Origin of the sequence: [Mycobacterium] stephanolepidis (assembly GCF_002356335.1) — a bacterium.
GTDB lineage: Bacteria > Actinomycetota > Actinomycetes > Mycobacteriales > Mycobacteriaceae > Mycobacterium > Mycobacterium stephanolepidis.
Genome location: NZ_AP018165.1, coordinates 3,255,126 through 3,716,498, shown reverse-complemented (window position 1 = coordinate 3,716,498; position 461,373 = coordinate 3,255,126). Strand labels below are relative to the sequence as shown.

Here is a 461,373-nt window from a genome sequence, read left to right as displayed (position 1 = left end):
CAACGCCGATCTGGTGGCACGTGCCGCGGCAGGGGAGGACATCGACGGTGTCGTGTTGCTGGCCGAACACCAAACCGCCGGCCGGGGGCGTCACGGCCGCAACTGGGGCGCGCCCGCCCGCACGCAGCTGTCGATGTCGATGGGTATAGGAGTCGGTGAGGTGCCACCGGACCGGTGGGGATTGGTGCCGCTGCTGGCCGGAGTGGCGATCGTCGATGCGGTCGCCGAGGTGTCGGGCATTCAGGCCGGTCTCAAGTGGCCAAACGATGTGCTGGTGGAGGGGCGCAAGCTGTGCGGGATCCTGGCAGAGGTCGCGACACCGCAGTCGGCCATCGTGCTCGGCCTCGGACTCAACGCCACCTTCACCGAACACGAGCTGCCGGACCCCAATGCGACGTCCCTGGCGATCCTGGGCTGGGCCAATCCAGATCGCAACGAGCTGGCGCGAGCGGTGCTGCGTGAACTCGGGGGCCGCATCGCGCATTGGCGCACCGCCCGGGGAGTCGATGAGCAACTGCTGGAGGACTACCGCGCGCGCAGCGTCACCCTGGGAGCGCGGGTGCGGGCCGAGCTGCCGGGCGAGCGTGAACTGATCGGCGTAGCCGTCGGGCTCGGTAACGATGGACAGCTCCGTATCGAGGCGGCCGACGGCACCGTCACTGCGGTAACGGCGGGCGACATTACGCATCTGCGCCCGCTCAGCGACCAGTAAAGTCGCTGTACGTGGGGTATCCGGAGAACGTACTCGCCGACGACGAGCAGGTGGTGTTGCACCGCCATCCACATTGGAAGCGACTGATCGGCCCGGCCCTGGTGCTGATTCTGTCCACCGGAGCGGCGGCCTTCATCGCCGCAATGGTCGATAACACCGACTGGCAGCCCACCGCGAAGAACGTGGTGATGATCGCGATCGGTGTTGTCTGGCTGGTGCTGGTCGGCTGGCTGAGTGTGTGGCCATTCTTGAACTGGCTGACTACGCATTTCGTGATCACCGACCGGCGCGTGATGTTCCGTCACGGACTATTGAGCCGTTCGGGAATCGATATCCCGTTGGCGCGTGTCAACAGCGTCGAGTTCCGGCACGGTCTGGTGGACAGGATTCTGCGCACCGGCACTCTGATCATCGAGTCGGCGTCACAAGATCCGTTGGAGTTTCACGAGATACCGCGAGTGGAATACGTCCACTCGCGGCTGTATCACGAGGTTTTTGACACCCTCGGTTCGGAAGAGGGCGACAGCCGTTCCACCGGGCGAGGCCGGGAACGGCCACCCGCGACGTGATGCGCTGAGCCGTACAGGCCGCGGCCGACTTCGGTGCCGTGATGCACGGTGGTGCTGTTGGGCAGTCCCGGGTGCGGGTGCAACGGGGTGACGTTTTCCGAGTCGGTGCCTGATCCGTCGTCGTCCACCTCGGCCGCGACGAAGGCCACCGGAGTCTCGCCTTGGCGCCCGAACTCGTCGGGAAACACCCAGCGGCGGAAGGCCCAGAACCGGAACGCCATCTGCAGCAGGTTGCCGATGAGGTACGCGCTGATGAAGTCGGCGATGTTCTCGACCGTCAGGCTCACGTTCGGCACGCGCAGCTCAAGGATGTAACTCGATACCCACAGCGGAAGCATGGCGATAAGCACGCCGATGCCGCTGACCGCGAAGAACAGCAGCGCCTCGTGGTGCCGTTCCCGTCCGCCGCGGTCCCGGAAACTCCACTCCCTGTTGAGGATGTAGGAGGCGATGACGGCGATGATGCCGGAGATGATCTTCGCGGTGAGGGGCTTGGGCTCCAGGATCGTCAGCTTCAGCGCGTAGAAGATGCCGGAGTCGATGATGAACGTGGTGGCTCCGACGATGCCGAACTTGATCAGCTCGTGGTGCCGCTCGGCGACAGGCCGGATGAACCGGGGCAGCCGGGCGATGGTGGCATCGGCGAAAGACACAAATGGCGAGTGTACGGAAGATGGCAGGGCAGTGCGAAGCGGTCCGCAGACCTCATGTGGGTACGGGCGTGTATGTGATCACCTGATTCCGGCTGCTGACGACGGCTAAGACGGACCGTTCCGGCGGGGCCGTGTGGCCAGCATGACAACATATGTCTGTGCCCGAAACTCCCGTCGTCACCATGATCGGTGGTGGTCAGCTGGCCCGGATGACCCATCAGGCGTCGATCGCGCTGGGTCAGACACTGCGGGTGCTGGCACACGCCGCCGATGAGCCGGCGGCTCAAGTCACCCCCGATGTCGTATTCGGTTCGCATACCGATCTTGATGATCTGCGCCGCGCGGCGAAGGGAGCCACCGTGCTCACCTTCGACCACGAACACGTCCCGACGGCGTTCCTGGAGACCCTGCAGGGCGAGGGCGTCAATGTGCAGCCGCCGCCGTCGGCGCTCATCTACGCGCAGGACAAGACGTTCATGCGACGCAAATTGAAGAGCATCGGGGCTCCGGTGCCGGGATTCGCGGATATCAAGACCGTCGCCGACGTCGAGCGGTTTGCCGCTGAGACGGGCAGCCGGGTCGTGCTGAAGGCGGTGCGGGGCGGATACGACGGCCGCGGCGTGTGGATCACCGACGATCTGGATGAGGCGCGCGCGGTGGCCGCCGAGCAACTGGCCGCCGGTGTGGAGCTGCTCGCCGAGGAACGCGTCGACATGCGCCGTGAGCTGTCGGCGATGGTGGCCCGCTCGCCGTTCGGGCAGGGTGCCGCCTGGCCCGTAGTGGAAACCGTTCAGCGGGATGGGATTTGCGCCGTGGTTATCGCGCCGGCACCGGAGCTACCCGAGGAACGGGCGATGGAGGCCGAGCAGCTGGCGCTGCGGATCGCCACCGAGCTCGGTGTGACCGGATGCCTGGCGGTGGAACTGTTCGAAACCAATGACGGCCGATTGCTGGTCAATGAGCTGGCGATGCGACCACACAACTCCGGGCATTGGAGCATGGACGGCGCGCGGACCGGGCAATTCGAGCAGCATCTGCGCGCCGTGCTGGACTACCCGCTCGGCTCCACCGAACCGCTTGCTCCTGTGACCGTCATGGCCAATGTGTTGGGCGCACCTGAGACTCCCGCGATGTCACTCGATGAACGGATGCACCATTTGATGGGCCGCATCCCGGAGGCGAAGGTGCACTTGTACGGCAAGGGTGAGCGTGCGGGCCGCAAGCTGGGGCACGTGAACATCCAGGGCCGCGCGGATGGTTCGCCGTCCGATCCGCGGTATGTGGCCGAGGTGCGCGAGCGCGCCGAGCGTGCCGCGCACTGGCTGTCGCACGCGGTATGGACCGACGGATGGCAAGCGACGCACTGATGGGCGCTTGTGCGAAGAGGCGGAGGCGCTGATGAGCGCCTGCGCGACGATGAGAGGACGCTGAATAGTGAGTGCGCGAGTCGGCCTGATCATGGGCAGCGATAGTGACTGGTCGGTGATGTCGGATGCCGCGAATGCCTTGGCGGAGTTCGCAATTCCTTTTGAGGTGGGTGTTGTTTCGGCACACCGCACGCCGGCGCGCATGCTGGAGTACGCACAGACCGCCGCCGACAGGGGCATTCAGGTGATCATCGCCGGGGCCGGCGGGGCAGCGCATCTGCCCGGCATGGTGGCCTCGGCCACCCCGTTGCCGGTCATTGGTGTTCCGGTGCCGCTGGCGCGGCTGGATGGTCTGGATTCCCTGCTGTCCATCGTGCAGATGCCTACGGGTGTGCCGGTCGCGACGGTGTCCATCGGCGGCGCCCGCAACGCCGGGCTGCTGGCCGCACGCATCCTGGGGGTCTCCGACACCACGCTGCGGGACAAGGTGGTCGCCTTCCAAGCGAGCATGGAAGCAACCGTTTTGGAGAAGGATGAGGCGCTGCGGCGCAGACTATTAGGCGACTAAATTGACCGTGACGTACAGTTAACGGCGACTAACTGTTCGATCCTGGAGGCTGTGATGGCTGGAAACCCGTCGTTTGACCTGTTCAAGCTGGCAGAAGAGCATGACGAGTTGCGTGCGGCGATCCGTGGCCTGGCTGAAAAAGAGATTGCTCCCTACGCCAAGGATGTCGACGAGAAGGCCCGGTTCCCCCAGGAGGCCCTCGATGCGCTGGTCGCCTCGGGCTTCAATGCCGTGCATGTTCCCGAGGAGTACGACGGTCAGGGCGCCGATAGCGTGGCCGCCTGCATCGTCATCGAAGAGGTGGCCCGGGTCTGCGCGTCGTCCTCGTTGATCCCCGCCGTCAACAAGCTCGGCACCATGGGCCTGATCCTCAGCGGCTCCGAAGAACTCAAGAAGCAGGTTCTGCCGTCCATCGCCAGCGGCGAGGCGATGGCCTCCTACGCGCTGTCCGAGCGTGAGGCCGGCAGCGATGCGGCCAGCATGCGCACCCGCGCCAAGGCCGACGGCGATGACTGGATCATCAACGGCAGCAAGTGTTGGATCACCAACGGTGGCAAGTCTTCCTGGTACACCGTGATGGCGGTGACCGATCCCGAGAAGAAGGCCCACGGCATCTCGGCGTTCATGGTGCACAAGGACGACGAGGGTTTCACCGTCGGCCCGCTGGAGCACAAGCTGGGCATCAAGGGCTCGCCCACCGCGGAGCTGTACTTCGAGAACTGCCGGATTCCGGGCGACCGGATCATCGGGCAGCCGGGCACCGGTTTCAAGACCGCGCTGGAGACGCTCGATCACACTCGGCCCACCATCGGTGCGCAGGCCCTCGGGATCGCGCAGGGTGCGCTCGACGCCGCGATCGCATACACCAAGGACCGCAAGCAGTTTGGCCGGTCCATCAGTGATTTCCAGGGTGTGCAGTTCATGCTCGCCGATATGGCGATGAAGGTCGAGGCCGCCCGCCTGCTGGTGTACACCGCGGCGGCGCGCGCCGAGCGCGGCGAGAAGAGCCTGGGCTTCATCTCCTCGGCGTCCAAGTGCTTCGCCTCCGATGTGGCCATGGAGGTCACCACCGATGCCGTGCAGCTGTTCGGCGGCGCCGGATACACCACCGACTTCCCGGTGGAGCGGATGATGCGCGATGCCAAGATCACCCAGATCTACGAGGGCACCAACCAGATTCAGCGCGTGGTGATGACCCGCGCCCTGCTTGGTTCCTAACTCGCGCTAGGAGAGCGTGCGGGTGACCTTTTCGGAGGTCACCCGACGCTCCTGCGCGCTCGGGTCCGGATTGGCCACCTGCACCAGGGAGGCTCCGGCGATGAGCACTGCCAGCAGATTGTCGACCAGCACGTCCGGGCTGTCCCAGGAGCCGGTGCCCAGTACCCGATCTTCGGCCGTGATGCCTTGCGTCGCGGCACTTTCGCGTGCGGCAGCGGCAACATCGTGAACGTTGCGGCCGTTCAGGGCGGGCCCGGCACCGGCGGGTGAGAATCGGTCGCCGTGTACGCGGACCGCCGTCGAATAGTCGGTCAGTCCCAGCGGCAGGTTCGGTACGGGGCGACCGAACGCGTCAAGCGACAGCACGCACACCTCGTCGGCGTCCGGTTCGTCGCCGGGCGTGCAGAACGCTACGTCGGCACTGTCCTCGCCGCCGAGCACCACTTCGGCTCCGGCCCACCAGATTCCGAGCAGCACGCCCGCTGTTTGCCAATGTGCGGGCAGCCGCACCGCGACCGTTGACCCGGGTCCGGCACCGAATTCGTCACGCAGCATGTTGGCGGTCTTGGCCGCCCAGTTGGCCAGCGTCACCGTCGAGAGTTCGATGCGTTCGCCGGAGGCGTCGTCGTAGTAGGTGACCCGGGGCGCCGGATTGTTCGCATCGCCCAGCAGCAGGGAGGTGAGGTCCATCAGTTGACGCAGCGTGGGCCGTTGGCCGCCGTGAAAATCGGCGACGGGGGCGGGGGCGGTGCCTCGTCTTCGGTGGAACCGGTTTCCGAGGCGGCAGGTGTGGTCTCACGGCCAGAGCCGGGACCGTGGTAGTCATTGGACAGCACCACGCGGACGGTGTGCTCGGCCAAGCCCTGCTTCTGCACTACCTGCAGCCCCAGTGCCTCGGCCACCGCCCTGGCGCCCACATCGTCCAACTCCGCGGCCTGAACCTGGCTGTTGCCGGCATGCTCGGCATCGTTGTTGCCGACCTTGCCTGCGGTGAATCCCTTGCCCACCAACAGTTCCGATACGGCAGCGGCGAGGCCGTTGATCTGGGTCTCGTTCACGACGTCGGCGATTGTTTGGTCCTTGGAGTAGGTGGCCTCTTCGGTCTTGCCCTGGGCCTGCTGGTCCAGCAGGCCGGATACCCAGTTGCGCACCTGATCGGGATCGACCTTCACGACACTTTGGGTGCCGTCCTCGGTCCAACCGTCCTCGCGCAGGATGGGAATGGTCGCGAATGCCACGTTGCCCCCGGACAGCTTCTGCAGCTGCTTGATGAAGTCCATGACGTCCCAGCCCTCACTGAGCACCACGGTGCGCGTGATCGCATCGCGGAGCTTGCCCAGCGTGGAGGGGTTGGTGAGTGTTCCCCCGGACAGCGCCGAATGCGCCAGTGACGACATCACCACCTGCTGGCGGACCACACGATCGAGGTCACCGCGCGGCAGATCGTGGCGTTGTCGCACGAAGCTCAATGCGTTGGGGCCATCGAGTGTCTGCGGACCGGCGGGAAAGTCGGCTCCCGACATCGGTTCGTAGACAGCCTCGTTCAGGCACACGTTGACGCCACCGAGTGCGTTGGTCATCAGTACGAACCCGAGCATGCTCACCTCGGCGTAGCGATCGACGGTGACGCCGGTCAGCTTGGCCACGGTCTGGGTGAGCGCCGAACGCCCGGCGTCGACGGATTCGCGTTCGGCGGCTTCCAGCGTCTCGCCGGATTCGACGCGTTTCTGACGGTCGTTCTCTTTGGCTTCGCCGTAGACGCCGTTGATCTTTCCCTTGCTGCCGTCCGGGACTGTGACATAGGAGTCGCGGGGGATGGAGATCGCCGTTGCGGATTTTCCGTTGCTGGGGATGCGGATGAGGATGATGGTGTCGGTATTGGTGGCCGTCTCGTCTCCGGCTCGCAGCATGGACAGCTCGTCCTGTGAGAGCGGATTGCCGTGTGCGTCGCTGCGACTGTCGACGCCCACCATCAGAATGTCGATCGCGCCGTCATCGGGCCTTCCGGCATTGCCGAACAGGCCGGGAAGATCGAACCGGGCGATGTTCGGATCGATGTTGCCGATCTTTCCCCAGGCGGCGCCGGTGACCACCATGACGGCGACGGCGGCCAGCGTCGCAATACCCCGCCACAGAGGGCGTGGCGTCTCCGTCTGCGACGAGCCGCCCGCGCGAGGAGCGTGAGGGTCGGTCACGGTGATCCGTTTCTTTCCGGGCCGGGCGTTCGCCGGGCAACGAGTCTCAAGCCTCGTCAAGGCTACGTCGGGGTGGCTCTCATCCCTCGGAAGCGAAGTCGGCGTGCCAGACTCTCGGTGTGCTTGTTATCACCGGAGCGGGCGGTCAGCTCGGCACCCATCTGATTGCCCGTGCCGCGCTTCGCGCCCTCCCTGTCCGTGCCCTGAAATCGACTGATTGGGATATTACCCGCGACGGCGTGCCCGACGGGGTGATTGCTGCCGGGGACACCGTGATCAACTGCGCCGCCTACACCGCCGTGGATGCCGCGGAAAGCGACGAGGCCAGGGCGTACGCGGTCAACGCCGAAGGTGCTGCCCGGGTGGCTCAGGCGTGTCGCGAGGTTGGGGCCAGATTGATCCATATCTCCACCGATTACGTGTTCAGCGGTGAGTTCGGTGATGCCGGCCCACGCCCGTACCGCCCGGGTGACGCCACGGCTCCGGCCGGTGTGTACGCGCACACCAAGCTCGCCGGAGAACGGGCCGTGCACGATGCCTTACCGACAGCGCAGGTGGTGCGCACGGCGTGGGTCTACACCGGCGTCAACGGTGATTTCGTCGGAGTCATGCGGAGATTGGCAGCCGGGGACGGCCCGGTGCGGGTGGTCACCGATCAGACCGGATCTCCGACGTATGCCGCAGACCTCGCCGAGGCTTTGTTGGACCTCGCGGCCTCCGACGTTCGCGAACCGTTGCTGCACGCGGCGGGGGGCGGAGCGGTGAACCGGTTCGACTGGGCGAAGGCCGTGTTCGAGCTGGTCGGGGCGGATACCTCGCGGCTGCAGCCCTGTCTGTCCGTCGATTTTCCGAGCGCAGCGCCCCGTCCGGTGTACACGGCGCTCGACGGCGATCTATGGGCCGAGGTGGGTCTGGCACCGCTGCGTCCGTGGCGGGATGCGTTGGCTGAGGCGCTGGCCACACATCAGGGGTAGGTACCCTCAAGCACCGTGCCTGATCCTCATCGCCCGAGTGGCCCGTCGGCGCCGCTCGAGCAGATCGCCGTGGTGACGGTGACGTACTCGCCTGGCGAGCATCTCCATCGCTTCCTCAGAACGCTGCGCCACGCCACCGATCGCCCGCTGCGGTTGATCCTGGCCGATAACGGCTCCACCGATGGGGCGCCCGAAGTGGCCGCCGAGGAGCCCGATGTCGAGCTGCTGCGCACCGGGGGCAATGTCGGCTACGGGAAGGCCGCGAACCTTGGGGTGGCGCAGGTTGATCCCGAAGCCGAATGGATTGTGATCGCCAACCCCGACGTGCAGTGGGGTCCGGGAAGCATCGATGCGCTGCTTGAGGTTGCGCAGCGTTGGCCCGCTGCGGGTGCGCTGGGTCCGCTTATTCGTGAACCCGATGGTTCGGTGTATCCCTCGGCGCGAGTGGTGCCCTCGCTCGCGGGTGGCGCGCTTCACGCGCTGCTGGGATCGGTGTGGCCCACCAATCCGTGGACCGCGGCGTATCGCCAGGATCGGATGGAGCCGTCCGAGCGCATCGTCGGTTGGCTCTCGGGATCTTGCCTGCTGCTGCGGCGCAAGGCCTTCGATGCCATCGGCGGATTCGACACGCGCTACTTCATGTACATGGAGGACGTCGATCTCGGGGACCGGCTGACACGTGCGGGTTGGCAGAACGTGTATGCGCCGAGCTCGGAGGTTGTGCATGCGAAGGGTCATGCGGCCGGTCGCGACCCGGCGCGCAGCCTCTCCGCGCACCACGACAGCGTCTACATCTATCAATCAGACCGGCACCCACATTGGTGGCAGGCACCGTTGCGTTGGAGCATTCGGGGCGCACTGGCGGCTCGATCTGCGATCGTGGTGCGCGCGGCCATCCGCGCCAACCGGCGCCGGGATAAGCAAGGAGACGGGAATGCCTGACAGTGTTGTACCTGGCAGTGTTGAATCGGGCACCGTGAAAGCCGATGCCGTCATCTTGGTGGGCGGGCAGGGCACCCGGCTGCGTCCACTGACGCTCTCAGCGCCCAAGCCGATGCTGCCGATCGCCGGCTTCCCCTTCCTGACGCATGTGTTGTCTCGGGTCGCCGCGGCCGGGATCGATCACGTGGTGCTCGGGACGTCCTACAAGGCCGAGGTCTTCGAGTCGGAGTTCGGCGACGGATCCAAGCTGGGCCTGTCGATCACGTATGTCACCGAAACGGAACCGCTGGGTACCGGCGGAGCCATCCGGAATGTGCTGGACCATCTGCGGCACGACACCGCCCTGGTGTTCAACGGCGATGTGTTGTCCGGCTTGGACTTGAAAGACCTTCTCGCGCAGCATGAGCAGACCCAGGCTGATCTGACGTTGCACCTGGTACGGGTCGGCGACCCGCGCGCGTTCGGTTGTGTGCCTACCGATTCCACGGGGCGCGTGACCGCATTCCTGGAGAAGACCGAAGATCCGCCCACCGATCAGATCAACGCCGGGTGTTACGTGTTCCGGCGTGAGCTGATCGAACAGATCCCCTCCGGGCGGCCGGTGTCGGTTGAGCGAGAAGTCTTTCCAGGGCTGCTGAGCAGTGGTGCCAAGGTATGCGGATACGTCGACACGAGTTACTGGCGCGATATGGGAACTCCCGAGGACTTCGTGCGCGGCTCGGCAGACCTGGTGCGCGGCATCGCGCCCTCACCCGCGATCCCCGAGCATCCGGGTGAGGCACTGGTGCACGATGGCGCCTCGGTGGCACCTGGCGCGCTGGTGATCGGTGGCACCGTGGTGGGTCGGGGAGCCGAAATCGGCCCCGGGGCACGGCTTGACGGTGCGGTCGTCTTCGACGGTGCGCGCATCGAGGCGGGTGCCGTGGTGGAACGCTCGATCATCGGGTTCGGTGCCCGTATCGGTCCGCGTGCGCTGGTGCGTGACGGTGTGATCGGTGATGGGGCAGATATCGGTGCGCGGTGCGAGCTGTTGCGCGGCGCCCGGGTGTGGCCCGGAATCACCATTCCCGACGGTGGTATCCGGTACTCCTCGGACGTCTAGGGACTCGGCCGCACGTCGGCGTCGGACGGCGCGTACTCGGCAGACGAGCCGAACATGCCTGAGGGGTTGGCGTTCTCGATGATCGTCGACGCCTTTGTGCTCGATAGCGGATTGTCCAGCGATTCCTGGGTGCCGAAGAACGGCAGCAATATCGGAGTGGTTGCCCCAGAGGCGTGCACCATGGTGTAGATCCGCAACACGGGGTGATCGGAAACCAGTTCCTCGATGACGCCGCGGGACGCGAACTGGGTTTCGGTACACAACGCCTTACCGCCCAGGAAATCGTGGACCACGGTTGATTCCCGGAGGAAGCCGATCACGTTCTCGCCGAGTGCGATCTGCGGGGGATAGCAGGTCCGTGTTTCCTTCACCGATCGGTGGGTGACGGCGATCAGGGTGACCTTGATGACCGCCAACCGGACTGTCCGGGAATCGATATCGATGATGGTGCTGCCCTGATTCGTCGATCCGGGAGCCAGGAACGCCCCGCCGGACCCGCCGGACGAGCCGGCATAGATCAGTCGTGCCTGGGCAGGCATCGCCGGAGTTTCGCGATAGTCGCCGAACTGACTCCCGAGTGCGTTCAGGTGCCCGGCCACGACCTCGGGTGGCTGGCCGGGACGTCGACGCGGAACGATCCACGGTTGTGGTACGTGGTCTTGGCCAGCACGTGGATGATGGGGCCGGTCGAGCCCACCGGGGTCAACTCGGTCTGCACGTCTATCAGCGGAAGCGAACTGTGCGCCATGTACTCGTTCTGAATCCAGAACTGCACCAACCCGATGAGGGGAAACAGTGCGACGACGGCGATGCCGGTTCTCGTCAGTGCGCCCGCCGCATACCGGCTCAGATACAGCACCCAGCACAGGGCGACGGCACCCAACGCCAGCGCGACTCCTGTGATGCCCCCTATCTGGCTTGCGGGACTGCGCAGGTCGAGCAGCCAGACATAAGCGGTGAGGCAGATGACGAATACCTGGCTGGCCAGGGGGGTGAGCACGGAACTGTGCCGGTACTTCACAATTACCCCGATCGCCAGTGCGCAGCTGATGCCGATGGCAAGGAGCAGCGCGGTGCCCAGCAGATCCCACGCGTTCTGGGTCAGCGTGGCGTTCTTGGCCGCCAGCCACAACACGATCGTGCCGTCAATGGCGATGCACAACACCAAGAGCGCTCGGACTCGTGGTCGTAAATCGCCGAGGGTGAACGTGTGCTGGGGCTCGTCAGCACCGGGGGATGGCTCGCGGTCGGGCTTGGTGATTCTCGCGCTGCCACCAAAGGGGGTCTCAATCTTGATGTCCATGCGCGCCCCTTACCGAATGACCGCTGATGAGGGCACGATACGACGGTTGGTGACGTGCGATACGCGTAATGCACTACCTGACTTCCCGCGCCTGGAGAGTCGGTGTGGGTGGCGCTCAGCGCAGCCGGGCGCGGGCCCGCTGGGCCAACACGACGACCGAGGGATCTTCGGCCGGAATCTGGTCGATGGGCCACCAGCGCAGGTCCAGTGATTCGTCGCTGACGGTGATCTGGGCGCCCTCGGGTGCGCGCGCCAGGAACTGCAGATCGAGATGACGGGTCGGCACACCCAGCGAGCACGTGATCGGGTGTACGTGTATGCCAAGCAGATTCGGCTCGAGAGTGAGGTCCGGTATCCCGGACTCCTCGGTGGCTTCACGCAGCGCGGCCGCCCGGATGGTGGCGTCCTCCTCCTCGCAGTGGCCGCCCAGCTGAAGCCACTTACCCACGCGGGGGTGCAGGGTCAGCAGCGCCTGTGACCCGTCGTGGTTGACCACCAGCGCCGAGGCGGTGATATGACCTGCGGCGCTGCGGCGACGGCACGCGTCCGGGTTGGCGTCGAGGAAGGCCAGAACGGAGTGCCGCAGGCTGTCCTGCTCGGCGTCGGGCGCCTCCCATGTGGAGAGCAGCTCGACGGCGGAAGCCTGCAGACACGACATACGGCTCATCACAGCTCAACCAGCATCTGGCCGGCAGGCAGGGGAGTGCGGGGTTCCAGCGTCGCCTCGGGATATCCGTCCGGGTACCCGATGGCGATGGCTCCCATCGGTTCCCATGAGGCATCCAACTCGAGCTGCCTGCGGACGATGTCGGCGGCGAAGATGGTGGACCCAATCCAGCAGCTCCCCACGCCCCGCGCTGCCAGCGCCACCAGCAGAGCCTGTACCGCGGCGCCTACCGCGACGGTGAACATGGTGTGCTCCGCCGCAGTCCGGCGCTCGTCGGGGTAGTCGTGGGCTCCGTCGGGTACCAGGAACGGGATCACGACTTCGGGTGCGTCGTAGAGGATCTGTCCGCGGGCGACCCGCTTCTCGACGGATTCCTGGGTGCGTCCGTCGCCGCTGAGATCCACGGCCCATGCCTGCTTCATGGCGTCCAACAGTGCGCGCCGTGTCGTCAGATCCCGTACCCATACGAATCTCACCGGATGGGTGTGGTGCGGAGCGGGTGCCGTCAACGCCTCACCGATGGCTTCCCGTAACAGATCGGAATCGACTGCGATATCAGCGAATTGCCGGATCGAGCGGCGCACCAGTACCGCATCGCGACGCCCCTGCTCGAGCGCTTCTGCGGTGCCGAGCCAGAACAGGTCGTCGGGTCCCGAGCGCTGCAGATCGCGGGCCACGCTGCCGTCGTCGGGCACCGACAGACCCCGCACCACCGCAACCGGCACATCGGTGAGCTTGCCCTTGACAAGGTCGGCGGCCGCGGCGATCTCGTCGACGATGGCCACCTCTGTCACCTGAAGCTCGTTGCCGTGCTTGTCCTTTGCGCCGGCGTAGCCGTACAGGACGGGGATGCCGGAAGAACCGATGGCGGCATCGGTCTGGCCGTTTCGCCAGGCCCTTCCCATGGTGTCGGTGATCACCACGGCTACGTTCACGCCCAGCTGTCGCGACAGCGCCGCTCGCACCGCCGCCGCGCTGCCATCGGGGTCGGTGGGGAGCAGCACGAGTTCGGCGGTATCGACATTGGACGCGTCGATTCCGGCGGCGGCCTGCACGATGCCGATGGTGTTCTCGGTGATCAGTGTCTTTCCCTTGCGGGCCAGTACGCGGACCGACTCAGAGTCGATCAGTTTGCGGCGCAAGGTGTCCCGTGCCTCGGGGTCGGTCGGCGCGGCGACGATCCGACCCTCGGCCTTGGAGATGATCTTGCTGGTGATCACGATCACATCGCCGTCTCGAACCCATGGCGCGGCCTGGGCTATGACTCCGGCGACATCGTCGCCGGGGCGGAATTCCGGCAGGCCCGCAATGGGTAAGATCTCCACCGGAGCCGCCGAACCATGTTCCGGTGCAGGGGAATCCGCAGATGGGGTCATAGAGTAACTCCGGCCAGGTCGAGTCCCGCACGCACCATCGCCGCCGTCGCGTCCGGGTCGGTCATGAGCAGCGGAATTGACCGTACCTGAACTCCCGCAATGTGAGCCGCGTCACCCTCGTCGACCAGCCAGCCATCCAGGATGCCGGTCTGTGAGCGGGCGCCGAAGTGTTCCCCGACACCTTGCGAGCTCACCTCGACACCGATCACGCGCAAACATTCGTCAGCCATTCCGCGGAGTGGCTTACCGGACACGATTGGCGAGTATCCGATGACCGGAGCAGCGGTTGTGCGGAGCGCCCCGCGAACTCCGCCGACCTCCAGGACGGCCCCGATGCTCACCACCGGATTGGACGGCGCCAGCAAGACGGCATCCGCCTCTGCGATGGCCTCGGCAACGCCCGGGCCCGCCTTTGCTTCGTCCGCGCCGACGAACGCGAAACTGTGGGTGGGTACCTGTGCTCGGTGCTGTACCCACCACTGTTGGAAGTGGATGGCGCGCTGCTCTCCATCGGCGGGGTCGGTGATCACCACGTGGGTCTCGCAGCGGTCGTCGCTGGCGGGTAACAGGCGGACTCGGGGCTGCCATCGATTGCATAACGCTTCGGTGACCGCTGATAGCGGATAACCGGCTCGCAGCATTTGACTGCGTATCAGGTGAGTGGCCAGGTCCCTGTCGCCGAGCGAGAACCAGTCGGGCTGGGCGCCGTAGGCAGCCAGTTCCTCCATGGCGTTCCAGGTCTCGCCGCGGTGCCCCCAGCCGCGTTCCGGATCGATCCCGCCGCCCAGGGTGTACATGCAGGTGTCCAGGTCAGGGCAGATCCTGACGCCATGCATCCAGGCGTCGTCGCCAATGTTCACGATGGCGTTTATCTGATGCTTGCTGGAGTCTGATCCGAGCAAGCGTTGGACGCCGAGCAGGAAGCGCGCTCCGCCGACGCCGCCGACGAGGACGGTGAGTTTCACGCTGACCGAGACTAGTGCGCCGGCAATGATGCGACACGCCACGAGGGCGCCACGCCGATTTTGTCGGTCGTAGATGGTATGAATTTTCGTCCTTCGCTTGACCCCGGCAGCGAACACGTGTGTAATCACACCAGTGTCATTCCTCGGGCTGGGTTTGGAAGTTGCAGGCGCAGACCGAGATTCGATCAGATGTTCGAATGGAATGGCCGGGAAAGCGACAATGTGGCACGAAACCGGGCACGACGACTGCAAGTGGGAATGGTGAGGAGGCGGGACGATGCTGTTCGGGCACAATGAATTTGGCGCACACGACGAGCTGAGTTCCGGCGTCGGCACGGGTGCGACGGGCTTGCCGCCCGCACGTCCGCATCTGACGTTGGTGCAGAACGATTTTGATGCGCTGATTGGTGTCGCTGATGATCAGTGGCAAGAGAAGGCGCTGTGCGCACAGACCGATCCCGAGGCGTTCTTCCCTGAGAAGGGCGGGTCGACTCGCGAGGCCAAGCGCATCTGCCAGGGCTGCGAAGTCAAGGACGAGTGCCTTGAGTACGCACTGGCCAACGACGAGCGATTCGGTATCTGGGGCGGGTTGTCCGAGCGTGAGCGCCGCCGCCTGAAGCGGGGCATCATCTAACTCCGCGTTCGACCGGGCGGTTAGTCGCCCTCATCGGTGATGGTCGGGTCGATCACCGATGGTTCCACCCCCAGGTGGGTGGCAACCTGCGCCACCAGCAGATCGTGCAGGAGATCCGACAAATCCCCAGATTTCTTCGCGCGTAATTCGATCGGCTTGCGGAACAGGACAATTCGCGCCCGGGTGGTGTTGCCCCGGGTGTCGACGCCGGCAGGAATGAGCCTTGCCAGCGGGATCGGTCCGTCAGCGATCACCTCCGGCGGCCATTGCACAGACTCGGGATCCTTGGGTTGGATGCGCGGAATCTCGTCCACCGCGACATCGAGACCCTCCAACCGCGACTGCCACGCCCGCTCGATGGGTTCGTAGGCCTCCAACACCGCCATATCGAAGCGCTCGGCGCGTGAGCGCCAGCCGGGAACGGTCGGCGGCAGGAGCGGGCCACGAAAATCGCGCCCCCGTCGAGAGCCCTGCGAGCTCGACCCGCCAGCCGAGCCGCCGCGCCGTCCGTCACGTGCCATACGGGAAATGGTAACGGTGTGACTGCTGTGGCTGACGAATCACAACGAGCCGATCACCCCGGGGTCTCTACCTGGTCACTGGAGGGTCTCGGTGGGTTCACAGCGCGTGTCTGCGGGTCGGAACGTGTTTGCGCACGCTAGCCTCAACGTTTGTGAGAGCCCCCCGTCGCTGCTGTCGACCCGGGTGCCCGAGTTCCGCCGTGGCGACGTTGACGTTCGTCTATGCGGACTCGACGGCCGTGGTTGGGCCGCTGGCCACGTCCAGCGAGCCGCATTCGTGGGATCTGTGCGTGCAACACGCGAGCCGGATCACCGCGCCCCGTGGCTGGGAGCTGGTCCGGTACAACGGCCCCTTGCCGTCGAACCCCGAGGATGACGACCTGGTTGCCCTGGCCGATGCGGTTCGGGAACCCACCGGAGTGCGGATGGCTGCGGCGGGATTCAGCGAGCCCGTACTCGATATGGGAGCGCCGGCCACCTCGGCTGCTCCCCGGCCCGTGCATCCGGCCCCGGTCGGGCGGCGCCGCGGACATCTGCGGGTTCTACCGGATCCTGCCGAGTAGTTCTGATCAGGTGATTTCGGCTTGGCCCGGTGACATTCTGTACCCTCTCGCCGGACGTTCACGTTGGGCACTCGCCGACCACTAGGCTGGCCAGCGACACCTAACGTCCCTCGCTCGACAGATCAATAGGAGTGCACTCGTCATGGCCCGGTCCGCCGACGCTGTCCACGCAGTCATCAAGGCGTACGACGTCCGGGGCCTCCTGGGTGAGCAGATCGACGAGTCGTTCGTGTTCGAGGTGGGTTCTTCGTTCGCACGACTGGTCAAGGCCGAGCGGGCAGACGCCGGTGCGCCATTGCGGATCGTGGTGGGCCGCGACATGCGGGACTCGTCGCCTCCGCTGGCCCAGGCGTTCACCGAGGGCGTCACCGCGCAGGGTGTCGATGTCGTGCAGATCGGACTGGCGTCCACTGATCAGCTGTACTTCGCTTCGGGGCTGCTGGATTGCCCGGGAGCCATGTTCACCGCCAGCCACAACCCGGCCGCGTACAACGGAATCAAGCTGTGTCGCGCCGGTGCCAAGCCGGTAGGCAGGGACACCGGCCTGGCCATCATCAGCGAGGAGCTGATCAACGGAGTGCCCGCGCACGACGGTCCGGCGGGCACGGTCACCGAACGTGATGTTCTCGCCGAGTACGGCGAGTTCCTGCGGTCACTGGTTCAGTTGAGCGGGGCACGCCCCCTCCGAGTGGCTGTGGACGCGGGTAACGGTATGGCCGGGCACACGACACCGGCGGTGTTGGGCGCGATTCCGTCGATTGCGCTCGCGCCGTTGTACTTCGAGTTGGACGGCAATTTCCCCAACCACGAAGCCAACCCGCTCGATCCGGAGAACCTGCGCGATCTGCAGGCCTTCGTGGTGGCCGAGGGTGCCGACATCGGGCTCGCCTTTGACGGCGACGCCGACCGATGCTTCGTGGTCGATGAGCGCGGACGGGCCGTCTCTCCTTCCGCGGTAACCGCTTTGGTGGCGCGTCGAGAGCTGGACCGGGAAATCGGCGGCACCATCATCCACAATCTGATCACCTCGCGTGCCGTCCCCGAGCTTGTCGTTGAGCATGGCGGAACGCCGGTGCGCTCTCGCGTCGGGCACTCGTTCATCAAGGCGCTGATGGCCGAGACGGGCGCGATCTTCGGCGGTGAGCATTCCGCGCACTACTACTTCCGGGACTTCTGGGGCGCCGACTCCGGAATGCTGGCGGCACTTCACGTGCTGGCAGCCCTGGGCGAGCAGGACCGGCCACTCTCAGATCTCATGTCTGATTACGAGCGGTACGCGTCTTCCGGCGAGATCAACTTCCGCGTCTCGAATGCCAAGGCATGCATCGATGAGGTGTTGAAGTCATTTGGCACACAGATAGTTTCGATCGATCATCTCGACGGTGTCACCGTCGACATCGGTACCGGAACGTGGTTCAACCTGCGCACGTCCAACACCGAGCCATTGCTGCGCCTCAACGTCGAGGCCCGCACCGACGAAGATGTGGCGGGTGTGGTCGCGCGCGTCACCGAGTTGGTCGACCGCACCGAGGCCGCGACCTGATGAAGGCCACCATCGATCTGGACGACGCCGAGGCGCTGTTGGCGGCCGACCGCGATGGTTCGCTGCAGGCCGCTTCGATGGCCGGCTCACAGGTGCGGGCGGTCGGTACGGCCATCGCCGAGGGCGCCCTGGAGCCGCTTCACGTGGAGGACCGGTCGCGCGCGCTCGTGTGGGTCGCGGGCCGCGGCACGGCCGCGACGGCGGGAGCGGTTCTGGCTGGGGCGCTGTCGGATACGGCGAGTCTTCCGTTCGTAACCGCCAGCCGGGCCCCGGTGTGGGTGGGCCCGCTCGATGTCATGGTGGTCGCCGGTGACGATGCCGGTGATCCTGCCCTCACCGCTGCGGTGTCGGTGGGGACGCGTCGGGGCGCGCGGGTGGTCATCGCCGCACCCGATGAGGGACCTTTGGCGGATTCCGGTGCCGGCCGGGCGATTTCACTGGCGCCCCGGTTGCGCGTGCCCGACACATTCAGTCTTGCTCACAACCTTGCCGTCGGGGCGGCGGTGCTGGGGGTGCTCGACAGGGCCATCGCACCCGATGTCATGGCCATCGCCGATGAAGTGGACGGCGAAGTGTCGCGGAACACCGTGGGCCGGGAGATCTTCACCAACGCCGCCAAGGTGATCGCGACGCGATTGACCGGCGGTCCCGCAGTGTTCTGCGGGGATCGGTCGGCCACCGTTGCGCTCGCTCAGCACGCGGCGGCGACGCTGCTGCGGTTGACGCAGCGCACCGCTACCGCGTGCGGCCTTCCGCAGGCGTTGGCCGCGATGCGGGATGCCTTGTCGAGCAGGAGTTCTGGTGAGAGCTCACTGTTCCATGACGAGTTCATCGATGGTCCTCGCGGCGATGGTCCACCGCGGATACTTGCCCTTGCGACCGATAGCGACTTCCAATCGGTTGCGGCGAGGATCGATGGCATCGACGAAGCCCAGCTGGTGAGCACCACCGACCTCGGCGACGTGTCGGCCCGACCGTCGGAGCTCGCGCAGCTGATGATGCTCGCGACACGGCTCGAGATGGCCTCGGTCTACGCCCGGCTTGGCGGGGGGAGATCCGGGCTGTGAATCTGCTCAGGGGGGCGATCAGGACGTACGCCTGGGGTTCGCGGACGGCGATCGCCGAGTTCACCGGGCGCCCCACACCGACACCGCATCCGGAAGCCGAACTGTGGCTGGGTGCGCACCCCGCCGACCCGGCTTACCTGGAAACCGGTGGTGGCGCACAGTCATTACTCGATGTGGTGGCCGCAGATCCGGCGGGGCAGTTGGGTCCGGCATCGGTGGCGGAGTTCGGTGATCAATTGCCATTCCTGCTCAAGGTGCTGGCGGCCGACGAGCCGCTCTCGCTGCAGGCCCACCCCAGTGCGCGGCAGGCGGCAGACGGGTACGCGCGTGAAGAGGCGGCGGGTGTCCCGCTCAACTCTCCGGTGCGCAATTATCGAGATCGCAACCACAAGCCGGAACTGGTTGTGGCGCTAGATCGTTTCGAGGCGCTGGCAGGCTTCCGCGACCCCGGTGACACCGTCGAACTCTTTCGCGCGCTCGATGTCGGCGAGCTGACACCGTATGTGAATCTGTTGGCCGGACAATCCGACGCCGACGGGCTACGCGCCCTGTTCACCACCTGGATAACCCTTCCGCAGCCCAGTCTGGATCTGTTGGTGCCCGCGGTGCTCGAGGGTGCCGTGCGCTATCTGTCCTCCGGCCATGAGCGTTTCGTCGGCGAGGCGCGCACACTTCTGGAGTTGGGCGAGCGCTATCCGGCGGACGCCGGAGTGCTTGCCTCGCTGTTGCTGAATCGGCTCACGCTGGAACCGGGGGAGGGGATTTACCTGCCCGCCGGAAATCTGCACGCGTACCTGCGCGGTTTGGCGGTCGAGATCATGGCCAATTCCGACAACGTGCTGCGCGGCGGACTTACCCCCAAGCACGTCGATGTGCCCGAATTGCTTCGGGTGCTGGATTTTTCACCTGCCGCCGAAAAGCACCTGCATGTTGAGACCGTCACCGACGGTGCGCAGACTCGGTACCTCACACCCGCCAAGGAGTTCGCGTTGTCGCGATTCGATCTGGTGGACGGTGAACGCATCCCGGTGGACGTGAAGGGACCGCGGATAGTGCTGTGCACCCGGGGCAGTGTGCGGTTGGGCGGTAAAGGGCCGGATCTTGACGTGCATGCGGGACAGTCGGTGTGGATACCGGCTGACGGCGGAGATGTGACGCTGACCGGGCACTCCGATGCCCGTGTATTCATGGCAACAGTCGACGCGGACACATGACCGTCCGGCAGGACAATACGAGCGCGGGGAACAGAAGGAGAGTCGATGTCGGCAGGCGGCAGTAAGAGGGCGATCATCGCGGCGCTGGCGGCGAACGCGGGTATTGCGGCGGCCAAGTTCGTCGGCTTCCTGATCACCGGGAGTTCGTCGATGCTTGCCGAGTCCGTGCACTCGGTGGCGGACACCTCTAACCAGGGGCTGCTGCTCTACGGGCAGCGCGCCGCGAGTAAGGAAGCAGATCGACTGCACCCGTTCGGATATGGGCGTAGCCGCTTCTTCTACTCGTTTGTGGTCGCGCTGGTGCTGTTCACGCTCGGCTCGGTCTTCGCCCTCTATGAGGGCTATCACAAGATCCATGCTCCCGAGCATCTGCAGTCGCCCATTGTCGCGGTTGTGATCCTGGTGTTGGCGATAGGTTTGGAGGGCTACAGCTTCCGTACCGCCTTCGTGGAATCCAAACCGCTGAAGGGTAAGGCCAGCTGGTGGCAGTTCATCCGAAACTCCCGCAACCCCGAGCTTCCCGTCGTGCTGCTCGAAGACACCGGTGCCCTACTGGGGCTGGCCTTCGCGCTGTTCGGCGTCGGCATGACGATTCTGACGGGCGACCCCGTGTGGGATGGGATCGGCACCATAGCGATCGGCGTGCTGTTGGGTGTCATCGCGATTGTCTTGATGGTTGAGATGAAGAGCCTGCTGATCGGTGAGGGTGCGACCGCGACGCAGGAGCACGCGATCCTGGACGCGCTGACCGGCGCCGATCACGTCGAGCGGGTAATCCATTGCCGTACGCAGTATCTGGGTCCGGAGGAGCTTCTGGTCGCGGCCAAGATCGCGATCGCACCCGATGCGGATCTGCCGTTGGTCGCTGCCACGATCGATGCCGCGGAGCGGCGCGTGCGTGAGGCGGTGCCGATCGCGCAGGTGATCTACCTCGAGCCCGATCTGGATCGTTCTACCGTCAATTCGTAGCCGCCCGGTGTGATCAACAGTGGTGAGCGCGGGGGTTGTGCAAGACTGCCGTAATGCCAGGTAGCGGATTGTGGCGAACCAAGTCTGTCGAACAGTCGATCGCGGATACCGACGAGCCGGAAACGAAGCTCCGTAGGGACCTAACGTGGTGGGACCTCACCGTTTTCGGGGTCTCTGTGGTCATCGGAGCCGGTATCTTCACCGTCACGGCATCGACGGCCGCCAATGTCACCGGCCCGGCGATATCGCTTTCCTTCATCATGGCCGCGATCGGGTGCGGCCTGGCTGCGATGTGCTACGCCGAGTTTGCGTCGACCATTCCGGTTGCCGGCAGCGCCTATACGTTCTCCTATGCGACATTCGGTGAGTTCGCCGCCTGGATCCTGGGGTGGGACCTCATTTTGGAGTTCTCGGTTGGCGCGGCCACCGTTGCGAAGGGCTGGTCGAGTTATCTGAGCACAGTGTTTGGGTTATCCAGTGGCGCAGTGTATCTCGGTTCGCTCAAGGTCGACTGGGGTGCGCTGCTCATTGTCTCGGTGTTGACGGTGCTGCTGGCCGTCGGCACCAAGCTGTCTTCACGGGTGTCCCTTGTCATCACGACCGTCAAGGTTTTGGTGGTGCTACTGGTGATCATCGTCGGCGCGTTCTTCATCAAGGCGGCCAACTACACACCGTTCATCCCACCGGCGGAGGCGGGGAGCTCCAGCAGGACCGGTGTGGATCAGTCCCTGTTTTCGTTCATCGCCGGCGGTTCCGGAAGCCAGTACGGCTGGTTCGGGGTGCTGGCCGGCGCCTCGATCGTGTTCTTCGCATTCATCGGATTCGATGTCGTGGCCACCACCGCGGAGGAAACGCGCAACCCGCAAAAGGATGTGCCGCGCGGCATCATCGCCTCGCTCGTCATCGTCACCGTTCTGTACGTCGCGGTCACGGTGGTGCTCTCCGGCATGGTCAAGTACAGCGACCTACGGGCGGCCGATTCACATCCGAATCTGTCCACGGCATTTCACCTCAACGGTGTCGACTGGGCGGCCAAGGTCATCGCCATCGGCGCGTTGGCGGGGCTGACCACGGTGGTGATGGTGCTGATGCTCGGGCAGATCCGGGTCATCTTCGCGATGTGCCGGGATGGACTGCTGCCGCGCGAACTCGCCCGGACGGGATCGCACGGCACACCGATACGTATCACCCTGATCGTGGGCTTTCTTGTCGCGATAGCGGCGTCCCTCACCCCGATAGAGGGGCTGGAGGAGATCGTCAACGTCGGAACATTGTTCGCCTTTGTTCTGGTGTCGGCCGGCGTCATCGTGCTGCGGCGCTCCCGCCCCGACTTACCTCGGAGCTTCCGCACGCCGGGTGTGCCGTGGCTGCCCGTGGTCGCGATCCTGGCGTGCGGGTGGTTGATGCTCAACCTCGCTGTCCGCACGTGGATGTTCGCATTGGTCTGGATGGCCATCGGCGTGATCGTCTACTTCGCCTACAGCCGCAGGCACTCGGTGCTGGGGTTGCGGGTAGCTGTCGAGAAGTAGCGCGCTCCCTTCTCTGCTTAGGTCCCCTCTGCATGACGCGCACCACCACTTATTTTACAAAACATAGTTATTTGTCTGGACAGGCGACGAATCATGTCCTATTGTAAAATCTGTTCGGTGACGTACCTCACGCAGATATAGACCGAGGAGATGGTGACGATGACGTCAAACCTTGATGCAGCCCATGACCTGCCCGTCCAGTGGCGCGACCGCAAGCGCCACATGTGGCTGTACGGGATGATCCCCCCCACCGCGATCTTCATTGCGACGGCGCTGGTGTATGCGATGAACCAGCTCGGATGGCAGCAGTTCTCGCCGTTCTTCTTCTGGATCGGCCCACTGCTGGTGTACGTGATCCTGCCGCTGCTGGATCTGCGGTTCGGTACCGACGGTGAGAACGCGCCCGATGAGGTGATGGAGGCGCTGGAGAACGACAAGTATTACCGCTACTGCACGTACATCTTCATCCCCTTCCAGTACGCGAGCTTCTTTCTGGGGGCCTACTACTTCACCGCCACCGACCTGAGTTGGATCGGGTTCGACAACGGCATCAGCTGGATCTCCAAGCTGGGTATTGCCTTCTCGATCGGTGTGCTCGGCGGCGTCGGGATCAACACTGCGCACGAGATGGGACACAAGAAGGATGAGCTGGAGCGCTGGCTCTCGAAGATCACACTCGCGCAGACCTTCTACGGGCACTTCTACATCGAGCACAACCGCGGACACCATGTGCGCGTCGCGACACCCGAGGATCCGGCCAGCTCGCGATTCGGCGAGACGTTCTGGGGCTTCTGGCCACGCAGCGTCTGGGGCAGCCTGAAGTCCTCGTGGAATCTGGAGGCCACGCGCATGAAGCGGCTGAACCGCTTCGTGCTGCACCCGAGCAACGACGTGGTGAACGCCTGGCTGATGACGGTGGTGCTGTTCGGGGTCACCATCGCCATCTTCGGCACCGCGGTCATCCCATACCTGATCATTCAGGCCATCTACGGCTTCACCTTCCTGGAGACGGTGAACTACCTGGAGCACTACGGGCTGCTGCGGCAGAAGGTCGCCGACGGGCGGTACGAGCGCTGCACCCCCAAACACAGTTGGAACTCCGATCACCTGGTGACCAACATCTTCCTGTACCACCTGCAGCGGCACAGCGATCACCACGCCAACCCCACCCGGCGCTACCAGATGCTGCGCAGCATGGACGGTGCTCCGAACCTGCCCAGCGGGTACGCCACGATGCTGACGCTGGCGTACTTCCCGCCGCTGTGGCGCAAAGTCATGGATCAGCGGGTGCTGGATCACTACGACGGCGATATCACCAAGGTCAACGTCCAACCGAGCAAGCGCGCCAAGATTCTGGCCAAGTACGGCGTAACAGAACAGGCCGCCTGACATGTCCCAGTACCGTTGCCCCATATGTCAGTACGTGTACGACGAGAACACGGGCGCCCCGCGCGAGGGGTTCCCGGCCGGGACGGCATGGTCAGAGGTTCCCGACGATTGGTGCTGCCCCGACTGCGGAGTGCGCGAGAAGGTGGATTTTGAAGCCCTGCAAGGAGCGGAATCATGAGCGAGAACGACTACAAGTTGTTCGAATGCATGCAGTGTGGATTTCAGTACGACGAGGCGCTGGGGTGGCCAGAGGACGGAATCGAGCCGGGTACTCGCTGGGATGACATCCCCGAGGACTGGAGCTGCCCGGACTGTGGGGCAGCCAAGACCGACTTCGTGATGGTGGAGATCGCGCGGCCATGACATTGACCGAATACACCGCGCCTGCCGGGCTCCACGGTGTGACGCCACGAGTGCCGTATGCCGAGGCCGCGAGGGCGCTGCTTCGCGAGTCGGTTCTTGATGCGCTCGGAGATCTTCTACGTCATCAGGATTGGTCGGCGGTGACGATGTCGGCGGTGGCCCGCCGGGCGGGAGTCAGTCGTCAGACGCTGTACAACGAGTTCGGTTCCCGGCAGGGGTTGGCTCAGGGGTACGCACTGCGGCTGGCCTTGCGGTTGGCCGAAGCTGTCAACGATGCGATCTACGCCAACGTCGGCGACATCCACGGCGCCTTGCATCGGGGGTTCGCGGCCTTCTTCGCCGAAAGCGCCGCAGACCCCATGGTCATCTCGCTGTTGACGGGTGAGGCCAAGCCTGAGCTCATGCGCCTCGTGACGGTCGACAGCGCGCTGATCGTGCTGCCGGCATCGGCGCGGCTCACCGAGTCGTTCGCGAACAGCTGGGTGGCCGCCGGCGAGGAAGGCGCGGCCATCCTCGCGAGGTCGATTGTGCGGCTGGCGATTAGTTACATATCGATGCCGCCGGAATCGGATCATGATGTGGCGCTCGACATGGCGCGCCTGCTGTCCCCATTCGTAGAGGCCAACGCGCTCGCCGACAAGACCCCCGCGAGCGGGAGAGGCCCCCAGTGACCTGCGCATCCACAAATCTCGCTACCTGATCTAACTATCCGTTGCTTACACGCGCTAACCTGGTGACGGACCCGTGTGTGTCAATTGAATTGACATCCGGGAAATATTCAAGAGACGCGATTGAGGTGGCGATGACCGAGCTGGTGGCCGACGTACGCAACGGCATTGATTACAAGGTGGCCGATCTCTCCGAGGCCGAGTTCGGCCGCAAGGAGATCCGTCTCGCCGAGCACGAGATGCCCGGTCTCATGGCACTGCGTCGTGAGTACGCTGATGTGTTGCCGCTCAAGGGCGCTCGCATCTCGGGCTCGTTGCACATGACGATCCAGACTGCGGTGCTGATCGAGACGTTGACGGCCCTCGGTGCCGAGGTGCGCTGGGCCTCTTGCAACATCTTCTCTACCCAGGACCATGCGGCGGCGGCCATCGTCGTCGGCCCGCACGGCACCCCGGAGGAGCCCCAGGGCACCCCGGTCTTCGCCTGGAAGGGCGAGACGCTGGAGGAGTACTGGTGGGCCGCCGAGCAGATGCTCACCTGGCCGAACGAGCCGGCCAACATGATCCTCGACGACGGCGGCGATGCCACCATGCTGGTGCTGCGCGGTGCGCAGTTCGAGCAGGCCGGCGTGGTGCCCCCGGCCGACGACAACGACTCGGCCGAGTACAAGGTCTTCCTGAACCTGCTGCGTGAGCGGTTCGAGACCGACAAGGACAAGTGGACCAAGATCGCCGAATCTGTCCAGGGCGTCACCGAGGAGACCACCACCGGTGTGCTGCGTCTGTACCAGTTCGCCGCTGCCGGCGAGCTGGCGTTCCCGGCCATCAACGTCAACGACTCGGTGACCAAGAGCAAGTTCGACAACAAGTACGGCACCCGGCACTCGCTGGTCGACGGCATCAACCGCGGCACCGACGTGCTCATCGGCGGCAAGAAGGTGCTGATCTGTGGCTACGGCGACGTCGGCAAGGGCTGCGCCGAGTCCCTCGCGGGGCAGGGCGCTCGTGTGCAGGTCACCGAGATCGACCCGATCAACGCGCTGCAGGCGCTCATGGACGGGTTCGACGTCGTGACCGTCGAGCAGGCCATCGGCAATGCCGACATCGTGGTGACCGCCACCGGCAACTACGACATCATCCTGCTGGACCACATGAAGGCCATGAAGGACCAGGCGATTCTGGGCAACATCGGCCACTTCGACAACGAGATCGACATGGCGGCCCTGGAGAAGTCCGGTGCCACGCGGCTCAACATCAAGCCTCAGGTCGACCTGTGGACGTTCGGTGACTCGGGCAAGTCGATCATCGTGCTGTCCGAGGGCCGTCTGCTCAACCTGGGTAACGCCACCGGCCACCCGTCGTTCGTGATGAGCAACAGCTTCTCCAACCAGGTGATCGCGCAGATCGAGCTGTGGACCAAGAACGACGAGTACGACAACGAGGTCTACCGACTGGCCAAGCACCTGGACGAAAAGGTCGCGCGCATTCACGTCGAGGCTCTCGGCGGCACGCTGACCAAGCTCAGCAAGGATCAGGCCGAGTACATCGGCGTCGACGTGGAAGGCCCGTACAAGCCGGAGCACTACCGCTACTGATCGCCGCTCATCCGCGTAGAGGCCCCTTGCACTCCGGTGCCGGGGGCCTTTGCGTAGGCTGACCAGCCGTGGGTCAGCTGATTGCGATCGAGGGTGTCGACGGTGCGGGCAAGCGCACGCTTACCGCGGCGCTGACGAAGCGCTGCGGTAAGCAGGGGTTATCCGTTGCGACGCTGGACTTTCCGCGCTACGGGCGCTCGGTGTACGCCGACCTCGCGGCCGAGTCGCTCACGGGCGGGCACGGCGATGTGGTGTCCTCCGCGTACGCGATGGGATTGCTGTTCGCCCTCGACCGCCGCAGTGCGCTCGGCGAGATAGCCGAGCTGATCGCCGCGAACGATCTGGTGATACTGGATCGCTGGGTCGCCTCCAACGCCGCTTATGGCGCGGCGCGGCTGCATCAGGACGGCGACGGCGACATGGCGCGCTGGGTAGATGAGCTTGAGTACCAACGCTTCGGCCTGCCACATCCCGACTGGCAGGTGTTCTTGAACGTCTCCCCGGAGCTTGCCCAGCAGCGGGCGCGGCACCGCGAGGAGCGGGAGAGCGCGCGCACCCGCGATACCTATGAGCGTGATGCGGATCTGCAGTCGCGGGTCTCCGCGGCGTATGCCGATTTGGCGCAACGGAATTGGGGCGGCCCGTGGGTGATCACCGATGGCGGCGACCCGGATGCATTGGCGGAGAGGCTCCTGCGTCGAGTGTGAAGATTCGGCGGGTACTTCGCCGAATTACCGCCGTGGCTTCACACTCGACCGGTGAGACCGCGTGGTGGGTCACCATTCACTGGATTCGGCCTTTTCTTCACGGTCGACATGCCAGCGCACCGATGAGACGGCGGGTTCCATCGACAGGCGGCTCACCGCCGACTCGAGTAGCGAGTCGTTGCGTTCTTCGGCGCTCAGTTTCGCCACCACGCGCACATGCTTGCCGTCTTCGACGTCATAGGACCGCACCGATTGCAGCGCGAATTCAGGCCTGCTCACGGCCTGTACGGTGAGTGCGCGGATATGCGCCTCGGTCTCGTCGGTGGTGGTGACCTCGAACAGGTATTCGGCAGGCCGGGCCTCGCGGCCGATGGCCGGTTGGCGATCCAGCAGATGTCCGAGCGGCCGCAACAGCACGTTGGCCAGCACGATGGCCGCGGTGCCGACGATCGCGACGTCGTACATCCCGCCGCCGGCCAGCGCGCCCACGGCAGCGGTGGCCCACATGGTGGCGGCGGTGTTGAGCCCGGTGATGGTGGCGCCCTGCTTCATGATCACTCCGGCGCCGAGGAAACCGATACCCGAAACAATCTGTGCTGCAACGCGAGTCGGGTCGGCGCCGGGGCCATGGAAGCTGTAGCCGCCCATGATGACGAAGAGTGTCGCACCCAGGCACACCAGCGCGTTGGTGCGCAGGCCGGCATTCTTGGCGCGCCACTGCCGCTCGATCCCGATGACGCAACCCAGGCCAAACCCCAGGGCTACACGGATGATGACATCCCAATGACTCATGATGGGTCCTGTTCTCTTGCAGTGGCTTCGAGGTGCACGCAACGGTGTTGGTGCAACAAGAGCGCCTTCGAGCGCGACCCTGATCCGCGTTAGAAGGCGCTGTGGATACTCGGAGGTTGACTATCGGACATAGTCGCGTCACCTCCTAAGCGTGTGCGCAAAGCGCACATGAACCACTGCTGAACAAAGCGCCATCATTAAACACCCGTCTGTCGGTGGTCGGCAAGACATACCTGTGCTTCGTGGATATCCGCGCCACATTGGGGGTGGGACGGCAGGATTGGTGCGTGTTCTTCGATCTGAGTGTGCGAGATTTCCTGGACCGCGCGGAGCTGGTGTATCCCGATCGCATCGGCGTTGTCGACGAGCCGGTGCAACCGGCGCCCTCCTGGGGGGCGGTGACCTACCGGCAGCTTGCCGAGCGGGCGCGCGGGCAGGCCGCGGCGCTTGACGGTCTGGGCGTCGGGCCGGGGGAGCGGGTGGCGATCGTCTCGCAGAACAGTGCACGACTGCTCACCTCGTTCTTCGGCGTTTCCGGGTGGGGACGCATCCTGGTGCCCATCAATTTTCGGTTGGCTCCCGCTGAGATCGAATACATCGTCGAGCATGCACGGGCGTCGGTACTGATAGTGGACCCGGAGGTGCGCGGGCTGCTCGACGCCGTGCGCGCCACCCATAACTTCGTGCTGGGGGAGGATGACGCCGCCGTATTCGGTGAGATCGGCTCACCGCACCGGGCTGATCCGAGACCCTGGTCGTGTACCGAATCAGACACCGCCACTTTGAATTACACCTCAGGAACCACGAGTAGGCCCAAGGGTGTGCAACTCACTCATCGCAATATCTGGATCAACGCAGTCGTTTTCGGGTTGCACGCCACCCTGCGTGACGACGACGTACTGCTGCACACGTTGCCGATGTTCCACTGCAACGGGTGGGGGTGGCCGTATGCGGCGACCGGCATGGGTGGTCGGCACATCGTGCTGCGCAAGGTCGACGGCGACGAGATCCTGCGGCGTATCGCAGAGCACGGGGTCACTGTGATGTGCGCGGCGCCAACGGTCGTCGACTCTGTGCTGGATGCCGCAGCCCGCTGGCAGGGGCCGATCCCCGGCCGGGACCGGGTTCGGATCATCGTCGCGGGTGCGCCGCCCCCGACGCGCACCATCGAGCGGGTGCGTGCCGAACTCGGCTGGGAGTTCATCCAGATATACGGGCTCACCGAGACCGCACCGCTCATCACGATGAATCGATTTCGGTCCGAATGGGCCGATCTGGACGAGCATCAGCAGGCCCGCATGCTGGGCCGCGCGGGAGCCCCTGCGATAGGCGTCCGGGTATCGATCGCGGAGGACGGTGAGGTGCTCACCCGGTCGAACACGAACCTTGACGGCTACTGGGACCAGCCGGAGGCGACCACGGAGGCATTGGCGGGCAATTGGTTTCATACCGGTGACCGCGGATCGATGTCCGACGGATACCTGAGCATCTCGGATCGCAAGAAGGACATCATCATTACCGGCGGCGAGAACGTTTCCTCCATCGAAGTGGAAGACGCGCTCATATCTCATCCCGGAGTCCGTGAGGCCGCGGTCGTCGGAGTGCCCGACGAGAAGTGGGGCGAGCTGGTTACCGCCGTCGTGGTGGTCGCGGTGACAGACCCGGGGACAGATCCACCGACGGGGCCGGATCTCATCGCGCACTGCCGGGAGAATCTGGCCGGGTACAAATGCCCCAAACGCGTCGAGTTCGTCGATTCCCTGCCCAGAACAGCGACCGGGAAGATTCAGAAGTTCAGGATCCGCCAGCAGCTCGCGCGAGACTAGTTCGCAACTCGCCCCTTTGGTACCCCGGTTTTGTCACGATCTAGTGACACGATGGGCTCTATGAGGCAAAGGATCCTTGTTGTCGACGATGACGCGTCATTGGCAGAGATGCTCACCATCGTGTTGCGCGGGGAGGGCTTCGAGACGGCAGTGGTGAGCGACGGCACTCAGGCGCTCACCGCCGTCCGTGAGCTGCGCCCCGATCTGGTTCTGTTGGATCTCATGCTGCCCGGGATGAACGGCATCGACGTATGCCGGGTGCTGCGTTCCGATTCCGGTGTGCCGATCGTCATGCTGACCGCCAAGACCGACACCGTCGATGTGGTGCTCGGTCTGGAATCGGGCGCCGACGACTACATCATGAAGCCGTTCAAGCCCAAGGAGCTCGTCGCACGTATTCGTGCCCGGTTGCGGCGCAACGACGACGAGCCCGCCGAGCTGCTGAACATCGCGGGCATCGACATCGATGTGCCCGCGCACAAGGTGACGCGCGAGGGCGAGCAGATCTCCCTGACCCCGCTGGAGTTCGACCTGCTGGTGGCGCTGGCACGCAAACCGCGCCAGGTGTTTACTCGTGATGTGCTGCTCGAACAGGTGTGGGGCTACCGTCACCCGGCCGATACCCGGCTGGTGAACGTCCACGTGCAGCGGCTGCGGGCGAAGGTCGAGAAGGACCCCGAGAATCCGACCGTGGTGTTGACCGTTCGAGGAGTGGGATATAAGGCCGGACCCCCGTGATCTTCAGCTCGAAGCGGCGCATTCAGCGGCGATCGGCACCACTGGTACGCGGACTGAAGGCACTGAGTCGAGCGGTCGGGTTCACCTGGCGCCGTTCCCTGCAGGTGCGGGTGGTGGTGTCCAATTTGGCGCTGTCCTCCCTGGTCATCCTGATTCTGGGATTCGTGCTCACCAGCCAGGTGACCGACCGAATTCTGGAATCGAAGACTCGGGTCGCGACCGAAGAAATGGAGCGCGCTCGCGTCATCGTCAGCGATGACGTGGGTGGCGAGGAAACCCGGTCGCTGCAAAGCAGTCTGGAGCTGGCCCGTAACCAGCTGTTGAACGGCAGTAAGGGTTCCGAGGGCGGTGGCGCCGGAGCGTTCGACGCCGTCCTTCTGGTCCCCGGTGACGGTCCCCGTGAGGCGACATCGGCGGGCCCCGCCAACCAGATCCCCGGCCCCCTGCGCGAATTCGTGAAGGCCGGTCAGGTCAGTTATCAGTATTCGACAGTCCACACCGAGAGTTTCTCGGGGAAGGCCCTCGTCATCGGCTCGCCGACCACGTCGAAGGTCACCGCGCTTGAGCTGTACCTGGTCTTCCCGTTGTCGAACGAGGAAAGCACGATTTCGCTGGTGCGCGGCACCATCGTCACCGGCGGTGTGGTGCTGCTGGTGCTGTTGGCGGCCGCCGCACTGTTGGTCGCGCGTCAGGTGGTGTTGCCGGTGCGGTCGGCCTCGCGCATTGCCGAGCGATTCGCCGAAGGGCATCTGTCCGAACGCATGCCGGTGCGCGGTGTCGACGACATGGCACGGCTCGCGGTGTCGTTCAACGATATGGCCGAAAGCCTCTCGCGGGAGATCACTCAGCTCGAAGAGTTCGGAAACCTGCAGCGCCGCTTCACCTCCGATGTCAGCCACGAACTGCGTACACCGTTGACCACGGTGCGTATGGCGGCCGATCTCATCTACGACAACCGTGAGGAACTCGACCCGGCGCTGCAGCGTTCCGCCGAACTGATGGTCAACGAGCTCGACCGGTTCGAGACGCTGCTGAGCGACCTGCTGGAAATCTCACGGCACGACGCCGGTGTGGCCGAGCTCGCCGTGGAGCAGGTGGATCTGCGTGACACCGTCAAGACCGTGGTGGCTTCGGTCAAGCACCTGGCGGACGAGTTGGACACCCAGGTAGAGCTCGACATGCCCGACAGCGAGATCATCGCCGAGGTGGATCCCCGTCGGGTGGAGCGGATTCTGCGCAACCTGGTCGCCAACGCGATCGACCACAGCGAGCACAAACCCGTCACCATCCGGATGGCCGCCGATATCGATAGCGTCGCCGTCACCGTGCGAGATCGCGGGGTTGGCCTGCGCCCCGGTGAGGAAAAGTTGGTGTTCAACAGGTTCTGGCGTGCGGACCCGTCGCGCAAGCGTCATTCCGGCGGCACTGGGCTGGGGTTGGCGATCAGCGTCGAGGACGCTCGGTTGCATCAGGGTCGGCTGGAGGCGTGGGGTGAACCGGGCAATGGGGCGCTTTTCCGGTTGACGGTGCCGTTGGTTCGTGGGCACAAAGTGACTACGAGCCCGCTTCCGTTGAACCCGACCAGCCGTCCGAGTGCTGGTGCGCGCCGACCGGTTTCGCGGGGAACTCAACCGGGGGAACGTGGCACCCAACCGGGGGAGCAGGAGACCACGCCGATGCGTACCTCGGGTACCAAGGCCGACCGCGTGCGGGAGTCGTCCTGATGCGCCGCAAGGTGGCCGCGGTACTGATCGCGGTGGCACTCGGGGTCACCGGCTGCGCCGGAGTGCCGTCCTCGTCCTCTCCGCAGGCCATCGGGACGGTGCAACGGCCATTGCCGCCGGGGGTGCCCGCACCCACCCCGGGGATGGAACCCGAGACGGTGTTGCGCGAGTTTTTGAAGGCCACTTCCGAGCCGTTGAACAGGCACCGGGCTGCCCGGCAGTTCCTCACCGAATCCGGCTCACGGACGTGGGACGACGCGGGTGACGCGGTGCTCATCGAGTCTCCGGCGTTCGCAGACCGGCGCGGCATCGACCGGTGGACGATCAATGTGCGCGCCAACAAGTTGGGCACCCTGTCCGATATCGGAGTGTTCGAGACCGCACAGGGCGATATCCAGGACCCGCAGTTCACCTTGGTAAAGGTCAACGGCGAGTGGCGAATCGACTCGCTGCCCAACGGGGTCTTTCTGGACTGGGCGCAGTTCCAGACCACCTATAGGCGCTACACCGTGTATTTCGCGGACCCGGCCGGTCGCACGGTCGTACCCGACCCACGCTATGTGGCGGTCAACGACCCCGATCAGCTGGCCACCGAGCTCGTGTACAAGCTTCTGTCCGGTCCGCGCCCGGAACTGGCTGGGGCGGTACGCAATCACCTGAGCGGGCTGCGGTTGCGTGGCCCCGTGACGCGCGCCGACGGCAGCAGAGTGGACGTGGGGCGCGGGTACGGCGGTGTGCGGGTCGAGCTGGAAGGCGATCTGACACCAGATCAGCGGACCCGGCAGTTCCTGGCCGCGCAAGTGATCTGGACGCTATCGCGCGCCGGTATCGCCGGGCCGTACGTCCTGCAGGTCAACGGCGCTCCGCTGGACGAACAGCTGTCACAGGGCTGGAGTACCCAGAACGTCGCGTCGACCGACCCCGGTGCGTCGGAGGGTGCTGGTGTGGGCCTCTACGGTCTGCTGAATGGGTCTCTGGTCACGGTCGACCGTGACGCGGCGGCGCCGGTACGTGGATCGTTTGGCCAAGTGGGAAACCAGGTTTCGGCTGCGCTGTCGCGTAGCGGGCGTCAGGTGGCCTCGGTCATTCGAGTGCAGGGCGGAGATGATCCGCAGATGTCGATGTGGGTGGGTGCCAACGGCGCCAACGGCAGCGAGGCGGTCGGCGGTAAGACGTTGACCCGCCCGACCTGGGCCCTGGACGACGCGGTGTGGGTGGTTATCGACGGTGGTCGAGTGGTCAGGGTCATCCAGGAAGCCACCACATCGATGGTGGCGGTGCTGCCCGTCGAATCATCTGCCGTGGCCCAGGCGTACAAGGGACTGATCACAGAGCTGGCGCTGTCTCGCGATGGCACGCGTGCCGCGATGATCATCGATGGCCAGGTGATCCTGGCGACGGTGATACAGACCGACAGCGGCGATTACGCGCTGGTGCACCCGCGCCGCCTCGGCTTCGGGCTCGGCAACTCCGCGGTGTCGCTGGCCTGGCGCACCGGTGACGACATCGTGGTGGCCCGCAACGACGGGTCGCACCTGGTGGCCAACGTGAATCTCGACGGAGTGAACTCCGATCTGGACGACCGTAATCTGTTGACTCCGGTGTCCACGATCGTCGCTTCACCGGCCATCATCTACATCGCCGATGCGCGGGGCGTACTGCAGCTGACGGGATTGGGGACCCCCGAGGAGCGGTGGATCGAGGTACGTCCACTGATGCTGCCGCAAGCTATTCCGGTGCTGACGGGCTAGTTGTCGGGGATCATCTCCGTGGCGAGCAGCGCCTCGGGAATTCCGAAAGCATCCACCAGAGTGCTCAGATGCGGGCGCAGCTCCTCACACAGTTGATTGACACCGCGCCTGATGGCCTTCGCTCGTTCGGTCGAGACATGCCGATGCATGAGGAACCACGACAGGTCCGCCTCGAGCGTGCTGTAGACGAACAGATCGCACAGCTTCTCCAGCAGTTCCTGTGCGGACTTGCTGTCACAGCTGTCGATCGCCTCGATGAAGGCTTCCAACACCACCCGTTCGGTGTGGGCCGAACCCACCTTGAGGATGTGGTCCTGTGCGGAGTTGAACACCTCGAAGGGGTCCTCTTCATCGGATTGGGCGCGCTGCATTCGGGTGGCCGCGGTGCGCAGCAGGTGATCTTCGCGGTTACGCAGCAGCCGCAGTTGGGTGCCGCGGTTGCTGAGATCGGATTCTTCGACGTCCTCGTCGGAGGAGTCCAGGATGGTCTGGATAACCTGTCGCGCCGCCGAGCGTTCGAGGATCACGTCGCGGGCCATGCCGGCGATGAACCGGGTCCAGCCCACTGCGTTGAGACCGCGCACATCCTCGGCATACGCCGAGAGGAGTTCCTTGGCCACCAGCTGGGTGAGCACGGTGTTATCGCCTTCGAAGGTGGTGAACACGTCGATATCGCGACGCAGAATGGTGAGTTGGTTGGCGTCGAGGTATCCGGCCCCACCGCACGCCTCGCGGCACACGGTGATGGTGTTCTGTGCGTGCCAGCTGGTTGCCGCCTTCAAACCTGCTGCGGCGCTTTCCAGCTGACGTTGCCGGTCCCCATCCACCTCATCGGCGGTCTGCACCTCGTGCAGTTCTTCGGTGAGCTCGTTCTGTGCGAACGCGAGTGCGTATGACCGGGCGATCAGGGGCAGTAGCTTGCGCTGATGCACCAGGTAGTCGGCGATGATGACCTCGTCGTCGCTGTCCGGCGTATCGAACTGCTTGCGCACCAAGGCATATCGCGATGCGATGGTCAGCGCCTTGCGGGCCGCTGCACCGGAGGTGGCGGCGACGCTGACCCGTCCGCGGATGAGTGTGCCCAGCATGGTGAAGAATCGCTTGTTCTCATTCTCGATGGGCGAGGTGTACGAGCCGTCAGCACTGACGTCCGCATACTTGTTGAGCAGGTTGGCGCGAGGCACCCGCACGTTGTCGAACACAATGCGCCCGTTGTCGACGCCGGCGAGGCCGCCCTTGTATCCGCAGTCGCTGGTGGTGACGCCGGGCAGGTCATTGCCCGTGGCGTCCCGGATGGGTACCACGAAGCAATGCACTCCCCGGCCTGATGCCTCCTCGCCGGGACCGCCGGTGACGAGTTGCGCGAAAACCGCTGCCACGGTGGCGTGCTCCGCGGCGCCGCCGATGTAGTCCTTACGTGCCAGCGAGCCCTCCGAGTTCAGAATGAAGTCGCCGGTCTGGCTGTCGTAGGTGGCGACGGTCTGCAGGGCCTGAACATTGGAACCATGGCCGGTCTCGGTCATGCCGAAACAGCCGAGGGTGTCGAGATTGATCAGTGGGACCACATACTGCTTGTGATGGGTTGCGGTGCCGAGGTTTTCGATAGCGCCGCCGAACAGGCCCCATTGCACGCCTGCCTTGACCATGAGTGACAGGTCCGCGTAACCGAGCATCTCGATGCCGACGATCGCGGCTCCGACATCGCCGGTGCCGCCGTGTTCCTTGCGGAATCCGGCGTGTGGCAAGCCATGTGGAACCAGTTCGCGCATGATTCGCAGTGATCGCGCCCGTGCCTCTTCGAGTGTCAGTGAGGGGTCGGGTAGCAGGTCGGCGCGGTTCAGGTACTCGCGGGCGGCATCACGTATCGCGCCGAACCGGCCGTCGAGCGCAACGCGCAGATTCGAGGTGAGGACTTCGGGATCGGCAGGTGCTGTCCGGGTCTCCATGTGTCCGAGCCTAGTCAGATCGGTCCGTCGGCTTGGCGTTCTATGGCAAACCATTTGCTTATACCGACCAGTGGTCTAACATACCGACCGGTGGTCTATTCAGGCCGTGTGAAAGGAGACCGGGACATGACTACCGCGTCCCCCACGGTCGATCCGGCCCTACGTACACGCGCATTTGCACGGGTCATTGGCCCCTTTGTCGCGACGGTCACCGCCATCATCGCCGTGCGGGCGGCAGACCTGAGTTTCCTGGGCGACAGCTTCTTCACGCACCCGATGTGGTCATGGCTGTTCGGTGCCCTGCTGCTGTTTTGCGGGCTGATGATCATCGCCTTCCACCAGGTTTGGCGAGGGCTCGCGCCGGTGATCATCTCGTTGTTCGGATGGTTTCTGGCCCTGCGTGGATTCGTTCTGTTGGCGTTTCCCCAGCTGATACAGAAGGGGGTCGACGCCTCGGTGCCCGCCGTCGGCCCGGTCCGTTTCTTCTTCCTCTTTGCGACGGTCATCGGTGTGTACCTGACCTACGTCGGCTGGATCAGGAAGCGCTGACGCATGCCGCGTGTGGTCAAGCATCCGGAGGTGCGCCGGACCGAATTGCTCGATCTGGCGATGTCCCTCTTCCTGGATCGCGGCTACGAGAAGGTGAGCCTCAACGATCTCATCGCCACCTCCGGGATATCGAAAGGTGCTTTCTACCACTATTTTTCCTCAAAGGAAGCCTTGGTGGCCGCGCTCGCGGAGCGCAGCGCCGACCAGGCTTTCGAGGTGCTGAGTCCGGTGTTCACCGAGCCGGGCATGGGCGCGTTGGAGCGGCTGAACGCCGGACTGCGCGCTAGCTACGAGGTCAAAATGGCGCTGGGTGCACCGGAAAGCATCGCGGCGATGATGTCGATGTTGCGGCCAGAGAATCAGTCGCTGCTGCGCCGGATCTCGGCGATCTGGGAGGACAAGTTTCGTCCGGTGCTCACCGAGCTGATCACCCGCGGAGTCGCCGAGGGGGTGTTCCAGACATTCGATCCCGAGGGCGTCGGTGACATGATTCAGGGCTTCGCGGCCAACATGGGCGCCACCGTGCAGAGGATTGTGGCCGCGCCGGATGCGCAGGCGCGCGCAGAGGCTATCGATGCGGCGGTCCAGCGTCAGCGGCTCCATGGCATCGCCACCGACCGCATTCTCGGGCTACGCGACGGGACGGTCGAGGTGCTGGACCGCCATCAGATCGAGAGGCTGGTTGCGGCGCTCTAGGCCGTGCGGCACCCGGTCAGCCTGTCGGACCCCACGGGCACAGTGGCCACATGCTTGATCTGGTGCTGCCACTGACCTGCGGCGGATGTGGGGAACCCGCCACCCGGTGGTGTTCGGCCTGCGCGTGTGCGTTCACCGCCGAGCCGGTGGTGGTGACGCCGCGGGTCGATCCGGGTGTGCCGGTTCTTTCCCTCGGGCGGTACGCGGGTGCTCGGCGGCAGGCGATCGTGACCATGAAGGAGCGCGGTCGCCGCGATCTCACCGCTCCGCTCGGTGCGGCATTGGCACGCGGCGTGGCGCAGCTGCTGTGTTGGCATCTTGTGGAGCAGCCGGTGACATTGGTTCCCGCTCCCACTCGATGGGTTTCGGCACGCGGGCGAGGCGGTGACCCGGTGACCGCCCTGGCCGCGGTCGCCACCCGGATTCCGGGCGTGCACCTCGCGTCCCTGCTGCGCATGAGGATGGGGGCGCGAGATTCGGTCGGGCTGTCCGTGTCGGCCCGGCAGCACAATGTGTCCGGACGCGTCGCGCTGCGCCGGGCGCGACGGCCGGACACCGAATTGGTGCTGGTCGACGATGTCGTGACCACCGGCGCCACCGTTACCGAATCGGTCAGAGTGTTGAAATCGGCGGGATTTCGAGTCGCTGCCGTGCTCACGCTGACGTACTCCTAAAGATCGTATGACGATCTCGAAACGACTCTGACGAATCGGTGGCAAGGCGAGTGAACACGGACTACCGTCGGGGCCAACAAGCTATGAACGTTCCGCGCTTGGGCGGTCGAACCGCCCACCGACACGGGCGCCTGCGTCCGGTTTGGCGGAGGAGGTGGTCACCAACCCCAGCGCCGGCGGGCTGCCGTCTCAGCGTTTCAGGCGACTCCGGCGTACTTCAAACATCAAACATGCGCGTCGCCAACATCTTTAGTCCCTAGCGGATGGGTTGAGCGCAAGCGCACTCTCAGTACCGGAGGTATGAGTTGTCAAGCACATCAAAGGCATCCGTTGCACTCGAGGACGGGGAGCGGACAGCCCAAGCCGATATCGTGGTCAAGGGCCGAAACGTGGAAATCCCCGATCACTTTCGAATCTTTGTGAACGACAAACTGTCCCGTCTGGAACGTTACGACAAAACCGTTTACCTCTTTGATGTAGAACTCGAACACGAACGCAACCGGCGCCAGAAGAAGAGCTGTCAGCGCGTGGAGATCACCGCGCGGGGCCGGGGGCCGGTCGTCCGTGGCGAGGCATGTGCCGACACGTTCCACAGTGCCCTTGAGGCCGCCGCCGCCAAGCTGGAAAGCCGGCTGCGACGTGGTCGTGACCGCCGCAAGGTTCACTACGGTGACAAGACGCCGGTATCGCTTGCCGAGGCCACCAAGGTTCTGCCCGCCGATGCCTTCACGCCACCCGCTGCGGTGAATGGCGCACACAGTCACAACGGAGCCGAGGTCGATGACAGCCACGGCCCGGGGCAGATTGTGCGAACCAAAGATCATCCGGCCAAACCGATGACAGTCGACGACGCGCTCTACGAGATGGAATTGGTCGGTCATGACTTCTTCCTCTTCCACGATGAGTCCTCGGGCCGCCCATCGGTGGTGTACCGCAGGCACGCATACGACTACGGGCTGATACGCCTCGGGGAGTAGGGCGCGCGGTCACCCGCGCAGAGAGGCCCCGCACCTGGTCCGCGACCGGTGCGGGGTTTCTCATGTCGGGGGCGCTTGTCGTGTCACCGTGCAGATCTGGCGTAACGCCGCGGCGAGATCGGGCAGTTCGGGAGTGGCCAATGCCAGGCGTAGTGCGTTGGGCGCGTGCGGCGCCGTGGAGAACGCGTCGGCGGTCGACACCATGATCCCCAGGTCGGCGAGGTCGCTCGCGATCACATCGTTGCGCGCGTGCTCGGGGAGCACGAGCCAGCCCGAATACGAACCCGGATGCGCGTGGTAGGTCAGGCCTGCGAGTTCCCTGCGGGCGATCGACTGCCGTCGACGGGCGTCAGCGCGCCGCAGTTCTTCTAACTGCGCCGCGGTGCCGTCGGTCAGCCAGCGCGTGGTCAGTGCGCTTGCGATGGTCGATGCGCCCCAGCTCGTCGCGCGCAGCGCTCGGATCAGGTCGGGGCGCTCGGCGGACGGAGCGACGACGTATCCGATCCGCAGCCCGGCGGCGAGGTTCTTCGACATACTCCCCACGTAGAAGGTCCGCTCGGGTGCGAAGGTCTGCACGGGTGGCGGCGCACCCGGATCCAGAAACGCATAGGTCGCGTCCTCGATGATGTGGAAATCGTGCCGGTCGGCCAACATCGTGACGCGCTCACGCTCGCCGGCGCTCAGTGTGTATCCCAACGGATTGTGCAGTGTGGGAATGAGATACAGCGCGGAAATCGGTCGCCGTCCACACAGCCATTCGAGGTGGTCAAGGTCTATTCCGGTGGTGCCGGTCTGAACCGGTGCCAGCTCGAGGCGTCGTGCGGTGGCCAGCAGTTTGATGCCCGGATAAGTCAGTGCGTCGACGGCGACAACCGTGCGGGGCGTGGCTATCGCGGCCAGGACGGTGTCCAAACCCTGTTGAGCGCCACCAGATATCAGGACGCGGTCCGGCACGACGTCGATGCCGCGGTCAAGTAGATAGGTGGCGATCGCGGCGCAGTCACGGCGTCGTCCGCCCGGCGGCTGCTGATACAGCAGGCTTGCCAGATCGCCCTCGGCTGCCAATGCGCGCAGAGCCTGCCGCAATTGGTCGTCCTGGCCGTGAGACAGCGGCTGGTTGAAGGAAAGGTCTGCGGCGCGCTGTCCCACCGCCAGCCGGGTGGGCTCCACTCCCGCGAAACCGCTGAGGTCGCGCACAAAGGTGCCGCGTCCGGGTTCCCCAACGACGAGGCCGGCGGCGGTCAGGTCGCGGTAGACCCTGCTGGCCGTAGCCACCGCGATGCCGTATCGACCCGCCAGTGCGCGATGGGTGGGCAACCGCGCGCCCGCGGGCAGCGTGCCGGTCCGAATCTGTCCGGCGATCTCGTCGGCGACCGTGGCGTGACGGTGAATGCGCACGCGCTCTCCCGATTGTGACTAGGACAATTTATTGATTGCACTAATTTACGTGCTTACCGTCGAGCCGTGACGATCACTGACCTTTCGGTGCTGGAGTTTCTTCAGCGGCACGTCGCCGGTACCTCCCGACCCGGTGACACCACCCACATGCGGTACCCGACGGCCATCTCGCGGTATCTCGAGTTCGAGATCGTTGCCGTCGAGTCAGGCTCGGCATCCGTGCGGGTGGTGGTCGATCCGTCCAGACACGGGAATCAGCAGGGCACCGTGCACGGCGGATTCGTGGTCGAGCTGGCCGATGCCGCCATGGGGACCGCGCATTCCACCCTGATGGAGCAGGGGGAGACGTTCACCAGCATCGATATCCGCGCCACATTCCTGCGGCCGGTCTGGGCCGACACCTTGATCGCCACCGCACGTCCCGCGCACTCGGGGCGGACCATCACGCACTACACGTGCGATGTGACCCGCGGTGACGGCAAGGCGGTGGCCACGGTGACCAGCACCGTCATGACACTGCGTGGCGATCGGGCGGCCGGGCGATAGACGAGGTCGTACCCAAAACGGTTCGGCGGCGCGTGCGCCTACGATGGGACTCGCTGAAGACGGATGAGCCGCTTGCGCGAAGACCGAACGTTTGCGTGAGTCCTAACGAGTACAGGGGTTATTGACGTGCTGTCGAAGTTGCTGCGCCTTGGTGAAGGTCGCATGGTCAAGCGTCTCAAGGGCGTGGCCGATTACGTCAACACCCTGTCCGACGACGTTGAGAAGCTCTCCGATGCCGAACTGCAGGCCAAGACCGGTGAGTTCAAGGCCCGCCTGGAAAAGGGCGAGACCCTTGATGACCTGATGCCCGAGGCATTCGCGGTCGCACGCGAGGCGTCCTGGCGCGTGCTGAGCCAACGGCACTTTGATGTGCAGGTCATGGGCGGTGCCGCGCTGCACGCCGGAAACATCGCCGAGATGAAGACCGGTGAAGGCAAGACCCTGACCTGTGTGCTGCCCGCCTACCTGAACGCGCTGGCCGGCAAGGGCACGCACGTCGTCACCGTCAACGACTACCTGGCCAAACGTGACTCGGAGTGGATGGGCCGCGTGCACCGCTTCCTGGGGCTGGAGGTGGGCGTGATCCTGTCTCAGATGACCCCGCCGGAACGCCGCGAGGCCTACAACGCCGACATCACCTACGGCACCAACAATGAGTTCGGCTTCGACTACCTGCGCGACAACATGACCCACTCGCTCGACGAGCTGGTACAGCGCGGTCATGCCTTCGCCATCGTCGACGAGGTCGACTCGATTCTGATCGACGAGGCCCGTACCCCGCTGATCATCTCGGGTCCGGCAGACGGTGCCTCCAATTGGTACACCGAGTTCGCGCGGATCGTGCCGCTGATGGACAAGGACACCCACTACGAGGTGGACATCCGCAAGCGAACCATCGGTGTGCACGAGCTCGGTGTCGAGTTTGTCGAGGACCAGCTGGGCATCGACAACCTGTACGAGGCGGCCAACTCACCGTTGGTGAGCTACCTCAACAACGCCATCAAGGCCAAGGAACTGTTCAACCGGGACAAGGACTACATCGTCCGCGACGGCGAGGTGCTGATCGTCGACGAGTTCACCGGTCGCGTGCTGCTGGGTCGGCGCTACAACGAGGGCATGCACCAGGCCATCGAGGCCAAGGAGCGGGTGGAGATCAAGGCCGAGAACCAGACGCTGGCCACGATCACCCTGCAGAACTACTTCCGCCTCTACGACAAGCTCGCCGGTATGACCGGTACCGCGCAGACCGAGGCGGCCGAGCTGCACGAGATCTACAAGCTCGGCGTGGTGTCGATCCCCACCAACCGGCCGATGGTCCGCAAGGACCAGTCCGACCTCATCTACAAGACCGAGGAAGCCAAGTACATCGCCGTCGTCGACGACGTGGTGGAGCGGTACGAGGCCGGCCAGCCCGTCCTGATCGGTACCACGAGTGTTGAGCGCTCCGAATACCTTTCACGGCAGTTCACCAAGCGTCGCATTCCGCACAACGTCCTCAACGCCAAGTACCACGAGCAGGAAGCCCGCATCATCGCCGAGGCTGGGCGTCGTGGAGCCATCACGGTGGCCACCAACATGGCAGGTCGTGGTACCGACATCGTGCTGGGCGGTAACCCGGACTTCTTGGCGGACACACATCTTCGCGAACAGGGCCTGGACCCTGTGGAGACCCCTGACGAGTACCAGGACGCCTGGGACGCGACGCTGCAGAAGTTCAAGGACGCCGCCGAGACCGAGGCGAAAGAGGTGCAGGAGGCCGGCGGTCTGTACGTGCTGGGTACCGAGCGCCATGAGTCACGGCGTATCGACAACCAGCTGCGTGGACGTTCCGGACGTCAGGGTGACCCGGGCGAGTCCCGCTTCTATCTGTCGCTGGGTGACGAATTGATGCGGCGCTTCAATGGTGCTGCGCTGGAAACCATTCTGACGCGCATGAACGTCCCCGATGATGTGCCGATCGAAGCCAAGATGGTGACCAGCGCCATCAAGAGCGCGCAGACCCAGGTTGAGCAGCAGAACTTCGAGGTCCGCAAGAACGTCCTCAAGTACGACGAGGTGATGAACCAACAGCGCAAGGTCATCTACGCCGAGCGTCGCCGCATCCTCGACGGCGAGGATCTGCAGCCGCAGATCGAGGAGATGATCACCGACACCATCGCCGCCTACGTCGACGGTGCCACTGCCGACGGTTACCACGAGGACTGGGACTTCGAAGCGTTGTGGACCGCACTCAAGACGCTGTACCCCGTGAGCCTGAATGCCGAAGAACTCATCGCATCCGACACATACGGTGAGGCCGATGAGCTGAGCCCCGCCGACCTCAAGGCAGCATTGCTCGATGATGCCAAAAAGGCTTACAAGGCAAGGGAAGCCGAGATCGACGGGCTGGCCGGTGAGGGATCGATGCGTCAGCTGGAGCGCAACATCTTGCTCAGCGTGATCGACCGCAAGTGGCGTGAGCACCTCTACGAGATGGATTACCTCAAGGAGGGCATCGGCCTGCGGGCGATGGCGCAGCGTGATCCGCTGGTGGAATACCAGCGCGAGGGCTACGACATGTTCACCGCCATGCTCGACGGCCTCAAGGAGGAGTCGGTCGGCTTCCTGTTCAACATCAACGTCGAGGTAACGTCGCCCGCGGAAGACGCAGCCGGCGCAGTCGCTCCGCAGGCAGCACCGGAAGGGCTGGCCGAGTTCGCTTCCGCCGCAGCGCAAGCAGCGCAAGGCGAGTTGCGGGCCAAGGGCCTTGATGAGTCGACGCCGGAGCTGATCTACTCTGGTCCGGCAGAAGACGGCTCGGCGCAGTCTCGGCATGAAGGCAGCGGCGCCTCGGCCTCAGGCGGCGGCACGCGGCGCGAGCGTCGGGAAGCTGCGCGTAACGCGGGACGCACCTTCAAGCCGACGAAGTCCCGCCGCAAGCGGTAGCGGCCGTCGGCCTCAGGCGAGCTGCAACGCGACCACCAGCCAGCTGCCCCGTACGGATTGGATGCGTCCGGCGAACGCCCTGACGCGTCCGCCGCGCTCGAATGTCCCGAAGATCTCTGCGGCGTCGTCCGAGCAGCGGCGCACCCGAATCTTGGACAACCGGGCAGCGGCGGTGACCGGGGTGCGCGATGAACGTGCCATCACCGCGCTGAGCGGCCCGTCCGCCAGCAGCGGGCGCAGCTGGGCTACCGGACGGCGCCGGTCCATGACTTCCAGGACACGGCGCATTGCAGCATCGGCGAACGCAACCGCCTGGGGCGGCGGAGATTGTTCGCGCAGATGTGTTTGACGCTCGATACCCGCTGGCCGAGTCCGTGATTGGTGCAACCTTGTCGGGCGTGGTGCCTGACAGGCCGGCGGCAGGCTGGCCAGTACCGGGGCCGGTTCGTAGTCGGCCACCCGAGTGACATAGCGATGAGACATTTTCCCCCTCCAGTGAAATGAGCCCCCTCATTTGCTCTGCTGGAGAGATGCAGATTGTTGCGATCATGATCGCACAGCCGGTGGTCAGGGCGCCAGGGTACGGTGAGCAAGACGTTCGGCACAGCGGCGCCGTTGGGTACAAGTGGTGAGTTCGAGGGGAAGGCGGCGCGGATTGTGGTGACCCGGTTGTCCGCGCTCGACGCATCGTTCTACTCCCGTGAGGACAGCTCTACCCCGATGCATGTCGGCTCGTTGGCGATCATCCGCAAGCCCCGCGGCGGCTTCACGTATGAGGAGCTCCTTGCGCTGGTGGAGAGCCGACTGCCGCAAGTTCCGCGCTATCGACAGAAGGTCAAGGAGATCGGTTTCGGGCTGGCCCGGCCGGTCTGGCTCGACGATGTCGATTTCGATGTCACCTACCACATCCGGCGCTCGGCACTGCCGTCGCCGGGCAGCGACGGTCAGTTGCAAGATCTGGTGGCGCGCTTGACATCTCGCCCGCTGGATCGATCGCGACCGTTGTGGGAGATGTACCTGGTGGAGGGCTTGTCCAAGAACCGCCTGGCCATCTACACCAAGACTCATCAGGCTCTGGTGGACGGCCAATCCGCGCTGGAACTCGGGCAGGTCATGTTCGACCGGACTGCTCGCACGCCGGACTTCGGTGAGGATATCTGGGTTCCCGGGCATGAACCGAGTGCGAACGAGCTGATCGCCGGCGCGGTTTCGGAATGGTTGGCGCGTCCCGGCGCCCGCCTGGAAGCGGTGCGCACCGCGGTCGCCGATGCCGCATCGCTGACGGGTGAGATCGGTGAGCTGGGGGAGCGGATGGTCAAGGTGGTGCGCACCGCGGCACGCGGTGCCGCCCCGCGTGGGCCGCTGAACCAGCGGGTGTCGCGCAGCAGGCGGTTCAGCGTGGTGACCACCAAGCTGGCCGACTATCGGCGGGTGCGTGCCAAATACGATTGCGATGTCAACGATGTGGTCTTGGCGGTAATCGCTGGGGCGCTGCGTAATTGGCTGATGAGCAGGGGAGAGCCGGTCACCACCGCCTCCACGATTCGCGCGATGGTGCCGATGTCGGTGTACCGGGACGGGGATCTGGATGTCCTCGCCGAGGGGGCCGCCACCACCGAGGTGTCGCCATTTCTGGTAGATCTTCCGGTCGGGGAGGGCAACACCGTGGTGCGGTTGTCTCAGATCGCGCATGCCACCGAATCACACTCTGCCGCATTCAGTTTGGTGGATGTTCCGAACATGGCCGCGCTCTCGGGATTCGTGCCGCCGACCCTGCATGCATTGGCGGCCCGCGTCGCGACCACGCTGCCCAATCGGTTGTTCAATCTGTTGGTCACGAATGTTCCTGGGCCGCAAGCCCCGATGTACCTTGGCGGTGCACGCTTGGCGGAGATCTACCCGGTACCTCCGCTGCTGCGTAATCAGGTGTTGTCGATCGGGCTGACTTCCTACAACGGCGTGGTGTACTACGGGATCAATGCTGATCGCGACGCGATGCCCGATGCCGACATGCTCCCGGTGTTGATCACCGAGGCTCTCGACGAACTGCTGGAGGCGGCGCAGTAATGCAGGTTTATATCCCGGTGACGCTCGCGATGCTGCGTGAACTGGTGACCGACGGCGAGTTGTGGCCGGTGAACGGCACCGCCTTCGCGGTGACACCGGCGCTGCGCGAGGCCTACTCCGCAGGCGATGAGGAGGAGCTGTCCGAGGTGGCGATGCGCGAGGCGGCGATGGCCTCGCTGCGGCTGCTGGCCAACCATGACGGCGAGGACCAATTGCCGGCCCGGCGAGCGGTGCTGGTGGCCGATGCCGACGATGCGAAACTGCGCCCCGATTTGGACGATGCGGTGGTGCGGCTGGCGGGTGCGGTACCGATGTCCGCGGTGGTGGCTGCGCACGTCGACCTGGCGCAGGCCGAGTCTGATGTGGTGCGCGCGGCCGAGGTGATCGATGCCGCAGATCTGGGCGATGAGGATGCCGAGCTGGTGGTCGGGGACGCTCAGGACCATGATCTGGCCTGGTACGCGACGCAGGAACTGCCGTTCCTGCTCGACTTGCTGTAGGCGGCATGACGTGGTCGATTGGCCTGTTTCCGACCAGTAACCTACGGTAGCGTAGGTTACGCCTGGCTGGGCATCTCCTTCATCACCGGAAGGTCATTGGCTGTGAAATTGTCTTCCTGGCTCGACGGGTCCGCCTCGGGTACCCCCAAGTCGCGCCATGCCGCGGTAAACGTCTTGCGTGGCTTGGCTTCTCGCATTACCACCCCGCTGCTGCCTGACGACTATCTGAGTCTGGCCAATCCGCTGTGGTCGGCCCGGGAACTGCGCGGCCGCGTGGTCAGCGTGCACAAGGAGACGAGCGATTCGGCGACCTTGGAGATCAAGCCGGGCTGGGGCTTCCACTTCGACTATCACCCGGGTCAATACGTCGGGATCGGCGTGCTGATCGACGGACGTTGGCGTTGGCGGTCGTACTCGCTGACCTCGGCCCCCGTGCACGCCGGCGGCTCCGGCCGCACCATCACCATCACGGTCAAGGCGATGCCTGAGGGATTTCTCTCGACACACCTGGTCAACGGCCTCGAGCCCGGCACGATCGTGCGCCTGGCCGCCCCCCAGGGGAATTTCGTGCTGGACGATCCCGCGCCACCCGCGATCTTGTTCCTCACCGCGGGCAGTGGCATCACCCCGATCATGTCGATGCTGCGTACGTTGGTGCGCCGGTCGGCGGCGGCCGACTTGCCCCTGCCCGATGTGTTGCACCTGCACTCGGCGCCCACCGAGGCCGATGTGATGTTCGCCGGTGAGCTCGCCGCGTTCTCCGAGGCGCACCCGTCGTACCACTACCGACTGCGGACGACGAGAACACAGGGACGTCTGGACCTGTCAACGCTGGCCTCGGAGGTGCCGGACTGGGCGCAGCGTCAAACCTGGGCATGCGGGCCAGAAAGCATGCTTGATGATGCGCAACGGGTGTGGGCCGACGCGGGCCTCGGCGAGCTGCTGCATCTGGAGAGGTTTGCGGTCTCGCGGGCGGCACCGCACGGACAGGGTGGCCTGGTCACGTTCGCGCGCAGCGATAAGCAGCGTGAGGCCGATGCGGCCACCTCGCTGATGGAGGCCGGGGAGGATGCCGGAGTGCAGATGCCCTTCGGCTGCCGCATGGGCATCTGCCAGACCTGTGTGGTGTCGCTGGTGGAGGGCCACGCTCGTGACCTGCGTACGGGGGCCGAATACGAGCCGGGAACGCGCATTCAGACCTGCGTTTCCGCGGCTTCGGGGGATTGCGTACTCGACGTATGAGGTTAACGGTCTAGTAACCTACGGTGCCGTAGGTTACGGTAACGTAGGCACGAACCGTCGAAGGGAGCTCACGGATGGCGATTTCGGATATCCAGGAATTCGCGCACCTCACCGAGGCTGATGTTGAGGCCCTCGGAAATGAGCTGGATGCGATCCGTCGTGATGTCGAGGAATCGCTCGGAGCCGCCGACGCACGGTATATCCGTCGCACCATCGCCGCCCAGCGGGCCCTGGAACTGAGTGGGCGTGTGCTGCTGGCCGCGAGCAAGAAGCGGTCTGCCTGGTGGGCTGGAGCGGTGACGCTCGGGGTGGCCAAGATCGTCGAGAACATGGAGATCGGCCACAACGTCATGCACGGCCAGTGGGATTGGATGAACGATCCCGAGATCCACTCCTCCAGCTGGGAGTGGGACATGGTGGACCCGGCCTCGCACTGGAAGCAGACCCACAACTACATCCACCACAAGTACACCAATGTGCTGGGCATGGATGACGATGTGGGCTACGGTCTGCTGCGCATCACCCGCGATAAGAAGTGGACACCGTTCAACCTGGGCAACCTCGTCTACAACACGCTGTTGATGCTCCTCTTCGAATGGGGTGTTGGCACACAGCATTTGGAGCTCGGCAAGGTAGCCCAGGGACGCGCCGACAAGGCGGAGTTCCGCGCCAAGCGTGATGAGGCGCTGGCCAAGATGGGCAAGCAGGTTGCCAAGGATTACGTGGCCTTCCCGGCGCTGAGCGCGCTCTCGCCCACGGGAAGCTATCGCAAGACGGTGACCGCCAACCTGTTGGCCAACGTGATCCGCAACATCTGGTCTAACGCGGTCATCTTCTGCGGCCACTTCCCGGACGGTGCCGAGAAGTTCACCAAACAAGACCTGGAGAACGAGACGCAGGGCCAGTGGTACCTGCGACAGATGTTGGGCAGCGCCAACTTTGACGCGGGTCCGGCGATGGCCTTTATGAGCGGCAACCTGTGCCACCAGATCGAGCACCATCTGTTCCCGGATCTGCCGAGCAACCGGCTCTCCGCGGTGGCGGTACGAGTGCGCGAGCTGTGCGACAAGTACGACCTGCCGTACACCTCCGGGCCATTCCTGCTGCAGTACGGCAAGGCGTGGCGGACCATCGCCAAGCTGTCGCTGCCGGACAAGTACCTGAAGTACACCGCGGACAACGCGCCGGAAACGCGCAGCGTCAAGATGTTCGACGAGCTGGAGCCGCGCGAGCGGCGAGGGCTCAAGTCGGCATTCGAGGCGGTACGTGCACGCAGAAGGGCGCGTCGCAGCGTCAACGCCTGACGAGACAACCTAAAAGCCCCCGAACGCGCAATGCGTCGGGGGCTTTTAGGTTTGGTAGCAGCCGGGAACTATCCCAGGCCGGACACGGAGAGCCACATGGTGGCCCAGGCGGCGACACCGCAGGCGAAAATGGCTGCCACATTGGCGATTCTACGGACGTAGCTCGTCATCTCTTAACCCCTGACCCTAGTCGGCTGTTTCCGTCGCAGCCACTGATGGAAACGCTAATCGCCATGTGCTGTTCGCGCGATCCGAGAAGGCCTCCGCAACCAAGAGTTAGGCCGTTGTTAACACAGAAAGCAGTTGTCGCACCGCGATCACGCGTTTCGCGGATGCGCCGGTGAGCTCGTCGAGGGCGCACTCGGGGTCTGCGGGTGGGCCGAGATGCTGGCAGCCGCGCGGGCAGTCCTCGATGGCCTCGGACAGGTCGCTGAATGCGGCGAACACGTCTGCGGGCTTGATGTGGGCCAGGCCGAACGACCTGATGCCCGGAGTGTCGATGACCCAGCCCGACGGATGCAACGGCAACGCCACCGATTGGGTGGATGTGTGCCGGCCCTTGCCGACACCCGTCACCTCACCCGTCGCGCGATCAGCTTCGGGCACAAGCCGATTGACCAAAGTTGACTTGCCCACCCCGGAGTGGCCGAGCAGCGCGGTGAGTCGGCCGGTCAGCACATCCATGATGGGTTCCAGCGGCGCGCCGCGCCCCGCGACGATGACCTGAATATCGAGATCGGCGAACTGTGCCGCGAACGAATCCGGATCTGTGAGATCGGTTTTGGTGAGAGCAAGGATGGGGATGAGGCCCCCCGCGTACGCGGCGATGAGCGCACGTTCCACCAGTCCGGTGCGTGGCGGGGGATCGGCAACCGCCACCACGATAAGCAACTGATCGGCGTTGGCCACGAAGACCCGTTCAAACGGATCGGTGTCATCGGCTGTGCGGCGCAACACTGTTCGCCGTTCCTCCAGCCGTACGATGCGTGCCAGCGAGTCGGGGCGGCCGGACAGATCGCCCACCAGGCTGACGGTATCGCCCACCACGATCGGAGTGCGGCCGAGCTCACGGGCACGCATCGCGGTTACCTGTTCGGTGGGGTCGTCGTTGAGCACACACCCCCAGCGGCCGCGGTCCACGGTGACCACCATCGCGGGCACCGCGTCGGCATGGTCGGGACGATTCTTGGTGCGAGGCCGCGAGCGTCGGCCCGGCCGGATGCGGGCGTCGGACTCGTCGTACTCGCGTGGGCTCAAGAGGCGCGACCGCCCGATTGAGCGAGCATGTCGGCCCACATTCCGGGGAAGTCGGGCAGCGTCTTGCCGGTCGTGGCGATGTCGTCGACGGAAACTCCGGGCACCTTCAGACCGACGAGGGCCCCGGCTGTGGCCATCCGGTGATCGGCGTACGAACCCCAGACGCCGCCGTGCAAATCGGTGGCGACGATCCGCAGCCCGCCTGCGGTCTCCTCGCATTGCCCACCAAGAGCGTTGATCTCATGGGCAAGTGCCTTGAGCCGGTCGGTTTCGTGACCACGCAGATGCGCGATCCCACGCAGCGTGGAGACGCTCCCGGGTGCGGCGAGAGCAGCCAGTGCCGCCACCGTCGGGGTCAGCTCGCCAACCTCACCAAGGTCCAGATCGACACCGCGATAACCGGTCTGACCGATGACCTCCAGATGGGAATCCGTCAGTGACACGGTCTGGGCGAACTGGCGCACCACATCCTCGATCTGGCGGGCGGGCTGAGTGGATTCTCGCGGCCAGCCACTGATGCGCACACTTCCGCCGGTGGCCAACGCCGGCGCGACGAACGCCAGCGCGTTCGACAGGTCGGGCTCGATCGCCCAGTGGTGCGCGGGAATTGGCTGAGGATCGATATGCCAGCGCCCGGGGATAGAATCGTCGACCGCGATACCCGCCTCGCGGAGCATCGTCACCGTCATGACCACATGGGGACCCGACGGCAGCACGTCCGCGGTATTCACCGCCGTCAGACCTTCGGCGAACGCGGCGCCGGAAAGCAGGAGGCCGGAAACGAATTGGGACGATCCGGACGCATCGACACCGACCTGGCCGCCGCGGACTTGCCCGGCACCTGCCACCGTGAACGGCAGGTGCTGCCCGTCAATGCCGACTCCGATGGCACGCAGCGCGTCCAGCAGCGGAGCAATGGGCCGGGCGCGTGCCTGATCGTCACCGTCAAAAATGGTGGGGGCGTGACGAAATGCTGCCACCGGTGGCAGGAAACGAAGGACTGTCCCGGCAAGCCCGCAGTCGACCCTCGACGTGTCCCCGTCGCCGGTCCCGGGGGAGATGGTCAGGTCGGTACCGTCGCCGGTGACGACAAACCCGAGCGCTCGTAACGCTCCGATCATGAGATCGGTGTCGCGGCTGCGCAATGCGCCGGACACGGTGGAGGTACCGCCCTCGCGCGCCGCCAACGCCGCGAGCACGAACGCTCGATTGGTCTGAGATTTCGAGCCGGGCATGGTGATGGTCGCGTTGACGGAACCGTCGATCGTCGGTGCCTGCCAGAGTCCGCTTGTCACCGCTCTATTGTCCCGGACGCGTACCTGCGGTGTCGGCCCCGGGTGGCACGATGGCGATATGTGCGGACGGTATGCGGTGACGATCGACCCGGCGCTGCTCGCCGCGGAGATCGACGCAATCGACGAGATAAGCACAGCGAGTCAGTTGTCGGGGTCTGCGCAGCAGCTTCCCGTCATCCCGAACTACAACGTCGCCCCCACTGATCCGGTGCTCACGGTGGTGGCGCGGCATCGCGAGCCCGGCGACGTTCCCACTCGTCGTATTCGCGCCATGCGCTGGGGTTTGGTGCCGACATGGGCGAAGGCGCGCGAAGACGGTCGACCGCAGGCCAAGGGTGCGCCTCTGATCAATGCCCGGGCGGAGAGCCTCACCACGGCCGCGACCTTCCGCGTGGCCGCGCAATCCAAGCGGTGTCTGGTTCCGATGGACGGCTGGTACGAGTGGCGTAAGCAGGAGGGCGCCAAGACGGCGTTCTATATGAATGCCGGCGACGGAAAGCGATTGTTCGCCGCGGGCCTGTGGTCGGTGTGGAAGCCCGCCAAGGACGCGGCGCCGCTGCTGAGCTGCACGATCGTCACCACCGATGCGGTCGGTCCGCTCCAGGAAATTCATGACCGGATGCCGTTGATGCTGGGTGCTCAATCGTGGGATCGCTGGCTGGACCCCGACCGCGATCTGGACCAGAGCCTTCTGCAGGGGACAGGGGACGCAACCGGAATCGACACTCGGCAGGTCTCCTCGTTGGTCAACAGTGTCGCGAACAACGGTCCGGAACTACTCGCGCCAGATGACGGATCCCAGCGGGTGGGGGAGCAGATCACCCTGCTGTGATGGGTGCCGTCACGGCGTCGGCGAGCCGGACCAAGTCGGTGGGTGCCAGTGCCATCTGCAACCCGCGCTTTCCCGCGCTGCACAGTATGCGATCCCAGGTCAGGGCGGACGAATCGATGACGGTGGGTAATGATTTTCGCTGCCCGAGCGGAGAGATTCCGCCCACCACGTAACCGGAACTGCGTTCGGCCGCCGCCGGATCAGCCATGGTGGCCTTGGCCCGGCCGAGTGCGGCGGCGGCAGCCTTGAGTGAGAGCGTCGCGGGTACCGGGATGACCGCGACTGCCAGATCCGCCCCGCGATCCAGCGAGATCAGCAGTGTCTTGAAGATCTGTTCGGGAACCAACCCGGAACCGGCCAATGCGCGTACCGCCTCATCGCCGTACGCGCTCTCTCCGGGACGGTGTTCATAGGGCAGCAGTTCATAGTCGACTCCGGCCGCGATCAACACGGCGACTGCCGGAGTGGCAGCTTTGACGGCCTTGGAACCCACGATCTGGACAGTAGTGCTACGGGTCCGGTGAATGTGGAGTTGACAGTCGAGATACTTTGGGAAATACCCCGGCATGCGTCGGTGTTGAGCAGTGTGTCCGCAAAGAGCGGACTATGGTCCTCAACACGGAAGGGGTATTGCAGGTGACAATGGCGTGCCTCGAACGTCCGATGTCGGTGCCGATCCGTATGGTCGGTGTCGCTACCGAAAGGACCGCCGTGACAGACACTGCAGATCCCGTTGATCAGCCGATTCAGGTGGAAACGAAGGCGGAAACTGAGGCCGAGCGGGCCTCACGGTTTCAGCGTGACGCGCTCCCGCTGCTGGATCAGCTTTACGGTGCTGCGCTGCGGATGACACGGAACCCCGCCGACGCGGAGGACCTGGTGCAGGAGACGATGGTCAAGGCGTACGCCGGGTTCGGAACCTTCAAAGAGGGCACCAATCTCAAGGCCTGGCTGTACCGGATTCTCACGAATACGTACATCAATATCTATCGCAAGAAGCAGCGTCAGCCGGCGGAGTATCCGACCGAGGAGATCACCGACTGGCAGCTGGCCGCGAACGCTGAACACACCTCCACAGGGCTGCGGTCGGCGGAGATCGAGGCACTTGACGGGCTGCCTGATGACGAAATCAAAGAAGCGTTGAATAAGCTGCCGGAAGAATTCCGGATGGCCGTGTACTACGCGGACGTCGAAGGCTTCCCGTACAAGGAGATCGCCGAGATCATGGACACGCCGATCGGCACGGTGATGTCGCGGTTGCACCGTGGCCGTCGCCAGCTTCGCGAATTGCTGGCCGAAGTGGCCAAGGACCGTGGGTTCCTGCGCAACAATGAGTTGGCGGAGGGCCGGGCATGACCGACGGTGAACTGAAGAACAGTGTTGATAAGGGCGGCAACTGCGAGGTATCGGGTTGCGCCGAGGTGATCGCGGAGGTGTGGACCCTCCTCGATGGTGAATGCAGCGCAGAGAACAGTGAGCGGCTGCGGCATCATCTCGAAGAGTGCCCGGGCTGCCTGCAGCACTACGGCATTGAAGAGCAGATCAAAACACTCGTAGCCCGCAAGTGCGGTGGAGAAAAGGCACCTGACGGGCTACGTGAGCGTCTTAAGTTGAAGATCACTCAGACCACGCTCATCGAGCAGCGGGCTGAGAACTCCTAGCGCTAGCTGTTGGGACGCTTGCCGTGGTTGGCGGCGTTGTGCTTGCGGCTGCGCTTCTTGCGACCACGCTTGGCCATGGGAATCTCCTTACCGATCAAATGGGTTCCGGGTGTGAGCCCGGCTGACATGCCAGCTGCGCGTAATGCGCGCCGGTGTGTGTATCCAGTCTCTCATGCCGGGGCGGGTGGTTGAAAGCGTGGATCCCGTAGGTGTGGTTCGATACTGAGGACCGGTAACCGGATGTCGACGAGAGCGAGGTGGCGCGCAGGTGGCCGAGGAAGTACACGCCGAGATCGTGGCCAGCGTGCTGGAAGTGCTCGTCACGAAGGGTGATGCGATCGCCGAAGGCGACACGATCGTCCTCCTGGAATCCATGAAGATGGAGATCCCGGTGCTGGCTGAGGTGGCGGGAACCATCGGCGACGTGAGCGTTTCGGTGGGCGACGTCATCCAGGCCGGCGACTTGATCGCCGTCATCGACGACTAGATCGCCACCGCATGTCAACTCTCGGTGATCTGCTTGCCGAGCACACCATGCTGCCCGGCGAAGCGGTCGATCATCTGCACGCCGTGGTTGCCGAATGGCAGCTGCTGGCCGACCTCTCGTTCGCCGACTATCTGATGTGGGTGCATCGTGACGACGACGCCTTCGTGTGCGTCGCCCAGTGTCGACCCAACACCGCGCCGACCATCATCGACAGCGACGCCGTCGGCACCGTCGCGAAGATCGCGGACGTTCCGTTGGTGGAGGCGGCGTTCACGTCGGGTTCCATCGAGCGGGAAAGCGATTCGGATCTGACCGAGCACGCCTCCGAGCTGAACGTGGAAGCAGTCCCGGTGCGCTGTGGGGACCGGACCGTGGCCGTACTGACCCACCAGACCGCGCTGGCCTCCCGACTGAAGAAGGGCGTGCTGGAACGCGCGTATCTGGAGTGTGCGGGCGATCTGCTGCTGATGCTCACCGAGGGCACCTTCCCGAACGTGGCCGATCAGGCGATGTCGCGCTCCAGCCCCCGGGTGGGTGACGGATTCATCAGGCTCGACGTGTCCGGTGAGGTCCGATACGCCAGCCCGAATGCGTTGTCGGCGTATCACCGCATGGGTTTGGCCAGCGATCTGCAGGGGCATGACCTCATGGAGGTCACCAAGCCGCTGATCTCGGACCCCTTTGAAGGTCAAGAGCTCGCGGCGCATGTCCGCGACGTGCTGGCCGGCGGGCCGAGTATGCGCATGGAGGTCGACGCACGCGGTGCCGCGGTGCTCATCCGCACCTTGCCGCTCATCGTGCGCGGTGCGTCGGTGGGGGCGCTGCTGCTGACCCGTGACGTGACCGAGGTCAAGCGCCGCGACCGGGCACTGCTGTCCAAAGACGCCACCATCCGCGAGATCCACCATCGGGTGAAGAACAATCTGCAGACCGTGGCCGCGCTGCTGCGACTGCAGGCGCGGCGTACACAGAACGAGGAAGCGCGCGAGGCGCTTTTCGAATCGGTACGCCGGGTGTCGTCCATCGCGCTGGTTCACGACGCCCTGTCGATGTCCGTGGACGAGGAAGTCAACCTCGACGAGGTGATCGACCGGATCATGCCGATCATGACCGACGTGGCCACCGTCGACACCAAGGTGCGGGTCTCCCGTGAAGGTGCGCTCGGGGTGCTCGACTCCGACCGTGCGACACCGCTGATCATGGTGATCACCGAACTGGTGCAGAACGCCATTGAGCACGCCTTCGAGGAGGGTGCGCAGGGTCAGGTGATCATCAGGGCGGAGCGCTCGGCACGCTGGCTCGACGTCGTCGTGCACGACGACGGGCGAGGACTGCCCGAGGGATTCAGTGTGGAGACGTCCGACCGGCTGGGATTGCAGATCGTCAGGACGTTGGTGTCGGCCGAGATCGACGGCTCACTGGACATGCGCAGCGACCCAGAAGGCGGAACAAATGCGGTGCTCCGGGTGCCGCTGGGCCGGCGTGCCCGCCTAATGGCCTGAAAGTTTTGGCGCGGCAAGCGATCCGACCCAGAGCAGCAAAGAACCCGGCACCAAATTTTGTGCCGGGTTCTGCAATGCTGCGGCGTTAGACGGCGCTGCGGGCGCGAGCGCGGGCGTTGCGACGCTTGAGGGCGCGGCGCTCATCCTCGCTGAGGCCACCCCACACACCGGCGTCCTGGCCCGACTCCAGCGCCCAGGTAAGGCACTCGGTCGTCACCGGACAGCGGTTACAGACGAGCTTTGCGTCAGCGATCTGGGCAAGGGCCGGTCCGCTGTTCCCTACGGGGAAGAACAGTTCGGGATCCTCGTCGCGACAGACCGCCTTATGGCGCCAATCCATAGTTGTGCACTCCTTTTTCATCGCGCGCGCCACAAGCGCACGAGATCAATGTTTTTCGGCTGTTAACGCGTGCGTACCAAATGTTTCTGCACTGTTGCTTCCGATCGTTTCACAAGCTCAGCAGAAGTCAATAGCGTGAGTTAACACGTGGTCAATCTCACTCGGGGGTGGTGTCTGCGGACTCCACATTCGTTTGTACTACACTCACCCCATCTGCGCCTTGAATCTGGCGAGATTCCCCCATTTTCCCAGGTGGCTTAGTGCTACTGGTGAGTAACATCACGGCCGGCTACTACTCGACTACGTCAAGTAGTACATCCGATATGCGCCGGGTGTGATGCAGACCGCGTCGCTGCTGTGAGTCGACTGTGCCCGGAACGGGCTGTCGCCCAACACCATTGCGCTCTCGGTCGGTCTCAGGAGAGTGCTTCTGCGGGTTTTGCCGGGGCCACCACGTCGAGAACATCGGGTTCGGCGGTGAAGGTCAGCTCGCTGCGGAACCCTAGGAAATCGCCGTCGACCTGCGTGGCGATCGGTGCCGACGCGCGTACCCGCACCCACCCCACGTCATCTTTGCGCAGCAGGTGACCGGCCGCGGGGCGGTCCGGGCGGGGCGCGCCCACCATCTGGCGGACCAGGCGAAGATTGGCCATCACGTTCATGCTCTTCGACGCGAACACGCCCAAACCGCTCTCGAAGCCGGTGCCCGGATTTGTCCAGATGGCGCGCTCATTGGCGTACGTCCACGGGTTGGAATTGCTGATGAACGCGAAGTGGATGCCCTCCTGCGGCGCCAGGCCGGGTAGCTCGACAGTGAGGGTCGGCTGGTGGCGCGCGGCGCGGAAGAAGCTCAGGACCGCGCGCGTCACATACCGTCCGGCCGTGACCTGCTTGCCCTTGTTGCGATGAGCCTCCATCGCGGCGACCACCTCGCCGTCCAGGCCCATCCCTGCGTTGAAGATGAACCAGCGCTCTCCGCAGTGCCCGAGACCGATCCGGCGCCACCGTGGCTGGTCGCGGCGGTGTGCATCGAGCAGATCGACCACTTGGTTGGTGGCCTGAACGGGGTCGGCCGATATGCCGAGCGTCCGTGCGAACACGTTGGCCGAGCCGCCGGGTACCACCGCGATGGCGGGTAACGGACCCGGCGCAGGATGTCCCGGCTGACCGAGCAGGCCGTTCACCACCTCGCTGACCGTGCCGTCGCCGCCGTGTACGACGATGACCGCCGCCCCCTCGTCGGCTGCGCGCCGGGCCAGCTCACTGGCGTGGCCCCGATGGTCTGTGTGCAGAACCTGAAGATGCACCCGACTCTCGAGTGCGTGAGCCAGCAGGTCACGCCCGGCCGCCGTTGTCGAGGTGGCATTGGGATTCACGATGAGGACCGCACGCACGGGGCATGAGCCTAGCGGGATCTTTCTTCACACAAGCTGCCCATCGCCGCCGTGACGTGTCCACCTAGGCTTGTCGGGTGACCACAGCCGTTCCGAATACCGTTCGCCGCGCCGGGACGATCGTTGCCGGCGAAGGTGCCGTGGGACTAGTCATCGCGGTGGTCCTGGTGGTTCGGGCGGCCGGTGGTGCCGATCAGCATCTGGTGAACGGGTACGGCACCGCCGCCTGGTTCGCGGTGTTCGGCACCGCCGTCCTTGCGGCTGGTCTCGCCCTCGCTACGGGGAAGCGTTGGGGCAGAGGGATCGCCGTGATGATGCAGCTGCTGCTACTTCCCGTCGCGTGGTACGCGGCCGTGGGGTCGCATCAATTCGCGCTGGGCGTACCGATTGCCATCGTCGCCGTGGTGGCGCTGGCGCTGCTGTTCAGCCCCACCGCGCAGATATGGGCCACCGGCGACGAGGCCGGCGCCGACGAATCCGACTAGCGGTCCGAGGCCAGCTGCGCCAAAGCCGGGCCCTGCAGCCGGTAAGTGATCCAATCCGACTGCGGATTGGCCCCGATCGAGTCGTAGAACTTGATGGACGGTGTATTCCAGTCCAGCACAGCCCAATCCAGCCGGGTGTAGCCGTTGGCCACGCATTCGGCGGCCAGCGCCGACAACAGGGCCTTTCCCAGTCCGGTGCCGCGCTGCTCGGGCTTGACGTACAGGTCCTCCAGATAGATGCCGTGTTGACCGGTCCAGGTGGAGAAGTTCAGGAACCACACGGCCGTGCCGCAGACCACTCCGTCTGACTCCGCGACATGCGCGAAAAGTGCCGGAGCCGAACCGAATAGCGCCTTACGAAGTTGGTCCTGGCTGATGTGGCATTCGTCGCGCGCCTTTTCGTACTCCGCCAGATCCTCGATGAGGCCGACGATGGCCGGGACGTCCGCTTCGGTGGCGCGCCGAATCTGGGTGTTACTCACTGTGGGCTCCTAACCCTGCCAATATGGTCCGGAATTTGACGGTGGTCTCCGATAACTCGTCCTGGGGATCCGATTCGGCGACTAGGCCGCCGCCCGCATAGGCGCGGATGGCCGTGCCGCCCGCTGACAGCTCGGCGCAGCGGATCGAGACGGCCCAGCGACCGTCCCCGCTGCTGTCGCACCAGCCGACCGCGCCCGCGTAGAACCCGCGATCACCCTCGATGCGTGCGATCAGGTCGGCCGCAGCCACGGTGGGGGTCCCGCATACCGCCGGGGTGGGGTGCAGGGCCATTGCCAAATCGATTGCGGTGGTGGAACTTTGGCGTAGCCGGGCGCTGATGGAGGTGCTCAGATGCCAGAGCGCCGCGGTACGACTCAGCGTCGGCTCCGGTGGAACCTGAACATCGACGCACAACGAGGACAGATCCTCGCGCAGCTGATCGATCACCACGGAGTGTTCGTGGCGGTTCTTATGTGAGCCCGCGAGGTCTTCGCCCGTGCGCCGATCTTGCGATGGATCGCTGGACCGAGGGGCCGAACCGGCGAACGGGTGGCAGATCACCATGTCTCCGCGGCGCTCCACCAACAGCTCCGGGCTGCAACCCACCATGGTGTGTCCGCGGAACCGCTCGCCCGCGGGGGAGAGGTCCACACAGAAACTGTTGGCGTCGGGGTCGTTACGGATAAGCCGATGGGTCAACACCAAGGCGTCCACAGGGGCGTCGGCCTGTAACTCCAGTACCCGCGCGAGGACGACCTTCGACAGGCCCCCGGTGGTGTCACGCAGCACTTCGACGGCCTCGGTGACACGTCGCAGATGCTCAGAGGGCTCCGGAACTTGTTGTGTCACATGGATATTCGGCATGGTGCCGTAGAACTCGCGGGGTTGCCCGCGCTCAACTATCGCCGGAACCGTCAGTGCTGCCGGCTTGGAGGTGTCGAAAGGTAGCGCACCCACCAGCATGCGGTGTCGGCCGGCGCGCAGGGCTTCCGCGGCGCTCGCGACGTCGTCGTAGGCCCGTTCGCGGCCATATGCGTACAACGCGTCGGCCGCTCGCGACATCACGAAATGCGGGAGCACGGGCGAGTCGGTGGCCGTCATGGTCAGCTAGACGGTACCGGGTGCCTGTACCCGGTCAGCCCAAGTGCGGCCACCTGGCGCTGGCCGTGCTCATGCCCGCCCACCGCGATCGAGGCCGTGGCCATGCCCAGCCGAGTGCCCTCCTCCAGCGGCAGGTCGATCCACCGGGTCATGAGCGCGCGCGAGAAGTGGCCATGACCCACCAACAGCACATCGCGTTGGGTGAGCTCGGCGGCGATCTTGGCGATCACCCGGTCGGCTCGGGCCTGTACCTGCGCCACCGACTCGCCGCCGGGGCAGTCGTGCGTCCACACCAACCAACCTGGGTCGTTCTCGCGAATCTGCGGTGTGGTCAGGCCCTCGTAATCGCCGTAGTCCCATTCGGCGAGCTCCTCGTCGGTTGCGTCGATCGTCAGACCCGCCAGTTCGGCGGTCTGGATCGCCCGTCGGCGCGGACTGCTCACCACAACCGGATCATTCAGATCGAGATTGGCCAGCACCTCGCGCGCCGCCACAGCCTGGGCGCGACCGATTTCCGTGAGATCCAGATCGGTGCGACCGGTATGCCTGCCGATCTTTGACCACTCCGTTTCGCCATGACGTAGCAACAACATTCGGTTCTGAGGGGCAGACACGCACTTGATTGTGCCGTACCGACTTCCGTCGTGATCGTGTTCGGCATGCCAGTATGTGGACGTGACTCGGGTGCTGGCGGTAGCCAATCAAAAGGGCGGGGTGGCCAAAACCACGACGGTCGCGTCCCTCGGCGCGGCATTGGCTCAGGCCGGCAAGAAGGTGCTGCTGGTTGACCTCGACCCACAGGGCTGTCTGACGTTCTCGTTGGGGCAGGATCCGGACCGCCTGGGGGTCTCGGTGCACGAGGTGCTGCTGGGGCAGGCCGATATCAAGGAGGCGCTGCTCACCACCGCCGAGGATCTGACGCTGCTACCTGCGAACATTGACCTGGCCGGCGCCGAGGCGATGCTGCTGATGCGGGCGGGACGCGAGTACGCGCTGAAGCGGGCGCTCGAATCGCTGGGGGACGACTTCGATGTGGTGATCATCGACTGCCCGCCCTCCCTGGGGGTGCTGACACTGAATGGTTTGACGGCGGCCGATTCGGTGATGGTGCCGCTGCAGTGCGAGACCCTGGCGCATCGAGGTGTCGGACAGTTCCTGCGGACGGTGACCGACGTACAGCAGATCACCAACCCCGGGCTGACGCTGTTGGGTGCGCTGCCCACCTTGTACGACTCGCGGACCACGCACAGTCGCGATGTGCTGTTGGACGTGGCCGACCGTTACGAGCTGCCGGTGCTCGCGCCGCCGATTCCCCGAACGGTGCGCTTCGCCGAGGCGAGTGCTTCGGGTGCGTCGGTGCTCGCGGGCCGCAAGAACAAGGGCGCGCTGGCCTATCGCGAGCTGGCGCAGAGCCTGGTGAAGCACTGGAAGAGCGGTAAAGCCATGCCGACCTTCACTCCGCCGGTGGACTGAGTCGAGTACTGCGCGCGGGTGAGTCAGCCCAGGGTGAAGATTCGGGACCCGCGTTGCTCCACCAACGTATTGCCGACTACGGCGCTGATGACGGGGCCCTTCTCGTCAGCCGGGTCACGTTGTACGGCAATGGATTTCCGGAATTCTCCGGTGGTCATGTTGAAGACGTCGATCCCGCCCTCGACGGGGATCAGTAACTCACCGGCCATGGCCGTACCCGGCCCCAGTGGCTTCTTGGTGGTGGGCAGGACGAATCGGTAGGCGAGATCGAAGCCGCCCAGCACCAGCACCTGATTGCCCGTCCACCAGGTGACGACGTCGCCTGCCTGGGCGGCGGTGTTGGACTGGACCACCTCGCCCGGTAGGGCTGTCGCGCCGACGCGCATTCCGTGGTCGTCGAACACCACCAATTCATTGTGCGTGCCGGGCAGATACACGGCCGTCCGGGTTTCCGCGACCGCGAGCACCTTGGCCGCGGAGCCGCGTTCAACTCCGGGCAGCGCCGCCGAGTAGAGCTCCTCGGGCTTGTCGTTGTCTTTCGGCGTGGGCTTTTGCAACGTCAGCCGCAGGGTGGAGTCCTGCGGGCAGGTTTCCAGTACCGCGAGCACACTGGACCCGACGGCACCCGATTTCAGCGTGCAATCCACACGGGGCTGGCTGTTGGGGTTCAGGGGAGCGACGACTCGTCCGTACTCCAGGGTGCGCACCATGTCCGAACGCCACAGTTCAAGCCGGGTACTGCCGAGCGCCAGCACATAGGTGCCATCGGTGGACAACGACACCTTCGGGTCGTTGGGGCTGCTGCGCAGCGGGCCCCGGCGGCCGGTCTGTCCGTCGATCATGGTGACTTGGCCACATCCACGTGCGTCTCGATAGACCGCCACCGCGTCGTCGATGAAGCCGATCGCGCCGCACAGATCGAGATTGCGGCGCGCGTAAGACCACAGCTGGGCGCCGGTTACCGGGTCATGGGCCACCACTTCGTGTCCGTCGGCGCTGACGACCGCGCCGCTCGCGATGGCCGGCCCCTTGGTGGCTCCACTGGCGGCGGACCAGAGTTCGCGCACCGAGTCGGGAACCCGGGTAGCGCTCATCGGGCGTTTGATGTCGCCGGCTGCGGGATGGCTGACGGTGGCGCGGGCGTCGCTGGTCCACCAGATCGTGGCACCGGTAACGGCGACCACGGCGGCGATCACCGCCGCAGCAATGATGTCGGCCCGGCTGCGCCGCTCCGGTGCGATCACGCCGTGGCGGTGGTGGCAGCGGCCGCGTTGGGACGACGACGGCGCCGACGACGGCGCGCGGCAGCAGGCTGGTCACCCTCGGCGGTAGCCACTACCGCCGGTGCTTCGGCGGCCGAAGCGTCGGCGGACTCACCCGCGCGGGTGCGCCGACGGGTGCGGGTGCGCTTGGGCTTGTCGCCTTCGGTGCGCTCGGCCCGCGGCTCGCGGCGCTTGGGTCCGCCGGCGAACTTGGGGCCGACCGAACCGGTCACATCGGCGGGGATGTTCAGCTCGGTGAACAAATGCGGTGAGGTGGAATAGGTTTCGTCGGGATCGGGTACGCCGAGGCCGAGTGCCTTGTCGATCAGCTGCCAGCGCGCGATGTCATCCCAGTCGACGAGGGTGACCGCGATGCCGGTGCGTCCGGCACGGCCGGTGCGTCCGATGCGGTGCACGTAGGTCTTGTCGTCCTCGGGGCACTGGTAGTTAATGACGTGGGTGACATCGTCGATGTCGATGCCGCGGGCGGCAACGTCGGTTGCGACCAGCACGCTGATCTCACCGGAACGGAAGGCGGACAGCGCCTTTTCGCGCGCGATCTGACCGAGGTCACCGTGCACCGCGCCGACGACGAAACCGCGCTCGGCCAGCTCGTCGGACACCTTCTGGGCGGTGCGTTTGGTGCGGGTGAAGATCATGGTGGCGCCACGGCCCTCGGCCTGCAGGATGCGGCTGACCAGCTCGATCTTGTCCAGCGCATGTGCGCGGTACACGAACTGCTCGGTCGAGTCGTGCACAGACGATGAATGGGGGGCTTCGGCCCGGATATGGGTCGGACGATTCATGAACGTGCGGGCCAGGGTGATGATGGCATCGGGCATGGTGGCCGAGAACAGCATCGACTGCCGGCCCGATTCGGCGGACGGCGCCAGTGCCAGAATGCGCTCGATATCGGGCAGGAAGCCCAGGTCCAGCATCTCGTCGGCCTCGTCGAGCACCAGCATGGCCAGACCACCCAGCTGCAGGTGCCCCTGTTGTGCCAGATCAAGCAGACGTCCGGGTGTTCCGACAACGACATCCGCGCCGGCGCGCAGCGACTCGATCTGCGCCTCGTACGGGCGTCCGCCATAGATGGAGACGACGCTGAAGTCGCGGTCACCGGCCGACAGGTACTTGGATGCCTTGATGAGGTCTTCGTAGACCTGGATGCACAGCTCGCGGGTCGGCACCACGACCAGCGCGCGGGGGGTGCCGTTGAGCGGTCGATCCTCGACGCCGGTGGCGATGCGATGCAGCAGCGGGACGCCGAACGCGTAGGTCTTGCCCATACCGGTGCGGGCCTGGCCGATGAGGTCCGAGCCGCCGAGGGCGAGGGGAAGGGTGAGCTCCTGGATGGCGAACGGATGCTCGATTCCGACCTCACGCAGGGCGCGAACGATCTCGTCGCGGACCCCGAGCTGGGCAAAGGTGTGTTCGATGTGACTCATGGGTGGGTGTACGTACCTTTCGTGTTTTCGCTCAGCGCGCACGATCGGTAGGTCGGATTCCTAAGATTCCAAGGGGCCGGGCTCGCGTCTATTGGCGAGGGCAGCACGTGCACGCACATTTCCTGTGGGAGAAATCCCTGGGTGCTTCGTGGTCAGGGCGTTCGTCCTGCGACCATGGTAGCGGGTGAGCTGCGTTTTTCCGATTCGCCGTGCTTTGCCGCGCAGATCGGTGTTCTGCCGTGGGCCCCCGACTAGAGTTCCAGGCATGAGTACGGACCTCGATCCTCCCGGCGTCAATCAGCTGTTCGCGGTGATCGCGTACGGCGAGATCGCGGCGTTCTACCGGCTGACCGATGAGTCCAAGATGGCACCCGATCTGGCGAGCAAGATCGCCATCGCCAGCATGGCCGCTTCGCAGATGCGCCACTACGAGGTGCTGCGGGATGCGATGGAGGCCAACGGAGTTGATGTCCTGGCGGCCATGGAGCCGTACGTCAAGACACTGGAGAACTACCACTCGCTGACGCTGCCGCGGACCTGGCTGGAGGCCATGGTGAAGGCGTATATCGGCGACTCGTTGGCGGCCGATTTTTATGGCGAGGTCGTGGCCTCGTTACCGGGTGAATCGGCGGCGGTTCTCAAGTCGGTGTTGGGTACCACGGGGCATTCGGAGTTCGTTATCGCTCAGGTGCGTGAGGCAGTCAAGGACAACCCGCAGCAGCGCAACCGGCTCACCCTGTGGGGGCGGCGGCTGCTGGGTGAGGCCGTGACGCAGGCGCAGCACGTGCTGGCTGGGCACGATGAGCTCGCCGAGCTGGTGATGTCCGGCGATGCCGGTTTGGGGAACCTCAACGAGTTCTTCGAGCGGCTGCAGAAGGCGCACACCGAGCGGATGGCCGTCCTCGGGCTCGCGTAGCGACGAGATCTACTTGGCGCAGCGCGCGATGATGCTGTTGCTGCTCTGCACCGCCAGTATCTGACTCTCGCTGTTGGTGATCGAGCAGTTGATCTGGCTCGCGAAGCTTGTCGCGGTGATCGACCCGCCGGTGATGCCGGGGCTCGGGGTCACGATCATCGTCCAGGGCAGGGAGGCGCCGAGCACGGTCCGCGTTGTGCCGTTGCCGTCGGTGTAGGTGATCGTGAGCAGATCGCCCGGTGTCTGGTTTCCCGTCACGTAGTACGCGAATGCCGCGGGCGTGATCGGCCGCTGACCTTCCGGCGGAAGCATCGGGTTGGACGGGGGAGGCTCGGGTGCCGGCGCCTCGGTGGACGGCGCGGTGCTCGGCGTCTCCTGCACAGGGGTGCTCGTCACGGTTGTCGTCGACGGTTGCGTCGATGTCGCCGAGGGTGGCGGCGGGGGCGCGGTGGTGGTCACCGGAGTCAGCGAGGGCACGGGTGTGGTGATGGCGGCGGCCGGCGGCTTGTCTTCGCCGCCACTGAGCACGACCGCGGTCGCGATGACGGCGATCGCCAGCACGGCTCCGGCGATGGACGCGACCCATTTCCAGTTCTCGTTGGAGCCCGGGGGCCGGTACTCGAAGTCCTCGTCGAGACCCGAGTAATGGCTGTACTGCGGTGTCGTCTCGGAGTCGTACGGGTCGTCGTAGGGCTCGTAGTCACTCGAGTACCGAGAATCTCCGCGATAACCGACCATGATCAGCGCTTCCTCTCAGCCCCATATCAAATGTGAAATCTGATGCTGATGTTACTGCTGTGACTAAAGAACTGGCACGATCATGCGAGGTGTGTCGGCGTGAAGCGCGTCGGCTAACCTCGTCGATACGAGCTCAATGGTGGCTCGATAACTTGGAAAGGTGTCCCCGTGGAGATCAAGATCGGTGTCACAGATAGCCCGCGCGAGCTGGTCATTTCGAGCGATCAGACCCCGGCTGACGTCGAAAAGGTCGTATCCGCGGCGCTCGCCAAGGAATCGGATGTGCTGAACCTCACCGACCAGAAGGGTCGCAAGTACCTGATCTCGGCGGCCCGGATCGCCTACGTGGAGATCGGCGTTGCCGACGCGCGTCGCGTCGGTTTCAGCGGCTAGTCCAGCGGCTGCAGCGGAACGTGTGAGAGCCCGCCCCAGGCAAACCCGACGGTGGCGTTGACCGCGTCGTCCTTGGAGATGGGCTTCTCGTTGTCCAGCCAGTAGCGGGCGCTCACCTGACTGATCCCGACCAGGCCCACGGCCACCATGCGGGCATGGTGGGGGTCCAGTCCGGAATCGTGGCTGACCAGGTCGAAGACCGCGTCGGTGCATGCGCTGATCGCGCCTTCGACGCGTTCGCTGACCTGTGGGACGCCCACCAGGTCGTTTTCGAAGATCAGCCGGTAGCCCTGGCTGTCGTGCTCGACGAAATCGAAGAACGCCATCACGGCTGCGCGTAAGCGCTGACGGTTGTCGGTGGTGGTGCGCAACGCCTGTCGCACACTGGAAACCAGATTGTCGGCGTGCTTGTGCAGCACCTCGAGGTACAGCTCCAGCTTGCTCGGAAAGTGTTGGTAGAGAACTGGTTTGCTTACGCCCGCCCGTTCGGCGATTTCATCCATGCCCGCCGCGTGGTAACCGCGGTCGACGAATATCTCACTGGCAGAGCCCACCAGCTGGCCGCGGCGCTCGTCGCGCGGCAGTCGTCCACCACGTCGTGCATTTCCCTGAGTCGAATCCTGCGTCGCCACCGCCGAGTTCACCGTGCCTCGACGCCCGGCCAGATTCGCAAGATCACGCATGTCCTTATCCTCTGCGCGCACACGACGTAATGGTCGCCCACGCCATCTCACTCAAACGGCTATTCAATCCGCCTGAACCCGAACTACAGACAGTACTCCTGGCATCCGGCGGCGTGCCCGAGGCGTGATGGCCTGTCGCTATGCCATTCTTGCCCGGTGACCTACGACCGGCACCAATGGGCGCATAATCGTAGGTCCATGCCAGAAACCATGAGTCGACTCCCCGTGCAGGAGTCCTCCGAACGCTACGAGCCACTGCGCGCCCAGCGCGATCCGCTCGCCGAGGGAAGCGGACGTATCCGTTCAGACCGGCGCGATCGCGAACGCTGGCGCAAGCAGACTTGGCTCGGCCGTTTCATCTCCACCTATGGATGGCGCGCATACGCCATTCCGTTGCTGGTCGGGTTGACCGTCTTTGTCGGCTACCAGACGGTCACGCAGCGCGAACCCTCACACGCGGGTACCGGTCCTAACGAACCCGTCGCCGATCCGCCATCCATCGGCGCACTGGGTGACGCGATCATCGGCGCTCCACCCAAGGGCCTCACCCAGTTCGATGCGACCCTGCCCACCGGCGTGCTGCCGGAGGGGGAGTCGTTCACCGAGGCGGGCGCCAAGTCCTGGCACGTCGTACCGGGTACGACACCCCAGATCGGGACGGGCGCGGCGAAGGTGTTCGCGTACACCATCGAGGTCGAAGACGGCATCGACACCATGGGTTTCGGCGGCGACGATCTCTTCGCGCGCATGGTGACCGAGACATTGGCCAGCCAGAAGAGCTGGACGCATAATCCGCAGTTCGGGTTTGTTCGGATCGACTCCGGCACACCAGATTTCCGGATCTCGCTGACGTCGCCGGCGACGGTGCGCGAGGGCTGTGGCTACGAGATTCAGCTCGAAGCCTCGTGCTACAACCCGCGGTACGGCGAAAACGGTGACCGGCGCGTGTTCATCAACGAGGCGCGGTGGGTACGCGGTGCCGTGCCGTTCCAGGGGGACATCACCTCGTACCGCCAGTACGTCATCAACCACGAAGTCGGACATGCCATCGGTTATCGGGTCCACGAACCGTGCGAGCAGGACCAACAGCTGGCGCCGGTGATGATGCAGCAGACATTCAGCACCAACAACAACGACGCGGCGAAGTTCGACGCGGATTCGATCAAGCCCGACGGTAAGAGCTGCCGCACGAATCCCTGGCCGTATCCGATTCCGTAGCGGCACTCCCGGCTCGGGAAGGGTTGGCATCCCGATACTGTTGATGCAGTTGTAGCCCTTACAGACAGCCCTGAGGAACTCGAGTTACAGGAGTCACGGTGCCCACATTGCCGCCGTTGGTAAGTCCCGCCGCCGATCTGACCCGCGAGGAAGTGGCGCGGTACAGCCGGCATCTGATCATCCCCGACCTGGGCGGCGACGGGCAGAAACGTCTCAAGAACGCCAAGGTGCTCGTCATCGGTGCGGGCGGTCTCGGATCTCCGACACTCTTGTACCTGGCCGCCGCGGGTGTCGGCACCATCGGCATTGTCGAGTTCGACGTTGTCGACGAGTCCAACCTGCAGCGCCAGATCATCCACGGCCAGTCCGATATCGGCAGGTCCAAGGCGCAGAGCGCGCGTGACTCGGTGCTGGAGATCAATCCGCTGGTCGAGGTGCGGTTGCATGAGCTGCGCCTGGACCCCGACAACGCGCTGAACCTGTTCACGCAGTACGACCTGATCCTGGACGGCACCGACAACTTCGCGACGCGCTACCTGGTCAACGACGCCGCGGTGCTCGCACACAAGCCCTACGTGTGGGGCTCGATCTACCGTTTCGAGGGCCAGGTATCGGTCTTCTGGGAGGACGCGCCCGACGGGCTCGGATTGAATTACCGCGATCTGTACCCCGAGCCGCCGCCTCCGGGCATGGTGCCGTCCTGTGCGGAGGGCGGCGTGCTGGGCATCCTGTGCGCCTCCATCGCCTCGGTGATGGGTACCGAGGCCATCAAGCTGATCACCGGAATCGGCGACTCCTTGCTCGGCAGACTCATGGTGTACGACGCGCTCGACATGACCTACCGCACGATCAAGATCCGTAAGGATCCGGCCACGCCCAAGATCACCGAGCTCATCGACTATGACGCGTTCTGCGGCGTGATCAGCGACGAGGCGTCCGCTGCGGTCGCCGATTCCACCATTACCCCTCGTGAGCTGCGCGAATTGCTCGACGCCGACAAGAAGGTGGCGCTGATCGACGTGCGCGAGCCCGTCGAATGGGACATCGTCCACATCGACGGTGCCGAGTTGGTGCCCAAGTCGACGCTGGAGTCCGGAGCCGGCCTTGCCAAGCTGCCGCAGGACCGTCAGGCGGTGCTGTACTGCAAGACGGGGATTCGTTCGGCAGAGGCGCTTGTGGCCGTCAAGAAGGCGGGTTTCGCGGACGCGGTACACCTCCAGGGCGGCATCGCCGCCTGGGCCAAACAGGTGGACCCCGACATGGTCATGTACTGATCGATGGGAACCAGCAACAGCCCCATATTGCGGGACGTCCCATCTGTGACTGCCGACACGAACTCCGAGCGAACACAATCCAGTTCGTTGCAGGCGGTAACGTATCCCGCGTGACTGTGGACCGCCCACCCGAGCACGTGCTCGCGACTTACGGGCTCAGCGGCGTCAAACCAGTCCAGCTCGGCCCGACATGGGAGGGTGGCTGGCGCTGCGGTGAAGTGGTGTTGTCACTGGTAGCGGATCATGCGCGTGCCGCGTGGTCTGCCAAGGTGCGCGACACCCTGTTCATCGACGGGGTGCGGTTGGCCCGGCCGGTTCGCTCCACCGACGGGCGCTATGTCGTATCGGGTTGGCGTGCGGACACATTCGTTGCGGGTGCGCCCGAGCCCCGGCACGACGAGGTCGTGTCGCTGTCGGTGCGCCTCCATGAGGCCACCTCCAAGCTGGAACGTCCCCGATTTTTGACCCAGCCTCCGGTGGCGCCCTGGGCCGATGTCGATGTGTTCATCGCGGCCGATCGTGCGGCCTGGGAAGACCGACCTCTGCAATCCTGGCCCTCCGCGGCCCGGGTGTCGCCCGGTTCCCCCGATGGCCAGCGATCCATAGATCTGATCAATCAATTGGCGAGCCTGCGTCGGCCCACCAAGAGTCCACCGCAGCTGGTCCATGGAGACCTGTACGGTACGGTGCTTTTCGCGGGGGCCGCCGCGCCCGGCATCACCGACATCACGCCCTACTGGCGTCCTGCGTCCTGGGCGGCAGGTGTTGCGGTGGTGGATGCGCTGTCTTGGGGTGACGCGGACGACGGTCTTATCGAACGCTGGGCGACCTTGCCGGAGTGGCCGCAGATGCTGTTGCGGGCCTTGATCTTCCGGTTGGCCGTGCACGCACTGCACCCCCGTTCGTCTGCGCAGTCCTTCCCGGGGCTGGCGCGGACCGCGGCCCTGGTGCGCCTCACGCTGTAACGTGCATCACTTTTGGGCCTCGATGTGACACGTTCAGGGACCCTCACCGCGACATGACAGACTCATGTGAGCGAGATGTGATGGCTCGGTCATCGCCAGCAGCGCCGCTGCAACAAGATTTTTCTACCTTGCTTGCATGGCGAACAACACGGCAGCAGCCCCAATTGCACGGCGCGGACGCTGGATTGAGAACTGGGATCCGGAGGATGTCGCCGCCTGGGAAAACGGCGGTGCGAAAGTGGCGCGGCGCAACCTGATCTGGTCGGTGGTCGCCGAACACGTCGGGTTCTCGGTGTGGTCCATCTGGTCGGTGATGGTTCTGTTCATGCCGCAGAACGTCTATCACATCGATGCCGCCGGAAAGTTCTTCCTGGTGGCCATGCCGACCCTGGTCGGTGCCGTGCTGCGACTGCCATACACCTTCGCCACCGCATGGTTCGGTGGACGCAACTGGACCATCTTCAGCGCCTTGGTCCTGGCGGTGCCGACCTCGCTCGCCTTGTATTTCATGGCGCACCCCGAGACGTCGTACACCACCTTCATGATCGTGGCGGCGGTCGCGGGATTCGGTGGTGGAAACTTCGCCTCCTCGATGACCAACATCAATGCCTTTTATCCGCAACGCTTCAAGGGCTGGGCGCTGGGGCTCAACGCGGGTGGCGGGAACATCGGAGTCCCGGTGATTCAGGTGCTCGGCCTGCTCGTCATCGCCACCGCCGGGAACCGTTCACCGCACTGGGTGGCGGGTATCTACCTCGTGCTGATCGCCTTCGCCGCCGTGGGGGCGGCGCTGTTCATGGACAACCTCGCGAACCAGAAGACCGACGGCCGCTCGCTCATCAACGTGATGAAGTACCGGGATTCGTGGATCATCGCCTTCCTGTACATCGGCACCTTCGGTTCCTTCATCGGGTTCAGCTTCGCGTTCGGACAGATACTGCAGCTGAACTTCCTTGCCGGGCTCGCACACAGCGGCCTGACCCCGGCGCAGGCCGCGGCGCAGGCATCGCTGCACGCCGCGCAGATCGCATTCATCGGACCGCTGCTCGGCTCGCTGGCCCGCCCGTTCGGCGGCTGGCTTTCGGACCGCACGGGCGGCGGCAAGATCTCGCTGTACGCCTTTGTCGCGATGATCTTCGGCGCGGGCATCCTGGTATCCGCCGGAACCATCGACGACAGTACGGCCGGCGCACCCTCCGGAGCCATCATGACCGCCTACGTCGTGGGCTTCATCGTCCTGTTCGTTGTCTCCGGCATCGGCAATGGCTCGGTGTACAAGATGATTCCGTCGATCTTCGCCGCCAAGGCGCATAGCGCCGGACTCGATGAAACCTGGTCGCGCACCATGTCGGGTGCCTTGATCGGTGTGGCCGGAGCCATCGGCGCGCTCGGTGGTGTGGCCATCAACTTGGTGCTGCGCGCGTCCTACCTCAGTGCCGCCAAGTCGGCCACCATGGCGTTCTGGGTGTTCCTCGCCTTCTACGTGGTCTGCGCGGTGGTCACCTGGTACGCCTACGTGAGGCGCCCGGTGGGAGTCACCGTGCCGGTGCTCTCCAATTCCAAAGACGAAGTGGCGGTGTGAAAGTCATGAACAAGAAAGTCGTCGTCATCGGCCATGGAATGGTCGGCCACCGATTTGTCCAGGTGCTTCGCGAGCGTGACGCCACCGATCAGTGGCAGGTCACCGTCCTCGGCGAGGAAGCCGACGCCGCCTACGACCGCGTGGCCCTGTCCTCGTACATCGAGAGCTGGGACCGGGACTCGTTGGCGCTCATCGGAAACAGCTATGCCGATGACCCCATGGTGACTCTTCATCTCGGGGACCGGGTGGTCGGAATCGACCGGGCGGGGCAGACGGTCACCACCGAGGCGGGCACCGTCCTGGATTACGACGCGCTCGTGATGGCCACCGGCTCATACCCGTTTGTGCCCCCGGTGCCCGGTGGTGACGCCGACGGCTGCTTCGTCTACCGCACCATGGATGATCTGGACGCCATCAAGGCCGTCGCCGACAAGTCGCCCGGTGCTGCGGGTGTCGTCATCGGCGGTGGGCTGCTCGGTTTGGAAGCCGCGAATGCGTTGCGCCTCATGGGCTTGGCCCCGCACGTCGTGGAGCTCAATCCTCGCCTCATGCACCTGCAGGTCGACGAGGGTGGCGGTGCCCTGCTGACCCGGCTGGTGACCGATCTCGGGCTGACGGTGCACACCAGCGTGTCCACGGCGGCCATCGAGAAGGCAGAAGACGGAACGCTGTCCATACAGCTGTCGGACGGATCCGCGATCGATGCCTCGGTGTTGGTGTTCTCGGCGGGCATCCGGCCGCGTGATGAGCTGGCCCGGGAATGCGGCCTTGAGTTGGCCGAACGCGGAGGCATATTCACCGATTCCGGTTGCCAAACAAGCGATCTGCACATCTATGCGATCGGTGAAGTAGCCGCCATCGAGGGCCGCTGCTATGGGCTCGTCGCGCCCGGGTACACGACCGCCGAGATTGTCGCGGACCGGCTACTCGGCGGCACCTCCGAGTTTCCGGGCGCCGATCTGTCCACCAAGCTCAAGTTGCTCGGGGTGGATGTCGCCAGCTTCGGCGATGCCCACGGTACCTCCGACGGTGCCCTGGAGGTCGTCTTCAATGACGCCACCAAGGGCACCTACGCCAAGCTTGTGGTCTCCGACGATGCGCGAACCTTGTTGGGCGGCATCCTCGTCGGTGACGCGAGCGCCTACGGCACCCTGCGGCCCATGCTCGGCCGGGAACTGCCGGCAGACCCGGCTGCACTGATCGCGCCCTCGGGTGCGGAGATCGGCGTCGGCGCACTGCCCGATGACGCGCAGATCTGCTCGTGCAACGCGGTGACCAAAGGCGCGATCTGCAGTGCCATCTGTGAGGGTGCCACCGATGTGCCCGCTCTCAAGGCGGCAACCTGCGCCGGAACATCCTGCGGTAGCTGCATTCCCATGCTCAAGCAGATCCTGGCCGCTCAGGGTGTCGAGCAGTCCAAGGCGCTGTGCGAGCATTTCGCACAGTCGCGCGCCGAGCTGTTCCAGGTGGTGCAGGTGACCGGCATCCGGACATTCTCGGAGCTGATCGCCAAGCACGGCACCGGAACCGGCTGCGATATCTGCAAGCCCACGGTCGCGTCCATCTTGGCCTCGACGTCCAGCGATCACATCCTGGAGGGGGAGCAGGCCGCGCTGCAGGACACCAACGACCACTTCCTGGCCAACATGCAGAAGAACGGCACTTATTCAGTGGTGCCGCGCCTGCCGGGCGGCGAAGTGACCCCGGAGAAGCTCATCGTCATCGGCGAAGTAGCCAAGGAATTCGGGCTGTACACCAAGATCACCGGTGGTCAGCGCATCGATCTGTTCGGAGCCCGGGTCGAGCAGCTCCCGCTGATCTGGAAGCGACTCATCGACGCCGGCATGGAATCCGGGCAGGCTTACGGCAAGTCCCTGCGCACCGTGAAGAGTTGCGTGGGTTCGACGTGGTGCCGGTACGGGGTTCAGGATTCGGTGGGCATGGCCGTCGAACTCGAATTGCGTTATCGCGGTCTGCGTTCCCCGCACAAGCTCAAGATGGGCGTGTCGGGATGTGCCCGCGAATGCGCCGAAGCCCGGGGCAAGGACGTCGGTGTCATCGCCACCGAGAACGGCTGGAATCTTTATGTCGGAGGTAACGGTGGCGCCACCCCGGTGCACGCCAAACTGCTCGCCGGAGATCTGGATTCAGAGACGCTGATCAAGTACATCGACCGTTACCTGATGTTCTACATCCGCACCGCGGACCGGCTGCAGCGCACGGCGCCGTGGCAGGAAGCGATCGAGGGTGGTCTCGATCACATCCGTGCGGTGGTATGCGAGGACTCGCTCGGTATCGCCGATGACCTGGAAGCCGCCATGGCACGTCACGTTGAGGGCTACTCCGACGAATGGGCGGCCGTCCTGGCCGACGAGGACAAGCTGCGCCGGTTCGTGTCGTTCGTGAACGCGCCCGAAGAGCTCGACTCCACCATCGCATTCGACGACAGCGGCCCGCGGAAGATTCCGGTGCTCTTGGGTACCCCGGGATTCAGGTCCGCCACCGAGTCCGCAACGTAGCGAACCGGCGGCGGTAATACCCGGGTAACACAACAGGGGTAGACATGACACAACACAACGAGAAGGAGGGCCGGAGATGACAATTCTGGACGCTCGCCCCCGTCTGAGGCGATACCAGTACGTGTGGTCGACGGTCTGTGCGGTGGACTCGCTCACTCCTGGCCGGGGTGCTGCGGTACTCCTTCCGGATGATGTGCAGGCTGCACTGTTTCTGCTGTCCAATGGAGAGCTGTACGCGGTCGGTAACATCGATCCATACGGTCATGCCGCCGTCATGTCGCGCGGTTTGACCGGTGACCGTGGCGGCGAGCCGACAGTGGCTTCGCCGCTGCTCAAGCAGGTCTTCTCGCTAATAGACGGGCGTTGCCTCGATGATGCGTCGCGCCGGTTGCCAGTCTTCGAGGTGCGGGTGGTCAATGGAAACGTCGAAATCGGAATGCTCAGGAGCCGACACCGGAACGCGGTTGCCGCGTAACGAACAAGAGCGTCGGCTCGACGGGTTCACCATCGGTGTCACTGCTGCGCGCCGGTCGGAGGAATTGATCGCACTCCTGGAACGCCGGGGCGCTGCAGTTGTGTACGCCGCGGCCATCCGGATCATCCCGCTCGCGGATGACGCCGAGTTGCGCGAGGCCACCGAGCTCGTCATCGCCGACCCGCCCGACGTCACGGTGGCCACCACCGGAATCGGGTTCCGTGGCTGGATCGAAGCCGCTGACGAATGGGGTGTGGCTGAAGGTCTCAAGTCGGCGTTGGAGTCCGGGCGTTTGGTCGCCCGCGGGCCGAAAGCTACTGGGGCGATTCGCCAAGCAGGTCTGCGTGAAGAGTGGTCACCCGCGTCCGAGTCGTCAGCGGAGGTGCTGGATAGGCTCCTGGAAGAGGGTGTCGAGGGCCGGCGTATCGCCGTGCAGCTTCACGGTGCCGCCACCGAGTGGGAGCCCATCGCCGATCTCTGTGAAGCGCTGACAATCGCTGGTGCGCAGGTGATTCGGGTGCCGGTATACCGTTGGGAACCGCCGGAGGACCAGCGGCCGATGGACCGCATGATCTCCATGGCCATCAATGCCGAGCTGGACGGGATCAGTTTCACAAGCGCTCCCGCGGTGGCATCAATGCTTGGTCGCGCCAAGGCAACCGGGCGATTGGATGAGCTACTGTCCGCGCTGCGGGGCAGAGTGGCGCCGCTGTGTGTTGGCCCGGTGACCGCGGCGCCGCTGGAAGTGTTGGGTGTGCAGACAACGCAACCCGAACGAGCGCGGCTGGGGGCGTTGGCCCGGCACGTTGCTGATGAATTGCCCAGGCGTGCACCGCGTTTCCATGCCGGCGGGCATGTTGTGAGTGTGCGCAGCTGCGGGATTGCGGTTGACGGCGAGACGCGTCAGATCTCTCCGGCGGGAATGGCGTTGATGAAACGGCTGATGGTGCGTCCAGGTCAGGTGGTATCTCGCGAAGATCTGTTGGGTGTCCTGCCCGGCGGCGGAGACGACACCCATGCGGTTGAGACGGCGATGACGCGCCTGCGGTCTGCGCTCGGTGCGCCGAAAGTGATTCAGACAGTGGTCAAGCGGGGTTATCGGCTGGCGATTGATCCGACCATGATTGGAGAATGCCATGGATGACGGTCTTCGCACACGGGGTTCGTCCGCAGTTGAATACGTCTTGGTCGCACATGGAACGCGTTCGGCCGCCGGCGTGGAGAACATCGCGGCGCTTGCTGAGGCGGTGTCGTCGCGCATAGGTGCGGTGCGCACCGCATTCGTCGATGTGCTGGGTCCTACCCCGTCAGAGGTGCTGTCGACGATCGAAGGTCCCGCGGTCTTGGTTCCGGCCTTTCTGGCATCGGGATATCATGTGCACCACGATATTCCGCAGCATGTCGAGCTCAGTGGACATCCCAACGTCGCGGTGACCCAAACATTGGGGCCCGATCCGGTGCTGGCCGGGGTGATGGCCGAGCGGTTGCGCGAGGCCGGGTGGCGTCATGGCGATGCGGTGGTGCTCGCGGCGGCAGGGTCTTCTGATCCCCGGGCTCGTCATGAGGTGCACACCGCGGCGAACATGCTGGCGCATCACACCGGCCCCGTCAGGGTGGGCTATGTCGCCACAGGTGAACCGCGGGTGCCCGACGTGGTCGCAGCAGCGCGTGCGAGCGGCCGGCGTGTGTTCATCGCGTCATATCTTTTGGCGCAAGGACTGTTTCAGGAGCGCCTGGCCGAGTGCGGGGCCGATGGCGTCGCGCAGCCGTTGGGTGTGCATCCCGAGATTGTGAATCTCCTGGTACGCCGGTTCGCTTCGGCGGCGGCGGTGCCGGGTGCGCTAGAAGCCGTGGCGGACGTCGCGTAACGCGATTCGTCCGTCCACCGCCAGCACGCCCTCGGCCCTCAACAGTTCGAGCTGTCGGGTCCGGATATGAGGTGCGGGGCGACCGCTTGCCCCGATGACACGATGCCAGGGGAGGTCGGCCGAATCGGTGCGCATGATCCATCCGACGATTCGTGCGCTGGAAAGGCCTGCCGCGTCGGCGATATCGCCGTATGTGGCCACCCGACCGGCCGGTATCGACGCGACCAGCGAGCGCACCAGCTCGACTTGTTCTTCGGTGACGGTCGCCATGTTTACTCCAGGTGTGACCGTATCGCGGCGGCGGTTTCGGCGGGTCGTGATTGGGACACCATGTGGTCGCAGTCGATGTCTATCAGTTCGAACCGGTCGCCGAGCCTGGCGGCAAGAGCGTCCAGCAGTCCGGTGGTCACATAGGGCGGTGAGGTCCGGGTAGCACGCAGTAGGGTAACGCGAATAATGTTGTCCGGCAGAGCGATATCGCGGGCCAGCTCGCTCCATGCGGTGACTACGGCGGGTAGATTCATGCGCCAGCCCCACCGACCGTTCGGCAGTTCGATCAGGTGTTCATCCAGTTCTGCCTCAATGACGTGGTCCGGGACGTCCGACCACGCTCCCGCGACCTTGTCCGACTTTGCCTCGGCACGGTCGGTGTAATCCGGATAGGTCACCATCTGTTCGGCGATCTGACGCATCCAGTCGCCGTCCAGTCCGATCGCCGGGTCCAGCAGCACGAGCGACTTCACGAGGTCGGGTCTGCGCGCGGCCAGATGCAACGCGGTGGCGCCACCGAACGAGTGCGCCACCACCACGATGGGCCCCGAGTGCGTTTCGTCGAGCACCGCGGCAACCGCATCGGCATGCGCTTCCAGTGACCACGGCGCGGGCGCGGGGGAGCGCCCGTGGCCCAGCAGGTCCAGTGTCAGGGTGGGCACATCCGGCAGGTGCTCGTCGAGAAGCGGCGCCCAGCGCTTGCCGTGTCCGGTGAGTCCGTGCAACGCCACGAGACGCGCGGGTTCATCGGGGCCGTACCGGTGGGTCTTCAGCGTCGGTGTCACCCGCGGAATCCTGCCACGATCCGCGTGCGATCTCAGCTCGGGACACCCAGGTCAGATCCGGTTGTCAGACCCTCATGCTGTGATCTGCACATGCCGACGCCGACCGCCTCCCCCCGATCGTGGGACGGCGCGGCGGCAGATCTGCTGGACCCGGCCCGGCAGGGCCGGTTCGTCGTGGTCGGCGGTAGCGGAACCGGCAAGACGAGCCTGCTGGTAGACATCGTGGCGGCGCGAACCGCCGCGGGCGCGAGCCCGGAATCCATTCTTGTGCTCACGGGTTCCACCCGGGCGAGCGTCGAACTGCGCAGCCGGATCTCTGCGGCGGTGTTCGAGCGCCGCGGAACCATGGCCATCCGTGAACCCATGGTCCGCACCGTGCACTCGTATGCCTTCGCCATGCTGGCCGCCCACGCCGCCCGCCAGGGCAATCCGCCGCCGCGTTTGATCACTGCTGCCGAACAGGACAGCATTGTGCGGGACTTGTTGTGCGGCAACGCTGAAGACAATGGTGGCTCCTGGCCCGCCTCGCTGCGGCCCGCGTTGACGACGGCCGGTTTCGCGACCGGTGTTCGAGATCTCATGGCGCGGTGCACCGAGCGCGGTATCGACGCGAGGGATCTTCGTGCCATAGGTCGGCGGCACAACCGCCCGGAGTGGGTCGCGGTTGCCGACCTCGCGCGGCAATATGAGGAGGTCATGCTGCTGCGCTCCTCGGTGGGGATGGCGGCTCCACAGGCCACGGTGCCTGCACTCGGAGCCGCCGAGTTGGTCGGATCGGTGCTGGAAAACTTCGCCATCGAGCCGGGAATCCTTGCCGCCGAGCGCGATCGGATCGGCCTTCTTCTCGTCGACGATTCCCAGCACCTTGATCCGCAGGCCGCGCTGTTGGTGCGACTCCTGGCGGGGGGTGCCTCGCTGTCGGTGTTCACGGGTGACCCCAACCAAACCGTGTTCGGATTCCGCGGGGCCGACGCCCAGCTCTTGCAGACCACCGCCGACGACGGGGCCACGACCATCGAGCTGCACAGTTCACATCGCTGCGCTGCCCCGGTCGCCGAGCTTGCGAACACCGTGGCAGGACGGCTACCCGGAAGCTCACCTGCCCGCATGATCGGCGGGGCGGAGAACGTCTCGGGCGCCGTTCGTCTGGCCGCCGTGTCCACCGAAACCGCGGAGGCGTCGCTCGTTGTCGACCTTCTGCGGCGCTCCCACCTGATCGATGGGGTGCCGTGGTCTCAGATGGCGGTCATTGTCAGGTCGGTGCCGCGCAGTGGCGCGGCACTGCGACGCGCTCTGCAGTCGGCCGGTGTCCCAGTGCATGCGGAGTCGTATGACGGTCCGGTGGCCGCTGTTCCGGCCGTACATGCGCTGCTGCTGGCGGTGTCCTGCGCGCAGGGCAGTCTGAACGACGAGGATGCGGTGACATTGGTGACCGGTCCGATCGGGCGTGTGGATCCGGTAGCGCTCAGGCGGTTACGCCGCCAATTGCTGCGGGCCGAGGAAGCCCGGGGCGGGGACGGAAACAGCGCCGTGCTGTTGCGTTCGGTTCTGGTCGATACCGACGACGCGCGGCTCAGGGCGCTCACCGACATCCAGGCCGCGCCACTGCGACGCGTGCGTGCGGTTATCGCCTCCGTGCGCGGGGCCATCATCTCCGGCGCCGGCGTCCTCGACGTGCTGTGGGCGGCGTGGATTCGGTCGGGTCTGCAACGCCGTTGGGACGGGCTGTCGCAACGGGGAGGTCCGCTGGGTGCGCAAGCAGACCGCGACCTCGACGCGGTGTCCGCACTGTTCGACCTGGCATCCGAACATGTGGCGCGCACACCAGGTATCGGAGTGACGGGACTGATCGACCACATCCGTTCACTGGCGCTCGCCGGTCAGCACACGACGGGTGAGCCCGATGCGGTGTCCATCGTCAGCGCGCACGCAGCCGTGGGACGGCAGTGGGATGTGGTCGCGATCCCCGGTGTGCAAGAGGGGCTGTGGCCGAACACCGCGCCGCGGGGTGGGGTGCTGCGCACCCAGGAGCTGATGGATGTGCTGGCAGGCATTGACCACCCCGCATGTGTCGATGGGGCGGCGGTAGCGCTCGCTGAGGAACGCCGACTGCTGCTGCTGGCCGTGGGTAGGGCGGCTCGCCGGGTGCTCGTCACGGCTGTCGACAACGAGAATGCCGATGTGGGCGGCGGTTCCGCGATGGCCTCCCGCTTTCTCACCGAGCTCATGGTCGCGCATCCGCAATGGGTGATGCCGGAACGTCGCGCGGGAGTGCCGGAGTCCCGGACCCTGACCACCGCCAACCTCGTCGGAGAACTGCGGGCCGTCGTCACCGCATCCACGGGCACCGTGAGCGATGCTCGTCGTCGCGCGGCAGCGCGTCAGCTGGCTCGCCTTGCGGAGGCCGGTGTCTCCGGCGCAGACCCCGGGTCTTGGTACGGGCTCGCCGATGTCAGTAGCGAGGATCCGCTGTGGCATGCCGAGGACGGCCCGGTTCGCTTGTCACCATCCAACGTCGAGACGCTGATGGCCTGCCCGCTGCGTTGGCTGCTGGAACGGCATGGCGGCACCGATCTGACCGATCCCCGCCGGGCGCTCGGGACACTGGTGCATGCGCTCGTCGGTGAGCATCCCGCGGATACCGAGGCCATGTATCGCGAGCTCGACAAGGCTTGGGAATCAATGCCATTCGAGTCGCAGTGGTATGCGAGTAACGAGCTGCGCAGGCATCATGAACTACTGGAGGCGTTCTCCGCGTGGCGTACGGCAACGCGCAGTGAACTCACCGAAGTCGCTCGAGAGATCGGCGTCGACGGGGTGCTCACGCACGCCGAGCACCCGCAGGTGCGGCTGGTCGGCCGCATCGATCGGTTGGAACGGGACGCCGAGGGACGCGCCGTCGTCATCGATATCAAGACCGGAAAGAGCCCTGCCACTAAGGACGATGCGCAACAGCACGCCCAGCTCGCCACCTATCAGGTCGCCGCTGCCGAAGGCCTCATCGCGGGACAGCCGGCGGGTGAGCCCGGTGGCGGCCGATTGGTGTACGTCGCCAAACCGAACCTCGATGACGGGGCTACTCAACGTCATCAGGACCCGTTGACGCCTGCCGCTCAGGAGGCCTGGCGTGACACCATCCACACCGCCGCGGCCAACACGAAGGGGCCGCTGTTCATCGCGCGGGTCAATGACGGATGCGGGCACTGCCCGCTGCGCGCATGCTGCCCCGTGCAGGCAGATGGGCAGGCGGTGTGCCAGTCGTGAGCACCTACTCTCCGTCCGAACTATCCAGGGCTTTAGGGCTTTTCGAGCCCACTGACGAGCAGGCCGCCGTCATCGGCGCGCCACCGGGCCCCATGGTGGTCATCGCGGGTGCCGGGGCGGGCAAGACCGAGACAATGGCCGCGCGGGTGGTGTGGTTGGTGGCCAACGGCTATGCCACCCCCGGTCAGGTGCTCGGGTTGACGTTCACGCGCAAGGCCGCGGGGCAGTTGTTGCGCAGGGTCAGATCGCGGCTGGCCAGGCTGGCGGGAAGCGGGATCATGGATCCGGTCAGGGCCGACGAACCCGATCCGGTGATCGCCACGTACCACGCCTATGCGGGAACCTTGCTGCGCGAGCATGGATTGCTATTGCCCATGGAGCCCAACGCGCGGCTGCTGACGGAAACGCAGTTGTGGCAGTTGGCGTTCCGGCTGGTCTGTGACTTCGACGGGGATCTGGATACGGAGAAGACGCCCGGTGCGGTCACCGCTCAGGTGCTCGCGTTGGCCGGTCAGCTGTCCGAACATCTGGTGGACACCACCGATCTGCTCTCCTCGCACGACGAGCTGGAACAGCTGATTCACACTCTGCCGCCGGGCCCGTACCAGCGGGAGGGTCGACCAAGCGCCTGGCTGCTGCGGCTGATCGAGACACAGCATGAACGAACGCAACTCGTCGCGATCGTCGCCCAGCTGATAGAGCAGATGCGTGCCCGCGGTGTTCTCGATTTCGGAGCACAGATGTCGCTGTCGGCCCGTCTGGCCGCCGAACATCCCATCGTCGGACAGACCCAGCGGGATCGTTATCGGGTGGTGCTTCTCGACGAGTACCAGGACACCGGTCATGCTCAGCGCATCCTGCTGTCGTCGTTGTTCGGGCGCGGCGTCGATCCCGAGCTGGCGTTGACGGCGGTGGGTGATCCCATCCAGTCCATCTATGGCTGGCGTGGCGCGTCGGCGACCAATCTGCCCCGATTCACCACCGATTTCCCGCTGCCGGACGGCTCACCGGCGCCCACAAGGGAACTGCGCACCAGTTGGCGTAACCCCCCCGAGGCTCTGCACCTGGCCAATGCCGTGTCCGAGGAAGCGCGACGGCGCTCGGTGGCGGTGCGGCCGCTGCGCCCTCGCCCGGACGCTACCTCGGGCAACATCGCCTGCGCACTGTTCGGCGATATCGTCGCCGAACGAGAATGGGTCGCAACGAAACTGGCCTTTGTGTACGAGGAGGCGCGTCGTGATGGGACCCGTCCGCCGTCGTCGGCGGTGCTGGTCCGCCGCAACAGTGATGCCGCCCCCATGGCTGAGGTCCTTGCTGCGCACGGTGTTCCGGTCGAAGTGGTCGGATTGACAGGTCTGCTCGGTCTTCCTGAGGTCGCCGACACCGTGGCGATGCTTCGTCTTGTCGCGGATCCGACCGCGGGTCCGGCTGCGCTGCGGGTGTTGACCGGTCCGCGATGGCGCCTTGGCGCTCATGACCTGGCGGTGTTGTGGCGGCGGGCGATGGCATTTGGTCGCGGCGGCTCCGACATGGCGGGGGAGAATGCCGACATACCGTGTCTGGCCGACGCCATCAGCGATCCCGGTGCTCCCGAACAGTATTCATCGGAGGGCTGGACGCGACTGACGGCGTTGCGGCGGGAACTGACCGCATTACGCACCCGGCTCGGCATGCCGCTCACCGACCTGATCTGCGAGGTGCAGCGGGTGTTGGCGCTGGATGTCGAGCTCATAGCGGGACAACGCAGCGGTGGCCTGGACCAACTGCGTGCGTTCACCGATGTGGCTGCCGGATTCGCGGAGGCAGCCGACCAGAGCGACCCGGTTGGCGTGATCGCCGCGTTCTTGCAATACCTGGATGCGGCATGGGAGGTCGAAAAGGGTTTCGCGCCGGTGGAAGTCGCGAGTAGCCCGGGCCGGGTACAGATTCTGACCGTGCATTCGGCCAAGGGTTTGGAATGGGATGTGGTCGCGGTCCCGCATCTGAGTGCCGGGGTGTTTCCCTCGGGTGTGGCCGCGCCGACCTGGCTGACAAGCGCCACCGAGCTGCCGCCCTTGGTACGCGGCGATCGTGCCACCCTGGGGGATCGTTTCGGGGTCCCGCAGCTGGACACAGAGGGCATCACGAACCGTAAACAGCTCTCCGACGCCATCGCGCGACACAAGGACAGCCTGGCCACTCGCCGAATCGACGAGGAACGGCGACTGCTGTACGTGGCGGTCACCAGGTCGGCCGAGCAGCTCTTCGTCTCGGGACATCATTGGGGCCAGACCGGACTCAAACCCAAGGGCCCGTCCGACTTTCTGATCGAGTTGCGCGATGTGATCGAAGACGCGGTCACTCAAGGCATCCCGTGCGGAATCGTCGAGGAGTGGGCCCCCGCGCCTGCGGCGGGCGAGCGCAACCCCATGCTCGATCAGACCGTTGAGGCACAATGGCCCGCCGACCCGCTGGCGGGCAGGCGCGGCGACATCGAAGCAGGGGCGCAGCTGGTGCGCGAGGCGCTGGCCGATACCGCCGAGCCGGTCGACGACGAGGATCCCGACGGCTGGGCCGCCGATGTCGACGCTCTGTTGCGTGAACGAGAGCAGGCCCATCGTCGTCCGGAACGGACTCTTCCACAGCATCTTTCGGTGACAAGCCTGGTCGAGCTACGGCACGATCCGCAGGCGCTCGCGCGCAGGCTTGCCCGCCCGCGCCCCACGCGTCCTGACCTCGAAGCCCGTCGCGGTACCGCCTTCCATTCCTGGGTACAGCGTCACTACGGGGCGGTACGTCTCATCGATTTCGAAGATCTGCCGGGCGACGGCTACGGGGAGTTCGAAGATGCCGAGGATCTCGCGGCGCTGCAGTCGGCGTTCCTCTCCTCGGAATGGGCGGATCGAACTCCCGTCGATATCGAGGTGCCGTTCGAGATCTCTGTCGCCGGGACCGCCGTCCGCGGGCGGATCGACGCGGTGTTCGGACCCGACACCAGCACCGACGGAAACTGGACAGTGGTGGACTGGAAGACCGGGCATGAGCCGTCGGGTGCCGAGATGGAGGCTGCCGCCCTGCAGCTGGCCGCCTACCGGCATGCCTGGGCGGCGCTGCAGGGCATCGATCCCGCGCGGGTGAGTGCGGTGTTCCACTACGTGCGTACGGGGCGCACGGTCGCCCCCACCGAACTGCCCGAGCTGCCGCAGGCAACGGAGCTCGCGAGGCTGACTTCGGAGGCAACTTCGGCGCGAAGTCGCTAGCCAACGCGAATGACGGGCGCCATGTGAGTAGATTGACACCCGTGCAACCGGTGACTCGGACGCGATCGGCATATGGCCGGTAAGTTTCGCCAGCGGTTCCGTGGCATCGACCAGGCGCTGACCGCACAGCCAGACCATGCTCTCGTCGGTGTGCTGCGTATCCCGCAGAACGCCGCCAGCCCATGGCGGGCCATCGGAAAACGGATCCTCATCGCGGTGGGCACGCTCTTCGCCGCGGTGCTCGTGGTCTACGCCGATCGCAGCGGCTACCGCGATGTCGCATCCACCCCGGAGGAAAGCGATCCGCTCAGCTTCCTCGATTGCTTCTACTACGCGACCGTCTCGCTCTCTACCACCGGCTATGGCGACATCACCCCGTACACCGAGGGTGCGCGTCTGGTGAACATTCTGGTGATCACGCCGCTGCGGCTGCTGTTCCTGATCGTTCTGGTCGGCACCACGGTGGAAGCACTCACCGAACGTTCGCGTCAAGCACTCAAGATCCAGCGATGGAGGTCCCGCGTGCGCAACCACACCGTTGTCGTCGGATACGGCACCAAGGGAAAGACCGCCGTCCAGGCGATGCTTTCCGATGGCGCTACCCCGGCCGAGATCGTGGTCGTTGACGAAGACCAGATGGCCCTGGATTCGGCGGCCGCCGCAGACCTGGTGACGGTGCGTGGCAGCGCTACCAAGTCGGACGTGCTGCGTCTGGCGGGTGTGCAAAACGCCAAGTCGATCATCGTGGCCGCCAATCGGGACGACACCTCGGTGCTGGTCACGCTCACCGCACGGGAGTTGGCGCCCAACGCCAAGATCGTCGCCGCGATCCGCGAGGCAGAGAACGTGCACCTGCTGCGCCAGTCGGGCGCCGACTCGGTGGTGGTCTCCTCGGAAACGGCGGGACGACTGCTCGGCATCGCCACCTCGACACCGCGCGTCGTCGAGATGATCGAGGACCTGTTGACCCCGGAGGCGGGGTTCGCGATCGCCGAACGCGAGGTGGAGCGCAGCGAGGTCGGCGGTTCGCCGCGTCATCTCTCGGACATCGTCTTAGGTGTGGTGCGCGATGGCACCCTGCACCGGGTCGATGCACCCGAGGTCGATTCCATCGAGGCATCCGATCGCCTGCTCTACGTCCGCAACGCCGGAGCATGACATGACTTTCCGCCTTCGCAACATCCCCCTGCTGTCGCGCGTTGGGCTCGATCGGGCCGACGAACTGCGTTCCAACCCTGAGGAATTGGTGAAGGGTTGGCCAGAGGCGGGGCTGATCACGCTGGACATGCGAGGCCGGGTGAACATTGTCGACGGGCGGGTGGTTCTCGAAGACGCCGCACGCGTCGGCGATGTGCCCCCGGAGCATGCGGTGTTCCTGGGGCGCATCTCGGGTGGTCGCCATGTGTGGGCGGTGCGCGCCGAATTGGACGACGACAGCGCGGCGCTATTGGACCTGCGTCGCTCGGGCGAATTATTCGATGACACCAGCGCGGCTCTGCTGGCCACCGCGATGGCGATGCTGGCCTGGCACGACAGTGCTCGCTACAGCCCCGTCGACGGATCGCCCACCACTCCGGCCAAGGGCGGTTGGGTTCGAGTGAACTCGGCCACCGGCCAGGAAGAATTCCCGCGCACCGACCCTGCTGTCATCTGCCTGGTGCATGACGGCGGTGACCGCGCGGTACTCGGCCGTCAGAAGTTCTGGCCGGAGCGGATGTTCTCGCTGCTGGCCGGATTCGTCGAGGCCGGCGAATCGTTGGAGGCGTGTGTGGCCCGCGAAATCGCCGAGGAAGTGGGCCTGACCGTCACTGATGTGCAGTACCTGGGCAGCCAGCCGTGGCCCTTCCCGCGCTCGATCATGTTGGGTTTCCATGCCCTGGGTGACCCATCGCAGCCGTTCTCGTTCAACGACGGCGAAATCGCCGAAGCAGAGTGGTTCACGCGCGACGAGGTGCGGGCTGCGCTGGAAGCGGGGGATTGGACCACCGCGTCCGACTCACGCCTGATGTTGCCCGGGTCGATTTCCATCGCCCGGGAGATCGTCGAATCCTGGGCGTACGCCTAAATCTTCCGCACCCGGTGTCGACTTTCGGCACCGGCTACTCGCATTTTTCCGCGAAGAGTCGACAGTCGGCCGACCTGGGGATCAGACGCCGAGCTTGGCCTTCACCTGGGACAGCGACGGATTGGTCAATGCGCTGCCGTCGGGGAACTTCACGGTCGGCACGGTCTGGTTCCCGCCGTTGACGTTGGCGACATAGTCGGCTGCGGCCGGGTCCTGCTCGATATCGATCTTGGTGTAGTCGATGCCCGCGGCCTTCAGCTGCGTCTCGAGCCGACGGCAATATCCGCACCAGGTGGTGCTGTACAAGATGAGGCTGGAGTCGCTCGCTGTAGTCACACCGGCATTCAACGTCATACCCCTGGTGGGTGTTCCTCCGGGGTATGTGAGATGTCTCAATGCCGATAACGGGGTCAGCGACCGGTGTTGTCGGCGGTTGCTGCGAAGATGGCCGGGTGGCGCGTTCTCTCCTCGATGGTCTCGACGATGAGCAGCGTGCCGCCGTCACCGCGCCGCGCGGTCCCGTCTGCGTGCTCGCCGGTGCGGGCACCGGTAAGACCCGCACCATCACCCATCGCATCGCTCACCTGGTCGAATCCGGTCATGTGGCACCCGGTCAGATCCTCGCGGTCACCTTCACCCAACGGGCGGCGGGGGAGATGCGGGGGCGTTTACGTGACTTGGGTGTGGGATCGGCTCAGGCCGTCACGTTCCACGCCGCCGGTCTGCGGCAGCTGCGCTACTTCTGGCCGCAGCTGGTCGGCGATACGCGCTGGGAGCTCATCGACAGCAAGTTCACCATCGTCGCCCAGGCCGCGAACCGCGCCAAACTGAGCACCAGCACCGACACCGTGCGTGACCTTGCCGGTGAAATCGAGTGGGCCAAGGCCTCTTTGATCAGTCCCGAGGCCTATCCGGCGGCCGCCGCCAAGTTCGCGCGGGATACGCCGGTGCCCGCCGAGCAGGTCGCGAAGGTCTACGCGGGCTACGAGAAGCTCAAGGCCCGGCCCGACGGATCCACCCTGCTCGATTTCGATGACCTGCTGCTGCACACCGCGGCCGCCATCGAGAACTCTGCGTCGGTGGCCGATGAGTTCCGGGATCGCTATCGCTGTTTCGTGGTCGACGAATACCAGGACGTCACCCCACTGCAGCAGCGGGTGCTCGACGCGTGGCTGGGCCCCCGCGATGACCTGACCGTTGTGGGTGATGCCAACCAGACCATCTATTCGTTCACCGGGGCCACCCCGCAGTATCTGCTGGGCTTCTCCCGCAGATTTCCCGAAGCGACGGTGGTCCGTCTCGAGCGTGACTATCGCTCGACCCCACAAGTGGTTTCGCTGGCCAACCGGTTGATCGCCGCGGCACAAGGACGAGTAGCGGGCAGCAAGCTGCAACTTATCGGTCAACGGGCCGAAGGGCCGACTCCCAGATTCTCCGAACACGACGACGAGGCCGCCGAGGCGAAGTCCGTGGCGAAATCGATTGCGACACTGTTGGAATCCGGAACCCCGGCATCTGAGATCGCGGTGCTGTATCGGATCAACGCGCAGTCGGAGGTGTACGAGGAGGCGCTCACCGAGGCGGGCATACCGTTCCAGGTGCGAGGTGGCGAAGGGTTCTTCACGCGTCAGGAGGTGCGGCAGGCGCTGGTGGCCCTGCAGCGCGCCGCGGAGCGAGAGCATACAGATACTCCTGTACCGCAACAGGTTCGGGAGATTCTGGAGCCGCTGGGTTTGTCGGCCGAGGAGCCGCACGGCGCCCAGGCGCGTGAGCGGTGGGAATCACTGCGCGCGCTCGTGGAACTCGCCGAAGAGGAATGTGTCCGTCTGCCGGAGCTGGATCTGCCGGGGCTCGTGCGCGAACTGCGGGTGCGGGCCGAGGCGCGTCACCCACCGACCGTGCAAGGCGTAACGCTTGCCTCGTTGCATGCGGCCAAGGGCCTGGAATGGGATGCGGTGTTCCTGGTGGGGCTGGCCGACGGCACCCTGCCCATCTCGCATGCCCTGTCGCGTGCCGGCGATATCGAACCGGTCGAAGAGGAGCGGCGGCTGCTCTACGTCGGGATCACCCGTGCGCGTGTGCATCTGAATCTGAGTTGGGCGCTCGCGCGCGCGGCCGGTGGCCGCAAGTCCCGCAAGCATTCGCGGTTTCTCAACGGAATCGCCCCCACCGCGCAACTCCCGGCCGCTGCTACGCCGAGACGTCGGGGCAGCGGTGCGCGCTGCCGAATCTGCAATGCCGCGCTCAGCACTCCGGCGGCGGTAATGCTCCGGCGTTGCGAGAGTTGCCCATCCGATATCGATGAGGAACTCCTTGTCGCGCTCAAGGATTGGCGGCTCAAGACGGCCAAGGAGATGAAGGTGCCCGCGTTCGTGGTGTTCACCGACAACACCTTGATCGCCATCGCCGAGCTTCTGCCGGGGGATGATGCCGCCCTGGTGGCCATTCCCGGAATAGGCGCGCGCAAGCTGGAGCAGTACGGTCCCGATGTACTGCGTTTGGTCCGTGCCAGAGCCTCGTAGTTCCTTGTTCAACATGTGTCTAGCGCGGAGCGCGATCTCGTCCTAGGCTCGCCCCATGGCCGACGATGACCTCCGCGATTTCGAAGCAGGCACCTTCACACACGAGGGTGAAACCAAGATCGTGTTGAGAAAGGGCAGTGGACCGGCGGTGATCGTCATCGCCGAGATGCCGGGAATCACCCCGAAGGTCGCCAACTTCGCACGCAAGGTGGCCGATATCGGCTGCACCGCCGTCATGCCGCACCTGTTTGGGAATCCCGGACAGAACACGGACCCCCGGGAAGAGGGGTGGTTGCGCACCGCGACCTACATGGCGTCGTCGATGTTCCGCGGCTGCGTCAGCCGTGAATTCACGGTCCTGGCCACTGGAAAGAGCTCACCGGTGGTGGCGTGGTTGCGGGCACTCGCGCAGAACGAGCACGAGCGCAACGGCGGTCCCGGGGTGGGCGCCATCGGTATGTGTTTCACCGGGGGATACGCGCTGGCCATGGCGGCCGATGACAGGCTGCTGGCACCCGTGTTGTCGCAACCGTCGCTGCCGTTCGGTCTCACCAAGTCGCATCGCTACAACATCGACATTTCTCCGGGCGACCTGCAGAAGGTCAAGCATCGCTGTCAGCACGACGGGCTCAAGGTGCTCGGCATGCGCTTCACCTCCGACAAGCTGGTGCCGGCCGAGCGATTCCAGTTCCTCAGGGATGAGCTCGGGGACGCGTTTGTTGCCATCGAATTGCCCGGCGACGTGGCCAACCCCCATTCGCCGATGCCGGCGCATTCGGTGGTCACCGAACATCTCATCGACGAGCCGGGACAGCCCACGCGTGCGGCACTGGATCAGGTATTGGATCTGTTCCGTTCCCGACTGCTGACATCTGTGTAAACGGAGATCCGGAAAAGATGCCAGTTCGGAAAAACTGGTTTTGAAGTATCGCCGCAGGTCAAAAATAACTTGTCAACCAATAGATGACCTTTTACTCTGGGCTTCAGGAATTCGCGAGGATTCCGAACCAGACCTGTTCACGAGTGAGTAGACGGAAGGAGGAGCGATGAACACACCCACCAATTACGGCGACACCTTGTGGCGTGATGCCCATGGTGCCTTTGTCGTATCGCCGCTCGCTCCGCCGTCGCTCCTGACGCATGTCGCCGCTGCCAAGCCGGCGGCTCAGAGCATGTCGGCCGTCGGCATTAAGCACCGCGCCGCCGTCGCCGCAGCCGCGAATGTCGCGTCCGTGAATAGGGGATACATCTAGGTAGCCCCTCAACCGCCTCCCAGGCCACGGACCCGACACCACCGGGATCCGTGGCCACTTTTGTTTGAGCCTCAAAACCTCAGACGTGGTTCCGGATCTCGATCGATAAGACACCGATACGAGACCAGCAGTTTTACAAGGAACCGAAGAGGAAGCAGGTGAACGGACACATGATGACCGTCGAAGTGGAGGCCCGAAGACTCGCGCTACCGTGCCACGTCGTGGATGCGGACCTGTGGTTCGCGGAAAGCCCCGCTGATCTGGAGCGGGCTAAGACGCTGTGCGCGGACTGCCCGATCCGGTCGCAGTGCCTGGCTGCCGCGCTGGATCGCGCGGAGCCCTGGGGTGTGTGGGGTGGCGAGATCCTGGAGCAGGGTGCCATCGTGGCGCGCAAGCGCCCGCGTGGACGCCCGCGCAAGGACTCGCTGCCGACCGCTGATCCCGCCGCGGCATGACCCGGCACGTAGCGGATGTCGCCGGACTCGACAACCAATGCTCCCCATCGCCATGTGGCGGTGGGGAGCATTGTTATCAGGCCGATTTCGCGTTCGGTTCGAAGAACCCCGGCATCCACTCTTCGGCGATCGCCGCGTAGTTCACGTGCGCGCCGAGCTGTACCAGAACCCCGATCATCCCGCCGAGAGTGCGCAGCAGCATGACGTAACCCGGCGGCACCGTCATCTGACGTGCCAGCTTGAATCGCTCGGTGAATCCCTCGTCCAGGAGGTCGGTCGACGCCACCGCGGCCTGCTGGAACCATTCCCGCGTGAAATGGAATTCACCGGAGCGCAGCGGGTCGACATAGGGCCACAGCGGCCTGATGTAATCCATCACCTGATCCCCGGACAGCTGGACCTCCGGTGGCATGAATCCGAGCTGCTTGATGAGCCGGATCACTTGCTCCCACTGCTCATCTCGGGCCCAACACAACACCTCACCGAATTCCGGCGGAATGCCGCCGGGGTGCTCGGAGACCGCGCCGAAATCGATGATGCCGAAACGCCCATCGGGCAGCAGCATGAAGTTGCCCGGATGCGGATCGGCGTGCACCAAACCCACCTTTTCCGGTGACTTGACCGTGAATTCGAGCATCAGCGCGCCGGCAGAGTCCCGCTCTTCGCGGGTGCCCTCGGAGATGATCTTCGAGAGCCGCCGTCCCTCCATCCACTCGGTGATGATCACCTTGGGCGCGCTCGCGACCACCGCCGGTACGAAGAACTTCGGATCTTCGGCGAACGCCTTGGCGAATGCGCGCTGGTTGGATGCTTCCTGGCGGTAGTCCAGTTCGGCCTCGATGCGGTCGCTGATCTCGGCCACCAGCCTGTCGATATCTGCTTTGGGCGCAATCTGTTTGGCCAGCGGTGTCATCCGCTGGATCAGCTTGAGATCGGCGCGCAGCGCATCGTCGGCGCCCGGGTACTGGATTTTGACGGCCACCTCGCGGCCGTCCTTCCAAATCCCCTTGTGCACTTGGCCGATGCTGGCCGAGGCGACGGGCGTGTCGTCGAAGGACTGGAATCGGTCGCGCCACTTGGTGCCGAGCTGTGCGTCGAGCACGCGATGCACCTTGGCCGCGGGCAGCGGCGGTGCCTCGCTCTGCAGTTTGACCAGAGCCTCACGGAACGGATCGGCGAACTGGGGCGGTATCGCCGCCTCCATCACCGACAGGGCCTGGCCGACCTTCATGGCGCCGCCCTTGAGTTCACCGAGCACGTTGAACAACTCGTCGGCGGCCTTCTCCAGGAGTTCGGCATTGACCTCATCGGCCGAGGTTCCGGTCAGCCGTTTGCCCACCCCGATGACCGCGCGACCTGCCATACCTGCGGGCAGGCTTGCCAGTTTGGTCATTCGGCTGAGCCCGCCGCGGCGAATATCTGCCATGTCACCTCATATCGTTCAGTGTGGCGTCGTTGCCTCACGTCTTCACGGAATGTTAGCTGTTGCTAGCTGGCAGCAACGGGCTCATCCTCGCGGAAGCCGGGAACCCAGTCGCCGATGATCTGCGCGTACGGGACCGTCGCGTCAAGCTGGGCCAGAATGCCCGACAGACTGCCGAGAACGCGGAACATCATCAGGTAGACGGGCGGTAGATCCAGATGTCGGCCGGTCTGGAACTGCGCCCCACGTAGGTCACTGGATTTGGCGGCGACCCGCTGCATCCACTTGCGGCTGAAGTGGAACTCATCGGACTTGAGCGGATCGATGAATGGCTTGAGGTACTCGTCGATCTCCTCCGGCGAGACCTCGGTGCGCGGCGGAATGAATCCCTCCTCGCGCATGAGCGGGATGAGCTCATCCCAGATCCCGTCGCGCTCCAGGCGCCAGATGGGACCCAGGTTCGGAGGGAATCCACCCTCATGGGTGGCGACGGCGCCGAAGTCCATGACACCGAGGCGCCCGTCGGGTAGCAGCATGAAGTTTCCGGGGTGGGTGTCGGCGTGCAGCAGTCCACATCGGTATGGGGAGCTGACCGTGAACTTCAGCAGCAGGCGGCCGCACTCGTTGCGTTCGTCTTCGGTTCCGCTGCTGATGATTTCGGAGAGCTTGCGGCCCTGCATCCATTCGCTGATAACGACCTTGGGCGCCGAGGCCACCACCGGTGACACATAGAACTCGGGGTCGCCTTTGAAGGCCTTCGCGAAGGTGCGTTGGTTCGTTGCCTCGATGCGGTAGTCGAGTTCTTCCTCGGTGCGTTCGATGAGCTCGTCGATGATGCTTTTGACGTCTGCTCCGGGCACGATCTGTTTGAACAGCGATGCCAACCGTTGCATGGTTTTCAGATCGGAACGCACCGCCTCGTCGGCGCCCGGGTACTGCACCTTGACCGCGACGACGCGCCCGTCGCTCCAGACGGCCTTGTGTACCTGGCCGATGCTGGCCGAGGCGACGGGCTTGTCGTCGAAGGACTGGAAACGTTCGCGCCACTTGGTGCCCAGTTGTGCGTCCAGCACGCGGTGGACCTTGTCGGCGGGCAGCGGTGGGGCATCGCTTTGCAGCTTGGTCAGCGCCTCGCGGAAGGGCTCGGCGAAGGCCGGCGGGATGGCGGCCTCGAAAACCGAAAGGGCCTGCCCGAGTTTCATGGCCGCGCCCTTGAGCTCGCCGAGAACCTGGAACAGCTGCTCGGCAGCCTTCTCCATCATCTCGGCATTGACTTCGTCCTTGGACTTGCCGGTCAAACGTTTTCCGACGCCCAGCGCGGCTCGACCGGCGATCCCTGCCGGTAGGGATGCGAGTTTTGCGGCGCGTGCGGCGCGGCCACGACGGATCTCAGCCATGCGTTACATCATGCCGGGGGCGGCGAGAGTCTGACAACGCAGGTTTTCCATTTCGCTTAGGTGGCGGCGGGAGCCTTGCTGTCCTCGTGGAACCCCGGAACCCACTTGTCGATGATGGCGGCGTAGTCCACCGGGGCATCGAGCTGCGCGGCGATACCGATCAGGCCACCGAGGACCCGGAAGAACATCAGGTAGTTCGGCGGCAAGTTCATCTGCCGGCTGGTCTTGAACGACTCGAGGAACTCCTGGCTGCGGAAATCGGTGGCCTTGGCGGTGAGCCGCTGTAGCCACTTGCGGCTGAAGTGGAAGGTCTCGTGGTTGAGCGGCTCGATGTACGGCTCCAGGTAGGAGTTGACCTCTTCGTGCGACACGGAGGTCGCGCTCGGCGGGATGAAACCCTCCGAACGGAGTACCTCGGTGAGCTCTTCCCACTTCTCGTCCCGGGCCAGACGCAGGATCGGGCCGAAGCCCGCGGGCAGGCCACCCTCGTGCGCGGCGCAGGCCCCGAAGTCCATGATTCCGAACCGGCCGTCTTCGAGCAGCATGAAGTTTCCGGGGTGGGTGTCCGCGTGCAGCAGTCCACACCGGTACGGCGAGCTGATGCTGAACTCGAGGAGAAAATGCGCGCACTTGCTGCGTTCCTCTTCGGTGCCCTTGGCGATGATTTCCGAGAGCTTCCGGCCCTGCATCCACTCGGTGATGATCACCTTGGGGGAGGAGGCCACGACCGAGGGGACGTAGAACTCGGGGTCGTCCTTGAAGGCCTTGACGAAGGTGCGTTGGTTCGTTGCCTCGATGCGGTAGTCGAGTTCTTCTTCGGTGCGCTCGATCAGTTCGTCGACGATGGCCTTGATATCGGCGCCCGGAGCCACCTGCTTGAACAACGAGGACAGACGCTGAATGGTCTTGAGGTCGGACCGGACGGCCTCGTCGGCGCCCGGGTACTGCACCTTGACCGCGACGACGCGCCCGTCCTTCCAGACGGCCTTGTGTACCTGGCCGATGCTGGCGGAGGCGACGGGCTTGTCGTCGAAGGACTGGAAACGTTCGCGCCACTTGGTGCCCAGTTGTGCGTCCAGCACGCGGTGGACCTTGTCGGCGGGCAGCGGTGGGGCATCGCTTTGCAGCTTGGTCAGCGCCTCGCGGTACGGCTCCCCGAACTCGGGGGGAATCGCGGCCTCCATCACCGAGAGCATCTGGCCGATCTTCATGGCCGCGCCCTTGAGCTCGCCGAGAACCTGGAACAGCTGCTCGGCAGCCTTCTCCACGAGTTCGGCGTTCACTTCGTCTTTGGATTTCCCGGCGATCCGTTTACCCACACCGAGCGCGGCACGGCCTGCGATCCCGGCCGGAAGCGATGCGAGTTTTGCGGCGCGTGCGGCGCGGCCACGACGGATCTCTGCCATGTGCACATCATGCCCGTCGTGATGAAGTTAACAAAAAGTGGGTCTTCGTCAATTTCCGGTGAAATAGGCGCCGCACTGACACAAGGGATGTGCGGTCCAATGCCGGGCCGTCAGCGCATGAGTGGACAGGTCGAGCTCGAGCGTCGCGTTGAGCGTCACCAGCGGTCCCGGCGCCTGTCCGCGAATCGCCGACAGCACTCGATCGATCTGTGCCAGTGCCACCGCCGCGGTGCCCAGCACCGTGGCGGGCGCGGCGACGCCCACGGTTCCGGTGAGTTGAGCGGCCACCGCGGGCCACTGTTCGTCGCGGTCACGCCGGTGGCGGTCGGCGCATTCCAGGCAACTGGTGATACCAGGCAGAACCATGGGCCCGATGAGACCGGTGCCGTCGCGCGCTCGCACGGACAGGTGCGGCACCTCGGCATCGGCAAGTGTCCGAAGTAACCGGGTGTCGGCAATCAGGTCATCGGCGAGTATCGCCAAATCTACGTGTTTCCAGGACTTTCCGTGTGCCGACTGGGTTGAGCGCTGGACACGTGCCGAGGTGTGCCGGAGCGCCTCGGCGAGAGCGTCGGATAGTGGACCGCGACCGACGAGTCGGATCACCGGCGAAGCGGCCATAACGGATCGGGTGCGCCGGATGACGGCGCCGGTGGCGACCAATTCCTCCAGCAGCGACCGAATGTCCTCGGTGCCGTGAAAGTCCTTGACGCACTGAAGGCCAAGGATCTGGCTCCAGGTGAGTTCATCGGTCAGGGAGTGCAGCAGCTGGCGTACCGCAGCGGCCGGCGCGGTGGATGAGGGGCGCACGATCACGGCATGACGCGGCATCCACCCGATCTGAACCCCGTCATCCGGCCTCGGCAGCACCGGACGTGCCGGATCGAGGGTGAAGGTCGGCTCACTGGACATGACCCACTGTGGCATATCCGGCATGCGCGCCGGGCGGCTGAAAGCCGTTTATCCACAGCCTCACTCGGCCTTTGACCAGCGCCGAATGTGTGAGCCGCAGATTTCTCCGGTTTATTCGGATGTGCCCGGATCGAGCTTCTCGATCTGCGCGATCGGGTCGTCGATGGCGTCGGTGTCTCCGCCGATGATCCGATCGATAAAGGCGGCCGGGTTGTCCAGATCGCCGGCATCGGGAATCAGATCGGGATGTGCCCAGATCGCGTCACGCTTGTCCACACCCACGGCGTCGGTGAGCTTGCGCCACAGGTCTGCCGCCTCACGCAGCTTGCGCGGCCGCAGCTCCAGGCCCACCAGGGTGCCGAAGGTCTGCTCGGCCGGGCCGCCGGTCGCGCGGCGGCGCCGCAAAGTCTCGCTGAGGGCCGCGGTCGCGGGGATGCGCTCGCCGAGCGCGTCGGTCACCACGGTCTGCACCCATCCCTCGATCAGTGCCAGCAGGGTTTCCAGGCGTTCCAGTGCCTGCTCCTGTTGCGGTGTCGTCTTCGGCTCGAAAATGCCTTGGGACAGAATCTGTTCCATATCGGAGGGGTCGCCCAGCGAAGCGGGGTTGAAGCCGCGTGCGGCTTCTTCGATGGCGCTCATGTCGATCGAGATGCCCTTGGCGTACTGCTCAAGGGTGTCCATCAGCCGGATCGTCAGCCAGCCCACGCCGCTGAACAAGCGGTGGTGCGCGGCTTCCCGGGCGGCCAGGAAGGTCATGATCTCGCTCTTGGACTGCTCAAGGCCTTCGGAGAACGCCTCGATGGCGACCGGAAGCAGGGCCGCGGTGCCCTTGGGGCCCAACGGCAATCCGATGTCGGTGGAGGTCAGTACCTCGCGGGACAGCTGTCCGAGAGCCTGGCCCAGCTGCGATCCGAAGGCCATGCCGCCCATCTGGGTCATCATGCCCAGCAGCGGACCTGCCATGCCCTGGGCCTCTTCGGGTAGATTCGCCGCCCACATGCCCGAAATCTGTTCGGCGACAGGGTCTACGAGCCGCTTCCAGTTTTCCAGGGTGTTGTCCACCCAGTCGGTCGCGGTCCAGGCAGCGGTTCGGATGGCCCCGGCGGGCAGCGCGGTGGCTCCGTCGAGCCAGGTGTCGGCCAGGTGCACCGCATCGGTGATCGCCGATTGGGTGCCCTCGGTGATGGGCGCGACGAAACCGATTGAGCTTGAGGCGAGTTGCCGGGCGATGTCGTAGTTGACCGCGCCCGTGGACTGACCACTGGCCGCACCGGCTGCGGCCCCGCTGAACATCTGGCCCAGCTGAGTGAAGATCTGTCCGAGGTCGGCGGGATTGAATCCACCAGATCCGAAGCCGAACGGGTCCGCACCCGATGGTCCCGAGCCGGGTCCGGGCCGCGCGCCGTCGCCCGGCTCACGGTCGGGGTCGTCGCCAGCAGCGAATCCAAAGGGGAGGTCGGCCATATCTCCACGGTACCGCTGGTAGACATGGCCGGATCACGCTGTCAGTGAACGCACCCGTTTTGGCGTGGGATCAGGCCAGGAAGCGCGCCCGAACCTCCGGAGGCGGCAACGGGCAGGTGTCGTACCGGCCGAACACCCGGTATCGGATTCGGGCGACCAGCCGGTAGAGCGCATCGCGGATGGGGCGCGGGACCAGTGCGATGAGGGAGGCTCGTCGGGTGCCGCCCAGATAGTCGATGATGCGCAGTACTCCGTCGGACCGGATATGAATTCGTTCGGCAGGATCGCCCGGGTTGTCGACGATCACGAAGGAATCGACACCGACGAGTTCGGGGTGCCGCGCGATCACCTGCTTGCCGTATTCACTGTCGAGCGCCGCGAATCGCATCGTTCCGACCTTGTCGTCACGCAGGATCTTCTTCACCGCTCCGTTGCACAGTGCGCACACGCCGTCGTACAGCAGGACGGGGGTATGATCGTTCATCGGACCTCCACCATGAGACTACCGACGGGGTCCCGAGCAGGGCTTGCCATAGGGTGCAGGCATGAATCGCCGCGTAGCGACGCTGCTGGTCGCGCTGGTCCCGATCATCGCCTTCGCGTTGTTGATGTCGGTGATCACCGTGCCATTCGTGTCCCTGGGACCGGGTCCGACCTTCAACACCCTCGGCCAGGTCGAGGGCAAGGAGGTCGTCGACATCAAGGGCACCACGGTCGATCCGGTGTCGGGCCACCTCAACATGACGACGGTCTCCCAGCGCGACGGACTGACATTGGCCGATGCGCTGCGGTTGTGGGCGAGCGGGCGTGAGCAGTTGGTCCCGCGGGACGCGGTGTACCCGCCCAATCGGTCCAAGGACCAGGTAGACAAGGAAAACGACCTCGAGTTCAAGAAGTCCGAGGAGAGTGCCGAGTTCGCCGCGCTCGGATACCTCAAGTACCCGACGGCAGTGACCGTTCTGACCATCAGCGATGAAGGACCGTCCAAGGGCAAGCTGCAGGAGAACGATGCGATCACCGCGGTGAATGGGCGACCGGTCGCCAACCTTGAGGAATTCACCGGAGTACTCAAGGCGACCAAGCCGGGTGAGGCGGTGACGCTGGATTACAAGCGCAAGAACCCCGAGGGCAGCAGTAAGACGGAATCGGTGAAGATCACGCTCGGCAAGAACGGGGATCGTGACTACGGGTTCCTGGGGGTCGGCGTTGTGCAGGCGCCGTGGGCGCCGTTCACCATTGATTTCAACCTGGCCAATATCGGTGGGCCGTCGGCCGGACTGATGTTCAGCCTCGCGGTGATCGACAAGCTGACGCCCGGTGAACTCGACGGTGGAAAGTTTGTTGCTGGAACGGGAACCATCGATGCCGAGGGCAAGGTAGGGCCCATCGGTGGAATCACGCACAAGATGCAGGCAGCCAAAGACGCTGGAGCAACGGTGTTCTTGGTGCCGGCGGCCAACTGTGCCGAGGCCAAGACGGACGGCGGGCAGGGGCTCACCATGGTCAAGGTCGGCACGTTGGCCGAAGCGGTTGATGGACTGAACGCCCTTGATCGTGGTGGTCAAGCGCCCAGTTGTTAGCGAGCCTCACCACCTTCGATGCTGGCCGATGCCCGCTGTACTGCGGCTACAGTGGGGCTGAGAATCGAAGCGCGAAAATTGAGCCGTGCTTGAACACTCGACGAGGAGCGTAGCGACGTGGGAATGCGGCCGAATGGGGCTCTGCCACGACTGACCCGACGGAGCCGGCGACTGGTCGCCGCGGCGTTGGTGATCGTGGTGTTGTTATTGATCGGCCCGCGCCTGGTCGACACCTACATCAAGTGGCTGTGGTTCGGCGAGCTCGGATTCCGTGGCGTGTTCACGACCGTGCTGCTGACCCGCGTGGCCTTGTTCCTGATCGTCGGAATCTTGGTTGGTGCCGTGGTTTTCGCGGGCTTCGGATTGGCATACCGGGCGCGGCCCGTGTTCGTGCCCACCAAGGGGCCGGGCGACGCGCTGGCGCAGTACCGGGCCCTGATCCTGTCGCGGGTGCGGCTCTTCGTCATCGGTGTTCCGGTGCTCATCGGGGTGCTGGCCGGCATTGTGGCCCAAAGCTATTGGATGCCCGTGCAGCTGTTTTTGGAGGGCGGGGATTTCGGCATCAAGGATCCGCAGTTCGGTCTGGACCTCGGGTTTTTCGCCTTCGAGCTGCCGTTCTACCGGTTCGTGCTGACGTACCTGTTCATCGCGGTCTTCGTCGCGCTCATCGTCAACGCATTGGTGCACTACATCTTTGGTGGCATTCGGCTGTCTGGTCGTTCCGGCACGCTGTCGCGCCCGGCACGTATTCAGCTGGTGACTCTTGCCGGAATTCTGGTGCTGCTCAAGGTCGCCGCGTACTGGCTCGATCGGTACGAACTGCTTTCGCACACGCGGGCGGGGAAGCCGTTCACCGGCGCTGGTTACACCGATATCAATGCGGTGCTGCCGGCCAAGCTCATCCTGCTGGCCATCGCGGTGATCTGTGCGGTCGCGGTGTTCTCGGCACTGGTGCTCAAGGATCTGCGGATTCCCGCGATCGGCCTGGCACTGCTGCTGCTGTCCTCGTTGGTGGTCGGTGCCGGATGGCCACTCATCGTGGAACAGTTCAGCGTCAAACCCAATGCTGCGCAGAAGGAAAGCGAGTACATCGCGCGCAGCATCAAGGCGACGCGCGACGCCTACGGACTGACCGACGATGTCGTGACCTACCGGGACTACAGCGGTACCGCATCGGCGCCCGCCGGTAGTGAGCAACTGGCCAAGCAGGTTGCGGCCGACCGGTCCACGATCGCCAACATCCGGGTCTTGGATCCCAACATCGTGAGCCCGGCCTTCACTCAGTTGCAGCAGGGCAAGAACTTCTACGCCTTCCCCGATTCGTTGTCGATCGATCGGTACCAGGACAGGAGCGGTTCGCTGCGCGACTATGTCGTGGCCGCACGCGAGCTCGATCCGGCCAAGCTTCGCGATAACCAGCGCGACTGGATCAACCGGCACACCGTCTACACCCACGGCAACGGATTCATCGCCGCCCCGGCCAACACCGTGCGGGGAGTGGCCGACAAGCCGGACGAGAACGGCGGGTACCCGGAGTTCCTGGTGAATGCCGTCGATGACAACGGCAAGATCTTGTCCGACGGCCCGGCGGCGCTGGCGCAGCCACGCGTCTATTACGGCCCGATCATCGCCAGCGATACCAACGACTACGCGATCGTCGGCAAGAACGGTGACGATCGTGAATACGACTATGAGAACAATTCCGGAACCAAGAACAGCACCTATACCGGAACCGGCGGCGTGCCGGTTGGCGGTGCGTTGGCGCGTACGGTCTTCGGTCTGAAATACGCCGAACGGAACTTCCTGTTCTCCAACGTTATTGGGGACAACAGCAAGATCCTGTTCAACCGGGACCCGAGCCAGCGTGTGGAAGCGGTGGCGCCGTGGCTGACAGTCGACAGCGGGACCTACCCGGCGATCGTCGATAAGCGCATGGTCTGGATCGTCGACGGCTACACCACGCTGGACAACTACCCCTACTCGCAGCAGACGTCATTGTCGGAGGCCACCTTTGACAGCCAGGTCGGCAAGACCGGGGGAGCGCTGCCCAACCAGCAGGTGTCGTATATCCGGAACTCGGTCAAGGCGACGGTGGACGCGTACGACGGCACCGTCACTCTGTATCAGCAGGACGAGAAGGATCCCGTGCTCAAGGCATGGATGAAGATCTTCCCTGGAACGGTAAAGCCGAAGAGTGACATCTCGTCGGATCTGGCGCGGCATCTGCGCTACCCGGAGGATCTCTTCAAGGTGCAGCGGACGCTGTTGGCGCGCTACCACGTCAACGACCCGGTGACCTTCTTCTCCACCAGTGATTTCTGGCAGGTGCCCGATGACCCAAACGCGTCCACCGGTTCGCAGCCGCCGTATTACATCGTGGCGAAAGACATTACGAGGAATGACAGCGCGGCGTCATTCCAATTGACGAGTGCGCTCAACAGATTCCAGCGTGACTTTCTGGCTGCCTACGTCAGTGCCAGCTCCGATCCCGAAACCTACGGGAAGATCACCGTTTTGACGGTTCCCGGAACGGTGCAGGGGCCCAAGCTGGTGAACAATGCGATCACCACCGACAACCAGGTGTCCTCGCATGTCGGCATCATCAAGAACCAGAACATCCTGCGGTGGGGCAATCTGCTGACACTGCCGGTGGCCAACGGTGGATTGTTGTTCGTCGAGCCGCTGTACGCCTCGCCGGGCCAGGGTGATCAGTCCTCGTATCCGCGTCTGATCCGTGTGGGCATGTTCTACAACGGCAAGGTCGGCTACGCGACCACGGTCAGGGATGCCCTGGACATGGTGTTCGGGCCCGGTGCCGGTGCGACGGCCACCGCTCCGGCGGCAGAACCCGGAAGTGTGAACCCGCCGCCTCCCAGCGGCCAGAGCGTTCCGATCGTCCCTCCGGTGGCACCGCCGCCCGCGGGGTCCTCGGAGCTGTCCTCCACGAAGGCCGCGGCGCTGCAGGAGGTTCAGCGGGCCATCGGTGAGGTGAAGGATGCCCAGAAGAGTGGGGACTTCGCCCGGTATGGGCAAGCGCTGAAGAGCCTTGACGACGCGATGACGAAGTTCACACAGGCCAAGTAACTTCCGCCGAGTGTCGACTTTTCGGGCCAAAGTCCGAGATAGATATCCGAAAAGTGACACTCAGCCGAGGCGTTCGTGGGTGTGTAACCGCAGGCCAGGTAAACGATTTGGTGGCACGCACTGCGCCCGGTAACCTTGTGTTCACCACCGCGGGGTGGAGCAGCTCGGTAGCTCGCTGGGCTCATAACCCAGAGGTCGCAGGTTCAAATCCTGTCCCCGCTACTAGGTCCCCAGGCCAGAGGATTAATTTCCTCTGGCCTGGGGTTTTTCTTTCCCTGTGTCACCTCAGGTCTCCAAAAAGTCTCCCTTAATTCGCAGGGTGTTCCAGCATGCGATCCAGCACGGTCGGGGCCTCCGGATGCGCCTTGCCGCGAGCCAGATAGTGCCGCTATGTGGTCAGGATGTCAGCCTGGCCGAGTGAGTCGGCGATGACGCGCATGGGCAGACCTGCATCGTCTTTGAAGGTCCCGCCAGCCTTGCGTTAGCTGCGCACCGCGCAAGCGGCGATGGCGATCGGAGCTCAAACAGACGTCGACATCGAGCGTGCACATGAAACACTTCTGCGGTGAAGCTTTGGGATCTTGCGTGGTGGATGGCAGCACTCGCCATCGCGGTCCCGGCGTTGCTGAGCATTGGGAGCGCTGTTAGCAAGCGGCAGCGAGAACTGAGGGGGCAGCTACGGGCGGTGCTGCGGGATGTCTCGAAGGCGTGCAAAAACTATGAGATCAAGGACTGGAGGCCGGCCGCATCCCGCGTAATGCTTGAAGCGGTGGAGAAGCTGAAAATCGTTGAAGATGAAGGCATTCGGTCGCCGAGCCCGCGTCAGATCAAAGAGCTGCATTTGGCCCTCTACGACCTCGGGACTACCCAGGAGAGTCGAGCCCGCTTTGAGGCAATGAGGCCCGCTGTTCTGGGGCCCGAGCAGATGGCCGACTCGATGAAGGCCGTTGCCCATAGGACTGAGGTCAACAGGCGTTATGTCGAACGTCTCGCTGAGTGTTATCGGAAAGCTACGGCGAGGATGGACAACGGGAATGTCCTCACGTATTGGAGGTATCGACTATTGCCGCCGTTCATAGTGAGGGGCTGAGGAACCCCCCAGCGACCAGCGAATTTCTCCGCTCTCCCGCGGCTGCCAAATGCCTTGAAAATTGTTGGAACCGATTTGTCCCTAGTGTCGTCCTATCTAGATGAATGCCGGTTGTGACGATGAAAGGCGAGGTGGTCTGTGGGTGAGTACAAGTTCGACATCAACGGGATGTCCCAAGATGCCCGACAGGAAGCCGCTGAGGCCGCCCGCACCACTCTGAAGTTCAAAGACGGCTACGGCATGGAACTCGCTGGGGACATGTTGCGGGCCCGGGACTTGGTCGAGACGCAAATTTCAGCGGTGAGCCGTGAACAACAACTCGCGCTCGGGGACCTGCCCTCTGGACAGGCGGCGGCCCAGCACTACGCAGAGCAGCGTGCAGCGGCCGTTGATGCCCTGAAGAAAATCTCCGCCCATTACAAGAGTCACGCCGACCACTTCATCGCTACGGAGATGTTGTTTCGCAACACCGAGGAACGCAACGCTGGGCGCATAAACCCGTACAAGGACGGAACGGCGACGGTGAAGTACTGATGATGCGGATGGGCTTAGCGTGCGCGGCGGCGCTGTTGATGGCCGGATGCTCGACATCGACGGGCATCACGAAGCCAGCGGATAGCACCGGTTCAGCGCCGTCTTCGGCGTCGGCCACTGCGAGTTCGCAACCTCAGGTGTCGAGCACATTGACGGCTCCGCACCCGCCGCCGAGCCATTGGAATGACGGCACGAGTTACGACCCGTGCTTTGGCTATTCAGCTGAGCAGATTCGCTCTTGGGGTTTGGATTCGGCGAAGGTGACCGATGTAGGCACTCAGGATCCGCAGTTGCGTGGCTGCCAATGGAAGGGGCTCAGTGGCGGTTGGACGGCGGAATTGACGGTCGCTAACACCAAGGTGTCGGCTTACCTGGATCCTGAGCTATACACCAATCCTCAGCCCATCACGGTGGCCGGCCTTGACGGAGTGATTTACCAGGGCCGTGTCGCTTCGGTACCTACCTGCACCGTGATCCTGCCGTCGCAACAGGCAACAGTCGCTGTTGTCGTGGTGGTTGTGGATGTCCAGGAAGCCAAAGATGTGCCCGATCCGTGCGCGAAAGCGACCGAGGTGGCTGCTGCGGTGGCTCCGACTCTTCCGAAGTGAAATGGGGTGTGAGTGATGGCTGATGATGGCTGGCAGGGGATGTCGCATCAGGAGATCGTTTCCAAGCTGACTGGGTTGGGTGTGGAGTCGGCCCGTGCCGAGTCGGACCGATGGACCAATGTTTATGGGGCCGTTTCTGATTCGGTGGATACCGCGATGAAAGTGCGTAGCAAGCTGCTCGATTCCGAGTCGTGGTCGGGTGAGGCTGCGAATTCGGCGTACGACGCGGTGGATCGCACCTACAAGAAGATTGCTGCCCCGGATACCGGTTTGGCGGCCGAGGCGGGGAAGCTGAGCCAGGCTGCGGAGCAGGATGGCGAGACGCTGATCGCGGCCAGCAGGGTTCCGAACAGCTATCCGGTGCCGGATAAGAATGCTTCGAAGGACGAAAAGCAGCAGGCTCTCAATGCGATTCGTGCTGCGGCGCAAAGCACCTACACCAATCCGATGTCGACGGACCGTCCCAAAGTGACGGACCCCGATGTGCAGCAGCTGGGGGCGATGCCCGGCGATCAGGGTGGTGGAAACGGCGGCGGGGGAGGCAACGGCGGGGGCGGTTCTGGCGGCGGTACCCAGACCCCGCCATCGTCCGACGGATTGGCCAACAAGGACACCAAGCCGCAGCTGGCCGGCGGTGATGCAAAGCAGGCTGGAGCTGGACAGGGGCAAGGTCAGGGTGGTGGCCAGGGCAGCGGTTCTGGTGGTGGTCAGGGATCGGGATCGGGCGCTGGTTCGGGTTCCGGTGGTGCAGGTTCTGGATTAGGTTCTGGCTCGGGAGGTTCCGGTCTCCCGTTGGGTAGTACGACGGCGGCAGGATTCTCTCCATCGTCAACGGGCACTGGCACAGGCGTCGGTGGGTCGGGTGCAGGTGCTGGCGGCCCCGGAGGGTTGAGTGCGCTTCGTGGTGGCGCTGGACTGCCGGGCGGTGCCGCTGGCGGCAATGGGTCGGGCATCAACCCTGCGGCGGTGGGTGCTGCCGGTGTGCGTGGTGGTGGCCCGATGGGGATGATGGGCGGCGCTGGCGCGCACGGTCGCGGTGGCAAGGGCGAGGACGATGGTGAGAAGGCGACACCGCAGATCCTGATCAACTACGACAACACCGACGAGTTCTTGGGCGACATGCCGGTAGCTTCACCGGGGGTTATCGGTGATTGGTCTGAGCAGGAGAAAGCCGAGAAGGCGGCACGGGAGCGGGAAGTGCGCCGTTACAAGGCCCTTGGCTGGGACGTGAAGTTCGAGTGAAACCGGCAGTGGTGCAATCAGATTCCGGTACTCGGCAGGAGGGGCGGGCGTGGCGCTTCAGGTCAATCCCGAAGATGTGAACCGGCATGCATGGGCGCTGATCGACGCTGTCACCGACTCCCGCGCGGATCATGCGCATGACACGGACAGGGTTGCCGAGGCCGCTGGCGGATGGATCGGCGAATCCGCTCGAGCGCTGAACGAGGCGCAGGGCTTCTGGTCGGAACAGGGCGACGTGCTCCACAGAAACTTGGGCGGGTTGGGTACCTGGATGCAGGAAGCCGCCGGTAAGTTCGCCGCGCAGGATCAGCGCAGCCGCGACAGTATCGCGAAGATCGATGGGGGACATTGATGGTCAGCGTTGCCGAACTGGAGAAGTGGGATCCCAACTCGCTCGTCCAGTTGTTGGGGGTCATGTTCGGCAAGCACAAGAGACTTGCCAACCTTGGGGACACGCTCGACGGCATCAAACGCTCGCTGGAAGGGTGGGGAGGGGACGCCGCGGACACCTGGCGCCATGAACTCGGGAAGCGCCGCACCGACATTGACGAGCAGCAGAAACAAACTCGTGCGGTAACAGATGCGCTAGAGCCCCTCGTGGACCAAGTTGGTCGCGTTGTGACGGACTTCAAACTGCTCAAAGGTGAGGTCGCGAAATTCGGCTGGCAGATCATGCCCGATGGCAAGGTCGTTGGAGATGTGCACGGCGATCTCATGCTGGAAACAGTCAGGGGCAATAAGGAGACCGAGCTCAAGGCAATCCTGGAGCGCGCCAATGCACTTGACCACGACATCGCTGCGGCTATCCGCCGTGCCGTGGCGCCCACCGGCATGCCAGAGGATCCTCAGCAGCCGCCCACGGATGGCTATACGCCGGTGACTGTTGCGATGCTTATGGAAATCGACTCCAACATCAGCGAGGCGAAGGCCAACGAAGTTGTTGGCCCGCTTAATGACATGATGCGTCAGGGCGGTATGAACACGCCTGTCAGGCAGGCTGCTTTCCTATCGCAGGTGGCCATCGAGTCCGACCACTTCGCGACCTACAAGGAGTATGCGTCGGGGGCTGAGTACGAGGGGCGCGAAGACCTAGGGAACACGTCGCCAGGTGATGGTGTGCGATACAAAGGCCGTGGCGCCATTCAGGTCACTGGTAAGTACAACTACCAGAAGATCAGCGATGCTTTCGGCGTGGATTTCGTCAGCAACCCTGAGTTACTGGAAACTCCGCAGTACGCATTTACATCAGCCCTATGGTATTGGAACACCCACAATGGCAATGCCGTTGCAGACACTGGAAATATCACCAAAATTACCGAGATGGTTAACGGCGGCCATCACGCGCTCGACAGACGGACCGTGGTATTCGACAACGCGATGAGAGTTCTTGGGAAATGAGACAACTGGTACTTCTGGTAGCGCTGGCAGTGGTGGGTTGCTCCAATGCCCCCGAGGCGTCCTCGTCTGCGCCCGCGCAACCACCGGCAGCGGCCTGCGATTCCAAGTACACCCGTGACCAGTTCATCGGCACCTGGCTTGATGATACGAGCACGATCACTCTCGCCGCGGACGGCTCACTCTTGGCACAAGGGGCACCGGGACATTGGGAATTCACCAGCTGGGACAAAACTCCGCAGGAAGCGCCGTCCGGTCAGGGCAATAAGTGCGTGCTGTGGCTCAAGGAGCCTCCGCTCGACCTCGTGTACTTCCCCCTGAATGTCACTCCCGCGTCCCTTTCGATGAGTTACGTCGGCAGGGGAAACACCATCACCTGGACTAAGCAGGGATCGGACTAGCCTGTGAGCAGGCCGCAGCCGCGATTGGATCCGCCGAGATTGGACTTGGCCGCGGGCCTGTACGACATGGCGGCGTGGCAGCTCGATGTGTTCCTCGATGATGCTGCAGGCTATGGGATTTCGTCCCCCGATGCTGCGAGCCTTCAGGCGCTCACGGATCTGATGCGGTGGCAGGCTGACGCGTACCGGCGCTATGCGGTGCAGATGCGCGCCGACGATGAGATGGTCGATGCGTACTTCGCCGGTGAAGTGGTTGCCCCGAACACGGCAGCAGCATTTGAAGCGTCGATAACCCGCGACGAGCATCCACTGCTGCCGAAGCGGTCCAACGGCATCGACTACCAGCTGCTGAGGCCCGTGCGGGATTTACTCGAAGAGGCGCACGCAGTTCTTTCTCGCGGCTCCAGGCCTGCGATGGCATATGCGGCCAAACAGGCTGCAGCCCTTTATTCCTGGTGCCATCCGCCGCTGTCGGTCTAGTGACCCGCAAGTTCTCCACATAGTTGAAAATCGTTGGAAACGAATCGGTCTCGGGTGACGTCGTGCTAGGTGTCAGCCGACCCCCGACTGTGGGAGCGTTCAACGATGAGCGAGAGAAGATTGACGGCTGGGTTGTTCCCGGCCGATCCGGCGGCGCCCGAGCGCGGACCGGTAAGGGCCCGGGTGGCGCCGCATCCCCGTCGGATACACCGCGTCGGCGGCCGACATGGCGCGCTGGCTGGCTCACCACCTTCTGGCCATCATGTCCGAGGAGAACGCGGCCGAGCTTTACGACGAGCTGTCTACGCTCACCAAGAAGGTACACAAGGCTATCGATCGACGAACCTACAGCTGTTCGGTGAGTGCTCAAAGCCTATGGGGGAGAGCGAGGGGGGTGTTCCCCTTACCTGTGGGGTCAAGCTCTACGGGGAGAAGGGCGAGAGTGTGTTGACCTGCCCGCGGTGTCGCACGCCGTACGGCGTCGATGAGCTTCAGGAGGACATGCGCTCCCGGGCGCGTGATCAGCCCATGACGGGTGCGGACGTGCTGCGCATGATGAAGCTGGCTGGCGAGGCGCCGGCCTGGGCGACCGCTTGGTCGCGCCGCGGTCCTACCTACACACCGACGGGCAGCGCAACCAGACCTAGACACCAGGCTGCAAGAAGCTCTACGCCTACGACGACGTGCTGGCCAAACTTAACGAGAGACCCACCTACCGGCGGCGGCAGCACAGCAGGTCTGCTTAGCTTCCGGTTTGCCCTTGGGTTAACGAGAGGTTTCGCTGGGGCCTCGACTGCAAGAGGGTCATGCCGCCTGACCTTGGATTGTTAGGCGAACTTACCGTTAGTGGCTGAACAACGCCTATGTCGACTCAATTGCGTTATCTGATGTCTACTTCATTCTATGGTCATTATCCTATTTAACATGGGTATTTAGTTTGATTTCTCTGGTGTATTCTACTTTGCTATGAGTTGGGCTGATCGGGTGGGTCGCTCTCCCAGGCGGGACAGGGACAACCTTGTGTCGGTGCGGTCGTGTAGTCGTATACCGTCCGCTGGTCGTCAAGAATGGGTGGAAATGAGTTTTCTGGAGAGAAGTCAGAGAATGTTGCCTACTGTGGTGAGAGCTGCTGCGGTGTTGGCTGCGGTCTTGCTGCCGCTCTCCTTGCTGAACGCGTCGCAGAGCGCGCCGACGGTCTCCGCGGCTGAGAAGTTCGGCCAGGCCGCCACCGCGGCCTTCAGCGATTCGACGGCCGGACTCGATGAATCCCTGACCAGTGCCGAGCGAGCCGCAGGCCTGCCGGTCAACCCGGCTGCCGGCCTCGTGTCGCAGAGCCCGGCCGGTGCTGTGGAGATGACACTTCCCACGCAGCTAGGCGCCGGTCAACTCACCAGGGCCGGGCAGATGGTGTACCCGGACCAGGGCGCCGGATTCGATCTGCTTGCCGAGAACACCCGTGACGGTTACCGCACCGTGGCGCGTATCAACGGCCCCGACGGTGTTCGGTCTGTGACCACCTACGTGAGCACTCCCGCAGACACCGTGATGCTCATGCACTCCAGCGGACACCTCACCCTGAACCGGGCCACCGAACAAGCCGAAACCCTCGGGGTGATGTCCCCGGCGGAGGCCCGCGATGCGACCGGCCGGATTGTGTACTCGGCCTATGTCGCCAAACAGGTTGCCCCGCAGCTGTACCAAGTCTCCGAAGTCATCTCACCCACCGAATCCACCACCTGGCCCGTCTACGTTGACCCACCCATCTCCGTGGGCGGTGACTACTCCCAGTTCGGCTGGTCCGACGTCGACCACACCCTCGATGCAATCGGACACGGATTCGTCAAGGCTGGCGAAGCCATCGGTAAGGCCTTCGAGCCCCTGGCTGACGGCCAGCAGCTGCAAGCCCAAGCGGTCGGCGATCAGGTTCGCCAGCACCCGCTGGAGTCGGCAGTGATTGTGGGCAGCTCCGCGTTGATGGCGACCGGTGTCGGCTCGGCCGCTGGTGCCGGCGTGCTCGCCAGGGTCTCCCTGACCCTGAATATCGCTGCAACCGGCACTGAAGCTGTCGCCGCCACGGACCCCAATAACAAGGGCCTGCAGAACTTCTCGGCTGGGATGCAGATCCTCGCCGCCGTCACCCCACAAGGTCTAGCCAAGAAGACTGTCGAAAACGTCGCCGAGAACGCCCTCGAGCAAGGGGTCAAGAAGGCCGACGACATCGCTTCGGAGGCCTCCACCCTTACCCGCGTAACCCCCGAAACCGCCACCAACCCAGCACAACTCGCCAGAGATGTCGGTGAAGCAGGCAAGGCGCCGGAGATTCCCAAAGCCCCCAACGCGCCACCGGGGGAATTGGCGTTGCCGGGCAAGGACTTTACGGCGAAGCAAAAAGACGACATGACCGCCGATGCCCTCGGCATTGCACGTGGCCCCCGAGGCGCTGAGCTAGACCAGGCTGCCGCCCAGCAGGGCCGGAACATGAACTGCACCAACTGCAAGGGCCGGGTTTATCGGCAGGAGGGGCCAACCCGGAGAGGCGACATCGTTCCGCCAAACCGTGCCCAGTTTGATCACGATCCCATCCCCAGAGCGCAGGGTGGCAGTTTCGAAACCGGTGGCAACGTTAAATGCCAGCACTGCAACATTCAGAAGAGCGACAAAACACAAGCCGAATGGGCCGCTGAGAGCCAACGTGTTGGCGAACAGTCACGCCAGAAGATTGGGGACTACGAGCACCTCAATGGCACTCACCCCGACGGAGTGATCCGCACACCCAATGTCCGTCCTGGTCAGCCTTCCCAAGTGCCGCAACGCCCCTCGTCACCCGCCGATCAACGCCAGGTCCAAGCAGCTCGGGCCGAGCAAGCGTCCCAGGCTCAGCGCTCCAAGGCGCTGCAAGGTGCCAGGATGGTCAACGCCGTGGGTCAGCAGCAGTCGCAACACAACAACGAGCCCCAGGTTGTGCATGCGCGGCCCGAATCACAAGCCCAGCAGCGCGACAACCAGGCTGTGCGCAACCAGTCCATCACCAGCCAGACTCGTGAGCATGCTCACGAGGGTGCCCGACCCAATGCGCAGAACACCTCCACCGGCCACAACGGCAGCGGCAGCTCGCACGACAGCGGCTCGCACTCGAAGAACAGCGGTAGCAAGAAGAACAACAAGGGCAATGGCAAGGGCAACCGCGCCAAGCGTTCCCGGACCGGACGGCACTAATGACTCGGTCTTCCCAAGCCCCCACGATCATCGGGATGATGCTTGAATACGCCAATGACCGCTCGTGACGTTGCTGCACAACTACCGGACCTGTCCGCACTCCAAGAGCGGTGTCGTGCGGTGGCAATGCTGGACGCCGTGCTGTGCCCGGAGTGGGATAGCCGCCGCTATTCGTACACCCAGGATTGGGGAGGTGGGTTGTCGGCGGCGGAGATCCGCAACGGGTCAGGCGATGACTGCTTCATCGTGTTCGCCCCGGCTGGCGGGTTCATCCGCGGCTTCGACCACGAATCGCCGATGTCCCCATGGCGCATCGACCCGCCCGCGCTATGGCCAGCGTTAACCGATGGCCTTCCTGAGGTATTCGCCGAATTTCTCACTGAATCGGCCTTCGCTCTTGATGGCGTCTTCGCAGCGACCTACTGCCTATGGCGGCAGCGGCACGACACCAGCTGGCAGACCGGCCCGGTGACCTACCCGGATCACCGCAGCGGTGTCAGCCCCGACGGTTCCGATCAGTTCCTCAATGAAATCCTGACGAACCCCAATTCCCTTCCTTACCAACAATTCGCCCACGACTACTTCGAGACGCAACCCGACCCGGCCGCAATCGAACACGTCTTCGCCCTGCGTCCCCTAACTGAATCGGTGGTGCGAGCGCTGAACCCGCATATCACCCTCGACGATCTTGCCGACGACATCGACAACATCGGATATCCCATCTGAGCCACTTACTGGCGCCTCGGCCTTCGGCGAGACCTAGTCGAAGGGTTAAGCGGCACAGTCCCACGGCACTGGTCCACCGTGGTCGACGGCACCCCGATTCCCCGCAGCAGAGGATTCGGAGGCGTACCTGTCTCCACTAAGTCTCTAGTAATTCGCACGGAGTCCCACCTATTCGCCATTGTGTTCGACTGTCCATTCCCGTCGTTCCGGCATGGTTGGCGCTGCTTATCGCCCATTTTTGGCTTGTTATTGACTGTCCGATACGGCCTGTGCTAGCTCAACCCTCGGATAACCCAGAGGTCGCAGGTTCAAATCCTGTCCCCGCTACTAGGTACGCAGGCCAGAGACTCATAGCAGTCTCTGGCCTGCGTCATTTTTACTCTGAGATGTTCGACAACTCTCGCTGCCCGGCTCGGTAGCATCCCTGCGATGGCCATCAAGCTCGAAAACGTCGGTATCGCCGTAGGCGATCTCGAAGCGGCTATCGCGTTTTTCACCGACCTTGGTCTCACCGTCGTCGGTCGCGCCACGGTCAGTGGTGAGTGGACCGACACCGCCGTCGGCCTGGACGGCAACCACGCGAACATCGCGATGCTTCAGACGCCAGACGGCCATGGTCGGATCGAGCTTTTCGAGTACATCCATCCCGAAGCAATCGCGTCGAATCCCACTCGCCCCAACGAGATTGGCATGCACCGCGTCGCGTTCTCGGTCGATGACATCGACGAGGCCATTGAAATAGCCGCCAGGCACGGCTGCCATCCGCTTCGTGGTGTCGCCACCTACGAGGACGTCTACAAGCTCACGTACCTGCGCGGTCCCAGCGGCATCCTCGTGATGTTCGCCGAGGAGCTGAAAAAGGGTTGAGGAGGGTTGACGGGCCGGCCGCCGGGGCATGGAATGACAGGTATGCAGAAACGCTCGATCGAAGCCCTGATACGGCAGCTGTTCGAGCGCGCCGAGGACGGCCACAATGCCGCGGACACGGTTGTCGGGGGCCACGAGCGTGTGCTGCGTCAAACCGTGATCGCACTGCGCGAGGGGTCCGCGCTCGGTGAGCATGAGAGTCCGGGTGAGGCCACGATCTATGTCATTCAGGGCTCGGTCCGATTAGTGGTCGGCGCCGAACATTGGGACGGTCGCGCCGGTGACCTCATCGAAATCCCCGACGCCCGGCACTCGCTACAGGCGCTGGCGGATTCGGCAGTCCTGTTGACGGTCGCCAAGCATCGCTGAGCGGTGCGGCGAGCGTTATCCGTGGCAGGTGGCGGTTGAGTCCTGCGCCGCGGCGGTGTTTTCGACCTTGACCTTGCCGTTGACGATCAAGCGGCACGTCGCTTCGGCCCCCGCGGACTGGGCACTGACGAAGTACGGGGGATCGGCGACGTCGCTGGTAAAGGTCCAGGCCCAAGTGCGCTGAGACCCATCGACGGGCTGCTCACGCATGTGCCCCAGACTGTCTCTCCAGGTAATCGCCGTTAACGGGCGATCTGAACTGATGACGTAAAGAACAGTGTCCGGGGGCTGCGGGGTAATGGCGAGTGAAGCGCCGAATGCCGTCGCGCCGACCGCAGAGGTGCAGACGGTGATCAGAGTTGCTGCGAGTGCCACGGATCAGCCCTCGTCGCTCTCTGGGGTCGAGACCATGAGCTTCATTGCCCGTCCTTATCTTGTTGTGCTGAGGGCACAGTACGCCCGATCACGTTCACGCCGTGGCGATTTGACGGTCTGAATTCAGAGGAATCGATCCCCGGTGCGCGCCTGGACCGCGGCCGCGAGATGATGGGCACATGGGTCTCATCGCGTTACCTAATGCCGTGCTCTCCGATGCCGATATCGCCGACGCATTGAGCCGTGCGGTCCGGGTGATCAACCCCGTCCTGACCGTGCTGGCGCAGTCCGATCCCTTTGGGCTCAAGGAGCGCACCTACGAGTTGGGCGAAGGTGACGGAGTCGTCGACAAGGCACTTGATGCCCTGGCCTGCGCTCTGAACACGGCCACCACCCCGGGTACGCGGGCCTGGGAGCAGTTGGACACGCGCGGGAAGGTGCACTGGTGGGTGCAGCGCGTGGGCGCCGTCAACACCGTATTTGTCGCGTTCCCAGGGATTTTCGGTGCGCTCGCGGCACGGCTGCCCGTACAGGATCTGCTGGGATTCTCCAACCAGGCCATTGTCCTGGTGGCCATTGCCCGCGAGCTCGGTATCGGTGATCACCAGGAGCAGGTCCGGCTGCTGGCGAAGGTGCTGTGCAATCGCACCCTCAGCGATGCGGCGTTGGCCGGTGCCGACGATCAGGATCCGGAGACGCCGCGGAGTTGGTCGCCGTTCGCGCTGGCTCGCACCCTGTGGCACCTCGCGGGCATCCTGCGGGCCATCGGTGACGAGCTGGAAAAGCGGCCGCAGCCCAAGCCGATTTTCCGTTATCTGGGAATGCTGCCGGCGGTGGGCAGTGTGGCCGGATATTTCGGCGAGTACGGGGCTCTGCGGCGGGCCGCGAGCGCGGGGGAGAGGAGCATCGCCGCGCAGTCACAATCTGCGTACGCCTGACCGCCCCTTAGTCGCCGAGGTTCTCGTCGAGATGGGCCCGGACGTTATCCCAGAGGTCCAGAACGTCCACGTTGAGCTTCTCCCAGATTTGGATGATGAGGGGGTCGGCCGCGTCCACGAGTCCCAAAAGTAGGTGCCCCGTGCAGATTTCCGTGTGCCGCCTGCTTGTGGATGCCGTCATTGCCAGCTCGAGTGTCTGCTGTGCGCCCGGAGTGAACGCCGTCTTCTCGGTCGGCGGCTCCTGTCCCAACGGGACGATCTGCTGAATCACCCGTGACCCGTTCTCAAAACGGACTCCGGCGGTAGCGAGCAGCCGAGCGCCCAGCCCAGTCCCTTCGCCGAGCAGACCCAGCAGGAGGTGTTCTGCTCCGAGATAGTTGTGCTGGCGTTCGCGTGCTTCCTCTTGCGCGATCACGATGACCTGTCGCGAGCGCTCGTTGAACAGATGGAACATGACCCTCCCTATCTCCGGCTCAAGGTACATCTTGCCGGAGCTGGGCTCGGCGATGAGTTACTGTCACGGCATGAGCGCTGTGAAGGTCTTGGCTGGAACCGGTTTCGTGGCAGTCGCACTGCTTTCGGGATGCGCGGGTGTCATCAATCAGGGTGGGGATACCCCATGCAAGGACTTCATCGCCGCCGAGGAGCAGAAGCAGAACGACGCGGTGAGCAAGATGCTCAAGGATCAGCGCGGGCGTGATGCCTCGAATCTGGAGATCTCCGCGACACGTACCTCGGTCACGATGTACTGCAAGACGCTGGGGAACGACAGCAGCAAGATCCGCGAGGCACCCCACATCTAAGGGGCGGTGCCGACGGTCCTGCCGTGCGGTCACGCTATTGAGCGAATCCGCCGGTGCTACCAGTCACCCGGTGATGGTTTGCCGGTCGGGATTTCACCTGAGCGAGGTTGCCGATAGTCGCCTCGCGCTGCGCTGGGCAATCTGGTCACGGCAGTGACAGGAACCACATCCGTTCCTGGGCAGTGATCCGCGTCATCGGGTACGCTCGCGCGGTGCATGACCGAAAACCCCAGGTAGGACTACTATTATGGTCGCTGATGTAATTAGTTGCGACAAGTTGCTCAGTCACCCGCGCGGGCTGGTGTGGGAACTGATCAGCTCACCCGACATGTACCCGATGTTCTTTACCGGCGTCGGTTCCTGCGAGACCTTGATCGAGAACACCGAGACGGGACCCGATCCCGAATACCTGGTGCTGTCGGCCAAGACCACGGCCCGCGTTCGGCTGATTCTCAGCAACACCAAGGAGAGCCTCGCCATCGAGGGGGTCGACAACGACGGGCTGATCTCCGTCCGGTTGTTCGAGGAACGTTCGGCGCAGACCCGGGTGCGCATCACGGTGTTGCGGGCGGCCTCCGTCTTGCCGCCCGGCATCAAGAAGCCGAGTGTGGCGGTAAACCAGTGGTTGATGGATGGGCTGGACAGAATCGACGACTATCTATCCGGCGCGTCGACTTCTACCGTGTCCAACACGGGTGATAGCGGAAATATTCAAGTCAGCATCGCGCGGCTGATGGTCGGGGTCGGCGTGGTGCGTATCCCGCGCCCCGACCGCGGACTTCGCCAGTTGGGTTCACTGGCGCGATGGGGATTCACCCTTCAGGGCGGATACGCGGCCGCGGCGGCGCGTGCCCCGAAGCAGCTTGCGATCGCCGATGACGCCGGGCAGCTGACCTTTGAGCAACTCGACCGGCGCGCCGAGGCAATGGCCACCGGTTTGATGCGCGACGGCATCAACGAGACATCCAAGATTGGCCTGCTGGCTCGCAACAACATTGCCATGGTCGAGTGCCTCATTGCCTTCGGCATGCTCGGTGTAGACGTGATGCTGCTCAACAATGCGCTGGCAGCAACCCAGATCCAGATTGCTGTGGCGCGAAACAATCTCACCAAGGTGTTTGTCGACGACGATCTGGACGAGCTCGTCAGGTACGTGCCCTGGGAGGTCGAGCTCGTCAGCACCGGCCGGCGCAGTGCCATCAATGGCCGTCGTGGGCTCGACGATTTCGTTGTCACCGACAAACCGGGAGTGTTGCCGCCCACCCGTCCCGGCCACCAGGTGGTGCAAACCTCTGGAACCTCGGGAACGCCCAAGGGGGCGTTGCGGCCGACGCCGCGTGGGTTCGCCGTCATTGCCGCGATGCTTTCGCGGATGCCGATGAAGATGAACGAGACCATGCTCATCTCGGCGCCTGTCTTCCATGCCTGGGGACTGGGTTGCCTGCAGATCAGCACACCACTGCGGGCGACGGTGATCCTGCAGGAGAAGTTCGATCCGGAGGAATGCCTGCGGGCCATCGCCACCCGGAAAGTGACCACGCTGATCGCCGTCCCCGTGATGTTGCAGCGCATCGTCGATCTGCCCGCAAAGGTGCGTCAGAAGTACGACACATCGAGCCTGCGGCTGGTTGCCTGCAGCGGTTCGCCGTTGAATGCCTCACTGGTACAACGATTTACCGACGCATTCGGTGAAGTGCTCTATAACTTCTACGGATCCACCGAGGTGTCCTGGGCCACCATTGCCGATCCGGAGGACCTCGCGATCGCTCCCACCACCGTGGGGCGGCCGCCGTTGGGCACCACCATCGCGATTCTCGATGCCGACCGGCGACCTGTGCCTCGCGGCGTGACGGGCCGAATCTTCGTCGGCAATGAGATGTTGTTCGACGGGTACGTCGCCGATCCGTCTCCGGCCTCGGTCAACGGTCTGCTGGACACCGGCGATCTGGGTCACCTGGATGCCGATGGTCGTCTATACATCGACGGGCGCGACGACGAGATGATCATCTCCGGCGGCGAAAACGTGTTTCCCAGGCCGGTGGAAGACGCATTGGCCTTCTTGCCGCAGGTTGCCGATGTTGCCGTCGTCGGGACCTCCGATGACAGCTTCGGTCAGCGGCTATCGGCATTCGTCGTGCTGCATAAGGACGCCGGTCTCGACGGGGACATGGTGCGCGCCTTCATCAAGAATCGGCTCAGCAAGTTCCATGTGCCCCGCGATGTGTACTTCGTCACCGCACTGCCGCGTACGTCAACAGGCAAGGTCATCAAGCGACTATTGCTCGCGGACTGCGCACGCGACGGGATCAGGCCGGAGTAGTCACGCCTGAACGGGGGAAGCGGTCCATCCGCTCCACCGGGAAACATCGGTCAGCACCATGGGGCCGGTTGGTGGTGTTTCTCGATACTGCCGATACTTGTTGGCCAGCAGGCTGATCCAGGTCGGATCGGGCGTATCGAGTGTCCTGGCGATGCCATCGGCGCGCGTCCACCACAACGTCGACCAATCTTCGTCGTAGTGGTCCACCAGGAAGCTAACGGCAGGATTCGCGGCGATGTTGCGCAGTCGCTGTAAATCGTTGCGCGACTTCGGCTTGTGATCAACAGCCCAGCAGATGACGTCATCGGCCACCACGAAGGTCACCGGAACCAGATGCGGCACAGCCGATGCGTTCACCGTCGCCAGCCTTGCCACCGTCGCCGTCCGAAAACGGCTCCGTGCGTCGGCTGGGTCGAGTCGCACGCCTAGCGCGCGCCCCCGTTGCAGATGTTGGCCAGCACGTGGAAGTTGTTGACGCCGTCGAACAGTAGGCCGCCGACCGCTGCGCCACGATCGATGATCTCGGGGGAGGAGCGCACCTCGGGAGCGGCCGCCAACCACGTTCCGGAGAGGTCGTAGGCGCCGCTCAGGCCGTCGGCGTAGGCGGTGAGCTGCTGGCGGGGGCCGGGTTCGGTGATGCCGTCCAGGTTGGCGCGCACGCCGTCGTTGACCCGTCCCCACATGTCGCGGGCCTGCCCAATGGCATCGACCTGGCGGTCCAGGCCGGAGTAGGCGGGGTTGTCGCCGCGCAGGTACATCAGGGCCTCGGTGACGATCGGGCCGTTGTTGGCCGGATCATCGACAGCCTTGGACATCTGGTTGATCGCGGCGCAGGTCGATTCATCCGCGCTGGCCACCGGAAGGCCGGCGCCGAACGGAATGATGGAACAGCTCACCAGGGCAAGCAGACCTGACCGAACCCACATATGTCCTCCACAAGATGATGTATCGCGTCGATAGAAACGGGAGCTTAGCTGTCTTTGCCAGAGTTCGCTCAGCTGGCTCACAGAACGCTCGTCGGAACCACTGCGGCCCCTCCGGGTGAATCCCGAAAGGGCCGCAATGGATCTTGATCAGTGCATCACTTGAGTTCTGCGGAGCTCAGTCCAAGCAGGCGGCGGGCCACCACCAGCTGCTGGATCTGCTGGGTGCCCTCGAAGATGTCCAGGATCTTCGAATCGCGGCCCCACTTCTCCAACAGGGTGCGCTCGGAATAGCCGGTGGTGCCGGCCATTTCGACAGCCTTGAGGGTCACATCGCTACCGACGCGACCGGCCTTGGCCTTGGCCATCGACGCTTCCATCGAGTTGGGGATGTTGTTGTCGGCCTGCCATGCGCTACGCAGGGTCAGCAGGTACGACGACTCCCAGTCGGCTTCCATGCGCAGGAACTCGGCCGCGGCCGCGTGCTGAGCGTGGGCGGGCCGGTCGTAGGAGATGTCGATTCCGGCGTCTTCAAGGATCTTGCGCAGCTCCTCGAGCGAGGCCCGCGACACACCCACGGCCATGGCCGCGACGATCGGACGGGTGTTGTCGAAGGTGCTCATCACACCGCCGAAACCCTTTTCGGTGTTGATCTCCGGATCGGACAGGATGTAGTCCTTGGGGATCCGGGCATTGTCGAAGCGGATGACCGCGGTGTCGGATGCCTTGATGCCGAGCTTCTCTTCGAGACGCTCGATCGTCACGCCCGGGTGCTCGCGCGGAACCAGGAAAGACTTGATGGCCGGACGGCCCTTGGTCTTGTCCAGGGTCGCCCACACCACGATGTGGGTGGCACGCGAACCGGCGGTGACGAAGATCTTCTCGCCGTTGATGACGTACTCGTCACCATCGAGCTTGGCGGTGGTGGTGACCGCGGCGGAGTCCGAACCGAAGCCGGGCTCGGTGATGGCCATGGCGGCCCACACCTTGCCGAACTTGTCGGCGTCTTCCTTGGTCGTCACGCTCGACACCGCGGCGTTGCCCAGCCCCTGGAAGGGGATGGTCAGCAGCAGACCGCAGTCGCCCCAGCTCATCTCGAGGGCGTTCAGCAGCGCGGACATGTTGGCGCCGTTCACGTTCTGCTTCTCGGTGTTCTCCTCGGCGCGGAAGGCCTCGGCACCGGCGAAGGCGAACGTGCCCGCAGCGGTGACACCGGCGAACAACGTCTCCAGGGTGTCCAGCTCGACGGGGTAGGTGTGCTCGGCCAGGTCGTACTTGCGGGAGATCGGCCGTACCAGCTCGGCAGCGCCCTGGTGCCCCTTCTCCTGAACCGCCTGCAACTTCTTGGGGAGTTCCAAATTGATTGCCATGGAAAGACTTTCGTTTAGTAGAGGTTCGGGGCTTAGAGGACTACGACGCCTTCGGCGACACCGATGGCACGCAGGTTCCGGTACCAGCGCTCCACCGGGTGCTCCTTGGTGAAACCGTGGCCGCCGAGCAGCTGCACGCCGTCGAGACCGATCTGCATGCCCTTGTCGGTGGCCAGCTTGCGGGCCAGGGCGGCCTCGCGGATGAACGGCAGGCCCTGCTCGGCGCGGGAAGCGCCGCGCAGCGTCACCAGGCGAAGGCCGTCGAGCTCAATGGCGATGTTGGCGCACATGAAGGCAACGGCCTGGCGACGGGCGATGGGCTCGCCGAACGCCTCGCGCTGCTTGACGTAGGGGATCACGTAGTCGAGCACGGCCTGGCCGGTGCCGACCGCGAGGGATGCCCAACCGAGACGTGCCAGCGCGACGGCCTCGGAGTAGTCGGACTCTCCGGCTCCGTCCTCGCCCAGCAGACCGGCGGCGGGAACCGCGACGTTGTTCAGGTTCAGGCGGCCCAGCGCCGCGCCGCGGATGCCCATGCTCGGGTCTTCCTCGACGGTGACGCCCTCGGTACCGGACTCGACGATGAACAGCGACGGGCGGCCGTTGTAGTTGGCGGCCACGATGAAGAGCTCGGCCTGTGCGGCAGCGGGAACCAGCGACTTGACGCCGTTGAGACGGAAACCGCTGGGGGTGCGGGTGGCCGTGGTCTTCAGGCTGAACGGATCGAACAGTGCCTGCGGCTCGGCGATGACGACGGAGGCCTGCGGCACGTTCTCGCCCGCGAACTCCTTGAGGTAGGTGGCCTGCTGGTCGGCGCTGCCCCAGTTGGTCAGTGCGGAGGCCACACCCGACGGCGCCAGGATCGGCAGTGCCAGGCCCAGGTCACCGTATGAGAGAGCTTCGGCGACAAGGGAGTTGGTGACGGTCGAGCGCTGCGAGGCGATGCCGTCGAAATCCTCGGGGATGTTGATGGCGGTGACGCCCAGCTCGGCGACCTTGCTCAGCAGATCGGCGGGGTAGGTCTTGTTCTTGTCCGACTCGTAGGCGGCCGGGCGGATGACCTCGACGGCGAATTCCTTCACCGTGTCGGCGATCATCTTCTGCTCGTCCTCGGGAGTGAGGTCGAAGTAGTCGGCGTTCGCCTTGTCGAGGCGCTTGGGGGCGCCCTTGCTGCCGGTCACCTTCTTGAAGGTGCGGTTGGCAACGCCGAGGGTGGTGAACAAGCCCTTCGTGGTCTCGAAGATGCCCTTGTTGAAGGCTCCGCGCAGGTTGTACTTGTCCAGCAGCTCCGAACCCGCGATCGGGGTCAGCACCGCGATGAGGATGTCGATCGCGCCACGCTTGTGCTTCTGGAGGCCTACGCCGGTCTCGTGTTTCGCCAGGCTCTTGCTCTTGGCGGCCTTCTTCTCGTCGCGCGGGGTCAACGTGTTGGTCATGTCACCAGCCGTTTCTGGGGTCAAAGTGGGGTTCTGCCGGAGTAACTGATCGTTACCTTACTCCGAAGTAAGAACCGTATCTTACTAAGCGGTAAGGTCCGCACAAAACGAGGTGCATGTCACACCGATAGACCCCGCAGTACGCGGGCACTGCCGCTCTCGAGCGGCGTGGGAGTACGCCAGGGCGCGCGCTCAGGACAGGGCGCGCAGCACTTCGTCGTGTAGCAATGCGTTGCTCGCGACGGCGCTACCGCCATGTGGGCCGGGCTCACCGGCCAGATTCGTGAAGGTGCCGCCGGCCTCGCGGACCAGGATGTCCAGCGCCGCCAGGTCCCACAACGAGACCTCGGGCTCGGCGGCGATGTCGACCGCTCCCTCGGCCACCAGGCAGTACGAGAAGAAGTCGCCGTATCCCCGGACCCGCCACACCGCGTCGGTGAAGTCGATGAATCGATCGCGCGTACCGCGATCGGCCCACCCCGACAGGCTGGAGAACGACAGGCTGGCCGAAGCCAGCTGGTCGACCCCGGAGACACGGATCAGTTCGTCTCCGCCGGACCCGACCCGGCGGTGGGCGCCAAGCCCCGCGGCCGCCCACCACCGGCGGGACAACGCCGGGGCACTGATCACTCCGACTACGGGGACGCCGTCTTCAAGCAACGCGATGAGCGTGGCCCAGATGGGGACGCCACGTGCGAAGTTCTTGGTGCCGTCGATGGGATCTATCACCCACTGTCGACCGCTGAACGCGGCCTCTCCGCCGTATTCCTCGCCCAACACCGAGTCCGCTGGGCGGGATCGATGCAGCAGGGAGCGCAGAACGGACTCCACCGAGGTGTCTGCGTCGGTCACCGGCGTCAGGTCGGGCTTGGTGTCCACCCGAAGATCGAGCGCACCGAACCGCGACGTGGTGATCTCATCGGCAGCATCGGCCAATTCGAGTGCCAGCCGACGATCTTCGCGCAAGGAGACGGTGGGCGTCATGCCTGCAGTCCTACCATGGACGTGTGTGGGAATTCGTGGTGCTACTGCTCATCGGCGGCTCGCTGGCTTTCGTCATCATGCAGATGCGACGCGGCAGGCAGGCGCAATCCGGTACGAACGCGGCGGAAGGGACCCTGTTGGTAACGGGTGTCAGCCCTCGTCCCGAGGGGGTGACGGGTGGGCAGCTGGTTACGATCACCGGTGCGCTCAATGGTCCGACGGTCGCCGAATACATCACCTATCGGCAGATCGTGCGTGACGTCAATGACTGGCCGCGCATCGGCGATCTGATTCCGGTGCTGTACTCGCCGAAGAATCCCGAGCGTTGGGATGTGTTGTTAGCGCCGTCGCCGGGCGTCACTGCGCAGCAATATCCGAGCGGGCCGCCATCGATCGAAAACATCGATCCGGTGCCCCCTCCGCCGCCACCTGCTACGCCGCCGCCACCTCCGGCACCTTTCGAGGGCCCGTCGTCGACGGAGGATCCGGCCAAGAGGCATGAACCGCCTCCGCGCTACTACGAACCTCCGCCGCTGTAGCTACGCGGTCTCCTGCAAGAAGTTCGCCAAGGCGACGAGGCGATTCTCGGTCTCACGCTTGAACATTCGCTCCGCGATCGGCTCGATGAACGCCGGTCTGCAGGTGAAGGTCATGGTGTATGTCGCCAGCGACATGTCCTCGCGGTGCTCGGCGGCGAGGTCGGTGTCGTCACTGTCGATCGGTTCATGACGTAGCGAGGCCGCCCACGTGCTGAAGAAGGGCGGCGTGGACTCGAGCTTGATGGCCGCGAGATGCGGTGGTTTGAACGTGACGTATCGGGTGCGAAACGAGTATCCGCCCAGGATCCAGCGCGCGGTACAGACGGCGACGGTGCCCACCCCGACGCCCCCGTCGGCCTCGCCGCCCTCCACCGACGCGCGACGCAGCAGGGTGTCCCATTCCAGCCGCCGGCCGTAATCGTGGAGCAGGTCGAACGTCCGCTCGCAGCTGGCGGGCATGACCTGAGACACCACGATGTGGACGGTCACGGCTCGCCGTGTCGTCCGGTGGCGGCCAGCAGATCGGGCACCGTCTCCAGCTTCACTCGGGGGCGGCCCTGTGGTTCGCCGGTGGCGCGCTCATGCGAATCGATGGTGAGCCAATCGGACTGGGACACGATGTGTGGTTCGTGACCCAAAAGCCATTCCTCAAGGGCGGCGGTATCGGGTGCGGCGCCCAGGTCGGCGGTCGTCAGATCCGCGAGCAGAGTGTCGACCGTTTCCTGCGAGTCACTCTTGTTGGTTCCGATGACGCCGACCGGACCACGTTTGATCCAGCCGACCACATACTCGTTCTCGCGGCCCTCGATGCGTCCCGCGTTGTTGAGGATGACCCCGCGCCGGGAATCAAAGGGCAACCCCGGCACTGGAACTCCGCGATAGCCGATGGCGCGTACCACAAGGTGGGTGGGCAGCGTCTCGCGCTCACCCGTATCGTGAGCCGCGACGTATCCGTCTTCATTTACTAATTCGTTGTGGCCCACAGTGATTGATTCCACCTCGGCATCGCCGTGTAGCTCGATGGGGGAGGTGCGAAACCGGAACACCACTCTGCGATGGCCGTCGGTGTGCGGTCGTTCCGAGAACTTGCGCAAGGTGTCGATGTTGGTGCGGGTGGGCTTGGGTGCGGCCGCTAACTGTTCGTCGGTGATGCCGGCCAGATCATCAGGGTCTACCACGACGTCGACACCGGGCAGATCGCCCATCTCGCGCAGCTCCAGCGGGGTGAAGGTCGCCTGCAGCGGCCCGCGCCGTCCGATGATCACAACTTCACGGATCGCGTTGTGGTCCAACGAATCCAGGGCACGATCGGCGATATCCGTGGTGTGTAGCGACTCGGGATCCATGCCCAGGATGCGTGCGACGTCCAGTGCCACGTTGCCATTCCCGACGACCACCGCGCGTGCGCCCGAAAGGTCGACCGACACCTTCTGGTACGTGGGGTTGGCGTTGTACCAACCCACCACGTCGACGGCGGCGATGCAGCCCGGCAGTTGATCACCCGGGATGCCCAGGGGCTTGTCGGACTGGGCTCCCACCGCGTAGATCACCGCGTCATAGCGCGATGCCAACTCCTCGGCGGTGATCTGTTCTCCCACTTCGATATTGCCGAAGAACCGGAAACGCGGGTGCGTTGCCGTCTTCTCGAATACCGCGCTGACCGACTTGATCTTGGGGTGATCCGGTGCAACCCCAGACCGGACCAAACCCCAAGGGGTGGGCAGCATTTCGAGCATGTCGACATGCACGTCGAAATCGGAGTGTTTGAGCAGCGATCCGGCGGCAAAGAAGCCCGAGGGCCCCGCACCGACGATGGCGACGTGAACGGCGCGCACCCTCGTCCATCCTTATCTGCCCGCCAGGGGGCAGCGGCTGTCGTCGGCTATGGGCTGGCCGACAGGGGGCTGGCCGCGGTCCTGTGCGGACGGGTTACCCCACCGATGCTAGCGACGGTTTCGAGGGTGCGCGGGTAGACCTGCGGACTAGGCCCGCATTTCGTACACGCCGGACAGCGCTTCGACCCGGTTCCAAATCGCGTCGAAGCGTTCGGAATTGAATACCGGTTCTGAAATCACGTTCTTGGCCCACTGCCGTTGGGTTGCGGTGGCCTCGCGCTTGCCGATCAGATCGACCGCGTACTGCGAGAAATCCCGGTTGAGGATCTCGAAGATCTGGTCGATGAGCTGCTCGTCGGCACCCCGCAGCTTGGCCTGCTCCAGGATCAGACCGCCGTAGACCACCAGGGTGAACAGCTCGCCGATGCTCAGCTGCAGATCAAGTCCGGCGCCCTTGATGGCGTCCTTCTCCGCGGCCACCAGGGTGGCCAGCGCCTCGGCGCGTTCGGTGAAGGCCGCGACATTCGGAATACCGGCGTTCTCCGCGAACGGCTTGCGCCAATCGTGGAACTGGACCTTGCCCAGGCCGCTGGCCGGGCCCTGGTTGAACAGGAATTCGTCGTCGCGGGCTTCCAGCTGCACTCCGGGGACCGCGAGGTCCTGGGAATGGTGCAGGTAGGCGGGCATGAACTTGAGGATCAGTGCCAGGTTGACGGCCACCGTGCCCTCGAGCTTGGGCAGGCCGGCCACGTCGATACGTGCCGCGGTGGTGTAGGTCTCGGCTTCGAATGCCTTGGCCGACATGACATCCCCCAGCAACGCCAGCACCTTCTCGGCCTCGGTGGTGGCCTTCATCTTGGTGACCGGGTTGAACAGCAGGTAGCGCCGATCCTCGGGGCTGGCGGTGCGGAAGTAATCCACGGCGCGCTCGCTGAACAGCTTCATGCCCATCAACCGGGCGTAGGCGTCGACGAACTCGCGGCGCACATGGTCGAACTTGGTGACCGGGCTGCCGTACAGAATGCGGTTGTGTGCGTGGGTGACCGACTCGTACAGGGCGTGAGTCGACAGGCCGATGCCGCCGAAGCACAGGTTGAACTTGCCGATGTTGACGGTGTTGAGCGCGGCACTGAAGGCGTCGGCGCCGACGTGCAGGATGTCGTCCTCGCTGACCGGGTACTCATCGAGTTCGAACTCCGCGACGTACATCTGCGAGGGCACGACATTCTTGATCACCGTGTAGTTGGGGTGCTCGCTGTCGGCGAGGAAGAAGACGTACTGGTCCAGCCCGTCGCGGCCCTCGACCCGGCCGAACACCGACACGATGCGGGCGCAGTTGCCATTGCCGATGTAGTACTTGCGGCCCGATGCCTTGTATCCGCCGCCTTCGACCGGAGTGAGCACCAGGTCGGTGGAGTAGATATCTGCGCCGTGGGCCTGCTCAGACAGGCCGAAGGCCGCGACGGCCCCGCCGTCAAGCAGGTCGGCGGCGCGCTTGCGCGGGTCGGTGTTGGTGCTCTGCCACACCGGCCCGAGACCGAGTACGGTCACCTGCCACGGGTACCAGTAGTTCAGGCCGTAGAAGCCGAGGATCTCCGACAGCTTGGCCACGCGGGCGGTGTCCCAGCGCTTGTCGGTGTTCCCGGCGCCATCGGCGGCCGGGGTGAGGAAGGTTGCGAACAGCTTCTCGCTCGCCGCGAAGTCCAAGAAGTCCTGGTAGAAGACCTTGTCGACATAGTCCTTGAGCAGGCGCGTCTTGCCGCGATTCTCGAACCAGTCGACGGTGGCCTTCAGGAGCCGACGTGTTTCGCCGTCGAATTCGGCGAAGTCGTCCTGGGTGGGGTGAAGCAGCTCGGTCTTGGGGGCGATGTTCGTATCCTGACTCACGGTCAGGAACTTACCAGTGCGTCAGTTTGGATAGGGAGGGACGGGGATTTGAACATCGCGTGCACAACCGTCGGTGGGTCAGTTGGCGTCACGTGCCGTGCGTCGGTCGGTCTGGTCGAGTTGGTGGGTGCAGTGCCGGTGGCGCCGCCGTCCTAGGCGGGCCAGCGCCATCAGCGCGAGGTCGTCGGCATCCATCGCGGGCCGGTGCGGCACGTAATCATCAAGCAGGGCTACCTCGACGCCCTGCTTGTCCAGGTCGTCGCGAATGCCTGCCGTGAACACCGAATCGGCGCTGCGGGGTTGAGTGTGGTGTGAAATCTTTTGTGTTGCCAGCGATCTGACCATGATGACGCCGCCCTGGCCGCGATCGGCGATGCGGTGCCCAAACCGATGGGTGAGGTAGAGCGTCCGCATTCGGTTCAGCACGGGTTCGTCGAAGCGGCTGCTGCCGCTGTCTTCGTCGGTGATGCATACCAGCAGGCCCACGTCGATGTCGTCGGTCGCCGCGGCGAGCTCGCCGGTGAAGACGTCGGGCGATGCGGTTCGCACGCTCACGCCCGAGGTCATGGCCAGTGTGTAGGCGTCGGCCCGTCCGCCGTGTGCGGCCAACACCACGTTGATGCCATTCGCGGCGATGTGGCGCGCGAACGCGGTCGCCGTTTCCGTCTCTCCGGCCGCGATAACGGCCCACGGCCCGTACCGTGATCTTGGTAGCGCGGCCAGCTGCCGCCCGAAGGAGTACATGTCGTTCGAGTCCCCCGGGTAGCTAAGTAGTTGAGTATTGTATTTCTTGTTGAAATTCGATATATCAAATTCGACGGAATGATAACAGCCGGATAGCCGGATCGGGGTGGAAATGACGAAGTCCGCACCCGCGGTCGTGCGCGCAACGCAGGTTCTCGATTACCTGGCGGCGAGGCCCGTTCAGCCGCTGTCGATGACCGAGATCGCGGAGGCTGTGGGCGTCAATCCCGCATCGACGCTCGCGATACTTCAGGCGCTCACCGAGGCTGGATATATCGTTCGCCATCCCCGCCACAAGACGTATTCGATCGGTCCCTCCCTATTGATCACCGGTCACGCGGCCCGGATGCGATTCGAGATCGCCGACGTGGTGGATGCCGAGGTGAAACAACTCGCCACCGCTTTCGGCACCGCGTGTACGGGGTCGATGATCGCGGGGGAGGACGTTGCGGTGATCGCGTCGTACGGTCGTTCACCCAGCGGTGGCAGCTACCAGGTGGGGCAACGCATCCGGCTCAGCGCACCGGCCGGTTTGGTCTTCATGGCGTGGGCGCCGGATGCGGACGTGCGGCAATGGCTGCTTCGCGCTACTCCGGCGATCACCGATGAGCTGTGGGACGGGATGCAGGCCATGTTGGCCGGTATTCGCAGGCAGGGGTATTTCGCATCCGTGCACAGTGATCGTGTCGACAAGTTCTACATGCAGTTCGGCGAGGCGGCCCGCCACGGCACCGTCGGCGAGAAGCGTGACGTCATTCAGTCGATGCTCGCCGCGCTGTTGGCCCGTATGGGCGAGCCGATCGACTTCAGCGAGCCACGCCGGATCGGGTTCCTGGGGGCGCCTGTCTTCAGCGCCGAGGGAGAGGTCGCCGTGATGCTCAGCGTGCTGGGAACACCCGACAGTCTCACTGAAACCGAGGTCACCGACGCCGGCAATCGTCTGCGATACAGCGCCGATCACATCACGTCGATCACGCATGGCAGGCAGGGCGCCAGCACCTAGAGATCGGGTCGGAATGTTGCGCTCCGTCAGCCCGGTAGCCTGAACAGTTGTGGATCTGGACTGCCAAGCCGACATCGCTGACCTCGACACGACCCTCACCACGGTGGAGCGGGTGCTCGACGTCGACGGACTGCGTGCCCGGATCAAGACACTGGAAGAAGCCGCCGCCGACCCCAACCTGTGGGATGACCAGGCGCGCGCCCAGCAGGTGACGAGCCAGCTCTCGCACGCACAAGGTGAGCTGCGGCGTGTGGAAGCGCTCCGGCAGCGTCTCGACGATCTGCCGGTGCTGTACGAGCTCGCCGAGGAAGGCGATGACGCCTCGGTGGTGGCGGAGGCCGACGCCGACCGCGCCAAACTGCGCGAGGACATCGAGGCCATGGAGGTCCGGACGCTGCTGTCGGGCGAGTACGACGAACGCGAAGCCGTGGTCACCATCAGATCCGGTGCCGGCGGTGTGGACGCCGCGGACTGGGCCGAAATGCTCATGCGCATGTACATCCGCTGGGCCGAGGCGCACAAGTATCCCGTCGAGGTGTTCGACACCTCCTACGCCGAAGAGGCGGGCATCAAGAGCGCGACCTTCGCCGTGCACGCACCCTTCGCCTACGGCACGCTGTCGGTCGAGCAGGGCACGCACCGGTTGGTGCGGATCAGTCCGTTCGACAACCAGAGTCGGCGGCAGACCTCGTTCGCCGATGTCGAGGTGCTGCCGGTGGTGGAGACGACCGATCACATCGACATTCCCGAAGGCGATCTGCGGGTCGACGTCTACCGATCGAGCGGACCGGGTGGGCAGTCGGTGAACACCACCGACTCGGCGGTGCGCCTCACGCACATCCCGACGGGGATCGTCGTCACCTGTCAGAACGAGAAATCGCAGCTGCAGAACAAGGTCGCGGCGATGCGCGTGCTGCAGGCCAGGCTGCTGGAGCGCAAGCGGCAGGAGGAGCGCGCCGAGATGGATGCGCTCAAGGGCGACGGCGGCAGTTCATGGGGTACCCAGATGCGCTCCTATGTGCTCCAGCCGTATCAGATGGTCAAGGACCTCCGCACCGAGTACGAGGTAGGTAATCCCGCGGCGGTGCTGGATGGGGACATCGACGGATTCATCGAGGCGGGAATTCGGTGGCGCAATAGGCGCGATGACTAGCGCCGCCGAGTTCAACGCGGCGAGCCTTCGCCTCCACGAGCGCTGGAACACCCTGTGGTCCAGCGAGGCTGGTCGCTGGCTGCTCGACAGCGGTCTGCAGATCGTCATCGCTGTCCTGGGCGCGATGATCCTCGTGCGCTTCATCAACTGGGGTGCGCACAAGATCACCCGTCGGCTGGACCGTTCGTTCACGCAGAGCGATGCGCTGGTGCGTTCCGAGGCCAGTAAGCATCGCCAGGCACTCGCCTCCGTCGTCTCCTGGATCGTCGTGGTGCTGGTCGTTGTCATCACCACCGTGCACGTCGTTGGGGTGCTTGGCATTTCGATAGGCGGGCTCGCAGGGCCTGCCGCGGTACTCGGTGGCGCACTCGGTTTCGGCGCTCAGCGCGTCGTCCAGGACCTGTTGAGCGGGTTCTTTCTCATCACCGAAAAGCAGTACGGCTTCGGTGATCTGGTGGAGCTGTACGTGCAGGGACAGACCACCGAATCCCGCGGGACTGTCGAGGAGGTAACCCTGCGGGTTACCAAGTTGCGTTCCAGTGAGGGCGAGGTAATCACCATTCCGAACGGGTTGATCGTCAAGGCGGTCAACTTGTCCAAGGACTGGGCCCGCGCGGTCGTCGATATCCCGGTGCCCACGAGCGTGGACCTGGCCCGGGTCAATGATGTGCTGTACGACGTGTGCCAGCAGGCGCTGGTGGACCGCGATCTGTCGCAGCTGCTGCTCGACGCCCCGTCCCTGATGGGTGTGGAGAGCATCGAGGTGGACCGGGTCAACGTGCGCATGGTGGCGCGATCGCTGCCCGGTAAGCAGTTCGAGGTGGGACGACGGCTGCGCGCCAAGGTCATCGCGGCGTTGGCCAAGGCGGGCGTGGCGTTGGTGGGGGACAGTCGGCCGGTGGTGCGCACCATGTCGTCGTCGAGCTCCGGAGAGCTCAAACGCGACAACAAACGCGAGGAGGGTCGCGACGAGGGTGTCGACACCAAGCCGCAACCGATCGTGAAGGACGAGGATCTCAAATGAGTGAACCTCGCCAGGAACCGTTCTGGGAAAAGCTCCTGTCCTCGGCAGCCAAGATCCGGGCGAAGGTCAGGATCCGCACCTCGACCGCCGTGCTCATTATTGCGTTCGTCGCGGCGAGCTGGCTCTACGAGATCAACAAGCCGGAGCCGGCGCCTCCGCAGCCGCCGCCGGGATACACCTGGGTGCCTAAGCCCAGTGTCACCACGACGACCCCGCGACCGGTGCCCAGCACCACGAGGCGCCCCACGACCACTACAGAGCCCACCACGACCACGACGACGGAGCCCACGAACACCATCGTCACGACATTTCCGACGTTGACACCCAGCGGAGCGCCGCCGACACCCCCGACGACAACCCCACCTGCGCCACCCGGCTGGTTGCCCCCTTGGCTGGTTCCGCCGCAGCTTCCGCCGCCGCCGGGTGCACCTCCCGCGACGCCTCCGAGCCCCGCGCCGTAGTGCGCCCTCACGGTCATCACGGGTTTCCCGGCTAGACTGGCGTGCCGTGATCAGCCTCGACAAGGTAACCAAGCTCTACAAATCGTCGGCTCGGCCCGCGTTGGACAACGTGAGCCTCGAGATCGACAAGGGTGAGTTTGTGTTCCTCATCGGACCTTCGGGTTCGGGCAAGTCGACATTCATGCGCCTGCTGCTGGGCGAGGAGCTGCCCACCAAGGGCGAAATCCAGGTTTCCAAGTTCCACGTCAACAAGCTGCGCGGCCGCGAAATCCCGCACCTTCGGCAGACGATTGGCTGTGTTTTCCAGGACTTCCGGCTGCTGCAGCAGAAGACGGTGTACGAGAACGTGGCCTTCGCGCTTGAGGTGATCGGCAAGCAGACCGACATCATCAACCGCATCGTGCCCGAGGTGCTGGAGATGGTGAACCTGACCGGTAAGGCCAGCCGGCTGCCCTCGGAGTTGTCCGGTGGCGAGCAGCAGCGTGTCGGTATCGCGCGCGCGTTCGTCAACCGTCCGCTGGTGCTGCTGGCCGATGAGCCGACCGGAAACCTGGACCCCGAGACCAGTGAGGACATCATGGCGCTGTTGGAGCGGATTAACCGCACCGGCACCACCGTGTTGATGGCGACACATGACCATCACATCGTCGACTCGATGCGCCAGCGCGTCATCGAGTTGGAGCTCGGCAAGCTGATCCGCGACGAGCAGCGCGGTGTCTACGGGGTAGATAGGTAAGTGGAATAGAACATGCGTTTTGGATTCCTGTTCAACGAGGTCCTCACCGGCCTGCGTCGCAATGTGACCATGACGGTGGCGATGATCATCACCACCGCGATCGCGATCGGATTGTTCGGTGGTGGTCTGTTGGTGATATCGCTGGCCAAGAACTCTAAGGCCATCTACCTGGACCGCGTGGAGACGCAGATCTTCCTCACCGAGGACCTGTCGGCCAGCGACACGGACTGCAGCAGCGATATCTGCAAGGGCCTGCGCGACGAGATCGAGAAGCGTTCCGATATCAAGTCGGTGCGTTTCGTGAACCGTGAGGACGCGTACGCGGACGCCGAGAAGCGGCTGCCACAGTTCCGGGACCTGATGAAGGACGTGAGCAAGGATGCGTTCCCGGCTTCGTTCATCGTCAAGCTCAAGAACCCGGAGACGCACGCAGATTTCGACGAGTCATTCGTCGGCAAGCCCGGTGTGAAGGGCGTGCTCAACCAGAAAGATCTGATCGACCGCTTGTTCGCGGTCCTGAACAGCCTGCGTGACGCGGCGTTCATGATCGCGCTGATCCAGGCCGTCGGTGCGGTTCTGTTGATCGCCAACATGGTTCAGGTCGCCGCATACACCCGGCGCACCGAGGTGGGCATCATGCGGTTGGTGGGTGCCACCCGTTGGTACACACAACTGCCGTTCCTGTTGGAGGCGGTGATCGCGGCGCTTGCCGGTGTGGCGCTGGCGGTGATCGGTCTGATCATTGCGCGGGTGACCATCCTCAACGGGGCGTTGGAACAGTTCATTCAGGCCAACCTGATTGCCCCGATCACCTATGGAGATGTGTTCCTCGCGTCGATTCAGATGGCGGCGCTGGGCATTCTGCTGGCCGGAGTGACCGCCTATGTGACCTTGCGTCTGTACGTGCGTCGATAGGTCCTGGCGATGAGTAAGAAACCGACCGACGGGCGCCAGATCATCGCGTCCAATCGCAAGGCGCGACACAACTATTCGATCCTCGATGTCTATGAGGCCGGGGTGCAGCTGGTGGGCACCGAGGTCAAGACTCTTCGTGAGGGCAAGGCCTCTCTGGTAGATGCCTTCGCCACCATCGATGACGGCGAGGTCTGGCTGCGCGCGTTGCATATCCCGCAGTACGACCACGGAACCTGGACCAACCACGCACCGCTGCGGAACCGGAAGCTGTTGCTGCACAGAGCTCAGATTGATCAGCTGGTCGGCAAGGTTCGCGATGGCAACCTCACGCTGGTGCCGTTGTCGCTGTACTTCCTGGACGGCAAGGTCAAGGTCGAGTTGGCGTTGGCGCGCGGTAAGCAGGCGCACGACAAGCGTCAGGATCTGGCCAAGCGGGACGCCACCCGAGAGATCACCCGCGAATTGGGACGGCGCGCCAAAGGCATGTAACCCGAACGGGTTACGCGGCCACCGCCAGGGCCTTCTCGTGTCTGCGCTGGCGCTCGACGGTTACCAGGTAAAAAGCCCATGCGAACGCGAAACTCGTGAAGAGGCTGGATACGAAGTAGAGCCATGGGCGCCGGATGCCGCGGCGGTACCCGTCGATGATCGTCATCAGCGGCAGCAGAATGACATTGCCGATCGTGTAGTCCTGGCTGGCCGAGCCCGCCGCGGGATTGACGAACATCAGCTTGATGTAGTCGATCCAGCCGGTGATGGGGTTGGACACGTGGTACTCGGCGACGTATCGGATGTTGAAGTACCAGCCCAGCGCGATCGAGGCGACGCCGACGGCGTAATACACGATTTCGAGCAGCGATAACGCGGGACCCGTTGCGGTCCGGGCGAATATCTGTCGATTCGAGGCGACGATGAGCGCGATGACTGCGATTCCGAGGATCGCGTGCACGATGAGCGACACCATGTCCGGAGCCTGACAGCGCCCTGAAGTTTTGTCAATAGTGACATAACTTGCCTGGACTGGCCCGTGCGGTACCTTTCGAGCATGGTCAGACCGGCCCAGACTGTGCGCAGTGAGCGGACGCGTGCTGCCCTTAGGGAAGCGGCGATCGTGCGCTTTCTCGGTCAGGGTGTGGAGGACACCTCGGTCGAGCAGATCGCCGCGGATGCCGGAGTTTCGCTGCGCACCTTCTACCGTCATTTCGAGTCCAAGCACGACCTGCTCTTCCTGGACTACGACCTCGGTTTGGAATGGTTTCGCAGTGCGCTGGACGCCCGGGTTCCCGGTGAGCCGATCCTGGAATCGGTGGAGTCGGCGATCTTCAGCGCGCCCTATGACGTCGACGCGGTGGTCAAGATTGCGAAGCTGCGCAACCAGGAGCTCGACCGCGCGCGCATCGTGCGGCACATCCGGCAGGTTGAGGCCGAGTTCGCCGAGGTGGTCGAGGAGCATCTCGTTCGCGATGGTGATGGCAACGCTGATTCCGATGTGCGGCTGCGCAATACCGTGACAGCACGCAGCATTGCAGCGGCGGTCTTCGGCGCTATGGATGCGTGGATGCTGGGCGAGAATCGCTCGCCCGAGGAGCTTGCACGGCTCAGTCGTACCGCGCTGGACTTCCTGAAGGCGGGAATCGGCGACGCATCCTGAACCAAGTTTTGTCACTATTGACAAAACTTGGGTGCCATGTCAGCGTGAGGCATGGCGGACTTCGAGGCGATCGTGATCGGCGCGGGGCACAACGGACTTACCGCAGCGGCAAAGCTGCAACAGTCGGGACTGCACACCCTGTGTCTCGACGCGAAGTTGTACGCCGGCGGAATGGCCTCGACGGTGGAGCTGTTCGACGGCTACCGATTCGAAATCGCCGGATCCGTCCAATTTCCCACATCCGCCGTATTGAGCCGCGATCTCGGGCTCGATAGCTTGCCGACCGTCGACCTCGATGTTGTTTCCTTGGCGCTCAGGGGAATTGGCGACGAGCCGCTTGTCTACTACAGCGATCCGATGAAGTTGTTGACTCATCTCAACGAGGTGCACGGGGCCGAGGCGGTCAACGGCATGGCGGGCATCATGGCGTGGAGCCAGGCACCGACGAGGGCCTTGGGGCGATTTGAGGTGGGGCAGCCGCCGAAAACATTCGATGAGATGTATGCGTGTGCAACAAGCGAATTCGAGCGGGCGAGCATCAACGACATGCTTTTCGGATCGGTCACCGACGTGCTGGACCGCTACTTTCCCGACAAGGAAAAACATGGCGTGCTGCGCGGAATGCTGGCGTTCCTGGCGCTCAACATGACCTACCGTGGTCCGGAGACCCCCGGTAGCGCCGCTGCGCTGGCCTTCGGGCTGGCGATGCCGGATGCGACTGCTTTGCAGATGAAGAAGCTCCGCGGCGGTATCGGTGCGCTGACGTCGCATCTGCATGACCTCTTCGTCCGGCATGGCGGTGAAGTGCGACTGCGCAGCACGGTGGCCCAAATCCTGACATCTGACGGCCGGGTGAGCGGCGTCCGTTTGGAAGATGGCTCGACAATCACCGCGCCGGTCGTTGTTTCTTGCGTCGCACCGGATATCACCGTGGTCGAGATGTTGGACTCGTCGGTTGTTCCACCCGATCAGCGGGACCGATTCGCGCGGGTTGATCACCGCGGCAGCTACCTGCAGATGCACTTCGCTCTGGACGCGCTACCGGAGTTCGCGGCGCCGTATCAGGGCCTGAACGATCCCGAGATGCAATCGACGGTCGGTATGTACTGCACGCCCGAGGAGTTGCAGGCGCAGTGGGAAGACTGTCGACGGGGTGTCGTGCCCGCCGATCCCGCGGTGGTGTTCCAGATTCCGTCCCTGCATGACCCGCAGCTGGCGCCCGAGGGTAAGCATGCGGCCTCGGCGTTCGCACTGTGGTTCCCGGTGGAGACGGGGCATGCCCGGTATGGCGAGATGAAGGTGGAAATGGGGGAGCGGGTGATGGACAAGATCTCCCGGCTAGCACCCAATTTCAAGGACACGGTGCTGCGGCACACCACCTTCACACCCCGCCACATGGGCCCCATGTTCGGGGCACCGGGCGGCGACTACTGCTTCGGGCTGGTTCACGCGGACCAGATCGGCGTCAACAGACCGGGGCCACGTGGATATCGGGGTGATCCCTTACCCGTCGAAGGCCTGTATCTCGGGAGCGCGGGATGTCATGGTGGACCGGCGACTTCCTTCATACCCGGATACAACGCCGCGCTGGAAGTGTTGGCAGACGCGCGCTAGAGCGCTGTTGCGCGCCGACCCCTTCGCGCCGAGACCCCCTTCGCGCCGAGACCGAGGTTGTGGCGGATTCGTCTCGCATCTTTTCGCCACAACCTCGGTCTCGGCGACCACGGCTAGAACGCTCGGCTGCCCGCCGGGGACAGCACGAATCCGTGCGGGCCGTCACCGGTGAAATTGTTGGGCAGTAGGCAGATCGTCTCGCGCAGATCGCTCACGCCGCAGGTGATCACCTTGTCGGTGCCCTTGAGTCCGTAGGTGATCTTCTGGCCAGCGGTCAGCGGCCGATAGGCGCTGGGGTCCACGGGTGCCGGTCCGGCCGGTGACGCGTCGGGTCGCGCGACAATCTCCTGCTGGCCCAGATCCGGCATGTGGGTCAGGCTCGCGGTCGGGGTATTGAGCGACACCGCGGCGACGTTCTCGTCACCCGCGACGCCGGGGAGCTTGCCCCAGCAGGTGCCGTCGACTCCGGTGGCGCGGGAGTTCGAGGTGATGCGGCAGCGCAGGCCATCGGGGGTGAGGAACTGCACACCCGTGGTGGCGTACGCCGAGTACGTCTCAAAGGCGGTGGGCTCGACCGCCGTGTAGCTGTCAAGGCTGGGTACTGACGGCTCGGCAGACGCCTGAGCAGCGAATACGGTCGCACCGGCCGCAACGGCGGCATAGGTCCTCAGCAGCATGCGCATGGCGGTGACTCCCCAAGTTTGGCGATTTGCAGCACGTTACCGTGGCGTGGACGGGTAATTCGGTGGCTTCGTGGATCTGCGGCGGTACGATGGAGTGTCCCACCGAAGGTCGGTGGGGTGACGGGGCTGAAAGGTTTCGACAGCGAGTCTCGACTTAAGGGAAGCGTGCCGGTGCAGGCAAGAGACCACCGTAAGCGTCATTGCAACCAATTAAGCGCCGATTCTCATCAGCGCGACTACGCACTCGCTGCCTAAGCGACTGCGTGTCTGTCAGACCGGGAGCGCCCTCGGCCCGGACCCTGGCATCAGCTAGAGGGACAAACCTACGGGTTCGGTCGCGGGACCCGTGGGGACATAAAACAGCGACTGGGATCGTCATCTCGGCTTGTTCGCGAGACCGAGAGATCCAAGTAGAGGCATAGCGAACTGCGCACGGAGAAGCCTTAATGAACGGCCGTTGGACCCGGGTTCAATTCCCGGCAGCTCCACGGAAAACGGCAGGTCAGCCGGTAGATTTTTACCGGATGACCTGCCGTCAACACTTTGGTCAACATATCATTGACCGCGTGGCATCAATCCGCACGCGATACCGGGGCAACGGCAGCCCCTATTTCTCGGTCCTGTACCGCCTCGACGGCAAGCAGACATCGCTGTCAGTTAACGACCAGCAAGAGGCCGAGTACGCCTGCGAGCTAATAAACCGGGTAGGGCCCGCACGGGCACTGGAGATCCTGAAAGTCAGCGCCGCGCCCCGAACGAAACTGACCGTCGAGTCCTGGATCCGACACCACATCGACCACCTCACCGGCGTCGACAAACGCACCATCGAGGACTACGACCGGTACCTCCGAAACGACATCGGCCCCCACCTCGGCCCGATCCCGCTCGATGACCTCACCCGCGACGACATCGCACTATGGGTATCGGGGATGGAGGACGATCTCAGCCCGAAGACGATCGCGAACAAACACGGCTTCCTATCCGGCGCGCTGGCCAGCGCGGTCACCGCAGGGAGGCTGAAAGCCAATCCGGCTGCCGGCGTCCGATTGCCGCAGAGCCATGCCCAGGAAATGGTGTTTCTTACCCGCGAGCAGTTCGCCGAACTCAACGACAAGGTCAGCGAGTCATGGCAGCCATTTACTGAGTTCCTCGTCGCATCGGGGTGCCGCCTGTCGGAAGCCACGGCGCTGCGGCCCGACGACGTCGATCAGAACGCGGGCACCGTCCGAATCTGGCAGTCGTGGCGGCGCGGTGGGGGTGGGTATCGCCTCGCACCACCGAAGACGGCGCGGTCGAAACGAACAATCAACGTGGGGAAGGGCACCCTCGAGAAGCTGAACTACTCAGGTGAGTGGCTGTTCACAAACTCCGGGCGCGGCCGGCGAGCCGAGGGAGGCCCAGTCCGGCCCCCGAACTTCCGGGCCAACGTCTGGTGGCCCGCAGTCGAAAAGGCCGAACTCCCACGCAATCCCCGCATCCACGATCTGCGGCACACCTGCGCGTCGTGGATGATCCTCGCCGGCGTCCCGCTTCCGGTCGTCCAACGGCACCTGGGGCATGAGTCGATCACGACAACGGTCGACCTATACGGGCATATCGACCGGACGAGTGCCCAGGCAGCTGCAGACGCAATCGCCAACATGCTTACGGCGGAGTGAATTTGGGCCCTTCTGGACGTAGGAAGGGAATCACGGGCCGTGGTAGCCCGAGTCTCGACGCAAGATCGACCATCCCGTTTCGCAAGTATGGATAGATCGCGACGACTCCGGCCTTCCCTATGAACTCCGTCAAGACGTCCCCGGAAACCTCGCATGGTTCATTCACAGTAAACCGGCCAATGGCGTCAACAGCGTACGACGCGCCTTCCCCGGAAAGGGTTGCCTTGCATAGGATCTCAATTGAGTTCTCGCCTTGACGGACCAGAACCTGGACAGCGAACGGCGCATCGTCTTCGTCTGAGACCTGTGCCGACAGCCGGGTGTACGTGATATCTGAGAGTTCAGTGATCCCCAGCAGATCCCGAGCGTCGGTGACAACGTGGGGAGCGGTTTCGCTCATACGGAAGCGACCACACGAAATGCGGCTGATGTACCAGTCAGCCGTGGAGCGCGCTGCTGGATGGATCTAGATGGCCATGAGACGTTCTTCAAAAGGAGGGTCACATCCGCAAATTCGTTGCGTCCTCTTTGTGACGGCGTCAGAGCGGCCTGTCGATCGAGAATCCAATGATCGACTCGGGTGTGATCAGGCGCGGTCGGATACTGCACAGACTCGGTTAAGTGGCCATTGTTTGAAAGCCAAGCCGCGACGTCGCCCCACAGCCACAGCTCACCGCTGACCATCGCGTACGGGGTAGGGAAGGGGGTGTTGGCCATGCGGTCACCGCGAGCCCAGTTGCCAACGGTCTGCCGGCGGACGTCGGCGCGCTCGGAGATCTCGCGTCGATCGACGAGGTCGGGAACGGTCCGCGTGGGGCTGAGATCTGAGTCGATTAGAAGCTGAGCGGCTTGGATACCTGCACGTGAGGCGTTGGCGCCTTCCATCGTGATTACCACGACGGTCAGGTCTCCATGGCTGTACGCAGTTGTGTCGCGGCAGCCCTTCGCCACCGACGCTAGGCGCTCGTCATCGGGGCCTTTTAGTTCATTCGTCGCGAAAGAGAACTCGTAGACGGCCATGGCGCCAGTGTCCAATCCGGCTCAGCTGTTGTCAACTGGAAACAGATACCTCAATGTGGCTTTTTAGGGCATTTTCGGCAGAATCGCTCGATCTGCTGCGCGTGGTGGTCGGCATCGTTCGGCGTTCCATTGACTGAGAACCAGCCCTTCCCGCCAACGCCGCCGCACGGACACCAGATCGTGTATAGGTGCCCACCCTTGGTCAGTTTGAAGCCCTTGCGCATGTATTTGGAGACGACTTTGTAAACGGGGCCTTCCAGGCTTTTGCGTGCCTGGGCTCGGCTGATTTGCTCGCCGCTCATCTACACCCCCAGACCCAGGCATTCGTGTTCATAATCGAATCGAATCACAGGAACTGGACATCTTGTGATTTGCTTGGGGACACGCCGACTACCGGCGCGCCGCGTGATGCTGGACTGGGAGTGGAGTCCACGCCCTATGTTCTTGGTTCGACCGTGATGTAGCCATTGGTTTCCCATGCTTCGATCTCGGAATCGAGAAGCCCGACGCGCTCGAAAATCGCATGTTCGGTCGCGCGCACGGTTTCGTCGAGGTCGGCCAGGACTTTTAGCACGTCTTCCGTGTGGAGTTCGACGGGATCGCCGACTCTTGGCCGGCTAAAGCGATCGCCTGCATTAGTGCGGGTGAATTTCTCGATTGCCGCCTCGGAACGCAGTTCGCCCCGCTGGTGGGTCAGCAGGTGCCGAAGGTCGCGTATCTCCCGGACGCTTGGTGTGCTGATGTTGGCGCCCAAGTCGGCGTGGAAGCGCGTCAGGACGAGCCAATTGGGTGACTCGCGACCTTTAGTGACGCGGACAACCGGACGTACCGAGCCGTCTCCAATGCGGATATGCGAAAGCCATTCGCGAAGAACGTCTTCCATGTATACCTCGAACGCTGTCACCGCGTCTTTGATCGCGGCGGCGTGAATCATCCAGCCGAACCGGTCCGGCCACATTCCCTCGACCTGCTCGTCGAAGCGCCATACGTGTTCGTCGCCGTGGTGGTCATCAGGATCGAAGTTCTCGTCTACGCGCTGGATGGCTGCTGCCCACACCTTGTCGTAACCGCTCTCCGCCCAGAGCAGACCGAACTTGTGGAATGCCCGTATCTCGGATTGAGTCCGTTCCCACGTCGATCCAGCGACGCTACGGATACCGTGGCCAGCGTTGTCGCTCATGCCGGAACTATCCGACCTTCTGCCAGGGCAGGCAGCCGTGTGTTGCGAACGCGTAATCGCCAGGCTTGATTTCGACGGTAGCCGACTGGCCTTCGGTCAGACGTCCTGTGGCGAGCGTGTTGTTGATCGTCTCGTCAGGCCCGGATAGGCGGCTCCAGTAGCAGCTTGACCGGCCCGGTAGCGGTCCTTCGGTCCGGATCCAACCGGTCAACAGCCCTGTGCTGAGGGCCCCGCCATCGGTCACGCGGAAAACGCCGTCGCACTTCGGGACGGCTTGCACCTTGCACTCGGATGGGCTAATCGTTTTCGGCCCAGCATTCACCGGCACCGCCTCGGTTATGCGTGTTGGCGCTGGCGGGCGCCGATCGGGTCCCGCGACGGACACCATGGCGACGGCAACCGCGACGATGCCTCCTGAGGCGACGAATATCTGCCACGGTGGGATCTTGCGTTCCTCAGGCGGTGTAACCCATTTCGCGTCGTCAGAGTAGTTGTCTGTCCAATTCGAGCCGTCGAAGTAGCGTTGCCTCGGGCTGCCCGAGGGGTCCGGGTACCAGCCTGCGGACGGTTTCGGCGCGTCGGTCATTGGGCCCCCTGCTGTGCGTGCGGCCCCGACCCGTGCCCGCAGCGTATAACGCGACCGCAAACTCCGAAAGCCTTCATGGCGCATTGGTCGAAGTAATACTCTGCTGGTATGCCGCACATCGACGTGAACGGGCAATCGATCCATTACACCGACAGCGGGGGAGACGGCCCGCCTATGGTGCTGTCACACCCGATGTTCCTCGACACAATCCACCTCGAGCCGCTCGCGGACGCGCTGGCGGGTGAGGGCTATCGCGTGGTCACTTTCGACCAACGCGGGCATGGCGCCACGCGATTCGACGGCAAGCCGTTTGAATTCGTCGAGGTCGCCCGCGATGCTCTTGAGCTGGCCGCTGCGTTGGGGATCGAACGCGCGGTTTTCGGCGGCGAGTTGTACAGCGCCGCTATGGCATTGCATGCCGCGCTCTTGGAGCCCGAACGTGTTGCGGGCCTGGTGTTGGTCGGGGCGACCGCTCGTGCAACCGATCTTGGCGAGTCGATATCACTGGGGTCTGGCGTTGACGTGTGGACCAGCGGGGGCCCGCAGTCGGACGAGTTCGGGCGAGTGGCTGAGGCTGCTGCTGGACCGGATAGCGAAGCGTTGATGGATCGTTGGCGCAAGGCCGACTGGAGCCAGATCCGTCTCGTAGCCGATGCGTGGCTCGGCCGGCCCAGCATCGAGGACCGCCTCTCCGGTATCACATGCCCCGCTGTCGTGATCCACGGCCGAAACGAGTTCTACATCCCACTTGAACACGGCGAGTATGTTACTGAAAACCTTGGTGGCCCAGTGTTGTTCGAGATTATCGAAGGGCAGCATCAGGCGCTGAGTATCACCCGGTTCCCGGAGACTCTGGCCGCGGTCCGTTCGTTGAGTCGCCAACAGTTTCCTGTATGACCCCGAGCAGCATCAGGTCGGAGGATTGACCTGCCCGCCAGACCCGCATGTTTACGCGTAGAACTGATTCGTTGTCGAGGTCGCGGACCAACCATGGGCGCGAGGCGGGGTCTGCTGGGATTGTGTTTCGTTCCCAGTGTCGCGCAAAGTCATTGATCGGTGCCATCTTATGCAACACATAGGTGAGGTCGGGGTCTTCGGGCGTGAGCGCAAGGTTGAACTTGAGCCATGAGATGAGCCAGTCCGACGACGATTGATAGTCGAGCAGGATGTCGGGAGTGCGGCGGCCTACGTAGTGCCAGTTGACGAAGTTCGGGGATATCCACAACCCCTTGAAAAGCCGCTCGAACTCTGAGTTCGCATGCTGCACAGTCCAACCCGCGCTTAGATATGCGGCGGGGTGAGGGTTCAGTGCTTCCAGGTAGTCGCTGACGTCTGGTATTTCCAGTCCTGCTGTGCCTGCCATCTTGCCCCCGAGTGCAAAGAGATAGTGCGTCTCCCATGACGATAGACCCAGTGCCTGCGCGATGGGTGTCAGAGCTGTTTCTGGTGGGTGGTGGGTGTTGGTTTCGACTTGCCGGATCCACGATTCGGAGTAGCCAGCACGGGCTCCAAGTTGGCGGCGGGTTATACCACTGCGGGCGCGCGCGGCGCGGAGAAATGACCCAAGATCATTGCCCGCAACCATACAAGAAACCTAGACACTGGAGGATCTTGACGCTTGTCATTTGCCGGTGATTGAGTTGGCTTTCAGCCAGTTCACAGGGTCGGGGGACTTGCAGGGAGGGTGACGAAGATGTCTAGCCCATGAGGCGCCAGTAGCCAGCTCACGTGCGGAACCAGCCCGGGATTTTGGGGTGTGAGGGGGGTGCGCAGCCGGGCATAGGTTTTCTACATGAAATCGATACGTGTGGTCGAAGGCCCTGTGAAACGGACTCTACGGTTCACGGCGTTTCGGCTGTGGATCAGGCAGGTCCGGGACCGTGCACATGTGCTTGCGGGCGTACTAGCTGGGTTGTCCAATGGCAGAGAAAAGTCTCGCCGCAAAAATCTTGCCGTTAGTGGTGGGCAGATGTCGAGGCGCGGTTTTACGGTGCAGATACATGAGCAGAGATGAACACATACGGGAGGCAGCACATGGCCGTGACCACAGCCCACGGACTCTTCGGCGTGTCCACCGACTCTCCTTGGCTTCTCGTCCGGACAGACATAGCTTGTCATCACAAGGCGAAGTACTCGAAGCTGAACTCGATGCGGCAGAACCTCACAGGGAAGGGAGGCGATCGCCCGGAAAAGTCGTCCGCACAGGGCGATTTCATCAGCAACAATTAGATCAGCGGAACACCCCCGCGGGGCCAGACAGCGGATGGCCCCCCTGGTGCTGGAACACCAGTAGGGGCCATCCATGACCAGTTTTCTCAGCGCACGGCGAAGTACTACCGAAAGGACCGGACATTGAGCGATGCTACGCCAGAAGGCGGCGACGCAGAAGACACAATCGGCAAACAGGGCATCGTCGAGGTCGACGTCGGCAGTGACTATCTGGGAACGATAACGGTGCTGCTCAAGCTCATTTTGGATGGATTGCCACAGGATGTGTGGCCCCCAACTGGGGTGTGGCGTGCCGAGTTGGAGTCAGCCCTAGATGCAAGACCAACGCATGAATGGTCGGACGGCGAGGGGTCAGTGATGGCCGCTATCGCGACGTTCATCGCGTCCCGATAGTTTCTGGCCGAGCGGGTCCTGCTGTGGGTCAAGCTCGTCAGCCTTCGCCTGCTGGCTAGATTCTGGGGTCGGACGCGTGAATTGCGCGAGAAGGTTCTGCGCACGGTTGACCAGATCTCGCTCCTGGCCTAACACGGCCATCATGCCGGCCGCGGTCGAACTCAGACCCGGCGCCATCCGCTGGAGCAGCGCAGCTTCGGCCGCCAGGTCCACGAACTCGGCTTCGGTCCTGTCCACAGTTTCTTGATCGGTTGAGATGAACTCCTTGAACAGCTTGTGCATTGTGTCGATGAGGCCAACTGCGATGCTGGAGTCCGGTGGAGAGCTGATAACTGGCGCTGTGGTCCCGCTCGATCCTTGTCCATAACCGTCGTACCCTGCGATCGTCAGCGCTTCGTAGGTATCCCAACCGAGAGCGAGCGCGAGATTCACTACCTCAGTCGGTTGGAGTGACAAAGCCGTGCCAAGCTCGATTGCGCGCACCCTTTCTGGGCGCATGTCGGCCGCTTGAGCCAAACCCTCTGGCTGGACGCCGGCACGTTCGCGTGTGCGGCTGAGTGCCTTGCCGAATGCTATGTCGTAGCGCTCCGCTGTACCGGGGGTATCGCGCGGCCACTTTGGTCGGCTCGCCTGCGCAGCCTTGGATGCCCACGCGTACTCAGACACGATCGGTCCGCTGCCAGCCAAGATCTGATCGACGCTGCCGGGTTCCCACCGGAGGGCCTGCTCGATTCGCGAGTATGAGCCTTGACTGAGAGTGCGCTTGCCGGTCTCCAGGTCTGAGATCGTTCTAGGCGTGATGCCCGTGGCGTCCGCGAGGTCCTTGGCCAGCGGCATCCCGATTAGTTGGCGGCGGTTCCTTACGTACTGCGCCAGGCGTTGCAAGCTCACACCCTTCATCCTGACGGAAACCAGAGGAAACATCTACTAGGCCATTTCGCGCCCTTCTTCATCTAGCCGGAAACACATGGATGAGATTTGGATGTCTGACGCATGCTCTGAGCTGCAAAAACAACTCGACTAGAAACCGTTTCCGTTTCATGATTGACACCGTTTCTATTTGTTTCTAGTCTGATGAACGTGGCTCTAGTTGATGACCCGGTGAGGGTAGGCGCGACGGTTCGTGCGTTGCGTGAATCAAATGGTTGGGCGTTGGGGAAATTCTCGAGCGTCATCGGCATGTCGCATGGTCACCTCGCGAACATCGAGGCTGGCAGGAAGCGATGCACCCCCGAGATGGCCCGCAAGATCGCAGACGTGCTCGGCGTTCCGTTGGCTGCCATCACCACCGGAATTGCACCCGAGGTGATCGCGGGATGACCGATGGGAACGCCAGTGCTCTGGTCTCGACCGTCACTACCTACGCCCTTGAAGAGGCAGCCGAGCATTTCGGTAACTCGCCCGAGTGGCTGGCCCAACAGCTGAGGTCTAGGCGGTTCTCCGGTTACAAGGTCGGCCGGAAGTGGCGGATGTCCGACGCGGACATCGCCGATGCCCTGGAGAAGTGCCGCCGTGACGCGAGGCCACCCGCAGAGCACTGCGCGGCTGAATCCGGCCCACGGCTAGCCAGTGCTACAGCCACAACGCAGCGCAGGTTCGCATCATGACGACTGCAGCTGAACAACATTGAACGACAACTGAATACATGAAAACGCTGGCGGTGCCTAACCGCCAAGAAAGCCACCGCCAGCGTCCCTACCACCAACTCTACGAGGAGTCGGCATGCAACACCGTACAGAAAACAAGCCCCGTCGGCCTTGGTTCTTGATCGCGATGGGTGCGGGCGCGGCCATCGTCGCGATGTGTCTGGCGAGCCCGGACACCAACGCCCAACCCAGTGACTCGCTCGATGCGGTCTTCGCCCGTCTGACCGATGAGGGCTACCGCGTCACGGTCGAGACATTCGGTGACTGCGACCCGCACGACGGCTCGATCGTCGCGACCCGGATCGGGCCGACTGTGTGGGCAGACACCACCGCCGACTCCAAGGCGGGCGGCGGGGGTGCCACCCCTGCGAGCACGGGCCAAGCGGGGTCGCGCGGGGGCGTCCCATGGGCGCGGTCAGTGTCGTATCGCATTGCGTACGTCACCGTGAACTGCCAGCCAGGCAGCGCAGTCCGATGACCACTATCGCCCACACCTTGCATCGCGCTCTGACAGAGTCGCCGTCGCCGCAGAAGTTCTTCGATGCCCTGGCCGACGCCGACGGTCAACTCGACAAGGTGAGCGAGCTGGGCTACCTAGCGTCGTTCGCGCCGCCGCCAATCTACTTCGGGCAGTGCGTATGTGGATCAGTGTTCGAGATCCGCCCTAGCGATGGCCGAGTCGATCTTACCGGCGACGACTACGAGTCCATCCGTGATTGGGATGACCTCCACAGCTATTGCCAGGACGGTGACCTATGACTACTTCGAAGACCGCACCGACAGTGTGCCCGCGCGAAACATTGCCCGAAACTCTGGACTGCCCGCGCGGATGCGGATACCAGGTGCTCGCGAGACCCGTCACTGCACAGGGTGTTTGGAATGCAGGCCCGTGGCGGATGCAGGTGCACGAGATGGTGGCCGAGGTCTTCGGCCGCTGCCCTATGCCGCCGATGGTGCGGAAGGGGGCCCGCTGATGGGATTCGGACCGAACCCCGCAGAGGTGCGTGCCGCCGAGGAGGCTGCGCGGGAAGCGCGCGAGCGTGCGACGTCGAAACCGTTGACACCCTTCGAGAAACAGCTGTTGGCAGTGCTGGGGGAGATCGGGGATGCGCTCAAGGCGTCCGGTGGCAGCGACGTGACTGTGACCGGATCAGGCGACGGCGGTGAAGTGTCCCGCCGTCGCCAAACTAACCAGCTCGGCCGATCCCGACAATGCCCCTGCGGCCGACAGGTCTATCTCGGCAGCGCCTCGGGTAAGTGGGTTCATGTCGACGACGCCACCCCCGCGTGCCCTGTGAAAGGGGAGGTGGTCTGAATGGCCCGCCGCCCCGAACCCGGGTTGGAAGCCGCCGCGAAAATGTGGGACGCCGCAGCGCTTCTCGCTGAAATCAACCACGCCTACGGCGACGGTGTGCGCCACTCGTGGAACCCATTCGAGCTGCGGGTAACCGCGCAACTACTTGAAGCCCGTCACGCCGCGAAACGGGCAGCATCATGACCGCCCCAGCGATCGACGTCGACGTGACCGAGCTAGTGGGCGTGATGCCGCAGCGGGCGTGCGAATGCCGTTCGTTCCTGTGCGAGCGCCATCGCATCATCGTCTGCGGCAACAAAGCGAAATGGATGGTACGTATCCACGCCTACAACGAGGCCACCGACGCCTGCTCGGACCCTGTGCTGCTCATGTGCGATGACTGCCTCGATGTGTGCACCAAAGCCTCTGAATCGCTAGAGCTTCCGGGTGAGTGCGAGTGCGGCCGGGTGTTCGGCTGCATCGAGGACATGCTGAAAGCGGTCGCGCTGTGAACCGCCCTGCCACACCGCCGCCGTGCCCGGTCTGCCGGAAGCCGGCGCGATCGACTGTCGATGCGGCTGTGCGTTGGCATCGTGACACCGCGGGTGGTGACTGCCCGATGTCGGGTAAGCCGTTCGCGTGGGTGCTTGCCGCCGCTGATCAGGCGGTGACAGCAGCATGACCGCGAACCCCACCACCGGAATCCTCGGCGTGTACACGCGACGGGATCCGCAGTTCCTGCAGCCCGGGTCACCGGAGTGGTCGAAGACCATCACACCGTCGAAAGTCGCCGCGATCCTCGGATTCTCCCGCTATGAGTCGGCATACCGCCTGTGGCACCGCATGACTGGCCGCGTCGACCCGGAACCCCACAAGGACGCGTTCGATGTCGGCCACGACCTGGAAGCGTTCGCCGCGAACCGGTGGCGCAGCCGTAATCCCGGCTGGCTGCTGTCCGACGGTGAAGTGCAGGTCCACATCGATCCCGGCAAGTTCGGGTTCCCGTGCGTGGCCACGGTCGACCGGCGCGCGGTGCGGGGCCGGTCGCGGCGCGTCATCGAGTTCAAGGCCGCCCGGAACATGACCGACTTGGAGCTGTTCGGCGACGACCTGACCGGTGACTGCCCGGAAGACTATGCGGCGCAGGTCATGACGCAAATGTTGTTCACCGGCTGGACCGACCAACCAGGTCATCTGTTGGCCGTTGGCCCGTACTTCGACGAGCGGATCTACGAGATTCCGTTCGATGCGAGCACCGCGGCGTGGATCATCGCCGAGGCCCAGAAATTCTGGGGTCTGCTGCAGGCCGACGAGGTACCCGACCTCGATAACACGGTCCACACCTACAGCTGCATTCGCGCGGTGAACCCCGATATCAACGCCGACGCCACCACAGTCCTCGACGGCGCCGAAGCGCTGGAATACGTCACCGCAGGGCAGGAATACGAGCGCGCCAAAGAGGTCTATCAGGGCGCGAAAAACCGGCTGATGAAACGGATGGAACGCGACAAGTACGCCGAGTTCGGTGGCGTCCGGATCGCGCACCGACAGAAATCCGGAAAGAACTCGGTCGCACTCTATGCGGCCAAAGGCGTGACCCCCGAACAAATCCGATTCCTGAACGGAGACAACCCCTCATGACCGAAACCACCACGAAAACCGCAGCCGCCGACACCGCCGAGATCTGGCCCGACCCGGCTGCACAGCCCGCCGGCGAACTAGCCGTCCCGTCGTCACTAGGCACAGAACTGGCAATCCACACCGGGCAGGCCCGATTCAGTGAGGCGCAGCGAGCAGCTCTGCGACAGCTCGGTATCGAGGACGCCACAGACGGTGACCTCGACGTGTATTTCCACGTGTGCCAAACCACCGGGTTAGACCCGTTCCGCAAAGAGATCTACATGATCGGACGCAACTCCAAGGTCACCGAATGGATCGACACCGGTGAAGGCGGGCGGCGCAAGGTTGAGCGATTTGTCACGAAGTACACCATTCAGACCGGGATCGACGGATTCCGCCGCAAGGTCCGCGAGTACGCGCACCGCAACGGCGACACGCTGGCCGTCGAGGGCCCGTTCTACTGCGGCGACGACGGCCAGTGGCGCGAGGTTTGGCCCGGTAGTACCCCTCCGGTGGCCGCGAAGTACATCGTCTTCCGGAACGGCGAACCATTCACCGCAGTAGCGCATTTCGACGAGTTTGTGCAGACCAACAACGTCTACGAGGGCAGCGGGCAGGGCCGCCGGGTTGTGGGACAGGAACCCAACAGTATGTGGGCGAAGATGCCCCGCAACCAGATCGGCAAGTGCGCCGAGGCTGCCGCGTGCCGCCGCGCCTACCCGAATGAATTCGCCGGACTGATCCTCACCGACGCGGCGCAGCCAACCGTGATCGACGGGGAAGTCGTCGAGGAACGCCAAGCCCCGCCTCAGCGTGCAAAGGGCGCTCAGCGTCTACGCGAACGCGCAGCCGAAGCCGCCGCGGAACAGAGTGCGCAAGCGACAGAGACCGCGGGGGAGCTCAGCGCCGACGCCCGCGAGAAGTGGCTCAAGGCGATGTTCGCCGCACTGAACAAAGCCGAATGCACCGACCGCGACGAACAGCTCATCGTCATCGGCGGAATCCTTGGACGAACCGAGCTGTTCGAGCACCGCGATGCCATGACTGACCAGGAACTACGCACCATCGTCAACGCGCTCAACCAATGGGCAAAGGCTGGAACCCTCGAGCATCAGATAACCGAGTACGTCAACGCATGGTCGCTGCGGGAAACCGCTGCCGACGAAGCCGCCAACTCGGACGCTGAACCGGATGGTGAGCAAGGCGAACTCGGTCTCGAAAGTGATCAGAGCTGATGTCGCGCACAGGCAAGTTCACCGCCGTGGGCGGACTGACCCTTGGCGCCGTAAACCTCCTCTGCGCCAACGCGAACCAGGCCGGATATGCCCCTGATTCGTCCATATGGGTATCCAATCCCGACGCCGCAGGCGACGTCATCGTGACCGTCACCGATCCCACCGCAGACCCGGCCGACAAGTCGTCGGACGCAACCGACCCAACCGGGCCGGAAACCACCACCACCGCAAGGAGATAAACACCGCCATGGGAACCACCACCAAACCCAAGGATCTGAAATCCACCAACGCGCTCGACGACATCGACGATGCAGACCCGCAGGCGTACATCGGGTTCCGCGCCACCAACATCAAGATCACGAACCCGCCTGACCTCAAAGAGGGAGGCACCCTGGTCATCAAGTACCGGTGCATCGAGTCGAAGGTCGTCGAAGCCGCTGACGGCGAAATGCGCGACAAACGCACGCTGAAAGTCGAGTGGGTCGGGCAGCCAGGGCAGAAGCCGCCCGCCGGTGCCGACGAAAACCAGGGCTCGATGCTCGACGTCGTCGACGGCACCCCGGTGCCGTCCGCCGAAGCCACCGGCGACGACGCCGACGGTGAGGGGGCTGACGGTGAGGGGTAACCCAAGCCGTGCACGGCGCCGGGCCGCACGCGCGGTCCGGCAGCCGTCACGGATGACCGACTACCAGCGCAACCGGCAAGCCGAACAACTCCACGGCGTCGACAAGATCCGCGACTACCTACACGACATCGACCTCGAAGTCCTCAACGAACTCATCGAGGACGAAGACGGCGCAGCACCCGAGGACGACCAGCCGTCCACGCACCACCACGCCGACACTGCACCCGAACGTGAGCCCAACGCCTACGAGCTAGCGATCCTCGGCGCACTACAGAACAAAAGCGTCTACCTCGGCAGCGTGCCAGCCGATGAGGTCCGGCGCCGACGTCTCCGGAACCGCGATTCCAAGCGCGCCCGCCGACTCCAGCGCCGCAGCAAGGTCCGCCGAATGAAACGGCGCCACCAAACAAGGGACGCGGCGGCATGACCAACACCGAACCGCGCGAGTTCCCGCTCGGCGTCGTCGTCACCCTCACCGTCGGCAACCCAGACCGAACCTTCTGCCTGCTATCCCAGGTCTACGACGTACTGGGCTACATGCTCGGCTACGTGCCGCTCGTATCCGAGATGGCTCCAGCCTTCGAAGCATGCAAAACCGCGGTCCGGGAACAGCATCCGCAGCTGGCTGACGCCATCGATCCCGGCAAGACGCCAGCGTTCGGGACGCTGGCTGTGGACACCGAAATCCTGCAGTGGTTGAGCAATCTGGCGCGTGAACACGGCGAAATGTTCACACTGACACCGCTGCCGGCGCCCGCGTTGCCTGATGAGTTGCCGCCGCAGCCCGTGGCTGAACCGTTGGTCGCCGAGTCATGAGGTGCGCCAAGTTCGTCGGCGACCGCACCGACGCATTCACCGTCGGCCAGACGTTCGGCGAAACCCTCGAAGGCCGCGCCGTGCGCATCGTGTCCGTCACCTACGACCGCGACACCGACCGCACGATCGTCGAAGGTGAACCGCTCGCACCCGACGCGCCAGAAGGGTTGCGGCTGCGCTACTTCGGCGGCACCGACCCGCACGCCGAACCCCCAACCAGTGTCCAACCCCTCACCGACGAGGTAACACCCCAATGACCGAAACATCCCCAGACCTGACCTTGCGTGAATGGTTCGGCAAGCTGATCCGCGGCCAACACCACATCGCGATCGGCGGCGAAGACAACCCATACATGCTGCGCTGGTACCTGATCCCACGCAACCGGTACCTGAACATCTACCTGCACCAATTCGTCCGATCCGACGACGACCGCGCTTTGCATGACCATCCGTGGTGGTTCTGGTCCATGGTGCTACTCGGCCACTACTACGAGCACCGCGCCGACGGCCGCCGCATCAAACGACACGCCGGATCGATCGCATACCGGGCAGCGAAAACCCGGCACCGCGTCGAGCTGCCCGTCTCCAATGACCCGTTCTCGCTGCTCACTCGAGAAGACTCGTGCGTCACCATCGTCGTCACCGGCCCCCGCACACGGGATTGGGGATTCTGGTGCCCCGGAGGCCGATTCATCATGAACAGCGGCGCGGACACCAGCACCCTCGACGTTGACCGGTTCATCCCACACGACGACTGGGGCGCCGCAGGATGCGGCGAACCATTCACCGGCACCTTTCACGCCCGATCAACGATCTGGAACCAGGGTGCGCGCCGATGACTGACGACACTGCGACAGCGTTAACCCCCACTCTGAGCGATCATGGCGACGAGCGTCGGAGTCATCTCTACACCTGCCTTAGCTACACTCTTCCAACTGAAAAGCCCCTTGAGCTTCTCCCACACGCCTTTGTGTTCGTCAGAACTTGCTTGATAGGCAGTGTCAATCGTGGATTTGAGAAGCGTTGCAGCCCTAGACAAATCGTAGTCGCCACGGATGTTGAGGCGGTATTCCTCGATGACCAGCTTCATGTGGATGATCAGGCCGACCATGTATTTCTTAACGCCCTCGCTGATGCTGGGGTCGTCCTTCAACGCGGTAAGAACCTTTTCGAGCGCTTTTTCGAAATCATCCGCTGCGCCATCGGGGAGCTTCGGAACCAGCGAATCAAGCTGGTGCCCGAGCGTACTGAGCATTTGCATGGCCGCGTAGTCGAAGCTGTAAACAGTCTTCCAGCCGTCGGGAAACGACAAGACCATGCTTCCCCACGTCGGCAGATGTTGTCGGTAAGTGTTGACGACGTCCACTGGAATCTGTCCCAGCTTCTCGGCTTCGTCCAAAAGCTCACTCGTCGCACGCCAGTTGGACAGCGCTGCCTCATGCCGGCGAATCGCCATGGTCACGTCGACTCGGAGCTGACGCCGGCCTTCCGCGCTGTCCCTAGATCCGCTCAGGTTCCATGCCTTGAGTTGCAGGTACAGCAGTTCCGCAGGGTTTGCCATTGGCGCATCGTAAATCAGCAACACCGCAGCTCGGAGTGGAATCGAGCAGCCGCATGAGGCAGCCGTCGATCGGTTCATTGTGCTCGGGTGCCGGTGGTCTGGACCTCGCTGTCGAGCACGTTACGGGTGGCCGCACGATCTGGCATGCCGAGTACGACGACGACGCGGCCAAGGTGCTCGGAACCCGCTGGCCGGGCGTGCCGAATCACCGCGATATCACCGCGATCGACTGGACGCGTGTCGAGCCCGCCGACATCGTGTGCGCCGGGTACCCGTGCCAGCCATTCAGCGCGGCGGGCGAACGTAAAGGAACTGACGATGAGCGACACCTCTGGCCCTATGTCGCGCAGGCAATTCGCATACTACGACCCGGACTTGTCGTCCTGGAGAATGTGGCCGGACACCGGTCTCTGGGGTTCGATTCCGTACTCGCAGACCTGGCCGAAATGCGGTACGTGGGATCTTGGTGCAGCCTACGAGCTTCCGATGTCGGCGCCACCCACCGCCGTGAACGCCTCTTCATTACTGCCCACCCCTACGACGCAGCCCGAGACGGGCAATGGTCACGCCAGGGACCTCGGGTCGGAACTCAAGGATCTACCGAATCGCCTGACCGACTAGAGCTGCTACCGACTCCGCAGAGTCGAGATTCCAGGGGCGCGGCGAATCCACCCGGGCGCGTCCGCGACGGGCGCCTGCGGACGGTAACCGATGATGCGCTACCAGACGCTGTCATTCGCAACCTACTTCCCACGCCCAGAAGGTCCGACGGCGACGGAGGCCCCAACCCGCTCACACGCGCCGAACGCATGGACGACGTCGAAACACGCGTTATCCGCCTCGGCGGCCGATGGGGAAAGTACGCGCCCGCAATCGAACGATGGGAATCGCTCACCCGACCAGCCCCGGATCCAACACAGCTGAGTCGCAACGGGAAACATCGCCTAGCACCAGCGTTCTCCGAGTGGATGATGGGCTGGCCGCTCGGATGGGTTACCGCCGTGCCTATCTCACGCAGTGCCATGCTGCGCATCATCGGCAACGGCGTCGTGCCACAGCAGGCAGTTGCGGCACTGTACTGGCTGCTCAGCGTTTCCGAGGTAGCCGCATGACCGCGCTACCTGTTCCGCGCTATGACCGGACCCGAGCACCAGAGCCCGGTAATCAGCCGCGCCCTTGGTTCACGTTCTGGTGCCAGCGGTGCGGCCAAGAGTTCCGTGCCCGGTTCATCGCACGCGAATGCCGAGACTGCTGGGCCGCAACCGCCGCCATCTACCCAACAGTCTGGCCCGGCACCGGTGAGGTCAGTGGCTCATGACTGACAAGACAGACCGCCAGGGACGGCGGCGCCTATTCCTCAACTGCAGCAAGCCTGATGCCGCCCCATTCATCAGGCCGTGCAGCAGGTTTCGGCACGTAATGAGGAACATCCCGAAGCATCGTCTTGACTACGAGTCCGCCCGAGCTCATGGCATACGACATCTGCGTGTGGAGCCAGCTGCAATCACGGATGGCCTCCTTCAGTTGGGAACGGTCGACTTCTACTGGCTCCGGAATGGGCTTAGTCACCGAACCAATAATGGTGCGCTGGATCGTGACCAAGTGCTCTCCGTCAGGGGTGAAACGGACGGAATGCGCTATTCGGTCACGCATCTCCTTGCACCTCTTGTAGGTCTCCTCGAAATGCGAGAGATCCGCGTCGCTTTCTACTTCTTCAGCGATGGCGATGAAGAGCGGTACGCGCTCTTCATCCCTGATTCGTCTGACGGCCAGACTCCAGACCTTTTCGGCCGCTATCCCAAGCCGCGCCTGAAAGAAGATTCTTGCCACCATCTCGTCAGCGAAGTTCTGGACGTTCGAGAAGGCGCCCAGGAACTGCAAAAGCAATGCGCGCATGTCTTGATCCGCAGCCCCCATGGAAATCGTCACACGCCTGAGAGTACCGACGGCGCCCCCAACTCGACCTCCAATTTCAATGGATGGCTCTGATGGCATTCAGGCGGCGTCGATTCCCTCGGTGCACGGTGTGCGGCGAGCCAGTCACCTGCGGCCAGGGCGACCGCCACCTGTCGTGCTCGCCGATCTGCAAAGCCGACGGCTGCTGGGAACCGATTCCATCCACCGGACACACCTGCAACGTGAAGAAAGCGAACGAACATGCGTAAATCTCGCAGCATCGAAATCCGTATCGAGGGCGACGATTTCACCTCCCTGTACGGCCGCCCCGACCTTCCCACGTTCCACGACAACCCGGACGGGACAGTCGAACTCCGCGACATTCCTGACGCCACCATCATCGGCCGCGACTACGCAGCTGCGGTAGAAGCCGAAGGCGGAACAACTTGGCGTGGCGTCCGCCTAACCATCACACGCGACAACGGCGGCATGCAGCTGAACGCTGCCGCCAGCAATGGCGTCTTCCGGTGGGAGCTGCAACCCGCGCATTTCTGGGACGGCGAGGGCTCAGAAATGTTCATCGGCCGCCTGATCGAAACGGGGGTGTCCGCGTAGTGGCTTGGTTCTTCGTCGATGACGGCTTCTCCGATTCGAAGCCGATCATGAACCTGCCCACAACCCCGGTACGTGTCCCCATGCGGATCGCGGTCGCCGGCGCATGGGTACTGGCCGGATCGTGGTCAGCAAAGGAAGAAACCGACGGCTACATACCCCACGCCAAGCTGAAATCCCTTCTGGTACCGCGCTCCGTGGTGGCCGCGCTGACGGCCCCCGGACCCCTCGACGCACCCCTGTGCTGCCCAGAAAGTGACGGAATTTTGGTCAGAAATTGGGCAAAATGGCAGCAAACTAAGGCCGAAAACGAAGCCCGCCGCAAACGAGACGCCGAGAAGAAACGGAACCAAAGACGGCGCGGCCGAAACTTCGTGACCGGCATAGATGACCAAATGTCCCCTGGGGACATCGACGGGGACACAACAGAACCCGGCGAAAACGTGTCCCCCGGGGAGTCCCGTGGTCCTAACCCACCCCACCCCTTAGTAGTTACTTCTAGTGGGGATAGACCGGTAGGAAGCCGCCCGTCTGAGTACTGCACCCTGCACCCCGGTGGAACCGAGAACTGGTGCGGCGCCTGCGCTAACGCGCGGCGCAACGCAAACAACTGGGACGCCCAACAGCTCCAAACCACAGCCGACCAACGCGCAGCCCGCCTCGAGGCCATCCGCGCCTGCCCCGACTGCGACCCCAACGGATTCATCCCCAACCCCGAAGACCCCGACACCCTGACCCGCTGCACCCACCCACGAACGGAGACACCCGAATGAACACCGCATCCGCACCGACCGAAAACAGCTCTGGTCGTTGGGAAGTCCGCATCGACCCCGCCACCCGACGCACTTCCTTCGGATGGTTCGACGGCAAGCCCGCGTATACCGGTGGACCACCGCGCTGGAGCGTGAAATCGCCACGCGGCGTGCAGGTCTTCAACACCCACGACCCCGTGGCAGCCATGGAACTCGCGCGTTCCATGGCCAGCATCGACGAACTCCTCGCCCGCGTAAACCGCGTTGAACACAGCCTCTGGGGCAACCACCCTGCGCTACGGGCGCCCATGGCCAACAGACGCAACGCCCCGAAACCCGCTGCCCGGGGGACGCTCACGCTGCTACAGGACCCCAACGTATGAGCGCGCTGGAACGCGTCGACGTCGTCCTAGGCCTGGACCTGTCGCTCACCCGCGCCGGAATCGCCTTCATCGACAACGCGGACCTCGGATGGCCATACGCCCGGCCATCGCTGATCACCGACGTCGGACACGCCGGCCACGACGGCGCCCCCTGGTGGAAACGATCACGGCGGCTACTCGCGCAAGCCCGCGACGTCGCCACCATCATCACCGACGCCGAACAACACCGACGGATCGTGCACGCGGCGATCGAAGGCCACCCGTACGGCGTCAACATGCCCAGTGCTTACGACCGAATCGGCCTGTGGTGGGCAGTGTTCGGCGTCCTCGACGCCAAGGGCATCCCCGTCACCGTCGTCAACCCGCAGACTCGGGCCAAGTTCATCACCGGGCGTTCCCCGAACGGCATGAAGCCGGGAGAGCACAAGAAACTGGTGCTTTCCGAGCAGCGCGCCGCGTGGGGCCTGGATTCGACGCGGCTACGTAACCACGACCAAGCCGACGCCCTCGGCTTGGCCCACATGGCTGCCCTGCACCTCGGGTGGCCGCTCCCTGTGGAGCAGCGCCGCCGGTACGTCGAAAACGTCGCGCTCGTTGACTGGGAACCCCAGAGAGCGGCGGCGTAGCGATGGCTAGCGCGGTTTTCCCGAACAAGGGCCGGATCGAACGCCGGCTCGCCGAAGTGTCCGGCCAACTGGACGAAACCTGGAAACGACAGGCCGCGTGCCGAGGTCACCCGCGGCCAGACATCTTCTACCCCGACCCGGCACGGTCCGAGGCCACGATCAAACGGTCGAAATCCGAGCTGAAACGACGCCTCATCGTCGCCGAAGCCAAACGCGTATGCGCCGCATGCCCGGTCCGCGTCGAATGCCTCAACTACGCCGACGAAATCCTCGACTACCACGGCATATGGGGAGGCAAAACCGGACGCGAACGCGGACGTAAACGCGACGAATTCTGAACCACCACAACCACCGAACAGCAAGGAACACCGCCCATGAGCAACTACCCGCCGAACATGACACTGCGGCCCATCGAGAACTGGCCCCACGACCTCACCCGTGACCGGCGCCGATCCAACTTCTCAGCACAGTGGAGCGACACCCTCAACTTGCTCGACCGGGAACTTTGGTGCCTCGGCAAGGGGGCACAGAACGCGCCCGCCGTGCTGCAGATCGCGATGCGTGAACAAGACTTCCGTGTCGACGGCATGCCCCGTGCTACAGCAAAGCCTGAACATCCGGGCGTGATCCTGAACATCGAATCCAACAAGGGCGCACTGTCATTCCCGTGCGACACATTCACCCGCTGGCAGGACAACCTGCGCGCTATCGCGCTCGCCCTGGAGGCGCTACGCAAGGTCGACCGGTACGGCGTCACACAGACCGGGCAGCAGTACCGCGGCTGGCAGGCAATCGAAGCCAAGCCCACCCCGATCGCACAGACCGCGGCCGGTGCAGCCGTCCACCTCGCGAAAGCCGCGCAAGGCAACGACGACAGCGTCTCCGAATGGGCACACCACATCATGCACGACCCCGAAACCGCTCGAAACACATACCGGAAAGCCCGCGCCAACGCGCATCCCGACCGCCACGGCGGCGACCGGACAGCCTGGGACGCAGTCGAAGCCGTCGCTGAAACCCTCCGCGCTGCCGGCGCACCAATCGGTGGTATCGGATGACCGCGCCTGAGCAGCACCTACGGAACGTGCTCGTGCGGTGCATGTCCGGCGCACTCAACGAAGTCGGGGGAGCAGTCATACCCGACGTATTCCGTCGCCCCGCTATCCCACTCACCGTCCGGGTCCGCGACAGCATCGAACGCTCCGAAAAGTCCATGCCCGGAATCGAGTTGGCCGGCGGACCCGAAATGGAAACACTCGCACGATCCGTCGGCAAGCTCATCCTGAAAATCATGCGCACCGACGAAGTCCTGTGGGTCGCGGTCAACGCACACCAGGACTTCGGCGGCTGGACTATCGACTGCGTACCACTCATCGCGCACATAAAGCTATCCAGCACCACCGACGCGCAGGTCATGAACGCCAACGGAATCAACCCCGAAACCGGGAAACCACGATGACCGCCAACCCGAAATGCATCTGCACCCACTACCACAGCGAGCACGATGACAACGCCAATGCGAAGTGCGGTGAGGGGATTTGGACCGTCACCGCAGAGGTTCCACGCGGTGACGACTTCCAGATCTTCGACCCGTGTGACTGCCCGGGGTTCGAAGCCGACCCGAAAGCCGACCACGAATGAGTGACATCGTCTACTTCAACGACCTGTGCACCTGTGAGCACGAGTTCTGCGAGCACGAAGAATGCGGCAATTCTGGAACGCTGCTCCCGACCTGTTACGGGAGGTATCACAACGGCACCCGTTGTCTCTGCGAGAAATTCACATCAGCGAAGGAAAACTAATGAGCGAGATCTCCACACTGCAGGAGGCCGCGAAAATCCTGAACCGCCATGGTCTCGCCAACGCCGCCGAACTCTGCACCCGACTCGTCGGCCGCCTCGCGGTCGACCAAGCCCTCGGCGGCGCAACAGAACCCGAACCCGCCCCCGGAAAACGCCTCACCCGAATCACACCATGACGCTGCCCGACATCACCACCCCGGCCCCGTTACCGTCACCCACATCTGGTGGGCGTCAAACCGGGAACCAATGCGGTGTTTCGCTCGGCAAGCGCGGCCCATGACCCCATCTATCGGTCGGGCGAGGCCACAGCTGCGCCCACCAGAACCAAACCCCCACAACACCAAAGGAGACACTGCACAATGACCACCACACTCGACGAACGGCTCGCCCTGGCGCAACAGCAGGTCTTCCGCAGTCGCAAGAAATACCTGCGCGCGAAGTTCCGGCTAGAGCGTGACATTCGGCGCCGTGACGAACTCTGCCCGGTCGCGCGCGGGCACAAAGCCGTGAAGAACATCTATGACGCCGTCCGAACCCTCACCGAGGATCCCGCACCGGAACCGACACCGACTCTGGACAGCGACCCGCGCACACCCGACGACCAAGCACACGAATTCTTCACCAGGCCAGGCGACTTCTACCAAGTAGTCCTCTCGCTGCCGGTACCGACGAACGGTGCCGATATCGGCGCCCAGTTCATGGTGAAAGCCGACGACACCCAATTCCCGTATCTGCTGGAGGTGCTACGCCAACTACGCGGCGCACTCGGAACGGCCCGTGTCGAACTCACCAAAGCCCAGATCACACCGCCAGACGGGCCGCCCATGGAGATTGGCAAAGACTTCACACTCGGCGACCGCTTCCCACGAATGCCAGTCAGCACAAGCAACCCCCACGGTCCCATCGGCACCATGCCGCGATATACCGAGGTATTCGCAATGGGTGAAGAGATACGCCCGCCGTTCGAGCGTGAACTCCGCATGGGTGACCTAGCCGATCAGGTTGCCGCAGTGGCGGAACAGCAAGGTGTGAAACCGGAACAAATACAGGTGATTCCGGTACGCGGAGGTGGATACGCGTACACGGTGAAGCCCGAACCACAACCCGACCGCGGACGCCACGCACGCCCAGACGACGACACGACTGCCGAAGAAGACTGGGAGAACTGCGGATGCTCCCTGTGCCTGAGCCGCGGGACGTGACATGCCGAACCGCACCCCCAGAACGACCACGCAGAAACGGTTAGGCCATGACCATCAACAACAACGCGACCGGCTACTCGCGCGCCACGTAGACGGCCAACCCTGCTGGTGGTGCGCACGACCCATGTACCGCGACCGAACCCGCAACTGGGACCACAACCCCCACGCCACACGCAGCGACGGAAAACCCGACACCAGCAGCGGCAGCCTCGCCGCCGACCACAGCATCGCCCGCGCCCAATCCACCACCAGCCGCGCCGACCGACTCCTGCACGGCACCTGCAACAAACAACGCCAAGGAGGCCACCGTGACGACCAACGACCAGCCCTCACCAACCGACCCGACACCGACCCCGCCCTCGGAACCCGAATCTTCAACTGGCCCTAACCAACTCGAATGGACTGCCCGGGGCGACGGACACCACTACAACGCCGCGACCCGCAGCGGAGGCAACTACAGCGTGTACTTCGGTGACGCATTCGAAAACCCCCACCAATGGCACACCGTCTGCTGGAGAGAGCATCACGGCTCGCTCACCGTCGACCGCGGCGAACTGTACCGAGGCGATGACCTCAACGAAGCGCTAGCCGCAGCACAAGCACATCACAACGCGACCCTGCGCCGGCTGGCGTGGGAGCAGTACATGCGCGACAACGACCCACCCGCCATCGACCTGAGCTTTACCACACAAGCCAGCCGAGATGCTCTATCCGGGGCGATCGACAACCCGCACGCCGGCGCCGCAGACCCGCGCGACCCTGCCACCACCCACTCCCGCTGCCGCGTCTGCGACGGTCCAACCCAATGGGGATGGTGCCGGTCGTGCCAGCCCCGCAGATCCGCAGGTCTGCCGTGACCGCCCGCCACCGCCAAGGCTTCACGCCCACCGTGCGGATCCAACGAGCAATCGCATACCTGGCCGTCATCACACTAAGCACCATCGCAGCACGAGCAGCCGCAACCATCCTCGCCGACGGAATCGACTGGCACACAACCCTCGCCGCGCTAGCCACCGCGATCCCCGCATGGATGATCCTCGACGGCCTCACGATGACTGCCCCAGCCAACTGCCGAGGCTGCCAACACCCCATGCACGACGGCGTCTGCTGGTGCGGCCATGTCTGACAAACCCGATCCCGAAATCGCCGCCTGCGGCGGAACAACCCCACTCGACCCGAGCGACATGACACCCGACGAACTGTTCGCGACACTCGGACTATCCGACATGGACCACCGCGAACGACTCGAATTCATGCAGAGCCTCAACGCATGGTCCCGCCACTACATACCCGGACCCAACAGATGGTGGATACACGCGCTACTCCAAGCCAACCTCTGGAAACGCACCATCACCAACCACATCGACTGGCTCATCACAGACGCACTAGGCCAATAGCCACCAACACGAGAGTCGCCCATGTCACACCCCGCGAGTAGAACCAACACATGGCACGCCCGCCACGCGACCGATTCCCCAACACATACGTCGGCGACCTCGTCCCCAACGGCAACGGCTGGACCCGAGTCGGACCCCTCTACTGCCCCAACTGGCACAGCGCCGACGAACCAGGCTGGAAACAACGCTACCTACCCTGCGCCTGCGACAACCGACACCACATGTGGACCTGCCACTGCGGAGCCAGCATCTACGCACCCAAGCTCGGACCCGACTGCCGCATCCTCAACGGCCCACAATCCAGCCACGAGGGTCAGCAGCGCGAGCATTGACGAACCGACTTGTTCGCTACCACTCATAACTGCAGGTCAAATGGGTGCCGAGGTACACCGGCTCGGGGCTCTGACCTGCAGGTATGCCACCCCCCATTTTTCTCAGCTACCCGGGGCGGCCTGACTCCGGCGGTAGTCAGGAATTTTTTTTGGGCGGCTCTGAAAATTTCGGGGGCATGGGGTGGTGACAGCGGAGCGGACGACGAAACGGACGAAAAACGCCCCAAGTAGTGCGGATCCGGCCTCTGACCAGGGGCGCGTTAAGGCCGCGAAACGGACAGCCGCGGGGGACAAAGCGGACGGCCACGGGGACACGCCGGGCGCCTGCCAGCGCCGATCCGGGCGCGGGGGAGCGTCTACGGGCCGAGCTGGAAAGCAAGGAGGACGGGCCCGGGTTGACCGCGCTGATCAGACAGGCTGCGCGGGTGGCGGATCGCCTGGAGACGTTGGCCGGGATTAACTCTGGGGTCGAATCGTCGTGGGTGCGTTTGGATCTGCGCGGCATCGTCTCGGCTGCTGACGACAATGGCAGGAAACCGGTGACCGTGATTGTCGAAGCGAAGATCGATTCCACGATCGCCGAAGAGAGACAACAGACGACGTTGTTACGGCATTTGCTCGCTGAGATTCACAAACAGCGCGCGGGATCGGCAGGGCAGGGTGGCGGTGGCGGCGCGGAAGACGACGACCTCGACGACATCTAGGGCGCCGGCCAAACGCGCGCCTGCGCGGCGGCCGAAAGCTGGTGCGCCGCCGAATAAACAGGACACACCGCCATGGGTTGGTGAGTGGCCCCGGCTGACTGGCCGCCAAGAACCCAAGCACGAGCATTCATTCGCCGGTGACGAAACGGACGGCGACCGTTGCGCGCGGTTCGGGCATCGGATCACGAAACAGCGCTCGCTTCCGTGGCAGTGGCGCTCTATGCGCAAGATACTCAGTCGCCGCGCTGACGGGCTGTGGACTCACCCGGACGTGGTGCTGGTGTGCACACGCCAGCAGGGCAAGACGCTGATTCTGGTGTTGCGCATCCTGTTCGGCCTGTTCATCCTCGGCGAGAACATCGCGTACACGGCGCAGCGCGGTAACACCTCTGATGCGGTGTTCAAACGCGTCAAGGCGATCATCAATTCGCGGCCGTCGCTGAAAACCCGTGTGGTGTCGATGACCGGCGGAAAGCAGGGGTTCGGCGAGATCGTTGTCCGGTCGAAACTCGGCACCGAAGTCACGGTGCAGTTTGGTGTTCGATCCGGCGACAAGGGCCGCGGCCTTGATCAGATTGACCTGGCAATTTTCGATGAGGCATACAACCTGACGCAGGACGAGGTATCAGCGCTGCAGGGTGCGCAGGTCGCGTCGGCCAATTCCCAAACGATCTATACGTCGACGGCGCCCGTGGAATCGGAACACCCGAACTGCCATGTGTTCGCGGGTATGCGGCGGCGCGGGTTGAACAAAGACACCAACCTGTTGTTCATCGAGTTCGCAGCACCGGATCCGCCCAAGGACGCGATCGAGCGCAAGGCTGCGCGTGAGGACCGCGAGAACTGGCGGCTGGCCGAGCCGTCGTACGGGGTGATCTCGAAAGAGCGTGACATCGAACGGTTTTACAAGACAGCGATCGAGAGCCGTGAGGCATCGAAGATCGCGCTGTGGGAGGCCGACTATCTCGGCTGGGGTGAATGGCCCGCCGATGCGCGCTTCATTGACCCGGTCATCCCTATCAAGGAGGTGTGGGAGCCGTTGGCCGATTATGCGCCCGAATTGGTCGGGCAGAAGGTACTGGCGGTGTCCCGGACGCGCGACATGGCGCGTTGGGCTATCGCGGTGGGACAGCGCACGATCGACGGTCGCGTGATGGTCGAAATCGGGTACTACCAGAAGGCCACGATCGGACAGGTCGCCGCGTACATCGTGCGGTTGGTGGACCTGTGGGACCCGGCGGCGGTAGTCATCGACGATCACGATCCGGCGAAACCGTTGGCGCCGTATCTGAAAAAGCTGGGTATCGATGTCACGTTGACGACGACGAGCCAGATCGCGGTGGCGTTCCAGGGGTTTGTTGACGCCGCGATGTCCGGTGACCTGGGACACACAAACCAGCCCATTCTGACTGAGGGTTTAGAGGTCGCGATGACCCGTGAATTGCCTCGGGGAGACAAGGTTTGGGACGACCGCGAAGGCTCAATTGCGCAGGTCATCGCGGCAACGGTAGTGCATTGGGGCGTGCTGGAATTCGCCGAGGAAGATTCCCCGGCTGCGCTGCCGTCGCTGGGCTCCGGAAATCCCGAAACAACAAGTAGCCACTTCGACGCGCTGGGAGCCGCATTCTAAATCCGCAGGTGTGGCGTTGTGTCGCAGCATGTTCGGATTGAGGGAGGCCGGTGACCAAACGGGTCCAGACGGCGATGCCGGTCGGCGAATCGGGCTACGTGACCCCGTTCGTCGATGGCTGGGTCAACTGGGATCCGTACGAAAAGGTTCCGGATCTGCAGCACCCGGCAGCGGTATCGGTGTTCCTCGAGATGGACAACAACGATTCGCGTGTGTCGTCGCTGCTCGAGGCGATCAGCCTGCCCATCCTCGAAACCGGTTGGCGTATCGATCCGAACGGCGCGGATGCCGACGTTGTGCAGTTCGTGTCCCGGAACATGAATCTTCCGGTGGTTGGTTTCGATGAGGTCGACGACCCGGGCCGCTCACGCGGGCGATTTTCCTGGCTGGCGCACCTGCGTGAGGTGGCCAGTCCTACACCGCAGTTCGGGCACGCTGTATTTGAGCAGGTGTACCGCCGCGAAGCTGATGGGCGGTTCGTGCTGCGCAAGCTGGGACCGCGCCCGCAGTGGACTATCCAGAAGTTCAACGTCGCGATGGATGGCGGACTGGACTCGATCACGCAGCTTGCGCCGGCATCGAACGGGCGCGTCATGTACGGACCGGCACCTCTTGATATCCCGATCAATCGGATGGTGGTCTACACCCGGAACAAACGACCGGGGTATTGGCAGGGACGTTCGATCCTGCGATCGAGCTACAAGCACTGGCTGTTGAAAAACGAGCTGCTGCGCATTGAGGTCGCCGTGGCCCGCCGCAACGGTATGGGTGTCCCGGTCGGTACCGCATCGAAGCCGAACGACGACAAGGAAGTCGCGGCGATGCAGAAGATCGCATCCGGGTTCCAAGGCGGCATGCATTCTGGTGTCGGTCTGGCACAAGGCCAGTCGCTTGCGCTGCTCGGTGTGCAGGGAAACCTGCCGGATATCCGCGCGTCGATCGTTTACCACGACAAGGCCATTGCTCTCGCTGGTCTGGCGCACTACATGAATCTCGACACCGGCGGAAGCTACGCGCTGGCCGCGGTGCAGGAACGACCGTTCGTGCAGGCGGTAAACGCCGCCGCCAAGTCCTATCAGGAAATCGGGCAAGCCCACGTCATTGAGGATCTCGTCGACATTAACTTCGGCACCGAGGTCCGCGCGCCGCGCCTGGTGTTCGACAAGATCGGTTCCCAGCAGGATGCGACCGCCGCAGCGCTCAAGATGCTCGTCGAAGCCGGCTTGCTCGCTCCGGATCTACGTATCGAACGCACCTTGCGCCAATCCTTGGACCTGCCAGCCAAACCCGACGCAGACGACCCGGACGCTGCGGCCCCGAAAGAGCCTGATGCGCCGGTGGTCCCGGCGCCGGAGGTTAGCGACCCGACCCAGAGCGCTGAGGACACCGAGGCGCAAGCGCTCGCGTTCGCGAAAGGACGGCTGTTCTGATGGCCCGTGAAAACCGTGAGTGGTACACGTTCACAGTCGCGAAAGCCGCATCGGCCGAGGAGAAGCCGACTGCCACGCTGCACATTTACGACGAAATCGACTCATGGTTCGGTGTCAACGCCGAAGCGCTGGTCGTCGGGATCTCCGCGCTTGATCCGGAAACCGAACTGACCGTGCGGGTGAATTCGCCGGGCGGTAACGCGTTCGACGGCATCAACATCGCGAATGCCATCATGCGCCACCCGGGCAAGACGATCACCTACATCGATGGCCTGGCAGCGTCGGCCGCCAGCGTGATCGCGGTGGCCAGTGACGAAGTGGTGGTGTCGAAGTACGGGCAGGCGATGGTGCATGACGCACGATCCGGCCAGTACGGCACCGCGAAGGATCTACGTAGCGTCGCCGATCATCTGGAGAAGCTGTCGACCAGTTACGCGAAGCTGTACGCCGACCGCGCTGGCGGGACGGTTGAGGGCTGGGCGCAGGCGATGTCCGACGAAACCTGGTACACCGCTGAGGAAATGGTCGCCGCTGGTCTCGCGAGTCGTATCGATGACTCCGGGGTGCGTTCTGACACCGAGAAGGCAGTCGCCTCGGCGCTGGCCTGCTCGTCCTACAAGTTCAAGTACTCCGGCCGTCCGGCCGCTCCCGCGCCGCTGGCGCGGGCCGACAACACCGAGGTATCCGCCTCGGTGAGTAACAACGCGAAGGAGGGCCCCGTGCCTGACATCAAGGAGGACGTCGCCAAGCGGCTCGGTCTAGAACCGGACGCCACCGACGAAGACGTGCTTGCCGCGCTCGACAAGCTGGCAGGTACCGAGCAGGAGTCCAGCGAGACCGACGACGACACGGACACCGACACCGCACCTGACGAGCAGTCGGTCAGCACAGGTAAGGAACTCGCAGAGGCAGTGGCGAAGGCGGGTCTCGTCCTGATGGACCCCGCCCAGGTGACCAAGCTGCAGACCGATGCCGCTGCCGGCGCGAAGGCTCGGGAAACGCAGATCGCTGAGGCACACGCGAAGGTTGTCGACGCGGCGATTGGTGCGGGCAAGATCACTGCGCCGCGGCGTGAACACTTCCTGACGCTGATGAAGGCCGACTCGGAAGGCACTACGGCACTGCTGGATTCGATTCCGGCAGAGACCGCGGTGCCGTTGACCGAAGTTGGTCACGGCACCGAGGCGCAGGCGTCGGCTGCCACGGCCGAGGAAGAAGTTCGCAACGACCCCCGATACAAGGATTGGAGTTTCTGACATGCCCGGAATTTCTCAGGTCACCAAGACGGGACCGCGGACATACACCCCGAAGGCTGGCGTTTCGATCAAGGGCGGCCAGCTCGTCGAAGGCGTGGCCGGTGGCCGTATCCAGCCTGCGGCGGCGGGTTCGTTCAAGGTCGTCGGTGTCGCGCTCACGGACGCGATCGCGCCCGAGGATCTGGTGCTGGCGCCGACGACTGGCAGCGACGGGCGGTCGGTGCTGAACACGGTCGTGCCGCCGACCAAGGTGGCGTGCGCGTACGGCGCGATCGAAGTGCCGGTTACCTACGCAGCGGACACGGCGTTCGGTGAGCTGCTCGTCGCTGCGGCGAACGGCACCGTGACGCCGGCCGGTGCCACCCCCGACGCACGCACCATCGTTGGGCGCTGCACCGAACCGGGTGGCGTTGTCGTAGCGACCAAGGCCGTCGGCCTCTTCCGGACCATCTGAGCCGGACTGAAATAGCAAGGGAGACAGAAACAATGCCTACAACATCCATCGTCAGTATCAGCGACGGATCCAAGATCACTGTTTCGGACATGGTCGGCAATCCGCTGTTCATTCCGACGAAGATCAAGGAACTGTTGACCAACGTCTTCATCACGCAGACGTTGTTCCGTAACGGCGGCGCGAACAAGAACGGCATCGTCGGCTACCGCGCCGGTGACCCGATCTTCCTCGACGGTGACCCCGAGGATGTCGCCGAGTTCGGCGAGATCCCGGTCGCGGCCGGACGCAAGGGCTCCGCACTGTTCGCGGTGGCGAGCAAGAAGGGCATCGGCGTGCGGGTGTCGCGCGAAATGCGTGACGAGAACGATGTCGACGAGGTGAACCGGCAGATCGCGGCCCTGGTCAACACGTTCAAGCGCTCTGACGATCGCGTGTTCCGGAATCTGCTGGCTTCCAGCGTCGTTCCTACCTTGGCCGCATCGGCAGCGTGGGATACCGCCAACGGCAACCCGCGTATCGACATCGCGCGCGCGATCGAGAAGGTCACCACTGCGGCGCCATCTCTGGCCGAAGGCGGAAGCGCTGAGGAATGGTTCGGATTCGAGCCCGACACCGTCGTGCTGAACCCGGCAATCCTGCCCGTGCTGATGGACAACGAGAAGTTCCTCAAGGTCTATCAGGGCAACATCGCCAACGAGAACATCCAGTACACCGGCAAGCTGCCCGGCAAGATCTTCAACCTGGATCCGATCGGTGCCAGGTCGTTCCCGACGGACCGGATCTGGGTCGGCCAGCGCGGTGTGACCGGGTTCTACTCGGATACCCGCTCGTTCGAGGTGACGGGTCTGTACCCGGAGGGCAACGGTCCCAACGGTGGACCGACCGAGTCGTTCCGCTGCGATGCCACCCGCAAGACTGCCTACGCGCTGGATCAGCCGAAGGCGGGTATCTGGCTTACCGGGCTGGTGACCCCGTGACAGCCGAATACGTTCTGACAGCGGATTTCCTGCACCGTCTGGACGGCAAGGGGGTGTGGCGCGAGCTTAAGCGCGGCGCGGTGCTCTCTGATCTCGATGACGACGACGTCCGCCGCCTCACCGCGGCGGGCGCCATCGTCGATCGGGAGTCGTACGAACAGGCACAGGCCGACGCCGCAGCAGCCGCCGAGGCTGCAGCGGTACAGGTCGACGATGGAGATGCGGACGCACCCGCAGTCGTCGACGGCGCTACGGACGTCGCGCTCGATGGGTACGTGCTCACGCCAGCCGAGGACATCGAGCGGCCGAAGTCGGCGAACTCTACCGAGGTGTGGCGCGAGTACGCCGTCGCCCGCGGTATTCCCGCCGATCAGGCCGCGAAGATGAGCAAGGCCCAGATCAAGGCAGCGACAAGGTAACTGGCCGTGGCAGATGTAACGCCCTTCTTGTCCGTCACCGAGTTCGAGGGCATGTTCCGCCCTCTGTCGGTGACGGAACGGGCGCTCGCCGAGATCTTGGTTCGGGCAGCCGCCGCATGGATCCGTGATCCGTCGCGGCTGCCCGACCTGCCGGCGACCGATGAGCGTGCCAAGCTCGTCACCTACGACGTCGTCAAGGCCATGTTCGGGCCCGAGGGCGTCACCGATTCTCGGGTGCTGGAACTGACCCGCACCACCGATGACCGCACCACCACGGTCAAGTTGGCGCAAGCCGCTGAAATGCTGGACTTCACCGAGCGTCACCTACAGATGCTGGGACTCTCGCTCACCGCGGCACCGCAGGCCGAGTTCACCGGATACGCGCAGGCCGAGCCATGGTGAGCATGTTCGATCTCGGCCCCGACACGGTGACGCTCGTGAAGCGTGACCCGGTGATCGACGCTGACGCCCCGGTCGTCGACGCCTGGGGACGGCCCACATACACCGAGCGCCGGATCCCGAAGGCGCAGTGCAGCTGGGCAGAGCACCCGGCATTCGAGGACGTCGCGGGCACGCAGGTCGCGGTCGTCAAGGCGGTCGGTCACCTGATCGTGGACGCTGACACCGAAACCCTGACGGCGCGTGACGCTGTCGAGTTCGGGGCGCGCCTGTTCGAAATGCAAGGGCCCGGTGTGCGCCGGGTTGACCTGGACGGCAAGCCCGATCATGTGCGCGCCGAGGGCACGTTCTGTGAAGACGTCAGCCTCGGCGAGCAGGTCACCATCATCGCGGCGGGCGGGCGCAGTGACCGCGGCGCGGTAGCCCCTGACGGGGAGCCGGTCACGGTGATCGCCCGTGCGGTGACCGCCGGTAACCAACGGCAGCGGTTCGGCGCCACCGGTGAAGTCGTCGCCGCCGCATTCACCGTCGTGCTCGACCTCGACACGCAGATCCGGGACCGAGACTGGCTGATCGTGCGCGGCCGTGAATGCCGCGCGCTGGTTGGCGAGCAGCTTTCCCAGTGGGCCGACCGCAATCAGCTTGTGGTGCTGGCGCAGTCGGCGACAGGAGGGATCAGCTGATGGCCAGGCAAGGCAAGTTCCGGCTGAACAAGAAGACCATCGCGTATATCGCGAAGAACGACAAGGGACTCGGCAAGGCTCTCGACGCCGTCGCGAACGCGGCAGCCGCCGATGCTGGCGCGACCGTCGAGGAGTACATCACCGACCGGCAGGTCCGCGGCATCGTCGGATCCAAGGAAGACCAGGCGAAGAACGGGTCGGCGTCGAAAGCGTTCGGCCGGTTGGGGCTGAGGTTGCGATGAGAGAACACGCAGACGCCCGCGGCGCATTCGCCGATGCGCTGGAGACGTTCCTGGCGCTGCCCCCGAACGTGGGACTGTTCGGGGACGCGTGCCGGGTAACGGTCGAGGAAGTGCCACTGGACTGGAGTGTGCGGACCGGCCCGCCACTGGTCACCGTGTACGACGACGGCGGCCCTGAACACTGGCCCATCAAACGTGACCCGACGATCCGGATCACCGTGCGCGCACGGGGCTCTGATCTGGCCGATCGTGTCGCGCGCCGCGTGCATGGCTACCTGCACGACAACTGCCCGCCCGGGATCGCGCACATCTTCCGCACCGGCGGAAGCGTGTTCGTCACCGCGCGGGACACCGACACCGGCGCCGACATGGCGTCGTTCACCGTCGCAGCGGCGGTGCTCACCATCGAAACCGTCTGACAGACAAGGAGACAGCACCAATGGCTGGCAATCCCGACAATGTGAAGATTTATACCGAGGCTGATGTCCTGTTGTGGATGGGTTCGGCGCCTCCGACAGCCGCGGACCTGCCGGCGACGATCACCGATCCGTTCGTGACGACCGCCGGCAAGTGGGGTTTCTTGGGTCTGCTGGTCGGCGACGCGGGTATCGACACCGCCCGCGAATGGGACGAGAAGGACATCACGGCCTGGGGTTACGGCACGATCATCGTCGCGTCGAAGGATTTCAAGCTGACCCGCAAGGTGTCGGCGCTGGAAGACAACGAGGCGATGCAGCGGATCATCCTGCCGGGCTCGACGGAATCGGAAATCGTGGTCCCGGATCCGTTGAACGAGTACATCGCGTTCGAACGGCGCACCGCCAAGGGAGAGATCCGTCGCGAGATCTCAAAGCGGCCCGCGCGGCTGTGGGTGCCGAACATCAAGGACGCCGAAGGCGACGCGACGCCGCGCGAGATCGAGTGCCGGATCTTCCCGGACTCGGCGCGCCGGCTGTTCGCCGCGCAGCAGAGCGCCGCATAGAAAGGGCACTGGACATGAAGACAGTGGAATTGCTTGTCAACAAGCCCGAGTTCCTCAAGGGATCGGTCATCACGGTCGACGACAAGTCGGCCGCGGTGCTGATCGAGAAGCAAGAGGCCAAGGTGTACGACCCGGACGCGGAGTCGGCCGAGGCGGCCGAGCCGCCGAAGGCCAAGCGCCGCAGGGGCCGAGGCAACACCGCGCAGACAGTGAATGTCGTCGAAGCCGACATGCCCAACACCGAGGAGCCGCTCGACAGCGACACCGAGGCTGACGGCGAGGGCGGCGACCACGTCTGATGCCGCACGGCTGGAAGCGCTCGGCGCGACCGAAGCCGAAGTGATGTTCCGCGGCCACACCATCCGGGTTCCCCTGAACCTGGAGGTGTGGCCGCTACACCTTGTACGCCAGAACCCGATCCGGCTCGTCGACTACCTGCTCAACGGTCAAGAAGGCGGGTTCGGCGACGAGGTAACGGTCGACGACTACCGCGAGCTTTCCGACGCGATGGCCGAGGCCGTCGGGGTGTCGCGGCTGCCCGAGACGCCGGACGCCCCGGACCAATGGTTCGGTGGGATACCGACATTGGTCAACATCCTCGAGAACCATGAGGACGATCTAGCCAGTGATCTTCGGCATTTCTGGGGTGTGCGATATGCCGAACGGTTTACGGGCACTTTGTCATTGCGCGAGATCTGGACCTATGTTCGTCGACTGCAACCGACGTCGGCGATCGTGCGCGCACAGAACGGTGGCAAAGAGCAGTGGACGGAACATATGTTTGTTACCGCATCTGTATATCAAGCTCTTACAGGGGAAATCTATCCTGGTCGCCCGCTCAAGCCTGAGGAGCTGGCAAAGGCAATAGAAGCTATGCAAGCGAAAGCCGAACATGTCGCTACCTTGAGAGAGCGCGAGGCCGCTTACGCCGCGCAGTCGTCGCCCACGGCGCCTGCGGTCTCGGCTATGGAACAGGCAATCGCGAACCGGCGACAGGAATTAGGAACCGCTGAAAACCATGGCTAACACCAACCGGCGCGGGGCGAACACCACACCCGAAGACGACGCGGCCAGCACCACCGATGAACCAGACCTGGACAAGGCAACTGTCGAGCTCAAATGGGCTGGACTGACATTCACGATCCCGAAGCGCCGCGGACGTTGGCCCGTGAGCGCTCTGCGTGATTTCGCGCGAGGCCGCAACTACGAAGCTGTCGTGACCCTGATTGGCGGCGAGAAGCCCTGGCAGAAGCTGGCCGAGAAGTGCCCGACCGGCGACGCCTTCGACGAATTCCTCGACTACGTGCGGGGCGTCATCGAAAAGGAGTGCGTGCTGTGAACCCGCGGCGCCCCGGGTATCGGTGGCGCCGACTACGAAGCCGCCCACTCCTGCGTTTGTGGGACAACCAATTCCAATACATCACCCGAATCGAAACACCTCTGTATGTCGAGCCGTGGCCGACCTGGCTGCGGCGGATTGTGCGGCACGCGCTGCACCTGAGGTAAGGCGGATGCCACACCGTGGCAACAGGTTCGGATTTCGGGTACTACACCCTCCCCGTTATCCCGTCCTTCGACGGTATCGAGTCGAAGTCGCAGACGGCGCTGAACCGTGCGGTGGGCGGCCTGGGAACCAAGCTCGGCAAGGACTTCGGAAAGAACCTCGCCGACGGCATCGGCACCTCGACGGCGCAATTAGTACGCGCCTACGACAACGTCACCAAGGTCAAAGACAAGGCCGCCGATGCGACCGGAAAGCTCGCGACCGCCGAGGCCAAACTCCAAGAGCTACAGCGCAAGGGCGCCGCGAACGACCGGATCGTCGCCGCAACTGAAACGCGGAACAAGGCCCGCCGAGACGAGGCCCGCGCGGTCAAGGAAGCCACCGCAGCGCAGTCAGAGTATGACGACTCGCTGAAACGGCACAACAGCGCTAAGGCGTCCGGCGATGTCGATGCCCTTGGATTCAGCTTCGAAGGGATGGCCGGGAAAGCCTCGGTTGCCGCCGCCGCGCTGGGCACGGCGGTCGGTGCTGGGTTGGCCGCTGCAGCGGCGGGCGTAGTCACACTCGGCAAGGAGCTGTACGACCTCGGATCCCAGTTCGATGAGACGTTCGACCGGCTGCAGATCACCACGGGCGCCAGCGGAGGCCAGCTCGACGCACTGGAACTGTCCGTGAAGAACCTGGGCCGTTCTGTTCCGCTGCCGTTTACCGAACTCGGCAAGGTCGTCGGCGAGGTGAACCGCGATTTGCACCTGACTGGGCCGGAACTGGACAGTGTCGCGAAGACCGTTGCGAACCTTGGCCGGCTGACCGGTGAAGCCGTCGATGTCCGCGGGCTGGGCAAGGCATTCCGGTCATTCGGAGTGGAGGCCAAGGACCAGCAGTCGACGCTGGATTCGTTGTTCGGCGCCTATCAGCGCACAGGTATCCCGGTCAATGAGCTGCTTGCGACCGTCACCAAAGCGGGCCCGCCGCTGCGCGCGCTCGGGCTCTCATTCGGGCAAAGCGCCGCGCTCGTTACGTCTCTGGAAGAGGCCGGGCTCGACGCCGACACCATGCTCAAGGGCGGACTGACCAAAAGCCTTGCTGCACTAGCGAAGGGCGGCAAGACCGGCGCAGAGGCGCTGCAGCAGACCATCGCAGAGATTCGGCGCCTTAACGACACCGGCGATGTGGCTGGCGCGCAGAACCTCGCCAACAAGTTCTTCGGCAACAAGGGCGGTGCATCGTTCTTCGACGCGATCAAGTCCGGGGCGTTGGACCTGCAATCGCTGCAGTCGGCGCTGGAATCGACCGGGGCATCGATCAACGACACCGCTGCGGACACGGACGATTTCGAGCAGAAGTGGGAGATTTTCAAGAACAACACCGCGACCGCGCTGGAACCGTTGGCGTCCAGTTTGTTCACGTTCGTCAACGATGGCCTTGGCTCGCTTACCGATTGGGTGCAAGCGCACCAACCGGAGATCATCGGATTCTTCAGTGCAGCCACGCAGGGCGTCATCCTGTTCGGCGAAACGATCCTGCGGATGTCGTCGGACGCGCTGGATGCGTTGTCGTGGCTGGTCGGTGGACTGGGGAACACGGTCGGGTTCACGCTCAAGGCGGCCTCGGCGTTCGCGTCGCTGACGGGCGATAAGGCTGGCGCCCAACGGATGCACGACATGTCCGAGAGCGCGTTCTCGTGGGGCGAGGACATGCGGGGTCTGGCTGACAAGCTCGACGGCGCCGCGAACGGTCTGTTCAATCTGCGCCACCGGGTGCAGGCCACCGGCGAGGAAATGGCCACGGCCGCACGTCTTACTTCGGCGCTCGGTGACGTCACCGCGTCCCTACCCGATGGCAAGACCATCAAGATTTCCGAGAACACCCCCGAGGTTCAGGCCAAGCTCGCCGCACTGGGAATCCAGGTACACGAGTTGCCCGACAAGACAGTCAGCGTCACCGCGAATACCGCTGAGGGACAGAAGATTCTCGAGGCGTGGCGCAAGTCCATCGGCAACGAGACCGCAGAGGTGCCGGTCGGTGCAGACACCACGAAAGCCAAGCAAGACATCGAAGCAATGGTGCGCGGATGGGCAGCGCAAGCACCGCAATTGCCTGTGGCGGTCGGCCCCGCCGGTGCACCGATGCCAGGCTCGGTGTCCTCGTTCATTCCAGCACGGGCAACCGGCGGGATCTTCGACGTGTGGGACTCGGGAGCCTCGTTCGCGAACGGCGGCACCCTGCCCAACCGTGCAGTGATCCAGCCCGCGGTGCCCGGTTCCGGACTGGTGCAGTGGGCCGAACCATCCACCGGTGGTGAGGCATTCATCCCGCTCGACGGCGGAAAACGATCCCTGGACATCTGGTTGGAAACCGGGCGGCGCCTCGGTGCGGTCCAGGGGTTCGAGGTCGGCGGACTGCGCGGCCCGGATGTGATGGCGGCGCAGTCGTTCGTCGGAACCGCCTACAGCCAGGCGAACCGCAACGACTGCTCGGGAATGGTCTCCCGGGTCATCAACCGGGCGATGGGCATGCCAGACGGCGCGCTGATGAACACGAAGAACGCCGAACAGTGGTTGACGGCCCGCGGGTTCCGTCGCGGTATCGGCGGCCCCGGAACCATCACCGTCGGCTGGTACGACCACGGCCCCAACCCGAACGACGGCCACATGGCGATGACGTTGTCCGATGGCACAAACGCCGAATCAGGTGGCTCGCACGGCAATTTCCTTGTCGGCCCTGGCGCGGCCGGCGCGACAAGCCCGCAGTTCGACCAACACATGTACCTGCCGCAGTTGTACGGGGAAGGCCCCGGCGGCATGGGCGGCGGCGGAATGCTCACCGGTGGCGGCGGCGGGATGGGCGGCGGCGGTTACCAGGCCGGCCCACCCGGAAGCACCCCCGGCTATGGACCAGGCGGTGAAACGGGCTACTACCAGGCGGATCCGCGCAAGGTCCGCGAATCCGAGCAACGGGTTCAAGACTCCGATCAACGCGTGAAAGAGGCCGAGGCGCGGCTGCGTGAACTCAAAGCCGACGCCAAGGATTCCGAGAAGCTCTCGGCGCAGGGCGCTCTGGACAAAGCCAAACGTGAAGCCGGAGACGCACGAGCCGACCTCGAGGACGCCAAGCGCGGAAAGTTCACCGCCGCGAAGGAAGCCAAGAGCGCAGCTGGCGGCAAGGGCGGCGGTGACGACGTCGGCGAGCTGGGCAAGATCTTCGGCGGCGGACTCATGGAGACGTTCGGGCTGGACGGCTCGTTCCTGCCGAACATCGAAGACCTTGGCATCGTCAAGTTGGCCAAGGCCATCATGGGCATCAAGTACACCCCTCAGGGCACCGGGTTCGCCGGTGGGCTGCTCGGCGGCGCGGGCGGTGCCGGGGGCATGGGCGGTGCCGGCGGTGGGTTCCCGGGCGCGAGTTTCGATGGTGGCGGGGCCACGTCGAGCCTGCCGTTCGGGATGGTGCCCGAGGTCTCCTCGATGCTGCCCTCACTGTCCGCGGGCGCCGGACATGCCGGGTCGGGGATGCCACCCGGGGTCGGCAATGGGCCGATCGACCAGTCCACGCACGTCACCATCCAGAACCCGCAGGGTGACGAACGCTCGATCGCCGACCGAACCCGCCGCGTCCTGCTGAACACACCGCGCCAGATGACGCACGAGCCCGTCGGCGGTGGCCGCTGATGACGAGCGTGCAACTGATCGGGCCCCGCCGGAACGTGCCGTGGTCCAAGCTGTCCGCCGCTGCACGCGGAGAAGCGGTCTCGTGTGCATGGATCGGGTCGGACGGCCGGTATTGGCCGCTCACCGGGCAACTCGCGGGTAGCGAAGGCGCATTCATCACTGGCCCGATCGACGGCATGGTGCACGTCCCGTTCGAAGGCGTGTGGACCACCCCGGCCTACGGTCCGCCGCGCTTCGAGCGCACCGTCGACGGCCGCCGCGAGATCTCGTTCACGTTGGGTCTGATGTCGGACAGCTCTCTGGGCTGGTACGACACCGAAGCCCGGTTCTGGCGCGGCTGCCGCAAAGACGCCACCGGGTGTTTCACGGTGACAACGCGCCGTCACGGGCAGTTGTGGATCCCGATGCAACTGCTGGAAGCGCCGAAATGCGCGCTGCCGGACGACCCGGCGCTGCAGCGGGTCGCGCTGCACGAAATCATTTTGGCCGCTGACGGGGAGCCGCGCTGGCACCGACCCGACACTGCGCCGCCGCCGTTCATCCGGCCGCCCGGCGGACCGAGCCTCGGATTCATTCGGATCGCGAACCGCTCCACCGAACCGGCGTGGCCGATCTTCTTTGTGCAGGCGTCCAAGACTGCACCGTCGAAGGTGCGCCTCGGTGACGGGCCGAACGCGATCGTGTCGAGCGAAGAGAACCCGTTCGATGACTGGCCGAAACTGTCTCGACTGTTCGGGATCCCGTTCGTCGACGAAATCCTCGGCACGTTCACCCGCACTCGTGACGCGAACATGATCGACGTCCCCGAACTGAACCCCGGGGAGCACTGCGTAATCGACACCGACCCGACGCACCGGATCGCGATCACTGCTCAAGATCCGCCCGACAACCTGGTGAAAAAGTTCATCCGGAACAGCGAATTGCTGAACTGGATCTTGAGTAACTACGGGGATTCGGGGTTGCCGCTGCTGCAGCGGTTCCGCGGTCAGGGATTTTCGGTGCCGATTCCGCCGAAAACTGTTGCCACGATCCCGGTCTCGCATAACCAGGCTGGCGGCAAGATCTGGTGCCAGCTGCCGCAACGCTTCGAAAGCGCGCTCGCGTGACCGCGCCCACCCTCACTCTGGACCCCAAGACGCTCGCAGGCGAGTTCACTCCCGAGTTGCGGATGCATCTGCTGGAGCGCCGCTGGGCGTACATGAACCGCCGCACTAAGGCGCCACTGGTTCGTATCTGGGACAAGGAGTTCCGGTTCATCGCCCGCGTCGAGAACCTCGACAAGTGGGACTGGGAAGAGTTGGCCACCGAGGACGGCGAGGCCAACATCACGTTCTCCGGTAAGGCCAACGATTGGCTCCGGGAAATCATCACCTACCAGATCGGTGACGACGAAGACATTCACATCACCATCGATCCCGACCCGGACAAGCCGCACGATTTCCGGACCCGCTGGGGCGGCAAGGTTCAGGTCATCGAGGACGACGAGGAAGCCGGAAAGGCTGCCGTCACAACACTTAAGTGCATTTCCAATCGACGCCACCTCAAGGGGATCTACCTCGCAGCCAACCCCATCTTCCCGATGGAGGTGCAGCTGCCGAAGATGTTCCTGTGGGGTGGTCCCACGATCACGACCTGCGCAACGGCCATGTTCTTCAACTGCATTCGGCTGTTCACGCTCAACGGATTCTTCCCGGTACCGCGCAACATCTTCGCCCCGGAATCGTGGCTGCAGAACCTCTCGCCGCTGAATTGGCCGGTGCAGATCATGCCTGTTGCAGGTCTGTTCGACCAATCACGTTGGTGCACAATCGGTTCACGCTGGAAGGACTCCCAAACCGTCCTGTCGCCGGTCATGAAGGACGCCGGTGTCATCTGCCGCGCCTACACGTGGCTGCCCGGCGACCCCGCCCCGTACACGATGTTCGGCCCCGAACTCGCCGAAATCCTCAAGCCCACACGCGCATGCGTCATCCTGAGCTTCGAAGACAAGTCCGGCGTGACAGGCCCGACGGGCACCATGCTCGACGGCGCAATCAACCTGTTCGCCGCCACCCTCGATGACCTGATCACCGAGACCCTGATCCCGATCGACGCCGACCACGACGGCGAGGTCGACCCGTTCTTCCGGAAACTGCTGCTGGTTTCCCCGAAGCCGCCGCCATTCGTCTACCGAGACGTCGGATACGGAAACATCCGCCGCCGCAAACTACGGATCTACAAATCGCGTGCCACCGACATCATCGTCGGCGGCAAATCGCCCCAATGGGTCAACCAGGCAATCACGTTCGCGATCCGCTACGGCATATCGCAACTGGCCCAAGTGATCATGGGCGTCGAGGCCGCTGGCGTCGAAGGTCTGGACAACCTGTACCAAGGCCAGCTCGACGACGTGTTCCTGGCGTTCATGCGGTACGTCAACCCGATCCGGTCCGCGAAAACCGGAAGTTACGCCTTCCGTGAGTACTTCAAAAACCCGGGCGGCACCGCATACGTAATCAACGCCATCCAAGAACTGGCCGCCGGCGACTACGAAATGAAGCCGTACCGGTCGATGAAGTTCGACGTCGGCGACGGCCAACCGTACATCCTCGGCGAGGACTTCTGGCTCGGCGATCGTGTCTCAGCGGAAATCCGGGGCGTGGTCTACACCGACCAGATCATGGCGATCAAGGCCGAAGGCGACCGCACCTCGTCGGGCCGGCCCACCGTTTCGTTCGGCGACGACTCCCGCGACGAGGACCCGGTCGCCCGCGGGTTCCGCACCATCGGCAACGTCGCGAACTTCGCGGCCCTCCTGGCAGGAAGCGGGGACATGTTCTGATGAGCAGTCGAAACAAGAAGCAAGGCAAGGTCTTCCCGAAATTCCCGTACGACCGCAAGTTCACGAAGGCTGAACTCGACGAGATCTTCGCCCGGCAGGACCGGCTGTGTGCGGCGTTCCGCGACGCCGTCGGCCCGAACGGATGGGGACTTGGCCTGCCGGAAGACCATTTGCAGCTGCTGATGTTCCACGGCGCGTTGGCCGGCGTCGACGTCGACGACGAGAAGGCATTCATTCGGGCGCGGCGCCTGCCGGATCAGAGCGGACGCCTCGTCGACGCCGTCGAATGGGTCGTCAAGAAGGAAGACACCCCGCGCGCCCGTAGCCGGGATGCGCGCCGTGAAGCACGCGCCCGCGCCAAGGAAATCGACGAGCTGGATCCCGATGTGCGCGACGCCCTGATCGACATGGTCAAACGCAAAGGCCAACGCGTCTACGACCGCGGCCACGCCGAAGTACCTGCCGAGGACCGCGACGAATACACCGCCGACCTGGCCGATCTCGAAGACGAACCCGAAGACCGCGACAGCGACGACACCAAGGAGGACACGCCGTGACGTCTGCACTGATCCCCACCGAGCCGATTTTCCTGGGGGAGAGGGTCATCCGAACCCTGTTCTACGCGGCGCCACGCAACCCAGGCGACCCACAAACCATCATCGGCACATTCACCCTGATGCCCGGCGAGGACAACATCGTCCTCGACGCCATCAAAGGCGACAAGGGCGACCGCGGCGACATGTCGCCGTTCTGGCGCCCGCAGTGGGGCTCGACGATCAACCTGCCTGTCGACCTGCCTGACGACCTCGGTGACGCCGACGCCGGAATGGCCTGGTACATCGCTGGTTACTGGCATATCTGGGATGGCAACGGCTGGCGCATCATCCTGGGCGCGATCCCCGGACCGCCCGGACCCACCCCGATCGTGCACGTCTTCGCGCGCGGGGTGGCGCCGCCGTCGGGTGGCATCACGTATCCGCTGGAGCTGAATGTCGTTCCGGGCGGTACGGATCTGGAGCCGTCGTTCTCGATCGACGTCCCGTTGATTCCAGGCCCGCAAGGAGACAACGCCCGAATCCTCGAGGCCGAGGACTTCGTCGGCCCCATCGAGGACGGCCAAGCCCTCATCTACGACTCCACCCTCGCCAGCGGTGCGGGCGGTATCCGCGGCGGCAGCCCAGTCGGCACCCCAAAGAAGCTCAGTGTCCCCGAGAATTCGTTCACCGGTGGCACGTACGGCTCGACATGGAACATCGTTGCGACGCTCATCGTTCCGGGACAGCCCGCCGCCTATTACCCCGAGGTCGACGGACATCTGCGGTGGAAGCGCAGCGGACTGTTCAACAGCGCACAGATCGAAGTTCAGGTGCGGGCGCTCCCGCAAGGCTCGACCAGCGCACCGGAAACCGGCACGCTGGTCGGGCGCGCCCTGTATGACCCGTCCACTCTGGACGCGGAAACCATCGCACACGTCCGGGAACACTGGTCCGACACCGCGAACCCGTCCCGCGCGATCAGCCCGGAGTCGGGCGAGGGCCGGATCCCGGCCAACACCGCGATGGTCTATTACGTGCTGCTGTACCGCATCGGCGGTAGTGGCTCGGTGGTATTCGCCACGCCCGGTGCCCATCTAGCGATGACGCTGCAGCCGGTGAGCTGATGCCGCGCAGTATCGACAAGTTCCCGGAGAAGCGGGGCGCCGGCGCCGCCTCGCTGAACAACCCGCTGCGCTCACAGCTGGATTGGGAATCGGCGCTCGGCGACACCACCAAACAGGCTGGCGAAAAGATCCGGGGCGCGATCGACGGCGCGATCGATCAAGTGATCGAGTTCATCTATGAGGAAACAGGACTCGACCTGTCCGTCCTATCCGAAATCATCACCTCGCTACCCGGTGGCGGTAACCCGATGGACGAACTGGGCGCGTTCTTCGACGCGTTGCGTGCGTTCTTCCCGTTCGACCTGAATGCGCCCAGTTTCGATCCGGCAGCCGCCGCGGTGGCGTTCATCCAAAACATGCTCACCCCACAGGGGTTGCTCGCCGAACTCGCCGGCGGGAAACTCAAGTCCGGCCAGGAACCACAGCTACTCCTGAACATCAAGGACGCCGTCGGCGGCGGCCTGAACTCGACCATCGTCGCGATCGAGAACCGTCTCCAATTCCTTGGCACGTCAGGTCAATTCCCGGCCGCGCAGCTGTTCGGCGGCATCGCGGCCGGCCTGATTTCCGGGGTGCTTGCTGCCGCACAGGTACCACTCCTGGACGCAAGCAAGATCGGGAGCGGCACATTAGGAACCGGGCTTATACCTGTGCTCGACGCGTCCAAGATTGGGTCAGGCGTGTTCGGCACGGGGCTCATCCCCAATCTCGACGCCGGGAAAATCACTTCGGGCACACTGCTGGGCGCGCTGATCCCCGGCTTGGACGCTTCCAAGATCGTGTCGGGGTCACTCGGCGACGGCATAGTGCCTGGCCTCGGACTGATCCGTGATGCGATCGGGCAGGCAATAGATGGCGGCAGCACCACGGGGTACACGCCAGCGCAGATCAAGGCGAAGCTGCAGGCGTTCCCGGGCGCGAACATCGCGGGCAGTATCGCCGCAACTCTGCTGTCCGGAGTAATCGGCGCAGCCCAGATTCCCGGCTTGGACGCCTCGAAAATCATCTCCGGGCAGTTCGGCAGCAGCGCCATCCCTGACCTGGACGCCGCAAAGATCATCACCGGAACCCTTGTACTGGCACGTATTCCAGGGCTGCCCGCAGGTCAGATCACTTCGGGTGTATTCGGTGCCGGGCTGATTCCCGGGCTGGACGCCAGCAAGATCACTTCCGGTCAGTTCCCGCAGTCGATGCTGAACATCACATCGATACCGGGCAACATCATCACCGGCACGGTCGCTGGCGTGCAAGCACTGCAGGACTCCATTTGGCAGGCGTTCGGCGGTTCCGGTTCGGGCAGCACCACCAACGTCGCGAGCGTCATCAACAACTACCAAACCCGCATCACCGCGTTGGAGGGTGGCGGAACACTCACCAGCTTCGGAGCGAACGGCACCTGGACCAACCCCACCCCGACTGAACACAAACCGTTCATCGTCCGAACCTATGGCGGCGGTGCGGGTGGCGGCAAGAACACCACCACTACAGGGGCACCGGCCGCCAAGGGCGGTTTAGGCGGTGGCTGTGAAGAGAAGACGCTGTACACCGACGAGGTGGCGTCCTCGGTCGCCATCACGGTCGGTGCGGCCACAGCCGGGGCGACAGCAAGCGGCGGCGTACCGGCCGCTGGCGCGGTGTCGAAATTCGGCAGTTACGTCCAAAGCGCACCCGACACCGGAGACCTGAACCTCAAACCAGGTCGCGGCGGAAACGGCGCAAACATGCAGGGCGCCAACGGAATGGAATCCCCGGAGTACGGGGAAGGCAACCGATACGTTTCGCGCTCCGCACCTGGCGCCGGAACCACAGCAGGAACAGCCGGTGCGTCCGCTCCGAGCGGCACGTCCTGCGGCGGTGCCGGCGGTGGCGGTGGAGGCGGCCAATCCGGCAGCCCGGTTACCGGCGCTGCGGGCGGTAACGGTGGCACCCCAGGCGGCGGCGGGGGAGGCGGCGGCCGAGGCGGCACCAACATCGGAAACGGAGGCAACGGAGGCGCTGGCCGCGTCGACGTCATCACGTTCTAACGAAAGGAAAACAGGCCCATGGGAACCGCGACAATCATCGACATCAATCTCGATCACTGGCACCAACCGTCTCATCTTCTGCACCTACAGCCCCCACTCACAAGGTTCAACCCCGAAGACGGTTCCCCGATCTCGCACGAATACGTCATAGCCCACGTCAAAAGCAGCGAAAGCCATTTCGCCGGAGCGGGTATCGATCTGTTTCCCACCAACGCACAAGCCGAATTCGTCAACCCGACCATGGCCACCATCGGCGGCACCACCGAAGAAACACCACTAGCCCAGTACCTCGAGACCTTGGGCTACCAACTGAAAGGGCAGTTCTCATGACTAACGCAGATGATTTCCCGGCGAAGACCGTCAAACAGAACGCAGACGGCCACGTCGCTGTGCGGCGCAACACCGCCGCCGACGACCCTATGGCGTGGGGCGTCATGACTATCGACGCCGGAGGCCATTACGCCAGCAGCGCCGAAGTCGAAGAATGGCCCGTCATCGCTGGACCGCCGTCATGATCACCGCCGTCAAGGTCGGTGCGCTGTGCGGTGCGGTCGCGGCGGCTACAGGGGCTTTGACGTTCGTCGTCGCGACTCATATCGCGCCGGGCGAACGCCAGCGGGATCCACGTCTGGGCGAGCCGCGGGGGCGGTTCGGCTGGTAGTGCTGCGCGGCATCGACACTGCCGCGGCGCTACCTTCCGAAACGGAAAGCGAGACAACATGAACCCGACCACCGAAGACCAAGTCGCGCAGCTCATCGTTGCGGAAGCCAAGGCGCGTGACTACACCCGCGATGAGTGCCTGGCCGTGAAGTCCACGCTCTATCAAGAATCCGAATGGGACGAGGAAGCCTGGGACCCGACGCACACCACTTACGGTGTCGCGCAACAGGACGTCAGCTACGTCTACCGCTTCGACGGCGCCGCAGCCCAGATCAAGGCTTTCTTCGACAAACTCGACATCTGGCGGCGTAAGCCTGGTGCCAGTAGCGACATCTGGCTCAATATCGCGTGGATGCAACAGCGCCCGAACTGGGAGAGCGCGCAGTACTGGTACGACCACGGCCGACGCGCGTACCTCACCGAGATCAAGTCCCGCATCGCCACCGTCACCCCATATCTGGACAAGTACTGGCCCGCCACTGGAGGGAATACCACCGTGCCCGCAGCGCAATTCGACTACGGCATCACGAAAGTGATGCACGGGTTCAACCCGAACACCTCCGATAACGCCACTGGCAACAGCGACGGCCCGCGCGGCTCCACGGCATACGTCGTCCTGCACACCCAGCAGGCCAAGGCGAGCGCGGTCTCACTGGCCAACTTCTGCAACAACAGCTGGAAGACACAGCCCGACAACCCCGTTTCCTACAACCTCGCCCTCGACGACAAGGACACCATCGAGATCGTGCCGGTCGTCGAGGCGCCATGGTCGGCGGCGGCGGCCAACGTTATCGCGGTGCACATCTGCTTCGCGGGCAGCTTCGCCGAATGGCTGGCCGGAAAGTGGCTGGAGACCGACGCCAGCGACGGACTCAACGAAGACGCCATGCTCACCCGTGGCGCCAAGGCCGTCGCGGCGGCATGCCTACAGTTCGGCATGCCGGCCGTCTACGCCGGTGACGGCGGCGTGTCCGGGTGGCCGGTCCTGCCCAAGGGCATTGTCGGACACCGCGACTTCGGAGCACGCGGCGGTGGGCACACCGACCCCGGCAACGGGTTCCCGATGGACGAGTTCCTGCGGCGCGTGCGGGTATTTATGTCGCCGACCGCACCCAGCCAGCCGCCCCCCAAGGTGTTCCCGGGCGACTACACCGACCGCGAGCTGCTGGAGTACATGGCCGCACAGACCGGCCCGGGCCTGGACATCTGGGGCGAGGACGGCGACCTCGGCCGCAACGCGCAAGGGCAACGCCGCACCCTGCGCGCCGGCCTGGCCGCGCTCATGCGCAAGGTCGGGGCCTGACATGGCATGGCAACAGCCGCAACTGGCCGATCCGCTGATGGGCCCGACCGATGAGATCCGCAAGCTGCAACGCCGCCTGCTATTCGCGTACGCCACCAACAGCCGCGCGCACGACGAGGGCGTGATCGTGTCCGGTGTCTTCGACGCGGCGACCGACCGGGCCCTGCGCAACATTCAGCGCTGGCTCGCCGAGCACGAGGACCCGAAGTACAACAGCAAGCCTGGGGTGCTGACCTACGACTGCAAGACCCGGCTCGGTGTCGTGCTCGTCGCACCCAAGGCGTCGACGAAGCGCTTCATGCAGCAGGGCGTCGGGTTCTCCACCGATGCGTTCCTGATGGGCGACCCCACCCACTCCTACGTCGATGCCCGCACCGAGGGCGCCGCCGAGCTGCTACGCCTGGCGTTACCCATGGTCGGGGTGCCCAAGATCTGGATGGGCTACAGCATGGGCGATGACGTGGTGAACACCGCGCTCCTGCAATGGCCCGAAGACCGGCGCGAAGAAATCAAGCTGATCATCGGATTCGGTGGCCCATCCCGGCGCCCGGGCCCGACGCTGCTCGGCAACGATCCGGGCGGCCAAGGTATCTCGGGAGTGTTCGGGCCGGACTGGGCGGCCTCGCGCACCTACCAGTTCACCCACGACGGCGACATGTACCCCAATGCCGTGGGTCTGCTGCCGTGGCTCTACCAGATCTTGACTCGCATGGAGATCTCGCTCGACTTCGCCGCCTACCTGTTCAACCTTTTCGTGTCGACGGTGGGCCGCCAGCTGCTCGGACTGCTGGCCTCGGCGCTCCCGGGGGCCGGCGCGCTGTCGACGGTGGCTGCCCTGGTCACCACCGGGCCGACAAATCAGGTGGGCGGCCAGATCTTGGATGTGATGAGCTTGTTCGCTCTGCTGCCGCAGATCATCCAAACAATCACCGCTGCAATCAGATTCGTGCAGACCAACGCGCACTTTCACTACCACGACCAACCCGAACCGTTCTGGCGCGGCTTGAGCGCCGTGGACTGCGCCGCCCAGATCATCACCGAGAAGGTTCCCAACGCAACGGTATTCACCGTGCCTGGCACCGTCTCATGGTGGAACGACGGCCCACCAGCCTGGACCGCCTGGAAACTGCCCTAGCCGGAAAGGACGAACTGCCATGCTCGACAAGCTCCGTACTGCTCTCACACCCAAGGTGCGCCTATGGCTGTACGCAGTCGCCATTGCACTGTTTTCGCTTCTGCAGTACTACAACCTCGTCGACGACCAGGCCGCGCCGATCTGGCTGAACCTGATCAGCACAGTGTTTGTGATCGGCGGCCAGGCTGTGGCGGTCGCCCACACTCCGCGAGGCGGCAACGGCCAGTGAACTGGTTGAACCCGGCCATGTGGGACGGCATCGGCATTGTGTCGTTCCTGATCGTGTTCGTGGCCGCGTTCGTCACGGCGCAGTTCCGTGGCTGGATAGTGCTCGGTGTGCACCACCGAGAGATCATGGGGCAGAAGGATCGCGAGATCACCGCCCTCGAGAAGCGGTCCGACGAAGACGCCGAGAGTATCGCGAAATTCGCGGCCACGGCGGCGCGGTCCACCGTGGCCGCCGAAGTGCAGCAGTCCATCGTCGAGGCCATCCGCCAACTCGCGCAGGAGCGCACACCATGACCTGGTGGCAGCGCGAGATCGCGACCGCCCGGGAGCGGGCAGACCGCGCCGAGCAGGAACAGGAGAACGCTGTGCAGCGGCGCAAGGAAGCCGAACGCATCGACGAACGAGCCCGGAAAGCCGAAACGGCGCTACGTAAAGAGCTGCAGCTCAACGGTTTCACCGATGCGCTACGCAAGGTGCTGATCGGCGGTGCGGCATGATCCGGGTCGAACTGCTGGCGAACGCCGCTCTTTGCGTGCTGGCCGTTCAAATGGTCGGATACACCGCCACCTACATGCTGGGCTCCCGCGGATGGTGGCGCAGCCGCCTCGGGAAAACGTACGCCGTGAAATCTGTGCTGTTGACGTTGGTGCTGATCCAAAACTCGGCCAGCTCGCTATCCGATCAGGACTACCCCGGACGCAACGGAGTGCGCCTGGCCGTCTACGTCGGCGGCGTCCTCGCAGTCCAAGCTCTCTGGATCATCCTGCGCCGCTACCAACGGCAAGGAGCTGTCACCAACACGGAAGACAAAGGCACCTTCGATGACTGACATCGCAGATATCCCATGGTTCAAATGCATCGGCCTGTACGGCAACATCGTGCCCGACACCCTCGATGCCGGGTATCGCCCCGACCATTTCAAACCATGGGGCGCGATCACGTTCACGCCGCGCGTCGCCGGCCCGGACAACAAGCTAGCGCCCCCGGAGCCGCAGTTCCGGCTGACCACGCACACACCGCCGATCACGCTGCTACTCGTGCCGTTCGAAGCCCGCATCGAAAACGGGGTGCTGAAACTACCTCGCCTGGATGCGCCGGCAGGGGAGAACCCGACACCAGCCGAAATCGATCAGCAGCGCGCCAGCGTGGGCCTGGACATGCTCGCGAATTCGACTGTGCTGCAACTCGGTGAGGGCCACAAGCTGGTGTATCAGGTGCAGTTCGGAACCATGAAGGCGCTGGGCAAGGAACACACCTTCGATTCGTTCTGGTTCGTCGCACCCACCGTCACCGACTTCACCACCGAACCGAGCTGGGTGCCCCCCACGATTGACCTGACAACCGTCGAACGATTCACGCCGGTTATGTAGTTCGCCCGATCCCTATTTTGGAATCTTCGGCAGTGTCCCTTTGGCGATCTCAACTGCCTTGGCGCACAAGTCAATACCAGCCCTCCCGGAATCTCCCCCAAGATTCACGCTGACTGATGATCGCTGGGCAGGCAGGGTGACAACGCACATTTCAGGCTCTTGATGCTGTGCAGCGTCGACCCCGGCGACGGCAATCTTCTTCTCGCCCTTGTCCCACATACTCTGAACGGTGACGTTGCTGACGAACATGTTCAGATTCCATATTTCGGTGTTGCTCGCAGATTCCCATTCGCATCCACGTAGGCCCGTGTTGACCCCGCCGACGGCGTATACCTGCTGGGGCGTCAGCCCCCAATTGCGTAGCTCAGATGGCGTGAACGCGTGGCAGGGATCGAACGTTGTGCCGTCGCTGCGGCCAAGGTCGAGCGGCGCCAGCGCGGAAGTCGGCGCTTCCGACGCTACGGGTTCAGGACGGTCTGGTTGTCCGCAACTGGCGCAGGTGATCGCTAGCGTCAGCGCGCATGCGGCTCGAAGTGATGTCATTCGTTTCCCCCTCTGTTTGATTGGATTCAGTTTTGTTCACCCCCGTGAAGCTGGATCCAAGCTTAGCGCCGTGTGGCATCAAATCGTGGGATTAGAAACGCCGACCTGACCTGCTATTACGAGGCTGGCCTCGCGTCGTGCGGGTCGTCGATCCAATCAGCGGTGTCCAGATGAGTCCACTGGCCGCTTGGGTTGTCACCTTCGGCGACGGCCTGCTCATCGGTCACCGGTGCCGGATAAAAATGGATCGCCCCCGAGCAGGTGGCGCATGTGCCTGTCTTCTGAAAGCGCTTGATCGCAGTCATCGCTCAATAGTGAACGACCGCGCGCCCACAATCCGCGCAGCTCCCAATCGATCAGATAGCCCGCGGGTACCAGGCGGGGATCTGATCGGCTGGACGCGGGTACTTGCTCAGGTCTTCGATGTACGTCTCATCCGTGGGTTGAACCGTCCAATTGGGAAGCTCGTTGTAGTTGTAATCGAACGAGCACTTCCCGTCCGGCTTGGCGGTCAAGGTCACGGAAAGCCATGCACCGTTGCCTTGGGAAGCCATGTATTCGCGAAGCTCTTTGAAGGCGCGGATCATGTCGATTGGAGACTTGACGATGTCCGCCTGGCCGTCATCAGTGGTCACTACGACCTTCGACTCTGCGACAGAACCTGCCTTGCGGTACTCCACCGTCGCCTCACGCCAGCCAGCAGGGAGGGCGTCGAACAGCGGCTTGACGACCTTGGTCTGCGCGTCCCCGAGCTGGACAAGGTACGGCGGTTGGTCAGTCATTCCATCCCCTCTTAATTGTCGAAATGGTAGGTACTGTTGAGCTTTCCGTCAACGTATGTCTCGACGGTGTACGACTCGGGGCGTAGTGAATCGCCGGGATACGAGATGTCCACCTTCACCTGAACTTGCCCGTGCTCCGCGAGTTGTCGCCATTGGGTTTCAAGGTTGTAGTAGTCGCGGGCCCCGACTTGATTGAGCGTGTCGCGCATGGCCGTGATGTTGATCGCCTCGCCCGGGCCGCCGAATTGAGTACCGAATATGTGGCCGCCTTGGTCTCCAGGTAGCCGGTCGGGGCCACCGGCGATCCGCTGTTGATGGCCGTTCCGGTCTCCGGTTTCGGCTCCGTGGTCATACGTCATCTCGGCATGGCCGACGCGGCGCTGATCGTCAGTGCTGTACTGGAACCGGTCGTCGACGTTGTAATGCGTGTTCGGCGCGGGCTTGTTCAGTTCTTGATTCCATCCGCCGGGGCCGCCGGATTCGGCAGATACGTGATTGAGTTCGGGAGCTTGCGGCCCCGTCTGCATATGATCGCCACCTGCAGAATGCCCGCCACTCGGCGCCGGATGGTCGGCGAGACCGGCTGGGGTGTGTTCTACCACCGGTGCGGGGTGGGGGGTGTCGATGCTGTGTGGGATTGCTCGTGTTTCTGCGCCGGTGAGGTCGCCGAGTAGTCCGCGCATTCCGGCTGATGCTTCACCGCCGAGGGGCCCAGTGGTAGCGACCGAAGCAACGTCGAACAGTTTCTTGCCTGCGAATCCCGCAGGGTCGTTGACGAGATCTTTGACATCGCCGGGCAGCGATCCGAGAGGGTTGGCCATCTGATCGGCGGTACCGAGTACGAATTTCGCCCAGGATTCGGCCACGCCCGGTGCGCCGGGTCCGCCTTGTCCGGTCAGGTTTTTGGCTTCGTCGACTATCCCGTCGACACGGCTGTTGACACCGTCCCCGAATTTTCGGGCGACACCGGTGCCGAAGCCGTCCGGGGGTTTGGGGGTGCCGGGAAGTTTCTCGAGCGCACCGACCGTCCCGGTGAAGCTGCCCGCTTTAGTGGGGTCGATGGTGATCTTGTCGCCCGTCGCGGGCGCTTTCGGGTACCACTCTTTGTAATTGGCCTGTGTATCGGCGCCCGCGGCGGCGGCCTGAGTTTCTGCGGGCCGCCCGTCAGGTTTGGCGGTGGCAAGATTCTGCAGTGCACCAAAGGAGCCATCGGGCTTGGTCGAGGAGTTCGGCGTAACCGGAAGTGCCGCACCGGCCAAACCGGACGGATCGGGAAGTGTCTGGGCGGCTTTGACCGCCGCCTCGAGGTCGGTGTTCGCGGCGTCACCGGCTGCGCGGATCTGCCGCAGTGTGTTGGTCAGGTAGTCCAACTCGTTTTTGTCGTACTTGCCGTTCGGCGGGGTGACTTCACCGGTGTCGTAGTTGATGCTGAATTTGCCGTTGGCTGCGTCGCTTTCGATCTTCTTGAGCAGCTGTTGCACGCCCTCGAATTCGTCGGCAGCGGCGCGGATCTTGCGGGCCGCGCCCTGTTGGGCTTGGGCGTGGCCGTCGAGGTACTTGCCGTGCGTGTCGATGTCCTGGTGGGCGGCATCCCCGGAGACGCCTTTCCAGCCGTCGCCCATGATCGGCAGACGCTCTACACCGCGTTTCATGTCCTGGTTCGCCCCGGCCATGCCGTCGAGGGCATCGGCTACGTCACGGAACGTTTGGACTTTGGCGCGTTTGATTTCGGCCAGCGACAACGACATGGGTCAGGCCTTGGCCTGTGGACGGTTGCCCAGGATGTTGACGGCGGTTTGTTCTTCCATCCCGGCGAACGCGTACCCGATCTGATCGAAGGCATCGCGATAGTGGGTGGATTCGTTCTCGACGTGCTTGGAGTGGCCCTGCCAGTTAGTCGACTCGCTGCTCAGGGTCGAGGCCGCGCCACCGACCCATCCGGACATGGCGGCGCTGATCTGTCCGTGGGCTTTGGTGTGCGCGGCACGGTGTGCGGCCAGTAGCCGGTCCATCTCATTAGCCGACCGATGCAGCGATTCGGGATCGACCTCGAGTCGGCCCATCGTTTGGTCACCCCCAGTGATACCGCCCACAGCTAATAGACAAGACGACCTTACACCGGGGTCTAGTGAAGTGTCGTGGCGTCGGGTCGATTGCGGGTTGCGGCGGGCTCTGACCCGGTTCTCGTGGGCGGGTTGATCAGTGTGCGCCGCGACGCTTGTTGACGTGGTCAACATCGTCAGGCAAACCCGCAGGTGGCGCTACAGGGTGAAAATCGTCGAGAATCGCTTAAACGCAGTTCAGGCCCCAAAACTGCAGGTCAGGGCGGGGTTCAATTCCCGGCAGCTCCACAAAAGAAGACCCCCCGAATATTCGGGGGGTCTTCTGCTTTGAGGCGGCCCGTCAGACGCCGAACGCTGCCGGGTAGATGATCTGGCCGCGCGGCGTTTCGTGCTGCGGGTCTAATGCCAGCGCGAGGAACGTGTCATCGGTGACTTCGAAGCCCGCGCTGACACCGAAGGCGGATGCCGGTGTGAATCCGAATCGTGGGTAGTAGAGGGCGTGCCCGAGCACCACGACCAAGTTCTCGCCGAGACTGCTTGCGCGCTCGAGGCCGGCGCGAATGGCCGCCGAACCTGCCCCGGTGCGTTGAAAAGGCGGCAAGACCGCACATGGCCCCAGGGCCAGTGCGGGTCCTGCGCCCACGGTGCACCGGGTGAGCAGTGCATGGGCCACGATTTCACCCCCGGCGTCGACACTCGCGGTGGACAGACCGTCGATCCATGCCGCCGGATCTGCGCGCAACGCATCAACCAAGTCGGCCTCGTCATGGGCAGGGAAGGCCGCGATATTGACCGCACGTATCGCTGAAACATCCTCGGGAAGCTCGGCTCGGGTGGTCCACGTCGTCACGACAGAAATCCTCTATCCGGAGACTCGTCAGCTACCTTGCGGCACTGATGATTTCAGGCATGTTACGTCTCCGGGGCGGCTGGCGCATCCAATTATTTGCCAATCGCCACTAGTTCACTTCGCGGCGCGTTTGCACGCCACCGTGATGTAAGCGATCTGGTGGTCAACATCGTGGCTCCAGGTGACGCCTCCGCGGGTACCGGCTCCGTCACCGACGCCGCCACCGGCCTTGGTCTGGGTGGTGGTATCCGCCCACACCGCCGGGCCAATCCGGGTGCCGACCACCGAGCCGGCATCCAAGGCGCAGTTGCCGATTCGTTCGTACTGAACTTTATAGCCCTGCGATTGCAGCTGGGCACCGAGTTCGCTGGGTGTCTGTGGGGATTTGGGTCCCGCGGAAGCGGGCGCCGCAGACAGCAATGCGAGCGAAGTACACGCCACTGCCGACAGGCCGAGGGTAGATTTGAACATGCCACACCTTCCTGGAGTGGTTCTGAAGGCGTTGGCGGCGGGAGACTTTGGCGAGACGACCGCCGCCAACGCTTTGGGTGATATTGCACCGCTACACACAACGGCAGCTGAGCTCCATGCATTCCCCGATGGGTGAGGCCACGCTCACATAGCCGTTCTCTGGGGTACGGATGTACTCCAAATATGGCTTGCTGCTTTCGAATCCGACGTTGTCGGCAATGACGAGCGCGCCGGGTGCCAGCTTGTCCTCGAGGAGCTTGAGGATCGGCAGATCGAGGTCCGGCCAGCCGTCGAGCAGCAGAAATTCGATGGGCCCCTCAACCGTCTTCAGCGTCTCGCGGGCATCGCCCTCCAGGATGGTGATCAGGTCGGACACCCCGGCCTCGGCGAAGGTCGCGCGGGAAGCCGCGATCTTCGTGGTGTTCATCTCGGTGGTGATGATGCGTCCAAATCCGTTATCGCGAACAGCGGCGGCCGAATGCAGGGTCGAGATGCCGTACGACAGGCCGTACTCGACGATCGTCTTCGGCTTGGCCGCGCGGACCAGGCTGTAGAGCAGCCGTCCGGCATCGGGAGCGATGGGGACGTAGGTGTTCTGGAACAGCTCGACGCGCTCCTCGACGGACTTTGTGTGGAAGGCGTCCCGGTCGACGGGTGGCGCATCATGCGACGCGTTCTCGAAGAGCCGGTCCACGATCGTGGCGAATTCGGGTTCATGAAGTGTTGTTGTCATGCGTTTAGAATAGACGCAACGTCTCGTCTAGTCTAGGGTGATGATTCGATGAATGCTGTGAATGAGACGGCGAAGGCTCGAGAGCTCGATGAGGCGCGCCGTCATTTCGGAAACCGCCATGGCCGCAGCGAGACCGCGCGCGAAGCCGTCATTCACGCTGCCGATGATCTGCTGGTCGCCAAGGGCTATGCCGGAGTCACCATGGAGGGCATCGCCAAGGCCGCGGGGGTGGCCAAGCAGACCGTCTACCGATGGTGGAACTCGAAGGCGGACGTGTTGATGGACGTCTTTCTGGAAGATGCCGCCTTTCAGCTCGATCCGCCAGACCTCGGCAGCCTCGAGGCTGACCTCCGGCACCACCTCGCCACCACCGCGCAATTTCTCACCACCGATGACGCCGGCGCGGTGTTCCGGGCCTTGATCGGCCAGTCGCAGCATGACCCGCAGCTCGCCGACGCGTTCCGCGCCCGCTATCTACGCGAGCAACAAGCGCGCGACCAGATTCCCATCGCGCGCGCCGTGCGGCGAGGGGAGCTGCCGGCCGATGTGGATGTTGCTGTTCTGGCCGAGCAGTTGGTGGCGCCGTTGTACTACCGCGTCATCGTGACGGGTGAGTCCGTCGACGGCGGGTTCGTCGACAGAATTGTCCAAAATTTCTTGCGGCGATCGGAATAGTGTCAGCCCAGTTGACATTGAATCTGTTATGACCGAGACAACCCCCCATGATTTCCACGCCAATGTCATGACCGAGATCCGCGAAACAGGCGGCGCGGGTGGCTTCTTTGCACAATTCGACATGTTGATCCTGCATACCGTGGGTGCCAAGTCGGGCGAGCCCCGTCAGAACCCGATGGCCTACCAGCCGGGCGGCGAGGGTGGCGAGATCTACGTATTCGCCTCCAACAATGGGCGGGAGAACAGCTCCAGTTGGTACTACAACGCGCTAGCCCACCCAGACCAGGTATCGGTGGAGATCGGCGGCGACCACTACCCGGTGGCGGTGCGTGACGTGGTGGGTGAGGAGCGCGACCGGATCTACGGGCTCCAGGCCGAGCGATTTGAGAACTTCGCCGAGTATGAACGCAAGACCACCCGCGTCATCCCGGTCTTGGGGCTCACGCGCGCGGATTTGCGAGCGGCCCTGGCAAATTCACACCTACCTCACAGTCGAACGTTGAGGGAGGACTCGCCGAAGAGGTGGGTGCGCGCTTGCCCTGTTTTGGCCGGATTGTCCAGAACAATGGTCAACTGTTATGGGCGATCTACAAGCTGGGCAAGCGCAGCGCTGGGTGCTGCAGAAGGGCCGGCTGGTCGCCGGTATCGCTGCGGCATTCGTCATGGCCATCACGGGTTTTGGCTGGGCCGGATACAACACGACAGTCGGGCAGATCATCACCTCGCACGTGTTGCCCGGGGTGCTCACACCCGCCGGGCAGGATCAGAACATCCTGCTCATGGGCCTGGATAGTCGGCTCGACCAAAACGGCCGGCCGCTGCCGCAAGAGATGTACGACGCACTGCACGCCGGCGACGAGACGTCCGGTGGATACAACGCCAATGTGCTGATTGTGGTTCACATCCCGGGCGATGGTGGCCCCATGACGGCGGTGTCGATCCCGCGCGACGACTACGTGGATTTGGCGGGCTGCCCCGGGTCGGTGTGTAAGGGCAAGGTCAAGCAGGCGTACGGATTCGCCTACCAGCAGGCACTGGACCGGCAGGCCAGCGGCGGCTCCGACGAGGCGGGCGCCAACGACCTGACCGCGCGTGAGCAGGCCGCCCGCGAGGCTGGGCGCAAGGCCCAGATCGACACGGTGGGCAACTTTCTGGGTGTGCCGATCGATCATTTCGTGGAGGTAACCCTTGCCGCGTTCTTCCAGATCGCCAAGGCGGTGCAGCCCATCACCGTGTGCCTGAACCACGACACGATCGACGAGTTCTCGGGTGCCAACTTCCGCGAGGGCGTTCAGCAGATCGACGCATCCCAGGCGATGGCCTTTGTCAGACAACGACGTGACGAAAACGACGGCTCGTTCACCGACATGGACCGAACCAGACGGCAGCAAGCCTTCCTCGTGTCGCTGTTGACCGCGGTTCGCAAGGGCGGGGTGATGTCGAATCCCGCTGCGATACGCAACATCCTGAACGTCGCACACGAGAACGTCGCGATCGACTCCGGGCTCAACCTCGTCGACTTCGCCGCGCGCGCCTCCCAACTGACCAAGAGGCCGATGTCTTTCTACACGCTGCCCATCTCTGACTTCGGTCACGATGCCAACGGTTCGGACGTCAACATCGTCGATCTCCCCACGATCCGGCAGATCGTGCACGACCGCTTCTCCGCCGATATCCCTCCCGCGCCGCCCGCTGCCGCTGCGCCGCCGACGGCAGTTTCTCTCTCGGCGCCCGTAGTGCTCAACGTTGTCAACGCGACGGACCGGGACGGGCTGGGTGCGGCGATCGAAGATGCCTTCACCGCCCGGGGATTCACTCGTGGTCGGGCGACGACGGCAGAGTCCATGTCGACCGAGAGCTCGATTATGTACGGCTCAGATGCCCAGGAGGGTGCGCAAGCGCTTGCCGATCAATTCCACCTGCCGATGACGGAATCCGGTGCGGTCGCACCCGGAACCGTCCAGTTGACGGTGGGCTCGCAGTTTCCTGCGGACGACTACATCGCGCACCACAGTGCCGGCAAGAAGGCCGATTCGTCGGCTGAGGCCAATTCCAGCGACGTGATGACCGCAGTGGCCGCAACGGGAACCGGTGTTCAGGCGCCGGCGCCGACCGACTTGAGTCAGATGGGTGCCGACGGCGTCGCGTGCGTCAAGTGAACTGATCAGCCACCCGTGCGGAAGCGAATATGCAAGGCATGCACCTCGTCCGCGAGATCCGGCGCCGGACCGTCGGTCTCGATACCGGGGGCCACTGCATTGATCGACAGCGCCGCAACCGGACTCGGTGGCGCACCAAGAGCGATGAGCCACTGTGTCAGCTGGGCCGAGGAGCTGGCGTACACGATCCGTCCTAGACCGACCCAGGCATGGGCCGCCGAACACATCGGACAATGCTCACCAGAGGTGTAGACCGTTGATGCCGCGCGCTCGTCCGCTGAAAGATGCTCGACGGACCACCGTGCGAGCTCGAACTCGGGATGACGCGTGGAATCGCCTCCACCGACGCGGTTGCGATCTTCGGTCAGCACGACGCCATCGGGTCCGGTGAGTAGTGACCCAAAGGGCTCGTCGCCCGCGTCGAGGGCCTCGGCGGCCAGCTCGACGCAGCGCCGCAGGTGGCGGATGTCGTTGTCGTCCATAGCCTTCTCATCGTAATCAGGGGCAATTACCAGGCATTTTGGCGGAACCTCATAAACTGTACTTATGCCTCTTCCTCCGGGCACGCCCGACCTCGACGTGCTGGACCTATTGGTGTCCGTTGCCGAGACGGGCAGCCTCGGGGCGGCGGCGCGCATGCACGGCATCTCCCAGCCCGCGGCCAGCATGCGAATGCGGGCACTGGAGCGCCGTCTGCGGCTGGTGCTGCTGGAACGAGGCCCCACCGGATCACGGCTGACCGAAGCCGGACTTGCGGTGGTCGGCCACGCCGCCCCCGTCCTGGCGGCGGCGCGAGAGTTCGTTGCGGGTGTGGCGGCTCTGCATTCCGGTCACACGCCACGTCTGGTGGTCGCTGCCTCGCGAACCATCGCCGATCACCGGATACCGCTGTGGCTCACGGCACTTCGTGCACGGCATGCCGACGTCCCGGTGTCCCTTGAGGTCGGCAACACCCAGCAGGTGTGCGAACTGGTGCGGGCCGGAAGTGCGACCCTGGGATTCATCGAGGGTCCGCACGCACCGGCAGGCCTGGCCGGGGAAGTGCTGGGCGCTGACGAGCTGGTCATCGTGGTGGGGCAGGGACACAAGTGGGCGCGGCGTCGGAAGCCGGTGACGCTGCGTGAACTCGCCACCACCCCGCTGCTCATGCGCGAGCCGGGTTCGGGAACCCGCGACACCGTCTGGGAGGTGCTCAGCCAGGTGTGCCAGCCGGCGGCACCGGCGGCGGAGTTGGGCTCGGCGGCCGCGATCAAAGCAGCCGCGGCAACGGGATTGGCACCCGCGGTGATCAGCCGTCTCATCGCGGCACCCGAACTGTCGGCGGGGACGCTGGTCGAGGTGACCCTCGCCGACGGCACCGACTTCACACGCCAGTTCCGGGCGGTGTGGCGACCGGGATCTGCGCCGACAGGACCCGCACGCGCGTTGGTGGACCTTGCGTCGTCCGACGCCTAGGAGGACAGCGACCGTAGGTATCGGCGGCGGAATACCCGCTGCGCCACCAGGAGCGCCGGAAACACCAGCCGCCAGAATCCGGACGGTGCGGGCTGCGTCAGCGACCGCAGCGTGAGGAACACCGTCCCGTCGTCGTTCCGGTGCACGATGAACGCTTCCTCGCCGGATACGGGATGGCCCGGCAACGTGCCGTACGCGAAACCGCACCGGTCGTCGGTGTTGGCCACGGTGACAACGCGTACCGGCTCGTGAACGCTGAATGGCCCCCATCCGAGGCTGATCTGGAACTCGGTACCCTCACGCGCTGTCGCATCCGGATTCACCCGGAACCCGCTGCGGCGCTTGACGCCCCAGTTCAGTACCGCTTGCGAAGCCTCTTGCCATGCGTGCTCTCCGTGCCCGATGGTGACGGTCCGCTCGTATCGTCGTAAGGCGGGCGGGGTGGCGGGCCAGCCACTTTCAGCGAGGTGTGTGGCCCCTGCGGGCTGATACGTCAAGGGCTTTGAGCTCATCGCACCGTGCCGATTCGTCGTGCCGTGATGTCGTCGAAGGTCACTGTCTCTCCGCAACTTTCGCAGGCCGGAAGGATATGCAGCACCGACCCGCATTCATGTTCCCAGACGCTGGGCGGGGGGCCCTGCGTGACGAACTTGTCGCCCCAGTCCATCAAGGCGAACAGCACCGGCCGCAGCGCACGTCCCGATTCGGTCAGTAGGTATTCATAACGGGGAGGGCGCTGTTCGTATTGCCGCTTCTCCAGCACGCCCGCGTCCACGAGCTTGCGCAGCCGGGTGGCCAGGATGTCGCGGCTGGCGCCGGTGTTGCGAACGATCTCGTCGAAGCGTCGATTGCCCAGCATGATCTCGCGCAGGGCCAGCAGGGTCCAGCGTTCCCCGATCACATCGAGGGCATTGGCTATCGAGCAATTTCTCATAGTCGTGAAATCCAACTTAGCACGTTATGCACTTGGTCACACTTAGTTGTGAATTCCAACTGACCGGGCGTATACCGGCAGAAGAGGAGTTCAACGGCGAATTCAGGAGGCAGGGCAATGAGAGACGCAGTCATCGTCGACGCGGTGCGCACACCCGTCGAAAAGGGAAAGCCCGGGGGATCACTCTCGGGGGTGCATCCGGTCGATCTACACGCACACGCCATTCGCGCACTCGTCGAACGCACCGGGATAGACCCGGCTCTGGTGGACGACGTCATCAGTGGCGCGGTCGGGCAGGTAGGGGAGCAGAGCTCCAACACCGCGAGATGGGCGGCGCTGGCCGCAGGGTTGCCCGAGACGGTCCCCGCGGTCACCGTGGATCGACAATGTGGCAGCAGCCAGCAGGCCATCCACTTTGCCGCGCAAGGCGTGATCGCCGGTGCCTACGACGTCGTGATCGCCTCGGGTATCGAGTCGATGAGTCGAGTACCCATGGGCAGTCAAAGTCTGGGCAAGGACTTTTTCGGCTCGGGAGTTGGCGGGCGCTATCCGGAAGGGCTGGTCCCACAAGGTATTAGCGCGGAATTGATTGCGGCGAAATGGAACCTGTCGCGTCAGGACCTGGATGCCTTTGCGGCCGAGAGTCACCGCCGCGCCGCGCAGGCCTGGGCCGATGGGAGATTCGCGCGCGATGTGGTGCCGATCAAGGCCCCCAACGTCGATGGCGAGTTGGTTGAGGTACTCACCGACGAATCGGTGAGGCCATCGACCACCGTGGACGTCTTGGCAGGGCTCAAACCCGCCTTCCGTAACGAATTGTGGGAGCAACGCTTCCCGCAGATTGACTGGAAGGTGACGGCGGGCAACTCCTCGCCGATCAACGATGGCGCATCGGCCGTGCTCATCACCTCCAGCGAGACCGCCAAGCGCCTGGGGCTGACTCCGCGGGCCCGCGTGCATTCGGTGGCGGTGGTGGGTGACGATCCGTTGTACATGCTTACCGGAGTCATCCCCGCGACCGCGAAAGTCCTTGACCGTGCCGGGCTATCGTTGGCGGATATCGACGCCTTCGAGGTCAACGAGGCCTTTGCCTCGGTGGTTCTGGCCTGGCAGGCGGAGACCGGTGCCGATTTGTCCAAGGTCAACATCAACGGCGGTGCCACCGCCATCGGGCACCCGCTGGGGGCCAGTGGCGGGCGGTTGATGACCACACTGGTATCGGCGTTGGAGCAGACCGGCGGGCGTTACGGTTTGCAAACCATGTGTGAGGCAGGCGGTTTGGCCAACGCGACCATCATTGAACGGATCTAGCAGGCCGACGTAACGGGTTACGGAAGGGTTGTGCGCATCAACATCACGTTGTAGGCCGACCACAACGACAAGTTGAAGTACAGCTCCTTGCCCGTTGTCCACGGATGCAGGTACGGCGCGTAGGGGCCGCCCGGCATCTGTGACTCGGTGACGATGACCTGTGGTGGACTCCACGGGCCCTGCGGCGCCGGGGAAGTCGAGAGCAGGACGTCTCCCTGCTTGTCGCCGTACATCACCAGATACTTCTTGAGGTAGGTGTTGTATTGCGCCGACATCTCACCCACCGGGCCCGAGATGATCGGGGTCGCCGCATTGGGGTCACCCGGCACCCAGGAGCCTCGATCGGTGTTCCAGAACTCATGCTTGGCGGCATCGGGCAGGTTGCCGGGCAACGCGCGCGACACGAAGCCCGATCCGCTACGCCCGGAAGGGGTTCCGAAGATGTAGATGTAGCCGTCGTTGCCCTTGACGTAGGCGGCCTGCTGAAAGTTCTCATTGCCCGGCGTGAAGGGAACCTGGCTGATGGCGTCGGGGGAGGCCGGACGAATGCTCTGCGGGAAGGTCTTCCAGTTCTGACCGTTGTCGTTGGACACCGCGGTGGCCGAGTAGTTGGTGGTCCATTCCCCGGCGCTGTCCCAGCTCTTGATGGACATGTAGTTCATGTACTGCGTGCGTCCGACGGAGATGGCGGCAGTGGGAATGATGCCCCGTTCCTGGGCCGCCCACTTGATGGGCGGGATGACCTGCTTGGAATAGCCCGGGCGTGACTGTGGAGAACCGGCGTACGGGTTGGAGGTCGATCCCTCCGCCACGGCCAGGCCGCGTGAGAGCGACTTGTCCTGGGTGCGCAGCAGGGTGTTGTACCGCCACTGCTGGCTCCTCATTCCGCAGTATCCGTAGGTATCGCCAAAGGCCATCAACACCTGGCGGCCGGCGGAATCGCCGTTGTCCCACATGATTCCGAGGTCGGTGCCGGAGATGCTGAACTTCTGAAGTGTGTTGGCGCCGGTGTCCACTCCGGTCACCCAACCGACGACCGACGTGCTCGGGGAGACGGCCGCCTCGGCGGCAGGGCCGACGGCAGGAGCGGGTGCAGGAGCGGGGGCAACGGCCGCCGCTTGCTGGTCTTGCAAGTTGTTCGGTGAGCCGGGCTCCGGGGGATTGGGCAGGGCCGGCCGCGCCAGCTCCTGGGCCCACCCGGGCTTCTTCTTGGCGCTTTGTTGAGGCAGGACCTGCTTGAGGATGGCCAGCGGGAGCTTGCCGAGCTCAGGCAGGGGTGCCTTGTCATTGGCGCCGGCGGGCCGGCGGCCGATCGGGGGAGCCTGGCCGGGCATGCCGTCGTCGGGGACCGGGGTCGGTGGCTGCAGCCCCGCGGCGGGCCCGGTGCACGGGTCGGCATATGCCAGGGGCGCAACATCGATCGCGACGCTTGATCCGATAACGGCCGAGGTCATCAAAACCACGGAGATTCGGCGACGCCTCGACATGTCAGACCTTCCCGGGGCAGGACGTCATCTCGACGTCAGCAATTGACTCCCGTGACGATAGTTGCCTGTGGGGCCAATGTGGCTATTGGTGCATCGATAGGTATGTTCCCGTGACCAGGCCGAAATCAGCCGAGGTGGCACCCACTGATTTCTGGAGGCCGTGATCAGTTATCTGTGGCGGAGGGCGTTGCTGCGCTCAAATTACCGGGATTTGCTCGGATTTCCGGCAACCAGCGCAGCGCTGGACGTCGCAGACAGCTATCTTGACTGCCATGGCATCAGGGTCGAAGACGCCCACTGTCCGCGTGAGCACTCCCAACGGAGTCGTCGAAGGCTTGGTGCAGGGAGGCGTGCGGCGCTTCCGATCCATTCCCTACGCCCGCCCGCCGATCGGATTGCTGCGCCTACGGGCGCCGCAACCGGCTCTGCCGTGGGACGGGGTGCGTGACTGCACCGAATTCGGCGCGGCGGCCCCGCAGCGCCGCCGCTACCGGGTGCTGGGGCCCGGACGCGTGCAGCGGGCCAGCGAGGACTGCCTGACGGTCAACGTCGTCACCCCAGACCGCCCGTCCAACGAACCGCTACCGGTGATGTTCTTCATCTACGGCGGCGGTTATCTCCTGGGTAGCTCGGCGACCCCGCTGTACGACGGCGGCTCTCTGGCCCGGCGAGGGTGCGTGTACGTCTCGGCGAACTACCGGGTGGGAGCACTGGGTGCCCTCGATCTGTCATCGCTGTCCAATCGCGAACACACCATTGACGGCAACCTGTTTCTGCGTGATGTCGTGCTGGCCCTGCAATGGGTGCACGACAACATCGCTACCTTCAGCGGTGACCCGCAGAATGTGACGATTTTCGGAGAGAGTGCCGGGGCGCATTGCGTGGAGACGCTGATGGCCACGCCCGCCGCCGGCGGCCTGTTTCACCGCGCGATCTGTCAGAGCACTGCCAGTGGAATGGCGGTGCCCGCCGACTCGGCGGCACTGTATGCCCAGAAATTCGCCCACATCCTCGGGGCCGCACCGGAAGCGGCCGCACAGGCGGTGCTGCGGGCGACCCCCGCCGAGCTGGGGGCCGCCCTCGACGCACTGATTGCCGACATCGTGACGAACATGCCCGGCGGATCGTTTGCGATCGGTCCATGTATCGATGGTCACTATCTGCCGCGTCACCCCGTCGAGGCCATGGAACACGGTGAGGCACATCGCGTTCCGTTGATCGTCGGGCACAACGCCGACGAGGCCAAGCTGTTCACGCGGGTGCTCAAGATGATGCCGCTGTCCGAGGAGGCGCTGGAGGGGATGCTGTTGCGGGGCGGGCCCGTCCATCGCGACCGCATCGTGGCGGCGTATCCGGGATATCCGGGGCGATCCGCGCGCGTAAAACTCGCCGGCGATATGAATTTCTCGACGGCTGCCTGGCAAATGGCGGAGGCGCACCATCGGTACGCTCCGGTGTACTTCTACCGGTACGACTACGCGCCCGGAGCGCTGCGGATGGCCGGAATGGGCGCCACCCATGCCACAGAATTGCTCGCGGTGTTCGATAGTTACCGCGGTGCGATGGGCACCGTGATGGCGGGGGCTCTCGGCCGGCGTGATGCGGTGCGAGTCAGCAATGATGTGCAACGACGCTGGCTTGCGTTCGCGCGCAGTGGAATTCCCGGCGATGGTTGGCCGGTCTACGAGCCGCCGGATCGCGCGGTGATGGTGTTCGACCACGCCACACGCGTGGAGCTGGACCCGGAGGCGACACGTCGTGCGGCGTGGGAAGGCTTTAGCCTCACTCTCTGATTGACCATTGTGGGCCAACCGGTTGGTTACCTAGGATGTGCCGATGGCAAAGAAGCCCATCCGCATCAACACCGTCAACGGCACCGTCGAAGGATTCACCCGAGGCGGCGTGCATCGCTTCCGTGGGATTCCCTACGCCGAGCCGCCGGTGGGTCCGCTGCGCCTGCGCGCGCCACGCCCGGCCCGGCCGTGGACGGGTGTGCGCAAGTGCCGCACGTGGGGTGCGGCCTCTATCCAGCAGCATCGCTTCGCGATCATCCTGCCCGGCAAGCCGCAGAAGCTCAGCGAGGACTGCCTGACCCTCAACGTGGTCGCGCCCGAGGGGCCGGTCAGTGGGCCGTTGCCGGTGATGTTCTTCATCCACGGCGGGGGCTACTTCCTGGGCAGCTCGGCGACCCCGCTCTATGACGGCGCGAGTCTCGCGCGCCGTGGATGTGTGTATGTGTCTGTCAACTACCGCCTGGGTGGACTCGGCTGCGTGGACCTCTCGTCGCTGTCGGACGAGAAGCACACCATCGACAGCAACCTGTACTTGCGCGATTTGGTGCTGGCGCTGCAGTGGGTGCGCGACAACATCGGCGCCTTCGGGGGTGATCCCCACAACGTGACGATCTTCGGGGAGAGTGCCGGGTCGCACGCCGTGAACACGCTGCTTGCGGTGCCCTCGGCCGCAGGACTGTTCCACCGGGCGATCTGCCAGAGCACCGCCAGCGGGCTGGTGGTCAGTGCCGAGGATGCCGTGGTGAATGCGCGCCAGTTCGCGAAGTATCTGGGTGCGACCGACTCGAACGCGGCCGAAACAGTTCTCTCCGCGAAGCCGAAAAATCTGGTGAAGGCCCTGTTCCGGCTGATCGGATCGGCCAAACACGTACCAGGGCTGTCGCTGCGGATCGGGCCGAGCGTCGACGGCGACGTGCTGCCTGTCGATCCCGTGGAGGCCATCGAACGCGGTGAGGCACATCGTGTTCCACTCATCATCGGCTACAACGCCGAAGAGGCCACCCTGTTCACCAAGATCCTCAAGATCCTCCCGATCACCCCGGATGCGCTGGAGCACGCGTTGTCCAAGGACGGGCCGGATTTTGTTCAGCGCGTTGTCGGTCGTTACGACGGGTACCCGTCGGAGAAGGCACTCCTACAGCTGGCCGGTGACCTGGCATTCGGCTCGGCGGCATGGCGCGTGGCGGAGGCGCACGGCCAGTACGCGCCGACGTACTTCTACCGGTATGACTACGCGACGCGGGCGTTACGCCGCTACGGGCTGGGACCCACCCACGCGATCGAACTCCTCGCGGTCTTCGGTACCTACCGGACCATCGCCGGGCCCATCCTGGCGGGACGCAGAGATCACGCGGCCGCGCGGGCCGTCAGCGACGAGATGCAGAGGCGCTGGCTGTCATTCGCGTGGACCGGGAGCCCCGGTGACGGCTGGCCCGCCCACACGGTGCCGGAGCGTCAGGTGTTGATCATCGATAGTCCGTCCCGGCTCGAGGCCGATCCCGACGGAGATCGGCGCCCGCTGTGGCAGGACGCCACCTCGATCGTGTGACCGAATGGCGGCGGTACCTTGGGCCCATGATCATTGTGACGAGCAACGACATCCCCGGGTACAAGATCGCCGCGGTGTTCGGCGAGGTCTTCGGTTTGACCGTGCGATCGCGGCACATCGGCTCCAACCTTGCCGCTTCGTTCAAGTCCATTGCGGGCGGTGAGCTCAAGGGCATCACTCAGTTGTTGCACGAGAGTCGTCGCGAGGCACTGTCCCGATTGGCGGCAGAAGCCGAGTCGCGCGGCGCGAATGCGGTGGTCGCGTTCCGATTCGAGACCACCGAGTACGCCAACACGGGCGTCGAGGTGTGTGCCTACGGCACCGCCGTCGGCATTCAGCCACTCCAATAGCGACCGTTCGGTAAGACACGGTTCACCTCATCCGGGCAGAATCAGGCGGGTGAGCAACGCGCGCGCCGGACAGCCGGCCCAGCCGGAAGACCTCATCGACATCGCCCACGTGGTGACCGCGTATTACGCGATTGACCCCGACCCGGGGGACGCGGCGCAGCAGGTCGTCTTCGGGACTTCGGGACACCGAGGGTCGAGTCTCGACGGTGCCTTCAACGAGGCGCACATCGTCGCTACCACCCAGGCGATCGTCGAGTACCGGGCCTCGCAGGGCACCACCGGGCCACTGTTCATCGGTCGTGACACCCACGCACTCTCCGAGCCCGCGTGGACCAGCGCTCTGGAAGTGTTGGCCGCTAATGGTGTTGTGGTGGCCGTGGATTCGCGTGACCGATACACCCCGACTCCGGCGGTGAGCCACGCGATCCTGCGGCACAACCAGGGCAAGACCGCGGATTTGGCCGACGGGATAGTCGTTACCCCGTCGCATAACCCGCCCCGCGACGGCGGGTTCAAGTACAACCCGCCGCACGGCGGGCCTGCCGACACCGATGCCACCGGGGCGATCGCCGCGCGCGCCAACGAGATTCTGCGCTCGGGCTGGCGCTCGGTGAAACGGGTCCCGTTGGCAGAGGCGCTGAAATCCGTGCAGCGATATGACTTTCAGCAGACGTATGTGGACGACCTCATCAACGTCGTCGACCTCGACGTCATCAAGGGTGCAGGCATCCGGATCGGTGCCGACCCGCTGGGCGGGGCAAGCGTCGACTACTGGGCCGCCATCGCCGATCGCTGGTCGCTGGACCTGACGGTGGTGAACCCGCTGGTGGACGCCACCTGGCGGTTCATGACCCTGGATCACGACGGCAAGATCCGGATGGACTGCTCCTCGCCCGATGCGATGGCCTCGTTGGTGGCCTCGCGGGACAAATACCAGATTGCGACGGGGAACGACGCGGACTCAGATCGACACGGCATCGTGACTCCCGATGCGGGACTGATGAATCCCAACCATTACCTGGCGGTGGCCATCGACTACCTGTTCAGCCACCGGGACGGCTGGGCCGCCGAAACCGCGGTGGGCAAGACGCTGGTGAGTTCGTCGATCATCGACCGGGTGGTGGCGGGGCTGAACCGAACGCTGCTCGAGGTGCCTGTCGGATTCAAGTGGTTTGTGGACGGGTTGATCAGCGGGACAATCGGTTTCGGTGGCGAGGAGAGCGCCGGAGCGTCCTTCCTGCGTCGTGACGGATCGGTGTGGACCACGGACAAGGACGGCATCATCGCCGCCCTGCTGGCCTCGGAGATCCTTGCGGTCACCGGGGCCACGCCCTCGCAGCGCTACGGGCAGCTGACCGAGAAGTACGGAGCCCCAACATATGCGCGCGTCGACGCGCCCGCGAGCCGTGAGCAGAAGGCTGTGTTGGGCAAGCTTTCGCCCGAGCAGGTCGGCGCCACCGAACTGGCCGGTGAACCCATCGTCGCCAAGCTGACCAATGCGCCCGGCAACGGCGCCCCGATCGGCGGGCTCAAGGTTGTCACCGAAAACGCCTGGTTCGCGGCACGGCCGTCGGGCACCGAGGATGTATACAAGATCTATGCAGAATCGTTTCTGGGGGCAGAACACTTGCGGCAGGTGCAGGACGCTGCCCGCGAGGTGGTCTCATCGGTGATCGGGTAAGCGGCTGTCCCGGTAACGAGGCGGACACCAAACCGCGCCTGCCCTGGGAGATCTGGGTCCTGGTTGTCGCGTGCCTGGTGATCGCGCTGGGTTTTGGTGTGGTGGCGCCCGCATTGCCGCAGTACGCGCGCAGCTTCGGGGTCAGTGTCACGGCGGCGACCGCGGTGGTGAGCTCGTTTGCCGCATTCCGGCTGGTGTTCGCACCGGCCGCGGGCGCGCTGGTGCAGCGGCTGGGGGAGCGCTGGGTCTACGTGTCCGGGCTGCTGATCGTCGCGGTATCCACCGGGTGCTGCGCCTTCGTGCATGACTACTGGCAGCTGCTGGTGTTCCGGTCACTCGGTGGTGTCGGCTCCACCATGTTCACCGTATCGGCGGCCGCGCTGCTGGTGCGCATCGCGCCCGAAGAGATTCGCGGACGTGCACAGGGGTTGTACGGGTCGAGCTTCCTGCTCGGGATGGTGGCCGGGCCCGTCTTGGGTAGTGCCGTTGTGGGCCTGAGTCTTTCGGCGCCGTTCATCATCTACGCGGCGGCGCTGGTGGCCGTCGCCGTGCTGGTCCACTTCGGGCTGCGGCGCTCCACGCTGCTGGAGGTCGCCGACGAGCATCACGGCACTCCGGTGACACTGAAATCCGCTCTGCATCACCGAACCTTTCTGGCCGCGCTGATGTCGAATTTCAGTGCGGGATGGGCCATCTTCGGAATCCGTGGGGCTTTGCTTCCGCTGTTTGTGATCGAGGCGCTGCATCAGCGCCCGGGCGCCGCCGGACTGGTGTTCGCCGCATTCGCGGCAGGGGACGTGTCCACGGCCTTCCTGGCGGGGTCGTGGTCCGATGACATCGGGCGTAAGCCGCTGGTGGTCGCCGGGCTGGTGGTCTGTGGTTCGACCGTGGTGGCGATGGGCTTCACATCGTCGCTGCCGGCACTCATCGTCCTGTCGCTCATCGGTGGGATAGGCGCGGGTCTGTATGCGTCGCCGCAGCAGGCCGCCGTGGCCGATGTGGTGGGCAGCCGGGGCCGGGCAGGGACGGCGCTGGCCACCTTCCAGATGACCTCCGATGTCGGGCTGGTGATAGGACCCGTCGTCGCGGGGGTCATCGCCGAGCACACGTCGTACGGATGGGCGTTTGTGGTGGGCGGTGCGATGCCGCTAATCGCGGCTGTGGCGTGGGTGTTCGCACCGGAGACACTGGGGAGACTTGCGTCACCGCAGGTTAGGAGTATGCAGGAAGTAGCAGAGGATGTCGGCGGTCCTGAGCGCTGAGATTTTGAGAGCCCGTCGCCGTGGTGTAACTTCGTCCGAGCACACAACTTAACATGGGGCTATGGCGCAGCTGGTAGCGCACCACACTGGCAGTGTGGGGGTCAGGGGTTCGAGTCCCCTTAGCTCCACAATAATCCCAGGTCACAGGCCTGGGATTCTTTGTATCCGGGGGCGAAAATGCCCGAAGTCATCACTAAATCATCACTAATTCGCACGACGACCGTCCGCGCTGGTCAGCGCTATGCGCGGCCTTGCCCGTTGCGGCGGCAAACTCAACGGCGATACCATCCGGCAATGACCGACTGGGAGCCAGGCGGTGCGAGGGGGTGTTGCTGTGGGCCAGTTGCAGGTCAGTCCTGAGTCGCTGCATGTGTCGGCCAATGAGATGGATCGGCTGCTGGCTACGCATCGGGCGGCACACACCAAAGCTCACGCTCTCATAGATGCCGCCATGTCGGGATGGGTAGGTGGCGCGGCCTCGGCCCTTGGGTCCACAGCCACCGAGTTGCAAGGCCATTCCAAGCATGTCGAGAACGAGTCGACCCACTACCGTGACACTCTCGATCAGATCGGGTACGGGTTCGCCGGGATGGAAGAACAGACGGCGATCAACATCCTGAACTCCCGACCACCGCAGGCAAAGGCATAGCCGCATGTCGTTGTCGCTGGCCGAGATTAAACGCGTCAAGGTCCAGACGTTCCGCGATGTAGCCGATGGGCTCGAAGCGATGGCAGAGGCGAACCGCGACATGAAACGGGGCGTAGAGCGGCTGCCGATCATGGGCGAGGGCTGGAAAGGCCTCTCCGGGGACGCGGCCCACCATGAGCTTGATGGGCACGGCAGATATCTCGAAGGCCATGCCGACGCCCAAACCGGCGCGGCCGGCAAAATCCGGGTAGCTGCCGATGAGTTCGAGGGTGTGCAACAGCTGCTCAAGAAAATCGAAAACGATGCTGCCAACGGCAAATTCACGATCAACTACGACACCGGCGAAGTCACCCCGCCGAACGGCAAGTACGACAAAAACGAACTGGACTACCTGACCAGCACCCTGCGGCAGATTCAGGCAGCCGGGGACCGCGCCAACGCCGACTTAGAGGCAGCTGTCAAAGCCGCCAAGACACTTCCGGACCCATCCGGTGCGGCTGCGCAGGCGTTGCCCGCCGTGCCGGGCTCAGCCATCAAGCCCAACGGTGCCGCTGGAGCGCTACAGAACTTGGCAGCACCCAACCCTGACGGTGATCCCGGTGCGACTAAGGCTGCCGCTGCCGGTGCCGATACCCAAGCCAATTACAAAGAGTGGTATCCGAAAGCGCCCGCGACGGGCGACAAGATCACGATCGACCCGACGAAGGCGGGCAGCTTCGCCGGGACTGTCGGTGCGCTCGACAAGCTGCCTGGCGCCTCCAAGCCCCCGGATGGTTTCGGTACCGGTGTGGCCCGCCAATTCGGGCAGGGAGTCAACCAGGCCATCGACGGAATGATCGATGAGGCTAAGAGCAAGGTAGGCCTGAACGGGGCTGACAAGTTCAAAGAGGCGTGGGTCGGCACCGCCAAAGGCATCGAAAACGAAATGGTCAACCAACTGCTCCCCGGCGTCGGAATGGCTCAAGACGCCAAGGGCATGATCGACCAAGGGGTCACTTCCTATCAGCACCCCGAAACCATCCCCAAAAACGTCGGTGCGGGACTGGCCCAGGCGGGTGCGGTCGCGGCGACCGGTCCACTGGCCGGGGAAGCCGCAGCCGGGGCGCGAGGACTGCTCGGTGATGCCACCATCGCCGGTCGCGGAGGCCTTCTCGATCCGCCAGCCCTTCCGCATGACATGCCCCCGGCGGCAGGGCATGCGCCCGCAGAAGTACCAAGCGGCCCAACCCATCCCGGACCCGTAGTCGATCACCCGACCCCCGTTGTCGACCATCCAGTCCCGAACGCCTCGGACGGTCCTTCGCACCATTCCGGGCCGTTACCTCCGCAAGGCGAACCTGGCAGCTTCGGATATGACGCCGATGGAAACCGTTTGCCGTATGCGAACAGCGGCAGACCAGACTACGGGCCAACGCAGTTGGAAGACGTTTGGAATAACTCGCGTGACGAGCAGATGGGCCAGATAGGCGACAAGCTTCTGAACCTGCCTGAGCCCGGTGCAGGTCAGCAGTGGGTCGAGCTACATCCGAATGGTCCGCGTGGGGATGATTGGGTAGTTCAGGATGGTCATCGACTTATCGAATGGGAGCCTGGCGAGCCTCGAAAAGGCCTGTGGGACATGGGCCATGTGGGAGGAAGTGAGTACCGTGACCTCAAACAGGACTACCTGCGGGGCGATTTGACATACGATGAGTTCCTGGAGATATATCGCGACCCCGAGAACTATCGGGTACAGGACCCCTACCGAAATCGATCGCATATTGACGAGGGGCCATGAACAATTCAACGAGTAAACGGACCGAATCATGAGCCTGTTGTATGCCGCGCAGAGGGCATCCTATGAGGACTTCCTCAAGGAATACACGCCCGCCGACGCGACGAAGCTGGCGTCAGGTGGTCGTACGCTCTTGTTCAAATCGGTTTCCAACAAAGACGTTAAAGCACGCGTGGCCATCACTACGCGGTTACTTGACGACGGGGCTGACCCGTCAGTAGTCGCGGACGGCATCAATGTGCTGCACGTGCTGTTCGACACACGCACACATGACACGGCGTACGAATCTCCGATGCTCCGCCGCCTGATCGGTGGCGGTGCCGATGTCAATCTGGTCTCCAAGCGCTTCGGTCCGCCACTGGCGGTGTTCATTCAGCACGGCCCTTCTCCGGAGGCTGAGCGCGTCCCCTTCTATGACGTGCTTTTCGAGCAGCCAAACCTGGATCTGAACGCGCCGTACGGCAAGGGCACTTTGCGTGACCTCATTTTCAACTCGGCTTGGAACCTGCCCCTACTGCGCGAGCGTGTTGAGGCATACGAGTCTGCACGAAACGGGGCCTAACTCGCGTGAGTGATTACATCGAGTTCATCCCGAAAGCCGGTGCGTGCCTTGCTACAACAAATGTCATGGAGCGCCGGGGAAAAGTGCGCTGGATGGTGAGGGCACCTTCCACAGGTGGCGCGGACAACGGTTGGCAGATCATGAGCGATATCGATACTTCTGACTACCTAAACAACGGCGCCAACTGGCAGATCGTGGACTACAACGATGTCTGTTACATCGAGCCTGCGCTAGTTGGCATCTGGGACTTCGAAGTTGGCTCCGACCTTCAGATCGTTCGCGACAAGCGTGGCATCACCATCTACGACAACCCCACCGGCTTACAGATTCCAGACGAGAATTTCTACGTGCCGCCACAGTTCCGGGCGTGAGGCAAATAGTTATCCCTGGCGCGTCCCATCGGGGACTGACATCGAGGCGGTATGGGCCGCAACAGTCGGCACTTGCCGACGCCGGATAGCTGCCTTCCGATTCCCTGTATGGACGCTGTGGGTGGCAAGTACGCTTACCGCCGGTCAGGGGTATCGCATCGAGGGGAAGGCTTTCGCCATGTCATCACCACAGTCAGCGGCTCCGGGCTGGTATCCCGACCCATCTGGGGCGCCGGGGCAGCGCTATTTCGACGGCACCGCCTGGACCGTTACTGCGCCGCCACCGCCACCTGCACCGGCACCCAAGAAGAGCCGCAAGTGGCCGTGGATTGTCGGCGGTGTGGTGTTGCTCCTCATCGTCGCCGGTCTGGCTGGAGGCAAGAAGGAAGACGCCAAGCCCGCTGGCGCAAAGCCTGTAGCCAGCGCCCCACAGTCGGCCCCGAGTGCGAGCGTGGCGGTGGAGAAGTCCACGCCGGGCGTTGGCTCCGAGGTTCGGGACGGCAAGTTCGCTTTCGTGGTGAGCAAGATCGACATTGGTCAGAGGGGTCTGCTGCACGGATAGGTGACAGTCTTTAGGCGGCCTGATTGGCCGGTGTGGTCATGATGGTCTCGTATTCGATGGGGGTCAACTTGCCGAGGGCGGGTTGGCGTCGGCGGCGGTGGTAGGTGCGTTCGATCCAGGTCACGATCGCTGTCCGTAGTTCGTCGCGGGTGTTCCATCGGCGCCGATTCAGGACGTTCTTTTGCAGCAGGGAAAAGAAGGACTCCATCGCGGCGTTATCACCGGCGGCGCCAATCCGGCCCATGGAGCCAATCATGTTGTGCCGGTTGAGGGTATGCACGAATTTTCGGGACCGAAATTGGCTGCCCCGGTCGCTGTGGACGATGCACCCACTCACATCGCCACGGCGGGCCACCGCATTGTTGAGCGCGGTCACCGCTAGGGCAGCTTTCATGCGGTTACTGATGGAATAGCCGACGATGCGGTTGGAGAACACGTCCTTGATCGCGCACAGATAGAGCTTGCCTTCGCTGGTCCGGTGTTCGGTGATATCGGTCAACCACAACATGTTTGGGGTGGTTGCGGTGAAATTGCGGCATACCAGATCGTTGTGAACAGGTGGGCCTGGTTTCTTGCCGACACGGCTGCGTTTCTTGCCGAATGCCGACCACCAGCGGTTCTCGCGGCAGCGTTTCCACACCGTCCGGTCAGACACAGCGATTCCCGCGGCCCGGACTTCATCAGCGAGGAATCGGTAGCCGAACTCGGGGTCATCACGGTGGGCGTCATAGACCGCGTTCGTCACTGACGCTTGCACCCACTCAGTTCCAGTGACCGGGCCAGCACACCAGCGATAAAATGGCTGACGAGCGATTTTGAGGACCCGGCACGTCACCGTGACGGGAACACCGTCGGCGGCCAGCTCACGAACGAGCGGGTACATCATTTTGGGGACTGACCCAGCTTGAGGTTGGCCTGCGACAAATAGGCCGCCGCCCGCCGCAACACCTCATTTTCCTGCTCCAGCAACCGGACTCGCTTCTTGAGTTCGCGGTTCTCGGCGGACTCAGTGGCGGTCACACCAGGGCGAACCCCCTCATCGACATCGGATTGGCGTATCCATTTCGACAGCGTCATCGGGTGAATACCGAAATCAGCAGCGACCTGCTCCAACGTCACACCAGCATCGCGATCACGGGCAATTCGCACCACATCGGCACGGAACTCTGCAGGAAACGGCTTCGGCACAGCGACATCCTTCCAGGCCCACCCCACAGGGCAAGCCATCTCAGTTGTCACCTATCCGTGCACCAGACCCGAGCGTCGTTGGTCGCGATGACAACCAATTCATGCAGAAAAAGGCCCAAGGCGAATGGGCAGTGCTGTCGATGACGGTCACCAACATCGGCGACAAGCCACAGACATTCTTCGCTGAGAACCAGAAACTCATCGCGGGCGGCAAGACCTTCTCTGCTGACAGCACCGCGTCCATGTACCTCGGCAATGACGCGCTAATGGCAGAGATCAACCCCGGCAACAAGGTTGATGTTCAGGTCGCCTTCGACGTGCCCGTGGGTACCGAGCCTGATCAGGTCAAGCTGCATGACTCGGCCTTCTCGGGCGGCGTAGCCGTCAACCTCCGCCGGACGAGCTAGATCTAGCTGCCGTGTGTTGTCAGGTCAGGTCGTAGCGGATCAGGATGTTCACATCGCTGGGGCCGCTGATTGGGTGCTCACCATGGTCGGGATATGTCACTGTCTTGATCACTGCGTCGGTGAAGATCTGCAGACGAATCGGCCCGGTTCGTTCCAGCGGAACGTGATTCAGTTCGTCCTCGTCGTGCAGGATCTCACCCAGTCCCAAGAAGGGCTGGGTGAACGTCACGTTCTGATCGAAGATGAGTTCGCCGAGCCCTTGTGTGTCGGTTCCTTTGTAGACACGAGCCACTACGTCACGTTCGATCGTTTCGGCTTCGTCAGCGGACATCGTGTAGACGGAGACGCTGCTCTCTGATGCGTCGAACGCGGCACCTTCTGTTACTCCGTCAGGGATATCCGATGTGCCAGGGTCTTCGATCTTGATCTGGCTACCGTCCGGGTAGATCTCGCCTTCGAAGAGAAGCTCATTGGGCATGATCTAGTGGCGTCCTGTTCTGGAGCGTTTGGCGCGGTTGCCCTTGCCATTGCCCTTGTTGTTCTTCTTGCTGCCGTTGCTCTTGGAATGTGAACCGCTGTCGTGCGAGCTGCTGTTCCCATTATGAGTGCTGGCGGTGTTCTGAGAGGGGCGAGCGCCTTCCCTGGCGTGGTCACGGGCCTGGTTGGTAGTCGACGTGTTGCGCACGGCTTGGTTGTCGCGCTGTTGGGCTTCGGATTCGCGCCGTGCGTGAACAGTTTGGGGCTCGTTGTTGTGCTGTGCCTGCTGTTGGCTCACGCTGTTGACCATCCGGGCGCCCTGCAGGGCTTTGGAGCGCTGCGTCTGAGACGCCTGCTCAGCGCGAGCGGCTTGGACCTGGCGCAGGTCGGCGGGTGACGATGGGCGCTCCGGGACCCGGGCGGGCGACTGCGGCGCGGTGGGCGGCTTAAGTACGCAGCGTTGGCAGTTCAGCTCGCCCTGGTTGTTGCGGTAGGCGAACTGGTAGTTGTCGCCTGGTTTGATCTTGAATCGCGTGTAGAGGGTGCGGAGTAGGTCGCGTTCCTTGATGCTCTCGTCGGCGGGCAGATGCTTGACATCGGCCTTCCCGTCGCGACTTTCAGCCGAGGACGCGGGCGGTGATTCGTCCCGGTGCATGCCGGGCTCGGGCTTGGTTCCGCGCATGTTGCCGCGCCGGTTGATCTTGGTCTGCTCGGCGGTCTCTTTGGTCATCACGTCCGGCGCGGTCTCGGCTTTGTGCTGGTAGTGACCCGCCATGTCCTTTTCGCTGTAGACGGCGGTCGGGTGCTCGGTGACGTGCCCGCAGTTCATGCCCGTGCACGCCGGGTGCACCTCCGGGACGTACTTGCCCGGTGGCGCGTTGGGGGCCTTGGGAACCACAGGCGCCTTGCCTGCTTCACCCACCTCCCTAGCCAGTTGTGCTGGATTGGTGGCGGTTTCGGGGGTTACGCGGGTAAGGGTGGAGGCCTCCGAAGCGATGTCGTCGGCCTTCTTGACCCCTTGCTCGAGGGCGTTCTCGGCGACGTTTTCGACAGTCTTCTTGGCTAGACCTTGTGGGGTGACGGCGGCGAGGATCTGCATCCCAGCCGAGAAGTTCTGCAGGCCCTTGTTATTGGGGTCCGTGGCGGCGACAGCTTCAGTGCCGGTTGCAGCGATATTCAGGGTCAGGGAGACCCTGGCGAGCACGCCGGCACCAGCGGCCGAGCCGACACCGGTCGCCATCAACGCGGAGCTGCCCACAATCACTGCCGACTCCAGCGGGTGCTGGCGAACCTGATCGCCGACCGCTTGGGCTTGCAGCTGCTGGCCGTCAGCCAGGGGCTCGAAGGCCTTACCGATGGCTTCGCCAGCCTTGACGAATCCGTGTCCGATTGCATCGAGGGTGTGGTCGACGTCGGACCAGCCGAACTGGGAGTAGTCACCGCCCACGGAGATGGGTGGGTCAACGTAGACGGGCCAGGTGGTGGATTCGGTGGGTGAGATGACTTCGGAGACTTGGTACAGCTGCGGGGCAACCTGTTTGGCGACATAGGCCGAGTACACAATCCGGCCGGTCGCATCGCGGGCCTCCGCCGGGGACATCACCCCGAGGGTTTCGGCTTGTTCGGTGGCCCGGTTCAGGGTGAGGTGTCCGCTGGAGTGCATGAGCATCACGGTGTCTGCGGGAGTGCTCACGTAGGTGGTCACAGACCGAACACCGTCGGGGCCGTTGATACGCGCCACGGTGCGGTAACCGTCACGGGTGTTCTCGGCAAGCAGATCGAATCCGGCGCCCTGGTCCGGGTACACCATCTGCCCGGCCCTGGTGAGTTGACCGCCACCGAGGTTTGCGGGCAGAGCCATTTCCACGGGACCTGCCGGGCTCTGGGATACCAAACCGGCTGCTGGATTCACTGGCAGGCCCGCTGAGCGCTCCGCGCTGGTCAGCGAGGTGTCGAGTCCATTTGCCGAATTCTGAAACGCCGTTGTCGCGGCGAGGCCGAACTGTTCGGCTGCTGACGGCGCCGGGGTACTCGCCGGGAGCTGTACCCCGGTCAGTGGGAGTGCGACGGCCACGAGGACCGCCAGTGCCTTCATCGCTGAGGGCAACCGTCTTGTCGGCGCCGTTAGGAAACTTTGATCGAGGCCTTCATGGCGGTGTGCGGGCCATATCCGATGGCATTCCCGCACCGAAATAAGCTTGCCCTTACTGAGGAGGGAAGTCTTGTTCTCGGACATAGCAAAGGAATGTACACCCAGCCCAAGACATGTAAAAGCCGATGTAATCGACGATTATTGATCGTCAGCACACCGGACTCAGGGAAATTGGCTTTAAACCATCAGCGAGCTGCGGATACTTCGCTCCGGTGATGTCCACCTCACGGCGCTGGTGTCGGCGATGGTTCATCGCTGGGGAACTTTGCGGAAACCCTGCCGCAAACATCGGGTCAGGAGGCGTGGTGACGGCGAAAAGGGCTGCCCCCGCGCTCGAACCATCGGGGGGGTGAGGTGAGCGCGGGGGCAGCCAGAACACTAACAGCAGATCGATGAACAGTTCGCTACAGCCGCCCTTCAAGCTGTTCGGGTAGTGGTGGTACGTCGCCGGTACCGCCGCCTTGAATCCATCGTCGAAGCTCACGCAGGTGAGCCAGGGCGATAGCTAGCACCTTCTGCTCTTCAGTCAGCCGATCCTCAAGCGCTTTGACGCGGCCACCGAGTGCACCAATGGCGGCGTTGTGGGCTTCCCGCTGTTCAGTCATGGCAGCGGCGAACGTCTCGCGCTGCTCGGTTGCGAACGCTTTCCAGTCGGCAGAGCTGTTGGCGTCCTTCGCGTTCCGGCGGTCTACTAGCGACTTGATGGCCGTGCCGATGACACCGCCAGCGAGCAGGCTGACGGCAACTTCGAGCCACTGGTCGAGGGTCACTGGTCCGTCTCGTCAGTCTTCGCTGACCCGCTGCGTGGGATGTGTGCGGTGGCGACGACTTGTCCACCGACCACGAACACAGTCGAGATCAGATTCAGCCACAGCGGTGCGGCCTTCTCGTCAACGACGTTGTAGTACAGCATTAGCGAAAATGCTGCGACGGCAACGGCGTAGAGCCACAGTCGCGCCTTCGGGGTCAAAGAAACTCACAGCGGCTGAGGTCGCAGAGTGAGGTCCCTGCTTGACATCGGCACTGTGGGCTCCACTTTCCTGCCACAGCTAGCGCAGGGCGCAACCAATGCCGCCAACTCATTCGCGAAGTTCGTCGCAGACGCACGCGAGACGGGCCGCATGCAGCAGTGGATTCAGACCGGCATCGATGCGATGCGCCAACTCGGGGACATCGCAGGCAATCTGGGCTCCACCATCGCCGGGGTGTTCCGCGCTGGCCAGGGCGTAGGCGGTGGGTTCCTGTCGTCGCTGCAAACAGTGACGCAGACGATGAGCGACTTCGTCAACTCGGCACAAGGCCAAACCGCGCTCGGCGCGTTCTTCACCGGCGCCAACGAAGCGCTGGCCGCACTGTCCCCGATCCTTAAGACGGTCGGCGAGAGCGTGCTCGGCACCATCCTGCCCGCCTTCACCAGCCTGGGTACTGCAGCCGCCCCGGCGTTGCAGGCGGTGTTCACCAATCTGGCCGAGGTGATGAAGACCCTCGCCCCGGTGGTCACTTCGCTTTCCGGCCCAATCTCGACGCTACTCAACGCGCTCGGGCCAGCTGTGGTGGTTGGCGTCCACCGCAGTGTCATCAGCAAGTTCGAGAACCAAACGGAAGATCCGAAGCTCTCGACCCTGCTTCGCTACGCCCACGCGGTCGGCGCCGACCTCGATTTCGGAGTGCGGCAGGGCAACGCTCCCGCACCTCAGCACGTCAGGCCCGCCACCAGCGTTTCCGGCCCAGTAGGGCAAACAACACGCCTGTAGTTCCTGGTCAGCGCTGTATATGTCGGTGACCTAATTTAAGTCGCGACTCATGAAGACGCATCACTGGCACCCATGGCGAACCCTCGCCATTCAATACCCACACATCGCCGTTTCCTGCGATCACGTCCTGCCCCGGGGAGTGGCCGGACTAATCAAGGGAAACACCATCTGGCTGTGCAAGAGCCTCACACAGGCTGAGCGACGCTCGACGCTCACACACGAATTGATCCACGTTGACCGAGGCATCGCGCCTGTGGTCCATCGGGCCCGTGAGGAGCATTACGTCGACGTGCTGGCTGCGCAACGGCTCATCCCGCTGTCTGCGCTGCTGCATGGGTTGCAGTGGACCAACGATGATTACAAACTGGCAGAAGAGCTTTGGACTGACGTGCACACTGTGCGCGTTCGCCGACAAAATCTCACACAGGTCGAACGGGCTTGGCTCGCCGACCGGGTCGAAGACCCGGAACGCCCATGAACATCGCGGAAGCCCTTGAACTGGAACGCATGTGGTGGCGCCTGCTTGGCGCGAAGGATGAAGCCATTCGTGAGCGCTTTGGCCTGTCGCCGGTCCGCTATTACCAACAGTTGAACGCAATCATCGAAACGCCCGAAGCGCTCGCGCTTGACGCGCAGACTGTCAACAGGTTGCGACGGATAAGGGGACTGAAATGGAGCTAGCCGGTTTCTTGGTACAGATTGTTGGTGCGGTGATCACGGGCGTGGGCCTGTTCGTGGCGTGGGACCGTGCATCAATCAGATCCAATAACTGGCGTGACAAGATCAAGGATTTTCGGGCTGGACTTCTTGGACGGCTCGCGGGGCTACGCGGCGATAACGTCATCACCCCCAAACCTGGAGCACTGACAGTGACGGGGCACACGCCGGGTGTGATAAATGCGCCTGTGGATCCCAAAGAGAGAATTGACTACATTCTAAAAATGCTGTCGCAGTTAGACATCCGTATTGATGGAATCAATTCTGCGATCGAGACAGAAGTCGCCGAACTCAGTCAGGCTGAGAAGTTGGTCGAAGTACGTGACATCGGCTGGGCAATAGTCGGTCTTGGGGTTTCATTGTTCGGATTCCTGATCGAGCATGTGCCAATGCTTATCAACCACTTCTGCCAATGCGATTGATGTAGAGGGGAATAGGGGAGTGACTATGCGAGGTAGACCGCCGCGACCTATCGGCGTACCGGGTGACGTTGATCTAGCCGAGGTACGGCCAGGTGTGTGGCGGGCCAAGTTGCGCGTCCGCGACGCCAGCGGTAAGCGCCGACAGATCATGCGCGTGAGTCCACCGCGCACCGACTCTCGCGGGCGCCCTGTGCCAGACAGAGATGGCGCGCGGGCGCGTGACGCCGTGCTGGGCGCCGCCTCCGATCTGTCGGTGTCGGTGCTCGATGCGGAGCTGTCGACAGAGACGACTATTCGTGCCCTGTACTACGACCACTATCGGCCATACCTCGTAGACCAGGGGCGGGCGCCCGCGACACTTGACCGATATGACTTTGAGGCCAAGGGATTTGACTCGGCATTCGGCCACAGGCGCCTGATGGAGGCGCCAACCCCTGTCATGGAGAAGTTCCTGACAACGGTCGCTGAGACACGTGGCGCTGGGGCGGCGAAGTCGTCGCGGACAGTGCTATCGGGGATGTACAACTATGCGATCCGCATGAGCAATGGCGCCATTATGGTCAACCCGCTGCGCGAGGTGAAGCTAGCGCGACGCAAGGGCGGCAAGCGAGGCGGCGCGCGCCAGCTCAACGTCGATGAGGTGCGAGACATCCTCATCGCGATACGAACCTCGGACCTGCAGTGCCCCCGGATTCTGGCCAAGGCTGAACGCGAGAAAGGTATCGAAAGTTACACGCCGCCAACGGTTGCCGAGTTTTGCGCGGACGCTGACATTGTCGACTGGATTGTGATGCTGATTGCCACCAGTCACCGACGTAGTCAATCGCTCGCAACAACCTGGCCCGAGCTGGATCTGAAAGCCGGTGTCATGCGCCCCACCCGGAAGCTGATCCGCGTCAAGGGGCGAGGGTTGGTGCTGGTGCCCATTGAGGACGACACCAAGGGGTCCGACAATGAGATCGCCCTCCCACAGTTCGCTATTGATGCCCTCAAGATTCGGAAACGGCGCCTTGCCGAGCGCCGACTAGTTGACCCGCGTCCCGCCCCGACCGGCTGCGAAGACCTGGTGTTCCCCTCGGAGAACTGGACGCCTCGCGACCCGAACAATGTGGCGGCCCAGTGGCGCCGGGTGCGGTCGGCGCTGGGACTGCCAGTCAGCATCACGGCTCACAGTTTCCGCAAGGCCGTAGCCACCATTCTCGATGACGCCGGGCTGTCTGCACGCATTGCTGCCGATGTACTGGGGCATGCCGATCCGTCCATGACTCAGCGCTTCTATATGGCGCGCGGACGGGCGCACAGCGAAGCTGCGACGGCGCTACACCAGGCCATCGCGGGTGAGCCGTAGGCATCCTGGCATCGGCCAGGATGGTCATCACTAAGAGCGTGTCTTGTGTGGTTTGTGGGGTGGTTGGGGCATGATGTGCTGGTGTGAAAGAGCTTTCGTTGAGGTTGGTTCCGGACGAGTTGTGGGCGTTGGTGGAGCCGTTGTTGCCGGTGCAGCGGGTGCGTCCCCAGGGCGGCGGGACGGCGTATGCCGATGAGCGTGCGGTATTCACCGCGGTGGTGTTTGTGCTGGTCAGTGGGTGTGCCTGGCGGCATTTGCCACCATGTTTCGCAGTGACGGTCCCTACCGCGCATCGCCGGTTCGCCGAGTGGACCGCCGTCGGGGTATGGCGGCGTCTACAAGAAGCGGTACTCGATCGGCTCGGTGCCGATGGGGCATTGGATTGGTCACGGGCCGTGGTGGATTCGGCGTACGTGCGGGCTAAAAAAGGGGCGCCATGACCGGGCCGAGCCCGGTAGACCGGGGCAAAGCGGGTACCAAGATTCACGTGCTCACCGACGCGACCGGTCTGCCGTTGCAGACCGCGGTCACCGCCGCCAACACCTGGGACGGGCATGCGGTCCCGCCGCTGGTACGGGCACTGCCCGCCATCAAATCCCCGCGCGGGCCACGCAGGCGGCGACCGGCAAAACTGCACGCAGACAAGGCATACGACGCGAACCAGCTGCGGCAATGGCTCACCAATCGACACATCACACCCCGGATCGCCCGCCGCGGAACCGAATCCGGCGACCGGCTCGGCACCAAACGCTGGAAAGTCGAACGCACCATGTCCTGGCTCTTCACCTACCGCCGCCTGGGCACCCGCTGGGAACGCCACGACCATCTCTACGCCGCATTCCTCACACTCGCCGCCACCCTGGTCTGCTTCAGAAAACTATCCACATGAGACACGCTCTAAGTCATCACTAATTCGCGTGACGTCACGATTGTTCGCAACTGCGTTCGACTGTCTACGACTGCCCTAAATCGAGAGTATTCGCAGGTATAAGGCCATTTATCGACCGCGCTTGACTGTCGATGATTGTCTCTGCTAGTCCACATTTTCGCGATTGTGGGGGTCAGGGGTTCGAGTCCCCTTAGCTCCACCATAACGGGCTTACGCGAACCCGTGACCGTCACAATACGGCGGTCAGGGCGAGTCGGTCCGCTCGGGGAGAAACAACGCTAAGAGCCTCGGCAGTGCCGGGGCTCTTAGCGTTGTTTGTAGGGACTGGTAACGCGGTTGTGGCTGGTCCGGCGTCGTGTAACCGCTGTGCAGGCGGGGACCGCATCATGGATCTCGGCGAGAAGTGGTGTACCGGCCTCACATGCCGTAGAGGTCAAGCAGTTTCAGTGTGACGCCATTGGTCCAGCCGAAGCCGTCTTGCAGCGGGTACTCGCCGCCACCTCCGACCCGCGCGCTGTCTCCCTCGACCACGTACTTCTCGACCAGCTTGTCTTCCCTTGAATAGACGTGTTTCACAGTGTTGAGGAAGCGGACGCCGATTTCTTTGGCAAGTGCGGGCTCTCCATAGCGGCGCAAGCCATCGACCGCGATCCATTGCAATGGCGCCCAACCGTTGGGTGCGTCCCACTGTTGGCCGGTGTTCGTGGTAGTCGTTACCAGACCGCCGGGTTGCAGCAGCGTGTTGCGTGTTGCGCTGGCCGTCATCTTGGCGCGCTCGGGTGACGCAACACCGGTGAACAATGGATATAGGGCGGCCGCAGTGATCGCATCACGCGGCTGACGCAGCTGCCAGTCGTAGTCGCCGTAGTAGCCGTGTTCATTCCAAAGGTAGCGGTTGACTGCACTGGCGCGCTGCCGGGCGCGAGTCGAGAAGTCGGCAGTGCATGGGGCATCGCCTGTGATGGTGCAGCCTTTGGCGATTGTGGTCTCAAGTTGGAACATCAAGCTGTTCAGGTCGATTGGCACGATCGCGGTAGTTCGGATGCTCGCGAGCGTCTTGCCGTCGCCGAGCCAGCGTGAGCTGTAGTCCCAGCCGCTCTCGGCGCCGGCCCGTAGGTCGCGCCACACTTCGTGTGCAGGGCGGCCAGGTGCTTCCTCGGCGGTCTTGGTGTCTTCGAGATATGACTCATCGCGTCTGGTGTCGCTGGCGTCCCAGTAGCGGTTGAGGACCGTGCCGTCGGGCATGGTGACCACGTGGCGTGCCGCGGTGCCGGGCGGAGTTTCGTGCTCGCCCTGCATCCAGTACTCGTGCTCTTTGCGCAGCGCTGGCAGGTACTTTCGATAAATGCCATCGCCTTCCGCCTGCGCGGCGAGGTCCACCATGTTCGCGAAGAAGGGCGGTTGGGAGCGGCTCGCGTAATATGTGCGATTGCCGTTTGGCACATGACCTATCGTGTTGATGAGGTGTGCGAAGTTGTCGAGCATGTCATCGACAAGGTCCTCGCGTCCGGACACCTGCAGGCCGAGCATGGTGGAGTACGTGTCCCAGTAATAGCCTTCCTGGAACCGTCCGCCCGGCACTACATACGGTTTGGGTAGCGCGATCAATGAACTGTTCGGCGGCACAGTGACGCTCGCTCGTGTAAGCCTGGGCCACAGCCAGTCGATGTGTTCGCGCAGCGTCTGGTTTGGTGGTGGTGTGATGTGCTCGGCGGCCGGTGGTGTGAAGTGCTGTTCGGTGAACGCCTTGAGGGAAAAACCCGGTTCTGCTCTTTGTTGCTGATATAGCTGAACGATTGAGGCTGGGTCGGTATCTAACGTTGAATCGACAAAAGTCTTTTGATCGGGGTAAAGCTGCGCGCTCTGCACCGCGACGAAAAGATCTCCATAGAGTTGGTTTGGCGGCTGCGGCAGCACCGTATTCGCGGTCGGCTGCGTCGACTGTGTATCGGCCCGGTTGTCGCTTTCTGTCAGCGAGACACAGCTCGTGATGGTCATGCAGGCGGTGACTACCGCAAGGGTTTTGCGAAGCAGTGGTGCAGATTTCGGGTTAGTCAACCTGGCTGGTGCGGCCTGCCGTCGATTCAACGTGCGTGTCTCCTATTGTGGTTCTTGGGGTTTAGCCGCAGAGGTGACCTTACGGCAGGCCAACCGCAAGAAACCCGACGCCTGCGGGGTGCAGGCGCCTTCCTAGGTGGCGCAGTGACTGCGCCATCCGATGTCCAGGTCTCGTGCCGTGGATGCCTCTGCGGTGGCGTGGATAGGAGTTTATACGTAGGTCGGGAATGATGGTGGCGGTCCTCGAATTGAAGCCGCACGAAGACAGAAGTGACTGATCGCGATTCGCCGCGAACCCCGAACATCATGGGGAGCTTGCAAGCTCTGCGCGTGAAGTTTTCGACGCGACAGTGGCTCACTGGTCCAGTCCATTGCGACAAGCTGTGCGCGATCAAGGACGCCTGGTCCAACCGGATCATCGGCTACTCCATCGGCAATCGCATGAAAGCCGGGCTAGCGGTCGCAGCGCTCAACCACGCCGTCGCCCGTCGCCCGTCGTGGCGAGGTGGCCGGTTGCATCGTCCACAGCGACCGGGGCAGTCAATTCCGGTCTCGGAAATTCGTGCGCACTCTGCACTGGCACAACATGATTGGCTCCATGAGCCGAGTTGGGGCGGCTGCTGACAACGCGGCAATGGAGTCGTTCTTTTCCCTACTGCAAAAGAACGTCCTGAACCGACACCGATGGGCCACCCACCAGCAACTACGCCTGGCGATCATGACCTGGATCGAACGCACCTACCACCGCCGACGACGCCAAGCCGCCCTCGGCAAGTTGACCCCCATCGAATGCGAGACCATCATGACCACACCGGCCAAACAGGCCGCCTAAAGACTGTCACCTATCCGTGCAGCAGACCCAGACGGCATCCTGGAGATCTGGCTACCGCGTAGCTGACGTAGCACGCCGGGCTTGGTCACGTCCTATCGCGAGGATGTCTTGACTACAAACAGCCGTGCTAACGGTCATCGGACTTGGTCGAGCACGCAGCACTGATCTGATGAAGCCCTACTTGGATGTGGTTACGGCCGCGAGCACCGCGTCAGTGACGAACGACGGTGAGATCGCGGATGCAACCTTTTGTGCACGACTGGCCGTGTCGCACAGGTAGCGGCTTTTCGGGCGTTTTGATGCCAGTGCGTGATGGACGGCCTTGACGACCTTCTTGGGCTCTGCGGCGCGTTTTTGCATGATTCCCAGTAGCTTTCGGCTCCCGGCCAAGTGGGAGGCGTAAAGATCCCGGTGCTGCGGGCTCAGCTGCTTTGTCATGTGATCGTATTCGTCCAGCATCGCGCCCCACATATCGGTGCGGATCGGCCCCGGCTCGATGAGCGACACCGGTATCCGCCATGGCCGCAGCTCGATACGTAGGGCATCGGCCAGCGCTTCGATTGCATGCTTCGATGCGCAGTAGCCACCGGTGGTGGGTGTCGAAATAAGCCCGCTGACCGAGGATATGAACACCACCCGGCCATGGCCGACCCGGATTTTCGGCAGGACCGTCTGGGTCACCGCGATCTGAGCGGTCACGTTGACGTCGAGCTGGCGTGACAACTCCCCGATGGGAGTGGCCTCAACCGGCCCAATGACAGCGATTCCGGCATTGTTGACCACGCCGTGAAGTTCGGCGGGAAGCAAATCGGCAAGCCCAGCGACAGCATCCCGGTCAGTGACGTCAAGCGGGATCGGATGCACCCTGGCCAGCCTGCCGAGCTTTTCGAGTGCACTGTCGGACCGGGCGGTGGCGTAGACATCCCAGCCCTGGCTGCTCATGTGCTCAGTGATCGCTAGTCCGATCCCACGTCCGGCGCCGGTAACCAATACAGAAGGCATCTGTTTCTCATCTCGTCACGTTGGGTTGAGCAGAGATACTCGGTCCCACCTGAAGCGGACTATACCAATTGGTCTACTATCACTTGGCGGTGCACGGCTCGAGCTGTTCACTGTCGACCGGCGCAACGCCTGAGCTTGGTTTAGGCCCCAACACTCTGGTCAATGCTGGTGTGAACCTGATTCGGAAGGGAAGCGATGCCACAAAAGAGGCGCCTGGCCTACGGAGATCACGCGAGTTAATACGTCGACATTCTTGAGCCGGCCGCGCCTGCTCTGGGCTTGCTTCTTGTTATCCATGGCGGTTTCTGGCGAGAAGCGCTGGGCGCTGAACTCACCGCGCCGATAGCCGAGCGTAGGTAAGGCAGAGCGTTGTCACGGGGCAGCGTCGACACGCCTCTCTGGCGTGCTGTTCCCGGAGCCTTCGTTCAATGGGGCGTTCGTCGTCATCGGAGTAGAACAGGTCATGGTTGGCGTTTCGGCACGCGCCCAGTAGCTGCCATGCGAACCCCGTGCTAAGAGCCGTCGTCTCGGCTACCCGAACGTCTTCCACTCAAATCCTTCCCGCACATGTCCGCTACCTTGAGCGTTGTTGACGGAAACCTCACACGAATTGGTTGCCTTGATGTGAATTGGACGTTGCACCAATGAAATCAACCGTCAGTCAGTATCCATTCGTCTCGTAGGAGCCCAAAAGTGCACGCGCATTGCGTAAAGTGCGGCAGAGTGTCCGTCAGGCGAGGTCGGTGACCAGCCTGGTTCCGCTCTGCACTGTGATGTATTAGCTGGGCTATCCGGGACTTGGAGAGGAAGCGGTCAGGCCATGACCCCGACAATGCGACGAGTTTCAGAACGACGTGGTTACCGATTGTTCGCGTTGCTCGCACTGATCTGTGCGTTGTGCGCCTCGCCCGTGGCTGCGGCCGACACTGTGCAGATCAGCCCGGCGAATGAACGTCGGCTCCAAGAGCTACTGGCCGAGCGAAACCGTATCGAGGTCGAGAATCCAGCGCAGCTGAGTGCCGCGGTTTCGGCGCTCTTTCTGCACGTGCCCTACGGTGCTGACACCTTGATCGGATCCGCCTCGATCCCCGAGCAGTTGGTCGTTGAACTCACGCGTGTGGACTGCTTCACGTACGCCGACTATGTCGAGGCGTTGAAGCGGTCGGGTGATCGTGCCGACTTCATCGCCCAGCTGACACAGATCCGGTACCGCGGGGGTGAAATCAGCTTCACGCAACGCCGCCACTTCTTCACCGATTGGGCCGCAGATGCCCCAGCCAATGCCACCGATGTGACGACCAGCCTGGGGGTACCCGCGGAACAGGTCGCCAAGACGCTGAATGTGAAGGATTCTGGAGGAAATTACCTGCCCGGGCTGCCGACGCGGCCCCGCACGGTTGCCTACATACCGAGTGCCCGCGTGTCCGATGTGGTCATCGCGAATCTTCACGACGGTGACTATCTCGGCGCCTATGCGACGGCCGGGGGGCTCGACGTCACCCACGTAGGAATTTTCCTGCGCACGCCGAACGGGCCGGTAATGCGCAACGCCTCGTCATTGCGGGCGAACAACCAAGTCGTCGACACGCCACTGGGGGAGTATCTGGGCACGGTTCCGGGAATTGTCGTACTACGACCGACTCGGTGAGGCCCGCACTGGCGCTTGCCTCCGGCTAAGGCACGGGGCTCAAGGCATCCGCCGACGTCTGTACTCCAGCGATGCCGCGGGAAGTGTTGGGCGGAGACGGAGTTGATGCTGCGGAGCTCAGGGTGTCAGCAGACACCGATACACCCGAGCGCCCTGCGGGTAGCAGCGGAACCCCTATGGCCGCAGGGTATCCCGGAGGTCCGTATTGCAATGCCCCGATCACCGGTGGCGGTGCGGGCGTTACCGGGCCGGGGTCGGCGTGTGCGACACCGGTACTCGCGAACAGCACCAGGGTGCTGCTCGCGAGCAGGACTGCTCTGCCATGTTGACGAATTATGTTGAACAGAAACATGTGTCGCTCCTAGTTCAGGACGTAGGGGTCGCCGTACACGGACAGTTGCGTTTGTTGAACCGCGCTGGCGACCGCGAATGTCGCGTAGGAGCGCACGGTCACCGGGCCGCCGCAGGCATCCACCTTCAAGTGGACGTCTTGCATATCTAGTCGCCCTAGGCCTGCCGTCACCGGCATGGTGCCCATCGCGACGGTGGTGATGACACCCGGTTGCAGGTCGGTCTGTACGAAGCCGCCGATCGCCCCGGTGCCGCCCACCTGTACTCCCGGCTGGCCGCTGATGGTCGCCCCGACCGACCCCGCCAGCTGCCCGGTGCCGCCGATCTGAAGGCCCTGCGACACATCGATCTGGCAGCCGACTTGGTAGCCCGCGACGAAATTGGCTGCGGTGACGGGATTGCTGCCGTTGCCGCCGATGTTCGCCTGCGCGGACAGCGTCATGAACGCCTCCCGCGAGTTCTGTGCACCGGCCAGGTTCGGGACCGCATTGATCACCTCGCCGGAGAGGGCAACGGTCAGATTCCAGCCGTCGAAGGTTGTGCGTTGGCTGGATTGCGGAGCCATCTCGACGGGGGCGGCCCAGCTGGATGCCGATGTCGCGAGGGCGCACCCGATCGCCACCGCGGCCACCCCGGCGATCCAACCGGAGCGCTTCGATCCATACATGATGATTACCTCCCATCAAATCGTGTGATTAAGACTAACGATTTGATTAAAGCAGATGATCAAGATTGATGTACTGTAGGGGCATGACCGAGTTCCCGCCGGAGGATCACCCCAGGCCAGCGGGGTTATTCGGCCCCCTGTTCGAGATCCTTCTGCGTCGTATGCATGTCGAAGTGGCTGCCGTACTGGGTGAGCACGCACTGCGGCTTCTGCATATCGGAGTGCTCAACGTCTTGGATGCGGCCGGCAAGCAGTCGCAGGCGGACCTCGCCGACGCCCTGCGGGTAGACAAGACCACGATGGTTGGGCTTTTGAACGATCTGGAAGCTGTTGGCTTCATCGAGCGGCAGCGGTCCCCGGAGGATCGCCGCCGTCACGATGTGGTGATGACTCCGCTCGGAACGCGCCGGTACGCCGAGATAGTCGACGGGCTCAGGGGAGCAGAGGCCCGGGTGCTATCCGCCTTGAGTGCCACGCAGCGATGTGAACTGTTCGTGTTGCTCGAAAAGGCATTCCTGGCGGAGTCCGAGGACGCCGCGGCCGACGGCGATTGATCAGGTGAGGCCGGTGACGAACCGGATTCGGCCCTGCACCGTGATGTGGTAGCTGATGCGGTGGAGCACCGCATCGCCGTCGCGCACGGCCAGATCGACGAGTAGGCCGTCGAACAGACTCTGAATCGTCTGTCCGGGCTGCAGTCCGATGCCGGTGCGTGTCCTGAAACGCCAACGGTCGACGGCGAATCCGGCGTCTATCGCCTGATGTCGATCGAAGATCGAACTCAGGGTGGCGAAGGGAATGGCGCTGTCCACCTGGAACCACGGAAACGCGCCGGCAGGAATCGGGATGTTGTGTCGTGTCGTGATCGCCTTGAAAGCATCGCTCATGTTCGGGGAGATCAACGCCTGATTTCGTGACCAATCCACGCTGGTCTGTCCCGGCATGTTGACTATGGCGACGCCATTTGTCTGGAACGTAAAGCGTTGATCGACAACCGATGCCGGTGGTTGCTCGTTGATCGCCAACGCTGCTGGAGTAAAGAAGTGTGACTGACTTTCGAAGTTCGGAATGAGGACCATGGTGCACGCGCCTTTCGTCGAATGATGAATACCGTTCCAGCGCAGGGCCATTGACTGTTGCGCGGCCAACGTTGGTGATGCGACGGTATGCGTCATCGGAGACCATGAGCGCGAGTAGTGCACTACCCGATTTCCGCAGCTGGGACGACTTCGTTTCACCTAGGGCGGCACGAGGCCATTGAAATTCTCCCGGGCTTGTCTGATAACGAGTGGTCCAGCGTGTTTTGATCGGTTTGGTCAAGAGATTGCACGTTTCTGTCATGTATTCCTGCGCAATGTAATCCGTAGCATCGCAGCCACTTGGTGGTGCCAGATCGGCCACCGTTCTGTGCATCGATTCGGACTGGAGACTTCGCCATGGCCAAACCTGACCTCTGTGGAAAAATCGTCGTGATAACAGGCGGTGCGCGAGGGATTGGCAGGGCCACCGCAGCCGAGTTCGTCAAGCACGGAGCGAAAGTGGTGATAGGTGACCTAGATAAGAAGCTCTGCGAGCAAACGGCAGAGCAGCTCGGCGGTGAGACCATTGGGTTGCCCTTGGACGTCGTCAACTACGGGAGTTTCGAATCTTTTATCGCGACGACGATGAATACCTATGGACGACTTGATGTCATGGTCAATAACGCTGGGATAATGCCGATCTCTCCTTTCGGCACCGAGTCACTGGAGTCGATCCAGCGGCAGCTCGATATCAATGTTCGGGGAGTGATGTGGGGCTGTCAGCTTGCGTTGCGGGTGATGACAGGCGGTGGCACACTGGTCAATATCGCTTCCGCGGCGGGTAAGTTCGGATCACCGGGCTTGGCCACCTATTGCGCTACCAAACATGCGGTTGTAGGGCTTTCTGAATCGCTGAGCCTGGAGCTTGGCCCTGACAACATCGGGGTGGTGTGCGTCATGCCGGGCCTAGTCAACACTGAGCTGATTTCAGGTGTGGCGGATCACTGGCTCCTCAAAACTGTTCAGCCTGAGGATATCGCGTCGGCAACAGTACGCGCGGTCGGTCGTAAACGGTTTCCAGTCTTCGTCCCTAAGCGCTTGACGCCAATCACCAAGGTCCTAGCGGTAATGCCACGATCCGCGATCGAACCTGCCATGAAGTTGATCGGGGTCAACCACCACATACTCGACGCTTACAACAGTCAGAGACGCGCCGACTATGAGTCCCGAATCACGAACTCGGGCTAGTCTGTTCCGGAGTAATCTGGACAGTAAGACCGTGGCGCGCTACCCGTCCATCTCTTGAATGCGCGAGTGAAAGCACTTGGTTCGGAAAAGCCTAAACGTTCCGAGAGTTCAGCGATGGTTTCGTCACCGCGCGCTAGGCTCGCAACGGCCGCATCGCGTAGAACCTCATCGCGGATGCGCCGCACCGAAGTCTCCTCCTCGTGGAGCTTTCGCCTGACCGTAGGGGCACTCAGACCCAGGCGATTCGACATGTCAACCGTTGTAGGCCATTGTCCGCCAATCCCTTGTTCGGTGATTCGACGAACACGTTCAGTCATCGACAGGCCGTCCCGACGTGGTCTAAAGAGCAGATCTGATGGTGCGCGCCGTATGAACTCGTCGAAATCGGATTCATTGCGCATGATCGCCGCTGACAGTATCGACTGATCAGTCACCAATGCAGGCGCGGATGCGCCGAATTTCACTGGCGCGCCGAAGATCTGATCGTAGTCATCGAGACCAGCCACCCTTTCGTGCGGGACCTCAACGCAAGTCAGTTCTACACGTCGGCACACTGACCACTCCAGGAGCCGGTGCGAGCCGGCCAGTAATGCATCCACCAGCAAAGGAATAGGCCGCTGCACTGCACTGATGTCGAGAATCAGCGCGACATCAGTGCCGCGGTGTTCGAGCGACGCAGACGGAATGCTGGGCAAGACATGATGCATCTCCATGAACCGGGTGGCGACGGCGCCAACATCGACCGCTGCGTAGAACATCGCGCATCCCAGAAGTCGAAATGTGCCGCGTGGCATCGGAGCGGGCCCGAGGCCGAACATCTCGTCATCTGTGTGCGCCCATAGTTCCTGGACCACGGTGACGAGCTGACTGCGTGTGATCCGCGAACGGCCATCGACCAGCAATGCCGGCGAGACTCCGGCTTTGTGCAGCAGATCGTCAACCTCCCAGCCCTTCCGCACTGCCAGAGCCAGCATGGCCTCTAGTCGATGGATCGGGATAGTGGGCTCGATGTGTCGGAGTTCGTCGGGCATATCACCTCAAAATATCTGTCGCGGATGCGGGAGCGCGGCACGGGCGCACTGCCAAACCGGGTCGCGCCGACGCAGTCCCAACATTCCCATTGGATCGGCCAGCTGCACATTGTGTCAAGCAGCTCGAGCTGTTATGTCACTGTGCCCGCGCGACTCCACTAATAACGTTCGAACCAACCGCGTGACATACAGAGGAGAAGAGATGACCGTCGCCAGCAGGGAGGGCTATAACCTAGAGCGCCTTGATGTTTGGAGTGAGGAGCAACGCTTCGAGGTTACGGCGGCCCGAACTGTCGCGTATGCAAAGGCGACAAATGACCCCATCGAAGGTCATCTGCGGGGAGTTCTCGCACCACCGGTATTCGCTGTCGTACCAGCGATGAACTTGATGGCTGAAGCCACCATATCTATGGTTCCAGACCCATTGATGTTCCGAATCTTGCATGGCGAGCATGATTTCCGGTTCCACCGCCCGATAAGGCCTGGAGAAACGCTGAGTGTGCGCGCCAAACCGATTGGGGTCGAGGGAAAATCGTCGGGGGTCGTCGTCACGACACTCATGGAAACCCGAAGCGTCACTCACGACGACGTGGTGAACGAGCAGTATTTCATTGGGTTCTTCCGGGGAGGAGAGTTTGACGGAATGGTCGGCGAGGTGAGTCCCGACCATTCCTTTGACGAGTCATTGCGCACACGGGACGCTCAATATGAATTTATCCAACAGTTCGATCAAGACCAGACTTACCGCTACGCGGAGCCTGCGGGTGATCCCATGCCTATTCACTTGGATGACGCGTTCGCAAAGCAAATGGGGCTGAACGGAATCATCATCCATGGGCTGTGCACGATTGCCTTTGTATCCCACGCGCTGATAGGAGCCGTGTCTCCAGGCGACTCGTCGACCTTGAAGCGGCTGGCGGTGCGACTCTCCAAGCCCGCAATTCCTGGTGAGGTCATCACCACTCGTGCGTGGCAGGACCAATCGAAGGGGCGTCACGTGCTGAGCTTCGAGACTGCAGGAAATGAGAAACCAGGAAAGTTCGTCATTACCGATGGTATCGCCGAATTCTCGGTGTAATTAATAGCCGCCGCACATCCATTTCCGCGTCCGAAAAAAGATAGAAACCTAGGAGATTTGCATGTCCAATCGAGTCTTTGTCATCGGAGTAGGTATGACAAAGTTTGAGAAACCGGGACGCCGAAAGAATGACGACGGTAGTGATTGGGACTATCCCCACATGACGCTGGAGTCGGGCACCAAGGCACTCGAGGATGCGGGCATCGCATTCGATGAGGTCCAGCAGGCATATACGGGATACTGTTACGGAGAATCGTGCAGCGGCCACCGTGCGGTCTACGGTCTAGGACTGACAGGTATACCCGTTTTCAATGTGAACAGCAATTGCTCGACCGGTTCCAGTGCGCTCTTTCTCGCTGCTCAATCGATACGTGGCGGGATATCTGATTGCACCCTCGCCATAGGCTTTGAGAAGATGCAGCCGGGATCTCTCGGATCGACCTACGACGATCGTGAACAGCCTATGCAGCGCCACCTGCTAGCCATGGCGGAATTGCAGGAAATATCATTTCCGCCAGCGCCTTGGATGTTCGGAGCTGCGGGCCTGGAGCACAACCGAAAGTACGGCTCTTCTACTGAGCATTTTGTGAAAATCGCGGTGAAGAACCACAGACACTCCCAGAACAACCCCTATTCACAATTCCAAGACGAGTACACAGAAGAGCAAATCAAGAACGATAAGTTGATCTATGCGGCGGCGGGGATCACTCGCTCGATGTGCTCGCCCACGTCGGATGGTTCCGCAGCCGCTGTACTTGCCAGCGAACGTTTTGTGGATACCCACGGGCTCGGAGACCGGGCAGTCGAAATTGTTGGGCAAGCTCTGGCCACCGATACACCAGGCACCTTCGACTCGGGTAGTTTGTCCACTCTTGTTGGTGGAGATATGAGCAGAGTCGCCGCCCAACAGGTGTATGAACAGGCTGGCATCGGCCCCGATGACGTGGATGTCATCGAGCTACACGATTGCTTCGCGCCAAACGAACTTCTCACCTACGAGGCACTAGGACTGTGCGATGAGGGAGCGGCGCACCATCTGGTCGACAACGCCGAAACCACGTACGGCGGCCGATGGGTTGTGAACCCATCAGGCGGGTTGATCTCTAAGGGACACCCCTTGGGCGCCACAGGCCTTGCGCAGTGCGCCGAACTCACCTGGCAGCTGCGCGGAGCAGCCGACAAGCGGCAAGTCCAGGACGCCAAAGTGGCGTTACAGCACAACATCGGTCTGGGCGGCTCCGCCGTCATCACTGCCTACCGTCCAGCAAATCGCTGACTCGTACAACCAACAACACCTGGAATCGAAAGGAAACAAAATGGCAAGTATCACGATCGAACGTGAAATGAACGCTCCGGCAGAGAAAGTGTGGGAGGTAGCCAACGACTACGCGCGTTGGGGCGAATGGAACACGATGTTCACCAAGTGGGTGAGCGAACCGCCTGCTGAAGTGAATGATGGCACGCAACTGACGGCAGTGCTGACTGTCATGGGTATGGCCAACACTCTCACCCTGACAGTCTCTGACTATGACCCCCCGAAGAATGTCGCTCTCAGCGGCACCGGGATGGCGGGCGCCGAGATCACCATGACGTTGCGCGTCGAGCCCAAGGGTGATCAGTCGGTTATGGCGATGCAGGCCGATTTCGTCAGCCAAATGATGGTCGGCGCAATCGGTTCTGCGATCGAGCGCACTGCCGCAAAAGAGCTCGATTCTTCCCTGATCAAACTTTCCGAACTGGTCGGCTAAGTCGCTTAGCGCCGAAGCCAGTCAAATCACTGAGAGGTGGCTATGGGTCTATTGGAAGGCCGAGTCGGCATCATCACGGGAGCCGGTCGTGGAATCGGGCGTGAACATGCCCTTCTTTTCGCGAAAGAGGGTGCCGCCGTGGTCGTCAACGACGTCGGAGGTGGCAACGACGGTGCAGGGGTCGACAGCACGCCTGCACAGCAAGTAGTCCGAGAGATAGTCGATGCGGGTGGCCGAGCCGTTGCCAGTACAGAGTCCGTGACGAGTTGGTCCGGAGCGCAATCGCTTGTTGAACAAGCGATTGCGGAGTTCGGCCGATTGGACATGGTGGTCAACAATGCGGGTATCCTTCGCGACGGTTTCCTTGCCGGCCTAGATGAGGCACAGTGGGATTCGGTGATCGATGTCCATCTCAAGGGTCACTTCAACCTGACACGCCACGCCGCTGAGTATTGGAAGGCCGAGTCCAAAGCGGGACGTCAGCCAACTGCGGCGGTCGTAAACACCGCCTCGGCATCCGGTACGTTCGCGGTCAACGTCGGTCAGGCCAACTACGGCGCGGCCAAGGCTGGCATTGCAGCGATGACCTTGGTGGCAGCCGAAGAGCTGGGACGATATGGCGTACGCGCCAACGCCATTGCACCGGTGGCGCGCACCAGACTTACGCTTGCCACACCGGGTATGGGCGCCATTTTCGCTGCCGAAGTGCCGGAGGGTGTCTTCGACCTCTTCGATCCTTCGAACATCTCGCCTGTCGTTGCGTACCTGGCGAGCGCCGGGTGCTCATTGACCGGCAAGGTCTTGGCCGTACAGGGCGGCGCGATTCAACTGCTCCAAGGGTGGACGATCACACAGACTGTGGAACAAGAAGGACCATGGGACACAGCAAGGTTGCCCGAGCAGATCGGCGCTTGGGCCTAACTCGTGTGCGTCATCCATGAATGAGTCGCTAATCACCCGGCGCTATGCCACTTACAGCGGGTACGGTACCCATGAACTCGCTGTAAATGGCGGGGGACCAACGGTATTATTACTGCATGGTTTCGGCCACACTGCAGAATGTTGGCGGCCGGTTCTCGAACGTTGCGCGAGGCATGGTGTACGCGCTGTCGCAGTCGACTTGCCGGGGTTTGGCTCGGCGAGTCGACTGCGCGGTGGGCCGAAACTTGATCAACTCCTGGAGTTCACCCGAGAGTTGATTCGGACCTATTCTGCGACAGGGCCAGTGGTGCTGGCGGGCAACTCCTTGGGCGGATTACTGTCAATTCTTGTTGCTGCAGAATCGAATACTGCCCAAGAAGTGGCTTACCTCGTCGCTGTCGATCCTGCGGGCGTCGGTTGGACGTATCCGTTGCGGGTCATGTCAATAGGTGCCGACTTGCCGATGAAGGCTCTGGCTCTCGCGTGGCCGGCGGTCCCGCTGTTGCCGCAGTCGGTGATCAGCTGGAGTGCTGCTTATCTCTGCTATGGGCGCAAAGACCGGGTCGATCCAGCCATGGTTGCGATGCTTACAGAGCATTTTGATAGCCGGGGTCGAGCCAAGCGATTGGCGAAGCTAGCCATTCAGGTCAAGGCCGAGGTCGACAAAGTTCGGTTGCCAGAACGTATCACTATGCCGATAACCATGATTCATGGCGGACGAGATCGTCTGGTGTCGGTCTCCGGGGCGCGGAGGTTTTGCCGCCGCATTCTCGGCGGACGGTTGGTGGTGTTGCCGCACGCCGGACATTGCCCACATCTCGACGAACCGGATCGCGTCGCCGAAGTCGTCATCGAATGTGCACAGCGCAAACCTACCCTGAACGCTCTCGCATAAGCGGCGCGCTATCGATGCGTCGCACTCCTATTAGATCTGAACTGAGGAATCCACTATGGAAACCAGCACATCGAGCCGGTCCAGCATAGCTATCACGCGTGATCAGCTAGACCTCGCGGACTCGGTCCATGCATTCACTCACCGCTATTTGACCGCTAACGCCACACGTGAGGCGGTGGGTTGTATCGATTCCGGCGGCATTGAGCCGCTCACGTTCTGGCACGAGCTGGCGGCTCAAGGGCTGCTCGGTCTACACGTATCCGAGGAGCTCGGTGGGTCTGGCGCTGGACTGGTGGAAGCGACGGTGGCGCTGGAGGCAATGGGGCGTCACCTGATTCCATCAGGCTATGCGCCGACAGTTTTGGCGGCGGCAGTGCTCGACGCCGCCCCCGGGCTGACACGAACTGAGCTATTGCCTCAGATGGTCAGCGGCGCAGCGCCAGCAGCGGTGGCACTTGACCGCCCATTGAGCGGCGTCACCTTGCATACCGGAGCATTGTCTGTGACTGGAGAGACCGCAGCCTATGGCGGCGCGCACGCGGTCCTCGTGATCCTCCCTGTTGATACTGAGAAAGGCGAAAAGTGGGCGGTTGTTGATGCCGAATCACTCAGCACGCGTGTTGCTTTGGGCATCGACATGACTCGCTCTACGGTAATACTTTCCGCTCAGCAGGTGGTGATTCCCGCCGATCGGATTCTCGACATTGACCGCAAGACGGTGGTGTCGCTGGCCTCGGTGGTCTATGGAGCCGAAGCTGTGGGAGTCGGCGCATGGTGCGTCGACACTGCGACCGAATACGCAAAGATCCGTGTCCAATTCGGCAAGCCAATCGGTCAGTTCCAGGGGGTGAAGCACCGTTGCGCCCGCGCAGCTGTCGTCGTGGAACAGGCCCGAGCGGCCGTATGGGATGCAGCACGTGCACTCGACGGGGACGATGAAACGGCCAACTATGCCGCAACAGTTGCCCAGCTGCTCGGCCCGGACGCCGCAGTGTCGGCTTCACGCGATGCTATGCAGGTCCTCGGCGGTATCGGCTACACCTGGGAACATGACGCACACCTGCACTACCGCAGGGCGATTGCGCTTCGCGGCGTGCTCGGGAGGAGCAGAGATGTCGCCGCATCAGTGGCGCAATACGCGTTGAACGGAAGCTTTCGCGCGGTAGAACCAGAGCTCCCCTCGGAGGCCGAGGTATACCGGCGTCAGGTTCGTGCCGAACTTGCAGAAATCGCTGGACTGGGGGAACGCGACCTGTTGCGACGGTTAGGCGATGAGGGTTGGGTCATGCCGTTCCTCGACGCACCACTAGGTCGAGGCGCCGGACCGGTAGAACAAGTGGTGATTGCACAGGAACAGGAACGTGCCGGCATTGTCAGTCCGCAGCTCGGGCTCGCCGCTTGGCTCATGCCGTCCGTGGCTGTTCACGGTACGGAAGAGCAAAAGCACGAACTGGTCCGTCCCACTCTCCGTAGCGAAATTTTGTGGTGCCAGCTATTTTCCGAGCCAGAGGCGGGCTCAGACTTGGCGTCGCTGCGTACCGAGGCCAAGAAGGTTGATGGTGGCTGGATTGTCAACGGCCAAAAGGTTTGGACCTCATTGGGTTTCATGGCGGAGTGGGGTGTGCTCTTAGCGCGGACCAATCCTGAAGTGCCTAAACATCAGGGTATCTCATATTTTCTGGTGGATATGAGCACTCCGGGAGTCAAGGCGAAGGCACTTCGCGAGGCCTCTGGTGGCACCCTCTTTTCCGAAGTCTTCTTTGACGACGTCTTCGTTCCGGATTCGGGACTCGTCGGTGAGATCGATGGGGGTTGGGAGGTCGCGCGTGGCACCTTGGGCAATGAGCGGGTGGCCCTTGGCAAGGGCATGCCCACGGACGCGACAATCGAGGATCTTCTGGATTTTGTCCGTCCGACCAGTTCGACGTCCGCTCCGTTGGAGACCGTCGGACGCATGGTGGCGGACGCTCAGACGGTCGCTTTGCTTCAAGGCCGAACATTGCTCAAACAGCTTCTCGGACTTGACGTGGGAGCCTCGGCGAGTGTCGCGAAACTCCTTGGCCAACAACTGGGTCAGCAGATCGCCGACTTCTGTCACGCTGAGTTGGGACTAGCCGGCGTATGTGATGGCACGGATAAGGCGGCAAGGGGCTGGATGGAAAAGACCCTATCTGCGCGCCCGATGACGGTGTACGGCGGGACGACCGAAGTACAGCTCAACGTCATAGGCGAACGGATCCTCGGGCTGCCCCGAGATTCTGAGCCGGTTCGCTAGCAAGGGGTGAGCCCTTATGGCGTCGTATCTTTCAAAAATATCTGGATCCACACCACTATCGAGTATCCGTGACACGGCGATCAGTGTCGGAGTGCTTTATCGCAGGGGATTTCTTCGACCTTCTGGATTGGTCGGTGGAGTGCATGCGTTCAGGATTGCCCGATCGCACGGTGCACTGGTAGCCGCGTTTGCGCCATCCTTGCGACAGAAGCCTGACGCCCCTGCGATCGTCGACGAGCGCGGCGCCATGTCCTATCGAGAGATCGACAGGCAATCAAACGCACTCGCGCGGTACCTACGCCGTGCTGGTGTCGGCGATGGCGGAGTTGTCGCAGTGCTGTGTCGCGACCATCGCGGCCTTGTGTTGTCCATGCTCGCTGCGGGCAAGGCCGGAGCCCGCTTGGTGCTGATGAACACGGGCTTCGGCGGCCCACAGTTGGCTGATGTCGTTAATCGTGAAGGTGTTTCTCTTATTGTCCACGATAGCGAGTTTTCTGGACTTGCTTCGCACCTTCCGGCCCGCGTGGAAAGACTCCTCGCTTGGATAGACCCAGGCGAGGAACCCGTGCACCCAACAATGTCGATAGATCGCATTGTGTCGAACTTGCCGACTGTTCCACTTGCCAAGGGCGGCAGGCCGGGAGGTTTGGTGCTGCTCACAAGTGGAACCACAGGAACACCTAAAGGCGCTCCGCGTGAACGGGTCTCACCGTTGATGTCTGCGCAACTGCTCCACAGGATTCCACTGACGCGCGGTGGGGCCATGGTTATCGCGGCCCCATGCTTTCACGGCACGGGGCTGTCGCAGATGATGCTAGGCGTCGCGATGGGGAAGCTGCTCGTCTTTCAGCAGCGCAAGTTCGATCCCGTTCTGACTCTGGAGAACATCCAGAGATACCGAGCGGACACCTTGGTGGTTGTTCCGACCATGTTGCGACGAATTGTTGACCTCGGCGCAGCCGAGATCGCCAAGCATGACCATTCCTCATTGCGCGTGTTGTTCACGGCCGGGTCAGCATTGTCTCCGGATCTGGCCCGCCGGACTCGGGCGATATTTGGTCCAGTTCAGTACAACTTGTACGGCTCCACGGAGGTCGCCGTTGCGACAGTGGCAACCCCTGAAGACCTCGAACGCGAGCCCGGCTGCGCAGGCCGGCCACCCGTCGGCTGCACGGTGGCGCTTTATGACGCGCAGCGCAAACAGATCACTGCCGTGAACACGCGAGGTGCCATTTTCGTGTCAAGTGGGCTGAGCTTCTCTGCGTACACGGACGGCAGGGTTAAGGAATGCGTGGATGGGCTGCTGTGCACCGGCGACATGGGCCATTTCACGTCCGATCGGCTGCTGGTCGTGGAGGGCCGCGAGGATGACATGATCGTCTCCGGAGGAGAGAACGTCTACCCGCAGGAGATCGAGAATCTTCTCCTGGAGCGCGATGACGTTCGCGACGCCGCAATAGTTGGGGTGGATGATCCGGAATTTGGCAAGCGCCTGTACGCCTTCGTAATCCGATCCTCGAGTGAAAACCATGGCGAAGATCAAGATCTGGCGGACGAGATCAAGAAGTACATCAGGGCCAATCTGGCCAGGTACAAGGTCCCACGCGCGGTGCGATTTGTTAAGGAGTTTCCTCGCAATTCGACGGGCAAGCTCCTGCGGAGCGAGCTGGTCAGGATGGCCGGCGAGCCTGAAAATTCAAGTCAAGTCCGGCGAGAAGTTGAGTCATAGTGCCGATTTTGTTTGGTATCTAGTCTTTTTCGCAAGAACCAGGTAGCGGCCACGCTTCCGAAACTGCGGCAAGGAGGATCTGGACTTGTGGGACCGTTAGGCGGAATCAAGGTCGTCGAAATGGCGGGCTTGGCGCCCGCTCCGTTCTGCGGAATGATCTTGGCGGACATGGGCGCTCAGGTCTTGCGAGTCGACCGAAAAGGACCTGCTGACAGAGGGATAGCACCGCCGGAAGGGCCGTTGGATCGCAGCAAGTATGTCATTGAGCTGGATGTGAAACGTGAGGACGACCTTGCAGAGCTCCTCAATATTGTCGAGCAGGCGGACGTGTTCGTCGAGGGTTTTCGCCCGGGCGTCGCCGAGCGTCTAGGGCTGGGCCCGCAAGCGCTGACAGATCGGAACTCCCGACTGGTCTATGGCCGCCTCACCGGTTGGGGGCAGGACGGTCCGCTTGCGCCTAGGGCCGGCCACGACCTCAACTACATCGCGCTGTCCGGAGCACTGGCGGTGTCCGGTCGCGGGGCCGGTCGCGCCTACCCCGCCGCCAACATGCTCGGTGATTTCGCCGGAGGAGGGATGCTTCTAGCGCTCGGCATAGCGGCGGCCCTCGTGGAGCGTGACCGGTCAGGTCGGGGACAGGTCGTTGATGCGGCGATGATCGACGGATCGGGACTGTTCACAGCGTTTCTCCAAGGCATGCGCAGCGCAGGTTTGTGGAACGAAGAGCCGGGGCAGAACGTTCTTGAGAGCGCCGCGGCGCCCTTCTACAACGTCTACGAATGTGCCGATGGTAAGTATCTAGCGGTGGGTTGCGTCGAATTGCAGTTCTATACAGAGCTGCTGGCGGCGCTTGGGATCGACGACCCCGACTTGCCATTTCAGTTGGACCGTCGTGGCTGGCCTCAACTTCTTGAATTGGTCTCAGGCAAACTCAAAGAGAAGACCCGAGATGAATGGGCCGAGATCTTCGCAGATTCAGACGCGTGTGTGACTCCTGTGCTTGAACTGGACGAAGTTGAGCATCATCCACATAACCAGGCGCGCAGAGGATTTCTCAGTATCGACGGTGTCACTCACCCTGCGCCCGCACCTCGCTTCTCGCGCACGAGTCTGGCGGATCCGGTTGGGATCACGCGGGACAGTGGAGAGATTCGGCGAGTCCTGTCGTCGTGGGGCGTCCGGTAACCGACATGCTTGTGTCGATTGCTAGAACTGGATCCCGGGTTGCGAGCACTGCGTGGCACGTGAGCATTGGATCAGTCCATGTGCTGTTCTCGAAACGGTTTCGTGGGGCAATTTCTCGACCTGCCGCGGCAGAAGTGCGAAGGAGATTCGAGGCGCTAGGTCCCACTTACGTCAAACTGGGCCAACTAGTGGCCTCGTCGCCCGGTGTGTTTCCTGAGGTGTTGGCTAACGAGCTTCAGCTACTTCTCGATCGCGCGACTCCCGCTGACCCCGGGGAAGTGCGCAAGACGCTGTATAGGGAGCTGGGTGAGCCTGTGGCGAACATCTTCTCTCAGTTCGATTTTCAACCCTTGGCATCAGCGTCGATAGCGCAGGTTCATGCGGCCACGCTGATCACAGGCGAACGGGTGGTGGTCAAGATTCAGCGCCCCGCCATCCGGGAACGTATCGTGTCGGATACTCGAATCCTGGCGGTGGGGGCAAGGATGCTGGAGCTGTTTCCTTCTGGGCGAATGCTCGCCGCTAGAGACATTGTGGAAGACTTCAGCGATAATCTGTTTAGCGAGTTGGACTTTCGCAATGAATCGGCATCGATGACGGCATGGGCGGAGTTTATCGGGGCATCGCGGTTCGCTGATCATGCGCGGGTCCCCGGGGTGTTCGGCCAGTACACCACCGCGAATCTACTTGTTATGGAGTATATCGACGGTGTGCGTGTCGACGAGGTAGAAGCGGTCGAGGAGCGCTTCGGCGGGGACAGCTCGAGAGCCATCCGAACACTGCTGCTGGTGCTGTTGGAGTCGATCTTCAAGGCTGGGGTATTCCATGGGGATCTGCATGCGGGGAATGTCCTTGTCGACAGGTCAGGCGTCTTGGTCTTCCTGGACTGGGGGATAGTCGGTCGGTTCGACGTCGACCGAGCTTCGCTTCTGCGCAAACTGATCGTCGACCTCGTGATCAACAACGATTTGCTAGCCGCCAGTAGGCATCTAGTGGCTTTAGGTGCTGTCAAACGTTCAGTCGCCGCAGGCCAGGCGGTGAGCGATCTACGGTCCCTGACCGAACCACTCTCAGGGGCGGAGCTGAGCAAGGTGTCCTACCAGGAATTGGGCAAAAAGATCCTTGAACTGGGCCAGGTCTATGGGCTTCGCCTTCCCCGGGACCTGGTTCTTATCGCCAAGCAGCTGCTGTACGTGGAGCGGTACATGAAGCTACTGGCACCGAAGTGGAAGCCCGCCAAGGATGCAGAAGTCGTCGAATACCTGGCAGAGTTCGTACTTGAAGAAGTGGGCGAATGATGTCTGGTGCAGAAGAGTTGGTGTTGCCCGCGTCGTGGTCGGCAACTGCGGAGAACAAACATTCCACACGGTGGATGCGTTTTCTGGGACGGATCACTTCGCCCAAGATGCTCCGTAGTCCAGCGTTGCTGGAGCAGACGCTGCGGGGACAAGTGGTTGTGATTACCGGAGCATCTTCTGGTCTAGGCGCAAGCCTGGCTAGCCACTGCGCCGCAGCTGGTGCATACGTGGTGATCTGCGCGCGCAGCACTCAATTGCTTGAGCAAGTCGCCGAGAAGATACGCCGCACAGGCGGGCATGTTGACATCCACACCATGGACTTGGCAGACGACGCACAAATCATGAGCTTTGCATCCAAAGTATTGGCGAAGTACGGACGTGTCGACGTCCTGGTGCATAACGCGGGTAAGTCACTCAACCGGGCAATCCACCTGTCCTACCGGCGGCCGAAGGACCTCCACGCGAGTATCGCAGCCAATTACATAGGACCGGTACGGCTCACCATGGCACTCCTGCCGTACATGCGGGCTCGTGGTTCGGGGCACATCGTCAACATATCGACCAGTGGCGTTCTCGGTCCGCCAAACCCGAAGTGGGGCTTCTATCTCGCGTCGAAGATCGCACTGGATTGGTTCCTTCGAGCCGCGGCTCCGGAAGCGACACAGGACGGCGTAGTCATCACGCAGTACTACCTTGGGAGTGTGCGCACCAAGATGAGCGCACCGGGGAACGTGCAACGTCGATTCCCGAGTCAGTCGGCTGACGAGGCCGCATGGGGTGTGGCGCACGCGCTGGTGCACCGGCCACGCGCACATGCGTGGCGTCCGATGTACGCCATCAATGTTGTTGCGGTGGCCTTTCGGTTTCCTATCGAGAAGGCTCTCCGAAGGAGCGTGCGTGCGATCCCTGAGACCAGGGCGAGTTTGGAGCGCGCTGTCCCACAAGAAGAGTTTGTCAGTGGTGATCCAAAGTCATTGGCCGCCAGCCAGTTTCTGGATACGAGAGAGGCCTAGTGGACAACATGGCCTTGGGCGCCGAGGATCTACTCACGTTGCAGCGCGCCGCGTTTGCGCGCGACGGCTATCCCGGCTTGGCGGTGCGCAAGGATCGCCTCAGCCGGTTCGGGTCGATGCTCTATCGGAACGTCGGACGTCTCGCTGACGCGGCAACGGAGGATTTCGGCTACCGATCCCGCGAGTTCGGCACATTGTTTGCCATGGCGCCGATCATCGATATGGCTTACCACCACGTAAAGCTGCGCCGTTGGATGAAGGTCCGACGACCATCAATACTGCTCAGCGCGTGTGGAATTGACCAAACCACGAGAAGTGAGCCCAAAGGTGTCGTAGGCGTAATGGGCCCGTGGAACTTTCCGTCCGAACTTACGCTTGGTCCGGCGGCGTCGGCGCTGGCCGCAGGCAATCGGGTGATGCTCTGGCAGTCACCAGAAGCACCCGCTACCGCGGAAGTTGTCACGGAGATCGTTCGACAGTATTTTGCGCCCGAAGAACTTGCAGTGTTCAGCGAACCGCATGGATCTGGCGAGGCGTTTAGCCAGCTGAATTTCGACCACCTCTTCTTCACGGGATCCCGTCGTGTAGGCGCATTGGTCGCAAGCGCGGCGGGCAAGAACCTTGTGCCGGTCACCCTTGAACTCGGCGGAAAGAACCCCGCAGTCATAGCAACTCAGGGGAACATCACACGCGCCTCGAAAGTTCTATTCAACCTGCGGCTGCTCAACGGCGGTCAAGCATGTGTCTGTCCCGACTACGTGTTCGTACCGGAGGGCAATGTGGAGGAGTTCATCCACGGCTTCCTCGCCGAGTCCGAACGCCAGTATCCCTTGCGCGCAGAACAGCCCGGGTATACCTCGATCATCGACGACAAGAACTACCGTCGAGTGCTCTCGCTCATCGAGGGCGCCGAACGCGGCGGCGCCAAGAGATGGGAATCCGGCACAGCGGATAGAGCGGTGATGGCCGCGGAGCGGAAGATTGCCCCCACCATCCTGACAGGTGTCACTCCTGACATGCAGGTGTCGCAGGACGAGGTCTTCGCGCCCGTGCTCTGCGTGTATCCCTATAAGCATATCGATGAAGTCATCAGCTATGTGGGACAACATGATTCACCTCTAACCATGTACTGGTTCGGGCCGAAGCAAGGGGAGTATCGAGCGCTGCTGAACTCATCTCGATCTGGCTCATTGAGCATCGGCGACGGTCTGCTGGGACTCGCGAGTCCCTTTGTGCCATTTGGCGGAATTGGGTCCAGCGGTATGGGCGCTTACCACGGCAAGTACGGCTTCGACACGTTCAGCTACGTACGTCCAGTTGTGCGTTCACGACTGCCGTTCTCGGTTGCCTCTGTGGCGACCCCACCGTACCCGCGCATTATGAGTCGTATTCTCGAAAGGATTTTTGGCGATGGCAGATCTCAGTGAAAGTACGCCAACCAGCTCAATGGATATGGCGTATAACGCGCTTCTCGAGGCAGATCTCGCACGTCAGTTCCGTCGCGCGCGGCGGTTGATGGCAGGGCGCACCTTTTCGGACGAGTTACGTTTGGCGGTGTCGGGTAAGCGCATCCTGGTGACGGGCGCTTCGTCCGGTATTGGACGAGGCGCCGCGCTCCGGCTCATGGAGGCCGGCGCTCACGTGTTGTTGGTCGCCCGGCGTGAGCAGCTACTCGAGGAACTTGCCCAGTATTCGAGCAGCACCGAGGGGCGCGCCTCGTATTACCGATGCGACCTCAGTGACCAGCGGCAAGTCTCTGCGTTGGTTGCGCAGGTACTGGACGAGCATGGCGGGGTCGACGTGCTGATCAACAACGCCGGCCGATCAATCCGGAGAACGGTGAGTGAATCCGCCAACCGGATGCATGACTACGAGCGCGTGATGCAACTTAACTTCTTCGGAGTTACTTGGCTCACCGTGCCGCTCGTCGAACGTATGCGCGAGACCGGCGGTGGCCAAGTCATCAATGTCTCAACGGCCGGCACTCAATTCGCCGGCACACCACGGTTTGCCGCCTACATGGCGTCCAAAGGGGCGCTTGACCAGTTTGCGCTTTCTGCAGCCCCCGAGATGCTCGCAGATGGAATTCGTTGGACCACAGTGAATTTACCGCTGACGCAAACAGATATGATCGCACCCGCGCAAGACACTTGGAATCGGTACCCTAAGTTGTCCGCCGACAGGGGCGTGTCGATGGTTCTCGACGCGGTGGTGAGAGCGCCGGTTCGCGTGACACACCCGGCGAGCAACGCAATTGAGGTCATTGACCGAGTGGCGACCCGAATCGTCCAGAAACGGAAGGCGCGTGAGTTTCGGCCCACTCCGGTCACGGGCCTGCCCAGAGTGGCGATCATTGGCGCTGGTATGTCCGGCCTGGCAATGGCGATGAAGCTTCGCGCGGCGGGCAGCGACGATTTTGTGATCTTCGAGAAGACCCAGAATGTCGGGGGCACTTGGCGAGAGAATGCTTATCCGGGGCTGACGTGTGACGTTCCCGCGCACTACTACTGTTACCGGGACGAACTGTCCTCTGACTGGACGCATGTGTTCGCCCCCGGCAGTCAGATCCAGAACTACTTCGAGAGTGTTGCGGTCAAACGCAATCTCACTCGATTCATTCAGTTTGGAACGGAGATAGTGCGCGGGGAGTTCGTCGGAGGCCAGTGGGTGCTTACTGACGCAGACGGGCGTGAATACTCTGCGGATGTGCTGGTGTGCGCCACTGGGGTGCTCCATCACCCACGCATCCCTAGCATCGCGGGTCTGGAATCGTTTGCAGGCAGTGTCTTTCATAGTGCGCGCTGGGACCATGACGCTCAAATCGCCGGTGCACGCGTCGGCATCATTGGAAATGGTTCGACCGGAGTGCAGATCACCACTGCGCTGTCGGAGACTGCCGCGAAGGTGACGTTGTTCCAACGAACCCCGCAGTGGGTCGTCGCAGTCCCCAACCCGTCGATCCCTAAATGGTTCCGCTCCTTGTTGGCTCACTCGCCGATTCTGAATCGAACGATGTATCGGACTGCGAATGCGACGTTCAATGTCGCGGCGCGGGCACCGATTGCGAGCGGCTGGGAGCGAAGCGTTTTTGGATACCTCGCACGCAGAAGCCTTGCTACAGTGCGAGATCCGGAACTACGGGCACGACTCACCCCTGACTACGAGCCGTTATGTAAGCGGCTGATAAATTCGGCCGACTTCTATCGCGCTGTTCAGCGCCCCAGTGTCGCCGTGGCGTCCGAGGCGATCGAACACGTCTGCCCGGAGGGGGTATTGACGTCCGACGGTCAGCTTCACAGACTCGATACCCTCGTGTTGGCAACTGGTTTCGAGGCGCACGCCTACATGCGTCCGATGCAACTCGCTGGGCCCTCTGGGCTGTCCCTCGAGGAAGCCTGGAGAGCGGGGCCACGGGCGCACAACACCACGATGATTCCGGGTCTTCCGAATCTCTTCATCCTGATGGGGCCCAACAGTCCGATTGGAAACGCATCGCTGGTGCCGATTGCGGAAACTCAGGCGGACTATGTGGTCGACTGGCTCAAATACATGAAGAGGCATGGCATCGTGGAAATCGAGCCCACCGCCGCGGCGACGGACAGCTTCTATCGAGAAGTGACTGCCGCGCTGGGCGGCACCGTGTGGTCGACGGGATGTGATAGTTGGTACCTGGGCCCGAACGGTGTCCCTGTGTTGTGGCCATGGCCATTCGATGAACTACATACGCGTCTTGCGCATCCCAACCACGACGACTTCGTTCTTCGCAGCACGCCAACCGTGACGGTTCGCGCTGGCGTGGATGGACTAGCGAAGGTGACTGCAGAGCCGCAACACTGACACGTGGCCGATCGCAGGAGAAGCTGTGAGCGTAGAGGACAAGACGTCTTTGGCTGTGGGGCATTTCTGCCGACATTTGCCAGAATGTGTTTGGCAAGTGGCCAACTCGCAACATCTTATACATGCTGATTGGGCAACAGAGGTCCGCGAACTCACTGCGACGCACGGAGCATCATGGCGCTTGTATGTATCGCCGTGGACACAGTCGCATTTCCCTGCGAGCGCGCTTGATGATGTTGTAGATGAGATACGGCTGATGCAGGCCGTGAAATTCGAGCGTGCCTGGGCCGCCCACCTGGACCCGCCTCGGCTCAGTAGAGGACGGCGCTGAATAGTCGCGCCGATACGAGGAGATCTCTATCCATCAGGCGTCAGATATTTTCTTGATGGAAGGTGTCGTACGCGATCACTATATGGCGGGGTATCGCATCTGGATAGGCGGCCGCAATGGACGTGACTGCTGCCAATGTTCCTGCGCTTAGGCGGAAATCAATTATTGGCGATTCGCTCGGAGTTAGTGTTCCGTAGAGGACTTTTTGGAACTTTCGATATTGGCGCTCCACAACTTGGCTCCGATATTCACATGGGGGCTATTCTGAGGAGGGAAGTCGATCGATTTCATCGAGGGGGCTGTCTCAGATTGTCGACGAGCTGTCCATGCTCACCAAAAAGTTCCTTTTGCCAGTGCTCTAAGAGCTCCGTAGTGTCGATCTGATCGGGATGAAAGTCGCGTTTGTAGAAGGGCCTCATGTCTCCATAGAAGCCCTTCCACATGGGGTTTCGTAGCATCTGGACTGTCTCTTTGAGCACCCTGAAAGGCTGACGACGCCCCTCGGGGTCGGCGGCCGCAATGGACAACCACGAAAACAGGACTACCAGCGGAAGTCCAAAGTTCCCGGCGAAGTACATCCAACGAATGCGCGTGGATTCTGGCACCTGTAAGAACCTGTACACGTCAAAGGCCACTGACTTGTGTTCCAACTCCTCTAGGGAGTGCCAATTAAGGAGCTGCTTTACCGCAGGGTCGTAGGCCATCGCCTGCAGCTCGGGGCTTTTGAGAATGTTCTCGGCCCAGGTTGCTGTGAAATGTTCGGCTGCCACGGTGAAGCCAAGAAAGAAGTGGCGGTACCAGGCGAGTCTGTCCGGGTCAGGGTACTGCTTGTCAAGAAACTTCTCCATACGCTCGGTGCTTTCCAGCAGGTATTCGAACCATGCCGTGGGATAGCCCATGGCTGTTAGTTTCTCGTTGAGTTCGCGATGTTGGTTACCGTGCACCTTTTCCTGGCCAATGAAACCCATAACTCGTTTCTTCAGCTGCGGATCGGTGATTCTGTCCATGTAGCGGCGCACCGATCGTACGAAAATATCCTCGCCGGGAGGGAAGATCGCTGAGAGGAAGGCAATCGTGTGGCTGAACATGATGCTGTTGTCTGCGAAGTACTTGCTCCCCGGAGGGGACTCATTGAATCCGAAGTTCATTCGCCGTACACGGGGGTAGGCGTCGCCGGTCGCAACCATCGTTCGCTCCTCAACATCATTGTCGCACAATCATTACGGATAAAACTGTAACGGTTATTTCCGTAACGGACAACCTTGGCGGAATTATTGCTTCATCGAGCCTCCCGGGCCGGCGCTTGTTTGACCGGGTGGGATGCTTCCGATGTGGTCCAGTCCCCGGGAACGAGGCGTGGGGTTGCTCGTGGGCGTACTGCGGAATCGGCGTATGACTGCCACTGAAAGATGACCACAATCGCAGCCCATCGGGAAGGGGTCAATGCGTTCGATGCCCATGCGAGCACAAACTAGGTAATACTCGTGCCCAAAATGACGATCTGTTCGAGAAAATGGGGACTGCACCTTGGGCGGGCAGAGTAGAAGGGTGGGTCCAGGGAGCTGTTGAGCCTCACTCGATGTCGTTTGCCGACGAGGCGCCCTATCGGGTCGACGCTGTCATCGAGTGCCTCACGCCGTCAGTACCGTCTATGAGGTCTTTAAGGACAAGCGCGGTGGCGTGAGGTGGCTTGGTTGGTTCGTCACCAGGGTCGAACCGACCTCAGATCCGGAGTACGGCGTTGGCGCCACCAGAGAGGTGCCGTTTCTATGGGGCTGGGCAAGCTGAAGGAGCGATTCATCGGATGGGAAGATGATCGCCTGTGGTCGTTCACGGCGGTCGGCTTCCGTCCCAAGGTTTTCACTGCGTTTGTCGAGCGTGTCCACTTCGAGGCGGTTGACGAGAACAATTGCCGAAGCATCTACCGAATGGGTGCGGACTTCGCTCCGCTGTATCGGCCATTTGTGCCGCTGGTTCTACGTTTTCTGAATCGGGCGATCGTGCCGACTCTTGAAGGTGCGCGAGACATCGCCGTCACAGGTGGTAGGTAGTTCCAGGGTTTATGAACGCCCATTTTCGACGTCGCTGGTCGGTGTAGGCGAGAATTTGATTGATGAAACAGGTAGAGGTACCCGAAGGGCTGGTCGCCGCCGCGGCCAAGGCGCGGACCGTCGCGGTGCTCACCGGCGCCGGCATGTCCGCCGAAAGCGGGCTGCCGACCTTTCGCGATGCGCAGACCGGCCTGTGGTCGAAGTACGACCCGATGACATTGGCGACACCGGAAGCCTGGAACGAGGACCCGGGGCTGGTGTGGGCGTGGTATCAGAATCGCCGCATCCAGCTGATGGCAGTGCAGCCCAACGACGGCCACCGTGCGTTGGCGCAGTGGGGATCTCGCCGTGACGTCAAGATTGTCACCCAGAACGTGGATGACCTCCATGAACGTGCAGGCAGCGCTGACGTCACCCATGTTCACGGCAGCCTGCTCAAATCGCATTGCGACACCTGTCGGACCGGATTTGACGTGAATGTCGCCGCTCCGGATGCCGAGCGGGTCGCACCGCCCGAGTGCGGCTGCGGTGGGAAGGTTCGACCGAGCATCGTGTGGTTCGGGGAGATGCTTCCCGAGGTCGAGTTCGGTCACGCTGTCGCGCATGCGCAGAACTGCGAATTGATGTTGCTCATTGGGACCTCGGGCATTGTCTATCCGGCGGCGGGACTGCCGCAGCTGGCGCTAAGTCGCGGCGCGACGGTTGTCGAGATCAACCCGCAGGAGACCGACCTGTCCGACCGCGCGGATGTCGTCTGGCGGGCCACCGCAGCCACTGCACTGCCGGCGCTTGTCGAGGCACTTTCGCTCTAGCGGGCGGGCTGAGTACCGTTGGCCCGTATGGGAAACACGCGAAGTATCGGCATCCCTCGGGTAGGTGTGGGGCACTGGACCAACGGCGCGGCCGAGACCGGCTGTACCGTCATATCCCTGCCGCCGGGCACATGCGCGTCCTGTGAGGTGCGCGGCGGTGCGCCAGCCTCCCGCGAGCTGGCCGCGTTGGCTCCAGACAAGTCGGTCGTCGCGATCGATGCGGTGGTACTGACTGGTGGTTCCGCCTTCGGACTCGCAGCCGCCGACGGCGCCATGCGGTTCTTCGAGGAGTCGGGCAGGGGAGTGCCGACACCGGGCGGGCTTGTCCCGGTGATCCCTACGCTCGCGCTGTTCGATCTGGCGGTCGGAGCGGCAGCTGTTCGGCCGTGTGCGGACGATGGATACGCGGCGGCACGAGACTCGGTCGATGGGCGGCATTTCCAGGTCGGGCGGGTCGGTGCGGGGACGGGTGCCTACACCTCGCACTGGCGCGGCCCGGACGGGCGTCGGCATGGCGGTATCCGGTACGCGGAGGTCGCCGCACAGGGGGTGATCGTCGGCGCGCTGGTGGCCGTCAACGCCTACGGCGACATCGACCTGGGTGGGCCGGAAGTATCGCTAGACCCGGTGGCCGCCCTGTCTGAGGTTTTCGGGTTTGGCGACTCACGTCAGCACACCACAATTGGTGTGGTCATCACGAACGCCCAGCTCGACAAGGTGAGCTGCCATATCGTCAGCCAGGGCGCACACGATGGGCTATCGCGTGCAATCACGCCGCCACACACGCGATTTGACGGTGACGCGTTCGTTGTCGCCGCGACCGGGCAGGTACCCGCTCATGTCGATGTGGTGCGGCTGATGGCCCTTGACGCTGTGGCGCGCGCGATTCGTTCGGGCTAAACGTTTCACATCACGGCGCCCGGTCCAGACGTCCGTTCGTGCCGCCCACCCTTGCGCCGGTTGCGTTATTTTAGATAACGTATCTATCGAGGCGGGTATTGATCTCAACGTCGAGGTGAATGTGGATGGAGGCGTGCGTGTTTGAGCAGCCGGGCAATGACATCCGATTCGACGGACGGGTGGCAATCGTCACCGGCGCCGGTGGCGGGCTCGGGCGCGAATACGCTCTACTGCTGGCCAGTCGCGGCGCCAAGGTCCTCGTCAACGACATCGGATCACCCGACGAGCTGTTGGGCACCGGGAGCTCCGATACCCCCGCCAGTTCGGTGGTCGCCGAAATTCACGAACTAGGTGGTGAGGCCGTCGCCGACACGAACACCGTCGCCACCGGGGATGGAGGGCGGGCCATTGTCGCCGCCGCGTTGGACGTGTGGGGACGAGTCGATGTCGTCATCAACAACGCGGGAATCGTCTGCCCGATCAAGGCATTCGCCGAACTCACCGACGAGGACGTGGATACCGTGCTCGGTGTTCAGTTGCGCGGCCCGTTCAACGTATTGCGTCCGGCGTGGAAGGCGATGGTGAACCAGGGATACGGGCGGATACTCAACATCTCCTCCGGCAGCATGTTCGGACAGGGGGAGGCGTGCACCTATCCGACCGCCAAGGCCGGAATGATCGGCATGACAACCAATCTGGGTCTCGCGGGGCCCGCATACGGCATCAAGGTGAACGCGCTACTCCCGGTCGGGTTCACGCGGATGGTGGAAAACATGCCTGAGCCTGCGCTCAGTTGGCTTCGTGAAACCTTCCCGGCGGCAGCCGTGGCGCCGGTCGCGGCCTTCCTGGTGTCCGAAGATGTGCCGTGCTCCGGTGTCAGCTTCAGCGCCGGCGGAGGACGTTTCGCGCGGGTTTTCCTCAGTGAGGCGCACGGGGTGACCTCGACGGAGCTCACCATCGAGGAGGTGCGCGACAGATTCGACGCAGCGATGGAAACTGTCGGGGGCACCGCTATCGCCAACGTGGGTGATGAACTCGCGCTCTATGCGGCCACACTTACCGCGACGTGAGGGCTGGGCGTTCCGGGACAAGGCCGCGACCAACTGTCGTACTAGTGCCCAACGCCCCACCTAGTACAGATTCGATCACCCGCCGGGGCCACTACTGAATCGCGTGGGCTCAAGGACTGCGCTGGGCGATCGACAGACCCGAAAAGCGCATCGCCACTGATCATGTTCGTGATGCGGAGTGTGCCGCGCGGCACGCAACATCGATACCAAGGAACCTGACAAGTCGTATGGGTGAGGTGGTGAACGATGGCCGATTTTCGGACAACAGTGTGCATTGTGGGAGCGGGTCCCGCCGGCATGTTGCTAGGATTGCTACTGGCTCGTGCCGATATAGAAGTAGTTGTACTGGAGCAACATTCAGATTTCATTCGGGACTTTCGCGGCGACACGGTGCACCCCTCTACTTTGGAAATCATCGCGGAGCTCGGCCTTTACGATGAATTTGAACGGCTATCACACCAGAAGGTCTCGACGGTCGGTGTGGTGCAGGATGGGAAGCGGTTCAACATAGCCGATTTCAATAAGCTTGCGGTTCGTTTCCCTTACATCGCGTTGGTGCCACAGTGGGACTTCCTGTCACTTCTGGCGCGAGAGGCAAAGCGATACGACAATTTTCGTCTTATCATGTCCGCTCAGGCGTTGGGCGTGACACGCGATCGCGGCCGTATCACGGGCGTCAGGGTGCGTGACCGTTCAGGAGAATTTCGTATCGAGGCTGCACTTACAGTGGCTGCCGACGGTCGTCATTCGGCACTGCGCAGTGATATCGCGTTTACACCGAAGGATCTTGGGTGCGCCCTTGACGTTGTGTTCTTCAGGATACCCCGACGGGAAATTGATCCCGCAGAGGGTATTTGCGTGCGGCTGGGGCGGGGAAAAATCTTCGGAGCTACCGATCGCGGTAAATACTGGCAGATGTCGTATGAGACGAGTCGTGGTGGTTTCGAAGTGCTACGGCGTCAAGGGATAGAAGCATTGCGTGCGGACTTGGCACGGTTGGTGCCGTTCATGGCTGACCGAGTTGACGATATACGTGGGATGCACGATGTCAGCGTGTTGCGATGCCGTATCGATCGGCTCCGACGCTGGCATGTACCCGGGCTGCTTTTCATCGGTGACGCGGCGCATGCCATGTCGCCCGTGGCTGGACTTGGCGTCAATCTCGCAATCCAGGATGCGGTAGCAGCGGCAAACATCCTGTGGCGGCCCATACGGCTCGCGCAGGCGACTGGTATCGAAATTGACTGTGCCGCATTGGCGAAGGTTCAGCGCAGACGTTGGGCGCCGACAGTTCTGTCACAAGGACTGCAACGAATGGTTCAGCGGTTCGGTATTGATGGCGCCTTGAGCGGAAGGCATCAGCCGCGGTTCCCGGAGGTCTTTGATCGATTCGAAGTGCTGCAAAAGTCCATGAGCCACGTGATTGGTGTTGGGTTTGGGCCCGAACACGTCCGCTCTCCACTGTATGCCTGCGCCAGATGAGGAGAATGGTTGTGTTGGAAGAAGTAGTGATCGTTGGCGGCGGTACCGCGGGTTGGATGACCGCGTCGTATCTGAAGGTCGCGTTCGGTGACAGGATCACCGTGACAGTGGTGGAGTCGGAGCGGATCGGGGCAATCGGAGTCGGAGAGGCCACGTTTAGCACGATTCGACATTTCTTCGAGTATCTCGGACTGGAGGAACACGAGTGGATGCCATCATGTTGCGCCACATATAAACTGGGTATCCGTTTTCAGGACTGGCGTAAGCCGGGCCATCATTTCTATCACCCCTTCGAACGTCAGCGGGTCGTAGACGGATTCGGTCTCACCGACTGGTGGCTGGACAATCCGAGGTCCGCCAGCTTCGATCGTGATTGTTTTTTGATAGGTACCCTGTGCGACAACGATAAGTCGCCACGCCGCCTCGATGGATCGTTGTTCACGGGCACCGGCGGGGAGAACCCCGCATATCGAACGACACTGACCGAACAGGAAACGCAGTTTCCGTACGCGTATCACTTTGATGCGTCACTGCTGGCGGACTTCCTGCGAGACTTTGCGGTGCGCCGTGGTGCCCGCCATGTGGTCGATGACGTGGTGGATGTTCTGCAGGACGAGCGTGGCTGGATCAGTCAGGTGCGTACTCGCACGCACGGCAGCATCGGGGGTGACCTATTCATCGATTGCACGGGATTTTCCGGCCTGCTACTGGGGCGTGCGATGAAGGAGCCCTTTGAGTCGTATCAGGGGAGTCTCCTCAACGATCGGGCGGTAGCCTTGCGCGTCCCAACCGACCAAGACCACGGGCACCTGCCGCCATACACAACCGCGACAGCTCAGGACGCGGGATGGATCTGGAGCATCCCCCTGTTTGAGAGAACCGGTACCGGCTATGTCTACGCCGCGGATTACTGCAGCCCCGAGGATGCGGAGCGAACTCTGCGCGACTTCGTCGGTCCGGCTGCGGAAGGGTTGGAGGCCAATCATATTCGGATGCGCATCGGGCGGAGCCGAAGAAGCTGGGTGGGGAACTGTGTGGCAATCGGACTGGCCAGCGGGTTCGTCGAACCTCTCGAATCAACCGGGATCTTCTTCATTCAGCATGGGATTGAGCAGCTGGTGAAGCACTTCCCCGATGAGAGCTGGGAGGAGAGTCTGCGAGATTCCTATAACCGTGTGGTCAATCGATGCATGGATGGTGTTCGTGAATTCCTCGTTCTTCATTACTATCTGGCCGCGCGTGTGGATACCCGGTACTGGCGCGACACAAAAGCCATCGAGCTCCCTGCTACTCTCGCGGAGCGGATTGAGCACTGGCGCAGCAAGTTACCTGACGCTGGATCTGTCTACCCCCATTACCACGGATTCGAGCCCTACTCATACGTCTGCATGTTCGTCGGGCTTGGTGGAATCCCGGCGCGGGCGTCCACGGTCGTGCGGTACCTAGATGCGACGCGTGCGCAGCGTGAGTTTGACCTGCTTGCGCAACAAGCGTCTCGGCTGCGGCATTCATTGCCGACCCACCGCGAGTATCTCGCTCAGATGTACTGAACCGCATGAGCCGACGCTCTTGCTCGTCCTGAGAGAGCTATTCACTACATACGTGTGGGTTCAAGGTCCTGACACCGCTGGCTTTGGGGTCGAGCACCACCGTGATGTGTGGGCAGACGAGTGGTGTGGAGGCTGCAGCTCTGAACGGAGGATGGGAAGTGGATAAGAAACGTGACCCCGAGGAGTCTTCGCGGATGACATTGGCGCCGAATGAAACACATGGCAAACAGCGGCCCCTGCGCTCAAGGTGCGTGACCGTTATCGGCGCTGGTGTCGCGGGACTCGTGGCGGCGCACGAGCTGGAACTGCGTGGACACCGTGTTGAGCTTCTCGAGGCGCGTCAGACCGTGGGCGGGCGCTTACACACGCACAGTTTCTCTTCGGGCCGAAAGGGGCCAATCGCCGAACTTGGTGCGATGCGGATCCCAGCCCGACACTGTCGAACAATGAAGTTGATCGATCAGCTCGGGCTCTCGGATCGAGTACGGCAGTTTCGTACCCTGTTCTCCGATGATTCCAATTACCTTGCGACGCCCGATGGTCACGCACGAGTGCGAGACGCGTCACCGGCACTGGTAGCCAAGTTTCTTGCAGATAGCGCTCTAAGGCAGCGTTATCCAGACAATGCGGTGTTGTGCGCATCATGGCTGGCCGCGAGTGTCAACGCCATTGCACCCGATAGGTTCCGCCATGGTCTTGGCGCGGATCTCAATGTCGAGCTGCTCGAGCTACTGCGGCGCATCGATCTAGCGCCGTTCATCGTCACGCGAAGTGGTATAGAACGTGTTGATCTCAACCGGTTCTTCGCCAACCATCCACACTTCGCGTGTGGATCCAGGCTCCGGCTCTTCTTTGCAGATGTCGTTACCGAAACATCATCGTCACTGTTTCGTCTGGAGGGCGGAATCGATCAGATCGCTGTACGTCTGTCGGCGCGGTTGCGCGGTCCCATCCACCGAGGGAGCAGGGTCACCGGCCTCCATGTTGTACGCGACGGAGTGTTTGTAGAGACGCATCGCGGACCGAACACCGAGTTGATCCGACGCGATTGCGTCCTGTGCACGGTGCCCTTCTCTGTTCTGCGCGGAATTCGATTGTCCGGCATGACCGCAGACAAGATGGCGGTGATCCGCGATATGCATTACTGGGCAGCGACCAAGATAGCTCTGCATTGTCGTGAGGCCTTCTGGGAGCGCGACGGGATCAGCGGCGGAGGTTCATTCACCGGCGGTTTGGTACGCCAGACCTACTACCCACCTGTTGAGAGCGACCCTCGACTCGGCGCGACATTACTAGCCAGCTACACAATTGGCCCTGACGCAGACTTGCTGGCGCAGATTCCGGCGGAGCAACGCTTTGCAATGATCCGCGCGGAACTCTGCAAGATTCATCCAGAGCTTGGTCAGCCAAGCATGTTGTGCGGCAAGGTAATGAGAGCGTGGGGCGACGATCCCCTGAGCATGGGTGCGGCCTCGGTCCGGTGGGGCAAGGATTCAGATACGGCGGAGGAAGAGCGGGAACTGGCGGCAGCACCTCAGGGCGGCCTGTTCTTCGCCGGCGAACATTGCTCGTCCGTCCCCGCGTGGATCGAGGGGGCGGTGGAGTCGGGGCTGAATGCCGTGAACCAGATAGACGCCTACATGCGGTCGACCGGCGTGGGGGCCATGGTTTGTGATGGAGGCCGTGAGGGAGGTGCGGCGTGACTGTGACTCCAGAACGATCGGTCGATGTGTTGATCGTCGGCGGTGGACCCACAGGACTGGCAATGGGAATGGAATTACGTTCACGCGGCGTAGATTTCGTGATCATTGAGTCTGGTGACGGTACGGTCACGCATCCGAAAGTGAGTAGCATAGGCCCGCGGTCGATGGAGCTGTTCCGCCGCTGGGGCGTCGCGCAGAAGATCCGCCATTCTGGTTGGCCCGGCGATCACTCACTGGATTGCGCATGGGTCACAAAAATCGGTGGCCACGAGTTGCACCGAGTTCGTAGATTCACCATGGACACGCGACCGGACTACGACCACACGCCAGAACCGGATGCGATCTGTCCGCAGCATTGGCTGGCGCCTTTGCTTTATGCCGAGCTCGGCATCGCCCCCGCGGGTCCCATCGTGACACGCACGCGGCTCGATGGCTTTGACCAGGACGACGAAGGTGTGCGCGGCCGGGTCACAGACCTCGTGACGGGTGCGCAATCGACAATCCATGCGCGATACATGGTCGCGTGTGACGGTACTTCCTCATACGTCAGGCATGTGTGTGGCATTCCGGCGCCGACGCTGCACCGCACAGAGACGTTCCGCAACATACTGTTTCGTGCGCCCAAGCTACGCATGCAGTTGGGGGATACCGCGGCCGGTTTCTACTACCTGATGATGTCCTCCGCGCTGAGATTTCCTGTTCGGGCGCTTGATGGTCGAGAACTCTATCGGCTAACCGTCGGGCTGCAGGGTGACCGGGAGGCGATGGATGATGCAGAAGACTTGGTAAGGAGAGCAATTGCGTTCAGCACACCGGTCGAGGTGTTGTCAGACAATAGGTGGCGCCTGGTCCATCGTGTAGCGGAGAGATTCCGTCACGGCAGAATCTTCTTGGTCGGCGATGCTGCGCACACATTGTCTCCATCAGGCGGTTTCGGCATGAACACCGGAATCTGTGGCGCCGCCGATCTCGGTTGGAAACTGGCTGCGACATTGGGTGGATGGGCCGGGCCCCACCTGCTTGATAGCTATACGGCTGAGCGTCGGCCGGTAGCGCTCAGGGGGGTGGAGGAGGCCAATCGGAATCTTGTCCGGGCGATGAAACGCAACGTTCCGGATGGCCTCGGGGATGATTCGGCACATGGCGAGCGGTTGCGTGCCCAGGTTCGGGATGCGCTTGCCGACAGCGGGTTGGCGCGAGAGTTTGATGCCCCCGATATCCATCTTGGTTTCAGATATGAGAACTCCCCGTTGGTGATTCCAGACTCCGAGGTGTGCCCTGCGGTGCACGTATCTTCCGGCGCAGAGGACATGCGGCCCAGCACTCGCCCCGGATCACGCGCTCCGCACGCCTGGTTGGCGACGGGAGCCTCGACACTGGATTTGTTTGGCAATGGATTCGTACTGCTCTGTTTTGCGGCGTCTGCCCGAATTCGGCGGCTGGAAAGAGCGTTCGCAGATAAGGGGGTGCCGTTGAAGGTTGTCGCTGAGAGACAGCGGGATATCGCCGAACTTTAGAGCGTGTCTTGTGTGGTTTGTGGGGTGGTTGGGGCATGATGTGCTGGTGTGAAAGAGCTTTCGTTGAGGTTGGTTCCGGACGAGTTGTGGGCGTTGGTGGAGCCGTTGTTGCCGGTGCAGCGGGTGCGTCCCCAGGGCGGCGGGACGGCGTATGCCGATGAGCGTGCGGTATTCACCGCGGTGGTGTTTGTGCTGGTCAGTGGGTGTGCCTGGCGGCATTTGCCACCATGTTTCGCAGTGACGGTCCCTACCGCGCATCGCCGGTTCGCCGAGTGGACCGCCGTCGGGGTATGGCGGCGTCTACAAGAAGCGGTACTCGATCGGCTCGGTGCCGATGGGGCATTGGATTGGTCACGGGCCGTGGTGGATTCGGCGTACGTGCGGGCTAAAAAAGGGGCGCCATGACCGGGCCGAGCCCGGTAGACCGGGGCAAAGCGGGTACCAAGATTCACGTGCTCACCGACGCGACCGGTCTGCCGTTGCAGACCGCGGTCACCGCCGCCAACACCTGGGACGGGCATGCGGTCCCGCCGCTGGTACGGGCACTGCCCGCCATCAAATCCCCGCGCGGGCCACGCAGGCGGCGACCGGCAAAACTGCACGCAGACAAGGCATACGACGCGAACCAGCTGCGGCAATGGCTCACCAATCGACACATCACACCCCGGATCGCCCGCCGCGGAACCGAATCCGGCGACCGGCTCGGCACCAAACGCTGGAAAGTCGAACGCACCATGTCCTGGCTCTTCACCTACCGCCGCCTGGGCACCCGCTGGGAACGCCACGACCATCTCTACGCCGCATTCCTCACACTCGCCGCCACCCTGGTCTGCTTCAGAAAACTATCCACATGAGACACGCTCTTATGCGCGGCGATTCGTTCTTGTCAGACCAGATGGGCACGTCGCCTGGCGTGGTGAACGGCCTCCGGTGAATCCAGAGGAACTTGTCGAACGAGTGCGAGGCGCCTACTCGAGATGACTGAAGTTGTGGATTATGGCGCGCTGCCGCCATTCTCATTAACCGGATGGGCAGCCGCCGATGTAGCGAATCCATACCCGGTGTACCGCAGGTACCGTGAGGTGGCGGCGGTCCATCGCGGCACTGATGGGACACATTACCTACTCGGCTACTATGATGTTGCGAAAGCCCTCTCTAGCAGGAGTTTTGGGCGTCGTGCGGCCGCCGCGGGTCATCCGGGGACTGCTGGCCTGGTCCCGGATGAGTGCGTGGCGCTCCGGAATATGGTGGAGAACTGGCTGGTGTTTCTAGACCCACCCCGACACACCGAGCTCAAGTCCGTGCTCGCTGGACGTTTTTCTCCTGCGGTAGTTGCTGGGCTGCGGCAGCGAATCGCCGAGATTGCCGCCTCGTTGCTTTCACGCTGTGTCCAGGAGTCGGAATTCGATTTGGTACAGGCATTTTCGGCCCCATTACCAATCTTGGTGATCTCGGAACTGCTTGGCGTGCCAGCATCAGACTGGAAGTGGCTGCGAGACAGAGTGAAAGCGATTCAATCTGTAAGCAGTAGTCGAAGGTTCACAAGTGGCGCTGAGGTGTTCCGGCTTGCGGACGTCGCGGCGGCGGAGCTTAGTGATTACTTTGTATCGCAGGCGGGGGAGCGGAGGAGAGCGCCCAAAGACGACTTGGTGTCTTTGATGGCGTCCGATGGCGCCCTTTCTTCGAATGAAATCGCCTCCAGTTGTGTACATCTCATGTCGGCAGGACATGAAACGACGACGAATATCCTCGGCAAGGCGGTACTGGCTCTCGGCGCAGATCGGAGGGTGCTGAGCATGCTACGGGCATCAGGGAGTGTGCCGATCTCTGCCGTCGAGGAGCTGGTTCGATTCGATGGCCCGGTCCAGTCGGTGACACGCTGGGCGTACCGAGACGTGTGCGTGGCAGGGCGTGACATTGCCCGCGGTACTCGGGTGGTCGCGGTACTGGGTGCGGCCAATCGTGATCCCGCACGTTTTCCTGATCCGGATGTCCTGCGTCTGGATCGTGGTGCGGGGTGCGGTGTCGGATTTGGGCAGGGAATTCACTACTGCCTCGGTGCAGCACTTGCTCGCGTCGAGATTGAGATCGGCCTCGATCTGTTGCTTGACATACTCGGCGAGTTCACCGTTGACAAGGTGGAGTACCCATGTGACATGGTCTTTCATGGCCCCTCGTCGCTTGTGCTCTGCCGCGGCTAGTGTTCGCCGCGATATCGATCGGCGCGAAGCAGCACTTTGTCGAGATGCCCTAGTATCCGCGTGATCGTGTCCCAGCTGAACGGATCGACTATGGCGGCGATATGTCCGTCCGGACGCACCAGGACAAGCTTTGCGCTCTTGGTAGCCCGATATGCGCGGCAGACTTCGGTTTCGTTCCCGGTAAGTAGATGCGTCTTGATTTCGGCGGTATATCGAGCTGCCAGGAGGTCCCTGAGGTGGCCGGCTTGGGATGGATCGATAGCTCCGATCAAGAGAACGTGATAGTTCGGTGAATGCGTAAGTGCCATGACATTGCGGGCCGAGCCGCGCGGACCGGCGAGGGTCGCATACGGTGCCCGGTCGCCGGCGTGAGGGCCACGGCCACTGGAGTTCGAGTGATCGATGGCGGCGCTAGTTCGATAAGCAATCCACAACTGAGAGAACATGTCAAAGAACAACTTGCGTACGGGTGGCAGTCTGCAGACAAGGCCTATGGCACGAGTTGCGACGTGCGTTCGCATCCACAACGCCAAGGGGCTGGTTGATGTCTCTAGCTTGAACCCGATGTCAGTGCGGGCCAGCACGGCGGCGGCGACCGGCCGGCGCTCGGTTTCATAGGTTTCCAGGAGCGAAGCCGGCGCCTCGCCGTTGACGACCTGTGCAAGCTTCCACCCGAGGTTCACTGCGTCGCCGACCGCGAGATTGAGCCCTTGCCCTCCGGCAGGGTTGTGGATATGGGCGGCGTCGCCAACGAGAAATGAGTGGTCGACACGGAAACGCTCGCTGATACGGCTGTGAAATCGAAACATGGCCGCCCACACTATTTTCTGTAACTTCGCATCGACCGAGAAATAGGACTCAAACCAGTGTCGCAGGTCGGCGTCGTCGAGTCTTGCGTAGGCATCGTGTGACAGGTTGTCCGGTTCCGGCGTGCGGTGAAAGCCTGGTGGCACTACACCGAAGAGTCGATAGCGCCCGCTCGCCAGCGGAAGCACCCCCACGAATCCGCCACGCGTGAGGTTTAGTCGCATCTTTCGTATACCGAGATTGACCGCCAGGTCGACGTCAGCGAGAAGTCCCTTCTGCGTATATGTTTCGCCGCGAAATTCCTGACCGGTAAGACGCCGGATTGTGCTGCTCGCTCCGTCCGCGCCGACGAGCCAGCGAGTAGAGATAGTGCCGGAACCCTTGGAGCCCTGAACGGACACGCGCACGCCGTCAGCCGTCTCGGCGATATCTTCTACGGCACAGTGCCATGCGACGTGCGTGCCAAGCCTGGCAAGCGCGGCGACCAGAAGCCGCTCGGTCACGAACTGTTCAAGGGAAAGTGCATAGGGAAACCTGGTTCGTGCCGCTGTTCCTGCGCCTGCCAACGGCAACTCGCCCACATGCCTGCCGTTCTCGTGAATGGCTACATGAGTTATCGGTATCCCGCTCGTAACGGCATGGTCGGCGACTCCGAGACGGTCGAAGTGCTCGAGTGTCCGGGCGTGCACGATGGTTGCACGAGATTGCTGTACGGGGCCGGGCTTTTGATCGATAATCCGCACCCGCACTCCATGCTGCGCGAGCAGCAGGGCGATGCACAGCCCACTCGGACCTGCCCCTACGACGAGAACGTCGCAATCATAACCTGTTTCCATAGCTCATTTCACCTGCTGAACCTGTTGTCTAGTAAGGGGATTCCTGCGGCATTTGCCAGTATTCCGATGCTTGCCCGGGTGCTCATCCTGCGTGTGGAGCTATACACACCACGCATACGCATAGTTTCTATCGCGATGGGACTCAGCTGAGTGCTGTCGGACGAAGCCGGACGTACCTTCGCGGTATGACCGCTGGTAGCCCTAAGGACTTGATTCCCGATGAGACCCCGTATTTCGATGATCTCGCCGAGATGTACGAGAGTTTTACGGCAGTAAGGGACGCACGTACCAGTCCGATTCGTACATGGCTCGTCGAACATCTGCCCGCAGGTAAGCGCGCACTCGACGTTGGCTGCGGTACCGGCAATAACTGCGTCATGCTGGCCGAACATTACGACGATGTGGTGGGTGTGGACGTTGCCCAGCGCATGCTCGATTTGGCGGCCGTCAAAGAGAGCCGAGTGCCAATCCGGTACGAATGCCGCAGCGCTCTCGAGCTCTCCCCAGATGCTGATGGCCGATTCGATCTAGTGATGTCGGTGAACACGGTTTTTCATATGGGGTCGGCGGCGACGGTACTGCCGAGACTGCGCGAACTCGTTGCGCCCGGTGGACGACTGCTGATTGTCGATGTCACACGTCCCGATAGCGAGGCCGACACCGGTGCCGCATACTCCTACGCCTTCGACAATGCCCGCATCGTCTACGAGGCATCCGGAAGCGCAGAGCTGGCGGCTTCTGCCCTGCGCATGATGCTTCAACCACGCTGGCTGGAAATGAGATCAGTCATTACCCCGCAAACCGTTTCGGAGTTTCTCCGCGACTACACCGCTGTACTGCCGGGTGTACGCATCACCCATGGCTTGATACCCACTCTGATCGCAGCTGCCTGGGACGCTGCCTGAGATCCGGATCGGAGCGTAGCGACAATGAGCGTGCTCAATGTGCCGAGAGTGCATTTCGCAGGTGTGGCAGTGACGCGCTTGCCGACCGGGCCGCGTAGCGGGCTGCTGGATCTCGCCACCAACCAACCGCTCACCGTTGACGGTCCGTTTCCACTTGAGCGGGCGGCCCGGGAATACGATGAGTTGTTAGAAGCCGCTGGCAGTCGTTTCGATCAGTCGGGCGTGTTGAAGGCCGGTGGTCCATTCCACACCGTGAAGGGATGGAATTTCGGTGGGAATGGGCATTTTTGGATCGACGCGAAGGTGGTTTCCTGCGAGCGGATGGCGGGGGTGGTCGATACCGATGACTCCCTCGTCGGACGAGACGTGGACTTCTGGGGGCACTACTGCGAGTACACGGCGAGTACGGCCAATCGGGCAAGGGTCTTCGACGTAGACCCTTCGTCAAACTGGACCACAACACTGATGATCGGCCAGTTGGCACTCGGGCGTCTCGGTCGCTCCCATGATGTCGGCTATCTGTTGACCGGCGATGTGAATGGATACTGCCCTCCACGATGGCAGAACTCCCGGCACTTCGATCAGGTCGGCGGTCACCCACTTGCACAGTGGTTGCGGCGCTCCACGTTGTTCCAGTTCGCTATAGGCCGCGACGAGGGCCTGCAATGGCTGGAAGGCGCGGGAGCCTCCCCGGCCCTTGCGGCGTTGCGTGAATCGATCGATTCTGAAGCGGCAGATGGCCTTGTGGTCCAGTTTGCGTTGACCGGAATGGCCGCTCCGGTCGCTGCCGATGCGCCTGATCGGTGGGGGCTGCGCGGAACAATAGGTCCCTGGCGTGCTGCGGAATTGCGTACCTACCCCGCGGGCCGATTGCTTGCCCCGCGATCAACAGATGCTGTCGGCGAGGATGCTTTGCCGCATATGGCGAGCGTTCGTGTGGCGGACTCAGAGGTAACAATGAACTTGGTGACCGCGATTCCCGCCGTGCGAAGAGGGACACGAGACGACCACACGCCAGTCACCTATGTAGACGAATTGATCGATATGGGGGATCTGGAACTACAGACAACCGAGGGTGAAGTCATCGCAGTAGTGCCGCGAAATGCCTATCTCGACAAGAACTATCACCTGACCTCCGGAATTCTCACCGTGCCGAGGCTCGATGAAAGCCAGGAGAATCCGGACGCTGCTCTGCGACTCATCGGCGCCGGCCGGGTTCTGTTGGAAGAAACCGAGACGGTGGTGCAGTCAGACGAGGCGAGCCTGTTCCTCGAGCATCCGAACTCGCGAACTGGCGAAGACTTCGCCGTCGATGTCTCGGTGCGTTCGTATTTCAGGGGAGAGCCCGCTGCCGCCCAGGCGATAGACGTCCGCCAATTCTTCAACCCACGGGCATTACCACTGGATTCGACGGCGCAAGCGCCTGGAGCACGTCCAGAAGACGTGATGATCGTGGCAGTACGTGGGTCAGCCGCGGCCGGGTACACGACGAACGCCACCCTGAGTACAGATGCCCACGGGTTTGGGTTTGTCACGGTGAAAGGTATCCGCGCCGGTACCACGCGGATACTCCTGCAGCCGGAGGGATCGCTACCACCTGAGGCGGAGAATGCCTGTGCCGCATACGATAATGATGACCTATTGGGCTATTGGTCTACCGTAGGGAGTATTTCAATACGGGTGCTCCCAGATCGGTGGTATCTGGACGATGTGCACGACAACGCCATCACCTTCGACCTCCTGTACCGGGAGGTGTTCGCCTACTACGAGCTGCTGTACTCGTTCATGCGGACGGACGTGTTGAGCCTTGCCGACGAGTTCAAGGTTGAGCCCTATGCCCGGCTCATCTGGCATGTCAGCGGCCCGGAACATCGCGGCAGAACCTACTTCATGCCGTCGACTCGCGACGTAAGTATGCCTCAAATCCGTTTGTTGCAAAGATACTTCCTCGCGTGTGAAGCGCGGCGCCAGGTGCCGCCCATCCCTACTCGGCGCCCCCTTCCGATCGAGGCAATCACCACACGTAGCGAGCTGCATGCCGCCCTGGATCAGGTTCTGTCGATCGAACTAGCCGTGATGACTCAGTACCTCTATGCGGCCTACTCGATTCCAACTCAGGACGCTGCGAAACACTATGTAAAAGAAGGAATTTGGTCGGAGGAGCAGTCGGTTCTCGCGTGTGGTTCCGGGCCGGGGACGCTGAACAACGGATACCGCGGACTCCTCATGAATGTGGCAAGGGAGGAGATGATTCACTTCCTGGCCATAAACAACATCCGGATGGCGGTGGGCCTACCGTTCCAGGTGCCACGGCTGGATTTCGGACGTCTGAACGGCAGGCTCTGGACTCCACTCGAGTTGTCTCTCGAGCCATTTGGACTCGCCGCGGTAGAGCGGTTCGTGGAACTGGAACGACCACACGAGCTGGTGCCTGGTTTGTTGGGTGATCGACCCACACCACAAAGACCGTATCGATATGGCTCGTTGAGTGAGCTTTACGCCGCGATTCGGGACGGGATTCAGCGAATCCCGGATGTGCTGGTGGCCAAGAAGTATCAAGGAGGGGGAGGGCATCACCTCTTCATGCGCGAGTCCGTCAATGCAATCCATCCGGACTACCAGTTGGAAGTCGACGATGTCGCCAGCGCGATATTCGCGATCGATTTCGTTACCGAACACGGAGAGGGGGGAAAGATCGCCTTGCCGAACACCGGTGAAGAGTCACACTTCGAGACATTCCTCGGGATCTCCGCTTCATTGGTCGAAGAACGCGTCAACACCTCGCTAGGAGAACGTATTCCATGGAATCCGGCATACCCGGTGCTGCGCAATCCGACACTGCACACTGCGGACGCAGCAAGGTGTCATGTAACCAACGCGCCTGCGCGGGACGCGATGACGGTATTCAACCGGTCCTATCAGTTGGCCGCACAACTCATGGTGCAGCACTTTGGCTACTGTCCTGCAGCCAACTTGCGACGATCTCCGTTGATGAATTGGGCTTTAGACATAATGGTCACCGTGCTGCGCCCATTGGGCGAGCTGATTGTCACTCTGCTATCCGGGCTGGCAGGAAAGACCGCGGGGCCGTCGTTCGAGCTGGAAAGCGATCCGCGGTACGTACCGCGTCCCGAAGTTGCCATGGCATGCATGGCTCGTGAAGCAGACGAAATCGCCACACTGGCTCGCCGCTGCCCTGGATTGGCCGTTGCTGTACCGGATGTTCTGACCTTCTTAGGGGAACAGTTCCGCGCCTTCGCAAGGGACCGACACTGATGGATGCGCAACGTCTCCAGAGACTGGAACTCACCCGCGCACAATCCGAGCAATGGATGGCGGTGGATCCTGCGGATGGGTCCGCAGGCAACGTCGCTCACTGCGTAGAGCTCACCGGCCCTGTCGACTTTCTATTGCTCGCGCAGGCATGCGATTTCGAGCTTACGGCGTCCGGCGCCGATGTGATCAGATTCTCTGAACACGAGGGCCGCCCATACCAATGGCTATCTCGGGAACCCAGCAGAGACCCGGTCTGGGTGGACCTTACCGAAGAGGCGGACCCGGTCGCCGCAGCCTATTCGTGGATGGGCCGCGATTACACCGCACCACGACCCATGATGTGTAATCCGCTCACTCTGTGGGCGCTGATCAAAGTGGGACCGCATCACTACTTCTGGTACGTACGGTCCCACCACGCGGTGGTAGACGGCTATGGCGGCATCGGGATCACCGCCCGGATCGCCGACTACTACTCGGCGAGGACTCAGGGTAACGAGCCGGCTCCCTATCGCGGCCTTTCGGTGCCAGAACTTATTACGCTGGAACAGGAATACGCGGACTCTGAAGATTTCGAGCAGGACCGGGCCTACTGGGCCGCGCGTACCGCCGGGCTGCAAATCGCGGTACACAACCGCGAGACGGAAACGCGCGGAATGCCGGAGCACCGCGCACAGGACGGGCTTAGCGCAGAACTGGCCATGAGGCTGGATGCTGTCGCGGAGGCGGCGGGCACCAGCATTGCCAGGGTTCTCACGGCGGCGCTCTGCGGATTCGAATCATTGCTATCGGGCCAGGAAACGGGCGTGGTGGCGCTTGCGGTAGCAGGACGCCGGACCATGGCGCTGAAACTCTCCGGCGGCATGATCTCCAACGCGATACCGATCGGGCTGCATTGCGGCTACCCGGTGACGAGAGACGATCTGATTGAAGCCGCCACTTCTGAGGTGTCCAGCGGTCTGCGGCACGCGCGGTATCGGTTCGAGGACATGAGACGCGATGCCGGTGCGGTGGGACATGGGCGGAATGCGTTCGGGCCGACGGTCAACATACTTTTGGCCGACAACATCGTGCGGCTGGGTGCGGCTGTGGGCAAGTACGAGATTCTCACCTCGGGGAACACCGAGTACCTGCATTTCGACGTCTACCGATCTGGGCCCGAGAATCTCATACGCATCAACCTTATTGGGAACGGTTCCTTCTTCACCGCGACAGATATCCGGGAACGGCTAGATCGGTGTATGCGGTACCTGCGCGAGTTCTTGAGTGCGTCAGGGGAAACCCCACTCGGCAAGATCAACACGCTCGATGACGAGGAACGGCGCCGGGTACTCAACTGGGGCGACGGTGACGAGTTCCCCCAGCCAGCCGTTCTTCCCGGAGAGATCTCGCTCGCGGAGATCTTTCAAAGACAGATGGCGACTCACGTAGACGAGGTGGTTATCCGCAGCGACGGTACTTCGTGGAGGTACCGAGAATTCGCAAGCCGCGTCAATAGGCTGGCTCGACAGTTGATCGAACTGGGTGTGGGGCCCGAGACCGTTGTGGCGGTTGCGATGGTGCGGTCGGTGGACATGTTGGTGAGTATGTACGCGGTGGTTGTCGCGGGCGGCGCTTACCTTCCCATCGATCCGGCGTCGCCCAAACCCCGCAATGCACATATCGCAGAGGTGGCCACACCGCGTCTTGTTCTCACGAGGAGTCAGGACCCTCATACACAAGGGCTGCCGGCATCTGTCCCCGTCATCGTGGTCGACGGGATTGACCTGTCAGGGTTCTCCGCGACACCTGTTGTCGATGCCGACCGAAGGTGTCCACTTAGGCCGGCCCACCTCGCCTACATAATCTTCACCTCTGGTTCGACCGGCAGACCCAAGGGCGTAATGGTCGACCATGCGGCCATCGCGGCTCATTTGGGATGGATGCAAGCGCGATACCAGATGAGTTCCCGTGATGTGGTGCTGCACAAAACCCCTGCCACTTTTGATGTGTCGATTTGGGAGATGTTGTGGCCAATTCTATTTGGAGCTCGGGTAGTGATCGCGGCTGCAGATAGGCATACCGATCATGCCTATCTGGAGGCTCTCATACGCACAGAACAGGTAACGATTGCCCACTTCGTCCCTTCCGTGTTGGAGGCGTTCGCGGCCGAAGCTGAGCTGTCGGCCTGTCAGAGCGTGCGGATGATCATCTCGTCGGGCGAAGTATTGCCGGCCGATCTGGCCGGCCGCCTACGTGCGGCCGATATCGAGATACATAACCTATACGGTCCCACGGAAACAACCATTGATGTTACTTCACACCAAGTTTCGGAGTCGGATACCGATACGGTACCGATAGGTGCGCCCGTCACGGGTACCCGGGTTTTCGTCCTGGATGGATGGCTGAGACCTGTCCCTCCGGGAGTGCCGGGTGAACTCTATGTCGCCGGAATCCAGTTGGCGCGTGGCTACGTCAACTGCCCGGGACTGACTGCGCAGCGCTTCGTGGCTTGTCCGGCCGCCGCGGGGGAGCGCATGTACCGTACGGGCGATGTAGTGCGATGGAATGCGTGTGGGTACCTAGAATATCTGGGACGCAAAGATTTTCAGCTGAAGCTACATGGAGTACGTATTGAACCGGGTGAGATAGAGGCCGTCCTGACGGATCATCCTGCTATCGACCGTGCAGTAGTGATAGCGCATTCGGAGGGGCGAGTAAAAGATCGCAGGCTGGTGGGATACGTCGTGGCGTCAGGCGACTTCGGCCTGGCGCATGAGCTCGACACAGTACATCGCTGGCGTGACGTCTACGACGAACTGTATGACAATGGGGCACAATATCAGTCGTCTCGACTTGGCTGGGGGGCCGAAGACTTCACAGGCTGGAACAGCAGCTATACCGGAGCGCCGATCCCGTTGGATCAGATGCGTGAATGGCGTGACCTGACGGTGAACCGTGTTCGTGAACTCGGCCCGCGACGAGTATTGGAGATCGGCGTCGGCTCAGGGCTGATCCTGTCGAAGATCGCACCCATGTGTGAGGTCTACTGCGGTACGGATCTCTCGCCCGTGACCGTGGCTCGCCTCGAGGGGTGGCTGCGTGATGTGAAGGAGGCCTGGGCCAGGCGCGTCCATCTCATCGCCGGTGCAGCAGATGAATTGAGTGACTACGCCACCGGATACTTTGACACCGTCGTACTCAACTCAGTTGTGCAGTATTTCCCCAGTGCTCACTACCTGCGGCGCGTCATCGATCGGGCCCTGCGGATCCTCGCGCCAGGAGGTGCGCTGTTCATCGGTGATGTACGAAGTTTGAGGTATCTGGAGGAACTCGAGACCGGAGTCGAATTGGCGCGGGGAAGTGATGGCGATGTGGGCGATGTACGTCGGCGCGTGCTGAGGCGATTGTCGAATCAGCATGAACTGTTGGTGGAACCGCACTTCTTCTGTGAGATCGCTGACGAGTTCCCCGGCGTTCTCCACGACATCCAGCTCAAGCGGGGCGGCTCGGTCAACGAGCTGACCCGTTACAGATATGACGTAGTCCTACACAAGATGCCTAAACCGACTGTCTCCGTGCGGAAAGCGAAGAACGTCGAATATGTCGACGTGGATACCGTCCGGGCGTTACTCGCGGGACGGGGCATGGAATGCGTCCGAGTGGCAGACATTCCGCATCGGGGGCTGCTGACGGAGGTCCGCGCAGTCGAGGAGCTTGCGAAGCACGCGAAAGACACAGCGGGACTGCGGGATTGTGAGGTCGGGGCCGATTACGGACTGTCTGAAGGATTGCTGCCAGAAGATCTCCATGCCGCGGCGGCCGACTTCGGCTACTCCTGTGCGGTCACGTGGTCGGCGCAACGCGGTTATATGGAGGCCGTTTTCGTGCAAACGTCCGCGCTGAACGGCCGATGCATCGTAGATGCCTACGTCCCCGGTGCTTCGGGCCGGTCTGCTACGCCATCGTCGAACAAGCCGATGGCCGGTGTCTTAGCCGACGCCGTGCGCGAGTTCGCGGCGGCACGGCTGCCCGCGTATATGGCGCCGTCGGTGATCGTGGTGCTCGGCGAGTGGCCGTTGACCGCGTCGGGAAAGCTGGATCGTGCAGGGCTGCCCGCTCCCTCGATGGTGCAGAACCGGTACCGTGCGCCCACCTCCGAAGCAGAGCGGCTCTTGTGCGGCGTATTTGCTGAAGTGCTCGGAGTGGATGGGGTCGGTACCGACGATGACTTCTTCGCACTTGGCGGGGACAGCATTCTCTCGACACAGATCGTGGCGCGGGCGCGCAGGATTTCCATGGTGTTTACATCACGCGATGTACTCGAGAAGCGCACGGTAAGAAGGTTGATCCGTTTCATGACGAGGGGAGAAGGGGTCCCGGCTCTGCAGGAAGTCTCCGGCGGAGGCGTGGGTGACATGGAGTTGTCGCCCGCGGCCCAATGGTTGATGGAGTTGGGAGGCAACGGTTGCAACCGTTTTCATCTGTCCACGCTCATCAGATTGCCCAACGGTATCGATCGGCGTTCGCTTGTGTCGGTGCTCGCTGCGGTGATCGGACGGCACGCCATGATGCGGGCGCGATTGTGCCGCAAAGAAGTGGGATCCCAACAGGAATGGCGCATGATTGCAGGGGCGGCGGACTCGATAGACGTTGACGCGTTACTGATCCGGGTCCGGATCGATAGCGGTCGAGGCCTCTCGGAAGGGGTCTGGGAAGCGGCGGTAAGCGAGTTGGACCCGTTTTCGGGCAAGGTAATTCGAGCGGTATGGCTTGACTACGGACCTGATTGCGCGGGCAGCCTGTTGCTGGTTGCGCACCATCTGATTTTCGATGGCGTGTCATCACGGATCGTGATGGAGGACCTGGCGGCCGTATGGGCCGATGTAGAGGCCGGCCGACCACCGGCCCTGCCGCCCGGCAGCACTTCGATGCGAACCTGGTTGCACGCCTTGCGCGCCGAGGCAAGCTCCGCATCCCGCGTGGCGGAGCTTGCGATGTGGAAGTCGATGATTGAGGGACCAGACCCGCTTCCGGGGATTCGGGCACTCGATCCGGCAGTCGACACCACCTCGAACATCCGGCGGGTGCAAACACACATTGATGCAGAAACGACTTCGGCAATTCTTGGCCTTGGATCGGCGGGGGCGAAGACTCGGCTTGACGAGATACTGATAGCTGCGTTGGCGGTCGCCGTGGCGCGGTGGCAGGGCCGTAGAGGTGTGGTGCTGCCGTCGGTACTTCTACGGCTGATAGGCCATGGCCGTCAGGAGCTGGCGGGGGCGGACCTGTCGCGGACGATCGGGTGGTTCAACTCGATATATCCACTGCGGATTGACTTATCCGGCACTCGTTTAGAAGATGATCCGGCAGGCGATCCCGATCTCTCCGCAATGGTATTGGCCGTCGCCCAGCGGGTGCAAAGCGTCCCGGATGGCGGTTTCGGGTATGGGTTACTTCGATATTTGAACCGAGACACCGCACAGGAGTTGCCGGCTGAAATGCCCGGTCGGATCTGCTTTAACTATCTTGGTCAAATACATACCGACACAAAGGATGCCGGTGCATGGAAGCCGATTGTCGAGGGACTGTATGAATCCATGCCAGACCCCGGGCTGCCCGCCGCTGCGGCCCTGGACATCACGGTGGTAGTGATCGACGGTCGGATGATCGGGGATTTCGGATTTCCCACGTTGTTGTTCGAGGTGAGGGAGGTGCAGGAGCTGGCCGAATTGTGGGCTGGTGTGGTCTCCAGTTTGGTCGTAACAGTGAGTAGTAGGTAACGAAGGGCGCAAGTCTTTGTTATATGAGTTGGCAAGGTGCACAGCTGTGTTGATTGCATAGCCCAGTACCTTCTTAACTTGCTTTAAGCCAGGCACCTGGTTTTGCGATTACGGTTGATCATGGCCTCTTTCTGTAGGGTGGGGCGGATTGCAGCCTTGTTCTTGTTGATTCGAGTTGACCATGACAAGAGGTTGCGGTGGAGAAGGTTAGATGGAGTTCACAATCATTGCGGCCGTTGCGCGGTCGCAATGATCACGTAAGGCGCATCGTCGAGATACTGGATGTTGCGGCAAAGACGCGACGCTGCAAGATACTTCTGCTGGAGTCTCCGGTTGGCAGCGGCAAGAGCCGGCTACTGCTCGAGTCGATGTTGTTGGCCGACCGCCGCGGCTACGCGGTGATCGATGGTCTCCCAGAAAAGCCGCGCGTCATGAAGTCCTCGATGACACGAGCCTGTCAGCTCGAGTCTCACATCAAGGATCTGCTCAGGCGGGGGCCGGTTTTGGTGGCCGTCGATGATCTCCAATGGGTCGATACCCCGAGCGTGGAAGCGTTATTGGGTTTGGTTGACAGGTTTGCAGGCGTCCCGTTGGTGTGGGAATTTGCGCTCAGGCCAGGAGGTTTGGATGATCTCGGCGGGTATTTCTTCAAGGCGATGAGCCGAGATGGGCGAGCCGAATGGCTCCAGCCACTGGGAGCGCTATCTGAGTTGGCGATTGCCGAAGTTGTCGGTGATCTGTTGGATGCGGAACCCAGTCAGGATCTGGTGAGATTGTGCGAGTGTTTTGACGCCACTCCGCAGGTTACGGTCCAGCTGATTCAGGGGTTGATAGAGGATGGCGCGATCGAGGTAAATCATGGTGCGGCGAAGCTGAAGCCCGAGAAACCTGACCCTTATGCCGGTGAAACCATAATGGCACCAGCATGTTTGGCATCTCTGGTGTCAGATCGACTTTCTGGGCTGCGGGGAGTGAGTCGAGAGGCGCTGCAAGTGGCTGCTGTTCTGGGCCGGGTCTTCTGTCCGGAAGATTTATCGGAGATGCTCGGATGTTCTCCGGCGGAGTTGGTGGCGCCCCTGTCCGAGGCCGTGGCCGCTGGTTTGATTGTTGCTCAAGCGGTTGACTTCGCCTTTCCACATGATCTGGTCCGCCGTGCGGTGCTGGGGAGCGTCCCGGCTCCATTGGTCCCGCTATTGCATCGTCAAGCCGCAGCAATGCTGGTCGAACGAAACGGTGGACACACAGAGAGGTCCGCTGTGCATTTGTTACATGGACACGCGAATGATGCGGAGGCGGCTGGGATCATCGCCCGGATCGCTGAACGATTGATGTCGGTTGCGCCTGAGTCAGCTGCCACGTTGGCATTGCGCGGAATGGAGAAGGCGTCCAAGGGGAGTCGTGTGCACCTGAGGATGGCCGGCATTGCGGTGGTTGGGTTGCTTCGGTCCGGGAGCCTAGCCCGAGCGGCGGAAATCGCTGAGCAGGTCATGCGCGACCCGTGGGAGGGGGCCGGCGTAATGGTCGACCGGGTTCGGGCGGGCCTGATTACGGCGATGGCACTGCGCGGTGAGACGGACGGAGCTTTTGTGCTGGCATCGAATTCACAAGGTCCCGCAGACGGTCGTGCTGTACGTCGTACCCAGCTGGTGCGGCTGGCGCTTTCGTTCTTTTCGCAGATCGAGTCTGTCGAGACTACGGCCGAGGGAATCCTGTCCGATTCGACGTCATGCCCAGCCTCTATGACGATGGCGGCGATGTCGATACGTGCGACGGTGTCCTGGCGTCGGGGCAAGGCTTCCGATGCGTTGCGCGCAATCGAGGAATCGGTTGACCTGTGGCAAAGACAATCTGGGGACTCCTTTGATTCCTACCCGTTGTGGCAGAAGGCGTGGATGCTGCTGCGGATGCAGGAATTGGACGCCGCCGACGGCGCAATCGAGGCCCTCGGCCGGGTTGTCGAGTCCAGCAAGACAGAAGTGCTGGTTCCGGTCTATTTGTCGCTGCGTGGATGGTGTCGACTCGCGCGCGGCGATGTGGCCGGAGCAGAAGTGGACGGTTCCGATGCGCTGAGCTTGTGTTATCGCTACCGGATGCAACTGCCCGTTCCGTGGCTGCACGCATTTCTGGCGTGGACTGCGCTGCGCCGTGGCGAGCTGGGGTTGGCAACCGAGTGTGTGCAACGCCTCGAGGAGTGTCTCCCGCACAATCAGCAACATCCCTTGTGGGGGATGCGCTGCCTGATCCGCGCTCAGGTGAGTGCCGCCGGTGGTGAGCCTGGGACGGCGCTCAGAGCTCTGCTGGACGCTGGCGACAGCCTGGAACTGATAATCGCCGACCCTGCGTCTGCCGCGTGGTGTGTGCGGCTGGCGCGGAGTGTCGGGCACGAGTCCTTCGCTCGGGATGTAGTCCGGACTTCCCGGACGATCAGTGAGATGAACCCGGACCAGCCTTTTTTGGCGGTGGTGGCGGATCACTGCCGGGCACTGATGGACCGTGATGCCGTTATCGTCAAATCCCTTGCGGGCCAATATGCGGACCCGTGGATCCACGCGTCGGCGACAGAGGACGCCGGGGTGTTGCTGGCAGAAGTGGACCGTGCGACCGCGGTAGCTGAACTGAGTGCCGCGATGGCGGGTTACGTGGAGCTGGGCGCGGACTGGGACGCTGCCCGGGTTCGGCATCGGCTGCGTGACCTCGGTGTCCGACGGCGGCATTGGAGTCACACCACGCGTGCATCCACGGGTTGGGCAAGTCTGACCATTGCCGAGGAGAAGGTGGCGCGGCTGGCCGCTGGAGGTCTCACCAATCGCCAGGTCGCGCGGGAGCTCTTTATCTCTGCCCACACAGTGGGGTTTCATCTGCGCCAGATTTACCGCAAGCTGGAGATTCGGTCGCGGGTAGACCTGGCAAGAATTGCACCACCTGAAGTGTGCGATGTGCTGGGTGGCGAACGGGGAGAAGGATGATCTGCGATTCACCCACAGGTGGTGGGGTTGCACGGGGAGGCGCAGTTGTTGTCGCGGTTGTCGTGCTCATCGCGGCCGTAGCGTGCGTCTCGTCAGGTCCGCGTTTCAGAAAGCCGACCATTTCCGGTGATGGAGCGACGGTCACTTTCCCTGTCGCGGAAGGCGTTCTGCAGTTGGATCTCAGGGACCTCCGTGTGTACGGAGCGGCGGAGCTTTCACGGGCGACCGCGACACGTATCGGTGCGCCGAGTGCGGTTCAGATAGACGATCGCGGGTCGGTGACGTGGAACTATCCGGACAGCGGATTTACGTTTACCGCGACGGCTCGCGGTGCCGGACTCGTTGTCGATGTGACGAGTGATCGAGATCAGAACCTGGCATGGCCCATTGCGGGCGCTGATGCCACCGAACTGCAATTGCCTCTCGGGGGCGGCGTGAGCATCCCGATTCACGATCCCACCTGGACCAAACCCGAGGTGGGCATCGTGGGCGACCATCCCATACAGGAATTGGCCATGCCAATCTTGGGCTACTCCTACGTGGACACCGGGGTCAGCTATGTCGTGCCCACAGATCTGGGCTCGACGTTGACGCTGGACTCCAACCTGGTGGGCACCGTGTCGCACACATTCAGCAAGAGCCGCGGCACTCAGAGCTATGCCGTGTCCATGGGGATTACCGATGGCTCGCCCACGGCCGCGGCGCGGAATTACCGCACGCTGCTCCACGTGCAGAACAAGTTCGTCACTCTGGCCGACAAAATCAAAGCCAATCCCGACGTACAAAAGCTGATCGGGGCATTTCACGCGTACACGTGGGCCGGTGGGCGTGAACCTGAAACAGTGCTGAGACTGCGTGCGTTGGGGATACGGCGAATGTGGCTTGGGTATGACGACGATGGGCACCCGCCGATGAACTCCGCAGCCGTTGAGGCAGCGAAAGAAGCCGGGTATCTGGTTGGGCCATATGTGTCCTTCGACAATGCCCAAGACCCAGCGGGGGAGATCGATAATCCCGGGTCGCGATGGCCGGCGGGCATCTATCCCAATGCCTGTGTCCACACCGCAGAAGGAAAGACAGTCAACGGTTTTCAAGACCGCGGCTGCTATCTGAGCTCGCAAGCCCTAGCGCAGATGCCTGACCTCGTGCAAGCGCGGGTTCGCTCGCGCACGGCAAACGGTGCCGACAGTGTCTTTGTGGACGTCGACGCGACCGGTACGACCTTCGATGACTACACACCGAGTCATCCGATGACACAAGCTCAGGACCGGCAGAACCGCCTGATGCGGCTCGATGAGATTGGCAAGCGGTATGTGCTGGGTTCGGAAACGGTTGGTTCCTGGGCCGCGAACGCCGTGGCGTTCAGTCATGGATCCAGCACACCCATCGTTTCCGCCCTGTGGCCTCTCGAGCGAGACAAAGGAATCTGGGGAGAGTACTGGGGAGAAGACGGACCCCAGTTCTTCTTCAAGCAAGTCCAGCTCCCACCGGTGCTACACGACACGATGTTCAACCCAAAGTATCGAATTCCGCTATATGAGAGCGTGTTTCACGACTCGTTGGTGAGCACTGATAGATGGGAGCTGCCGTTCAACAAGTTCCCTGCCGAGAAGCGGAGTCGGGCGCTTTTAGCGCTGCTCAATCTGACCCCGATGATGTACGCCCTGAACACGGACACACTCGACCGTGAAGGGTCTGATTTAGCGGGCCTGCAGAAGTTCTATTCCAAGCTGAGCGACATCGCGGGGACTGAACCTTTATCTACATTCGAATGGCTTACTGCGGATCGACTCGTGCAGCGGACAGTTTTCGGAGACAAGAAGCTCACCGTCACCGCCAATTTTGGTGATGTGCCCTACGCCGATGTTGCACCGGGCTGCGTAGTGGCAGACCCGGGCGGTGTCTTCTGTACGTGAACCCACGCGGGGTAGGCGGGCAGTACCTTCTCCCAGTTCTCGATGTCGCCGCGCACCGGGTGAAAGATGGGATGCGGCCGCAGCTTCAACGGGCTGTCAGCCGCGAGGAGGTCCGGATCGCGTTGCGCCAGTTTGGTATCCAGTAGCCACCGTTCGTAGGCAAGTTGCCCGCGATGAACGTCGATCAACGGTTCGAGTATGGGCGCAGGAACACCGATGAGCTCACGGTTGAATCGACACCCACGTTGGTCGGCCTCATCGACGAGGCCGACCAGGTAGGCGCCGATAGCGGCGACCGGCTGTTCCAATGATGTGAACCGGTCCAGCTGCGGGTGGTTGCGGTATCCGCGGGTGCCCCCTTGCAGCACCTTCTGCGCCAAGAGAGTCTCCCGCCAGCACGCGACCAGCCCCTTGGCATCGAGGTTGCACGGATGTAGAGACCACAGTCGCATGCCTTCTCTGTACCTGACGGCGACCGTGGTGGCCACGCAGACACGGTGCTACAGATTCACCAACTCGCGCGACCGGTGCCACAGCTCCTCTTGCGCCTGCTGGTTGGAGCGAATTCGGACGGCGGGCAGTACGCCGAGGCCTGGGGTCGACGTGAAGAACTGCCCGCTGATTGTCGCGAGGTCGTCGTCGAGCACCAGTCGGATGCCCATCCGGGCTCCCTGATCGGGGCGCCGCACGAACGGTGTGCGTGAGGCCAGGCCCGCCGCGGCGGTGAGGATGCGGCTGTCCCGAACCAGTCCGGTCGAGACCATGCCCGGGCAGAAGCAGTTGACCGTCACCCCGGTGCCCTCCAGCCGCCGCGCGAGTTCCTGGGTGAACAAGATGTTCATCAACTTGGACTGTCCGTACCGGACCTCGGAGCCGATCGCGTTGTAGGAGCGCGGTTCTGCGAATCGGTCCAAGTTGATGCGTGGCCACGATCGGTGCGCCTCGGATGCGGTGATGACGATGCGCGCGTGATCCGCGGCGATGATCGGCTCCAGCAGGAGGTTGGTCAGTAGAAATGGTCCGAGGTGGTTGGTCGCCGTCATCAGATCAAAGCCGTCCACGCTGGGCTTGCTCGAGAGGGAATGGATGCCGGCGTTGTTCACCAGGGTGTTGATCCGGGGGTGCGTCGCGGCGATCTCGCGGGCCGCCGCCCGCACCGAGTCCAGGTCGGCGAGGTCGGCCTGGATGTACTCCGGCGCGGTGATCGCCCCGTTCTCGGCCGCCAGCTCTCGGATCGTGTCGGCTGCCTTGACGGGGTCGCGCGCGACCAGGGTTAGCAGCGCCCCGCGCCGGATCAGCGCGCGGGCAATCTCCTTACCAATCCCATTGGTGGCACCGGTGATGACGATCCGGGAACCGGCGATGGGGCGATCTGGATATGTGGCCATGATCCTCCTCAGTGAGTGAACTCCACGCATTCAAATGCTGACAGTATGTGAATGCCGTGAGCATTGCAATGGGAGTACCGTCGTGTCAAGAGCTCGGATGTGCCACAGGGGGCGTCGCGAACTTGACGTCGCGATGTGGGATGGGGTGACGCGGGATTCCTGCCGGCGCGCGTATCGGACCAGGGATCTACTCAAGACGAGGGGTGGCCCCGCGGATATTCGAATAGTGTTGCGGGGCTTTAGATCCCGAAAGTCAGGGTGATCTTCGCGCCCGGCTCAAGGTGTGACCCGGGCGCGGGATCTTGTGCGATGATCCGGGACTTCTGATTGGGGTCATCCACGGGGATCTCTTTGGTCGCGACGTTCACTCTGCCCAGCTTGCGCAGAACCGGCTTCACGTCGGTCCACTGCAGGCCGACCAGCGGGGGCATGACGCCCGGTTGGATCGCGGGAACGGTCGCACTCGATGGGCTTGACGGCCCTTCTGGGGTGGCGGGTGTCGAGCACCCTGCGAGCAGCCCCCCGGCAATGCAGATCGCGGCCACCGTTCTCATCGAGCCCCTTCCCAATACTTCTGGCGCAAAAGTCCTTTGGCCAGCTTACCGGTGGGGGTACGCGGAAGGGAGTTGGTGAAGTCAAAGCTGCGGGGAACCTTGTATCGGGCGATGCGCTCGCGCAGGAATTCCGTCAGCTCGGCAGCCAGTGCGTCCTGATCGTCCGACGGATCGGCGGGCTGCACCACCGCCTTGACCGCCTCGCCCATCTCGGCATCGGGCACTCCGATCACCGCGACGTCCAACACCTGGGGGTGTAGTGCCAGGGAGTTCTCGATCTCCTGAGGGTAGATGTTGACGCCGCCGGAGATGATCATGAATGCCTTGCGGTCGGTCAGAAAGAGGAATCCGTCGTCGTCGACGTATCCGATATCGCCCGTCGTCGTCCAGGTGTCATGCTCGGGATGGCAAGCGCTGCGGGTTTTTTCGTCGTCATTGTGATAGGTGAAGGGTCGTTCCTCGCGTTCGAAGTACACCAGCCCGGCCTCGCCGGTCGGCAGTTCTGCACCTTCCTCGTCGCAGATGTGTAGCACTCCGAGTGCCGGGCTGCCGACCGAGCCCGGCCGCTTGAGCCAGTTCTCGCAGTCGATGAATGTGACGCCGTTGCCTTCGGTCGAGGAGTAGTACTCGTAGAGGATCGGTCCCCACCAGTCGATCATCGAATGCTTCACCTCGACCGGGCATGGCGCGGCGGCATGGATCGCGACCTTCAAAGACGAAGTGTCGTGCTGCTCGCGGGTTTCCTTGGGCAGCTTGAGCATTCGCACGAACATTGTGGGAACCCATTGACTGTGGGTGATCCGGTGCTTCTCGATAGCCGCCAATGCGTCATCGGCATCGAAGCGTTCCATCACCACGGCAGTGCCGCCCATCGACTGCACAAAGCCGCAGAACCGCAAGGGCGCGGCGTGATAGATCGGTGCCGGCGACAGGTACACGGTGTCGGCGTTGAATCCGTAGAGATGAGCGAAGAGCATCGCGAACGGATTTGGCTCGTCGACCTGCCGATCCATGAGGGGAACCTTGATGCCTTTGGGGCGTCCGGTGGTTCCCGAGGAATACAGCATGTCCGATCCCGCGGGCTGCGACGGCAGTGGTTCGTCGGCGGCGCCGGCCAGGGCGTCCTCGTACGATTCGTAACCGGGTACTTCACCGCCGAACGCGAGACGCTGCGTGACCGCCGGAATGTCGTCGAGAATTGCCTCGGCCTGTTCGCGCACACCGGCGGCGACCACGAGCGCCGTCGAACCTGAGTCGTTGACGATGTAACTGACTTCTGCGGGGGCCAGATGGTGATTGACCGACGTGATGTAGAGGCCCGAACGCAGTGCGGCCCAGTACACAACGAACACCTCGGGGACGTTGTCGCTGAGCAATGCCACATGATCGCCCTTGCGCAGTCCGGTGTCATACCAGTACCGCGCCAGCCGCCGGGATTGTTCGTCCAGTTGTCCGTAGGTGAGTGTGGCTCCGGAGCCTGCCATGACGACGGCGGGCTTGTCGGGGAACTGGGCGGCGTGGGTACCTGGGTACACGGACGAAGACCTTCCGACGGCGTTGTCTGCGGGCGTCGTCGACTGTACTTGACGGGTGTCAAGTTCGATTCTGGGCCCCGCCTCGACTCAATACGAGCGGATGTCTTGTGAGCCTCGTGGCACGCCACGAAGATTCTGGTCCGTGACCGACGAACAGTCCGGCGCCTCGGCACCTGCCGAGGACCTGCCCACAAGCTCTCTCATCGCGCGCATCGGCGTCGACTGGTGGGCAACCATCATCGCCGGTGTGATCGCGCTACTCGCGGTGGCCAACGTGCTGCCCAAGATTCCGTGGTGACCCGATGACGTCAAAGACCGAGACACAGAACGCCGACGAGGCGTACGAAAACCCCGAAGCGAGCTTCACCTCCACGCGGCCACTGGACTACGTTCCGGGGATCTTGCTGCTCATCGGTGTGGGCTTGCTGGGCAAGTACGCGCAGATCTGGTGGAAGGACCTCGCCAAGGCCCAGCACTGGACCGTCCCCGACATCGAGTATGTGTTGTGGGTCATCGTGATCGGTCTGCTGATCACCAACACCATCGGGTTGCACCGCATCTTCCGGCCGGGCGTGCAGACATACGAGTTCTGGCTCAAGATCGGCATCGTCGCGCTGGGTGCGCGGTTCGTGCTGGGGGATGTTCTCAAACTGGGCGGCACCAGCCTGGTGCAGATCCTGATCGACATGACGGTGGCGGGCGCCATCATCCTGTTGGCGGCCAAGTGGTTTGGGCTGAGTGGAAAGCTGGGTTCGTTACTGGCGATCGGCACCTCGATCTGCGGGGTGTCGGCCATCATCGCGGCCAAGGGCGCTATCCGTGCGCGCAATTCGGATGTCAGCTATGCCATCGCGTCCATCCTCGCGCTGGGCGCGGTGGCGCTGTTCACCCTTCCGGCGATCGGCCACGGTCTCGGACTGACCGACTATGAGTTCGGTCTGTGGGCGGGCCTGGCCGTCGACAACACCGCAGAGACGGTGGCCACCGGGCGCCTGTACTCCGAGCACGCCGGTGACATCGCGACGGTCGTCAAGTCCACGCGCAACGCGCTCATCGGTTTCGTGGTGCTCGGGTTCGCGTTGTACTGGGCGGCCCGCGGTGAGGCCGAGGCCCTCGCACCCGGGATCAAGGCCAAGGCGGCCTTCGTATGGGACAAGTTCCCCAAGTTCGTTCTCGGCTTCCTGGCGGTGTCCACCGTCGTGACCCTCGGCTGGCTGACCAAGGGGCAGGTCAACAATCTGGTCAATGTGTCCAAATGGGCGTTCCTGCTGACCTTCGCCGGAGTTGGGCTGAACACCAACTTCCGGGAGATCGCCCGCAGCGGCTGGCGTCCCCTGGTGGTCGCGGTGATCGGTTTGGTTGTCGTGGCGGCGGTGTCACTGGGCCTCGTTCTGCTGACCTCACGGGTGTTCGGCTGGGGAGCGCACGTATAGATCTGTGCCCGCATAGATCTGGAGTCATCGACGTGCGGTGCGTCGTCACGCGCGCGTAACCGGGACGGACTGCGTAGGCAACATTGCGTGAGCATCCTGTGCGTCGATGTCCACAGAAGTCGCTGCCTCCGCAGATGCCGACGAAGTTCCCATAGATGCGCCCGAATCCGGGGCCGCCGAGTATGAGAACGAACCGGTTCCACACCATTCGCGACGAAGCCTGACCTCTGTCGCCGCGGTGTGGCTCGGATTCCCGATGATCCTGACCTGCGCGGTGTTTGGTGGTCTCATCGTCTACTCGGTGGGATTCTGGCGCGGCATGCTGGCGATCGCATTGGGGAATGCGGTGCTGACCGGCTACGTGGGAGCCTTGAGTTATCGGGCCGGTAAGACCGGAAAGAACTTCGCGCTCACCGCGATCGGGACGTTCGGGCGACGCGGATACCGCGTGGTCTGCGCGTTCCTGGCCACCGTGGTGATCGGCTGGTTCGCGTTTCAGACGGGTCTCACCGGCTCGGTGTTGGCAGGCAGCGCCGGATGGGACGCGCGGTGGACGGCTCTTGCTGCGGGTATCGGCTACGTGGCGGTGACGCTGGTCGGCATCCGGGCGCTATCGCTGATCGGTCTCGTTGCCGCTCCGCTCTATCTACTGCTCGGCGGGGTGGCAATTGTTCTGGCCCTGCGTAATTCGACGCTGTCAGACGCCTTTCGGTACGGTGGGGCAGCGGGCGCGACCGCGATGAGCATGGGAGCCGCGGTGACGTTGGTGGTCGCCTGCTTCATCGATTCGGGAACCATGACCGCGGACTTCACGCGATGGTCACGCAATGGGCGACAAGGATTTTGGGCGTCGTTCGCGGCTTTCCCGTTGGGCAACAGCATCGCGATGGTGATCGGCGGCGTGATCGTGGCCCTGGGTGCCGCCCGTGCCCCCGCGACGAACGGTGGGAACTTCCTTGGTGCGCTGATCGATGCGGGTGGCTGGCTGGTGCCGGTATCCATCGCATTCGTCTTCGTCAACTTGGGATCGGTGTGCACGCATTGTCTGTACAACGGCGCGGTGGGGTGGAGCCAGCTCACCGGCCACAAGATGCGATCGCTCGCGGTACTGCTGGGCGCAGTGGGGGTGTTGTTGGCGGTGCTCGGGGTGTGGTCGCACTTCGAGCAGTGGCTGACCCTGTTGGGCGTTGTGGTCCCGCCCATCGGGACCGTGCTGATCCTCGATCAGTTGGTGCTGCCGCGATATGGAATGGGTGTGCGCGAATCTGCGGTTCGCTGGGAATCCTTCGGGGCATGGACGGCGTGTGCGGTGTCGGCGTTGGCCGCGCACCTGTGGGCGCCGCAGCTCTCGGATGCTCTTGTGGGAATCGGCACCGCTGCGCTGGTCTACATCGCGGCGCGGCGCATCGTTCAGCAGGGAGCGGCGGTATGACGCGACAGGTCGATGCGCAACCGTATCCGTGGCCGTTCGACGGTCCGGTGGACCCCGAACACACCGCGGTGCTGTGCATCGACTGGCAGGTCGACTTCTGCGGCCCCGGCGGGTACGTCGACACCATGGGTTATGACCTGTCGCTGACGCGGGCCGGTCTGGCACCAACGGCCCGTGTACTCGCGGCGGCGCGCCCGGCCGGCATGACCGTCATCCATACCCGTGAGGGTCATCGGCCGGACCTGTCCGACCTTCCGGCCAACAAGCGGTGGCGCTCGGCCCGGATCGGCGCCGAGATCGGTGTGGCGGGACCCTGCGGGCGAATCCTGGTGCAGGGGGAGCCGGGCTGGCAGATCGTGCCTGAGGTCGCCCCGCTGCCGGATGAGCCCGTCATCGACAAACCCGGCAAGGGTGCCTTCTATGCGACCGACCTCGATTTGGTGTTACGCACCCGCGGCATTCGGTATATCGTGCTGACGGGCATCACGACGGACGTCTGCGTGCACACCACCATGCGCGAGGCCAACGATCGCGGTTTCGAATGCCTCATCCTGTCGGACTGCACGGGTGCGACCGATCCCGGAAATCACGCGGCAGCGCTCAAGATAGTGACCATGCAGGGCGGGGTGTTCGGCGCGGTTGCGGATTCGAATCAGCTGCTCGCGGCGTTTTAGGCACCGGCAGATCAGGGGGTCTTTACACCCAACGTCACGCGATAGGCGACGATGGAGGGGTGAACTGTCAGGAAGTGCGCGAGCAGCTGTCGGCGTGGGTCGACGGTGAGCAGGCGAGCGTTGCGCGCAAGCGTCTGGATGAGCATGTGCTCTCCTGCGCTTCCTGCCGGGAATGGCTGGGGCTGGCGCGTGGGTTGGAACGTCAGTTCGCCTACGCGCGTTCGGCTCCGACCCACGACCTGACCGGGCAGATCTTGGCCGCCGCCGCCGTCGAACCCCTGACCCGCACGGCCCGCTACGCGCACTGGGCACGTCACAACATCAACCGGTGCGCGCTCGTGCTTATCGGGCTGCTTCAACTGGGGGTGGCCGGTATGCAGGTCGCCGGCATCGACTTCGGGATGGTGTCCTCGCATCACCACGGTGCGATGACCGGTGCTCACCTCATGAACGAATCCACGGCCTGGGTGGTGGCGCTCGGCGTGGCCATGGTGATCGCCGGTGTCCGTCCTGCCGCCGCGGCCGGAATGGCAACGGTGCTGGGCGCATTCGCGCTCGTACTCACCGGATATGTCATCAACGACGCCGTCAACGACCAGGTCACCCTGGCCCGCATCGTCAGTCACTCACCGGTGCTACTCGGATTGATCTTCGCGCTGCTGGTCCTGCGCGATTACCGCGCGGGGCGCACACCGCCCAACCAGCATCGCGCGGTGTTCCTGGATGAGGTGGCTGCGGGGGAGCGGCATCTGCACTCCGCCGACAACTCAGCCGCCTGACGCTCCGGGGCGACGGCCGGCCACCAATCCCCATACGAGGTCGATGGCGAGGAACACCGCCAGTGAGATACCCAGCAGCGGTGTGAACCAACCGATCGTGATGACCAGCAGGACAAGGGCCACCAGCTCCAGGGGCTTGAGGGCGAGCATGCCGCCCCGTTTCGGCGGCACCGGCAGGCGCCCGCTCCTGGTCGGGCGTCGGCGCCACCACATCAGGTAGCCGCGGGTAATGACGGTGATCAGCCCAATGACGATGAGCGCCACGAGGATCTGATTCGGGATGCCGAACAGGATGCCCATATGGCCGTCGATCGCCCATTCGGTCGATTTCTGCAGCAGTGACCAGTCGGAGAAGTTACTGCGCCCGGTGATTTGTCCGTTCGATGGGTTCACCGTGATGGTGTCCAGCTGTGTGGGGAGATCGCGCTTGCGCTCGGCCACCAGCCAGGCCGTATTGGGCTCCGGCGGTGGTGTCATCCACAGCGGGCCGCGCAGCCCGGCCTCATGCACCGTCTGCAGCACCTTGTCGATGCCCGCCAGCGGCTCTCCTGTCGACATCGGTGCGGCGCCATGGTGTTCATGCCCGGTCATCGGCTTGGCGGCCGCCGGATCGAGTTCGGTGGACAGCGCCGGCCGGATGGCCTGGGTGATGTTGCCGATGTTTGTGCCGGCATACCGCGACCAGGTGAGTCCTGTTACCGAAAGCGCCAGCAGCCCAACGACTATCCAGACTCCCACGGCGCCGTGCCAGGTCAATCTGCGTCGGCGGGGGGTGGCATCGCGGTCGGGCAGTGCGATCCTGCTCAGCCGTGCGGTGCGGCGGCGATAGCCGATCCACAGGAACAGGCCGCCGAGAGCCACCACCCACAACCAGCTGGCGGCGAGCTCGCTGTAGTTGCGCCCGAATGCGCCCAGATGCAGATTCCGGTGCAGTTCGTCGAACCAGGCACGCACCGGCAGCCACTCGCCGTAGGTGGTCAACGTTCCCCGGATCTCGCCGTTGTACGGGTCGACAAACACGGTGCGCGAGTAGTCGGCAGGTACGTCCTCGGTGGCGAAGACGATCCGCGTGGAGTCATCGGGGCGTGCGGGCGGGCGGATGGACGTCACCGTCCCTGCCGGTTGTGTCGCTGTGGCTGCTTCCACCTGTTGTGACAGTGGCAGCTGCTGGGATCCCACCGAATCGACTGTGAGTTCATGGCGGTACACCGCGGCGTCGACCTGCCCCACCAGCGCATAGGCGAGCCCGGTGAGCGCTGCGACCAGAAGGAATGGCCCGACGAGGAGCCCCGCATAGAAGTGCAGACGCAGTACGATCGGTGCGAATCGTCCCCATACGGTGTCGGGCTGGGACTCGCGGGCCTCGGGCCGATCCTCGGTATATGTCACGGGATATTGGTCGGATGAATCGGTTAAAGAGTTCCCGCTGTTCACCTCGGAACGTCTACGACATAGAGTAGGACTCGTGGCCACCGGCACCGACGACGATCAGCTGCTTGAACTTGCGCTGTCCGCCGGTCGTGGCGACCAATCCGCCCTCGAATCTCTGGTCAAAGCCACCCAGGCCGACGTGTGGCGATTCGTCGCCTACCTGGCCGATACCGGTGTCGCGGACGACCTCACTCAGGAGACTTACCTGAGGGCACTGGGCGCACTCCCGCGCTTCGCCGGACGCTCGACAGTGCGCACCTGGCTGCTGTCGATCGCGCGCCGGGTGGTCGCCGACCATATTCGCCATCTGAAGTCGCGGCCGCGAATCGCACACGGAGCCGATCTGGAAGAGGCCTCGCTGCGCAGACCGACGCACCGGTTCGAGGAGTTGGTGGAGCTCAAGGCACTTCTCGCCGCGCTCGACGACGACCGGCGCGAGGCGTTGGTGCTGACTCAGGTGGTCGGTCTGTCCTATGCCGAGACCGCCGACGTGTGCGGCTGTGCGATCGGCACCATCCGCTCTCGTGTGGCCCGTGCCCGCGACGAGCTGATCGGCTGGGCAGAGCCCGACGATATGACGGGCTAGCGCGACAAGCGCTCAGCGATCTCCTGGAGGTTGGCCTCCATTCCCACCCGCCAGTCCTGCAGGCGGCGTGACACGATGCGTGCCTCCTTGTCGGGCATGGCCTCGATGGCGGGCGTCAGTCCCGAAGGGCCCGGGCCGAGGCGCCCCCACTGCCGGACGATGATTCCGTCGCTCGCCGGTTCGACTTCGAAACCCCAACTCGCCGCATACGTGCCGCCCTCGGAGAGCACGTTCCACACCCAGCGAGACTCGGGCTCGACCTCGGTGATCACCGAGACGGTCTCCCATTGGCTGCCATCTCCACCGTTGGTGCCCTTGAACCGTGCGCCGACCGCAACCTCGTCGGCATCGTCGAGCCACTGGACATTGATGAGCTCGCCCGTGCAGTAGGTGGGGAAGGCGATATCCGTGACGAGGGCCCACGCCTCCGCCACGGTCCCTGACATCCGTTGTGACACTTCGATAGTGGGGCAGTCCCGGTATCGCATAGGCTGATCTTACTTATGCGATGGAGGACCGGATGCGTATTGGTGTGACGATCGAGCCGCGACTGCCGGGCGCGGCCGACTTTGCGCGGAGCGCGGAGCGGTTGGGTGTCGCCTCGCTGTGGGTACCCGAGGTGTGGGGATATGACGCACTGACGGGCCTTGCCTATCTGGCAGCCTGCACCGAGACCATTGGGCTGGGCACCTTCGTGGTTCAGCTCGGATCGCGCTCACCGGCGATGTTGGCGACCTCGGCGCTGAGCATTCAGCAGCTTTCCGGCGGGCGCTTCCTCCTCGGCGTAGGAGCCTCCGGGCCGCAGGTGATGGAGGGCTGGCATGGTGTGCGCTTCGCCAAGCCGGTCCAGACCACCCGGGAAACCATCGACATCGTCCGGATGGTGGCACGGGGGGAGCGCCTCCAATATGAGGGGCAGGTGTACACGCTGCCGTTACCGGGAAGCGCTGGAAAACCCTTGCGGCCCTTGGTGGCACCACAGAATGTGCCCGTGTATGTCGCGGCCATGGGGCCGGCGAACCTGGCGCTCACCGGTGAGCTCGCCGACGGCTGGCTCGGTAACTCCTTCATCCCGGAACTCGCCGAGGTGTTCCTCGGCCCCATCCGTGACGCGGCGGTGTCCGCCGGGCGGCAGCTGTGCGATATCGACCTGGTGGCGCCGGTTGCTCTTGAATTCGCTGATACCGCAACCGATGCTGCTGCCGCGGTCAGGCGCCACGCCGCCGGATACGCATTCACCATCGGCGCCATGGGGGCTTCCGGGCGAAACTTCTACAACGAGGCATTCACTCGGCTCGGATACGGAGAGGGTGTTCGCGCGGTCGAGGCACTGTGGCGCGCGGGCGATCGCGATGCAGCCCGCGACGCCGTCCCCGACGATCTGGGTCGTCTCACCAACCTCGTCGGCACCGACGAGATGATTGGCGAGCGGCTGGAACGCTATCGTGCCGCGGGCATCTCGACTCTGCTGGTCAAGCTCGACACGCCATTCGGCGAGCAGCTACGGGCGCTCGATCGCCTCTTCGCTCTGCTCTAGAGCGCCGCTATCGCGCTGGTGATCGGGGCAGCACCCTCGGTGAGGAAGAGGATGTCGTGCACCGTGTTCGGCGCGGTCAGCAGTTCGGCCACCACGGCTGCGACATCGGCGCGGGGAATGGATCCACGCTCGATCGTGCTGGCCGACAAGGTAACTGAGCCAGCCGGCCTCTCGTCGGTGAGCAGGCCGGGGCGCAGGATGGTCCAGTCCAGGGCGCTGCGAGCGCGCAGGTCCTCCTCGGCGGCCGTCTTCGCGATCACATAGGCGATCCACGATTCGTCACCGTCAGTGGGGGCGGGCCCACCAGCGCCGAAAGCGCTGATCTGAATGAATCGGCGTACCTGTGCGCGCTCCGCGGCATCGGCGAGTAATACGGCGGCAGCACGGTCCACGGTGTCCTTGCGTGCCGCCCCGCTGCCCGGTCCGGCTCCGGCGGCGAAGACGGCGGCGTCCGCTCCGGCCAGCGCATCGGCGACTGTGCTCACATCGGCCGATTCCAGGTCGAGGAGCAGCGGATCCCCGCCCCATGCCCGGATGTCGGCGGCATGGTTGGGATTGCGGATCAGCGCGACAGCGGTGTCACCGCGCTCCGCGAGCAAGCGGATCAGGTGCGCGGCAATCTGGCCGTGGCCACCGGCGATGACGACTTTCTGCGGCATGGTGTTCCTCTCGTGAGTTCATGACCGATAACTCCGACGGTAGTGAGGGCATTCCCGCTCGACCGGTACCTGGTCGGCCCTCTTGCCTACACTGATGGTGTGCGGAGAAGTGTCGAGAACGCAGCTTGATCCCGGTCACCATCGTCTCCGGATTTCTGGGCGCCGGTAAGACGACACTGCTGAACAACCTGTTGCGCAACACGCTGGGTGTGCGAATAGGTGTGGTGGTCAACGACTTCGGCGCCATCAACATCGATGCCATGCTGGTCGCCGGTCAGGTCGACTCCACCATGACAATGTCCAACGGATGTCTGTGCTGTGCCGCTGACGATGACGAGTTGGGCGGCATGCTGACCACTCTCGCCGGCCGCGATATCGACGCCATCGTCATCGAGGCGAGCGGGCTCGCCGAACCGTTGCCCCTGGTGCGCATGGTGCTTGCGGCGGCGGCCGACGATCACCGGATCGGCTACGGGGGGCTGGTCACCGTCGTCGACACCGCGCAATACGAGGACGTCGCGGCCCGTCACCCGGAGATCGTGCAGCACCTGTCTCTGGCGGATCTGGTGGTCCTCAACAAGATTGATCTGGCCGACGCCGCAGAGCGCACCCACCTGCGTGCCGTCGTCAAGGAACGCAACCTGCGTGCGTCGATCGTGGAGACCACCGGCGCGGACGTCGATCCCCGGCTGCTGTTCGACAAGAAGGACCGCCCGGAGCCGATCGGTCAGCTCTCGCTGGAGGACCTCATTCGCGAGGATCACCACCATCATGAGCACGCCCACCATCACTACGAGACGGTGGAGTTCGCCACCGAGCGGTCTTTACACCCGCGGCGGCTCATCGAGTTCCTCGACAGTCAGCCCGCCGGTGTGTACCGCATCAAGGGTGTGGTGCGGCTCGGCGACAAGACGCTCGCCGTGCACACCGTGGGGGATCACATCAGCATCGAGAAGATGGCCAAGGCGCCCAAGCGTGCAGATTTCTCGTCGGGGGCGAGTCTGGTGCTCATCGGCACGCACCTGGACGGCGACACCATCACCGAACGCCTGCACGCCCTCGTCGACGATCCGCCGGACCCCGATCCCGAACGGTCGATGCTGGTCCTGGGAAAGTATTTGCGCTAATCAGACGCCGCGTCTAGTGTTGCTCCTCGTGCTGTACTTCTCCGGTCAACTCGTAGTAGCAACCCGCAGCGGGGTCTGATCCAGACCGACCCCTCGCTGTGGGTCGAAGCTACTACCTGTCGGTCACCTTCCCTTTCGGATGAAAGACCGGACACATGCACTCCTCAACAACAATTTCCGATTCGTCAACGACCCGTGATCCGTTCATGGACCGCTTCGGAGTCCCACTGCCGCGCGGCCTGCGTGAAGAGGCCGGCGAGATGTCCTGGGCCTCGTTCTGTCAGACCTATGAGCGCAGCGAAGGCTCTCTGCGGCTGGGCCAGTGGTCGGAAGCCGACGGCATCTACCAGGCGACACTCGCGATCGGCGAGTGCATCGAATCGTCGACGGCCGCCGCGTGTGGGCCCATGGCTGCGCTGACCGCCATGCTGTCCGAGCGCGGGATACGGATGGAGACGCTCAGCTTCCACCAGCTGCACGACGGCGATCAGACCTTCACCTTTGTGCGCGGCACCAATGGCGCCAGCACTGCCTGGGCGATGGGACGCGCGCATGATGCCACCGCGTCATCGCTGCGGGCGGTCACCGCCTGCGCCAATCGTCTTGCTTGCTGAGATGCCCCTCGGGTCAGTGCAAGGGCCTCAGGACGATGGGCATGCCGTCGATCGGCAGCGGCATACCGGCGTAGTCCCACTTGGCTTCGTAGTTGGGATAGGCCAGCTCAAATCGGTACCGGCGCAACAGCCGGTGCATGACGGCCTTGATCTCCAGCTGGCCGAACACCATGCCGATGCACTTGTGCGCACCCCCGCCGAACGGTGAGAACGCGTACCGGTGCCGCTTGTGCTCGTTGCGCGGTTCGGCGAAACGGTCGGGATCGAACGTGTCCGGCTCGGTCCACAACTCGGGTAGCCGATGATTCATGCCCGGCCAGATGTTGATCATGGTTCCGGCCGGGATGTGGAATCCGAGTAGATCGGTATCGCGCACCGCCGAGCGGATATTGAACGGCAGCGGCGTCACAAGACGCAGCGCCTCGTTCATCACCAGGTCGAGGCTCTCCAGCTTTTCCAGTGAATCGATGTCCAGCGGGCCGTCGCCGAGACGGTCCGACTCTTCCCGAACCCGTTCTTGCCATTCGGGATTCGCGGCCAGGTAGTAAGCCATTGTGGTGGTGGTCGACGTCGTGGTGTCGTGCGCGGCCATCATCAGGAAGATCATGTGGTTGACGATGTCGGTGTCCGTGAAGGCATCGCCCTCGTCGGTCTCGGCATGGCACAACGCCGTCAACATGTCTGCGCCCGAGTCTTTTTGGCGTGCAATGCTGACTCGCTCGGCAAAGTACTCCTCGAGCAGCTTGCGCCCCTGCAATCCCTGCCACCATTTGAACGGGGGCAGACCGAAGCGGAAGATGGCGCCGCCGGCGCGGGTGGTGGCCACGAATGCCTTGTTGACCTTCTCGAGCCGCTCGTGTTGTGAATGTGGCTCGTTGCCCATGAATACCACCGACGCCACGTCGAGGGTGAGTTCCTTGATGGCCGGGTAGAACAGGAATCTGCTGTCGTTGGTCGGCCACTGGGCGACGATCTCGTTCGCGACCGAGTCGATCTGCTCTACGTAGCCGGCCAGACGGCTGCGCAGGAATGCCTGCTGCATGATCAGGCGGTGTTCGCGGTGCTCCTGGAAGTCCAGCAGCATCAGTCCGCGGCTGAAGAACGGTCCGATGACCGGAACCCAGCCCTGTTGAGAGAAGTCCTTGTTCGCATTGCTGAACACTGCCTGGGTGGCGTCGGGACCCAGGGCGGCGACGATCTTGCCGATGGGTGTCTGTGACCAGCTGACCGGGCCGCGTTCCTGGTACATGTTGAGGACCCAGTCGATGCCGCCGCGGAACATCTCGATCATGTGCCCGAGCATCGGCAAGCCCTGGTCACCCATCACCGGCTTCAGACCGCTTCCAGGTGGCGGCGGAGCCAGTTCAGTCAGTGGCCAGTCCCGATTGTTGAGGTAATTCTCGACGTATGCCATCCCCGGAAGGGTGTTCATGGTGGGAAGACGTCGTTTGGCCTGGTCGATGAGGTAATCGGTGCTGCTGATCGTCGCCATGGGGCGTGGCTCCTTCGCTCGCGACGAGCACATCGGTGTGCTCCAGATCATCTTCGCCACAGGACTTGACGGGTGTCAAGTTCTGTTCATACGGTATTTCAGTGCAAACTGTGCAGGTGGTCAGTCCAGCGCGCAGCGGCACGCAGACCCGTGGCGATCGCCAGCGGGACGCGATCATGACGGCTGTCGCCGAGCTCATCGCGGAAAACCACAGCTTTGCCGAGCTTTCGGTCAGCGCCATCAGCGAGCGGGCCGGGGTCGGCCGCTCGGGGTTCTATTTCTACTTCGACAGCAAGTACTCGGTGCTGGCGCAGATGGTGGGTGACGCGTTCGCCGAACTCGACGAACTCACCGACTACTTCGCTCCGCGTGGTGAGAAGGAGACGCCCGAACAGTTCGCCAATCGGATGGTGGGCAGTGCGGCGGCGTCCTTCGCTCATAACGACCCGTTGATGAAGGCGTGTCAGGAAGCGCGGATCACCGATCCGACGATCGCAGGTCTGCTCGACGACCTCACCGATGTCGTCATCGAGAAGATCATCAAGATTGCCGAGATTGAAGTGAATGAGCGTGGCGCCCAACCAATCTCAGACGACCTGCCTGCGTTGGTGCGATCGCTGGTGGCACTCACCGCATCGACCGTGTCGGGTGACAGCTCGTTTGTCGGCCGCGACATAGACCCCGCGCGGGCACTCGGTGTTATCGAGACCCTATGGCGTGTCAGCCTTTTGGGGCGCTAGCTGCGCCGTCTCTGATCGGCGCTGCAACACCGCGCGGCGGACGCCGTATCCGACTGCGCCCAGGACCGTAAGAGCGCCGAGCCAGGGCAGAAGCAGCCCGAAGAGCAGCAGCACGCTGTTACCCGCCGACACGAGCCCATCCCAGCCGCGCTCGATCTGCCCGAAGAATCCCTGGTATTTGGGCGGTGTCGGCGGGAGGCCGACTTCTTCGGCCAGGAATGTCACGGTGACCGAGCTGTAGGCGACCTGATCCCCGAGTTGGTTGCGCTGTGCGCGCAGGCTGTCGAGGTCCGCTTGACGCTTGGACAACTCGGTCTCGGCCTGGATCAGGGCTTCGGTGTCCTTGGAGTCCCGCATGATGACCAGCAGCCTGTCGACGGACGTCTGCAGCGCGGCGATCCTGGCGTCCAGGTCGACCCGCTGGGCGGTCACGTCATCGCTCTTGGTGTCCGCGGACTTGACCTTGCCCAGCTCCTTGAGCTCACGAAGAACGCCGTCGAGCTTGGCGGCGGGGACACGCAGCACGATCGAGGTGTGTGCGCGAGCCGATCCCGATCCGGCGTCCTCCGAACGGCTCTCCACCCGGCCGTTGGCCGACTCGGCGAAGCCGGCCGCTTTGTCGGCGGCCTCGGACGGGCTGGAGACGGTGATGGTCATCGTCCCGGTCTTGACGATGTCGCGTTTGGTCTCGATCGGCGGTCCGTGCTGCGGGGCCTGTTGCATCGAGTCGCGAAGCGGGGCCGCCGGGAGCTGTGTGTAGGTGGGCGCTGCGGTGGCGGGGTAGCCGCCTTCCTGAGGCGCTTCAGACCGGGGGTGCGAGCCTCCCGCACAGGCCGTCGCGGCCATCAGCACTACTGCAATTGTAGTTGCCCAAGGTAACCAACTACGGCGAGATTGCGTGCTATCAATCGTCATCTTTTGAAGGTACCGTTTGCTATTGGACCGCGCAGAAATTCAAGATTGACGGCCGGTACGGTTCAGTAATGGCCTATGAATTCACCGGTAAGCGATGCTTCGTCACTGGGGCCGCCAGCGGGATCGGACGGGCCACCGCGCTGCGTCTGGGGCGCGAGGGCGCCGAGCTGTTTTTGACCGATCGCGCCGCCGACGGGCTTGAGTCCGTCGTCGAGGAGATCAAGGCCGCCGGAGGGAAGGTCAGCGCCTACCGGGCGCTCGATATCTCCGACTACGACGCGGTGTCCGCCTTCGCGGCCGACATCCTGGCGACTCACCCGAGCATGGATGTCCTGCTCAACATCGCGGGCATTTCGGTGTGGGGATCGGTGGACCGGCTGTCGCATCAGCAGTGGCGCTCGGTGGTCGATATCAACCTGATGGGACCCATCCACGTCATCGAGAGCTTCGTCCCCGCGATGATCAAGGCCCGTAACGGCGGCCAGATCGTGAACGTGTCGTCGGCGGCCGGGCTGGTGGCCCTGCCGTGGCATGCCGCCTACAGCGCCAGCAAGTACGGGCTGCGGGGCGTCTCGGAGGTGCTGCGCTTCGATCTGGCTCGGTACAAGATCGGCGTCACGGTGGTTGTCCCCGGTGCGGTCAATACCCCGTTGGTACGCACCGTCGACATCGCGGGAGTGGACCGCGACAACCCCGACGTCAGTAAGTGGGTGAACCGATTCGTGGGGCATGCCACCTCGCCGGAGAAGGTGGCCGAACGGATCCTGCAGGGCGTCCGCCACAATCGTTATCTCGTCTACACCGGGATCGATATCCGCGCGCTGTATCTGTTCAAGCGCACGTTGTGGTGGCCCTACAGCGTGGCGATGCGGCTTGTGAATCTCGCCTTCACGAACGCGCTGCGGCCCGGACTGCAGAAGGCGGGATCGAATCCGCCGCCGTCAGATTCCTAGCGCCACCAGCCGTCGAACGGTGTGACCGGGACGGTGCGCTTGTGTCGGGTCTGCAGGTACCAGCGCTCGATGCGGTCGGCGGCCTCGACGGTGACCGCCTTGCCTTCCAGATAGTCGTCGATCTGCGCGTAGGTGACGCCGAGCGCGACCTCGTCGGGCAGTGCGGGCCGGTCATCTTCCAGATCAGCGGTGGGCACCTTGTGGGAGATGCTGTCCGGAGCTCCGAGGTGGGAGAGAATCTGTGCACCTTGACGTTTGGTGAGTCCGGTGAGTGGGGTGACGTCGACACCGCCATCGCCGAATTTGGTGAAGAATCCCGTGACCGCCTCGGCGGCGTGGTCGGTACCGACCACGAGATGCCGGTGCTGGCCGGCCACGGCGTATTGGGCGACCATGCGTTCGCGGGCCTTGATGTTGCCGCGCACGAAATCGGATGGCGTCTCGCCCAGGGCGTCGGCGACCGCGCTGGAAATAGCGTCAGATGCGTCCTTGACATTGATGACGATGGAGCGGTCAGGGTCGATAAACCTCAGGGCCACTTGGGCATCGTGCTCGTCGGCCTGCACCCCGTAGGGCAGGCGCACGGCGATGAACTCGGCCTGAACCCCTTCCAGGCGTGACTCCTGCGCTGCCAACTGGCACAGCCGTCCGGTCAAGGCGCTGTCCTGTCCACCGGAGATACCAAGCACGAATCCTGCTGTCCCGCTGACCCTTAAATAGTCCTTGAGGAATCCCACCCGTCGCGATACCTCGGCGGCCGGATCGATCGTGGGGGAGACGTCGAGGGCAGACCGGATCTCTTCGCGAAGGGTGCTCATTGCCCGACTGTAGAACGCTGGGTCAGCGTGCGCACACCTTGCACACCAGGTCCTGCCACGCGTCGCCGAGCTGGGCCAGCGACTGGCGGTTGGCGATGGTGGCGAAGTGTACGTAGCCGGGATCGATGATCGACATCAGGGCATGGGTCTGTGCGTCGAGGTCGCCGGTGCATTCGAGCTGGGCCAGCAGTGACCGGATATGTGTGCGGACGAGCATCGTCGGCGGTGCTTTGTGCCAGGCGTCGGCGTCGGCAGTGGTGGCGCGCGCGAGGTCGAGGTGCCGTTCCAGGAAGGCGAGTCGGGCCCGCCCGAACGCGATGAGCCGGGTCAGTGGGGGCGCGTCGGGCCCCAACGGCGGTGGACCGAACATGAAAGCCTGCTGCTCGATGTGCTCTTCGTGGTCCAGCAGGGCCAGCAGCAGCCCGGTGCGGCTGCCGAATCGGCGGAAGAGGGTCCCCTTGCCGACGCCCGCCGCGTTGGCGACGGCATCCATGGACATGTTGTCCGGACCGACATCGTCGAGGATCTGACGTGCGGCTTCCAGGAGACGAACCCGGTTGCGAGTGGCGACGGCACGCTCCCGGGTGGGATTCTGCGCAAGGTCGACAGAAAGCAGGGGTATTTCTTGACCAGGCATAACACCTCGATACTAGCGCCGGGGAAATATACGGACCGCAGTCCGTATTGTAGAACGTGACAGAGAAGCAGGATGTAGGTGCGACAAACGCGCCGCTCTGATGAAAGGTGTTCCCCATGTCCGAGAAGAACGTGCTGGCAATTGTCGGAAGCCTGCGCAAGGCATCGCTCAATCGGCAGCTCGCCGAAGCCGCCGCCGAGAGTGCACCGGCAGGTGTGAGCGTCAACATCTTCGAGGGCCTGGCCGACCTGCCGCATTACAACGAGGACATCGACGGCGACAACGCCCCCGCATCCGTGGAGTCGCTGCGCGCCGCCGTCGCCGATGCCGATGCGGTCCTGCTGGTCAGCCCCGAGAACAACGGCACCGTCTCCAGTGCGCTGAAGAACGCGCTCGACTGGCTGTCCCGTCCGTTCGGCAGCAGCGTGTTCAAGGGCAAGCCCACCGTGGTGATCGGAACGTCGGCCGGTAGGTACGGCGGCATCTGGGCGATCGACGACACCCGGAAGGTGGCCGCCATCGCGACCGCCAACGTCCTCGACGACATCAAGGTGGCCGTGCCGTCCTCGGCCTTCGACGGCAAGCATCCGCGGGAGCACGCCGAGACGGTCGCCGAGCTGACCAAGGCCCTGGACGCGTTGACGTCCGTCAACGACTAATTCGCGAAGACATCACTGGCGGTCATGCCCGGGTCTCGTGCCGGGTGTGGCCGCCTTTGTCTTGGGGCCTTGGGCAATTCAGCTTCTTGATCCGGCCCAGGTTTCTTTCATCGCGGAGACGGACGCGACGCTGATCGCACAAATCACCAGCAGCATCAGCCCGACAGCCCAGCTGCCCAGAGTGTTCTGCAGCGGGCCCGCGATCAACGGCGGGATGGCGCCCCCGAACACGCCGGCCACGTTGAACGCCACGCCGGTGCCGCTATAGCGGGTGCCCACGGGATAGGACTCCGGAAGGAAGCTCGCCATCGGCCCGAAGGCGAGCCCGAACAGCACATAGGTGATCGCCATCGCGGCGAGATAGGCCCAGAATGGGCCGCTGCTCAACAGGGGAGTGACCAGTAGCGTCCACGGAAGTATCAGCCCCATGCCGGTCAATATCACCCGGCGTCGGCCACATCGGTCGCTGAGGATTCCGCCGACCGCAGCAGACGTCATGAGCACCACGGCCCCGAGCGCGCCCGCGGTGAGGATGGCCGCGCGGGAGAAGTGCAATTCAGATCTGGCGAATCCGGGGAAGTAGGTGTTGGTCATGAAGGACAGCGTGAAAATGATCAACATCGTCCCGCAGGTGAGCGCCAGCGTGCGAGGGCTCTCCGTAAGCACATGCCGCAGAGGCGATTTGACCAGCTTGTTCTGAGCCTTCGCGTTCACGAACTCGGGTGTCTCGGCGATGTGGAGCCGGATGTACAGGCCGACTGCCACCAGGAGCCCGCTGGCGATGAAAGGTATGCGCCATCCCCATGACAGGAATGCGGGGTTGTCTTCCCCGACTGTGACACTGACGACGAGGAACACCAGGCTGCTGAGTAACAGCCCTGTCGAGCTGCCGATGGGCACGGCGGTCGCGGCGCGGCCACGATCGCGGCTCGGTGAGTATTCGGAGGACAGTAGCGCCGCCCCACTCCATTCGCCGCCGACCGCCAGGCCCTGTACGAGGCGCAGCAAGACGATGGCTGCGGGTGCGGCGGCCCCGATCGAGGCGGCGCCGGGAACCAGGCCGACCGCCATGGTGGCGAGCCCCATGGTGATCAGGGTGACCACCAGGGTGCCCTTGCGGCTGAAGCGGTCGCCATAGTGACCGAACAGTGCGGCGCCGACGGGGCGTGCCAAAAACGCGGTGCTGAAGGTCGCGATCGAGGCGAAGAGCGCCAGAGAATGGCTGAGATTGGGGAAGAAGACCGCGGGGAAGACGAGTGCGGCCGCCGTTCCGTAGATATAGAAGTCATAGAACTCGATGGCCGACCCGACCGCGCTGGCCATGAACACTCTGCGGGGGCTGATGTGCTGCTGCGCAGGGGAGGGTGTCATCGCGCGATGATCCGGCTCAGTTCCATGCGTGGCAGCTTAGGGTGCGCGCCCACCGGGTTCTGAAGCTACGGAACATGGCCGAGGACGATCCGGTCGGGCGAACATATTGGTGTCCGATCGGGCCGGGTACCCGGGTACCACTTCTGCGGGTGGGGCCGCCGCCGACATGGGACTTTTCCGTGAGATCGGGATCTGTCCCCAGATTCGTCCACAGAACTTCACAGTTTCCACAGACTCGCCAGGCGAAAAGGTTTGCCCGGTGGTGGGCGATCTGCTAGCCGGTGTCGGTGCCCGGTGGTAGACACCACATATGTTCCAGCCATCGTCGAAGGCCCGGACACACCGTGGTTGCGACACGCCGGAATTTCAGGGGTGTCAGGTCTCACGACCAGGGAATTTCACGAATGTTGTTCAGAACATCTTGTATGGGTTCCGATTGTCGGACACTAGGTGTAGTGTCTGGAACACCGAAAGGCCGGGAACCACTCCGGGCCGCCCGGCCCGGATTTTCGCCAGATCTTCTGGCCGATCCCGGCGCTCAGCCACCACGGGCGGCGTGGAATTTTCCCGGGTGCTGGACTGCTGAAAACTTTGTTGAGATGTCTACGATCGATTCGCTGAGGAGCTACGCATGAGCATCACCGTCTACACCAAGCCCGCCTGCGTACAGTGCAACGCGACGTACAAGGCCCTCGACAAGCAGGGCATCGAGTACAGCATCGTGGACATCACCGAGGTTCCCGAGGCGCGCGATTACGTGATGGCGCTCGGCTACCTGCAGGCGCCCGTGGTGGTGGCCGGTGACGATCACTGGTCGGGTTTCCGTCCGGACCGCATCAAGGCGCTCGCGGGCGCAGTCGCAGTCTCTGCCTAATAAGTAGTAAGTAGTACGGGAGCCGGGCATGGCCCATCTGGTCTATTTCTCCAGCGTGTCGGAGAACACCCACCGCTTCGTCCAGAAGCTGGGTGTTCCCGCCACCCGGATCCCGCTGCGTGGCGATATCGAGGTCGACGACCCCTACGTCCTGATCCTGCCGACCTACGGTGGCGGGCACCCGGTGCCCGGTCAGGCTGCGGGATACGTCCCCAAGCAGGTCATCAAATTTCTCAACAACGAACACAACCGGTCCTTGATCCGCGGGGTCATCGCGGCCGGCAACACCAATTTCGGCGCGGAGTACTGCTACGCGGGCAAGGTCATCTCAGCCAAGTGTGACGTGCCATATCTGTACCGCTTTGAACTCATGGGCACCGCTGAAGACGTGCAGCAGGTGCTGGCTGGACTCGACGAATTCTGGAAGGACACACCGTGGCGCCAACCGCGACAACTGCAGAACCTGTGACCTCTGCGCACGGCTCGGCTCACGGCGAGCTGGACTATCACGCCCTCAACGCCATGCTCAATCTGTATGACGCAGACGGCAAGATCCAGTTCGACAAGGACGCAGCTGCAGCCCGGCAGTACTTCCTACAGCACGTCAACCAGAACACGGTCTTCTTCCACAATCAGGACGAAAAGCTCGACTACCTGATCGAGAAGGAGTACTACGAGCGCGAGGTGCTCGACCAGTACTCGCGCAACTTTGTGAAGTCGCTGCTGGATCGGGCCTACGCCAAGAAGTTCCGGTTCCCGACCTTCCTCGGCGCGTTCAAGTACTACACCTCTTACACGCTGAAGACGTTCGACGGAAAGCGCTACCTGGAGCGCTTCGAGGACCGCGTGGTCATGGTGGCGCTGACCCTGGCCTCGGGTGACACCACGCTGGCCGAGAAGCTCGTCGACGAGATCATCCACGGACGTTTCCAGCCGGCCACCCCCACCTTCCTCAACTCGGGCAAGAAGCAGCGCGGCGAGCCGGTCTCCTGCTTCCTGCTGCGCATCGAGGACAACATGGAGTCCATCGGGCGCTCCATCAACTCGGCGCTGCAGCTGTCCAAGCGCGGTGGCGGTGTAGCCCTGCTGCTCACCAACATTCGCGAACACGGCGCGCCGATCAAGAACATCGAGAACCAGAGCTCGGGTGTCATCCCGATCATGAAGCTGCTGGAAGACTCGTTCTCTTACGCCAACCAGCTGGGTGCTCGTCAGGGCGCCGGGGCCGTGTACCTGCACGCGCATCACCCGGATATCTTCCGTTTCTTGGATACCAAGCGGGAGAACGCCGATGAGAAGATCCGCATCAAGACGCTGTCGCTGGGTGTGGTGATCCCGGACATCACCTTCGAGCTGGCCAAGAAGAACGAGGACATGTACCTGTTCTCGCCGTACGACGTCGAGCGCACCTACGGCGTGCCGTTCGCCGATATCAACGTCACCGAAAAGTATTACGAGATGGTCGACAACGGCCAGATCCGCAAGACGAAGATCAAGGCGCGCGAGTTTTTCCAGACCCTCGCCGAGCTGCAGTTCGAGTCCGGTTACCCGTACATCATGTACGAGGACACCGTGAACCGGGCCAACCCCATCGAGGGCAAGATCACCCACTCGAACCTGTGCTCGGAGATCCTGCAGGTGTCGACGCCCTCTCTGTTCAACGACGACCTGTCCTACGCCAAGGTGGGCAAGGACATTTCGTGCAACCTGGGCTCGCTGAACATCGCCAAGACGATGGACTCGCCGGACTTCGCGCAGACCATCGAGGTGTCGATTCGCGCGTTGACCGCGGTATCGGATCAGACGCACATCTGGTCGGTGCCCTCGATCGAGCAGGGCAACAACGACTCTCACGCCATTGGCCTGGGACAGATGAACCTGCACGGCTACCTGGCACGGGAGCGGATCTTCTACGGCTCCGAAGAAGGTGTGGACTTCACCAACATCTACTTCTACACGGTGCTGTACCACGCGCTGAAGGCGTCGAATCGTATTGCCATCGAGCGTGGCAAGAGCTTCGGTGGCTTCGAGAAGTCGAAGTACGCCAGCGGCGAGTTCTTCGACAAGTACACCGATCAGGTGTGGGAACCGGCGACCGAGAAGGTGCGGCAGCTCTTCGCCGATGCCGGGATTCGCATTCCGACACAGGATGATTGGCAGCGGTTGAAGGACTCGGTGCAGCAGCACGGCATCTACAACCAGAACCTGCAGGCGGTGCCGCCGACCGGATCGATCTCGTACATCAACCACTCGACGTCGTCGATTCACCCGGTGGCCTCGAAGATCGAGATCCGCAAGGAAGGCAAGATCGGGCGTGCGTACTACCCGGCGCCATACCTGACCAACGACAACCTGGAGTACTACCAGGACGCATACGAGATCGGTTACGAGAAGATCATCGACACCTATGCCGCGGCTACCCAGCATGTGGACCAAGGTCTGTCGTTGACGCTGTTCTTCAAGGACACCGCCAGCACGCGTGATGTGAACAAGGCGCAGATCTACGCATGGCGCAAGGGAATCAAGACGCTGTACTACATCCGGCTACGGCAGATGGCGCTGGAAGGCACCGAGGTCGAGGGCTGCGTCTCCTGCATGCTGTAGGGGTTGTCTAGACGAAAAGTGGGCCAGGGAAAATACTCCCTGGCCCGCTTTCTTTATTCAGGGGGAGGTCTAGCCTCGTTTGCGCTGGATAGGCAGATTTGGACGCCAGGTGGGGCACAGGGCACAAGCACGCGACGCAGAGCATGACGAGATCTCAGAGCCTCCGAACCGGCGTGGGGCAGTGATGAGTAGGCCCCTTCGCCACGTCTGTGAGCTATGGGGTGGCGACGAAATGTTGACCGCAGACGGATGCAGAACTTCGATACGTCAGTTGAAACTGCGGGAGGCTGTTGCCAGACGGCTCGCTCTCCTCCATGGTTACGCGTTCGCGGCTGCTGAGTCCCTCTCGGCATGCCTCTGCGTGAATCGTGATGTTTGCTACCCGCGTGGACAGTCGCGAGCGAACAGGCGTAGTGTCGTGTCCTCGAGGGGTTTGCGCTGATTCGACGGAGGCGATGTGGCGGGGAATGGTGAGTCAACTGAACAGCTGACAGCGGTGGCGGTAGCCCGCGACAAGGCTCGTTCCGATGAAACCACACAGAAGTTGCCGGTGTGTGATCTTGAACCCGGGCGCACTGCTGGATCTGACCTCGGGCACCGGCTGACGGCTTTCGCTGTTGGGGGTGTTCTGGTGGTTGGTGCGGTGGCTGCGTTGCACCACCTGTACCGCAGCGGTGATAGTGCCACCGAGTTGATTGGCTGGGCCGGGCTGTTGCTGCTGGCTATGACGGCGCTTGGTGGTGGGGTCAAGCTTGCGATGTGGGGCGTCAGGCCGGTAACGGCCGCGCTATCTGACGCAGTGAAAGGGCGCCTGTCCGAGCCGCTGCTCGCTGTCATGGCGGCCGCTGCGGTAATCGTTGGTGCGTTGGGTATGTGGTGGACGTTCCGCGGTGGGTATGCGATCTGGTGGCAGCACCTCACTGCGGAGAGTCAGTGGTCGCTCTTGCTGGGAGTTGGCCAGATGCTGGTGGCGGTTCTGGCTGGTGCTGCATTGTTCACCGGCGGCAGGTATATGACCGGTCTGGCTAAGGAGGCTCTCGCTGGCTCGGGTCTGCTCATTGAGCGTGACCAGGCAACCGGCAAGCGCCGCGCACCGGAAGGGTTGTGGCATCCGGGTCTGGTAGCGGCCTTGATCGGTGGTGGTTTGGGGTTGGTGCTGCTGACTGCTGGGATCACTCCGCGGTTGTATGTGTGGATCACTGGTCCGGATGTGTTTCCTGCGGTGGCGGCGATCACTCTGGTCCTCCTGTGGGCGATCGGCTCCAATCTGGGGTGGTGGAAAGGCCTTGTGGGTCTGTGGAAATGGGCCACGGATGCTTCGCAGAAGGCTGCTGCGACTGCGGGTGTTGTTGCGGTGTTGATGTTTTCGGCAAGTGGTTTGGGTTTGGGGTGGTTTACTCCGGCGACGGTGCCGCAGGCGCGGGCGGCGTGTCCGCCGGATTGTGGTGGTCCCGGTGGTAGTGATGGTCCGCCTGGGGGTGGGCAGATGTTTCAGCCGCCCAGTCAGGGTGGGCCGCAGATGCCGGACTATCAGGGTGGCATCAATCAGGCGCCGCTGGATCAGAACAACGGCATCAGTATCTATAACACTCAGGCACCCTCGGTCAGCAATAACGGTGTGAACGGGTCCAGTGGGCAGCAGGGGTCTCAGCAGGGGTGGGATCAGCCTGCGCACGGTACTCAGATTCCGGATTATCAGAACGCGACGCCGTATACCCAAGGACCGGGTAAGCCGAATCCGGATTTCAACGGCGGACAAACTAACCCCGGTAGCAATGCGGGATCGCAAGGCGGTCAATCGAATCAGGGTGTGCGGCAGCCAGCCCAACAACCGCAGCAGGCGACCCAGAATCAGCCGCCGCAACAAGATACGGGGCAGCAGCCGAACCAGTCACCGGATCAGCCTGATCAGCAGAAGATCGAGGATCTAACGCGCCAGCTGCAGGAGAAGCAGCAGCAGTCCGGTCAGGATCAGCAGCGCATTGATGATCTGACTAAGCAGTTGCAGCAGAACAAGCAGAACCAGAAACCAGCAGTCGACGAAGTTCCCGGGACTGTCTGAAAAACGGTGGATCTGACTTGGTTCAACACGCCGGGCGTTGCTTGGCGGGAAGGACTGATGATGACCGAAACCATGGATGACATGGCGAATCAGATTGATACCGCGGCGGTGGCCGCGCAGTTGCTGGCCCAAGCCGGCGAGCAGGGTGTGGAGCTGGTCGGCCCGGACGGGTTGCTCAATGCGCTCACCAAACAGGTGTTGGAGTCCGCGCTGCAAGCGGAGATGGATGAACACCTGGGCTATGAAAAACACCAGGTGGCGGGCCGTAATGGCGGGAACTCCCGCAACGGGGTCCGCGAGAAAACGGTGCTGACCGGGATCGATCAGATCATCTTGTCCCTGACCGCCAAAGGGCTGACCACCGGCGAAGTCGCCGCTCATTTCGGTGAGGTCTATGGTGCTGACGTCTCGAAGGACACGATCTCGAAGATCACCGATAAGGTGGTCGGAGAAATGGCCGAATGGGCAGGGCGGCCACTAGATTCGGTGTATCCGGTGATGTTCATCGACGCTATCCACGTCAAGATCCGCGACGGCCAGGTCGCCAACCGGCCGGTCTATGTCGCCATCGGCGTCACCACCGCAGATGAACGGGACATCCTGGGCTTGTGGGCCGGGGACGGCGGTGAAGGCGCCAAATACTGGCTTGCTGTCTTGACCGAGATCAAGAACCGTGGCACCGCCGATGTGTGCATCGTGGTCTGTGACGGACTCAAAGGCTTACCCGAGTCGATCAACACTGTCTGGCCCGCTGCTGTGATCCAGACCTGCGTTATCCATTTGATCCGCAATACCTTTCGCTACGCATCCCGCAAATACTGGGACGAGATGGCCCGCGATCTGCGGCCGGTCTACACCGCAGCGACCGAGGCCGCGGCCAAAGAACGCTTCGTCGAGTTCAGCGGCAAATGGGGCCAACGCTATCCGGCGATCATGCGACTCTGGGAGAACGCCTGGAGCGAGTTCGTGCCGTTCCTGGACTACGACACCGAGATCCGGCGAGTCATCTGCTCCACGAACGCTATCGAATCGGTCAACGCCCGCTACCGCCGGGCAATCCGCGCCCGCGGTCATTTCCCCACCGAGCAAGCAGCTCTCAAGTGCCTGTATCTGGTCACCCGATCACTAGACCCCACCGGCAAAGGTAGAGCACGATGGGCCATGCGGTGGAAACCAGCTTTGAACGCATTCGCTATCGCGTTCGAAGGCCGGATTACCCCGGCAGCGAATAACTAACCATGCCAAGCAGATCCACCGTTAATCTGACAGACCCAAGTTCCCGTCGAAGGACAAGAAGAAGGACGACAAGGACGAGCAGGACGACCGCGACGATCAGTCGCAGAACACCGATCTGGCCTCGTTGCTACTTGGTGCGGCGTCGACGCGGCGTCGTAAGCAGGACGAGCAGGAGCAGGGGCCGGACACGCAGGCGCTTGGTCAGGATGCGTCTCAAGCGGTGCAGGGTCTTCCGGGTGATGTGCAGACCTATGTGCAGTCGGGTCAGCAGATCGGGCAGTCGTCGGGGCAGGCCGCGCAGGGCTTCGGGTCGGCCGCGCAGGCTGGTGCCTCGCTGGCGTCGTCGGCGCAGTCTGGTGCGGTGAATCCGCAGGATGCGATCACGGTGGTGCAGGGGGTTTCGCAAGGCATTCAGGGCACCGCCGATGCGATCAATGCGGGCAGTCAGATTGTGAAAACCGCTCAGGGAGAAGCTGATCAAGTCGCCCAAGCGGTCGGGGATGCAAACCCGCAACTCAAACCGCAAACCGAGCAATTCACGCAACTCAACGACACCGTGTCGAAGGGCACTGAGGGTGTCGGGCAGGTCGCCAGCGGTGTATCCTAGGTATCCGGCGTGGTGAATTCGGTGAGCAGCATGGGAACGTCGGGCCCCACAGAGATGCCGGCGGACCTTGGGCAAAAACTGCCGTATGAGTTCCAGAACGGGCCGGCTCCCAAGGATGTGCCGGGCACCGATGACCTGATAGGCACGGCGACGGGCGGGGGTGACTCTGGTTCGGGTAACCCGCCGCGGCCTGAAGGTGCGATGGCGTTGCAGGAACTCAATCAGTGGAACGACGAGGCGCGCGCTCCGCGGTATGCGCGGGTCGAACAGGCTCAATCGGCTGTCGACCAGGCCAAGGCTAAGACTGAGGCGGCCCGGAAACGCAGCCTTGACCTGAATTTCAAGAAAGGCCACACCGAGGCCGGTGATGCTGCTCAGGATCAGTACCACCAGGCCAGTGACACGCTGAAGGGCGCTCAATCCGAGTTGACCAAGGCGCTCGATGAGCTAGGAATGGTCCCGGACTACTCCAGTGTCGACCCGAGCAGTGTGCTGTGGAAAGGCAACGGGTCGTTTGCGTTCAATTTTGTTGATCAGAACGGAAATAGCCGAGAGGTCACTGCGAATGGCACCGGAAGTGGTCTCGCGGTACAGGACCGTGGTTTCTCCGAGACGGGTCTGCTGACCTTCAACTATAACGAGAATGGTTTTACTGGTTACAACAACGCTGACTACGGGCGCGCGATCCCCACCAACGATCTAGCTGACGTGCTCATGATGGCCACCGGCGTTGGAGGGGTGCTTCGTTCCGGGGGCGCAGGACTGATCCGCCTGTTCGGCTCTCGCGCCGCCAGTGGTGTGAGTGCGGAGACAGCGATGAACAGTGCTCTGGCCACCGCACGTGCCGCCGCTGCGGCGTCTGGAGCTCGGCTGTCTCAGATCCAGGCAAATCGCACCATGGGCAACGCTGCTCGCGACTGGCTGGCCAGCACGTCTTACCAAGGGGCCAAGACCGAGGTGTTCTTCGATACACCTGCAGGGGCGCGGTATGCCGACATTTTGACCGGCAACAAGATTGCGGTGGAGTCCAAGGTAGGCGCCCAGTCTCTGAGCAAGGTGTCCGACCAGCTTGCCAAAGACATCTGGCTGATGAATAACAGGGACATCAATGGTGCCGAGTGGGTCTTCATGAAGAGTGTGATCACAGGCAAGGGCAGACCGGATGCCGCACTTGCCCAGGCGTTGAGCAATGCAGGAATACCGTGGAGGATGGCGTCATGAGTTCGATCAACTGGGGCGACTACGAGATCTTCAAGCCTGCCGTCTACGGGCTGCCGGAGCAGCTGTCGCGCGCCGATGCCCGCAAGAACTACGACCAGTGGATCGCGCAGAAGTCGCAGCGCATCGAGCAGCTGCATCGGTTGCTGGAACTCAACGGGTTTCAGCTTGACACTAGCGATGAGAAGATCCAGCAGCTCAACGATTGGTTTATTGATCATGTCGAGCCCAATCCCAAGCCGACACCTGAAATGGCAGGCGCGCTAGACGGGCTGTGGTACTCGGTCGCGTTCGATATCGCCGCCTTCCTGGGCGATGTCATGATCGAGCGTGATCCACGGCTGTACTGGCATCTATTCGTCCCGCGTAATCCGAAATACGTGGGCTACCAGAACCACGTCATCCACGGCTTCACCTATGGGCTCGGCAAGATACAGCCGAACGCGTGCTACGACCTCGACGGAATTGTCACCGGCGTCGGCCAGGGTGCCGTTATGGGCGAGATAGGAAACAGCCGAACAACTTTCGTTGGCGTGCTGGCCGGTGCGCGAAACAAGATGCAGAAGCAGGAGATGCCTAGTGTCTTATGACATCGAGTTCTGGCGCACCGAACCCGCTGAAGGACTGAATGATCCGAACATCTACCGCCCGTTCAAGACCTCGAGCACCCTGAGCCAAAAAGTAGTGGACTTCATGGAAGAACCCGATGTCTTGGCGCTGGCAGAAGGATACGAAATCTCCGATGCCACGACGGGTATCCAGCTCCGGTACACCCGTGATGCCGTGGTCATCCATATCAGTTACGGCCACAAGGATGATCCTGATTCCGTGATCCAGACTGCATACGCAATCGCCAAGATTGTTGAACACGAAACCGGGCTAACCGGCTATGACCCACAAATAGAAGAACGAACCGGCGCTACGCAAAGGGCTGTCGAGGCATACCGCTATGGCATCGAAATGACGCAGCAGGTTGCTACTAACAGCTAATCGTCCGCTGCGGATTGTCGCCAACAGCTGGCACTCGACTGTCGGGAGGCTACGGGCCCAGTCAGTCCACTTCCCACGCTCGTCTGCCGGTAAGGGCCCAGGATCTGTATGTACCGGGGTGACATTTTCAGTGGTCTAGATCGAGGGGGTCAAGATGAGTCAGGTTGATGATCCTGCCGAGTCGGTTTCGGTTTGGCAGTGGCGGTTTGATTTCTATGACCAATACGGTCGCCCAGGCTCTACACCCGAATCTGAAGCGGCCTATAAGGCTCTACCTTTCGGTGCCAGGGTAATGCTCGGCTGCAATGTATTGGCGTTCTTCTTCGGGCCCATCTACTTCTTCGTAAAGGGTATGTGGCGCAAGGGTTTCACTGTCCTGCTACTCACGTTGGCGATCGGCACCGTTCTGTTTGCGGTCAATGCGTCCGAGACGATGTATCAGGCCGCCAGCGCTGGACTTGGGGGAGTGCTGATGATGACGGCGAACTACTCCTACTACCTTGACCAGATCAAGGGCAGCCGGTCATGGAACCCGTTCGATGGCATGAAGCGGCGGAAACGGCCAACGTGAGAATCGAGGCCTTCGGGCGGCCGATTCTGATTCCGCCACGAAGGCACGTAGTCCCGCCGAACCCGACTAATCAACAGAGGCACCGATGACACACGCCGAACCGTCGCCGTCCAAGACGAATCGCCAGGAAGTCTCCAAACCCCTCGGCGCGACCGATCCATGCGATTTGACGCTCCCTTTGTATGGGGCAACATTTGGCCAGGCGATAACTCGGTTCTTCCGTAGTTACGCCCGCTTTTCTGGCCGCGCGTCTCGCAGCGAGTACTGGTGGGTCCTGCTGGCACAAACCGTGGCCGCCAGCCTCCTCGTGTGTGGAGTGGCCCTCGGCACGGACAGTGCGCTCGGGCGTCTGTGCATAGCCGTGCTCATAGGATTCGTTCTGGTATGGGCCATTCCGGCCTGGGCCCTGACGGTCCGCAGGCTCCACGACGCCGATTTTTCAGGATGGATGGCCCTTCTGGCGATCTTGCCCTACATAGGATCCTTGATGCCGATTATCTTCGGCTTCCTACCTTCAAAGCCGCGTGGAGAATGTTTCGACCGCCGTTGACGACAGCCAGCGCTACGATTATGGCCGCGGCCTCAGTTGCTTGCCAGGCCTCCCGAGTGCGTTGTCTCGAAGTTTCCGCTGGAGTGCTTTCAGAACCACGGGCACGTACCCGAGCGAGGACGTCCGGCGAAGTGAACCGAGATCGTGGTAGACCATTACCGACGTACGAAATTCTGTCTACTATGTCGGTATGACTCAGGGGATTTCGCGCCGCTGGCCCAGGGAATGGGCTGGGCTCGCCGTGTCTGTCATTGCGGTGACCATCGCCGCGGGAGTCGGCGGTGCTGCTGCGACGCGCGCTGCGGACACCTATGGGCGCCTGCAACAACCTGGCTGGGCGCCACCGGCCTACCTTTTTGGTCCTGTATGGACGGCGCTGTACGTCTTGATGGCGGTATCGGCCTGGCTGGTATGGCGATCAGAGCCATCACGGGAAAACCGTGTGCCGCTGATTGTGTACGGCGTGCAGCTCGTTCTGAACATGGCGTGGACACCGCTGTTCTTTGGACTTGGCTGGCGGGGAGTGGCATTCATCGAGATCCTCGTGCTGTGGGGATTTGTTGCCGCGACGGTGGTGCTCTTCTGGAGCAGAAGCCGTTGGGCCGCAATCTTGCTGCTTCCCTACGTGGCATGGACGACGTTCGCGGCGGTGCTGAATTTCTCGGTGTGGCAGCTGAATAGCTAGTGGTCCTGCCTGGACCGGTAACGGTGTAGCGCGATGTTTCGTTCCTCTGCGTGATCGAGGATGAGTGTCGGGTACCCCCGCGTATGACCATCGGGATGTTTCCAGGGTGTGATGGCCGAGGCTCCGGGCAGGTGCCGTAGTTCCGGGATGTACTTGCGGATGTATTCGCCGTTCGGGTCGAATTTCTGCGCCTGAGCAGTGGGGTTGAAGACTCGGAAGTACGGCGCCGCATCGGTTCCCGTTCCTGCGACCCATTGCCAGCCGTGCGTGTTGGATGCGCTGTCGGCATCGATGAGGTGGTTCATGAAATGCCTGGCTCCGTGCGGCCACCAGATGTGGAGATCTTTGGTGAGGAAGCTCGCGGTGACCATCCGTACTCGGTTATGCATCCAACCTTCGGCAAGTAGTTGCCGCATGCCGGCATCCACCAACGGGTATCCGGTTTCTCCGCGTTGCCAGGCCGTGAAGCCCTCGCCGGGATCGGTATAGGTCAAATGCTTTAGAGCATCGGTCAAGTCGGCGTGTGCGGAGTGCGGTTGGTGGTAGAGCACATCGGCATAGAAATCTCGCCAGGCCAGCTCCGACTCGAACTTGTCGGCGTCTTGGCCGGCGATGGCTGCCAGGTCGGCGAGCAGTGTGCGGGGGTGTATCGCCCCGGCTTTGAGGTAGGGCGAGATCCTGGATGTGGCGTCCACGTCGGCGCGGTCACGACCTACGGCGTACCCGGTCAGATCGTGCGTGAGGAAGTGTTCCCACTGTATGCGCGCCGCGCCCTCACCCGCGGGAGGCAAAGTGATGCTGCAGCTTTGGGTGAGTTCGGTGAGTAACGACCTGGTGGGGCCTGATTGTGCGGACTGGGGAGGCTTCGCCCAGGAAGGGCTGGTTTTCAGCTGGGCGGGGCGTGGCCAGTGGTGCTCGCGCCAGGCTCGCTCGAATGCGGTGAACACCCGATACGCGGACCCGTCTGATTTGGTGATTCGGCCCGGCGTCACTGCGTAGGGCGAGCCCGTCTCGATCCAGTCCACACCAATCTTGGCCAGCGCGGCCGATACCGACGCATCCCGGCGCCTGCCGAAGGGGGTCGTCTCCCGGGCCACGTGCACTTCAGTTGCACCGACACGTTCCGCCAGCTCTACCAGGACCAGTTCCGGTGCACCGGAACTGAGGCAGAGCCCTCCATCGAGTTGTTGATCAAGGTCAAGAACATTGGCTGCAAGCCACGCATCCCGTGGGCGTGCTGCGCTGCCAAGCAACTGCGGGTCCAGGACAAAGACGGCAAGTACATCACTGCTCGCGGCGGCAGCTTGGAGCGCGGGATTGTCGGCCAACCGCAAGTCGCGGCGGGCCCACCAGATAACGGTCACGAGTCGATATGACTTCCCAAGAGATGCCCCAAGGCAGGACCGATACTGGGAGTCCGAAAAACATGCTGACGGTCCAATAATGTTGCGGGAGAAACACGCTGACTTGCCATTGCGAGCTCGTCGGCACCCTCGCGTCCGAGCAGCAGTGCAGGGCCGAAGGCAGGCACCGGTAAGAGTGCGGGGCGGTGGACAGCCTGGGCCAGTGCGCGTGTGTAGTCGACGTTGCGAACCACGCCGGGGGCCACGGCGTTAACGGGACCCGATAGTGAAAGGTCCCACAAACACCGGTGATAGATGTCCACCAAGTCGTCGATACCGATCCAGGGCAACCACTGGGTGCCGGAGCCCAGGCGGCCGCCCAGACCGGCCCGGAAAAGCGGGAGCAGGAGCTTGAGCGTTCCGCCGCGCGGTGACTGAACGATGCCGGTGCGGACGGTGACAACCCGGGTCCCGGCGCTCTGACCCGTTAACGCTGCCTGCTCCCAACGAGCGACCACGTTGGAGAGGAAGTCTGCTGTCGGCGGGGGAGGGCTTGTCTCGGTGAGTGTTTCATCGTCTCGGTTCTTCCCGTAGTACCCGACGGCTGAGGCGCTGACGAAGGTACCGACACCTGCGGATGCGGCGGCTCGGGAAAGTAGGCGAGTGGGCTCGATTCGGCTCGAGGCGATCAGTTCCTTATGCCGCGGGGTGAAGCGTCCCGCGATGGTGGCACCCGCCAGATGGATGACGGCATCAACGCCTTCCAACGCCGCCGGGTCGGGATTGTCTGGCTCCCAATTTCGCTCCGTAGGGCTCTTCGGCTCTCCGCGGACTAAGCGAATCACGCGGTGTCCACCGGTGCTGAGGAACGCGGCAAGAGCGGTCCCGACCAGGCCTGATGCCCCAGTGATGGCCACTGTCGAGGCATTCGTTCCATGGTCGGCTGCTCTGCGGTGCGCGGCCAGATCTCCGGTGAGTTGCCGGTGTCGATATGCGATGAGTTCGGCGAGAAGCCGCCCCGGAACAGGAGTTTCGATTGTGTCGAGTACCCGAGTGCTGCTCTCGCCGACGGACTCGAACTCGTGAATATGCCGCCAGGGCAACACACCACTGACCGCCGACCGCAGTCCCGTCGCGACCGCCTCGTCGACGAATCGTCGGCCGGGCACGAATGCTTCCTGATCGTGCCGGGCGACCCAGCGCAAGCCTCCCGGTAAATCCAGCACAGCAGTCCCGTCGCGCAGCGAGGCGGCTTCGGTACGCAACTCGATCGGCGCCCACGGTGCTGCCAAGCGATTGAAGGCGCCCGGCCTGGAGTACCAGGCGAACACATCCTCGATGGGCGCATCGACAATCACCGAACCACTGATACCCATAAGTCTCCGATCATCGGGAAGTCTAGTTCCTCCGTCCTCTGCGTGGTCCCTCAGAAGGCGTCGTCGATCCGTGCGTGGATGGGAACTGCGATCTCGTTGCGTCGAGCGCACGAGAGTGTCCACGGCGGGTCGTAGAACCAGGCTTGGGGATCGCCCGAGGTCTTTACGTTGTTGTCGCGCAGGGTATTAAGTAATTCGTCGGTGCGTCTGGCGACGGTGGCCGCCGATCGGTCACCGCTGAAGCGCAGCACTGCGAGCGTCTCGGCGGGCACTTCGGTGAGCCGGATGCTGTCATCGCCGGGAGTGGGCAGACTTGCCAGCGTCCATTTCGCCGGCATGTAGAACCGGATCGTTGAACCACCGGTAGGACTTGATAATTGGCCCACCGGAGCCGTCATGGCGATCGTGTCGTTTTGTTGGGCTACCGGTGCGGTCATGGCGATCTTGGCCTGCCGGTGGTTCTTGCCGAAAATGTAACCCGCAAGGCGCCGAAAACCCTCGCTGCGTGCCCGGTCGTCATCGGCCAAGACGGTCGTTTCTGCCGCGACTCGGCTGCTGTACTGCCTGATCTGCACCGAAGCGGTCAGTGGCCGTGATGAGTATTGCGGTTCTTCGGTTCCCGACCGGACTCCGAAGACATTGCCCGCAGCTTTGAGTAGTTCGCCCCCCACAGTCCACAGCGGCACGATGGCACTCAATTTCTTGCTCCTTTCGACAATCGGCTAGTTCTCCAGATAGGGGAGGTGCAGCTTGGGCAGGGTGAACTGGGCAACGTCGATGTAGCCGATGCGGAAGTAGTTCTCACATCCGGTGAGGTACTTCATGTAGCGCTCGTACACAACCTCGTCCTGGATGGCGATGGCCTCATCCTTGTGTTCCTCGAGCGCTGCCGCCCATAGGTCCAGGGTCTTGGCGTAGTGCGGCTGCAGTTGGTGTATTCGCGTACAGCTGAAGCCCGCCCGCTCGGCATGCTCTCGCACCATGTCGATGGAGGGCAGTCGCCCGCCGGGAAAATCTCGGTGATCATGAATTTGATGAAGCGCGCCAGCTCGAAGCTCAGCGGCAGCCCCTTGGCGGTGATCTCGTTGGGGTGCAGCCCGGTGATGGTGTGCAGCAGCATCACGCCGTCATCAGGTAGTGCGTTGTAGGCGAACCTGAAAAAGTCGTCGTAGCGGTCAAAGCCGAAATGTTCGAACGCGCCGATCGACACGATCCGGTCGACCTTGCCGTCGAACTCCTCCCACCCGTGCAGCTGGACGCTCTTTGACCGGGTGCTCGACGATGCCGCCAAAAGCTTCTCGACGTGCGCCTTCTGATTTTTACTCAGCGTCAACCCGATGACGTTGACGTCGTACTTTTCCAATGCGCGATTGAGGGTGGCGCCCCAGCCACACCCCACGTCCAGCAGGGTCATCCCGGGCTCCAGGTGCAGCTTGCCCAACGCCAGGTCGATCTTGGCCAGCTGAGCCTCCTCGAGAGTCAAATCGTCGCGCTCGAAGTAGGCGCAGCTATACGTCTGGGTCGGGTCGAGAAAGAGGCGGAAGAAATCATCTGATAGGTCGTAATGGGCCTGAACATCGGCGAAGTGTGGGCGAAGCCGCGGTGAGTCTGACATCTGGGCAGAACCTTTCGTAGGCGGTGCGGGGGAACGTCTACCTGCTGGCCTTCCTTCTGCGGGCGCACGGGAAGGGCCGCACTCCGGGGGGCATGTCTGTGCGGCTTGGGGGTAATTCGGTGCCAAACGTTCTCCGGATGGGTCGGTTGCGAAAAAAGCTGAGCCGCGCCGAGACGCGGCCCGATGGAGGCAATACCCATCCGCGGGCAGGTTTACTCCGAATACGGGGTGTGAGTGCAATATCTGGCCCCGGCGGGTCACGGTCCGTCGCTGTCGTCGGTAGTGGGGTGGCCGGATTAACCGCAGCTCATGTGCTCTCTGCCTACGACCAGGTCTCGTTGTATGAGGCGGATGCGCGTTTCGGGGGCCACGCTCATACTCAGTTCGTCGATGCCGGCCAAGGTGCGCCCACTGCGGTCGACACCGCGTTTTTGGTGCACAACGACCGGACCTACCCCACACTGTGCCGATTGTTCGACGAACTCGGTATCGCCACCGCCGACACCGATATGTCGATGTCGGTGCGCGATGACAGCACCGGGCTGGAGTACGCGGGTGCGAGGGGCGTGCGCGGACTTTTCGTCTCGCCCGCCGCAGCGAGTCCTCGCTATCTATGGATGCTGGCAGAGATCAAGCGGTTTCATCGCCACGCCCGCCGACTACTCGCTGACCCCGCCGCCGACGACAACGCCCTGAGTCTCGGGGACTTTGTTCGGAAGCTCGGTTTCTCACAGTTCTTCCTCGGGCGCTTCCTGACACCTTTGGTAGCCGCAGTGTGGTCGTGCCCGCCCGGGCAGGCCATGGCGTACCCGGCGCAGTACCTGTTCAGGTTCCTTGACCATCACGGAATGTTGTCGGTATTCGGGTCGCCGCAGTGGAAAACAGTCACAGGGGGCTCGCGCACGTATGTCGACGCTGTGGTGCGCGGCTTACACGAGGCGTTTACCGATTCCCCTGTCACTCAGATCGGACGGATTCCCGAGGGCGTTGTGGTGACAGCCGCGGGGCACCCGCCGAAGGTCTTCGATGCCGCCGTGATCGCGACGCATCCCGATCAGGCACTGGCCCTGCTGGCACAGTCGACCGCTGCCGAGCGCGCGGTGCTGGGAGCCATCGGTTACGTGAGCAATTCCGCACAGCTACATACCGACGAGTCACTGTTGCCGCGACATCCACGTGCCCGCGCGTCGTGGAACTACCTGTGTGGCGGAGACGCCCCCGGAGTCGTGGTGACGTACGACGTCACCCGGTTGATGAGACTGCCCGGTCCGCGCAGGTTTCTGGTCACCCTCGGCGGCGAGCACCTGGTAGACCCCGGTGCGGTGCTTGCCGAAATGACCTACCGGCACCCGGTCTATACATCGCAATCTGTTGCCGCCCAACGCATACTGCCAAGTCTCAACGATGGCCGCATCGCGTTCGCCGGTGCGTACCACGGATGGGGTTTCCATGAGGACGGCGCCGCCTCGGGCCTACGTGCAGCACAAGCACTGGGTCGGGACTGGGCCGTCGGTGCGGCCGCCAAGCCTGAGCATCGCGTGGGGGCGCGATGAATTCGGCGACGATGGTCCCCTGCCTGTACCGCACCCGGATCATCCATGTGCGGCGTTCGCCGGTGACGCACCGCTTCGCCTATCGTGGCTACTGCTGGTATATCGATATCGACAAGCCACCGCGGCTGCCCTTCGGCCTGCGCGCCTTCGCCAGTTTCCAAGCACGGGACCATTTCCGGGGAGATGTCGACGACACACTGCGCCAACGGGTAGATCGATTCTTGGCCTCGCACGGGGTGGACCTGGGCGGCGGTACGGTCACCGCGCTGCTGCAGGCACGGGTGTTGGGTCACGTTTTCAACCCGCTCAGTCTGTACTGGTGCCACGACCGCCAGGGCAATCTCGCCCACATCATTGCCGAGGTCCACAACACCTACGGTGGACGGCACGCATACCTGCTGCCCCCAACTGCCGATTCCACAGTGGACAAACAGCTTTACGTGTCGCCATTCAACGGTGTCGACGGGCGATACCGAGTTCGAGCTGCGCGTCCCGGCGACACATTGAACATCAGTATCTCGTTGCAGCGAGGCGGACATCTGCCGTTCTTCGCCGCGGTGCGCGGTACCCGGCGCCGGGCCGGGGTCGGTGAACTGTTGAGGTTGCAGGCCGTTGCGCCCTTGGCGCCATTGATGGGTGCATTGGCCATCCGTAGAGAAGGGATCAGGCTGTGGCTGAAAGGGCTACCGGTAGTGGAGCGCACACCTGCACACGAGAGGGAAAGGGCGGCGTGAACGGTCATCTCGACAGCGCCACTGCCGATGTGTGCGATATCAGATCGCATCGGCGGCTGGATATCGCGCCGGTTCCTTCCAGGCCGCTGACGGCGGCACGAGCGGTTGTAGCCGACAAGCTGTTGCGTCGTGCGGCCGCGCGGCTCCCGGTGCGCGTGGTGTACCCGGATGGGGCCGTTGTGGGGGCGGCAGATACGTCTCTGCCCACCATGAGGGTTCGGCGGCCGACGGCTCTGGCACGACGCCTGGGTCGGTCCGGCTTGATTGGATTCGGTGAGGCCTACATGGACGGAGACTGGGACTGCGACGATCTGGCCGGCTTTCTCACCCCATGGGCAGCCTCGATGGGGGAGTTGATTCCCCCTATCTTGCAACGCTTCCGGCATTTCGCAGTGCCGCGCGTCCCACGGGCTCAGCGCAACGAGCCGCCACAGGCCCAACGCAATGTTGCGCATCACTATGACCTGTCGAACGACTTTTTCTCCCTGTTCCTGGATGAGACGCTGACCTACTCGTGTGCACTGTTCGACCACATCCCGGGCTCAGCAGAGATACTGGCAGATGCCCAGCGCCGCAAGATCGACCGCTTGCTGGACCACGCACAGGTGGGTCCCGATACCAGGGTTCTCGAGATTGGTACAGGTTGGGGGCAATTGTGCCTATCGGCCGCAGCTCGCGGAGCGCACGTGCTGTCGGTCACTTTGTCGAGCGAGCAACAGAAAATGGCTCAGCAGCGAGTACAAGCTGCCGGGCTGTCCGACCGAGTGCGGATAGAGCTGCGCGACTATCGAGACGTTCAGGGCCAATACGACGCCATCGTGTCGGTAGAGATGCTCGAAGCAGTCGGGTTCGATTTCTGGACAACGTACTTCCAAACCATCGACCGATTGCTTAGACCGGGCGGCCGGCTGGCCCTTCAGACCATCACCATGCCTCACGAGCGGATGCTGGCCAGTCGCAACACCCACACCTGGATACAGAAGTACATTTTCCCCGGCGGCCTGCTTCCCTCGGTGCGTGCAATCACCGAAACGACCACGGATACCACACATTTGCGGACCATCGAGACAATGTCCCTGCGGCCGCACTACGCCGAAACACTGCGATTATGGAGTCAGCAGCTCGCGGCCCGGCGTGAGGCCGTGCGGGTGCTGGGATTCGACGACGCCTTCTACCGGATGTGGCAGCTGTATCTGGCGTACTCGGAGGCGGGGTTCCGGTCCGGGTATCTCGATGTCCACCAATGGATTTTCCAGCGAGGTCAACAATGAACTTCTTCACCGTGATGGTGTGCTCGTTGGCTGCCGTGGCGGTTGTGCACAGCGTCACTTTCCTGATCGGCTACCGCATCGGGCGCTACAACGTGGTCGACGTCGCGTGGGGCCTCGGGTTCATCGCGGTGGCCGCGGTGTGCACCGCGCTCGGTGGCGGTGACCGGCAACGCCAGGTTCTGCTGCTTGCGCTCGTCGGGATATGGGGAGCCCGGCTCTCGTGGCACATGTTCGTGAAATCGGCTGGGAAAGGCGAAGATCCGCGGTACCGCGACCTGCTCGGTGGCGACTTCTCGGTGCCGCATGTGTTGCGCAAGATCTTCGTCATCCAGGCCGCTGCCACGTGGCTGGTATCCCTGCCCATCCAACGCTCGGCCGTCGAAGGGCCGACCCCCGAGTCGCTGCGCCCCGTGGTAGCCGTTGGTATCGGGTTATGGTTACTTGGAATGCTTTTCGAAGCGGTGGGTGATTATCAGCTGCGCCGTTTCAAACAGGACCCGGGCAACAAGGGCAAGATCATGGAGCAGGGCCTATGGGCCTGGACTCGGCACCCGAACTATTTTGGCGATGCCTGCGTGTGGTGGGGGCTATGGTTGATCACCATCACTGGCTGGCAATCGTTGGCAACGGTGCCGTACCCGGTGCTGATGACCTACTTCCTGGTTTACGCCACCGGAGGTCGCCGCACCGAGAAGGCAATGGCCGGTCGGCCCGGGTTCGCTGACTACCAACGCCGAGTCCCATTTATCCTGCCACGTCCCCCGAAACGCCAATCGCCATGAACATTCTCCGCGATGCGTTTAGGCTCACGGGCGTGACTGGCGACTTGGATACCCTCTTGCGCAATGTCGCCGACCGTGATTCCGCGGCATTCGCCGCTCTCTACGATCACACCCGCTCGCGTGTGTACGGTCTGGTGCTGCGGGTGTTACGGGACCCCGGCTATAGCGAGGAGACAACGCAAGAGATCTACCTACAGATCTGGCGTTCGGCCCAAAGCTATGACCCGACCGCCGGATCGCCTCTGGCCTGGATCATGACCTTGGCTCATCGCCGCGCCATCGACCGCGTGCGCTCGGAGCAATCCGCAGCCGACCGCGAGTCACGCTACGGCGTCGCCACTGTCGAGCGTGCCGCCGACGAGGTCACCGAATCGGTGATCCGTAACGAAGAGCAGCGGCAAGTCACCGAATGCCTCGACACACTTACGGATACACAACGCCAATGCCTGCATCTGGCCTACTACGACGGTTTGACTTATAACCAAGTCTCACAACGGCTTGCCGCTAATCTGGCAACTATCAAGTCTCGTATGCGTGACGCAATCAAGGCGCTGCGCCGATGCCTGGGGACACCATGACCGAACCCAACGACCTCGTCACCGCCGCCACACCATACGCACTGCATGCGTTGCCCGACGATGAACGAGACCACATCGACCGGTGGCTGTCGGCCGGCACGACCGAACAAACGCTCTCCTTTACCCAGGAAGTGCGTGCCACACGCGAAACCATGGCGACTCTGGCGGCAAGTACCGCGGTCGAACCTCCGGCTCGGCTTCGTCCGCGACTGCTCAAGATCGTGGCCCGGGACATCCAAAAAGATTCCGGGGCAAAATATATCAACCGTTGGAGAACGCCCCTGGTGGCCGTTGCGGCCGCCACCGCAATCGGGCTGGCGGCGGCTGGGATCGGTACCATCCTGCGGCCTCCGCCACCGTCCGCACAGCAGGTCTTCACCGCAATCGACGTGCGGACCGTCAGCGGCTCCATCCCCACCGGTGGTACCGCAACTGTCGTCTACTCGCGGCAGAAAAACACCGCCGTGTTGGTGATGAACAACGTCGCACCACCACAACCGGGCACTGTTTACCAAATGTGGCTGATCGGCGACCGCGGGCCGCAATCGGCGGGGACCATGGATACTCAGGCCGTCGCACCGTCGACCACAGCGGTCATACCCCACCTCGACGACTCCACCGCACTGGCATTCACTGTCGAGAAAGGCCGGGGTTCAACCTCGCCGACTGGCCCGATCATCGCGCAACTGCCGCTGAACCAGTAGCCGACGGGCCGGTCATCTCAACGGATCAGCGGGCCTTGTCCGCGCGCAGCGCCTTCACGCGTCGCTGTTCGCGCAGCACCTCTTGGTAACTCTCGCGCTCGGCGATCAGCCACGGCGGCTTCTCCTCGAGCAACTGATCGATCTGCTCGGTGGTCAGCGCGCCCTCGACACCCCCGCGCGTGAGGCCGGAAATCGACACACCCAGCTTGGCTGCCACCAGGTTCTTCGGGTGCGGCCCGTGCTTGCGGAGGTCTTTGAGCCACTCGGGCGGGTCTGCCTGTAGGGCGGCCAGCTCGGCGCGGGTGATCGGGTTCTCCTGGAACTCCGCAGGGGTCGCCTGTAAGTACACGTCCAACTTCTTCGCCGCGGTGGCGGGTTTCATGGACTGCGCGTTCGGCCTGCTCATGGCATCAGCCTATCGGTAGCCTGATGCGGTGACCTCGCCCTCGCTCACTCTCGGGTACGTCCCCGGCGGGACGCCCGCGAAGTGGGCCCGGATCTGGGGAGAGCGTCATCCCGAGGTGCCACTGCAGTTGCGAGCGCTCGCCGCAGCCGACGCGGCGGACGCGGTGCGGGCCGGCGCAGTCGATGTGGCACTGCTGCGGCCGCCGCCCGACCTAGCCGGGCTGGCGGTGATCTCTCTCTATGACGAGACAACGGTGGCTGTGGTGCCTGCCGATCACCATCTCAGTGCTGCCGACGCCATCACCGCCGCGGACCTTGATGGCGAGCCGACGCTGGTGCCACTCGACGATGTCGTGATCTGGGGCGACGCTCCGGGCAGCCCGGTGGAGTATCGACCCGAGACCACCGAGGACGCAATAGAACTCGTAGCGGCGGGGTTGGGAGCGCTCATCGTCCCGCAGTCTTTGGCGCGGCTTTATCACCGCAAGGACCTCACGTACCGCCCGATCGCGGACGCGCCCACCTGTCCAGTGGCGCTTGCCTTCCCGGAGGGCGCGCAGTCGGCACTGGTCGAGGAGTTCATCGGCATCGTGCGCGGCCGCAAACGCGGTTCATCGCGGGGGCAGGCCGAGCCGGCGCCAAAACGTTCCGCCCGAGAGAAGACCCTGGCGAAGCAGGCCGCCCGCGCCACTGCGGGTAAGGTCGCCCGTAAGCAGGGTCGAACCGAGCGCGGTCGGCGCTGAGATGCACTAATTGCCGCCAGGTCGGTGGGGTCGTCGTGCGCGCGCAAGCTGTACCGCACCACCCTTGGCGACGATCCATCCGTAGTAACTGGTGCTCGGATTGACCATCTGCAAAGACGACTCGCCAGAAGGCATGCGGTCGAAGCCTGTTCGAGTTGTCGGTGTACTTGCGATCGCGCGACACACCTGGCATGAAATCGACTAGCGGTAGAAAGAAGTCGCCTGATGGTAGATCGATTCAAATCGTCGAACGCTACGACTGAGACGGATCGTCAAACCCGAGCGTGGCTTCGGTCCATCATCAGTGGTGCGCTCGCCTACTGGGTTGGCGTTCCGCCTGCGGCTCCGTCTACCTGCTTGCTTTGATGGGTTGGCAACGCCTGGTTGGTGGCTCGGGACGGCGGGTGCACAAGGTAGCGGTGCGCAGCTCGGATACTGAGCATGGTTACCGCGGCTTGAGGGTCGCAAGCCATCGACAGTGCTACTGCCGCCGATGGCTGTTCAGAGTGGTTCGAGGCCTTCGCATCGAGGCTCGCCGGGCAACGAATAGTCATGCGGTCCAACGATTCTGGCTGCCTTTTTCGGATGCGGATGGTGTCGGAGGTGTGGAGGAAGAGCCTCGCCTGTTGGACGATCACCGCAGCCACTTATGATCTGTTGCTCGCCTATGTCATCGAGTTCCGCTGTCACGCTTGACGGTAGACGGGGCATAGCTGGTACTCAACGCCTGTTGGGCCCGGTCCGGGTCAAGCGCCCAGATAAAATGGAGCGCTTTTCTGGTAACGCTGATGAGCTTGTTACTCTGGGGTAACTTGGTCTCTTGTCGGACTCTGTTTCCGGTGTGCTTCACAACGTGAATAGGGGTTCGGATCACGATCAGCGAGCGATAGTTCTTATCTCCGTTGATGAGAAACACAAGAGTTGCGAAATTCTCACAGGGGTAAGGCGTGGATGCCCGTCATCGACCACCGGGGACTACTGATAGTCGTCCATCGACGATCCAGGCGGACTCGCGTGTTGTGAAGGCGCTCATGTCCCGACTCAGTGAAGTGACGTCAGGCGTGTTGGCGGCAGGGGTGGAGTCTGTGCCCTGGCGCGGTGACATATCCGCCGAATACTTCGAAGACGAAATTGGCCCAATCCTCAAGCAGGCGATTACCTCCCTGCTCAGTGCGTTTGCCTCAGGCCGCTTGCTAAGCCGTTCTGAAGTGTCCATGTTCATGACACCGCTCGTTGAACTCAGCACTGAAGGCGAGATTCCGCTGCCATTCTTGATCACCGCAATGCATGGTGGTATCCGTCGGTTATGGGAGTTTGTCGCGGAGTACTCATCGGATAGCGACGCCGCATCATTAGCCTCGCTCGGAATGTATCTCGCGGAGCTGGCGGGCACCGTCACTGTGATGGTTTCCGAGGCATATCAGAATTCGACTGCCGGGGGATACGTTGAACGCAGATGGTCAGGAAGGTTATGCGCCGCGTTGGTTTCCGGCAAAGCCAACGCGATGAACGTTGCCCGCGAGGGCAACCTTGACCTTTGCGACCACTACAATGTGATCGCCGTGCATGTGGACAGCAGGGCCGGGCCGCAATCAGCTCAGGACCAGCTGACTACTTGGCGCAGGATGCGGTATGCGCAGCGCATCCTCTACGACTTTGGGCCAAATCTTGTCCTTAACACGTTTGACGGGTGCAGTGGAATCGTCCTCCTCCCTTCGGCGATGAACATATCTGGTGCCGCGCACGGCGCCGACGCCGCAATTGTGGCCGCACTCAGCGAGCGATTGGGGGTGCCCATCTACGCTGCGACCCGTCCCTCGACTCAGCCGTCGGCGATTCCCGCAGCCGCGGCTGAAGCCACTGAAATTGCCCGTCTTGCAAGGCAAGTAGGTAGGGTCCCGGGGCTCTATCAACTGGAAGATGTCCTGCTGGAGTACCAGATCACCCGTCCTAGCCCGGCGCGCGACCTCCTCGCGCAATGCGTAGTGCCACTACAGCGTCACCCCATGCTTCTCGAGGCTTTGAAAGTGCACCTTCGGCATGGATCGGCCCGAAAAGCCGCTGCCGCAGAACTTTTCATACACCCAAATACGTTGACGTACCGCTTGGGTCGAATCCGAGACATAACCGACATCGACCCTATGGACCCGCACGGCGCACGCGTACTTGCTGCTGCACTGACGCTAAACAGCACCACCGAGCCAGCTCCTGCGTGTATGTGCGAATGATCTGCACGCCGGCACTGGAATCGAATGGTAACTCCATTAGGCGGAAACGGCTTGCGCGAGCTTAACGAATGCCGTCTCATCGTGACTGCAGAATACGGTGACCTCATCATGGTGGTGTGCGACGATGTCAGCGAGCCGATTCGTGTTCACTAGCTGGGCATACGGCAGGCTTGGGTGGCCATACAGCAGATTCAAGCCACGGCCGGCGAGGCCGGTCAGTCCGCCTGAAACGGCATGTGGGACAACGTAAGAGTCTCCGGCGTGCAGGAGCCAACCCGTCCCGGTGTCGACCGCCACGCCGACGTGGCCACGGGTATGACCCGCCAACGGGATTACTAGAATCGTCGGCGGCAGTCCGGGCAGGTCACGGACTGCCCGGAATCCGAACCACCGGTCGCCGCTCTCTCCAAGTTCATTGACCTGCCATCGCGGTCCGTGCGCCCACAGCTGTTCGGACCGATAGCGGAGGCGTTCGAATGTGGTGGGCTGGGCGCCGGCCCGGTACTCGGGACCGTGTATGTGGACCGTTGCCCAGGGGAAGTCTGCAAGGCCGCCCGTGTGGTCATAGTCCAGGTGTGTCAACACGATATTGCGGACGTCTTTTGGGTCATACCCGAGCGCGGTGATTTGCCGGATCGCAGTCTCGGATTCCCGCAATACAGGGCGGATGAGGTGGCGTGTCCACCCCAACAGCTCAGGCCGGCGGATACAGTCGAGTCCGAATCCGCTGTCTACCAACAGTAATTCTCCCTCGGGCAGCTCAACGAGCAAGCAGTGATCGACTGCTCCGGCCATCGTCCCGCAGTTAAGGTGATGCACCTTCATCAGGTATTCCTCTCGTCTGGCGCCGCGGGTCGCTAGTCGCTCTGGAGAACCTCAGAGGTCTCCAATCGGCTGGCTTGTAGGACGGGGTAGGCGATGGCGGCGGCTACGAGCGCGGCGACGCCGAGTGTGCCGACCACCAGCGGATATGCCGTTACGCCCCAGGATAATTGGAATCCGTAGAAAACCGGCGAAGCCAACGCCTGCAGATAGATGAGACCCAGGCCGCCAAGTACGGCGAACCCTGCGGCCAAGACCGCCAGTACCAACCCCTGCGCAATGACGACGGCCTGTTCGCGTCGGGTGGTAGTCCCTATTGCGCGCAGTACCGCGCGCTCTCGGCGGCGCTGTACCAAGCCGAGCAAGAACACGTTCAGCACGCTGATACCTGCCGTGAACATCATCACGTAGCCGGACACGGTGAACGGTGCGAAGAACCGCGTGATGGCGGACTTGCCGGCATCGTTCCAGCCGTCATCGTCGTAGAGCGACAAGCCGGCGCCAAGCGCCAGGAAGTCGGATCGGTGCGCACTCGCCTCGGCGGCCGACTGGTACCGCACTACTACCTGTTCACGTACTGCGGCCCAATCGCTTTGTGCCAGTTTCTCTGAGACGAGCACAATATCGCCTAGAGTCGAGTCGTTGATGATCTTAGGTTCGAAAACTCCCGCCACACGGTACTTGTGATGGCCGGCGACACTCGGCAGCTCGATGGTATCGCCCGCGGTGGCGCCGAGACGGCCCGCTGCCACTGTGCTCAGGGCTACTTCGCCGGCAGACAGTCCACGCCAGAAGGCTGCCGCATTGTTTGTGGGCGCAGCGAATTGAGTGGCGTACCAACTCCCAGGCGTAACACCGAGGACGACGCGTGGGTCGGACGCGGAGGGGATTAACGCACGCCAGCGCGAGTCGATTTCGCGCCGGCCAGCAATCTCTCGTATAGCCGCGTACACATTGGGTGCGATTTGGGTCTGGCGTTGATCGAGCAGCGCCTGAGGCGCGATGACCAACGCGTCTGGCAGGCGTTGTGCCTTTTGTGCGCCAAGTTGGTCAGCGGCGAGCAACTGGACGCTCTGTGAGCCGATCGCCAGGCTGGTGCCGACCGTCAGTACCGCGACCGTGGTGGCGAACAGCACGGCATAGCGCTGTACGTCGGCACGCACCAACCGGCCAATGTCGGGCCTCGGCCTCTCGATAAGCCGGATCAGCAATCTGGCAGCGGGAGGTGTCAGCCACACCATCAGTGCGGTAAGACCCAAGAGACCTAGGAAGAGCCCGTTGCTGCCGACCTTGAGCGGAACCTGTCCTCGGTTGAACGCCAACATCAGAAGGACCGCACCAAGAATCAAGATGACGCCGATTATCAAGGGCAAGAATGAAACCCGTCGGACGCGGCGGTCGGCCCCGAACGCTGACATCGACTGCAGCGGGCCCTCGCGGACCAGCCGCAGGGCCGGCCAGAAGATGGCGAGCACACCGCAGAGCACTCCGGCACCAACGCCGAGAGCGATCAGGCTGGGGGTCCACGTGTTGGAGATCTCGCCGCCGGACCCAGCGAGCATCGAGCGTCCGAATCGGTCGACGAGGAAGGAGCCCAACAAGAACCCGCTGGGCACTGCTACCAGGCCGCCGACCGCACCCAGGATTGCCCCCTCGCCGAGGAAGCCGAAGAAGATGGACCGAGGTTTGGCGCCGATCGCGCCGATCGTGCCCATCACTGAACGGCGTTCTTCGATTCCCAACAGGATGGTGTTGACCGCGATCAGTATCCCTATCAGGATGCCGCTGAAGGCGGTCAGATCGAGTGTTTGTTTGGCGGTGGCGTAAAGAACTGGCATCTGCGGTTTCGGCGGCCCGGTTGTCGCGATATCCCCGACGATCCGCTGGATATCCGGCTCGATGTCGGCGCCGGGTTTCTCGATGACGAATGCGGCCGTCACGAATCCCTTCCCGCCGAGCAGATCTGCCGCGTGAGCGGCCGACGGGGCCAGCAGCACATTGCCGCCATTAATGCTTTGCACGCGTTCATACTCAGGGAAGGTCCAGCCCAGATGCGCCGAGCCAGGCAGCCTGCCGGGCAAGCGGACCTCATCGCCCAGGGTGAGAGCGAGACGATCGGCCACCGTCTTGGGTATCTCAAACGGTGTGCCGGGACCGTCGGCGGGCCGTTCGGTACGTGCCCGCTCCTCACATTGGAATGGGCCGACAAGCAGCTCGATCTCACAGGGCGCGCCCATCACAAAGAAGCCATGTCGTTCGCCGCGGATCTCAACCGGGGTCAGCCCGGCGACGAATGGGACGACGGCTTGGACGTCGGGCAGCTCTTGTTGCAAGCGCGCTACCAACGCCTCTGGCAGGCGACCACTCACCTGAGGTGTCACTTGGATGACCCGCCCCTTCGCGGCCTGGGTGAGGGCCGGGCCGAAGGAGTCGAAGGGTTTTACCACCTCATTGCGCAGCTGCGCCATGCCGAGGACCAGCGTCACTCCGAGCGCGACGCCCACCACGGCCAGAATCGTGCGTCGCCAGTCATAGAGCAGGGCCATGAGATGAACCCGTTTGAACCGAACCGCCCCGCCAGTGGGAAGACGCATCAGCGATCCCCGCTCGGGATGCCGGCCGTCTGGCCATCCACGAGCCTGACCTCCCGTGAAGCGAACTCGGCGGTGGCGCCGTCATGGGTCACCACCACGACTGCCGAGCCTTCTTGCTCGGCAAGGCTTTTCAATAGCTCCAAAACAGCCGTCGAGGACTTGCTGTCGAGGTTACCGGTGGGTTCGTCGGCCAGTAGCAACGCGGGGCGGGCCACCAACGCCCGGGCAACGGTAACCCGTTGCATCTGGCCGCCTGACAACTCGGACGGCTTATGCCGTGCGCGGTCCCCCAGGCCAATGCGTTCGAGGAGCTCCGCTGCGCGGGCATCGGCCTCTTTCGCCGGCACGCCGTCAAGAACCAGCGGTAACGAAACATTCTCGACCGCCGAGAGCATGGGAACCAGGTTGAAGAACTGAAAGACGAACCCTAGCTTGCGGCGGCGAAACGCCGCCCGCGCCGAGGTGCTCATCTTCCATACGTCCTCGCCCTCGAAGGTCACCGTGCCCGAATCGGGGGCGTCGAGCCCGCCGGCCACATGCAACAGCGTCGACTTACCGGCACCCGATGGTCCCGTCACCACCACAAATTCACCTGGCTCCACACTGAAGTCGAAATTGCTGAGTGAATGGACCTGCTCATCGCCGCGCACATAGGTGCGTGAGACCTTCTCTAGTCGAAGCATGCGGGTCATACTGCCCGACGCACACGCAGCAGGAGTTGGTGTCCGTTAAGAATTTTTTCAATTTCTTCGAGCCCGGCCTTGGCGACCAGTTCTTCCACCTCATTGATGGTGAAGTTAGTGGTGATCGTGTTGGTGGCGACGAACCGTGTGATGAGCTTGTCCTTCCAAGGCACGCCCGGACTGGTGAGAATGGACAGCGACAATTCTCCGTCGTCGCTCAGCAGTGATGCCATATGGTTTAGCGCCGCGAGCGGGTCCGGGAAGACATGCAGGGCGCCGTAGCAGCCGAGGAACTGTACGGAGCGCTCTGCTATGCCAAGTGTGGTGACATCGCCGACGAGCGAGATGACGCTGTCTGACTTGCGGAATCGTTTGGCGGCCTTCTGGAGCATATCGGGGGATAGGTCAACGAACAGTATTGACGGCAATGTTTTTACCTTTGCCGTGTTCAGTGCGAATTTAGTGAGGCTGCCGTCGCCGACCCCGATATCGACGAATGCCGCTCCGCGGGTTGCGGCACTGCGGATTTGGCCGCCGTAGAAATTGCCGAGCTTCCGCAGATTGCCGTTCCAGACAAACCAAAAAACCAAAGTCGCGACTATGGGGTAGGCCTTCGAATAGATCTTGTACGCGAATCGCACTCGCTCATTGGGCAATTCGCGTCCTTCATACTCGCCGGCGGTAGCGTCGCCGTAGAGTCGCAAATCGCTGTCGAGGGTCTTGACGCCGATGGCGCCGCGAGCGGTCGCGAGCGAGCCGTCGGCCGTCTGAGTCAATGGCTCCTTAGTCGTCGGGTGCACCATCGGCGGCAGTGTGGTGAATGGGGATGTTGTGCTCACAGGACGTCCTACTCCGTAGTAGTTGCGGATCATCTGTTCGTAGGTGCGTTGCGGGGTGAGACGGCGTGCCAGTGCCGATGACCGGACATCTCGACCCACGCGGTAGTTCTGGCGGGTTTTGCGGGCGTTCAGGATTCGCAGTATCTGCTCGGCCACGACCTCGGGCGATTGGCCGCCGGCCAGATACCCGGCATTACGGCGATCGACTTCGGCACTCGCCGCGGCGTACGCGCCAACCGGTTCGGCGACTTTGAGCGCCTTGGAGAGTATTGCGGTGCGCGTCCATCCCGGCGTGAGGATCGAGACATCGACACCGAACGGGGCGGCCTCCATGCGTAAGGCCTCACCGAGCTTTTCGATGGCGGCCTTGCTTGCGGAGTACCAGCCGCCGAAGGGTTGGGCCGCCTGTGCAGCACCGGAACTCACGACGATGATGCGGCCCGCGCCACGGTCGCGCAGCCATGGCAGCGCGGCACGGACAACGCGGGCCGTGCCAAGCACATTGACGTCCAGGAGCGCGGTGGCCTCATCCGGCGAGGTTTCTTCGACACCCCCGGCGAGCCCGTAGCCCGCAAAGGTGACCACCGCATCGATCGAGCCCCGGCTGCGTGCGGTCGCGTCCACCCACTCGCGCACTGAGGCGGCGTCGCGCACGTCGAGGGTGGTGACTCCCTCGCCGCCCGCGAGGTCCGCACCGACCACGTCGTATCCACGTGCTGACAACAGCTTCGCGGTAGCTAGCCCCATGCCGGACGCGGCGCCGGTGATCAGAACTGTCTTACTCATGACAACCTCCTTGATTAGGCACAGACGAGCAGTGCTTTCGGGATTACTTCCAGGCGGGCGGATTCGACAACAGTGATTTCCCCGTCGAGTTCCAGAGGGCTCGGGCGTTCAGGACGTATCTCGACCACTCGGCCACGTCGGCAGGTCGCGAGACGTGAGCCGGCGAACTTCCCTCGGTATAGGCCTGCGATCAGCCTGATAACCGCGGGCCTGCTTGCCGCAGACCAGATGTTGATGTCGAACTGGCCGTCGTCGTTGGTGACGCCGGTGTCGTAGCGCATGCCGCCGGCGAAGTAGGGGCTCTTGAGCACGCCGACATTGGTCAGCCGAACGTCCTCACTCCAACCCTCTGAACGGATTTCGACGTGCAATGGGCGTAGCCGTGCAATGCTCTTCAGGGCGGTGTAGACGATGGCCATTTCGACATTGCGTGGCTTGAGCCACTTGGCCACGCCGCCTGCGGTGGTGAAGGAATGGTTGCCCTCGGCCACCAGGCCCATGCTTGCGTTGATGAGGAAGTATCGAACGATCCGGCGACCATCGGGCAGCAGCAGCGTGGCTTTCCCGACGTCAGCCAACCTCGCGTTCTGCGTGTCTATCCTGGCTGGGGCGCCTGCGATTCGGTTGCCGAATGGCTTGTGGAAGTCATTGCTGCTGCCTAGGCCGATGGCGCCCAACCTGATCGACGGGTTCCGGGGCCGGTCGGTGGCGGGGTCCATCAAGGCGTTCAGGGCCAGCCCTACGGACCCGTCACCGCCCACGGCGATGACGGACCGAACTCCTTGGTCAAGTGCCGCACGGACTGCCGCCGCTCCCTGGGAAGCCGAATCCTCTTGCTGGATCTCAATATCTGAGATCCGTTCGCGCAGAGCATGTTCTATCTCGTGCCAGCGGTTGCGTGCCGTGCCGCCATTGGCGCTCGGATTCACTACGACGAACATGGCGCCTCCCTGAGGCCCAGCCAGCTGGGGAGTTCGGCCCAGCCGCCGGTGATGCCGAGGATGAATACGGGAATCCCGAGATCGGCCGCCGGAGAATCCTGTACCGCGTCGTTGCCGATCAGCACACACTCGTCCGCCGGGAGCCCGAGCACATCGAGCAGCTCGCGGTAGAAATCCACACGTGGTTTGGATCGGCGCATGGTTTCGCCGCTGGTGATGTGCTGAAACACAGCGGGGTCCAGCCCGCCCCAGCTGAGGCGGGCGGTCACGGTTGACTCCGGCCACAGCGGGTTGGTTGCCACCACTTGCCTGATGCCTTGCCCCGCGAGCTGGGAAACCGCACCTTGTGCCTCCGGCACCGGATAGAACAAGCGTCGCAGGCGCGGGAATTCCACATCAGCCAGATGGCGCATCCGCATATCGGCGTCGGCGAAATCGACTCCTGCGGAATCGGCGAGAATCTGAATCATCATGTGGTAGTTGGTATCTGATGACGCATTTGCTCGTACTTGCGGCAAGGCATCACGCAATTTGCGCAGGAATCGCGACGGCGGCATCAAGTCCCGAAACGACCAGGCCGCGACCAGCGGCATCAGCGCCCGAAAACGACGCTGCTTGATGCCGACGAGGGTGCCGTCAAGATCCCAGAGCACGGTGGTGACGTTTTCCCGCTCTCTCAGCGGCGTTTGGCCCTGCGGCACAATCATTCCTGACCGTCCAGGATCGACTGCAGCTCGGCGCGGGTGAACCCAACTTTGGCCGCGAACATATCAAGGTTGTCCGCCGGACGGCCGCCGCGGCCTAGTTGTGCCACGTAGGCTGCACCGAGGTCGTAGACGGTCTTGACGAGCGCGGCCGGAAAGAGCCATGGGCCCAGATCACGCTGGAATACTTTCGTAAGTCGATAGGGAGCAGCTAGTTTCGCCTTCAGTCGCTCCCTGCGGCTCGGGTGGTGCAGTGAGCTCATTTTCGCGGCATCCGCGGCGGGCACGTCGAGCAGATTCGCCCATAGGCGAGTGAACCGCACCCACTTCTCAGACGCCGCGCTGGTCGCATTGAATTCGGTGTACGCCTTCTCGATGACGGACGTATGGGTCGAGCGGCTGCGTAGCAGGGCACGCACGTGCCGAGTCTTGCGCGTCACGTCAGCCCGGTAGAACCGGTCTGCTTGTGGCTCTGCTGATTTGGCGAGTTTCTGGCAATGTTTTTCGGGGACTAGCCGGTTTGCCAGTGATAGGGCGTGGAACACGAGGTTGTGTGAGCCGGCCTTGCCGATCTCGTCGCCGAGGATGCGCCAGTTGAGATCGTCGCCCGCGTAGCGCACCAGATTCCAGATGTCGGCGAGCTCGCGCACGCCCGTCTTGTAGTACGGCAGATGAATGCACAGGTGATGCAGGTTGTCCTCGTGCGCCATCGCCCACGCGGGCACACCGTAATAGTCGATACGGCGGACTCGTGACCAGATGGCCGCGTAATCGATTCGGTACGGCGCGAGAGGCGTGATCAACCCCCAGTGGGTGCCGACGACGAGCGCCCCGTCGCTGGAGACAAAAGAGGGCAGATGGTGACTACGGCTCTCGCGGACTGCGGGCTCCTTGCCCAAAAGCTCCGACACACAGAACATCTCCAGCTCGCGGTAGATGGCGATGACATCCTCTATCCGCTCGATCTCGACAAGGATGTCTAGATCGTTCATCCGCTTGTAGTGCGGATCCTGGTAGACCTCGGATGCGAACAGCATGCCCTTGAGCACAACACATCTGATACCGGCATCGTCGAATCGGCGCAGTAACTCCAGACTGCCCTCGAGCCGCAGGTCGTTGGTCTCGGCGATGGTGCCGGACACCGCGAGGAAATCCTTTGCGACATCCGCAGGCACCATTCCAAAAAGCTGCTCATGTTCCAGCCTGCGCTGCACCAGCGGAATCGTCGCATTGACTCTCGCGAGGGCGAGAAATCCGGACCAGTCGGTGATTTCCCCTGCTAGTGATGCGATTTCCGCGCGCTCCGCCGCGGTAGGCGCAACGAGCGAGGCCAGGACCAGTAGCCGCTCGTCGGCCGTGCCGCCCGCAGCGATCACGATGTGCCCACCTGATTGGGATGAAAACCGAAGCGATGGGCGACGGCAGTGATCTTCTCGACCGCGATGTCTAGCTGTGCACGGGTCAACGTGGCCATCATGCTGACCCGTATCCGTTGTTTGTCGCGCGGGACGGCGGGGAATTCGACACCGTTGACGAATACTCCCTCCCTGTGCAGTGCGGCGACCACTTCCATCACCTCGACGGCAGCGGGTAAGGCGATGGGGACGATGGCGGTCGGAGCCTCAATAGCAAATCCGATGTGTCGTAGCGAATTGACGAAGTAAGCGACATTGTCATGCAGTTTCGCGACCAGCTCGGGATGCGCCTCCATGAAGTCGATTCCCGCGATCACCGATGCGACAACCGATGGGGACAGGGAAGCGGAGAACATGTAGGAGCGGGCGAGGAAGCGCAGCGAATCGACAAACCCTTGTGAGCCGGCGACGAAACCGCCGGTTGTCGCGAACACCTTTGAGAAGGTGCCCATCGCAATCTCGATCTCGCCGAAGGACATGGCGAAATGTTCGTGCGTCCCATGGCCGTTCGTTCCCAGTACGCCTGTGCCATGTGCATCGTCGACAGCGAGCCAGGCGCCAAAGTTGTCACAGAGCGCCTTCATCTCGGGTAGCGGGGCGATATCGCCATCCATCGAGTAGACACCTTCGACGGCGACAACGACGTTGGCGCCCGGATCACGCCAACGCACCTGCATGAGGCGGTGGCGCAAGTGGTCAAGGTCATTGTGTCCAAACGCCAACGATCGGATCCTGCCGAGCTGGATACCGTCGTAAAGACTCGCATGATTCTGCTCGTCATAGATCAGGGTGTCACCCTTGTTCATCAGTCCGGTCAACCAGCCGACATTGGCGGCATATCCGGAGGAGAACAGCAGCGCGGATTCGCAACCCTTGAGCCGCGCCAGCTTTTCCTCCAGCTGGCGGTGCAGTGATGTCGTGCCGTTGAGTAATGGCGGCCCGCCGCACCCTGTTCCGTATTTACGGAGAGCTGTGACAGTTGCTTCGACGATTTCGGGCTCATTCGCCATGCCCAGGTAATTGTTGGATCCCAGCATGATGACATCGCGGGTTGTGTCGGTCGCCGGATCATGAACGGGTACCACCGGTCCAGAGGGGCCGGCGATCTCCCGCAGCACGAAGCCGCTGCCGCGGGCGCGGTTGACGTAGTGCTGAAAGTCGGCGAAGCGATCCTCAAAGGTGACCGACTTGGGGTTCATATAGTGCTCGAGGCTGAAATTCTCGGCGTGCTCGACATTGTTCATGCGGCCCTCCTGCGGATCGTCACGGTGCCGGCGCGGCCGTTGACAGCCACCACGTCACCGTCATGCAACAAGCGGGTGGCGCCCTTGACGCCGACGACTGTCGTGATGCCCAGTTCGCGGCCGATGATTGCGGTGTGCGATAGCAGGCTGCCTTTCTCGGTGACCAGCCCGCCCGCGGCGACCATGAGAAACACCCAGCCTGGATCGGTGGTCGATGCGACTAGCACCTGACCGTCGATGTTGCCTGCTTCGCCCGGGTCTTGAACCAGCATTACCGGCGCTTCGACATTGCCTGGAGAACAACCGATTCCAATCAAGACCGGGGCATCGTCAAGGGTGTCGTATTCGTGCTCGCTGACATGCGCCGCAGCCATGCCGGATGTCACGATGCGTGACGGTGGCGTGTCGCTGCGCCAGCGATCGTGGTCAGCTTTGCGTGCGGCGATCAGGATGTGTGGGTCGCCGTCGACGAAGGTGCCTCGGGTTATCGCGGCGATCTCCTCATAGGTCAGGTAGAAGATGTCGCGCGGGGTGTCTATGAGGCGGGCAGTGTGCAGGTGGTTGCCGTACTGGCGGAACACGCGTTTGACCAGACCGAAACAACGGCTGCGGCCCAACCGCATGTTTTCCCGCTGCTTGACGTTTTCGCGTGCGTGCCGCAGGACAAAGCTGTAGGCGACACGCAGAACAGGCTTGCCGCGCAATGCCCTACGCATGGCTTGCTCCGCGCTGCGGCGGATCTGCTGTTCGTGTGACTCCATGTCGGCGATGTTCTGGCCGCCGCGAATGTAGTTGCGCAACAATGGCACGAGATCGGCCGGTCGCCAGCCAAGCGGGTCCGTCTCCAGCTTGAGCTCGTTGACTGTACGGTCGCCGTACTCCGCGATATGCAGCAAGCACGCGGAGTGGAACTGCGAAAACTGGGGCAACTCTGCCCAGACCTGCTCTGCGTCAAGATCGCTGGTGAACAGTTTGGTCAGCGAGGCGTCCGAGCGAGCCAGGTTGGCGAGCTCGAGCAGGGAGCGCACCGGGTCGACACTGCGGACGCCCTCCTCGCCGCAGAACAGCTCATTGCGGACGGCTTCGGGATTGGCCACCCCGGCCTTCTCGATGATCCGCCCAATGATGTGAAACAGCTGTTGGGCCAGGAAGTCGTTGAATATCTGTGCCGAGTAGGCCGGTACGAGCTCGCTGATGCAGCGTTCCAGCCAACTTAGCAGCTCATGTGGCTCACGTCGATTCTCTGAGTTCTCCTGAGCCAGGCGGTGATCCAGGTCGGCAGTGAAATCGTTGAGCAGGCCGAAGAACGACGCGAGTCGGCTTCTGAGCCGTACCCAGCCAGCGAGAATCACCAAGACGACGCGGACACGCAATATCCACATCTTGGCCAGCGCGAGGCCACGCAACGGCATGGCCGGCCGCTTGTACCGGCTCTCGATGCCAAGGGCCGCTTCCCAGCCCTCGATTGCGAACTCCATCCCCGGGATCTGAAGGAACAGCGAGTACCAGTTGCTGATGTTGTAATAGATCCGGCCGTGAGCGGTGCCGACCAGATATGGGTAGAGGCTCGCGCTGTTGTCACGAACGGTCTTTCGGCTCGCCCCGAAGTCCCGGTGGCAGGCCCGGAAAACCTGTTCGTACGCGAGCCTGACAACCGAGAAGGTCAGCGGTGTAGACAGCCCGGGATAGGACTCGGCTACGTTGACATTGTCGAAGATCGTCTGCCGCATACCGGTGACGGTGACCGGCCGCGCCTGCAGTAGCCACAGCTTGCCGTCGTTGTCGATCGCCCACTCTATATCCTGGGGGATACCGAGAGTGCTGGCGAGGTTGACAGCGATGGTGACGAGCTCCGCGACACGCTCGTCGGTGAGTGCGGGCCCGTTTTCGATCTGTTCCACCCGGGTGTTTACCGTGTATGACTGGGTGTCGACGAAATAGGTGTCACAGTCGGCGGTACCGGACACAACGCCCTCGCCGAGACCTAATCCCGCAGACACCACGGCTTCGCAGGTGTCACCGTTGGTCGGATTGCAGCTGAAAGCGACACCTGCGACGGCACTATCGACAAGAACCTGCACGATTACGGCGGCGTCCACGGTGACGTTGTCGATCCCGCGCCGTGCGCGGTAAAACAGCGACCGCTCCGAGTACGCCGATGCCAACACGCCGAGGATTGCTGATTCCACATCGTGCGGCGCCACGTCCAGGAAGGTGTCGAGTTGCCCGGCGAAGGAATCAGCGGCGGAGTCTTCGCCCTCGACGGATGATCGCACGGCGAGTCGGGCTCCTGATCCGAAAACTGCTATTTGAGTGGCAATTTCGTGGGCGATATCACCGGGTATCGACAGCCCGATGATCAACTCACGAATACTGCGGGCGGTGTCGCGCAGTGAGTCGTGCGCGTCGGCGTCAAGCCCTGCCAGGTGTGCATCGATGGGCAGCTGTGCTTGCTCCAGTATTCGCGCGCATTGATCGGTTGTCACCACCGTGAACGCAGGCACTGCGTACCCGTGCGTGGCGAGCAACATGAGGCCCGCTGCCTTGTTGCCGACATTCTCAAGCGTCATCGTCATGCGCGCTGCCGCACCTTGCATATCACCGGGTCCGGCAGGTTCGATATCTCCGGGTTTTCACGCACACGCATCCCATTGACGAGCTCGAATTCGTAGCGTGCCAGAAGCATTGCCAGGCCCACTCGTATCTCGGTCAGCGCGAGATGCTGGCCGACACACAGGTGTGGACCCCAGCCGAAGGGGAAGTAGTGGAACGGTGACCGGCCCTTCGAAGCCTCAGGGGTGAACCTGCCCGGATCGAATTGCAGAGGGGAAGACCAGAACTGGGGCAGCCGCTGGTTGACAAAGGGGCTGATAACAATGATGGCGCCCTTGTCGATATCGAATGTGTTGAACGCGTCGGATTCCAGTGCGCTGCGGCTGAATGCCCACGCCGGCGGGTGCAGTCGCATGGATTCATCGATCGCACGGCCGGTGAGGTCAAGCGCCGGAAGCAATTCCGCAGCAGGGAGATCGCCGCGAAGCACACTGTCGACTTCGTCGACGACATCATGCAGCACGGCTGGATTCCGGCATAGTTCGTACATCGTCCAGGCGATCGCTCCGCCGGTGGTCTCGTGCCCGGCAAGAAGGAATGTCAGCACCTCATGGCGCAGTTGTTCGTTATCCATAGCGTGGCCCGTATCGTCGCGCGCCTTAACTAGCCTTCCGAGCAAGCTGTTGTCATCACCAAGTTTCTTGTGACCGGCGATGACGTCGTCGACCACTTTGTTGAGTCGCGCGCGTAGGGCCTGGAACCGGCGGTTGTTCGGTGTCGGAACGGACGGAGGCAACTGGACAACCGAGGACATATGACGCATCACCCAGGCGACCCCATCCCGCACGTCGTGGTCGATCTGCGGTAGCACGTCCTCGACGTCGCTGCCCATCACAGCGCGGCAAACGACGTCCGCCGCGAAGTTGAGCACCTCTGTTACCAGGTCGAATGTGCTTCCGTTGGCGGCGAAGTGGTCGAGGCGTTTGTACATCCGTTCGCCTGCATCCACCATGATCGGTATCTCATCGGTGACATGGCGGCGAGTGAACGCGGGTTTGATCAAAGCCCGCTGCGTCTTCCACAGCTTTCCGTCGCTGGTCAACAACCCGGGCCCGAGCAAGTAGTTGAGGCTGTTGTAGCTGATGCCCTTGGCGTACTTGTCGAAGTTTGTGACGAGCACCTGGCGGATGTGCTCTTCATCGACAAGCAAGTGGAGCTGCTCGTACGCCAGGCGCAAGCGGACGCTGCCGTTGTATGTGTTTGCCTGCTCGTAGAACAGCGTGAGCGGGTCCTTGCGGTATGGCAGGAAGGCGCCCAGCGGGTTTCGGTAGGAGGGGCCGGCGAGTTGACGGGTCACTGCTGCGTCACCTGCTCTCGCTCCACGAACAGCCGTTTGGCTTTCGACCGCTGAACTTTCCCGCTGGTCGTCTTCGGGATGCTTCGCTTAGGCACAAGATGTATTGCCGCGGGCAGCACACCTGTGCGCGCACTGACCGCGGAGCGTACCGCTCGCCGTAGGCTGTCCCTCACCGCCTCATCGACTTCGGTCTCCACGATCAGATGCAACGATTCTGAATCCTCGCCCTCTGCGGTGTGTCCGACGGCGGCGACGCCGCCGATCCGGACACCCGCCACAGACTCGGCGGCATGCTCGAAGTTAGAGGGAAAATAGTTGGCGCCGCGGATGATGATGATGTCCTTGGCGCGGCCGGTAACTCGCAGCCCGCCGTCACGCAGATAGCCAATGTCGCCCGAGTCCCACCAGCCGTCGGCGGTCATCGATTTGGCGGTCTCATCGGGCAGCCCGAAGTACCCAGCCGTGGTTGCCGGACCGCGAAACTGGATGCGCCCGAGCGCGTTCTCGCCCAGGACCGTTCCGTCTTCGTCCGTTATCCGAATTTCGGCGCCGTCCACCACCGTGCCGCAGTCGATGACGGTCAGCGCCGCCGGGTCCTCTGGTGTGGTGTCTTTGGCTATTCGTGCGGTAGCGAGCGCGTGGCGGTCCACTACATCGAACGCGATCGACTGGGGTCTCGAAACCGTCACGGCAAGTGACGCTTCAGCGAGGCCGTAGCACGGTATCAGTGAATTCTCGGGAAGACCCCAGTGTCGAAAACGCTCGACGAAACGGCGCACGGTGTCGAATTGGATGGGCTCGGCACCGCAGAACATGAATCGCCACGAGGATAGATCGACGCCATCAAGTTCCTCGTCCTTGATACGCGCCGCAGCGTACCCGTATGCGAAATTCGGTGCGGCGGTGATTGTTCCTTGATAACGGGACACGTTCAGAAGCCATTCGGCAGGTTGACGCAGGAACCGCGTGGGCGGAATCTGCACAGCGCGGGTGCGGGAATACAACGGTGTAAGCGTCCCTCCGATGAGACCCATATCGTGATTGAGCGGGAGCCATCCCACCCACGTATCGTCGATTCCGCATTGGCATTTGCGGCGAATTTGTTCGCAGTTGTTGACCAGGTTTGCGTGAGTGATCATTACGCCCTTGGGTTTTCCCGTCGAACCGGACGTGCACTGGATGAACGCGAGATCGTCCCCGGCGGGCAGCCGCGGCGCCATTGTGGGCGTCCCGGGGTCGCGGGCCTGTATGTGCAGGATCTCGCCGTCATGCACCGCTATAGCGCTGGATATGTCGGGCTTGAGCGCATCGGCGACGAGTGAGATGGCAATGATGGCCCTCGGCTCGAGATACGCCACGAGGCGGCGGAACTTCGATGCGAAGACGTCGATCGCCCCGAAACCGCCTGGCAGTGGTACCGCGGTGGGGATCGCGCCGAGCGCCATCGTCGCGAAGAATGCGGTGAGGAACGCTGGCGATGTCGGGAGGCAGATCATGACGCGATCACCTGGGCGGACCCCAGAATCGGCCAGGATGGCCGCTGCTCGCAGCGAGGCCTCGGCCAGTTTCTCGTGTGTGATTGTCTCGGCGTCTTCGCTTTCTGAGACAACTATCGTGCTGGGCGCATCTGCCCCAAGCTCAGCGTTCGCAAGTAGCGCGTGAACGATACTGGCATGAAGCGTATTCAGCGGTTTCATGCCACCATCTCCTTGACGTATTCGGTGATCTGGTTCACGGTCTCCAGCCCGGCCGCTTCGTCTTCGGGGATGCGGATGTCGAATGTGTCTTCGAGTTGCACCGTCAGCTCGATCGCCGTAGGGGAGTCGAGCCCGTAGTCTGCGAGCTTTTTCGTGTCGTCAAGTTCGGCGGGCGGAATCCACAGCACCTCCGTGACGACTTTGCGGACGCGTTCGGCGATATCATTCATGCGAACAAATTCCCTTCTCTCACGCAGTGGCGTACAGATTCGGTGATGTCGACGTCATCGCTTGTGTCGATCCGGTGAAAGGCCACCCCGGGGAACGACGTGGCGAGGGTTTCGCGGGTGCGGACATAGCCCTCCCGGAGCACGGCTAGGAATTCGGGGGTCTCATGTGCTTCCTTCACACCGCCAGCCGAGCGTGCGGCGCAACGCGCGGCCGCCTGTTCGGGCGGAACATCAAGCCACAGAACGACATCAGGCAATGTGGTGCGGAATCGATCACTGAAGGTGGCCACACAGGAGGCGATGTCCTTCGGCACGATCGCTGCGACATCATGGAGCATCGCCCAGATGTCCCGGTCAAGGCCAAGCCGGTTGGCCTCCGATGCGTGCCAGTCACGGATGATGTCAAAGGTGCCGGGTTCGTGCCGGTCAAGTACCGCGGAAATCGAATCCTCGAGCGCCTTGCCATCCCAATCAGGCTGTGCCAAAAGCAAATAGAAAGGTCCATACACCAACACTTCGATGAGTGGGTGCCGCTCGCAGAGCAATGCTGTCGGTGTGAAGGTGTCCAGAAAGAATCGCTCGACCGGGCCGTACAGCGTCATCTGGAAGTACATGGCCAGGGCCTTCATTTCCAGGCTTTCGATCTCATCACAGCCGTCGCTGAATGCCTTCATCTGGCGTGAGAGACGCTGCAAGGGAGCGTCACGTGTGTCGTGAAAGTCCGGGCAGGTCATGGTCGGAAACCGGCCGAGGCCGGGCGGCGCAAGCTCGCGCAGGCGCGCGATCGCCGCGGACTTGCCGCAGCCATCGATCCCCACGATCGCGATTCGCCGTGTCATCAGCTGTCCTCCCTAATCCGCTCCGACATCGCCGTGGTGAGATCGGCGGGGGCAGTGGTGCCGTCGAGCCTGATCCATGCGAATTCTTCTGCCAGCGTCTCGATCGTGGCGTGACTGCGTTCTTGGAACGCCAAGAACTCGTCCTTGTCGCCGTAGCCGCTCTCGTAGTCGCTGCGTTGCCTCTTGCGTGCCAATGCGTCCGCTGGGGAGATTGTCAGGTAGAAGGTGAGGTCGGGTTCGGGGAATCCCGCGGCAAGCTGGCGCAGCACGGACGGCTCACCGCCGTGGGCAACTTCGGTCGCGAAGTACTTGTACCAGTAAGCATTCAAGAGAACGGTGTCCGCGTCGCGTTTGCCTGCCAGCTCGAGTGCCAAGTGCAGTGCGTGGAAAAGAAAATGCGCGCGCGACAACGGGCTCAGCAGTTTGAGGTAGCCGTAGATGTCGGCAGATCGGAAGGGAAGCTTCGACGCCACGGACGTGTCAAGGAATGCGTCCCAGATGGTGACCGGCGCGATAGTGTGGCCTTGCGCCTGGAGTGCGGCCGAAAGGCGGGCTATCTGTGTCGTCTTCCCCGATCCGTCGCCGCCGGCGATGCAGATCAGGCGCTTTGGTGCGATCAGTTTCGTCTCCTCACTACTGCAACGTCTTCCGGCTACATCGAACGGGTTGCACTGCACTGTGCGATCGCGATGGGTACGGGGTTCTGATTTTCTAGACGGCTGATTTCGCCGGTGCTGCCGTTCACGCGGATCCGCTGCCCGGACTGGATCGCCTCGGTGGCGCCCGTGACATTGAGTACGGCCGGGATACCGTATTCGCGCCCGATGACCGCAGCATGCGAGAGCATGCCGCCGACCTCTGTCACGACCCCGGCGATGAGGCCCAGTGCTGGAGTCCACCCGGGGTCGGTGAAACGGGTGACGAGAATGTCGCCGGTGCGTAGCTCGCCGATATCAGACAGGGAGGCGATCACTCGCGCGGTGCCTTCGGCAATACCGGGACTGCAGCCCAAGCCCGCCAACCCGCCGGAGACCGGGGGCGCCGGGATAGTGTCGCCGCCAAGCTCATGGGGTGGCGTCACATCGCGGTAGCCCTCATACATGGCCCGCCGGAAGGCGATGGTCCTTGTGAGAGTGCCGGATCCGTGCCGGCTTTGGGCGAGGTCCGCGAGTTCGTGAACAGACAGCATAAACACATCACGCGGATCGGAGAGGCGACCGTCGCGTGTCAGTCGCAGTCCGGCCTCCACGACGTATGCCCGGACAATCGCATAGGCCTGAGATGAGAATTCGCGCATGCGTTCACGAGCAACCAGGTAATCGCGGGCGCGATCGACATGCTTGTCGAGTGCCCGTTCGAACCGAAGGCGTGTCAAAGGGTTTGAACGGACCCGCTGACGCACCATAGCGAGTTCCATTTCGAATCGCTTCCGCTGGTTGACCAGCGACGCGGCGGGATCTGCCGGTGGGTTTTCGTTCGCGAGCATGGACTCGATCATCGTGCGTACCCGGTCTGGCTCCTCCGACCAACGCGGACAGGTGAGGTCAAGCTCGGCATCTGCATGGAAGCCGTGCTCGTCCAGGAACTCCGCGAGCGAGTCTTTCCAGGCATCGCTGGCGAACCCGTCGCGCTCAGCAGTCCCATGAAGGTTGACGATGCTATCCTGCATCGCCATATGGCTCACCCCTGCCAAGCCGCCTATTAGGTGGACTACTGCCGTGTTGCCATGAGTCGCGCTGTCGATCTTTTCCAATAGCGTCGTGAAATCGCTTTGAACACTGGAATTGTGGTAAATGGTCGCGAAATAGGTGCGTTCGGTGTTCGCATGGAACGTCAGTAGGCAGTCCACGAGGTCGATCACGAAATCGTGGTTGTCGGTCTGGCCGAGCCGTGCGGCGCGGTTACGCCATGCCTGGTACTTGGCGGGCCAGGTTGCCGAGAACTGTTCCACCACGCTGAGCTGCCTGCGCACGGTCTTCTCAAGCGCGAGCGCGGTGGGCAGCGCGCGCGCGATCGTCGAGGGGTTTATCGGTGTGTGGCACGGTCCGGTGTCACCGTAGTCGGCCATCACGCCCAGCCCGTCGTCGAAGGCCCGCTCGTTGTACCCCGGAATCTTGCGGTAGCACTGCTTGACCGCGCTGACGTTCCAGTACGGACGGCCGTAGTACATCCCCATCCAATCACGGACTTCGCTGGCTTCTAGCAATTTGAGCGAGCCCCAAAAGCGTTGCATCGAGGACTGAAAGGCGTTGTCGTACAAGGAGAACATTAGTGGTGTGCACACCCGGGCCGATACGCCTCCATCGCGTAGATCAGCATCGGAGAACTGCTCGATATCGGTACGCCAGATGATCGTGGTGATCGCGCGCGACTGCAGGAGCCATAGCTTGCCTGCGGTGTCGATCGCCCATTCAATATCTTGCGGTCGATGCCGGAATGCCTGCACTCGCAACATGAGCCGGGCAATCTCTGCCGCTTCGGACAAGCTTATTTCGGCCGCCTCAGACCCTTCGACACGCTCCACTACGGTGCCGTTGTCGAGCCGGATCGTCAGCCGCGTAGGGGTGACCCGTCCGGATACCAGCGCTTCGCCGAGGCCTCGGCAACATTCGATCAGCCCGTGTTCCTCGATTCCTGAGATCGGATCTATGGTGAAGCCAACGCCGGCAGTCCTGGCATTGACAAGACTCTGGACGAGCACTGCGACAGCGGCTTGTTGCGGGTCAAGAGCCCTGTCGGACAGGTAGGCGCGGACTCGCTCGCTGGCAATAGAATTGCGGCAGTCGATGATCCTGGCGCGTAAGCAGGCAATATCCGTCACATCGAGATACGACTCGTACTGCCCGGCGAAACTCGCGTCGTCGAGATCTTCGAACACGCCGCTTGACCTGACGGCCACGGGAAAACCTCCCAGCGCGTCGACCCACCGTGCGAGGTCGGTGTCTTCGACCTGTTCCAGGACGGTGTCCGCCGGGATGACGAAGCCGGGCGGCACGTCGAACCCGCAGACCGCTAGCTCGTGCAAAGTGGCTGCCTTGGCTCCGGCGAGCTCGACACGGAAGTCACTGGAACCGAGAGGCATTGACATATCAGTAGTCATGGGAATCCTGGAGGACTGGGAGGTAGGCCTGTAGTCCGTGACGGGCGGCGAGGGCACGCGCGGCCTGAACTCCGGCGACCGTGAGCGCTCCGAATGACGGGCTTGGGGTTGCTGGCTCGAAGCCGAGCAGAATGGTTTCTGCCATGCAGGCGTAGACCAACCCCGGCGGGAGCGCTGTGCCTGGGAATTCGGGAGTTTGGCCGTCGGGCAGCAGCATCCGGCCGCCAGAGATAAGCGTGACGTTCGGGAGCTCGCCGACGCCGGGGTCGACGTCGCCGGGCACAGCCAGATCGCAGATGACGACCGGGCGGTCCGGCGCCACGTCGGTAGAGGTAATGAGCGGTACCGCGGAGTTGGTCGCGGTGACGATCATGCCGCACTCCCGCAGTGCCGCCGGGTCTTCGCTGACGTGCACGGCGCCTTCGAGGCGGGCAGCGACCCGCTGAAGCCGCGACGTCGTGCCTGCCCGTCCTATGAGCGTGATCGAATCACTGTGGGATGCGAGCAGTTCAGCCATAACCGCGCCGATGTTCCCCATGGCGCCGACCACTCCCACCGTGCGTTCGCCCGGCGGCAATTCCGACAGGCGTGCGCGCAGTAACTCATACGCACACGCGGCAGTCAGCGAGTTCCCCGAAGTTACCCTTACCGAGTCCTCAATGACATCTCGTGCCGCACCGGTGACGATCGATGTGTAACCACCAAGCCCGATGACCGATGCTCCGATCTTGATCGCGTACTCCACCGCATCGAGTACCAAATTCCGAAGCCAGACTCCGTGTCCTGCCCGCTGGCCTTCAACAGCCTGCAGCGCCGTGATAGGCACGCCGATCACACATACTTCGATGCGGGTCCCGTCCGGGGAATCAACGAACTGTCTGGTGACTTCGAATGGCTCGAGTATTCCGCGAGTGCGATCGAACAATGCGGCGCACTGGGCGTCGGTCCATGACGCGAGCTCTGGTGCGTGCTCGCGGAGATCGCCGGCCTCTCTCAGGTTGGCCAGGAAGGCAACGCGCCGCGGCTTCCCCCAAACAGGTCTGCTGTGACCAGTAAGCTGCCGAGGGCGAGCGATCGCTTGTGGGGGGACCCAGTCGATGGTTGACGGTTTTGTCAGATGTGCCAACAGTGAGGAAAATTCGCCGCGTTGGATTAGCTCAGCCAGTGTGTCGAGCGCTGCGACGGCTCGTTCGATCTCGGTGGGTTCGATGTACGCAGATGGTTGGATTCGCAATGTCATCGGCGCAGAAAGCGTCGGCATAACTCGGATGCGGTGGACGTGTAAGAGATACCCCGCAACGACATAACCGAAGAATTCTGGACGGACGAACTCGGCGAGAACTCGTGAAAGCCCTTGTAGGGGATGCAGTTCGATACCGATGAGTAGTCCGCGACCACGTACATCGGCGATGACGCGGGGCCAGCGCGCAGCAATCTGTTCGAGCCGTTCGATCAGCAATGCTCCCGTTTCGATTACCCGCGACTGCGCGGATTCGAGAAGATCCAAGGATGCCTCGGCGATGGTCGCGGAGAAGTCGTCGTCGGAGAACGTCGACGTGTGATAGCGACCGAAATCACTTATATAAGTCGATGATTCGACGAGCATCGCCGATATCTTCGCGAGGCTTCCCCCGAGCGACTTCGATAGCAGGTAGTAGTCCGCTACCACTCCAGAGGGCTCAGACGCCAGAAATGTTCCGGTGCGCCCCATGCCGCATTGAATCTCGTCGAATACAAGCGCGGCATGATGTCGGTCGGCCAGTTCACGTAAAGCTCGGAGGGTCGCGTCCGGCACCTCGTGAACGCCACCTTCCCCTTGGATCGGTTCGGCGAAGCAGGCGGCTATGGTAGACACGTTATCCCAGGTTGCGTGAGGTACGCCTTGTGTGTCAAATACGATGCGGCAGAACGCTACCCGTTCATCGTCGAACGACGAAACGATAGTTTCGGGATCCCAGGTGTCGAGCCGGATGCGTCGCGGTCCAGGGGTAGCCAAGTCAGTTGAGAAGCTCGCGCGGTCCGTTAGCGCGCCTGCGGCAGCGGTGTTGCCGTGGAAGGCTCCGGCGAGGGAGATGAAGGCAGGTTGCTGCTGGGACATGGCGGTGAGGACTGCAGCCGACTCGGTGAGCAGGTCGGCGATAGACCGAATACTGCCGCCGGTGTCGATGCCGACGCGGTCTACACCGTCTCGACGGGCGCGGCGCAACTGACGCTCGACATCGTCGTGCAGTGACCCGAGTCGCCGGGCTCGAGCTACGGTCGCATGCTTGACGGCGGCCTCTACGGCGTCGGCGCCACTCGAACCCAGGGTGACAACGTATTCCGCGCCGGTGGTTTCGCCTACTCGCGCGGACAGCCGGGCGGCAAGGCGGCCGGCGACGGCGCGCATGCTGGCCTGTGCGCTGAACGGTGCGCGCTGGCGCAGGCAGCGCTCGGCGACTTCAACGAGATGTGGATGGTTATGGCCAAACAGCCCGCTGCCGTGCCCGCCGACGAGGTCGATCACTTCTGTCCGGGTATGATCGCCGTCATCAACAGGGCTTGTGTCGTAGGCCAACGTATCGCGACTGGCAGTGTGGTAGACGACATCCAGGTTTAGCGCGTGCAACAGTCGCGCCTGTTCGGGCCGGGCATGGCGTGCGAATGCGCGCTCAAGACTAATTTTCAATTTGAGTCCGCCCCGGCTAAATCTATATAGCTCATAGAATCCGTTGAGCATGTAGGAGTTCGGCAATTAAATAGTCGGCGATATCGTCCACGGTAATCAGGTATGTAGTTTGCTCATCGGGTATCTGGACATGGAATATGTCTTCAAGCTCTACAACCAGTTCTGTAGCGCGGATAGAGTCCAGGCCATATTCGACGAGGGGGCGACTGGTATCTATATTTCCAGCCTGGAGAACTCTCCGAGCTGTTCCGAGTGTGACTTCGCGGACATAGATAGCAGGTACGGGTAACTGGGATATGCCCTCGGAATTAGACTCTAGCGACGCGGGCTCCGCGTCTGACATGAATTGCTGAATATCATTCTTTCTCAATAGACGTGGATCTGCATGCCCGCTATTAGTTTCATGAATCCTACGCAAGTCCGCAGTCCTATTCGTTTTATTCATTCTCTGACTCGGCATGTCGATAGCCCACTCACGGTGTGGGTATGAAGTGAGCTTTGAGTATTCAAGACATCAGTGAGCGCCGTCTCTGCACGGAAGAGAGAAAAGATGCGTGTCTTCTTGTTTCCTGTAACAACCTCAGGGTCACGGAGAGAAGCTGCCCGACATCATATCAACTGTGCGTCGAGGTCTCGTGTACGAATGGTTGAAAATTGTCGGGGTCGAGGAGTGTCGAGGTGCTGCTGGCGCTTTAGTTCTCGCGAGGAATTTTCACTGCGTGCAGCGCCTTCACGTGCCGATGCGCGCTCAGTACCGCCTGGTAGTTCTCGCGTTCCGCGACCGGCCACTCCGGCTTGTCCTCAAGCGGCTGAGCGATCTGTCCGGAGGTAAGTGCGCTCTCGCCGCCGCCACACGCCAGTCTGAATCTCGCGACGCTATGCGGTCCAAAACCGTCGTGAGAATCAGACTCGGCAGTGGTATGACTAATTGGTGACACCCGATCAGTGGCTGCAGGCGTTGCGAACGGGGATTGCGGCGGTCGCCGCCACCCCGCCCGAGCATCTGGGCCGGGAAGCATTGTCCTGCCCGGGCTGGACGGCACGCGATGTTGTGGCCCATCTCGGCGGAGTGCACCGTTGGGCCGTGGGAGTCGTTGTCGGTCAAAAGATTCCGTACACAGACGTCGATCCGGACGCTCCGGCGGGGGAGGCCGTCATCGGTTGGTATGCCGACCGCGCAGATACTCTCGTGTCCGCATTGATCTCGAAAGACCTCGATACCCCGACGAAGTCGCCGTTCGGTGAGCGGCCGGTGCGGTTCTGGTATCGCAGGCAGGCAAACGAGGTGGCGGTGCACCGCTGGGACATCCAGCACGCATACCGGGGCTGGGACGCCGACCCCATCGATGCTGCTCTGGCAGCCGACGGCATCAGCGAGTGGTCGGAGCTCTTCACGCCCAGGCGTATCGGGCGTGACGGCGGCACCCCGGAGGACCTTCTAGGGGCGCGAATACTCCTGCACGCCAACGACGCCGGCGGATCCTGGCTGCTGCGCGCCGATGCCGAGGGCATCGGCATCGTGGAGGACGATGCGGAACCGGACGCCACGATTACGGCGTCGACGTCTGACCTACTGCTGGCGCTATGGCACCGGGTTCCGCTGTCACACTTGACGGTCGATGGAGATGTGGCCCGTGTCGAGCGGGTGCTGGATCTAGTCCGGATCTAAAGCCGCGGGGCTGGAACGGCGCACCAGCCACGTGGTGATAGTGGCGATGAGCAGCAGCGCCAAGCCGATCCACAGTGCGTTGAGTCCAATGCGGTGGTAGGTCGCCGCACCCAGCACGGCGCCGACGGTCAGGCCCGCCCAGAGCGTGATGTAGCGCAGCCACACCCACCGGGGGCCGCCGAAGAACGCATCGACAAGTCGCTGCCCGGCCTTGACCACCGTGCCGGTGATATAGGTGAGGCCCACCTGGACTTCGCCGGAGCGCTGGAAAACCGAGTTCATGGAACCCATCGCGAGCGCCGTCAGGAGCAGCGCCGCCACGCCCGCGCCCAATTCCTGGGTAATGGCAGCCGCGGCCACGGTGCTTGAGGCAACTGCCAGCACGGCAACCCGTTCATGTTGGCCACTGATGCGTGACGCGATCGCGCCGACCATCACTCCGATGAAGAACATGCCGATCAAACCGGCCGCCTTGTACGCGGATTCCCAGTGGTGGGTGGCGGTTGACGCCGCCATCCTGGTCGTGTTCCCGCTCATGAACGACAGGAAGTACCCGCCCAGATGCACGAACCCGATCGCGTCGAGAAACCCTGCAACACTGGACAGTCCGGTGGCGAGCACCATCTCACGCCGCCGGATCGACCACACGGCGAATCAGTGCTTGTGACCGGGGCCCTGGGCCCGCTTGTACAAGACTTTGAGTAGGTTGTCGCGGAAGGCCGCGTTGTCCATCAGCTTGATGCCCTTGTCGCACAGCCATGGATTACCCAACGCGCGGTGCATGATTCGCCCGCGCTGGTACTCCCGGCCCCAGGCATCATTCATCCGCTGCTGGTAGTTGGTGAAGTCCTGGGGTCCGGCGTTCTGCAACGCCGCTACCGCGCATTCGCCTGCTGCCAAACCGGATTCGAGCGCTTTGGAGATGCCGGCACCGCTGACGGGCTTACCCGCGCCTAGCGCGTCGCCGGCGAACAGCACGCCGGGGCGCCAGGGCGGCCATGCGGTGAATCCCATGGGCAGGCGCCAGGCGCGCACACCCTTGTTCTTGCGCAGCTCGGCCAGGTCGGGCAGTTCCCACTCCCTGGGCAGCTTCTTCATGTAGGTGTCGAGCACCTGCGCGGCATTGACGTCCTGCCACTTCTTGTAGCTGTTGACGTACCCGATGCCGATGTTGATGCGTCCGGCGCCGAGCGGGAAAACCCAGCCGTATCCGATCAGCGCGTCATTGTTGTGGTGCAGCCGCAGGTCGATGTCGAGCATGTTGGAGTCTTCGCGGTTGGCCTCCATCTCGGCCCGGATCGCGATCGCGGTGTATCCCTTGACCTCAGAATCGAGGTTCATCGCGCGCTTGATGGGGGAGTAGGCGCCGTCGGCGACAATCACCGCGTCGGCCGAGATGGTCTCGCGAGACCCGTTGGCGGTTTTGACCTCGATGCCCTTGACTGTGTTGCCATCGCCGATGGGCGCGACCGCCTCGGTGGACTGGCGCACTTCCACGCCTGCGGACTCGGCGTGCTTGAGCAGCAGCGTGTCCAGCTCGGGGCGGCGCACCACATGCCCGTGATCGGGCATACCGGGACGCTTGGGGAAGGTGAGCTCCCAGACACTGCCGCTGTCCACGCGCACACCATCGACGCGATGGAACTGGGCGACCTCGTGGGCCAGGCCCATTTTCTGCAGGTAGCTCACCGCGCGGGCGGTCAGGCCATCGCCGCACGGCTTATCCCTTGGGAACTCGGCCTTGTCGACGAGAACCACGCTGGCGCCCGTACGGGCGGCTTGCCAGGCGGCGGACGACCCGGCCGGACCTCCGCCGACTACCGCAATGTCGTAGTGCTTCTCGCTCACGTATCAAATAGTAAGGGCCGACAGCGCGGCTATCCGCCGTCGGGTTTGGTCACACCCAGGCTCGAACCGGCACGGTTCTCGTACGCGCTGCGTGCGTTGGTGTCGATATCGAGGAACACGCGATCGGTTCCGGTCTTTTTGCTCATGAACCGGCGGACCTTGGTGGGCAGGGAATTGACGATCGTGGTCACGGTGCCGAGTGGCTTCGGGACAGTGACCTGGACGCGCGGTTTCTCGATGATGCGCACCACAGCCGCGGCGATGTCTTCGGGTTCGACGGGTTTCTGGGCACCGGTCGAATCGGTGCCCGTGATCAATTCGGTGTTGGTGAAGGTCGGTAGTACGGCGCTGACCTGGACCCCTTGTGGCTCGAACTCGTCGCTCAGCGCGCGGGACAGCCCGACAACGCCGAACTTGGACGCGTTGTAGACCGCCATGCCGGGGGCCGCCATCAAACCGGCGACCGAGGCGATGTTGACGATCTGTCCGCCGCGCCGCGCCGCCATCTCGGGAAGGGCCAGGCGACAACCATTGATCACGCCGTACAGATTCACCTCCAGCATCGACCGGATCGCGCCGTCGCTCGTGGACAGGAACGGTCCGATCGGCATGACGCCCGCGTTGTTGATGAGCACGTCGACCGGTCCGCCGGCACCGGCGGCCTCAAGAAAACGCTTGAACGAGGCGGGGTCGGTCACATCCACGGGGTGGGCGTCGACGTTTCCTTCTTCTTTGAGGCCCTCGACCGCGGCTCCGAGCGCCTCGACATCACGGTCGCCGATCACCACCCGCGCGCCCCGGCGCAGTAGTGCGGTGGCGGTGGCGTATCCGATACCGCGCGCGGCACCGGTGATGGCGATGTTCTTGCCCGTGATTTTGTCCATGACCACGGACTTTACACGTGTCAAGTTTGTGTCACTGGAAATTCTGCCGAATGAGTTCGACACGCTTAACCACAACACGTTGTGTTGCGCCGCGATGTCGGCCCCCAGGGGTAGTGTCTCTTCCACAGTCAGCGAATCCCGCGAATCTGTTCGACGTTCTCCAGGAGTGGTCTCGTGAGTGAAAAACTGAAGCTGGTCAGCCGCGTCTCGGCGATCAACTGGAACCGGGTTCCCGATGAGAAGGATGCCGAGGTCTGGGACCGGCTCACCGGCAACTTCTGGCTTCCCGAAAAGGTGCCGGTATCTAACGACATCCCGTCGTGGAACACCCTGACCGATTTCGAAAAACAGTTGACTATGCGGGTTTTCACGGGCCTGACGCTGCTGGACACCATTCAGGGCACCGTGGGCGCGGTCAGCCTGATCCCCGATGCGATCACTCCGCACGAGGAAGCGGTGTACACCAACATCGCGTTCATGGAGTCGGTGCACGCCAAGAGCTACAGCTCCATCTTCTCGACGCTGTGCTCCACGCGCGAGATCGATGACGCGTTCCGCTGGTCGGAGGAGAACCCGAACCTGCAACGCAAGGCCGAGATCGTCATGGAGTACTACCGGGGCGACGAGCCGCTCAAGCGCAAGGTTGCCTCGACCTTGCTGGAGAGCTTCCTGTTCTACTCCGGCTTCTACCTTCCGATGTACTGGTCGAGTCGCGCCAAGCTCACCAACACCGCCGACATGATCCGCCTCATCATTCGCGACGAGGCGGTGCACGGGTACTACATCGGCTACAAGTTCCAGAAGGGTCTGGAGCGCGCCGATGAGGCCACCCGCTCCGAGATCAAGGAGTACACCTACGACCTGCTCTACGAGCTGTACGAGAACGAAACCGATTACACCGAAGATCTTTACGACGAGGTCGGGCTCACCGAGGACGTCAAGAAGTTCCTACGCTACAACGCCAACAAGGCCCTGATGAACCTGGGTTATGAGGCCCTCTTCCCGCGCGAGGAGACCGACGTGAACCCGGCGATCCTGTCGGCGCTGTCGCCCAACGCCGACGAGAACCACGACTTCTTCTCCGGGTCCGGTTCTTCGTACGTCATCGGCAAGGCCGTGAACACCGAAGACGAGGACTGGGACTTCTAGGTCGTTCTGCTGCTGAACAGTCCCTCGATGGCGGGGGACTGTTCGCCGAGAACAAATGAACGGCCGGTGAACTGTACTGATGTCACCTCGCGCTGTGAACCTGCTGCAGGGACACTATTAGCGTGACGAGCACATCGATTATCGGTTCGATCGTTTCCTGGCTGTCGGCGGGATACCCCGAGGGAGTACCCCCTACAGATCGGTTTCCGCTGCTTGCGCTGCTGCGCCGCACGCTGACCGAAGAGCAGGTCAAGGAAGTCGTCGCCAAGCTGACCGCCCCCGAGTCGTCCGCACAGATCGACGGTGTGGTGAGTCAGGACGAGATCGAGAAGTTCATCACGGACGTGACGAAGGATGAGCCGACCGCTCAAGACATTTCGCGGGTGGCCTCGCGCTTGGCGGCCGGTGGCTGGCCGCTGGCCGGCGTGGACTCCACCGCGCTCAACGCGTAACTAGAACGCCCAGTTGCGTTCTGGGCTCAGTACGAATCCGTGTGTACCGCGGAGATCGTCCACCAAACATGCCGTGGTCTTGGGCGCTGGCGTGGCGCACGTCAACGTGGTTTGGCTGCCGTCGTCATTGTGCACTGGGGCGGCTATGCGTACTTGGCGATTGCCGGGTAGTACTGGGACACGGGATAAGTCGGGGTTGCCCTGAGATTCGCCCGCTGTCGCAGGGGTGCCGTTGTTCCGCGCATAGCTACCCAGATCCAGTTGCGCCGACCCGGAGCCCTTAGGTCCGATGCAGGTCCACTGAAAGTACGGGTTCCATCCGGCGCTTTCACACAAAACGCAATCGGGTGTCGCGAACCGATAGACCTTGACACTGAAGTACTGCCGGGACTCGACGGTGGGGAGCCCACTGATATCGGGGAAGCCCGAGGGCGGTTCGGCGGCAGCGGAACCAGCGCTAACGGTCGTCGCGCACAGCAGCGCGACCGAGGCGCACACACTCAGCGCGACGCGGCTCTTCATACACGGAAATCTACCGCCCGCGTGTAGGTGCCGGTGCGGTGGAACCCGACGACGAGGGGACGGTCGACGGACGATCGATGATCGTCGACAGTGGTCCGCCGATCCGGTACTTGGCGCCTCGGTGCTCGTCGGGGAGACGATCACCCTTGCCCAGCAGCTTGTGGCGCAATGTCCCTGGTGCGTACTCGTTTTGGTAGGCACCACGTTCGGTCAGCACCGGAGCGACGTACTCGATGAAGTCCTCGAAGGTGCCCGGGGTGATCGCATAGGCCAGGTTGAAGCCGTCGACATCGGTTTCCTCCACCCATTCCTGCAGGATGTCGGCGACCTCGGCGCCCGAGCCGACGACGCGCGGTCCCATGCCGCCGATCTCACCCCACTCGGCGATATCGCGCACCTTCCACTCCCTGCCATCATCGGTGGCGGACTGGAACGCCGCCACTGCCGACAGAATCGCGTTGGAGTCCACGTTTCCGATGGGTTCGTCCAGTCCGTAGCGGGCCAGATCCACGCCCATCCAGCCGGACATGAACACCAGCGCTCCCTCGGCGCTGCCATAGCTCAGCAGCTCGCGGTGCTTGGCGTGCGCCGCTTCGGAGTTCTCGCCGGTGACCACGGTGGTGAGGTTGAAGATCTTGGCGGAGTAGGGGTCTCGCCCGGCGAGCTCCAGCTCGCGGCGAATGGTGGTGACCGTCTGGCGTAGCAGCTCCTTGGTGGGGGCCGCGGTGAACACGGCCTCGGCGTTCTCGGCGGCGAAGCGCACCCCGCGCGGTGAGGATCCCGCCTGGTAGATCACCGGGGTCCGCTGCGGCGACGGTTCCACCAGGTGCACCCCGGGGACGGTGAAATGTGTTCCCTCATGGCCGATGTGGTGCACCTTGTCGGGGTCGGTGAAGACGCCACGTGCGGCATCGCGGACGACGGCGTCGTCCTCCCAGGAGCCCTCCCATAGCTTGTAGAGCACCTCCAGGTACTCGTCGGCGTGGTCGTAGCGGGCATCGTGCGCAGGCTGGTCGGTCTGTCCCATGTTGCGCGCCGCGGCGGGTAGATACCCCGTGACCACATTCCATCCGACCCTGCCACCGGTGAGGTGATCGAGGGTGGATAGCCTGCGCGCGAACGGATATGGGTGTTCGAATCCGGTACCCGTGGTGACTCCGAAGCCAAGATGTTCGGTGACAAGGGCCATCGCCGAGACCAGGAGCAGGGGATCGGCGACCGGTATCTGCGCCGCCTGGCGGATGGCGGCCTCGTCGCTGGCGTCGTAGATGTCGTAGGTGCCGAGTACATCGGCGATGAACAGTCCGTCGAAGCGGCCGCGCTCGAGGAGCTTGGCCAGATTTGTCCAGTAGGAAAGATCCTTGTACCGCCAGGACTGGTCGTCGGGGTGCCTCCATAGGCCGGGGGATTGGTGCGCAACACAATTCATGTCGAACGCATTGAAACGGATGACGCGGGTCATCCCCTCAGCATCGGCACCCCGACGACATCAGTCACCGGTTGTACTCGGGATGAAACTTACAAAGTGGCGGTGTCGATGACGAACCGGTACCGCACATCGCTGGCCACGACGCGCTCGTAGGCCTCGTTGATGTAGCTGGCGTCAATGACTTCGATCTCTGAGCCGATGCCGTGCTTGGCGCAGAAGTCAAGCATCTCTTGGGTTTCCGGGATGCCGCCGATCAAGGAACCGGAAATGCTGCGCCGGTTGGTCAGCAGCGGGAAGCCGGGGACCTCGATAGGGTTCTCCGGCAGCCCCAATTCCACCAGGGTGCCGTCGACACCCAGCAGACCCAGGTACTTGCCCATGTCCAGGTTCGAGGACACGGTGTTGAGAATCAGGTCGAAGCTGCTACGCAGTGACTTGAAGGTGTCCGGGTCGGCGGTGGCGTAGTAGTGGCTGGCGCCTAAACGCAGGCCGTCTTCCATCTTCTTGAGTGACTGGCTCAGCACCGTCACCTCGGCGCCCATCGCTTTGCCGAGCTTGACGGCCATATGGCCGAGGCCGCCAAGTCCGACGACAGCAACGCGCTTGCCGGGGCCTGCGTTCCAGTGCCGCAAGGGAGAGAAGGTGGTGATGCCCGCGCACAGCAGTGGCGCGGCCGCGTCCAGCGGCAGGCTGTCCGGGATGCGCAGCACATAGTTCTCGTCGACGACGATGGCCTGGCTGTATCCGCCCTGGGTCTGGGTGCCGTCGCGATCCTTGGCGCCGTAGGTGCCCACCATGCCGCGTTCGCAGAACTGCTCCAGTCCGGCGAGGCAGCTCGAACACTCACGGCACGAGTTGACGAAACAACCGACGCCGGCATGGTCGCCCGGCTTGAATTTGGTGACTTCGGAGCCGACCTCGGTGATGACACCGGCGATCTCGTGACCGGGGACGATGGGGTAGTTGGCGCGGCCCCACTCGTCGCGGACGGTGTGGATATCGGAGTGACAGATACCGGCGAACTTGATGTCGATGAAGACATCGTGGGGCCCTACTTCGCGCCGTTCGATCGTGGTGGGAACCAGGGGGTCCTTACCGGAAACGGCGGCATAAGCCGACACGGTGACCATATATGCATCCTTTTGCGATAGTTAACATTGCTACCGATTAAAAGCCTACTCGGCCCCGCTTATTCCTGTCCCAATGGGAGAGAGCGCCCAGCGGCCCTCGCCCACCAGTTGCAGTTTCTGGTCGTGGTGCTGATCGATGGTGCTGCGATGGCCGACGCTGACGAGTGTGCAGTTGGGTACCTCGGCGCGAAGAAGGCGATAAAGCGTGAACTCCAGCCCCTCATCGAGCGAGGACGTGGACTCATCCATGAACACGGCCTTGGGTTTGAGGAGCAGCACCCGGGCGAACGCGATACGTTGCTGCTCACCGGGAGAGAGCACCTTGATCCAATCGGATTCCTCGTCGAGCCGGTCGGACAGATGGCCAAGTGCCACCTTGTCGAGCGTGGTGCGCAGTTCCTCGTCGGTGAAGGTACTGGCAGGTGCGGGGTAACTCACCGCCTCGCGCAGATCTCCCAGCGGGAGGTACGGCAGCTGCGAGAGGAATAACGTCTCGTGTTCGCCGCCGGGGCGCGTCCAGTCGCCATCGGTGTAGGGCCACAACCCGGCCAATGAGCGCAGCAGTGTGGTCTTTCCTCCGCCTGAGGGCCCCTTGATCAGCAGCGCATCGCCCGCGTCAAGGCTTAGGTTGAGGTCGTCGATCAGACTGTCGCCATTGGGTTTACGGACGTAGATGTTGTGTAGCGTGACGCCGTCTTCTTGATCTCCTGGCTCGAGCATGGGCAGCTCGCGCGACTGTGCGTTCGCGTGTAGCAAGCCGTCCAGGCGCATGACGGTGGCGCGGTAGGCGGCAAAGTTGTCGTAGGCGTTCCGGAAGAACGACAGGGAGGTTTGCAGTTGGCCGGCGGCGCTGGCGCTCTGGCTTACGTCGCCGTAGGTGATCTGCCCGGCGATCAGTCGCGGAACCTGGAGGACGGAGTTAAAGACCGCTGCGGTTTGCGATACCGCGAAGTTCCAGCCGGTGAAGCCCATGCTCCGGTAAACGAGCTGCCAGAAGTTGTCGATGATTCCGTCGAAGCGGCCCTTGAGTTGTTTGGCCTCGGCCTTCTCGCCGCGGTAGAAGGCCACGGCTTCCGATGTGTCTCGCAGGCGTACCAGTGCGTAACGGAACATGGCGTTGAGGCGTTCGTTGAGGAAGTACCTGCGGATCAACGGGCGACCGATCCGGAAAGCGATCAAGGTCGTCACGATCACGTAGATGTAGGTAAGAAAGACGAGGGCTCTCGGCATTTCGTATCCGAAGATGTTGAGCGGACCCGACAGACCCCACAGGATGATGGTGAACGACGGTAGCGAGATGCACGCGTTCACGGCGCCGAATGCCAGGTGTAGCGAAGAACTTTGGAGCTGCTCGGGCGCGACCGACATGGCGACAAAGTTGTTGATATCAGCCTGGATTCGCTGATCCGGGTTGTCGATGGTGTTGTCGATGAAGCGGGACCGGTAGAAGGCGCGCTTGGAGAGCCAGTCGGCGGTGATGCGCTCGGTGAGCCACACACGCCACCGAATGATGAATGCCTGCAATAGATACAGGTCGGTGACCACCAGTGCGATGTTGATCCCCGCCAGAAGGCAGAACCGGCGGATGTTGAGCCAGAAGAATGCCTTGGCATCCGACATTCCGCTGCCATCGCGCGCCAACGCCTGGACGATGTACTGAATCGATGCCGACATGTCGTTGTAGTAGTAAGTGAATACCACTGACAGGCGGACATTCACCACCACCGAGAGCAGCACAAGGGCCAAGAGGATCAAGCCGCCCCGGCCGTCGCGGCTGGTGAAATACAGACCGGTAATGCGCCAGAATTGCCGACCCCATTGCGTGAACCGGATGATCAAGAATGCGACGGTGAGGAAAACGACCATGGTGACCGGCCACACCCAGCCGATCCATATCAGCGATCGCCATACCTCCGTGCCCCAGTCGGTCGCCGTCTTCATCGATCAATGTCCTCCGAATCAGTCACTATCCAGTTGACCGCGGAGTGTACGGGCACATGCTGAGCACGTCCTGACAAGCGCCAAGAGTGAACTGCTAGACGATGGGTCTTGTACGCCCGGTGCCGGGCGGATCACAATGCCGTTGGGGTGTCCTTCGGGTCTTCCTCTCGGCGCGCAGCCACCGCCACCACGATTGCCGCGATGCCCAAAAGTTCTGGTGTGCTGGGAATCTGGTGCATGACAAGTACACCGATCGCGGTCGCGGAGAGTGGGAGAAGCGCCAGGAGTACCGCGAAGTGGCTTCGTCCCGCCCGCCGCAGGATCACCTGATCTAGGCCGTAGGGGATGACGTTGGAGAGCACACCCATCAGTAGCCCCAGGACGAGGACGTGAACGACGGGTACCTGACCGTGGATGCCAGCGATGCCCACAGCCAGGGCCGGGGCGGTCACGATCATCGCGACCGTGAAGCCCACCGCTAGTGAGTCTGCTGGGTTGCCCTGCAGCGCAACACGTTTTCCAAGCACGATGTATCCGGCCCAGAACAACGCGGCCAGCAGTGCGAAGGCCATTCCCACGGGCTCGGCGGAAAGCTGTACATCGGCTATCAGGACCACGCCGACGAGCGCGGCCAGTACCGTGAATCCGTCTCGAAGGGACCGTGATCCTGCGGCGGCCACGGCGATCGGCCCAAGAAATTCGATCGCCACCGCGGTGCCCAACGGCAGCCGGTCGATGGCCAGATAGAACGACATGTTCATCAGCGCGGTGACCACGCCAAAGCCACCGGCCCACCACAATGCCCGGCCCCGCCAGGCCGCGCCCGCGGGCCGGGCGATGGCGAGGAACACGAGCGCCGCACCGCATATCCGCAGCCAGGCCACGCTCACCGGATCGAGCCAGCGGAACAGGCTGATTCCGGCCGCCGCCCCGATGTACAGGGAGGTGCCGCTGACGAGCATGAGTGCTGGCGCGGTGAGCCGGTGGTGCCCGGGTTCAGTCACCGCGAAGCCAAGAGCGTGCGGACCGCATCCGCCAGATCTTCTTCGAGCCACGTGGGCAGGGTGGGCATGTGGCGGCGTACTGCGGCATAGGGCAAGTCCACCACGGCCCGCGTCAGTCGGTCGCGTGAGCGCGCATCGGTGCGGCCGTAGATGGCTCGCGTCAGATTCCGCACTGAGGTGAACAGTGGCTCGTTCATCTCGTCCAGCGTGGAACCCGCGTCGGCCCCCAGGACGTCGGCACTGCGCAGGGACAGTAGCAATCGGGCGTCCTCGGGGTATGCACGCGCGAAGGCTGGCACCGAAAGGGCAAGTGCCACCGCAATTTCAACGGGATGGGCGGAGGTGTGTAGTGCATGGAGAGCGTGCTGGTGAAAGCGCTCAACCGCACGTAGCCATGTTGCCGACATGATGGCCTCGCGGTTGCCGAAGCGGTGATTGAGCGTACCCGGTGGTGCACCCGAGGCTTCCGCTATCGCCGCGATGGTCGCGGCACGGGGGCCGCCGTCGAGCAGCAGCGATCGCACCGCGTCGAGGATGGCATCGCTGGTGTGTTTGCGTTCGGGAGCCATCTGGAATATTTGTCCTAATTCTGGTAAATCTGGGATATGGAACATCTATCCTATATTGACGAGCATGCGATTCGTATCGACGCGCCGCGGGGGCAGGTGTGGGAGAGTCTGCGGCGCTACGTCGACGCGGTCTTACGATCCGCCGAGCGCAATCCGCTCGGCGTTGTATTGGGTACTCGTCCGCGTGCGGGCTTCGCGGTCGACCGCATCGATCCCGAACAACGCCTGAGTTTAACTGGGCAGCATCGTTTTTCGCGCTACGAGCTGGTGTTTCAGCTCGATGATGCCGGCGACGGCGCTACCCGTCTGCGTGCGCTGACGTACGCGGACTTTCCCGGCTTGCGCGGCTCGATCTACCGCGCGCTGGTGATCGGCACTCGCGGACACGTGTTGGCGACCAATCACGTGCTGCGCTCGGTGAAACGGTGCGCCGTCGATGCGGGTTCGCGTTGAACTCGGCTACGAATTCAGTTCTCGTCGTGCCGATTCCTCGGCAAGCGCTCGCTGGAAGCTCCGGACGAATCCGACCTGAGTCTTCTTGAGCTGACGTTCCAGCAGACCCGGCAACCGGATCTTGAGATCCAGGGAGATGTCGGCAGTCAGCCGGGATTCGGGCTCGTCGGGGATGACGGTGAACCGGCTGATGTTGTGGCGCAGGGTTCTGCTCTCCAGCAGCGTGAGCCGGCAGCCATCGGGATACCACTCGTACTCGGTCAGGGAATCGTCGGAGATTCCGAGCGTGGAGCTCACCGTTCGCACCAGTCGTGGTGAGCCGTCGTCAAATGATTCGACGACGGTCATGGTGCTGGTGACCGGTGGCCACGTCGGCAGATGTGGCCGTAGCCAACTGTCGACGGACTCGACGTCCTTGAGTACCTCAAGGACGGTTTCCGGCCGGGCTGCGACGGTGATGTCTAAGCGTTCCTGGATCACGTTCCATCCTTCCGCGGACTGCGGGGAACGTTAGCCCAATATCAGCGTAAATGGGGGCCTTTGTGACAAGTTGATTGTAAATTACCAGTTCAGAACCGGTACTGAAGGTACGGATACTACCTGTAACGGATAGCTTTACGGGGTGCGTTCGAGGGTGAAAACCCTGATCTCGCGTCCGGTGCGGCCCTTGTACGCGGAGTACACCTCGAGCATCGCCTCGAAGCGCCGGTAGTAGTCGTCGCGCTCGGCGCCCTGGGCAAGGGTCGCGATCACGTCGAATGTCTGGCCGGCCAGTGTCACCTTGGCCCGCGGGTCGGCGAGGAGGTTCGTGGTCCAAGCGGGGTGCTTCTCCTGGCCGAAATTACTGCCCACCAGCGTGATTCGGTCACCATCGTGCAGATAGAGCAGCGGAGAGACCCGAGGCTGGCCAGACTTGCGACCCGTCGTGGTCAGCAGCAGCGTCGACAAGCCCAGCGGACCCAGCACGGTGTACCGGCTGCCCGTGCGCTCCATAACCGCCCGGTCCAATGGCGTCAGTTTCCGAATGGTCCACGAACCCGGTTTGGTGGCGGCGAACTTGGCCGCGACCCGCGATAGCGCACTGTCCGGATTACCCCAGCGATTCTCAGGAAAACCCTTGTCGCTCACGGGATTATCTCCGCTTTGCGGCCCGCGTTGAAACCGATTCGGGTGTATTCGGCGACCCCGGCCGTGGTGTAGGGGTCGGCGGCGATCAGGGCCTCGGCGTCCTGCGCGCTGATATCGCCGGTGACCAGCACGCCGCCGGTGCCGGCCTCGTTACGGCCACTGATCAGCAGGTTGCCTGCCGCGATCTCGCCATCGAGCCACTCCAGGTGTGCGGGGCGGACGCCGTCCACGACATCGAGAGGTTGGGTATAGGTCAGCTGCAGTACGTGGTACATGCCGGGAGCGTAACGCGTACAGCGGCGGGCGCGGGCGGGGCGACCGGGGATCTAGTTGATAGGGCGGTTGACGAACTGCAAGTCATCGAGAATCCCGCGCGCCGCGACAATTCCGTCCCCGGTCTGCCAGATCTCGTTGTTGACCGCGAACACGCGGTGGTCGCGGGTGGCGCCGAGCGCCATCCACGGCTTGGTGCCGAAAATCCGAGCGGCGCGATCCTTGGCCGACGAGCTGGTGAACGAGACGTAGACGATGTCGCCCTCGGCCGCCGAGAAGTCGTCGGTGTCGATCTCGATGAAGGGGGTATCGCTAAACCGTTGGGTGGCAGGACGATCCAATCCCGCGGTGGCGAGCACCGATGCCGGGAAGTTGTTGGCGCCGTACACCCGCACCGTCTGATCGGTGAACTGGACGATCGAGGCCTGGAAGTGCGCGGCGTCATTCTCGCGGCCCACCTTCTTGGCGGCGTCGACGAAATCCGACCACAGCTTGTCGGTCTCGGCGGTCCGTCGGGTCGCCTTACCCACCAGCCGGACGTGCTCGGCCAGATCGTGTCCCGACACGATCACGGTGGGAGCGACGGCGCTCAGGTCGAGGTAGGAGTTCTGTTCGCCGTTGGAGCTCAGGATGAGATCGGGTTTGGCGGCGCCGATCTTGGCCAGGTCTGGAGATGCGATCGGGCCGATCGACGGCAGGTTGTGGACCGTCGTGCCCAGGTATGACGGGGGAGAGGTCGCGCGGTCAGCCAGCGCGACTCCGACGATGCGATCCTGCAGTCCCAGCGCACACAGCGTGTCGATGGCGCCGGCGTCAAGGACCACGATCCGCTTGGGGTCCTCGGGTACTTCGGTCTCGCCCTGCGCGTGCCGCACCTCGCGTGGCGCGGCCGGGTCGAGGGCCGCCGGATCCTTGGCGCAGGACTCGTCGGGCTTGCGTTCGTTACCCAGCACACCCGCGCCGGCGATCCTCGTTGTACTGGTGACCATGGTGCTCGCGGTCTCGTTGGTGGGTTTCTCGGTACAGCCGGACACCGTCGCCGTCACCAGTGCCGCTGATATCACGGCAGCGCCCCAGAACCTCGCTGTCTGCACCCGGTTGAACTTACCGCGCGGGGTCACGAACACCCGGGTAGGACCGCGATGGGGCCCGGCGACCACGTCCGCGCGGATGGTAATCAACCCTAAGTACGACTCTCTGTAGGACCCGCTCCGCGATCGGGGGTGGCGCGGGCTAGGATTCACCCCAGACATGCAGTCACTGGAACGACTGCGCGCTACGAGGAATCGGAGGAGCCGTGACCGCCGAAGCACCCCCCATTGGTGGATTGCAGGCCAGCCGCCCGTTCCCGCCCCGCACGGGCGCGCGGGGCACTCTGATCTATCGCTTGATCACGACCACCGATCACAAGCTGATCGGCATCATGTACTTGGTCGCGTGCTTCGCGTTCTTCCTCATCGGCGGCTTGATGGCGCTGTTCATGCGCGCCGAGCTGGCCGTGCCCGGTCTGCAGTTCCTGTCCAACGAGCAGTTCAACCAGCTGTTCACCATGCACGGCACCGTGATGCTGCTGTTCTACGCGACGCCCATCGTGTTCGGCTTCGCGAACGTGGTGCTGCCGTTGCAGATCGGCGCCCCCGACGTCGCCTTCCCGCGTTTGAACGCCTTCTCTTTCTGGCTGTTCCTGTTCGGCGCCCTGATCGGTATCGCGGGTTTCATCACCCCCGGTGGCGCCGCCGACTTCGGCTGGACCGCCTACACCCCGCTGACCGACGCCATCCACTCACCGGGTGCCGGTGCTGACCTGTGGATCATGGGTCTGGCCGTCGGTGGTCTGGGCACCATCCTGGGTGCGGTCAACATGATCACCACCGTGGTGTGTATGCGCGCCCCCGGTATGACCATGTTCCGGATGCCGATCTTCACCTGGAACATCTTGGTGACCAGCGTGCTGGTGCTGCTGGCCTTCCCGCTGCTGACCGCCGCGCTGTTCGGTCTGGCGGCCGACCGCCACCTCGGTGCACACGTCTTCGATCCCGCCAACGGTGGTGTCCTGCTGTGGCAGCACCTGTTCTGGTTCTTCGGACACCCCGAGGTGTACATCATCGCGCTGCCGTTCTTCGGCATCGTCTCGGAGATCTTCCCGGTGTTCAGCCGCAAGCCGATCTTCGGTTACACCACGCTGATCTACGCGACGCTCGGTATCGCGGCGCTGTCCATCGCGGTGTGGGCGCACCACATGTACGCCACCGGCGCCGTGCTGCTGCCGTTCTTCTCGTTCATGACGTTCCTGATCGCCGTCCCGACGGGTATCAAGTTCTTCAACTGGATCGGCACGATGTGGAAGGGCCAGCTGACCTTCGAAACCCCGATGATCTTCTCGGTGGGCTTCCTGGTGACCTTCCTCTTCGGTGGTCTGACCGGCGTGCTGCTGGCCATGCCCCCGGTCGACTTCCACGTCACCGACTCGTACTTCGTGATCGCGCACTTCCACTACGTGCTCTTCGGAACCATCGTGTTCGCGACCTACGCCGGTATCTACTTCTGGTTCCCGAAGATGACCGGTCGCCTGCTAGACGAGCGCCTCGGCAAGTTCCACTTCTGGCTGACCTTCATCGGGTTCCACTCCACGTTCCTGGTGCAGCACTGGCTGGGTAACCAGGGCATGCCGCGTCGCTACGCCGACTACCTGCCCACCGACGGCTTCACCTTCCTGAACTCGTTCTCGACGGTCGGTGCCTTCATCCTCGGCGCCTCGACCCTGCCGTTCCTGTGGAACGTGTTCAAGAGCTACCGGTACGGCGAGGTTGTCACGGTCGACGATCCGTGGGGCTACGGCAACTCCCTGGAGTGGGCCACCAGCTGCCCGCCGCCGCGGCACAACTTCTCCGAGCTGCCCCGAATCCGTTCGGAGCGCCCGGCATTCGAGCTGCACTACCCGCACATGTCCGAGCGCATGCGCGCTGAGGCACATGTGGGTGGCGGCCATAAATAACGGCCGCGATACGCAGCTGTGAGTGACCGCGTCACGGTTCTGATCACCGTCACCGGGGCCGATAAACCCGGCGTCACCTCGGTGCTTATGGGGGTACTGTCCCGCCACGGTGTCGAGCTGCTGAATGTCGAACAGGTTGTCATTCGCGGCAAGCTAACGCTCGGCGTCCTCGTCAAGGCACAGGGTCGCAGCGAGGCTGTTGAGGCGCTGCAGGACGAGCTCGAAGAGGCAATGCACACCCTCGGATTCGACGTTGACGTCGAATTCGGCGGGGATAGTTCGGTGATCAAAGATCCGTCGACCCACACCATCGTGGTGCTCGGGCGACCGGTCACGGCGCGCGCTTTCGGCGCGGTCGCCCGCGGGCTGGCCGGCCTCGGTATCAACATCGACCTCATCCGGGGTATCGCCGACTACCCGGTGACTGGCCTGGAACTGCGCGTCACCGTCCCGCAAGCTCAGTTGACCGATGTCGACCTGCACACCGCGATGGCCCAGGTGGCCGCCGACGAGCCGGTGGATATCGCCGTCGAGCACAGCAGCCTGGACCGGCGGGCCAAGCGGCTCATCGTTTTTGACGTGGATTCGACCCTTGTCCAGGGTGAGGTCATTGAGATGCTGGCAGACCGGGCCGGCGCGCGTGAGCAAGTCGCCGCGATCACCGAGGCCGCCATGCGTGGGGAACTCGACTTCGCCGAGTCGCTGCATCAGCGGGTTGCCACACTTGCAGGCCTTCCCGAGTCGGTGCTCGACGATGTCGCCGACGAGTTGGTACTCACGCCGGGCGCGCGTACCACCATCCGGACTCTGCGTCGGCTGGGGTACTCCTGCGGTGTGGTGTCGGGCGGATTCCGTCAGGTGATCGAGCCGCTGGCCCACGAACTGGCTCTGGACTTCGTGGCGGCCAATGTCTTGGAGATCGTGGATGGCAAGCTCACCGGACGCGTGATCGGGGAGGTGGTCGACCGCCCCGGCAAGGCCAAGGCATTGCGCCAATTCGCTTATGAGGCAGGCGTTCCGCTGGCACAAACGGTGGCCGTCGGAGACGGTGCGAACGATATCGACATGCTTTCGGCGGCCGGGCTCGGCGTGGCCTTCAATGCCAAACCCGCGCTGCGGAAGGTGGCCGATGCGTCGGTGAGTCAGCCGTATCTGGATGTGGTGCTCTTCATCCTCGGTATCACCCGCGCCGAAATCGAGGCGGCCGACGCCGTCGACGGTGGCGTGCGTCGCGTCGATATTCCGGACGACTAGCCGCTGCCGGATCGGGTCTCAGCCCACCATCGCCGAGTCGGAAAGCGGCAGCGCACCGGTCACTGTGTGCCAGGCCTGGGCCAGCAGCTCCACACCGCGTATCAACTGATCGTCGTGCTGAGTGAAGGGCACTCGCACGAATCGTTCCAGCGAGCCGCCGACGCCGAACCGTGGGCCGGCGGCGATACGGACCCCGAGGCGCGCGGCCGCGGCGGCGAGCGCGGTACTCATCGGGGCGGGCAACCGGGCCCAGATGCATAGTCCGCCTTCGGCTTCCTGTAGCTCCCAATCGGGGAGCCGACGACGCAGCTCGGCTACCACCAGGGCGCGCCGTGCGCGCAGGGTCGCCCGTTGCACGGCCTCGACCTCGTCCGCGTGTTCCAGGAGTTCGGCGGCGGCCAACTGCTCCAGGATCGGCGTGCCGGTGTCCATAGCGGAGCGCACTGCCGCGAGCCGGGCGACGGTGGTGCGGTCAGCGCGGACCCAGCCGACGCGCATGCCGCCCCAGAACGACTTCGACATCGACCCGATGGTGACCACCAGATCGGGCCGCGCCACCAGCGAGGCCATCGGCGCGGGGGTCGAGGCCTCATGCCAGGCGCCGACAAGTGACTCATCGACAATGGTGCGGGTTCGGGTCTGGGAGATGATGTCTGCCAATGCCTTTCGCTGCGCAAGTGGCATGGTGAGACCGGTGGGGTTGTGGTTGTCCAGCACCAGATAGGCCAGGTTGGGGGCTGTTTGGCGGATGGTGGTCTCCATGCCGGTCATATCCCAACCGGATTCGCGCTCGTGCGTGTGCATCGGTACCGGAACCGGACGTCCGCCACGCTGGGTGATCGCGTCGAGTGCGCCGTGGTACGTCGGCTGCTCCACCAGGACCCGGTCGCCGGGCTCCACGAAGGCGCCGAGGAGCAGGGCGATGGCCTGTTGGGCGCCGCAGGTCACCATGATCTGATCCTCGGTGGTGGGCAGCCCGCGTCGTGAGAAGTGCTCGGCGATACGGGGGCGCAGTTCCGGAATGCCCACCAGCTCATGACCGATCCCCCGGAGATGGGTCGGCAGTTTGGTCAGGGCCACCTGGTAGGCGTCCAGTACCGCGGCCGCTGGTGCTGCGGTGGCGGCATTTTGCAGGTCGATCATCGGGGTCGCTAATCCCGTTGTGGCCGAAGGTGATCGGTCGGGGCCGGGCAGGGCGGTAGTGCTGCGCGCGCCCTGGCGGCCGCGCAGATATCCGCTTTCGCGCAGTTCTGCGTACGCGGCGGTGACGGTGGTACGGCTGACATACAGGGCACTTGCCAATGCTCGTTCGCTGGGGATGCGGGCCCCCAGGGGCAGCCGTCCGTCGATGACGAGAAGTCGGATCGCATCCGCCAACGCTCCGTAGGCGGGTCCGGCAGACCCCGCCGTGCGCCATTGGCCGAGGTGACGGGCCAGGGTGTCTGCAACGACCACACGATCGGACATAAAAGCCAGTGTGACTCAACTGGCTATTGAAAGACAAGCCAGTTGGCCGAGAAAATCGTCCGGTGACCGGGAAATGGATTGGATGGAGTGCGCGCGGTACAGCGCTGTTGGTGGGTCTGTACCTGTACGGGGTCTCGATGGCGCTGATGGTGCGGGCGGGTCTCGGGCTGGACCCGTGGGACGTGTTCCATCAGGGGCTCTCTCTGCGCACCGGAATGAGCATCGGACTGGCCTCGGCGGTGACCGGTGTCGTGGTGCTTCTCGCGTGGATTCCGTTGCGTAACAAGCCTGGTGTGGGGACGATCGCCAACATTGTCGTCATCGCGGTTGCCGTCGATTCCACATTGGCCTGGCTGCCGGCGCCATCGGCGATGGCCGTGCGAGTGGCATTTCTGGTCGGCGGCGTGCTGCTGAACGCGATTGCCACGGTTCTCTACGTCGGTGCCGGGCTGGGACCCGGGCCCCGTGATGGACTGACAACTGGACTGGTTCATCGCACCGGCCGGTCCGTGCGGCTGATCAGGACCACCATCGAGGTCATCGTGGTGGGGACGGGCTGGCTGCTCGGCGGGAACGTCGGGGCGGGCACCGTGCTCTACGCGCTGGGCATCGGCCCCCTCATTCAGGTGGTGTTGCGGCTGCTGCCCCGGCGGCTGCTGGCGGTCAGCGGCTGGGGCGTGGTGTTGAGCACCCAGCGCGAGAACGCCGCGTGTGCGGAGCCGTCGAATTCACCTCAGGACGTAGCGGCCTGACGGTGTCGGTCGAGTGATTCGGCATCGGTAAGCAGCTGATTGCGAATCGCTTCCGGGAGGTCGAGCAGTTTGGATGTCAACTCGGCCACCGATGGGTTCTGGGCGAGTTCAAGGGTGGTCAGATCAGCATCCAGCTCGTCTGCGTAGCCACTATCTGTGAAGTAACGGACATCGATGCGGAAAGCGTGCGCGATGCTCTCCAGCGCCTGTAGGGAGGGCCGCCCTCGCTGCCCGTTGCGCAACTGCGACAGATAAGGCGCGGAGACCACGGTGCCTCCCGTGCGCATGAATATAAGAAATTCGCTGTTGGAGTACGGTCCGCGGCCCGGAGTGTGCAGCACCGCGAACACCCGGTTAAGTCTGGCGACGAATTCGTCTTGTGATCGGGGGTCCTTGAATGGGTAGAGGGCATTGCGGTTGCTCTCAGCCGAAGAATCGAGTTTTGATGTGCGACTATCTTCCACACTGTCCGATCCTTGAATTCGCCGGTTGGCGTCGATCAAGCGGCCGAGAGCCGTCGTATCGCGACGCAGCTGAGACTGGAAGGCGTCGACTCGGCGACGCCACGCCTTGAGGTCATCCCATACCCATGATCGATCCTCGCCATGAGCTGCACGTTGCTGTATGCGACATGCCTCGGCATCAAGCTGTGCGATCAGTCGATGGTTAGCAAGCCCGATGTTGTGCACCGTGTCCAGGTAGGGATCCGGATCAAGATCGTTTGTCATATGGTTGCCTAGAATTCCTTCCGAGCTTGCTGACGTATCGATGAGGATACGCGATCGAGGTCTCGGCGCATGGTCGGGACGGCTCGCGAGATGGCTCCCGCTCGCCGCATGTCGGGCTCGATGCGGCACGATGGCTCCGTGGCCGAAATTGATCCGGACCTTCTGCTCGATTTCCGCGATGTGCTGCTGCGCCGCAATCGCAAGGTGTTGGTAGGCCCGGTCACCTGGTCGGTTGAACTTGACGAACGGTGGGTGATTCTCGGCCCCAACGGTGCCGGGAAGACGTCGTTGCTGCGGATCGCGGCGGCCATGGAGCACCCGTCATCGGGTGAGGCCGCCATCCTCGGCGAGCGGTTGGGCCGTGTCGATGTTTCCGAGCTCAAGGCGCGAATCGGCCTGAGTTCGGCCGCGCTTGCGCAACGGATACCGGATGACGAAGTGGTCCGTGACCTGGTGGTATCGGCCGGCTATGCGGTGCTGGGGCGCTGGCGCGAGGAGTATGAGGAGATCGACACGGCGCGTGCCATCGACATGCTCGAGACGCTGGGCGCCGAGCATCTGGCAGAACGCACGTACGGGACACTCTCCGAGGGAGAGCGCAAAAGGGTGCTCATCGCGCGTGCGCTCATGACCGATCCCGAGTTGCTGCTCCTCGACGAGCCGGCGGCCGGACTGGACCTGGGTGGGCGTGAGGAACTCGTGGCCCGGTTGGGTGAGCTTGCCGCCGATCCGGATGCGCCCGCGATGGTTTTGGTGACTCACCACGTGGAGGAGATCCCGCCTGGTTTCAGTCACGCGTTGTTGCTGTCCGAGGGAGGGATTGTCGCTCAGGGTCTGTTGGCGGACGTGATGACCAGCGAGAATTTGTCCCGCGCGTTCGGGCAGTCGATCGTGGTTGAGATGATCGACGGGCGTTACTTCGCGCGACGTGCCCGGCCCCGCGCCGCACATTCCAGGAGGCAGTAGTGACACCTACCCCCAACGATCCAGCGCAGCCGAAGCCCGCGGCGACTGTCGTACTCATACGTGACGGCGCCGTCGGTGTCGAGGCGTTTCTGATGCGTCGCGATAACGCCATGGCCTTCGCCGGGGGAATGACGGTCTTCCCGGGCGGCGGGGTGGACTCGCGGGATCTGCGTGCTGATGTGCCGTGGGTGGGCCCAGATGTCACGTGGTGGGCCGAACAATTCGGCGTGACACCCGAACTGGCATCGGCACTGGTGTGCGCGGCCGCGCGCGAGACCTTCGAGGAGTGCGGTGTGCTGTTCGCGGGCACCTCGGATACCTCGATAGTCGAGGACGCGGCCGTCTATCACCAGGCGCGCAGGGATCTGTCGGACAAGTCGCTGTCCTTTGCGGAGTTCCTGCAGCGTGAGGGCTTGCTTCTGCGGGCAGACCTACTGCGGCCGTGGGCCAACTGGATCACCCCGGAGGCAGAACCGCGTCGCTATGACACCTTTTTCTTCGTCGCGGCATTGCCCTCGGGGCAGGATGCCGACGGAGACAACACCGAAGCTGTTGCCTCGGGATGGCAGACCCCCGGGGCTGCGATCTCGGCCTTTACCGAGCGGCGCAGCTTCCTGCTTCCGCCGACCTGGTCCCAGCTGGACGCCGTGTCCTCGTCCGGTGCGACGGTGGCGGACGTGCTGGCCTCTGTACGGGAGATCGCGCCGATCATGCCGATTTTGACCGAGCAGGACGGCCGATGGTTCGTCCAATTCGCCGACGTGGACCGTTATGAGGCGGCCCGGCAGGGCGCCGTGGAGATCCCCGAGGTGACCGGGACGGAGCTGACATGACCGAGCCCGAGTTCGTGTCGGTGCGCACCGCGCCCGAGTACCCCGGCATTGGCACCATCGCACTGTCGCGTCCGCCCACCAATGCCCTTACCCGCCAGATGTACCGAGAACTGGCGCTGGCTGCCGCCGAGGTGAACGCACGCGAGGACATCCGGGTCGTCATTGTTTACGGCGGACACGAAATCTTTTGCACCGGTGATGATTTGACTGAACTATCGGAGTTGACCGCCGAGGAGATGTCGCGCAGCGCCGGTGATCGGCAGGCCGCGTTGACCGCGGTGGCAGAGCTGGCAAAACCAACGATCGCCGCGATCACGGGGTACGCCTTGGGCAGTGGCCTGGAGCTGGCGCTGGCGGCCGATTGGCGGATCGCCGGGGACAACGCCAAGGTCGGTTCGCCCGAGATTCTGGCGGGCATGATCCCGGGTGGCGGCGGGACGGTGCGGTTGGCGCGCGTTGTGGGGCTGAGCCGGGCCAAGGAAATGGTGTTCAGTGGCCGCCTGGTTGGCGCCAAAGAGGCCCTGCGGATGGGGCTCTTGGACCAGATGGTGGCACCCGACGACGTCTACACCGAGGCAGCAGCCTGGGCTCAGCGCTTTGTCGACGGGCCGCCCTTGGCGCTCGCCGCTGCCAAACAGGCCATCGACCACGGCTTCGACAGCCCATTGGCCGGGGGACTGGACAGAGAACGCGAGCTGTTTTGCCAGGTGTTCGCGACACAGGACCGCGCGGACGGGGTGGCCGCTCAGCTGGAGATCGGCCCGGGGACGGCCCGGTTCAGGGGAGCCTAACCAGGCGTTAGGCTGACGGCCATGACGGAGATTTCGGAGCCGACGACCAAGGCCACTGCGGAGCAGGTCGCTGCTGCTTTTGAGGACAACAAACTCGCCCAGATCCTGTACCACGACTGGGAGGCAGAGACCTACGACGAGAAGTGGTCCATCTCCTACGACCAGCGCTGCATCGACTACGCGCGCGGCCGGTTCGATGCCATCGTGCCCGTCGAGGACCAGCGCGAGCTGCCCTACGACCGTGCCCTGGAGCTGGGTTGTGGCACCGGCTTCTTCCTGTTGAATCTGATGCAGTCAGGCGTTGCGCGCCGTGGCTCGGTCACCGATCTGTCGCCGGGCATGGTCAAGGTCGCCACGCGTACCGGCAAGGAGCTGGGTCTGGACGTCGACGGCCGGGTCGCCGATGCCGAGCGGATTCCGTACGACGACAACACCTTCGATTTAGTGGTGGGCCATGCCGTGCTGCACCACATTCCCGATGTCGAGTTGTCGCTGCGTGAGGTGCTGCGGGTGCTCAAGCCAGGTGGGCGGTTCATCTTCGCCGGAGAGCCCACCACGGTCGGCAACCTCTACGCCCGTGCGCTGGCGAATCTGACGTGGAAGGCCACAGTCCAGGCGATGAAGCTGCCCGGATTGGAGAGCTGGCGGCGTCCGCAGGAGGAGCTCGATGAGAACTCCCGCGCTGCCGCCCTCGAATGGGTGGTTGACCTGCACACCTTTGATCCTGCCGACCTGGAGAAGATGGCCACCAACGCCGGTGCCGTTGCGGTGCGGACGGCCAGTGAGGAATTCACCGCTGCCATGCTGGGCTGGCCCGTGCGTACGTTCGAGTCGACGGTGCCGCCCGGCAAGTTGGGCTGGGGCTGGGCGAAGTTCGCGTTCGGCGGTTGGAAGGCGCTCAGCTGGGTGGACGAGAACGTATGGCGTCACGTGGTGCCGAAGGGCTGGTACTACAACGTGATGATCACCGGGCTCAAGTCCTCGTAATCCCTCGAGTTCCCGCAGGTGTTCGAGCCCTCCGACGTTGCATATCTGTCCTCGGAGGCGGGCAGTGCGGATCTCGTGCGGGCATCGGCGTACACGTTCTCTGCGGGCACCCTGGTGGCCGATACGGCGGCTCTGCGTACCGAATTCGGTGACCGCGCCGCAGTTTTGGCGCAGACGGTGCAGCTGCGCCGTAAGGCGGCGGCCAAGCTGGATGACGTGCGGGACTGGCTGTTCACCGATGACGCGCTACAGCAGGCGACACCTGCTGCAGTGGCGCGGCATCGCGCTGAGCGGCTGGCCGATCGGGTAGTTCACGATGTCACCTGTTCGGTCGGGGCCGAGCTGGCCGCCCTCGACGGCGTCGCCGCGACGGTCATCGGCAGCGATATCGATCCGGTGAGAACGGCGATGGCACGTCACAACATTGGCAAGCGGGTTCTGATCTGTCGGGCGGATGCGCTGGCACCGTCCAGTCGCGCCGACGTGGTGGTTGCAGATCCGGGACGCCGCTCCGGCGGGCGCCGGCGGTTCGATCCTTCGGCATACTCGCCGCCCCTGGACCTGGTGCTGCGGACATACGCAGATCGCGATCTGGTCGTCAAATGTGCTCCGGGACTGGACTTCACCGATCTACGGGAACAGACCGGATTCGATGGTGAGATCGAGGTTGTCTCCTTCGACGGCGGCGTTCGGGAGGCGTGTCTGTGGTCGGCGGGGTTGGCACGGGCGCGTAGGCGCGCCACGGTGCTCTCGACGGCCGGCGACGGCTTCCAGCTGACAGATGTCGATCCCGATGACTGTGGGCTCGCCGAGGCGGGCGAGTGGATCATCGACCCCGATGGTGCGGTGGTGCGTGCGGGCCTGGTGCGACAATATGCCGCGCGACATGGGTTGTGGCAGTTGGATCCCCGCATCGCGTACCTGTCGGGGGATTCGGTGCCCGCAGGTGTGCAGGGCTACCGGGTGCTCGACGCGCTGGCGTACAGCGAGAAACGGCTGCGCCAGGCGCTCGCCGCACGAGACTGCGGTTCTGTCGAGATCACCGTGCGCGGGGTAGACGTCGACCCCGCGGTGCTGCGCACCAGGATGAAGTTACGAGGCGCTGTGGCGCTCTCGGTCGTCATCACCCGGATAGGAAGTGACGCAAGAGCATTCGTCTGTGAGGCTAGGTCCCCGGGCGGAACCCGTACACCTGGCCCTCGCTCAGCGTGACGATCACGCGCTGATCCGGTCCGATCGAGATGCCGACCGGGACGCCGGCGGCATCGGGTAGCGGATAGCGGTTGATGGTGGCTCCGTCCGGGGTGTTGAACACCACCAGCGCCAGCCCCTTGTCTCCGTCCTTGACCACGGTATAGCCGACGTTTCCGGCGGCCTGGCTCGACGTCGAGAGCGGAACGAGGTCATCGCGGCGCCAGGTGATTTCACCCTTGCTGCCGAAGTCTTTGATGGCCATCAGGGTGGCCTTGTCGCCGGTTCCGGCGATGATGGTTCCGTCTGGTGCGACGGAGGGCGGTGTCACGGCGTTGAAGCCCAAGGGCACTGACCATTTCTGGCTGCCATCAAAGGTATGCATCGCGTGGAGCGAACCCTTGCGGTCATTGATGTAGACCGTTTCGCCATCCCGAGACATCACCGGGGAGCCGATCACGCCTTCGTCAATGATCTTGTTGGCCCACTTGTGTTTCAGGGTGATGTGGCCGTCGGCGTCGTACGTGATTCCCAGCAGCACGGGTACCGGTTTTCCTGGCTGCCACAGCGTGGTGACGATGGTGCCGGTTTCCGGGTCGTAGGCGGGGGAGGCGGATACCGGGCATTGGGGTCCCGCCGCTTGGCAGTCACCCAGGCCGCGCCGCGGATCGGTCGGATCGACACCTTCGAGCAGATCCATGGGGGTGCCCACGACCTCACCGCGCTGCGCGTTGAAGATCAGTATCTGACCGAGGTGCGTGACGATGAGGAGCCGTCCGGGCTCGACGATCTTAGGTGTGGTGGGTGCGCCGATTACGGGCTTGCGCCACCGGATCCACTGGGTGGGGGGAAACGACACCACGGCGCCGGGCTGACCCATGTAGATGTTGTTGTAGCCGTCGGCGAGCGGTCCGGACCATGGGCTGCCGGTGATCATCCGGGTGCACCAGCGCTGGCGCGCGGCCTTGTTGTTCTCCCACTCCATGAGCGTGCAACCGGCAGGGGTGTCGGCACTGACCGCGATGAAGTTGTCGATGCCGATTGCCGCGGCACTGCCTATCTGGCCCTTGGTGTTCCGGCTCCACTCCAGGGTCAGTTCGCGAGCGCCCTCGGTGGGCGTGTAGCTGCTGTTGTGCGCGTCGGCGTAGCTGGCGGACCAGCCGGGCGCCGCCTTGATGTTGATCCAGGAATCATCGCCGGAACATCCGGTGACGGTGAGGAGTGTCGCAAGAACCATGCTCGCGAGTACTCGTGCTCGGGAAAGCACGGTGAGACACTCCTCTCTTAGGGGGCGGTCCGGCCCATCGCAGGGTAGCGTGCGCGCTCTGCCGCGTCCCGTAGGCTGTGCGGCCATGACGACGATGTGGGGCGCTCCCCTGCACAAGCGGTGGCGCGGACAGCGCCTGCGCGACCCGGCACAGGCCAAATTCCTGACCAAGGCCTCATTGCGATGGGTGATCGCGAACAAGGCATACACACCGTGGTACCTGGTGCGGTACTGGCGGCTGCTCAAGTTCAAGCTCTCCAATCCGCACATCGTCACGCGCGGCATGCTGTTCCTGGGCAAGAACGTCGAGATCCACTGCACACCAGAGCTGGCCCGGATGGAGATCGGCCGGTGGGTGCACATCGGCGACGGAAACTCGTTGCGCGCACACGAGGGGTCGCTGCGGCTGGGCGACAAGGTGGTGTTCGGTAAGGACAACGTCGTCAACGCCTACATCGACATCGAGTTCGGTGACTCGGCCCTGATGGCGGACTGGTGCTACGTGTGCGATTTCGACCATCGGATGGAAGACATCACCTACCCGATCAAGGACCAGGGCATCGTCAAGTCCCCGGTGCGCATCGGCCCGGATACCTGGATCGCCACCAAGGTGACGATCCTGCGGGACACCATCGTCGGCCGCGGCTGCGTGCTCGGCGCTCACGCCGTGGTCAAGGGTGTCATTCCGGATTACTCGATTGCGGTCGGCGCCCCGGCCAGGGTCGTCAAGAACCGGAAGGTGGCCTGGGACGCCTCGGCCGCACAACGTGCTCAGCTGGCCGAGGCGCTGGCCGATATCGAACGTAAGAAGGCGGCCGCTAACTCACCGGAGTGAGGGTGAACAGCGGGAACACCCGCGTGGTGCGCTTCGTGTACTCGGCATAGGGCGGGAAGGCCGCCACGGCACGTTCCCACCAGGTCGCGCGCTCGATGTCGTTCGAGATTTCCTCGGCACGGACGGTCTGGACGTTTTCGCCGTCGCGCAGCTCGAAGACCGGATTGGCACGCAGATTCGCGACCCAGGCGGGGTTCTTCGGGGCGCCGCCGATCGAGCCGACCGCGAGGTACACGCCCTCGTGTTCCACTCGCATGAGTGGCGCCTTGCGGATCTGTCCCGATTTCGCGCCGACGGTGTACAAGATCACGACGGGGATGCCTTCTAACGTGGTGCCCTCGACGCCGCCGCTGGATTCGTAGATCTCGATCTGTTCATCGACCCACTGTGGGTTCGCGGCGATGTATTCGAAGGTGAATTCGTTGGTCACCGTGGCTGCAACACCTGCCATGGGCGTGCTATTTCAGGTCACCCAGCAGATCCTCGATGCGGTTGTAGCTGACCTGCATGCCCACCTCCATGCCGGATTCGATGTGTCCGTCGCGATGCTCCTTACAGCTGTGCTGTACCAAAACCCGCATGGTGGTGACCCCATCGACCTCGTCCAGGGTGGTGGACACCAGGGCCGACGCATCGGGCATCCCCTCGTAGACCTCGGTATTGACCAACCGGTGGGGTCTGTCGATCTCGTGGTACTCGCCGTGGAACCCGACCTCCATGTCCGGCGCGGATTCGCACGGTTGGCTGACCACATACCGCCATGTGCCACCGACTCGCAGATCGATATCGCAGACCTGCCAGTGCGCGGTCTCGAATCCCCACCAGCGCTTGACCAGATCGGGCTCGGTGAGTGTCCGAAAGACCAGTGCAGCTGGCGCGTCAAAGGATCGGGTGATGAGAATCGTTGTATCCGAGGGAAGTTCGACGGTGGCGCTGCCATACCGACTGCTCATGGGGTTTCCTCCTGTAGTTCGGTGAGTAGGTCGTCGAGCCGGTTGAGGCGCTCGTTCCAGGTGCGTTCAAACGCGGTCACCCAGTCATGGACGGGCCGCAGAGCCGCACCGTTGACGCGATAGAAGCGGTGCCGTCCATGTGAGCGCACCCGCACCAGATCGACGGCGCGGAGCACGCCCAGATGCTTCGACACCTGCGGCTGACCCATCCTGGTCCGCGCCACCAGATCGTTCACCGTGACCTCGCCGGTGCCGATGGCACGGAGAAGGTCGCGACGGCCGGCCTCCGCGATCGCATTGAACGCATCGGCGGTGGTGGGGGTGCGAGCCATGGAGGAAACATATACCGATATAGGCATATGTCAAGCCCGGAATCCTCGGAATATCAGCGGATTGCGGTACCCTGAGCGCGTCGGCGATGCCGACCGAAATCAGTCATTGCGGGGTAGTGGGAAGCTGAGTATGGACAGGCCGATCAAGACCCGCCGTATCAAGTTTCGCTACCAACCTGGTTCGCTGGATCGTCATTTTGTACAAGGTGACCTGGTGTCTAGCCACATGATGGCGATGCTGTCGGCGGTGTTTCCGGAGGGTGAGGAGTTCTTCATCCGGTCGGTCCGGCGTTACTCGGACCAGATCACCGATCCTGAGCTCAAAAAGCAGGTGGCCGGGTTCATCGGCCAGGAGATGACACACGGGCGCGAACATCGCGAACTCAACGAGCGCCTGCAGGAGATGGGGTATCCCACCGCGTTCGTGGAGCGGCTGGCTCGGCGCATTTTCAACTTCCAGACCCGGAATTACCCGCCGATCTACACCTTGGCCGTCACAGCCGCGTTGGAGCATTACACCGCGGTCCTTGCCGAGACCTTGCTGACCGATCAGCGCGCCCTGGACATGCTGGGTGAGGGCGAGGTGCGTTCCATGCTGCTGTGGCATGCCTTCGAGGAAGCCGAGCACCGGTGCGTGACCTTCGATGTCTACCGCGCCGTCGGTGGTAGCGAGCGGCTACGCATCTGGGTGATGCGCCGCACCACCATCGCGTTCATCTACACCACATTCTTTGAGACGGTGATCTCGCTGCTGCGTGATAAGGCCGCCTACAACCCGGTTCGCTTGGTGAAAAGCATTGCGGCGTTGCGGCACTTACCGTTCCTGAGTCGTGAGGTGCGTCGCCGCATCGGTGAGTACAACCGTCCGGGATTCCATCCCAACGACTCCGACAATTCCGAACTGATCGAGAAATGGCATGCCGAGCTCTTCGGGGAGAACGGACAGCTGACCGGCCATCTGCACTAGCCGAGGTGATGGTGGAGCGGGAGATCAAGACCAGACGGATCAGGTTTCGCTATCCGGCCGGTTCCCTGCGGCGTCACTACGTGCAGGACGACCTGGGCATGAGTCATGTGGTGTCAGTGCTTTCGGCGGCCTTTCCCGAGGGTGAGGCCTTCATGATTCGTTCGGTGCGCGCGGTTGCCGACCAGCTCACCGATCCGGTGCTCAAGAAGCAGGTGGCAGGCTTCATCGGGCAGGAAGCCACGCATAGCCGCGAGCACCGTGACCTCAACGAGCGGCTGCAGCAGATGGGTTATCCGACCGCGTTTGTCGACCGGGCGACCCGCAGGGTTCTGGAAACGCGCTCACGCTTCTCGTCTCCCCGGTACTGCCTTGCGATGACAGCCGCGCTGGAGCATTACACCGCGATTCTCGCCGAGACCTTGCTGACAGATCAGCGGGCCTTGGACATGCTGGGTGAGGGAGAGGTGCGTTCCATGCTGCTGTGGCACGCGCTGGAGGAGTCTGAGCATCGCACGGTGGCGTTCGACGTTTACCAGGCCATCGGCGGAACCAATCGTATGCGGGTATCGGTCATGTGGTTCACCACATTTGGGTTCTTCACCCTTGCCGCATGTGCGTCGTTCATCTCGCTGTTCCGGGATCGGGACTTCTACAACCCCAGGATCTTCTTTCCAAGTGCTATCCGGCTGTTCCGTTCGCCGTTCTTCTCACGTGAGGTGATCCGGCGATTGATGTCCTACAGTCGCAAGGATTTTCACCCCGATGAGGTAGACAACACCGAACTCATCGCGAGGTGGAATGCTCTGTTGTTTGGTGAGCAGGGGCAGATCGCCGATCATTTGCACTGACCCTCAGTGAGTCAGGTACCGCGTCAACATATCGACCAGCTGGTCCTCGAACAGCTGCGTATCGACCGGCCGTGGACCGGCCACCAGGCGGTGTACCAGTGACTCGATGGTCGCCACCACCATCCTTGCCGCCATGGCTGTTTCGGCTATCCGGACCTCGGGGTGTGTTGCCAGGAGCGTCTCGGCCGCAGCGACGACGGCATCTTCCGACCGGTGCAGCATGGCCAGGAACTCGGGTGGGCGCGGCGCCTCTTCAAAGAGCACCCGGTGCAACCGTGGGTTGTCGCGATGGTTGTCGATGGCTGCCCTGATAAAGACTCGCAGGGTGTCTTCGATCGAATTGGGCAGTCCCGCAGACAGATGCCGCTGGATGAGGGCGAACCCTTCCTCGGTGTGCGCGGTCATCAACTCGACGAGGATGGAGTCCTTGTTGGGGAAGTACTGATACAGCGAGCCGATCGAGATATCGGCCCGCTCGGCGATGCGATTGGTGGTCCCGGCGGCGTAACCGAAGTCGGCGAAAACGTGAGCAGCCGCATCGAGGATGCGCCGCCGGGTGGCCCCTGCGCGGTCCTGTCGTGGCTGCTTGCGTGGCTGTAGCCGGGTGTTGAGCATGGTGTTGGCACCTTCCCCGAAAGCGAGTACCGCTTATGTGAGTAATTACTCATAATAGTGATTGACCAGCATATATGGAAGGAAAATGAGATGCGGACGGTCTATCTGGAAACTGAACTTCCCACCGACGCCGACCGGGTGTGGAGTGCGATGCGATATGCCGGCACCTTCCTGTATCTGTGCCGTGGATTGTTCGGCATTCCCGCGCTGACGGGGCGCACCGACCCCATGCGGGTGGGTGAGATCGGCACCGCATGGCTGTGGGGGTTGCATCTGATTCCGTTGTACCGACACACCATTCACGTGATCGAGGTCGACGAGGAGACCCATACCGTGCGCACCAACGAGCGTGGTGGCATTCTGCGCACCTGGAACCACACCCTTCATGTGAAATCCCTCGGGGACGGTCGCTGCCGGTACAGCGACTCCATAGACATCGATGCCGGGCCGCTCACCGCGCTGGCAGCCAGGGGAGCGACGGCGATCTTCCGCTATCGACAGCGGCGCTGGCACAAGCTCGTCGACAAGCACCTGCTGCCGGAGGGGCCGGCGTACACCCGGGTGTGACGGCAACAGTCGCCGACCGTGTGGTGTGGCAAACGTCACGGCCTTGCCGCCCATTCACGGTAGAGACGCAACGTGTTAGCGTTTTAAACACTGTTTAGATCACTGTTCTTTCTCCCCTGGAAGGGAAGTCCAGCCGATGAAGCGCGTTTCTTCGATGCGTGGTGCCACCATCCGTTTTGTTACCGCCGCAGCCCTTGCGGTCGCGGTTCTGCCGGCGTTCGTCGGTGTCTCCGGCGGCTCGGTGGTGGCGAATGCCTTTTCGCACCCGGGGCTTCCGGTTGAGTATCTGGAAGTGCCCTCGGCCGCGATGGGTCGCGATATCAAGGTTCAGTTTCAGGGAGGCGGCCCTAAGGCTGTCTATCTCCTTGACGGGCAGCGCGCTCGCGAGGATTTCAGCGGATGGGATATCGAGACCACGGCGTTCGAGGACTATTACCAATCGGGTATCTCGATGGTCTTGCCCGTCGGCGGACAATCCAGCAACTATACGGACTGGTACCGCCCGGCCAAGGGCAAAGACGGTGTGTGGACCTACAAATGGGAGACCTTCCTGACCGGCGAACTGCCGCAATGGCTGGCCGCCAATCGGGGGTTTCGGCCACAGGTAACGCCATCGTCGGGCTATCGATGGCGGGCCCGTCAGCATTGACCCTGTCGATCTACCACCCGCAGCAGTTCATCTACGCGGGGGCTCTCTCGGCGCCGTTGCACCCGTCGGCCAATAAATGGCAGATCTCCATCTCGATGTCCGACGCCGGCGGGTTCAATTCCGAAGACATGTGGGGGCCCGAGAGTGACCCAGCCTGGGTTCGCAACGACCCGTACCTGAACATCGACAAGTTGATTGCCAACAACACCCGACTGTGGATCTACTGCGGAAATGCGCAGGCCACCGATCTTGATAAGGACCGCAACGGCTTTGAGAACCTCGCGGGCGGAGTCATCGAGGGGCAGGTCATCGACGCCAACAAGCAATTCGCAGACGCCTATACGGCGGCGGGCGGCAAGAACGCTCATTTCGAATTCCCGGCGGGCGGCATCCACAACTGGACCTACTGGGGACAGCAGCTGCGGGCGATGAAGGCCGACCTGGTGGGTTACCTGACCAGAGCCTAGGAGCGAGCGCCCATATTGACATTTGGTCCAGTTTCGTTAACGTAGCCGACTACACCATTCGGTCTAGTCGGTGGAGGGTTGTCGATGGACAAGTTCGACGTGGCGATCGTCGGCGCACGATGTGCTGGTGCCTCGCTCGCCATTCAGCTGGCACGGCAGGGGCTCTCGGTGTGCTTGCTCGATAAGGCCCGATTCCCCGCGGACAAGGCTTCGACGCACCTTTTCACGCCCAGCGGCACAGCAGTTTTGGAGCGTTTGGGTGTGCTCGACGACGTCGTGGACGCAGGGGCGATGCCGCTGCGTACAGTGCGATTGCGCAGCAACGACGTGGCGGTGGCCACCCGGCCGGACCCTGCGGTCATCGGGGTGATGCTCGGCATTCGGCGCGAGACATTCGACCTGATTCTTGTCGAGCACGCCGCCCGCGCGGGTGTCGAGATTCGCACCGGATGCCTTGTCGACGGTGTTCTCACGGATAGGGGGCGGGTGGTCGGAGTTGAAACGCGAGGAGGATCGGTCTATGCGAACCTGGTGGTTGGTGCCGACGGGCAGCATTCTCGGATGGCCGAATACGTTGGGGCGCAGGAGTATTTGACTACACCGGGATCGTACATGCCTACGTGGTCTTTCTACGAGGGTGCGACCCCTCCGTATGACCTGGTGATGGGTCGAGTAGGGGAGGGGAACGGCATCGCGCTTCCGTTGGATAACGGCATCTACATCGCCATGATGGGTACACCGATGGCCAAGGCCGATGCCTTTCTGGCGGACCGTTACGCGAACTTCGATGCCGCGCTGGCACGTTGGCCCGAGATGGCCGAGGCGGTCACGGGGGCGACGCGGCGGGGGCCGTTGCGCATCCTGCGGCACTGGCACGGCTACTTCCGCACTGCGGCCGGACCTGGCTGGGTGCTCGTGGGGGATGCCGGTCGCTTCAAGGATCCCGCACCGGGGCAGGGCATGGCCGATGCGTTCCGCCAGAGTGAATCGCTGGCCGCCCGCATTGCGGTCGGTCTGGGTGGCGGCACCATCGATGACGAGCTGCGGAGTTGGTGGCAATGGCGCGACGCTGATGCGCTGGAAATGTATTGGGCTGCAGCGACCCTAGGCGAGTTGACTAATCCGCCCGCGATTACCGACTCCGCTTTCCGGGCGCTGGGAAAGAGCGATGCTGCCGTCGAGCGCGTACTGGAGGCGATCTTGCCGCGTACCGTCAAGCCGCACGGTGCCGTTCGTCTACGGGACGCGTCGCGGCTGGCTGCGTACGTCGCCGCAGCGGTTGTCAGACATCCGAGTCAGCTTGCGCCGACGATCAAGGCGGCGAGGTGGCAGGTACGTCAGATAACGCGACTTGCACTTGCCCATCCCGGGCATTGGCTCGGTGCGCGGCGATACCGGGAACTGCCCGTGTTACCACCGCGACGGGGCGTGCCGGATGTTTTCGAGCCCGAGTTCTCGGTGCCCGAAGCGGGATAAGACGTGCAGCTCGATCTAGTTACTACCCTGACGATGTTTGAATGGGCGGGTGGAACAACCGGATGCCCGCACCAGGCTGCTAGAGGCCACCGAACAGGTGCTGTTCGAAGACGGAGTCGCGGGCCTGTCCATACGCCGGGTGACGGGCCTGGCCGGAATGAATGTCAATGCCGTCAATTACACCTTCGGGAGCAAGGACGCGCTCTTACGCGCGCTCATGATGCGGATCATGGAGCCGGCTTTGGTTGAGCGCAGTCGCCGGCTCACCGAGGTGGCCGGAACTCCGGGGCACAGAATCGAGGATCTTGTCGAGGCCTTCTTGGGGCCGCAGGTGCGTGCGAGTCCTCAACAGATCGCGCTGTTCGTCGAACTCGGGATCAAACCCCGGCTCGGCGGCGATGAGCGGTTCGAACCAACAAGGGAAGACATCGTCCAGTCGGGAATAGGCCAGATGGTCACCGCGCTGATCCCGCTACTCCCGGAGGTACCTTTGCCGGTGATCGCCTTTCGGGTAGAGACAATGTTGGGAATGTCCCTCATGCATGTGTTGGGCAGGACCCATCTCGCCGCCAAATATGGCCTGGCGCAAGGCGACGGAGAGCAGGATCTCATCGACGACATCGTCAGCTTCTTCTCTCACGCGCTAGCCGCACCGACGGAGTTGCGACCGTTGCCGGAATCTGAGATGTAGGACGCTTAGTTCAGGTTGGTGATGATCAGGCAGGCGAGGGTGCCGACCACGATGCTGAGCACCGCGTTGCGTCGCCAGAGATGTATGCCCACAGTCGTGACAACGCCGACGATGGGCCCGGCGCCGTGGGACGGTCCCGCCAGGTTGATCGTCGAAAGGCAATACACGGCAAGGATGGCGGTGGCGCCCAGTGGAATCCAGCGTCCCAGGTCGGCAGCCAGCTCGCTGTTCTTGATGGCGTTTCGCGCGGCGAAGGGTAGAGCCCGCAAGGCGAAGGTGATCACCACGGCCGAGGCCAAAGCCACCGCGATGTAAGCGGGTTCAGGCATGGCCTGCCCGGTCTTCCGTACCGGAACGGCTGAGGTGGTGCCGGACAACAAGAGTGACGGTGTAACAGCACATGGCCACGAGAATCATCGCGCCAGGGGCGATCGCCAGTGCCGCGAGTGCCGCCACCATCGCGAGCGCGATACCCGGGATATCCGGCCGCAAACGGTAGGTGTCAAGAACGAGCACCAAGAACATGGCGATGAGCACGAAATCCAGCCCCTTCAGTCCGCTGAGGAAGGAGGCTCCGGCGAGACCGCCGGTGGTCGCCCCGGCAACCCACGAAAGGTGCAGACCGCATTGGGTCCACAGAATCCGGCGCGAGCTCAACGCCCGGTGGTCCAGCGCGGTGATCAATGCGTAGGCCTCGTCACATAGCGCGAACATGCTGTACGACTTGCCCAGTCGGCTGGCGACTCGGTCAAGGGGGAATGACATCCCGTAGAAGAGATGGCGGGAATTCACCAGGAATGTCGTCAGCGCTATGGCCGGCACTGATGCGCCCGCGGACAGCATGCCGATCAAGATGAACTCGACCGAGCCGGCGAACAGGACTCCGGAGATGATCGGTGCCAGCCACCAGGGGAGCCCGTGAGAGGTGACCACGACGCCTAATCCGATACCGAGGGCAAACAACCCCGCCCAGACAACACCAGCGTGGCTGACTGCTTTGACCAGCTCATCCCGGTGTCGAGACTGCGGCGGCAACACCTCCTGATTCATGCAGCAATCATAGAGCGGCACGCGAGCATGATGATTGTGCATATTGCTCATAAGGGAGTCATTACGGCAATATAGATGCATGGACAGGCTTGATCACGCAATAATCGATCAGCTGCAGGTTAGCGGTCGCCTGACGAATCAGGAGTTGGCTGACCGAGTCGGCCTCACCCCGGCCCCGTGCTTGCGACGCGTCCGCCGTTTGGAGGCCGAGGGCGTCATCACCGGCTACACCGCGTTGGTGAATCCAGCGGCACTGGGGCGCGACTTCGAGGTGATCATCTACGCCGATCTCGTGGCCAAAGACCTCGCCACTGTGGCGTCTTTCGAGGAGCGCCTAGTCGCGATGGACGAAGTCGCCGAACTCAGGCGCATGTTCGGTATTCCCGACTACTTCATCCGGGTGCAGACCGCCGACCTAGCGGCCTATGAGCAGTGGTTGAGCATCAAGCTCATGGGCGACCCGGCGATCGCCCGCGTTGACTCGCGGCTGACCATGAAGCTTCTCAAATCACGCCGCTGAGTCGGCGCAACGCGCACGCTGACGATCAGTTGAAGCCCCTGTCAGTGCTCATCCGGTGTTGGCGGAGAGGGGGTTTCATCGGGATCTGTGCTCCATGTGGTGGGGAGCATGGGTGTCGTCCTGGTGCCATCCATCGCACCGGTGTCGTTGCCGACGTTTTCGCGGGCGACGAGCCCGGCCGCCGTGGGGGCGGCGGTGGTCTTCGAGATGGTGCCGGCCAACCCGAGGTGTCCCGTGCCGCGGGTTGACGCGGTGCTTTGGCTTTGCGTGGATCTCGGCGGCTCGCCGAAATCGGCGTCGACGGTCACATTCATGTCCATGTACTGCGGTGCTGGGTCTTTCACTCGTGCACCACGTTTGCGCCGGGCTCGCGAGCGGGCAGATGCCGCCGCGGCGGCTGCCGCAGAGATTCCGGAGGCCGGGGCCTGGGCCTTGCTGCCCTCGTTGAGGGTCGGTCCGAAACGAACGGCTGGTGGTTCTTCGGGTCTCACGCCGACGAGGTAAGGCGTAAACGCCGCGGTGGCGGTGGTGGGGGCCGGAGCCGGAGCCGGGGCCGATGGTGCAGGTGCCGTTCCAGTCGGTACCGGAACGCCCGTGGGCGCCAACGCGATCGCAGGAAGGGACTCAATGTGCTCGCGCTGCACGGGGGCGGTATTGCGGAGCTCAGGCTGAACTTCATCGGCCGGTGCCTCGACGGCGGGGGGCTGCAGATACTGCCAGGCCGCCAAGATCAGTAGCGGCAGCCACAGTGGTGCTGAGAGCAATGCTGCCCAGAACAGCCAAAACACCTGTGCGAATAGCACGTACGTCATTGAAGCGAGTACCAGCAGGAACGGCAGCCAGGTGGCCAATGCGGCCCCCGGGTTGCGGATGAAATCTCCGATGATTCGGATCAGCGTGCCCAGCGGGTCGCGGAAGAAATCCATCAGCTGATCGATGACGCTGTTGCTGCTGTCCAACGCCGAACCGGATTCCGCGGCTTGAGCCTGTGCTGCGAGTCCGGACATGTCAGCCATGCGCAACATCAGGCCGGCGGGCTCCATGATGGGCGGAGAAGGAGTCGCCGGAGGCGCCGACGCCACCGCGGTGCTCGAAACCCCTTGGTAGACACCCATGGTGGTGGCAGCCTGTACCCACATGCGCAGATAGTCGGCCTCGTTGAGCGCGAGTGGGATCGTGTTGATCCCAAAGAAGTTTGTGCCCAACAAGATGCCGTGAATCGTGTGGTTCATCGCCAATTCGGGCAAGGTCGGCATGGCCGCCAAGGCTGTGGTGTAGGCCGCGGCGCTTGCTTCCTGCAGTGCTGCGTTGGAGGCGCTCGCTGCGCTCTGCTGAGTCAGCCAAGTCAAGTAGGGCGCATGGCTGGCCACATATTGGGCGGCGCTGGGCCCCTGCCATGCCCCTGCTGCGGCCGAGCCCAGCAGCTGGGTCAACTCCGTTGCTGCCGTGGCGTACTCGGTCGATAGTGCTTGCCACTGCGCTGCGGAAGCCAGCATCGGGCCGGGGCCTGGGCCAGCGCTGAGCAGTGCCGAATGTACTTCCGGGGGAAACGCCATCCATATGGGCGCCGACATCCCCGCTAACCCCCGGCGCTCATGTGCTCGGCCTTGCTGGGTTCGGGCTGAACTGCCCGTTCCTGATTGCTCAACTTACAGCCTTTCCATGATTTGAAGGCTCGCCCGACAACGCATCAGCGCGAGTAAATTAGCATTGGCTTACCTAATTTGTCGAGACCTCCGGTTACGGGATTGCCAGGGATGACGAATCGAATCCGTTTGAGCAGTGATGATTACGTCGAGGTGCGTCGCAACAATCAGGCCGCATTCTGCTAGCGAAATGGCGTTAGTTGGCGTTTGTGGTGATGCGCCATCCGGTGGTGGATTCTTGCTGGCGCCAGAATTCTGCGAAACGGCCTCCGAGGGAGCTGAGTTCGGTGATCGAGCCTTGTTCGATGATGTGGCCGTTGTTGATGAAGAGCACGTGATCGGCGTTGCGGATCGCGTTGAGCCGGTGGGCGATCATGATTTTGGTGCGGGGGCGTGGGTCGTTGTTGATGGCGTCGGTGATTGCGGTTTCGTTTTCGGTGTCCAGGGCGCTGGTGGCTTCGTCGATGAGCAGGACGGGGGCGGGTTTGATGAGTGCGCGGGCGATGCTGACGCGTTGGCGTTCACCGCCGGATAGGGCGGTGCCGGCTTCGCCGACGCGGGATTGTTCGGCATCGGGCAGGCGTTCGATGATCTCGTCGACGCGAGCCAGCGCCATCGCTCCGCGCGCCTCCTCGTCAGCGGCCGTGGGGTGCCCGACGAGAACGTTGTCGCGAATCGGCCCATCGAAGAGGTAGGGGTGTTGGAACACCATGCTGACCAGGGAGCGGCGGCTGGCGGTGTCCAATGTTGCGACATCGGTTCCGTCGATGAGGATTTGGCCGCTTTCTGGTTGTTGTAGCCCGGCGATGAGGGCGAGGATGGTGCTCTTCCCGGATCCAGATGGCCCGATGACGGCGGTGGTGGCAGCGGGTTCGAGGATGAAGTTGATGTCTTTGAGGACGTGTTCGCCGGTGCTGTCATACCGGAAGGTGACGTTGCGGAATTCGATGCGTGGGGCGGGGGTGTCGGCGGATGCGACGGCATCTCCGGGCTGATCGGCCGCCTCGGTGGTGATGATGGTGTTGAGGCGCTCGAACACGCCACGTGAGTTCTCGACGGCCCCGCCCAGGCCCGCCAGCACGGTGAATGGTTCTAGGAATCGGACCACGATGACCATGAGTGCGACGGCTTCGGGTGCCCCGATCTCGCCGCGCACCGCCAGGGCTGTCGCGGTGCCGGCGAGCAGGATGAGGGTGATTTGGCTGACGATGCTGAACAGCAGCTGACCGGGGATCTGAAAGAGTAAGAGCCGCATGGTCGCACCACGTGCTGTCGCGACGGCTTGGCCGGCCTGGCTGCGGGCGGGGCTGACGCGTCGGCTGGCTCGTAGGGCGGCTTGGGTGCGTGCGAATTCCAGGATGCGTTCGGTCAGTGCGCTGTGGGCTTTGGTGTCTGCTTCGTCGGCGGTGCGCACGATGCGGATGCTGGCCAGCAACGTGCCCAGGAGCAGCGGCAGGGTGATGAGCGCCGCAACACCGAGCTTCCACGAGATGAAGAACAATCCGATGGTGATGGCTGCCGGTAACAACACCGCCCCGATCATCGGGGTCAGTAGGTTGGCGATGAATCCGACGAGGTCGGGGCCGCCGGAGGAGATCGCCTGGCGGGCCATGGCGGTGTGTTCGGCGGTGAACCAGCTCAGTGGGATGTGGGTGAGCCGGTCGGCGACTTGGTGTTGTGAGTCGTTGAGTAGGGCGAATCCGATGCGGTAGCCGAGGCGGGCCAGCGCGGTGTCGACGATCCAGCCGCCGACGGTGACCGCGGTGAGTACTCCGAGCCAGGGCAGTGCGTCGGTGGGGGTGGTGCCGAACAGGGCGCCGAGCAGCGGAACGAGAAGCAGGCAGCCCGCGGCGCGTAAAACCACGGACAGCACCGAGAGCGCGCTGTAGGTGTAGAGGGAGTTGCGGTGTGTGGGGGGGATGAGGCGAATGAGGTGGGTCAGCATCAGATGTTCTCTCCGGCAAGGACGCTCGAGGGTTCTTGTAGGCGTGCGTCCCATAAGCGTCGGTAGCGTCCGTTGTTGTTCACAAGTTCGGTGTGGGTGCCGGTTTCTACCAGGTGGCCCTGGTCGAGGACCACGATCTGGTCGGCGTCGGCGATGGTGTGCAGTCGGTGGGCGATGACGAGCACGGTGCGGTTGTGAACGAGCCGGCCCAGGGCTTGTTGCACCAAATATTCTGATTCGGGGTCGGCGAAGGCGGTGGCTTCGTCCAGGATCAGGATCGGGGTGTCGGCCAGCAGTGCGCGGGCGATGGTGAGGCGTTGTTTTTCGCCGCCGGAGAGTTGGGTGTTGGTGTCCAGGACGGTGTCATAACCGTTGGGCAGCCGCAGGATTCGCTCATGAATCTGCGCATCCCGAGCCGCGGCGTGGATGTCGGTGTCGGTGGCTTCGGGTCGGGCCAGTGCGATGTTTTCCCGGACGGTTCCGGCGACCAGTTGCACGTCCTGGAACACGAATCCGACTTTGGTGTAGAGCTCATCGGCGCTCAGGGCCCGAATATCGGTGCCGTCGATGCGAATAGCGCCGCTATCGACGTCATGGAATCGTGCCAGCAGCGAAGCCAACGTCGACTTACCCGAACCCGACGGGCCCACCAGCGCCGTCACGGTCCCCGGCCGCAGCGTCAAATTCACACCATGAATAACCGGCACCCCCGGCCGATACCCGAACGTCACGGTGTCGAAGGAGACGGAGGTCTCTCCGGCACGCCCCTCGGAAGCCTGCTCGGTCAATTCGGTCTCGCCGAGGGCAACCGCGATATGCCGGGCGGCCTCCACGCCACCACGAATACCGCCAAGGCCGTATGCGATTCCCAGCAGGCGGGTGCCGAAGGTGGTGCCGAGCACCAGGAATGGCAGCAGGGTCGTGGGCTCCATGGCTCCGGCGACGACCAACAGCGTGCCGGCCCCGGCGATCAACCACAGGAACGTTGTCGGCCGGGTGACCAGATCCATAAAGGTCTTCTTCCCGATGAACGGCCGTTGCCATTCATTGAGGAAGGACAGGTATCCGTCCAGCCTGCGTTTGAACGAGGACGCTGCCGAGCCGCCAAAGATGCGGATCACCGGCTGGCCTTCAAGATAGGCGGCCGATTCTCCGCTCATCCGCTCGCTCCAGCGCGAGGCTTCGATGATCTTCGGGCCGCTCTGGAACATCATGGTCGCCGTCGTCACGAGGTAGATCAGAATGGGCACCAGTAGCAACAGGGTCAGGCGCCAGTCGACGACGAAGAGGTAAATCAGCACCGCCACGGGTCCGACAACGGCGGCCACCGCATCGGGGATCGCGTGGGTGATCAGATAGTGCAGCGACAAGGTGTCGTCCTGAATCAGCTTCTTGACCGATCCCGAACCGCGTTGCGTGAACCACCCCAACGGAACCCGGGACAGCTTCGAGAGGAGCCTTTGCCGAACATCGGCGCTGAACCGTATTTCGACGACGTGCATCCAGACGGTAAGGGCCGCACCGAGAGCGGCGCCGAGCACGAGCAGCGTCAGGAAGATGAATCCGGTGTGCCATAGGCGGGATTCGTCGGCCCCGGCCAACAGCTGGCGGGTGAGCTCCACGAGCACCACGAACGGCGCCAGCTCGACCATGGTGATGATCGCCTGCAGCACACCACCGGCGATCATCTGCTTCTTGACCGGCGCCAACAATTCCCCGGCAGCCTGCGAACGCCAGCGGCCTTGGGGCACTGCAGGTTCCGGGGGAGCGGCAGGATTCTCGGCGACGGGCTTGGGGGCGGCGGGTACCTGTTGAGTATCGGTGTCTCCGCGGCGGCTGCCCATGGCGCGGCCGAAGGTCCAGTAGGCCGCGGCGTGCACGTCGGCCTTGGGGAATCCGAATTGTTCCTTGAGGCGCTTGCGCAGATGTTTGAGCGAGCCCGCTTCAGGTCCTGCCCAGGCGTACCAGTTGGACCAGTCGCGGGCCTCGATTGCGGAGGCCAGTGAGGTTTCATCGGCGCGGTCCACCCAGTGCAGAACCCGTCGGGGATGCTCGGTCAGCGGGATGAGCTCATCGTCGGGGCTGTGGCGTTCCAGATACACCTCGACATCCACATCGGCGGGCAGCGCGGCCAGGATGGAGTTGATCGCCGGGATGGATGCGGAGTCGCCGATGAGCAGGAATCCGGCGGGAAGATCCTCGGGAACCTCAAAACGCGCCGAGCCGAAAGCCACTACCGGAATGGTCATTCCGGGCTGGGCCGCCCCCGCCCACCGGCAGGCGGGCCCGGCGGGCTCGTGGATCACCACATCGATCGCGAACTCGCCGGCCTCGACATCTGTCGAGACGATCGTGTACGCCCGCTGATGTTCGGTGGCACCGCCCTCAGGGTCGGGGAACCAGAACCGCAGCCATTCGGCCGGCGTGTGGAGCAGGTCCTCGAAAAGTGTGGGCGCCGACATCGTCAGCCGCACACAATTCGGTGCGACCTGACTGGTACCGACCACAGTGGCTACATGATCACGCGCCCCAAGCCCGCGCAGCACCGCACCCTGGAAACCTCTACCCATGCTTTGCATCCTCTTTCGTGCTGCTCGCATGCGTGACACACTTAGCTCACCCTAACCAAACGAATTGATATAGGCTAGCCTAGCCAAAGTAAAGATAGGCTAATCTATCTGTGGTGTGTGGGCGAATTCTATTCGCTCCGAAGCATTTTCGGCTCTGCGTCCAATGCTGTGCGAACCCGAAGATGCAAAAACCGCTGTGATTATGCGGCTTTAGTGGACAGGGGAGGCATACGAATGTCGTCGTCCCGAGCAGGCAATTCGACCTCGGCAGAGCGTTTGCGGTTGTTGCGGGCACTGCTGACTGAACGTGGGCTCACGGATGCGTCCTCGAGTTCCCGGAGCACGAATATTCAGGCGCGATCGCACACGGCAGTGGTTCCGTTGTCTTCGACACAGCGTCGGATGTGGTTCGCACAAGCCCTTTTTCCGGAGGACACGGCATATAACATGCTGGTCGGCCTACGGATTGACGGTCCACTCGATCTTGATTCGTTGCGCACGAGTGTGATCCGATTGTTCGGCCGGCACGCGATTCTGCGGACTCGCTACACCCATGGCCCCGACGGCGAGCTGATACAGCTGATCGAGCAGACCGAGGATATCGCGCTCTCAGTCGTTGACATCGATGACAAGGCGTCGGCGACGCTGGAGGACGCGATCGCGGCTCTCGCGCGGGAGATCGCCGACCGCCCTTTCGATCTCGCCTCAGACCCTCCGCTGCGCGTCGAGCTTTTGCGTGCCTCAGCGCATGTGCATGTTCTGATCCTGGTACTGCATCACATCGCGGCGGACGAGATCACCTGGGATTTGTTGTTCGCTGACTTATCTGCGCAATACGCCTTCGAGACCGGCCAGACTGGCGCTGCGCCAGCGGCTCCGGGCCTCGAATACGCAGACTATGCGGTGTGGGAGCAACAACGACTGCAGCATGGTCATCTCGACAACCAGCTGCAATATTGGGTTGACCGACTCACCCCGCTACCGCCCACCGTTGGCTTTCCGGCGACGACTCAGTCTCCGGAGCCGAACGCTACGGCCAGCGGGCGATACCGGCATGTGCTGCCAGACAGCACCGTTGCGGGCCTGCGAGATCTAGCGCGAATTCACAAGGCCACGCCCTACACGATCGTACTTGCAGGGTTGGCTACGGTCCTGCATCGATACACAGAGGCAACGGATTTGGTGATCGGGGTTCCGACGCTGGTCCGTGATGCGTCCGAAGTCGAAGGCGTGTGGGGCAATTTCACGAACACCCTTGCGCTACGGCTGAACGTCGATGGTCAGACGACCTTCCTGGACTTGCTGGGTCGCGCTCGATCGGCCTTTTTCGACGCCTACGACAACCGTGACATTCCTTTTGAGACGGTCATCGAAAGAGTGGCGCCGCAACGAACAACGGGCCGCTCACCACTGTTCGAGGTTATGTTCGCGGCAACTCGGCCGGTCACGAGTGAGTTGAGTTTGGCCGGAACGACGACGACCGACCTCGGATTGCCCAACCCGGCACCGATGTTTGACCTCGCCATTGATCTGGTCGACGGAACGGCGTTGGCCGCTACTTTCCGAACCGATAAATACGCACCGGAATTCATACAGCAAGTCCTGGAGCACCTCGCCACGGTGTTGGCCCATGGGGTGGTGAATCTGGAGTGCAGTGTGCGTGATCTGCCTTTGCTGACCGAGCAGCAACGACAGCACATCCTCCGCGACTGGAATGCCACCGGGGACACCCGGCACCTCGTCGATATCCCGCTACACACATTGTTTGAGCGACAGGCGCAACAGAACCCGAATGCCATCGCCGTCGTCACCGAGGACGGTGAGCTTAGTTACGGTGAACTGGATGTGCTTGCCGGGCAGTTGGTCTCGTCGATTCGCTCGCTCGGCATCGGTAGTGGAAGCCTTGTCGGAATCAACATGAACAGGTCGGCGGACCTCGTGGTGGCGCTACTGGCCGTGTTGAAGGCCGGTGCCGCGTTCGTCCCGTTGGAGCCTGCTTGGCCGGCGAGCCGGATAGCGGAGGTGTGTACAAACGCTCGCCTCGCGGGGGTACTTACACATGGCGATCCTGCGACGCGACTGCCAAGCCTGGAGATACCAGTGCTGAATCTCGACGAGAAACCATGGGACGCAACTAACCACAACGATCCGGCGCCGGGCGTCCAGATGGCCGAGCTCGCCTATGTCGTCTTCACGTCCGGTTCCACCGGCACTCCGAAGGGGGTAATGGTGACTCATGCCGGAATTTGCAACCGACTGCTGTGGCAAGCCGATGTCCTCGGATTCGGGGCCGACGACGCTGCCCTGCACAAGTCGTCGCTCGGGTTCGACATGGGAATCAACGAGATATTTCTCCCGCTCGTCTGCGGTGCTGCGGTGGTTCTGCCCAAGGTGGGAGCCGAGTCGGATCCGGCATACTTGCTCGACCTGATCGCACGCACCGGTGTCACGTTCATCGACCTGGTGCCGTCGCTACTTGACCCGATGCTGGATCGGCCCGAGTTCACCGAGGCGACTCGCTCGCTGGCTTCGGTGTGGACGGGTGGCGAGGCGCTGAGCCCAGAGCTGCTCGAGCGGTTCCTTTCTCGCTGTGAGATTCCCATGTATCACGGGTACGGGCCCACCGAGGCGACCGTGGCATGCACATACGAGGTCTACCGGGCAGGCTCATCCAGGCACGGTGTGACCATCGGTACGCCGATCGCCAACAACCAGGCCTTCATCCTCGATAGATTGCTCCGACCGGTTCCGCCGGGTGTATCCGGAGAGCTGTACATCGGGGGGGTTCAGCTCGCGCGCGGATATGTGGAAGACCCGGCCCGCACCGCCGAGCGGTTTGTCGCCGATCCGATATCGGGCGCACCCGGCGCTCGTATCTACCGCACCGGGGACAGGGCACGTTTCCTGCCCAACGGCACCATCGAGTTCCTTGGGCGAGTGGACAATCAGTTGAAGATCCGGGGCCGCAGGATCGCGCCGGAAGAGATCGAGAACGCGATCACCGCACACCCAGCCGTCCGTCGCGCGGCAGTCATGGCGCAAGGCGATCGATTGGTTGCGTACTGTGCCTGCGAGGATCCCGCGCTGACCTGGCTGCAGCTGCGCGACTGGTTACGTACGCGGCTGCCGGAGCACCTAATACCCCCGGCCGGAACCATTCTCGACGCGCTGCCGCAACTGCGGTCAGGGAAGATCGATCGCGCTGCGGTGCAAAGAATTCCGGTCGAAGTGAGCGCGGCGATCGTTCCCTACCTCGAGCCGCGGTACGCGATGGAACGAGTACTGGTGGACTTGTGGCTCGCGGTGCTCAAGGTTCCCCGTATCGGTGTTGACGACAACTTCTTCGACATCGGTGGTCATTCGCTGTTACTGGCTCGCGTTCAAGCCAGACTCTCCGAGCAGCTTGGTTTTTCGGTATCGCTGCTCGACCTGTACGCACACCCGACCGTCGCGGAGCTCGCCACGTATCTGAACGGCGCTCGCGATCAGGGCACTAAATCCGAAGTAAACGGCAGCGGCGGTCTCGTCGCTGCGCGCAGTCGAGCTGAGCGTGGGCGAGACGCCCGTGCGCAGCGCCTATCACAGCAACGACAAAGGCGGTAGATCAAGTCATGCAGCACTCTTCGACATCGGCAGAGCAGCTCCAACGGACATGGTTACGGGGTGGAGCTTTTGACCCAGACGGGCATCCGGCGTTGGTGGTCTTCCCGCATGCCGGTGGTGGAGCCTCGTTCTATCGCTCCTGGTTGACCAACCCGGACTTCTCGGTGCATATCGTGCAATACCCGGGTCGCGAGGACCGGATTTCTGAACAGCTCCCCTCGAGTCTGGGTGCGTTGGCCGACGGCGTGGCCGAGGCGTTGCTGACCCTGGGAGATCGGCCGCTGTATTTGTTCGGCCACAGCATGGGCGCGCTGGTCGCCTTCGAGGTCGCGCGGCGACTGGAGGCGGCCGGTAGGTATCCGCAGCTCCGACTGTGTGTTTCCTCGTACACGGCACCGCATCTCGTCCGCAGTGGTGGGCTGCGGGACCTTGATGATGACGCATTTATCGCCTATGGGCGTTCGGCCACGGACGAGGTGAGCGTCGCCAAGGGGCAGGACAGCGCATTCGACGTAGCGGCGTTGCGCGATCTGGTCATCTCTGGCATGCGAGCCGATTTCCGGCTGGTCGAACAGTATCGGACCGACCCAGAGCCGCCCGTGGACGCACCGATCCTCGCACTCTGGGGCAAGGACGAGGCTATCGACCCCGCTGACATGGATCTTTGGGCGCACGTGACCCGCGGCGGCTACCGGTCGGCAACATTTCCAGGCGGGCACTTCTACCTCGCTGCCGAGCGAGATGCGCTGCTGGAGAACGTGCGTCAGTGGTGCTCGGAACTCGATCACGGCTCAAGCCGGACGACGGCTGACGGTGATTCGGCAACTGGCGATGACCACGAGGTTCGGGACGACGACGTCGCGGTAATCGGCATCGCTGCGCGGGTGCCCGGTGCCACGAATCTGGATGAGTTCTGGGCGAATCTCTGTGCGGGAGAAGAATCGCTCACACGATTCACTGACGAGGAACTGCTGTCGGCGGGGGTCTCGCCGGAGGAACTCGGTGATCCGCGGCTGGTTCGGGTTCGGCCGATTCTGGCCGATGTCGCCGACTTCGATCCCAAGTTTTTCGCGTACGCCCCGAGCGAGGCACGATCGATTGATCCGCAGCAACGGCTCTTCCTCGAATGTGCCTGGGAGGCTGTGGAATCGTCAGGTTATGACCTTCAGCGATACGACGGTTCGGTCGGGGTGTTCGGGGGCAGTGCGGGCTCGACCTACTACCGGGCAAACCTGTCGACCGACTATGGGAACCTCAACGGCACCGAGTATCTCCAGACGGCGCTGGCAACCGAGAACGATTTTCTGGCGCCCCGCGTTTCCTACAAGCTGAATCTGCGCGGCCCCAGCATATCGTTGGGTACCGGCTGCTCCACCTCGCTGGTGGCCATCCACCTTGCGGTGCAAAGCGTTTTGTCGGGTGAATCCGACATGGCGCTGGCCGGTGGCGCCTCCATCACCTTCCCGCAAACCGCCGGATACGTGGCTACCGAGAGCGGCGCCATCTCTACCTCCGGTCGATGCCGTGCGTTTGACGCGTCCGCCGACGGCACATTGGTCGGCGACGGTGTCGGAGTGGTCCTGCTGAAACGTGCGTCGAGCGCTGTCGCAGACGGTGATTCGATTCTCGGGATTATCAGGGGAACCGCCGTTAACAACGATGGTGGAAACAAGGCCGGGTTCGCGGCGCCGAGTGTGAGCGGCCAGGTTGAGGTCATCACCGAGGCGTTGGCCGTCGCCGAGGTTCCGGCCGAGACCGTCGATTACGTGGAGACACACGGCACCGGCACGCTACTGGGTGATCCGATCGAGATCGCCGCGCTGGACAATGCTTTTCGCCAAGCGGGTGACACGCGAACAGAGGCATGTCGACTGGGCACCCTGAAGCCGAATATCGGACACACCGGGCCTGCCTCAGGCGTTCTGGCCCTCATCAAAGTGGTGCTGGCGTTTCAACATCGGATGTATCCGCCTGCTGTCAACTTCACGGCCCCCAACCCGCAGATCGAATTCTCAAAGAGTCCTTTTTATGTGGGTACGCGGCTGCGGCGCTGGAATGCGCCCGACGGTAAGCCGCGTCGGGCGGGAGTCAGCTCGTACAGCATGGGTGGCACCAATGCTCATGCCGTGCTGCAGGAAGCGCCAGTTTCGCAGGCGCCCGCTGCGGTTCAGGACGGTCCGCACCTGCTCGTGCTCTCGGCGCGAACGGCACCGGCGCTCGAGGCTGCGCGGAAGAACCTGGCGCGCCATCTGGAGCTGCATCCCGAACAAGATCTGGCTGCCGTTGCGGCCACGTTGCGCATCGGACGGCGTGCTTTCAGGCATCGGTATACCGCAGTCTGTGCGGATTCGACGGAAGCGCGGCAAGTCCTCGAAAGCGCGGGACTCGCACCATCTCGCGCCGGAATTGCCTCCGACAAGCCCCGCCCCGTCGTGCTCCTCTTCCCAGGTCAAGGCAGCCAGTTCAGTGGCATGGGTGCGCAGCTCTACGCGGCGTCACCGGTCTATCGCCGGCACATCGACGAGTGCGCCACCCGCTTTGAGCCGCTGATCGGTGTGGATCTGCGCACCATGCTGTGCGCCGAGGGTGACGAGGCCGCCGACGCTGCGCTCATGCAGACCCGCCTGACCCAGCCCGCACTGTTCACGGTTGGGTATGCGCTTACCCGACTCCTCGGTGAATGGGGTGTGCAACCCGTCGCCATGCTCGGCCACAGCATCGGTGAACTGGTGGCTGCTTGCGTGGCAGGGGTATTCACGTTGGACGAAGCAGTTCAGCTGGCGTCGCTGCGCGGTGAACTGATTCAGCAGTGTGAGTCCGGTGCCATGGCTGCCGTCGGTGCATCGCTCGATGCCGTCACCGCGATGCTTCCGGCCGGGGTATCGGTTGCGGCGGTCAACGGCCCGGAGCAGGTCGTTGTTGCCGGCAGCGCCGAGGGGATCGAAGCACTCGTGCAGGAGGCAGCGAGTGCCGGCGTGCGCTGCACGCGCCTGCCGGTGAATCGGGGCTTCCATTCCGCCCTCGTCGATCCGGCTGTCGACCGTTTCTCGGCTGCTGTGGCGGGGCTGCGATTGCAACCGCCGCAGGTTCCTTTTATGTCCAATGTCACCGGTACCTGGATTACCGGGGCACAGGCCACCGACCCCCAGTATTGGGGACGGCAGCTGCGTGAGACGGTGCAGTTCGCTTCCGGCCTGGCGGTGCTGTGTGCCGAGTATCCGGATGCGGTTCTTGTCGAGGCCGGTCCCGGTCACACCCTGCGCGGCATCGTCGCGGCGAATACTCAGGAACCCGAGGTTGTTTCGATGCTCGGGGATCGGACCGGTGACAGTGCGACCGTTGCGATGGCGGCAGCAGGACGCCTATGGGCCGCGGGCGCCGAGCTGGCGTGGCAGCACTTCGGTGCGCCACAGCCGCGGGTGCCTCTGCCCACCTATCCGTTCGAGCGGGAGCGGTTGTGGATGATTCCGCCGAAGCCCGTCGCCAGCCGGCCCGCAAGGCAGGCACCGGCGGCGCCTGCCAAACAGGTGCCGACGGTGACCGAGACCGCCCCACAGGCCGACGTCTCGCCGACAGTGGCGGTCCAGCAGATCTGGTGTGAGGCACTGGGTGTGACGAGCGTTGAACCGGACGACAATTTCTTCGACCTGGGAGGCGATTCGCTGATTGCCGCTCGCATCGTGACAGCCATAGGGGAGCACTGCGGAATCAAGGTATCGGTGGCTGAGCTCTGGGACCAGGGCGCGACTCTTGCCGATCTTGTCGATCTGGTGCAGCGACGCTGCGGCAGCAATACCAATGCGGGAGAACTACGTCAGTGACAGTGGACATGGACACACCGACCACCGAGACAGAGTTTGCCGACATTGCCATCATCGGGATGCAGTGCCGTTTTCCCGGCGCCGATGACGTCAGTGAATACTGGTCGCTGCTCACGGAAAAGCGAGAAGGCGCAAGATCTTTGGATGACCTGGCGGATGCGCCGGGGCTAGTGCGCCGCGAGGCCGCCATCGAGGGAATCGAACTATTCGACGCCAAGTTCTTCGGTTACCCGCCGGCCGAGGCCGCGATGATAGATCCGCAGCAGCGTCTCTTCCTCGAATGTGCGTATCACGTCTTCGAACAGGCCGGTTATGACACGGATCGATACGAGGGACTGGTCGGCGTCTACGCGGGCTCCGGACAATCGAACTATCTCATCGCGAACGTTCTTCCGCATCTGGGTGTCAGCCCTTCCTCGGCGGACGCGTTGCCGGCGGGGTTTGCCAATTCGCCGGGATCACTTCCTGGCCGCGTCTCCTACCATCTCAATCTGACGGGTCCGAGTGTTGCGGTGAGCACGGCCTGTTCGACCTCACTGGTTGCGGTGCACCTGGCATGCCAGGAACTATTGGACTATCGATGTGACCTGGCTCTGGCCGGGGGAGTGAGCTTGAATCCCCACCCCGGCAAGGGATACCGGTACACCCCCAATGGACCGCTGTCGCCCGATGGTCGCTGCCGGGCCTTCGATGCCGACGCTGCGGGTATGTTCCCGGGCGACGGCGTGGGAGTTGTTCTGCTCAAGCGCTTGTCCGACGCGCTTACCGATGGAGACCGAATTCGGGCTGTCATCAAAGGAAGTGCGGTCAACAATGATGGACGCCACAAGACCGGATTCACCGCGCCCAGTGCCACCGCGCAGAGCGACGTCATCGTCGCAGCGCATGCCGTTGCCGGAGTTGAGGCGAGTTCGATCGGCATGGTCGAGGCTCACGGGACGGGAACACCGCTCGGCGATCCCATCGAGGTGTCGGCACTGACCAAGGCATTTCGGGAATCCACCGACCAGACCGGCTACTGCCTGCTTGGCAGTGCCAAGACAAACATCGGCCATACCGATACCGCCGCCGGAGTGGCGGGACTCATCAAGGCTGCGCTGTCCATCGAGCACGGTGTGATCCCCGCGAACCTGCATTACGCCGCCGAGAATCCGCTGCTCGACCTTGCCAACAGCCCGTTTCGCGTGGCCGCCGACACCGTCGACTGGCCGGAGGGAGACGGACCGAGGCGCGCCGGTGTGAGCGCCTTCGGAATCGGCGGCACCAACGTACATATGGTGCTCGAGCAGGCGCCACGCCATGCCCAAGCCGACCTGCCCCGGACCACGGCCCGCTCGGAGTCCTTGCTGGTTCTGTCGGCCGCCACCGCGACGGCACTGGAACAACAGGCCGCGCGATTGGCCGAATACCTGCGCAGCAATAGTGATATCGATCCAGCGGATGTTGCCGACACTCTGCAATCGGGTCGCCGCAGGCTGCCATATCGGCGTTCGGTGGTGTGCGGGTCGGCGAAACAGGGGGCGTCTCTGCTGACCGCTCCCGCCCAAGCGACCCGAGCGAATGACGGTGCGGTTCCGTTGGTTCTGTTGTTGCCCGGCGGCGGGGCGCAGTACGTCGGGATGGGCCACGGACTCTACGAGACTGAGGAGGTCTTCCGGTCGTCAATCGACGAGTGCGCCCAGATCCTGGCTGAGCATTGCGATATCGACCTGCGTAGCCACCTGTTTGGAGATGGTGGGCTCGACGAGCAGCGGCTCGATGTCGTCTTTCCGGCCGTGGTGGCGACCGAGTACGCCCTCGCGACTCAGCTCGCGGCGTGGGGGTTGACACCGAGCGCGATGCTCGGCCATAGCCTGGGAGAGTATGCGGCGGCGTGCCTGTCCGGCGTCATTGATATTGACCAAGTACTGCCGTTGGTTTCGGCGCGTGGACGATTGTTCGCCCGAATGGGCGGTGCGACCACAAGCATTCTGCTGTCCGCAGCCGATGTCAGCCCACTGTTGAGCGGACGACTCGTTGTTTCCGGAATCACCGACGCATCGTCGTGTACGGTCTCCGGACCCACTGCCGAGATCGCGCTACTGGAAGAGGAATTGGAACTGCGCGGCGTCCAATTCCAGCGGGTGCGGGTATCGATGGCGGTGCACTCGCCCGAGTTGGATCCCGTGCTCGGCGAGTTCGCCGACATCTTGGCCGGTGTCACGCTGCGGCCACCGCGCGTGCCGTATCTGTCGAATGTCACCGGCACCTGGATACGGCCTGAGGAGGCAACCGACCCGGGCTACTGGATCCGGCACAGCCGTGAGCCTGTGCAATTGGCCGCTGGATTCGGCGAATTGGCAAGCCTCCAGGGGGCGGTGCTGTTGGAGGTAGGCCCTGGTCAGACATTGACGCGGCTTGCCCAGCCGCAGGGTGACGCGGCTTTCGCAGCTTTTGCCACGATGCGGCATCGCGACGACCGCCGCAGCGACCGGCGTGCACTGCTCGCGGCTGTGGGCAAGGCCTGGGAGCACGGCATCGACATCGACTGGAACCTGATATCGGGCGGCCGGCGGCCGGCACGCATCGAGTTGCCCGGCTATCCGTTCGAGCGACAGCGGTACTGGATCGCACCGTCCGACGGCCCACAGCCGCCCGACCGGCCGAATATAACCGTTCCGGTATGGCGCAGCAGTACACCGATAGCTCCCGCTGCAGAGCCGCCCGCGGCACGATGGCTGGTTCTGGTTGACGAGGATCCGGCCACTGTTCGATTCGCCCAGGAACTCGCCGAGACAGTCGGCGCTGCTGTTGATCTGCTCGGGCCCGGCCTGACACCCGCTTCGGCCGAATACCAGCGCATCGTGTTCCTTCCCGGTGCGCGCGGAGCGCGGCCGGATCGCGAACGATACGTGCAACTGGCGCGCGCTGTCGATGCCGCCGGTTCTGGTGTGGCGGTACATGTCTGCGTCGGCAACGCCTTCGATGTCACCGGCGTGGAGGACATCGACGTCAGTCAATGGCTGGCAGTTGGCGCTGCACAATGGTTGCGCCGTAACGGCGTAACGCACGTCGTCAACGTGGTGGATATGGACCTGACCGACGCCCGGGCGCTGGTCGCGGAGTTGTCGGTTCCGGATGGCGATCGAACGGTGGCCTATCGCAACGGGCGGCGATGGGTCCTCAGCAGTGAGCCGGTCGAAGGGGCGGCCGCAACATGGTCGAGCGCCGGGGCAGGATTGCGCGCCGAGCCGATTGATGTTGTGGTGCCGCAAGGTTCGACACAAGTGTCGAACGCGCTGGACGACCTGTGCACCCGGTACGTATGCGCGCACCTGCGAAGCGCCGGTGTCGTGATGACCCCCGGAACCGAGCACTCGCGTGATGAGTTGATCGCGCGGCTCGGGGTGGTACCGGACTACCACAAGATTGTCGACGCCTTCGTGCGCATCCTGAGCGAGGACGGCATAGTCTCCAGCGAGAACGGTCGGCTGCGCGTGCTCGATGTGCCGGCAGTGGCCGATGTGCCCGAACTCGGGCGTTGGTGCACCGATAATCCTGAGCTGGCGACATGGGCCCAGCTGCTGGACCAATGCATGCGTGGTTACGGCGAGGTGCTGCGCGGGCAGATCGCCGGCAATGAGGTTGTCACGCCGAACGGGGACGACAGTCTGTATCGGAGCCTGACCGAACAACGCATCGCGCATAGCGATTTCGCAACGTACCGCGATCTGATCGGGACGACACTTGCCGGGCTGGCCGCCAACGCCACCCCGGGGCGGCCGCTGCGGATCCTCGAGATCGGCGCAGGCCGTGGCTACCTGACGTGGCCGGTGGTCGACGCGCTGCGCGGCCTGCCGGCCGGCTCGGTCGAGTACCACTTCACCGATATCGGACGCTCGTTTGTGGTGGCCGCCCAGCGGCAGGCCGAAGCAGAGGGTCTCGATTTCGTCCGATTCGCGTCTCTCGATATCGTCGACGATCCGGCCGGGCAGAGTCTGCCGCTTGCGGGGTTCGACGTTGTCCTGGCGTTCAACGTGTTGCATGTGGCACCGGATCTGCCGACCGCTATCCGCAACACCGCGGCGTTCACTGCTCCCGGCGGCCTGATGTTCTTACTGGAAGCCAAGACTGAGGAGCGTTGCGACTCGCTGATCGACCCGCTGTTGACCGGCTGGCTCGATTTCGACGACGACGTGCGGACGGACTCACCGTTGGTGGCACCGCAACAGTGGGCAGCGCTGCTCGACGCGAACGGATTCACGGACTCGACCGTCTACGATTCCGGACCGGCGGGTGACCATGCGCTGATCGTCGCCGAGCGTCCTGAGCCGGTGCTCACCTTGGATCCGGACTTCGATCGTGCCATCGCCATGCTGCATGAGATCGCGGCGTCGGAACCGTCGTCGCAACGCACGCTGCTCACGAGGCCGGACGAGGACTCCCTCGATGCGGCACTGGCCGAAGGGTATGCGCACGGCACACTCGCCGTTCGGCACCGCGCCGGAGTTGGAGATTGGACCTTTGTCGACACCTCGGCGTGCGACGAGATGAACGTTCCGCCAGACCGATTCGGTGAGGTGCTCGGTGCGCTCGCGGTACCCACGGTGGTTTTGGGTGGATCGACTAAGGCAGTGACACATGATGAGCAGGAGCCGGCCTCGGTGTCGGATACGCCTGCTGCCTCATCGGCGAACGTGTCGTTCAACCACCGCCCGGTGCTGTCGACGGAGTACTGCGCGCCACGGTCGAGATTGGAGGAAGGTATCGCGGCGATCTGGCAGCGCTTCTTTGGGTACGACCGGATCGGTGTCAATGATCGTTTTCTCGAACTGGGTGGCGAGTCGCTACTGGCCATGCAGATCGCTGCGGAGCAGCGCAATGCGCTCGGGATCGAAATGAGTATGCGTCAGTTGCTTGAATCAGTCACCGTGGCGGACGTTGCCGCGGCCGTGGCAACACCGTCGGACGAACCCGAGGCGTCCTCGATACCCGCGCCGCCCGCCCGTCGCGGGCGCGCCGCGCTGCGTACCGCAGACGGCATCATTCTGCTTGAGGGAGTACGAGAGTGACTACTATCGACTACCTTCCCGCATCCACATCGGGGGAGGAGATCATCCTCTTCCGGGCGTCCTTCGCCCAGCAGCGAATGTGGTTCCTGAGTCGACTCGACCCGGACAGTCATTACTACAACGTGCCGATTGTTCTGCATTTCCGCGGTGCAGTACGCCCGGACGCGCTGCGACGCGCACTCGCTGAAATGGTGTCCAGACACGAGATCCTGCGCACAACCTTTGTCGAGGTGGACGGCGAAGTGATGCAGGCGGTGGCCGCTGACACGGTTATTACACTGCCGCTCAAGGAAATTGAGAACTCCAGTGTGCAATCTGTGCAGCCGATGCAGCGTGCCGAGGTGCGCGCGGCAGTTCTCGACCTCGTGTGCGCGCCGTTCGACCTGCGTACCGGACCGTTGCTGCGGGCGCATCTACTCGACCTGCGGGACGGGGAGTTCCTGTTGGTGCTGACGATGCATCACATCATCGTCGACGGCTGGTCCATCGGTGTGCTGTGCGAAGAGCTGCGCCAGCTGTACGGGGCCGAAGTAACAGGTATTCCTGCGGCACTGCCGCCACTGGAACTCCAGATCGGCGACCTGGCCGAACAAGAGCACGACGTCATGTCCGGGCCCGCACGCGAGCGTCATCTCGCATACTGGCGGTCGCAGTTGGCAGGCGAACTGAGCTCGCCTGCGCTTCCGTTCGATCGAGACAGGCCATCGGACAACGTTTTCCAGGGTGCCACCCTGGACTTCACCTTGTCGCCCTCGGATACGGCAGCGATGGCCGCGTTCGGGCGGGAGATGGACGTGACCGTCTTTGCGACGCTCCTCGCGGCGTTCTACACACTGTTGTACCGCTACAGCGGCTCAGATGATCAGGTGGTCGGAGCCCCGATGGCGAATCGGGAAGACCACCGGGTCTCGGCGCTCATCGGGCTGTTCGTGAACACAATTCCGTTGCGTGCCAAGATCAACCCCTCCGCCGGGTTCGCAGAATTGGTCAGCCATGTCCGCGAGGTGACCTTGGGTGCGTACGAGCACCAGGAGCTGCCACTCGAGCAGATCATCGATGAGGTCGCTCCCGCGCGTCTTCCCGGACGCAATCCGATGGTCGCCGTGCTGTTCGCGATGCAAAGCCCGCCGCCGGCCGACCTTGATTTCGCGGGAACGCCCGTGTCCTTCGTCGGGGTGCCGACAGGCACTACTCGCGCCGATGTGGAACTGCACTTCTGGCCCCTTGGGGAACGTATCGGGGTGCAGTTCGTCTACAGCACCGAACTATTCGATGCGGCGACGATGGAGCAGATGCGTGACGATTACACCACGCTATTGCGCGCGGCGATCGCGTCGCCGCAACTGGCGATCGAGGGCCTGCCGCTCGGTGCGCACGAAGCACGTGTGGCTCAGAGCCTGGCGCCGATGCTCCAGCATGCCGAGAGCTCTGTGGCGGTTGTCGATGGCCACACGGAGCTTACCCACGCCGAATTACGCACGACTGCAGTGCGATTGGCTGCGGTGATGTCAGGTGCCCGTGGCGGGAACGTTGTGCTCGCGCTCGAGCGCGGACCAGACCTCGTGGCTGCGCTGATAGCGGCGGTGTCCGCCGGTGCACGCCGTGTCGCGTGGTTACCCGCATCGCTACCGGCCACGTACCGGGAGCGCTCGCTGTGGGAGCTGGCGCCCGCGTTCGTCGTGGACGAAGCCGCCGTGGCGCAACTGGGAACGGGCGACGCCCGCACCATCAGCGAGCCCGAACCGCTGAACGCCGATGCGTCGATAGGACTTCTGGACAGTTATCTCGCTAACATTCTCGTCACCTTGTTGCATTCCGGTAGTGTCAATCTGCTTGACCCGGAACGGGTTCCGCAGGCGGTGCTGACCGCCGATCGCCGACTGGCGCCCCCGGGCATACTGGGGGAACTATGCGTCGGCCGACCGAGCGAGGCTGTGCTTCCTACGGGGATTCCGGCACGCATGCGCAGGGATTCTTCGGTGGAGATCGCACATTCTTCTCGTGGACGAGCATGGGACGGTCACCGCTGGACCGACCTGGCGACTGTCGACGCAGTGCTGATGGCGCACGAATTGATCGACGATTGCGCGGTACTGTCACGCCGAACCATCTCCGGCACCACCGAGTTGGTGGCCTATGTAGCAGCGTCCGCACCGATCTCCTCGGAACGGTTGTCAGAATTCGCACGCATCGTGCTGCCACCGTCACTGGTGCCGCACGCATTTGTTCCTGTTGCCGCACTACCGGTGACCATGACTGGAGCGCTTGATACCGCGGCGCTATACCGATTGCCGGTGATCGATGACGAGCTGATTGCCCAGTGGTCGGCGCGGCTACCCGAGGCCACCCAGATCCAGGTTGTGCCCGATATCGCTGAGACGCCGCGCATTCTTGTCGGCGATCCGACACCACCGCCCAAGCAGGCCCCGCCAGTGCCCGCGGCACAACGCGATGTCCACGAGCTCTCCGTGCTCGATGGCGGGCCGGCGGTCGAGCCTGTCGTGGCGTCGTTACCCGATGCGCTGGTTCGCGCAGCACATGATGCGGCCACCACAGAGCTGGTCTTTCTTGACGAATCGGGTGCCGAGCGCACGCTGACATACGCGGCGGTGCTCGATGCCGCGCGACGTGTGCTTGGAGGACTACGCGACGCGGGACTTGCTCCGGGAGATCTGGCGATTGTTCACCTATCCCGCAACGACGAGTTTGTGGCGGCGATCTGGGGATGTTTCCTCGGCGGCATTGTGCCGGTGCCGGTGGCCCCGAACGCGGTTGGCGGCGCCGAGAAGGCGGCGACGGCCTGGAGTGCGCTCAACCAGCCACTGATCATCAACGAGGCCGGGCAGCCTCCGGTACACCAGGCGGCGCGGGTGGTCCTGATCGGCGATCTTTTGGCGCACGACCCAGATGCCGAGCACCATGCGCCCGATCCCGAAGCGGTCGCATTGCTATTGCTGACCTCCGGTAGCACGGGACAGCCGAAGGGCGTACAGCTGACGCACCGCAATATCCTGAGCCGCTCGGCGGCGACCGCGCAGACGAATGCATTCGCCCCGGCGGATATCTCGTTCAACTGGATGCCGCTCGAGCATGTCGGCGGCATCGTCATGTCCCATCTTCAGGACGTGTACGTGTGTTGCCAGCAGGTACACGCGGCCACCTCATGGGTGCTGGCGGATCCACTGCGTTGGCTGACCATCGTCGACCGCTACCGCGTGACCAACACCTGGGCCCCCAATTTCGCGTTCGGCCTGATCGCCGATCGGCTCGCGGAGACGCCCAACGGCGACCGATTCGACCTGACGCGCTTGCGGTTCATTCTCAACGGTGGCGAGGCGATAGTTCCGCGCATCGCACGCCGATTCCTGCGCATGCTGGAGCATTTCGGTCTACCGCGCAGCGCGATGCGGCCGTCATGGGGGATGTCGGAGACGTCGTCAGGTGTGGTCTTCTCCCAGAACTTTTCGGTGGAAACCACCACCGACACCGACGAATTCACCGAGCTCGGAAAGCCGATCCATGGCACGCGGATACGCGTGGTCGACATGGACAACGCGGCCGTTCCCGTCGGCGAGATCGGACGGGTGCAGATCAGCGGACCCACGGTTACGCGCGGTTACTACGCCGACGCCGAGCGCACCGGGGAGGCATTCACGGCCGACGGCTGGTTCGACACGGGCGATCTTGGGCGGATTCACGGCGGTGCACTCACGCTCACCGGCCGTGCCAAGGACATCATCATCGTCAACGGCGTGAACTACAGCTGCCACGCGATCGAGTCCGCGGTCGAAGAATCCCCGTTAGTGATCGGCAGCTACGCCGCTGCGATCGGGGTACGACCGCCGGGCAGCGATACCGACGTCCTGGCGATCGTGTTCAGCCCGCAGCCTGGGGCCGCGGAACAGGAGGTCCTCGCCGATGTCCGTACTCGCGTGTTGGCGGTGGGACCCAACCCTGAGCTACTCATTCCCGTTCGGCCGGAAAGCATTCCAAAAACCGACATCGGAAAGATTCAGCGGAGCCTACTAAGACAACGGTTCGATGACGGCGAGTTCGCCGATATCGTGCGCAGGGTACAGACGTCGAGCGCGTCCGCGAACACCCTTCCGAACTGGTTCTTCCGGCCGGTGTGGCACCGGCGTGATCGTCTCCGGCCCAGTGCTCCCATTGACGGCGCCGTTTTGCTTCTCGGCGAATCGGGGAACCTTGGTGCCCAATTGGCGGACCGGCTGAGCGCGCAGGGCGTGCACGTGGTGCGTGCCACCGTGGCAGATATCGCTGCGGAGTTGAGCTCGGCTACCGGGACAACAGCGATTCGCACCGTGGTGTACCTCGCCGCGCCGCGGGCACAGGGGGAAATCACGGACAGTTCCCCAGAACCATTGCCGGTCGGTGTTTTCGACGTGGTCCGCATAGTCCGAACCGTCTGTGAAGAAGGGCAGGGCGATGGGCCGCCGCCGGCACTGTATGTCGTCGGCAGCGGCATCGAGCAGGTCACCGATACGGACGAGGTCGATCCTGGGCTGGCTCCGATTCCGGTGCTGTTGCGTAGTGCGGTAGCCGAAGTGCCTGGGTTGCGTGTGCGCTTCGTCGACCTGGATCGGACTGATCAGGCCTCCGGTGCAGACCACGTGACGGATGAACTGGGCTACTCCACCAATGATATTGAGGTTGCTTATCGATCCGGTGTTCGCTGGGTGAAGGGGCTGGAACAACTGCCGGACGAGCCCACTGCTGGTGCGGCGATTCCCTCTGGGGCTCTGCACCTGATTAGTGGAGGTCTGGGCGGACTGGCCTATGAGCTGGCCCGGCTGCTGATAGAACGCTTCGGCGGACGGGTGCTACTCGTAGGACACCGCCATCCAGATGAGCGACAATCCGCGGCCTACCAACGGTTATGCGATATCGCGGGTGATGAGGCGGTCCGGTTCGAGGTCGCCGACGTACGCGATATCGATCAGATATGGGATGCGGTCACGTCGGCAGAGGAGCACTGGGGCATCCAACTGTCTGGCATCTGGCATCTGGCCGGCGCGTATCGCGAGCAGCCGTTGGCTACCACGACAGCGTCCGACCTCACGGATGTCTCGACGGCGAAGGTTGCCGGAGCTCGCGCCCTGCATCGTGTTGCCTTGCGCCGCCCAGGCATTCGCTTCGTATCCTTCTCATCGGTCAACGGGTTCTTCGGCGGATCCACAGTCGGCGGGTACTCGGCGGCGAACGCCTATCTGGATGCCTTCGCCCTACATCAGCGCCGCAGCGGCGGTATCAGCGCGCACAGTATTGCGTGGACGATGTGGGACCGCGTGGGGATGTCGGCTGATGTGGAGCACGTGGAGGGCACCCGGGCCAGGGGATACCGCGTTGTCGGCCGCGTCGAAGCGCTGAACTCGCTGCTGGTCGCACTCGCTCATGATGTGCCGCACGTGCTGGTGGGTCTGGATGACACCAAGTCCGCGATCCGTGCCCGGTTGAGCGGTGTGGCGCCGGCAGGCCAGGTGCTTGTGGCAGATGTGAAGCAGACCGCTCCAGACTTCTCGGATAAGCCAATACGCGACAGATATGACCGCATCGTGCCCACGCGTGTCCAGTCGGCAGGTGTCGCCCGTCAGTGGGTGGCCGCGCGTGACGACACCGAGCGTCGGGTGTCGGCGATCTGGCGACAGGTGCTCGGATCTGACAACTTCGGAGTGACCGACAGTTTCTTCGATATTGGCGGGAACTCGGTACTACTGGCTCTGGCGCAGAGGCTGGTGCAGGAGGAGTTCGGTCAGCCGATCGCCCTTGTCGACTTGTTCCGCTATCCGACGGTGTCGAGCCTGGCGGCGTATCTGTCGAGTAGCGAGATCGATTCCGATTCAGGCAATCCCGAGCCTGGCACGGTGAGCGATCCCAACCCGGGCGTAGGTAGCGACCGCGCCCGGATCCGCAAGGAAGCGCGCCGCCGTCGCCGCGCACCATAGGCACTCAGGTGAGTTCTTACGTGTAGTGATTTTTCTTTCTGTACTGATTTGAGGAGTGATGACATGGCACAGGTCGATCTGACTGGGGTAGCCGAGACGGCGATGTGGACGCTGTATACCCGCGCCAACGAAGCACAACGGCCCGATGGAGTCCTGAAGGACCCACAATGCGTCGAGCTGTTCGAAGCAGTCGACTATCCTTTTGAAAGCAAATTCGGAAAAGACCAGACCGGCTTGCACGGCGAGAAATCTCGTCTCTTCGACACCGTGGTGCGCAAGTGGCTGACCGAGAACCCTAGCGGCACAATCGTCGAGCTGGGCGCCGGATTGGAGACTCAGTTTCATCGTCTCGACAACGGAACGGTTTCTTGGGTATGTGTCGATCTCGAAGAAGTGATTGCGGTGCGGGGAGAATTCCTGGCTCCTACCGAACGGTGTCGTTACGTCGCGGCCGATGCTCGCGACGTGTCATGGTTTGACCAGGTAGGGCCCGGGCCCGTTCTCATCACAGCGCAGAGCTTTCTCATGTTCCTCCCCGAAGAGCAGGTGCGACAACTGCTGGTCGCCATCATCGACAGATTCCCTGGTGTGGAAATCGTTTTCGACACGATCTCGCCGGCCATATCCCAGAAGATGGTCAAGGGTTACCGGCCGACTGAAAACTACGAATTTCCGCCAGCGCCATGGGGGATCAAGCGGGACGACATCGCCCCACTGCTGCAGCAATGGCATGGGGGCATTTCAAGCGTCGATGTGCAGAGTTTCGGCGCAGTCCACGGAACCCTGAATGTGCTCAAGCCACTGTTCCTTCGGGTTCCGGCGCTGCGCGCCGTCCTGCCAGTTGTGGCACATCTGAAAACGTAAACCTGATGCGCGCCACCATCTAGGTCCGCATCCTTCGTGTTGGCCAAGGGCGTAAGCCCCCGGGCAGAGGCAAAGAAATAGGGGTTGTGTATGCGTGTCGTGTCGTTTGGGTATCAGGTCTGGGGTTACCGGACTTTGCAGGCGTTGATCGATCTGGGGCATGAGGTGGTGCTTGCGGTTACGCATCCTTCCAGTGAGGAAGCGTACAAGGCGATTTGGTCGGCGCCGGTTGATGAGCTTGCGCGTGAGCACGGTATTCCGGTGCATTTGGCGACGCGGGTCGATGCTGAAACGATCGAATTGGTCAAGGGTGCCGAGCCCGATGTCATTGTGGTCAATAGTTGGTACAACCGGATGCCGGTGGAGCTCTATGATTTTCCGCCGCATGGCACGTTGAATTTCCATGATTCGTTGTTGCCGAAATTCACTGGGTTTTCGCCTGTTTTGTGGTCGTTGATCAGTGGTGAGTCCGAGTTCGGGTTGACGGTGCATCGTATGGATAGCGGTTTGGATACCGGTGACATTTTGGTGCAGCATTCCCTGCCGATCGGTCCGGCTGATACGGGCACCGAGTTGGTGTTGCGGGGGATGGATCTGATTCCGGGGGTTTTGGCTGAGGCGTTGGGTGCGTTGGAATCTGGTGAGGCGCTGTGGCGCCCGCAGAACAAGGCGGAGCGAACGTATTGCCATAAGCGTTCTGAGCGTGACAGCGCGATCGATTGGAGTTGGCCGGCCGAGGATCTGGAGCGGTTTGTGCGGGCGCTATCGGATCCGTATCCGCGGGCGTTCACGTTCTATGACGGTGCGCGTATCGAGGTTTTGGAGGCGCGGATTTCCGAGGCGCGTTATGGCGGTACGCCGGGGCGGGTGATCGTGCAGGAAGAAGGCGGAGTGGTGGTGTGTGGCTCTGATGCCTACCGCGTGGGTAACCGCGGGCTGGTGATCACCCGCATCCGAGACGCGGACGGCAACGAGCACAGCGGCCACGAGTACTTCCGACGCGGGGGATATCTCAACAGCCACAACTAATCCCCAGGCGCGTGTTCAGAGCAACCCATGTGCCCGCAGGTCCGATATGTACTTGGTGATGAGCGCGCGGTCGATATGTGGAATGTCAGCGCTCCCAATCTTGTATTCCTGCACTGCTTTCCGGAACTCATCGGTGGGCGTATCGGCGCCACGCCGCGGGTGGCCCGGCGCGCGGTAGGCATCCAGGAGCGGAAGAACCGAGCTGCGCCGTTGGTCGTCCGGCAGACCCCGTAGCGCCGTCTCGAAGCGCGCCAGCCATTCGTCGTAGTCATCGATGATGTCGATGGTGTGGCCGTCTTCGACAAGCCAATCCACGAAGGTGTCCACCGAAATGCCATCGTCGTGCGGGTTCATGACGTCATATGAACGGAATCCCTCGGAGTTGGCCAGCCCCAGCGTGGTGATCGCCTCCGTGACGAAATCTACCGGCAGGCCCTCGTAATGGGCCCGGGGACGGGAGCCGTCGCCGTCATCTTGATAGAAGCTGCGTGGTGCGATTCCGGTCAGTACGAGGCTCAGGAGCATGCGGGTGAAGGCATCGGTGACGTTGAGCTGACCGCTGTACTGGCGGTGGGTGAGGATCATGTCGGAGCGGAAGACACTGACCGGCAGACCGCATAGGTCGTACGCCTCCCGTAGCAGTACCTCGCCCGCCCACTTGCTGTTGGCATAGCCGTTGGCGTAGCCCGCGCCGATATGCCGAATGGGGCTGACCGTGCGAATATCCCCGTCCTCGTCAAAATCGGGTACCGCCATGGCGACCGCCATTGTCGACAGATAGGTCACCGGCTTGATCCGCGTTGTCAGCGCCAGCCGAATAACCTCAGCGGTGCCAAGAACATTGGGGCCGAATAACTGGTTGTAGGGCAGTACGTGGTTCACCAGGGCGGCGGGATGGACAATCTTGTCGACCCCGCGAGCCAACTGCTCCCAGGTCGCGTCGTCAATTCCCAGACGTGGCTGGGTGATATCGGCGGCTATTACTCGCAGGTGCCGCCGGGCCAGCGCACGGAATTCATCGAGCAGCATCTGATCGGTGTGGCCATACGCGGCCTCGAGGCGAGCCAGGGCGTCGTCGTCATCATCACCGCGGACCAGGCAGATCAGCTGGCCACCGGACTGCGCCAGTCGTTGCAGCCACTCCAGGCAGAGGAATCTTCCGAGGTAGCCGTTGGCGCCGGTGAGCAGGACTGTGCCCACCGCGCCGGAGAATCGCTCCAGTTCCGCTGCACTGCTGAGTGTTTCGGCGTCGATGAACTTGTCAAGAGTGAGTTCGTTCGCGTTGATGATGGACACATCTGAACCGTGCACGCTGGCCGCGGTGGCGACACCGCTTTCTCTCGCGCCCTCGACGTAGGCGGCGAGCTTGCGCAGATCGGCAGCGGGTCCGGTGATCACGCCGACCGGCACCTCGACATCGAACAGATCGCGCAGCAGATTGGAAAAGGTCAACGCCGACAGGGAGTCTCCGCCGAGATCAATGAAATGGTGGTCCGGCCGCACCGCGTCCGAAGACATGCCGAGCAGCGCCTGCGCCGCCTCGGTGACGGTCTCGATGACCGGTCGCTGCTGCGCGGTATCGCGCAGCTGTCGTAGCTCTTGGACGCGGGCCTCGGCGAGATCGGCATAGAGCCGTTCGAGCCGATCGCCGTAATGCTCGATCATCTTGGGGCGTATCGGCTTACCGACGGCGGCGAGCATGCCGCTCTCGATGCTGAACGGCGTGGTCTCGATGATGAAATCGGCGGGAAGTTCATACGAGTGAAGATGATTGGCACGTGCGGTCCGCTGCAGCGATTCCCGGATCGAGTTCTTCAGGTCGACGGGGTCCGGGTGGGCACGTAAGGCCTCCTCGGTGGGCACGATCACCGCGAGCAGGTACGCGCGTTCACTGTTTCCGTAGACAAAAATCTGGCGGACCAGCGCTGCGCCGACATACACCGTTTCCAGGTTCGCCACCGCGACGAACTCACCCTGGGCAAGTTTGATGACGTTGTTACGCCTATCCACGTACACCAGCTCGTCGGGGGCGATCTCCGCCATCACATCGCCGGTCCGGTAGTAACCGTCGGCGTCGAAGACCTCGGCGGTGACGTCGGGACGCTTGTAGTACCCGGGCGTGGCGGTGGCGCTCTTCACCAGCAATTCGCCACGCGGATGCGGTTTGTCGGTGGTGTAGTACCCGAGTTCGGGGACGTCGATGAGTTTGTAGTCGAGCACGGGCGGACGGGAGATCTTGCCGTCCCGGAACACGCCGCCGACCTCGGTGAGGCCATACAGATCGAGCAGGTGGAAGTTGAGTGAGGATTCCAGAAAGGTCTTCATCTCAGCGGATAGCGGTGCCGTCGCGAGCATGCCGGCCACCACCCGCCCACCGAGAACGTCCTCGCGCAGCTCGGCTTTGGCTGTGCGGTCGGCCGACTCGGCCTCGGCTCCCTCGGCGATGAGTGCGTCGACACGTGTCTGGTAATGCTGGAACAGCATGTCGACTACCCGCGGTACCACGCCCATGTGTGTGGGGCGGGCCAGCTGCCAATCCTCGAAGAGCGTCGACAGATCGCTTTCGGGAACGAAATAGCAAGTGCCGCCGGGGATGAAGGCGGTCAGTAGCCCCACTCGGCCCGCGAGGTGGTTGAGCGGCAGGAAGTTCACGTTGATGATCGGGGTGTCCCGGTTGGGCGCCGCACCCGAGGACCAGAAGCGGGTCACCGTCCACTCGGTGAACATGGCTCCCTTGGGGGCGCCGGTGCTGCCGGAGGTGTACATGATCAGCGCCGTGCGCTGGTCGTCTCCTGCCGTGTACAGCGCGGGCTCGGGCAGCCGCCGGCCGTTCGCGATAACCTCCGCGAGCGGCTCGACGACGACCCGCATGCCGGCAGCCTGTAGACGCTCCCTTGCGGCGGCGAGCTTCTCGCGATGGTCGTCGGTGTCGGGCCGGTAATCGAACACCACGACCCGCTGCAGATCGGTGAGCCCCAATGCCGCCTCTACCGCCAGATCCAGACAGTCGGCGCTCGCCGCCACCAGCCGCGGACTGGTCTCCTCCAGCATCATCCGCAGCTGGGTCACCGATGCGTTGTGCTGCAGTGGAATCGACACCGACCCGTTCATGAGAGTGGCGAGGTCCAGGGTGACGTAGTCGGGGCTGGAGAAGCCGATGGTGGCCACCAAGTCATCGGCACCAATGCGATTCTCGCCGTGTTGCCACTCGGCGAGAATCGCCGAGATGTTGTCGAGAAGCTGTCCGTAGGTGACGGTTTCGAATGCGGGCAACAACCGATCAACGGTGCGACCGGTGGCGGGGTCGACGACCGATTCACGGGACCGGAAGCCCATCACCGGGCGTTCGGCGTAGCCGGTCAGCAGCGCGTGAAGCACCTGTGACAACCGCAGGCCGGGCACCAGCAGAGAATCCATGACCTCCGGGTCGGGCCGTGCGGCCTGGAACTGGGGGTCTGACTCGAACAGCTTCGCCGCCAGGGCCGCCGCATCGGTGTCGTAGTTGGCCTCAGTATGGGCGGTCATTAGGGGCCTCTCTACCGGTCCGGCAGCGGACGCTCGACGATTACGCTGCGCCCGAACGGTTCCCGTTCGCGACGCTTGGCTGCCACATATACCTGAGCGGTTTCGTCGGCGACAGTGGCCCAGTCGAAGTCCGCGGTGAGACGTGCGCGCGCCGCTACGGCACGTTCGGCGGCACCGGCCGGGTCATCGAGGGTGCGTTTGACGGCATCCGCGATTCCCGCCACATCGCGCGGCGTGAAGGACAAGCCGGTCGCGCCATCTATGACGGCCTCGCCGAGCCCGCCGACGGTGGATGTGACCAGGGGAGTGCCCGCGGCGGCAGCCTCGAGGGCCACGATGCCGAACGGCTCGTAGTGGCTGGGCAGCACGATGGCGTCGGCGCGGTGCAGCCACTGCAACAGCCCCTCATGGTCCAGATTGCCCAGGAACTGCACGGACTTGACGACCTTGTGTTTACGCGCCTGCTCGAGGAGCCAATCCTGTTGCGTGCCATCACCTGCGACCGCCAGCACGGTTCCGGGGTGCGCGCGCCGGATCTTGGGCAGCGCGGCGATGGCATCGTGGATGCCCTTTTCGTATTCAAGTCGTCCGACGAAAAGCAGTACCGGTGCCGTGCCGTCGGAAGGCAGTCGGGGAGCGAACACCCAGCGGGTGACGTCGATGCCATTTCGGATGACGTGAACCTGTGGCAGCTCCGGTCCGAACAGCTCGGTCACTTCATCGAGCATCGAGGCAGAGCACGTGATCAGCGAGTCCGACTCGCGGGCCAGCCACCATTCCACCGAATGCACCTGTCGACTGATGCGTCCGGAGACCCAGCCGCTGTGCCGGCCGGCCTCGGTGGCGTGCAACGTCGATACCAGGGGCACGTCGAAATGCTCGGCGAGGGTGATCGCGGGGTGTGCCACCAGCCAGTCGTGGGCGTGGACGACGTCTGGCCGCCAATCGCCGGAACCCTTGAGGCCCAAGGCCAATCCGGCGCGGACCATCGCATGTCCCATGGCCAGAGTCCAGGCCATCATGTCGGTGCCGAAATCGAAATCGTGCGGATCCTCGGCAGCCGCCACCACCCGGACACCCTCGGACATCTCGTCGGAGGTCGGGTGACTCGCCGGATCGGTACCGGACGGGCGCCGGGTGAGTACCACCACGTCATGCCCGGCGGCAGCCAGCTCGGTGGACAGGTGATGCACATGCCGGCCCAGCCCGCCGATGACCACCGGTGGGTACTCCCACGAAACCATCAGAATTCTCATTGATGAGCCTCTCGGGCGAAGACCGTGTTCATTGATGAGCCTCTCGGGCGAAGGTCTTGTTCATCGTGGCAGCCTTCGAGCATCAAGCGCGCCGAACAGCCCGTCCGCACGGTTCCAACCGTCGGCCAACCGGATTGCGGCGTCGTGCCGTCCGCTGGCCAGTGCCGAGGCGATCTCGCGGGTGGCGTGCGCGTGTAGGTGCGCGCGGTAGCGCGCGTAGTCGGCGGCCGAGTCCTTACTCACCATGAACGGCCAGTCGCTGGATACGGTCAGCAGTGCCTCACGCAGGATCTGATCGGCGACCCGATTACGGGTGTGCGGCGCGGGTTGTTCGTTGAGTGCCTTGTCCACCGCGGTGAGGGCGGTGTCGACCACTTCGGTGTTCAGCTGCACGAGATCGGCTACCTTTTCGCCGTTCCACACATGCCAGTCCTTACCGGAACCCCATGAGCTGGCTGGCAAGTCGAAGGGCTTGCCCACGTATCCGCGTTCGCGAGCCTGCTCTAGGGTGCCCACCTCGATTCCGGCCTCGGGCAGGGCGCGAAGCACACGTTCGAGCCACATCGGTCCCTCGTACCACCAGTGCCCGAACAGTTCGGTGTCGAATGCTGCGATGACATGCGCGGGCCGCCCGATGCGGTCGGACTCGGCGATGAGGCGCTGACGCACGGTATCCACGAAATCGCGGACATGGACGTCGATGGCTGCGTCGGCACGCTCGGGGTCGTACGGCGCCTTGGCTTCCGGAGCCACATTGCGTCCGGTAACCCGGGCGGGCTTAAGGCCGGTGTCGTGGTCGTAGGTGTGGAAGTCGCGGTAGGAGGCATGGCCGGGATAGCCGGACTTCGGTGACCACACCCGGTAACTGACCGTCAGGTCGCGCCCGAACGCCACCACATCGGAGTCGCCCACCGGACGGCCCAACGAGGTGTCTCCCTGCAGAGAGGGCCCGTCCACCATGAAGTGGTTGACCCCGGCAGCCGCGTAACCCTCTTCCATGCCCGGGGCGTAGGCACATTCGGGCGCCCAGATACCCGTGGGTGCATGCCCGAAACGCTGTGCGGCATCGGCTAATCCCTCGCGCAGCGCGAACTCGCGCAGCCGGGGGTGTAGCAGCGGCTGGAAGGGATGGGCGAGGGGACCGCCTAGCAGTTCAATGGCCTTCGCATCGATGAGGCTACGTAGTGGCCCGCTGCCACCGTGCCGCCAGTACTGATCGAACTCATCGAGAGCGTTTGTGGCGCTGCGGTATTCGCGCACCCCGAAGGCGCGCAGCATTTCCGGGCTCGATGCGGTGCCGGGTTCTGCGTCGGTACTGGCGATGGTGGCGGCCTCGAAGGCGCGCAGCTGCCAGTTGGCCAGCCAGCTGTGCAGCCCGGTCAGGCAGTGCGGATCATCCAGTTGTGCGGCCACTACCGGGGTGATGCCGAGAGTGATCAGGTTTTCCCGGCCCTCGCCCGCCAGCGTCCGAAGCGCCTTGAACAACGGGAGGTACGAGGCCGACCAGGACTGGTACAGCCATTCCTCGCCGACCGGCCAGCGCCCGTGGTTGGCAAGCCAGGGTAGGTGCGTGTGCAGCACCATGGTGAACAGCCCAGGAACCTTCTCCGTCACGGAATCACCGCAATGGCAACCAGATCCAGACTCTGGTCAATGTCGCGTTCCCCCGCGTCGATGATTTCGAAATCCTCGGTGGTCAAACCTGTGATGTCCGCGAGCAGATCCTGTGGCCACGGCGCGCCGGCGACCGCGCGCTCGATCTGTGCGTCGATGATCGAACCGCCGTACTTGGCGTCGAGCTCGCGAAGCCGTGGCCCGTGAAAGACACCGTAAACACCGTCCACCGAAAAGCCGTTTTCCACAAGGAGTTCGGTGAGTTCGGCGGCATTCAGCTCGCGCGTGTGGAACGGATTCAGCGGGGTATCGCGCCCGGGGGAGAAGGTGATCCGATTCGGGGTGCTGATCAGAAGGGAGCCGCCGGGGCTGAGCACCCGGGCGCACTCACGGATGAACTGCCCCTGGTCCCACAGGTGCTCGATGACCTGGAAGTTCACCACCACGTCCACCGCACCATCGGTGAGCGGCAGGTCCGCCAGATTTCCGGCGCGCATGTCCACGCGCGGATACCGGGCCTTCACGTGCGCAATCGCGGACTCGTCGTAATCCAGCCCGATGACGTGCTCGGCCACGCCGGCCAGCATGTTGGCGCCGTAGCCCTCACCGCTGCCCGCCTCGAGCACCCTGCGTTCTGCACAGAGGCCGCTGAGCCGCTCGTACACCACTTCGTGGCGGCGGAACCAGTAGTTCTCCTCGGCGATCCCGGGCACGGTCCGCTCCCCGGTCAGCGCCAGGGCGTCCGGGTCATCGGCTGATGAGCCGCTTGCGCGAAGAGGGTCAGCCGGGTGCGGGTCGGTCAGGTGCGAGTTCATCGTTTGGCAGGCTATCGGGTGAACGCCGTGTCTTAATACTGGTGGCCCAGATCACAGGCCGGAAACCAGGGGTGAACCGGCTATGGTGTACGGGCGAACTCCGTATATTACCCGTGAGTAACTTTGTTCGCCGGATTAGTCACGAAACGTGACAGTGCGACCGGCGTAGTACGGGTGCGCGCGGAACTACCACGCAGCAGATGGCCAGCACACCGCTGGCAGACAGCGAAGAGGAAGGACGATCGGAGACTTATGACGAACATTGCGGTCCTGATCAAGCAGGTCCCAGACACCTGGTCGGAGCGCAAGCTCACCGACGGTGACTTCACGCTCGACCGGGAAGCCGCCGACGCGGTACTCGACGAGATCAACGAGCGTGCCGTTGAGGAAGCGCTGCTCATCAAGGAGCGCGAGGGTGGCGACTCGGTCGTGACCGTCGTGTCGGCAGGCCCGGAGAAGGCCACCGAGGCCATCCGCAAGGCGCTGTCCATGGGTGCCGACAAGGCAGTTCACCTGCTCGACCCGGGCCTGCACGGGTCCGATGCCATCCAGACCGGCTGGGCCCTGGCCCGCGCGCTGGGTCAGGTCGAGGGTGTCGAGCTGGTCATCGCCGGTAACGAGGCCACCGACGGCCGTTCGGGTGCCATTCCCGCGATCATCGCCGAGTACCTGGGTCTGCCGCAGCTGACACACCTGCGCAAGCTGACCGTCGAGGGCGGCGTCGTCAAGGGCGAGCGCGAGACCGACGAGGGCGTGTTCGAGGTCGAGGCCACTCTGCCGGCCATCGTCAGCGTCACCGAGAAGATCAACGAGCCCCGCTTCCCCTCCTTCAAGGGCATCATGGCCGCCAAGAAGAAGGAAGTTGCCGTGTTGACCCTCGCCGAGATCGGCGTTGAGGCCGACGAGGTGGGCGTCGCGAACGCCGGTTCGACCGTGCTGTCCTCGACTCCCAAGGCCGCCAAGACCGCGGGCGAGAAGATCACCGACGAGGGCGAAGGCGGCACCAAGGTCGCCGAGTTCCTGGTTGCGCAGAAGATCATCTAAGACCCCCTAAATACAGAAACGAGAAAGCAAAGTTATGGCTGAAGTACTTGTGCTCGTTGAGCATTCAGAGGGTGCGCTCAAGAAGGTAAGCGCCGAACTCATCACCGCCGCACGCGTCCTGGGCGAGCCCTCGGCCGTAGTGGCCGGTCCGGCGGGCACCGCCGCGCCGCTGATCGACGGTCTCAAGGAGGCCGGCGCCGCCAAGATCTACGTCGCCGAGTCCGACACCGTCGACAACTACCTGGTCACCCCCAAGGTCGACCTGCTGGCCAGCCTGGCTGAGACCGCCAGCCCCGCCGGCATCCTGATCGCCGCGACCACCGAGGGCAAGGAAGTGGCCGGACGCCTGGCCGCACGCCTGGGCTCGGGACTGCTGACCGATGTCATCGAGGTGCGTGAGGGTTGCAAGGCCCTGCACTCGATCTTCGGTGGCGCGTTCTCCGTCGAGGCTCAGGCCAACGGTGACGCCCCGGTCATCACCGTGCGTCCCGGTGCCGTCGAGGCTGCGCCGGCCGCCGGTGCGGGCGAGCAGGTTGCCGTTGAGGTGCCCGCGCCCGCCGAGAACGCCACCAAGGTGACCTCGCGTCAGCCGGTGGTCGGTGGCGATCGTCCGGAGCTCACCGAGGCCAACATCGTCGTATCCGGCGGTCGCGGTGTCGGTAGCGCCGACAAGTTCAGCGTCGTCGAGGAGCTCGCCGATTCGCTGGGTGCCGCTGTCGGTGCCTCGCGTGCCGCGGTGGACTCCGGGTACTACCCGGGTCAGTTCCAGGTGGGTCAGACCGGTAAGACCGTGTCGCCGCAGCTGTACGTCGCGCTGGGTATCTCTGGCGCCATCCAGCACCGCGCCGGCATGCAGACCTCGAAGACCATCGTCGCGGTGAACAAGGACGAAGAAGCGCCGATCTTCGAGATCGCCGATTTCGGTGTGGTGGGTGACCTGTTCAACGTCGCACCGCAGCTCACTGAGGCCGTGAAGGCTCGCAAGGGCTAAACAACCCCATGGAGCCCTGGAGCCGCCCCGCCGGCGACATCCAACCTCAGGGGGCGGCTGACGGTACGCCACTGGACTATCCAGAGCCTCGACCACCGAGTCGGGCGCCCTGGATAGTCCTTTCGGCGTTTCTGGGCACGGTTGTGCTGGGGTTGGTGATTGCCGTCGTCTCCGTCGGGTCTCAGCGCAGCATCGTGGGTATGGCCGTCATGGCCCAGGGAGAGTCCCCCGCGGCGCGGACGACGGCGCCTCCCACTGCGACCTCCGGGGTGATCCCTCCTCCCAACGGGTCCACAGGGCCACTCGGCGGCGCGACGTACGGGCCGGGCGAGAAACTTCAGCCCATCTCGATGCCCTCGTACGTAGCGTTCGACTTCAACCTGCCCGCGGGGTGGGGATGTCTGCACACCGAGAACAAACCGCTGGACAAGCGCATCACGTGCATGGACGAGGCCAACAGGGGCGGGGCAGCCGGTTGGATCGGGTCCAGTCGCTGTGCCGACGGATGCGGCAAGTCCACCCAGGACAAGGTGCGCGCGAAACTACCGGTCGATGCTCAGTCGTGGAAGCCGATCGACGATGTCACGTCCTACGCCCGGATGACAGGAACCCTCGGAAACGGCATGCGTGTGGTCCGGATCGCGATGACATGCGCCTTTGCCTCGACCTCCGGCAGATCCCGCGACACGTTGGCGGTGGCCATGCTCACCGGCCCACCCGAGACCGAGAACACCCTGCAGAAGATCGCGAACGAGCTACGTTCGCGAGTTCCGGCCTAGTGTCCGTTGCGCCGTCAGTGCTCGGGTCGGGACAGCAGATGAAATGGCGGAACGTTTCCCAATCCGGCGCCGAGCTGCGACCGTTGTATGCGAGACGAGAAAGGTAATCGCACAATGAAAATCACAGTTGTTGGTGCCACGGGCCAAATCGGTTCGCGGGTGGCCTCTTTGCTCATCGCCGACGGCCATGACGTGGTGGCGGCGTCGTTGTCCGCCGGCGTGAATGTATTGACCGGCGACGGTCTGGTGGAGGCGCTCACCGGATCGAATGTGGTTATCGACGTTGTCAATTCTCCGTCGTTCGAGGACGGGCCCGTGATGGATTTCTTCACCGCCGCGGCGCGCAATCTCGTTGATGCGGCGAACCAGACTGGTGTCGGTCACTACGTCACACTGTCCATTGTCGGCGCCGATGGTCTGCCGGACAGCGGGTACATGAGGGCGAAAGTGGCGCAGGAAAACATCATTGTCGAATCCGGACTGCCGTACACGATCGTGCGGGCCACTCAGTTCCAGGAGTTCGCAGAGTCCATCACCGACACACTCGTCGTGGGAGACGAGGTTCGTGTACCCGACGCCAGAATTCAGCTGATTGCCGCAGACGACGTGTCCGCACAGGTGGCCCGGGCCGCGGAGGCCGAGCCGCGTAACGGCATCATCAACATCGGTGGACCAGAGAAGTTTTCGTTCGCCGAGATGGCGCAGGCAGTGCTTGACGCACGTGGCGACGACACACCGGTGGTGGTCGACCCGAGTGCTACCTATTTCGGGACGCCGGTGGATGACTTCAGTCTGGTCACCGGTGATGACGGGGTGCTGACGCAGACGAGATTCGCCGACTGGATCGGTCAACGGTAGCTCTGCCGAACCGCCGCATCTGCTCCGTGCCGCGGTTCGTTGTCACCATGGTGCGCAAACCCGGCGGCCCGATGTCGCTGCTGGTCGATGAGGAGGAACCGCTCCAGCGCGCCGGTGCGCGAGTGTCCGCGTAGCGTCCGTTAGCTCCCTGTTTGCCTTAGGGATTCACTTACGCAAGCAGGCATTTGGTGTACTGAACGCCGCAATTAACGGATCGTGCATGGACACGACACGCTTCCGATGCCGTTCCGCCGCATAACTCGGCGAATCTCGCAGTCATGAGTACCGCTTCAGTTCTCATCGCCGCAGATCAATCCATCTCAGACGTGGCGGGGGATGCCGGAGGTGCCCTACCGGGCCCTCGGTACACCCTGCTGCTGTCGAACGATCCCGCCGATATCGATGCCGTACAACGGCTTCGATACGACGTGTTCAGCAGCGAGCCCGGATTCCAGCTCGCGAGCACCCCGGCAGCGTTCGAGGGACGTGACGCCGACCGTTTCGACGAGCACTGCGATCACCTGCTGGTGCGCGAGGACACCTCGGGTGACGTGGTGGGCTGCTACCGGATGCTGCCCCCGCCCGGCGCCATTGCTGCCGGAGGTCTTTACAGCGCAACGGAATTCGACATCAGTGGACTCGACGCGTTGCGTCCCCAGCTGGTGGAGATGGGACGCGCCGTGGTTCGGGGCGATCACCGCAACGGCGCGGTTGTGCTGCTGATGTGGGCGGGAATTCTGGCCTACCTGGACCGTTGCGACTACACCTACGTCACCGGATGCATATCGGTTCCCATGCAGGACAACCCCGAACAGGCACCCGGCAGCCAGGTACGTGCCGTACGCGACTTTGTGATGAAGCGGCATGCCGCGGCGCCGGAACACACGGTGCGCCCCTACAACCCGGTCGTTGTCGACGGGATGGGGCTCGACGACATCAAGCCGCCCGCCAAAGTGCAGGTTCCCGCGCTGATGCGTGGATATCTGCGGCTCGGCGCGAAGGTTCTCGGAGAACCCGCGCACGATCCCGACTTCGGTGTGGCCGACTTCATGGCATTGCTCAACAAGGATGAAGCCGATGTGCGTTATCTCAAACGGCTGAGGTCCGTTGGTGCGGCGTCGGAAATCGGCGCGGCGGCCGGCCAGGAGTAACGATGGCACCCGAATTCGCTCACGCCTGGCTGCCGAAGGCAACCTGTGACGACAGCTGCATGCGGGCCAACACCATCGACGAACCAGGGCCGCTGACGCGGACCCTGCGGACCACGACGCGCATCGCTATGGCGATCACGCTGTTAACCTTCGCGCCGCTGCTCGGGATACCACTTCCCGGGCGGGTGCGCTGGCAGCGCGGCTACTGCCGGTTGATGCTGCGCTGCCTGGGAGTCCGCATCTCCGTATCCGGCGGACCGATCCGCGACATCCGTGGCTCCCTGGTGGTCGCGGGCCATGTGTCCTGGGTCGACGTCTTCGCCATCGGTGCCGTGCTCCCGGGTTCGTTCGTCGCCCGGGCAGATCTGATCGATTGGCCCGGCTTGGGCGTCATCGCCCGGATGATGCGGGTCATTCCGATCGAGCGAGGAAACCTGCGCACCCTGCCGCGGGTGGTTGACACCGTCGCGACCCGTCTTCAGGCCGGCCAGACCGTGGTGGCGTTCCCCGAGGGCACCACCTGGTGCGGTCGTGCGTACGGATCATTCCGCCCCGCGATGTTCCAGGCCGCCATCGACGCACAGCGGCCGGTGCAGCCGCTGCGGCTGACGTATCACTACCCAGGTGGCGAGCTGTCGACCGTTCCGGCTTATGTGGGCGAAGACACCCTGATGGCCTCCATTCGCCGACTCACCGCGACACGGATGACAGTGGCGCATATCCAGGTGGCGGGGCTGCAATTGCCCGGTGAGAATCGCCGTGATCTGGCCAGTCGCTGCGAGGCGGCCGTTCGGGCCGGTGACCGAACCCCGCAGCTCCACAGCCACCCGGAGCACCCGGAACCCATCGCAGCCTGACGCGATTGGACGAGCCCACCTGGGTGGGACCTATCCTGGATGCGTTATGTGTGCTGCTCGAACCCCAGCTGAAGGTGCGGTCTACCTGGACCATGCCGCAACCACCCCGATGCGCCCCGCCGCCATCGAGGCGATGGCGGCCACCATGGCCCAGACCGGGAACGCCGCCTCGCTGCACGGGTCGGGGCGTGATGCCCGGCGCCGGGTTGAGGAATCGCGGGAGTCGATCGCCGCGGCCCTGGGCGCCCGACCGTCCGAGGTGATCTTCACCGCCGGCGGTACCGAGAGCGACAACCTCGCCATCAAGGGCATCTACTGGGCACGTCGCGACGCCGATGCGCGCCGTACTCGCGTCATTGCCGGCGCCGTCGAGCATCATGCTGTGCTCGATGCGGTGCAGTGGCTCGCCGATCACGAGGGCGCCGACGTGACGTGGCTGCCGGTGGATGACACCGGCATGGTGACTGCCGCGGCACTGCGCTCGGCCCTCACCGACCACGACGACGTCGCGCTCATCACGGTGATGTGGGCCAACAACGAGGTCGGCACGATCAACCCCATTTGTGAGTTGGCGTCCATCGCTGCCGAATTCGATATTCCGATGCACAGCGATGCCATCGGTGCGGTAGGTCAGCTCGATGTCGATTTCGCCCTCAGTGGACTGTCGGCGATGAGTGTGGCCGCGCACAAGTTCGGCGGCCCGATGGGGGTCGGTGCACTGCTGCTGCGTCGTGAAACCGCTTGTGTCCCATTGTTTCACGGTGGTGGCCACGAACGTGACATCCGTTCGGGCACGCCCGATACGGCGGCGATCGTGGCGATGTCGACCGCGCTGGTCGAGGCTGTGTCCGAACGATGCGAGGGCGCTGCAACACTGAAAACACTTCGAGACGAGCTGATCGATCAGGTGCTGACCCAGATCGAGGGCTCCGTGCTCAACGGCGCGGCCGGCAACGGCAGATTGCCCGGAAACGCGCATTTCACCTTTGCCGGATGCGAGGGCGACTCCCTGCTGATGTTGCTGGACGCCAACGGTATCGAGTGCTCAACCGGCTCGGCGTGCACGGCGGGCGTCGCGCGGCCCTCGCATGTGCTCATCGAGATGGGTATCGACCCCGAAGCCGCGCGTGGATCGCTGCGATTCACCTTCGGCCACACCTCCGTGGCCTCGGATGTGGCACGTGCCCTCGAGGCACTGCGGATCGCTGTTCCGCGCGCCCGGGCCGCTGCCCTGGCCAGCGCCGGGGGTCGGTCATGAGGGTGCTGGCGGCCATGAGCGGGGGAGTCGACTCGTCGGTTGCGGCTGCACGCATGGTGGATGCCGGACACGATGTTGTCGGTGTGCACCTGGCGCTGTCGGCGGCACCCGGAACACTGCGCACCGGATCGCGGGGATGCTGCTCGAAAGAGGACGCCGCCGATGCCCGCCGTGTTGCCGACATGCTCGGAATCCCCTTCTATGTCTGGGATTTCGCCGATCGATTCAAAGAAGACGTCATCGACGACTTCGTCGAGGCCTACGCCGAGGGGCGTACCCCCAATCCGTGTGTGAAGTGCAACGAGAAGATCAAGTTCGCGGCGCTGGCCGACCGCGCCATCGCGCTGGGCTTCGATGCCGTGGCGACCGGCCACTACGCGCGGTTGCAGGACGGCAGGCTGCGCCGTGCGGTCGACGCGGACAAGGACCAGTCCTATGTGCTGGGAGTGCTCACACCGCAGCAGCTGAGCCGCGCGCTGTTCCCCGTAGGCGATAGTCCTAAGCCCGATATCCGGGCCGAGGCCGAGCAGCGCGGTCTGCTTGTCGCGAACAAGCCCGACAGCCATGACATCTGCTTCATTCCTTCCGGAGATACCCAGGCGTTCCTCGGTGCGCGCATCGGTGTGCGTCGCGGGAATGTGGTGGACGCCGACGGCAGCGTGTTGGCCACCCATGCGGGGGTGCACGAGTTCACCATCGGTCAGCGCAAGGGGCTCGGGCTGGTTGGCCCTGCCGCCGACGGTCGTCCCCGATACGTCACGTCGATCGATGCCGACACGGCCACCGTTCGGGTGGGAACCGTTGAGGAACTTGAGATTTGGGATTTCGGGGGAGAGCCGGTGGTGTGGACCTCGGGGCAGGTGCCGACCGGGCCCATCGAGTGCCAGGTTCAGGTTCGCGCGCATGGTTCGGTGGTGGACGCGATTGTCGAACCGGGGGCCGAGCGGATTCAGGTCCGACTGCGTACCGCCCTGCGCGGTGTGGCGCCCGGGCAGACGGTGGTGCTGTACCGGCCCGACGCCGAGGGTGACGAGGTGCTCGGCAGCGCCATCATCACGCGCGGCTAGGTTCCCTGAACTCCCGCCGAGCGCATGGCGATCGCGATGCGTTCAGCGACGTACTGCCGTCCGGGTGCGGTGGGGTGCATCGGGATTCCCTCATCGCCGACGCCGGTACCCGTCATCGACACGTAGCGCTGGAAATCTGATGCGCACACGCTGTGGTCGCTACTGGTGGCAGGGATGACCGGGGTGAATCCCGCTTTCGACGATTCGGAGACGATCGTGTCGTTGAGCTGCCGTTGCAGACCATTGAGGAAGGTGATGGTCTCTTGCGTGTTGATCAGGCCGACCAGGCACCCCTTGGCGTCCGGGGGAAGGATGGGCAGGTAGCCCACCGTGAACACGCGTGCGTTCGGAGCCGCCTGACGGATGGCGGCGTACGCGCCCGTGAGTTTCGGGCCCACCGAGGCGACGTTGGCGCTGAATTGCGCCTTCTTCTCCGGCGGGCAGCTCAACGCGAACAGGCAGTCGGTGGCGATCTGCTCGAATCCGGCGTCGTTGCCGCCGATGGAGACGACCGCCACCTTGGTGGCCGGGGACAGTCCCGTGTTCTGCGGGCCGCGGGTGGAGGGTGTGTAGACGTCGGTGGAGAGTGCGCCTACGCAGGAGTAGTCGGCGAACGTCATCTGCGGGAATGACGTCGCGACCAGGTGCGCCACATTGTCGGTCGCCTGGTTGCAGGCGGTGCCGACGGGGCCGGTGATACCGGCGGCGTTCGAACCCGCCGCCATGAACGAATCTCCGATCGCGACCAGCTGGGCGCCCGCCACGGGTTCGGCCGACGCGATCGCAGGGCCGGTGACAGTCGCCGCGAACATCGTGGCGATGCCGAACACCGTCGAGAGCGTCTTGACCGCGCGCATGTATCCCTCTCATCCCCGTCGGCCGGCAGACGGCCCCGTCCAATCGTACTGAACGGGATATCGCCGTTTGCCCATGTCGACGTTACGGAGGGTTACACCTTGGCGGCCATCCGCTCGGCGCGCCTTGCCTGACGCTCCAAGTACTTGGTCTTGACCTCTTCGAAATCGCTGGCAGTCTTCTTGAGGTCGGTGATGATGCGGTGCAGGTCTTCGCGGTACCACTCGGCTTCGCCGTTGATGTCGTCACGCTCGAAGATGCGCCACTTGCGCAGCACCGGCTGGACGACCTCGGCAAGGTGTGATTGCGGGTCGTACACGCCGCCGGTGGCGATGGTGACCGCGTTACGGCGGAAGCCGGGGATCGTGTAGCCGGGCATCGTGAAGTTGTCGAGAACCTTGTGAATCGATTTCACCGCCTGGTTGGGTGCGATCTCGAGACCGGCCTCGACCATGTTGCGGTAGAAGATCATGTGCAGGTTCTCGTCATTGGAGATGTGTTTGAGGAGTTCCTGCGCGATGGGTTCGGCACAGGCGACGCCGGTGTTGCGGTGCGAAACACGGGTGGCCAACTCCTGAAATGACACATAGGCCACCGAATCGAACAGGCTGTCGGCGAACATGTGGTCGCCGCCCTGGCGGTTCTGTCCGGGGGAGAACCCGCGGGTCATCTGCTCGACACGCAGCTTCTCCAGTTCCACCGGATCGACGGACCGCGTGACGACGAGATAGTCACGAATCGCGATGCTGTGACGCTGTTCTTCTGCCGTCCACCGGTTCACCCAGGTGCCCCACGGTCCGTCCATGGTGAAGTTCATGGCGATCTCGCGGTGATATGCGGGCAGGTTGTCCTCGGTGAGCAGGTTGGTGATCATGGCGACCTTGGCCAGCTCGGAGAGTTGGCATTGCTCGGGATCCCAGTCCTGCCCGCCCAATGCCTTGTAGTTCTTGCCCTCGGACCACGGGATGTAGTCGTGCGGGTTCCACTCTTTGAACACGCCGAGGTGGCGATGAGTGTTCTCCTCCACCACGGGTTCGAGCTCGTGGAGGAGCTCGAGGTCGGTGTATTCCTTCTGCGGCACGGTGCGGTCCTCGGATTCGGTCGAGTTATCTGTGTCTGAAAGTGACACTTATATTCGACCGGATGGCCGCACACCGTCCTAGTGACGAAGGTCCTCTACCTGGGGTTGGAAAGTCCCTCCTCCCACCGGTTCCCGAACCGGAGGCCGAGGGCGAGCCTGACGCGGAAATCGCCGCAAAATCCCGCGTGAGGCTCGCGCTCGATCGCGGCGGGCGACCGGCAACCGAGGCCTGTACTTTCAACGGCTATGAATGGCCTAGTCGATCGGTTCTTCCGGATCTCCGAGCGACAGTCGACGCTGGGACGGGAAGTTCGCGGCGGGATCGTCACCTTCTTTGCGATGGCGTACATCGTGGTGCTGAACCCGCTCATCATCGGTGGTGAGCCGGGACGGGCGCATAACGCTGACGTGCTGGGCCATGTGCTGCCGGTGGGTCAAGTGGCGGCGGTGACGGCGCTGGCGGCCGGGGTGATGTCCATACTGTTCGGGTTCGTCGCCAACTACCCGTTCGCGCTTGCCGCGGGACTGGGCATCAACAGTCTGCTCGCCGTCTCCTTTGCCTCGCAGATGAGCTGGCCCGAGGCCATGGGGCTGGTGATCGTCGACGGTCTGATCATTGTGGCGCTGGGTATCTCGGGTTTCCGCACCGCGGTGTTCCATGCCATTCCCGATGAGCTGAAGGCGGCGATCGCCGCCGGAATCGGATGCTTCATCGCATTCATCGGCTTCGTCGACGCGGGGTTCGTCCGACGCATCCCCGACGCGGCGAACACCACCGTGCCGGTTGGTTTGGGAATCGACAACTCGGTGGCCACCATCCCGACCCTGATCTTCGCCGCGGGCGTGCTGCTGATGGGAATTCTGGTGGTGCGCAAGGTTCGTGGCGGACTGCTCATCGGCATCGTCGTGATGACGGGGATCTCCATGATCGCGCAGGCGTTGACCGAACGCGGTGCGCAGCCCGCCGATACCAAGGGATGGAATCTCACCGTGCCCGCCTGGCCGTCCTCGGCGGGCGGCCTGCCGGATCTGAGTCTGCTCGGCCAGGTGGACATGTTCGGCGCATTCGCCCGGGTGGGTGCGCTGTCGGCGACGGTGCTGGTGTTCGCGTTGGTGCTGTCGAACTTCTTCGACGCGATGGGAACCATGACCGGTCTGGGCAAGGAAGCCGGTCTGGCCGACGAACACGGCACTCTGCCGGGAATCGGACGAGCACTATCGGTCGAGGGCGTCGGTGCGGTCGTTGGAGGCGTCTCCTCCTCGTCCTCGAACACCGTGTTCGTGGAGTCTGCCTCCGGTATCGCCGAGGGCGCCAGGACCGGCCTGGCCAATGTGGTGACCGGTCTGCTGTTCCTGGCGGCGATGTTCTTCACCCCGCTGTATTCGGTGGTGCCGCTGGAGGCGGCGGCGCCGGCCTTGGTGGTCGTGGGCGCCATGATGATCGGCCAGCTGCGCAGCATCGATCTCACCCGCTTCGAGTATGCGTTGCCCTGCTTCTTGACCGTGGTGACCATGCCGTTTACCTATTCGATCGCCAACGGTATCGGTGTCGGGTTCATCAGCTGGGTGGTGCTGGCTGTTGTATCGGGGGAGCGCGGGGCTCGGCTTCGCGCCGTGCACCCGCTGCTGTACGTGGTGGCCGGATTATTCGTCGTCTACTTCGCCAAGGGTCCGATCGAATCGCTCATCACCTAACGTTCTCTGGGTGAACATGTGGGCGAACGGAACTGGCCTGGGCTCTTGGCCGGGGCAACAGGTGCGAGCCGCGACCGAGATCGTGGTGGCCGAGCTACCGCTGCCTCACCTCGTGGAGCTGCCCGCGCGCGGAGTGGGTGCCGATCTGATCGGCCGGGCCGCGGCACTGCTGGTGGATATCGCCCTCGACGTCTCACCCACCGGCTACCGGACGACAGCCCGACCCGGCGCGGTGGTTCGACGCGCGCGCGGATTCCTGGACGAGGACATGGACGCGCTCGAAGAGGAGTGGGAGCGCGGTGGGCATCGGGGGAGCGGCCGGGCGGTGAAGGTGCAGGGTCCCGGGCCGATCACGCTCGCCGCACAATTGGAACTTCCCAATGGTCATCGCGCGATCACCGACCCCGGAGCGGTGCGAGACCTGGCGGGATCTCTGGCGGAAGGGCTGGCGCAGCATCAAGCCACGCTTTCTCGTCGACTCGGTGTTCCCGTACTGGTGCAGCTCGACGAACCCTCTCTGCCTGCCGCACTGGACGGCAGACTGTCGGGAACCAGCATGTTCTCACCGGTGCATCCCGTCGACGCGTCGACGGCGACGGCTCTGTTGGACCAGTGCGCTGCGGCGGTGGGTGGCGAACTGGTGGTGCATTGTTGTGCCGCCGACCCTCCCTGGGAGCTCTTGCGCGGGGCCGACATTCGTGGGATCGCGGTGGATGCCGCATACCTGGCGGATGCGCAGGCACTCGATGGACTGGCCTCGGTGCTGGACACGGGTAAGGTCGCCGTACTCGGTGTGATTCCCTCCCTTTCGCCGGCCGTGCCCATCTCATCGGACGTGCTGGCGACCACTACCGCGGCGCTGGCCGACAAGCTGGGCTTTGGACGTGCAGTGCTGCGGGATCGCATCGGCATCAGTGCCGGATGTGGTCTCGCCGGAGCCGATCTCCCATGGGCGCGCAAGGCAACCGAATTGACGCGCAAGGTCAGTGATCTGATCGATGCCGACCCGGATGCGCTGTGATGGACGTCTACCAGGCCATCGCCACCCGCCGTGATGTACGCGCGGAGTTCACCGGAGAGGTTATCGACGATGCGACGTTGGTGAAGCTGCTGCAGGCCGCGCATCGCGCACCCAGCGTGGGGAACAGTCAGCCATGGGATTTCGTGGTGGTGCGCGAGTCGGAGGTTCTGGAGGACTTCGCGGCGCATGTTGCCGAGCAGCGTGAGCGATTCGCGGACAGCCTTCCCGCGGAGCGGCGAAACACCTTTGATCCCATCAAGATTGAAGGAATCTGTGAAAGCGGTACCGGGGTGGTGGTCACCTACGATCACGGCCGGGGTGGTCCGCATGTCCTGGGGCGGCACACCATTGCCGACGCGGGCCTGTTTTCGGCGGTGCTCGCCATCCAGAACCTGTGGCTCGCCGCGGTCACCGAAGGGATCGGTGTCGGCTGGGTGTCCTTCTACGAGGAACAGTTCCTGGCCGAATTAGTGGGCGCGCCAACGCACATCAGACCGATCGCCTGGTTGTGCGTCGGGCCGGTACGTGAGTTCGCCGAGCGGCCCGATCTGGAACGATTCGGCTGGCGTAGCGGGCGTCCGTTGGAGGACGCCGTGCACTGGGGCCGCTACCGAGAGACCTAGCGCCCCTTGAAGTCGGGTTCCCGCTTCTCGAAGACCGCACCGATGGCTTCCTGTAAGTCCTCCGACGGTAGGAACGCGGCGTTCCAGGTCGACACGTATTTGAGGCCGTCGGCAACGACGCTCTCGCGCTCGCGGCCCAGCACGTCCTTGACACCCTGCACCACCAGCGGGGGGTTGGCCGCGATCTCGGCGGCGGTGGCATGGGCGGCCGCCAGTGTTGCCTCGGGGGTGTCGAACACGTCGTTGACCAGACCGATCTTCTCGGCCCGAGTGGCATCGATGTCTTTGCCGGTGAACGCCAGTTCACGCAGGTGGCCGTCACCGATGATCGGTGGAAGACGATGCAGCGAGCCAATATCGGCGACAATCGCGACCTTGGCCTCGCGCACACTGAACTTCGCCTCGGCGCTTGCATACCTGATATCGGCGGCCGCGATCAGGTCGACGCCGCCACCGATGCACCAGCCCTGCACCGCGGCGATCACGGGCTTGCGACAGGCTGCGACGGCGGTCACCGAGGCCTGCAGCCGACGTATCTCGTCGAGGAACTCGGTGCGCGGCTTGGCCAGTGCCTTATCGGCCAGCAGCGGCATGAAGGTGCCCGCCATCGCGGCCAGGTCCAGCCCGTAACTGAAATGGGATCCGGCGGCCGCGAGCACGATCGCCCGTATCTCCGGGTCGGCGTCGAGTTCGGTGAAGATCAGCGGCAGTTCCCGCCAGAAATCGGGTCCCATCGCATTGCCCTTACCGGGCCCGACGAGGGTGACCTGGGCGATGTGCCCAGTGGTCTCGACGGTGAAGGCTTTCCAGTCGCTCATGTGCGTGAGCCTACGGGTTCAGGCGGGCAGCAGGCCCTTGCGGTCCTCGCGGAGCTGCTTGACCACCGACTGCCAGGACATCGCCCAGGACTGCACGTCATCGCCCGACTGGCTTGTCATGAAACCGCGAATGATGCCGACGAGCACGGTGCGGTCGCCGACATGGGTGTACACCGGGCCGCCGGAATCGCCCTTGGCGATCACCGGACCGTTAAACCTGAACCAGCCGTTGCCAAGTCGGGTTACCGATCCGCACGCGTCGCCCGTGGTGAAGCCGGTGCGGCAGACCGGCATTCCGATATCGGGAGTGACCGTGTCATCGCGTTCGAGCCGTTGACCGTTGGCCATGACATCGTTGACGGGCAATCCGTCATCGATCGAGATCGCTTCGTAGTCGATGGTGTACTCGTTCTCGTACACCGGGCCCTCGGGGGGACGGTTGTCGTGGGCGAGGATCTTGTGTCCTATCGCCGCGAAGTCTCCGTTGCGAACGATGCCGTCGCCGTTGACGCAATGCCCGGCCGTGATGCCCACCCGAAGCACGGGATCGACGTAACCGAGCGTGCAGCTCAGCGAGCCCTGGTAGATGAGCATGCCGGGATACACCAGCGGAGGGTCGGCATGTGCCGGCGCCGGGTTGGCTGCGGGAAGTGCGCACAGCACAGCGACGATGGTCGTTATCCAGAAAGACGGGCGCATGACGGCTAGGGGACAACCATTCTCGCGGGACCGGACGGGCGGTCATCGGAGGGCGCAGGAGGCAGGACCATCGGCGGAGCCTGCGGATTGATGGCCACGGGGCTCGCGACCTCGGGGCGGCGCTCGGCCGCCGTAATGTCATTTCGGATCTGCTGTTGCACCGTTGGCCAGGACAACGCCACGGTGGACTCCCGGCGGGTCTGATTGGCGGTGAAGCGCGCGCTCACGATGCCGACGATGGCGGCGTTGCCCGGGGAGGTGACGGTGTACACGGCACTACCGGAGTCGCCGTGATCGGCGGGCAGGCCGTCGACAAGGAACCAGCCATTGCCGAAACCGGCGATGGCACCGCACGCCTCGCCGGTGGTGATTCCCACTCGGCACACCGCCAGACCATCCCGGGGAACGACGGCCGGGTCGACTCCGAGCCGCAGTCCGTTGGGCAGCACGTTATTGATCGGCACGCCCTCATCGAAGGCGATGCCCTCGTAGTCGATTCGGTAGTCGTCGCGGGACAGCGGTCCTTCGGGCTTGATGTTGGACTGGGCCACGGCGAGCTGGCCGATACGGACGCCGTCGCTGGTGAACACCGGCCCGTTGCCGCCACAGTGACCGGCGGTGACACCTACGCGTGCGACAGGATCCACGAAGCCGAGGGTGCAGCTCAGCGATTCCTTACCGGGTGGGCGCTGGATGATCTCCATGCCCGGATAAATCAACGGGTCCGCATGTGCGGCAGCCGGATTCGCAAGGCCAAGACCGCTCAACACGATGAGGGCCGCGGCCCACACCGTGAACCGTCCCCGCGGTTCGGTCCGTCGACCGTTGTCGCCGACACTGGTCACGCCGTAGCTCTCTGTCTGCCACGTTCACCGTCAATAAAGCCCCGACCAGTGTTAGGAGAGCACGCGGCACGACTCTCCGTGTCGCTACGAGCCTATGCGAACGAGGCGTCCTCTGGTGCAGGAAGTGTGGTCGGGGCAGGTGAATGCCCAGGTGGCGGGGGAGCGTCGGGTGCCTTTTCCAGGTCTTCTCGCAGTTGATTGACGACGGTTGACCAGGAAATCGCGGTGGTTTGCACCACGCCGGTCTCAACGCTGCGGGTGGTTCCGCGGGCGATTCCGACGATGGCGCCATGCCCCGGTGAGGTGATCGAGTACACCGGGCTGCCCGAGTCGCCGTGGTCGGCGGGTAGTCCGTCGATCTCGAACCAGCCGTTGTTGACCGTGGTGACGGTGCCGCAGGACTCGCCGGTGGTGACGCCGTTGCGGCAGACCGGCAGCCCGGTGTGCGGCTGGATTCCGCTGCCGCGCTCAAGCCGAATCCCGTTGGGCAGTATGTCGTTGATCGCGACGTCGTTGCGGAATTTGATGGCCTCGTAGTCGATCACGTACTTGGTGCCGTCGATCCGGTCGCCGTCTCGCAAGTTGGAACCGGCGATGACGAGGACGCCGATCACATTGCCGGCCGAGTCGTACACCGGGCCATCGGTATCCATGGCGCAGTGACCCGCGGTGAGGCCGAAGCGTGCGTCGGGGTCAACGAACCCGAGCGTGCAGCTCTGAGTCCCTTGGATGATCTCCATCCCGGGAAACACCAGGGGACCGTCGGCCAGGGCCGAAGGGGCCAACGCCACTGCGGCCAACGCGGCCACGGCGAGGCCGCCGCATAATCTGCTAGCAACAGACAATTCGTACCCCAGCCTGTCTCTCCGAGTAATGGGCAAAGCTTTGAAACACAGTGTAGGGATAGGTAGGGGATCAGTCGCGCTGATCGAGCAACCTGATCAGCCGCTTGGTGGCGATCAATCGGTAGGAAGCATCGAGCAGCTCGGCGACCTCATCCCAGTCCACATCGGCGGTGCTGACGTCGAGCCCCAGCCAGCCGTAGGGGCCCATGTATGCCGGGTAGTAGAAGCGTTCGTCCTCGAGGAGCGCGGGGCGCTCGGAATCATCCACCTTGACCAGCACGGAATACGGGTGGGCGATCATCTCGCCCTTGGCGTCTCCTTTGGCGTTGCCGCCGAACATCGCAAAGATCTTGCCCGCTTTGAAGACGGGCCGGCCCCAGGAGATCTGTTCGGCAGCCTCGGGCAGTGCGAGTGCCAGCCGGCGAAGTTCTGCCAGGCCGGGATCTTCCTCGGTGAACATGATGGGATGCGTGCCCATGGGCCCATCGTAGGGTTCGGGGACTGTCGGGCGGGTGGGTTAGCCTGCCGATGTGGATCCTGACGTGCAGCGCCAGTGGCGTGAGCTTGCCGACGAGGTGCGTGGGCACCAGTTCCGCTACTACGTCAAGGATGCCCCGGTCGTCTCTGATGGCGAGTTCGATCGCCTCTTGAAGGAGCTTGAGGCGCTGGAAGCGCAGTATCCCGAGTTGCAGACCCCGGACTCACCCACGCAGCTGGTGGGTGGAGCAGGGTTTGTCACCGAATTCGGATCGGTTGACCACCTGGAGCGAATGCTCAGTCTGGACAACGCATTCAGTTCCGAGGAGTTGACGGCCTGGGATGCCCGCGTGCGCGGCGATATCGGGGAAGAACCGGAATACCTGTGCGAGCTGAAGATCGACGGCGTCGCGCTTTCGTTGGTGTACGAGAACGGCGTGCTGGTGCGCGGCGCGACGCGCGGAGACGGTCGCAGCGGCGAGGATGTCACGCTGAACGCCAGGACCATCGAGGATGTGCCGGAAAGGCTCACGGCCTCAAAGGAATACCCGATACCTGCACTCTTGGAGGTGCGTGGCGAGGTCTTCTTCCGGCTGGAGGATTTCGAGGCGTTGAATGCCTCGCTGGTGGAGGAGAGTAAGCCGCCGTTCGCCAATCCGCGCAACAGCGCTGCGGGCAGTCTGCGGCAGAAGAACCCGGCCATCACCGCCAGGCGGCGGCTGCGGATGATCTGCCACGGGCTTGGCCGTGCCGAGGGCTTCGCTCCGGAGAGCCTGCGCGAGGCCTATTTGGCTTTGGGGCAGTGGGGATTACCTGTCTCTACTCACACCACCAATGTGCGGGGCATTGCGCAGGTTCAGGAACGCGTCAACTATTGGGCCGAGCATCGCCACGATGTGGAACACGAGATCGACGGCCTTGTCGTGAAGGTCGACAGGGTGGCACTGCAACGCCGCCTGGGCAGCACCTCGCGCGCACCGCGCTGGGCCATCGCCTATAAGTACCCGCCCGAGGAGGCGACGACCGAACTGCTCGACATCCGCGTGAGCGTGGGCCGGACCGGACGGGTTACCCCTTTCGCCTACATGACCCCTGTCAAGGTGGCCGGATCCACGGTGTCGTTGGCGACCCTGCACAACGCATCCGAGGTCAAACGCAAGGGCGTGTTGATCGGCGACACTGTGGTGATTCGTAAGGCCGGGGATGTCATTCCGGAAGTTCTGGGTCCGGTCGCCGATCTGCGGAACGGGTCCGAACGCGAATTCGTCATGCCCACAACCTGTCCCGAATGCGGCACCGTACTGGCTCATGAGAAGGAGGGTGACGCCGACATTCGCTGCCCGAATTCGCGGAGCTGCCCGGCACAGCTGCGTGAGCGAGTATTCCACGTGGCGGGGCGTGGTGCCTTCGATATCGAGGCACTCGGTTATGAGGCGGCGATTGCCCTGCTTTCGGCAGGTGTCATCGAGGATGAGGGAGATCTGTTCAGCCTCACCGCCGAGGATCTGCTGCGCACCGACCTGTTCACAACGAAGAACGGTGCGTTGTCCGCCAATGGAAGTCGGCTGCTGGAGAACCTGGATAAGGCGAAACAGCAACAGTTGTGGCGTGTCTTGGTGGCGCTGTCGATCCGCCACGTCGGTCCGACGGCGGCGCGTGCGCTGGCCACCGAGTTCGGCGAATTGGAAGCCATCGAGGGAGCCTCTGTCGAACAGCTGGCCGCCGTCGAGGGAGTGGGCGCCACGATCGCCGCGGCGGTGGTGGACTGGTTCACCGTCGACTGGCATCGCGCCATCGTCGACAAATGGCGCGCCGCGGGTGTTCGGATGGCCGATGAACGCGATGAGTCGATACCGCGCAATCTCGAAGGCTTGTCGATCGTCGTAACCGGTTCACTCCCAGGGTTTTCGCGTGATGAGGCGAAGGAGGCCATCATCGCCCGGGGCGGCAAGTCCGCGAGTTCGGTGTCCAAGAAGACGGCATTCGTCGTCGTTGGTGACGCGCCGGGATCCAAATACGACAAGGCCGTTGAGCTGGGCCTGACGATCCTCGACGAGGACGGCTTCCGGGCGTTGTTGGCCGACGGACCTCCCGCCGAGTCGGAGTGAAGCTGCCGCTAGGGTTTCGGCGGAACCGACAGATCGAATACTCGTAGGTCGCCGTAATCCTTTGAGGAGAAGTGGGTTTCGACCCACTTTTGGACGTCATCGGCCACCCGCTTGGTGTCGCCATCCTTCTGCGGTTGCGGTTTGTCCTGCTCCTTGTCTTTGTCCTTATCCTTGACGGACTCGGCATAGAACTGGACGGTGCCATCCTGCGTGTAATCGATGAACTGCTGCAGGGTGATGGGGTTGTCACGGCCGGAGAATCCGCCGATCGCCATCACGGGTGCGTTGGTCTCCAACTGAATGGGAGCGGCGGTGCGGGTATTGGTGGTCGCCACCGGCCATCTGGCGTCTGAATCCTTGATCAACGCGGCCAGTGCCGGGTCCAGCGGCGTGGGTGCCTGGCCGCCGAACTTCTCCTCATTGGCGATCGCCGGGCCGGACGTCGAGAGCCCCCCGACCTTCGGGGTGGTCACATTGGCGATGGTGAACGCGATCGAGCCTCCCAACGAAACTGCAAGGGCCAGTGTGGCAATGGCATAGCGCAGGCGCGCGTTACGCTCGAGTGCGCCAAGGGCGAGGGCAACGGCCGCGACGATTCCGCCGATCAGCAGAAGCCAGCGCAGCCCGGGCAGCCAGGTGGGTATGCGCCGCAGTAGTACGAAGGCCATGACGGTGGCACTGAGCGTGAGCGCGCTCAGCCCGAACCTGCCGATGCGCCCGGACCGATGTCGCCACAACAGCACCGTGCCGATGGCCAGTGAACCGGCGATGGCGGGGGCCATGGCCGAGGTGTAATAGGGGTGAAATTGTTTGGCCATGTAACTGAGGATCACGTAGTTGGACACCATCCAGGTGCCCCACAAAACCAGGCCCGCTCCCGCGGGGTGGGTGGTGATCGTGCGCAGGCGGCCCAACCAGCCCGCGGTCTGCGGCGTTCTGCTGACGATGACCAGTCCGAGGATCAGCGCGATGAACGCCGTGGGAAGCAGCCATGCGATGTGATCGGCCTGGGTGTCCTGGAACAGTCGGAAGATGCCCGGGGTACCCGAGAACGAGGGGCCACTTCCCCGGCCGCCGCCCATCCCGTTCGAGTTGTCGCCGAGCAGGCGGTCCAGGCCGTTGTAACCAACCGCCAGCGTCCATTCACTGTTGTCGGTGGAGTTGTCGACGTAGGGGCGACTGGCCGCCGGGGTCAGCGCGACGGCGGCCATCCACCAACCCGACGCGGCCAAGAGAGCACCGGCCGCACCCAGCAGGTGTAGAAGCGTTGTCTTCCACGGCCATTTCGCGGACACCAAGTAGGCCAGGAGGAGAGCCGGAGCCACGAGTAGACCTTCGAGTGTCTTGCACAGGAACGCGAACCCGATACCGGCACCGGCGAGCGCCAGCCAGCCGGCGGCACTGCGTGAGCGCTCGGAATCGATTGCACGCGTGGTGAAGTATGCGGCCACCACCATGCCAAACACCATGGGTGCGTCGGGATTGGAATGCCGGAACATCACCGAGACCACCGGGATGAGAGCGAACAGGGCCGCCGCGAGCAGGCCGGCGCACGGTCCGGCCTGCCGCCGTACCGTCGCGCGAATAAGTGCGGCGCTGACGATCGCGAGGATGGCCTGCGGGATCAGCATGCTGGCGCTGGAAAAGCCAAAGATCCTGGCGGACAATCCCATCAACCACAAACCACCCGCGGGCTTGTCGACCGTCACGTAGTTCTGCGGATCGAAGCCGGCGAAGAACCAAGCCTTCCAGCTTTCACTGCCTGATTGCACGGCTGCCGCATAGAAGGTGTTGGACCACCCGTTATGGCCTCTGTCCCAGAGGTACACCACGGTGATCGTCAACAGAATGGCAGCGAAGATGAGCCGTTCACGAGTCCGGCTCATGGACGCGTCGATGTCAGTCACGCCAGTGAGTGTGCAGGGCGACTCAGGGAATTGGCTGTGCCGTTCCTGTGAACAGGCCGCTATCGCACCAAGGTGGCGACGATCCCCGCCAGATAGCCGAGGCGGGCCACCTCCGAGGGGCGAAACTCCGGGCCGCCGGGACGGCCGAGGACCACGGCGGTGTCACCGGACCCCAGTGGCGCGGCGGCCAGCGTGGTGTCCATGTCCTTCCACAGCTGCGGTACCCATTCGGCTGCGGTTTCCAGGACCTGGGCCCGGCTCAGCGGTAGCCACGGGGCGGCGGTGGCCTGTGTTTCCGGGGCACCGGCGCTTCCCGCCACCCGGATGAAGCCACTGCCTTCCTGCCGCACCACGGTGCACCAGTTCGCGCGCAGCACGTGCGGGGCCTCCTGGGCCAGCACTTCCAGGCGGGCGGATGACGCGGCGGCGGCCACCCTGTCGATCAGTTCCAGTTCGCGGTGTGCCTCCAGCAGCCCGGTGTGCGGGCGGATGGAATGCACATGCACCCCGTTCAACGCTTCGGCGGCGGTGATCAACGAGTCGGGCATGGAACCGGGTGGCAGGTCGATGACCAGGTCATCGATGGCATACCCGGGACCGCGCTCGACGACGTCGAGGGACAGGATGTCCGCACCCACCGTGCCGAGCGCGACGGCGACCGATCCCAGACTTCCGGGTCGGTCGGCAAGTTGTAAGCGCAGCAGATAGGACGGCACGTCCAACACTGTGGCACAGGTCAGGTACGGCCGCCCTCTAGGCTATCTAGCCGTGAGCGCCATATCCCGTGACGAGGTCGCGCACCTGGCCAGATTGGCCCGGCTTGCGCTGACCGACGCTGAGCTGGATGGATACGCGGGGCAACTCGACGCGATCCTCGGCCACGTCAGCCAGATCAGTGCCGTTTCCACTGATGAGCTCGACGAGGTCGATGCGACGAGTTCTCCGCTTGATGCGGTAAATGTCACACGGCCGGATGTGATCGCCGACTGCCTGACCCCTGATGAGGCGCTGGCACAGGCTCCTCGGGTGGCCGAGGGGCGTTTCGCGGTTCCGCAGATCCTGGGAGAAGAAGAGTGACCGACCTGATCAGGCAGGATGCTGCATCGCTGGCGACGCTGATTCATTCCCGCGAAGTGTCCTCCGTTGAGGTGACGCGTGCGCATCTGGACCAGATCACCAGTACCGACGAGACCTACCGCGCATTCCTGCACGTGGCGGGGGAGCAGGCCCTTGCCGCCGCCAAGGATGCCGACGACGCCATCGCACGGGGCGATCAGCCCGCATCGGCCCTCGCCGGTGTTCCGCTGGCGCTCAAGGACGTCTTCACCACCCGGGATATGCCGACCACGTGTGGGTCGAAGATTCTGGAGAACTGGGTTCCGCCCTACGACGCGACGGTGACCGCTCGGCTGCGTGAAGCCGGGATCCCGATCCTGGGCAAGACGAATATGGACGAGTTCGCGATGGGCTCCTCCACCGAGAACTCCGCGTACGGACCCACCCGCAATCCGTGGGATACCGAGCGCGTGCCGGGTGGCTCGGGTGGCGGTAGCGCGGCCGCACTGGCCGCCTTCCAGGCACCGCTGGCCATCGGTACCGACACCGGCGGTTCCATCCGTCAGCCCGCGGCCCTCACCGCCACCGTCGGGGTCAAGCCGACCTACGGCACTGTTTCGCGGTACGGCCTGGTGGCTTGCGCGTCATCGCTGGATCAGGGCGGACCTTGTGCACGTACGGTTTTGGATACCGCACTGCTGCACCAGGTAATCGCCGGACATGACCCGCGCGACTCCACCTCGGTCGACGAACCGGTCCCCGATGTGGTGGCCGCTGCTCGTGCCGGTGCTGCCGGTGACCTCAAGGGCGTACGTGTCGGCGTGGTCTCACAGCTGCGTGGCGACGGGTACCAGCCGGGTGTGATGGCGTCTTTCGATGCGGCCGTCGAGCAGCTCACCGCGTTGGGCGCCGACGTGGTGGAGGTGTCCTGTCCGCACTTCGAATACGCACTTCCGGCGTACTACCTGATCCTGCCGTCCGAGGTGTCCTCCAACCTGGCTCGGTTCGATGCCATGCGGTACGGGATGCGTGTCGGCGACGACGGAACGCACAGCGCCGAGGAAGTCATGGCGCTCACCCGGGCCGCGGGCTTTGGCCCAGAGGTCAAGCGGCGCATCATGATCGGCACCTATGCGCTATCTGCCGGGTACTACGACGCCTATTACGGTCGGGCCCAAAAGGTGCGCACCCTGATCAAGCGTGATCTGGAGCAGGCCTACGAACAGGTTGATGTGCTGGTCACCCCGGCGACGCCCACGACCGCATTCCGGTTGGGGGAGAAGGTCGACGACCCGCTGGCTATGTACCAGTTCGACCTGTGCACCCTGCCGCTGAATCTGGCCGGGCACTGCGGAATGTCGGTGCCCTCGGGACTATCGGCCGACGACGGGCTGCCGGTGGGCCTGCAGATCATGGCGCCAGCCCTTGCCGACGACCGGCTATACCGGGTCGGGGCGGCGTATGAGACGGCGCGTGGGCCGCTGCCGTCCGCGCTCTAGAGATTCACAGGCAATTAGTAGGGATCCGGCCTTTCAGGCAGCAAGAGCTGTCATATTTGCATATATGCATATGATGGCACTGGTGCAGTGGTGCAGTGATCGCCGTCAGCGTGGCGGCAGCGATGGCGGTTTCGCAATCCGTTCCCGCGACGCAGCAGACGAAGGTCCAATGCTCGGTGCAGGCCGATACCACCTGCGATCACTCCGGCGATCCTCATCTGACGGCGCGACCGAACCCCGGCAACATGGTGCCGCGGGCGACCATCCCGCAGACAAAGACACGCCCCAGCACGGTCTTGCCGCGAGCGTGACGAGCGTGCGGAGGGTGTCGATGCGTCAGATGGCCGCGGCCGGTGCATGCGCGGCCGTTCTGGCTGGGGTGGTGGTGACGAGCCATACCGATGCTCTGCAGGCGGTAGTGCAGGTGAAACCGGCCGCGTGCAGCGGATCGACGGAGCCCGACTGTCTTGCTCCCGGCGACAATCACTTGTCATCGGCGCCCGATCCGGGGAACGCGCCACCGCAGGCCACCATCGTGACAACCAGGCCGGGCCCCACGGCGGTGCGCCCGGGGCGGTGACCACTCGCGGCGGGAGCTAGGTTGGCATCCGTGGCAGCGGCGCCGAAGCGAGTGCAAGTCAACAGCGGCATTGTTGAAGGTTTTGTGCGGCGTGGAATGCGCCGTTTCCGGGGAATCCCGTACGCCGAACCGCCGGTAGGGCCGCTACGGCTGCGGGCGCCGCGCCCCGTGCAGCCCTGGGAAGGCGTCCGGCGCTGCACGAGATTCGGTGCGGTGCCCTACCAGCCCAAGGTGTTCACTCCGCAGAAACGTCGCAGCGAGGACTGTCTGACGCTCAACGTGGTGACGCCGGAGGAACTGCCCGACGGTCCATTGCCGGTGATGTTCTACATCTATGGCGGTGGATATTTTCTCGGTGCCAGTGCCTCGCCTCCCTACGAGGGATCGATACTGGCGCGTCGCGGATGCGTCTATGTGTCGGCCAACTATCGCGTGGGGGCGCTGGGCGCCTTCGATCTGTCCTCGCTGTCTGATGCCGAGCACATCATCGAAAGCAACGTGTACCTGCGTGATCTCGTGCTGGCGCTGCAGTGGGTTCGCGACAACATCCGCGAATTCGGCGGAGATCCGGAGAATGTGACCATCTTCGGCGAGAGTGCCGGTGCCAGCGGCGTCGAGACGCTGATGACTACCCCGCCGCCGCGGGGTTGTTCCACCGCGCGATCATCCAAAGCACCGCCAGCGGCCTGGCCGCCAGCGCCGATACAGTCGCGCATGAGGCCCGGCGATTCGCCGAACTGCTTGGGGCTGGCCCTGATAACGCTGCCGAGACGGTCATGAACGCCTCGCCGCGGCAGCTCCTACGTGCACAGCGCACGTTGATGGTCGAGGGTGGATTTCCCTTTGGGCCCTCGGTCGACGGTGACTATCTGCCGAGTACTCCTGTCGATGCCATCGAACACGGTGATGCGCAACGAGTTCCGCTGATCATCGGAAGTAACGCCGATGAAGCCAGGCTTTTCACCAAGGCCATCAAGGTGATGCCGCTATCCGAGGTCGAACAGCGGGAGATTCTTGCGCGCGGAGGGCCCGGGTATCTCGAGCGGATTGTCGGGGCCTACCCGGGATATCCATCGAAGGAAGCCCGGTTGCGGCTGGCCGGAGACATGTTCTTCACCTCTTCGGTGTGGCGGATTGCCCGGGCGCATCAGCAATTCGCACCGGTATACGTGTACCAATTCGACTACGCGCCCTGGCCCGTGCGGGCCGCGGGCCTGAAGGGCTCGCATGCCACCGAGCTGCTCGCGGTCTTCGGCAATTACCGTGGTCCGGCCGGGGCGCTCTTGGCGGGGAGCTTTACTCATCGCGATGCCTCACGGGTGGTCGACGATGTGCAAGAGCGCTGGGTGGCGTTCGCGCGCAACGGTGTTCCGAGCGAGGACTGGCCGACATACGGCGATCCGGACTGGCCGGTGATGGTCTTCGACCGGGTGACATGCGTCGAGAAGAACCTCGGCGTCGACCGCCGCGATGTGTGGGCGGGGTTCACGCTGAGCGCCCCGCAGCGTCCACCGAAGGCGTCGTAGCGCTGCCGCCCGGCGATGTCACGGGCATGATGGGGCCTATGCGTATCGGAGTGCTTACCGGTGGCGGCGACTGTCCCGGGCTGAACGCCGTCATCAGGGCGGTGGTACGGACCTGTGCCAACCGCTACGACTCGCAGGTCGTGGGATTTCAGGACGGCTGGCGCGGTCTGTTGGAGAACCGGCGCATCCAGCTGGCCAACGACGACCGCAACGACCGGCTGCTGACCAAGGGCGGCACGGTGCTGGGCACCGCGCGCACCAATCCCGACAAGCTGCGCGCCGGGCTGGACCAGATCAAGCAGACCCTCGACGACAACGGGATCGATGTGCTGATCCCGATCGGTGGGGAGGGCACGCTCACCGCGGCGAGCTGGCTCGCCGACGAGAACGTCCCCGTGGTCGGGGTGCCCAAGACGATCGACAATGACATCGATTGCACCGATGTCACTTTCGGGTTCGATACCGCGCTGACCATCGCCACCGACGCCATCGATCGGTTGCACAGCACGGCCGAATCGCATCAGCGCGTCATGCTGGTGGAAGTGATGGGCAGGCATGCGGGCTGGATCGCCCTGCACTCCGGACTGGCCTCCGGCGCGCACATGACATTGATTCCCGAAGTGCCGTACGACGTGGAAGAGGTGTGTCGACTCATCAAGGGCCGCTTCCAGCGTGGGGATTCGCATTTCATCTGTGTGGTGGCAGAGGGCGCCAAGCCGGCCGAGGGCTCAATGGAGTTACGCGACGGCGGAATTGACGAGTTCGGGCATCAGCGGTTCACCGGAGTGGCGCAGCAGCTGGGCGTGGAAATCGAGAAGCGCATCAACAAGGAGGTGCGCACCACCGTGCTGGGCCATGTGCAGCGCGGCGGCACCCCGACACCGTTCGACAGGGTGCTCGCCACCCGATTCGGAGTGAACGCAGCGGATGCCGCCCATGCCGGCGAGTACGGGGTGATGGTGTCGCTGCGGGGCCAGGACATCGGACGGGTGCCCTTGTCCGAGGCCACCCGTCATCTCAAGCTGGTCCCAAAGAATCGCTACGAGGACGCTGCCGCGTTCTTCGGCTGATCTGGCAGGTTCGCCGAGCGCATACCTGGTGTGGATGATTCTCGCGATTCACCTACGTGCGGTATGCGCTCGAAGGATGGGTTCGTCGGGTAGGGCCAGCTCAGCCCTCGGGCGGCAAAGCCGACCTATTAGGATCGCGGCATGACAGAACTGCTGGACTACGACGACGTGCTGACCCGATACGAGCCGGTGCTCGGCATGGAGGTCCACGTCGAACTGTCCACGGCCACCAAGATGTTCTGCGGCTGCCCCACCACATTCGGCGCGGAGCCGAACACCCAGATCTGCCCCGTCTGTCTGGGGCTGCCGGGCTCGCTGCCGGTGGTCAACGAGAAGGCCGTCGAATCGGCCATCCGTATCGGGCTGGCGCTGAATTGTGAGATCGCCCCGTGGGGCCGGTTCGCCCGCAAGAACTACTTCTACCCGGACCAGCCGAAGAACTACCAGATCTCCCAGTACGACGAGCCGATCGCGTTCAACGGCTACCTGGACGTTCCGCTCGAAGACGGCACCATCTGGCGGGTGCAGATCGAGCGTGCCCACATGGAGGAGGACACCGGCAAGCTGACGCATATCGGCAGCGAGACCGGCCGCATCTCCGGGGCCACCGAATCCCTGCTCGACTACAACCGGGCGGGCGTGCCGCTTGTCGAGATCGTCACCAAACCCATCGAGGGCACCGGGGAACGAGCTCCGGAGATCGCCCGTGCCTACGTGACGGCACTGCGGGACCTGTTGCGCGCGTTGGACGTTTCCGATGTGCGTATGGATCACGGGTCCATGCGCTGCGATGCGAATGTGTCGCTGATGCCCACCGGCGCCGACGAGTTCGGCACCCGTACCGAGACCAAGAACGTCAACTCACTCAAGAGCGTCGAGGTGGCGGTGCGCTACGAGATGCGCCGTCAGGCAGCTGTTCTGGATGCGGGTGAGGATGTCATTCAGGAAACCCGGCACTTCCTGGAGCAGGACGGCTCTACCAGTGCGGGGCGCCGCAAGGAGACAGCCGAGGACTACCGGTACTTCCCGGAGCCCGACCTGGAACCCGTCGCACCGAGCACCGAGCTGATCGAGCGGCTACGCGGCACCCTGCCCGAGCTGCCCTGGTTGCGGTTGGGGCGCATCCAGCAGGAATGGGGTGTCTCCGATGAGGTGATGCGCGATCTGGTGAACAACGGCGCCGTCGAACTTGTGCAGGCCACCGTCGTCGAGGGGGCCAGCAGCGAGGAGGCGCGCTCGTGGTGGGGCAACTACCTCGTCCAGCAAGCCAATTCGCGTGAGGTCGAGCTGGCCGAACTTCCCATCACGCCAAAGCAGGTGGCCGCTGTTGCCGCGTTGATCAACGACGGCAAGCTGTCCAACAAGTTGGCGCGCCAGGTGGTCGATGGCGTGCTGGCCGGAGAGGGCGAGCCCGAGCAGGTGATGACTGCCCGCGGGTTGACCGTGGTGCGCGACGATTCGGTGATCCAGGCCGCCGTCGATGAGGCATTGGCGGCCAACCCCGATGTCGCGCAGAAGATCCGCGACGGCAAGGTGGCGGCCGCGGGCGCCATCGTCGGTGCGGTGATGAAGGCCACCAGGGGACAGGCGGACGCCGCGCTGGTCAAGGACTTGGTGCTGAAGGCCTGCGGGCAGGCCTGATCACACGCTGACTGTCGACTTCTCGCGACAAAGTGCGAGTGAGCACCGCGAAAAGTCGACAGTCGGCGAGAAGTTAGTCCAGGTCGTCGTTGGCGCGGGGGAATCCGCCGCCCTTCGGGAACAGTGGGAACACCACGTCCTCGGTGGGGGTGGCGGTGCCGAAGTCCTTGTTGATGGAACCGCCCCAGACGTTCCCGTCGGCCGAGAGCTTGAGCGCGCGCACGTGACCGTGCTGCTCCTTTTGTCGGAGCACCTCGGGATCGCCGGTGACCGCACCTGTCTCCGGGTTCTGGCGCACTACGACAGTGGTCTGGTTGAAGACCAGGTTGACCATGACCGAGCTGTCCAACGCGGCGCAGCCCGCCACCCCGGGTTTGTCGGGCCAGGTCCACACCGTCGTGATCTTGCCGTCCTTGGTCAGCTTTTGCAGCCGGTCTCCGACGGGTGAGCGGTCGGTGACATACAGCGTGCCGTTGGCGGCGTCCACGCACATCGCGCCGCCGTCACCGAGGCCGCTGATCGCGGTGGTCGGTGCGGCCTGGTCGATGGTGGTGGGCTGTTCGATGCGGATCACCTTGCCGGCCAGAGAGTTCGGATCGTTGGCTGCGGCCGGATTACCGCCGGTGCCGGTCTGGACCACCAGCGTGGTGGGGCTGATGAACGCCAGCGATCCGGCATTACCGTTGGGGCCCTTCGGAATTCCAGTGAGAATGTCCTTGGGCACATCGCCATCGGCGATGCGAATCACCCGGTTGTCGGTGGGGGTACTGATGTAGGCGTACATCAGCCGGTCCTGCTGGTATGAGGGGGAGAGCACGATGTCGGACAGTCCACCGTCCCCGGAGGGGTCGACGGGGATGGTTGTCTTCACCTTCGGCTCGGCACTCGTCGCGATCTCTTTGACGGCACCCGTCGCCCGCTCGGCGACCAAAGCGGTCTTGCCGTCGCTGCCCATGATGAGCCCGCTGGTGGCTTCCAGGCATCCCTGCATCACACCGTCGGCGGCGCACTGCTTGGGAAACGGTTTACCCGGCAACGGTGGCGGCGGGGTGGTCGTGGTCTGGGCAATCCCGCGGCTGGGAACCTCGGTGAACGGCTGATCCTGGGTGGGATCAAACCGCACGCAACCCGAGAGCAGGGTCACCGTCCCGGCCAACGCTGCCACCGAACCGACAAACAGTCTTCTCCCCGATGGCTCATTGGTCGGTCCCGTCGAGGGATTTGGCCGGATGTCGCCGGCCCTGCGGCTCCGGCAGCGAATGAGCATGCCCGCAAGATTACGGACCTTACGGCGTTGCTCGCCACATTCAGGCCTCCAATGGACTTACTCTTGGGCCGTGACCGGTCATTCGGACGATCCGCAGGTGTGGCGTAAGCCGCCCGAACTGGTCGACCCTGAAGACGATGTGCCGTCGGCCACCTATGGCGGCGATTTCGAGACCACGGCAATCCCGCATTACCAGGGGGAAAAGCTGACGAGCTCCCACGACGTGAAAGAGGTTGGACCGTTGTACGATCCAGCGCCGCTGCCCTATGCCGAACCTGCCACCACCCAGATATCTTCCGAGGCGGTGCAGGCGCGACATGCCGCACCGTGGGGTACCCAGGACCCGACGGGCGACCGTCGCGGCACCCAAGATCTTGGACTGTTGTTGCTGCGTGTCGGGGTCGGCGCGATGCTCATCGCGCACGGATTGCGCAAGGTTTTCAGCTGGTGGGGCGGGACCGGCCTCAACGGCTTCGAATCGACGCTGACTGATCGCGGCTTCAAATACGCCGACATCCTTACTTATGTGGGTGTCACCGCAGAGCTCGGCGCCGGAGTCCTGCTGGTACTCGGTCTGCTGACGCCGCTGGCGGCCGCGGCCGGACTGGCCTTCATGGTCAATGTGCTGCTGTCCGACATGGTGTCCGACAAGGCGAACCGGTACGCGATCTTTTGGCCCGACGGGCACGAGTTCGAGCTGTTGATGATCGTCGCGCTCATCGCGGTGATCCTCGTCGGCCCTGGTCGGTACGGGTTTGACGCCGGAAGGGGCTGGGCTCGCAGGCCGTTTGTGGGTTCCTTCGCCGCGCTGCTGCTGGGGCTGGGTGCCGCGGCTGCCATCTGGGTGTTCCTCAACGGGACGAACCCGCTCGCCTAGATCACCCTCTCGCGCCGACAGCCGCGTTCTGTGTCGGGCACTCGAGAAATGCGGCGTAAACCGTAGTTTCGGTGGCGATTCGGTGCCCCGATGCAACGACGACATTGTTGCTGAATCCGGTGCGAAACCGATTTTTCATGACGAATTCCGCTCTTGATGGGCGAAATGTCAACGGAAAACGTATTCTGCTCGCAGTCCGCCGAGCGAGGAGACGCGTATGAGCTCAGATACCCCCGTCGAGAGCAAGGGACTCAAGGGCGGTGCGATGGGGCTGCTTTCCAGCGTCGTCGTCGGGCTTGCCTCAACGGCACCGGCCTACAGCCTGGCCGCCACCCTGGGGCTGATCGTCGCCAGCGGTGGTGCCCTGCTCGCCGGTGTCAAGGCGCCCGCCATCGTGCTGATCTCGTTCATCCCGATCTATCTGATCGCGGTGGCCTACCAGGAGCTGAACAAGGCCGAACCGGACTGCGGGACCACCTTCACCTGGGCCTCGCGCACCTTCGGGCCGATTGTCGGATGGCTGGGCGGCTGGGGGATCATCGCCGCCGACGTCATCGTGATGGCCAACCTGGCGCAGATCGCGGGCGCCTACTCGTTCACTTTCGTCGGCGACCTGGGCTGGTCTGCGGCGGCCAGTCTGGCTGACAGCACTCTGTGGTCCACAGTGGCGGGCGTTCTGTGGATCGTGATCATGACGTATATCTGTTACCGCGGTATCGAAGTCTCGGTGCGCCTGCAGTACGGACTCTTGCTGGTAGAGATGGTTGTTCTGGTCGTCGTCTCGATCATCGCGTTGATCAAGGTCTACACCCATAACGCCGAGACCTACTCGCTGCTGCCGTCCTTGTCCTGGTTCTGGCCCGGGGGTATGGATTTCGGCACCGTCATCGCACCCGCGGTGCTGACGACGATCTTCATCTACTGGGGTTGGGATACCGCGGTGGCCTGCAACGAGGAGTCCGATGACCCCGGACGCACACCCGGGCGCGCCGCGGTGCTCTCCACATTCCTGTTACTGGCCACCTACGCGCTGGTCAGTGTGGCCGCGGTGGCCTTCGCGGGAGTCGGCACCGAGGGGATAGGTCTGGGTAATCAGGAGAATGCCGCGGATGTGTTCGCGGCTATCGGTCCCGAACTGTTCGGTGACAGCTTCCTGGGGCATGTGGGGATGCTCTTGCTCTCCGCCTCCATCCTGACGTCGGCCTCGGCCTGCACCCAGACCACGATCCTGCCGACGGCCCGCACCACCCTGTCGATGGGTGTGTACAAGGCGCTGCCGGAATCGTTCGCCTCGATCCACCGCACGTATCTGACGCCGACCACCTCCACCGTGGCTATGGGTGCGGTCTCGATCGCGTGCTACGTGCTCTTTACGATCATCAGCACCAACCTGCTGACCGCGCTGATCGGATCGGTCGGTCTGATGATTGCTTTCTATTACGGGCTCACCGGCTTCGCATGTGTGTGGTTTTACCGTCGAACACTCACGCAGAGTGCTCGCAACTTCATGATGCGAGGTGCGATCCCGTTGCTCGGTGGAATCGCGCTGACGGTCATCTTCGCTTACGGGCTGATTCAGTACGCCAAGCCCGACTGGCTCATCGATGACGCCGGCAACAACGTCACCGTCTTCGGATTCGGGGCCGTGGCGGTGGTCGGCATCGGCGCGCTGGCGCTCGGCGTGGTTGTGATGCTGCTGTGGCGGGTGGCCGCGCCGCCGTTCTTCCTGGGGGAGACGTTGCCGCGGCGTAGCGCCGATCTGGTGCTGGCTCCGGCCGGGGCCACCGCCCACTTCGGAGTGCCCGATGCGGTCGAGGCGCAACAGACCGTCATCGCCGGTGATCTGTCCAACCTCCCCGAGGGTGAGGTCGCGGTGAATCCGCAGACGGGCGAGGAGTTCACCAAGGATTAGAGCGAGGCCAGTGCGGCCTCGGCTGCCGCAGCGGCGTCGTAGTCGGGGATCCAGTCACCGGCCAGGATCGCGGTGAGCCCAGCCGCTTGCTGCTGGGCACTGAGATCGGTGGCGCGGTAGATCGAGCCCGCTTGGCGTGCGTTCTGCTGAATGCGACTAGTACGGTCGCGTCGCAGGGACTCGTACAAGGCCAGCCGCTGAGGCACGTCGGTGACCGAAGCGCCCGCGAGGACGGTGGCGAGCACGACCGCGTCCTCGATCGCCATGTTCGCACCCTGGCCCAGGTGTGGGGTCACGGGGTGGGCGGCATCACCGAGAAGGGTGATGCGGTCAGTTGACCATCGGCTCAACGACTTTCGGTCATAGAGTCCCCACCGAAAGGTTTCTGGAAGTGCGTCGATAATGGCCGGAACGGGGTGTGCCCAATCCGCGAATTCCGCCGCGAGGGCTCGTACATCACCCGGTGCCGTCCACGATTCCTCGGCATCGAGATCGGTGGCTGTGAAGGCCACGATGTTCAGTAACCGTCCTTGGGAGACCGGATAGATGAGGAAACTGCGTCCGGGGCCGAGCCACATCTGCATCCGCCGGAGATCGACGGAGGCATCGAGGCGTTCGACGGGAATCAAACCGCGGTAGGCCATGATGCCCTCGCTGGACAGCTCGACGGGGCCCGCTACCGGACGCTGCACCACCGAGTGGATGCCGTCGGCCCCGACGACGATGTCGGCATGCTCCACGGAGCCGTCCGCGAAGACAATGCGTGCCCCGTCGGCGGTTTCGATCACGTCCTGGCAGGGGCGCCCGAGGTGGACGGTACCGGCGGGTAGCGCGCCCAGCAGCGCCTGCTGTAATTCGCCGCGGTGCACGGGCAGAGAGGTCACCGGGCGTCCTGGAGTGACCGACGGCCACGCCGGCGGCACCGGGACTTCTTCTCCGTGCCAGGTGCTCCACACCGTGCGCTCGATGTGGGTGCCGATCTCGCGTACCCGGTCGCCAAGGCCCACGGCATCGAGTGCGCACTGGCCGTTGTTCGCGATGACGACGCCCGCGCCCACCTCGCGCAGTTCGTGTGCCTTCTCGTAGACGATGACGTCGATATCGTTGGCGCGCAATGCCGCTGCCGCGGTGAGCCCACCGATTCCGGCGCCGATGATCGCTACACGCATGTCCGTGTCCTTTCGTTGGCTTCGTTAATAACGTTAGCATGCTAACTATTGCCATGCTAACGCCTAGACTGTCGGGGTGCCAGGACAACCGAGCGGAAACAGTTCGCGTGAGATCGAAGAGCTGGTGGCGGCCACCGACGCGCTGTACTTCGCGATGCGCCGCGGCCGAACATCGCCCGCGGGTACGCAGGCGGGTATGAGTCGTTCGCAGCTCGAGCTGCTGGCGCCGCTACTCGACCGGGATTCGATGTCGGTGAGTCAGCTGGCCGGGACGGCAGGAGTGGCGGTGCCGACGGCCACGCGCGCGCTCAAGCAGCTAGAAGAACGGGGTGTGGTCGAGCGCACCCGCTCGGCGTCGGATGACCGGTTGGTCCTGGTGGGGTTGACCCCTGCCGGGCGCACGCGGGTGGCCGACGCGCAGGTGGCCTTTCGGGCGCGGCAGCACGGGGTCTTCGCAGAGCTGACGGGTGCCGATCGTCGTGCGATGACCACGAGCCTTACCCGGCTCGCGGCGCTGATCAACGACAACTTGGACGCGCGGCCCTAACGCTTCGCGAAAATAGTTCGGTGCCAGTCCTTTTCGGCGGTACCGGTGATATCACTCATCACGTGCTTGATGGATAGATACTCCTCGAGGGAGTAGTCGGACATGTCTTTGCCGAAGCCGGACGCGCCGAACCCGCCGTGCGGCATCTCGCTGACGATGGGGATGTGGTCGTTGATCCATACGCAACCCGCCTTGATCTGCCGCGAGGCCCGCTGCGCGCGGTAGACATCGCGCGTCCACGCCGAGGCGGCAAGGCCATAGGCGGTGTCGTTCGCCTGGCGCAGTGCGTCGTCGTCATCGGAGAACGCACGCACGGTGAGTACCGGGCCGAAGATCTCGTCACGGTAAGCCTCGGATGCCTCCGTGACATCGGCGATCAGGGTGGGCCGGTAGAAGAATCCCGGCTGATCCGGTGAGCTTGCGCCGGTGACGATTCGGCCACCCTGGGCGGGGGCGCGGTCCACGATGCCCGCCACCCTGGCGCGGTGGGGGGCCGAAATCAACGGTCCGATATCGGTGTTCGGATCCAGGGGATCGCCGACGACGATCTTGTTCATCACTTCGCCCACTCCGGCGACGAAGTCGTCGTACAGATCGCGAGCCACGATCGCCCGGGTAGCGGCCGTGCAGTCCTGCCCGGAGTTGATGATCGCGCCGGCAACCGCGCCCTGAATGGCGGCATCCAGGTCGGCGTCGTCGAACACCACGAAGGGGGCCTTGCCGCCGAGCTCCAACTGCGTCCGATGGCCATGAACGGCGGCCGCTGCCATGACCTTTCGGCCGACGGCCGTGGAACCGGTGAAGGTCACCAAATCCACATCGGGATGGCCCGCGAGTGCGCCGCCCACGTCGTCGCCGCGTCCGGTGAGGACGTTGAGCACGCCATCGGGCAGCCCGGCCTCGGTGGCCAGACGTGCCAGGGTCAGTGTGGTCAGCGGTGTCAGCTCGCTGGGTTTGATCACCACCGTGCACCCCGCCGCCAGTGCGGGCAGCACCTTCCACACCGCCATCTGCAGCGGGTAGTTCCACGGGGTAATGGTGGCGACCACCCCGGCGGCCTCTCGGCGGATGCTGGAGGTGTGGTCGGGCGAATATTCGGCGGTTGCCTTACCTTCCAGATGTCTTGCGGCACCGGCGAAAAACTCGACATTGTCGATGCTGCCGGGCACATCGAACTCTGCTGCCAGGCGCACCGGCTTACCCGTCTGGGAGACCTCCTCGGCGACCAGTGTGTCCGCGTTGGCCGCCATGCCGGCGGCCAGTTTGGCCAGGACAGTGGCACGGTCGCCGGGGGTTGAGGAGGCCCAGCCCGGCCCCGCGGCTCTGGCCGCCGCCACTGCCGCATCGGCATCGGCAGGGGTTGCGAGGCCTAGTTCGGCGACGGTCGTCCCGGTCGCGGGGTTGATCACGTGATACGTATCGCCGCGGGTTGTGACTGGGCGGCCATTGATCCAGCTGCTCGGTGCGCTCACCTGGCCACGGTATCGAAAATCGGTGCTTTAAGCCACGGATTCCATCGTCAATCGTCCGCTCTTAACGGTAATTCGTCGTAAAACATTGCAATAGATGACGGAATCCGTGCACAATCGAGCTCGTGGCCAACACGAAGAGACGTTTGTTGCGGGTCGCCGATCCCGGTAACGGGTCTGCGGCATTCCAGCTTGATGAGGCTTCCAAGGCGATTGTCGAGGAGCTCCAGCAGGATGGGCGGCGCCCATACGCGACCATCGGCAAGTCGGTGGGCCTCTCGGAGGCGGCGGTGCGTCAACGGGTGCAACGCATGATCGACGCCGGTGTCATGCAGATCGTGGCGGTCACCGATCCCATGCAGCTGGGGTTCGCGCGCCAGGCCATGATCGGCATCAAATGCTCCGGTGACACCACCGAGGTGGCCGACCGGCTGGCGGAGCTGGAGGCGGTCGACTACGTGGTGCTCACTGCCGGAACCTTCGACGCGATCGTCGAGGTGGTCTGCGAGGACGATGACGACCTGTTGGTTCTGCTGAACAAGCAGATCCGTGCCGTGCCCGGGGTGACCTCCACGGAAACCCTGGTTTATCTGAAACTAGTGAAACAACAATACAATTGGGGTACACGGTGACAACCGTCGATGTAGCACACGAGATCTCCGGCGACCTACAGGAAAAGGCGTCCCGCCACCTGTGGGGTCACTTCGCCCGGCATGGTGAGGGCATATCGCCGCCCATCATCACGCGCGGTGAGGGAGTGCGGATCTGGGATGACCGGGGTAAGAGTTACCTCGACGGTCTCTCGGGATTGTTCGTCGTGCAGGCCGGGCACGGCCGCGCCGAACTGGCGGAGGCCGCCGCCCGGCAAGCCGAGAAGCTCGCGTTCTTCCCACTGTGGTCCTACGCCACCCCGACCGCGATCGAGTTGGCCGATCGCATCGCCGGGTACGCCCCGGGCGACCTGAACCGCGTCTTCTTCACCACAGGCGGGGGAGAAGCGGTGGAAAGCGCGTGGAAGCTGGCCAAACAGTTCTTCAAGCTGACCGGGAAACCGGGTAAGCACAAGGTGATTTCGCGTGCCATCGCGTATCACGGAACCCCTCAGGGCGCACTGGCGATCACCGGTCTGCCGGCGTTCAAGGCGCCGTTCGAACCGCTGACCCCGGGCGGATTCCGCGCACCGAACACCAACTTCTATCGGGCCCCGGAGGCATACGCCCACGATCCCAAGGCGTTCGGGCGCTACTGCGCCGACCGGATTGCCGAGGCGATCGAATTCGAGGGGCCGGATACGGTCGCGGCGGTCTTCCTCGAACCTGTACAGAACGCGGGCGGTTGTTTCCCGCCCCCGCCCGGCTACTTCGAGCGGGTGCGGGAAATCTGCGACGAGTACGACGTCCTGCTGGTATCCGATGAGGTGATCTGCGCCTTCGGCCGTATCGGATCGATGTTCGCCTGCGAGGACTTCGGGTATCAGCCGGACATCATCACCTGCGCCAAGGGCATGACATCCGGATACTCGCCGATCGGGGCGATGATCGCCACGGACCGTCTGTTCGAGCCGTTCAACGACGGTAAGACCACCTTCCCGCACGGATATACCTTTGGCGGACATCCCGTTTCGGCGGCGGTGGCTCTTGCCAACCTCGATATCTTCGAACGGGAGGGCCTCAACGATCGGGTGCATGAGAACGCGCCGGTGTTCCGGGCCACCCTGGAGAAACTCCACGACCTGCCGATCGTCGGTGATGTGCGCGGCGAGGGGTACTTCTACGGAATCGAGTTGGTCAAGGACAAGACGACCAAGGAGACGTTCACCGGCGAGGAGAGTGAGCGACTGCTGCGCGGCTTCCTGTCTGCGGCGCTCTGGGATGCGGGCCTGTATTGCCGCGCCGACGACCGCGGAGACCCGGTGATTCAGCTTGCACCGCCCCTGATTTCGGGGAAGCAGGAGTTCGATGCGATCGAGCAGATCCTGCGCGGAGTGCTCACCGAGGCCTGGGCGCGGTTATAGACATGCGAATTCTTATCGTGGGTGCCGGCGGAGTGGGCAGCGCGGCGGCGTTCATCGCGGCCCGCCGTGAGTTCTTCGAGGCGCTGGTGATCGCGGACTATGACATGGCGCGGGCGCAGGCGGTGGTGGATCGACTCGGTGATCCACGGTTCACGGCTGCTCGCATCGACGCCTCTTGCGCCGATGATGTCGCGGCGCTGTGCAGGGAGCATCGAATCACCCACGCGCTCAACGCGGTCGACCCTCGATTCGTGATGAGTATGTTCGACGGGTGTTTCGCGGCAGGCGTGACCTACCTCGACATGGCGATGAGCCTGTCGCATCGTCATCCGGAGCGGCCGTACGAACTGCCCGGGGTGATGCTCGGCGATGAACAGTTCGCCGCGGCCGAAAAGTGGGAAGCCGCAGGGTTGTTGGCCCTGGTCGGTATCGGGGTCGAGCCGGGCCTGAGTGACGTGTTCGCGCGGTACGCCGCCGATCATCTGTTCTCCGAGATCGACGAGCTGGGTACTCGCGACGGATCCAATCTCGAGGTGCAGGGATACCGATTCGCGCCGTCGTTCTCGATCTGGACGACCATCGAGGAATGCCTGAATCCGCCGCTGATCTGGGAACGCAACAAGGGGTTCTTCACCACCGAACCGTTCAGCGAACCGGAGGTTTTCGACTTCCCCGGAGGCATCGGCCCCGTCGAATGCGTCAACGTCGAGCACGAGGAAGTGGTGCTCATGCCGCGCTGGGTGAACGCCCGGCGGGTGACATTCAAATACGGCCTCGGCGCCGAATTCATCAACGTGCTGCGCACCCTGCGTCTGGTCGGGCTGGACAGCACCGACCCGGTCAGCGTGCACGCCGACGGCCGCGCCGCCGCGGTCAGTCCTCGTGATGTGGTGGCGGCGTGCCTACCGGACCCGGCCGGGCTGGGGCATCTGATGCGCGGGGCCACCTGTGCGGGTCTGTGGGTGACCGGGACCGGCAAGGACGGCAAGCCCCGCGAGGTCTACCTGCACCACGTCGTCGACAACGAGTGGACCATGGCACGCGACGGTGCGCAGTGCGTCGTGTGGCAGACCGCCGTGAACCCGGTGGTGGCCCTGGAACTGCTCGCTGAGGGGGCATGGAGCGGCACCGGTGTGCTGGGACCGGAGGCCTTCGACAGCCTCCCGTTCCTGGACCGGCTCAATACCTTCGGTGCACCGTGGGGCATGCAGGACCGATTGGCTGCCTAGCGCTGAACCCCTTGATACGGATTCGGTACCCGGCCATTGCTGGCCGCCGACAGGATCGGCAGCGTCGAGAAGGTGACCGCCGGAAGACGCAGCGAGGTGCCGTCGACGAGTTCGGCGCGTGCCCAGGCGTGCCTGTCGAATCCGAGGCCCTTGACCTCGGTCCACGGCAACGTCCGAGTGCTTGCCAGTGTTCGTACCTGCACCGATTCGGTATCGACCGCGGTCCGATACCGGAAGATGGCATAGGACATGGCGGCGGGGATCAGCAGCAGCGGCGCGAGGACCGGGAGATACAGGACGAACGTCAGGATGCCGAGCGCCAGGAACCCGGACATGAAATGCGCCATCGGCGATGTCCTGATGACTGTGCGCTTCTCCTCGGTCATCCATCCATTGTCCCCGACGGTGACGCCAGGACGAGAATTCGGCCCAGAACCCAGTGGCCTCACGCTCGGCGAAGCCGCTTCTAGCAGGGATTTGACTCGGACCTCCAGAAACGACTACCGTACGCGGTGTGAACAACCCCGCCTTGCTCGTAGTAATCGGTATGCGCGTCGACGCGTAGCCCGAGTCCAAGGCAACTCGCGCACACTCGACGCGCAACCCTCGTACAGCAGACCGCTGGCGGGGGTTTTTTGTTGCCATAGGTTTTCAGTACGGACATAACAAGAGGACAGACCATGAGTGCACCTGCAAAGCCCAAGCCGGCTTCTGCTTCTGGGCCGGCCCCAGCAGCAGCTCCGGAAGCGAACACCGTCGCACCCCAGCGTGTCACCGGCGCGCAGTCGGTAGTGCGGTCGCTTGAGGAGCTCGGTGTCGAGGTCATCTTCGGTATTCCCGGCGGTGCGGTGCTGCCCGTGTACGACCCGCTGTACGACTCGGTGAAGGTCCGGCATGTCCTGGTGCGGCACGAGCAGGGTGGTGGGCATGCCGCCAGTGGATACGCCCACGCCAGCGGCAAGGTCGGCGTCATGATGGCCACCTCCGGCCCGGGTGCCACCAACCTGGTCACCCCGTTGGCCGACGCGCAGATGGACTCCATCCCGGTGGTCGCGATCACCGGGCAGGTGGGGCGGGGCCTCATCGGCACCGACGCCTTCCAGGAAGCCGACATCTCCGGCATCACCATGCCGATCACCAAGCACAACTTCCTGGTGAACAACGCCGAGGACATCCCACGGGTCATCGCCGAGGCTTTCTACATCGCCCAGAGTGGTCGTCCCGGTGCGGTGCTCGTCGATATCCCCAAGGACGTGCTGCAGGCGCAGACCACGTTCAGCTGGCCGCCGCAGATCTATCTGCCCGGCTACAAGCCCGTCACCAAGCCGCATGGCAAGCAGGTCCGTGAGGCGGTTCGGCTCATCGCCGCCGCCAAGCGTCCGGTGCTGTACGTCGGTGGCGGTGTCATACGCGCGGACGCATCCCCGGAACTCAAGGAATTGGCCGAACTGACCGGCATCCCCGTCGTCACCACCCTTATGGCGCGCGGTGCATTCCCCGACAGCCACGAGCTGCACATGGGTATGCCCGGGATGCACGGCACCGTCGGCGCGGTGGCAGCCCTGCAGCGCAGCGATCTGCTGATCACCCTGGGCGCGCGTTTTGACGACCGCGTCACCGGGCAGCTGGACTCGTTCGCGCCGGACGCCAAGGTGATTCACGCCGATATCGACCCCGCCGAGATCGGTAAGAACCGCCACGCGGATGTGCCGATCGTCGGGGACGTGAAGAACGTCATCTCCGAGCTGACCGAAGCCATCCGGAATGACCGCGCGACCGGCGCGACCACCGACCTGTCCGAGTGGTGGGAGTACCTCTCGGGTATCCGTGCGACCTACCCGCTGGGATATGACGCACAGCACGACGGCAGCCTGGGCCCGGAGTTCGTCATCGAAACGTTGGGCAAGATCGCCGGACCCGACGCTGTCTATGTGGCGGGCGTTGGGCAGCACCAGATGTGGGCCGCGCAGTTCGTGAAGTACGAGAACCCGCGTACCTGGCTCAACTCCGGTGGCCTGGGCACGATGGGCTTCGCGGTGCCCGCTGCCATGGGTGCCAAGATGGCGCGGCCCGAGGCCGAGGTGTGGGCCATCGACGGCGACGGCTGCTTCCAGATGACCAACCAGGAGTTGGCCACCTGCGCCATCGAGGGCGTGCCCATCAAGGTGGCGCTCATCAACAACGGCAACCTGGGCATGGTTCGGCAGTGGCAGACGCTGTTCTACGACCAGCGCTACTCGCAGACCGACCTGGCGACGCACTCGCGTCGCATCCCCGATTTCGTGAAGCTGGCCGAGGCGCTCGGCTGCGTCGGATTGCGTTGCGAGCGTGAAGAGGATGTGGCCAAGGTGATCGAAGAGGCGCGGGCCATCAACGATCGCCCAGTGGTCATCGACTTCATCGTCGGTGCCGACGCCCAGGTGTGGCCGATGGTCGCGGCGGGCACCAGCAATGACGAGATCCAGGCGGCCCGGGGCATCCGGCCGCTGTTCGACGATGATGACACTGCGGAGCAGGAAGGGTCACGATGACCAGCACCCACACCCTGAGCGTTCTGGTCGAGGACCGTCCCGGTGTGCTCGCCCGCGTCGCTGCACTGTTTTCCCGTCGTGGCTTCAACATCGCGTCATTGGCGGTGGGCCAGACGGAGCTCAAGGGTATTTCGCGCATGACAATCGTCGTCACCGTCGACGATTTTCCGCTCGAACAGGTCACCAAGCAGCTCAACAAGCTCATCAACGTGATCAAGATCGTCGAACAGGACGAGGAGAATTCGGTGGCCCGCGAGCTCATGCTCGTCAAGGTGCGCGCCGATGCGACGGTGCGGGCGCAGGTCATCGAGGTGGTGAACCTGTTCCGCGCCAAGGTCGTGGATGTATCGCCGGAGTCGGTGACCATCGAGGCGACGGGCACCCAGTCCAAGCTGGATGCACTGCTGCGGATGCTCGACCCGTACGGTATTCGGGAGATCGTGCAGTCCGGCGTGGTCGCGTTGTCGCGCGGCCCGCGGTCCATCGCCGCCGCCAAGTAATACGTAAAAGAGAAGTACAGAAGAGAAAAGCCGAAGGGAATTAAGCAAGTGGCAGTTGAGATGTTCTACGACGATGACGCGGACCTGACCCTGATTCAGGGCCGCAAAGTTGGCGTCATCGGGTACGGCAGCCAGGGACACGCGCACTCGCTGAGCCTGCGCGACTCCGGCGTTCAGGTGAAGGTCGGTCTGCGCGAGGACTCCAAGTCCCGCGAGAAGGTCACCGAACAGGGCCTCGAGGTTGACACCCCAGAAGCGGTCGCCAAGTGGGCCGACGTCATCATGATCCTGGCGCCCGACACCGCGCAGGCCCAGATCTTCACGAACGAGATCGAGCCGCACCTCAAGGACGGCGACGCGCTGTTCTTCGGTCACGGCCTGAACATCCACTTCGGTCTGATCAAGCCCCCGGCCAACGTCACCGTTGCCATGGTCGCCCCCAAGGGCCCCGGCCACCTGGTGCGTCGTCAGTTCGTCGATGGCAAGGGTGTGCCCGCGCTCATCGCCGTGCACCAGGACCCCAACGGTGAGGGCCAGGCCCTCGCGCTGTCCTACGCCAAGGGCATTGGTGGCACCCGCGCCGGCGTCATCAAGACCGACTTCAAGGAAGAGACCGAGACCGACCTGTTCGGTGAGCAGGCCGTGCTCTGCGGTGGCACCGAAGAACTGGTCAAGACCGGATTCGACGTCATGGTCGAGGCCGGATACGCCCCCGAGATGGCGTACTTCGAGGTGCTGCACGAGCTCAAGCTGATCGTCGACCTGATGTACGAGGGCGGCATCGCCCGCATGAACTACTCGGTGTCCGACACCGCGGAGTTCGGTGGGTACCTGTCGGGTCCGCGCGTCATCGACGCCGGCACCAAGCAGCGGATGAAGGACATCCTCACGGACATCCAGGACGGCACCTTCGTCAAGCGCCTCGTCGCCAACGTCGAGGGCGGCAACAAGGAGCTTGAGGGTCTGCGCAAGGAGAACGCCGAGCACCCGATCGAGGTCACCGGCAAGAAGCTGCGCGACCTGATGAGCTGGGTGGATCGGCCCATCACCGAGACCGCTTAGTCCCTGTTCATCTGAACGCAAGGCCCCCGCGCTCTACGGAGTGTCGGGGGCTTTTGCGTTTTCCGCACTTGGCGTTCAATGGGAATGGTGTCCATCGAATACCCGACCGTGGCCATACCCGGAACGGTGGATACTGGAACGCGATGACCACCTCCCGTCCGACCACCGTCGCTTCCCGACTGATCGCCCCTGCCACTGTGGCGGGCGTGACGGCGGCGGGCTGTGCGGCGATCTGGCTCGGTGACCCGACAACGCCTGGGGGAGTGCTTCCGGTGTGTCCGTTCAAGGCCCTCACCGGCCTTGACTGTCCCGCGTGCGGTGGTCTGCGGATGGTCTACTCATTGATGCACGGCGACGTGCTGGCGGCGCTGCGCTACAACGCGGTTGCCTTGGTGGCCTTGGGATTCCTCGCAGTCTGTTTCGTCGCGTGGACGCGCAGCCGCTTGCGGGGAGCCACTGATTGGAATCCGCCATGGCTGCGCGGATGGGTGGCGTCCATCATCCTGGTCGTGTTCGCGGCCTGGTTTGTCATCAGGCTGATTCCGATCGCGCCGTTCACCGCGCTACGGGTGTGAGGGCCTAGGCGGACTGCTCCATAAGCTCGCGGGCATTCTCTCCCAACGTAATGCCGTCATCACCGATGAACAACCTGGAGATCTCGCGCGCCAGCGGCTCGAGTGTGAACGGCACAAAGGCAGGCTGCGCCACCCGTAGCAGCATCGCCAGCACCGGGTCGGCGATGCGGGGAATCCCCAAATGGCGCCGCACCTTTGGCGGCACCACGGCAACGGAAGGCACAGCGGTGACGAGAGTGATCGCGGCTACCGCCGCCGCCGTCAGTCCACCGAAGCCCCGTGCGTTTCTGATCACCGACAGAGCGAATCGCATGCCGCCCGGCACAAAACCCTTCACCATCCGGTATTCGGATTCGATCGAGTCGTAATAAGCCTCCACCTCCTCGGAGGTCACCGGCACCGTGTCCGGGTCGGCTCCCATGAGTTCGGCGAATGTCTTGACTTCCAAGAAGAATTGGTCGCGTTCGGCTTTGGGAAGACGCCGGGGGATAAGACGCCCCGGCGCGGGGGTGTTCTCGTAGATCCGTAGCGCCGCATGCATGATCGTTACGTGCGCGAAGAGCACCAGCGCCGGGCCTTGCGCGTCGTAGGGCCTGTCGGTGCCGGGAATGACACCCTTCATGTTGCGGTGATAGTGACGCAGGTGCGCGGCGAGCGCATCGGCACTTGCGGTGTCGCCGAAGATGATCGGTATCGGGACGCCGGCGGTGCGCTGAATGCGCTTGACGGTGTCGTCGAAGTCGACCTGATTGCGCTTGCTCTTGGTGAACACCGGATCGTGGTTGATCTCGACGGCCTGCAGTCCCTCATGGCTGCCCTCCAGAAGGGCGGTCACCAGCACGATCATCGGTGCCACCGAGGGATGCAGAAACACCTTCCAGGTCACCGAGCCGGGGCCGAAGTAGCCATAATCGGGGTGTCCGTCCGGGCCGGTGCGTTGACCGGCGGGAGTGGCACCGTCTCCGCGGCGCCAGATTCGGGCTTTGGCATCACCGCGTGGCGGCATGCCCGCCGAGCGTGATGTTGCGGCGTGTGCAGCTGTGCTTGGCATCGTTGCCTCCCAGGGAGCGGTTCGCTTCCTCTTCATTGGAGATGTTAACAACGCCAGTTGTCAACAGTGGCGCGCTCATCTGTTATCTGAGTGGCTCTCGTGTTGTGATCGCCGCCGATGAAGCGCCAGCTACAGGCGGTTTGCATCGATCAGGTCAAGGCCCAGGGCGGTGGCGTCGTGGATGACGGCCTTACCGTCACGGCGGCTGCGCACCAACCGTGCTTGCCTCAGCGCCGAGGTGTGTTCGGACGCCGATGCGGGGCTGATACCGAGGTTGCGGGCGATATCGCTGGTGGTGTGCTCCGCGGTCAGCACGCGCAGTACCGCAGCTCGGGTCGATCCAAGTACTGCCGCGAGCGGATCGGATTCAGCGCCGACACTGAGGGTCAAATCGATGGGGGCGGGGTACGCCAGGACGACCGGCTGCTCGCCGAGCTCACCGACTAGGGGTGGTCCCGCCCAGAAAACGCTGGGCGTCAACACGATGCCACGGCCACGCAGCGCGATGGTGCTGCGTTGTGGACTATCGATCTCAAGGCAGTCGCCATTCCATCGAGCGCCGGGGAAAATCATGCCGAGGGCGGCCCCCACACCGTGGCGCGCCATCACGCGTCCCTGCCGCACGAGTTCAATCTGATGGTTCGCCTGGATATCGGGCCAGTATGGCTCCAGCACCGCTCGGTATGCGCCTTTCGTCATGCGCCCCAATGCGACAGTGGCCTCGCGATCACCGGCGATGGCGTGCCGGAGATATGGTGGCGCCCCGGCACCTTCGGTGGGGCCGCGCCCGAAGACGGCCAACTCTGCCAGCGCCTGCTGCCGATTCAGCTTTTCGATGGACCGCATACCCTCGTCGAAGCTGTCGCCCAGCACGGTGGGCGACAGTGACCATGAAAAGTGGCTGACCACCGCCCGTCCCGGTGTCGCCGCGATGGGAAATGCTGCCAATGCTCGACAACGCCATCGCTCGCCCCATGGTGTGCGAATACCCTGCCGCAGTGCTCGTGTCGCGAATTTCATCTCCAACAAGGGCGCAGGCATAGGCAGGAACCTCGTCAAAGCAAGGTCATTCGCCGTGAAGATGAGTCGCAACACGCTGGCCTACA

General features: G+C 63.4%; 443 protein-coding genes, 2 tRNA genes, 1 other RNA gene and 11 pseudogenes (1 of these 457 cut by a window edge). 294 read left to right on the top strand and 163 right to left on the bottom strand.

The window, feature by feature from the left end:
- Both MSTE_RS18500 and MSTE_RS18495 read left to right on the top strand, forming a co-directional pair.
- Positions 1–712 carry the 3' portion of a biotin--[acetyl-CoA-carboxylase] ligase gene (locus tag MSTE_RS18500; protein ID WP_096503422.1) on the top strand. The gene continues 83 nt to the left of window position 1, outside the view, so only the last 712 of its 795 coding nucleotides appear in the window; its start codon lies beyond the left edge, outside the window; it ends in the stop codon at positions 710–712.
- A gap of 11 nt (positions 713–723) precedes the next feature.
- Positions 724–1,281, top strand: coding sequence for a PH domain-containing protein (locus MSTE_RS18495; protein ID WP_096503420.1), 558 nt, complete (start codon positions 724–726; stop codon positions 1,279–1,281).
- Here MSTE_RS18495 and MSTE_RS18490 read toward each other — a convergent pair.
- Entirely contained in the window at positions 1,197–1,934 is a 738-nt protein-coding gene (locus tag MSTE_RS18490; RefSeq protein ID WP_096503418.1) for a GtrA family protein, read from the bottom strand. The genes MSTE_RS18495 and MSTE_RS18490 overlap by 85 nt on opposite strands.
- 158 nt (positions 1,935–2,092) lie before the next feature.
- Here MSTE_RS18490 and MSTE_RS18485 point away from each other — a divergent pair, with 158 nt between their 5' ends.
- From MSTE_RS18485 to MSTE_RS18475, 3 genes are all read left to right on the top strand, one after another.
- Entirely contained in the window at positions 2,093–3,301 is a 1,209-nt protein-coding gene (locus MSTE_RS18485; RefSeq protein WP_096506079.1) for a 5-(carboxyamino)imidazole ribonucleotide synthase, read from the top strand.
- A gap of 67 nt (positions 3,302–3,368) precedes the next feature.
- Positions 3,369–3,869 (top strand): 5-(carboxyamino)imidazole ribonucleotide mutase, encoded by a 501-nt coding sequence (purE, locus tag MSTE_RS18480; RefSeq protein WP_096503416.1) that lies wholly within the window; start codon positions 3,369–3,371, stop codon positions 3,867–3,869.
- Between the two features lie 54 nt (positions 3,870–3,923).
- Positions 3,924–5,087, top strand: coding sequence for an acyl-CoA dehydrogenase (locus tag MSTE_RS18475; protein ID WP_096503414.1), 1,164 nt, complete (start codon positions 3,924–3,926; stop codon positions 5,085–5,087).
- A gap of 6 nt (positions 5,088–5,093) precedes the next feature.
- Here the strand turns inward: MSTE_RS18475 and MSTE_RS18470 are convergent, their stop codons facing one another.
- Positions 5,094–5,780 (bottom strand): TIGR03089 family protein, encoded by a 687-nt coding sequence (locus MSTE_RS18470; RefSeq protein ID WP_096503412.1) that lies wholly within the window; start codon positions 5,778–5,780, stop codon positions 5,094–5,096.
- Entirely contained in the window at positions 5,777–7,282 is a 1,506-nt protein-coding gene (locus MSTE_RS18465; protein ID WP_096503410.1) for an LCP family protein, read from the bottom strand. Before MSTE_RS18465 ends, MSTE_RS18470 begins: the two co-directional genes overlap by 4 nt.
- A gap of 119 nt (positions 7,283–7,401) precedes the next feature.
- Here MSTE_RS18465 and rfbD point away from each other — a divergent pair, with 119 nt between their 5' ends.
- The 3 genes from rfbD to manB all read left to right on the top strand — a co-directional run bounded on the left by rfbD (position 7,402) and on the right by manB (position 10,300).
- On the top strand, positions 7,402–8,256 hold the full coding sequence (gene rfbD, locus MSTE_RS18460; RefSeq protein WP_096503408.1) for a dTDP-4-dehydrorhamnose reductase: 855 nt from the start codon (positions 7,402–7,404) through the stop codon (positions 8,254–8,256).
- A gap of 69 nt (positions 8,257–8,325) precedes the next feature.
- Positions 8,326–9,198 carry a glycosyltransferase family 2 protein gene (locus MSTE_RS18455; RefSeq protein WP_096503406.1) on the top strand — a complete coding sequence of 291 codons (873 nt, stop codon included), beginning with the start codon at positions 8,326–8,328 and terminating at the stop codon, positions 9,196–9,198.
- Entirely contained in the window at positions 9,191–10,300 is a 1,110-nt protein-coding gene (gene manB / locus MSTE_RS18450; RefSeq protein WP_096503404.1) for a mannose-1-phosphate guanylyltransferase, read from the top strand. The genes MSTE_RS18455 and manB overlap by 8 nt, the downstream gene beginning before the upstream one ends.
- Here manB and MSTE_RS18445 read toward each other — a convergent pair.
- From MSTE_RS18445 to cofD, 5 genes are all read right to left on the bottom strand, one after another.
- On the bottom strand, positions 10,297–10,899 hold the full coding sequence (locus MSTE_RS18445) for a hypothetical protein (protein WP_096503402.1): 603 nt from the start codon (positions 10,897–10,899) through the stop codon (positions 10,297–10,299). The genes manB and MSTE_RS18445 overlap by 4 nt on opposite strands.
- Complete coding sequence (locus MSTE_RS18440; RefSeq protein WP_096503400.1) at positions 10,884–11,603, bottom strand: hypothetical protein; 720 nt, start codon at positions 11,601–11,603, stop codon at positions 10,884–10,886. The genes MSTE_RS18445 and MSTE_RS18440 overlap by 16 nt, the downstream gene beginning before the upstream one ends.
- 115 nt (positions 11,604–11,718) lie before the next feature.
- The gene (locus MSTE_RS18435) at positions 11,719–12,261 is read right to left on the bottom strand and encodes an NUDIX hydrolase (protein WP_162291678.1); all 543 of its coding nucleotides are present in this window, start codon (positions 12,259–12,261) and stop codon (positions 11,719–11,721) included.
- A gap of 8 nt (positions 12,262–12,269) precedes the next feature.
- The gene (locus tag MSTE_RS18430; protein ID WP_096503396.1) at positions 12,270–13,646 is read right to left on the bottom strand and encodes a coenzyme F420-0:L-glutamate ligase; all 1,377 of its coding nucleotides are present in this window, start codon (positions 13,644–13,646) and stop codon (positions 12,270–12,272) included.
- A complete protein-coding gene (gene cofD, locus MSTE_RS18425; protein ID WP_162291457.1) occupies positions 13,643–14,611 on the bottom strand; it encodes a 2-phospho-L-lactate transferase in 969 nt (322 codons plus the stop codon). The genes MSTE_RS18430 and cofD overlap by 4 nt, the downstream gene beginning before the upstream one ends.
- A 379-nt stretch (positions 14,612–14,990) precedes the next feature.
- Between cofD and MSTE_RS18420 the strand changes: the two genes are divergently transcribed.
- Entirely contained in the window at positions 14,991–15,245 is a 255-nt protein-coding gene (locus tag MSTE_RS18420) for a WhiB family transcriptional regulator (protein WP_030096897.1), read from the top strand.
- A gap of 20 nt (positions 15,246–15,265) precedes the next feature.
- Here the strand turns inward: MSTE_RS18420 and MSTE_RS18415 are convergent, their stop codons facing one another.
- A complete protein-coding gene (locus tag MSTE_RS18415; protein WP_075874157.1) occupies positions 15,266–15,766 on the bottom strand; it encodes a metallopeptidase family protein in 501 nt (166 codons plus the stop codon).
- A 152-nt stretch (positions 15,767–15,918) separates the two neighbouring features.
- Between MSTE_RS18415 and MSTE_RS18410 the strand changes: the two genes are divergently transcribed.
- From MSTE_RS18410 to MSTE_RS18355, 12 genes are all read left to right on the top strand, one after another.
- Positions 15,919–16,329 (top strand): DUF3499 domain-containing protein, encoded by a 411-nt coding sequence (locus MSTE_RS18410; protein WP_096503390.1) that lies wholly within the window; start codon positions 15,919–15,921, stop codon positions 16,327–16,329.
- 142 nt (positions 16,330–16,471) lie between these two features.
- Positions 16,472–17,872, top strand: a complete 1,401-nt coding sequence (locus tag MSTE_RS18405; protein WP_096503388.1) for a phosphomannomutase/phosphoglucomutase — start codon at positions 16,472–16,474, stop codon at positions 17,870–17,872.
- Complete coding sequence (locus tag MSTE_RS18400) at positions 17,872–18,939, top strand: TobH protein (RefSeq protein WP_096503386.1); 1,068 nt, start codon at positions 17,872–17,874, stop codon at positions 18,937–18,939. Before MSTE_RS18405 ends, MSTE_RS18400 begins: the two co-directional genes overlap by 1 nt.
- Positions 18,936–20,153: a mannose-6-phosphate isomerase, class I gene (manA, locus tag MSTE_RS18395; RefSeq protein ID WP_096503384.1), complete on the top strand. Its 1,218-nt coding sequence runs from the start codon at positions 18,936–18,938 to the stop codon at positions 20,151–20,153. Before MSTE_RS18400 ends, manA begins: the two co-directional genes overlap by 4 nt.
- A gap of 45 nt (positions 20,154–20,198) precedes the next feature.
- Positions 20,199–21,122 (top strand): cation diffusion facilitator family transporter, encoded by a 924-nt coding sequence (locus MSTE_RS18390; protein ID WP_096503382.1) that lies wholly within the window; start codon positions 20,199–20,201, stop codon positions 21,120–21,122.
- A gap of 53 nt (positions 21,123–21,175) precedes the next feature.
- Positions 21,176–22,651 carry an amino acid permease gene (locus MSTE_RS18385; RefSeq protein ID WP_096503380.1) on the top strand — a complete coding sequence of 492 codons (1,476 nt, stop codon included), beginning with the start codon at positions 21,176–21,178 and terminating at the stop codon, positions 22,649–22,651.
- Between the two features lie 159 nt (positions 22,652–22,810).
- Positions 22,811–24,040 (top strand): alkane 1-monooxygenase, encoded by a 1,230-nt coding sequence (locus MSTE_RS18380; protein ID WP_096506077.1) that lies wholly within the window; start codon positions 22,811–22,813, stop codon positions 24,038–24,040.
- Position 24,041: 1 nt separating this feature from the next.
- Entirely contained in the window at positions 24,042–24,218 is a 177-nt protein-coding gene (locus tag MSTE_RS18375; protein WP_096503378.1) for a rubredoxin, read from the top strand.
- Positions 24,215–24,403, top strand: coding sequence for a rubredoxin (locus tag MSTE_RS18370; protein WP_096503377.1), 189 nt, complete (start codon positions 24,215–24,217; stop codon positions 24,401–24,403). The genes MSTE_RS18375 and MSTE_RS18370 overlap by 4 nt, the downstream gene beginning before the upstream one ends.
- Positions 24,404–24,453: 50 nt before the next feature.
- Positions 24,454–25,074 (top strand): TetR/AcrR family transcriptional regulator, encoded by a 621-nt coding sequence (locus tag MSTE_RS18365; RefSeq protein WP_162291677.1) that lies wholly within the window; start codon positions 24,454–24,456, stop codon positions 25,072–25,074.
- A 131-nt stretch (positions 25,075–25,205) separates the two neighbouring features.
- Entirely contained in the window at positions 25,206–26,666 is a 1,461-nt protein-coding gene (gene ahcY, locus MSTE_RS18360; RefSeq protein ID WP_096506075.1) for an adenosylhomocysteinase, read from the top strand.
- Between the two features lie 68 nt (positions 26,667–26,734).
- Positions 26,735–27,373 (top strand): dTMP kinase, encoded by a 639-nt coding sequence (locus MSTE_RS18355; RefSeq protein ID WP_096503374.1) that lies wholly within the window; start codon positions 26,735–26,737, stop codon positions 27,371–27,373.
- Between the two features lie 69 nt (positions 27,374–27,442).
- Here MSTE_RS18355 and MSTE_RS18350 read toward each other — a convergent pair whose 3' ends face one another.
- Positions 27,443–28,165: an MgtC/SapB family protein gene (locus tag MSTE_RS18350; RefSeq protein ID WP_096503372.1), complete on the bottom strand. Its 723-nt coding sequence runs from the start codon at positions 28,163–28,165 to the stop codon at positions 27,443–27,445.
- 287 nt (positions 28,166–28,452) lie between these two features.
- Here MSTE_RS18350 and MSTE_RS18345 point away from each other — a divergent pair, with 287 nt between their 5' ends.
- From MSTE_RS18345 to lpqB, 4 genes are read left to right on the top strand one after another with little or no spacing between them, the layout of a single operon-like run.
- Positions 28,453–29,991, top strand: a complete 1,539-nt coding sequence (locus tag MSTE_RS18345) for an AMP-binding protein (RefSeq protein WP_096506073.1) — start codon at positions 28,453–28,455, stop codon at positions 29,989–29,991.
- A 51-nt stretch (positions 29,992–30,042) separates the two neighbouring features.
- Positions 30,043–30,729 carry a two-component system response regulator MtrA gene (gene mtrA, locus MSTE_RS18340; protein ID WP_014850711.1) on the top strand — a complete coding sequence of 229 codons (687 nt, stop codon included), beginning with the start codon at positions 30,043–30,045 and terminating at the stop codon, positions 30,727–30,729.
- Positions 30,726–32,453 carry an MtrAB system histidine kinase MtrB gene (gene mtrB, locus MSTE_RS18335; protein WP_096503370.1) on the top strand — a complete coding sequence of 576 codons (1,728 nt, stop codon included), beginning with the start codon at positions 30,726–30,728 and terminating at the stop codon, positions 32,451–32,453. The genes mtrA and mtrB overlap by 4 nt, the downstream gene beginning before the upstream one ends.
- Positions 32,450–34,204, top strand: a complete 1,755-nt coding sequence (gene lpqB / locus MSTE_RS18330; protein WP_096503368.1) for an MtrAB system accessory lipoprotein LpqB — start codon at positions 32,450–32,452, stop codon at positions 34,202–34,204. The genes mtrB and lpqB overlap by 4 nt, the downstream gene beginning before the upstream one ends.
- Here the strand turns inward: lpqB and MSTE_RS18325 are convergent.
- Entirely contained in the window at positions 34,201–36,150 is a 1,950-nt protein-coding gene (locus tag MSTE_RS18325) for an acyl-CoA dehydrogenase family protein (protein WP_096503366.1), read from the bottom strand. The two genes, lpqB and MSTE_RS18325, sit on opposite strands and share 4 nt — an antisense overlap.
- 126 nt (positions 36,151–36,276) lie before the next feature.
- On the opposite strand from MSTE_RS18325, the gene MSTE_RS18320 reads away from it, so the two are divergent.
- The 4 genes from MSTE_RS18320 (at position 36,277) to hpf (ending at position 39,046) form a co-directional block, all read left to right on the top strand.
- Positions 36,277–36,699 (top strand): hypothetical protein, encoded by a 423-nt coding sequence (locus MSTE_RS18320; RefSeq protein WP_096503364.1) that lies wholly within the window; start codon positions 36,277–36,279, stop codon positions 36,697–36,699.
- Positions 36,700–36,702: 3 nt separating this feature from the next.
- On the top strand, positions 36,703–37,395 hold the full coding sequence (locus tag MSTE_RS18315; RefSeq protein ID WP_096503362.1) for a TetR/AcrR family transcriptional regulator: 693 nt from the start codon (positions 36,703–36,705) through the stop codon (positions 37,393–37,395).
- Between the two features lie 50 nt (positions 37,396–37,445).
- On the top strand, positions 37,446–38,069 hold the full coding sequence (locus tag MSTE_RS18310) for a ComF family protein (protein ID WP_096503360.1): 624 nt from the start codon (positions 37,446–37,448) through the stop codon (positions 38,067–38,069).
- Between the two features lie 305 nt (positions 38,070–38,374).
- Positions 38,375–39,046 (top strand): ribosome hibernation-promoting factor, HPF/YfiA family, encoded by a 672-nt coding sequence (hpf, locus tag MSTE_RS18305; RefSeq protein ID WP_096503358.1) that lies wholly within the window; start codon positions 38,375–38,377, stop codon positions 39,044–39,046.
- Between the two features lie 60 nt (positions 39,047–39,106).
- On the opposite strand, the gene MSTE_RS18300 is transcribed toward hpf, so the two are convergent.
- The gene (locus MSTE_RS18300) at positions 39,107–40,444 is read right to left on the bottom strand and encodes an aminotransferase-like domain-containing protein (RefSeq protein ID WP_096503356.1); all 1,338 of its coding nucleotides are present in this window, start codon (positions 40,442–40,444) and stop codon (positions 39,107–39,109) included.
- 147 nt (positions 40,445–40,591) lie between these two features.
- Between MSTE_RS18300 and MSTE_RS18295 the strand changes: the two genes are divergently transcribed.
- Positions 40,592–40,990 carry a PaaI family thioesterase gene (locus MSTE_RS18295; RefSeq protein WP_096506071.1) on the top strand — a complete coding sequence of 133 codons (399 nt, stop codon included), beginning with the start codon at positions 40,592–40,594 and terminating at the stop codon, positions 40,988–40,990.
- 126 nt (positions 40,991–41,116) lie between these two features.
- Positions 41,117–43,915 carry a preprotein translocase subunit SecA gene (gene secA / locus MSTE_RS18290; protein ID WP_096503354.1) on the top strand — a complete coding sequence of 933 codons (2,799 nt, stop codon included), beginning with the start codon at positions 41,117–41,119 and terminating at the stop codon, positions 43,913–43,915.
- Between the two features lie 12 nt (positions 43,916–43,927).
- Here the strand turns inward: secA and MSTE_RS18285 are convergent, their stop codons facing one another.
- Positions 43,928–44,398 carry an Rv3235 family protein gene (locus MSTE_RS18285; protein ID WP_096503352.1) on the bottom strand — a complete coding sequence of 157 codons (471 nt, stop codon included), beginning with the start codon at positions 44,396–44,398 and terminating at the stop codon, positions 43,928–43,930.
- A 174-nt stretch (positions 44,399–44,572) separates the two neighbouring features.
- Here MSTE_RS18285 and MSTE_RS18280 point away from each other — a divergent pair, with 174 nt between their 5' ends.
- The 4 genes from MSTE_RS18280 to MSTE_RS18265 all read left to right on the top strand — a co-directional run bounded on the left by MSTE_RS18280 (position 44,573) and on the right by MSTE_RS18265 (position 49,028).
- Complete coding sequence (locus MSTE_RS18280) at positions 44,573–45,982, top strand: WS/DGAT/MGAT family O-acyltransferase (protein ID WP_096506069.1); 1,410 nt, start codon at positions 44,573–44,575, stop codon at positions 45,980–45,982.
- Entirely contained in the window at positions 45,982–46,482 is a 501-nt protein-coding gene (locus MSTE_RS18275) for a DUF6912 family protein (RefSeq protein WP_096503350.1), read from the top strand. Before MSTE_RS18280 ends, MSTE_RS18275 begins: the two co-directional genes overlap by 1 nt.
- A 102-nt stretch (positions 46,483–46,584) precedes the next feature.
- Complete coding sequence (locus MSTE_RS18270; protein ID WP_096503348.1) at positions 46,585–47,724, top strand: ferredoxin reductase; 1,140 nt, start codon at positions 46,585–46,587, stop codon at positions 47,722–47,724.
- Between the two features lie 74 nt (positions 47,725–47,798).
- A complete protein-coding gene (locus MSTE_RS18265; RefSeq protein WP_096503346.1) occupies positions 47,799–49,028 on the top strand; it encodes a fatty acid desaturase family protein in 1,230 nt (409 codons plus the stop codon).
- 276 nt (positions 49,029–49,304) lie between these two features.
- Here MSTE_RS18265 and rsgA read toward each other — a convergent pair whose 3' ends face one another.
- Positions 49,305–50,285, bottom strand: a complete 981-nt coding sequence (gene rsgA / locus MSTE_RS18260; RefSeq protein WP_096503344.1) for a ribosome small subunit-dependent GTPase A — start codon at positions 50,283–50,285, stop codon at positions 49,305–49,307.
- Positions 50,282–51,580: a 3-phosphoshikimate 1-carboxyvinyltransferase gene (gene aroA, locus MSTE_RS18255; RefSeq protein WP_096503342.1), complete on the bottom strand. Its 1,299-nt coding sequence runs from the start codon at positions 51,578–51,580 to the stop codon at positions 50,282–50,284. Before aroA ends, rsgA begins: the two co-directional genes overlap by 4 nt.
- A 58-nt stretch (positions 51,581–51,638) precedes the next feature.
- On the opposite strand from aroA, the gene MSTE_RS18250 reads away from it, so the two are divergent.
- On the top strand, positions 51,639–52,412 hold the full coding sequence (locus MSTE_RS18250) for an SOS response-associated peptidase (RefSeq protein WP_096503340.1): 774 nt from the start codon (positions 51,639–51,641) through the stop codon (positions 52,410–52,412).
- Here the strand turns inward: MSTE_RS18250 and ybaK are convergent.
- The gene (gene ybaK, locus MSTE_RS18245) at positions 52,399–52,905 is read right to left on the bottom strand and encodes a Cys-tRNA(Pro) deacylase (RefSeq protein ID WP_096503338.1); all 507 of its coding nucleotides are present in this window, start codon (positions 52,903–52,905) and stop codon (positions 52,399–52,401) included. The genes MSTE_RS18250 and ybaK overlap by 14 nt on opposite strands.
- A gap of 149 nt (positions 52,906–53,054) precedes the next feature.
- On the opposite strand from ybaK, the gene MSTE_RS18240 reads away from it, so the two are divergent.
- The gene (locus MSTE_RS18240; protein WP_096506067.1) at positions 53,055–53,768 is read left to right on the top strand and encodes a sigma-70 family RNA polymerase sigma factor; all 714 of its coding nucleotides are present in this window, start codon (positions 53,055–53,057) and stop codon (positions 53,766–53,768) included.
- Positions 53,765–54,073, top strand: coding sequence for a mycothiol system anti-sigma-R factor (rsrA, locus tag MSTE_RS18235; protein WP_096503336.1), 309 nt, complete (start codon positions 53,765–53,767; stop codon positions 54,071–54,073). The genes MSTE_RS18240 and rsrA overlap by 4 nt, the downstream gene beginning before the upstream one ends.
- 2 nt (positions 54,074–54,075) lie before the next feature.
- On the opposite strand, the gene MSTE_RS25895 is transcribed toward rsrA, so the two are convergent.
- Together MSTE_RS25895 and MSTE_RS25735 are read right to left on the bottom strand one after the other, a co-directional pair.
- Entirely contained in the window at positions 54,076–54,150 is a 75-nt protein-coding gene (locus tag MSTE_RS25895) for a 50S ribosomal protein bL37 (protein ID WP_085988129.1), read from the bottom strand.
- A gap of 17 nt (positions 54,151–54,167) precedes the next feature.
- Complete coding sequence (locus MSTE_RS25735) at positions 54,168–54,359, bottom strand: hypothetical protein (RefSeq protein ID WP_096503334.1); 192 nt, start codon at positions 54,357–54,359, stop codon at positions 54,168–54,170.
- Here MSTE_RS25735 and MSTE_RS18225 point away from each other — a divergent pair.
- Together MSTE_RS18225 and MSTE_RS18220 are read left to right on the top strand one after the other, a co-directional pair.
- The gene (locus MSTE_RS18225) at positions 54,342–54,560 is read left to right on the top strand and encodes a biotin/lipoyl-binding carrier protein (protein WP_096503332.1); all 219 of its coding nucleotides are present in this window, start codon (positions 54,342–54,344) and stop codon (positions 54,558–54,560) included. The genes MSTE_RS25735 and MSTE_RS18225 overlap by 18 nt on opposite strands.
- 11 nt (positions 54,561–54,571) lie before the next feature.
- On the top strand, positions 54,572–56,062 hold the full coding sequence (locus MSTE_RS18220) for a sensor histidine kinase (protein WP_096503330.1): 1,491 nt from the start codon (positions 54,572–54,574) through the stop codon (positions 56,060–56,062).
- 85 nt (positions 56,063–56,147) lie between these two features.
- Here the strand turns inward: MSTE_RS18220 and MSTE_RS18215 are convergent, their stop codons facing one another.
- Together MSTE_RS18215 and MSTE_RS18210 are read right to left on the bottom strand one after the other, a co-directional pair.
- Positions 56,148–56,402, bottom strand: a complete 255-nt coding sequence (locus MSTE_RS18215; protein ID WP_005056343.1) for a WhiB family transcriptional regulator — start codon at positions 56,400–56,402, stop codon at positions 56,148–56,150.
- A 416-nt stretch (positions 56,403–56,818) separates the two neighbouring features.
- A complete protein-coding gene (locus tag MSTE_RS18210; protein WP_096503328.1) occupies positions 56,819–57,796 on the bottom strand; it encodes a diacylglycerol/lipid kinase family protein in 978 nt (325 codons plus the stop codon).
- 77 nt (positions 57,797–57,873) lie between these two features.
- Between MSTE_RS18210 and MSTE_RS18205 the strand changes: the two genes are divergently transcribed.
- Positions 57,874–58,281, top strand: coding sequence for a hypothetical protein (locus MSTE_RS18205; RefSeq protein ID WP_096503326.1), 408 nt, complete (start codon positions 57,874–57,876; stop codon positions 58,279–58,281).
- Here MSTE_RS18205 and MSTE_RS18200 read toward each other — a convergent pair.
- Genes MSTE_RS18200 through MSTE_RS18190 form a run of 3 tightly spaced genes read right to left on the bottom strand, consistent with a single transcriptional unit; the run spans position 58,278 to position 60,479 of the window.
- Complete coding sequence (locus tag MSTE_RS18200; protein ID WP_096503324.1) at positions 58,278–58,763, bottom strand: GNAT family N-acetyltransferase; 486 nt, start codon at positions 58,761–58,763, stop codon at positions 58,278–58,280. The two genes, MSTE_RS18205 and MSTE_RS18200, sit on opposite strands and share 4 nt — an antisense overlap.
- The gene (locus MSTE_RS18195; protein ID WP_096503322.1) at positions 58,756–59,865 is read right to left on the bottom strand and encodes an isochorismate synthase; all 1,110 of its coding nucleotides are present in this window, start codon (positions 59,863–59,865) and stop codon (positions 58,756–58,758) included. Before MSTE_RS18195 ends, MSTE_RS18200 begins: the two co-directional genes overlap by 8 nt.
- 2 nt (positions 59,866–59,867) lie before the next feature.
- Entirely contained in the window at positions 59,868–60,479 is a 612-nt protein-coding gene (locus tag MSTE_RS18190) for an acid phosphatase (protein ID WP_096503320.1), read from the bottom strand.
- Between the two features lie 61 nt (positions 60,480–60,540).
- On the opposite strand from MSTE_RS18190, the gene MSTE_RS18185 reads away from it, so the two are divergent.
- Complete coding sequence (locus tag MSTE_RS18185) at positions 60,541–61,338, top strand: ParA family protein (RefSeq protein ID WP_030096939.1); 798 nt, start codon at positions 60,541–60,543, stop codon at positions 61,336–61,338.
- A gap of 23 nt (positions 61,339–61,361) precedes the next feature.
- On the opposite strand, the gene MSTE_RS18180 is transcribed toward MSTE_RS18185, so the two are convergent.
- Complete coding sequence (locus MSTE_RS18180; protein WP_096503318.1) at positions 61,362–62,582, bottom strand: Rv3212 family protein; 1,221 nt, start codon at positions 62,580–62,582, stop codon at positions 61,362–61,364.
- On the bottom strand, positions 62,579–64,048 hold the full coding sequence (locus MSTE_RS18175; RefSeq protein ID WP_096503316.1) for a DEAD/DEAH box helicase: 1,470 nt from the start codon (positions 64,046–64,048) through the stop codon (positions 62,579–62,581). Before MSTE_RS18175 ends, MSTE_RS18180 begins: the two co-directional genes overlap by 4 nt.
- Before the next feature lie 265 nt (positions 64,049–64,313).
- Between MSTE_RS18175 and MSTE_RS18170 the strand changes: the two genes are divergently transcribed.
- Complete coding sequence (locus MSTE_RS18170) at positions 64,314–64,964, top strand: ferritin-like fold-containing protein (protein ID WP_030096942.1); 651 nt, start codon at positions 64,314–64,316, stop codon at positions 64,962–64,964.
- A 9-nt stretch (positions 64,965–64,973) separates the two neighbouring features.
- Here MSTE_RS18170 and MSTE_RS18165 read toward each other — a convergent pair whose 3' ends face one another.
- The gene (locus MSTE_RS18165) at positions 64,974–65,702 is read right to left on the bottom strand and encodes an MmpS family transport accessory protein (RefSeq protein WP_096503314.1); all 729 of its coding nucleotides are present in this window, start codon (positions 65,700–65,702) and stop codon (positions 64,974–64,976) included.
- 168 nt (positions 65,703–65,870) lie between these two features.
- On the opposite strand from MSTE_RS18165, the gene MSTE_RS18160 reads away from it, so the two are divergent.
- Complete coding sequence (locus MSTE_RS18160; protein WP_030096944.1) at positions 65,871–66,095, top strand: DUF3107 domain-containing protein; 225 nt, start codon at positions 65,871–65,873, stop codon at positions 66,093–66,095.
- On the opposite strand, the gene MSTE_RS18155 is transcribed toward MSTE_RS18160, so the two are convergent.
- On the bottom strand, positions 66,092–66,778 hold the full coding sequence (locus MSTE_RS18155) for a TetR/AcrR family transcriptional regulator (protein WP_096506065.1): 687 nt from the start codon (positions 66,776–66,778) through the stop codon (positions 66,092–66,094). The genes MSTE_RS18160 and MSTE_RS18155 overlap by 4 nt on opposite strands.
- Before the next feature lie 198 nt (positions 66,779–66,976).
- Between MSTE_RS18155 and MSTE_RS18150 the strand changes: the two genes are divergently transcribed.
- From MSTE_RS18150 to MSTE_RS18115, 8 genes are all read left to right on the top strand, one after another.
- Positions 66,977–67,996, top strand: coding sequence for a DUF3152 domain-containing protein (locus MSTE_RS18150; protein ID WP_162291456.1), 1,020 nt, complete (start codon positions 66,977–66,979; stop codon positions 67,994–67,996).
- Between the two features lie 107 nt (positions 67,997–68,103).
- Positions 68,104–69,270 carry an adenylyltransferase/sulfurtransferase MoeZ gene (moeZ, locus tag MSTE_RS18145; RefSeq protein ID WP_193442106.1) on the top strand — a complete coding sequence of 389 codons (1,167 nt, stop codon included), beginning with the start codon at positions 68,104–68,106 and terminating at the stop codon, positions 69,268–69,270.
- 110 nt (positions 69,271–69,380) lie between these two features.
- Positions 69,381–70,235, top strand: coding sequence for a TIGR02569 family protein (locus tag MSTE_RS18140; RefSeq protein WP_030096948.1), 855 nt, complete (start codon positions 69,381–69,383; stop codon positions 70,233–70,235).
- A gap of 136 nt (positions 70,236–70,371) precedes the next feature.
- On the top strand, positions 70,372–71,817 hold the full coding sequence (locus MSTE_RS18135) for a nitrate/nitrite transporter (protein WP_096503308.1): 1,446 nt from the start codon (positions 70,372–70,374) through the stop codon (positions 71,815–71,817).
- A gap of 5 nt (positions 71,818–71,822) precedes the next feature.
- Positions 71,823–74,336, top strand: a complete 2,514-nt coding sequence (gene nirB, locus MSTE_RS18130; protein ID WP_096506063.1) for a nitrite reductase large subunit NirB — start codon at positions 71,823–71,825, stop codon at positions 74,334–74,336.
- Positions 74,337–74,457: 121 nt separating this feature from the next.
- Complete coding sequence (gene nirD, locus MSTE_RS18125; protein WP_096506061.1) at positions 74,458–74,811, top strand: nitrite reductase small subunit NirD; 354 nt, start codon at positions 74,458–74,460, stop codon at positions 74,809–74,811.
- Positions 74,801–75,955 (top strand): uroporphyrinogen-III synthase, encoded by a 1,155-nt coding sequence (locus tag MSTE_RS18120; RefSeq protein WP_030096952.1) that lies wholly within the window; start codon positions 74,801–74,803, stop codon positions 75,953–75,955. Before nirD ends, MSTE_RS18120 begins: the two co-directional genes overlap by 11 nt.
- Complete coding sequence (locus tag MSTE_RS18115; RefSeq protein ID WP_096503306.1) at positions 75,948–76,679, top strand: sirohydrochlorin chelatase; 732 nt, start codon at positions 75,948–75,950, stop codon at positions 76,677–76,679. Before MSTE_RS18120 ends, MSTE_RS18115 begins: the two co-directional genes overlap by 8 nt.
- On the opposite strand, the gene MSTE_RS18110 is transcribed toward MSTE_RS18115, so the two are convergent.
- Together MSTE_RS18110 and MSTE_RS18105 are read right to left on the bottom strand one after the other, a co-directional pair.
- Positions 76,653–76,949 (bottom strand): MGMT family protein, encoded by a 297-nt coding sequence (locus tag MSTE_RS18110; RefSeq protein WP_070938746.1) that lies wholly within the window; start codon positions 76,947–76,949, stop codon positions 76,653–76,655. The genes MSTE_RS18115 and MSTE_RS18110 overlap by 27 nt on opposite strands.
- A 2-nt stretch (positions 76,950–76,951) precedes the next feature.
- Positions 76,952–77,734 (bottom strand): alpha/beta fold hydrolase, encoded by a 783-nt coding sequence (locus MSTE_RS18105; RefSeq protein ID WP_096503304.1) that lies wholly within the window; start codon positions 77,732–77,734, stop codon positions 76,952–76,954.
- Positions 77,735–77,824: 90 nt separating this feature from the next.
- Here MSTE_RS18105 and MSTE_RS18100 point away from each other — a divergent pair, with 90 nt between their 5' ends.
- From MSTE_RS18100 to nudC, 4 genes are all read left to right on the top strand, one after another.
- On the top strand, positions 77,825–80,998 hold the full coding sequence (locus MSTE_RS18100; protein ID WP_096503302.1) for an ATP-dependent helicase: 3,174 nt from the start codon (positions 77,825–77,827) through the stop codon (positions 80,996–80,998).
- Positions 80,995–84,237 carry an ATP-dependent helicase gene (locus tag MSTE_RS18095; protein ID WP_096506059.1) on the top strand — a complete coding sequence of 1,081 codons (3,243 nt, stop codon included), beginning with the start codon at positions 80,995–80,997 and terminating at the stop codon, positions 84,235–84,237. The genes MSTE_RS18100 and MSTE_RS18095 overlap by 4 nt, the downstream gene beginning before the upstream one ends.
- Before the next feature lie 72 nt (positions 84,238–84,309).
- Entirely contained in the window at positions 84,310–85,395 is a 1,086-nt protein-coding gene (locus MSTE_RS18090; protein WP_096503300.1) for a potassium channel family protein, read from the top strand.
- A 1-nt stretch (position 85,396) separates the two neighbouring features.
- The gene (gene nudC, locus MSTE_RS18085; protein WP_096503298.1) at positions 85,397–86,302 is read left to right on the top strand and encodes an NAD(+) diphosphatase; all 906 of its coding nucleotides are present in this window, start codon (positions 85,397–85,399) and stop codon (positions 86,300–86,302) included.
- Between the two features lie 81 nt (positions 86,303–86,383).
- On the opposite strand, the gene MSTE_RS18080 is transcribed toward nudC, so the two are convergent.
- Positions 86,384–86,656 (bottom strand): mycoredoxin, encoded by a 273-nt coding sequence (locus MSTE_RS18080; RefSeq protein ID WP_096503296.1) that lies wholly within the window; start codon positions 86,654–86,656, stop codon positions 86,384–86,386.
- Between the two features lie 98 nt (positions 86,657–86,754).
- On the opposite strand from MSTE_RS18080, the gene MSTE_RS18075 reads away from it, so the two are divergent.
- The 4 genes from MSTE_RS18075 (at position 86,755) to MSTE_RS18060 (ending at position 90,532) form a co-directional block, all read left to right on the top strand.
- Complete coding sequence (locus MSTE_RS18075) at positions 86,755–88,824, top strand: ATP-dependent DNA helicase UvrD2 (protein ID WP_096503294.1); 2,070 nt, start codon at positions 86,755–86,757, stop codon at positions 88,822–88,824.
- Between the two features lie 55 nt (positions 88,825–88,879).
- Positions 88,880–89,704, top strand: a complete 825-nt coding sequence (locus MSTE_RS18070) for a dienelactone hydrolase family protein (protein ID WP_096503292.1) — start codon at positions 88,880–88,882, stop codon at positions 89,702–89,704.
- 166 nt (positions 89,705–89,870) lie between these two features.
- Complete coding sequence (locus tag MSTE_RS18065) at positions 89,871–90,077, top strand: hypothetical protein (RefSeq protein WP_096503290.1); 207 nt, start codon at positions 89,871–89,873, stop codon at positions 90,075–90,077.
- Between the two features lie 170 nt (positions 90,078–90,247).
- Positions 90,248–90,532, top strand: a complete 285-nt coding sequence (locus tag MSTE_RS18060) for a WhiB family transcriptional regulator (protein WP_096503288.1) — start codon at positions 90,248–90,250, stop codon at positions 90,530–90,532.
- Positions 90,533–90,608: 76 nt separating this feature from the next.
- On the opposite strand, the gene MSTE_RS18055 is transcribed toward MSTE_RS18060, so the two are convergent.
- The 6 genes from MSTE_RS18055 to MSTE_RS18030 form a co-directional block, all read right to left on the bottom strand.
- Positions 90,609–91,958, bottom strand: coding sequence for an ABC1 kinase family protein (locus MSTE_RS18055; protein ID WP_096503286.1), 1,350 nt, complete (start codon positions 91,956–91,958; stop codon positions 90,609–90,611).
- A gap of 62 nt (positions 91,959–92,020) precedes the next feature.
- Positions 92,021–93,352 (bottom strand): ABC1 kinase family protein, encoded by a 1,332-nt coding sequence (locus tag MSTE_RS18050; protein WP_096503284.1) that lies wholly within the window; start codon positions 93,350–93,352, stop codon positions 92,021–92,023.
- A gap of 56 nt (positions 93,353–93,408) precedes the next feature.
- On the bottom strand, positions 93,409–94,758 hold the full coding sequence (locus MSTE_RS18045) for an ABC1 kinase family protein (RefSeq protein ID WP_096503282.1): 1,350 nt from the start codon (positions 94,756–94,758) through the stop codon (positions 93,409–93,411).
- Between the two features lie 48 nt (positions 94,759–94,806).
- Entirely contained in the window at positions 94,807–95,685 is an 879-nt protein-coding gene (locus MSTE_RS18040; protein ID WP_096506057.1) for a hypothetical protein, read from the bottom strand.
- A 96-nt stretch (positions 95,686–95,781) separates the two neighbouring features.
- Positions 95,782–97,134: a zinc-dependent metalloprotease gene (locus MSTE_RS18035; RefSeq protein WP_096503280.1), complete on the bottom strand. Its 1,353-nt coding sequence runs from the start codon at positions 97,132–97,134 to the stop codon at positions 95,782–95,784.
- 70 nt (positions 97,135–97,204) lie between these two features.
- Positions 97,205–97,618, bottom strand: a complete 414-nt coding sequence (locus tag MSTE_RS18030) for a thiol-disulfide oxidoreductase DCC family protein (protein WP_096503278.1) — start codon at positions 97,616–97,618, stop codon at positions 97,205–97,207.
- A gap of 61 nt (positions 97,619–97,679) precedes the next feature.
- On the opposite strand from MSTE_RS18030, the gene MSTE_RS18025 reads away from it, so the two are divergent.
- The 15 genes from MSTE_RS18025 (at position 97,680) to MSTE_RS17955 (ending at position 112,726) form a co-directional block, all read left to right on the top strand.
- Entirely contained in the window at positions 97,680–98,714 is a 1,035-nt protein-coding gene (locus tag MSTE_RS18025) for a YlbL family protein (protein WP_096503276.1), read from the top strand.
- Between the two features lie 117 nt (positions 98,715–98,831).
- A complete protein-coding gene (locus MSTE_RS18020) occupies positions 98,832–101,798 on the top strand; it encodes a UPF0182 family protein (RefSeq protein ID WP_096503274.1) in 2,967 nt (988 codons plus the stop codon).
- 148 nt (positions 101,799–101,946) lie between these two features.
- Positions 101,947–102,020: transfer RNA gene (locus MSTE_RS18015), tRNA-Met, on the top strand.
- Positions 102,021–102,363: 343 nt separating this feature from the next.
- Entirely contained in the window at positions 102,364–102,888 is a 525-nt protein-coding gene (locus tag MSTE_RS18010) for a hypothetical protein (protein WP_096503272.1), read from the top strand.
- A 138-nt stretch (positions 102,889–103,026) separates the two neighbouring features.
- On the top strand, positions 103,027–103,422 hold the full coding sequence (locus tag MSTE_RS18005) for a hypothetical protein (protein ID WP_096503270.1): 396 nt from the start codon (positions 103,027–103,029) through the stop codon (positions 103,420–103,422).
- Complete coding sequence (locus tag MSTE_RS18000) at positions 103,422–104,030, top strand: DUF3558 family protein (RefSeq protein WP_096503268.1); 609 nt, start codon at positions 103,422–103,424, stop codon at positions 104,028–104,030. The genes MSTE_RS18005 and MSTE_RS18000 overlap by 1 nt, the downstream gene beginning before the upstream one ends.
- A gap of 15 nt (positions 104,031–104,045) precedes the next feature.
- Entirely contained in the window at positions 104,046–105,272 is a 1,227-nt protein-coding gene (locus tag MSTE_RS17995) for a hypothetical protein (protein WP_096503266.1), read from the top strand.
- Between the two features lie 49 nt (positions 105,273–105,321).
- The gene (locus tag MSTE_RS17990; RefSeq protein WP_096503264.1) at positions 105,322–105,624 is read left to right on the top strand and encodes a WXG100 family type VII secretion target; all 303 of its coding nucleotides are present in this window, start codon (positions 105,322–105,324) and stop codon (positions 105,622–105,624) included.
- Positions 105,624–106,670 carry a glycoside hydrolase family 19 protein gene (locus MSTE_RS17985; protein ID WP_231896921.1) on the top strand — a complete coding sequence of 349 codons (1,047 nt, stop codon included), beginning with the start codon at positions 105,624–105,626 and terminating at the stop codon, positions 106,668–106,670. Before MSTE_RS17990 ends, MSTE_RS17985 begins: the two co-directional genes overlap by 1 nt.
- Complete coding sequence (locus MSTE_RS17980; protein WP_096503262.1) at positions 106,667–107,068, top strand: hypothetical protein; 402 nt, start codon at positions 106,667–106,669, stop codon at positions 107,066–107,068. Before MSTE_RS17985 ends, MSTE_RS17980 begins: the two co-directional genes overlap by 4 nt.
- A 3-nt stretch (positions 107,069–107,071) precedes the next feature.
- Entirely contained in the window at positions 107,072–107,548 is a 477-nt protein-coding gene (locus MSTE_RS17975; RefSeq protein ID WP_096503260.1) for a hypothetical protein, read from the top strand.
- A 1,119-nt stretch (positions 107,549–108,667) separates the two neighbouring features.
- The gene (locus MSTE_RS17970) at positions 108,668–110,764 is read left to right on the top strand and encodes a hypothetical protein (protein WP_157997716.1); all 2,097 of its coding nucleotides are present in this window, start codon (positions 108,668–108,670) and stop codon (positions 110,762–110,764) included.
- 54 nt (positions 110,765–110,818) lie between these two features.
- Complete coding sequence (locus MSTE_RS17965) at positions 110,819–111,490, top strand: hypothetical protein (protein ID WP_096503256.1); 672 nt, start codon at positions 110,819–110,821, stop codon at positions 111,488–111,490.
- A 429-nt stretch (positions 111,491–111,919) separates the two neighbouring features.
- Entirely contained in the window at positions 111,920–112,357 is a 438-nt protein-coding gene (locus MSTE_RS17960; RefSeq protein WP_096503254.1) for a VOC family protein, read from the top strand.
- 42 nt (positions 112,358–112,399) lie between these two features.
- A complete protein-coding gene (locus MSTE_RS17955) occupies positions 112,400–112,726 on the top strand; it encodes a cupin domain-containing protein (protein WP_096503252.1) in 327 nt (108 codons plus the stop codon).
- A 15-nt stretch (positions 112,727–112,741) separates the two neighbouring features.
- On the opposite strand, the gene MSTE_RS17950 is transcribed toward MSTE_RS17955, so the two are convergent.
- Positions 112,742–113,101, bottom strand: coding sequence for an MmpS family transport accessory protein (locus tag MSTE_RS17950; RefSeq protein WP_096503250.1), 360 nt, complete (start codon positions 113,099–113,101; stop codon positions 112,742–112,744).
- A gap of 131 nt (positions 113,102–113,232) precedes the next feature.
- Between MSTE_RS17950 and MSTE_RS17940 the strand changes: the two genes are divergently transcribed.
- A complete protein-coding gene (locus MSTE_RS17940) occupies positions 113,233–114,039 on the top strand; it encodes a hypothetical protein (protein ID WP_408645925.1) in 807 nt (268 codons plus the stop codon).
- 7 nt (positions 114,040–114,046) lie between these two features.
- Here MSTE_RS17940 and MSTE_RS17935 read toward each other — a convergent pair whose 3' ends face one another.
- Positions 114,047–114,493 (bottom strand): Clp protease N-terminal domain-containing protein, encoded by a 447-nt coding sequence (locus MSTE_RS17935; protein ID WP_096506054.1) that lies wholly within the window; start codon positions 114,491–114,493, stop codon positions 114,047–114,049.
- 52 nt (positions 114,494–114,545) lie between these two features.
- Between MSTE_RS17935 and MSTE_RS17930 the strand changes: the two genes are divergently transcribed.
- Positions 114,546–114,842: a hypothetical protein gene (locus MSTE_RS17930; protein ID WP_162291676.1), complete on the top strand. Its 297-nt coding sequence runs from the start codon at positions 114,546–114,548 to the stop codon at positions 114,840–114,842.
- Positions 114,843–115,089: 247 nt separating this feature from the next.
- Positions 115,090–117,162 (top strand): AMP-binding protein, encoded by a 2,073-nt coding sequence (locus MSTE_RS17925; RefSeq protein WP_162291454.1) that lies wholly within the window; start codon positions 115,090–115,092, stop codon positions 117,160–117,162.
- Here the strand turns inward: MSTE_RS17925 and MSTE_RS17920 are convergent, their stop codons facing one another.
- The 5 genes from MSTE_RS17920 to hisN all read right to left on the bottom strand — a co-directional run bounded on the left by MSTE_RS17920 (position 117,163) and on the right by hisN (position 121,875).
- Positions 117,163–117,585, bottom strand: a complete 423-nt coding sequence (locus MSTE_RS17920) for a TIGR03668 family PPOX class F420-dependent oxidoreductase (protein WP_096503242.1) — start codon at positions 117,583–117,585, stop codon at positions 117,163–117,165. It abuts the gene before it with no gap.
- A 2-nt stretch (positions 117,586–117,587) separates the two neighbouring features.
- Complete coding sequence (locus tag MSTE_RS17915; RefSeq protein ID WP_096503240.1) at positions 117,588–118,088, bottom strand: hypothetical protein; 501 nt, start codon at positions 118,086–118,088, stop codon at positions 117,588–117,590.
- A 155-nt stretch (positions 118,089–118,243) separates the two neighbouring features.
- A complete protein-coding gene (locus MSTE_RS17910; RefSeq protein WP_096503238.1) occupies positions 118,244–119,455 on the bottom strand; it encodes an acyl-CoA dehydrogenase family protein in 1,212 nt (403 codons plus the stop codon).
- Between the two features lie 32 nt (positions 119,456–119,487).
- Positions 119,488–120,891 carry an acyl-CoA dehydrogenase family protein gene (locus tag MSTE_RS17905; protein ID WP_096503236.1) on the bottom strand — a complete coding sequence of 468 codons (1,404 nt, stop codon included), beginning with the start codon at positions 120,889–120,891 and terminating at the stop codon, positions 119,488–119,490.
- A gap of 192 nt (positions 120,892–121,083) precedes the next feature.
- Complete coding sequence (gene hisN, locus MSTE_RS17900; RefSeq protein WP_096503234.1) at positions 121,084–121,875, bottom strand: histidinol-phosphatase; 792 nt, start codon at positions 121,873–121,875, stop codon at positions 121,084–121,086.
- Positions 121,876–121,898: 23 nt separating this feature from the next.
- Between hisN and MSTE_RS17895 the strand changes: the two genes are divergently transcribed.
- Positions 121,899–122,414 (top strand): hypothetical protein, encoded by a 516-nt coding sequence (locus MSTE_RS17895; protein WP_096503232.1) that lies wholly within the window; start codon positions 121,899–121,901, stop codon positions 122,412–122,414.
- Here MSTE_RS17895 and MSTE_RS17890 read toward each other — a convergent pair whose 3' ends face one another.
- The 4 genes from MSTE_RS17890 to MSTE_RS17875 form a co-directional block, all read right to left on the bottom strand.
- The gene (locus tag MSTE_RS17890) at positions 122,415–122,903 is read right to left on the bottom strand and encodes an SRPBCC family protein (RefSeq protein WP_096503230.1); all 489 of its coding nucleotides are present in this window, start codon (positions 122,901–122,903) and stop codon (positions 122,415–122,417) included.
- Positions 122,900–124,249 carry an FAD-dependent oxidoreductase gene (locus tag MSTE_RS17885; RefSeq protein ID WP_096503228.1) on the bottom strand — a complete coding sequence of 450 codons (1,350 nt, stop codon included), beginning with the start codon at positions 124,247–124,249 and terminating at the stop codon, positions 122,900–122,902. The genes MSTE_RS17890 and MSTE_RS17885 overlap by 4 nt, the downstream gene beginning before the upstream one ends.
- Positions 124,250–124,396: 147 nt before the next feature.
- Positions 124,397–126,136: an acyl-CoA dehydrogenase gene (locus tag MSTE_RS17880; RefSeq protein ID WP_096503226.1), complete on the bottom strand. Its 1,740-nt coding sequence runs from the start codon at positions 126,134–126,136 to the stop codon at positions 124,397–124,399.
- Positions 126,137–126,214: 78 nt separating this feature from the next.
- A complete protein-coding gene (locus tag MSTE_RS17875) occupies positions 126,215–126,880 on the bottom strand; it encodes a short-chain dehydrogenase (protein ID WP_096503224.1) in 666 nt (221 codons plus the stop codon).
- A gap of 112 nt (positions 126,881–126,992) precedes the next feature.
- Here MSTE_RS17875 and MSTE_RS17870 point away from each other — a divergent pair, with 112 nt between their 5' ends.
- From MSTE_RS17870 to smpB, 7 genes are read left to right on the top strand one after another with little or no spacing between them, the layout of a single operon-like run.
- Positions 126,993–127,883, top strand: a complete 891-nt coding sequence (locus MSTE_RS17870; RefSeq protein ID WP_096506050.1) for an IclR family transcriptional regulator — start codon at positions 126,993–126,995, stop codon at positions 127,881–127,883.
- 49 nt (positions 127,884–127,932) lie between these two features.
- Positions 127,933–129,036 (top strand): peptide chain release factor 2, encoded by a 1,104-nt coding sequence (gene prfB / locus MSTE_RS17865; protein WP_096503222.1) that lies wholly within the window; start codon positions 127,933–127,935, stop codon positions 129,034–129,036.
- On the top strand, positions 129,029–130,060 hold the full coding sequence (locus MSTE_RS17860) for a mechanosensitive ion channel family protein (RefSeq protein ID WP_096503220.1): 1,032 nt from the start codon (positions 129,029–129,031) through the stop codon (positions 130,058–130,060). The genes prfB and MSTE_RS17860 overlap by 8 nt, the downstream gene beginning before the upstream one ends.
- Positions 130,057–130,521 carry a hypothetical protein gene (locus tag MSTE_RS25585; protein WP_096503218.1) on the top strand — a complete coding sequence of 155 codons (465 nt, stop codon included), beginning with the start codon at positions 130,057–130,059 and terminating at the stop codon, positions 130,519–130,521. The genes MSTE_RS17860 and MSTE_RS25585 overlap by 4 nt, the downstream gene beginning before the upstream one ends.
- Positions 130,522–130,567: 46 nt before the next feature.
- Complete coding sequence (gene ftsE / locus MSTE_RS17850) at positions 130,568–131,257, top strand: cell division ATP-binding protein FtsE (RefSeq protein WP_046254400.1); 690 nt, start codon at positions 130,568–130,570, stop codon at positions 131,255–131,257.
- A gap of 12 nt (positions 131,258–131,269) precedes the next feature.
- Complete coding sequence (gene ftsX, locus MSTE_RS17845; RefSeq protein WP_096503216.1) at positions 131,270–132,172, top strand: permease-like cell division protein FtsX; 903 nt, start codon at positions 131,270–131,272, stop codon at positions 132,170–132,172.
- 9 nt (positions 132,173–132,181) lie between these two features.
- Positions 132,182–132,661, top strand: a complete 480-nt coding sequence (gene smpB / locus MSTE_RS17840; RefSeq protein WP_030096994.1) for an SsrA-binding protein SmpB — start codon at positions 132,182–132,184, stop codon at positions 132,659–132,661.
- 10 nt (positions 132,662–132,671) lie between these two features.
- On the opposite strand, the gene MSTE_RS17835 is transcribed toward smpB, so the two are convergent.
- Positions 132,672–133,136, bottom strand: coding sequence for a DUF2834 domain-containing protein (locus MSTE_RS17835; RefSeq protein WP_096503214.1), 465 nt, complete (start codon positions 133,134–133,136; stop codon positions 132,672–132,674).
- A gap of 81 nt (positions 133,137–133,217) precedes the next feature.
- Between MSTE_RS17835 and MSTE_RS25580 the strand changes: the two genes are divergently transcribed.
- Both MSTE_RS25580 and MSTE_RS17825 read left to right on the top strand, forming a co-directional pair.
- Positions 133,218–133,823 carry a TetR/AcrR family transcriptional regulator gene (locus MSTE_RS25580; RefSeq protein WP_096506048.1) on the top strand — a complete coding sequence of 202 codons (606 nt, stop codon included), beginning with the start codon at positions 133,218–133,220 and terminating at the stop codon, positions 133,821–133,823.
- Positions 133,824–133,874: 51 nt separating this feature from the next.
- Positions 133,875–135,437 (top strand): phytoene desaturase family protein, encoded by a 1,563-nt coding sequence (locus tag MSTE_RS17825; protein ID WP_096503212.1) that lies wholly within the window; start codon positions 133,875–133,877, stop codon positions 135,435–135,437.
- Between the two features lie 113 nt (positions 135,438–135,550).
- On the opposite strand, the gene MSTE_RS17820 is transcribed toward MSTE_RS17825, so the two are convergent.
- Complete coding sequence (locus MSTE_RS17820; protein WP_096503210.1) at positions 135,551–136,120, bottom strand: hypothetical protein; 570 nt, start codon at positions 136,118–136,120, stop codon at positions 135,551–135,553.
- 122 nt (positions 136,121–136,242) lie between these two features.
- Here MSTE_RS17820 and ssrA point away from each other — a divergent pair.
- Both ssrA and MSTE_RS17810 read left to right on the top strand, forming a co-directional pair.
- Positions 136,243–136,611, top strand: a transfer-messenger RNA (tmRNA) gene (gene ssrA / locus MSTE_RS17815).
- A gap of 75 nt (positions 136,612–136,686) precedes the next feature.
- On the top strand, positions 136,687–137,778 hold the full coding sequence (locus MSTE_RS17810) for a tyrosine-type recombinase/integrase (RefSeq protein ID WP_096503208.1): 1,092 nt from the start codon (positions 136,687–136,689) through the stop codon (positions 137,776–137,778).
- Positions 137,779–138,174: 396 nt separating this feature from the next.
- Here the strand turns inward: MSTE_RS17810 and MSTE_RS17800 are convergent, their stop codons facing one another.
- The 4 genes from MSTE_RS17800 to MSTE_RS17790 form a co-directional block, all read right to left on the bottom strand.
- Complete coding sequence (locus MSTE_RS17800; protein ID WP_096503204.1) at positions 138,175–138,798, bottom strand: hypothetical protein; 624 nt, start codon at positions 138,796–138,798, stop codon at positions 138,175–138,177.
- 50 nt (positions 138,799–138,848) lie between these two features.
- Positions 138,849–139,100, bottom strand: coding sequence for a hypothetical protein (locus MSTE_RS25000; RefSeq protein ID WP_157997715.1), 252 nt, complete (start codon positions 139,098–139,100; stop codon positions 138,849–138,851).
- A 134-nt stretch (positions 139,101–139,234) separates the two neighbouring features.
- The gene (locus MSTE_RS17795) at positions 139,235–139,978 is read right to left on the bottom strand and encodes a hypothetical protein (protein ID WP_096503202.1); all 744 of its coding nucleotides are present in this window, start codon (positions 139,976–139,978) and stop codon (positions 139,235–139,237) included.
- Positions 139,979–139,985: 7 nt separating this feature from the next.
- A complete protein-coding gene (locus MSTE_RS17790; RefSeq protein WP_096503200.1) occupies positions 139,986–140,564 on the bottom strand; it encodes a DUF2510 domain-containing protein in 579 nt (192 codons plus the stop codon).
- A 108-nt stretch (positions 140,565–140,672) separates the two neighbouring features.
- Here MSTE_RS17790 and MSTE_RS17785 point away from each other — a divergent pair, with 108 nt between their 5' ends.
- Entirely contained in the window at positions 140,673–141,461 is a 789-nt protein-coding gene (locus MSTE_RS17785; protein WP_096503198.1) for an alpha/beta fold hydrolase, read from the top strand.
- Here MSTE_RS17785 and MSTE_RS17780 read toward each other — a convergent pair.
- The 3 genes and pseudogenes from MSTE_RS17780 to MSTE_RS17770 all read right to left on the bottom strand — a co-directional run bounded on the left by MSTE_RS17780 (position 141,397) and on the right by MSTE_RS17770 (position 144,077).
- Entirely contained in the window at positions 141,397–141,927 is a 531-nt protein-coding gene (locus tag MSTE_RS17780) for an MmyB family transcriptional regulator (RefSeq protein ID WP_231897120.1), read from the bottom strand. The genes MSTE_RS17785 and MSTE_RS17780 overlap by 65 nt on opposite strands.
- Positions 141,928–141,978: 51 nt before the next feature.
- A pseudogene (locus MSTE_RS25575) lies at positions 141,979–142,149 on the bottom strand (helix-turn-helix domain-containing protein); the annotation flags it as partial.
- 995 nt (positions 142,150–143,144) lie between these two features.
- Positions 143,145–144,077 carry a helix-turn-helix transcriptional regulator gene (locus tag MSTE_RS17770; RefSeq protein ID WP_157997714.1) on the bottom strand — a complete coding sequence of 311 codons (933 nt, stop codon included), beginning with the start codon at positions 144,075–144,077 and terminating at the stop codon, positions 143,145–143,147.
- Between the two features lie 189 nt (positions 144,078–144,266).
- Between MSTE_RS17770 and MSTE_RS17765 the strand changes: the two genes are divergently transcribed.
- The 15 genes from MSTE_RS17765 (at position 144,267) to MSTE_RS17690 (ending at position 151,260) form a co-directional block, all read left to right on the top strand.
- Positions 144,267–144,506 (top strand): helix-turn-helix domain-containing protein, encoded by a 240-nt coding sequence (locus MSTE_RS17765; protein ID WP_231896920.1) that lies wholly within the window; start codon positions 144,267–144,269, stop codon positions 144,504–144,506.
- Complete coding sequence (locus MSTE_RS17760; protein WP_096503188.1) at positions 144,503–144,793, top strand: helix-turn-helix domain-containing protein; 291 nt, start codon at positions 144,503–144,505, stop codon at positions 144,791–144,793. The genes MSTE_RS17765 and MSTE_RS17760 overlap by 4 nt, the downstream gene beginning before the upstream one ends.
- A 115-nt stretch (positions 144,794–144,908) precedes the next feature.
- Complete coding sequence (locus tag MSTE_RS25570; protein WP_231896919.1) at positions 144,909–145,310, top strand: hypothetical protein; 402 nt, start codon at positions 144,909–144,911, stop codon at positions 145,308–145,310.
- Positions 145,307–145,591, top strand: coding sequence for a hypothetical protein (locus MSTE_RS17750; RefSeq protein ID WP_096503186.1), 285 nt, complete (start codon positions 145,307–145,309; stop codon positions 145,589–145,591). The genes MSTE_RS25570 and MSTE_RS17750 overlap by 4 nt, the downstream gene beginning before the upstream one ends.
- 130 nt (positions 145,592–145,721) lie before the next feature.
- Positions 145,722–146,147: a hypothetical protein gene (locus MSTE_RS17740; protein WP_231896918.1), complete on the top strand. Its 426-nt coding sequence runs from the start codon at positions 145,722–145,724 to the stop codon at positions 146,145–146,147.
- On the top strand, positions 146,148–146,330 hold the full coding sequence (locus tag MSTE_RS17735) for a hypothetical protein (RefSeq protein ID WP_096503180.1): 183 nt from the start codon (positions 146,148–146,150) through the stop codon (positions 146,328–146,330).
- The gene (locus tag MSTE_RS17730; protein WP_096503178.1) at positions 146,327–146,638 is read left to right on the top strand and encodes a hypothetical protein; all 312 of its coding nucleotides are present in this window, start codon (positions 146,327–146,329) and stop codon (positions 146,636–146,638) included. The genes MSTE_RS17735 and MSTE_RS17730 overlap by 4 nt, the downstream gene beginning before the upstream one ends.
- Positions 146,639–146,804: 166 nt before the next feature.
- On the top strand, positions 146,805–147,767 hold the full coding sequence (locus MSTE_RS17725) for a YqaJ viral recombinase family protein (RefSeq protein ID WP_096503176.1): 963 nt from the start codon (positions 146,805–146,807) through the stop codon (positions 147,765–147,767).
- Complete coding sequence (locus MSTE_RS17720) at positions 147,764–148,981, top strand: recombinase RecT (protein WP_096503174.1); 1,218 nt, start codon at positions 147,764–147,766, stop codon at positions 148,979–148,981. Before MSTE_RS17725 ends, MSTE_RS17720 begins: the two co-directional genes overlap by 4 nt.
- Positions 148,981–149,220, top strand: coding sequence for a hypothetical protein (locus MSTE_RS17715; RefSeq protein ID WP_096503172.1), 240 nt, complete (start codon positions 148,981–148,983; stop codon positions 149,218–149,220). The genes MSTE_RS17720 and MSTE_RS17715 overlap by 1 nt, the downstream gene beginning before the upstream one ends.
- Positions 149,221–149,228: 8 nt before the next feature.
- On the top strand, positions 149,229–149,606 hold the full coding sequence (locus MSTE_RS17710; RefSeq protein ID WP_096503170.1) for a hypothetical protein: 378 nt from the start codon (positions 149,229–149,231) through the stop codon (positions 149,604–149,606).
- Between the two features lie 52 nt (positions 149,607–149,658).
- The gene (locus tag MSTE_RS17705) at positions 149,659–150,033 is read left to right on the top strand and encodes a hypothetical protein (protein ID WP_231896917.1); all 375 of its coding nucleotides are present in this window, start codon (positions 149,659–149,661) and stop codon (positions 150,031–150,033) included.
- Positions 150,030–150,422, top strand: a complete 393-nt coding sequence (locus tag MSTE_RS17700; RefSeq protein WP_096503168.1) for a DUF7736 domain-containing protein — start codon at positions 150,030–150,032, stop codon at positions 150,420–150,422. Before MSTE_RS17705 ends, MSTE_RS17700 begins: the two co-directional genes overlap by 4 nt.
- Entirely contained in the window at positions 150,419–150,679 is a 261-nt protein-coding gene (locus tag MSTE_RS17695) for a hypothetical protein (RefSeq protein ID WP_096503166.1), read from the top strand. The genes MSTE_RS17700 and MSTE_RS17695 overlap by 4 nt, the downstream gene beginning before the upstream one ends.
- On the top strand, positions 150,676–151,260 hold the full coding sequence (locus tag MSTE_RS17690) for a hypothetical protein (RefSeq protein ID WP_096503164.1): 585 nt from the start codon (positions 150,676–150,678) through the stop codon (positions 151,258–151,260). Before MSTE_RS17695 ends, MSTE_RS17690 begins: the two co-directional genes overlap by 4 nt.
- 20 nt (positions 151,261–151,280) lie before the next feature.
- Here MSTE_RS17690 and MSTE_RS17685 read toward each other — a convergent pair whose 3' ends face one another.
- Complete coding sequence (locus MSTE_RS17685) at positions 151,281–151,982, bottom strand: hypothetical protein (RefSeq protein ID WP_157997713.1); 702 nt, start codon at positions 151,980–151,982, stop codon at positions 151,281–151,283.
- 53 nt (positions 151,983–152,035) lie between these two features.
- Between MSTE_RS17685 and MSTE_RS17680 the strand changes: the two genes are divergently transcribed.
- Positions 152,036–153,094 carry a DNA cytosine methyltransferase gene (locus MSTE_RS17680; protein WP_096506044.1) on the top strand — a complete coding sequence of 353 codons (1,059 nt, stop codon included), beginning with the start codon at positions 152,036–152,038 and terminating at the stop codon, positions 153,092–153,094.
- A gap of 238 nt (positions 153,095–153,332) precedes the next feature.
- Here the strand turns inward: MSTE_RS17680 and MSTE_RS17670 are convergent, their stop codons facing one another.
- Positions 153,333–153,911 (bottom strand): hypothetical protein, encoded by a 579-nt coding sequence (locus MSTE_RS17670; protein ID WP_096503158.1) that lies wholly within the window; start codon positions 153,909–153,911, stop codon positions 153,333–153,335.
- A gap of 228 nt (positions 153,912–154,139) precedes the next feature.
- On the opposite strand from MSTE_RS17670, the gene MSTE_RS17665 reads away from it, so the two are divergent.
- The 9 genes from MSTE_RS17665 to MSTE_RS17625 all read left to right on the top strand — a co-directional run bounded on the left by MSTE_RS17665 (position 154,140) and on the right by MSTE_RS17625 (position 159,255).
- On the top strand, positions 154,140–154,493 hold the full coding sequence (locus MSTE_RS17665; protein WP_096503156.1) for a hypothetical protein: 354 nt from the start codon (positions 154,140–154,142) through the stop codon (positions 154,491–154,493).
- A gap of 766 nt (positions 154,494–155,259) precedes the next feature.
- Positions 155,260–155,625, top strand: a complete 366-nt coding sequence (locus tag MSTE_RS17655; protein ID WP_096503152.1) for a hypothetical protein — start codon at positions 155,260–155,262, stop codon at positions 155,623–155,625.
- Positions 155,622–156,251, top strand: a complete 630-nt coding sequence (locus MSTE_RS17650; protein ID WP_096503150.1) for a hypothetical protein — start codon at positions 155,622–155,624, stop codon at positions 156,249–156,251. The genes MSTE_RS17655 and MSTE_RS17650 overlap by 4 nt, the downstream gene beginning before the upstream one ends.
- Before the next feature lie 2 nt (positions 156,252–156,253).
- Positions 156,254–156,589, top strand: coding sequence for a WhiB family transcriptional regulator (locus MSTE_RS17645; protein ID WP_070927171.1), 336 nt, complete (start codon positions 156,254–156,256; stop codon positions 156,587–156,589).
- Positions 156,590–156,625: 36 nt separating this feature from the next.
- Positions 156,626–157,309, top strand: a complete 684-nt coding sequence (locus MSTE_RS17640; protein WP_096503148.1) for a molecular chaperone DnaJ — start codon at positions 156,626–156,628, stop codon at positions 157,307–157,309.
- The gene (locus MSTE_RS17635; protein WP_096503146.1) at positions 157,306–157,710 is read left to right on the top strand and encodes a hypothetical protein; all 405 of its coding nucleotides are present in this window, start codon (positions 157,306–157,308) and stop codon (positions 157,708–157,710) included. The genes MSTE_RS17640 and MSTE_RS17635 overlap by 4 nt, the downstream gene beginning before the upstream one ends.
- Positions 157,707–157,892, top strand: a complete 186-nt coding sequence (locus MSTE_RS17630; RefSeq protein WP_096503144.1) for a hypothetical protein — start codon at positions 157,707–157,709, stop codon at positions 157,890–157,892. The genes MSTE_RS17635 and MSTE_RS17630 overlap by 4 nt, the downstream gene beginning before the upstream one ends.
- A gap of 160 nt (positions 157,893–158,052) precedes the next feature.
- A complete protein-coding gene (locus tag MSTE_RS25230) occupies positions 158,053–158,229 on the top strand; it encodes a hypothetical protein (protein WP_167455694.1) in 177 nt (58 codons plus the stop codon).
- Between the two features lie 183 nt (positions 158,230–158,412).
- The gene (locus MSTE_RS17625; RefSeq protein ID WP_193442036.1) at positions 158,413–159,255 is read left to right on the top strand and encodes a hypothetical protein; all 843 of its coding nucleotides are present in this window, start codon (positions 158,413–158,415) and stop codon (positions 159,253–159,255) included.
- A gap of 73 nt (positions 159,256–159,328) precedes the next feature.
- Here the strand turns inward: MSTE_RS17625 and MSTE_RS24995 are convergent, their stop codons facing one another.
- Positions 159,329–159,553, bottom strand: a complete 225-nt coding sequence (locus tag MSTE_RS24995; RefSeq protein WP_157997712.1) for a hypothetical protein — start codon at positions 159,551–159,553, stop codon at positions 159,329–159,331.
- 10 nt (positions 159,554–159,563) lie between these two features.
- On the opposite strand from MSTE_RS24995, the gene MSTE_RS24990 reads away from it, so the two are divergent.
- The 35 genes from MSTE_RS24990 to MSTE_RS17450 all read left to right on the top strand — a co-directional run bounded on the left by MSTE_RS24990 (position 159,564) and on the right by MSTE_RS17450 (position 186,537).
- Positions 159,564–160,112 carry a hypothetical protein gene (locus MSTE_RS24990; protein WP_157997711.1) on the top strand — a complete coding sequence of 183 codons (549 nt, stop codon included), beginning with the start codon at positions 159,564–159,566 and terminating at the stop codon, positions 160,110–160,112.
- Entirely contained in the window at positions 160,079–160,381 is a 303-nt protein-coding gene (locus MSTE_RS17615) for a hypothetical protein (RefSeq protein ID WP_231896916.1), read from the top strand. Before MSTE_RS24990 ends, MSTE_RS17615 begins: the two co-directional genes overlap by 34 nt.
- Entirely contained in the window at positions 160,374–160,652 is a 279-nt protein-coding gene (locus MSTE_RS17610) for a hypothetical protein (protein ID WP_096503140.1), read from the top strand. The genes MSTE_RS17615 and MSTE_RS17610 overlap by 8 nt, the downstream gene beginning before the upstream one ends.
- Before the next feature lie 50 nt (positions 160,653–160,702).
- The gene (locus MSTE_RS17605) at positions 160,703–160,984 is read left to right on the top strand and encodes a hypothetical protein (RefSeq protein ID WP_096503138.1); all 282 of its coding nucleotides are present in this window, start codon (positions 160,703–160,705) and stop codon (positions 160,982–160,984) included.
- Positions 160,985–161,379: 395 nt separating this feature from the next.
- Positions 161,380–161,688: a hypothetical protein gene (locus tag MSTE_RS25565; protein WP_231896915.1), complete on the top strand. Its 309-nt coding sequence runs from the start codon at positions 161,380–161,382 to the stop codon at positions 161,686–161,688.
- A gap of 220 nt (positions 161,689–161,908) precedes the next feature.
- Positions 161,909–163,318 (top strand): hypothetical protein, encoded by a 1,410-nt coding sequence (locus tag MSTE_RS17595; RefSeq protein ID WP_231896914.1) that lies wholly within the window; start codon positions 161,909–161,911, stop codon positions 163,316–163,318.
- Positions 163,319–163,368: 50 nt separating this feature from the next.
- Complete coding sequence (locus tag MSTE_RS17590) at positions 163,369–164,748, top strand: phage portal protein family protein (RefSeq protein ID WP_096503134.1); 1,380 nt, start codon at positions 163,369–163,371, stop codon at positions 164,746–164,748.
- Positions 164,748–166,004, top strand: coding sequence for a head maturation protease, ClpP-related (locus tag MSTE_RS17585; RefSeq protein WP_096503132.1), 1,257 nt, complete (start codon positions 164,748–164,750; stop codon positions 166,002–166,004). The genes MSTE_RS17590 and MSTE_RS17585 overlap by 1 nt, the downstream gene beginning before the upstream one ends.
- A gap of 1 nt (position 166,005) precedes the next feature.
- Positions 166,006–166,458 carry a hypothetical protein gene (locus tag MSTE_RS17580; protein WP_070927152.1) on the top strand — a complete coding sequence of 151 codons (453 nt, stop codon included), beginning with the start codon at positions 166,006–166,008 and terminating at the stop codon, positions 166,456–166,458.
- A 32-nt stretch (positions 166,459–166,490) separates the two neighbouring features.
- Positions 166,491–167,435: a phage major capsid protein gene (locus tag MSTE_RS17575; protein WP_096503130.1), complete on the top strand. Its 945-nt coding sequence runs from the start codon at positions 166,491–166,493 to the stop codon at positions 167,433–167,435.
- Entirely contained in the window at positions 167,432–167,854 is a 423-nt protein-coding gene (locus MSTE_RS17570; protein WP_096503128.1) for a hypothetical protein, read from the top strand. Before MSTE_RS17575 ends, MSTE_RS17570 begins: the two co-directional genes overlap by 4 nt.
- A 6-nt stretch (positions 167,855–167,860) precedes the next feature.
- A complete protein-coding gene (locus MSTE_RS17565) occupies positions 167,861–168,256 on the top strand; it encodes a hypothetical protein (protein ID WP_096503126.1) in 396 nt (131 codons plus the stop codon).
- Entirely contained in the window at positions 168,250–168,936 is a 687-nt protein-coding gene (locus MSTE_RS17560; protein WP_096503124.1) for a hypothetical protein, read from the top strand. The genes MSTE_RS17565 and MSTE_RS17560 overlap by 7 nt, the downstream gene beginning before the upstream one ends.
- A complete protein-coding gene (locus MSTE_RS17555) occupies positions 168,936–169,178 on the top strand; it encodes a hypothetical protein (RefSeq protein WP_096503122.1) in 243 nt (80 codons plus the stop codon). The genes MSTE_RS17560 and MSTE_RS17555 overlap by 1 nt, the downstream gene beginning before the upstream one ends.
- The gene (locus MSTE_RS17550; protein WP_096503120.1) at positions 169,175–169,597 is read left to right on the top strand and encodes a hypothetical protein; all 423 of its coding nucleotides are present in this window, start codon (positions 169,175–169,177) and stop codon (positions 169,595–169,597) included. The genes MSTE_RS17555 and MSTE_RS17550 overlap by 4 nt, the downstream gene beginning before the upstream one ends.
- 20 nt (positions 169,598–169,617) lie before the next feature.
- Positions 169,618–170,160 (top strand): hypothetical protein, encoded by a 543-nt coding sequence (locus MSTE_RS17545; protein WP_096503118.1) that lies wholly within the window; start codon positions 169,618–169,620, stop codon positions 170,158–170,160.
- A gap of 14 nt (positions 170,161–170,174) precedes the next feature.
- Positions 170,175–170,459: a hypothetical protein gene (locus MSTE_RS17540; RefSeq protein WP_096503116.1), complete on the top strand. Its 285-nt coding sequence runs from the start codon at positions 170,175–170,177 to the stop codon at positions 170,457–170,459.
- On the top strand, positions 170,374–171,186 hold the full coding sequence (locus MSTE_RS17535) for a hypothetical protein (protein WP_231896913.1): 813 nt from the start codon (positions 170,374–170,376) through the stop codon (positions 171,184–171,186). The genes MSTE_RS17540 and MSTE_RS17535 overlap by 86 nt, the downstream gene beginning before the upstream one ends.
- Entirely contained in the window at positions 171,179–171,499 is a 321-nt protein-coding gene (locus MSTE_RS17530) for a hypothetical protein (RefSeq protein ID WP_231896912.1), read from the top strand. Before MSTE_RS17535 ends, MSTE_RS17530 begins: the two co-directional genes overlap by 8 nt.
- Before the next feature lie 182 nt (positions 171,500–171,681).
- The gene (locus MSTE_RS17525; protein WP_096503114.1) at positions 171,682–175,335 is read left to right on the top strand and encodes a phage tail tape measure protein; all 3,654 of its coding nucleotides are present in this window, start codon (positions 171,682–171,684) and stop codon (positions 175,333–175,335) included.
- The gene (locus MSTE_RS17520) at positions 175,335–176,441 is read left to right on the top strand and encodes a hypothetical protein (RefSeq protein WP_096503112.1); all 1,107 of its coding nucleotides are present in this window, start codon (positions 175,335–175,337) and stop codon (positions 176,439–176,441) included. Before MSTE_RS17525 ends, MSTE_RS17520 begins: the two co-directional genes overlap by 1 nt.
- A complete protein-coding gene (locus MSTE_RS17515) occupies positions 176,438–178,156 on the top strand; it encodes a Gp37-like protein (RefSeq protein ID WP_096503110.1) in 1,719 nt (572 codons plus the stop codon). Before MSTE_RS17520 ends, MSTE_RS17515 begins: the two co-directional genes overlap by 4 nt.
- Positions 178,156–178,713 carry a phage gene 29 protein family protein gene (locus MSTE_RS17510; RefSeq protein ID WP_096503108.1) on the top strand — a complete coding sequence of 186 codons (558 nt, stop codon included), beginning with the start codon at positions 178,156–178,158 and terminating at the stop codon, positions 178,711–178,713. The genes MSTE_RS17515 and MSTE_RS17510 overlap by 1 nt, the downstream gene beginning before the upstream one ends.
- Positions 178,710–179,816, top strand: a complete 1,107-nt coding sequence (locus MSTE_RS17505; RefSeq protein ID WP_096503106.1) for a hypothetical protein — start codon at positions 178,710–178,712, stop codon at positions 179,814–179,816. The genes MSTE_RS17510 and MSTE_RS17505 overlap by 4 nt, the downstream gene beginning before the upstream one ends.
- Positions 179,816–181,840: a hypothetical protein gene (locus MSTE_RS25330; protein WP_096503104.1), complete on the top strand. Its 2,025-nt coding sequence runs from the start codon at positions 179,816–179,818 to the stop codon at positions 181,838–181,840. The genes MSTE_RS17505 and MSTE_RS25330 overlap by 1 nt, the downstream gene beginning before the upstream one ends.
- An 18-nt stretch (positions 181,841–181,858) precedes the next feature.
- Positions 181,859–182,170 (top strand): hypothetical protein, encoded by a 312-nt coding sequence (locus MSTE_RS17495; RefSeq protein ID WP_096503102.1) that lies wholly within the window; start codon positions 181,859–181,861, stop codon positions 182,168–182,170.
- Positions 182,167–182,355 (top strand): hypothetical protein, encoded by a 189-nt coding sequence (locus tag MSTE_RS17490; RefSeq protein WP_096503100.1) that lies wholly within the window; start codon positions 182,167–182,169, stop codon positions 182,353–182,355. The genes MSTE_RS17495 and MSTE_RS17490 overlap by 4 nt, the downstream gene beginning before the upstream one ends.
- Positions 182,352–182,501, top strand: coding sequence for a hypothetical protein (locus MSTE_RS25220; protein WP_167455693.1), 150 nt, complete (start codon positions 182,352–182,354; stop codon positions 182,499–182,501). The genes MSTE_RS17490 and MSTE_RS25220 overlap by 4 nt, the downstream gene beginning before the upstream one ends.
- A gap of 58 nt (positions 182,502–182,559) precedes the next feature.
- Entirely contained in the window at positions 182,560–183,804 is a 1,245-nt protein-coding gene (locus tag MSTE_RS24980; RefSeq protein ID WP_157997709.1) for a peptidoglycan recognition protein family protein, read from the top strand.
- A gap of 1 nt (position 183,805) precedes the next feature.
- On the top strand, positions 183,806–184,939 hold the full coding sequence (locus MSTE_RS17475; RefSeq protein WP_096503098.1) for a peptidoglycan-binding protein: 1,134 nt from the start codon (positions 183,806–183,808) through the stop codon (positions 184,937–184,939).
- Between the two features lie 19 nt (positions 184,940–184,958).
- A complete protein-coding gene (locus tag MSTE_RS17470) occupies positions 184,959–185,168 on the top strand; it encodes a phage holin (protein WP_096503096.1) in 210 nt (69 codons plus the stop codon).
- A complete protein-coding gene (locus MSTE_RS17465) occupies positions 185,165–185,461 on the top strand; it encodes a hypothetical protein (RefSeq protein WP_096503094.1) in 297 nt (98 codons plus the stop codon). Before MSTE_RS17470 ends, MSTE_RS17465 begins: the two co-directional genes overlap by 4 nt.
- A complete protein-coding gene (locus MSTE_RS17460; protein ID WP_070927108.1) occupies positions 185,458–185,664 on the top strand; it encodes a DUF7620 family protein in 207 nt (68 codons plus the stop codon). The genes MSTE_RS17465 and MSTE_RS17460 overlap by 4 nt, the downstream gene beginning before the upstream one ends.
- Positions 185,661–185,996, top strand: a complete 336-nt coding sequence (locus MSTE_RS17455; RefSeq protein WP_096503092.1) for a putative phage holin — start codon at positions 185,661–185,663, stop codon at positions 185,994–185,996. Before MSTE_RS17460 ends, MSTE_RS17455 begins: the two co-directional genes overlap by 4 nt.
- On the top strand, positions 185,989–186,537 hold the full coding sequence (locus MSTE_RS17450) for a hypothetical protein (RefSeq protein WP_096503090.1): 549 nt from the start codon (positions 185,989–185,991) through the stop codon (positions 186,535–186,537). The genes MSTE_RS17455 and MSTE_RS17450 overlap by 8 nt, the downstream gene beginning before the upstream one ends.
- A 12-nt stretch (positions 186,538–186,549) precedes the next feature.
- On the opposite strand, the gene MSTE_RS17445 is transcribed toward MSTE_RS17450, so the two are convergent.
- The 8 genes from MSTE_RS17445 to MSTE_RS17410 all read right to left on the bottom strand — a co-directional run bounded on the left by MSTE_RS17445 (position 186,550) and on the right by MSTE_RS17410 (position 191,979).
- Entirely contained in the window at positions 186,550–187,080 is a 531-nt protein-coding gene (locus tag MSTE_RS17445; RefSeq protein ID WP_096503088.1) for a DUF3558 family protein, read from the bottom strand.
- A gap of 116 nt (positions 187,081–187,196) precedes the next feature.
- A complete protein-coding gene (locus tag MSTE_RS17440; protein ID WP_096503086.1) occupies positions 187,197–187,385 on the bottom strand; it encodes a hypothetical protein in 189 nt (62 codons plus the stop codon).
- Positions 187,386–187,436: 51 nt separating this feature from the next.
- Entirely contained in the window at positions 187,437–187,862 is a 426-nt protein-coding gene (locus MSTE_RS17435) for an immunity protein YezG family protein (RefSeq protein ID WP_096503084.1), read from the bottom strand.
- Between the two features lie 11 nt (positions 187,863–187,873).
- The gene (locus MSTE_RS17430) at positions 187,874–189,610 is read right to left on the bottom strand and encodes a DNA/RNA non-specific endonuclease (RefSeq protein ID WP_096503082.1); all 1,737 of its coding nucleotides are present in this window, start codon (positions 189,608–189,610) and stop codon (positions 187,874–187,876) included.
- 3 nt (positions 189,611–189,613) lie between these two features.
- Positions 189,614–189,925 (bottom strand): WXG100 family type VII secretion target, encoded by a 312-nt coding sequence (locus MSTE_RS17425; protein ID WP_096506034.1) that lies wholly within the window; start codon positions 189,923–189,925, stop codon positions 189,614–189,616.
- Positions 189,926–190,265: 340 nt separating this feature from the next.
- Positions 190,266–190,775 carry a GNAT family N-acetyltransferase gene (locus MSTE_RS17420; RefSeq protein WP_096503080.1) on the bottom strand — a complete coding sequence of 170 codons (510 nt, stop codon included), beginning with the start codon at positions 190,773–190,775 and terminating at the stop codon, positions 190,266–190,268.
- Positions 190,776–190,889: 114 nt separating this feature from the next.
- Positions 190,890–191,246: a hypothetical protein gene (locus MSTE_RS17415; protein WP_044105227.1), complete on the bottom strand. Its 357-nt coding sequence runs from the start codon at positions 191,244–191,246 to the stop codon at positions 190,890–190,892.
- A gap of 91 nt (positions 191,247–191,337) precedes the next feature.
- Positions 191,338–191,979 carry an O-methyltransferase gene (locus MSTE_RS17410; protein WP_096503078.1) on the bottom strand — a complete coding sequence of 214 codons (642 nt, stop codon included), beginning with the start codon at positions 191,977–191,979 and terminating at the stop codon, positions 191,338–191,340.
- A 48-nt stretch (positions 191,980–192,027) separates the two neighbouring features.
- On the opposite strand from MSTE_RS17410, the gene MSTE_RS17405 reads away from it, so the two are divergent.
- From MSTE_RS17405 to MSTE_RS17395, 3 genes and pseudogenes are all read left to right on the top strand, one after another.
- The gene (locus MSTE_RS17405; RefSeq protein ID WP_096503076.1) at positions 192,028–192,654 is read left to right on the top strand and encodes a TetR/AcrR family transcriptional regulator; all 627 of its coding nucleotides are present in this window, start codon (positions 192,028–192,030) and stop codon (positions 192,652–192,654) included.
- Positions 192,655–192,682: 28 nt separating this feature from the next.
- Positions 192,683–193,108: pseudogene (locus MSTE_RS17400) on the top strand (nitroreductase family deazaflavin-dependent oxidoreductase); the annotation flags it as partial.
- A 124-nt stretch (positions 193,109–193,232) separates the two neighbouring features.
- Positions 193,233–194,813, top strand: coding sequence for an LCP family protein (locus tag MSTE_RS17395; protein ID WP_162291453.1), 1,581 nt, complete (start codon positions 193,233–193,235; stop codon positions 194,811–194,813).
- Between the two features lie 5 nt (positions 194,814–194,818).
- On the opposite strand, the gene MSTE_RS17390 is transcribed toward MSTE_RS17395, so the two are convergent.
- Positions 194,819–195,295, bottom strand: coding sequence for a nucleoside deaminase (locus tag MSTE_RS17390; protein WP_096503074.1), 477 nt, complete (start codon positions 195,293–195,295; stop codon positions 194,819–194,821).
- A 64-nt stretch (positions 195,296–195,359) separates the two neighbouring features.
- Here MSTE_RS17390 and MSTE_RS17385 point away from each other — a divergent pair, with 64 nt between their 5' ends.
- Positions 195,360–196,268: a LysR family transcriptional regulator gene (locus MSTE_RS17385; RefSeq protein ID WP_096503072.1), complete on the top strand. Its 909-nt coding sequence runs from the start codon at positions 195,360–195,362 to the stop codon at positions 196,266–196,268.
- Here MSTE_RS17385 and MSTE_RS17380 read toward each other — a convergent pair.
- On the bottom strand, positions 196,265–196,780 hold the full coding sequence (locus MSTE_RS17380; RefSeq protein ID WP_096503070.1) for a DUF1990 family protein: 516 nt from the start codon (positions 196,778–196,780) through the stop codon (positions 196,265–196,267). The two genes, MSTE_RS17385 and MSTE_RS17380, sit on opposite strands and share 4 nt — an antisense overlap.
- Positions 196,777–197,202: a winged helix-turn-helix transcriptional regulator gene (locus MSTE_RS17375; protein WP_162291673.1), complete on the bottom strand. Its 426-nt coding sequence runs from the start codon at positions 197,200–197,202 to the stop codon at positions 196,777–196,779. The genes MSTE_RS17380 and MSTE_RS17375 overlap by 4 nt, the downstream gene beginning before the upstream one ends.
- A gap of 117 nt (positions 197,203–197,319) precedes the next feature.
- Between MSTE_RS17375 and MSTE_RS17370 the strand changes: the two genes are divergently transcribed.
- Entirely contained in the window at positions 197,320–198,513 is a 1,194-nt protein-coding gene (locus MSTE_RS17370; protein WP_096503066.1) for a thiolase family protein, read from the top strand.
- A gap of 17 nt (positions 198,514–198,530) precedes the next feature.
- Here the strand turns inward: MSTE_RS17370 and MSTE_RS17365 are convergent, their stop codons facing one another.
- Positions 198,531–200,000 (bottom strand): DUF4185 domain-containing protein, encoded by a 1,470-nt coding sequence (locus tag MSTE_RS17365; RefSeq protein ID WP_096503064.1) that lies wholly within the window; start codon positions 199,998–200,000, stop codon positions 198,531–198,533.
- A gap of 272 nt (positions 200,001–200,272) precedes the next feature.
- Between MSTE_RS17365 and MSTE_RS17360 the strand changes: the two genes are divergently transcribed.
- The 11 genes from MSTE_RS17360 to MSTE_RS17310 all read left to right on the top strand — a co-directional run bounded on the left by MSTE_RS17360 (position 200,273) and on the right by MSTE_RS17310 (position 210,553).
- Positions 200,273–201,793, top strand: coding sequence for a carboxylesterase/lipase family protein (locus tag MSTE_RS17360; RefSeq protein WP_096503062.1), 1,521 nt, complete (start codon positions 200,273–200,275; stop codon positions 201,791–201,793).
- Between the two features lie 43 nt (positions 201,794–201,836).
- A complete protein-coding gene (locus MSTE_RS17355) occupies positions 201,837–203,342 on the top strand; it encodes a carboxylesterase/lipase family protein (protein ID WP_096506030.1) in 1,506 nt (501 codons plus the stop codon).
- Between the two features lie 26 nt (positions 203,343–203,368).
- Positions 203,369–203,692, top strand: a complete 324-nt coding sequence (locus MSTE_RS17350; protein WP_030097012.1) for a YbjQ family protein — start codon at positions 203,369–203,371, stop codon at positions 203,690–203,692.
- Positions 203,693–203,741: 49 nt separating this feature from the next.
- Positions 203,742–205,373 (top strand): phosphoglucomutase (alpha-D-glucose-1,6-bisphosphate-dependent), encoded by a 1,632-nt coding sequence (gene pgm / locus MSTE_RS17345; protein WP_096503060.1) that lies wholly within the window; start codon positions 203,742–203,744, stop codon positions 205,371–205,373.
- On the top strand, positions 205,358–206,635 hold the full coding sequence (locus MSTE_RS17340) for an MFS transporter (protein ID WP_096503058.1): 1,278 nt from the start codon (positions 205,358–205,360) through the stop codon (positions 206,633–206,635). Before pgm ends, MSTE_RS17340 begins: the two co-directional genes overlap by 16 nt.
- A gap of 55 nt (positions 206,636–206,690) precedes the next feature.
- Positions 206,691–206,763 (top strand) — tRNA-Ala (locus MSTE_RS17335).
- 206 nt (positions 206,764–206,969) lie between these two features.
- Entirely contained in the window at positions 206,970–207,284 is a 315-nt protein-coding gene (locus MSTE_RS17330; protein WP_096503056.1) for a WXG100 family type VII secretion target, read from the top strand.
- A 4-nt stretch (positions 207,285–207,288) separates the two neighbouring features.
- Positions 207,289–209,061: an HNH/ENDO VII family nuclease gene (locus MSTE_RS17325; protein ID WP_096503054.1), complete on the top strand. Its 1,773-nt coding sequence runs from the start codon at positions 207,289–207,291 to the stop codon at positions 209,059–209,061.
- A gap of 28 nt (positions 209,062–209,089) precedes the next feature.
- Positions 209,090–209,620, top strand: a complete 531-nt coding sequence (locus MSTE_RS17320; protein WP_096503052.1) for a hypothetical protein — start codon at positions 209,090–209,092, stop codon at positions 209,618–209,620.
- A 5-nt stretch (positions 209,621–209,625) separates the two neighbouring features.
- Complete coding sequence (locus MSTE_RS17315; protein WP_096503050.1) at positions 209,626–209,991, top strand: immunity protein Imm33 domain-containing protein; 366 nt, start codon at positions 209,626–209,628, stop codon at positions 209,989–209,991.
- Positions 209,992–210,112: 121 nt separating this feature from the next.
- Entirely contained in the window at positions 210,113–210,553 is a 441-nt protein-coding gene (locus MSTE_RS17310; protein ID WP_231896910.1) for a DUF2510 domain-containing protein, read from the top strand.
- 10 nt (positions 210,554–210,563) lie between these two features.
- Here the strand turns inward: MSTE_RS17310 and MSTE_RS17305 are convergent.
- A protein-coding gene (locus MSTE_RS17305) for an IS3 family transposase (RefSeq protein WP_408645809.1) occupies positions 210,564–211,741 on the bottom strand; the annotation gives its coding sequence in 2 pieces (ribosomal slippage) (positions 210,564–211,472 and positions 211,475–211,741; 1,176 coding nt in all).
- 44 nt (positions 211,742–211,785) lie between these two features.
- Here MSTE_RS17305 and MSTE_RS17300 point away from each other — a divergent pair.
- Entirely contained in the window at positions 211,786–212,148 is a 363-nt protein-coding gene (locus MSTE_RS17300) for a DUF4352 domain-containing protein (RefSeq protein WP_193442035.1), read from the top strand.
- 19 nt (positions 212,149–212,167) lie between these two features.
- Here the strand turns inward: MSTE_RS17300 and MSTE_RS17295 are convergent, their stop codons facing one another.
- The 4 genes from MSTE_RS17295 to MSTE_RS17280 form a co-directional block, all read right to left on the bottom strand.
- Positions 212,168–212,626, bottom strand: coding sequence for a hypothetical protein (locus MSTE_RS17295; protein WP_096503046.1), 459 nt, complete (start codon positions 212,624–212,626; stop codon positions 212,168–212,170).
- Between the two features lie 3 nt (positions 212,627–212,629).
- Entirely contained in the window at positions 212,630–214,720 is a 2,091-nt protein-coding gene (locus MSTE_RS17290; protein WP_096503044.1) for a NucA/NucB deoxyribonuclease domain-containing protein, read from the bottom strand.
- Between the two features lie 461 nt (positions 214,721–215,181).
- Positions 215,182–215,547 (bottom strand): hypothetical protein, encoded by a 366-nt coding sequence (locus MSTE_RS17285; protein ID WP_096503042.1) that lies wholly within the window; start codon positions 215,545–215,547, stop codon positions 215,182–215,184.
- Positions 215,544–215,690 (bottom strand): hypothetical protein, encoded by a 147-nt coding sequence (locus tag MSTE_RS17280; RefSeq protein WP_231896909.1) that lies wholly within the window; start codon positions 215,688–215,690, stop codon positions 215,544–215,546. The genes MSTE_RS17285 and MSTE_RS17280 overlap by 4 nt, the downstream gene beginning before the upstream one ends.
- An 85-nt stretch (positions 215,691–215,775) precedes the next feature.
- Between MSTE_RS17280 and MSTE_RS17275 the strand changes: the two genes are divergently transcribed.
- The 6 genes from MSTE_RS17275 (at position 215,776) to MSTE_RS17250 (ending at position 219,907) form a co-directional block, all read left to right on the top strand.
- Entirely contained in the window at positions 215,776–216,531 is a 756-nt protein-coding gene (locus MSTE_RS17275) for a helix-turn-helix domain-containing protein (RefSeq protein WP_231896908.1), read from the top strand.
- A 49-nt stretch (positions 216,532–216,580) separates the two neighbouring features.
- On the top strand, positions 216,581–217,009 hold the full coding sequence (locus tag MSTE_RS17270; protein ID WP_096503038.1) for a hypothetical protein: 429 nt from the start codon (positions 216,581–216,583) through the stop codon (positions 217,007–217,009).
- Positions 217,006–217,212 (top strand): DUF3263 domain-containing protein, encoded by a 207-nt coding sequence (locus tag MSTE_RS17265; RefSeq protein ID WP_096503036.1) that lies wholly within the window; start codon positions 217,006–217,008, stop codon positions 217,210–217,212. The genes MSTE_RS17270 and MSTE_RS17265 overlap by 4 nt, the downstream gene beginning before the upstream one ends.
- Complete coding sequence (locus tag MSTE_RS17260; RefSeq protein ID WP_096503034.1) at positions 217,203–217,670, top strand: hypothetical protein; 468 nt, start codon at positions 217,203–217,205, stop codon at positions 217,668–217,670. The genes MSTE_RS17265 and MSTE_RS17260 overlap by 10 nt, the downstream gene beginning before the upstream one ends.
- A gap of 94 nt (positions 217,671–217,764) precedes the next feature.
- Positions 217,765–219,018: a site-specific integrase gene (locus MSTE_RS17255; RefSeq protein WP_096503032.1), complete on the top strand. Its 1,254-nt coding sequence runs from the start codon at positions 217,765–217,767 to the stop codon at positions 219,016–219,018.
- Between the two features lie 83 nt (positions 219,019–219,101).
- Positions 219,102–219,907, top strand: a protein-coding gene (locus tag MSTE_RS17250; RefSeq protein WP_231896907.1) for an IS5 family transposase whose coding sequence is annotated in 2 segments (ribosomal slippage) — positions 219,102–219,446 and positions 219,449–219,907 — 804 coding nt in all. Because the reading frame shifts where the segments join, the coding sequence is not laid out codon by codon here.
- Positions 219,908–220,324: 417 nt separating this feature from the next.
- Here MSTE_RS17250 and treA read toward each other — a convergent pair.
- A complete protein-coding gene (gene treA, locus MSTE_RS17245; RefSeq protein ID WP_269458248.1) occupies positions 220,325–221,965 on the bottom strand; it encodes an alpha,alpha-trehalase TreA in 1,641 nt (546 codons plus the stop codon).
- A 381-nt stretch (positions 221,966–222,346) separates the two neighbouring features.
- Between treA and MSTE_RS17240 the strand changes: the two are divergent.
- Positions 222,347–222,797: pseudogene (locus tag MSTE_RS17240) on the top strand (transposase); the annotation flags it as partial.
- A 177-nt stretch (positions 222,798–222,974) separates the two neighbouring features.
- On the opposite strand, the gene MSTE_RS17235 reads toward MSTE_RS17240, so the two are convergent.
- On the bottom strand, positions 222,975–223,799 hold the full coding sequence (locus MSTE_RS17235; RefSeq protein WP_070920735.1) for an SDR family oxidoreductase: 825 nt from the start codon (positions 223,797–223,799) through the stop codon (positions 222,975–222,977).
- A 195-nt stretch (positions 223,800–223,994) separates the two neighbouring features.
- Between MSTE_RS17235 and MSTE_RS17230 the strand changes: the two are divergent.
- Positions 223,995–224,147: pseudogene (locus MSTE_RS17230) on the top strand (alpha/beta hydrolase); the annotation flags it as partial.
- Between the two features lies 1 nt (position 224,148).
- On the opposite strand, the pseudogene MSTE_RS17225 reads toward MSTE_RS17230, so the two are convergent.
- Positions 224,149–224,349 (bottom strand): annotated as a pseudogene (locus tag MSTE_RS17225) (WhiB family transcriptional regulator); the annotation flags it as partial.
- A 270-nt stretch (positions 224,350–224,619) separates the two neighbouring features.
- Here MSTE_RS17225 and MSTE_RS17220 point away from each other — a divergent pair.
- Positions 224,620–225,447, top strand: a complete 828-nt coding sequence (locus tag MSTE_RS17220) for an N-acetylmuramoyl-L-alanine amidase-like domain-containing protein (protein WP_096503026.1) — start codon at positions 224,620–224,622, stop codon at positions 225,445–225,447.
- 25 nt (positions 225,448–225,472) lie between these two features.
- On the opposite strand, the gene MSTE_RS24975 is transcribed toward MSTE_RS17220, so the two are convergent.
- Together MSTE_RS24975 and MSTE_RS17215 are read right to left on the bottom strand one after the other, a co-directional pair.
- Positions 225,473–225,799: a hypothetical protein gene (locus tag MSTE_RS24975; protein ID WP_157997708.1), complete on the bottom strand. Its 327-nt coding sequence runs from the start codon at positions 225,797–225,799 to the stop codon at positions 225,473–225,475.
- A 9-nt stretch (positions 225,800–225,808) separates the two neighbouring features.
- A complete protein-coding gene (locus MSTE_RS17215; RefSeq protein ID WP_096503024.1) occupies positions 225,809–226,465 on the bottom strand; it encodes an MspA family porin in 657 nt (218 codons plus the stop codon).
- Between the two features lie 83 nt (positions 226,466–226,548).
- Here MSTE_RS17215 and MSTE_RS17210 point away from each other — a divergent pair, with 83 nt between their 5' ends.
- Complete coding sequence (locus MSTE_RS17210) at positions 226,549–227,019, top strand: MarR family winged helix-turn-helix transcriptional regulator (protein ID WP_157997707.1); 471 nt, start codon at positions 226,549–226,551, stop codon at positions 227,017–227,019.
- On the opposite strand, the gene MSTE_RS17205 is transcribed toward MSTE_RS17210, so the two are convergent.
- A complete protein-coding gene (locus tag MSTE_RS17205; protein ID WP_096503020.1) occupies positions 227,020–227,544 on the bottom strand; it encodes a hypothetical protein in 525 nt (174 codons plus the stop codon).
- A 357-nt stretch (positions 227,545–227,901) separates the two neighbouring features.
- On the opposite strand from MSTE_RS17205, the gene MSTE_RS17200 reads away from it, so the two are divergent.
- On the top strand, positions 227,902–228,732 hold the full coding sequence (locus tag MSTE_RS17200) for an SDR family oxidoreductase (protein WP_096503018.1): 831 nt from the start codon (positions 227,902–227,904) through the stop codon (positions 228,730–228,732).
- Here MSTE_RS17200 and MSTE_RS17195 read toward each other — a convergent pair.
- On the bottom strand, positions 228,729–229,706 hold the full coding sequence (locus MSTE_RS17195; RefSeq protein ID WP_231897119.1) for an AraC family transcriptional regulator: 978 nt from the start codon (positions 229,704–229,706) through the stop codon (positions 228,729–228,731). The genes MSTE_RS17200 and MSTE_RS17195 overlap by 4 nt on opposite strands.
- Positions 229,707–229,965: 259 nt before the next feature.
- Between MSTE_RS17195 and MSTE_RS17190 the strand changes: the two genes are divergently transcribed.
- The 12 genes from MSTE_RS17190 (at position 229,966) to MSTE_RS17135 (ending at position 245,742) form a co-directional block, all read left to right on the top strand.
- The gene (locus MSTE_RS17190; protein WP_096503014.1) at positions 229,966–230,841 is read left to right on the top strand and encodes a MaoC/PaaZ C-terminal domain-containing protein; all 876 of its coding nucleotides are present in this window, start codon (positions 229,966–229,968) and stop codon (positions 230,839–230,841) included.
- Between the two features lie 61 nt (positions 230,842–230,902).
- Positions 230,903–232,117 (top strand): lipid-transfer protein, encoded by a 1,215-nt coding sequence (locus tag MSTE_RS17185; protein ID WP_096503012.1) that lies wholly within the window; start codon positions 230,903–230,905, stop codon positions 232,115–232,117.
- A gap of 40 nt (positions 232,118–232,157) precedes the next feature.
- Positions 232,158–232,589, top strand: coding sequence for a type II toxin-antitoxin system Rv0910 family toxin (locus MSTE_RS17180; protein WP_096503010.1), 432 nt, complete (start codon positions 232,158–232,160; stop codon positions 232,587–232,589).
- Positions 232,590–232,631: 42 nt separating this feature from the next.
- The gene (locus MSTE_RS17175; RefSeq protein ID WP_096503007.1) at positions 232,632–233,510 is read left to right on the top strand and encodes an SDR family oxidoreductase; all 879 of its coding nucleotides are present in this window, start codon (positions 232,632–232,634) and stop codon (positions 233,508–233,510) included.
- A 16-nt stretch (positions 233,511–233,526) separates the two neighbouring features.
- Positions 233,527–234,405 (top strand): alpha/beta fold hydrolase, encoded by an 879-nt coding sequence (locus MSTE_RS17170; RefSeq protein WP_096503005.1) that lies wholly within the window; start codon positions 233,527–233,529, stop codon positions 234,403–234,405.
- A gap of 55 nt (positions 234,406–234,460) precedes the next feature.
- Entirely contained in the window at positions 234,461–236,680 is a 2,220-nt protein-coding gene (locus MSTE_RS17165) for an acyl-CoA dehydrogenase (RefSeq protein ID WP_096503003.1), read from the top strand.
- Positions 236,681–236,696: 16 nt separating this feature from the next.
- Entirely contained in the window at positions 236,697–238,409 is a 1,713-nt protein-coding gene (locus tag MSTE_RS17160) for an AMP-binding protein (RefSeq protein WP_096503001.1), read from the top strand.
- An 87-nt stretch (positions 238,410–238,496) separates the two neighbouring features.
- Complete coding sequence (locus tag MSTE_RS17155; RefSeq protein WP_096502999.1) at positions 238,497–239,594, top strand: CaiB/BaiF CoA transferase family protein; 1,098 nt, start codon at positions 238,497–238,499, stop codon at positions 239,592–239,594.
- Positions 239,595–239,599: 5 nt separating this feature from the next.
- Positions 239,600–240,892, top strand: a complete 1,293-nt coding sequence (locus MSTE_RS17150) for an ABC1 kinase family protein (RefSeq protein WP_231897118.1) — start codon at positions 239,600–239,602, stop codon at positions 240,890–240,892.
- Positions 240,889–241,905 carry an SDR family NAD(P)-dependent oxidoreductase gene (locus MSTE_RS17145; protein WP_096502995.1) on the top strand — a complete coding sequence of 339 codons (1,017 nt, stop codon included), beginning with the start codon at positions 240,889–240,891 and terminating at the stop codon, positions 241,903–241,905. The genes MSTE_RS17150 and MSTE_RS17145 overlap by 4 nt, the downstream gene beginning before the upstream one ends.
- Before the next feature lie 8 nt (positions 241,906–241,913).
- Positions 241,914–243,332 carry an aldehyde dehydrogenase family protein gene (locus MSTE_RS17140; protein ID WP_231897116.1) on the top strand — a complete coding sequence of 473 codons (1,419 nt, stop codon included), beginning with the start codon at positions 241,914–241,916 and terminating at the stop codon, positions 243,330–243,332.
- The gene (locus tag MSTE_RS17135) at positions 243,316–245,742 is read left to right on the top strand and encodes an SDR family NAD(P)-dependent oxidoreductase (protein WP_096502991.1); all 2,427 of its coding nucleotides are present in this window, start codon (positions 243,316–243,318) and stop codon (positions 245,740–245,742) included. The genes MSTE_RS17140 and MSTE_RS17135 overlap by 17 nt, the downstream gene beginning before the upstream one ends.
- Before the next feature lie 618 nt (positions 245,743–246,360).
- Here the strand turns inward: MSTE_RS17135 and MSTE_RS17130 are convergent.
- On the bottom strand, positions 246,361–247,260 hold the full coding sequence (locus MSTE_RS17130) for a metal-dependent hydrolase (protein WP_096502989.1): 900 nt from the start codon (positions 247,258–247,260) through the stop codon (positions 246,361–246,363).
- Between the two features lie 582 nt (positions 247,261–247,842).
- Here MSTE_RS17130 and MSTE_RS17125 point away from each other — a divergent pair.
- The 11 genes from MSTE_RS17125 (at position 247,843) to MSTE_RS17080 (ending at position 259,359) form a co-directional block, all read left to right on the top strand.
- Positions 247,843–248,124 (top strand): hypothetical protein, encoded by a 282-nt coding sequence (locus MSTE_RS17125; RefSeq protein WP_096502987.1) that lies wholly within the window; start codon positions 247,843–247,845, stop codon positions 248,122–248,124.
- Between the two features lie 62 nt (positions 248,125–248,186).
- Positions 248,187–248,936 carry an SIR2 family NAD-dependent protein deacylase gene (locus tag MSTE_RS17120; protein WP_096502985.1) on the top strand — a complete coding sequence of 250 codons (750 nt, stop codon included), beginning with the start codon at positions 248,187–248,189 and terminating at the stop codon, positions 248,934–248,936.
- 27 nt (positions 248,937–248,963) lie between these two features.
- The gene (locus MSTE_RS17115; protein WP_096502983.1) at positions 248,964–249,836 is read left to right on the top strand and encodes a P1 family peptidase; all 873 of its coding nucleotides are present in this window, start codon (positions 248,964–248,966) and stop codon (positions 249,834–249,836) included.
- A 179-nt stretch (positions 249,837–250,015) separates the two neighbouring features.
- Entirely contained in the window at positions 250,016–250,906 is an 891-nt protein-coding gene (locus tag MSTE_RS17110) for an SDR family NAD(P)-dependent oxidoreductase (RefSeq protein ID WP_231897115.1), read from the top strand.
- A gap of 246 nt (positions 250,907–251,152) precedes the next feature.
- A complete protein-coding gene (locus MSTE_RS17105; RefSeq protein WP_096502981.1) occupies positions 251,153–252,388 on the top strand; it encodes an FAD-dependent oxidoreductase in 1,236 nt (411 codons plus the stop codon).
- Between the two features lie 11 nt (positions 252,389–252,399).
- Entirely contained in the window at positions 252,400–253,938 is a 1,539-nt protein-coding gene (locus MSTE_RS17100) for a tryptophan halogenase family protein (protein ID WP_197704786.1), read from the top strand.
- Between the two features lie 194 nt (positions 253,939–254,132).
- Positions 254,133–255,641, top strand: a complete 1,509-nt coding sequence (locus MSTE_RS17095; protein WP_096506028.1) for a flavin monoamine oxidase family protein — start codon at positions 254,133–254,135, stop codon at positions 255,639–255,641.
- Positions 255,638–257,158: an FAD-dependent monooxygenase gene (locus tag MSTE_RS17090; RefSeq protein ID WP_157997704.1), complete on the top strand. Its 1,521-nt coding sequence runs from the start codon at positions 255,638–255,640 to the stop codon at positions 257,156–257,158. The genes MSTE_RS17095 and MSTE_RS17090 overlap by 4 nt, the downstream gene beginning before the upstream one ends.
- 48 nt (positions 257,159–257,206) lie before the next feature.
- A protein-coding gene (locus MSTE_RS17085; protein WP_231896907.1) for an IS5 family transposase occupies positions 257,207–258,012 on the top strand; the annotation gives its coding sequence in 2 pieces (ribosomal slippage) (positions 257,207–257,551 and positions 257,554–258,012; 804 coding nt in all).
- Entirely contained in the window at positions 257,948–258,139 is a 192-nt protein-coding gene (locus tag MSTE_RS25890; protein ID WP_408645924.1) for an aromatic-ring hydroxylase C-terminal domain-containing protein, read from the top strand. Before MSTE_RS17085 ends, MSTE_RS25890 begins: the two co-directional genes overlap by 65 nt.
- Complete coding sequence (locus MSTE_RS17080; protein WP_096502975.1) at positions 258,136–259,359, top strand: cytochrome P450; 1,224 nt, start codon at positions 258,136–258,138, stop codon at positions 259,357–259,359. The genes MSTE_RS25890 and MSTE_RS17080 overlap by 4 nt, the downstream gene beginning before the upstream one ends.
- Here MSTE_RS17080 and MSTE_RS17075 read toward each other — a convergent pair.
- Positions 259,356–261,002 (bottom strand): FAD-dependent monooxygenase, encoded by a 1,647-nt coding sequence (locus tag MSTE_RS17075; protein WP_096502973.1) that lies wholly within the window; start codon positions 261,000–261,002, stop codon positions 259,356–259,358. The genes MSTE_RS17080 and MSTE_RS17075 overlap by 4 nt on opposite strands.
- 185 nt (positions 261,003–261,187) lie before the next feature.
- Between MSTE_RS17075 and MSTE_RS17070 the strand changes: the two genes are divergently transcribed.
- From MSTE_RS17070 to MSTE_RS17050, 5 genes are all read left to right on the top strand, one after another.
- A complete protein-coding gene (locus tag MSTE_RS17070) occupies positions 261,188–261,907 on the top strand; it encodes a class I SAM-dependent methyltransferase (protein WP_096502971.1) in 720 nt (239 codons plus the stop codon).
- Positions 261,908–261,976: 69 nt separating this feature from the next.
- Positions 261,977–265,183, top strand: a complete 3,207-nt coding sequence (locus MSTE_RS17065; RefSeq protein WP_157997703.1) for a ferritin-like domain-containing protein — start codon at positions 261,977–261,979, stop codon at positions 265,181–265,183.
- Positions 265,183–270,942: a non-ribosomal peptide synthetase gene (locus MSTE_RS17060; RefSeq protein ID WP_096502967.1), complete on the top strand. Its 5,760-nt coding sequence runs from the start codon at positions 265,183–265,185 to the stop codon at positions 270,940–270,942. Before MSTE_RS17065 ends, MSTE_RS17060 begins: the two co-directional genes overlap by 1 nt.
- 236 nt (positions 270,943–271,178) lie before the next feature.
- The gene (locus MSTE_RS17055) at positions 271,179–273,908 is read left to right on the top strand and encodes a helix-turn-helix transcriptional regulator (RefSeq protein WP_157997702.1); all 2,730 of its coding nucleotides are present in this window, start codon (positions 271,179–271,181) and stop codon (positions 273,906–273,908) included.
- Between the two features lie 194 nt (positions 273,909–274,102).
- Positions 274,103–275,824 carry a glycoside hydrolase gene (locus MSTE_RS17050; protein WP_157997701.1) on the top strand — a complete coding sequence of 574 codons (1,722 nt, stop codon included), beginning with the start codon at positions 274,103–274,105 and terminating at the stop codon, positions 275,822–275,824.
- A gap of 5 nt (positions 275,825–275,829) precedes the next feature.
- Here MSTE_RS17050 and MSTE_RS17045 read toward each other — a convergent pair.
- The 4 genes and pseudogenes from MSTE_RS17045 to MSTE_RS17030 form a co-directional block, all read right to left on the bottom strand.
- Positions 275,830–276,276, bottom strand: a pseudogene (locus tag MSTE_RS17045) (pyrimidine dimer DNA glycosylase/endonuclease V); the annotation flags it as partial.
- Between the two features lie 48 nt (positions 276,277–276,324).
- Positions 276,325–277,212 (bottom strand): SDR family NAD(P)-dependent oxidoreductase, encoded by an 888-nt coding sequence (locus MSTE_RS17040; protein ID WP_096502961.1) that lies wholly within the window; start codon positions 277,210–277,212, stop codon positions 276,325–276,327.
- Between the two features lie 239 nt (positions 277,213–277,451).
- The gene (locus MSTE_RS17035) at positions 277,452–277,643 is read right to left on the bottom strand and encodes a PASTA domain-containing protein (protein WP_096502959.1); all 192 of its coding nucleotides are present in this window, start codon (positions 277,641–277,643) and stop codon (positions 277,452–277,454) included.
- A 119-nt stretch (positions 277,644–277,762) separates the two neighbouring features.
- Positions 277,763–279,301, bottom strand: a complete 1,539-nt coding sequence (locus tag MSTE_RS17030) for an acyl-CoA synthetase (protein WP_096502957.1) — start codon at positions 279,299–279,301, stop codon at positions 277,763–277,765.
- Positions 279,302–279,443: 142 nt separating this feature from the next.
- On the opposite strand from MSTE_RS17030, the gene MSTE_RS25215 reads away from it, so the two are divergent.
- From MSTE_RS25215 to MSTE_RS17005, 5 genes are all read left to right on the top strand, one after another.
- Positions 279,444–279,599, top strand: a complete 156-nt coding sequence (locus MSTE_RS25215) for a hypothetical protein (RefSeq protein WP_096502955.1) — start codon at positions 279,444–279,446, stop codon at positions 279,597–279,599.
- A 4-nt stretch (positions 279,600–279,603) separates the two neighbouring features.
- Positions 279,604–280,734 (top strand): YeiH family protein, encoded by a 1,131-nt coding sequence (locus MSTE_RS17020; RefSeq protein ID WP_096502953.1) that lies wholly within the window; start codon positions 279,604–279,606, stop codon positions 280,732–280,734.
- 106 nt (positions 280,735–280,840) lie between these two features.
- On the top strand, positions 280,841–282,166 hold the full coding sequence (locus MSTE_RS17015) for a cytosine permease (protein ID WP_096502951.1): 1,326 nt from the start codon (positions 280,841–280,843) through the stop codon (positions 282,164–282,166).
- Positions 282,163–282,840 carry a biuret amidohydrolase gene (biuH, locus tag MSTE_RS17010; protein WP_096502949.1) on the top strand — a complete coding sequence of 226 codons (678 nt, stop codon included), beginning with the start codon at positions 282,163–282,165 and terminating at the stop codon, positions 282,838–282,840. The genes MSTE_RS17015 and biuH overlap by 4 nt, the downstream gene beginning before the upstream one ends.
- Before the next feature lie 59 nt (positions 282,841–282,899).
- Positions 282,900–283,619 (top strand): DUF2275 domain-containing protein, encoded by a 720-nt coding sequence (locus MSTE_RS17005; protein WP_096502947.1) that lies wholly within the window; start codon positions 282,900–282,902, stop codon positions 283,617–283,619.
- Here the strand turns inward: MSTE_RS17005 and MSTE_RS17000 are convergent.
- Positions 283,608–285,008: a PepSY-associated TM helix domain-containing protein gene (locus MSTE_RS17000; protein ID WP_096502945.1), complete on the bottom strand. Its 1,401-nt coding sequence runs from the start codon at positions 285,006–285,008 to the stop codon at positions 283,608–283,610. The two genes, MSTE_RS17005 and MSTE_RS17000, sit on opposite strands and share 12 nt — an antisense overlap.
- A 76-nt stretch (positions 285,009–285,084) precedes the next feature.
- On the opposite strand from MSTE_RS17000, the gene sigC reads away from it, so the two are divergent.
- Positions 285,085–285,636 carry an RNA polymerase sigma factor SigC gene (gene sigC, locus MSTE_RS16995; RefSeq protein ID WP_030097060.1) on the top strand — a complete coding sequence of 184 codons (552 nt, stop codon included), beginning with the start codon at positions 285,085–285,087 and terminating at the stop codon, positions 285,634–285,636.
- On the opposite strand, the gene MSTE_RS16990 is transcribed toward sigC, so the two are convergent.
- Complete coding sequence (locus MSTE_RS16990; protein WP_096502943.1) at positions 285,633–286,124, bottom strand: SRPBCC family protein; 492 nt, start codon at positions 286,122–286,124, stop codon at positions 285,633–285,635. The two genes, sigC and MSTE_RS16990, sit on opposite strands and share 4 nt — an antisense overlap.
- A gap of 32 nt (positions 286,125–286,156) precedes the next feature.
- Here MSTE_RS16990 and MSTE_RS16985 point away from each other — a divergent pair, with 32 nt between their 5' ends.
- A complete protein-coding gene (locus MSTE_RS16985) occupies positions 286,157–287,173 on the top strand; it encodes an LLM class flavin-dependent oxidoreductase (RefSeq protein ID WP_096506026.1) in 1,017 nt (338 codons plus the stop codon).
- Here MSTE_RS16985 and MSTE_RS16980 read toward each other — a convergent pair.
- Positions 287,170–287,832, bottom strand: a complete 663-nt coding sequence (locus MSTE_RS16980; RefSeq protein WP_096502941.1) for an NAD(P)H-binding protein — start codon at positions 287,830–287,832, stop codon at positions 287,170–287,172. The two genes, MSTE_RS16985 and MSTE_RS16980, sit on opposite strands and share 4 nt — an antisense overlap.
- Positions 287,833–287,957: 125 nt before the next feature.
- Between MSTE_RS16980 and MSTE_RS16975 the strand changes: the two genes are divergently transcribed.
- Both MSTE_RS16975 and MSTE_RS16970 read left to right on the top strand, forming a co-directional pair.
- Positions 287,958–288,959: a CobW family GTP-binding protein gene (locus MSTE_RS16975; RefSeq protein WP_096502939.1), complete on the top strand. Its 1,002-nt coding sequence runs from the start codon at positions 287,958–287,960 to the stop codon at positions 288,957–288,959.
- A 155-nt stretch (positions 288,960–289,114) separates the two neighbouring features.
- Positions 289,115–289,573: a 2-isopropylmalate synthase gene (locus MSTE_RS16970; protein WP_096502937.1), complete on the top strand. Its 459-nt coding sequence runs from the start codon at positions 289,115–289,117 to the stop codon at positions 289,571–289,573.
- Positions 289,574–289,586: 13 nt separating this feature from the next.
- Here the strand turns inward: MSTE_RS16970 and MSTE_RS16965 are convergent, their stop codons facing one another.
- Positions 289,587–291,065: a cytochrome P450 gene (locus MSTE_RS16965; RefSeq protein WP_096506024.1), complete on the bottom strand. Its 1,479-nt coding sequence runs from the start codon at positions 291,063–291,065 to the stop codon at positions 289,587–289,589.
- A 116-nt stretch (positions 291,066–291,181) separates the two neighbouring features.
- Here MSTE_RS16965 and MSTE_RS16960 point away from each other — a divergent pair, with 116 nt between their 5' ends.
- Positions 291,182–291,805 carry a TetR/AcrR family transcriptional regulator gene (locus tag MSTE_RS16960; protein ID WP_096506020.1) on the top strand — a complete coding sequence of 208 codons (624 nt, stop codon included), beginning with the start codon at positions 291,182–291,184 and terminating at the stop codon, positions 291,803–291,805.
- Here MSTE_RS16960 and MSTE_RS16955 read toward each other — a convergent pair.
- Positions 291,776–292,651, bottom strand: a complete 876-nt coding sequence (locus MSTE_RS16955; RefSeq protein WP_096506022.1) for a DUF4349 domain-containing protein — start codon at positions 292,649–292,651, stop codon at positions 291,776–291,778. The genes MSTE_RS16960 and MSTE_RS16955 overlap by 30 nt on opposite strands.
- Before the next feature lie 137 nt (positions 292,652–292,788).
- Between MSTE_RS16955 and MSTE_RS16950 the strand changes: the two genes are divergently transcribed.
- A complete protein-coding gene (locus tag MSTE_RS16950; RefSeq protein WP_046254351.1) occupies positions 292,789–293,673 on the top strand; it encodes an SDR family oxidoreductase in 885 nt (294 codons plus the stop codon).
- On the opposite strand, the gene nadE is transcribed toward MSTE_RS16950, so the two are convergent.
- Both nadE and MSTE_RS16940 read right to left on the bottom strand, forming a co-directional pair.
- The gene (nadE, locus tag MSTE_RS16945; protein ID WP_096502935.1) at positions 293,670–294,491 is read right to left on the bottom strand and encodes an ammonia-dependent NAD(+) synthetase; all 822 of its coding nucleotides are present in this window, start codon (positions 294,489–294,491) and stop codon (positions 293,670–293,672) included. The two genes, MSTE_RS16950 and nadE, sit on opposite strands and share 4 nt — an antisense overlap.
- Positions 294,492–294,513: 22 nt before the next feature.
- On the bottom strand, positions 294,514–295,128 hold the full coding sequence (locus tag MSTE_RS16940; protein ID WP_096502933.1) for a TetR/AcrR family transcriptional regulator: 615 nt from the start codon (positions 295,126–295,128) through the stop codon (positions 294,514–294,516).
- 131 nt (positions 295,129–295,259) lie between these two features.
- Here MSTE_RS16940 and MSTE_RS16935 point away from each other — a divergent pair, with 131 nt between their 5' ends.
- A complete protein-coding gene (locus MSTE_RS16935) occupies positions 295,260–295,787 on the top strand; it encodes an NAD(P)H-dependent oxidoreductase (protein ID WP_046255930.1) in 528 nt (175 codons plus the stop codon).
- Positions 295,788–295,865: 78 nt separating this feature from the next.
- On the opposite strand, the gene MSTE_RS16930 is transcribed toward MSTE_RS16935, so the two are convergent.
- Positions 295,866–297,158, bottom strand: coding sequence for an MFS transporter (locus MSTE_RS16930; RefSeq protein WP_096502929.1), 1,293 nt, complete (start codon positions 297,156–297,158; stop codon positions 295,866–295,868).
- Between the two features lie 631 nt (positions 297,159–297,789).
- Between MSTE_RS16930 and MSTE_RS16920 the strand changes: the two genes are divergently transcribed.
- The 12 genes and pseudogenes from MSTE_RS16920 to MSTE_RS16865 all read left to right on the top strand — a co-directional run bounded on the left by MSTE_RS16920 (position 297,790) and on the right by MSTE_RS16865 (position 308,555).
- Entirely contained in the window at positions 297,790–298,032 is a 243-nt protein-coding gene (locus MSTE_RS16920) for a redoxin NrdH (RefSeq protein WP_070909795.1), read from the top strand.
- 28 nt (positions 298,033–298,060) lie between these two features.
- Positions 298,061–298,501, top strand: a complete 441-nt coding sequence (gene nrdI / locus MSTE_RS16915; RefSeq protein ID WP_096502925.1) for a class Ib ribonucleoside-diphosphate reductase assembly flavoprotein NrdI — start codon at positions 298,061–298,063, stop codon at positions 298,499–298,501.
- A 53-nt stretch (positions 298,502–298,554) separates the two neighbouring features.
- On the top strand, positions 298,555–300,636 hold the full coding sequence (gene nrdE / locus MSTE_RS16910; protein WP_231897113.1) for a class 1b ribonucleoside-diphosphate reductase subunit alpha: 2,082 nt from the start codon (positions 298,555–298,557) through the stop codon (positions 300,634–300,636).
- Between the two features lie 643 nt (positions 300,637–301,279).
- Positions 301,280–302,705 (top strand): annotated as a pseudogene (locus MSTE_RS16905) (polymorphic toxin type 44 domain-containing protein); the annotation flags it as partial.
- Positions 302,706–302,779: 74 nt separating this feature from the next.
- Entirely contained in the window at positions 302,780–303,934 is a 1,155-nt protein-coding gene (locus MSTE_RS16900; RefSeq protein ID WP_167455691.1) for an IS256 family transposase, read from the top strand.
- A 34-nt stretch (positions 303,935–303,968) separates the two neighbouring features.
- Positions 303,969–304,616: pseudogene (locus MSTE_RS16895) on the top strand (hypothetical protein); the annotation flags it as partial.
- A gap of 126 nt (positions 304,617–304,742) precedes the next feature.
- Entirely contained in the window at positions 304,743–305,762 is a 1,020-nt protein-coding gene (locus MSTE_RS16890) for a hypothetical protein (RefSeq protein ID WP_157997700.1), read from the top strand.
- Complete coding sequence (locus MSTE_RS16885; RefSeq protein ID WP_070952947.1) at positions 305,759–306,349, top strand: hypothetical protein; 591 nt, start codon at positions 305,759–305,761, stop codon at positions 306,347–306,349. Before MSTE_RS16890 ends, MSTE_RS16885 begins: the two co-directional genes overlap by 4 nt.
- Positions 306,339–306,749 (top strand): hypothetical protein, encoded by a 411-nt coding sequence (locus MSTE_RS16880; RefSeq protein WP_096502919.1) that lies wholly within the window; start codon positions 306,339–306,341, stop codon positions 306,747–306,749. Before MSTE_RS16885 ends, MSTE_RS16880 begins: the two co-directional genes overlap by 11 nt.
- 154 nt (positions 306,750–306,903) lie before the next feature.
- Positions 306,904–307,320 (top strand): DUF2628 domain-containing protein, encoded by a 417-nt coding sequence (locus tag MSTE_RS16875; protein WP_096502917.1) that lies wholly within the window; start codon positions 306,904–306,906, stop codon positions 307,318–307,320.
- An 85-nt stretch (positions 307,321–307,405) separates the two neighbouring features.
- Complete coding sequence (locus MSTE_RS16870) at positions 307,406–307,870, top strand: DUF805 domain-containing protein (RefSeq protein ID WP_070917899.1); 465 nt, start codon at positions 307,406–307,408, stop codon at positions 307,868–307,870.
- A 190-nt stretch (positions 307,871–308,060) separates the two neighbouring features.
- The gene (locus MSTE_RS16865; protein ID WP_096502915.1) at positions 308,061–308,555 is read left to right on the top strand and encodes a TspO/MBR family protein; all 495 of its coding nucleotides are present in this window, start codon (positions 308,061–308,063) and stop codon (positions 308,553–308,555) included.
- Here the strand turns inward: MSTE_RS16865 and MSTE_RS16860 are convergent.
- The 4 genes and pseudogenes from MSTE_RS16860 to MSTE_RS16845 form a co-directional block, all read right to left on the bottom strand.
- Complete coding sequence (locus tag MSTE_RS16860; protein ID WP_096502913.1) at positions 308,552–309,919, bottom strand: cryptochrome/photolyase family protein; 1,368 nt, start codon at positions 309,917–309,919, stop codon at positions 308,552–308,554. The two genes, MSTE_RS16865 and MSTE_RS16860, sit on opposite strands and share 4 nt — an antisense overlap.
- Entirely contained in the window at positions 309,916–311,274 is a 1,359-nt protein-coding gene (locus MSTE_RS16855; RefSeq protein ID WP_096502911.1) for a TIGR01777 family oxidoreductase, read from the bottom strand. Before MSTE_RS16855 ends, MSTE_RS16860 begins: the two co-directional genes overlap by 4 nt.
- Before the next feature lie 50 nt (positions 311,275–311,324).
- Positions 311,325–311,972, bottom strand: a complete 648-nt coding sequence (locus MSTE_RS16850) for an SOUL family heme-binding protein (protein WP_096502909.1) — start codon at positions 311,970–311,972, stop codon at positions 311,325–311,327.
- A gap of 24 nt (positions 311,973–311,996) precedes the next feature.
- Positions 311,997–312,889 (bottom strand): annotated as a pseudogene (locus MSTE_RS16845) (cyclopropane mycolic acid synthase family methyltransferase).
- Between the two features lie 230 nt (positions 312,890–313,119).
- On the opposite strand from MSTE_RS16845, the gene MSTE_RS16840 reads away from it, so the two are divergent.
- The 6 genes from MSTE_RS16840 to MSTE_RS16815 are packed head-to-tail and all read left to right on the top strand — an operon-like array spanning position 313,120 to position 318,511.
- On the top strand, positions 313,120–314,442 hold the full coding sequence (locus tag MSTE_RS16840; RefSeq protein ID WP_193442034.1) for an NAD(P)/FAD-dependent oxidoreductase: 1,323 nt from the start codon (positions 313,120–313,122) through the stop codon (positions 314,440–314,442).
- Positions 314,439–315,176 carry a DUF1365 domain-containing protein gene (locus MSTE_RS16835; RefSeq protein WP_096502905.1) on the top strand — a complete coding sequence of 246 codons (738 nt, stop codon included), beginning with the start codon at positions 314,439–314,441 and terminating at the stop codon, positions 315,174–315,176. Before MSTE_RS16840 ends, MSTE_RS16835 begins: the two co-directional genes overlap by 4 nt.
- A complete protein-coding gene (locus tag MSTE_RS16830) occupies positions 315,173–316,447 on the top strand; it encodes a class I SAM-dependent methyltransferase (protein WP_096502903.1) in 1,275 nt (424 codons plus the stop codon). The genes MSTE_RS16835 and MSTE_RS16830 overlap by 4 nt, the downstream gene beginning before the upstream one ends.
- Positions 316,444–317,229: a DUF1295 domain-containing protein gene (locus MSTE_RS16825; protein WP_096502901.1), complete on the top strand. Its 786-nt coding sequence runs from the start codon at positions 316,444–316,446 to the stop codon at positions 317,227–317,229. The genes MSTE_RS16830 and MSTE_RS16825 overlap by 4 nt, the downstream gene beginning before the upstream one ends.
- Positions 317,230–317,261: 32 nt before the next feature.
- Positions 317,262–317,807 (top strand): sigma-70 family RNA polymerase sigma factor, encoded by a 546-nt coding sequence (locus tag MSTE_RS16820; protein ID WP_096506016.1) that lies wholly within the window; start codon positions 317,262–317,264, stop codon positions 317,805–317,807.
- Positions 317,804–318,511: an anti-sigma factor gene (locus tag MSTE_RS16815; protein WP_096502899.1), complete on the top strand. Its 708-nt coding sequence runs from the start codon at positions 317,804–317,806 to the stop codon at positions 318,509–318,511. Before MSTE_RS16820 ends, MSTE_RS16815 begins: the two co-directional genes overlap by 4 nt.
- Before the next feature lie 25 nt (positions 318,512–318,536).
- On the opposite strand, the gene MSTE_RS16810 is transcribed toward MSTE_RS16815, so the two are convergent.
- Complete coding sequence (locus MSTE_RS16810) at positions 318,537–318,917, bottom strand: DUF5997 family protein (RefSeq protein WP_030097092.1); 381 nt, start codon at positions 318,915–318,917, stop codon at positions 318,537–318,539.
- 28 nt (positions 318,918–318,945) lie between these two features.
- On the opposite strand from MSTE_RS16810, the gene MSTE_RS16805 reads away from it, so the two are divergent.
- Positions 318,946–319,659, top strand: a complete 714-nt coding sequence (locus MSTE_RS16805) for a LysR family substrate-binding domain-containing protein (protein WP_096502897.1) — start codon at positions 318,946–318,948, stop codon at positions 319,657–319,659.
- A 1,031-nt stretch (positions 319,660–320,690) separates the two neighbouring features.
- Positions 320,691–321,887: a PucR family transcriptional regulator gene (locus MSTE_RS16800; RefSeq protein WP_157997699.1), complete on the top strand. Its 1,197-nt coding sequence runs from the start codon at positions 320,691–320,693 to the stop codon at positions 321,885–321,887.
- Between the two features lie 36 nt (positions 321,888–321,923).
- Here the strand turns inward: MSTE_RS16800 and MSTE_RS16795 are convergent, their stop codons facing one another.
- The 17 genes from MSTE_RS16795 to MSTE_RS25885 form a co-directional block, all read right to left on the bottom strand.
- Positions 321,924–322,712 (bottom strand): MBL fold metallo-hydrolase, encoded by a 789-nt coding sequence (locus MSTE_RS16795; RefSeq protein ID WP_096502893.1) that lies wholly within the window; start codon positions 322,710–322,712, stop codon positions 321,924–321,926.
- A 32-nt stretch (positions 322,713–322,744) separates the two neighbouring features.
- Positions 322,745–325,303 (bottom strand): ABC transporter permease, encoded by a 2,559-nt coding sequence (locus tag MSTE_RS16790; protein ID WP_096502891.1) that lies wholly within the window; start codon positions 325,301–325,303, stop codon positions 322,745–322,747.
- On the bottom strand, positions 325,303–325,986 hold the full coding sequence (locus MSTE_RS16785) for an ABC transporter ATP-binding protein (RefSeq protein ID WP_231896906.1): 684 nt from the start codon (positions 325,984–325,986) through the stop codon (positions 325,303–325,305). Before MSTE_RS16785 ends, MSTE_RS16790 begins: the two co-directional genes overlap by 1 nt.
- A 5-nt stretch (positions 325,987–325,991) precedes the next feature.
- On the bottom strand, positions 325,992–327,611 hold the full coding sequence (locus tag MSTE_RS16780; protein WP_096502887.1) for a class I SAM-dependent methyltransferase: 1,620 nt from the start codon (positions 327,609–327,611) through the stop codon (positions 325,992–325,994).
- A 14-nt stretch (positions 327,612–327,625) separates the two neighbouring features.
- Positions 327,626–328,552: a diacylglycerol/lipid kinase family protein gene (locus tag MSTE_RS16775; protein WP_096502885.1), complete on the bottom strand. Its 927-nt coding sequence runs from the start codon at positions 328,550–328,552 to the stop codon at positions 327,626–327,628.
- On the bottom strand, positions 328,540–329,253 hold the full coding sequence (locus MSTE_RS16770) for an HAD family hydrolase (RefSeq protein WP_157997698.1): 714 nt from the start codon (positions 329,251–329,253) through the stop codon (positions 328,540–328,542). The genes MSTE_RS16775 and MSTE_RS16770 overlap by 13 nt, the downstream gene beginning before the upstream one ends.
- A gap of 2 nt (positions 329,254–329,255) precedes the next feature.
- The gene (locus tag MSTE_RS16765; protein ID WP_157997697.1) at positions 329,256–330,632 is read right to left on the bottom strand and encodes a nucleotidyltransferase domain-containing protein; all 1,377 of its coding nucleotides are present in this window, start codon (positions 330,630–330,632) and stop codon (positions 329,256–329,258) included.
- Positions 330,629–331,915 (bottom strand): aminotransferase class I/II-fold pyridoxal phosphate-dependent enzyme, encoded by a 1,287-nt coding sequence (locus tag MSTE_RS16760; RefSeq protein ID WP_096502879.1) that lies wholly within the window; start codon positions 331,913–331,915, stop codon positions 330,629–330,631. Before MSTE_RS16760 ends, MSTE_RS16765 begins: the two co-directional genes overlap by 4 nt.
- A complete protein-coding gene (locus MSTE_RS16755; RefSeq protein WP_162291450.1) occupies positions 331,912–334,491 on the bottom strand; it encodes a PEP/pyruvate-binding domain-containing protein in 2,580 nt (859 codons plus the stop codon). Before MSTE_RS16755 ends, MSTE_RS16760 begins: the two co-directional genes overlap by 4 nt.
- Positions 334,488–335,825 carry a cytochrome P450 gene (locus MSTE_RS16750; protein WP_096502875.1) on the bottom strand — a complete coding sequence of 446 codons (1,338 nt, stop codon included), beginning with the start codon at positions 335,823–335,825 and terminating at the stop codon, positions 334,488–334,490. The genes MSTE_RS16755 and MSTE_RS16750 overlap by 4 nt, the downstream gene beginning before the upstream one ends.
- Positions 335,822–337,522 (bottom strand): fatty acyl-AMP ligase, encoded by a 1,701-nt coding sequence (locus MSTE_RS16745; RefSeq protein ID WP_096502873.1) that lies wholly within the window; start codon positions 337,520–337,522, stop codon positions 335,822–335,824. The genes MSTE_RS16750 and MSTE_RS16745 overlap by 4 nt, the downstream gene beginning before the upstream one ends.
- Positions 337,519–337,752 carry an acyl carrier protein gene (locus tag MSTE_RS16740; RefSeq protein ID WP_096502871.1) on the bottom strand — a complete coding sequence of 78 codons (234 nt, stop codon included), beginning with the start codon at positions 337,750–337,752 and terminating at the stop codon, positions 337,519–337,521. The genes MSTE_RS16745 and MSTE_RS16740 overlap by 4 nt, the downstream gene beginning before the upstream one ends.
- Positions 337,749–338,591 carry a hypothetical protein gene (locus MSTE_RS16735; RefSeq protein ID WP_096502869.1) on the bottom strand — a complete coding sequence of 281 codons (843 nt, stop codon included), beginning with the start codon at positions 338,589–338,591 and terminating at the stop codon, positions 337,749–337,751. Before MSTE_RS16735 ends, MSTE_RS16740 begins: the two co-directional genes overlap by 4 nt.
- A complete protein-coding gene (locus MSTE_RS16730) occupies positions 338,591–339,064 on the bottom strand; it encodes a dTMP kinase (protein WP_157997696.1) in 474 nt (157 codons plus the stop codon). Before MSTE_RS16730 ends, MSTE_RS16735 begins: the two co-directional genes overlap by 1 nt.
- A 179-nt stretch (positions 339,065–339,243) precedes the next feature.
- Complete coding sequence (locus MSTE_RS16725) at positions 339,244–341,673, bottom strand: PEP/pyruvate-binding domain-containing protein (RefSeq protein ID WP_162291449.1); 2,430 nt, start codon at positions 341,671–341,673, stop codon at positions 339,244–339,246.
- 7 nt (positions 341,674–341,680) lie between these two features.
- The gene (locus MSTE_RS16720) at positions 341,681–344,410 is read right to left on the bottom strand and encodes an aminotransferase class III-fold pyridoxal phosphate-dependent enzyme (RefSeq protein WP_096502863.1); all 2,730 of its coding nucleotides are present in this window, start codon (positions 344,408–344,410) and stop codon (positions 341,681–341,683) included.
- Positions 344,391–344,702 (bottom strand): acyl carrier protein, encoded by a 312-nt coding sequence (locus MSTE_RS25885; protein ID WP_157997695.1) that lies wholly within the window; start codon positions 344,700–344,702, stop codon positions 344,391–344,393. The genes MSTE_RS16720 and MSTE_RS25885 overlap by 20 nt, the downstream gene beginning before the upstream one ends.
- Positions 344,703–345,290: 588 nt before the next feature.
- Here MSTE_RS25885 and MSTE_RS16705 point away from each other — a divergent pair.
- Complete coding sequence (locus MSTE_RS16705; protein ID WP_096502857.1) at positions 345,291–346,028, top strand: maleylpyruvate isomerase family mycothiol-dependent enzyme; 738 nt, start codon at positions 345,291–345,293, stop codon at positions 346,026–346,028.
- Here the strand turns inward: MSTE_RS16705 and MSTE_RS16700 are convergent.
- The 3 genes from MSTE_RS16700 to MSTE_RS16690 are packed head-to-tail and all read right to left on the bottom strand — an operon-like array spanning position 346,014 to position 348,760.
- Positions 346,014–346,652 carry a YoaK family protein gene (locus MSTE_RS16700; protein ID WP_162291671.1) on the bottom strand — a complete coding sequence of 213 codons (639 nt, stop codon included), beginning with the start codon at positions 346,650–346,652 and terminating at the stop codon, positions 346,014–346,016. The genes MSTE_RS16705 and MSTE_RS16700 overlap by 15 nt on opposite strands.
- A gap of 30 nt (positions 346,653–346,682) precedes the next feature.
- Positions 346,683–347,876, bottom strand: a complete 1,194-nt coding sequence (locus MSTE_RS16695) for a geranylgeranyl reductase family protein (protein ID WP_096502853.1) — start codon at positions 347,874–347,876, stop codon at positions 346,683–346,685.
- Between the two features lie 29 nt (positions 347,877–347,905).
- The gene (locus MSTE_RS16690; RefSeq protein ID WP_096502851.1) at positions 347,906–348,760 is read right to left on the bottom strand and encodes an SDR family oxidoreductase; all 855 of its coding nucleotides are present in this window, start codon (positions 348,758–348,760) and stop codon (positions 347,906–347,908) included.
- Positions 348,761–348,946: 186 nt separating this feature from the next.
- Here MSTE_RS16690 and nrdF point away from each other — a divergent pair, with 186 nt between their 5' ends.
- Both nrdF and MSTE_RS16680 read left to right on the top strand, forming a co-directional pair.
- The gene (nrdF, locus tag MSTE_RS16685) at positions 348,947–349,909 is read left to right on the top strand and encodes a class 1b ribonucleoside-diphosphate reductase subunit beta (protein WP_096506014.1); all 963 of its coding nucleotides are present in this window, start codon (positions 348,947–348,949) and stop codon (positions 349,907–349,909) included.
- Between the two features lie 122 nt (positions 349,910–350,031).
- Positions 350,032–350,361 carry a DUF3349 domain-containing protein gene (locus MSTE_RS16680; protein WP_096502849.1) on the top strand — a complete coding sequence of 110 codons (330 nt, stop codon included), beginning with the start codon at positions 350,032–350,034 and terminating at the stop codon, positions 350,359–350,361.
- Here MSTE_RS16680 and MSTE_RS16675 read toward each other — a convergent pair whose 3' ends face one another.
- The 6 genes from MSTE_RS16675 to MSTE_RS16650 all read right to left on the bottom strand — a co-directional run bounded on the left by MSTE_RS16675 (position 350,362) and on the right by MSTE_RS16650 (position 356,956).
- Entirely contained in the window at positions 350,362–350,883 is a 522-nt protein-coding gene (locus MSTE_RS16675) for a hypothetical protein (protein ID WP_096502847.1), read from the bottom strand.
- 10 nt (positions 350,884–350,893) lie between these two features.
- Complete coding sequence (locus MSTE_RS16670) at positions 350,894–352,345, bottom strand: LLM class flavin-dependent oxidoreductase (RefSeq protein ID WP_096502845.1); 1,452 nt, start codon at positions 352,343–352,345, stop codon at positions 350,894–350,896.
- 56 nt (positions 352,346–352,401) lie between these two features.
- Positions 352,402–353,442: an NAD(P)-dependent alcohol dehydrogenase gene (locus MSTE_RS16665; RefSeq protein WP_096502843.1), complete on the bottom strand. Its 1,041-nt coding sequence runs from the start codon at positions 353,440–353,442 to the stop codon at positions 352,402–352,404.
- 45 nt (positions 353,443–353,487) lie between these two features.
- Complete coding sequence (locus tag MSTE_RS16660) at positions 353,488–355,383, bottom strand: ABC transporter ATP-binding protein/permease (RefSeq protein ID WP_096502841.1); 1,896 nt, start codon at positions 355,381–355,383, stop codon at positions 353,488–353,490.
- 131 nt (positions 355,384–355,514) lie between these two features.
- Positions 355,515–356,345, bottom strand: coding sequence for an EamA family transporter (locus MSTE_RS16655; RefSeq protein WP_408645923.1), 831 nt, complete (start codon positions 356,343–356,345; stop codon positions 355,515–355,517).
- 38 nt (positions 356,346–356,383) lie between these two features.
- Positions 356,384–356,956 (bottom strand): TetR/AcrR family transcriptional regulator, encoded by a 573-nt coding sequence (locus MSTE_RS16650; protein ID WP_096502837.1) that lies wholly within the window; start codon positions 356,954–356,956, stop codon positions 356,384–356,386.
- Positions 356,957–356,992: 36 nt separating this feature from the next.
- Between MSTE_RS16650 and MSTE_RS16645 the strand changes: the two genes are divergently transcribed.
- Positions 356,993–357,409 carry a hypothetical protein gene (locus MSTE_RS16645; RefSeq protein ID WP_096502835.1) on the top strand — a complete coding sequence of 139 codons (417 nt, stop codon included), beginning with the start codon at positions 356,993–356,995 and terminating at the stop codon, positions 357,407–357,409.
- A gap of 6 nt (positions 357,410–357,415) precedes the next feature.
- On the opposite strand, the gene MSTE_RS16640 is transcribed toward MSTE_RS16645, so the two are convergent.
- From MSTE_RS16640 to MSTE_RS16625, 4 genes are all read right to left on the bottom strand, one after another.
- Complete coding sequence (locus MSTE_RS16640) at positions 357,416–357,889, bottom strand: SRPBCC family protein (protein ID WP_096502833.1); 474 nt, start codon at positions 357,887–357,889, stop codon at positions 357,416–357,418.
- 135 nt (positions 357,890–358,024) lie between these two features.
- Positions 358,025–358,537 carry a nitroreductase/quinone reductase family protein gene (locus MSTE_RS16635; RefSeq protein WP_096502831.1) on the bottom strand — a complete coding sequence of 171 codons (513 nt, stop codon included), beginning with the start codon at positions 358,535–358,537 and terminating at the stop codon, positions 358,025–358,027.
- Positions 358,534–358,812: a YciI family protein gene (locus tag MSTE_RS16630; protein ID WP_078359166.1), complete on the bottom strand. Its 279-nt coding sequence runs from the start codon at positions 358,810–358,812 to the stop codon at positions 358,534–358,536. The genes MSTE_RS16635 and MSTE_RS16630 overlap by 4 nt, the downstream gene beginning before the upstream one ends.
- Before the next feature lie 51 nt (positions 358,813–358,863).
- A complete protein-coding gene (locus tag MSTE_RS16625; RefSeq protein ID WP_193442105.1) occupies positions 358,864–359,937 on the bottom strand; it encodes an ABC transporter substrate-binding protein in 1,074 nt (357 codons plus the stop codon).
- Between the two features lie 170 nt (positions 359,938–360,107).
- On the opposite strand from MSTE_RS16625, the gene ctaD reads away from it, so the two are divergent.
- Positions 360,108–361,805, top strand: coding sequence for an aa3-type cytochrome oxidase subunit I (gene ctaD / locus MSTE_RS16620; RefSeq protein WP_096502829.1), 1,698 nt, complete (start codon positions 360,108–360,110; stop codon positions 361,803–361,805).
- An 18-nt stretch (positions 361,806–361,823) separates the two neighbouring features.
- On the top strand, positions 361,824–363,059 hold the full coding sequence (gene serB, locus MSTE_RS16615) for a phosphoserine phosphatase SerB (RefSeq protein ID WP_030097115.1): 1,236 nt from the start codon (positions 361,824–361,826) through the stop codon (positions 363,057–363,059).
- Positions 363,060–363,077: 18 nt separating this feature from the next.
- Here the strand turns inward: serB and yczR are convergent, their stop codons facing one another.
- Positions 363,078–364,526: a MocR-like transcription factor YczR gene (gene yczR, locus MSTE_RS16610; RefSeq protein ID WP_096502827.1), complete on the bottom strand. Its 1,449-nt coding sequence runs from the start codon at positions 364,524–364,526 to the stop codon at positions 363,078–363,080.
- 62 nt (positions 364,527–364,588) lie between these two features.
- Here yczR and yczE point away from each other — a divergent pair, with 62 nt between their 5' ends.
- Positions 364,589–365,278 carry a membrane protein YczE gene (gene yczE / locus MSTE_RS16605; protein WP_096502825.1) on the top strand — a complete coding sequence of 230 codons (690 nt, stop codon included), beginning with the start codon at positions 364,589–364,591 and terminating at the stop codon, positions 365,276–365,278.
- Here the strand turns inward: yczE and MSTE_RS16600 are convergent.
- A complete protein-coding gene (locus MSTE_RS16600) occupies positions 365,260–366,006 on the bottom strand; it encodes a helix-turn-helix transcriptional regulator (RefSeq protein ID WP_096502823.1) in 747 nt (248 codons plus the stop codon). The genes yczE and MSTE_RS16600 overlap by 19 nt on opposite strands.
- A gap of 120 nt (positions 366,007–366,126) precedes the next feature.
- Between MSTE_RS16600 and MSTE_RS16595 the strand changes: the two genes are divergently transcribed.
- From MSTE_RS16595 to MSTE_RS16575, 5 genes are read left to right on the top strand one after another with little or no spacing between them, the layout of a single operon-like run.
- Positions 366,127–366,972, top strand: a complete 846-nt coding sequence (locus MSTE_RS16595; protein ID WP_162291670.1) for an ABC transporter ATP-binding protein — start codon at positions 366,127–366,129, stop codon at positions 366,970–366,972.
- On the top strand, positions 366,972–367,805 hold the full coding sequence (locus tag MSTE_RS16590) for an NUDIX hydrolase (RefSeq protein ID WP_096502821.1): 834 nt from the start codon (positions 366,972–366,974) through the stop codon (positions 367,803–367,805). Before MSTE_RS16595 ends, MSTE_RS16590 begins: the two co-directional genes overlap by 1 nt.
- Positions 367,802–368,596: an enoyl-CoA hydratase gene (locus tag MSTE_RS16585; protein ID WP_096502819.1), complete on the top strand. Its 795-nt coding sequence runs from the start codon at positions 367,802–367,804 to the stop codon at positions 368,594–368,596. Before MSTE_RS16590 ends, MSTE_RS16585 begins: the two co-directional genes overlap by 4 nt.
- Before the next feature lie 21 nt (positions 368,597–368,617).
- On the top strand, positions 368,618–369,583 hold the full coding sequence (locus MSTE_RS16580; protein ID WP_046254311.1) for a class I SAM-dependent methyltransferase: 966 nt from the start codon (positions 368,618–368,620) through the stop codon (positions 369,581–369,583).
- Between the two features lie 18 nt (positions 369,584–369,601).
- Entirely contained in the window at positions 369,602–370,795 is a 1,194-nt protein-coding gene (locus MSTE_RS16575) for a THUMP-like domain-containing protein (RefSeq protein ID WP_096502817.1), read from the top strand.
- On the opposite strand, the gene MSTE_RS16570 is transcribed toward MSTE_RS16575, so the two are convergent.
- A complete protein-coding gene (locus MSTE_RS16570; protein ID WP_096502815.1) occupies positions 370,749–372,041 on the bottom strand; it encodes a PQQ-binding-like beta-propeller repeat protein in 1,293 nt (430 codons plus the stop codon). The genes MSTE_RS16575 and MSTE_RS16570 overlap by 47 nt on opposite strands.
- Before the next feature lie 85 nt (positions 372,042–372,126).
- Between MSTE_RS16570 and MSTE_RS16565 the strand changes: the two genes are divergently transcribed.
- On the top strand, positions 372,127–372,876 hold the full coding sequence (locus MSTE_RS16565) for an acyltransferase (protein ID WP_057967380.1): 750 nt from the start codon (positions 372,127–372,129) through the stop codon (positions 372,874–372,876).
- On the opposite strand, the gene MSTE_RS16560 is transcribed toward MSTE_RS16565, so the two are convergent.
- Genes MSTE_RS16560 through MSTE_RS16550 form a run of 3 tightly spaced genes read right to left on the bottom strand, consistent with a single transcriptional unit; the run spans position 372,860 to position 374,161 of the window.
- Positions 372,860–373,306: a nitroreductase family deazaflavin-dependent oxidoreductase gene (locus tag MSTE_RS16560; protein ID WP_162291669.1), complete on the bottom strand. Its 447-nt coding sequence runs from the start codon at positions 373,304–373,306 to the stop codon at positions 372,860–372,862. The genes MSTE_RS16565 and MSTE_RS16560 overlap by 17 nt on opposite strands.
- Before the next feature lie 28 nt (positions 373,307–373,334).
- Positions 373,335–373,829 carry an SRPBCC family protein gene (locus MSTE_RS16555; RefSeq protein ID WP_096502811.1) on the bottom strand — a complete coding sequence of 165 codons (495 nt, stop codon included), beginning with the start codon at positions 373,827–373,829 and terminating at the stop codon, positions 373,335–373,337.
- Complete coding sequence (locus MSTE_RS16550; RefSeq protein WP_096502809.1) at positions 373,826–374,161, bottom strand: ArsR/SmtB family transcription factor; 336 nt, start codon at positions 374,159–374,161, stop codon at positions 373,826–373,828. The genes MSTE_RS16555 and MSTE_RS16550 overlap by 4 nt, the downstream gene beginning before the upstream one ends.
- A 130-nt stretch (positions 374,162–374,291) precedes the next feature.
- On the opposite strand from MSTE_RS16550, the gene MSTE_RS16545 reads away from it, so the two are divergent.
- Positions 374,292–375,128, top strand: coding sequence for a metal-dependent hydrolase (locus MSTE_RS16545; RefSeq protein WP_030097129.1), 837 nt, complete (start codon positions 374,292–374,294; stop codon positions 375,126–375,128).
- 11 nt (positions 375,129–375,139) lie between these two features.
- On the top strand, positions 375,140–375,976 hold the full coding sequence (locus MSTE_RS16540) for a metal-dependent hydrolase (protein WP_096506008.1): 837 nt from the start codon (positions 375,140–375,142) through the stop codon (positions 375,974–375,976).
- Positions 375,977–375,979: 3 nt separating this feature from the next.
- Here the strand turns inward: MSTE_RS16540 and MSTE_RS16535 are convergent, their stop codons facing one another.
- On the bottom strand, positions 375,980–376,591 hold the full coding sequence (locus MSTE_RS16535; RefSeq protein ID WP_096502807.1) for a TetR/AcrR family transcriptional regulator: 612 nt from the start codon (positions 376,589–376,591) through the stop codon (positions 375,980–375,982).
- A 90-nt stretch (positions 376,592–376,681) separates the two neighbouring features.
- On the opposite strand from MSTE_RS16535, the gene MSTE_RS16530 reads away from it, so the two are divergent.
- From MSTE_RS16530 to MSTE_RS16515, 4 genes and pseudogenes are all read left to right on the top strand, one after another.
- Positions 376,682–377,158: a hypothetical protein gene (locus tag MSTE_RS16530; RefSeq protein WP_096502805.1), complete on the top strand. Its 477-nt coding sequence runs from the start codon at positions 376,682–376,684 to the stop codon at positions 377,156–377,158.
- A 136-nt stretch (positions 377,159–377,294) separates the two neighbouring features.
- Positions 377,295–378,274: pseudogene (locus MSTE_RS16525) on the top strand (esterase family protein).
- Positions 378,275–378,358: 84 nt separating this feature from the next.
- Positions 378,359–379,750 carry an NAD(P)/FAD-dependent oxidoreductase gene (locus MSTE_RS16520; RefSeq protein WP_096502803.1) on the top strand — a complete coding sequence of 464 codons (1,392 nt, stop codon included), beginning with the start codon at positions 378,359–378,361 and terminating at the stop codon, positions 379,748–379,750.
- A gap of 49 nt (positions 379,751–379,799) precedes the next feature.
- Positions 379,800–380,441 carry a TetR/AcrR family transcriptional regulator gene (locus MSTE_RS16515; RefSeq protein WP_096502801.1) on the top strand — a complete coding sequence of 214 codons (642 nt, stop codon included), beginning with the start codon at positions 379,800–379,802 and terminating at the stop codon, positions 380,439–380,441.
- 5 nt (positions 380,442–380,446) lie between these two features.
- Here the strand turns inward: MSTE_RS16515 and MSTE_RS16510 are convergent, their stop codons facing one another.
- Entirely contained in the window at positions 380,447–380,770 is a 324-nt protein-coding gene (locus MSTE_RS16510; protein ID WP_096502799.1) for a branched-chain amino acid transporter permease, read from the bottom strand.
- Positions 380,763–381,491: an AzlC family ABC transporter permease gene (locus MSTE_RS16505; RefSeq protein ID WP_096502797.1), complete on the bottom strand. Its 729-nt coding sequence runs from the start codon at positions 381,489–381,491 to the stop codon at positions 380,763–380,765. The genes MSTE_RS16510 and MSTE_RS16505 overlap by 8 nt, the downstream gene beginning before the upstream one ends.
- A gap of 79 nt (positions 381,492–381,570) precedes the next feature.
- Between MSTE_RS16505 and MSTE_RS16500 the strand changes: the two genes are divergently transcribed.
- Positions 381,571–382,011, top strand: coding sequence for an Lrp/AsnC family transcriptional regulator (locus MSTE_RS16500; RefSeq protein WP_096502795.1), 441 nt, complete (start codon positions 381,571–381,573; stop codon positions 382,009–382,011).
- A 41-nt stretch (positions 382,012–382,052) separates the two neighbouring features.
- Here MSTE_RS16500 and MSTE_RS16495 read toward each other — a convergent pair whose 3' ends face one another.
- The 3 genes from MSTE_RS16495 to MSTE_RS16485 form a co-directional block, all read right to left on the bottom strand.
- Positions 382,053–383,585 (bottom strand): PPE domain-containing protein, encoded by a 1,533-nt coding sequence (locus MSTE_RS16495; RefSeq protein WP_096502793.1) that lies wholly within the window; start codon positions 383,583–383,585, stop codon positions 382,053–382,055.
- 268 nt (positions 383,586–383,853) lie between these two features.
- The gene (locus MSTE_RS16490; RefSeq protein WP_096502791.1) at positions 383,854–385,602 is read right to left on the bottom strand and encodes an ABC transporter ATP-binding protein; all 1,749 of its coding nucleotides are present in this window, start codon (positions 385,600–385,602) and stop codon (positions 383,854–383,856) included.
- Complete coding sequence (locus MSTE_RS16485) at positions 385,602–388,172, bottom strand: ABC transporter ATP-binding protein/permease (RefSeq protein WP_096501086.1); 2,571 nt, start codon at positions 388,170–388,172, stop codon at positions 385,602–385,604. The genes MSTE_RS16490 and MSTE_RS16485 overlap by 1 nt, the downstream gene beginning before the upstream one ends.
- A gap of 234 nt (positions 388,173–388,406) precedes the next feature.
- Between MSTE_RS16485 and MSTE_RS16480 the strand changes: the two genes are divergently transcribed.
- The 6 genes from MSTE_RS16480 to MSTE_RS16455 all read left to right on the top strand — a co-directional run bounded on the left by MSTE_RS16480 (position 388,407) and on the right by MSTE_RS16455 (position 408,503).
- Entirely contained in the window at positions 388,407–391,775 is a 3,369-nt protein-coding gene (locus tag MSTE_RS16480) for a non-ribosomal peptide synthetase (RefSeq protein WP_096502789.1), read from the top strand.
- An 8-nt stretch (positions 391,776–391,783) separates the two neighbouring features.
- Positions 391,784–395,596 carry a type I polyketide synthase gene (locus MSTE_RS16475; RefSeq protein ID WP_096502787.1) on the top strand — a complete coding sequence of 1,271 codons (3,813 nt, stop codon included), beginning with the start codon at positions 391,784–391,786 and terminating at the stop codon, positions 395,594–395,596.
- Positions 395,593–400,647 (top strand): type I polyketide synthase, encoded by a 5,055-nt coding sequence (locus tag MSTE_RS16470; RefSeq protein WP_096502785.1) that lies wholly within the window; start codon positions 395,593–395,595, stop codon positions 400,645–400,647. The genes MSTE_RS16475 and MSTE_RS16470 overlap by 4 nt, the downstream gene beginning before the upstream one ends.
- Positions 400,644–406,610 carry an SDR family NAD(P)-dependent oxidoreductase gene (locus MSTE_RS16465; RefSeq protein WP_096502783.1) on the top strand — a complete coding sequence of 1,989 codons (5,967 nt, stop codon included), beginning with the start codon at positions 400,644–400,646 and terminating at the stop codon, positions 406,608–406,610. The genes MSTE_RS16470 and MSTE_RS16465 overlap by 4 nt, the downstream gene beginning before the upstream one ends.
- 63 nt (positions 406,611–406,673) lie before the next feature.
- Positions 406,674–407,474, top strand: coding sequence for a class I SAM-dependent methyltransferase (locus MSTE_RS16460; protein WP_057968690.1), 801 nt, complete (start codon positions 406,674–406,676; stop codon positions 407,472–407,474).
- Positions 407,475–407,564: 90 nt separating this feature from the next.
- Positions 407,565–408,503: a methionyl-tRNA formyltransferase gene (locus MSTE_RS16455; protein WP_096502781.1), complete on the top strand. Its 939-nt coding sequence runs from the start codon at positions 407,565–407,567 to the stop codon at positions 408,501–408,503.
- Positions 408,504–408,518: 15 nt separating this feature from the next.
- Here MSTE_RS16455 and car read toward each other — a convergent pair whose 3' ends face one another.
- The 4 genes from car to MSTE_RS16435 are packed head-to-tail and all read right to left on the bottom strand — an operon-like array spanning position 408,519 to position 415,713.
- Positions 408,519–412,028 carry a carboxylic acid reductase gene (gene car / locus MSTE_RS16450; RefSeq protein WP_096502779.1) on the bottom strand — a complete coding sequence of 1,170 codons (3,510 nt, stop codon included), beginning with the start codon at positions 412,026–412,028 and terminating at the stop codon, positions 408,519–408,521.
- An 11-nt stretch (positions 412,029–412,039) separates the two neighbouring features.
- Positions 412,040–413,284, bottom strand: coding sequence for a glycosyltransferase family 4 protein (locus MSTE_RS16445; RefSeq protein WP_096502777.1), 1,245 nt, complete (start codon positions 413,282–413,284; stop codon positions 412,040–412,042).
- Between the two features lie 60 nt (positions 413,285–413,344).
- Positions 413,345–414,898 (bottom strand): 1,4-alpha-glucan branching protein domain-containing protein, encoded by a 1,554-nt coding sequence (locus tag MSTE_RS16440; protein ID WP_193442031.1) that lies wholly within the window; start codon positions 414,896–414,898, stop codon positions 413,345–413,347.
- Entirely contained in the window at positions 414,895–415,713 is an 819-nt protein-coding gene (locus MSTE_RS16435; protein ID WP_070923602.1) for a class I SAM-dependent methyltransferase, read from the bottom strand. Before MSTE_RS16435 ends, MSTE_RS16440 begins: the two co-directional genes overlap by 4 nt.
- Before the next feature lie 252 nt (positions 415,714–415,965).
- Here MSTE_RS16435 and MSTE_RS16430 point away from each other — a divergent pair, with 252 nt between their 5' ends.
- The 8 genes from MSTE_RS16430 to mnmA all read left to right on the top strand — a co-directional run bounded on the left by MSTE_RS16430 (position 415,966) and on the right by mnmA (position 423,718).
- Positions 415,966–416,757 carry an electron transfer flavoprotein subunit beta/FixA family protein gene (locus tag MSTE_RS16430; RefSeq protein ID WP_005056735.1) on the top strand — a complete coding sequence of 264 codons (792 nt, stop codon included), beginning with the start codon at positions 415,966–415,968 and terminating at the stop codon, positions 416,755–416,757.
- Between the two features lie 34 nt (positions 416,758–416,791).
- Positions 416,792–417,748, top strand: a complete 957-nt coding sequence (locus MSTE_RS16425; protein WP_096502775.1) for an electron transfer flavoprotein subunit alpha/FixB family protein — start codon at positions 416,792–416,794, stop codon at positions 417,746–417,748.
- 8 nt (positions 417,749–417,756) lie between these two features.
- On the top strand, positions 417,757–418,527 hold the full coding sequence (locus tag MSTE_RS16420) for a hypothetical protein (RefSeq protein WP_157997694.1): 771 nt from the start codon (positions 417,757–417,759) through the stop codon (positions 418,525–418,527).
- A 114-nt stretch (positions 418,528–418,641) separates the two neighbouring features.
- Positions 418,642–419,385, top strand: coding sequence for an SDR family oxidoreductase (locus MSTE_RS16415; RefSeq protein WP_096502771.1), 744 nt, complete (start codon positions 418,642–418,644; stop codon positions 419,383–419,385).
- Between the two features lie 278 nt (positions 419,386–419,663).
- Entirely contained in the window at positions 419,664–420,536 is an 873-nt protein-coding gene (locus MSTE_RS16410) for a GNAT family N-acetyltransferase (RefSeq protein ID WP_096502769.1), read from the top strand.
- Between the two features lie 2 nt (positions 420,537–420,538).
- On the top strand, positions 420,539–421,393 hold the full coding sequence (locus tag MSTE_RS16405) for a lysophospholipid acyltransferase family protein (protein ID WP_096502767.1): 855 nt from the start codon (positions 420,539–420,541) through the stop codon (positions 421,391–421,393).
- Positions 421,394–421,439: 46 nt separating this feature from the next.
- Entirely contained in the window at positions 421,440–422,651 is a 1,212-nt protein-coding gene (locus tag MSTE_RS16400) for a cysteine desulfurase family protein (protein ID WP_096502765.1), read from the top strand.
- Entirely contained in the window at positions 422,648–423,718 is a 1,071-nt protein-coding gene (gene mnmA / locus MSTE_RS16395) for a tRNA 2-thiouridine(34) synthase MnmA (protein ID WP_096502763.1), read from the top strand. The genes MSTE_RS16400 and mnmA overlap by 4 nt, the downstream gene beginning before the upstream one ends.
- Here mnmA and MSTE_RS16390 read toward each other — a convergent pair.
- Together MSTE_RS16390 and MSTE_RS16385 are read right to left on the bottom strand one after the other, a co-directional pair.
- A complete protein-coding gene (locus MSTE_RS16390; RefSeq protein WP_096502761.1) occupies positions 423,715–424,575 on the bottom strand; it encodes an SGNH/GDSL hydrolase family protein in 861 nt (286 codons plus the stop codon). The genes mnmA and MSTE_RS16390 overlap by 4 nt on opposite strands.
- Positions 424,576–424,667: 92 nt before the next feature.
- Positions 424,668–425,654, bottom strand: coding sequence for an acyl-ACP desaturase (locus MSTE_RS16385; RefSeq protein WP_096506004.1), 987 nt, complete (start codon positions 425,652–425,654; stop codon positions 424,668–424,670).
- Between the two features lie 246 nt (positions 425,655–425,900).
- Here MSTE_RS16385 and MSTE_RS16380 point away from each other — a divergent pair, with 246 nt between their 5' ends.
- From MSTE_RS16380 to bluB, 3 genes are read left to right on the top strand one after another with little or no spacing between them, the layout of a single operon-like run.
- Positions 425,901–427,349, top strand: coding sequence for an NCS2 family permease (locus tag MSTE_RS16380; protein WP_096502759.1), 1,449 nt, complete (start codon positions 425,901–425,903; stop codon positions 427,347–427,349).
- A 16-nt stretch (positions 427,350–427,365) separates the two neighbouring features.
- Positions 427,366–428,370 carry a methionine synthase gene (locus MSTE_RS16375; protein WP_096502757.1) on the top strand — a complete coding sequence of 335 codons (1,005 nt, stop codon included), beginning with the start codon at positions 427,366–427,368 and terminating at the stop codon, positions 428,368–428,370.
- Positions 428,370–428,993 (top strand): 5,6-dimethylbenzimidazole synthase, encoded by a 624-nt coding sequence (gene bluB, locus MSTE_RS16370; protein WP_096502755.1) that lies wholly within the window; start codon positions 428,370–428,372, stop codon positions 428,991–428,993. The genes MSTE_RS16375 and bluB overlap by 1 nt, the downstream gene beginning before the upstream one ends.
- Here bluB and MSTE_RS16365 read toward each other — a convergent pair.
- The 5 genes from MSTE_RS16365 to MSTE_RS16345 form a co-directional block, all read right to left on the bottom strand.
- Complete coding sequence (locus tag MSTE_RS16365; RefSeq protein ID WP_096502753.1) at positions 428,990–429,811, bottom strand: crotonase/enoyl-CoA hydratase family protein; 822 nt, start codon at positions 429,809–429,811, stop codon at positions 428,990–428,992. The genes bluB and MSTE_RS16365 overlap by 4 nt on opposite strands.
- Before the next feature lie 18 nt (positions 429,812–429,829).
- The gene (locus tag MSTE_RS16360) at positions 429,830–430,510 is read right to left on the bottom strand and encodes an Rv1815 family serine proteinase (RefSeq protein ID WP_096502751.1); all 681 of its coding nucleotides are present in this window, start codon (positions 430,508–430,510) and stop codon (positions 429,830–429,832) included.
- Positions 430,511–430,515: 5 nt separating this feature from the next.
- Positions 430,516–431,355: an Rv1815 family serine proteinase gene (locus MSTE_RS16355; protein WP_096502749.1), complete on the bottom strand. Its 840-nt coding sequence runs from the start codon at positions 431,353–431,355 to the stop codon at positions 430,516–430,518.
- A gap of 92 nt (positions 431,356–431,447) precedes the next feature.
- Positions 431,448–432,200, bottom strand: a complete 753-nt coding sequence (locus MSTE_RS16350) for an Rv1815 family serine proteinase (protein WP_030094140.1) — start codon at positions 432,198–432,200, stop codon at positions 431,448–431,450.
- A 70-nt stretch (positions 432,201–432,270) separates the two neighbouring features.
- Positions 432,271–432,678, bottom strand: coding sequence for an MmcQ/YjbR family DNA-binding protein (locus MSTE_RS16345; RefSeq protein ID WP_096502747.1), 408 nt, complete (start codon positions 432,676–432,678; stop codon positions 432,271–432,273).
- 52 nt (positions 432,679–432,730) lie between these two features.
- On the opposite strand from MSTE_RS16345, the gene ligA reads away from it, so the two are divergent.
- Positions 432,731–434,785, top strand: coding sequence for an NAD-dependent DNA ligase LigA (gene ligA, locus MSTE_RS16340; RefSeq protein ID WP_096502745.1), 2,055 nt, complete (start codon positions 432,731–432,733; stop codon positions 434,783–434,785).
- A gap of 8 nt (positions 434,786–434,793) precedes the next feature.
- On the opposite strand, the gene MSTE_RS16335 is transcribed toward ligA, so the two are convergent.
- Complete coding sequence (locus MSTE_RS16335) at positions 434,794–436,671, bottom strand: ArnT family glycosyltransferase (RefSeq protein ID WP_096502743.1); 1,878 nt, start codon at positions 436,669–436,671, stop codon at positions 434,794–434,796.
- A gap of 80 nt (positions 436,672–436,751) precedes the next feature.
- Positions 436,752–437,417, bottom strand: a complete 666-nt coding sequence (locus MSTE_RS16330; protein WP_162291446.1) for an ACT domain-containing protein — start codon at positions 437,415–437,417, stop codon at positions 436,752–436,754.
- A gap of 43 nt (positions 437,418–437,460) precedes the next feature.
- Here MSTE_RS16330 and gatC point away from each other — a divergent pair, with 43 nt between their 5' ends.
- The 7 genes and pseudogenes from gatC (at position 437,461) to gatB (ending at position 444,064) form a co-directional block, all read left to right on the top strand.
- Positions 437,461–437,769: an Asp-tRNA(Asn)/Glu-tRNA(Gln) amidotransferase subunit GatC gene (gatC, locus tag MSTE_RS16325; protein ID WP_030094135.1), complete on the top strand. Its 309-nt coding sequence runs from the start codon at positions 437,461–437,463 to the stop codon at positions 437,767–437,769.
- Positions 437,766–439,247, top strand: a complete 1,482-nt coding sequence (gatA, locus tag MSTE_RS16320; RefSeq protein ID WP_096502741.1) for an Asp-tRNA(Asn)/Glu-tRNA(Gln) amidotransferase subunit GatA — start codon at positions 437,766–437,768, stop codon at positions 439,245–439,247. Before gatC ends, gatA begins: the two co-directional genes overlap by 4 nt.
- A gap of 95 nt (positions 439,248–439,342) precedes the next feature.
- Positions 439,343–439,558 carry a hypothetical protein gene (locus MSTE_RS16315; protein WP_231896905.1) on the top strand — a complete coding sequence of 72 codons (216 nt, stop codon included), beginning with the start codon at positions 439,343–439,345 and terminating at the stop codon, positions 439,556–439,558.
- Between the two features lie 20 nt (positions 439,559–439,578).
- Positions 439,579–439,827 carry a hypothetical protein gene (locus MSTE_RS16310; protein WP_157997693.1) on the top strand — a complete coding sequence of 83 codons (249 nt, stop codon included), beginning with the start codon at positions 439,579–439,581 and terminating at the stop codon, positions 439,825–439,827.
- 30 nt (positions 439,828–439,857) lie between these two features.
- Positions 439,858–441,353 (top strand): annotated as a pseudogene (locus MSTE_RS16305) (carboxylesterase/lipase family protein).
- Positions 441,354–441,391: 38 nt separating this feature from the next.
- Complete coding sequence (locus MSTE_RS16300; RefSeq protein ID WP_030094131.1) at positions 441,392–442,423, top strand: ATP-dependent 6-phosphofructokinase; 1,032 nt, start codon at positions 441,392–441,394, stop codon at positions 442,421–442,423.
- Positions 442,424–442,564: 141 nt separating this feature from the next.
- On the top strand, positions 442,565–444,064 hold the full coding sequence (gatB, locus tag MSTE_RS16295; RefSeq protein WP_096502738.1) for an Asp-tRNA(Asn)/Glu-tRNA(Gln) amidotransferase subunit GatB: 1,500 nt from the start codon (positions 442,565–442,567) through the stop codon (positions 444,062–444,064).
- 73 nt (positions 444,065–444,137) lie between these two features.
- On the opposite strand, the gene MSTE_RS16290 is transcribed toward gatB, so the two are convergent.
- On the bottom strand, positions 444,138–445,331 hold the full coding sequence (locus tag MSTE_RS16290) for a PQQ-dependent sugar dehydrogenase (protein WP_096502736.1): 1,194 nt from the start codon (positions 445,329–445,331) through the stop codon (positions 444,138–444,140).
- 70 nt (positions 445,332–445,401) lie between these two features.
- On the opposite strand from MSTE_RS16290, the gene MSTE_RS16285 reads away from it, so the two are divergent.
- Together MSTE_RS16285 and MSTE_RS16280 are read left to right on the top strand one after the other, a co-directional pair.
- A complete protein-coding gene (locus tag MSTE_RS16285) occupies positions 445,402–446,208 on the top strand; it encodes a DoxX family protein (RefSeq protein WP_096502734.1) in 807 nt (268 codons plus the stop codon).
- A gap of 217 nt (positions 446,209–446,425) precedes the next feature.
- Complete coding sequence (locus tag MSTE_RS16280) at positions 446,426–448,120, top strand: APC family permease (protein WP_064409234.1); 1,695 nt, start codon at positions 446,426–446,428, stop codon at positions 448,118–448,120.
- Here the strand turns inward: MSTE_RS16280 and MSTE_RS16275 are convergent.
- Positions 448,117–449,289 carry an FAD-dependent monooxygenase gene (locus MSTE_RS16275; RefSeq protein ID WP_096502732.1) on the bottom strand — a complete coding sequence of 391 codons (1,173 nt, stop codon included), beginning with the start codon at positions 449,287–449,289 and terminating at the stop codon, positions 448,117–448,119. The genes MSTE_RS16280 and MSTE_RS16275 overlap by 4 nt on opposite strands.
- Before the next feature lie 76 nt (positions 449,290–449,365).
- Here MSTE_RS16275 and MSTE_RS16270 point away from each other — a divergent pair, with 76 nt between their 5' ends.
- The gene (locus MSTE_RS16270; protein ID WP_096502730.1) at positions 449,366–449,836 is read left to right on the top strand and encodes a MarR family winged helix-turn-helix transcriptional regulator; all 471 of its coding nucleotides are present in this window, start codon (positions 449,366–449,368) and stop codon (positions 449,834–449,836) included.
- Here MSTE_RS16270 and MSTE_RS16265 read toward each other — a convergent pair.
- Positions 449,833–451,308 carry a gamma-aminobutyraldehyde dehydrogenase gene (locus MSTE_RS16265; RefSeq protein ID WP_096502727.1) on the bottom strand — a complete coding sequence of 492 codons (1,476 nt, stop codon included), beginning with the start codon at positions 451,306–451,308 and terminating at the stop codon, positions 449,833–449,835. The genes MSTE_RS16270 and MSTE_RS16265 overlap by 4 nt on opposite strands.
- A gap of 122 nt (positions 451,309–451,430) precedes the next feature.
- On the opposite strand from MSTE_RS16265, the gene MSTE_RS16260 reads away from it, so the two are divergent.
- From MSTE_RS16260 to MSTE_RS16250, 3 genes are read left to right on the top strand one after another with little or no spacing between them, the layout of a single operon-like run.
- Positions 451,431–451,937 (top strand): Lrp/AsnC family transcriptional regulator, encoded by a 507-nt coding sequence (locus MSTE_RS16260; RefSeq protein WP_064409231.1) that lies wholly within the window; start codon positions 451,431–451,433, stop codon positions 451,935–451,937.
- Positions 451,934–453,319, top strand: coding sequence for an aspartate aminotransferase family protein (locus tag MSTE_RS16255; RefSeq protein ID WP_064409230.1), 1,386 nt, complete (start codon positions 451,934–451,936; stop codon positions 453,317–453,319). Before MSTE_RS16260 ends, MSTE_RS16255 begins: the two co-directional genes overlap by 4 nt.
- Before the next feature lie 2 nt (positions 453,320–453,321).
- Complete coding sequence (locus tag MSTE_RS16250) at positions 453,322–454,548, top strand: saccharopine dehydrogenase family protein (protein ID WP_096502725.1); 1,227 nt, start codon at positions 453,322–453,324, stop codon at positions 454,546–454,548.
- Here MSTE_RS16250 and MSTE_RS16245 read toward each other — a convergent pair.
- Entirely contained in the window at positions 454,545–454,934 is a 390-nt protein-coding gene (locus tag MSTE_RS16245) for a PH domain-containing protein (RefSeq protein WP_030094120.1), read from the bottom strand. The two genes, MSTE_RS16250 and MSTE_RS16245, sit on opposite strands and share 4 nt — an antisense overlap.
- Positions 454,935–455,228: 294 nt before the next feature.
- Between MSTE_RS16245 and MSTE_RS16240 the strand changes: the two genes are divergently transcribed.
- The 4 genes from MSTE_RS16240 to MSTE_RS16225 all read left to right on the top strand — a co-directional run bounded on the left by MSTE_RS16240 (position 455,229) and on the right by MSTE_RS16225 (position 459,216).
- Positions 455,229–457,079 carry an acetolactate synthase large subunit gene (locus MSTE_RS16240; protein ID WP_096502723.1) on the top strand — a complete coding sequence of 617 codons (1,851 nt, stop codon included), beginning with the start codon at positions 455,229–455,231 and terminating at the stop codon, positions 457,077–457,079.
- On the top strand, positions 457,076–457,579 hold the full coding sequence (gene ilvN, locus MSTE_RS16235) for an acetolactate synthase small subunit (RefSeq protein WP_096502721.1): 504 nt from the start codon (positions 457,076–457,078) through the stop codon (positions 457,577–457,579). The genes MSTE_RS16240 and ilvN overlap by 4 nt, the downstream gene beginning before the upstream one ends.
- Before the next feature lie 60 nt (positions 457,580–457,639).
- The gene (gene ilvC / locus MSTE_RS16230) at positions 457,640–458,641 is read left to right on the top strand and encodes a ketol-acid reductoisomerase (protein WP_193442104.1); all 1,002 of its coding nucleotides are present in this window, start codon (positions 457,640–457,642) and stop codon (positions 458,639–458,641) included.
- A gap of 143 nt (positions 458,642–458,784) precedes the next feature.
- A complete protein-coding gene (locus MSTE_RS16225) occupies positions 458,785–459,216 on the top strand; it encodes a DUF2752 domain-containing protein (RefSeq protein ID WP_096502717.1) in 432 nt (143 codons plus the stop codon).
- A gap of 4 nt (positions 459,217–459,220) precedes the next feature.
- Here MSTE_RS16225 and MSTE_RS16220 read toward each other — a convergent pair whose 3' ends face one another.
- A complete protein-coding gene (locus MSTE_RS16220; protein WP_078322804.1) occupies positions 459,221–460,267 on the bottom strand; it encodes an oxygenase MpaB family protein in 1,047 nt (348 codons plus the stop codon).
- Positions 460,268–460,396: 129 nt separating this feature from the next.
- Complete coding sequence (locus tag MSTE_RS16215) at positions 460,397–461,362, bottom strand: ArsR/SmtB family transcription factor (RefSeq protein WP_096502715.1); 966 nt, start codon at positions 461,360–461,362, stop codon at positions 460,397–460,399.
- Positions 461,363–461,373 lie beyond the last annotated feature (11 nt).

What these genes read in the sequence shown, in the direction of transcription:
- MSTE_RS18265 (WP_096503346.1), top strand. Translation starts at nt 47,799, where the DNA reads ATGGCGATTTCGGATATCCAGGAATTCGCGCACCTCACCGAGGCTGAT.
- MSTE_RS16290 (WP_096502736.1), bottom strand. Translation starts at nt 445,331, where the DNA reads ATGCTCATTCGCTGCCGGAGCCGCAGGGCCGGCGACATCCGGCCAAAT.
- MSTE_RS17190 (WP_096503014.1), top strand. Translation starts at nt 229,966, where the DNA reads ATGACCGTCGCCAGCAGGGAGGGCTATAACCTAGAGCGCCTTGATGTT.
- MSTE_RS18045 (WP_096503282.1), bottom strand. Translation starts at nt 94,758, where the DNA reads ATGGCAGAGATCCGTCGTGGCCGCGCCGCACGCGCCGCAAAACTCGCA.
- MSTE_RS16970 (WP_096502937.1), top strand. Translation starts at nt 289,115, where the DNA reads ATGCACTCCTCAACAACAATTTCCGATTCGTCAACGACCCGTGATCCG.
- MSTE_RS16250 (WP_096502725.1), top strand. Translation starts at nt 453,322, where the DNA reads ATGCGAATTCTTATCGTGGGTGCCGGCGGAGTGGGCAGCGCGGCGGCG.
- rsrA (WP_096503336.1), top strand. Translation starts at nt 53,765, where the DNA reads ATGACCGACGGTGAACTGAAGAACAGTGTTGATAAGGGCGGCAACTGC.
- MSTE_RS17650 (WP_096503150.1), top strand. Translation starts at nt 155,622, where the DNA reads ATGAGCGCGCTGGAACGCGTCGACGTCGTCCTAGGCCTGGACCTGTCG.
- MSTE_RS17355 (WP_096506030.1), top strand. Translation starts at nt 201,837, where the DNA reads ATGGCAAAGAAGCCCATCCGCATCAACACCGTCAACGGCACCGTCGAA.
- MSTE_RS16405 (WP_096502767.1), top strand. Translation starts at nt 420,539, where the DNA reads ATGGCACCCGAATTCGCTCACGCCTGGCTGCCGAAGGCAACCTGTGAC.
- MSTE_RS17595 (WP_231896914.1), top strand. Translation starts at nt 161,909, where the DNA reads ATGCGCAAGATACTCAGTCGCCGCGCTGACGGGCTGTGGACTCACCCG.
- MSTE_RS24980 (WP_157997709.1), top strand. Translation starts at nt 182,560, where the DNA reads ATGAACCCGACCACCGAAGACCAAGTCGCGCAGCTCATCGTTGCGGAA.
- MSTE_RS17710 (WP_096503170.1), top strand. Translation starts at nt 149,229, where the DNA reads ATGGGAACCACCACCAAACCCAAGGATCTGAAATCCACCAACGCGCTC.
- MSTE_RS18135 (WP_096503308.1), top strand. Translation starts at nt 70,372, where the DNA reads ATGGCGAACAACACGGCAGCAGCCCCAATTGCACGGCGCGGACGCTGG.
- MSTE_RS16700 (WP_162291671.1), bottom strand. Translation starts at nt 346,652, where the DNA reads ATGGTGCTCGCCACCGGACTGTCCAGTGTTGCAGGGTTTCTCGACGCG.
- MSTE_RS17185 (WP_096503012.1), top strand. Translation starts at nt 230,903, where the DNA reads ATGTCCAATCGAGTCTTTGTCATCGGAGTAGGTATGACAAAGTTTGAG.
- MSTE_RS16675 (WP_096502847.1), bottom strand. Translation starts at nt 350,883, where the DNA reads ATGAAGAGCCGCGTCGCGCTGAGTGTGTGCGCCTCGGTCGCGCTGCTG.
- MSTE_RS17960 (WP_096503254.1), top strand. Translation starts at nt 111,920, where the DNA reads ATGGCCATCAAGCTCGAAAACGTCGGTATCGCCGTAGGCGATCTCGAA.
- MSTE_RS17550 (WP_096503120.1), top strand. Translation starts at nt 169,175, where the DNA reads ATGAGAGAACACGCAGACGCCCGCGGCGCATTCGCCGATGCGCTGGAG.
- MSTE_RS17385 (WP_096503072.1), top strand. Translation starts at nt 195,360, where the DNA reads ATGCCTCTTCCTCCGGGCACGCCCGACCTCGACGTGCTGGACCTATTG.
- MSTE_RS17450 (WP_096503090.1), top strand. Translation starts at nt 185,989, where the DNA reads ATGACTGACATCGCAGATATCCCATGGTTCAAATGCATCGGCCTGTAC.
- MSTE_RS17135 (WP_096502991.1), top strand. Translation starts at nt 243,316, where the DNA reads ATGGCAGATCTCAGTGAAAGTACGCCAACCAGCTCAATGGATATGGCG.
- MSTE_RS16345 (WP_096502747.1), bottom strand. Translation starts at nt 432,678, where the DNA reads ATGGGCACGCATCCCATCATGTTCACCGAGGAAGATCCCGGCCTGGCA.
- MSTE_RS16505 (WP_096502797.1), bottom strand. Translation starts at nt 381,491, where the DNA reads ATGAATCAGGAGGTGTTGCCGCCGCAGTCTCGACACCGGGATGAGCTG.
- MSTE_RS16875 (WP_096502917.1), top strand. Translation starts at nt 306,904, where the DNA reads ATGAGTCAGGTTGATGATCCTGCCGAGTCGGTTTCGGTTTGGCAGTGG.
- MSTE_RS16310 (WP_157997693.1), top strand. Translation starts at nt 439,579, where the DNA reads ATGCGTCAGATGGCCGCGGCCGGTGCATGCGCGGCCGTTCTGGCTGGG.
- MSTE_RS17875 (WP_096503224.1), bottom strand. Translation starts at nt 126,880, where the DNA reads ATGTACTCCTTCGGGCGGCAGCTGGCCGCGCTACCAAGATCACGGTAC.
- MSTE_RS16275 (WP_096502732.1), bottom strand. Translation starts at nt 449,289, where the DNA reads ATGCGTGTAGCGATCATCGGCGCCGGAATCGGTGGGCTCACCGCGGCA.
- MSTE_RS16535 (WP_096502807.1), bottom strand. Translation starts at nt 376,591, where the DNA reads ATGCTCAACACCCGGCTACAGCCACGCAAGCAGCCACGACAGGACCGC.
- MSTE_RS17630 (WP_096503144.1), top strand. Translation starts at nt 157,707, where the DNA reads ATGACCGCCAACCCGAAATGCATCTGCACCCACTACCACAGCGAGCAC.
- MSTE_RS17270 (WP_096503038.1), top strand. Translation starts at nt 216,581, where the DNA reads ATGAAGACGCATCACTGGCACCCATGGCGAACCCTCGCCATTCAATAC.
- MSTE_RS25885 (WP_157997695.1), bottom strand. Translation starts at nt 344,702, where the DNA reads ATGTCAGACGCGGAGCCCGCGTCGCTAGAGTCTAATTCCGAGGGCATA.
- MSTE_RS24975 (WP_157997708.1), bottom strand. Translation starts at nt 225,799, where the DNA reads ATGTTTCTGTTCAACATAATTCGTCAACATGGCAGAGCAGTCCTGCTC.
- MSTE_RS17415 (WP_044105227.1), bottom strand. Translation starts at nt 191,246, where the DNA reads ATGTTCAAATCTACCCTCGGCCTGTCGGCAGTGGCGTGTACTTCGCTC.
- MSTE_RS16555 (WP_096502811.1), bottom strand. Translation starts at nt 373,829, where the DNA reads ATGAGCAGTCGGTATGGCAGCGCCACCGTCGAACTTCCCTCGGATACA.
- MSTE_RS16725 (WP_162291449.1), bottom strand. Translation starts at nt 341,673, where the DNA reads ATGCCTCTCGGTTCCAGTGACTTCCGTGTCGAGCTCGCCGGAGCCAAG.
- MSTE_RS17540 (WP_096503116.1), top strand. Translation starts at nt 170,175, where the DNA reads ATGAAGACAGTGGAATTGCTTGTCAACAAGCCCGAGTTCCTCAAGGGA.
- MSTE_RS16365 (WP_096502753.1), bottom strand. Translation starts at nt 429,811, where the DNA reads ATGAGCGACTGGAAAGCCTTCACCGTCGAGACCACTGGGCACATCGCC.
- MSTE_RS16550 (WP_096502809.1), bottom strand. Translation starts at nt 374,161, where the DNA reads ATGGCTCGCACCCCCACCACCGCCGATGCGTTCAATGCGATCGCGGAG.
- MSTE_RS16455 (WP_096502781.1), top strand. Translation starts at nt 407,565, where the DNA reads ATGCGTGTCGTGTCGTTTGGGTATCAGGTCTGGGGTTACCGGACTTTG.
- MSTE_RS17470 (WP_096503096.1), top strand. Translation starts at nt 184,959, where the DNA reads ATGCTCGACAAGCTCCGTACTGCTCTCACACCCAAGGTGCGCCTATGG.
- MSTE_RS17705 (WP_231896917.1), top strand. Translation starts at nt 149,659, where the DNA reads ATGACCGACTACCAGCGCAACCGGCAAGCCGAACAACTCCACGGCGTC.
- bluB (WP_096502755.1), top strand. Translation starts at nt 428,370, where the DNA reads ATGGACGTCTACCAGGCCATCGCCACCCGCCGTGATGTACGCGCGGAG.
- MSTE_RS17205 (WP_096503020.1), bottom strand. Translation starts at nt 227,544, where the DNA reads ATGGTCCTCATTCCGAACTTCGAAAGTCAGTCACACTTCTTTACTCCA.
- MSTE_RS16670 (WP_096502845.1), bottom strand. Translation starts at nt 352,345, where the DNA reads ATGACCCGCGTCATCCGTTTCAATGCGTTCGACATGAATTGTGTTGCG.
- MSTE_RS17095 (WP_096506028.1), top strand. Translation starts at nt 254,133, where the DNA reads ATGACATTGGCGCCGAATGAAACACATGGCAAACAGCGGCCCCTGCGC.
- MSTE_RS16420 (WP_157997694.1), top strand. Translation starts at nt 417,757, where the DNA reads ATGGAGCCCTGGAGCCGCCCCGCCGGCGACATCCAACCTCAGGGGGCG.
- mnmA (WP_096502763.1), top strand. Translation starts at nt 422,648, where the DNA reads ATGAGGGTGCTGGCGGCCATGAGCGGGGGAGTCGACTCGTCGGTTGCG.
- MSTE_RS16985 (WP_096506026.1), top strand. Translation starts at nt 286,157, where the DNA reads ATGCGTATTGGTGTGACGATCGAGCCGCGACTGCCGGGCGCGGCCGAC.
- MSTE_RS18030 (WP_096503278.1), bottom strand. Translation starts at nt 97,618, where the DNA reads ATGAACGATCATACCCCCGTCCTGCTGTACGACGGCGTGTGCGCACTG.
- MSTE_RS18080 (WP_096503296.1), bottom strand. Translation starts at nt 86,656, where the DNA reads ATGACGTTGAATGCCGGTGTGACTACAGCGAGCGACTCCAGCCTCATC.
- MSTE_RS18325 (WP_096503366.1), bottom strand. Translation starts at nt 36,150, where the DNA reads ATGGAGACCCGGACAGCACCTGCCGATCCCGAAGTCCTCACCTCGAAT.
- MSTE_RS16485 (WP_096501086.1), bottom strand. Translation starts at nt 388,172, where the DNA reads ATGGGTAGAGGTTTCCAGGGTGCGGTGCTGCGCGGGCTTGGGGCGCGT.
- MSTE_RS18175 (WP_096503316.1), bottom strand. Translation starts at nt 64,048, where the DNA reads ATGAGTCACATCGAACACACCTTTGCCCAGCTCGGGGTCCGCGACGAG.
- MSTE_RS16390 (WP_096502761.1), bottom strand. Translation starts at nt 424,575, where the DNA reads ATGCGCGCGGTCAAGACGCTCTCGACGGTGTTCGGCATCGCCACGATG.
- MSTE_RS17715 (WP_096503172.1), top strand. Translation starts at nt 148,981, where the DNA reads ATGTCGCGCACAGGCAAGTTCACCGCCGTGGGCGGACTGACCCTTGGC.
- MSTE_RS16280 (WP_064409234.1), top strand. Translation starts at nt 446,426, where the DNA reads ATGAGCTCAGATACCCCCGTCGAGAGCAAGGGACTCAAGGGCGGTGCG.
- MSTE_RS17685 (WP_157997713.1), bottom strand. Translation starts at nt 151,982, where the DNA reads ATGGCAAACCCTGCGGAACTGCTGTACCTGCAACTCAAGGCATGGAAC.
- MSTE_RS17020 (WP_096502953.1), top strand. Translation starts at nt 279,604, where the DNA reads ATGACGTCAAAGACCGAGACACAGAACGCCGACGAGGCGTACGAAAAC.
- MSTE_RS18430 (WP_096503396.1), bottom strand. Translation starts at nt 13,646, where the DNA reads ATGACCCCATCTGCGGATTCCCCTGCACCGGAACATGGTTCGGCGGCT.
- MSTE_RS16950 (WP_046254351.1), top strand. Translation starts at nt 292,789, where the DNA reads ATGGCCTATGAATTCACCGGTAAGCGATGCTTCGTCACTGGGGCCGCC.
- MSTE_RS18115 (WP_096503306.1), top strand. Translation starts at nt 75,948, where the DNA reads ATGGATGACGGTCTTCGCACACGGGGTTCGTCCGCAGTTGAATACGTC.
- MSTE_RS17325 (WP_096503054.1), top strand. Translation starts at nt 207,289, where the DNA reads ATGTCGTTGTCGCTGGCCGAGATTAAACGCGTCAAGGTCCAGACGTTC.
- MSTE_RS17195 (WP_231897119.1), bottom strand. Translation starts at nt 229,706, where the DNA reads ATGCTGGCTCTGGCAGTGCGGAAGGGCTGGGAGGTTGACGATCTGCTG.
- MSTE_RS18150 (WP_162291456.1), top strand. Translation starts at nt 66,977, where the DNA reads ATGCCAGAAACCATGAGTCGACTCCCCGTGCAGGAGTCCTCCGAACGC.
- MSTE_RS17490 (WP_096503100.1), top strand. Translation starts at nt 182,167, where the DNA reads ATGACTAACGCAGATGATTTCCCGGCGAAGACCGTCAAACAGAACGCA.
- MSTE_RS16760 (WP_096502879.1), bottom strand. Translation starts at nt 331,915, where the DNA reads ATGAACAATGTCGAGCACGCCGAGAATTTCAGCCTCGAGCACTATATG.
- MSTE_RS16240 (WP_096502723.1), top strand. Translation starts at nt 455,229, where the DNA reads ATGAGTGCACCTGCAAAGCCCAAGCCGGCTTCTGCTTCTGGGCCGGCC.
- MSTE_RS18310 (WP_096503360.1), top strand. Translation starts at nt 37,446, where the DNA reads ATGCTTGATCTGGTGCTGCCACTGACCTGCGGCGGATGTGGGGAACCC.
- MSTE_RS25570 (WP_231896919.1), top strand. Translation starts at nt 144,909, where the DNA reads ATGCAACACCGTACAGAAAACAAGCCCCGTCGGCCTTGGTTCTTGATC.
- MSTE_RS18285 (WP_096503352.1), bottom strand. Translation starts at nt 44,398, where the DNA reads ATGTCTCATCGCTATGTCACTCGGGTGGCCGACTACGAACCGGCCCCG.
- MSTE_RS16360 (WP_096502751.1), bottom strand. Translation starts at nt 430,510, where the DNA reads ATGCGCCCGTCTTTCTGGATAACGACCATCGTCGCTGTGCTGTGCGCA.
- nirB (WP_096506063.1), top strand. Translation starts at nt 71,823, where the DNA reads ATGAACAAGAAAGTCGTCGTCATCGGCCATGGAATGGTCGGCCACCGA.
- MSTE_RS17145 (WP_096502995.1), top strand. Translation starts at nt 240,889, where the DNA reads ATGATGTCTGGTGCAGAAGAGTTGGTGTTGCCCGCGTCGTGGTCGGCA.
- MSTE_RS16665 (WP_096502843.1), bottom strand. Translation starts at nt 353,442, where the DNA reads ATGGTCACCGTGTCGGCTTATGCCGCCGTTTCCGGTAAGGACCCCCTG.
- biuH (WP_096502949.1), top strand. Translation starts at nt 282,163, where the DNA reads ATGACGCGACAGGTCGATGCGCAACCGTATCCGTGGCCGTTCGACGGT.
- MSTE_RS18375 (WP_096503378.1), top strand. Translation starts at nt 24,042, where the DNA reads ATGTCCCAGTACCGTTGCCCCATATGTCAGTACGTGTACGACGAGAAC.
- MSTE_RS18000 (WP_096503268.1), top strand. Translation starts at nt 103,422, where the DNA reads ATGATGCGGATGGGCTTAGCGTGCGCGGCGGCGCTGTTGATGGCCGGA.
- MSTE_RS16650 (WP_096502837.1), bottom strand. Translation starts at nt 356,956, where the DNA reads ATGGCTCCCGAACGCAAACACACCAGCGATGCCATCCTCGACGCGGTG.
- MSTE_RS17730 (WP_096503178.1), top strand. Translation starts at nt 146,327, where the DNA reads ATGACCGCCCCAGCGATCGACGTCGACGTGACCGAGCTAGTGGGCGTG.
- MSTE_RS18400 (WP_096503386.1), top strand. Translation starts at nt 17,872, where the DNA reads ATGAAGGCCACCATCGATCTGGACGACGCCGAGGCGCTGTTGGCGGCC.
- MSTE_RS18435 (WP_162291678.1), bottom strand. Translation starts at nt 12,261, where the DNA reads ATGTCGTGTCTGCAGGCTTCCGCCGTCGAGCTGCTCTCCACATGGGAG.
- MSTE_RS17160 (WP_096503001.1), top strand. Translation starts at nt 236,697, where the DNA reads ATGGCGTCGTATCTTTCAAAAATATCTGGATCCACACCACTATCGAGT.
- MSTE_RS16825 (WP_096502901.1), top strand. Translation starts at nt 316,444, where the DNA reads ATGAACTTCTTCACCGTGATGGTGTGCTCGTTGGCTGCCGTGGCGGTT.
- MSTE_RS16755 (WP_162291450.1), bottom strand. Translation starts at nt 334,491, where the DNA reads ATGACGATGACGCTTGAGAATGTCGGCAACAAGGCAGCGGGCCTCATG.
- MSTE_RS17220 (WP_096503026.1), top strand. Translation starts at nt 224,620, where the DNA reads ATGACCCCGACAATGCGACGAGTTTCAGAACGACGTGGTTACCGATTG.
- MSTE_RS16645 (WP_096502835.1), top strand. Translation starts at nt 356,993, where the DNA reads ATGGAACATCTATCCTATATTGACGAGCATGCGATTCGTATCGACGCG.
- yczR (WP_096502827.1), bottom strand. Translation starts at nt 364,526, where the DNA reads ATGTCCGATCGTGTGGTCGTTGCAGACACCCTGGCCCGTCACCTCGGC.
- MSTE_RS17580 (WP_070927152.1), top strand. Translation starts at nt 166,006, where the DNA reads ATGCCCGGAATTTCTCAGGTCACCAAGACGGGACCGCGGACATACACC.
- MSTE_RS16380 (WP_096502759.1), top strand. Translation starts at nt 425,901, where the DNA reads ATGAATGGCCTAGTCGATCGGTTCTTCCGGATCTCCGAGCGACAGTCG.
- MSTE_RS16580 (WP_046254311.1), top strand. Translation starts at nt 368,618, where the DNA reads ATGACGGAGATTTCGGAGCCGACGACCAAGGCCACTGCGGAGCAGGTC.
- MSTE_RS16545 (WP_030097129.1), top strand. Translation starts at nt 374,292, where the DNA reads ATGGACAGGCCGATCAAGACCCGCCGTATCAAGTTTCGCTACCAACCT.
- MSTE_RS17835 (WP_096503214.1), bottom strand. Translation starts at nt 133,136, where the DNA reads ATGGTGTCGCTCATCGTGCACGCGATCCTCGGAATCGCAGTCATCGCG.
- MSTE_RS17280 (WP_231896909.1), bottom strand. Translation starts at nt 215,690, where the DNA reads ATGCTGTACTACAACGTCGTTGACGAGAAGGCCGCACCGCTGTGGCTG.
- MSTE_RS17015 (WP_096502951.1), top strand. Translation starts at nt 280,841, where the DNA reads ATGTCCACAGAAGTCGCTGCCTCCGCAGATGCCGACGAAGTTCCCATA.
- MSTE_RS17680 (WP_096506044.1), top strand. Translation starts at nt 152,036, where the DNA reads ATGAGGCAGCCGTCGATCGGTTCATTGTGCTCGGGTGCCGGTGGTCTG.
- MSTE_RS17175 (WP_096503007.1), top strand. Translation starts at nt 232,632, where the DNA reads ATGGGTCTATTGGAAGGCCGAGTCGGCATCATCACGGGAGCCGGTCGT.
- smpB (WP_030096994.1), top strand. Translation starts at nt 132,182, where the DNA reads ATGAGTAAGAAACCGACCGACGGGCGCCAGATCATCGCGTCCAATCGC.
- MSTE_RS16585 (WP_096502819.1), top strand. Translation starts at nt 367,802, where the DNA reads ATGACCGAGCCCGAGTTCGTGTCGGTGCGCACCGCGCCCGAGTACCCC.
- MSTE_RS17545 (WP_096503118.1), top strand. Translation starts at nt 169,618, where the DNA reads ATGGCTGGCAATCCCGACAATGTGAAGATTTATACCGAGGCTGATGTC.
- MSTE_RS18035 (WP_096503280.1), bottom strand. Translation starts at nt 97,134, where the DNA reads ATGGCCGACCTCCCCTTTGGATTCGCTGCTGGCGACGACCCCGACCGT.
- MSTE_RS17360 (WP_096503062.1), top strand. Translation starts at nt 200,273, where the DNA reads ATGGCATCAGGGTCGAAGACGCCCACTGTCCGCGTGAGCACTCCCAAC.
- MSTE_RS17910 (WP_096503238.1), bottom strand. Translation starts at nt 119,455, where the DNA reads ATGGCAATCAATTTGGAACTCCCCAAGAAGTTGCAGGCGGTTCAGGAG.
- MSTE_RS17625 (WP_193442036.1), top strand. Translation starts at nt 158,413, where the DNA reads ATGACCACCACACTCGACGAACGGCTCGCCCTGGCGCAACAGCAGGTC.
- MSTE_RS18295 (WP_096506071.1), top strand. Translation starts at nt 40,592, where the DNA reads ATGCGGTACCCGACGGCCATCTCGCGGTATCTCGAGTTCGAGATCGTT.
- MSTE_RS16520 (WP_096502803.1), top strand. Translation starts at nt 378,359, where the DNA reads ATGGACAAGTTCGACGTGGCGATCGTCGGCGCACGATGTGCTGGTGCC.
- MSTE_RS17905 (WP_096503236.1), bottom strand. Translation starts at nt 120,891, where the DNA reads ATGACCAACACGTTGACCCCGCGCGACGAGAAGAAGGCCGCCAAGAGC.
- MSTE_RS17060 (WP_096502967.1), top strand. Translation starts at nt 265,183, where the DNA reads ATGGATGCGCAACGTCTCCAGAGACTGGAACTCACCCGCGCACAATCC.
- MSTE_RS16430 (WP_005056735.1), top strand. Translation starts at nt 415,966, where the DNA reads ATGACGAACATTGCGGTCCTGATCAAGCAGGTCCCAGACACCTGGTCG.
- MSTE_RS17915 (WP_096503240.1), bottom strand. Translation starts at nt 118,088, where the DNA reads ATGTGGGTTCGGTCAGGTCTGCTTGCCCTGGTGAGCTGTTCCATCATT.
- MSTE_RS16490 (WP_096502791.1), bottom strand. Translation starts at nt 385,602, where the DNA reads ATGCTGACCCACCTCATTCGCCTCATCCCCCCCACACACCGCAACTCC.
- MSTE_RS17455 (WP_096503092.1), top strand. Translation starts at nt 185,661, where the DNA reads ATGATCCGGGTCGAACTGCTGGCGAACGCCGCTCTTTGCGTGCTGGCC.
- MSTE_RS16780 (WP_096502887.1), bottom strand. Translation starts at nt 327,611, where the DNA reads ATGAGTAAGACAGTTCTGATCACCGGCGCCGCGTCCGGCATGGGGCTA.
- MSTE_RS17520 (WP_096503112.1), top strand. Translation starts at nt 175,335, where the DNA reads ATGACGAGCGTGCAACTGATCGGGCCCCGCCGGAACGTGCCGTGGTCC.
- MSTE_RS16890 (WP_157997700.1), top strand. Translation starts at nt 304,743, where the DNA reads ATGGCGTTGCAGGAACTCAATCAGTGGAACGACGAGGCGCGCGCTCCG.
- MSTE_RS16835 (WP_096502905.1), top strand. Translation starts at nt 314,439, where the DNA reads ATGAATTCGGCGACGATGGTCCCCTGCCTGTACCGCACCCGGATCATC.
- MSTE_RS17180 (WP_096503010.1), top strand. Translation starts at nt 232,158, where the DNA reads ATGGCAAGTATCACGATCGAACGTGAAATGAACGCTCCGGCAGAGAAA.
- MSTE_RS16375 (WP_096502757.1), top strand. Translation starts at nt 427,366, where the DNA reads ATGTGGGCGAACGGAACTGGCCTGGGCTCTTGGCCGGGGCAACAGGTG.
- MSTE_RS16510 (WP_096502799.1), bottom strand. Translation starts at nt 380,770, where the DNA reads ATGCCTGAACCCGCTTACATCGCGGTGGCTTTGGCCTCGGCCGTGGTG.
- MSTE_RS25230 (WP_167455694.1), top strand. Translation starts at nt 158,053, where the DNA reads ATGAGCGAGATCTCCACACTGCAGGAGGCCGCGAAAATCCTGAACCGC.
- MSTE_RS17555 (WP_096503122.1), top strand. Translation starts at nt 168,936, where the DNA reads ATGGCCAGGCAAGGCAAGTTCCGGCTGAACAAGAAGACCATCGCGTAT.
- MSTE_RS25000 (WP_157997715.1), bottom strand. Translation starts at nt 139,100, where the DNA reads ATGAGCGGCGAGCAAATCAGCCGAGCCCAGGCACGCAAAAGCCTGGAA.
- gatB (WP_096502738.1), top strand. Translation starts at nt 442,565, where the DNA reads ATGACAGAACTGCTGGACTACGACGACGTGCTGACCCGATACGAGCCG.
- MSTE_RS16980 (WP_096502941.1), bottom strand. Translation starts at nt 287,832, where the DNA reads ATGCCGCAGAAAGTCGTCATCGCCGGTGGCCACGGCCAGATTGCCGCG.
- MSTE_RS16955 (WP_096506022.1), bottom strand. Translation starts at nt 292,651, where the DNA reads ATGGCCGCGACGGCCTGTGCGGGAGGCTCGCACCCCCGGTCTGAAGCG.
- MSTE_RS16460 (WP_057968690.1), top strand. Translation starts at nt 406,674, where the DNA reads ATGGCACAGGTCGATCTGACTGGGGTAGCCGAGACGGCGATGTGGACG.
- MSTE_RS17870 (WP_096506050.1), top strand. Translation starts at nt 126,993, where the DNA reads ATGACGAAGTCCGCACCCGCGGTCGTGCGCGCAACGCAGGTTCTCGAT.
- MSTE_RS17210 (WP_157997707.1), top strand. Translation starts at nt 226,549, where the DNA reads ATGACCGAGTTCCCGCCGGAGGATCACCCCAGGCCAGCGGGGTTATTC.
- nudC (WP_096503298.1), top strand. Translation starts at nt 85,397, where the DNA reads ATGACTTTCCGCCTTCGCAACATCCCCCTGCTGTCGCGCGTTGGGCTC.
- MSTE_RS17720 (WP_096503174.1), top strand. Translation starts at nt 147,764, where the DNA reads ATGACCGAAACCACCACGAAAACCGCAGCCGCCGACACCGCCGAGATC.
- MSTE_RS16225 (WP_096502717.1), top strand. Translation starts at nt 458,785, where the DNA reads ATGACCACCTCCCGTCCGACCACCGTCGCTTCCCGACTGATCGCCCCT.
- MSTE_RS16660 (WP_096502841.1), bottom strand. Translation starts at nt 355,383, where the DNA reads ATGAAGACGGCGACCGACTGGGGCACGGAGGTATGGCGATCGCTGATA.
- MSTE_RS17235 (WP_070920735.1), bottom strand. Translation starts at nt 223,799, where the DNA reads ATGCCTTCTGTATTGGTTACCGGCGCCGGACGTGGGATCGGACTAGCG.
- MSTE_RS18220 (WP_096503330.1), top strand. Translation starts at nt 54,572, where the DNA reads ATGTCAACTCTCGGTGATCTGCTTGCCGAGCACACCATGCTGCCCGGC.
- MSTE_RS25585 (WP_096503218.1), top strand. Translation starts at nt 130,057, where the DNA reads ATGAGTGAACCTCGCCAGGAACCGTTCTGGGAAAAGCTCCTGTCCTCG.
- MSTE_RS16425 (WP_096502775.1), top strand. Translation starts at nt 416,792, where the DNA reads ATGGCTGAAGTACTTGTGCTCGTTGAGCATTCAGAGGGTGCGCTCAAG.
- MSTE_RS17605 (WP_096503138.1), top strand. Translation starts at nt 160,703, where the DNA reads ATGGCACGCCCGCCACGCGACCGATTCCCCAACACATACGTCGGCGAC.
- MSTE_RS16900 (WP_167455691.1), top strand. Translation starts at nt 302,780, where the DNA reads ATGGCGAATCAGATTGATACCGCGGCGGTGGCCGCGCAGTTGCTGGCC.
- MSTE_RS16480 (WP_096502789.1), top strand. Translation starts at nt 388,407, where the DNA reads ATGTCGTCGTCCCGAGCAGGCAATTCGACCTCGGCAGAGCGTTTGCGG.
- MSTE_RS16435 (WP_070923602.1), bottom strand. Translation starts at nt 415,713, where the DNA reads ATGAACTCGCACCTGACCGACCCGCACCCGGCTGACCCTCTTCGCGCA.
- MSTE_RS17495 (WP_096503102.1), top strand. Translation starts at nt 181,859, where the DNA reads ATGGGAACCGCGACAATCATCGACATCAATCTCGATCACTGGCACCAA.
- MSTE_RS17410 (WP_096503078.1), bottom strand. Translation starts at nt 191,979, where the DNA reads ATGACAACAACACTTCATGAACCCGAATTCGCCACGATCGTGGACCGG.
- ftsX (WP_096503216.1), top strand. Translation starts at nt 131,270, where the DNA reads ATGCGTTTTGGATTCCTGTTCAACGAGGTCCTCACCGGCCTGCGTCGC.
- MSTE_RS17375 (WP_162291673.1), bottom strand. Translation starts at nt 197,202, where the DNA reads ATGAGAAATTGCTCGATAGCCAATGCCCTCGATGTGATCGGGGAACGC.
- MSTE_RS17115 (WP_096502983.1), top strand. Translation starts at nt 248,964, where the DNA reads ATGGGAAACACGCGAAGTATCGGCATCCCTCGGGTAGGTGTGGGGCAC.
- MSTE_RS16800 (WP_157997699.1), top strand. Translation starts at nt 320,691, where the DNA reads ATGTCCCGACTCAGTGAAGTGACGTCAGGCGTGTTGGCGGCAGGGGTG.
- MSTE_RS17610 (WP_096503140.1), top strand. Translation starts at nt 160,374, where the DNA reads ATGTCTGACAAACCCGATCCCGAAATCGCCGCCTGCGGCGGAACAACC.
- hisN (WP_096503234.1), bottom strand. Translation starts at nt 121,875, where the DNA reads ATGACGCCCACCGTCTCCTTGCGCGAAGATCGTCGGCTGGCACTCGAA.
- MSTE_RS17640 (WP_096503148.1), top strand. Translation starts at nt 156,626, where the DNA reads ATGAGCAACTACCCGCCGAACATGACACTGCGGCCCATCGAGAACTGG.
- MSTE_RS17140 (WP_231897116.1), top strand. Translation starts at nt 241,914, where the DNA reads ATGGCCTTGGGCGCCGAGGATCTACTCACGTTGCAGCGCGCCGCGTTT.
- MSTE_RS16855 (WP_096502911.1), bottom strand. Translation starts at nt 311,274, where the DNA reads ATGGGTATCAGTGGTTCGGTGATTGTCGATGCGCCCATCGAGGATGTG.
- MSTE_RS18405 (WP_096503388.1), top strand. Translation starts at nt 16,472, where the DNA reads ATGGCCCGGTCCGCCGACGCTGTCCACGCAGTCATCAAGGCGTACGAC.
- MSTE_RS16990 (WP_096502943.1), bottom strand. Translation starts at nt 286,124, where the DNA reads ATGCGATACCGGGACTGCCCCACTATCGAAGTGTCACAACGGATGTCA.
- MSTE_RS16530 (WP_096502805.1), top strand. Translation starts at nt 376,682, where the DNA reads ATGCGGACGGTCTATCTGGAAACTGAACTTCCCACCGACGCCGACCGG.
- MSTE_RS17965 (WP_096503256.1), top strand. Translation starts at nt 110,819, where the DNA reads ATGACCGCTCGTGACGTTGCTGCACAACTACCGGACCTGTCCGCACTC.
- MSTE_RS16740 (WP_096502871.1), bottom strand. Translation starts at nt 337,752, where the DNA reads ATGAATGATATCGCCGAACGCGTCCGCAAAGTCGTCACGGAGGTGCTG.
- MSTE_RS17635 (WP_096503146.1), top strand. Translation starts at nt 157,306, where the DNA reads ATGACCGCGCCTGAGCAGCACCTACGGAACGTGCTCGTGCGGTGCATG.
- MSTE_RS17860 (WP_096503220.1), top strand. Translation starts at nt 129,029, where the DNA reads ATGACTAGCGCCGCCGAGTTCAACGCGGCGAGCCTTCGCCTCCACGAG.
- MSTE_RS17350 (WP_030097012.1), top strand. Translation starts at nt 203,369, where the DNA reads ATGATCATTGTGACGAGCAACGACATCCCCGGGTACAAGATCGCCGCG.
- MSTE_RS17200 (WP_096503018.1), top strand. Translation starts at nt 227,902, where the DNA reads ATGGCCAAACCTGACCTCTGTGGAAAAATCGTCGTGATAACAGGCGGT.
- MSTE_RS18050 (WP_096503284.1), bottom strand. Translation starts at nt 93,352, where the DNA reads ATGGCTGAGATCCGTCGTGGCCGCGCCGCACGCGCCGCAAAACTCGCA.
- MSTE_RS17475 (WP_096503098.1), top strand. Translation starts at nt 183,806, where the DNA reads ATGGCATGGCAACAGCCGCAACTGGCCGATCCGCTGATGGGCCCGACC.
- MSTE_RS18390 (WP_096503382.1), top strand. Translation starts at nt 20,199, where the DNA reads ATGTCGGCAGGCGGCAGTAAGAGGGCGATCATCGCGGCGCTGGCGGCG.
- MSTE_RS18370 (WP_096503377.1), top strand. Translation starts at nt 24,215, where the DNA reads ATGAGCGAGAACGACTACAAGTTGTTCGAATGCATGCAGTGTGGATTT.
- MSTE_RS18100 (WP_096503302.1), top strand. Translation starts at nt 77,825, where the DNA reads ATGCCGACGCCGACCGCCTCCCCCCGATCGTGGGACGGCGCGGCGGCA.
- MSTE_RS16630 (WP_078359166.1), bottom strand. Translation starts at nt 358,812, where the DNA reads ATGTACCACGTACTGCAGCTGACCTATACCCAACCTCTCGATGTCGTG.
- ilvC (WP_193442104.1), top strand. Translation starts at nt 457,640, where the DNA reads ATGTTCTACGACGATGACGCGGACCTGACCCTGATTCAGGGCCGCAAA.
- MSTE_RS17700 (WP_096503168.1), top strand. Translation starts at nt 150,030, where the DNA reads ATGACCAACACCGAACCGCGCGAGTTCCCGCTCGGCGTCGTCGTCACC.
- MSTE_RS16775 (WP_096502885.1), bottom strand. Translation starts at nt 328,552, where the DNA reads ATGTTCGTCGTAGTGAATCCGAGCGCCAATGGCGGCACGGCACGCAAC.
- MSTE_RS17440 (WP_096503086.1), bottom strand. Translation starts at nt 187,385, where the DNA reads ATGACTGCGATCAAGCGCTTTCAGAAGACAGGCACATGCGCCACCTGC.
- MSTE_RS16220 (WP_078322804.1), bottom strand. Translation starts at nt 460,267, where the DNA reads ATGCCAAGCACAGCTGCACACGCCGCAACATCACGCTCGGCGGGCATG.
- MSTE_RS16655 (WP_408645923.1), bottom strand. Translation starts at nt 356,345, where the DNA reads ATGCTCGTCAGCGGCACCTCCCTGTACATCGGGGCGGCGGCCGGAATC.
- MSTE_RS17780 (WP_231897120.1), bottom strand. Translation starts at nt 141,927, where the DNA reads ATGGCAGGCACAGCAGGACTGGAAATACCAGACGTCAGCGACTACCTG.
- MSTE_RS18070 (WP_096503292.1), top strand. Translation starts at nt 88,880, where the DNA reads ATGGCCGACGATGACCTCCGCGATTTCGAAGCAGGCACCTTCACACAC.
- MSTE_RS16965 (WP_096506024.1), bottom strand. Translation starts at nt 291,065, where the DNA reads ATGGCGACGATCAGCAGCACCGATTACCTCATCGACCAGGCCAAACGA.
- ilvN (WP_096502721.1), top strand. Translation starts at nt 457,076, where the DNA reads ATGACCAGCACCCACACCCTGAGCGTTCTGGTCGAGGACCGTCCCGGT.
- MSTE_RS17370 (WP_096503066.1), top strand. Translation starts at nt 197,320, where the DNA reads ATGAGAGACGCAGTCATCGTCGACGCGGTGCGCACACCCGTCGAAAAG.
- MSTE_RS17460 (WP_070927108.1), top strand. Translation starts at nt 185,458, where the DNA reads ATGACCTGGTGGCAGCGCGAGATCGCGACCGCCCGGGAGCGGGCAGAC.
- MSTE_RS17530 (WP_231896912.1), top strand. Translation starts at nt 171,179, where the DNA reads ATGGCTAACACCAACCGGCGCGGGGCGAACACCACACCCGAAGACGAC.
- MSTE_RS16335 (WP_096502743.1), bottom strand. Translation starts at nt 436,671, where the DNA reads ATGAGCCGGACTCGTGAACGGCTCATCTTCGCTGCCATTCTGTTGACG.
- MSTE_RS18110 (WP_070938746.1), bottom strand. Translation starts at nt 76,949, where the DNA reads ATGGCGACCGTCACCGAAGAACAAGTCGAGCTGGTGCGCTCGCTGGTC.
- MSTE_RS16565 (WP_057967380.1), top strand. Translation starts at nt 372,127, where the DNA reads ATGACGACGATGTGGGGCGCTCCCCTGCACAAGCGGTGGCGCGGACAG.
- manB (WP_096503404.1), top strand. Translation starts at nt 9,191, where the DNA reads ATGCCTGACAGTGTTGTACCTGGCAGTGTTGAATCGGGCACCGTGAAA.
- MSTE_RS18055 (WP_096503286.1), bottom strand. Translation starts at nt 91,958, where the DNA reads ATGGCAGATATTCGCCGCGGCGGGCTCAGCCGAATGACCAAACTGGCA.
- MSTE_RS17075 (WP_096502973.1), bottom strand. Translation starts at nt 261,002, where the DNA reads ATGGAAACAGGTTATGATTGCGACGTTCTCGTCGTAGGGGCAGGTCCG.
- MSTE_RS18475 (WP_096503414.1), top strand. Translation starts at nt 3,924, where the DNA reads ATGGCTGGAAACCCGTCGTTTGACCTGTTCAAGCTGGCAGAAGAGCAT.
- MSTE_RS16795 (WP_096502893.1), bottom strand. Translation starts at nt 322,712, where the DNA reads ATGAAGGTGCATCACCTTAACTGCGGGACGATGGCCGGAGCAGTCGAT.
- MSTE_RS17820 (WP_096503210.1), bottom strand. Translation starts at nt 136,120, where the DNA reads ATGCGCATGCTGCTGAGGACCTATGCCGCCGTTGCGGCCGGTGCGACC.
- MSTE_RS17070 (WP_096502971.1), top strand. Translation starts at nt 261,188, where the DNA reads ATGACCGCTGGTAGCCCTAAGGACTTGATTCCCGATGAGACCCCGTAT.
- MSTE_RS17645 (WP_070927171.1), top strand. Translation starts at nt 156,254, where the DNA reads ATGGCTAGCGCGGTTTTCCCGAACAAGGGCCGGATCGAACGCCGGCTC.
- ahcY (WP_096506075.1), top strand. Translation starts at nt 25,206, where the DNA reads ATGACCGAGCTGGTGGCCGACGTACGCAACGGCATTGATTACAAGGTG.
- MSTE_RS17725 (WP_096503176.1), top strand. Translation starts at nt 146,805, where the DNA reads ATGACCGCGAACCCCACCACCGGAATCCTCGGCGTGTACACGCGACGG.
- MSTE_RS16400 (WP_096502765.1), top strand. Translation starts at nt 421,440, where the DNA reads ATGTGTGCTGCTCGAACCCCAGCTGAAGGTGCGGTCTACCTGGACCAT.
- MSTE_RS17560 (WP_096503124.1), top strand. Translation starts at nt 168,250, where the DNA reads ATGGTGAGCATGTTCGATCTCGGCCCCGACACGGTGACGCTCGTGAAG.
- car (WP_096502779.1), bottom strand. Translation starts at nt 412,028, where the DNA reads ATGACCGCCCATACTGAGGCCAACTACGACACCGATGCGGCGGCCCTG.
- MSTE_RS17405 (WP_096503076.1), top strand. Translation starts at nt 192,028, where the DNA reads ATGAATGCTGTGAATGAGACGGCGAAGGCTCGAGAGCTCGATGAGGCG.
- MSTE_RS16865 (WP_096502915.1), top strand. Translation starts at nt 308,061, where the DNA reads ATGACTCAGGGGATTTCGCGCCGCTGGCCCAGGGAATGGGCTGGGCTC.
- MSTE_RS18315 (WP_096503362.1), top strand. Translation starts at nt 36,703, where the DNA reads ATGCCGCGTGTGGTCAAGCATCCGGAGGTGCGCCGGACCGAATTGCTC.
- MSTE_RS18320 (WP_096503364.1), top strand. Translation starts at nt 36,277, where the DNA reads ATGACTACCGCGTCCCCCACGGTCGATCCGGCCCTACGTACACGCGCA.
- MSTE_RS17760 (WP_096503188.1), top strand. Translation starts at nt 144,503, where the DNA reads ATGACCGATGGGAACGCCAGTGCTCTGGTCTCGACCGTCACTACCTAC.
- MSTE_RS17995 (WP_096503266.1), top strand. Translation starts at nt 104,046, where the DNA reads ATGGCTGATGATGGCTGGCAGGGGATGTCGCATCAGGAGATCGTTTCC.
- MSTE_RS16300 (WP_030094131.1), top strand. Translation starts at nt 441,392, where the DNA reads ATGCGTATCGGAGTGCTTACCGGTGGCGGCGACTGTCCCGGGCTGAAC.
- MSTE_RS17365 (WP_096503064.1), bottom strand. Translation starts at nt 200,000, where the DNA reads ATGTCGAGGCGTCGCCGAATCTCCGTGGTTTTGATGACCTCGGCCGTT.
- MSTE_RS17170 (WP_096503005.1), top strand. Translation starts at nt 233,527, where the DNA reads ATGAATGAGTCGCTAATCACCCGGCGCTATGCCACTTACAGCGGGTAC.
- MSTE_RS18065 (WP_096503290.1), top strand. Translation starts at nt 89,871, where the DNA reads ATGAACACACCCACCAATTACGGCGACACCTTGTGGCGTGATGCCCAT.
- MSTE_RS16445 (WP_096502777.1), bottom strand. Translation starts at nt 413,284, where the DNA reads ATGAGAATTCTGATGGTTTCGTGGGAGTACCCACCGGTGGTCATCGGC.
- MSTE_RS16930 (WP_096502929.1), bottom strand. Translation starts at nt 297,158, where the DNA reads ATGACACCCTCCCCTGCGCAGCAGCACATCAGCCCCCGCAGAGTGTTC.
- MSTE_RS17150 (WP_231897118.1), top strand. Translation starts at nt 239,600, where the DNA reads ATGCTTGTGTCGATTGCTAGAACTGGATCCCGGGTTGCGAGCACTGCG.
- MSTE_RS17750 (WP_096503186.1), top strand. Translation starts at nt 145,307, where the DNA reads ATGACCACTATCGCCCACACCTTGCATCGCGCTCTGACAGAGTCGCCG.
- MSTE_RS17935 (WP_096506054.1), bottom strand. Translation starts at nt 114,493, where the DNA reads ATGTTCCATCTGTTCAACGAGCGCTCGCGACAGGTCATCGTGATCGCG.
- MSTE_RS25580 (WP_096506048.1), top strand. Translation starts at nt 133,218, where the DNA reads ATGGTCAGACCGGCCCAGACTGTGCGCAGTGAGCGGACGCGTGCTGCC.
- MSTE_RS18165 (WP_096503314.1), bottom strand. Translation starts at nt 65,702, where the DNA reads ATGGTCGGTTATCGCGGAGATTCTCGGTACTCGAGTGACTACGAGCCC.
- MSTE_RS17265 (WP_096503036.1), top strand. Translation starts at nt 217,006, where the DNA reads ATGAACATCGCGGAAGCCCTTGAACTGGAACGCATGTGGTGGCGCCTG.
- MSTE_RS16785 (WP_231896906.1), bottom strand. Translation starts at nt 325,986, where the DNA reads ATGCTTCGACTAGAGAAGGTCTCACGCACCTATGTGCGCGGCGATGAG.
- MSTE_RS17295 (WP_096503046.1), bottom strand. Translation starts at nt 212,626, where the DNA reads ATGCCCAATGAGCTTCTCTTCGAAGGCGAGATCTACCCGGACGGTAGC.
- MSTE_RS16245 (WP_030094120.1), bottom strand. Translation starts at nt 454,934, where the DNA reads ATGACCGAGGAGAAGCGCACAGTCATCAGGACATCGCCGATGGCGCAT.
- MSTE_RS25220 (WP_167455693.1), top strand. Translation starts at nt 182,352, where the DNA reads ATGATCACCGCCGTCAAGGTCGGTGCGCTGTGCGGTGCGGTCGCGGCG.
- MSTE_RS17980 (WP_096503262.1), top strand. Translation starts at nt 106,667, where the DNA reads ATGAGACAACTGGTACTTCTGGTAGCGCTGGCAGTGGTGGGTTGCTCC.
- MSTE_RS17575 (WP_096503130.1), top strand. Translation starts at nt 166,491, where the DNA reads ATGCCTACAACATCCATCGTCAGTATCAGCGACGGATCCAAGATCACT.
- MSTE_RS17800 (WP_096503204.1), bottom strand. Translation starts at nt 138,798, where the DNA reads ATGGCCGTCTACGAGTTCTCTTTCGCGACGAATGAACTAAAAGGCCCC.
- MSTE_RS17320 (WP_096503052.1), top strand. Translation starts at nt 209,090, where the DNA reads ATGAGCCTGTTGTATGCCGCGCAGAGGGCATCCTATGAGGACTTCCTC.
- nrdI (WP_096502925.1), top strand. Translation starts at nt 298,061, where the DNA reads ATGGCCCATCTGGTCTATTTCTCCAGCGTGTCGGAGAACACCCACCGC.
- MSTE_RS17825 (WP_096503212.1), top strand. Translation starts at nt 133,875, where the DNA reads ATGGCGGACTTCGAGGCGATCGTGATCGGCGCGGGGCACAACGGACTT.
- MSTE_RS16940 (WP_096502933.1), bottom strand. Translation starts at nt 295,128, where the DNA reads ATGCCTGGTCAAGAAATACCCCTGCTTTCTGTCGACCTTGCGCAGAAT.
- MSTE_RS17040 (WP_096502961.1), bottom strand. Translation starts at nt 277,212, where the DNA reads ATGGCCACATATCCAGATCGCCCCATCGCCGGTTCCCGGATCGTCATC.
- MSTE_RS17695 (WP_096503166.1), top strand. Translation starts at nt 150,419, where the DNA reads ATGAGGTGCGCCAAGTTCGTCGGCGACCGCACCGACGCATTCACCGTC.
- MSTE_RS16810 (WP_030097092.1), bottom strand. Translation starts at nt 318,917, where the DNA reads ATGAGCAGGCCGAACGCGCAGTCCATGAAACCCGCCACCGCGGCGAAG.
- MSTE_RS17985 (WP_231896921.1), top strand. Translation starts at nt 105,624, where the DNA reads ATGGTCAGCGTTGCCGAACTGGAGAAGTGGGATCCCAACTCGCTCGTC.
- MSTE_RS17430 (WP_096503082.1), bottom strand. Translation starts at nt 189,610, where the DNA reads ATGTCGTTGTCGCTGGCCGAAATCAAACGCGCCAAAGTCCAAACGTTC.
- MSTE_RS17215 (WP_096503024.1), bottom strand. Translation starts at nt 226,465, where the DNA reads ATGTATGGATCGAAGCGCTCCGGTTGGATCGCCGGGGTGGCCGCGGTG.
- MSTE_RS16410 (WP_096502769.1), top strand. Translation starts at nt 419,664, where the DNA reads ATGAGTACCGCTTCAGTTCTCATCGCCGCAGATCAATCCATCTCAGAC.
- MSTE_RS18415 (WP_075874157.1), bottom strand. Translation starts at nt 15,766, where the DNA reads ATGGCACGTGACGGACGGCGCGGCGGCTCGGCTGGCGGGTCGAGCTCG.
- MSTE_RS17130 (WP_096502989.1), bottom strand. Translation starts at nt 247,260, where the DNA reads ATGGTTGCGACCGGCGACGCCTACCCCCGTGTACGGCGAATGAACTTC.
- MSTE_RS18040 (WP_096506057.1), bottom strand. Translation starts at nt 95,685, where the DNA reads ATGCCACAGTGGGTCATGTCCAGTGAGCCGACCTTCACCCTCGATCCG.
- MSTE_RS16415 (WP_096502771.1), top strand. Translation starts at nt 418,642, where the DNA reads ATGAAAATCACAGTTGTTGGTGCCACGGGCCAAATCGGTTCGCGGGTG.
- MSTE_RS16475 (WP_096502787.1), top strand. Translation starts at nt 391,784, where the DNA reads ATGCAGCACTCTTCGACATCGGCAGAGCAGCTCCAACGGACATGGTTA.
- MSTE_RS17290 (WP_096503044.1), bottom strand. Translation starts at nt 214,720, where the DNA reads ATGAAGGCACTGGCGGTCCTCGTGGCCGTCGCACTCCCACTGACCGGG.
- MSTE_RS16815 (WP_096502899.1), top strand. Translation starts at nt 317,804, where the DNA reads ATGACCGAACCCAACGACCTCGTCACCGCCGCCACACCATACGCACTG.
- MSTE_RS18440 (WP_096503400.1), bottom strand. Translation starts at nt 11,603, where the DNA reads ATGGACATCAAGATTGAGACCCCCTTTGGTGGCAGCGCGAGAATCACC.
- MSTE_RS17795 (WP_096503202.1), bottom strand. Translation starts at nt 139,978, where the DNA reads ATGAGCGACAACGCTGGCCACGGTATCCGTAGCGTCGCTGGATCGACG.
- mtrA (WP_014850711.1), top strand. Translation starts at nt 30,043, where the DNA reads ATGGGCTCTATGAGGCAAAGGATCCTTGTTGTCGACGATGACGCGTCA.
- MSTE_RS18060 (WP_096503288.1), top strand. Translation starts at nt 90,248, where the DNA reads ATGATGACCGTCGAAGTGGAGGCCCGAAGACTCGCGCTACCGTGCCAC.
- MSTE_RS18275 (WP_096503350.1), top strand. Translation starts at nt 45,982, where the DNA reads ATGCAGGTTTATATCCCGGTGACGCTCGCGATGCTGCGTGAACTGGTG.
- MSTE_RS17535 (WP_231896913.1), top strand. Translation starts at nt 170,374, where the DNA reads ATGTCGTCGAAGCCGACATGCCCAACACCGAGGAGCCGCTCGACAGCG.
- MSTE_RS17690 (WP_096503164.1), top strand. Translation starts at nt 150,676, where the DNA reads ATGACCGAAACATCCCCAGACCTGACCTTGCGTGAATGGTTCGGCAAG.
- MSTE_RS17655 (WP_096503152.1), top strand. Translation starts at nt 155,260, where the DNA reads ATGAACACCGCATCCGCACCGACCGAAAACAGCTCTGGTCGTTGGGAA.
- MSTE_RS17925 (WP_162291454.1), top strand. Translation starts at nt 115,090, where the DNA reads ATGGTCGCTGATGTAATTAGTTGCGACAAGTTGCTCAGTCACCCGCGC.
- MSTE_RS17425 (WP_096506034.1), bottom strand. Translation starts at nt 189,925, where the DNA reads ATGGGCCGACTCGAGGTCGATCCCGAATCGCTGCATCGGTCGGCTAAT.
- MSTE_RS17790 (WP_096503200.1), bottom strand. Translation starts at nt 140,564, where the DNA reads ATGACCGACGCGCCGAAACCGTCCGCAGGCTGGTACCCGGACCCCTCG.
- MSTE_RS17165 (WP_096503003.1), top strand. Translation starts at nt 234,461, where the DNA reads ATGGAAACCAGCACATCGAGCCGGTCCAGCATAGCTATCACGCGTGAT.
- MSTE_RS17260 (WP_096503034.1), top strand. Translation starts at nt 217,203, where the DNA reads ATGGAGCTAGCCGGTTTCTTGGTACAGATTGTTGGTGCGGTGATCACG.
- MSTE_RS16735 (WP_096502869.1), bottom strand. Translation starts at nt 338,591, where the DNA reads ATGACACGGCGAATCGCGATCGTGGGGATCGATGGCTGCGGCAAGTCC.
- MSTE_RS16885 (WP_070952947.1), top strand. Translation starts at nt 305,759, where the DNA reads ATGAGTTCGATCAACTGGGGCGACTACGAGATCTTCAAGCCTGCCGTC.
- MSTE_RS17445 (WP_096503088.1), bottom strand. Translation starts at nt 187,080, where the DNA reads ATGACATCACTTCGAGCCGCATGCGCGCTGACGCTAGCGATCACCTGC.
- MSTE_RS18240 (WP_096506067.1), top strand. Translation starts at nt 53,055, where the DNA reads ATGGCGTGCCTCGAACGTCCGATGTCGGTGCCGATCCGTATGGTCGGT.
- MSTE_RS17435 (WP_096503084.1), bottom strand. Translation starts at nt 187,862, where the DNA reads ATGACTGACCAACCGCCGTACCTTGTCCAGCTCGGGGACGCGCAGACC.
- MSTE_RS18025 (WP_096503276.1), top strand. Translation starts at nt 97,680, where the DNA reads ATGAATCGCCGCGTAGCGACGCTGCTGGTCGCGCTGGTCCCGATCATC.
- MSTE_RS17380 (WP_096503070.1), bottom strand. Translation starts at nt 196,780, where the DNA reads ATGAGCTCAAAGCCCTTGACGTATCAGCCCGCAGGGGCCACACACCTC.
- MSTE_RS17735 (WP_096503180.1), top strand. Translation starts at nt 146,148, where the DNA reads ATGGCCCGCCGCCCCGAACCCGGGTTGGAAGCCGCCGCGAAAATGTGG.
- nrdE (WP_231897113.1), top strand. Translation starts at nt 298,555, where the DNA reads ATGCTCAATCTGTATGACGCAGACGGCAAGATCCAGTTCGACAAGGAC.
- MSTE_RS18350 (WP_096503372.1), bottom strand. Translation starts at nt 28,165, where the DNA reads ATGAGTCATTGGGATGTCATCATCCGTGTAGCCCTGGGGTTTGGCCTG.
- MSTE_RS17125 (WP_096502987.1), top strand. Translation starts at nt 247,843, where the DNA reads ATGGGGCTGGGCAAGCTGAAGGAGCGATTCATCGGATGGGAAGATGAT.
- MSTE_RS18385 (WP_096503380.1), top strand. Translation starts at nt 21,176, where the DNA reads ATGCCAGGTAGCGGATTGTGGCGAACCAAGTCTGTCGAACAGTCGATC.
- MSTE_RS16690 (WP_096502851.1), bottom strand. Translation starts at nt 348,760, where the DNA reads ATGGACAAAATCACGGGCAAGAACATCGCCATCACCGGTGCCGCGCGC.
- MSTE_RS18155 (WP_096506065.1), bottom strand. Translation starts at nt 66,778, where the DNA reads ATGCGTGATCTTGCGAATCTGGCCGGGCGTCGAGGCACGGTGAACTCG.
- MSTE_RS16500 (WP_096502795.1), top strand. Translation starts at nt 381,571, where the DNA reads ATGGACAGGCTTGATCACGCAATAATCGATCAGCTGCAGGTTAGCGGT.
- MSTE_RS18170 (WP_030096942.1), top strand. Translation starts at nt 64,314, where the DNA reads ATGAGTACGGACCTCGATCCTCCCGGCGTCAATCAGCTGTTCGCGGTG.
- MSTE_RS17080 (WP_096502975.1), top strand. Translation starts at nt 258,136, where the DNA reads ATGACTGAAGTTGTGGATTATGGCGCGCTGCCGCCATTCTCATTAACC.
- MSTE_RS17390 (WP_096503074.1), bottom strand. Translation starts at nt 195,295, where the DNA reads ATGGACGACAACGACATCCGCCACCTGCGGCGCTGCGTCGAGCTGGCC.
- MSTE_RS17510 (WP_096503108.1), top strand. Translation starts at nt 178,156, where the DNA reads ATGAGCAGTCGAAACAAGAAGCAAGGCAAGGTCTTCCCGAAATTCCCG.
- MSTE_RS17665 (WP_096503156.1), top strand. Translation starts at nt 154,140, where the DNA reads ATGCGTAAATCTCGCAGCATCGAAATCCGTATCGAGGGCGACGATTTC.
- MSTE_RS18215 (WP_005056343.1), bottom strand. Translation starts at nt 56,402, where the DNA reads ATGGATTGGCGCCATAAGGCGGTCTGTCGCGACGAGGATCCCGAACTG.
- MSTE_RS16745 (WP_096502873.1), bottom strand. Translation starts at nt 337,522, where the DNA reads ATGAAACCGCTGAATACGCTTCATGCCAGTATCGTTCACGCGCTACTT.
- MSTE_RS17785 (WP_096503198.1), top strand. Translation starts at nt 140,673, where the DNA reads ATGCCGCACATCGACGTGAACGGGCAATCGATCCATTACACCGACAGC.
- MSTE_RS17930 (WP_162291676.1), top strand. Translation starts at nt 114,546, where the DNA reads ATGAGTTACTGTCACGGCATGAGCGCTGTGAAGGTCTTGGCTGGAACC.
- MSTE_RS17955 (WP_096503252.1), top strand. Translation starts at nt 112,400, where the DNA reads ATGCAGAAACGCTCGATCGAAGCCCTGATACGGCAGCTGTTCGAGCGC.
- MSTE_RS17120 (WP_096502985.1), top strand. Translation starts at nt 248,187, where the DNA reads ATGAAACAGGTAGAGGTACCCGAAGGGCTGGTCGCCGCCGCGGCCAAG.
- MSTE_RS18195 (WP_096503322.1), bottom strand. Translation starts at nt 59,865, where the DNA reads ATGACGGCCACCGACTCGCCCGTGCTCCCGCATTTCGTGATGTCGCGA.
- MSTE_RS16495 (WP_096502793.1), bottom strand. Translation starts at nt 383,585, where the DNA reads ATGTCGGCGCCCATATGGATGGCGTTTCCCCCGGAAGTACATTCGGCA.
- MSTE_RS16600 (WP_096502823.1), bottom strand. Translation starts at nt 366,006, where the DNA reads ATGACAAACGATCTTGATCCGGATCCCTACCTGGACACGGTGCACAAC.
- MSTE_RS16595 (WP_162291670.1), top strand. Translation starts at nt 366,127, where the DNA reads ATGCGGCACGATGGCTCCGTGGCCGAAATTGATCCGGACCTTCTGCTC.
- MSTE_RS18250 (WP_096503340.1), top strand. Translation starts at nt 51,639, where the DNA reads ATGTGCGGACGGTATGCGGTGACGATCGACCCGGCGCTGCTCGCCGCG.
- MSTE_RS16790 (WP_096502891.1), bottom strand. Translation starts at nt 325,303, where the DNA reads ATGCGTCTTCCCACTGGCGGGGCGGTTCGGTTCAAACGGGTTCATCTC.
- MSTE_RS17105 (WP_096502981.1), top strand. Translation starts at nt 251,153, where the DNA reads ATGGCCGATTTTCGGACAACAGTGTGCATTGTGGGAGCGGGTCCCGCC.
- nadE (WP_096502935.1), bottom strand. Translation starts at nt 294,491, where the DNA reads ATGAGCACCCTTCGCGAAGAGATCCGGTCTGCCCTCGACGTCTCCCCC.
- MSTE_RS25330 (WP_096503104.1), top strand. Translation starts at nt 179,816, where the DNA reads ATGCCGCGCAGTATCGACAAGTTCCCGGAGAAGCGGGGCGCCGGCGCC.
- MSTE_RS17035 (WP_096502959.1), bottom strand. Translation starts at nt 277,643, where the DNA reads ATGCCCCCGCTGGTCGGCCTGCAGTGGACCGACGTGAAGCCGGTTCTG.
- MSTE_RS16720 (WP_096502863.1), bottom strand. Translation starts at nt 344,410, where the DNA reads ATGCTCAACGGATTCTATGAGCTATATAGATTTAGCCGGGGCGGACTC.
- MSTE_RS16870 (WP_070917899.1), top strand. Translation starts at nt 307,406, where the DNA reads ATGACACACGCCGAACCGTCGCCGTCCAAGACGAATCGCCAGGAAGTC.
- MSTE_RS18380 (WP_096506077.1), top strand. Translation starts at nt 22,811, where the DNA reads ATGACGTCAAACCTTGATGCAGCCCATGACCTGCCCGTCCAGTGGCGC.
- MSTE_RS17585 (WP_096503132.1), top strand. Translation starts at nt 164,748, where the DNA reads ATGGCCCGTGAAAACCGTGAGTGGTACACGTTCACAGTCGCGAAAGCC.
- MSTE_RS16920 (WP_070909795.1), top strand. Translation starts at nt 297,790, where the DNA reads ATGAGCATCACCGTCTACACCAAGCCCGCCTGCGTACAGTGCAACGCG.
- MSTE_RS17395 (WP_162291453.1), top strand. Translation starts at nt 193,233, where the DNA reads ATGGGCGATCTACAAGCTGGGCAAGCGCAGCGCTGGGTGCTGCAGAAG.
- MSTE_RS18090 (WP_096503300.1), top strand. Translation starts at nt 84,310, where the DNA reads ATGGCCGGTAAGTTTCGCCAGCGGTTCCGTGGCATCGACCAGGCGCTG.